The 437,773-nt window shown below is 70.8% G+C and carries 426 protein-coding genes, 9 tRNA genes, 1 pseudogene and 1 riboswitch (1 of these 437 running past the window's edge); of the genes and pseudogenes, 154 read left to right on the top strand and 282 right to left on the bottom strand.

From position 1 onward, the window contains the following. Positions 1-300: the 5' portion of a helix-turn-helix transcriptional regulator gene (locus AB0F88_RS15490; RefSeq protein WP_362683099.1), read on the bottom strand. 30 nt of this gene lie to the left of the window's left edge; only the first 300 of its 330 coding nucleotides appear in the window; its start codon is at positions 298-300; its stop codon lies beyond the left edge, outside the window. A gap of 166 nt (positions 301-466) precedes the next feature. Here AB0F88_RS15490 and AB0F88_RS15495 point away from each other — a divergent pair, with 166 nt between their 5' ends. The 6 genes from AB0F88_RS15495 (at position 467) to AB0F88_RS15520 (ending at position 6,934) form a co-directional block, all read left to right on the top strand. Next, complete coding sequence (locus AB0F88_RS15495) at positions 467-1,651, top strand: cytochrome ubiquinol oxidase subunit I (RefSeq protein WP_362683102.1); 1,185 nt, start codon at positions 467-469, stop codon at positions 1,649-1,651. Between the two features lie 9 nt (positions 1,652-1,660). Then, positions 1,661-2,431: a cytochrome d ubiquinol oxidase subunit II gene (locus AB0F88_RS15500; RefSeq protein ID WP_362683105.1), complete on the top strand. Its 771-nt coding sequence runs from the start codon at positions 1,661-1,663 to the stop codon at positions 2,429-2,431. A 16-nt stretch (positions 2,432-2,447) separates the two neighbouring features. Beyond that, on the top strand, positions 2,448-4,232 hold the full coding sequence (cydD, locus tag AB0F88_RS15505; protein WP_362683108.1) for a thiol reductant ABC exporter subunit CydD: 1,785 nt from the start codon (positions 2,448-2,450) through the stop codon (positions 4,230-4,232). Then, complete coding sequence (gene cydC, locus AB0F88_RS15510; RefSeq protein ID WP_362683111.1) at positions 4,229-6,076, top strand: thiol reductant ABC exporter subunit CydC; 1,848 nt, start codon at positions 4,229-4,231, stop codon at positions 6,074-6,076. The genes cydD and cydC overlap by 4 nt, the downstream gene beginning before the upstream one ends. A gap of 184 nt (positions 6,077-6,260) precedes the next feature. Beyond that, a complete protein-coding gene (locus tag AB0F88_RS15515) occupies positions 6,261-6,512 on the top strand; it encodes a type II toxin-antitoxin system Phd/YefM family antitoxin (protein WP_362683114.1) in 252 nt (83 codons plus the stop codon). Further along, a complete protein-coding gene (locus tag AB0F88_RS15520) occupies positions 6,512-6,934 on the top strand; it encodes a type II toxin-antitoxin system VapC family toxin (protein WP_362683117.1) in 423 nt (140 codons plus the stop codon). Before AB0F88_RS15515 ends, AB0F88_RS15520 begins: the two co-directional genes overlap by 1 nt. A gap of 185 nt (positions 6,935-7,119) precedes the next feature. Here the strand turns inward: AB0F88_RS15520 and AB0F88_RS15525 are convergent, their stop codons facing one another. Further along, positions 7,120-7,266, bottom strand: a complete 147-nt coding sequence (locus tag AB0F88_RS15525) for a hypothetical protein (protein ID WP_362683120.1) — start codon at positions 7,264-7,266, stop codon at positions 7,120-7,122. A 33-nt stretch (positions 7,267-7,299) separates the two neighbouring features. Between AB0F88_RS15525 and AB0F88_RS15530 the strand changes: the two genes are divergently transcribed. From AB0F88_RS15530 to AB0F88_RS15540, 3 genes are all read left to right on the top strand, one after another. Further along, positions 7,300-8,799, top strand: a complete 1,500-nt coding sequence (locus tag AB0F88_RS15530) for a recombinase family protein (protein ID WP_362683123.1) — start codon at positions 7,300-7,302, stop codon at positions 8,797-8,799. 522 nt (positions 8,800-9,321) lie between these two features. Next, a complete protein-coding gene (locus AB0F88_RS15535; protein ID WP_362683126.1) occupies positions 9,322-9,519 on the top strand; it encodes a hypothetical protein in 198 nt (65 codons plus the stop codon). After that, a complete protein-coding gene (locus AB0F88_RS15540; RefSeq protein WP_362683129.1) occupies positions 9,516-10,907 on the top strand; it encodes a replication initiator in 1,392 nt (463 codons plus the stop codon). The genes AB0F88_RS15535 and AB0F88_RS15540 overlap by 4 nt, the downstream gene beginning before the upstream one ends. Before the next feature lie 148 nt (positions 10,908-11,055). Here AB0F88_RS15540 and AB0F88_RS15545 read toward each other — a convergent pair whose 3' ends face one another. Next, positions 11,056-11,334 carry a winged helix-turn-helix domain-containing protein gene (locus tag AB0F88_RS15545; RefSeq protein WP_362683132.1) on the bottom strand — a complete coding sequence of 93 codons (279 nt, stop codon included), beginning with the start codon at positions 11,332-11,334 and terminating at the stop codon, positions 11,056-11,058. Between the two features lie 87 nt (positions 11,335-11,421). On the opposite strand from AB0F88_RS15545, the gene AB0F88_RS15550 reads away from it, so the two are divergent. Beyond that, entirely contained in the window at positions 11,422-11,727 is a 306-nt protein-coding gene (locus AB0F88_RS15550) for a hypothetical protein (protein WP_362683135.1), read from the top strand. Positions 11,728-13,075: 1,348 nt separating this feature from the next. On the opposite strand, the gene AB0F88_RS15555 is transcribed toward AB0F88_RS15550, so the two are convergent. Then, positions 13,076-14,476 (bottom strand): family 43 glycosylhydrolase, encoded by a 1,401-nt coding sequence (locus AB0F88_RS15555; protein WP_362683138.1) that lies wholly within the window; start codon positions 14,474-14,476, stop codon positions 13,076-13,078. 613 nt (positions 14,477-15,089) lie between these two features. On the opposite strand from AB0F88_RS15555, the gene AB0F88_RS15560 reads away from it, so the two are divergent. After that, a complete protein-coding gene (locus AB0F88_RS15560) occupies positions 15,090-16,535 on the top strand; it encodes an RICIN domain-containing protein (RefSeq protein WP_362683141.1) in 1,446 nt (481 codons plus the stop codon). A 41-nt stretch (positions 16,536-16,576) separates the two neighbouring features. On the opposite strand, the gene AB0F88_RS15565 is transcribed toward AB0F88_RS15560, so the two are convergent. Continuing rightward, the gene (locus tag AB0F88_RS15565) at positions 16,577-17,422 is read right to left on the bottom strand and encodes a hypothetical protein (RefSeq protein WP_362683144.1); all 846 of its coding nucleotides are present in this window, start codon (positions 17,420-17,422) and stop codon (positions 16,577-16,579) included. Positions 17,423-17,892: 470 nt separating this feature from the next. Between AB0F88_RS15565 and AB0F88_RS15570 the strand changes: the two genes are divergently transcribed. Then, on the top strand, positions 17,893-18,567 hold the full coding sequence (locus tag AB0F88_RS15570; RefSeq protein WP_362683147.1) for a hypothetical protein: 675 nt from the start codon (positions 17,893-17,895) through the stop codon (positions 18,565-18,567). Between the two features lie 403 nt (positions 18,568-18,970). Here AB0F88_RS15570 and AB0F88_RS15575 read toward each other — a convergent pair whose 3' ends face one another. Both AB0F88_RS15575 and AB0F88_RS15580 read right to left on the bottom strand, forming a co-directional pair. Further along, a complete protein-coding gene (locus AB0F88_RS15575) occupies positions 18,971-20,341 on the bottom strand; it encodes a trypsin-like peptidase domain-containing protein (protein ID WP_362683150.1) in 1,371 nt (456 codons plus the stop codon). A gap of 199 nt (positions 20,342-20,540) precedes the next feature. After that, the gene (locus AB0F88_RS15580; protein ID WP_362683153.1) at positions 20,541-21,653 is read right to left on the bottom strand and encodes an FAD-dependent oxidoreductase; all 1,113 of its coding nucleotides are present in this window, start codon (positions 21,651-21,653) and stop codon (positions 20,541-20,543) included. A 244-nt stretch (positions 21,654-21,897) separates the two neighbouring features. On the opposite strand from AB0F88_RS15580, the gene AB0F88_RS15585 reads away from it, so the two are divergent. Then, positions 21,898-22,368, top strand: a complete 471-nt coding sequence (locus AB0F88_RS15585) for a MarR family winged helix-turn-helix transcriptional regulator (protein WP_362683156.1) — start codon at positions 21,898-21,900, stop codon at positions 22,366-22,368. Between the two features lie 121 nt (positions 22,369-22,489). On the opposite strand, the gene AB0F88_RS15590 is transcribed toward AB0F88_RS15585, so the two are convergent. The 7 genes from AB0F88_RS15590 to AB0F88_RS15620 all read right to left on the bottom strand — a co-directional run bounded on the left by AB0F88_RS15590 (position 22,490) and on the right by AB0F88_RS15620 (position 31,500). Next, positions 22,490-24,025: an acyl-CoA synthetase gene (locus AB0F88_RS15590; protein WP_362683159.1), complete on the bottom strand. Its 1,536-nt coding sequence runs from the start codon at positions 24,023-24,025 to the stop codon at positions 22,490-22,492. Positions 24,026-24,263: 238 nt separating this feature from the next. Next, the gene (locus AB0F88_RS15595) at positions 24,264-24,821 is read right to left on the bottom strand and encodes a hypothetical protein (protein WP_362683162.1); all 558 of its coding nucleotides are present in this window, start codon (positions 24,819-24,821) and stop codon (positions 24,264-24,266) included. Positions 24,822-25,026: 205 nt separating this feature from the next. Continuing rightward, entirely contained in the window at positions 25,027-25,683 is a 657-nt protein-coding gene (locus AB0F88_RS15600) for a methionine ABC transporter permease (protein WP_362683165.1), read from the bottom strand. Further along, positions 25,680-26,642, bottom strand: a complete 963-nt coding sequence (locus AB0F88_RS15605; RefSeq protein WP_362683168.1) for an ATP-binding cassette domain-containing protein — start codon at positions 26,640-26,642, stop codon at positions 25,680-25,682. The genes AB0F88_RS15600 and AB0F88_RS15605 overlap by 4 nt, the downstream gene beginning before the upstream one ends. A 121-nt stretch (positions 26,643-26,763) precedes the next feature. After that, the gene (locus tag AB0F88_RS15610) at positions 26,764-27,900 is read right to left on the bottom strand and encodes a Fic family protein (protein WP_362683171.1); all 1,137 of its coding nucleotides are present in this window, start codon (positions 27,898-27,900) and stop codon (positions 26,764-26,766) included. 142 nt (positions 27,901-28,042) lie between these two features. Next, positions 28,043-30,409 carry an endopeptidase La gene (gene lon, locus AB0F88_RS15615; RefSeq protein ID WP_362683174.1) on the bottom strand — a complete coding sequence of 789 codons (2,367 nt, stop codon included), beginning with the start codon at positions 30,407-30,409 and terminating at the stop codon, positions 28,043-28,045. A gap of 281 nt (positions 30,410-30,690) precedes the next feature. Further along, positions 30,691-31,500 carry a cellulose-binding domain-containing protein gene (locus AB0F88_RS15620; RefSeq protein ID WP_362683177.1) on the bottom strand — a complete coding sequence of 270 codons (810 nt, stop codon included), beginning with the start codon at positions 31,498-31,500 and terminating at the stop codon, positions 30,691-30,693. 246 nt (positions 31,501-31,746) lie between these two features. On the opposite strand from AB0F88_RS15620, the gene AB0F88_RS15625 reads away from it, so the two are divergent. Both AB0F88_RS15625 and AB0F88_RS15630 read left to right on the top strand, forming a co-directional pair. Continuing rightward, entirely contained in the window at positions 31,747-33,072 is a 1,326-nt protein-coding gene (locus AB0F88_RS15625; RefSeq protein WP_362683180.1) for a histidine kinase, read from the top strand. Positions 33,073-33,098: 26 nt separating this feature from the next. Next, positions 33,099-33,755: a response regulator transcription factor gene (locus AB0F88_RS15630; RefSeq protein ID WP_362683183.1), complete on the top strand. Its 657-nt coding sequence runs from the start codon at positions 33,099-33,101 to the stop codon at positions 33,753-33,755. A gap of 106 nt (positions 33,756-33,861) precedes the next feature. On the opposite strand, the gene AB0F88_RS15635 is transcribed toward AB0F88_RS15630, so the two are convergent. The 11 genes from AB0F88_RS15635 to AB0F88_RS15685 form a co-directional block, all read right to left on the bottom strand. After that, positions 33,862-34,362 carry a hypothetical protein gene (locus AB0F88_RS15635; protein WP_362683186.1) on the bottom strand — a complete coding sequence of 167 codons (501 nt, stop codon included), beginning with the start codon at positions 34,360-34,362 and terminating at the stop codon, positions 33,862-33,864. A gap of 32 nt (positions 34,363-34,394) precedes the next feature. Beyond that, complete coding sequence (locus tag AB0F88_RS15640) at positions 34,395-34,928, bottom strand: MauE/DoxX family redox-associated membrane protein (RefSeq protein ID WP_362683189.1); 534 nt, start codon at positions 34,926-34,928, stop codon at positions 34,395-34,397. Beyond that, a complete protein-coding gene (locus tag AB0F88_RS15645; protein ID WP_362683192.1) occupies positions 34,925-35,437 on the bottom strand; it encodes a hypothetical protein in 513 nt (170 codons plus the stop codon). Before AB0F88_RS15645 ends, AB0F88_RS15640 begins: the two co-directional genes overlap by 4 nt. A 48-nt stretch (positions 35,438-35,485) precedes the next feature. Further along, positions 35,486-35,644 (bottom strand): hypothetical protein, encoded by a 159-nt coding sequence (locus AB0F88_RS15650; RefSeq protein WP_362683195.1) that lies wholly within the window; start codon positions 35,642-35,644, stop codon positions 35,486-35,488. A 7-nt stretch (positions 35,645-35,651) separates the two neighbouring features. Further along, the gene (locus AB0F88_RS15655) at positions 35,652-36,146 is read right to left on the bottom strand and encodes a hypothetical protein (protein ID WP_362683198.1); all 495 of its coding nucleotides are present in this window, start codon (positions 36,144-36,146) and stop codon (positions 35,652-35,654) included. Then, a complete protein-coding gene (locus AB0F88_RS15660; protein WP_362683201.1) occupies positions 36,143-36,649 on the bottom strand; it encodes a hypothetical protein in 507 nt (168 codons plus the stop codon). Before AB0F88_RS15660 ends, AB0F88_RS15655 begins: the two co-directional genes overlap by 4 nt. Positions 36,650-36,653: 4 nt before the next feature. After that, positions 36,654-37,331, bottom strand: coding sequence for a hypothetical protein (locus AB0F88_RS15665; RefSeq protein ID WP_362683204.1), 678 nt, complete (start codon positions 37,329-37,331; stop codon positions 36,654-36,656). A 544-nt stretch (positions 37,332-37,875) separates the two neighbouring features. After that, entirely contained in the window at positions 37,876-38,322 is a 447-nt protein-coding gene (locus tag AB0F88_RS15670; protein ID WP_362683207.1) for a rhodanese-like domain-containing protein, read from the bottom strand. After that, positions 38,282-40,015: a selenocysteine-specific translation elongation factor gene (gene selB, locus AB0F88_RS15675; RefSeq protein ID WP_362683210.1), complete on the bottom strand. Its 1,734-nt coding sequence runs from the start codon at positions 40,013-40,015 to the stop codon at positions 38,282-38,284. The genes AB0F88_RS15670 and selB overlap by 41 nt, the downstream gene beginning before the upstream one ends. Then, positions 40,006-41,286 carry an L-seryl-tRNA(Sec) selenium transferase gene (gene selA / locus AB0F88_RS15680; RefSeq protein ID WP_362683214.1) on the bottom strand — a complete coding sequence of 427 codons (1,281 nt, stop codon included), beginning with the start codon at positions 41,284-41,286 and terminating at the stop codon, positions 40,006-40,008. Before selA ends, selB begins: the two co-directional genes overlap by 10 nt. A 21-nt stretch (positions 41,287-41,307) precedes the next feature. Beyond that, positions 41,308-41,401: transfer RNA gene (locus AB0F88_RS15685), tRNA-Sec, on the bottom strand. 18 nt (positions 41,402-41,419) lie between these two features. Here AB0F88_RS15685 and selD point away from each other — a divergent pair. Continuing rightward, on the top strand, positions 41,420-42,415 hold the full coding sequence (gene selD / locus AB0F88_RS15690) for a selenide, water dikinase SelD (RefSeq protein WP_362683217.1): 996 nt from the start codon (positions 41,420-41,422) through the stop codon (positions 42,413-42,415). 15 nt (positions 42,416-42,430) lie between these two features. On the opposite strand, the gene AB0F88_RS15695 is transcribed toward selD, so the two are convergent. Next, positions 42,431-42,997: a GNAT family N-acetyltransferase gene (locus tag AB0F88_RS15695; protein WP_362683220.1), complete on the bottom strand. Its 567-nt coding sequence runs from the start codon at positions 42,995-42,997 to the stop codon at positions 42,431-42,433. Between the two features lie 289 nt (positions 42,998-43,286). Between AB0F88_RS15695 and AB0F88_RS15700 the strand changes: the two genes are divergently transcribed. The 3 genes from AB0F88_RS15700 to AB0F88_RS15710 are packed head-to-tail and all read left to right on the top strand — an operon-like array spanning position 43,287 to position 45,993. Continuing rightward, a complete protein-coding gene (locus AB0F88_RS15700) occupies positions 43,287-44,027 on the top strand; it encodes an alpha/beta hydrolase (RefSeq protein ID WP_362683223.1) in 741 nt (246 codons plus the stop codon). Continuing rightward, a complete protein-coding gene (locus AB0F88_RS15705) occupies positions 44,020-45,279 on the top strand; it encodes an acyltransferase family protein (protein WP_362683226.1) in 1,260 nt (419 codons plus the stop codon). The genes AB0F88_RS15700 and AB0F88_RS15705 overlap by 8 nt, the downstream gene beginning before the upstream one ends. A gap of 60 nt (positions 45,280-45,339) precedes the next feature. Beyond that, positions 45,340-45,993, top strand: a complete 654-nt coding sequence (locus AB0F88_RS15710) for a biliverdin-producing heme oxygenase (protein WP_362683229.1) — start codon at positions 45,340-45,342, stop codon at positions 45,991-45,993. A gap of 38 nt (positions 45,994-46,031) precedes the next feature. On the opposite strand, the gene AB0F88_RS15715 is transcribed toward AB0F88_RS15710, so the two are convergent. Beyond that, complete coding sequence (locus tag AB0F88_RS15715; RefSeq protein WP_362683232.1) at positions 46,032-46,403, bottom strand: DoxX family protein; 372 nt, start codon at positions 46,401-46,403, stop codon at positions 46,032-46,034. A gap of 94 nt (positions 46,404-46,497) precedes the next feature. On the opposite strand from AB0F88_RS15715, the gene AB0F88_RS15720 reads away from it, so the two are divergent. The 3 genes from AB0F88_RS15720 (at position 46,498) to AB0F88_RS15730 (ending at position 49,019) form a co-directional block, all read left to right on the top strand. After that, entirely contained in the window at positions 46,498-47,154 is a 657-nt protein-coding gene (locus AB0F88_RS15720; RefSeq protein WP_362683235.1) for a helix-turn-helix domain-containing protein, read from the top strand. 53 nt (positions 47,155-47,207) lie between these two features. Further along, positions 47,208-47,822 (top strand): TetR/AcrR family transcriptional regulator, encoded by a 615-nt coding sequence (locus tag AB0F88_RS15725; protein WP_362683238.1) that lies wholly within the window; start codon positions 47,208-47,210, stop codon positions 47,820-47,822. A gap of 264 nt (positions 47,823-48,086) precedes the next feature. Then, on the top strand, positions 48,087-49,019 hold the full coding sequence (locus AB0F88_RS15730; protein WP_362683241.1) for a class I SAM-dependent methyltransferase: 933 nt from the start codon (positions 48,087-48,089) through the stop codon (positions 49,017-49,019). 90 nt (positions 49,020-49,109) lie between these two features. Here the strand turns inward: AB0F88_RS15730 and AB0F88_RS15735 are convergent, their stop codons facing one another. Then, positions 49,110-49,832 carry a hypothetical protein gene (locus AB0F88_RS15735; RefSeq protein ID WP_362683244.1) on the bottom strand — a complete coding sequence of 241 codons (723 nt, stop codon included), beginning with the start codon at positions 49,830-49,832 and terminating at the stop codon, positions 49,110-49,112. A 41-nt stretch (positions 49,833-49,873) separates the two neighbouring features. Between AB0F88_RS15735 and AB0F88_RS15740 the strand changes: the two genes are divergently transcribed. Continuing rightward, a complete protein-coding gene (locus AB0F88_RS15740) occupies positions 49,874-50,500 on the top strand; it encodes a helix-turn-helix domain-containing protein (protein ID WP_362683247.1) in 627 nt (208 codons plus the stop codon). Positions 50,501-50,529: 29 nt separating this feature from the next. Here AB0F88_RS15740 and AB0F88_RS15745 read toward each other — a convergent pair whose 3' ends face one another. From AB0F88_RS15745 to AB0F88_RS15765, 5 genes are read right to left on the bottom strand one after another with little or no spacing between them, the layout of a single operon-like run. Next, a complete protein-coding gene (locus AB0F88_RS15745) occupies positions 50,530-51,390 on the bottom strand; it encodes an STM4011 family radical SAM protein (protein ID WP_362683250.1) in 861 nt (286 codons plus the stop codon). After that, positions 51,387-52,865 carry an STM4012 family radical SAM protein gene (locus AB0F88_RS15750; RefSeq protein WP_362683253.1) on the bottom strand — a complete coding sequence of 493 codons (1,479 nt, stop codon included), beginning with the start codon at positions 52,863-52,865 and terminating at the stop codon, positions 51,387-51,389. The genes AB0F88_RS15745 and AB0F88_RS15750 overlap by 4 nt, the downstream gene beginning before the upstream one ends. Beyond that, entirely contained in the window at positions 52,856-53,662 is an 807-nt protein-coding gene (locus AB0F88_RS15755) for an STM4013/SEN3800 family hydrolase (protein ID WP_362684352.1), read from the bottom strand. Before AB0F88_RS15755 ends, AB0F88_RS15750 begins: the two co-directional genes overlap by 10 nt. Position 53,663: 1 nt before the next feature. Beyond that, the gene (locus AB0F88_RS15760) at positions 53,664-54,977 is read right to left on the bottom strand and encodes an STM4014 family protein (protein ID WP_362683256.1); all 1,314 of its coding nucleotides are present in this window, start codon (positions 54,975-54,977) and stop codon (positions 53,664-53,666) included. Continuing rightward, the gene (locus tag AB0F88_RS15765) at positions 54,974-55,930 is read right to left on the bottom strand and encodes an STM4015 family protein (protein WP_362683259.1); all 957 of its coding nucleotides are present in this window, start codon (positions 55,928-55,930) and stop codon (positions 54,974-54,976) included. The genes AB0F88_RS15760 and AB0F88_RS15765 overlap by 4 nt, the downstream gene beginning before the upstream one ends. Positions 55,931-56,184: 254 nt before the next feature. On the opposite strand from AB0F88_RS15765, the gene AB0F88_RS15770 reads away from it, so the two are divergent. Beyond that, a complete protein-coding gene (locus AB0F88_RS15770; RefSeq protein ID WP_362683262.1) occupies positions 56,185-57,612 on the top strand; it encodes an MFS transporter in 1,428 nt (475 codons plus the stop codon). 3 nt (positions 57,613-57,615) lie between these two features. On the opposite strand, the gene AB0F88_RS15775 is transcribed toward AB0F88_RS15770, so the two are convergent. Next, complete coding sequence (locus AB0F88_RS15775) at positions 57,616-58,845, bottom strand: cytochrome P450 (protein ID WP_362683265.1); 1,230 nt, start codon at positions 58,843-58,845, stop codon at positions 57,616-57,618. 95 nt (positions 58,846-58,940) lie between these two features. Here AB0F88_RS15775 and AB0F88_RS15780 point away from each other — a divergent pair, with 95 nt between their 5' ends. Beyond that, the gene (locus AB0F88_RS15780; protein ID WP_362683268.1) at positions 58,941-60,362 is read left to right on the top strand and encodes an FG-GAP repeat protein; all 1,422 of its coding nucleotides are present in this window, start codon (positions 58,941-58,943) and stop codon (positions 60,360-60,362) included. An 81-nt stretch (positions 60,363-60,443) separates the two neighbouring features. Here AB0F88_RS15780 and AB0F88_RS15785 read toward each other — a convergent pair whose 3' ends face one another. Continuing rightward, on the bottom strand, positions 60,444-61,184 hold the full coding sequence (locus AB0F88_RS15785; protein ID WP_362683271.1) for a helix-turn-helix domain-containing protein: 741 nt from the start codon (positions 61,182-61,184) through the stop codon (positions 60,444-60,446). Between the two features lie 92 nt (positions 61,185-61,276). On the opposite strand from AB0F88_RS15785, the gene AB0F88_RS15790 reads away from it, so the two are divergent. After that, positions 61,277-62,377, top strand: coding sequence for an amidohydrolase family protein (locus AB0F88_RS15790; protein WP_362683274.1), 1,101 nt, complete (start codon positions 61,277-61,279; stop codon positions 62,375-62,377). 150 nt (positions 62,378-62,527) lie between these two features. Beyond that, on the top strand, positions 62,528-63,742 hold the full coding sequence (locus AB0F88_RS15795; RefSeq protein ID WP_362683277.1) for an ROK family transcriptional regulator: 1,215 nt from the start codon (positions 62,528-62,530) through the stop codon (positions 63,740-63,742). A 34-nt stretch (positions 63,743-63,776) separates the two neighbouring features. Here AB0F88_RS15795 and AB0F88_RS15800 read toward each other — a convergent pair whose 3' ends face one another. The 3 genes from AB0F88_RS15800 to AB0F88_RS15810 form a co-directional block, all read right to left on the bottom strand. Further along, complete coding sequence (locus AB0F88_RS15800; protein ID WP_362683280.1) at positions 63,777-64,316, bottom strand: hypothetical protein; 540 nt, start codon at positions 64,314-64,316, stop codon at positions 63,777-63,779. A 109-nt stretch (positions 64,317-64,425) separates the two neighbouring features. After that, the gene (locus AB0F88_RS15805; RefSeq protein ID WP_362683283.1) at positions 64,426-65,973 is read right to left on the bottom strand and encodes an alkaline phosphatase D family protein; all 1,548 of its coding nucleotides are present in this window, start codon (positions 65,971-65,973) and stop codon (positions 64,426-64,428) included. A gap of 209 nt (positions 65,974-66,182) precedes the next feature. Next, on the bottom strand, positions 66,183-67,016 hold the full coding sequence (locus tag AB0F88_RS15810; RefSeq protein WP_362683286.1) for a hypothetical protein: 834 nt from the start codon (positions 67,014-67,016) through the stop codon (positions 66,183-66,185). 249 nt (positions 67,017-67,265) lie between these two features. On the opposite strand from AB0F88_RS15810, the gene arfB reads away from it, so the two are divergent. Then, a complete protein-coding gene (arfB, locus tag AB0F88_RS15815) occupies positions 67,266-67,688 on the top strand; it encodes an alternative ribosome rescue aminoacyl-tRNA hydrolase ArfB (RefSeq protein ID WP_362683289.1) in 423 nt (140 codons plus the stop codon). 198 nt (positions 67,689-67,886) lie between these two features. Then, a complete protein-coding gene (locus AB0F88_RS15820; protein WP_362683292.1) occupies positions 67,887-68,330 on the top strand; it encodes an NUDIX hydrolase in 444 nt (147 codons plus the stop codon). Between the two features lie 30 nt (positions 68,331-68,360). On the opposite strand, the gene AB0F88_RS15825 is transcribed toward AB0F88_RS15820, so the two are convergent. The 6 genes from AB0F88_RS15825 to AB0F88_RS15850 form a co-directional block, all read right to left on the bottom strand. Next, positions 68,361-69,818, bottom strand: a complete 1,458-nt coding sequence (locus AB0F88_RS15825) for a glycosyltransferase family 39 protein (protein WP_362683295.1) — start codon at positions 69,816-69,818, stop codon at positions 68,361-68,363. 272 nt (positions 69,819-70,090) lie between these two features. After that, positions 70,091-71,593: a M48 family metalloprotease gene (locus AB0F88_RS15830; RefSeq protein ID WP_362683298.1), complete on the bottom strand. Its 1,503-nt coding sequence runs from the start codon at positions 71,591-71,593 to the stop codon at positions 70,091-70,093. Next, positions 71,590-72,261, bottom strand: a complete 672-nt coding sequence (locus AB0F88_RS15835) for a sigma factor-like helix-turn-helix DNA-binding protein (RefSeq protein ID WP_362683301.1) — start codon at positions 72,259-72,261, stop codon at positions 71,590-71,592. Before AB0F88_RS15835 ends, AB0F88_RS15830 begins: the two co-directional genes overlap by 4 nt. 897 nt (positions 72,262-73,158) lie before the next feature. Beyond that, positions 73,159-73,791: a hypothetical protein gene (locus tag AB0F88_RS15840; RefSeq protein ID WP_362683304.1), complete on the bottom strand. Its 633-nt coding sequence runs from the start codon at positions 73,789-73,791 to the stop codon at positions 73,159-73,161. 114 nt (positions 73,792-73,905) lie between these two features. After that, positions 73,906-74,688, bottom strand: coding sequence for an HAD-IIA family hydrolase (locus tag AB0F88_RS15845; protein ID WP_362683307.1), 783 nt, complete (start codon positions 74,686-74,688; stop codon positions 73,906-73,908). Positions 74,689-74,869: 181 nt separating this feature from the next. Beyond that, positions 74,870-75,769, bottom strand: a complete 900-nt coding sequence (locus AB0F88_RS15850; RefSeq protein WP_362683310.1) for a TIGR03619 family F420-dependent LLM class oxidoreductase — start codon at positions 75,767-75,769, stop codon at positions 74,870-74,872. Positions 75,770-75,827: 58 nt separating this feature from the next. On the opposite strand from AB0F88_RS15850, the gene AB0F88_RS15855 reads away from it, so the two are divergent. Next, entirely contained in the window at positions 75,828-76,817 is a 990-nt protein-coding gene (locus AB0F88_RS15855) for a phosphotransferase (RefSeq protein WP_362683313.1), read from the top strand. Between the two features lie 45 nt (positions 76,818-76,862). Continuing rightward, entirely contained in the window at positions 76,863-77,156 is a 294-nt protein-coding gene (locus AB0F88_RS15860) for a zf-TFIIB domain-containing protein (RefSeq protein WP_362683315.1), read from the top strand. A gap of 82 nt (positions 77,157-77,238) precedes the next feature. Here the strand turns inward: AB0F88_RS15860 and AB0F88_RS15865 are convergent, their stop codons facing one another. The 16 genes from AB0F88_RS15865 to AB0F88_RS15940 form a co-directional block, all read right to left on the bottom strand. After that, positions 77,239-78,216 carry a hypothetical protein gene (locus AB0F88_RS15865; protein WP_362683317.1) on the bottom strand — a complete coding sequence of 326 codons (978 nt, stop codon included), beginning with the start codon at positions 78,214-78,216 and terminating at the stop codon, positions 77,239-77,241. Between the two features lie 23 nt (positions 78,217-78,239). Continuing rightward, on the bottom strand, positions 78,240-79,871 hold the full coding sequence (locus AB0F88_RS15870) for an ABC-F family ATP-binding cassette domain-containing protein (RefSeq protein ID WP_362683319.1): 1,632 nt from the start codon (positions 79,869-79,871) through the stop codon (positions 78,240-78,242). A 434-nt stretch (positions 79,872-80,305) separates the two neighbouring features. Next, entirely contained in the window at positions 80,306-81,757 is a 1,452-nt protein-coding gene (locus tag AB0F88_RS15875) for a phosphatase PAP2 family protein (protein ID WP_362683321.1), read from the bottom strand. Between the two features lie 221 nt (positions 81,758-81,978). Then, positions 81,979-82,764: a UDP-galactose-lipid carrier transferase gene (locus AB0F88_RS15880; protein WP_362683324.1), complete on the bottom strand. Its 786-nt coding sequence runs from the start codon at positions 82,762-82,764 to the stop codon at positions 81,979-81,981. A gap of 213 nt (positions 82,765-82,977) precedes the next feature. Continuing rightward, positions 82,978-84,996, bottom strand: coding sequence for a CehA/McbA family metallohydrolase (locus AB0F88_RS15885; RefSeq protein WP_362683327.1), 2,019 nt, complete (start codon positions 84,994-84,996; stop codon positions 82,978-82,980). A gap of 190 nt (positions 84,997-85,186) precedes the next feature. Next, a complete protein-coding gene (locus tag AB0F88_RS15890; RefSeq protein ID WP_362683330.1) occupies positions 85,187-85,798 on the bottom strand; it encodes an ATP/GTP-binding protein in 612 nt (203 codons plus the stop codon). After that, positions 85,779-86,165, bottom strand: a complete 387-nt coding sequence (locus AB0F88_RS15895) for a DUF742 domain-containing protein (RefSeq protein WP_362683333.1) — start codon at positions 86,163-86,165, stop codon at positions 85,779-85,781. Before AB0F88_RS15895 ends, AB0F88_RS15890 begins: the two co-directional genes overlap by 20 nt. Then, on the bottom strand, positions 86,162-86,638 hold the full coding sequence (locus AB0F88_RS15900) for a roadblock/LC7 domain-containing protein (RefSeq protein WP_362683336.1): 477 nt from the start codon (positions 86,636-86,638) through the stop codon (positions 86,162-86,164). The genes AB0F88_RS15895 and AB0F88_RS15900 overlap by 4 nt, the downstream gene beginning before the upstream one ends. 99 nt (positions 86,639-86,737) lie before the next feature. Next, the gene (locus tag AB0F88_RS15905; protein WP_362683339.1) at positions 86,738-89,485 is read right to left on the bottom strand and encodes a nitrate- and nitrite sensing domain-containing protein; all 2,748 of its coding nucleotides are present in this window, start codon (positions 89,483-89,485) and stop codon (positions 86,738-86,740) included. A gap of 210 nt (positions 89,486-89,695) precedes the next feature. Continuing rightward, complete coding sequence (locus tag AB0F88_RS15910; RefSeq protein ID WP_362683342.1) at positions 89,696-91,351, bottom strand: prenyltransferase/squalene oxidase repeat-containing protein; 1,656 nt, start codon at positions 91,349-91,351, stop codon at positions 89,696-89,698. Next, complete coding sequence (locus AB0F88_RS15915) at positions 91,348-92,232, bottom strand: terpene synthase family protein (RefSeq protein ID WP_362683345.1); 885 nt, start codon at positions 92,230-92,232, stop codon at positions 91,348-91,350. The genes AB0F88_RS15910 and AB0F88_RS15915 overlap by 4 nt, the downstream gene beginning before the upstream one ends. After that, positions 92,229-93,617: a cytochrome P450 gene (locus AB0F88_RS15920; protein WP_362683348.1), complete on the bottom strand. Its 1,389-nt coding sequence runs from the start codon at positions 93,615-93,617 to the stop codon at positions 92,229-92,231. Before AB0F88_RS15920 ends, AB0F88_RS15915 begins: the two co-directional genes overlap by 4 nt. A gap of 523 nt (positions 93,618-94,140) precedes the next feature. After that, positions 94,141-95,127 (bottom strand): methylmalonyl Co-A mutase-associated GTPase MeaB, encoded by a 987-nt coding sequence (meaB, locus tag AB0F88_RS15925; RefSeq protein ID WP_362683351.1) that lies wholly within the window; start codon positions 95,125-95,127, stop codon positions 94,141-94,143. Further along, positions 95,111-97,294 (bottom strand): methylmalonyl-CoA mutase, encoded by a 2,184-nt coding sequence (gene scpA / locus AB0F88_RS15930; protein WP_362683354.1) that lies wholly within the window; start codon positions 97,292-97,294, stop codon positions 95,111-95,113. Before scpA ends, meaB begins: the two co-directional genes overlap by 17 nt. Next, positions 97,291-99,141 (bottom strand): methylmalonyl-CoA mutase family protein, encoded by a 1,851-nt coding sequence (locus AB0F88_RS15935; RefSeq protein ID WP_362683357.1) that lies wholly within the window; start codon positions 99,139-99,141, stop codon positions 97,291-97,293. The genes scpA and AB0F88_RS15935 overlap by 4 nt, the downstream gene beginning before the upstream one ends. A 10-nt stretch (positions 99,142-99,151) precedes the next feature. Next, positions 99,152-99,907, bottom strand: coding sequence for a TetR family transcriptional regulator (locus AB0F88_RS15940; protein WP_362683360.1), 756 nt, complete (start codon positions 99,905-99,907; stop codon positions 99,152-99,154). Between the two features lie 152 nt (positions 99,908-100,059). Here AB0F88_RS15940 and AB0F88_RS15945 point away from each other — a divergent pair, with 152 nt between their 5' ends. From AB0F88_RS15945 to AB0F88_RS15960, 4 genes are read left to right on the top strand one after another with little or no spacing between them, the layout of a single operon-like run. After that, a complete protein-coding gene (locus tag AB0F88_RS15945; RefSeq protein ID WP_362683363.1) occupies positions 100,060-101,715 on the top strand; it encodes an ABC transporter substrate-binding protein in 1,656 nt (551 codons plus the stop codon). Continuing rightward, positions 101,712-102,647: an ABC transporter permease gene (locus AB0F88_RS15950; protein WP_362683366.1), complete on the top strand. Its 936-nt coding sequence runs from the start codon at positions 101,712-101,714 to the stop codon at positions 102,645-102,647. Before AB0F88_RS15945 ends, AB0F88_RS15950 begins: the two co-directional genes overlap by 4 nt. Continuing rightward, positions 102,640-104,544 carry a dipeptide/oligopeptide/nickel ABC transporter permease/ATP-binding protein gene (locus AB0F88_RS15955; protein ID WP_362683369.1) on the top strand — a complete coding sequence of 635 codons (1,905 nt, stop codon included), beginning with the start codon at positions 102,640-102,642 and terminating at the stop codon, positions 104,542-104,544. The genes AB0F88_RS15950 and AB0F88_RS15955 overlap by 8 nt, the downstream gene beginning before the upstream one ends. Then, positions 104,534-105,520: an oligopeptide/dipeptide ABC transporter ATP-binding protein gene (locus AB0F88_RS15960; protein ID WP_362683372.1), complete on the top strand. Its 987-nt coding sequence runs from the start codon at positions 104,534-104,536 to the stop codon at positions 105,518-105,520. The genes AB0F88_RS15955 and AB0F88_RS15960 overlap by 11 nt, the downstream gene beginning before the upstream one ends. Positions 105,521-105,748: 228 nt before the next feature. Here AB0F88_RS15960 and AB0F88_RS15965 read toward each other — a convergent pair whose 3' ends face one another. Then, positions 105,749-106,516, bottom strand: a complete 768-nt coding sequence (locus AB0F88_RS15965; RefSeq protein ID WP_362683375.1) for an N-acetylmuramoyl-L-alanine amidase — start codon at positions 106,514-106,516, stop codon at positions 105,749-105,751. Between the two features lie 226 nt (positions 106,517-106,742). On the opposite strand from AB0F88_RS15965, the gene AB0F88_RS15970 reads away from it, so the two are divergent. After that, positions 106,743-108,203: a serine/threonine-protein kinase gene (locus AB0F88_RS15970; protein ID WP_362683378.1), complete on the top strand. Its 1,461-nt coding sequence runs from the start codon at positions 106,743-106,745 to the stop codon at positions 108,201-108,203. Here the strand turns inward: AB0F88_RS15970 and AB0F88_RS15975 are convergent. Beyond that, positions 108,169-109,134: a DMT family transporter gene (locus AB0F88_RS15975; protein ID WP_362683381.1), complete on the bottom strand. Its 966-nt coding sequence runs from the start codon at positions 109,132-109,134 to the stop codon at positions 108,169-108,171. The genes AB0F88_RS15970 and AB0F88_RS15975 overlap by 35 nt on opposite strands. 70 nt (positions 109,135-109,204) lie before the next feature. On the opposite strand from AB0F88_RS15975, the gene AB0F88_RS15980 reads away from it, so the two are divergent. Beyond that, a complete protein-coding gene (locus AB0F88_RS15980) occupies positions 109,205-110,089 on the top strand; it encodes a LysR family transcriptional regulator (protein WP_362683384.1) in 885 nt (294 codons plus the stop codon). Positions 110,090-110,253: 164 nt separating this feature from the next. On the opposite strand, the gene AB0F88_RS15985 is transcribed toward AB0F88_RS15980, so the two are convergent. Beyond that, on the bottom strand, positions 110,254-111,246 hold the full coding sequence (locus AB0F88_RS15985; RefSeq protein ID WP_362683387.1) for a WYL domain-containing protein: 993 nt from the start codon (positions 111,244-111,246) through the stop codon (positions 110,254-110,256). A gap of 98 nt (positions 111,247-111,344) precedes the next feature. On the opposite strand from AB0F88_RS15985, the gene AB0F88_RS15990 reads away from it, so the two are divergent. The 4 genes from AB0F88_RS15990 (at position 111,345) to AB0F88_RS16005 (ending at position 114,051) form a co-directional block, all read left to right on the top strand. Then, on the top strand, positions 111,345-111,965 hold the full coding sequence (locus AB0F88_RS15990; protein ID WP_362683390.1) for a TIGR03086 family metal-binding protein: 621 nt from the start codon (positions 111,345-111,347) through the stop codon (positions 111,963-111,965). Positions 111,966-112,073: 108 nt separating this feature from the next. Beyond that, positions 112,074-113,207 (top strand): DUF5925 domain-containing protein, encoded by a 1,134-nt coding sequence (locus AB0F88_RS15995; protein WP_362683393.1) that lies wholly within the window; start codon positions 112,074-112,076, stop codon positions 113,205-113,207. A gap of 96 nt (positions 113,208-113,303) precedes the next feature. Then, the gene (locus tag AB0F88_RS16000) at positions 113,304-113,747 is read left to right on the top strand and encodes a DUF1622 domain-containing protein (protein ID WP_362683396.1); all 444 of its coding nucleotides are present in this window, start codon (positions 113,304-113,306) and stop codon (positions 113,745-113,747) included. Next, positions 113,740-114,051, top strand: coding sequence for a hypothetical protein (locus tag AB0F88_RS16005; RefSeq protein WP_362683399.1), 312 nt, complete (start codon positions 113,740-113,742; stop codon positions 114,049-114,051). Before AB0F88_RS16000 ends, AB0F88_RS16005 begins: the two co-directional genes overlap by 8 nt. Here the strand turns inward: AB0F88_RS16005 and AB0F88_RS16010 are convergent. Together AB0F88_RS16010 and AB0F88_RS16015 are read right to left on the bottom strand one after the other, a co-directional pair. Continuing rightward, positions 114,033-116,807, bottom strand: a complete 2,775-nt coding sequence (locus AB0F88_RS16010; protein ID WP_362683402.1) for a DUF6493 family protein — start codon at positions 116,805-116,807, stop codon at positions 114,033-114,035. The genes AB0F88_RS16005 and AB0F88_RS16010 overlap by 19 nt on opposite strands. After that, a complete protein-coding gene (locus AB0F88_RS16015) occupies positions 116,804-118,180 on the bottom strand; it encodes an SWIM zinc finger family protein (protein WP_362683405.1) in 1,377 nt (458 codons plus the stop codon). Before AB0F88_RS16015 ends, AB0F88_RS16010 begins: the two co-directional genes overlap by 4 nt. A gap of 1,130 nt (positions 118,181-119,310) precedes the next feature. On the opposite strand from AB0F88_RS16015, the gene AB0F88_RS16020 reads away from it, so the two are divergent. The 12 genes from AB0F88_RS16020 (at position 119,311) to AB0F88_RS16075 (ending at position 134,033) form a co-directional block, all read left to right on the top strand. Further along, positions 119,311-119,694, top strand: a complete 384-nt coding sequence (locus AB0F88_RS16020; RefSeq protein WP_362683408.1) for an Lsr2 family protein — start codon at positions 119,311-119,313, stop codon at positions 119,692-119,694. Between the two features lie 147 nt (positions 119,695-119,841). Then, positions 119,842-121,170: a M20/M25/M40 family metallo-hydrolase gene (locus AB0F88_RS16025; protein ID WP_362683411.1), complete on the top strand. Its 1,329-nt coding sequence runs from the start codon at positions 119,842-119,844 to the stop codon at positions 121,168-121,170. A gap of 432 nt (positions 121,171-121,602) precedes the next feature. Continuing rightward, complete coding sequence (locus AB0F88_RS16030) at positions 121,603-123,135, top strand: lipopolysaccharide biosynthesis protein (protein ID WP_362683414.1); 1,533 nt, start codon at positions 121,603-121,605, stop codon at positions 123,133-123,135. A gap of 75 nt (positions 123,136-123,210) precedes the next feature. Continuing rightward, positions 123,211-124,365: a DegT/DnrJ/EryC1/StrS family aminotransferase gene (locus AB0F88_RS16035; protein WP_362683417.1), complete on the top strand. Its 1,155-nt coding sequence runs from the start codon at positions 123,211-123,213 to the stop codon at positions 124,363-124,365. A 271-nt stretch (positions 124,366-124,636) separates the two neighbouring features. Next, complete coding sequence (locus AB0F88_RS16040; protein ID WP_362683420.1) at positions 124,637-125,728, top strand: GNAT family N-acetyltransferase; 1,092 nt, start codon at positions 124,637-124,639, stop codon at positions 125,726-125,728. A gap of 20 nt (positions 125,729-125,748) precedes the next feature. Continuing rightward, a complete protein-coding gene (locus AB0F88_RS16045) occupies positions 125,749-127,011 on the top strand; it encodes a DegT/DnrJ/EryC1/StrS family aminotransferase (RefSeq protein WP_362683423.1) in 1,263 nt (420 codons plus the stop codon). Positions 127,012-127,349: 338 nt separating this feature from the next. Then, positions 127,350-128,690 carry a phytase gene (locus AB0F88_RS16050; RefSeq protein ID WP_362683426.1) on the top strand — a complete coding sequence of 447 codons (1,341 nt, stop codon included), beginning with the start codon at positions 127,350-127,352 and terminating at the stop codon, positions 128,688-128,690. Positions 128,691-129,082: 392 nt separating this feature from the next. Continuing rightward, a complete protein-coding gene (locus AB0F88_RS16055) occupies positions 129,083-129,487 on the top strand; it encodes a GntR family transcriptional regulator (protein WP_362683429.1) in 405 nt (134 codons plus the stop codon). Next, positions 129,484-130,374: an ABC transporter ATP-binding protein gene (locus AB0F88_RS16060; protein ID WP_362683432.1), complete on the top strand. Its 891-nt coding sequence runs from the start codon at positions 129,484-129,486 to the stop codon at positions 130,372-130,374. Before AB0F88_RS16055 ends, AB0F88_RS16060 begins: the two co-directional genes overlap by 4 nt. Then, positions 130,371-131,438 carry an ABC transporter permease gene (locus AB0F88_RS16065; RefSeq protein ID WP_362683435.1) on the top strand — a complete coding sequence of 356 codons (1,068 nt, stop codon included), beginning with the start codon at positions 130,371-130,373 and terminating at the stop codon, positions 131,436-131,438. The genes AB0F88_RS16060 and AB0F88_RS16065 overlap by 4 nt, the downstream gene beginning before the upstream one ends. Next, positions 131,435-132,865 (top strand): S41 family peptidase, encoded by a 1,431-nt coding sequence (locus AB0F88_RS16070; RefSeq protein ID WP_362683438.1) that lies wholly within the window; start codon positions 131,435-131,437, stop codon positions 132,863-132,865. The genes AB0F88_RS16065 and AB0F88_RS16070 overlap by 4 nt, the downstream gene beginning before the upstream one ends. A gap of 10 nt (positions 132,866-132,875) precedes the next feature. Further along, positions 132,876-134,033: an alpha/beta hydrolase gene (locus tag AB0F88_RS16075; RefSeq protein WP_362683441.1), complete on the top strand. Its 1,158-nt coding sequence runs from the start codon at positions 132,876-132,878 to the stop codon at positions 134,031-134,033. Between the two features lie 58 nt (positions 134,034-134,091). Here the strand turns inward: AB0F88_RS16075 and AB0F88_RS16080 are convergent, their stop codons facing one another. The 3 genes from AB0F88_RS16080 to AB0F88_RS16090 form a co-directional block, all read right to left on the bottom strand. Continuing rightward, positions 134,092-135,606 carry a long-chain fatty acid--CoA ligase gene (locus tag AB0F88_RS16080; RefSeq protein WP_362683444.1) on the bottom strand — a complete coding sequence of 505 codons (1,515 nt, stop codon included), beginning with the start codon at positions 135,604-135,606 and terminating at the stop codon, positions 134,092-134,094. Beyond that, positions 135,599-136,924 carry an MFS transporter gene (locus AB0F88_RS16085; RefSeq protein ID WP_362683447.1) on the bottom strand — a complete coding sequence of 442 codons (1,326 nt, stop codon included), beginning with the start codon at positions 136,922-136,924 and terminating at the stop codon, positions 135,599-135,601. Before AB0F88_RS16085 ends, AB0F88_RS16080 begins: the two co-directional genes overlap by 8 nt. A gap of 91 nt (positions 136,925-137,015) precedes the next feature. After that, positions 137,016-137,882: an amidohydrolase family protein gene (locus tag AB0F88_RS16090; RefSeq protein ID WP_362683450.1), complete on the bottom strand. Its 867-nt coding sequence runs from the start codon at positions 137,880-137,882 to the stop codon at positions 137,016-137,018. Between the two features lie 129 nt (positions 137,883-138,011). Here AB0F88_RS16090 and AB0F88_RS16095 point away from each other — a divergent pair, with 129 nt between their 5' ends. Next, positions 138,012-138,833 carry a PaaX family transcriptional regulator C-terminal domain-containing protein gene (locus tag AB0F88_RS16095; RefSeq protein ID WP_362683453.1) on the top strand — a complete coding sequence of 274 codons (822 nt, stop codon included), beginning with the start codon at positions 138,012-138,014 and terminating at the stop codon, positions 138,831-138,833. Here AB0F88_RS16095 and AB0F88_RS16100 read toward each other — a convergent pair. Further along, on the bottom strand, positions 138,823-140,151 hold the full coding sequence (locus AB0F88_RS16100; RefSeq protein ID WP_362683456.1) for a PHB depolymerase family esterase: 1,329 nt from the start codon (positions 140,149-140,151) through the stop codon (positions 138,823-138,825). The genes AB0F88_RS16095 and AB0F88_RS16100 overlap by 11 nt on opposite strands. A 231-nt stretch (positions 140,152-140,382) precedes the next feature. Here AB0F88_RS16100 and AB0F88_RS16105 point away from each other — a divergent pair, with 231 nt between their 5' ends. Continuing rightward, positions 140,383-140,847, top strand: a complete 465-nt coding sequence (locus AB0F88_RS16105; protein WP_362683459.1) for a MarR family transcriptional regulator — start codon at positions 140,383-140,385, stop codon at positions 140,845-140,847. 42 nt (positions 140,848-140,889) lie between these two features. On the opposite strand, the gene AB0F88_RS16110 is transcribed toward AB0F88_RS16105, so the two are convergent. The 4 genes from AB0F88_RS16110 to AB0F88_RS16125 all read right to left on the bottom strand — a co-directional run bounded on the left by AB0F88_RS16110 (position 140,890) and on the right by AB0F88_RS16125 (position 144,067). Continuing rightward, on the bottom strand, positions 140,890-141,330 hold the full coding sequence (locus AB0F88_RS16110; protein ID WP_362683462.1) for an ATP-binding protein: 441 nt from the start codon (positions 141,328-141,330) through the stop codon (positions 140,890-140,892). A gap of 165 nt (positions 141,331-141,495) precedes the next feature. After that, positions 141,496-142,314: a DUF1206 domain-containing protein gene (locus AB0F88_RS16115; RefSeq protein ID WP_362683465.1), complete on the bottom strand. Its 819-nt coding sequence runs from the start codon at positions 142,312-142,314 to the stop codon at positions 141,496-141,498. A gap of 37 nt (positions 142,315-142,351) precedes the next feature. Next, positions 142,352-143,284, bottom strand: a complete 933-nt coding sequence (locus tag AB0F88_RS16120) for a Ppx/GppA phosphatase family protein (RefSeq protein WP_362683468.1) — start codon at positions 143,282-143,284, stop codon at positions 142,352-142,354. A gap of 30 nt (positions 143,285-143,314) precedes the next feature. Continuing rightward, positions 143,315-144,067 carry a class I SAM-dependent methyltransferase gene (locus AB0F88_RS16125; protein WP_362683471.1) on the bottom strand — a complete coding sequence of 251 codons (753 nt, stop codon included), beginning with the start codon at positions 144,065-144,067 and terminating at the stop codon, positions 143,315-143,317. 337 nt (positions 144,068-144,404) lie between these two features. On the opposite strand from AB0F88_RS16125, the gene AB0F88_RS16130 reads away from it, so the two are divergent. Further along, positions 144,405-145,358 (top strand): NADP-dependent oxidoreductase, encoded by a 954-nt coding sequence (locus AB0F88_RS16130; RefSeq protein WP_362684354.1) that lies wholly within the window; start codon positions 144,405-144,407, stop codon positions 145,356-145,358. A gap of 469 nt (positions 145,359-145,827) precedes the next feature. Next, a complete protein-coding gene (locus AB0F88_RS16135; protein WP_362683473.1) occupies positions 145,828-147,669 on the top strand; it encodes a tetratricopeptide repeat protein in 1,842 nt (613 codons plus the stop codon). A gap of 323 nt (positions 147,670-147,992) precedes the next feature. On the opposite strand, the gene AB0F88_RS16140 is transcribed toward AB0F88_RS16135, so the two are convergent. Both AB0F88_RS16140 and AB0F88_RS16145 read right to left on the bottom strand, forming a co-directional pair. Next, positions 147,993-148,994, bottom strand: coding sequence for a phosphotransferase (locus tag AB0F88_RS16140; RefSeq protein WP_362683476.1), 1,002 nt, complete (start codon positions 148,992-148,994; stop codon positions 147,993-147,995). 34 nt (positions 148,995-149,028) lie between these two features. Then, positions 149,029-150,024 (bottom strand): class I SAM-dependent methyltransferase, encoded by a 996-nt coding sequence (locus AB0F88_RS16145; protein WP_362683479.1) that lies wholly within the window; start codon positions 150,022-150,024, stop codon positions 149,029-149,031. A gap of 280 nt (positions 150,025-150,304) precedes the next feature. Between AB0F88_RS16145 and AB0F88_RS16150 the strand changes: the two genes are divergently transcribed. The 4 genes from AB0F88_RS16150 to AB0F88_RS16165 all read left to right on the top strand — a co-directional run bounded on the left by AB0F88_RS16150 (position 150,305) and on the right by AB0F88_RS16165 (position 153,060). Next, on the top strand, positions 150,305-150,724 hold the full coding sequence (locus AB0F88_RS16150; RefSeq protein WP_362683482.1) for a heme-binding protein: 420 nt from the start codon (positions 150,305-150,307) through the stop codon (positions 150,722-150,724). 144 nt (positions 150,725-150,868) lie between these two features. Continuing rightward, a complete protein-coding gene (locus tag AB0F88_RS16155) occupies positions 150,869-151,012 on the top strand; it encodes a hypothetical protein (RefSeq protein ID WP_329083413.1) in 144 nt (47 codons plus the stop codon). 322 nt (positions 151,013-151,334) lie between these two features. Then, complete coding sequence (locus AB0F88_RS16160; protein ID WP_362683485.1) at positions 151,335-152,597, top strand: NAD(P)/FAD-dependent oxidoreductase; 1,263 nt, start codon at positions 151,335-151,337, stop codon at positions 152,595-152,597. Next, the gene (locus AB0F88_RS16165) at positions 152,590-153,060 is read left to right on the top strand and encodes a MarR family winged helix-turn-helix transcriptional regulator (RefSeq protein WP_362683488.1); all 471 of its coding nucleotides are present in this window, start codon (positions 152,590-152,592) and stop codon (positions 153,058-153,060) included. The genes AB0F88_RS16160 and AB0F88_RS16165 overlap by 8 nt, the downstream gene beginning before the upstream one ends. 149 nt (positions 153,061-153,209) lie before the next feature. Here AB0F88_RS16165 and rbsK read toward each other — a convergent pair whose 3' ends face one another. From rbsK to AB0F88_RS16180, 3 genes are all read right to left on the bottom strand, one after another. After that, complete coding sequence (rbsK, locus tag AB0F88_RS16170) at positions 153,210-154,106, bottom strand: ribokinase (protein ID WP_362683491.1); 897 nt, start codon at positions 154,104-154,106, stop codon at positions 153,210-153,212. A 102-nt stretch (positions 154,107-154,208) separates the two neighbouring features. Beyond that, positions 154,209-154,856, bottom strand: coding sequence for a response regulator transcription factor (locus tag AB0F88_RS16175; RefSeq protein ID WP_362683494.1), 648 nt, complete (start codon positions 154,854-154,856; stop codon positions 154,209-154,211). After that, complete coding sequence (locus AB0F88_RS16180) at positions 154,847-156,097, bottom strand: sensor domain-containing protein (protein WP_362683497.1); 1,251 nt, start codon at positions 156,095-156,097, stop codon at positions 154,847-154,849. The genes AB0F88_RS16175 and AB0F88_RS16180 overlap by 10 nt, the downstream gene beginning before the upstream one ends. Before the next feature lie 291 nt (positions 156,098-156,388). Between AB0F88_RS16180 and AB0F88_RS16185 the strand changes: the two genes are divergently transcribed. The 4 genes from AB0F88_RS16185 to AB0F88_RS16200 all read left to right on the top strand — a co-directional run bounded on the left by AB0F88_RS16185 (position 156,389) and on the right by AB0F88_RS16200 (position 161,780). Then, a complete protein-coding gene (locus AB0F88_RS16185) occupies positions 156,389-157,756 on the top strand; it encodes an acyltransferase family protein (protein WP_362683500.1) in 1,368 nt (455 codons plus the stop codon). A gap of 73 nt (positions 157,757-157,829) precedes the next feature. After that, positions 157,830-158,570, top strand: coding sequence for an SDR family oxidoreductase (locus AB0F88_RS16190; protein ID WP_362683503.1), 741 nt, complete (start codon positions 157,830-157,832; stop codon positions 158,568-158,570). Between the two features lie 127 nt (positions 158,571-158,697). Then, positions 158,698-161,190, top strand: coding sequence for a DUF3516 domain-containing protein (locus AB0F88_RS16195; protein WP_362683506.1), 2,493 nt, complete (start codon positions 158,698-158,700; stop codon positions 161,188-161,190). Positions 161,191-161,261: 71 nt separating this feature from the next. Further along, complete coding sequence (locus AB0F88_RS16200) at positions 161,262-161,780, top strand: DUF2087 domain-containing protein (protein WP_362683509.1); 519 nt, start codon at positions 161,262-161,264, stop codon at positions 161,778-161,780. On the opposite strand, the gene AB0F88_RS16205 is transcribed toward AB0F88_RS16200, so the two are convergent. Next, positions 161,747-162,709 (bottom strand): YafY family protein, encoded by a 963-nt coding sequence (locus tag AB0F88_RS16205; protein ID WP_362683512.1) that lies wholly within the window; start codon positions 162,707-162,709, stop codon positions 161,747-161,749. The genes AB0F88_RS16200 and AB0F88_RS16205 overlap by 34 nt on opposite strands. 63 nt (positions 162,710-162,772) lie before the next feature. Between AB0F88_RS16205 and AB0F88_RS16210 the strand changes: the two genes are divergently transcribed. Beyond that, positions 162,773-165,025 (top strand): excinuclease ABC subunit UvrA, encoded by a 2,253-nt coding sequence (locus AB0F88_RS16210; RefSeq protein WP_362683515.1) that lies wholly within the window; start codon positions 162,773-162,775, stop codon positions 165,023-165,025. Positions 165,026-165,195: 170 nt separating this feature from the next. Here AB0F88_RS16210 and AB0F88_RS16215 read toward each other — a convergent pair whose 3' ends face one another. The 4 genes from AB0F88_RS16215 to dusB form a co-directional block, all read right to left on the bottom strand. Continuing rightward, a complete protein-coding gene (locus AB0F88_RS16215; RefSeq protein WP_362683518.1) occupies positions 165,196-166,260 on the bottom strand; it encodes a sulfite oxidase in 1,065 nt (354 codons plus the stop codon). A 188-nt stretch (positions 166,261-166,448) separates the two neighbouring features. Next, positions 166,449-167,420 carry a TAXI family TRAP transporter solute-binding subunit gene (locus AB0F88_RS16220; RefSeq protein ID WP_362683521.1) on the bottom strand — a complete coding sequence of 324 codons (972 nt, stop codon included), beginning with the start codon at positions 167,418-167,420 and terminating at the stop codon, positions 166,449-166,451. Next, positions 167,417-169,378 (bottom strand): TRAP transporter fused permease subunit, encoded by a 1,962-nt coding sequence (locus AB0F88_RS16225; protein WP_362683524.1) that lies wholly within the window; start codon positions 169,376-169,378, stop codon positions 167,417-167,419. The genes AB0F88_RS16220 and AB0F88_RS16225 overlap by 4 nt, the downstream gene beginning before the upstream one ends. A gap of 200 nt (positions 169,379-169,578) precedes the next feature. Next, positions 169,579-170,700, bottom strand: a complete 1,122-nt coding sequence (gene dusB / locus AB0F88_RS16230; protein ID WP_362683527.1) for a tRNA dihydrouridine synthase DusB — start codon at positions 170,698-170,700, stop codon at positions 169,579-169,581. A 91-nt stretch (positions 170,701-170,791) separates the two neighbouring features. On the opposite strand from dusB, the gene AB0F88_RS16235 reads away from it, so the two are divergent. The 5 genes from AB0F88_RS16235 to AB0F88_RS16255 all read left to right on the top strand — a co-directional run bounded on the left by AB0F88_RS16235 (position 170,792) and on the right by AB0F88_RS16255 (position 172,214). After that, positions 170,792-171,454 carry an amino acid-binding protein gene (locus tag AB0F88_RS16235; protein WP_362683530.1) on the top strand — a complete coding sequence of 221 codons (663 nt, stop codon included), beginning with the start codon at positions 170,792-170,794 and terminating at the stop codon, positions 171,452-171,454. Positions 171,455-171,608: 154 nt separating this feature from the next. Further along, positions 171,609-171,680, top strand: a tRNA-Gly gene (locus AB0F88_RS16240). Between the two features lie 25 nt (positions 171,681-171,705). Next, positions 171,706-171,776 (top strand) — tRNA-Cys (locus AB0F88_RS16245). Between the two features lie 17 nt (positions 171,777-171,793). Then, positions 171,794-171,868: transfer RNA gene (locus AB0F88_RS16250), tRNA-Val, on the top strand. A 94-nt stretch (positions 171,869-171,962) separates the two neighbouring features. Next, positions 171,963-172,214, top strand: coding sequence for a helix-turn-helix transcriptional regulator (locus tag AB0F88_RS16255; protein ID WP_362683533.1), 252 nt, complete (start codon positions 171,963-171,965; stop codon positions 172,212-172,214). A gap of 377 nt (positions 172,215-172,591) precedes the next feature. Here the strand turns inward: AB0F88_RS16255 and AB0F88_RS16260 are convergent, their stop codons facing one another. Next, on the bottom strand, positions 172,592-175,021 hold the full coding sequence (locus AB0F88_RS16260) for an RICIN domain-containing protein (protein WP_362683536.1): 2,430 nt from the start codon (positions 175,019-175,021) through the stop codon (positions 172,592-172,594). A gap of 1 nt (position 175,022) precedes the next feature. On the opposite strand from AB0F88_RS16260, the gene AB0F88_RS16265 reads away from it, so the two are divergent. The 3 genes from AB0F88_RS16265 (at position 175,023) to AB0F88_RS16275 (ending at position 181,750) form a co-directional block, all read left to right on the top strand. Next, positions 175,023-175,268 carry a hypothetical protein gene (locus AB0F88_RS16265; RefSeq protein ID WP_362683539.1) on the top strand — a complete coding sequence of 82 codons (246 nt, stop codon included), beginning with the start codon at positions 175,023-175,025 and terminating at the stop codon, positions 175,266-175,268. A gap of 1,058 nt (positions 175,269-176,326) precedes the next feature. Then, the gene (locus tag AB0F88_RS16270; protein WP_362683542.1) at positions 176,327-180,091 is read left to right on the top strand and encodes a S8 family serine peptidase; all 3,765 of its coding nucleotides are present in this window, start codon (positions 176,327-176,329) and stop codon (positions 180,089-180,091) included. Between the two features lie 300 nt (positions 180,092-180,391). Continuing rightward, entirely contained in the window at positions 180,392-181,750 is a 1,359-nt protein-coding gene (locus AB0F88_RS16275) for an alkyl sulfatase dimerization domain-containing protein (RefSeq protein WP_362683545.1), read from the top strand. A gap of 122 nt (positions 181,751-181,872) precedes the next feature. On the opposite strand, the gene AB0F88_RS16280 is transcribed toward AB0F88_RS16275, so the two are convergent. Continuing rightward, positions 181,873-182,394, bottom strand: a complete 522-nt coding sequence (locus tag AB0F88_RS16280; RefSeq protein ID WP_362683548.1) for a hypothetical protein — start codon at positions 182,392-182,394, stop codon at positions 181,873-181,875. 296 nt (positions 182,395-182,690) lie between these two features. On the opposite strand from AB0F88_RS16280, the gene AB0F88_RS16285 reads away from it, so the two are divergent. The 3 genes from AB0F88_RS16285 to AB0F88_RS16295 all read left to right on the top strand — a co-directional run bounded on the left by AB0F88_RS16285 (position 182,691) and on the right by AB0F88_RS16295 (position 185,992). Continuing rightward, positions 182,691-184,355 carry a metallophosphoesterase family protein gene (locus AB0F88_RS16285; RefSeq protein ID WP_362683551.1) on the top strand — a complete coding sequence of 555 codons (1,665 nt, stop codon included), beginning with the start codon at positions 182,691-182,693 and terminating at the stop codon, positions 184,353-184,355. A 174-nt stretch (positions 184,356-184,529) separates the two neighbouring features. Then, positions 184,530-185,189 carry a hypothetical protein gene (locus tag AB0F88_RS16290; protein ID WP_362683554.1) on the top strand — a complete coding sequence of 220 codons (660 nt, stop codon included), beginning with the start codon at positions 184,530-184,532 and terminating at the stop codon, positions 185,187-185,189. Next, positions 185,186-185,992, top strand: coding sequence for a hypothetical protein (locus AB0F88_RS16295; protein ID WP_362683557.1), 807 nt, complete (start codon positions 185,186-185,188; stop codon positions 185,990-185,992). Before AB0F88_RS16290 ends, AB0F88_RS16295 begins: the two co-directional genes overlap by 4 nt. 71 nt (positions 185,993-186,063) lie before the next feature. Here AB0F88_RS16295 and AB0F88_RS16300 read toward each other — a convergent pair whose 3' ends face one another. The 3 genes from AB0F88_RS16300 to AB0F88_RS16310 form a co-directional block, all read right to left on the bottom strand. Next, positions 186,064-187,209: a CU044_5270 family protein gene (locus AB0F88_RS16300; protein WP_362683560.1), complete on the bottom strand. Its 1,146-nt coding sequence runs from the start codon at positions 187,207-187,209 to the stop codon at positions 186,064-186,066. After that, positions 187,206-187,745 carry an RNA polymerase sigma factor gene (locus AB0F88_RS16305; protein WP_362683563.1) on the bottom strand — a complete coding sequence of 180 codons (540 nt, stop codon included), beginning with the start codon at positions 187,743-187,745 and terminating at the stop codon, positions 187,206-187,208. The genes AB0F88_RS16300 and AB0F88_RS16305 overlap by 4 nt, the downstream gene beginning before the upstream one ends. A 154-nt stretch (positions 187,746-187,899) precedes the next feature. Continuing rightward, the gene (locus tag AB0F88_RS16310; RefSeq protein WP_362683566.1) at positions 187,900-188,469 is read right to left on the bottom strand and encodes an isoprenylcysteine carboxylmethyltransferase family protein; all 570 of its coding nucleotides are present in this window, start codon (positions 188,467-188,469) and stop codon (positions 187,900-187,902) included. A gap of 282 nt (positions 188,470-188,751) precedes the next feature. Between AB0F88_RS16310 and AB0F88_RS16315 the strand changes: the two genes are divergently transcribed. Genes AB0F88_RS16315 through AB0F88_RS16325 form a run of 3 tightly spaced genes read left to right on the top strand, consistent with a single transcriptional unit; the run spans position 188,752 to position 194,560 of the window. Continuing rightward, entirely contained in the window at positions 188,752-192,873 is a 4,122-nt protein-coding gene (locus AB0F88_RS16315; protein ID WP_362683569.1) for a Pls/PosA family non-ribosomal peptide synthetase, read from the top strand. Positions 192,874-192,898: 25 nt separating this feature from the next. Then, the gene (locus AB0F88_RS16320) at positions 192,899-194,191 is read left to right on the top strand and encodes a M1 family metallopeptidase (protein WP_362683572.1); all 1,293 of its coding nucleotides are present in this window, start codon (positions 192,899-192,901) and stop codon (positions 194,189-194,191) included. 54 nt (positions 194,192-194,245) lie between these two features. After that, the gene (locus AB0F88_RS16325) at positions 194,246-194,560 is read left to right on the top strand and encodes an L-rhamnose mutarotase (RefSeq protein ID WP_362683575.1); all 315 of its coding nucleotides are present in this window, start codon (positions 194,246-194,248) and stop codon (positions 194,558-194,560) included. A gap of 19 nt (positions 194,561-194,579) precedes the next feature. Here the strand turns inward: AB0F88_RS16325 and AB0F88_RS16330 are convergent, their stop codons facing one another. Continuing rightward, a complete protein-coding gene (locus AB0F88_RS16330; protein ID WP_362683578.1) occupies positions 194,580-195,011 on the bottom strand; it encodes an ester cyclase in 432 nt (143 codons plus the stop codon). A 166-nt stretch (positions 195,012-195,177) separates the two neighbouring features. Continuing rightward, positions 195,178-195,309, bottom strand: a complete 132-nt coding sequence (locus tag AB0F88_RS16335; protein WP_362683581.1) for a hypothetical protein — start codon at positions 195,307-195,309, stop codon at positions 195,178-195,180. A 522-nt stretch (positions 195,310-195,831) separates the two neighbouring features. On the opposite strand from AB0F88_RS16335, the gene AB0F88_RS16340 reads away from it, so the two are divergent. From AB0F88_RS16340 to AB0F88_RS16355, 4 genes are all read left to right on the top strand, one after another. Then, positions 195,832-196,476: an SRPBCC family protein gene (locus AB0F88_RS16340; protein WP_362683584.1), complete on the top strand. Its 645-nt coding sequence runs from the start codon at positions 195,832-195,834 to the stop codon at positions 196,474-196,476. Positions 196,477-196,499: 23 nt separating this feature from the next. Then, positions 196,500-197,669 carry a zinc-dependent alcohol dehydrogenase gene (locus AB0F88_RS16345; RefSeq protein ID WP_362683587.1) on the top strand — a complete coding sequence of 390 codons (1,170 nt, stop codon included), beginning with the start codon at positions 196,500-196,502 and terminating at the stop codon, positions 197,667-197,669. Between the two features lie 177 nt (positions 197,670-197,846). Beyond that, positions 197,847-198,308: a DUF2809 domain-containing protein gene (locus AB0F88_RS16350; RefSeq protein WP_362683590.1), complete on the top strand. Its 462-nt coding sequence runs from the start codon at positions 197,847-197,849 to the stop codon at positions 198,306-198,308. A gap of 33 nt (positions 198,309-198,341) precedes the next feature. After that, on the top strand, positions 198,342-199,151 hold the full coding sequence (locus tag AB0F88_RS16355; RefSeq protein WP_362683593.1) for a DNA-formamidopyrimidine glycosylase family protein: 810 nt from the start codon (positions 198,342-198,344) through the stop codon (positions 199,149-199,151). A 58-nt stretch (positions 199,152-199,209) separates the two neighbouring features. Here the strand turns inward: AB0F88_RS16355 and AB0F88_RS16360 are convergent, their stop codons facing one another. Continuing rightward, positions 199,210-200,064 (bottom strand): tryptophan 2,3-dioxygenase family protein, encoded by an 855-nt coding sequence (locus AB0F88_RS16360; RefSeq protein WP_362683596.1) that lies wholly within the window; start codon positions 200,062-200,064, stop codon positions 199,210-199,212. A 149-nt stretch (positions 200,065-200,213) separates the two neighbouring features. Between AB0F88_RS16360 and AB0F88_RS16365 the strand changes: the two genes are divergently transcribed. Then, positions 200,214-200,639, top strand: coding sequence for an Lrp/AsnC family transcriptional regulator (locus AB0F88_RS16365; protein ID WP_362684356.1), 426 nt, complete (start codon positions 200,214-200,216; stop codon positions 200,637-200,639). A 112-nt stretch (positions 200,640-200,751) separates the two neighbouring features. On the opposite strand, the gene AB0F88_RS16370 is transcribed toward AB0F88_RS16365, so the two are convergent. Further along, on the bottom strand, positions 200,752-202,161 hold the full coding sequence (locus AB0F88_RS16370; protein WP_362683599.1) for an alpha/beta hydrolase: 1,410 nt from the start codon (positions 202,159-202,161) through the stop codon (positions 200,752-200,754). Between the two features lie 28 nt (positions 202,162-202,189). Further along, entirely contained in the window at positions 202,190-202,876 is a 687-nt protein-coding gene (locus AB0F88_RS16375) for a GntR family transcriptional regulator (RefSeq protein WP_362683602.1), read from the bottom strand. 134 nt (positions 202,877-203,010) lie between these two features. Here AB0F88_RS16375 and AB0F88_RS16380 point away from each other — a divergent pair, with 134 nt between their 5' ends. From AB0F88_RS16380 to AB0F88_RS16400, 5 genes are all read left to right on the top strand, one after another. Further along, a complete protein-coding gene (locus AB0F88_RS16380) occupies positions 203,011-204,384 on the top strand; it encodes an MFS transporter (protein ID WP_362683605.1) in 1,374 nt (457 codons plus the stop codon). A 234-nt stretch (positions 204,385-204,618) separates the two neighbouring features. Continuing rightward, on the top strand, positions 204,619-205,638 hold the full coding sequence (locus AB0F88_RS16385; protein WP_362683608.1) for an SPFH domain-containing protein: 1,020 nt from the start codon (positions 204,619-204,621) through the stop codon (positions 205,636-205,638). 236 nt (positions 205,639-205,874) lie between these two features. Beyond that, the gene (locus AB0F88_RS16390) at positions 205,875-206,432 is read left to right on the top strand and encodes a GNAT family protein (protein WP_362683611.1); all 558 of its coding nucleotides are present in this window, start codon (positions 205,875-205,877) and stop codon (positions 206,430-206,432) included. Positions 206,433-206,729: 297 nt separating this feature from the next. Then, the gene (locus AB0F88_RS16395; RefSeq protein ID WP_362683614.1) at positions 206,730-207,476 is read left to right on the top strand and encodes a CbiX/SirB N-terminal domain-containing protein; all 747 of its coding nucleotides are present in this window, start codon (positions 206,730-206,732) and stop codon (positions 207,474-207,476) included. Between the two features lie 66 nt (positions 207,477-207,542). Next, positions 207,543-207,950, top strand: coding sequence for a nitroreductase family deazaflavin-dependent oxidoreductase (locus AB0F88_RS16400; protein WP_362683617.1), 408 nt, complete (start codon positions 207,543-207,545; stop codon positions 207,948-207,950). A gap of 63 nt (positions 207,951-208,013) precedes the next feature. Here AB0F88_RS16400 and pgeF read toward each other — a convergent pair whose 3' ends face one another. After that, the gene (pgeF, locus tag AB0F88_RS16405; protein WP_362684358.1) at positions 208,014-208,700 is read right to left on the bottom strand and encodes a peptidoglycan editing factor PgeF; all 687 of its coding nucleotides are present in this window, start codon (positions 208,698-208,700) and stop codon (positions 208,014-208,016) included. Positions 208,701-208,796: 96 nt separating this feature from the next. On the opposite strand from pgeF, the gene AB0F88_RS16410 reads away from it, so the two are divergent. Then, positions 208,797-209,162 carry a PH domain-containing protein gene (locus AB0F88_RS16410; RefSeq protein WP_362683620.1) on the top strand — a complete coding sequence of 122 codons (366 nt, stop codon included), beginning with the start codon at positions 208,797-208,799 and terminating at the stop codon, positions 209,160-209,162. A 26-nt stretch (positions 209,163-209,188) separates the two neighbouring features. Here the strand turns inward: AB0F88_RS16410 and glgA are convergent, their stop codons facing one another. Further along, the gene (gene glgA / locus AB0F88_RS16415; protein ID WP_362683623.1) at positions 209,189-210,385 is read right to left on the bottom strand and encodes a glycogen synthase; all 1,197 of its coding nucleotides are present in this window, start codon (positions 210,383-210,385) and stop codon (positions 209,189-209,191) included. 48 nt (positions 210,386-210,433) lie between these two features. Between glgA and glgC the strand changes: the two genes are divergently transcribed. The 6 genes from glgC to AB0F88_RS16445 all read left to right on the top strand — a co-directional run bounded on the left by glgC (position 210,434) and on the right by AB0F88_RS16445 (position 215,283). Then, a complete protein-coding gene (gene glgC, locus AB0F88_RS16420) occupies positions 210,434-211,660 on the top strand; it encodes a glucose-1-phosphate adenylyltransferase (protein ID WP_362683626.1) in 1,227 nt (408 codons plus the stop codon). Between the two features lie 155 nt (positions 211,661-211,815). Then, positions 211,816-212,472: a helix-turn-helix domain-containing protein gene (locus AB0F88_RS16425; RefSeq protein WP_362683629.1), complete on the top strand. Its 657-nt coding sequence runs from the start codon at positions 211,816-211,818 to the stop codon at positions 212,470-212,472. Then, positions 212,469-212,840, top strand: a complete 372-nt coding sequence (locus tag AB0F88_RS16430) for a VOC family protein (RefSeq protein WP_362683632.1) — start codon at positions 212,469-212,471, stop codon at positions 212,838-212,840. The genes AB0F88_RS16425 and AB0F88_RS16430 overlap by 4 nt, the downstream gene beginning before the upstream one ends. Positions 212,841-212,888: 48 nt before the next feature. Next, positions 212,889-213,152 (top strand): hypothetical protein, encoded by a 264-nt coding sequence (locus AB0F88_RS16435; RefSeq protein WP_362683635.1) that lies wholly within the window; start codon positions 212,889-212,891, stop codon positions 213,150-213,152. Positions 213,153-213,189: 37 nt separating this feature from the next. Then, positions 213,190-213,849, top strand: coding sequence for a class I SAM-dependent methyltransferase (locus AB0F88_RS16440; protein WP_362683638.1), 660 nt, complete (start codon positions 213,190-213,192; stop codon positions 213,847-213,849). A gap of 225 nt (positions 213,850-214,074) precedes the next feature. Continuing rightward, entirely contained in the window at positions 214,075-215,283 is a 1,209-nt protein-coding gene (locus AB0F88_RS16445; RefSeq protein ID WP_362683641.1) for a DUF5685 family protein, read from the top strand. A 227-nt stretch (positions 215,284-215,510) separates the two neighbouring features. Here AB0F88_RS16445 and AB0F88_RS16450 read toward each other — a convergent pair whose 3' ends face one another. From AB0F88_RS16450 to AB0F88_RS16475, 6 genes are all read right to left on the bottom strand, one after another. Continuing rightward, complete coding sequence (locus AB0F88_RS16450; protein ID WP_362683644.1) at positions 215,511-216,662, bottom strand: mechanosensitive ion channel domain-containing protein; 1,152 nt, start codon at positions 216,660-216,662, stop codon at positions 215,511-215,513. A gap of 61 nt (positions 216,663-216,723) precedes the next feature. Then, positions 216,724-217,719: a ribonucleotide-diphosphate reductase subunit beta gene (locus tag AB0F88_RS16455; protein ID WP_350966888.1), complete on the bottom strand. Its 996-nt coding sequence runs from the start codon at positions 217,717-217,719 to the stop codon at positions 216,724-216,726. Between the two features lie 34 nt (positions 217,720-217,753). Next, the gene (locus AB0F88_RS16460; RefSeq protein WP_362683648.1) at positions 217,754-219,985 is read right to left on the bottom strand and encodes a ribonucleoside-diphosphate reductase subunit alpha; all 2,232 of its coding nucleotides are present in this window, start codon (positions 219,983-219,985) and stop codon (positions 217,754-217,756) included. 115 nt (positions 219,986-220,100) lie between these two features. Further along, a riboswitch (cobalamin riboswitch) is annotated at positions 220,101-220,302 on the bottom strand. Between the two features lie 4 nt (positions 220,303-220,306). Then, a complete protein-coding gene (locus AB0F88_RS16465; protein ID WP_362683651.1) occupies positions 220,307-221,326 on the bottom strand; it encodes a tripartite tricarboxylate transporter substrate-binding protein in 1,020 nt (339 codons plus the stop codon). 246 nt (positions 221,327-221,572) lie between these two features. Further along, on the bottom strand, positions 221,573-223,393 hold the full coding sequence (gene glmS, locus AB0F88_RS16470; protein WP_362683654.1) for a glutamine--fructose-6-phosphate transaminase (isomerizing): 1,821 nt from the start codon (positions 223,391-223,393) through the stop codon (positions 221,573-221,575). Positions 223,394-223,435: 42 nt separating this feature from the next. Then, entirely contained in the window at positions 223,436-223,711 is a 276-nt protein-coding gene (locus tag AB0F88_RS16475) for a hypothetical protein (RefSeq protein WP_362683657.1), read from the bottom strand. Between the two features lie 153 nt (positions 223,712-223,864). Between AB0F88_RS16475 and AB0F88_RS16480 the strand changes: the two genes are divergently transcribed. The 5 genes from AB0F88_RS16480 to AB0F88_RS16500 all read left to right on the top strand — a co-directional run bounded on the left by AB0F88_RS16480 (position 223,865) and on the right by AB0F88_RS16500 (position 226,637). Continuing rightward, positions 223,865-226,150 carry an N-acetylmuramoyl-L-alanine amidase gene (locus tag AB0F88_RS16480; protein ID WP_362683660.1) on the top strand — a complete coding sequence of 762 codons (2,286 nt, stop codon included), beginning with the start codon at positions 223,865-223,867 and terminating at the stop codon, positions 226,148-226,150. Between the two features lie 88 nt (positions 226,151-226,238). Then, a tRNA-Gly gene (locus AB0F88_RS16485) sits at positions 226,239-226,310 on the top strand. 25 nt (positions 226,311-226,335) lie between these two features. Continuing rightward, positions 226,336-226,406: transfer RNA gene (locus AB0F88_RS16490), tRNA-Cys, on the top strand. A gap of 74 nt (positions 226,407-226,480) precedes the next feature. Beyond that, positions 226,481-226,552, top strand: a tRNA-Gly gene (locus tag AB0F88_RS16495). Between the two features lie 13 nt (positions 226,553-226,565). Then, a tRNA-Val gene (locus AB0F88_RS16500) sits at positions 226,566-226,637 on the top strand. A gap of 434 nt (positions 226,638-227,071) precedes the next feature. On the opposite strand, the gene AB0F88_RS16505 is transcribed toward AB0F88_RS16500, so the two are convergent. Continuing rightward, positions 227,072-227,338 carry a hypothetical protein gene (locus tag AB0F88_RS16505; protein WP_362683663.1) on the bottom strand — a complete coding sequence of 89 codons (267 nt, stop codon included), beginning with the start codon at positions 227,336-227,338 and terminating at the stop codon, positions 227,072-227,074. A 167-nt stretch (positions 227,339-227,505) separates the two neighbouring features. On the opposite strand from AB0F88_RS16505, the gene AB0F88_RS16510 reads away from it, so the two are divergent. From AB0F88_RS16510 to pcp, 13 genes are all read left to right on the top strand, one after another. Next, a complete protein-coding gene (locus tag AB0F88_RS16510) occupies positions 227,506-229,035 on the top strand; it encodes a pyridoxal-dependent decarboxylase (RefSeq protein ID WP_362683666.1) in 1,530 nt (509 codons plus the stop codon). Continuing rightward, positions 229,032-230,573 carry a hypothetical protein gene (locus tag AB0F88_RS16515; protein WP_362683669.1) on the top strand — a complete coding sequence of 514 codons (1,542 nt, stop codon included), beginning with the start codon at positions 229,032-229,034 and terminating at the stop codon, positions 230,571-230,573. Before AB0F88_RS16510 ends, AB0F88_RS16515 begins: the two co-directional genes overlap by 4 nt. Before the next feature lie 48 nt (positions 230,574-230,621). Further along, positions 230,622-231,107, top strand: a complete 486-nt coding sequence (locus AB0F88_RS16520; protein ID WP_362683672.1) for a hypothetical protein — start codon at positions 230,622-230,624, stop codon at positions 231,105-231,107. Positions 231,108-231,132: 25 nt separating this feature from the next. Continuing rightward, positions 231,133-231,915 (top strand): hypothetical protein, encoded by a 783-nt coding sequence (locus AB0F88_RS16525; protein WP_362683675.1) that lies wholly within the window; start codon positions 231,133-231,135, stop codon positions 231,913-231,915. Positions 231,916-231,949: 34 nt separating this feature from the next. Then, the gene (locus AB0F88_RS16530; protein ID WP_362683678.1) at positions 231,950-232,417 is read left to right on the top strand and encodes a hypothetical protein; all 468 of its coding nucleotides are present in this window, start codon (positions 231,950-231,952) and stop codon (positions 232,415-232,417) included. After that, positions 232,414-232,962: a hypothetical protein gene (locus tag AB0F88_RS16535; protein ID WP_362683681.1), complete on the top strand. Its 549-nt coding sequence runs from the start codon at positions 232,414-232,416 to the stop codon at positions 232,960-232,962. Before AB0F88_RS16530 ends, AB0F88_RS16535 begins: the two co-directional genes overlap by 4 nt. 315 nt (positions 232,963-233,277) lie before the next feature. Then, the gene (locus AB0F88_RS16540) at positions 233,278-234,549 is read left to right on the top strand and encodes a YibE/F family protein (RefSeq protein ID WP_362683684.1); all 1,272 of its coding nucleotides are present in this window, start codon (positions 233,278-233,280) and stop codon (positions 234,547-234,549) included. A gap of 256 nt (positions 234,550-234,805) precedes the next feature. Beyond that, entirely contained in the window at positions 234,806-235,237 is a 432-nt protein-coding gene (locus AB0F88_RS16545; RefSeq protein WP_362683687.1) for a PPOX class F420-dependent oxidoreductase, read from the top strand. A gap of 215 nt (positions 235,238-235,452) precedes the next feature. Continuing rightward, positions 235,453-236,373, top strand: coding sequence for a hypothetical protein (locus AB0F88_RS16550; RefSeq protein WP_362683690.1), 921 nt, complete (start codon positions 235,453-235,455; stop codon positions 236,371-236,373). A 31-nt stretch (positions 236,374-236,404) separates the two neighbouring features. After that, positions 236,405-237,481, top strand: coding sequence for a hypothetical protein (locus AB0F88_RS16555; protein WP_362683693.1), 1,077 nt, complete (start codon positions 236,405-236,407; stop codon positions 237,479-237,481). A 106-nt stretch (positions 237,482-237,587) separates the two neighbouring features. Beyond that, positions 237,588-239,441: an endonuclease/exonuclease/phosphatase family protein gene (locus tag AB0F88_RS16560; protein ID WP_362683696.1), complete on the top strand. Its 1,854-nt coding sequence runs from the start codon at positions 237,588-237,590 to the stop codon at positions 239,439-239,441. A gap of 28 nt (positions 239,442-239,469) precedes the next feature. Beyond that, complete coding sequence (locus AB0F88_RS16565) at positions 239,470-239,904, top strand: DUF393 domain-containing protein (RefSeq protein WP_362683699.1); 435 nt, start codon at positions 239,470-239,472, stop codon at positions 239,902-239,904. Further along, entirely contained in the window at positions 239,901-240,527 is a 627-nt protein-coding gene (pcp, locus tag AB0F88_RS16570; protein WP_362683702.1) for a pyroglutamyl-peptidase I, read from the top strand. Before AB0F88_RS16565 ends, pcp begins: the two co-directional genes overlap by 4 nt. Positions 240,528-240,714: 187 nt before the next feature. Here the strand turns inward: pcp and AB0F88_RS16575 are convergent, their stop codons facing one another. Together AB0F88_RS16575 and AB0F88_RS16580 are read right to left on the bottom strand one after the other, a co-directional pair. Continuing rightward, positions 240,715-241,761, bottom strand: a complete 1,047-nt coding sequence (locus AB0F88_RS16575) for a hypothetical protein (protein WP_362683705.1) — start codon at positions 241,759-241,761, stop codon at positions 240,715-240,717. A gap of 89 nt (positions 241,762-241,850) precedes the next feature. After that, entirely contained in the window at positions 241,851-243,284 is a 1,434-nt protein-coding gene (locus AB0F88_RS16580) for a glutamate--cysteine ligase (RefSeq protein ID WP_362683708.1), read from the bottom strand. Positions 243,285-243,678: 394 nt separating this feature from the next. Here AB0F88_RS16580 and AB0F88_RS16585 point away from each other — a divergent pair, with 394 nt between their 5' ends. Beyond that, on the top strand, positions 243,679-244,716 hold the full coding sequence (locus tag AB0F88_RS16585; protein WP_362683711.1) for an alcohol dehydrogenase catalytic domain-containing protein: 1,038 nt from the start codon (positions 243,679-243,681) through the stop codon (positions 244,714-244,716). A 32-nt stretch (positions 244,717-244,748) separates the two neighbouring features. Here AB0F88_RS16585 and AB0F88_RS16590 read toward each other — a convergent pair whose 3' ends face one another. Next, positions 244,749-245,825: a class I SAM-dependent methyltransferase gene (locus tag AB0F88_RS16590; protein WP_362683714.1), complete on the bottom strand. Its 1,077-nt coding sequence runs from the start codon at positions 245,823-245,825 to the stop codon at positions 244,749-244,751. A 239-nt stretch (positions 245,826-246,064) separates the two neighbouring features. Between AB0F88_RS16590 and AB0F88_RS16595 the strand changes: the two genes are divergently transcribed. Continuing rightward, positions 246,065-247,009, top strand: a complete 945-nt coding sequence (locus tag AB0F88_RS16595; protein WP_362683717.1) for a hypothetical protein — start codon at positions 246,065-246,067, stop codon at positions 247,007-247,009. 109 nt (positions 247,010-247,118) lie between these two features. Here AB0F88_RS16595 and AB0F88_RS16600 read toward each other — a convergent pair whose 3' ends face one another. The 18 genes from AB0F88_RS16600 to AB0F88_RS16685 form a co-directional block, all read right to left on the bottom strand. Beyond that, positions 247,119-247,358, bottom strand: a complete 240-nt coding sequence (locus tag AB0F88_RS16600) for a hypothetical protein (RefSeq protein WP_362683720.1) — start codon at positions 247,356-247,358, stop codon at positions 247,119-247,121. Positions 247,359-247,468: 110 nt separating this feature from the next. Further along, on the bottom strand, positions 247,469-247,921 hold the full coding sequence (locus AB0F88_RS16605) for a hypothetical protein (RefSeq protein WP_362683723.1): 453 nt from the start codon (positions 247,919-247,921) through the stop codon (positions 247,469-247,471). Continuing rightward, a complete protein-coding gene (locus AB0F88_RS16610) occupies positions 247,918-248,127 on the bottom strand; it encodes a hypothetical protein (protein ID WP_362683726.1) in 210 nt (69 codons plus the stop codon). The genes AB0F88_RS16605 and AB0F88_RS16610 overlap by 4 nt, the downstream gene beginning before the upstream one ends. Then, on the bottom strand, positions 248,124-248,384 hold the full coding sequence (locus AB0F88_RS16615) for a hypothetical protein (protein WP_362683729.1): 261 nt from the start codon (positions 248,382-248,384) through the stop codon (positions 248,124-248,126). The genes AB0F88_RS16610 and AB0F88_RS16615 overlap by 4 nt, the downstream gene beginning before the upstream one ends. 197 nt (positions 248,385-248,581) lie before the next feature. Then, positions 248,582-248,950: a hypothetical protein gene (locus AB0F88_RS16620; RefSeq protein WP_362683732.1), complete on the bottom strand. Its 369-nt coding sequence runs from the start codon at positions 248,948-248,950 to the stop codon at positions 248,582-248,584. Between the two features lie 3 nt (positions 248,951-248,953). Further along, complete coding sequence (locus AB0F88_RS16625) at positions 248,954-249,949, bottom strand: hypothetical protein (protein WP_362683735.1); 996 nt, start codon at positions 249,947-249,949, stop codon at positions 248,954-248,956. Beyond that, complete coding sequence (locus tag AB0F88_RS16630; protein ID WP_362683738.1) at positions 249,946-250,227, bottom strand: hypothetical protein; 282 nt, start codon at positions 250,225-250,227, stop codon at positions 249,946-249,948. Before AB0F88_RS16630 ends, AB0F88_RS16625 begins: the two co-directional genes overlap by 4 nt. Before the next feature lie 445 nt (positions 250,228-250,672). After that, positions 250,673-251,746, bottom strand: coding sequence for a helix-turn-helix transcriptional regulator (locus tag AB0F88_RS16635; protein WP_362683741.1), 1,074 nt, complete (start codon positions 251,744-251,746; stop codon positions 250,673-250,675). A gap of 4 nt (positions 251,747-251,750) precedes the next feature. After that, positions 251,751-252,755, bottom strand: a complete 1,005-nt coding sequence (locus tag AB0F88_RS16640) for a hypothetical protein (protein ID WP_362683743.1) — start codon at positions 252,753-252,755, stop codon at positions 251,751-251,753. Further along, a complete protein-coding gene (locus tag AB0F88_RS16645) occupies positions 252,752-254,218 on the bottom strand; it encodes a hypothetical protein (protein ID WP_362683746.1) in 1,467 nt (488 codons plus the stop codon). The genes AB0F88_RS16640 and AB0F88_RS16645 overlap by 4 nt, the downstream gene beginning before the upstream one ends. Positions 254,219-254,321: 103 nt before the next feature. Next, the gene (locus AB0F88_RS16650) at positions 254,322-254,747 is read right to left on the bottom strand and encodes a hypothetical protein (RefSeq protein ID WP_362683749.1); all 426 of its coding nucleotides are present in this window, start codon (positions 254,745-254,747) and stop codon (positions 254,322-254,324) included. Positions 254,748-254,940: 193 nt separating this feature from the next. Next, a complete protein-coding gene (locus tag AB0F88_RS16655; protein WP_362683752.1) occupies positions 254,941-255,219 on the bottom strand; it encodes a holin in 279 nt (92 codons plus the stop codon). After that, positions 255,198-255,980 (bottom strand): peptidoglycan-binding domain-containing protein, encoded by a 783-nt coding sequence (locus tag AB0F88_RS16660; protein WP_362683755.1) that lies wholly within the window; start codon positions 255,978-255,980, stop codon positions 255,198-255,200. Before AB0F88_RS16660 ends, AB0F88_RS16655 begins: the two co-directional genes overlap by 22 nt. 649 nt (positions 255,981-256,629) lie before the next feature. Next, on the bottom strand, positions 256,630-256,968 hold the full coding sequence (locus AB0F88_RS16665; RefSeq protein WP_362683758.1) for a hypothetical protein: 339 nt from the start codon (positions 256,966-256,968) through the stop codon (positions 256,630-256,632). After that, positions 256,965-257,276 carry a hypothetical protein gene (locus tag AB0F88_RS16670; protein ID WP_362683761.1) on the bottom strand — a complete coding sequence of 104 codons (312 nt, stop codon included), beginning with the start codon at positions 257,274-257,276 and terminating at the stop codon, positions 256,965-256,967. The genes AB0F88_RS16665 and AB0F88_RS16670 overlap by 4 nt, the downstream gene beginning before the upstream one ends. Continuing rightward, the gene (locus AB0F88_RS16675) at positions 257,276-257,866 is read right to left on the bottom strand and encodes a hypothetical protein (protein ID WP_362683764.1); all 591 of its coding nucleotides are present in this window, start codon (positions 257,864-257,866) and stop codon (positions 257,276-257,278) included. Before AB0F88_RS16675 ends, AB0F88_RS16670 begins: the two co-directional genes overlap by 1 nt. Before the next feature lie 2 nt (positions 257,867-257,868). Further along, complete coding sequence (locus tag AB0F88_RS16680; RefSeq protein WP_362683767.1) at positions 257,869-258,198, bottom strand: hypothetical protein; 330 nt, start codon at positions 258,196-258,198, stop codon at positions 257,869-257,871. Positions 258,199-258,219: 21 nt separating this feature from the next. Then, positions 258,220-259,164: a hypothetical protein gene (locus AB0F88_RS16685; RefSeq protein ID WP_362683770.1), complete on the bottom strand. Its 945-nt coding sequence runs from the start codon at positions 259,162-259,164 to the stop codon at positions 258,220-258,222. Positions 259,165-259,473: 309 nt separating this feature from the next. Here AB0F88_RS16685 and AB0F88_RS16690 point away from each other — a divergent pair, with 309 nt between their 5' ends. Together AB0F88_RS16690 and AB0F88_RS16695 are read left to right on the top strand one after the other, a co-directional pair. Beyond that, positions 259,474-259,674, top strand: a complete 201-nt coding sequence (locus AB0F88_RS16690) for a hypothetical protein (protein WP_362683773.1) — start codon at positions 259,474-259,476, stop codon at positions 259,672-259,674. Further along, a complete protein-coding gene (locus tag AB0F88_RS16695) occupies positions 259,671-259,868 on the top strand; it encodes a hypothetical protein (RefSeq protein ID WP_362683776.1) in 198 nt (65 codons plus the stop codon). Before AB0F88_RS16690 ends, AB0F88_RS16695 begins: the two co-directional genes overlap by 4 nt. Position 259,869: 1 nt before the next feature. Here the strand turns inward: AB0F88_RS16695 and AB0F88_RS16700 are convergent, their stop codons facing one another. The 22 genes from AB0F88_RS16700 to AB0F88_RS16805 all read right to left on the bottom strand — a co-directional run bounded on the left by AB0F88_RS16700 (position 259,870) and on the right by AB0F88_RS16805 (position 278,803). After that, a complete protein-coding gene (locus AB0F88_RS16700) occupies positions 259,870-260,034 on the bottom strand; it encodes a hypothetical protein (protein WP_362683779.1) in 165 nt (54 codons plus the stop codon). A gap of 146 nt (positions 260,035-260,180) precedes the next feature. Then, positions 260,181-260,387 (bottom strand): hypothetical protein, encoded by a 207-nt coding sequence (locus AB0F88_RS16705; RefSeq protein ID WP_362683782.1) that lies wholly within the window; start codon positions 260,385-260,387, stop codon positions 260,181-260,183. Positions 260,388-261,243: 856 nt separating this feature from the next. Further along, a complete protein-coding gene (locus tag AB0F88_RS16710; RefSeq protein WP_362683785.1) occupies positions 261,244-261,444 on the bottom strand; it encodes a hypothetical protein in 201 nt (66 codons plus the stop codon). A 14-nt stretch (positions 261,445-261,458) separates the two neighbouring features. Continuing rightward, entirely contained in the window at positions 261,459-262,508 is a 1,050-nt protein-coding gene (locus tag AB0F88_RS16715; protein ID WP_362683788.1) for a hypothetical protein, read from the bottom strand. 3 nt (positions 262,509-262,511) lie between these two features. Further along, positions 262,512-263,837 carry a hypothetical protein gene (locus AB0F88_RS16720; protein WP_362683791.1) on the bottom strand — a complete coding sequence of 442 codons (1,326 nt, stop codon included), beginning with the start codon at positions 263,835-263,837 and terminating at the stop codon, positions 262,512-262,514. A 17-nt stretch (positions 263,838-263,854) separates the two neighbouring features. Beyond that, on the bottom strand, positions 263,855-267,727 hold the full coding sequence (locus AB0F88_RS16725; protein WP_362683794.1) for a hypothetical protein: 3,873 nt from the start codon (positions 267,725-267,727) through the stop codon (positions 263,855-263,857). Positions 267,728-267,783: 56 nt separating this feature from the next. Beyond that, positions 267,784-268,371: a hypothetical protein gene (locus AB0F88_RS16730; protein WP_362683797.1), complete on the bottom strand. Its 588-nt coding sequence runs from the start codon at positions 268,369-268,371 to the stop codon at positions 267,784-267,786. Positions 268,372-268,374: 3 nt separating this feature from the next. Further along, positions 268,375-268,851, bottom strand: coding sequence for a hypothetical protein (locus AB0F88_RS16735; RefSeq protein ID WP_362683800.1), 477 nt, complete (start codon positions 268,849-268,851; stop codon positions 268,375-268,377). A gap of 476 nt (positions 268,852-269,327) precedes the next feature. Beyond that, positions 269,328-271,997 (bottom strand): hypothetical protein, encoded by a 2,670-nt coding sequence (locus AB0F88_RS16740; RefSeq protein ID WP_362683803.1) that lies wholly within the window; start codon positions 271,995-271,997, stop codon positions 269,328-269,330. 580 nt (positions 271,998-272,577) lie between these two features. Next, the gene (locus AB0F88_RS16745) at positions 272,578-273,018 is read right to left on the bottom strand and encodes a hypothetical protein (protein ID WP_362683806.1); all 441 of its coding nucleotides are present in this window, start codon (positions 273,016-273,018) and stop codon (positions 272,578-272,580) included. 136 nt (positions 273,019-273,154) lie between these two features. Further along, positions 273,155-273,379 (bottom strand): hypothetical protein, encoded by a 225-nt coding sequence (locus tag AB0F88_RS16750; RefSeq protein ID WP_362683809.1) that lies wholly within the window; start codon positions 273,377-273,379, stop codon positions 273,155-273,157. Between the two features lie 73 nt (positions 273,380-273,452). Continuing rightward, positions 273,453-273,920: a hypothetical protein gene (locus tag AB0F88_RS16755; protein ID WP_362683812.1), complete on the bottom strand. Its 468-nt coding sequence runs from the start codon at positions 273,918-273,920 to the stop codon at positions 273,453-273,455. 10 nt (positions 273,921-273,930) lie between these two features. Next, positions 273,931-274,557 (bottom strand): hypothetical protein, encoded by a 627-nt coding sequence (locus tag AB0F88_RS16760; RefSeq protein WP_362683815.1) that lies wholly within the window; start codon positions 274,555-274,557, stop codon positions 273,931-273,933. Further along, complete coding sequence (locus tag AB0F88_RS16765; RefSeq protein WP_362683818.1) at positions 274,554-274,916, bottom strand: hypothetical protein; 363 nt, start codon at positions 274,914-274,916, stop codon at positions 274,554-274,556. The genes AB0F88_RS16760 and AB0F88_RS16765 overlap by 4 nt, the downstream gene beginning before the upstream one ends. Next, positions 274,909-275,535 (bottom strand): hypothetical protein, encoded by a 627-nt coding sequence (locus AB0F88_RS16770; protein WP_362683821.1) that lies wholly within the window; start codon positions 275,533-275,535, stop codon positions 274,909-274,911. Before AB0F88_RS16770 ends, AB0F88_RS16765 begins: the two co-directional genes overlap by 8 nt. 102 nt (positions 275,536-275,637) lie before the next feature. Then, the gene (locus AB0F88_RS16775) at positions 275,638-276,066 is read right to left on the bottom strand and encodes a hypothetical protein (RefSeq protein WP_362683824.1); all 429 of its coding nucleotides are present in this window, start codon (positions 276,064-276,066) and stop codon (positions 275,638-275,640) included. Next, positions 276,060-276,398, bottom strand: a complete 339-nt coding sequence (locus AB0F88_RS16780; RefSeq protein ID WP_362683827.1) for a hypothetical protein — start codon at positions 276,396-276,398, stop codon at positions 276,060-276,062. Before AB0F88_RS16780 ends, AB0F88_RS16775 begins: the two co-directional genes overlap by 7 nt. A gap of 87 nt (positions 276,399-276,485) precedes the next feature. After that, positions 276,486-276,935, bottom strand: a complete 450-nt coding sequence (locus AB0F88_RS16785; protein ID WP_362683830.1) for a hypothetical protein — start codon at positions 276,933-276,935, stop codon at positions 276,486-276,488. Between the two features lie 20 nt (positions 276,936-276,955). Further along, entirely contained in the window at positions 276,956-277,318 is a 363-nt protein-coding gene (locus tag AB0F88_RS16790; RefSeq protein ID WP_362683833.1) for a hypothetical protein, read from the bottom strand. Beyond that, positions 277,318-277,623, bottom strand: a complete 306-nt coding sequence (locus tag AB0F88_RS16795; RefSeq protein WP_362683836.1) for a hypothetical protein — start codon at positions 277,621-277,623, stop codon at positions 277,318-277,320. Before AB0F88_RS16795 ends, AB0F88_RS16790 begins: the two co-directional genes overlap by 1 nt. Before the next feature lie 11 nt (positions 277,624-277,634). Next, positions 277,635-278,294, bottom strand: coding sequence for a hypothetical protein (locus AB0F88_RS16800; RefSeq protein ID WP_362683839.1), 660 nt, complete (start codon positions 278,292-278,294; stop codon positions 277,635-277,637). Positions 278,295-278,551: 257 nt separating this feature from the next. Next, positions 278,552-278,803 carry a hypothetical protein gene (locus AB0F88_RS16805; RefSeq protein ID WP_362683842.1) on the bottom strand — a complete coding sequence of 84 codons (252 nt, stop codon included), beginning with the start codon at positions 278,801-278,803 and terminating at the stop codon, positions 278,552-278,554. A gap of 137 nt (positions 278,804-278,940) precedes the next feature. Between AB0F88_RS16805 and AB0F88_RS16810 the strand changes: the two genes are divergently transcribed. Then, positions 278,941-279,417, top strand: coding sequence for a hypothetical protein (locus AB0F88_RS16810; protein ID WP_362683845.1), 477 nt, complete (start codon positions 278,941-278,943; stop codon positions 279,415-279,417). On the opposite strand, the gene AB0F88_RS16815 is transcribed toward AB0F88_RS16810, so the two are convergent. The 20 genes from AB0F88_RS16815 to AB0F88_RS16910 all read right to left on the bottom strand — a co-directional run bounded on the left by AB0F88_RS16815 (position 279,414) and on the right by AB0F88_RS16910 (position 309,488). Beyond that, positions 279,414-279,791 (bottom strand): DUF4262 domain-containing protein, encoded by a 378-nt coding sequence (locus tag AB0F88_RS16815; RefSeq protein WP_362683848.1) that lies wholly within the window; start codon positions 279,789-279,791, stop codon positions 279,414-279,416. The genes AB0F88_RS16810 and AB0F88_RS16815 overlap by 4 nt on opposite strands. 305 nt (positions 279,792-280,096) lie before the next feature. Further along, entirely contained in the window at positions 280,097-280,639 is a 543-nt protein-coding gene (locus AB0F88_RS16820; protein ID WP_362683851.1) for a hypothetical protein, read from the bottom strand. Then, positions 280,630-281,427, bottom strand: coding sequence for a hypothetical protein (locus AB0F88_RS16825; protein WP_362683854.1), 798 nt, complete (start codon positions 281,425-281,427; stop codon positions 280,630-280,632). Before AB0F88_RS16825 ends, AB0F88_RS16820 begins: the two co-directional genes overlap by 10 nt. 115 nt (positions 281,428-281,542) lie before the next feature. Next, positions 281,543-282,199: a hypothetical protein gene (locus AB0F88_RS16830; RefSeq protein WP_362683857.1), complete on the bottom strand. Its 657-nt coding sequence runs from the start codon at positions 282,197-282,199 to the stop codon at positions 281,543-281,545. 352 nt (positions 282,200-282,551) lie between these two features. After that, positions 282,552-282,848, bottom strand: a complete 297-nt coding sequence (locus AB0F88_RS16835; RefSeq protein WP_362683860.1) for a hypothetical protein — start codon at positions 282,846-282,848, stop codon at positions 282,552-282,554. Positions 282,849-282,858: 10 nt separating this feature from the next. After that, positions 282,859-285,321 carry a hypothetical protein gene (locus AB0F88_RS16840; protein WP_362683863.1) on the bottom strand — a complete coding sequence of 821 codons (2,463 nt, stop codon included), beginning with the start codon at positions 285,319-285,321 and terminating at the stop codon, positions 282,859-282,861. Between the two features lie 69 nt (positions 285,322-285,390). After that, positions 285,391-285,699, bottom strand: a complete 309-nt coding sequence (locus AB0F88_RS16845) for a hypothetical protein (protein WP_362683866.1) — start codon at positions 285,697-285,699, stop codon at positions 285,391-285,393. Further along, complete coding sequence (locus AB0F88_RS16850; RefSeq protein WP_362683869.1) at positions 285,696-286,169, bottom strand: hypothetical protein; 474 nt, start codon at positions 286,167-286,169, stop codon at positions 285,696-285,698. The genes AB0F88_RS16845 and AB0F88_RS16850 overlap by 4 nt, the downstream gene beginning before the upstream one ends. 3 nt (positions 286,170-286,172) lie before the next feature. Continuing rightward, the gene (locus tag AB0F88_RS16855; RefSeq protein WP_362683872.1) at positions 286,173-286,637 is read right to left on the bottom strand and encodes a hypothetical protein; all 465 of its coding nucleotides are present in this window, start codon (positions 286,635-286,637) and stop codon (positions 286,173-286,175) included. 104 nt (positions 286,638-286,741) lie between these two features. Beyond that, positions 286,742-287,236 (bottom strand): hypothetical protein, encoded by a 495-nt coding sequence (locus tag AB0F88_RS16860; protein WP_362683875.1) that lies wholly within the window; start codon positions 287,234-287,236, stop codon positions 286,742-286,744. Between the two features lie 108 nt (positions 287,237-287,344). Continuing rightward, positions 287,345-294,532, bottom strand: a complete 7,188-nt coding sequence (locus AB0F88_RS16865; RefSeq protein WP_362683878.1) for a hypothetical protein — start codon at positions 294,530-294,532, stop codon at positions 287,345-287,347. 71 nt (positions 294,533-294,603) lie between these two features. Further along, complete coding sequence (locus AB0F88_RS16870; RefSeq protein WP_362683881.1) at positions 294,604-299,163, bottom strand: hypothetical protein; 4,560 nt, start codon at positions 299,161-299,163, stop codon at positions 294,604-294,606. Between the two features lies 1 nt (position 299,164). Then, a complete protein-coding gene (locus AB0F88_RS16875; RefSeq protein WP_362683884.1) occupies positions 299,165-299,593 on the bottom strand; it encodes a hypothetical protein in 429 nt (142 codons plus the stop codon). Positions 299,594-299,601: 8 nt separating this feature from the next. After that, a complete protein-coding gene (locus AB0F88_RS16880; RefSeq protein ID WP_362683887.1) occupies positions 299,602-300,441 on the bottom strand; it encodes a hypothetical protein in 840 nt (279 codons plus the stop codon). 76 nt (positions 300,442-300,517) lie between these two features. Continuing rightward, a complete protein-coding gene (locus AB0F88_RS16885) occupies positions 300,518-302,149 on the bottom strand; it encodes a major capsid protein (RefSeq protein WP_362683890.1) in 1,632 nt (543 codons plus the stop codon). A 201-nt stretch (positions 302,150-302,350) separates the two neighbouring features. Continuing rightward, complete coding sequence (locus tag AB0F88_RS16890; protein WP_362683893.1) at positions 302,351-302,974, bottom strand: hypothetical protein; 624 nt, start codon at positions 302,972-302,974, stop codon at positions 302,351-302,353. Continuing rightward, entirely contained in the window at positions 302,964-303,248 is a 285-nt protein-coding gene (locus tag AB0F88_RS16895) for a type II toxin-antitoxin system HicA family toxin (RefSeq protein WP_362684361.1), read from the bottom strand. Before AB0F88_RS16895 ends, AB0F88_RS16890 begins: the two co-directional genes overlap by 11 nt. A 260-nt stretch (positions 303,249-303,508) precedes the next feature. Beyond that, positions 303,509-306,688, bottom strand: a complete 3,180-nt coding sequence (locus AB0F88_RS16900; protein WP_362683896.1) for a phage minor head protein — start codon at positions 306,686-306,688, stop codon at positions 303,509-303,511. Beyond that, positions 306,678-308,207: a hypothetical protein gene (locus AB0F88_RS16905; protein ID WP_362683899.1), complete on the bottom strand. Its 1,530-nt coding sequence runs from the start codon at positions 308,205-308,207 to the stop codon at positions 306,678-306,680. The genes AB0F88_RS16900 and AB0F88_RS16905 overlap by 11 nt, the downstream gene beginning before the upstream one ends. A gap of 234 nt (positions 308,208-308,441) precedes the next feature. Beyond that, positions 308,442-309,488, bottom strand: coding sequence for a hypothetical protein (locus AB0F88_RS16910; RefSeq protein WP_362683902.1), 1,047 nt, complete (start codon positions 309,486-309,488; stop codon positions 308,442-308,444). Positions 309,489-310,034: 546 nt separating this feature from the next. On the opposite strand from AB0F88_RS16910, the gene AB0F88_RS16915 reads away from it, so the two are divergent. The 7 genes from AB0F88_RS16915 (at position 310,035) to AB0F88_RS16945 (ending at position 317,887) form a co-directional block, all read left to right on the top strand. Further along, on the top strand, positions 310,035-311,081 hold the full coding sequence (locus AB0F88_RS16915; protein ID WP_362683905.1) for an NAD-dependent epimerase/dehydratase family protein: 1,047 nt from the start codon (positions 310,035-310,037) through the stop codon (positions 311,079-311,081). Positions 311,082-311,258: 177 nt separating this feature from the next. Further along, positions 311,259-312,032, top strand: a complete 774-nt coding sequence (locus tag AB0F88_RS16920) for a hypothetical protein (RefSeq protein ID WP_362683908.1) — start codon at positions 311,259-311,261, stop codon at positions 312,030-312,032. Then, positions 312,019-313,344 (top strand): hypothetical protein, encoded by a 1,326-nt coding sequence (locus AB0F88_RS16925; RefSeq protein WP_362683911.1) that lies wholly within the window; start codon positions 312,019-312,021, stop codon positions 313,342-313,344. Before AB0F88_RS16920 ends, AB0F88_RS16925 begins: the two co-directional genes overlap by 14 nt. A gap of 93 nt (positions 313,345-313,437) precedes the next feature. Next, a complete protein-coding gene (locus tag AB0F88_RS16930; RefSeq protein ID WP_362683914.1) occupies positions 313,438-314,499 on the top strand; it encodes an NAD(P)-dependent oxidoreductase in 1,062 nt (353 codons plus the stop codon). Continuing rightward, positions 314,496-315,653, top strand: a complete 1,158-nt coding sequence (locus AB0F88_RS16935; RefSeq protein WP_362683917.1) for a DegT/DnrJ/EryC1/StrS family aminotransferase — start codon at positions 314,496-314,498, stop codon at positions 315,651-315,653. The genes AB0F88_RS16930 and AB0F88_RS16935 overlap by 4 nt, the downstream gene beginning before the upstream one ends. A gap of 162 nt (positions 315,654-315,815) precedes the next feature. Further along, the gene (locus AB0F88_RS16940) at positions 315,816-316,700 is read left to right on the top strand and encodes a glycosyltransferase (RefSeq protein WP_362683920.1); all 885 of its coding nucleotides are present in this window, start codon (positions 315,816-315,818) and stop codon (positions 316,698-316,700) included. Between the two features lie 101 nt (positions 316,701-316,801). Further along, positions 316,802-317,887 carry an MBL fold metallo-hydrolase gene (locus tag AB0F88_RS16945; RefSeq protein ID WP_362683923.1) on the top strand — a complete coding sequence of 362 codons (1,086 nt, stop codon included), beginning with the start codon at positions 316,802-316,804 and terminating at the stop codon, positions 317,885-317,887. 13 nt (positions 317,888-317,900) lie between these two features. Here AB0F88_RS16945 and AB0F88_RS16950 read toward each other — a convergent pair whose 3' ends face one another. Beyond that, a complete protein-coding gene (locus AB0F88_RS16950) occupies positions 317,901-318,770 on the bottom strand; it encodes a hypothetical protein (protein ID WP_362683926.1) in 870 nt (289 codons plus the stop codon). Continuing rightward, a complete protein-coding gene (locus AB0F88_RS16955; protein ID WP_362683929.1) occupies positions 318,767-319,960 on the bottom strand; it encodes a hypothetical protein in 1,194 nt (397 codons plus the stop codon). Before AB0F88_RS16955 ends, AB0F88_RS16950 begins: the two co-directional genes overlap by 4 nt. Positions 319,961-320,133: 173 nt before the next feature. On the opposite strand from AB0F88_RS16955, the gene AB0F88_RS16960 reads away from it, so the two are divergent. After that, positions 320,134-321,477: a hypothetical protein gene (locus AB0F88_RS16960; protein WP_362683932.1), complete on the top strand. Its 1,344-nt coding sequence runs from the start codon at positions 320,134-320,136 to the stop codon at positions 321,475-321,477. A gap of 4 nt (positions 321,478-321,481) precedes the next feature. Here AB0F88_RS16960 and AB0F88_RS16965 read toward each other — a convergent pair whose 3' ends face one another. The 9 genes from AB0F88_RS16965 to AB0F88_RS17005 all read right to left on the bottom strand — a co-directional run bounded on the left by AB0F88_RS16965 (position 321,482) and on the right by AB0F88_RS17005 (position 328,581). Then, positions 321,482-321,751 (bottom strand): hypothetical protein, encoded by a 270-nt coding sequence (locus tag AB0F88_RS16965; protein ID WP_362683935.1) that lies wholly within the window; start codon positions 321,749-321,751, stop codon positions 321,482-321,484. Between the two features lie 73 nt (positions 321,752-321,824). After that, positions 321,825-322,445, bottom strand: coding sequence for a recombinase family protein (locus AB0F88_RS16970; RefSeq protein ID WP_362683938.1), 621 nt, complete (start codon positions 322,443-322,445; stop codon positions 321,825-321,827). A gap of 5 nt (positions 322,446-322,450) precedes the next feature. Beyond that, entirely contained in the window at positions 322,451-322,801 is a 351-nt protein-coding gene (locus tag AB0F88_RS16975) for a hypothetical protein (RefSeq protein ID WP_362683941.1), read from the bottom strand. 273 nt (positions 322,802-323,074) lie between these two features. After that, positions 323,075-324,166, bottom strand: a complete 1,092-nt coding sequence (locus AB0F88_RS16980) for a DUF6744 family protein (protein ID WP_362683944.1) — start codon at positions 324,164-324,166, stop codon at positions 323,075-323,077. Positions 324,167-324,274: 108 nt separating this feature from the next. Beyond that, entirely contained in the window at positions 324,275-324,526 is a 252-nt protein-coding gene (locus AB0F88_RS16985; RefSeq protein ID WP_362683947.1) for a hypothetical protein, read from the bottom strand. 40 nt (positions 324,527-324,566) lie between these two features. After that, the gene (locus AB0F88_RS16990; RefSeq protein WP_362683950.1) at positions 324,567-326,174 is read right to left on the bottom strand and encodes a VWA domain-containing protein; all 1,608 of its coding nucleotides are present in this window, start codon (positions 326,172-326,174) and stop codon (positions 324,567-324,569) included. 13 nt (positions 326,175-326,187) lie between these two features. Then, the gene (locus AB0F88_RS16995; RefSeq protein WP_362683953.1) at positions 326,188-327,417 is read right to left on the bottom strand and encodes an AAA family ATPase; all 1,230 of its coding nucleotides are present in this window, start codon (positions 327,415-327,417) and stop codon (positions 326,188-326,190) included. 188 nt (positions 327,418-327,605) lie between these two features. Beyond that, positions 327,606-327,998, bottom strand: a complete 393-nt coding sequence (locus AB0F88_RS17000; RefSeq protein ID WP_362683956.1) for a hypothetical protein — start codon at positions 327,996-327,998, stop codon at positions 327,606-327,608. 379 nt (positions 327,999-328,377) lie between these two features. Further along, on the bottom strand, positions 328,378-328,581 hold the full coding sequence (locus tag AB0F88_RS17005; protein ID WP_362683959.1) for a hypothetical protein: 204 nt from the start codon (positions 328,579-328,581) through the stop codon (positions 328,378-328,380). A gap of 240 nt (positions 328,582-328,821) precedes the next feature. Here AB0F88_RS17005 and AB0F88_RS17010 point away from each other — a divergent pair, with 240 nt between their 5' ends. Beyond that, a complete protein-coding gene (locus AB0F88_RS17010) occupies positions 328,822-329,052 on the top strand; it encodes a hypothetical protein (protein WP_362683962.1) in 231 nt (76 codons plus the stop codon). A gap of 54 nt (positions 329,053-329,106) precedes the next feature. Here the strand turns inward: AB0F88_RS17010 and AB0F88_RS17015 are convergent, their stop codons facing one another. Continuing rightward, positions 329,107-330,129 carry a tyrosine-type recombinase/integrase gene (locus AB0F88_RS17015; protein ID WP_362683965.1) on the bottom strand — a complete coding sequence of 341 codons (1,023 nt, stop codon included), beginning with the start codon at positions 330,127-330,129 and terminating at the stop codon, positions 329,107-329,109. 411 nt (positions 330,130-330,540) lie between these two features. Between AB0F88_RS17015 and AB0F88_RS17020 the strand changes: the two genes are divergently transcribed. Beyond that, positions 330,541-330,720, top strand: coding sequence for a hypothetical protein (locus tag AB0F88_RS17020; protein WP_362683968.1), 180 nt, complete (start codon positions 330,541-330,543; stop codon positions 330,718-330,720). 16 nt (positions 330,721-330,736) lie between these two features. Here the strand turns inward: AB0F88_RS17020 and AB0F88_RS17025 are convergent, their stop codons facing one another. Beyond that, positions 330,737-331,333 carry a hypothetical protein gene (locus AB0F88_RS17025; protein ID WP_362683971.1) on the bottom strand — a complete coding sequence of 199 codons (597 nt, stop codon included), beginning with the start codon at positions 331,331-331,333 and terminating at the stop codon, positions 330,737-330,739. Positions 331,334-331,544: 211 nt separating this feature from the next. Here AB0F88_RS17025 and AB0F88_RS17030 point away from each other — a divergent pair, with 211 nt between their 5' ends. Then, a complete protein-coding gene (locus AB0F88_RS17030) occupies positions 331,545-333,008 on the top strand; it encodes a pentapeptide repeat-containing protein (protein ID WP_362683974.1) in 1,464 nt (487 codons plus the stop codon). Between the two features lie 129 nt (positions 333,009-333,137). Here AB0F88_RS17030 and AB0F88_RS17035 read toward each other — a convergent pair whose 3' ends face one another. Next, complete coding sequence (locus AB0F88_RS17035) at positions 333,138-333,500, bottom strand: hypothetical protein (protein ID WP_362683977.1); 363 nt, start codon at positions 333,498-333,500, stop codon at positions 333,138-333,140. A gap of 114 nt (positions 333,501-333,614) precedes the next feature. Beyond that, positions 333,615-333,824 carry a recombinase family protein gene (locus AB0F88_RS17040; RefSeq protein WP_362683980.1) on the bottom strand — a complete coding sequence of 70 codons (210 nt, stop codon included), beginning with the start codon at positions 333,822-333,824 and terminating at the stop codon, positions 333,615-333,617. Positions 333,825-334,020: 196 nt separating this feature from the next. Here AB0F88_RS17040 and AB0F88_RS17045 point away from each other — a divergent pair, with 196 nt between their 5' ends. Next, complete coding sequence (locus tag AB0F88_RS17045) at positions 334,021-334,524, top strand: hypothetical protein (RefSeq protein ID WP_362683983.1); 504 nt, start codon at positions 334,021-334,023, stop codon at positions 334,522-334,524. Between the two features lie 65 nt (positions 334,525-334,589). Here AB0F88_RS17045 and AB0F88_RS17050 read toward each other — a convergent pair whose 3' ends face one another. The 14 genes from AB0F88_RS17050 to AB0F88_RS17115 all read right to left on the bottom strand — a co-directional run bounded on the left by AB0F88_RS17050 (position 334,590) and on the right by AB0F88_RS17115 (position 344,733). Beyond that, the gene (locus tag AB0F88_RS17050; protein ID WP_362683986.1) at positions 334,590-334,787 is read right to left on the bottom strand and encodes a hypothetical protein; all 198 of its coding nucleotides are present in this window, start codon (positions 334,785-334,787) and stop codon (positions 334,590-334,592) included. Between the two features lie 63 nt (positions 334,788-334,850). After that, a complete protein-coding gene (locus AB0F88_RS17055) occupies positions 334,851-334,979 on the bottom strand; it encodes a hypothetical protein (RefSeq protein ID WP_362683989.1) in 129 nt (42 codons plus the stop codon). A 160-nt stretch (positions 334,980-335,139) separates the two neighbouring features. Then, the gene (locus AB0F88_RS17060; protein ID WP_362683992.1) at positions 335,140-335,373 is read right to left on the bottom strand and encodes a hypothetical protein; all 234 of its coding nucleotides are present in this window, start codon (positions 335,371-335,373) and stop codon (positions 335,140-335,142) included. A 235-nt stretch (positions 335,374-335,608) separates the two neighbouring features. Then, a complete protein-coding gene (locus tag AB0F88_RS17065; protein WP_362683995.1) occupies positions 335,609-337,186 on the bottom strand; it encodes a terminase family protein in 1,578 nt (525 codons plus the stop codon). Between the two features lie 248 nt (positions 337,187-337,434). Next, the gene (locus AB0F88_RS17070; protein WP_362683999.1) at positions 337,435-338,013 is read right to left on the bottom strand and encodes a hypothetical protein; all 579 of its coding nucleotides are present in this window, start codon (positions 338,011-338,013) and stop codon (positions 337,435-337,437) included. A gap of 119 nt (positions 338,014-338,132) precedes the next feature. After that, positions 338,133-338,912, bottom strand: coding sequence for a ParB N-terminal domain-containing protein (locus AB0F88_RS17075; protein WP_362684002.1), 780 nt, complete (start codon positions 338,910-338,912; stop codon positions 338,133-338,135). Beyond that, on the bottom strand, positions 338,879-340,333 hold the full coding sequence (locus tag AB0F88_RS17080; protein WP_362684005.1) for a hypothetical protein: 1,455 nt from the start codon (positions 340,331-340,333) through the stop codon (positions 338,879-338,881). The genes AB0F88_RS17075 and AB0F88_RS17080 overlap by 34 nt, the downstream gene beginning before the upstream one ends. A 24-nt stretch (positions 340,334-340,357) precedes the next feature. After that, a tRNA-OTHER gene (locus tag AB0F88_RS17085) sits at positions 340,358-340,447 on the bottom strand. Between the two features lie 13 nt (positions 340,448-340,460). Further along, positions 340,461-340,919, bottom strand: a complete 459-nt coding sequence (locus AB0F88_RS17090; RefSeq protein ID WP_362684008.1) for a hypothetical protein — start codon at positions 340,917-340,919, stop codon at positions 340,461-340,463. Between the two features lie 144 nt (positions 340,920-341,063). Further along, positions 341,064-342,167 carry a ParB/RepB/Spo0J family partition protein gene (locus tag AB0F88_RS17095; protein WP_362684011.1) on the bottom strand — a complete coding sequence of 368 codons (1,104 nt, stop codon included), beginning with the start codon at positions 342,165-342,167 and terminating at the stop codon, positions 341,064-341,066. Positions 342,168-342,309: 142 nt separating this feature from the next. Beyond that, the gene (locus AB0F88_RS17100) at positions 342,310-343,521 is read right to left on the bottom strand and encodes a hypothetical protein (RefSeq protein ID WP_362684014.1); all 1,212 of its coding nucleotides are present in this window, start codon (positions 343,519-343,521) and stop codon (positions 342,310-342,312) included. Continuing rightward, complete coding sequence (locus AB0F88_RS17105; RefSeq protein WP_362684017.1) at positions 343,518-343,742, bottom strand: hypothetical protein; 225 nt, start codon at positions 343,740-343,742, stop codon at positions 343,518-343,520. Before AB0F88_RS17105 ends, AB0F88_RS17100 begins: the two co-directional genes overlap by 4 nt. Before the next feature lie 46 nt (positions 343,743-343,788). Next, the gene (locus AB0F88_RS17110; RefSeq protein WP_362684020.1) at positions 343,789-344,379 is read right to left on the bottom strand and encodes a hypothetical protein; all 591 of its coding nucleotides are present in this window, start codon (positions 344,377-344,379) and stop codon (positions 343,789-343,791) included. Between the two features lie 87 nt (positions 344,380-344,466). Beyond that, the gene (locus AB0F88_RS17115) at positions 344,467-344,733 is read right to left on the bottom strand and encodes a hypothetical protein (RefSeq protein ID WP_362684023.1); all 267 of its coding nucleotides are present in this window, start codon (positions 344,731-344,733) and stop codon (positions 344,467-344,469) included. Positions 344,734-345,047: 314 nt separating this feature from the next. Here AB0F88_RS17115 and AB0F88_RS17120 point away from each other — a divergent pair, with 314 nt between their 5' ends. After that, positions 345,048-345,656, top strand: coding sequence for a hypothetical protein (locus AB0F88_RS17120; protein ID WP_362684026.1), 609 nt, complete (start codon positions 345,048-345,050; stop codon positions 345,654-345,656). A gap of 17 nt (positions 345,657-345,673) precedes the next feature. Here the strand turns inward: AB0F88_RS17120 and AB0F88_RS17125 are convergent, their stop codons facing one another. The 48 genes from AB0F88_RS17125 to AB0F88_RS17360 all read right to left on the bottom strand — a co-directional run bounded on the left by AB0F88_RS17125 (position 345,674) and on the right by AB0F88_RS17360 (position 371,818). After that, positions 345,674-346,810 carry a phosphoadenosine phosphosulfate reductase family protein gene (locus AB0F88_RS17125; protein WP_362684029.1) on the bottom strand — a complete coding sequence of 379 codons (1,137 nt, stop codon included), beginning with the start codon at positions 346,808-346,810 and terminating at the stop codon, positions 345,674-345,676. A 207-nt stretch (positions 346,811-347,017) separates the two neighbouring features. Continuing rightward, a complete protein-coding gene (locus AB0F88_RS17130) occupies positions 347,018-347,650 on the bottom strand; it encodes a hypothetical protein (protein ID WP_362684032.1) in 633 nt (210 codons plus the stop codon). Between the two features lie 181 nt (positions 347,651-347,831). Beyond that, positions 347,832-348,179: a hypothetical protein gene (locus AB0F88_RS17135; protein WP_362684035.1), complete on the bottom strand. Its 348-nt coding sequence runs from the start codon at positions 348,177-348,179 to the stop codon at positions 347,832-347,834. Positions 348,180-348,206: 27 nt separating this feature from the next. Then, positions 348,207-349,259: a hypothetical protein gene (locus AB0F88_RS17140; RefSeq protein WP_362684038.1), complete on the bottom strand. Its 1,053-nt coding sequence runs from the start codon at positions 349,257-349,259 to the stop codon at positions 348,207-348,209. Further along, positions 349,256-349,642 (bottom strand): hypothetical protein, encoded by a 387-nt coding sequence (locus AB0F88_RS17145; protein WP_362684041.1) that lies wholly within the window; start codon positions 349,640-349,642, stop codon positions 349,256-349,258. The genes AB0F88_RS17140 and AB0F88_RS17145 overlap by 4 nt, the downstream gene beginning before the upstream one ends. A 58-nt stretch (positions 349,643-349,700) precedes the next feature. Further along, the gene (locus AB0F88_RS17150) at positions 349,701-350,090 is read right to left on the bottom strand and encodes a hypothetical protein (RefSeq protein ID WP_362684044.1); all 390 of its coding nucleotides are present in this window, start codon (positions 350,088-350,090) and stop codon (positions 349,701-349,703) included. A 144-nt stretch (positions 350,091-350,234) separates the two neighbouring features. Continuing rightward, positions 350,235-350,777 carry a hypothetical protein gene (locus AB0F88_RS17155; protein WP_362684047.1) on the bottom strand — a complete coding sequence of 181 codons (543 nt, stop codon included), beginning with the start codon at positions 350,775-350,777 and terminating at the stop codon, positions 350,235-350,237. 145 nt (positions 350,778-350,922) lie between these two features. After that, the gene (locus tag AB0F88_RS17160) at positions 350,923-352,101 is read right to left on the bottom strand and encodes a DUF3560 domain-containing protein (RefSeq protein ID WP_362684050.1); all 1,179 of its coding nucleotides are present in this window, start codon (positions 352,099-352,101) and stop codon (positions 350,923-350,925) included. After that, complete coding sequence (locus tag AB0F88_RS17165) at positions 352,098-352,601, bottom strand: hypothetical protein (RefSeq protein WP_362684053.1); 504 nt, start codon at positions 352,599-352,601, stop codon at positions 352,098-352,100. Before AB0F88_RS17165 ends, AB0F88_RS17160 begins: the two co-directional genes overlap by 4 nt. 64 nt (positions 352,602-352,665) lie before the next feature. Continuing rightward, positions 352,666-352,860, bottom strand: a complete 195-nt coding sequence (locus tag AB0F88_RS17170) for a hypothetical protein (RefSeq protein WP_362684056.1) — start codon at positions 352,858-352,860, stop codon at positions 352,666-352,668. A 101-nt stretch (positions 352,861-352,961) separates the two neighbouring features. Continuing rightward, entirely contained in the window at positions 352,962-353,798 is an 837-nt protein-coding gene (locus AB0F88_RS17175) for a hypothetical protein (RefSeq protein ID WP_362684059.1), read from the bottom strand. A 33-nt stretch (positions 353,799-353,831) separates the two neighbouring features. Next, a complete protein-coding gene (locus AB0F88_RS17180) occupies positions 353,832-354,437 on the bottom strand; it encodes a DUF4192 family protein (RefSeq protein ID WP_362684364.1) in 606 nt (201 codons plus the stop codon). Positions 354,438-354,540: 103 nt separating this feature from the next. Beyond that, positions 354,541-354,981, bottom strand: a complete 441-nt coding sequence (locus AB0F88_RS17185) for a hypothetical protein (RefSeq protein WP_362684062.1) — start codon at positions 354,979-354,981, stop codon at positions 354,541-354,543. Beyond that, a complete protein-coding gene (locus AB0F88_RS17190) occupies positions 354,978-355,490 on the bottom strand; it encodes a DUF6349 family protein (protein ID WP_362684065.1) in 513 nt (170 codons plus the stop codon). The genes AB0F88_RS17185 and AB0F88_RS17190 overlap by 4 nt, the downstream gene beginning before the upstream one ends. A 33-nt stretch (positions 355,491-355,523) precedes the next feature. Beyond that, positions 355,524-355,958, bottom strand: coding sequence for a hypothetical protein (locus tag AB0F88_RS17195; protein WP_362684068.1), 435 nt, complete (start codon positions 355,956-355,958; stop codon positions 355,524-355,526). 121 nt (positions 355,959-356,079) lie between these two features. Next, positions 356,080-356,562, bottom strand: coding sequence for a hypothetical protein (locus tag AB0F88_RS17200; protein WP_362684071.1), 483 nt, complete (start codon positions 356,560-356,562; stop codon positions 356,080-356,082). 59 nt (positions 356,563-356,621) lie between these two features. Then, positions 356,622-357,062 (bottom strand): hypothetical protein, encoded by a 441-nt coding sequence (locus AB0F88_RS17205; protein WP_362684074.1) that lies wholly within the window; start codon positions 357,060-357,062, stop codon positions 356,622-356,624. Between the two features lie 57 nt (positions 357,063-357,119). Then, positions 357,120-357,350 carry a hypothetical protein gene (locus AB0F88_RS17210; protein ID WP_362684077.1) on the bottom strand — a complete coding sequence of 77 codons (231 nt, stop codon included), beginning with the start codon at positions 357,348-357,350 and terminating at the stop codon, positions 357,120-357,122. Positions 357,351-357,483: 133 nt separating this feature from the next. Continuing rightward, positions 357,484-358,038 carry a hypothetical protein gene (locus tag AB0F88_RS17215; protein ID WP_362684080.1) on the bottom strand — a complete coding sequence of 185 codons (555 nt, stop codon included), beginning with the start codon at positions 358,036-358,038 and terminating at the stop codon, positions 357,484-357,486. Between the two features lie 2 nt (positions 358,039-358,040). Then, positions 358,041-358,304: a hypothetical protein gene (locus AB0F88_RS17220; protein ID WP_362684083.1), complete on the bottom strand. Its 264-nt coding sequence runs from the start codon at positions 358,302-358,304 to the stop codon at positions 358,041-358,043. Further along, positions 358,301-358,804, bottom strand: coding sequence for a hypothetical protein (locus AB0F88_RS17225; protein ID WP_362684086.1), 504 nt, complete (start codon positions 358,802-358,804; stop codon positions 358,301-358,303). Before AB0F88_RS17225 ends, AB0F88_RS17220 begins: the two co-directional genes overlap by 4 nt. A 72-nt stretch (positions 358,805-358,876) precedes the next feature. Beyond that, positions 358,877-360,028 (bottom strand): ParB/RepB/Spo0J family partition protein, encoded by a 1,152-nt coding sequence (locus AB0F88_RS17230; RefSeq protein ID WP_362684089.1) that lies wholly within the window; start codon positions 360,026-360,028, stop codon positions 358,877-358,879. Positions 360,029-360,085: 57 nt separating this feature from the next. Beyond that, positions 360,086-360,388 (bottom strand): hypothetical protein, encoded by a 303-nt coding sequence (locus AB0F88_RS17235; RefSeq protein WP_362684092.1) that lies wholly within the window; start codon positions 360,386-360,388, stop codon positions 360,086-360,088. Positions 360,389-360,542: 154 nt separating this feature from the next. Beyond that, a complete protein-coding gene (gene dnaN, locus AB0F88_RS17240; RefSeq protein WP_362684095.1) occupies positions 360,543-361,862 on the bottom strand; it encodes a DNA polymerase III subunit beta in 1,320 nt (439 codons plus the stop codon). 70 nt (positions 361,863-361,932) lie between these two features. Next, positions 361,933-362,103, bottom strand: a complete 171-nt coding sequence (locus AB0F88_RS17245; protein WP_362684098.1) for a hypothetical protein — start codon at positions 362,101-362,103, stop codon at positions 361,933-361,935. Between the two features lie 153 nt (positions 362,104-362,256). Then, a complete protein-coding gene (locus tag AB0F88_RS17250; protein WP_362684101.1) occupies positions 362,257-362,757 on the bottom strand; it encodes a hypothetical protein in 501 nt (166 codons plus the stop codon). A gap of 26 nt (positions 362,758-362,783) precedes the next feature. After that, the gene (locus AB0F88_RS17255) at positions 362,784-363,104 is read right to left on the bottom strand and encodes a hypothetical protein (protein WP_362684103.1); all 321 of its coding nucleotides are present in this window, start codon (positions 363,102-363,104) and stop codon (positions 362,784-362,786) included. Positions 363,105-363,197: 93 nt separating this feature from the next. After that, complete coding sequence (locus AB0F88_RS17260; protein ID WP_362684105.1) at positions 363,198-363,446, bottom strand: hypothetical protein; 249 nt, start codon at positions 363,444-363,446, stop codon at positions 363,198-363,200. A gap of 334 nt (positions 363,447-363,780) precedes the next feature. Then, positions 363,781-364,122, bottom strand: coding sequence for a hypothetical protein (locus AB0F88_RS17265; protein ID WP_362684108.1), 342 nt, complete (start codon positions 364,120-364,122; stop codon positions 363,781-363,783). Next, complete coding sequence (locus tag AB0F88_RS17270) at positions 364,119-364,433, bottom strand: hypothetical protein (protein WP_362684111.1); 315 nt, start codon at positions 364,431-364,433, stop codon at positions 364,119-364,121. Before AB0F88_RS17270 ends, AB0F88_RS17265 begins: the two co-directional genes overlap by 4 nt. Beyond that, complete coding sequence (locus AB0F88_RS17275) at positions 364,430-364,888, bottom strand: hypothetical protein (RefSeq protein WP_362684114.1); 459 nt, start codon at positions 364,886-364,888, stop codon at positions 364,430-364,432. The genes AB0F88_RS17270 and AB0F88_RS17275 overlap by 4 nt, the downstream gene beginning before the upstream one ends. Next, a complete protein-coding gene (locus tag AB0F88_RS17280) occupies positions 364,885-365,145 on the bottom strand; it encodes a hypothetical protein (protein WP_362684117.1) in 261 nt (86 codons plus the stop codon). The genes AB0F88_RS17275 and AB0F88_RS17280 overlap by 4 nt, the downstream gene beginning before the upstream one ends. 53 nt (positions 365,146-365,198) lie before the next feature. Next, the gene (locus AB0F88_RS17285; protein ID WP_362684120.1) at positions 365,199-365,513 is read right to left on the bottom strand and encodes a hypothetical protein; all 315 of its coding nucleotides are present in this window, start codon (positions 365,511-365,513) and stop codon (positions 365,199-365,201) included. Between the two features lie 122 nt (positions 365,514-365,635). Beyond that, positions 365,636-365,896, bottom strand: coding sequence for a hypothetical protein (locus tag AB0F88_RS17290; RefSeq protein ID WP_362684123.1), 261 nt, complete (start codon positions 365,894-365,896; stop codon positions 365,636-365,638). A 66-nt stretch (positions 365,897-365,962) separates the two neighbouring features. Further along, positions 365,963-366,271: a hypothetical protein gene (locus AB0F88_RS17295; RefSeq protein WP_362684126.1), complete on the bottom strand. Its 309-nt coding sequence runs from the start codon at positions 366,269-366,271 to the stop codon at positions 365,963-365,965. Between the two features lie 183 nt (positions 366,272-366,454). Beyond that, positions 366,455-366,913 (bottom strand): hypothetical protein, encoded by a 459-nt coding sequence (locus AB0F88_RS17300; protein WP_362684129.1) that lies wholly within the window; start codon positions 366,911-366,913, stop codon positions 366,455-366,457. A 580-nt stretch (positions 366,914-367,493) separates the two neighbouring features. Continuing rightward, entirely contained in the window at positions 367,494-367,877 is a 384-nt protein-coding gene (locus AB0F88_RS17305) for a hypothetical protein (protein WP_362684132.1), read from the bottom strand. Between the two features lie 4 nt (positions 367,878-367,881). Further along, positions 367,882-368,088: a hypothetical protein gene (locus AB0F88_RS17310; RefSeq protein ID WP_362684135.1), complete on the bottom strand. Its 207-nt coding sequence runs from the start codon at positions 368,086-368,088 to the stop codon at positions 367,882-367,884. Then, positions 368,085-368,324, bottom strand: a complete 240-nt coding sequence (locus AB0F88_RS17315) for a hypothetical protein (RefSeq protein ID WP_362684138.1) — start codon at positions 368,322-368,324, stop codon at positions 368,085-368,087. Before AB0F88_RS17315 ends, AB0F88_RS17310 begins: the two co-directional genes overlap by 4 nt. Positions 368,325-368,388: 64 nt before the next feature. After that, positions 368,389-368,922, bottom strand: coding sequence for a hypothetical protein (locus AB0F88_RS17320; protein WP_362684141.1), 534 nt, complete (start codon positions 368,920-368,922; stop codon positions 368,389-368,391). Beyond that, positions 368,919-369,398: a hypothetical protein gene (locus tag AB0F88_RS17325; protein WP_362684144.1), complete on the bottom strand. Its 480-nt coding sequence runs from the start codon at positions 369,396-369,398 to the stop codon at positions 368,919-368,921. Before AB0F88_RS17325 ends, AB0F88_RS17320 begins: the two co-directional genes overlap by 4 nt. Beyond that, positions 369,395-369,733 (bottom strand): hypothetical protein, encoded by a 339-nt coding sequence (locus AB0F88_RS17330; protein WP_362684147.1) that lies wholly within the window; start codon positions 369,731-369,733, stop codon positions 369,395-369,397. The genes AB0F88_RS17325 and AB0F88_RS17330 overlap by 4 nt, the downstream gene beginning before the upstream one ends. Continuing rightward, positions 369,720-370,085 (bottom strand): hypothetical protein, encoded by a 366-nt coding sequence (locus tag AB0F88_RS17335; protein WP_362684150.1) that lies wholly within the window; start codon positions 370,083-370,085, stop codon positions 369,720-369,722. Before AB0F88_RS17335 ends, AB0F88_RS17330 begins: the two co-directional genes overlap by 14 nt. Positions 370,086-370,094: 9 nt before the next feature. Further along, positions 370,095-370,385 carry a hypothetical protein gene (locus AB0F88_RS17340; RefSeq protein ID WP_362684153.1) on the bottom strand — a complete coding sequence of 97 codons (291 nt, stop codon included), beginning with the start codon at positions 370,383-370,385 and terminating at the stop codon, positions 370,095-370,097. 37 nt (positions 370,386-370,422) lie between these two features. Continuing rightward, positions 370,423-370,623: a hypothetical protein gene (locus AB0F88_RS17345; protein ID WP_362684156.1), complete on the bottom strand. Its 201-nt coding sequence runs from the start codon at positions 370,621-370,623 to the stop codon at positions 370,423-370,425. After that, positions 370,620-370,844, bottom strand: coding sequence for a hypothetical protein (locus AB0F88_RS17350; RefSeq protein ID WP_362684159.1), 225 nt, complete (start codon positions 370,842-370,844; stop codon positions 370,620-370,622). Before AB0F88_RS17350 ends, AB0F88_RS17345 begins: the two co-directional genes overlap by 4 nt. Positions 370,845-370,979: 135 nt before the next feature. Further along, the gene (locus tag AB0F88_RS17355) at positions 370,980-371,435 is read right to left on the bottom strand and encodes a hypothetical protein (RefSeq protein WP_362684162.1); all 456 of its coding nucleotides are present in this window, start codon (positions 371,433-371,435) and stop codon (positions 370,980-370,982) included. A 20-nt stretch (positions 371,436-371,455) separates the two neighbouring features. After that, positions 371,456-371,818: a hypothetical protein gene (locus AB0F88_RS17360; RefSeq protein WP_362684165.1), complete on the bottom strand. Its 363-nt coding sequence runs from the start codon at positions 371,816-371,818 to the stop codon at positions 371,456-371,458. 555 nt (positions 371,819-372,373) lie between these two features. On the opposite strand from AB0F88_RS17360, the gene AB0F88_RS17365 reads away from it, so the two are divergent. Then, on the top strand, positions 372,374-372,841 hold the full coding sequence (locus AB0F88_RS17365; RefSeq protein WP_362684168.1) for a hypothetical protein: 468 nt from the start codon (positions 372,374-372,376) through the stop codon (positions 372,839-372,841). Between the two features lie 142 nt (positions 372,842-372,983). Next, on the top strand, positions 372,984-374,072 hold the full coding sequence (locus AB0F88_RS17370; RefSeq protein ID WP_362684171.1) for a hypothetical protein: 1,089 nt from the start codon (positions 372,984-372,986) through the stop codon (positions 374,070-374,072). A gap of 349 nt (positions 374,073-374,421) precedes the next feature. On the opposite strand, the gene AB0F88_RS17375 is transcribed toward AB0F88_RS17370, so the two are convergent. From AB0F88_RS17375 to AB0F88_RS17415, 9 genes are all read right to left on the bottom strand, one after another. After that, on the bottom strand, positions 374,422-374,880 hold the full coding sequence (locus tag AB0F88_RS17375; protein WP_362684174.1) for a hypothetical protein: 459 nt from the start codon (positions 374,878-374,880) through the stop codon (positions 374,422-374,424). Between the two features lie 168 nt (positions 374,881-375,048). Further along, on the bottom strand, positions 375,049-376,233 hold the full coding sequence (locus tag AB0F88_RS17380) for a helix-turn-helix transcriptional regulator (protein WP_362684177.1): 1,185 nt from the start codon (positions 376,231-376,233) through the stop codon (positions 375,049-375,051). A gap of 432 nt (positions 376,234-376,665) precedes the next feature. Then, positions 376,666-377,004: a hypothetical protein gene (locus AB0F88_RS17385; protein WP_362684180.1), complete on the bottom strand. Its 339-nt coding sequence runs from the start codon at positions 377,002-377,004 to the stop codon at positions 376,666-376,668. 59 nt (positions 377,005-377,063) lie between these two features. After that, positions 377,064-378,305, bottom strand: a complete 1,242-nt coding sequence (locus AB0F88_RS17390; RefSeq protein WP_362684183.1) for a hypothetical protein — start codon at positions 378,303-378,305, stop codon at positions 377,064-377,066. 19 nt (positions 378,306-378,324) lie between these two features. After that, positions 378,325-378,609: a hypothetical protein gene (locus tag AB0F88_RS17395; RefSeq protein WP_362684186.1), complete on the bottom strand. Its 285-nt coding sequence runs from the start codon at positions 378,607-378,609 to the stop codon at positions 378,325-378,327. A gap of 370 nt (positions 378,610-378,979) precedes the next feature. Then, positions 378,980-379,354: a hypothetical protein gene (locus AB0F88_RS17400; RefSeq protein ID WP_362684189.1), complete on the bottom strand. Its 375-nt coding sequence runs from the start codon at positions 379,352-379,354 to the stop codon at positions 378,980-378,982. 523 nt (positions 379,355-379,877) lie between these two features. Continuing rightward, a complete protein-coding gene (locus AB0F88_RS17405) occupies positions 379,878-380,027 on the bottom strand; it encodes a hypothetical protein (protein ID WP_362684192.1) in 150 nt (49 codons plus the stop codon). 142 nt (positions 380,028-380,169) lie between these two features. Then, a complete protein-coding gene (locus AB0F88_RS17410; protein WP_362684195.1) occupies positions 380,170-381,642 on the bottom strand; it encodes a recombinase family protein in 1,473 nt (490 codons plus the stop codon). Next, positions 381,639-382,190, bottom strand: coding sequence for a recombinase family protein (locus AB0F88_RS17415; protein WP_362684198.1), 552 nt, complete (start codon positions 382,188-382,190; stop codon positions 381,639-381,641). The genes AB0F88_RS17410 and AB0F88_RS17415 overlap by 4 nt, the downstream gene beginning before the upstream one ends. Positions 382,191-382,510: 320 nt before the next feature. Here AB0F88_RS17415 and AB0F88_RS17420 point away from each other — a divergent pair, with 320 nt between their 5' ends. Further along, the gene (locus tag AB0F88_RS17420) at positions 382,511-383,494 is read left to right on the top strand and encodes an alpha/beta fold hydrolase (protein ID WP_362684201.1); all 984 of its coding nucleotides are present in this window, start codon (positions 382,511-382,513) and stop codon (positions 383,492-383,494) included. Between the two features lie 112 nt (positions 383,495-383,606). Here AB0F88_RS17420 and AB0F88_RS17425 read toward each other — a convergent pair whose 3' ends face one another. The 4 genes from AB0F88_RS17425 to AB0F88_RS17440 all read right to left on the bottom strand — a co-directional run bounded on the left by AB0F88_RS17425 (position 383,607) and on the right by AB0F88_RS17440 (position 386,608). Then, positions 383,607-384,545: an MBL fold metallo-hydrolase gene (locus AB0F88_RS17425; RefSeq protein ID WP_362684204.1), complete on the bottom strand. Its 939-nt coding sequence runs from the start codon at positions 384,543-384,545 to the stop codon at positions 383,607-383,609. A gap of 163 nt (positions 384,546-384,708) precedes the next feature. Continuing rightward, a complete protein-coding gene (locus tag AB0F88_RS17430) occupies positions 384,709-385,281 on the bottom strand; it encodes a hypothetical protein (protein ID WP_362684207.1) in 573 nt (190 codons plus the stop codon). A 249-nt stretch (positions 385,282-385,530) separates the two neighbouring features. Beyond that, positions 385,531-385,863, bottom strand: a complete 333-nt coding sequence (locus AB0F88_RS17435) for a hypothetical protein (protein WP_362684210.1) — start codon at positions 385,861-385,863, stop codon at positions 385,531-385,533. 244 nt (positions 385,864-386,107) lie between these two features. Beyond that, a complete protein-coding gene (locus AB0F88_RS17440; RefSeq protein ID WP_362684213.1) occupies positions 386,108-386,608 on the bottom strand; it encodes a hypothetical protein in 501 nt (166 codons plus the stop codon). 98 nt (positions 386,609-386,706) lie between these two features. Here AB0F88_RS17440 and AB0F88_RS17445 point away from each other — a divergent pair, with 98 nt between their 5' ends. Beyond that, the gene (locus AB0F88_RS17445; RefSeq protein ID WP_362684216.1) at positions 386,707-387,486 is read left to right on the top strand and encodes an aminotransferase class IV family protein; all 780 of its coding nucleotides are present in this window, start codon (positions 386,707-386,709) and stop codon (positions 387,484-387,486) included. A gap of 502 nt (positions 387,487-387,988) precedes the next feature. Here the strand turns inward: AB0F88_RS17445 and AB0F88_RS17450 are convergent. Next, a complete protein-coding gene (locus AB0F88_RS17450; RefSeq protein ID WP_362684219.1) occupies positions 387,989-390,142 on the bottom strand; it encodes a SpoIIE family protein phosphatase in 2,154 nt (717 codons plus the stop codon). A gap of 336 nt (positions 390,143-390,478) precedes the next feature. Here AB0F88_RS17450 and AB0F88_RS17455 point away from each other — a divergent pair, with 336 nt between their 5' ends. After that, positions 390,479-391,453, top strand: a complete 975-nt coding sequence (locus tag AB0F88_RS17455) for an aldo/keto reductase (protein ID WP_362684222.1) — start codon at positions 390,479-390,481, stop codon at positions 391,451-391,453. A 175-nt stretch (positions 391,454-391,628) separates the two neighbouring features. On the opposite strand, the gene AB0F88_RS17460 is transcribed toward AB0F88_RS17455, so the two are convergent. The 9 genes from AB0F88_RS17460 to AB0F88_RS17500 form a co-directional block, all read right to left on the bottom strand. After that, positions 391,629-391,901 carry a DUF6510 family protein gene (locus AB0F88_RS17460; RefSeq protein WP_362684225.1) on the bottom strand — a complete coding sequence of 91 codons (273 nt, stop codon included), beginning with the start codon at positions 391,899-391,901 and terminating at the stop codon, positions 391,629-391,631. Then, the gene (locus tag AB0F88_RS17465) at positions 391,898-392,656 is read right to left on the bottom strand and encodes a ferredoxin reductase (RefSeq protein ID WP_362684228.1); all 759 of its coding nucleotides are present in this window, start codon (positions 392,654-392,656) and stop codon (positions 391,898-391,900) included. The genes AB0F88_RS17460 and AB0F88_RS17465 overlap by 4 nt, the downstream gene beginning before the upstream one ends. Then, the gene (locus AB0F88_RS17470; RefSeq protein ID WP_344742884.1) at positions 392,626-393,225 is read right to left on the bottom strand and encodes a sulfite oxidase-like oxidoreductase; all 600 of its coding nucleotides are present in this window, start codon (positions 393,223-393,225) and stop codon (positions 392,626-392,628) included. The genes AB0F88_RS17465 and AB0F88_RS17470 overlap by 31 nt, the downstream gene beginning before the upstream one ends. A gap of 148 nt (positions 393,226-393,373) precedes the next feature. Beyond that, entirely contained in the window at positions 393,374-394,120 is a 747-nt protein-coding gene (locus AB0F88_RS17475) for a copper homeostasis protein CutC (RefSeq protein WP_362684231.1), read from the bottom strand. Continuing rightward, on the bottom strand, positions 394,117-395,070 hold the full coding sequence (locus AB0F88_RS17480; RefSeq protein WP_362684234.1) for an asparaginase: 954 nt from the start codon (positions 395,068-395,070) through the stop codon (positions 394,117-394,119). The genes AB0F88_RS17475 and AB0F88_RS17480 overlap by 4 nt, the downstream gene beginning before the upstream one ends. Beyond that, complete coding sequence (locus tag AB0F88_RS17485; protein WP_362684237.1) at positions 395,063-395,890, bottom strand: amino acid ABC transporter permease; 828 nt, start codon at positions 395,888-395,890, stop codon at positions 395,063-395,065. Before AB0F88_RS17485 ends, AB0F88_RS17480 begins: the two co-directional genes overlap by 8 nt. Positions 395,891-395,930: 40 nt before the next feature. Then, positions 395,931-396,575 carry an amino acid ABC transporter permease gene (locus AB0F88_RS17490; protein ID WP_362684240.1) on the bottom strand — a complete coding sequence of 215 codons (645 nt, stop codon included), beginning with the start codon at positions 396,573-396,575 and terminating at the stop codon, positions 395,931-395,933. Next, on the bottom strand, positions 396,575-397,492 hold the full coding sequence (locus AB0F88_RS17495; protein ID WP_362684243.1) for a glutamate ABC transporter substrate-binding protein: 918 nt from the start codon (positions 397,490-397,492) through the stop codon (positions 396,575-396,577). The genes AB0F88_RS17490 and AB0F88_RS17495 overlap by 1 nt, the downstream gene beginning before the upstream one ends. Positions 397,493-397,522: 30 nt before the next feature. Further along, complete coding sequence (locus AB0F88_RS17500) at positions 397,523-398,251, bottom strand: amino acid ABC transporter ATP-binding protein (RefSeq protein ID WP_362684246.1); 729 nt, start codon at positions 398,249-398,251, stop codon at positions 397,523-397,525. Positions 398,252-398,356: 105 nt separating this feature from the next. On the opposite strand from AB0F88_RS17500, the gene AB0F88_RS17505 reads away from it, so the two are divergent. From AB0F88_RS17505 to AB0F88_RS17515, 3 genes are all read left to right on the top strand, one after another. Next, positions 398,357-399,499, top strand: coding sequence for an ROK family protein (locus AB0F88_RS17505; protein ID WP_362684249.1), 1,143 nt, complete (start codon positions 398,357-398,359; stop codon positions 399,497-399,499). 200 nt (positions 399,500-399,699) lie between these two features. Beyond that, positions 399,700-400,269, top strand: coding sequence for a DUF4142 domain-containing protein (locus AB0F88_RS17510; protein ID WP_362684252.1), 570 nt, complete (start codon positions 399,700-399,702; stop codon positions 400,267-400,269). A 143-nt stretch (positions 400,270-400,412) separates the two neighbouring features. Next, entirely contained in the window at positions 400,413-401,603 is a 1,191-nt protein-coding gene (locus AB0F88_RS17515) for a N(5)-(carboxyethyl)ornithine synthase (protein ID WP_362684255.1), read from the top strand. Here AB0F88_RS17515 and AB0F88_RS17520 read toward each other — a convergent pair. Together AB0F88_RS17520 and AB0F88_RS17525 are read right to left on the bottom strand one after the other, a co-directional pair. After that, entirely contained in the window at positions 401,586-402,626 is a 1,041-nt protein-coding gene (locus AB0F88_RS17520; protein ID WP_362684258.1) for a LacI family DNA-binding transcriptional regulator, read from the bottom strand. The genes AB0F88_RS17515 and AB0F88_RS17520 overlap by 18 nt on opposite strands. Beyond that, on the bottom strand, positions 402,610-405,066 hold the full coding sequence (locus AB0F88_RS17525; RefSeq protein WP_362684261.1) for a glycoside hydrolase family 3 N-terminal domain-containing protein: 2,457 nt from the start codon (positions 405,064-405,066) through the stop codon (positions 402,610-402,612). Before AB0F88_RS17525 ends, AB0F88_RS17520 begins: the two co-directional genes overlap by 17 nt. A gap of 350 nt (positions 405,067-405,416) precedes the next feature. Between AB0F88_RS17525 and AB0F88_RS17530 the strand changes: the two genes are divergently transcribed. Genes AB0F88_RS17530 through AB0F88_RS17540 form a run of 3 tightly spaced genes read left to right on the top strand, consistent with a single transcriptional unit; the run spans position 405,417 to position 408,624 of the window. Further along, complete coding sequence (locus AB0F88_RS17530) at positions 405,417-406,772, top strand: extracellular solute-binding protein (protein ID WP_362684264.1); 1,356 nt, start codon at positions 405,417-405,419, stop codon at positions 406,770-406,772. Then, a complete protein-coding gene (locus tag AB0F88_RS17535) occupies positions 406,769-407,695 on the top strand; it encodes a sugar ABC transporter permease (RefSeq protein ID WP_362684267.1) in 927 nt (308 codons plus the stop codon). Before AB0F88_RS17530 ends, AB0F88_RS17535 begins: the two co-directional genes overlap by 4 nt. Positions 407,696-407,697: 2 nt before the next feature. Then, complete coding sequence (locus tag AB0F88_RS17540; RefSeq protein WP_362684271.1) at positions 407,698-408,624, top strand: carbohydrate ABC transporter permease; 927 nt, start codon at positions 407,698-407,700, stop codon at positions 408,622-408,624. A 444-nt stretch (positions 408,625-409,068) separates the two neighbouring features. On the opposite strand, the gene AB0F88_RS17545 is transcribed toward AB0F88_RS17540, so the two are convergent. The 6 genes and pseudogenes from AB0F88_RS17545 to AB0F88_RS17570 all read right to left on the bottom strand — a co-directional run bounded on the left by AB0F88_RS17545 (position 409,069) and on the right by AB0F88_RS17570 (position 415,558). Next, entirely contained in the window at positions 409,069-409,560 is a 492-nt protein-coding gene (locus tag AB0F88_RS17545; protein WP_362684274.1) for a DUF5946 family protein, read from the bottom strand. Between the two features lie 68 nt (positions 409,561-409,628). Continuing rightward, entirely contained in the window at positions 409,629-410,471 is an 843-nt protein-coding gene (locus tag AB0F88_RS17550; protein WP_362684277.1) for a carbohydrate ABC transporter permease, read from the bottom strand. Positions 410,472-410,503: 32 nt separating this feature from the next. After that, positions 410,504-411,391, bottom strand: a pseudogene (locus AB0F88_RS17555) (sugar ABC transporter permease); the annotation flags it as partial. Then, positions 411,388-412,749: an extracellular solute-binding protein gene (locus tag AB0F88_RS17560; protein ID WP_362684280.1), complete on the bottom strand. Its 1,362-nt coding sequence runs from the start codon at positions 412,747-412,749 to the stop codon at positions 411,388-411,390. The gene AB0F88_RS17560 and the pseudogene AB0F88_RS17555, both read right to left, overlap by 4 nt. 75 nt (positions 412,750-412,824) lie before the next feature. Continuing rightward, complete coding sequence (locus AB0F88_RS17565; protein ID WP_362684283.1) at positions 412,825-414,333, bottom strand: alpha-N-arabinofuranosidase; 1,509 nt, start codon at positions 414,331-414,333, stop codon at positions 412,825-412,827. A gap of 463 nt (positions 414,334-414,796) precedes the next feature. Further along, positions 414,797-415,558 (bottom strand): nucleotidyltransferase domain-containing protein, encoded by a 762-nt coding sequence (locus AB0F88_RS17570; protein ID WP_362684286.1) that lies wholly within the window; start codon positions 415,556-415,558, stop codon positions 414,797-414,799. Between the two features lie 178 nt (positions 415,559-415,736). Between AB0F88_RS17570 and AB0F88_RS17575 the strand changes: the two genes are divergently transcribed. Further along, positions 415,737-416,321, top strand: coding sequence for an HD domain-containing protein (locus AB0F88_RS17575; RefSeq protein ID WP_362684289.1), 585 nt, complete (start codon positions 415,737-415,739; stop codon positions 416,319-416,321). 146 nt (positions 416,322-416,467) lie between these two features. On the opposite strand, the gene AB0F88_RS17580 is transcribed toward AB0F88_RS17575, so the two are convergent. Further along, a complete protein-coding gene (locus AB0F88_RS17580; RefSeq protein ID WP_362684292.1) occupies positions 416,468-417,589 on the bottom strand; it encodes a hypothetical protein in 1,122 nt (373 codons plus the stop codon). 104 nt (positions 417,590-417,693) lie between these two features. Continuing rightward, entirely contained in the window at positions 417,694-419,124 is a 1,431-nt protein-coding gene (locus tag AB0F88_RS17585; protein ID WP_362684295.1) for a serine hydrolase, read from the bottom strand. 293 nt (positions 419,125-419,417) lie between these two features. Between AB0F88_RS17585 and AB0F88_RS17590 the strand changes: the two genes are divergently transcribed. Beyond that, positions 419,418-419,885 (top strand): SRPBCC family protein, encoded by a 468-nt coding sequence (locus AB0F88_RS17590; protein WP_362684298.1) that lies wholly within the window; start codon positions 419,418-419,420, stop codon positions 419,883-419,885. A 133-nt stretch (positions 419,886-420,018) separates the two neighbouring features. Here the strand turns inward: AB0F88_RS17590 and AB0F88_RS17595 are convergent, their stop codons facing one another. The 7 genes from AB0F88_RS17595 to AB0F88_RS17625 form a co-directional block, all read right to left on the bottom strand. After that, positions 420,019-420,642 (bottom strand): DUF6461 domain-containing protein, encoded by a 624-nt coding sequence (locus AB0F88_RS17595; RefSeq protein WP_362684301.1) that lies wholly within the window; start codon positions 420,640-420,642, stop codon positions 420,019-420,021. Positions 420,643-420,961: 319 nt separating this feature from the next. Then, positions 420,962-422,584 (bottom strand): glycoside hydrolase family 43 protein, encoded by a 1,623-nt coding sequence (locus tag AB0F88_RS17600; protein ID WP_362684304.1) that lies wholly within the window; start codon positions 422,582-422,584, stop codon positions 420,962-420,964. A 256-nt stretch (positions 422,585-422,840) separates the two neighbouring features. Then, on the bottom strand, positions 422,841-422,963 hold the full coding sequence (locus tag AB0F88_RS17605; protein ID WP_362684307.1) for a hypothetical protein: 123 nt from the start codon (positions 422,961-422,963) through the stop codon (positions 422,841-422,843). A gap of 40 nt (positions 422,964-423,003) precedes the next feature. Beyond that, on the bottom strand, positions 423,004-424,377 hold the full coding sequence (locus AB0F88_RS17610) for a cellulase family glycosylhydrolase (RefSeq protein WP_362684310.1): 1,374 nt from the start codon (positions 424,375-424,377) through the stop codon (positions 423,004-423,006). Between the two features lie 36 nt (positions 424,378-424,413). Next, positions 424,414-425,238 carry a carbohydrate ABC transporter permease gene (locus tag AB0F88_RS17615; protein WP_362684313.1) on the bottom strand — a complete coding sequence of 275 codons (825 nt, stop codon included), beginning with the start codon at positions 425,236-425,238 and terminating at the stop codon, positions 424,414-424,416. Then, a complete protein-coding gene (locus AB0F88_RS17620; RefSeq protein ID WP_362684316.1) occupies positions 425,235-426,098 on the bottom strand; it encodes a sugar ABC transporter permease in 864 nt (287 codons plus the stop codon). Before AB0F88_RS17620 ends, AB0F88_RS17615 begins: the two co-directional genes overlap by 4 nt. Before the next feature lie 135 nt (positions 426,099-426,233). After that, entirely contained in the window at positions 426,234-427,532 is a 1,299-nt protein-coding gene (locus tag AB0F88_RS17625; RefSeq protein ID WP_362684319.1) for an extracellular solute-binding protein, read from the bottom strand. A 174-nt stretch (positions 427,533-427,706) separates the two neighbouring features. On the opposite strand from AB0F88_RS17625, the gene AB0F88_RS17630 reads away from it, so the two are divergent. From AB0F88_RS17630 to AB0F88_RS17665, 8 genes are all read left to right on the top strand, one after another. Further along, a complete protein-coding gene (locus AB0F88_RS17630; RefSeq protein WP_362684322.1) occupies positions 427,707-428,717 on the top strand; it encodes a LacI family DNA-binding transcriptional regulator in 1,011 nt (336 codons plus the stop codon). Positions 428,718-428,926: 209 nt separating this feature from the next. Then, on the top strand, positions 428,927-430,198 hold the full coding sequence (locus tag AB0F88_RS17635; RefSeq protein ID WP_362684325.1) for a glycoside hydrolase: 1,272 nt from the start codon (positions 428,927-428,929) through the stop codon (positions 430,196-430,198). A 196-nt stretch (positions 430,199-430,394) separates the two neighbouring features. Continuing rightward, a complete protein-coding gene (locus AB0F88_RS17640) occupies positions 430,395-431,426 on the top strand; it encodes a Gfo/Idh/MocA family oxidoreductase (RefSeq protein WP_362684328.1) in 1,032 nt (343 codons plus the stop codon). After that, positions 431,417-432,256: a PmoA family protein gene (locus tag AB0F88_RS17645; RefSeq protein WP_362684331.1), complete on the top strand. Its 840-nt coding sequence runs from the start codon at positions 431,417-431,419 to the stop codon at positions 432,254-432,256. The genes AB0F88_RS17640 and AB0F88_RS17645 overlap by 10 nt, the downstream gene beginning before the upstream one ends. A 78-nt stretch (positions 432,257-432,334) precedes the next feature. Next, the gene (locus tag AB0F88_RS17650) at positions 432,335-433,012 is read left to right on the top strand and encodes a cupin domain-containing protein (protein WP_362684334.1); all 678 of its coding nucleotides are present in this window, start codon (positions 432,335-432,337) and stop codon (positions 433,010-433,012) included. Positions 433,013-433,074: 62 nt separating this feature from the next. Further along, positions 433,075-434,760 carry a DNA polymerase/3'-5' exonuclease PolX gene (polX, locus tag AB0F88_RS17655; RefSeq protein WP_362684337.1) on the top strand — a complete coding sequence of 562 codons (1,686 nt, stop codon included), beginning with the start codon at positions 433,075-433,077 and terminating at the stop codon, positions 434,758-434,760. A 351-nt stretch (positions 434,761-435,111) separates the two neighbouring features. Next, positions 435,112-436,620, top strand: coding sequence for a wax ester/triacylglycerol synthase family O-acyltransferase (locus AB0F88_RS17660; RefSeq protein ID WP_362684340.1), 1,509 nt, complete (start codon positions 435,112-435,114; stop codon positions 436,618-436,620). 80 nt (positions 436,621-436,700) lie between these two features. Then, positions 436,701-437,624, top strand: a complete 924-nt coding sequence (locus AB0F88_RS17665) for an aldo/keto reductase (RefSeq protein ID WP_362684343.1) — start codon at positions 436,701-436,703, stop codon at positions 437,622-437,624. The last annotated feature ends 149 nt before the right edge of the window (positions 437,625-437,773 follow it).

Here is a 437,773-nt window from a genome sequence, read left to right on the forward strand (position 1 = left end):
GCCGATGGCTCCGGCGAACTCCCGCCAGGCGGAGCGTTCGCCGGCGAGGGCCGTGCGCCCCGAGGAGGTCAGCCGGTAGGTGCGCCGCCTGCGCCCGCTCACCGTGGCCCACTCGCTGGCCAGGTATCCCGCCTGCTCCAGCCGTCGCAGCGCCGGGTAGACGGTGCCCGTCGGCACGTTCAGCGCGCCGCCGCTGCGCGCCTGGAGCGCCTCGATGATCGCGTAGCCGTGCAGCGGCTCGTGCTCCAGCACGGAGAGCAGCAGGGCGTCCATGTGACCGCGGAGCGCGTCGGTGTTCACCCGGCCACCCCCGCCCGCCGGACGGATCCCGCGTCACCGCACCCGGCGGTTCGTTCGCTTCGCTCGCTCACGTCGTCAGCCTACCTCTCGTATAGGCATGCTACATGTAGGCGTCCTACATGTAGAGTGTCTATAGGTAGACAAACATAACAATGGAGGTGAGACCGTGGACGTGCTCGACCTGGCCCGGACACAGTTCGCCGTGACAGGGAGCCTCCACTTCCTGTTCGTCGTGCTGACCCTGGGCCTGGCCCCCCTGATCGCGATCATGCACACCCGCTACGCCGTCACCGGCAAGCCGGTCCACGAGCGGGTGACCCGCTTCTGGGGCCAGATCTACGTGATCAACTACGCGCTCGGGATCCTCACCGGGCTGGTGATGGAGTTCCAGTTCGGCATGAACTGGAGCGGCCTCTCGCACTACGCCGGGGACATCTTCGGCGCGCCGCTCGCGATCGAGACGCTCGGCGCGTTCTTCCTGGAGTCCACCTTCCTGGGCCTGTGGATCTTCGGCTGGCACCGGCTGCCGAAATGGCTCCACGTGGCGTGCATCTGGGTGGTGACGCTGACCGCCTACCTCTCCGCCTTCTGGATCATGGTGGCCAACTCGTTCCTGCAGAACCCGGCCGGAGCCGTGGAGCGCGACGGCCACCTGGTCCTGACCGACCTCGGCGCGCTGCTCACCAACCCGACGCTGACCATGGCGCTGCCGCACGTGCTCGGCGCGGGCCTGTGGACCGGCGGTTTCGTGGTGATGGGGGCCAGCGCGTACCAGCTGTTCCGGCGCACCGCCGAGCGGGAGTTCTTCACGAGCTCGCTCCGCACGGGAGTGATCACCTCGCTGGTCGGCTCGCTGCTCACGGTCGGCTTCGGCTACGCCCAGTTCGGCGCGATCGGCGTGGTCCAGCCGGGCAAGTTCGACGACGGGGGCCTGGCCGGGCTGGGGCTCGGCTTCATGATCCTGATCGGCCAGCTGATCCAGCTCCTCATCCTGTTCGTGCTGGCGCCGACCGTGTACTGGTTGCCGCGCTGGCGCTGGACGCACCCCGTACTGATGGCGATCACCCCGCTGCCGTTCGTGGCGGCGATCCTCGGCTGGCTGGCCAGGGAGTCCGGCAGGCAGCCCTGGCTGATCAACGGGAAGCTGACCGTCGCCGACGCCATGTCCCCCGGCCTCACCTCCGGGATGGTCACCGTCTCGCTCATCGCCTTCGGCGGCGTGCTCGCCCTGCTCGCGGTGATCGACTACGTGCTGATCGCCCGTACCGTGCGGCGCGGGCCCGCCGCCGTCACCCTCGGCGCGGACGCGCCGGCCGACCCCACCGAGCGCGCGCACGCGCTCAGCCACTAGGGAGAGACCGTGGACATCCTCTGGCTCGGCGTGTTCGCCCTCCTGCTGATCGGCTACTTCGCCCTGGAGGGCTTCGACATCGGCGTGGGCATGCTGCTGCCCGTGCTCGCCAGGACGCGGAAGGACCGGGACGAGGTCGTCGCCGCCATGGCGCCGTTCGTCCTGGCCAACGAGGTGTGGCTGGTGGCCGTGGCGGGCGTGCTGTTCGGCGTCTTCCCCTCGATCGAGGGGGACGTGCTGTTCGGCCTCTACCCGCTCGTGGTCTCCCTGCTGGTGTCGTGGATCATTCGCGACGCCGGGCTCTGGTTCCGCCGCCGCGCCGACGGGAGCGCGTGGCGGTCGACCTGGGACTGGGCGATCGTCGTCGGCTCGTACGGCCTGGCCCTGAGCTGGGGCATGGCCCTGGTCGCGGTGGCCGGCGGCCTGACGGGGCCCGCGATCGGCCTGCCGGGACTGGCCGGCGGGCTGGTGGTGGCCGCGCTGCTCGCCTTCCACGGCTGGACGTTCGTCGCGTGGCGGCTGGCCGGGCGGGTGACCCGCGCGCGCCGCACCGGCCGGGCGTTCCTGCTCTCCGCGTGCGCCGCCGCCGCGCCCGTCGCGGTGCTGCTCGCCGTACTCGCCCCCTGGCTGCTCGACCGCACGGCGCCCGCCGGGACGCTAAATGTGCTCAGTGTCATGATTCTGCCCTTCGCACCGGTCATGGTGGGTGCGCAAGTATGGGTATGGCGGACGTTCGGTCCCGGGCGCGCCGCCTCCGATCGGGTTCCGTCGTTCTTCTGAGCTCTCTAGGGTTGGCATGCACAAGGATCTTGTACGGCTGGCACTGGGCGAGCGGGCCGTCCGCCGCCACCTGGCCGTGTGCCTGGCCGCCGCCGTCCTGACCGGGCTGCTCGTCCTCGTCCAGGCGGAGCTGCTCGCCGGGGTGCTGTCCGGGCGGTTCGCGGCCCCGGCCCTGATCCTGCTGGCGCTGGTCGTCGGGGTCCGGGCGCTGCTCACCCTGGGGCAGGGGGTCGCCGCCGGGCGCATGACCACCGGGGTGAAGTCCGCCCTGCGGCACCGCCTGCTGGCGCGGGTGCGGGACCTGGGGCCCGTCAGGCCGGCCTCCCAGCGCTCGGGCGAGCTGGTGACGCTGACCGGCCGGGGTCTGGACGCCCTCGACCCCTACCTGACGGGCTACCTGCCCGCGGTGGCGGTCGCGGGCGTCGTGCCGGTCGCGGTGCTCGTCCGGCTGTTCGCCGCCGACCTGGCCAGCGCGGTGATCGTGCTGGTCACGCTGCCGCTCATCCCGATCTTCGGGGCGCTGGTCGGCATGCACACCAAGGCCGTGACGGAACGCCAGTGGAGAGCCCTTTCCCGCCTGGGCGGGCACTTCCTGGACGTGGTCAGGGGCCTTCCCACGCTGCGCGCCTTCGGCAGGGCCCGTTACCAGGCGGAGGTGATCCGGCGGGTGGCCGACGCCCACCGGGCGGCGACGATGCGCACGCTGCGGGTGGCGTTCCTGTCCTCGCTGGTGCTGGAGCTGGCCGCGTCGCTCTCGCTGGCCCTGGTGGCCGTCCCGGTGGGCCTGCGGCTGCTGTCCGGTTCCCTGGACCTGTCGGCCGCGCTGCTGGTCCTGCTCCTGGCGCCGGAGGCGTACCTGCCGCTGCGCAACATGGGCGGCAGGTTCCACGCGGCGATGGAGGGCGTCGCCGCCGCAGACGAGGCGTTCGGCGTACTCGACGGCCGGGCGGAGCCGGCAAAGGCGGGGGCGCGGCTCTCGCGCGACGAGCGCGACGAGCACGACGAGCACGACGAGCACTCAGCCACGCGTACGGCGACGGCGAGCGCGCCGGGACAGGGACCGAGCCCGGGCAGGGCCCCGGAGATCCGGCTGGAGCACGTCACGGTGCGTTACCCGGACCGTGAGGAGGCCGCGCTGGAGGACGTGTCGCTGGTGATCGCGCCCGGTGAGCGGGTGGCGCTGGTCGGCGAGAGCGGAGCGGGCAAGAGCACCCTGCTCCACCTGCTGCTCGGCTTCGTCACCCCCTCTGAGGGCAGGGTGCTGGTTGACGGCGCCGAGATCGGCGATCACGACTCCTGGCGCGCGCGGCTGGCGTTCGTACCGCAGCGCCCGCATCTCTTCGCCACCTCGGTGGCCGACAACATCGGGCTCGGCGCCCCCGGCGCGACGATCGGCGAGATCAGGGCCGCGGCGCGGGCCGCGCAGGCCGACGAGTTCGTCACGGCGCTGCCGGAGGGCTACGACACCGTGCTCGGCGAGCGGGGAACGAACCTGTCCGCCGGGCAGCGGCAGCGGGTCGCGCTGGCCCGCGCGTTCTGCCGCCCGGACGCCGTGCTGCTCCTGCTGGACGAGCCGACCGCGCGGCTCGACGGCCGCAGCGAGGGTGCGATCGTGAGCGCGACCCGCGACCTCGCCGAGGGCCGCACCGCCGTGATCGTCGCCCACCGGCCCGCGATGATCGACCTGGCCGACCGGGTGATCCGGATCGCCGACGGCCGGGTGGTGGCCGAGGACGCCAAGAACGCCGAGGACGCCGAGGACAGAGCACCGGCGGGGACGCGAGAGGAGATCACCTCGTGACCGACGTCAGCGGGATCCCGGCGGGCCGGACCGATGAGCGGCCGGCGAGCCGGGCGGGCGGACGACCCGCGGGCCTGCCGGAGGAGAGACCGGCGAGCCGGGCGGGCGGACGACCGGCGGATCGCACGGATGGGCGACCGGCGGACCGGGCGGGCGAACGACCGGCGGGCCGGACCGGGGGGCGGCTGGCCCTCGCCGCGGCGGGGGCGGCGGCGGCCGAACTGGCCGGGCTCGGGCTGATCGGGTCCGCCGCGTGGCTCATCACCAGAGCGGCCGAGCAGCCGCCGCTGGCGGCGCTGAGCGTGGCGATCGTCGGGGTGCGGGCGTTCGCGACGACCAAGGGCGTCTTCCGCTACGGGGAGCGCCTGGCCGGTCACGACGTGGCGCTGCGGGCTCAGGCGACGACCAGGGAACGGCTCTACCAGGCGCTCATCCCCGCGGGACCGCTGAACCAGCGGGGGGCCGACCTGCTCAGCCGCATGGTCGACGACACCGACGCGGTACAGGACCTGCTGGTGCGCTGCCTGCTCCCGGCGGTCGCGGCGCTGGTCACCGGGGTGGCCGCGGTGGTGATCGGGCTGTTCCTGCTCCCCGTGGCGGCGCTGGCGCTCCTGGCCGGCCTGCTGGTGGCCGGGGTGCTGATCCCTGCGGGCACGGCAGCCGCCGCGCGGCGCTGGTCGGCGCGGATCGCCCCCGCGCGGGCGGACCTGGCGGCCCGGGTCGCCGACCTGGTGCACGGCGCGGCCGACCTGGCCGCCTACGGGGCGGACGGGCGGGCGCTGGCCGCCGCGGCCGAGACCGACGCCCGGCTGGCGGCGCTGGAGCGCAGGCAGGCGCGGGCGAACGCGGTGGCCTCGGCCCTGGGCCTGCTCACCCAGGGACTCACCGTGGCGGCCGTCGTGCTGCTGGCGATGAACTCCGGGGCGGGGGCCGTGGCCACCGCGGTGCTCGCGCTGGTCTCGCTGGTGTCCTTCGAGCCGGTGCTGCCGATGGCCGCGGCCGGGGAGCGGCTGACCGGGGTGCTCGCCGCCCTGCGCCGCCTGCGGGAGGTGGGCGCGACCCCGCCGGCGGTGGCCGAGCCGCCCGTTCCCGTCGCGGTCCCCGCCGGGCCGCCGACCGTCGAGGTCGAGGACCTGGTGGTCCGGCACGGCGCCGGCCTTCCCCCCGCGCTGGACGGGGTCAGCCTGACCCTCACCCCCGGCAGGCGCGTCGCCCTGGTCGGCCCCAGCGGCGCGGGCAAGAGCACCCTGCTGTCGGCCCTGATGCGCCTCGTCGAGCCCGAGTCGGGGACGATCCGGGTCAGCGGGGTGGACATCCGGGAGCTGGCGTCCGACGACGCCCGGCGGGTGATGACCGGGCTGACGCAGGATCCGTACGTGTTCCAGACGTCGCTGCGGGACAACCTGCGGCTGGCGGGCCCGGAGGCCGGTGACGAGGAACTGGCCGGGGCGGTGCGGCGGGCGCGCCTGGACCGGTGGGTGGAGCGGACCGGCTGGGACGCGGTGCTTGGGGAGGACGGGCGCACGGTGTCCGGGGGCCAACTGCAGCGGCTGGCGCTGGCGCGGGCGCTGCTGCACGACCCGCCGGTGCTGCTGCTGGACGAGCCGGCCGAGGCCCTGGACGAGACGACGGCGGACGCGCTCATGGCCGACCTCCTGGACGCCACCCACGGCCGTACGACGCTGCTCGTCACGCACCGCCTGCGCGGGCTGGAGCCGATGGACGAGATCGTCGTGCTGGAGAACGGCTCGGTGACGCAGCGGGGCACCCACGCGGAGCTGGTGTCCTGCCCCGGCTACTACCGCGACCTGTGGCGGTCGGAGGCGCTGACCGCCGGCCGGTGAGCGCCTTCGGGGCGCTCCCTGACCACGTTCGGGGAGCCTCGTCCGAAACCACCCGGGTGGGAGCGACCATGGACGATACCCGCGACGTGGAGAATCAACGCCAACCGAGCAGGTGGCGTCTGTGGCTGCATGTGATCTTGCATTGTCCTACGCTGGGTCTGGACAGACTAGACAGGAGATCCTCATGGGCGGCTGGCAGGTTCAGGAGGCGAAGCAGCGCTTCAGTGAGGTCGTCCGGCGGGCGATGAGCGAGGGTCCCCAGGTGGTCACCCGGCACGGAGAGGAGGTGGCCGTGGTCATCGACATCGCCGAGTATCGACGTCTCAAAGGTGAGGACCCAGACTTCGGGCGCTTTCTTCTCGCCGCCCCCGACTGGGACGATGACATCGAGTTCCCCCGAAACCGAGACCTCCCCCGAGAGGTGGGTTTCGACTGATGGGCATCGGCTACCTGCTCGACACGAATGTGGTCTCCGAGGTGCGCAAGCGAAATGGGAGCCCGCACGTCAAGGACTGGATAGGCGGGGCTCACGGACCCATTCTCTACATCAGCAGCCTGACCGTCGGTGAGATTCGCTGCGGAGTCGAGCGTCGCCGGCACAGCGACCCCGCGCAGGCGACGGTTCTGGAGCGCTGGCTCCATGGGCTTCACCGGCAGTTCAGCGACCGCATCGTTCCCATCACCTCCGAAGTCGCGGAGGAGTGGGGGCGGCTGAACGCCGTCCGCCCGCTCCCCACGGCGGACGGCTTGATCGCCGCGACGGCCAGGGTGAACGGATGGACCCTGGTCAGCAGGAACGTCAAGGATTTCGAGGGAACGGGCGTGTCCGTGGTCAACCCCTTCGAGCTGCCGTACTGACGAAAGAACGTCCTGGTGTGGCGATGTTCGGCGCGGATGGAAGACACTCGGGGTTGCCCGCCTCCCGGAGACGGACGAACCGGGGGTTGTCCTCACCATGAGGGCGTGGCCGGCGGACTCGCTGTCGAGGCGACGCGGCCGGATCAGGACCGAGAGCCCGACGAGCTTCGCGGCCTCATCGAAGTTCACAGGCCGGGCATCGACTCGACCGTCACGGCCGGCTGCCGGTCGCGTTCGGTGTCCCCGGTCACCTCCGGCACGAACCTGCCGGTAACCGGAGTGTTGACCTCCGGCTGTCGCAGACCGATCGCGATGTTCTCCGGGTACAACATGAGTTAAGGCTGTGATTCACCACAGGAGGGCTCATGACCCCGGTCGTGTCGTATGCGCGGATCTCGGTAGACGGCAGGAAGGACGAGCACGGCGTCCAGGACCAGCACGCGGTGAACCGGGAGACCGCCGCCCGGCACGGCTGGACCGTGGTGCACGAGTTCACCGACAACGACAAGTCCGCCGCGAAGGCGCACGTGGTCCGCGACGCCTTCGAGGCGATGGTACGGGCGCTGAGGGCCGGGAGACTCGACGACGGCACGCCGGTTCGGGGAGTGGTGGTCGTGGCCGATGACCGCCTTGCCCGGCGGCCCGGTGACTACGAGCGGTTCGTGGAGGCGTTCACCAAGCGTGATGGCCTGGTTTTCGCCGACTCCAAGCAGACCAAGAACCTCTACAGCGAGGACACCGAGAGCATGGGCCTGTTCGGTGTGGTGATCTCCAAGATGGAGGTCCGCAAGATGCAGCGCCGGATGCGCCGTTCGCACCGGGCACGTGCCGAAAGCGGGACTCCGGTGGGCGGTGCTCGCCCGTTCGGCTGGCAGGACGACCGGGTGACTCTGAACCCGGTGGAGGCGCCGCTGGTCCGGCAGGCCGCCCGTGACTTCATCGCCGGGCGCTCCCTGCACTCCATCGTCCGGGAGTGGCAGCGCAACGACCTGAAGACGCCTCGGGGTAACAAGTGGCAGAGCGTGACTTTGAAAGCCGTGCTGTCGGCTCCCCGGCTCTGCGGGTGGCGTCGGCTGGACGGTGAGATCGTGCGCGACGGTGAGGGAAACCCGGTCGTCGGCAAGTGGGAACCGATCCTCACCCCTGAGGAATGGCTCGCTGTTCAGGCCATCATCGATGCCAGGAAAGGCGGGCTCGTCCACAACGACGGCAGCGTGGTTAGGCTCGTCTCTCCGCAGGAAAGAGAACGTCAGTATCTTCTGTCCGGCATTCTGCGCTGCGGGCGTCCGACTTCGGAGGGCGGAATATGCAACAAGCCGCTCCGGGTGACGCGCCGCCAGGAAATCGAGTACCACAGCTATTCCTGCTCGTCCAAGGCTGCGGGCGGCTGCGGTGGTATTTCCCGCCGGGGCGATGTGGTCGACTTCTTCATCTCCGAGCTGGTGATGAAGAAGATGGAGGAGGCCACCTTCTTCGAGTCGGCGGACGGCTCCGAGTGGACGGGAGAGGAAGAACTGGAGACCGCCGTGCAACAGCTCGACGAGCTGACCCGCCGGTGGCGGACCAAGGAGATCAGCGCGGAGCTGTACTTCAGGGTCGCTCCGGAGCTGGAGGCGACCATGGCACGCCTGCGGGCGGACAGGGCCAAGCGCGCGGCCTCGGCGGAGGTTCGACAGGCTCGGGCGTTGCTGGGCATGGAGGAGATCCGGCGACGCTGGTACCTGCCCGAGGAGGACGGCGGGCTCCCGCTGTCCAGCAAGCGCGCCCACATCACCGATGCCCTGCACGCGGTCATCGTCCATCCGAGAGGCGGCGGTCGCGCCCCCTTCAACCCCGATCTCCTCGAACCAATCTGGCGCGAGTGACGGAGAAGACGTCTCAGGACGTCCTCGACGGCCAAGGGAGTTGCTCGCCTTACCTAGAGGCGACAGCTCCCTTACTTCTCATCGTTGATGACCATATGCAGCCGTATGCGGCTGGACGCCATGGGACGCCACCGTACGTCAGTGGACGTCCTGGGACGTCTGAGGGGACGCGGCGGGCGGAATTTACGCCCGCATGATTTCGCCACCCCGGTGGTACAAAGAGAGATACCAAAAGCCCCGTCATTTCCGGGAAGACAGCGAGAAACCAGCCGCGACAGACACGAGCGAAGAAAGCCACCGGGCACCCGACCACCACACGCCGTTCCGCTGGGGAGACCCGGCCAGCGGTAGGCCAGCACCACCGGCATCGCTCGCTGCTCACCAGTCGCGCAACCCTTAACACTCCGAACTCTCGCTGATAAGTACCACCGCTCAACAGACATGCGACTTCCGCATGCCTGGCGATGGTGCGCGCCTTCTTCCTGGACATGAGCGGCGGCTCCCTACGAGGAAAGGAGCTGTTTGGTTCCCAAAGAAATGGGGCCGTACGTCGCGCTCGCCGAGGAGTGGTGCGAGCGCATGATCGCCGACTCGCCCCGGTGGTCCGCTGATCGATGGCGACGCATCGCTGCCATCCACGGCATCGAGTTCGTCGAGGAGACGGCTCATGCCATCGCAACACGACGCAAGGAGACCGAGAAGAAGGAGAACGCCGCGTGAGAGAGGTTCCGTCCTTTTCCTCCGACGTGCTCGCCGCCATGCAGCGCGCGGCCATGCCGGACTTCGGACGGTGGCAGCGCATGGTGTACGCCACCGGCGGTTGTGCCCAGCCCGTCCGGCTCCACGGTGAACGGATCACTGTGGACGCCGGAACGGGTGAGGTCCTGGACGTCTACCGGACCGCCGACGAACCGACCGGCTTCCTGCTGACCGCGTGCGGCAACCGGCGCGCGTCGCGCTGCCCTGCCTGCTCGGCGACCTACAAGGACGACACCTACCACCTGATCATTTCCGGCCTGCGCGGCGGCAAGGGCGTCCCCGAGGACGTCAGCGCTCACCCTCGCGTGTTCGCCACCTTCACCGCCCCCTCCTTCGGCGCGGTCCACGGCCACCGGGAGAAGGACGGCAAGACCCTGCCGTGCCGCCCCCGGCGCGACCTCCCCGTCTGCGAGCACGGACGTCCCGAGGGGTGCGGCGCCCGCCATGACCGTGACGACCCCCAGGTCGGACAACCCCTCTGCATGAGCTGCTACGACTATGAAGGCGCGGTGCTGTGGAACGCCCACGCGGGTCGGCTCTGGCGAGAGTTCATCAAGACCGTCCCGTCCGTCTTCGCTCGACTGCTGGGCATAAGCCGTACCGACCTGCGGAGCATGCTCCGGCTCTCGTACGCCAAGGTCGCCGAATATCAGGCGCGCGGCCTAGTCCACTTCCATGCGGTGATCCGCCTCGACGGCCCGGACGGCCCGGCTGACCACCCGCCGGACTGGGCGACCGTCCCGCTGCTGGATGAGGCCATCCGCCAGGCGGCTCACCAGGTCGTCGTTCCCGTGCAGGGCGAGCGTCCTGTGTCGCTGCGATGGGGTGACCAACTCGATGTGCGCCCGGTCTACGTCTCCGCCGACCTCGACGGCGTGAGCGACCGGCGTGTGGCCTCCTATGTCGCCAAGTACGCCACCAAGGGCGCGGAGTCGGCTGGAACCGTTGACCGTCCCGTTCGTCACATGTGGGAGGTCCGGAACCTGGACGTCACCGAACACGCCCGACGCATGATCTACACCTGTCTTCTCCTCGACAACCTTCCGGAGTACCGGGACCTTCCCCTCCGCCAGTGGTCCCACATGCTGGGGTACCGTGGCCACTTCTCAACCAAGAGCCGTCACTACTCCACGACCCTGGGAGCACTGCGCCAGACGCGTGCCGATTACCGCGCCGTACGGGCTCGGATGCTTCTGGGCCTGCCTGATCCTGACGAGGGCAACACGCTCACGGTCTCCGAGTGGACGTACGGCGGTAGCGGTCACCGGCACGGAGAACCGTTCTGGGCCGAACTCGCCAGGCAGGGCATCGCCGCTTCTCGCCGGATCGCCCGAGAGAAGGAACAGTGACGGGTGGCATCCCCGCGGCGAGTGGTGTGGCCGGCGGAATGCCGCAGGCACCCGAAGGGATCGCGAAGCGAGTTCGGCCGGCGACACCACGACCGTCAGTCCACTGCTGACGCTGGCTCAGATCAGGGCGAGGACGCCGTGAGTCCACCTACTCTGTCTCGTCGGTGGGCGTAGCCTCCTGGCGCTCCTCGGGTGTGGTCACGAAGCTGCCCATGCCGGGCTCGGTGCGAATCAGGCCGTCAGCACGAAGAGCGCGCATGACCTTCTGACCGGTGGCGTTGGCGATGCCGAACTCGTCGACGAGATCGAGAAGAGACGGGATGCGTTCACCCGCCTCGTACTCACCAGAGCGGATGCGCTCCGCGATGATCGCGTGCACCTGTCGCCACCTGGGCTGGTTCGCCTTCAACTCCACCACGGTGATCACGGTAGGGAGCTACTGCGCGCCATGGCGATGGACAGCGCGCTAGGTGCGCTATAGCGCGCTATAGCGTGGATGGTTTATGGTGTGGTCATGGTCGAGCAGAACACACACCTGCTGCTCGACCAGTGCATGAGTCCTCATGTGGCCATGGCCCAGCGGGATCATGTGCGCCTGGACTGGCGACCGCCGTACCGCACGCTTGCCCGCGTACGGCCGGTGGCCTGGACCTGTGCATGCCGAGCAACGCTCTACGAGCTGTGCGAGGGCGGGGGACAAGCGTTCATCCGCCGGACGGTGCAGCTCGACGGCAAGCCGCAGATCTTCGAGACCTGCCGCTGGTCGATCAGCGAGGCACGGCTCACCTGGACGGCTCTGCTGTCGGGACGGGTCCGATAGACGGGCGTGGCGGCGTGGGACCGGAGGGACGGCGCCGCCACGCCTCTTCATGTGTCGGGCTAGTCAAGTTAATCCGCGAGGCGGGACGGCCGCCTTGCCGATGGCGTCTTCCCTGATTGGGCTGGTTGTGGCCTTACAGAGTGTGATCGCTTAAGGCGGCATATGTATGCGGCTGCTGTACAAGCACCCCGTGCGGTGACTTGCCCTGTTATCCGATGGCAAGTGGATCCGTACCGCAGGGCCGTCAGGCCCGAGGAGCGGAAGCCGCGCGGCAGCATGTCTTCTTGATCTTCAGACGTGCCGGTCAGCCGGTTCCCTTGCAGCGAATAGCGGCAAAACGTCCGAGCAGGAGCTGGTGACAGATTTTGCTGTCATGTCTGACCAGGGCGGAGTGCAGAAACTGGGCATACCAAGCAGACGGCCCAGACACGTTGAGGCGGGCTCGACTGTGAGCAACGACACAAATCTACTGAAGATCACTTAACGGTTCGACTCACACGCAGTGCTGCATGTGGTACAGAATGGCGGGATAGCAAACGAAGGCGAGCGAGCGGGCCCCGTCCTCAGGCGACCAACCTCAAAGGGGCCCTGCTCCGCTCCTGAACCTCGGGAGGTTCTGATGAACAATCCGCCGGAACGGCGTCTCCTCACCCAAGCTACCTCACGTGCTAAGTACATGTACAGTTTGAACGCTAAATGGTTGTACGTCAAGCGGCGCGCTGACCAGTGGCGGTGCTCCCAGCCCGACCTCGTTGGGCCCAAGAGTCCGCTCATCAACAGCCTCCTCACGGTCCTGATCGTGCTGGGACTGCAGTCGCTCCCACCCGTCATCAGCATGATCGCGATCGTTGGATTGGTCTATCGGCTCGTGTATCAGTCGCGCCTCTGATCTTGAACGCTAGCGGCGGCGGAGTGCACTCTAGGCTCCGCCGCCAGCTCCTGCTCTCGACGCCGTGTCAAGCCTGAGACGACTGTCGCTTTGTCGTACCGTGTGACGCGCATCGCTCGTCTGACTGTTCATGATGATGGTCTGAGCGCGTGGGTGGCGCTGGCCGCGACCGGCCGAAGAGCCGCAGCGCGGCCAGCGACCGCCCAACGCGCGCAGGCCGCCGCAGGCGGGCTGCCTTGACCATGTAGAGATAGTTGTCGCGTTTCAAGATCGAAAACCGTTGGCCATCTCCCCGTCGCGAAAGGCTTCTAGCTTGCAGATCTGTGTTTCCCCAGGTCGGAGCTAGAGACCCGCTCCTGCCATGCAGTCCTGGCGATCCTCGCGCCAATCGGCGATCTTGAAAGAATGGTTGCCTGAACCGATGTTCTCCGGATACTCCGTCGCGATCGGAAGGACGGCTCAGAGGGTGGGCACGATCGGGCGGATGGTGCCGTCCGCGTTGAACTCCATCCGGTCGACGGCCACCTCCCGGTTGGTGCCGTTCCCCGCCGGTACGGCGAACCGGTGGTAGGCGACGTACCACGTGTCGGTGCCGGGGGCCCGGACGACCGAGTGGTGACCGGGGCCCTTGATCCCGGCGTCCAGCCGCTTCTGCAGCACGACGCCGCGCTTGGTCCACGGCCCCAGCGGGCTCGTCCCCGTGGCGTACGCCACCCGGTAGTCCTCGCTGCGGGTGTCGTTCTCCGACCACATGAGGTAGTAGGTCCCGTTGCGCTTGAACACGAACGGCGCCTCGTTGTAGCCCGACGGGGTGATCACGCGCACCTGCGCGGGATCGAAGGAGGTCATGTCGGCGTTCAGCGGCACGACGCGGGCGGCGCCCTGGCCCCAGTACAGGTAGGAGCGGCCGTCGTCGTCGGTGAAGACCATCGGGTCGATCGCCTGGCCGGAGTACTGGCCGGCGGCGACGAGCGGCCGGCCGAGCGCGTCCCGGAACGGGCCCGTGGGCGAGTCGGACACCGCGACCCCCAGCTGCTTGGCGGTGTTCCCGGAGGCCGCGCCGCCGCTGAAGTACAGGTAGTACCGGCCGCCCGCGGCCGCGACGGCGGGCGCCCAGGCCGAGTCGTCGGCCCACGACACGTCCGGGCCGTGGTTCAGGACGACGCCGTGGTCGGTCCAGTTCACCAGGTCGGCGGAGGAGAACGCCTTGTAGTACGTGCCGCCCCAGCCCGCGTAGCCGTCGGTCGTCGCGTACAGGTAGTAGCGGCCGCCCGCGGCGATGACGTGCGGGTCGGCGAACAGGCCGGCGATCACCGGGTTGCGGTTCGTCCTGGGCGCCCACGGCGAGACGATCTTGAACGAGCTGTCCGCGCGGAACCCCGCGGTGTCCTGGTAGGTGTCCAGCCAGAGCCCGAAGTCGCGGTGCCTGATCCGCCGGCCCGGATAGTTGTAGGAGGTCAGGGACGTCGACCCGGCGACCGACCCGTCCACGGCGCAGAACGTGGCGTCGGCGCGGAAGGTCGCGTCGCCGGCGTTGGCGTCGACGCGCAGCCGATAGTCGTAGTGCCGCAGGAACAGGCCGTCCTTGGTCTGGAAGGAGTAGCAGGACGGCGAGGCCAGACCGTTGACCACGGTGAACGTGGCGTCGAGCTTGGTCTGGGCCGGGCTCGCGGAGGTCACCGGGTCGAGGCGGCCGAGCGCGCCGGTGTGCCGGACGTAGTGGCCGGGGTAGTTGACCGCCTCCAGCGACCGGGCGCCGGTCGGCAGCGTCGCGGCGTAGGCCGGGGAGGCCGTCGTCACCAGGGCGGAACCCGCGAGCACGAGCGCGGCCGTCCCTGCCGCCCATCTGCCGACCATCATGGGGACCTCTTTTCGAGCACTGAAATGTTATCGCTAACATTCATCGGCGGAGAAACGTCACGCGAGGAGGCGGGGAACGCCGATGCGCGTGGCACACCATCCGCGAGCACTGCGGAGCGGCAGGTCAGGTCGGCGCCACATCAGTGTGTGCGCTCACATTCGATCGGTCAAGCCTGTCAGATCCGGCGAATCCGCGTTCTGAGACCCCGCGGATCTGTTGACATCCGCGATGGCGGCGTAAACACTCTGCGGAAACACAGTGGAAACATCGACGCGCTCCGATCGTCCCCGCCCCAAAGGGGATCCGCCCGTTTTCACGGGTCAAAGTGGACCGTCAATTGTTAGCGCTAACATAATCGCACGCCATTCCGCCCCTCGCAGAAGGGTGCCTGCCGTGTCCCTGCGCCGGACGGTTCCCCGGGCGTCGCGTCACTCCCCCCGGGCGTCGCGTCACCGGCGACCGCGCCGAGCCGCGTCGTCGCCCTCGCCGCCGAACGGCGGCCCACAGCGGCGGCCCACAGCGGCGGCGAACCCGACCGGCTTCACCGGCCACCGCCAGATGCGTCCAGATCACCTACCGGGTCCGACCACCTGCCAGGAGGCGTAGATCACCATGAGAACAGGCTTACGCGGGGCGATCGGCAGAGCGGCCGCCGCCGTCCTGCTCATCGCCGGCGCCCTCGTCGCCCAGCCGGTGGCGCCGGCCCGGGCCGCCGAGGTCACGATCACCAACGGGACGCAGTTCCGCGACACCGCCGGGAACCCGCTGCAGGCCCACGGCGGCGGGGTGCTGAAGGTCGGCACGTACTACTACTGGTTCGGCGAGAACCGCAACGCCGACAACACCTTCCGCGCCGTCTCGGTCTACCGGTCCACCGACCTGCGGAACTGGGAGTTCCGGCGCGACGTCCTCACCCGTACGTCGGCCGCCGAGCTGAACGTCTCCAACATCGAACGGCCGAAGGTCATCTACAACAGCTCCACCGGCCGCTACGTCATGTGGATGCACAAGGAGAACGGCGTCGACTACGGGCAGGCCCGCGCCGCCGTCGCCTCCTCCGCGACCGTGGACGGCGACTACACCTACCACGGCAGCTTCCGTCCCCTGGGGCAGCACATGTCCAGGGACATCACCCTCTACAACGACAACGGCACCGCGTACATGATCTCGGCCGCGAACGAGAACTACGACCTGCACATCTACCGCCTCACCTCCGACTACCTGAACGTCGGCGCCCTGGTCGGCGACTTCTGGCCCGGCGGCCACCGCGAGGCCCCGGCCATGTTCAAGCGCGGCGGCACGTACTTCCTGCTGACGTCCGGGGCCACCGGGTGGAACCCGAACCAGGCCAGGTACGCGACGGCCTCCAGCGTCTCCGGCCCGTGGAGCGGGTGGACCAACGTCGGCGACGGCACGACGTTCGGCTCCCAGCCGGCGTACGTCCTGCCGGTGCAGGGCACCTCGACGACGAGCTACCTCTACATGGGCGACCGGTGGGCCGGCGCGTGGGGCGGCCCGGTGAACGACTCCCAGTACGTGTGGCTGCCGATCACGTTCCCGTCCGCCACGAGCATGAGCCTGAGCTGGAGCCCGCAGGTCACCATCGACACCGCCACCGGCGTGATCTCCGGTTCCGCCGCGCCGGCGTACCGGATCACGGCCCGGCACAGCGGCAGGGTGATGGACGTCGTCAGCGCCTCCACGGCGAACAACGCCGAGGTGAAGCAGTATCCGTGGAACGGCGGCGGCAACCAGAGGTGGCAGTTCCAGGACACCGGCGACGGCTACCTCCGCCTGGTCGGCCAGCACAGCGGCAAGTGCCTCGACGTGGCCAATGCCTCGACCGCCGACGGCGCCAACGTCATCCAGTACACCTGCGGCACCGGCGCCAACCAGCAGTGGCAGTGGATCGCCACCGGCGGCTACCACCAGCTCAGGGCCCGCCACAGCGGCAAGTGCCTCGACGTGGCAGGCGCCTCGACCGCCGACGGCGCCGACATCCAGCAGTACGCCTGCGGCACCGGCACCAACCAGCAGTGGACCCGAAACCAGTCCTGACGGAGCGCGCTTGCGGACGGTCTCATCAGGAAATCCTGGATTCATACCGCAGCGGCGCCTCCTGGAACCGCCAGGGTCTGGCCCGCATTGATTGCGTCTCGCAGATTTTCAGCGAGTGTGCTTTCGAGCATGTCGACGTGTTCGGTGAGACTCTGGAGGCCCTGAGCATCGTCGGTCCGGGCCAAGAGGTCTCGATACTTGTCGTTGCTCTTCAACAGCTCATGAGCCCGAAGTGCCGCGTCGGCCTCCTGAACACGACTGGCGTAATCTTCGAGTTCGACCACCTGCTTGGTGACTGAGATCATCGAGCGATCCAGGGCTTCCCGCTGCGGGGTGATGACCGCCACCAGTTCGGGCGTCACCATCTCGCTCATCGCCTCTTCCTGCTCGGCCCGCAACGCCACCTGGGTGCGGAGAAGGCGAGCGATTTCCCAGAGTCTTTCCGGAAGGACGACGTCGTTGGCTATGTCGTCAAGCAGGCCCAAGCGATTCACCCTGGACGTGGACACGATCTCAATCGCTTTCCGTGCACGCCGGATCAGACCCAAAGCGTTGTCATCCAAATCTGCCGGAAATATACAGCAGTCCCCGTAGAGACGCCGCATTCGCGCGGCGAGACCAGGGCGCGCATGGCCGGCGAACAGGGCGGCGATAACAAAGGAAAAGATAGATAAAATGGCCGCGACCTGCGAGCCGGACTGAACGGCAAAGCCGACCAGAAAGGCTCCGATCACTCCGGCGACGGCTCCGTCGACGGCAAAAAAGAGTCTGGTTCGCGAGGAAGGCTCGGGGAATCCGTCCACGAGGACGGGCATTCTGATGATCTTCTGTCGATCCGCTTCCGGAACGATCGGATCCACGACCGGCTCATCGATCCAGCCCTTCATCTGTGGCTCACTCCTTGCCGGGAAGCAGATATGTCGAACCTGATCATAGGATCAAATAGGCACAAAAGGGTGCAGTTCATCGTCTGCCACCTCACGTCACAGCCTGCTACCCAGCCAGTCGCGAAGCTTGCCGACTTTTATCCAAAAAGTCCGCATTCGGCATGTTCGTACGATTATTTCATCGTCGGTTTCCATGCGGCGACTTTCATATCCGAAGGTCCCTCCGGCGGCCGGTGCGGCGGAGCGGTGACACCAAGACCGCCGAGTCCCGCCGGACCTTCGAGCTGCCGCAGCCGCGGGATCTTTGGGATCGTGAGGGGCTCACCGGTGAGGCCGCCGGAGGCTTACAGCTCCTGGCGGAATGACTTTCGCTGTGCCCCCTGCCCGTCTCGACGCCGGGGAACTTCTCAGCAGGATCACGCATCTAACAGCTCATGATCGAAATGTCGGGCAAGAGAGCGACGGTATCGGTGATCGCAACGGCGGTCATGGTGGCCTCGGCGGTCGGCGCGGCCGGTACGGCCCAGGCGGAGACCGTCAAGATCCCCAAAGGGTTTCTGCTGACCGAGGCCGAGGCGACCAAGCCCCTCACCGAGGATCAGGCGGCCGACAGGTGGTGGACGGTCAGCGACAAGCTGACCAAGCCGCTTGAGCTCAACCCCTGCCGCTCCAAGGAGAAGCCCCGCGACGGCCGCATCGCGATGCGGACCATCATCGGGGGGACCAGCGCCCCCTCGTACGTCACCGAGCAGCTCGTGCTGTATCCCAGCGCGAAGAACGCCGGGACCGTGTTCCGCAGGCTCCGCGCCGACGTGAAAAAATGCGCCAAGGCCAAGGCTCCGCAGACGGCGAGCGTGGCCGGGAGCTTTCACCGCTACACCGGCGAGAAGGTGAACATCGCAGACGAGGCCCTGCTGGTCAAGGGAAGCTCCTACGAAAGGGGCACGGAGGAGCCCCTCAAGGGCGAGCTGTACGTCTCCGGCGGGGAGCGGTACGTCGTCGTCCGCCGCGGGAGCGCCCTGGCCCTCTACACCGCCGACTCCTACTGGGCCGGCGAGGACACGACCAAGATACTCGTCAGCAGGGCGAAGAAGATGGCCAGGAAGGTCTGCGGCCTTCCCGGCGTGTGCACCCGGCGAGGATGATCGCCGGCTCTCGGCCGATGTCCGGCGATGCTCGTGGTGGGCATCGCCGGACATCGAGTCCCTCCGCTCCCGTGGAAAGAGATCCTCGAAGGCAGTGCGGCAGGCATTCCGTCAGGCGCTCTCGGTCACCCGGCCAGTCACTCACGCCCGGTTTCCATGATCACAGACTGAGCGTTTCCACAGGTGGAGCCCAGGAGATTCGAACTCCTGGAACTCCTGCCTGCAAAAGCATCCCGGAATCCCCGGACTCGGGACACACCAGCGACTCCACCGGACTCGGGACACACCAGCGGGTCCGGGACACCGGGTCGTGGAGAGCCGTGGAGATGGGCGCGCCGCCGGGGTCGTGGAGATGTCCACGACCCCGGCGGCGCGCCCGCCCCTGAGCCTTACGCGCCGAGACTCACTCGCCGGTCTTCTCGGCGAGGGTCACGGTGACGGTGCCGGGCTGCCCGTCGCGGACGTAGGCGATGGCCACCTGCTGGCCGGGCTTGAAGCCGCGGACGGCTCCGACCACGGTGGCCGCCTCGTCCACGGCCGTGTCGTTGATCTTGGTGATCAGGTCGCCCTGCCGGATGCCCGCCTTGGCCGCGGGGCTTCCCTCGGTGACCTGGCCGACCAGGGCGCCGCCCGCGTCCCCGGTGGCGTCGGTCACGCTCACGCCCAGGAAGGCGTGGGAGACCTTGCCGCTCTCGATGAGCTGCTGGGCGACCTGGTTGGCGGTGGTGATGGGGATGGCGAAGCCGACCCCGATGCTGCCCTCCCCGCCGTTGGTGGCGATGGCGGTGTTGATCCCCACCACCTGTCCGGCCGCGTTGACCAGCGCCCCTCCCGAGTTGCCGGGATTGATCGCCGCATCGGTCTGGATGGCGCCGCCGATGGTGGTGCTCCCGCCTCCGCTCTGCCGCTGGTCGCCCCAGCCGGGCGGGAGCTGCTGCCGGCCCTGGTCGCCGCCGACGGTCAGGGTACGGTTCAGCGCGCTGACGATCCCCGCGGTGACCGAGCCGGACAGGCCGAGCGGGCTGCCGATGGCGAGGACGGAGTCCCCCACCTTCAGCCGGTCGCTGTCGCCGAGCGTGGCCTTGGTGAGACCGGAGACGCCCTCCGCCTTGATGACCGCGAGGTCGGTGGCAGGGTCGGTTCCGATGATCTTCGCGGTGGCGGACTTCCCGTCGCTGAACTTGACCGTCACCTGGCTGCCTGGACCCCCCTGGCCCCCGGCCTCCACCACGTGGTTGTTGGTCAGGATCAGGCCGTCGTCCGACAGCACCACCCCGGACCCCTCGCCCCCACCGGCGGCGGTCCTGACCTCGATCGACACCACGGAGGGCTGGACGGCCTGGGCGATGTCGGCGACCGTGGTCGCGTTGCCGACCGGGCTGACCACCGGAGCGGACGACGAGACCTGGGCGGTGGCGCCGCTGTTGAGACTCGTCGCGACGAAGGCCCCCGCGACCCCGCCGCCGACGGCCATGGCCGCCAGCGCGAGACCGGCACCTACCTTCTGCCCGGCGCTGAGCCGCCCGCGCCGCGGGGGGACCGACCCCGGTCCCCCGTGGTGTCCCCCGGGCCCCCCGGCCCCTCCGGCTCCCCCGAGCCCCTCGGCGGCGAGCTGCTCCGGCACCGGGTGGATCAGCGTCGGCTGCGGTCCGGTGTCGGCGGCGGCGCGGTAGGCGCCGGCGCGCGGCGGCACCTTGCCGAACTGGGTCCAGCCGTCGTTCCCGGGGGTCGCCTCGGCCGGTGTGTCCTGCTGCTCATTCCTGTTCGGGTCCATGTCTTCCCCCACGTCCTACGTCCCCCGATCGAACGGGGTGGCGGCCGGCGGTCACCGGCTACTGAAAACAATGCCCGACCGCGTATAAGACCTGGTTAAGAGCCTGATCGCGGTGATCGGGATCCTCTGACAACGGCTTTATCCGCCGTGCTCAGCGAGGGTCCCGATCACTCGAAATCACCGGGCGGACACTTCGCGGCTACTTCCCGCCGCCGACCCCGAAGACCTCCGCCTGGTTCTCGATCAGCAGGTTGCCGCCCTTGATCTGCGCGGCGGCGGGGCCGTCGAGGACGCCGTCCTGGCCGGGAAGCTGGCCCGAGCCGCGCTCGGGGCCGAGCGGCACCACGATGACGGGCGGCATCGGCTCGTACGCCCCCACCTCTCCCTCGCCGGTGATGAGGGCGCGGATGTTCGCGGCGACGACCTCGGCCTGCATTCCCGCGTGCGCCGCCATCGGCGGGCCCAGGGTGGTGATGTCGCCGAGCGCGAAGACGCTGTCCTGCCCGACCACCCGCAGCTCGGGGGTCACCTCGACGAGCCGCCTCGCCGTGAGGGCGGGGGCCAGGTCGTCGGCGAGGTAGCCGGTGAGGGGCATGGCGCCGTGGCAGCGGTACCAGATGTCGGCGGTGACCTCCGTGCCCGCCTCGGTCGTCACGGTGAAGGTCTCGGCGGTGCCGGGCTCGGTCGGCGGCGCCTCGCGCAGCGGGCTGCCCAGCAGCAGCTCGATGCCGAGCTCGTCCAGCTGGCGGCGGAGCTCGACCCGCAGCTCGGGCTTGAACGGGCCGGGGAGGATGTCGTCGCCGATGTCGGCGACGGTGATGCGCTTGCCGGGCCAGACGGCCCTGATCTCTCCGGCGAGCTCCAGGCCCACCGGGCCCGCGCCCAGCAGCAGTACCCCGTCGGCCGCGGCGAGGGCCTGGTGCGAGGCCCGGTAGCTCTGGTGCGCGACCTCGGTCTCGACGGCGTCGCTCTTGCCGGGGAACGGGTAGGAGGAGCCGGTCGCGAGCACGATGTAGTCGGCGGCGATCTCCTCGCCGGAAGCGAGGACGACGCGCTTGGAGTCGACGCTGACGGCCCGGTCGCGGACCACCCGGCCCCGGGTGAGCAGGGTGTCGTACGGGAAGTAGATGCGCGGCAGCCAGGCCGGGTCCACCAGGGCCCGCAGCGCGGCGACGTTGTGCACGAAGGCGTCCTTGGGGTCGACGAGCACGACGTCGGCCACGTCGTCGAGCGCCTTGGCGACGCGGACGCCTCCGTAGCCTCCGCCGACCACGACGACGGTGGGCTGCCAGGCGGGTGCGGTATCGCTCATCACAGGTTCCCGATCTCTTTCTGGTGCGTAATCACGGTGATCCGGCACGGGTCGCGGACCCGAACGGCCGTCGGTCGAACCGGGTCACCTCACGGCGGGCACGCCGACCGGGACCCGGAAAAGGGCTCTGAGCAGGCCGTACGTGCCGATGCGGGCGTCCGGCATGTCGTTGACACTAACATATCGTTGAACCCAATCAACTATCTATGTGCTTCGATCATTTAGCCCGTGTTACGGTACGAGCATGGAAGTCGAGGACATCCGGCCATCCAGGGCCGTGGATCGCCTCGGCATGCTCCTGGCCCGCCACGGCACCGTCACGAACATCCGCATGCGTCAGGCGCTCGGGGTGACCGGCCTGACCCCCAGGCACGCCGTCGCGCTGATGAACCTCGACGACAACGGCCCCATGGGCCAGCAGGCCCTCATCGAGGCGCTGGCGGTCGATCCCAGCGTGCTGGTGGCGATCCTCAACGACCTGGAGCGTGACGGGCTCGCCGAGCGCCGCCGCGACCCGGCCGACCGGCGCCGCCACATCGTGGAGATGACCGCCGCGGGAGCCGACGCGCTCACCAAGGTGCAGGAGGCGCTCACGGCGATGGAACGGGAGCTGTGCTCCGGCCTCGACGAGGAGGAGATCGTCCAGCTCTACGGGCTTCTCAGCCGCATCAACACTTCGGCCGAGGAAGAGAAACAGGCCTGCACCGAGGAGTGATCGCCCGGGGCACGGATCGGGGACCGGCCGCACGGGTTCCCCGGCGGCCGCCGCACGCGAACCTCACCCGTCGCGAGCGAGCCCGTCGATCAGGCGCCTGAAGGCACCGCCTCCGGACGGCTCAGGAGCCGGCGGACCGGTACTCGTCGCGCAGGAGACGCTTGTAGAGCTTTCCCGTGGGGTGCCTGGGCAGTTCCTCGCGGAAGTCGACCGACCGGGGACACTTGTAGAGCGCGAGCTGGGACCGGCAGTACTCGATCAGCTCGGCCTCCAGCCCCGGGCCCGCCAGGTCCATGGAGATCGGCTGGACGACGGCCTTGACCTGCTCGCCCATCTCCTCGTCGGGGATGCCGAAGACGGCCACGTCCGCCACCTTCGGGTGGACGGACAGGACGTTCTCGGCCTCCTGCGGGTAGATGTTGACCCCGCCGGAAATGATCATGTAGGAGCGGCGGTCGGTGAGGTAGAGGAAACCCTCCTCGTCGAGGTAGCCGATGTCTCCGAGGGTGGTCCAGCCCCGGCCCTGGGGGTCGCGCGAGGCCCGCGTCTTGTCCTCGTCGCCGTGGTAGACGAACTGGGGGCCGTCGGAGAAGTAGACGGTGCCGTGCTCACGCGGCGGCAGCTCGTCGCCGTCCTCGTCGCACACGTGGATGACGCCGAGCAGCGGGCGGCCGACCGTCCCCTTGTGGCCGAGCCAGTCCTGGGAGCCGACGTACAGGAAGCCGTTGCCCTCGGTCCCCGCGTAGTACTCGTGGACGATCGGGCCCCACCAGTCGATCATCCGCTCCTTGATGGGGACGGGACAGGGGGCCGCGGCGTGGATCGCGCAGGTCAGCGACGACAGGTCGTGGCGCGCGCGGGTCTCCTCGGGCAGCTTGAGCATCTTGATGAACATGGTCGGCACCCACTGCGAGTGGGTGACGCGGTACTTCTCGACGAGCGCGAGCGCCTGCTCGGGGTCGAACCTCTCCATGACGACGAGCGTGGCGCCCAGGCGCTGGAAGGTCATGCAGTAGCGCAGCGGGGCGGCGTGGTAGAGCGGCGCCGGGGAGAGGTAGACGCTGTCGGCGGAGGGCGCGAACAGGAACTGGATGAGCTGCAGCAGCGGCCCGGGCGTGTCCAGCGGGGCCTGGGAGAGGGTGGGCTTGACGCCCTTGGGCCGTCCGGTGGTGCCCGAGGAGTAGAGCATGTCCACGCCCTGGCACTCGTCCTCGACCGGGGTGGCGGGGTGGGCCGCGACGGCCTTCTCGTACGAGTCGAAGCCGGGGGCCACGCCGTCCAGCATGAGCCTGAGCCCGACGCCCGGGGTGCGGTCCGCGATGGAGACGGCCACGTCCGCGAGGGCGGCCGAGGAGATGAAGATCCGGGCCTCGCAGTTGTCGACGATGTAGGCGAGCTCGTCGGTCTTCAGCCGGGGGCTGATCGCGGTGTAGTACAGGCCGGAGCGGTGCGCGGCCCACGCGATCACCAGGAACAGCGGGTGGTTCTCCAGCATGAAGGCGATGTGGTCGCCCGGTCGCAGCCCGGCGGCGCGGAAGAGGTGGGCGAGGCGGTTGGACTCCTCGTCCAGCTCGCGGTAGGTGACGACCCGTCCGGAGCCCGCCATGATCACAGCGGGTTTGTCGGGCGAGACTGCTGCGATCGCTCCCGGGTGCATGAAACCGAACATTACTCGGCGGGAAGTTCGGTGAGAAGTGCCCGCACGCGACTGGGCCGCGACCTCGCGTGAGGTCGCGGCCCAGGGGTGCTCAGGCCTCGGGAGAGTCCTGGCCGGGTGGATCTGAGGTGGCCGTACCCGGGAGGGTCCCGGCCGGGTGGATCAGCGTGGTCGTACTCCTGGGAGCTCGGGCCGTGCGCAGCGTGGCCCGAGCTCCGGGGAGCCTCGGCCGTGCGGATCAGGCGTGGCTGTAGATGTGCTCCCAGCCACCCTGGTAACCGTTGGGGTGGCCGTGGTTGCCCCGGCTCACCTTGACGTAGATGTGCTCGGCGTCCGTGCCGGAGAAGGAGTAGTAGGCGGGCTTCTTGGAGCAGTTCTTGAAGCTCTTGAAGGTGGACGAGCCGTCGAAGCCCACGACCCTGAAGGTCTCCCACGCACAGAAGTGCCTGGGCTTGCTCCACCACTTGTGGTTGGTGAGCTTGCTACCGACGGTGTAGTGGTATTCGTGCTCCCACTTCCACGCGCGCTTCTTGAACCACTGCTTCACCCACTTGCACTTCTTTTCACCCTTGTGCCAGTAGCACTTCTTGACGATCTTGGAATACTTCTTCCAGTACCAGTGCTTCTGTGACTTCTTCTCCACGGCGACCTTGCCTTCGGCCTCCGCCTTCTCGTCACCGGAGTAGTACGGTCCCCAGGAGTCGACGAAGTGGGGGGTCGCGGCGGCGGTCTGGACGGGGGTCGCGGTCTCGGCGTTGGCCATCGCCGGGGCGCCCGTGGCAAGAAGGGCGGCCATACCGGCGCCCAACAGGATTCGGCTGGCGAATCGCATTTTGAGGGGTTCCTCTCGGGAGTGAGGATTCTGACACACATGTTGTACGATGCGCCGATTGCCCCTGACTTTCACTTCACTTGAAACACCAGGCCACGCCAATGATCAAATCAGATTCCTTACCGGATAAATCATGAAATGAAGTTAAATGATCAGCGTGGAAATCCGGTCAGTTACGCGCGAGACGGCGGGCGACGGTGTCGCCCAGGGTCTGCACGATCTGCACGACGGCGACCAGCACCACCACGGTGACGATCATGAGCGTGGTCTCGAAGCGCTGGTAGCCGTAGCGGATCGCCAGGTCCCCGAGCCCTCCCCCGCCGATCGCCCCGGCCATCGCCGAGTACGAGATCAGCGCGACCACGGTCACCGTGAGCCCCGCGACCAGGCCGGGCATCGCCTCGGGCAGCAGGACCTTGCCGACGATGGTCACGCGTCCGGCCCCCATGGCCTGGGCCGCCTGCACCTTGTCCCTGCCGACCTCGCGCAGCGCGGTCTCCACCAGCCGGGCGAAGAACGGCGCCGCGCCGAGCGTCAGCGGGACCACCGAGGCGATGGTGCCGATGGTCGTGCCGACGATCAGCCTGGTCAGCGGGAGAATCGCGATCATCAGCACGATGAAGGGCAGCGAGCGGCCGATGTTGACGACCAGCCCGAGCACCCGGTTGAGGGCGGGCGAGGGGAACAGCCCGCCCCGGTCGGTGGCGACCAGCGCCACCCCGAGCGGGAGGCCGAGGATCACCGTGAACAGGGTCGACCACAGGACCATCTGGACGGTCTGGCCGGTCGACTCCATCAGCAGCGGGAACATCTCTTCCCAGGTCATCGGGCCTCCTCGACGAGCAGGCCGCGTTCGGCCAGGTAGGTGAGCGCGGCGGCGCGCTCGTCACCGGTGACGAGCAGGCGCAGCCGTCCCGTCGAGACGCCCGCCACCTCCTCCAGGGCTCCGCCGAGGATGTTGACGTCCACGTCGAACTTGCGGACCACCTGCGACACCACCGGCTCGTCGGCCTGCCCGGTGAAGGTGATCGTGACGTGGCCCGGCTCCGGCTCCGGCAGGGGGAACAGCTCCGCGGCGAGCCTGGATCCGGGCCTGGAGATCAGTTCGGGGATGGTCCCCGACTCCTCGACCAGGCCGTCCCGCATGACGGCGACCGAGTCGCAGATCGACTTGACGACGTGCATCTCGTGGGTGATCAGCAGGATCGTCAGGCCGAGCTCGCGGTTGAGGCGCTTGAGCAGGGCGAGGATCGACTGCGTGGTACCGGGGTCGAGCGCCGAGGTGGCCTCGTCCGACAGCAGCACCGGGGGGCTTCCGGCCAGCGCGCGGGCGATGCCGACCCGCTGCTTCTGCCCGCCCGACAGCTGCGCGGGGTGCGCGGCGGCCTTGTCGGCCAGCCCGACCAGCTCCAGCAGCTCGGCCGTACGCCTGGCGCGCTCGGCCTTGGCCACCCCCATGACCTCCAGCGGGAAGGCGACGTTCCCGGCGACCGTGCGGGAGGAGAGCAGCGCGAAGTGCTGGTGGATCATCCCGATCCGCTGCCGGGCCCTGCGCAGGTCGCCCTCGCGCAGGGAGGTCAGTTCCTGGCCCGCCACCGAGACGGTGCCGGAGGTGGGTCGCTCCAGCAGGTTCACGCAGCGCAGCAGGGTGCTCTTGCCGGCGCCGCTCTGCCCGAGCACGCCGAATATCTCACCCTCGCGGACGTGGAGATCCACGCCGTCGACGGCGACCACCTCTCGGCCCCGATCCTGATAGACCTTCCGCAGGCCAGACACATTGATCACAGCTGGTCCTCAACGCACTCTTTCTTTACCCTCATTCCCGATATGTTAGGTGAAACCGAACACACGTCCCCCACGAGACCTCCCGCGACCGTCCCCGGTCACCGCCGGTGACGCCTGGTCATCACCGGTACGGGTCCCGCAGGGGGACGATCCGCTGGGCGAAGTCCTCCTTGATCGCCCGCATCCTCTCCCCCGGCGCGTAGAAGCGGCCCTTGGTCTCCCCGTACGGCGTGAGCCACCCCTTGGCCGCCAGGTCGCGCAGGTCCCTGGCCGCCTGCCCCTGGCTGAGCGACTCGTCCAGCTGGTATCTGCTCCGGCGCAGCCGCCGGTTGACGAACACCTCGTAGAGCGCGGAAACGGTGCGGGTGTTGAGCCCGTCGGCGTCGATCCGCTCCTCCAGGAGCATCCACACCTCCCCCGCCTCGGAGAGCCTGCGCCCGACCCGCTGGGCCTGGAGGTGGTGGGCGCGCAGGCAGAAGCGCACCCAGTGCAGCATGTCCCCGTGCGGGTTCCAGTTCCGCCTCTGTATCCCGGCCAGGGCGTCGTAGTAGTCATAGGTGTTCCTGGCCTGCCCCAGCCACTCCTCGATGGAGGAGAACTCCGGGGTGGTGATCCGGTCCCTGCCGAGCACGAGCGTCTGCAGCGCCCGCGACATGCGGCCGTTGCCGTCGCGCCAGGGGTGGATGCTCACCAGGTTGAAGTGGGCCATCGCCGCCCGCACGTAGCTCGGCGCCTCGAGGTCGCCCTCGTTGAGCCAGGCGACCAGCTCGGCCATCAGCTCCGGCACCCGCTCCGCGTCCGGGCCCTCGTAGACGACCTCCCCGGTGGCGGAGTCGCGGACATAGATGCCCCCGGGCCGCACCGTGCCCGGCGTCTTGTCGAGATGGTGGCCGATCATCATGAAGTTGAGCGCGTGGAGCAGCCCGGCGTCGAACGCGAACACCGGCGCCCGGGAGAGCAGCTGGATGTAGGTCAGCGCCTGCTGGTAGCCGGAGATCTCCCTGGTGACCGCGGCGGAGGTGTCCAGCGGCTCCTCACCGGCCATGATGGACTCGATGTCCTCGACGCTGGCCCGGTAGCCCTCGATCGAGTTGGAGCCCTGGATGGCCCGCGCCTGGAGCTGGCGCCGGAGCTGGCCGTCCCAGCGGTGGGTCTCCGCGAGGCGGTATTTCAGGTCGCGGCGCATCTCCTCGATCTCGCCGAGCACCACTTCGTCGACGGCCTCCAGGGGAGGCGTTCCGTAGAGCATGGAACCCATGTCACCATGACCGGATCATTCAGTCAATCGACCTGATGATTCGTCCATTTATATTCGCTAGGTCCGTTCCGTACCGGAACGACGACGGCCCGCCCTCTCCTTGGAGAGGGCGGGCCGTCGCGGGGAACGCGGATCAGGCCACTCAGGCGGCGGTGTGCTGGGCGACCTTGGCCGGGGTGAGCGCGATCTCCAGGACCTCGCGCACGTCGCTCACCGTGTGCACGGTGAGCTCGTCGCGCACGGCCTGCGGAACGTCGTCCAGGTCGGGCTCGTTGCGCGCCGGGATCAGCACGGTCGTGATGCCCGCCCGGTGGGCGGCCAGCAGCTTCTGCTTGACCCCGCCGATCGGGAGCACCCGGCCGGTGAGGGAGACCTCACCGGTCATGGCCACGTCGGCGCGGACCTGACGGCCGGAGAGCAGCGAGGCCAGGGCCGTGATCAGGGTGACGCCCGCGGACGGGCCGTCCTTGGGAACGGCTCCGGCCGGGAAGTGGACGTGCACCGAGCGGTCCTTGAGGGAGGCGACCGGCAACTCCAGCTCCGCGCCCCGCGAGCGCAGGTAGGAGAGCGCGATCCGGGCCGACTCCTTCATGACGTCGCCGAGCTGGCCGGTCAGGGTCAGGCCGGTGTCGCCGGTCTCGGGGTCGGCCAGGGACGCCTCCACGTAGAGGACGTCGCCACCCGCCCCGGTGACCGCCAGGCCGGTGGCCACGCCGGGCACCGCCGTACGCTGGCTGGACTCGGGGAGCGAGGACTCCGGCACGTTGCGCGGGCGGCCCAGGTAGGGGACCAGGTCCTCCACCGTCACGGGCAGCTCGCTCTCGCCGAGCGCGACGTTGGCCGTCACCTTGCGCAGGATCCTGGCGATCGAGCGCTCCAGGGACCGGACTCCGGCCTCCCTGGTGTACTCGCCGGCGAGCTTGCGCAGCGCGTCCTCGCCGACGGTGACGTCCTCCGCGGTGAGACCGGCCTTGTCGAGCTGGCGCGGGAGCAGGTGGTCACGGGCGATGGCGACCTTCTCGTCCTCGGTGTAGCCGTCGAGCGTCACGATCTCCATGCGGTCCAGCAGCGGGCCGGGGATGGCCTCCAGCACGTTGGCGGTCGCCAGGAAGAGCACGTCGCTGAGGTCGAGCTCCACCTCCAGGTAGTGGTCGCGGAAGGTGTGGTTCTGCGCCGGGTCGAGCACCTCGAGCAGCGCGGCCGTCGGGTCGCCCCGGTAGTCGGAGCCGACCTTGTCGACCTCGTCGAGCAGCACGACCGGGTTCATCGAGCCGGCCTCGCGGATGGCCCGGACGATCCGGCCGGACTGGGCGCCGACGTAGGTGCGCCGGTGACCGCGGATCTCGGCCTCGTCGCGCACGCCGCCGAGGGCGACGCGGACGAACTTGCGGCCCATGGCGCGGGCCACGGACTCGCCGAGGGAGGTCTTGCCGACTCCGGGGGGACCGGCCAGCGCCAGCACGGCGCCGCTGCGGCGCCCGCCGACCACGCCGAGGCCCTTCTCGGCCCTGCGCCCGCGGACGGCCAGGTATTCGATGATGCGGTCCTTGACGTCGTCGAGGCCGGTGTGGTCGGCGTCGAGGACGGCGCGGGCCGCGGCGATGTCGTACGAGTCCTCGGTCCGGTCGTTCCACGGGATGTCGAGGACGGTGTCGAGCCAGGTGCGGATCCAGCCGGTCTCGGGAGACTGGTCGGAGGTCCGCTCCAGCTTGTCGACCTCCTTGAGCGCGGCCTCGCGCACCTTCTCGGGCAGGTCGGCGGCCTCGACGCGGGAGCGGTAGTCCTCCTCCTCGGAGGAGGTGTCGCCGTTCAGCTCGGCGAGCTCCTTGCGGACCGCGGCGAGCTGCTGGCGGAGCAGGAACTCGCGCTGCTGCTTCTCCATGCCCTCCTGGACGTCCTTGCGGATCGTCTCGGCCACGTCGAGCTCGGCCAGGTGCTCGCGGGACCACTCGACCAGCTTCTCCAAGCGGTCGGCCGGGTCGGCGGTCTGGAGGATCTCGGCCTTGCGCGGGGTGCTCAGCCAGGGGGCGTAACCGGAGTTGTCGGCGAGGATCGAGGGGTCGTCCATCTGGTTGACCGCGTCGACGACCTGCCACGCGCCCCGCTTCTGCAGGATCGTGGTGGCCAGCGCCTTGTACTCCTTGGCGAGCTCGTGGGCGCGCTCACCCGCCGCGACGGCGGGGATGCGGGTGGCCTCCACCCACAGGGCCGCGCCGGGGCCGGTCGTGCCGGTGCCCACCCGGACCCGGTCGACACCGCGCACCACGGCCGCGGGCTCGCCCCCGGGGAGCCTGCCCACCTGCTCGACGATCGCCCGCACTCCCACCGAGCCGTATCTGCCGTCGATCCGGGGAACGAGAAGGACCTCCGGCTTGTTGTCAGCGAGAGCCTGCGCCGCGTCGATCGCGGCCCGGACTTCGGTCTCCGACAGGTCAAGCGGGACCACCATGCCCGGCAGCACGACCTCGTCGTCGAGCGGCAGGACCGGGAGGATCAAGCTCTCACTCATGTGAACTCCAAGGGTTGAGTTATACACACTCAATTAATGGGAGCCTGAGAATGTTCCCGAGGTTGAGCGAGTTCGCTGTGAGCGATCGTAATCGTGTAATCATGCCTGTTCGGATGGATCGGCGACCCCCGGGAGCGCACCTGTTCCGGGTCCGTCCGGGTGAGGCGCACGCCCCCGCAGGGGGACGGACAGCGCGCCTTCACCCGGCCGGACCTCCGGTTCCGCCATAGGACAGGCCCTGACCGTTCAGCGAGGACGGGACGTCGGGCCGGTCCCCTTCCTCACTCCTCGAAGCACGGGATCCCGTTGACCCGGAAGAGGGTCGGGGTGGGGTCGGCGCCCGTGTGGGTGCCCTGGAAGCCGACGACCAGGGATTTCCCGGCAGCGAGGTCCTTGTTCCAGGGCAGGCTCGCGGCCGTCACCGCATTCCCGGTCTGCGACCAGGTGGCCCCCCAGCCCGAGGTCACCCGCTGTCCGGAGTCGGCGAAGGTGAACGTGAGCCGCCAGTCGGCGAGGGGCACGAGGCCGTTGTTGGAGATCCTGATGTTCGCGCTCATCCCGTTGCCCCACTTCCAGGAGTCGTACTTCACCCTGCAGGTGCCGGGCTCCGGGGGGAGGTCGTTGTAGATCGTGACGGCCGTCGTCGCGGATGGGGGGCTCACCTCGCCCTTCGTGTCGACGGCCACGACGTACACGTGGTGGACCTCCGACGGGATGCCGCGCGGGGGGAACGGAAAGAAGATCATCGTCTCGGTGGCCGCTGGCTGGAGGGTGGCCAGCCGGACGGCCGTGCCGTTCCTGTTCTCGTACACGTAGTAGCAGGCGATGCCGTGCGGGCTGGTGGAGGCGGCCCAGCTCAGGTGCGCCTGGGTGAGTATGACCCTCACGACCGTCGGCGCTCCCGGCGCGGTCGGCGGGCTGCTGGAGGGCGCCGGGGTCTGCGGCGCCGTACGGCACGGGGGGGCGGGGGACGGAGAGGCCGCCGGCGCCGATGACGGCGCGGCCGTGGCGTTTCCGGCCGCCAGGAAGACGAGAGCGACGGCCGTCACTCCCCCGCCGACCCAGCCGGCCAGCCATGTCGTTACCCGCATCGATGTGCCCCCTTCAATGATCGATCCTTTCCACGAAAATCACACTCCGGACGGGACCGGTCAACGTCGCGCCGCCACCACGGCCGGATGTCCTGGTGAACGGTGCCGGCCGATGAAACGTTCAGCGACGGCGGGCGCACGGGGAATCATCCGTCCCCGGTCGCGTCCCGTGGCACCAGGGGGTGACACGGAAGGTCACCCCCTGGCGGGATGCGGGTCACGGGCGGGCCGCCTACGCTGATCCGGGTGATCCCCGCCGGCCCCGCGCGACAGTTCCTCGTGCGGCGCGCGCGGCGAGTGCGGGAGACCGCCGCACACCTCGCGCGCCCGCTCACCGAGGCGCTGGTGACCGGGGTGCCCGACCCGGCCCGTCCCCGATCACGCCGCCTCACCCGCCGCGTGCCGCGCGCCCTGGGGCTGCTGCCGTTCCGGACGATCGACCTGGTCCTGCTGGGTGACCTGGCACTGACCTTCGTCCTGTTCGGCGGCGGCCTGTCCTACCTCGAGACCGAGGCGGCCGCGGCGCGTTCCCCCCTCGACCAGGAGGGGCTCATGTTCGCGGCCCTGGCCTTCTCGCTGCCGCTCGCGCTGCGCGACCGGTGGCCGCTGGCCGCCTGGCGGTCGGCGTTCCTGCTCGTCCCCCTGGGGACGGTCGTCTCGCGGCAGTTCCTCCACGAGGTCCCCTACACCGCGGCCGCCTCGATCACGTACACACTCGTGGTCTACGCGGCGGCGGTCCGCTGCGAGCGGCACATCGCCGTGGGCGTGTGGATCCTCTCGGTCCTCGGCGCCTGGATACTCCACCCCGACTCGATGGTCCTCGTCACCGGCGTGGTCACGGCGAGCGTCCTGTTCGGCTACAACGTGCGTACCCGGCGGCTGGCCGCCGGGCTGCTGGCCGAGGAGGAGCGGCGCAGCGAGCGGGCCCTGGCGGGCCAGGCCGCGCTGGAGGAGCGGGCCAGGATCGCCAGGGAGCTGCACGACGTCGTCGCCCACCACATGTCGGTGATCGCCATCCAGGCCGAGGCCGTCCCGCTGCAGGCGGCCGGGGACGCCCGGCGCCTGGAGGAAGGACTGAGGGAGATCCGCGCGCTCTCCCTCGCGGCCATGACCGAGATGCGCCGCGTGCTGGGCGTCCTCAGGGAGGGGGACGGGCTCGCCGACACCACGCCGCAGCCGGGCCTCGGCCGCCTGGAGGAGCTCGTCGACACCGCGCGCTCCGCCGGGCTCGTCGTGACGCTCAAACTCATCGGCGACCTGGCCGGGCTCCCCACGGCGGTGAGCCTGTCCGCCTACCGGATCGCCCAGGAGTCGCTCAGCAACGCCATGCGGCACGCCCCCGGTTCCACCGTCTCGCTGAAGGTCGCCCGGTACGGCGCCGAGCTGCACGTCCAGGTGACGAACAGCACCGGGCACCGCTCCCCCGAGGAGCCGGGACACACAGGGCACATGGGACACGGCCTGATCGGGATGCGGGAACGGGTGTCCGTGCTCGGCGGGAAACTCTGGGTCGGCCCGACCGGGACGGGCTTCGCGGTAACCGCCATACTGCCGATCACCGAGGACGCATGACCCCCCTCCCCGTTCAAGGAGCTTCGATGACGATCCGGGTGCTCATCGCCGACGACCAGGGCATGGTACGGACCGGTTTCACGGTGTTCCTGAGCTCGCAGCCCGACATCGAGGTCGTCGGCGAGGCCGCCAACGGACGCGAGGCCGTGGCGCGGGTGGCCGAGCTGCGGCCCGACGTGGTGCTGATGGACGTGCGGATGCCGGTGATGGACGGCCTCGCGGCGACCCGGGAGATCATGAGGTCCGTCGATCCCGCGCCGAGGATCCTGATCCTGACGACGTTCGACCTCGACGACTACGTCTACGAGGCGCTGCGGGCCGGGGCGAGCGGGTTCCTGCTCAAGGACGCCTCCGCGCAGCAGCTCGCCGAGGCGGTCCGGGTGGTGGCGGCCGGGGAGGCGCTGCTGGCGCCCTCGGTGACCAGGCGGCTGATCGCGGAGTTCGCCCGCATCGGCCCGAGCCGCCCGCGCGGGCGGCTGGACGACATCACCGAGCGCGAGACGGAGGTGCTCGCCCTCATCGCGCGGGGCAGGTCCAACCAGGAGATCGCCGAGGAACTCGTGCTGTCGGAGCAGACCGTCAAGACCCACGTGGGCCGGATCCTCGCGAAGCTGAACCTGCGCGACCGCGCCCAGGCGATCGTCCACGCCTACGAGACGGGCCTGGTCCGGCCGGGAGAGTGAACCCCGGGGGGCGGCCTTTCGCCCGGGGTCCGGTGCACGGCGAAAGGCCAGGACCCCGAGCCGAGCGGCAACGGAGATCGCCCGGAGCACCCGGCCCGTTTCCTCGCTACACGGTGTCCAGCCAGATGCGCGCGGTCTCCGCGAACAATTGGAGCTGCGTGTCGGAGGCGGTGCCGCCGAGCACGATGAACCTGTCCTTCGACATCGCCGCCACCTCCACCTCGCCGTCGTGGCGCGCCACGTTCTTCGGCCCCACCGCTGAGTCGACGCTGCCGACCGCGCCGCATTCCGCGTAGAAGAACTTGAACGCGTCCATGGCGTCCACCCCGCTCACCACGACCTGCGTCACCGTGGCCCCGTCCGTCGCCGTGAAGGATCGCCACTGGGTCGCGGCCCCCATCGGCGCGATGTCCCGTTTCCCGCAGGGCACCAGGCCCGTGTCCAGGTCGCGCCACGTCCCGTGCGAGGTGCCCGCGATCGTCCACGTGCGGCCGTCCGTGAGCTGACCTGGTTCGAGGAGGAGCGAGGGAGGATCGGTCTTCTGCTCCGTTGCCGTGCCACAGGCAGTACAGAGCAGCGCGATGATGATCACGATTGTGCGGTTCACGTCCGGTCCTCCCTGGGGGTTCGTCAGAGTGATTACTGCCCGTGGGCCGTGGAGGTTCCCTGAAGATCGGCCACTTTGTCGACGATGATCAAAAACCCCGCCGTGAAGGCGGCCAGCCCGCAGACGAGCAACCGTGCGATCATCTCAGCCGGTATCGGCGGCCATCCTGCGACGAAGGGTGCCGTCGCCAGAGCCAGCAGTACGGCGCGGGCGACCTTCACGGCCGACGCCGGGCTGGTCTCGTCCAGACATCCGCACGGTACCCCGCCCCTGCGCCGCAGCAACACGGCCAGGTAGACGGCCAGCGCCAGATACCAGAGCGCCACGGCCGCCGCGGCGAGCCGCAACAGCCCGGCTGCTCCCGTCACCCAACCGGCCAGTACGGCCGCGCCGGCCAGTCCCTCGGCAGGACCGATCAGCGGCGCGAACCGTACCAGCGTCACAGGAAGCAGGCCGTGTGCTTTGATCACCACGGCCAGGTTGCCGCGGCGGCGCACCGCGGCAACGACCAGCAGCACGCTGCCCGCCAGAGCGAAGCAGGCAGGCAGCGTGTCATAGATGCTCATCTATACGGCCACAGGAGCGCGAGCGACAGCAGGAACCCGGTGGCGCACAGGCGCCCCACCCATGCCGTCGAGGCCAGCAACTTCGTGTCCCACCGGCGCGGGTCGCCGCTGAGCGCGCGAGAGAGCGGCATGAGCACCCTGCCCACGCCGAAACCCAGCCCGGCCAGCAGGCCCGGTCCCAGTCCTCCGGCCAGCACGATGACCAGGACGAGCATCTGGGGCAGCGCCGTCGGGGTGAAGGTGCGCACCCCCGTACCCATCTCGAAGCCGAACTGCAGCGGCCCCGAGAAGTCGGCGCGAGGGATGACGTCCTGCGGTACGAGCCGGCGGTTCTGCGGCAGCGACAGCGGCCGCCCGGCCAGTTCGAAGAGCAGAATGATGACGACGACCGGTGCGAGCGTCCACAACCGCACCGTTTCCGGGATGACCGAGGCCAGCCCGCCGAGCGCCCCGGTGATGAGCCCGGCCATCAGCGCGCCGAGCATGAGCCCGAGGCTGAACACCGGCAACTTGCCTCGCCAGACCGACGAGGTCAGCAGATCCGCTGAGTTGAGGCTTCAAACGGAGCCGGACAGCGAGAACCCGGCGCTCACCCCCATCAGTGCCCAGGCGAGCGGGGTGAACGACAGGGTCCAGACCTCGTGGGCGGCCACCACCAGGGCCGTGCTCAGCGCGATGCCGAGCGCGACCCTGGTGGCGGAGTAGGTGTTGTTCATCCTTTCGCTACAGGGCCCAGGAGCAGATGTAGAAGGTGGTTCCGCCGCAGACGGCGACGTATCCGTCGGCACAGCGGTACTTGGTGCCGCTGTGCGTCCACCGCCAGGCGTTCCTGTCGGCCAGGCTGCCCGCACCGCACATCTTGACCGCGTAGCTGTTGTAGCAGGTGCCGGAGGAGCGCAGGAACCAGCCGTCGGAGCCGCAGTAGCTCCTGGAGTAGGGGGCGCCGACGCAGGCCTTGGTGTTGTTGTTGTAGCCACTGGTGCTTGAATAGCCGGCGCAGTCGGTGTACTCGGTGCCCACCGCCGCGTAGGCGCTGTTGTTCCTGCCCGGCAGGGCGGACAGCACGTTCAGGGCCAGGGCGCCGCCCAGCACGCCCATGGTCTTGAAGACGGTTCGGCGGGAGGGAGCCGACGCTGTCAGGCTGCGGCGCCCGCCGGTGTCGGGCTCGTCTTCCACGGAGGGCACGTCGGCCCAGTAACGGTCGACATCGACTGTCATGCGTTTGACCTCTCTTGGGGGCTGACGGCGAGAAAGGCGTCGAGGTCGTCGTCGGAACCGACGACCCTGCGCCATTCCTCTGTCCCGTCGGCGGAGTACTTGACCAGCGTCGGGGTCGCGCCGACGGCGACCTTGCCGAGCAGGGCGGCGTCGATGACGGGCAGGACCTGGCTGCCGGCCACCCACTCGGCGCAACGGTCGGCGGAGGCCAGCAGCACGGTGTGCCCGGGCAGGTCCGGCCCGGCCACGGCGGCGAGGCGGCGGGCACGCTCCGTGCAGTTGGGGCAGTGCTCGGACACCACTAGCACGAAAGTGGGCAAACCATCGTCGGAGCCGAACCTGGCCACCGATCTGACGGCAGGCGCCGCCGGAGTGGCCGCCTGCGCCTGGAGCAGTTTGCCTTGCAGCTCGCGAACCATGTTCAGCAGCGTGGCGAAGGCGAAGAACAGCAGCACCGTCCCCAGGAAGGACAGAACCGCCAGCGAATCCAGAAAAGCCCTCACCGGTCTAGCTCAGCCTGCACGAGATGGACTCCACGACGCCGATGAAGCGCGCGTCGTCCGGACGGGCGGCGACGACGGTCGTCGCGGCGGTGTCGTTGACCATGAAGGCGGAGCGAGTCTGCACCTTGCCGGCCTCGTCCTTCTCGTCGACGCGCCACATCGAACCGCCGCGCACGCGCTTGCCCGCGGAGCGCGGGATCGACTCCGATGCCTCCGCGACCGGCTTGACCTGCACGCTGCAGACCTGGTCGATGGTGTTGACCGCGAGCAGGTTGCCGAGCGTCAGGCCCGATCCCGCCCGCGGCAGCATGGTCAGCCCACCCGGTGTGTCCTGGATGTCAAACTTGGCCAGGATGTCCATGAAGGCCTCGAACGGGACACCCGTGCCGTTGAAGAAGGTGGAGACCTCGTTGTGCGGTCCCACCCACACCATGTTGGTGCCGCTCGCCGGGTCCTCGAGCGACAGGATCCGGCCGCCGTTCCACTGGGCCTCACGCACGGTGTGGCGGGCCCAGTCACCCAGCTGCTTGGAGACGATCTCGGCGGATCCCGCCGGTGCGACCTGGAACCGGATGCCACCGGTGGGTCCGTGTGCCCAGATGAGATAGGCCCAGCCGCCGATGAAGGGCTGAGAGTTTCCTTCGACGGTGAGACTCTGTCCGTTCGGTGCACGTACTTGCATGGCATTGCCTTCCACGAGGGAGAAACGGGCACGCCGGAATGGCGCCTGCGGGGGCGTTGTCCTGCGAGGTAGGGATGGACGTGCCGGGCACCTCGCCCAGGCACTATCAAGATCGATCGGAATATCTCACGACGCTCCGCAAATGGTCAAGATCACGCTCAAGCGATAGATCGGGGGTTACCTCCCGGAAAGGTGCGTGGGTCGCAGGGGGGCGGTGGCCTGTGCCTGCCGAGATCGCGTCCCTACAGGTCAGGCGGCATGTGATTACTCGCGGACCGGCGCGACCCCGATGCGCTCGTGGACGAGCACGGCGCCGCCGCGGTGCCCCGCTGAAGGAGCCCGGCCGATGCTGCCGATCCCCTGTCCGTGGCCCGCCGTCGTCCAGACCTTCGCCGAGCCTGACCGGGCGCGTACGCGTACGCGTACGCGTGGGAGATGTCTCCTTGCGGTAGCCGGAGCGGGCACCTCGGCGTACACCGAGGCGGCCGCCTGCCGTGCCGCCCCGGGGTGCGGTCGCCCGTCGTGAGAACCGGCTACCGGGAGCTCACTCCCCCGGCCCGCGCGGGACCGTGGGCCGGGCGGGGTGGACCGTCGGCAGGCCGGCCTCCACCCAGGCGTCGACCCCGCCGATGACATCGGTGGCGTTGTACAACCCGAGCTCCCGCAGCGCCGCCGCGGCCAGCGAGGACGAATACCCCTCGGCGCAGATCACGATCCACTGGATGTGGCGGGAGCCCGCCTCGGGAATGCGGGAGTCGCACGTGGGATCGAGCCGCCACTCCAGGTGGTTGCGTTCGATCACGACGGCTCCGGGGATCTCTCCCGCGATCCTGCGCTGATGCTCGGGCCGGGTATCGACGATCTTCGCGCCACGGCCCGCGGCTGCCCACGCCTCCACGGGCCGCAGACGCTCGAACCCCGCGCGAGCCTGCGCCAGCAGCCGGTCGACTTCAGCGGCGCGGGCGCAATGCTCGCCGGTCGTTGTCGACACGCTCGGTGATTCCCCGGACATCGAGACACTCCAGGAGAGGCAGGGCGACGCGGCGGCTGGTGGCCAGGGCGACCCGCGCGTCGCTGACGGTGAAAGGGGAGGGAAGTCCCGCGAGCGTGTCCGCGGCCTTGTCCGGCGCGTCGGGCATGAGCACGACGTTCTTTCCGATCGACATCACCGCGCCCGAACGGAGCGCGGCCGCCAACGCCTTGCCCGTGAGACCGAGCTCGTCCAGGCGTTCGGCGGTGGGGGCGTCGAAGGGACGCTCGGCAAGGTGGGCGGCCAGCTCCGTGACCGCCTTGGCGATCGCGGGAGGCAGCGACCTGCCCGCGGGAAGGACCCGCCCGCCCTCGACCACCAGCGGCGGTACGACAAGTGCCTCGGCGAGTCGCCGATCGGGCAGCCCGAGCAGCTGGGCCGCGGCGTCCACGGTGATCCCCGGATCGAGCGCGGGCCGTCGCGAGACGTGGTCGGCGAGACGGCGTGTCAGCGACGACCAGTGCCCTGGGTCGGCGTACCAGTCGCCGGCCACCGGCGACCCGCCGGGGGGGCATCCCATCGCCCTGAGCTCACGTCCCGTCAGCAGGCCATGCCAGCGCAGCAGGGCCGCGGAGTCGGGCAGAGTCACGTCGTCGAGCGCGGCCCCCCTGGCCGCCGCGGCACCCCGGCGCCGCAGCGCGGCGGGACGGACGTCCAGCACACGGAGTCCGGCGACGATCTCTCGCCTGCCGGGGTCGCGGAGCAGACCCCGGTCTCCGGTCCTGAGCGGCAAGGGACGGCTGAGGACGAGCCTGGCGGTGTCAGAGCCGAGGGCGCGGATCCTGACGGGAACGGCGGCCGATCCAAGGTGGAGAACCGCCTCCCTCCGGTGATCCATGGCGGGATTCAGCCGTACGTCGATGACCTGGGCCGGTATCCATGCCCCCGGTGTCACCAGCGCCATGCCGCGGGACAGGTCGTCACGCTCGACGCCCCGGAGGTTGACGGCGACGCGGGCGGTCGCGGAGACCTGCTCCGTTTTCTCACCAAGTGTCTGGAGCCCTCGGATTCTGACCCGCTTTCCGTCCGTCTCCAGTTCGTCGCCGACGCGGAGCGTCCCCCGGGTCAGGGTTCCGGTGACGACGGTCCCGGCCCCTGTGATGGTGAACACCCGGTCGAGCCACAACCGGACGACATCCTCGGTGTCCGGCTCGGGAAGCGCGGCGGCGAGCCTGGCCAGGGCGGCCTCCAGCTTGTCGAGCCCCTGCCGGGTCCGCCCGCTGACGACGACGCTGTCGATCCCCGCCAGCCCGGTCTCCCGGAGGTGGCCGTGAACCTGCCTCAGGGCGGGTTCAGGATCCGCGAGGTCGGCCCGGGTGATGACCGCGAGGCCGTGCCGTACGCCCACGGCCTCGAGTGCCGCCAGATGCTCGGCCGACTGGGCCTGCCAGCCCTGGTCGGCGGCCACGACGATCATCACCGCAGGACATGGCCCGACTCCGGCCAGCATGTTGGTGACGAACCGCTCGTGCCCGGGGACGTCGACGAACGCGATCCGCTCACCCGATTCGAGCGTGGTCCAGGCGAACCCGAGGTCGATGGTCATGCCGCGGCGGCGTTCCTCGGCCCAGCGGTCGGGCTCCATGCCGGTCAGCGCCCGGACCAGCGTCGACTTGCCGTGGTCCACGTGCCCGGCCGTCGCGATCACTTGCATGCGTGCTCTACGGCCGCGGCGACGACCTCGTCCTGACCCGGTTCCACCGCACGCAGGTCGAGCACCAGCCGCCCGCCCGTGATCCGGCCGATCACGGGCGGGTCGTAGGAGCGCAGGCGTGCGGCCAAGTTCTCGTCCACGGCGATCCCCGCGCTGGGCAACTCCACTCCCGGTGCGCCTCCGCCGCCGACTCTGGCGACGGTCGGCACGGCTTCCGCACGGTCACCGAGCCGTCGCGCGAGGCGTTCCGCGCGTTCCCTGAGCTCGCCGACGCTCGTGTGGAGCGACCGGTGCACCGGCGGTCGCGGGCCGCGCAGGGTCGCTTCCAGCGCGGCCAAGGTGAGCTTGTCCACCCGTAGCGCGCGGGCGAGAGGGTGGCGGCGAAGCCGTTGCACCAGTTCCTCCTCGCCCAGCAGGAGGCCCGCCTGAGGGCCGCCGAGGAGTTTGTCGCCGCTCGCGGTGACCAGCGCCGCTCCTTGACGCAGCGCACCGGCCGCATCCGGTTCGCCGGGCAGCAGCGGTTCCGGGCGCAGCAGCCCACTGCCGATGTCGGCCACCACGGGTGGCCCGATCGTGGCGAGCTCCTTGATGGGAACGTCGGAGGTGAAACCCTCGATCCGATAGTTGGACGGGTGCACCTTGAGGATGAAGCCGGTGTCCGGGCCGCAGGCCTTCTGATAGTCACGCAGGGTGGTCCGGTTCGTGGTGCCGACCTCGCGGAGCCGGCAATGGGCGGACTCCAGCAGCTCGGGCAGGCGGAATCCGTCGCCGATCTCCACCAGCTCGCCGCGGCTGATGACGATCTCCCTGCCCGCCGCGAGCGCCGTGGCGGCGAGCACGAGTGCGGCCGCGTTGTTGTTGACCACGTGCACGGCCCGCGCCTCGGGAACCGCCTGCGCCAGCGCGGTGAGAGCCGTACGGCCGCGGCGGGCGCGCTGCCCGCCGGCGAGATCGAACTCGACGTCGGTGTAACCGGCGGCCGCGGCGACCGCCGCAACGGCGGCGGCGGAGAGCGGAGCCCGGCCCAGATTGGTGTGGACGAGCACTCCTGTGGCGTTCACGACGCGTTTGAGGCCGCCGGCGGTCGCCGGCAGGAAAGCGAGCGCGGCGTCCACGGCGTCGTCGGGGTCGGCCAGGCCCTCGCGGACCCGTTGCTGAGCGTTCGCCACCGCGGCCTTGACGAGGCTGCGGCCCAGCATCTCCTGCGCGGCGGCCAGCCGGGGTTCTGCCAGCATGGCGTCGGTCCGCGGCACAGAACTGCGTCGATCCACTCGCAAACCATTCCCTGATGAGCGGAGGCGGACGGGAATCGAACCCGCCGCGCCGAGATACTCGGCGCCACTGGTTTTGAAGACCAGGAGGGTCACCAGACTCCTAAGCGCCTCCGACGTAGATCATAGACCCATGAACAGCATCAGGCTTACGCAGTACGGCACCGGTGGCGGCTGCAGTTGCAAGATTCCTCCAGGCGAGCTGGAGACTCTGGTCGCCGGACTCTCCCCGGCCTCTTCTCCGGCGACAGGCCGGTTACTGCTGGGCATCGACCAGGGGGATGACGCCGCGGTGCTCCAGGTGGAAGGCCACGGTCAGGCCATCGTCGCGACGACGGACTTCTTCACTCCTGTCGTCGACGATCCGTACGACTTCGGCAGGATCGCGGCCACCAACGCGCTCTCCGACGTCTACGCCGTCGGCGGCGAGCCCGTCATCGCCCTGAACCTGCTCGGCTGGCCCCGCGACGTCCTGCCCCTCGAACTCGCTCGCGAGGTGCTGCGCGGCGGATCGGCGGTGGCACAGACAGCGGGCTGCCATCTCGCGGGGGGCCACAGCATCGACGATGCCCACCCCAAGTACGGGCTGGCCGTAACCGGCCTCGCCGATCCAGGCCGCCTGCTGCGCGTGGACGCCGGCAAACCCGGCATCCCGCTCACCCTCACCAAACCTCTGGGGGTCGGAGTGCTCAACACGCGGCACAAGGCGACCGGGGAGGTCTTCCCGGAAGCCGTCGCCACAATGACGACGCTCAATCGCGACGCCTCCCGGATGGCGCTGGCCGCGGGGATCGTGTGCGCCACCGACGTCACAGGTTTCGGCCTTCTCGGCCATCTCTACAAGCTCGCCAGGGCCAGCGGCGTCTCCGCCGTCGTCGACAGTGCCGCCGTGCCGTACCTGGAGGGAGCCCGGGAGGCCCTCCGCGACGGATACATCAGCGGCGGATCACGCCGCAACCTCGACTGGATCGCCCCTCACTGTGACTTCCGCGACCTGCCGGAGAGTGAGCGGCTTCTGCTCGCCGACGCGCAAACCTCCGGCGGCCTGCTCGTCGCGGGCGAGATCCCAGGCTTTCCGGTGATAGGCGAACTCGTCCCGCGCGGCGAACACGTGCTGATCGTGAAATAGGCAGGGGCCCGGGCGTCACCCGCCGTAGCGGGAGTGCGGGACGGTGGCGGGTCGCCATGGCCGCCGGAGCCGGTACAGGACGTGGGGACGCAACGGGTGGCTGCTGGGCACCGCCGGGTGGTCGAAGTCGCAGGACGGGTCGCGGGTCATGCCCAGCCGTTCCATCACCGCGCGCGAGCGCGCGTTGCGCCGGGTCGTCATGGAGACGATCTCGTCCACCCCGGCCACCGCGAAGCCCTCGGCGACGGCCCGTCCGGCCGCCTCGACGGCGTACCCGTGCCCCCAGGCGTGCCTGGCCAGCCGCCATCCCACCTCCAGGGCGGGGGTGAAGGGCGCCTCGAACCGCTGCCACGCCAGCCCGGTGAAGCCGATGAACCGGCCCGTCTCCCTGACCTCCAGCGCCCAGAGCCCGTAGCCGTGCTCGTCGAAGGCCAGCTCGATCCTGTCGACCATGGCGTCGCTCTGCGACCTGGTCAGCGGGGCCGGGAAGTGCTCCATCACCTCGGGGTCGGCGTTCAGGGCCCCGAACGGCTCCCGGTCGTCCTCCCGCCATCTGCGCATGATCAACCGTTCCGTCTCCATCCGGCCGAGTTTATCGCCGGGCCCGCGCACGGCGGCGGCGTCCCTCGCCCCGGAAGCGGCACGGGAACGGACCGCCTCGGACCGGGAGCGGACCGCCTCGGACCGGAAGCGGACCGCCTCGGACCGGAAGCGGCACGGGATCGGCGCGGGAGCGGTCCGGGAGCGGTCCGGGGATCACCCTCCTCGCTCCCGAGGGGGACGGGGAAGGTGACCGCCTCGGGGTGACGCGGGTTACGGACCGTGATTCCTAGCGTTCTGTCCGGTTCTTCAGACCGGACAGGAGGCTCCCATGTTCCGCCGCTCGCTCGCCGTGGCCGTCGCCGCGGCGCTCGCCTACGTGACGGTCCCGCCGCCCGCGGGCGACCGGGTGGTGCGGGTCTACGGCGACCTCGGCACGGCCGAGCACGTCGCGGTCGTCGTCCCCGGCTCCGACACCACGGCCGCCACCTTCGACGGCGGCAGGGCCAGGCCGTACAGCACGCCGGGGGGCGGGGCGCGGGCGCTGCTGGCCGAGGCTCGGGCACTGGACCCGGGGGCGAGGCTGGCGGTGGTCGCCTGGCTCGGCTACGACAGCCCGGCGACGCTCAGCCTCGGCGTGCTGACCGGGGAGGCCGCGGAACGGGGCGCGGTGGAGTTGCGGCGCTACGTCACCGGGACGCTCGAAGGGAAACGGGTCAGCCTGCTGTGTCACAGCTACGGCTCGGTGGTGTGCGCCGGGGCCGTGCCCGGTTCCGGGGTCGCGGACACGGCCGTGTTCGGCAGCCCGGGGCTGGGCGTCTCGTCGGCCGCCGAGCTGGGCGGCACCCGGTTGTGGGCGGGCAGCGGCGCCCGCGACTGGATGCGCGGGGTGCCCAAGCTCAGGATCGGGCCGCTCGGCTTCGGTCCCGATCCCGCCGCCCCGGCCTTCGGCGCCCGCCTGTTCGGTACCGGCTCCGCCGGGCACAGCGAGTATCTCGAACCGGGCGGCGAGTCCCTGCGCAACCTGACCCTGATCGCGCTCGGCCGTGGCGGCGAGGTGTCCCGTGGCTAGCCTCACGGCCGGGATCGAGGCGGCCACCCCCGAAGGCAGGGACCGGGGGGTGGACGCGCTGCGGGCGCTGGCGATCGTGGGCGTGGTGCTGGGGCACTGGCTGGTGACGGCGTGGGCGCCGGGCGCGGCGGGAGCGGTTCACCTGTCCAGCCCGCTCGCCCACCTGCCGGGGTTCACGCCGCTGTCGTGGGTGTTCCAGACGCTGGCGGTGTTCTTCTTCGTCGGCGGCTACGCGGCGGCGCGCGGCCTACGTTCGGCGGCGGCGCGCGCCCCGAGGGCCCGCGAGCCCTTCCGCTCAGCGGTGACGCGCGGGCCGGAGACCCGCGGAGCGGACTCCCCGTCACGCGGTACGGGCCCCGGGGCGGCCCGCGGTTCGCGCCGGGAGGCCGGGGGCGGCGCGTACCGGGCCGGAATCTGGGTGCGGGCCAGGATGGGGAGGCTGCTGGGGCCGGCGGTGCCGCTGGTCCTGGTGTGGGCGGGGATCGCGGCGGGGATGGCGCTGCGCGGGACCTCGGCGGGAACGATCAGGGCGATGCTGGTCCCGGCGATCGGGCCGCTGTGGTTCCTGGCCGTCTTCGCCGCGCTGACCGCCGCCGCCCCCCTCCTCCTGCGCGCGCACCCGGGCGTCACGGCCGCCGTGGCGTTCGCCGTCGTGCTCGGGGTGGACCTGGCGAGGTTCCGGCTCGGCGCCCCCGCCTGGATCGGGTGGGCGAACCTGGCGGCCGGATGGCTGGTGCCGTACGCGCTGGGGATCGCCTGGGCTCGCGGGATGCTCGGCTCGCGCCGGGTGGCGGCGGGTCTGCTGGCCGGCGGGGCGGCCGGGGCGGCGCTGCTGGTCGGCGGGGCCGGGTATCCGGCGAGCATGGTGGGCGTGACCGGGGACGCGGTCTCCAACCTCAGCCCGCCCAGCCTGGCCGTGGTCTGCTTCGGCCTCGCCCAGGTGGGGCTGGCGCTGCTCGTCCGCGCGCCGCTGGCCCGGCTGATGCGGCGTCCCCGGCTGTGGGCGGGGGTCGCGCTGGCCAACCTGTCGGCGATGACGCTCTTCCTGTGGCACCAGAGCGCGGTGGTCGTGCTCGCCGTCGCCGCCCTGCGCTTCGGCGGCGTGCCCGGCCTTCTCGCGGTGCCCGACGAACCGGCCTGGTTGCTGCACCGGCTGGGCTGGTTCCCGGTGTTCGCGGCGGTTCTGGCGCTCGCCTGGCTTCCCCGGTCAACGCGCAGGCGATTTAATGACAGGGTGTCGTCATCGGCTTGACGAGGTGGCGTGGTTTTTGTGACACTGCGTCATAAAAGGTTTCCTCGTCGCGGAGTGATCATGAGCGAAGCGCCCTTCTCCGAAGTCCTCAGGAACGCCACCTGGGGTGATCACGAGTCCGCCGAGGACGAGAGCTACCTCAAGGCGCTGATGGCGGGCGACCTCAGCCCCGAGGCCTACGGCGAGATGGTCGCCCAGCACTACTTCGCCTACGTGGCCCTGGAGAGCGCCTCCCGCTCGCTGGCCGCGGATCCCGTCGCGGCGCCGTTCGTCATTCCCGAGCTCTACCGGGAGGAGGCGCTGGTCCGCGACCTGGAGACGATCTACGGGTCCGGCTGGAGGTCCAGGATCGAGCCGTCCAAGCCGACCCTGACCCTGGTCGCCCGCATCAACCAGGCGGCCACCTGGCCGGGCGGCTACATCGCCCACCATTACACCCGCTACATGGGCGACCTGTCCGGCGGGCAGTTCATCCGGATGGAGCTGCAGAAGATCTACGGCTACCAGCCGGGCGGCGGCGTCGACTTCTACCTCTTCGACGGGATCGGCAGCCTGCCCCGCTTCAAGAACGAGTACCGGGCCCGGCTGGACGCGCTCCCCCTGAACGAGGCCGAGAAGGGGCGGCTGATCCGCGAGACCAGGCTCGCGTACCAGCTCAACACCGAGGTCCTGGGCGAGCTCGGCCGGGTGGCCCGGTCCGGGCTCGCCGCCTGACCTCGCCCGCCTCGCCTCAGGACCTCGCCCGCCTCGCCTCAGAAGGAGTAGGGACCGAAGCGGCCCCAGGCCACGAAGGCGGCCAGCACGAGGAGCACCACGTTGACCACGATCCCCGGATACTCCTTGCGCCGGAGGTGCACGACGAGGGCGCCGATCATCGTGACCACCAGGGCCGCGGCGGCGATCGGGGTCAGGACGGGCAGGACGCCGGTGACGGCGGGCAGGACGAGGCCGATCCCGGCCAGCACCTCAAGGATGCCGATGATCTTGACCTGGCCGTCCGAGAAGTCCTCCACCCAGGGCATCTGGCCCGACAGGCTCTCGCGGGGCTTGGTGGCCTTGATGAGACCGGCGAAGAAGAAGGCTCCGGCGAGCAGGATCTGCACGACCCAAAGGGCGATGTTCATGGTGTTCTCCGAGAGGATAAGTGAAGGCAGCCCTTCGCTTGGGGGGCTACCGTAGCATAACCGCAGGATGGCCTTCACTTTGTAGAATCTGTTCATGGACGCGTGCAAGAGGCGGGGATTGCGCAAGGACGCCGAGATCAACCGGGAGCGGATCGTGGCGGCGGCGCGGGTCGCGTTCCGCGAGGGCGGGCTCGACGTGCCCCTGGAGGAGATCGCCCGCCGGGCGGAGGTGAACATCGCCACGCTCTACCGGCGCTTCCCCGACCGCGAGGCGCTCATCGAGGCGATCCTGGCCGACCGCATGACCGAGTTCGTCGAGGCCGCCGAGGCGGCGGAACTCGCCGGCGACCCGTGGGAGGGGTTCGCCGGGCTGGTCGAGCACATCTGCGGCATGCAGGCCGCCGACCAGGGGGTGACCGAGGGTCTCACCTCCTGCTTCCCCGGGGCGGCGCTGGAGGCGCCGAGGGCACGGGCGCTGGCGGCGGTCGACCGGGTGATCGAGCGGGCCCGCCGCTCCGGGACGCTGCGCGCCGACTTCACCGGCCAGGACCTGATGCTGATCATGATGGCCAACGCCGGGGTGCTCGGCTCCACGCGCTGCGCCGCCCCGGAGGCGTGGCGGCGGCTGATCGGCCTGATCCTCGACGCGTGCCGCGCCGGCCGCGCCGACCGGGCCGCCCCGCCGCTCCCCCCGGCCCCCAGCGCCGAGGACATGCGCAACGCGATGCTCACGGCCCGTCTCCATCGCTGACCCCGCCACGGGCCCCGCCTGACGAGGTGCCGGCGCTGTGCGACCATGGGGCCATGCCCCGGATTTCGGCCGCGACCATCGGCGAGCACCGCGTCCAGACCCAGGATCGCATCCTGCGGGCGGTCTCGCGTCTCTCCCGGGACCAGGGCATCGACGCCATCTCCATGACCGACGTGGCGAACGAGGCCGAGATCACCCGCACCGTCCTGTACAACTACTTCCCGGACAAGGCCGCGCTGCTGCTCGCCTTCACCGAGCGGGTGACGCACTACTTCATCGACAGCTACGAGCGGGAGCTGCCCGGCCGGGCCTCGCCCGCCGAGCGGCTGCGGGTCTTCGTCAGGCTCCAGCTCGACGGGCTGCTCGCCCACCCCCACCCCGGCCCCGCCGACCTGTCGGCGGCGCTGGGCCCCGACGCCTACCAGCGCCTGGCCGACCACGTCGAGCCGATGCAGCGCATCCTGACCGGCATCATCGACAGCGGCGTGTCGTCGGGGGACTTCCGGGCCCCCGACGTGGCCGCCGCCGCCCGGATGATCCTCTCCGTCATCGGCGCCGAGCGGATGCCGCTGCTCCGCGGCGAGGTGACGCCCGAGGAGGCCGAGAGGATCGTCTCCGGTTTCGTGCTCCGCGGCCTGGGCTCCGCGAGCGTCCCCGACGGGATCTGAGTCCCGGCCTGGGCTCTCCGAGCGTCCCCTGACGGGAGCTGAGCCTCCCCTGGCCGTACGCGTGCCGGCGGCCGGGACCGTCCGGCCTCTCCGACGTCCGGCCCTCCGGCGGAGCGGGACTCCCCGAGGTCAGCCGGTGCGGGAGAGCCGGCGCGGGCCACCGGGTGAGCGGCGGCCGACGGCCACGTGTCGTGCGGGCACACCGTGGGCGACCATCAGGCCAACACTCGCCGGACCGCCGTTCCCGGTTGCTAGGGTCCGCCCATGTCAGCAGCGAAGGCAGAGATCACCCCGAAGTCACTCGACCGGATCCCCGGTTGGTTCTGGGGCACCGACCAGCGGCTCTTCGAATGGATCCTGTCCGGGCAGGCCACGGAGAACTCCCCCGGCGACCTGCTGGAGCTGGGAACGTACCTCGGCAAGAGCGCGGTCATGATCGGGGCGCACGCGCGTCCCGGTGAGGTGTTCACGGTCTGCGACCTCTTCGAGTCCGAGGCGCCCGAGGCGGCCAACGACGCCGAAACGAGCCGGTCCTACTCCGCGCTCACCCGGGACAGGTTCGAGGAGAACTACCTCACCTTCCACGACGCGCTCCCGCGGATCGTGCACGGCCCGACCTCGATCGTCCTCGACCACGTCGCGGCCGAGTCGTGCAGGTTCGTCCATGTGGACGCCTCGCACCTGTACGTACACGTACGACAGGACGTCATGTCGGCCAGGAAGGTCCTGCGTCCCGACGGGATAGTCGTCTTCGACGACTACCGGAGCGTGCACACGCCCGGGGTGGCGATGGCCGTCTGGGAGGCGGTGGCGAACCTGGGCCTGGCGCCGATCTGCGTCAGCACGCAGAAGCTCTACGCGACCTGGGGGGACGCGGCCCCGGTCCGGGAGCGCCTGCTGCGCTGGCTGGAGTCCCGCGAGGACCTGTGGCACACCACGGACGCGTTCGACGGCTGGGAACTCGTCCGGGTCAACCAGATCAAGAAACCCGCGCCTCCCGCGGGTGACGCCGCCACGCTGAGGAAGCTCGGCGAGGAGCTCCAGCGCACCACGGCGGAGCTGAGGAAGGCGATGGCGGAGTCACGGGCCGCGACCCAGGCCCTGAAGAAGGCCACCTCGGAGATCAGCCTGGCCGGTCCCGTGGTGCGGCGTGCCGTGCGGTGGACCCGCAGGGTCGCCCGGCGCGGACGCGCCTGATCCGGACGTCGCCCCTGTCGCCCCTGTCGCCGCCGGATCGCTCACGATCGCCCGGCCTGCCCGCGCGGGTGCCTCCGCCCGGCGGCGTCGTCACGGTCGGCCGGCGCCCGGAACGCTCCCCGTAGGATCAGTCTGGTTCAGGCGGATCAGGGTGACGCCGTACGCGACGATCCAGACGACCCACATCAGCCAGCCGGCGAGGCCCAGGAGACCGAGCGGTCCGGCGCGGTCGATGACCAGCGGGGTGAGGGTGGCCGAGCCGAACAGCAGCGCGGCCGAGATCAGCCCCACGGTGCCGTGCCACGGCCGGATGAGACCGGCGCGCAGGCCGGCGACGGACAGGCCGATCAGGGCGAGGGCCAGGAAGGTGCCGTTGAGGGTGAACAGCGCGTCGTGCAGGACCCGCAGTCCCCCGGTCGCGGGGCTGTGCCGCGCGGTCGTCGACGTGAGCGCGAGGCGGATCGCGATGACCGCGGCGAAGGTGACGTTCTGCAGGGCCAGGCCGGTGAATCCGAGCAGTGACCACGCCTCGTCCCGGCCGCGCTCGAAGCGCCGCAGCGCGGAGACGGCACCCGCGCCGAACAGCGTGGCCAGCAGCCAGGCGGTGGGAGTGAGCGCGGACGCGACGGCGACGACGCCGCCCCGGGTGCCGAAGAACGCGTCGACCTCGCCGATCTCGGCACCGGTGAGCGGCAGGCCCGCGGGCACCATGATCGCGTTGGCGAGGACGATCGTGGCGGCGAAGCCGATGGCGGCGAGGCCGGTGATCCGGGGGAAGCCGAGGGCGGTCTCTCCGCGAGATTTACGCAACATATATTCATTATAAGCCTCGTAAAGTCATTGAGGGGGAACCGGTGAACGCAGAGCCGGACCGGCGCCGTTACGACTCGTTGCGCCGGGCGACGCAGGCGCGGGAGACCCGGGTGGAGATCGCCGTCGCCGCCCGCAGGCTGTTCGTCTCCCAGGGGTGGGCGGCGACGACCGTGCGGGAGGTCGCCCGCGAGGCGGGAGTCTCGGTGCCGACGGTCTACGCGGCGTACGGGAACAAGGCAGGGCTGACCCGGGCTCTGGCGGACGCGGCGGACCTGTCGGCCGACGTACCGCGGATGCTGGAGACGCTGGAGGCCTCGGCGGCGGATCCCGGGCGGCAGCTCGCGGCGATGGCCGCCTACGACCGGCGGCTGTTCGAACGCGCCGGTGACGTCATCGCGCTGGTCCGCGAGGCGGCCCGCACCGAGCCCGAGCTGGCGGCGGCCTACCGCGAGGGCCGCGGACAGGGTGACAGGACCCGCGAGCTGGTGTTCTCGTCCTGGCCGGACGGCGTCCTGCGACGCGGCCTGGACGTGCGCTCCGCCGTCGACGTCTACGCCGCCCTGTGCAACATCGACGTCTACACCACGCTCACCGTCGAACGCGGCTGGTCACCCGACCGCGTCGAGCGGTGGTGGAGCGAGGCACTGGCCCGCGAGCTCCTGCGCTGACGTCCCCTCCGCGACGGCCCGGCAGCCGCTCAGCCCGGCGGGAGGCGGGCGGGGATCCGCTCCAGGATCCCCCCGGCGAAGACGTCGTAGAGGCCGGTCGTCTCCAGATGCACGTAGCCGATGTGGCAGTCGCACATCGCCGCCGGACATGCCGCGGCCCTCGGGCTGAACGTGCCGTCGTAGAGGTTGCCGAGCACGGCCGGGACGAAGTGGCAGCGCCGCACGGTGCCTTCGCCGTCGACGGAGATCACGCTGTCTCCGGTACGGCAGGGCAGGCCCGCGCTCCGGTGCGGCGTCCGGCTGTGGTGGAACAGCGGGTCGATCGCCGTCCAGGCGCCCGCCTCGTCGTCGGTGTAAACGGCGCCCTCCGCGGCGTTCACCCAGACGTACACCTCCCCCGGCAGGTCGGCCCGGACGCGGCGGGCCTGGCCGAGGTGCTCGGGCAGCCCGACGACGCCGACGCTGAAGCGGACCCCGCGCGCGACGAGGTCACGGCAGCGGCCGAGGAAGCGCTCGTACGGGACCTGGCCGGGATGGTAGGTCACCCAGAGGGCGAGCGTGTCCAGGTCGGCCTCGGCCAGCCATCCGGGCCGGCAGCTGAAGTTGGTCTGGATGGCGACCCGCCGCACGTGGGGCAGGTGGCTCAGCTCGACCATCGCCCGGCGGTACCAGGACCGGACGAGGCCCTCGCCCCAGGGGGTGAACAGCACCGAGACCGGGTGGTCCCGCCCGGCCACCCACGCGGTGAACCGCTCCAGCGCCGCCCGGTCCCTCGCCAGCCGCCCGCGATCGTCGCGCCGCTTGGCGAACGGGCAGTAGGGGCAGTCGTAGTCGCAGCTCGCCAGCGGCCCCCGGTAGAGGATCGTCAGCTCGCCCGCCTGCGTCGTCACCGGTCCTCGTATCGGGCCATCAGGGCGCGGACCCTGCCGGAGAACAGCGCGGGGCCGATCGCGTCGGAGTGGGCCAGGCCCTCGGCGGTGAGCCGGAGCCGGCCGGGCTCGCCCCTCCCGCCTCCGGGCGGCGGGGCGTCGCGCTCCAGCAGGCCCCGCGCCGCCAGACGCTCCAGCTCCGCGCCGAAATGGGCCTCGGGACCGGCTCCGAAACGGTCGCGGTAGGCGACGGGGTCGAGACCGTCGGCCTGGAGCAGCGACTGGATGAGATGGCGGCGGCGCCGGTCGTCGTCGTCCAGCCGGAACCCCACGTTGGCGACCGCGAACTCCCCGGGGGCCAGGCGCACGTAGTCGTCGATGATCGCGCGCACCTGGCCGGCGCCGACCGCGTACTCGTAGGAGTAGTGCAGGCCGGAGGTGTAGGAGCGGGCACCGCAGCCGAGGCCGACCATGCCGTCGCTCTGGCAGGTGTACTCGGCGGGGCTCGCGCGCCCGGGGAGCCGGAACATCCGCATCGAGACCTGCTCGTACCCGGCGGTGAGCAGGTGGTCGCGACCCTGGCGGTAGAGGGTGAGGCGGTGGTCGTCCCAGTCGCGGGCACGGCGCCCGAGGCCGGTGAGCGGGCGGACGTACAGGGGGTAGAGGTAGATCTCCTCGGGCTTCCAGGCGAGCGCGGCGTCCAGCGAGTGACGCCAGGACGCCTCCGTCTGCCCGTCGATGCCGTAGATCAGGTCGATGTTGAGCGCCTCGAACCCGGCCTCGCGGATCCGGCCGAGCGCCGTCTCGACCTCCCGCCGCCGCTGCGGCCTGACCGCCGCGCGGGCCTCGGCGTCGACGAAGCTCTGCACGCCGATCGAGACGCGGGTCGTCCCCCGCTCGGCGAGGACGGCGAGCCGGTCGGCCGTCGCGGTCGCCGGGGAGGTCTCCACCGACATCGGCACGGCCCGCAGGTCGGCGCCCGTGATCCGCTCGGTGAGGTCGAACATCCGGGTGAGCTCGGCGGCGCTCAGGTAGGTCGGCGTGCCGCCGCCGACGGCCGCCGCCGCGAAGCGGGGATCTCCCAGGGCGTCCCGTACGGCGCCCGCCTGGCGTTCCAGCGCGTCGAGATAGGCGGCGACGAGCTCCTCGGGGGCGCCGGTCCTGGTGAACAGGTTGCAGAAACCGCAGCGCATCTCGCAGAACGGGATGTGCAGGTAGAGGAAGAGGCGTTCGACGGCCTCTCCCGCCCACACCTCGGCCAGCGACGGCCGCGGGTCCAGCGGCCGGTAGGCCGTCTTGTGCGGGTACGCGTAGACGTAGCCCTGGTACGGGCCCGCCTCCGCCGGGGCACCGGCGGCCGGGGGCGCCGTGGAGAGGGGCAGGACGGGAGGTGCGGGAGGTATGGGAGGTGCGGGAAGCACGGGAAGCACGGGAAGCACGGCGCGCCCGCCGTCCGCCGTCCGCGGCACCCGGCCGGAACCTGTGCTCATCGCCATTGCCCCCGCTCCATCGTGAACTCCCCGTAGGGCACGGTCCAGACGACCTCGTGACCGATCCTGTGCCCGGTGTATCCGTCTTCACCGTAGGCGGTGCCGTGATCGGAACAGACGATCGCGAACCCCGGCCGCCGGTCGCTCATCAGCGCGAACAACCTGCCGATGTGCCGGTCGACGTATTCGAGCGCGGCGGCCTGGCTCCGGCGGCTGTCGCCGTGCTCGCGGGTGGCCCCGGGCAGGTGGAACCAGTTGGGCTGGTGCAGCGCCGAGACGTTGACGAACAGGAAGACCGGCCGGTCGGCTCCCGCCACCGCCCGCTCCGCGCGGGCGATCTGCGCCTCGAAGGAGGCGGGCGCGGTGACCCCGAACCCCGGCTCCCAGTGGCTCTCGGCGAACATCCCCGGCAGCGCGGACCCGAGCGGGGTCAGCTTGTTGAAGAACCCGACCCCCCCGACGCAGACCGTGTGGTAGCCCGCTCCCGCCAGCCCCGCGGGCAGGTCGGGGGCGTCGAACACCCAGGTGCCCGGGGCCGTGGTCTCGCTGCCGGGGAACGCGGCGGCGAACGGGCGGGGGTGCGGTCCCGGCGCGACGGGGGTCGGCAGGAAACCGGCGAGGATCGCGGCGTGCGCCGCGTAGGTGAAGCTCCCCGGGCTGTGCCGGCGCTCCCATCGCCCGCCGGGCAGCGCCCGCGCCAGGGTGGGCAGCCGCCCGGCGGCCATCAGCTCCTCCGCCACGTCGTACCGGAGGGTGTCGAGCGTCACCAGCAGCAGGTCGTGGCTGCCCACCACCTCGTTCATGTCACGCACGGGGCCTCCCGCTCCCCTGCCGGGGCGGGCCTGCCTCTCGCGGGGCATACCGGTCTCCCGCCGGGGTGCGCCGCTCTTTCGCCGATACGTACCTGGCTCCCGCCGGGGCGTACCGGTCCTTCGCCGGCACATGCCGGTCTTTCACCGGGGCGTGCCGGGCGAGAATCGCGCGGACCTGGGCGCCATAGGTGTCGAGGCCCTCGGCCCCGCTACCGGGCAGGCCCTCCAGCCGGGGGAGCAGGTCGCCGAACGCGTTGACCTCGGCCACCGCGAACTCCCGCCAGTCGACCCCGATCATCAGATCGACCCCGACGGCCAGGCTCCCGGGGAAGCGGGCCGCCGCCCGCGCGCAGATCTCCAGGGCCCGCTCCCACCCGCGGGGGCCGAGACCGGCGACAACGGTGCCCAGGTCACCCCGTACGCCACCGAGGTGGAGGTTGGTCATCGGCCCGCGGCTCGCACGGACGACCGCGTGGGTGGGCGTGCCGTCCACGACGACCACCCTCAGGTCGATCGCGCGCCCGCCGACGCTCGCCTTGGGGAACCAGCGCTCGACGTGGAGGCCGTCCCGGGCCAGCAGGTCGACGATCGCCGCCAGGTCGGCCTCGTCCTCGTAACACCTGAGCCGCAGGGAGTTGTGCAGCTCGCCGGAGGCCGGCTCCGCCGAGGTCACCGCCCTGACCCGGCGGCCCGACGCGTGCAGGGCGATGATCCCGGAGGCCGACGAGCCGTGGGCCGGTTTGACGAACACCCGGCCCCAGCGGGCCTCCCCCATCCGCTCGCGCAGCTCGGCGTAGCCGCCGACCGGCCCGGCGAGGGCCGGCGGCACCGGCACCCCGGCCGCCGACAGCCTGGCGTGGCACAGCCGCTTGTCGAACATCACCGCCACGTCCTCGACGTCGGCGAGCAGCACGGCCTCCGGCGTCGCGGCCACGGCCCGGCGGACCCGGTCGGCCCCGGCGACGAACCCGGCGTGCCAGCGGGCGCCGCCGCCGACCCTGGACGGCTCGCCGGGGCCACGCAGCAGCGCGTCCGCCTCGGCGTCCTCCCCGGGCGAGTCGATCCGCACCAGCGTCCCCGGCTCGATCCCGATCTCCTCGCCGCGCAGCACGGACGTCCACGGCACGACGGCGGGCTCGGCCAGCCCCTGCCGGGCGCAGGCGTCGGCGAACATGGTCACCCGCCGGTCTCCCGGCGTGCCGACGACGGCGATCGTGGGGACTCGACGGTCGCCGTCAGTGCCACCGGCGGCGATCGCGGGCACCCGCCGGTCGCCCGGCCTGCCACCGGCGGCGATCGTGGTCACTCGGCGACCGCGACGTAGCGCCACTCGCCGTCGGCCTCCTTCTGATCGGACACGTCGAGCTCGACGCCGGAGCCGGAGAACGCCGCCGTGAGACGCCCGACCATGGCGTCGGTCAGGTAGTGGTGGTGCAGGTCCAGGCGTGCGAGGTGGGTCAGGGGCCGTCCCGACAGCAGGGCCTCGGCGCCCCGGTCGGTGAGCACGCCCATCGACTGGGAGAGCGACTCCAGCCGGGCCACGACGGGGGCGGAGGCGACGAGAGCGGCGACCTCGTCCTGGATCTCGCTGTTCTGCAGCCCCAGGTGCCTGAGCGCGGGCAGCCGCTCGCCGGACAGGATGTTCTCCAGGTCGGCGGCGGTGGTCTCGCCGCCGTACTCGCTCGTGCCGAGCCAGGCCTCCAGATACTCGAGCGCGGGGAACTCGCTCATGCCGACCCCCCTGACCACGGAGGCGGGCAGCCCGCCCGCCTCGAAGCGCAGCACCCTGAGGTGCTCGTGCCGGACCGGCCGCAGCTCCAGGCCCGTCCCGCCCCGGACCTCCAGCCGCTCCAGCAGCGGGAAGGCCTCCAGCAGCGGCGTGACGTCGCTCTGCTGGATCCAGGAGATCTCGCACTCCTCCTGCGGCATCGCGGCGAAGAAGAGCGAGCGCAGGGCGGGGAAGCGCGCCGCGCTCTCCGACAGCAGCCGGACGGGAGCCGACGCCTCCTTCTCGTAGGCGTCCTCCCAGCCTCCGACGATGAGCGCCCTGACCTCGGCGGTGTCGACGGTCTCGATGAAGCGCGCGAAGTGCTCCTCGAAGGTCTCCTTGGCGTCGTAGACGCGGACCGAGACGCGCCACGCCGCCTCGCCGGCCGGGGGGTGGGGGGCGCCTGGAGGGCGCAGGCTCACGATGGGCAGGCCCGCGTAGTCTCCCCGGTAGAGACCGTCGACGTGGTCGTTGAACTCTGTGTGGTCCATCGGAGGCTCCCCGTCAGGCTCGGCTGTGTCACGACTGTCCTACCAGAGGCGCGCGACGCTTCCGGCCGTACCGCCGAGGTCACTCCCCTGATCCTCCGGAGCCCTGCCCGGATCCTCCGTCCCCATTTCCGAAAACGCCCACGGGATTACCGGCGAGATCCTTCCCGGGCCGCTCGCGTGATCGCCTCCGGAGGCGATCACGGGGGCTCTGACACCGGTCAGGCCAGTACGCGCGGTCGGCGATGATGAACGGCATGGACAATGGTCACATCCGTTTCGCCTCCGCGAAGGGCCGCTGGGTTCTCCTCACCACCGTGCTCGGCTCCGGCATGGCCATGCTGGACGGCACGGTCGTCAATGTGGCCCTGCCCTCGCTCGGCGCCGATCTCGGCGCCGACATGGCCGGCCTGCAGTGGACGGTCAACGCCTACACCCTCACCCTGGCGGGCCTGATCCTGCTCGGCGGATCACTCGGGGACCGGTACGGCAGGCGCAAAATCTTCCTGGTCGGCGTCGTCTGGTTCGCCGTCGCGTCGGCCCTGTGCGGCCTGGCGCCCAACGTGGAGACGCTGATCGCGGCCCGCGCCCTGCAGGGCATCGGCGGTGCGCTGCTCACCCCGGGATCCCTCGCCATCATCCAGGCCTCCTTCGACCGCGGGGACCGGCCCAGGGCGATCGGGGCGTGGTCGGGCCTGGGCGGGGTGGCCGCGGCCATCGGCCCGCTGCTCGGCGGGTGGCTGGTGGAGACGGCCGGATGGCGCTGGGTGTTCCTGATCAACCTGCCGCTCGCGGCGCTCGTCGTGGCGGTCGCCGTACGGCACGTCCCGGAGAGCAGGAACGCCTCGGCAGGCGGCCGGTTCGACGTCCTGGGCGCGGTGCTGGCGGCGCTGGCGCTGGCCGGGATCACCTACGGCCTGATCGACCTGGAGATCGTCCCGGTCGCGGCGGGCGTGCTGCTGGGCACCGCGTTCGTCTGGCTGGAGATCAGGCGCTCGCCCGAGGCGCTCGTACCGGTCGAGGTCTTCTCCTCGAGGGTGTTCACCGCGGTCAACGTCGTCACCTTCATCATGTACGCCGCGATGGGCGTGGTGTTCTTCCTCCTGGTCGTCCAGCTGCAGGTGTCGGCGGGCTTCTCCCCGGTGGTGGCGGGGACCTCGATGATCCCGGTGACGATCCTGATGTTGCTGCTGTCGTCGCGCGCGGGCGAGCTGGCCAAGCGCCTCGGGCCCCGGCTGCCGATGACGGGCGGCATCCTGCTCTGTGCCGGGGCCCTGCTGCTGATGTCGCGGATCGGCCCCGGCTCGTCGTACGTGGTGGACGTGCTGCTTCCGGCGACCCTGTTCGGGCTGGGCCTGTCGGCGGCGGTCGCGCCGCTCACCGCGACGGTGCTGGCCACCGCCGCCGAGCGCCACGCGGGGGTGGCCAGCGGCGTCAACAACGCCGTCGCCAGGACCGGCGGGCTGCTCGCGGTGGCCGCGATCCCCCCGCTGGCCGGGCTGACCGGCGACGCCTTCGACTCCCCCGAGATCTTCACCGCCGGATTCCACACGACGATGCTGATCAGCGCGGCGATGCTGGGCGTCGCCGCCCTGATCACCTTCCTCACCATCCGGGAGAACGTGCTGATCCAGGAGGAGACGAAGCTGGGCTGCCCGGTGACGGCCCCCCAGCCGGGCAAGTGAACCTCAGAAGGTGAACGCCTGGCTCCGGACGCTGTTGTCGAAGTTGGACACCAGCAGCTCGGGCTCGCCGACCGAGCGGATCTCCGGCAGCCGGGTGAACAGCGCGCGGAACATCGCCTTGATCTCCTGCCTGGCCAGGTTGGCGCCCAGGCAGAAGTGCGGCCCGGGGCCGCCGAAGCCCACGTGGGGCTTGGTGTCGCGGGTGATGTCGAACCGGTCGGCGTCGGGGAAGACCGTCTCGTCGCGGTTGGCCGAGCCGTAGAAGAGCACGACCTTGTCGCCCGCCTTCAGCTGCAGGCCGCGCAGGTCGTAGTCCTCGGTGACGGTACGGCGGAACTGCATGATGGGCGAGACGTGGCGGACCATCTCCTCGATCGCGCCGCCGATGTGCGCGTCGAAGTCGCCGGCCAGCAGGCTCCGCTGCTCGGGGTGGTCGGTCAGCAGCTTGATGCCGTGCGCCATGGTGTTGCGGGCCGTCTCGTTGCCCGCCACGAGCAGCAGCGTGAAGAACGACCCCAGCTCGCGGTCGGTCAGCCGCTCGCCGTCGACGTTGGCGGTGACGAGCGCCGAGACGAGGTCGCCCTGCGGCTCCCGCGCGCGATCCTTGCCCAGGTTGATCACCAGGCGCTGCAGGGCGAGCAGCGCGAGCGTGTTCTGGGCGGCCATCCTGACGGTGTGCGCCAGGCTGGGCCGCACGCCGGAGTAGGCGGTGGAGATGTCGACGTGCTGGTGGACCTTGGCCCGCACGTCGTCGGGGACGCCCATCATGTCGCAGATGACGTGGATGGGCAGCTTGGCGGCCACCTGGCCGACGAAGTCGCCGGGCCCCGAGGCGATCACGTCGTCGACGATCCGCGCGCAGGCTGCGTCGATGTCGCCCTGCAGGTTGGCCAGCATCTTCGGGCTGAACGCGCGGGAGACGATGCGGCGCAGCCGGGCGTGCCGGGGGTCGTCCATGTTGACCATGGACTCGCCGAACACGTGTTTGACCCAGCCGGGCGGCTCGGGACTGGTCACGCCGGGCTCGCTGGAGAACACCTTGGCGTTGCGGCTGGCCTCCACCACGTCGGCGTGCCGGACCAGCGCGTAGAAACCCTTGCCCGAGCGGAGCAGCGGGACCCGCTTCTCCTCGAAGAACACCGGCTTGTCGAGATCCCGAAGCCGCGCGAACGCCTCATGCCGCTCCTTGAGCGGCCGCCGCCAGAATCCCAGGTCGGCCAGGTCGATTTCCATGCCGTCAATCCTGGCATGCTCTTTATGCGTACCGGCCACGCGGATTTCATGTCCCGGTGGGCCACGTGTCCGAATCACCGGAAACCATGACAGGTATGAGAGCCTCGCTCCTCACCTCCGCGGTCCTCGCGTTCCTGCTGGTCCCCGCCTCCCCCTTCCCGGCCCACGCCTCGGCCGCCGCGTGCTCCGGCGTCCCCTCCGACCTCGACGGCGACGGTCGGGCCGATCTCGCGGTCGCCGCTCCCTACACCCGCACCGGCGGCCACGCCCGCGCGGGGGCGGTCACCGTGCTGTACGGCATGCGCACCGCCGGGAAGCTGACCCAGGACGACCCCGGGGTGCCCGGCGAGGCCGAGACCGGCGACTCGTTCGGCTCGGCGCTGGCGACCGGCGACTTCGACGGCGACCGCTGCGCCGACCTGGCCGTGGGCGTCTCCGAGGAGGACCGCTCCCGGCCGGGAGAGGACGGCGACGGCGCCGTGCAGCTGTTCCACGGCTCACCCGGCGGCCTGCGGCCCGGCGAGCTGATCGACGCCGGGGACCTGGGCCGTAAGCGCGAGCCTGGGCGGTTCGGCGCCGCGCTCGCCGCGGGGGACCTGGACGGCGACGGCGACGACGAGCTGGTGATCGGCGCTCCCGGGCTGGGCGGCGGCGCGGTCGGGGTGTACGGGCTCAAGGGGCGTAAGCCGTACATGATCACGCAGGAGACCGGCTGGGTGGGGCAGCGCGAGCGGGAGACCGACCAGTTCGGCGCGGTGCTCGCCACCGGGGACTTCGACGGGAACGGCCGGGCCGAGATCGCCGTGGGCGCGCCCGCGGACACGCTGCTGAAGAACGGTCAGGGCTCGGTCACCGTCCTCGACCTCCGGCGCCGCAGGGCGACCGCGCTCACCCAGGACACCCCCGGGATCGGCGGCCTCGCCGAGGTCTGGGACTTCTTCGGCACCGCCCTGACCACCGGCGACTTCGACGCCGACGGCCGCGACGACCTGGCGATCGGCGTGCCGGGCGAGGGGCTCAGCGACAACCAGCGGGCGATGGACTACGGCGACGGCACCGTGCACGTCGTCTACGGCTCCGGCTCGGGGCTGCGCACGGCGGGCTCCGAGTCCTGGTCGCAGCGCTCCCTGAAGGGGGAGCCGCGCTACTTCGACCGCTTCGGCGCCGCCCTCGCGGCCGGGGACCTCAACGGCGACGGCGACGACGAGCTGGCGATCGGGGTGCCGGGCGAGAACGCCGTCCAGGTGCTCGCGGGAACCCGCTCCGGCGGCCTCACCAAGAACCACAACCTGCTGGTCACCGGGAAGGGCGGCGATTTCGGCGGGGCCCTGGCCGCGGTCGCGGGCCGCGGCCTGGTCGTCGCCGCCCCGGGCGACGGCAGGCTCACCCTGCTGCGCGGGACCGTGCGGAAGGGCTCCTACCCGGGCGTCCGCCCGTCGACGGCGAGAACCCTGGACAGCGCTCCCGGCGACACCCTGTTCGGCTACACCTTCGCGGGCCCGTCCTCCCGGCGGTAGAGGCCCGCGACTCCCGGCGACAGAGGCCCGCGACGGCGGAGGCCCGCGGTGGCGGGACCTCCACGTCCCGGACGACCCGGGCTACCTCGCCTGGACGGCGGCGAGGCGGTCCAGCCACTCGGTCAGCAGACGCTGTTCCGCGCCGCTGAGGATCGTCTGTTCGGGCAGCGCGGCGCGCAGGGCGCGGGCCGCGCCGGCCGGGCCCGGGTCCCGCACGGCGGGCTCCCGGGTGGTCACGGCGGCGATCATGGATTCCCGGAGAGTGGTCAGCAGGGCCGGGTCGCGCCGGTCTTCGGGCAGGGTCAGCCAGGTGAGCACGGCACCGCGCGCCGTGGCGTGGATGAGCGTGACCGCGAGTTCCTCGTCGACGCGGAGCCAGCCGCCGACGGCGAGACGCCGGATACGGCCCATCAGGATCTCCATGCCGGCCTTGAAGGCGGCCGACGTCTCTTTCGCGGGCTCGCTGTACATCAGCGTGTACAGCGCGGGATTGGCCAGGCCGAACTCGACCGCCAGGTCCCAGCCGGCCCTCAGGTCCTCGACGGGATGACGCGGCTCCGGATCGACGTGCTTGGTCTTGAGAAACGCGGCGAAGCCGTGCTCGGCCACCGCGTCGAGCAGCCCGTCCTTGTCGCCGAAGAGGCGGTAGATGGCCGGTGGTTGCACTCCCGCCGCGACCGCGACCGCGCGGGTGGTGACCGCGTCGCGCCCCTCGCGCGCCAGCAGGCCGGCGGCGGCCTCGATGATCCGCTGCCGGAGCTGCTCGCGGCCCAGGGCCGCGGTGTCGGACCCGTCGTCCTCGCCTTGTGAACTCGATGCCATTTTCCAACGATACCGCACTGATGGTTCCATCGATAATTTCAGTGATACGGTGATAGTGATTCCAATGGAAACAACAGGTGAAGAGGCGCGGAATGCCGGACAAGATAAAGATCGTGGCACTTGAGGAACACGTCGTCCTGCCCTCGCTGCTCGACGCGTGGGCCAGGGCGGGTGTGCCGCGAATCCCGCAGCTCGGCTTCGGCGACGAGCCCTTCGCGCGGCGGCTGCGGGACGTCGGGGAGGCGCGTCTCGCCGACATGGACGACCAGGGCATCGATGTCGCGGTCCTGTCCCTGGCCTCGCCGGGCGTGCAGAACCTCGCGCCCGAGGACGCCGTCGGCGTGGCCCGAGAGGTCAACGACACGCTGGCCGAGATCGTCACCGGGCGGCCCGACCGGTTCCAGGCCTTCGCGGCCATCCCCACCGCGGCGCCCGAGGCCGCCGCGGCCGAGCTGGAACGCGCGGTGACCCGGCTCGGCCTCCCCGGTGCGATGCTGTACGGCCGCACGGGGGACAAACTGGCCGACGCCCCGGAGTTCGACGACCTGTACGCCACGGCCGAGCGCCTCCGGGTGCCGCTGCACTTCCATCCCCAGACTCCGGTCCCCGAGGTGCTCAAGGCCTACTACTCGGGCTTCGACGACGGGGACGGGCCGGCCCGCGGTACCGGGATGGGGCTCGCGACGGCGGGCCTGGGCTGGTACTACGACCTGGGTGTCCAGTATCTACGGATGATCTTCTCCGGCGTCTTCGACCGGCATCCCGGATTGCAGGTGATCGCGGGGCACTGGGGCGAGGTCGTCCTGTTCTACCTCGACCACACCGGGGTCATGGCGCACAACGCCAAGCTGGAGCGCCCGCTCGCCGACTACTTCACGCGGAACTTCTGGGTATGCGGCAGCGGGACGGTCAGCGAGCGCTACATGAGGTGGACGTCGGAGGTCGTCGGGACCGAGCGCATGATGTACTCGACCGACTACCCCTACACCTTCGGGACCCGGCCCGGCGGATTCCCCTTCCTCGACACGGCCGGCGGGGTCGCCCGCTCGTTCCTCGAGCAGGCCCCCTTCACCCACGAGGAGAAGGCCGCGATCGGGTCCGGCAACTGGGAGAAACTGACCGGGCACGTCAGGGCGGTCACGGCGCGCGGCGAGCACGGCCCGGCTCGGCGGTCCGCCTCGACCGGCCGCTGACCACGACGACCGGCCGCTGATCACGACGACCGGCCGAGGTGCGCGGGGAGAGGCTCGGACCGGCCTGATCGACATGAGCCGCCACCGGCGGGAGGAGGCGGGAGAAGGATGTCGGCCGCTTGATTCACGCCGCTACCTAAGATGATGGGCATGTTCGACGCACAGCAGAGGACCGTCCGCGATCTGCGCCGGGGGAATCGGGCGATCGTGCTGCGCGCCCTCTACTTCGAGGGGCCCGCCAGCCGCCAGGAGCTCAGCGAGACCATCGGGCTCAGCCCCGCCACCGTGAGCAACGTGACGGGAGACCTGCTCGCGAGCGGGATCATCGTCGAGGCCGGTCTGGCGGACTCCGACGGGGGCAGGCCCCGGGTGCTGCTGCGGGTCAACACCACCCACGGCTACGCCGTCGGCGTCGACGTCGGCGAGACGCACGTGCGCGTCGAACTCTTCGACCTGGACATGAACCGGCAGGCCAGGGCCGAGTATCCGCTGCGCCCGGCCGGGCACGACGTCGATCAGGTCGTCCGCCACATCCTCGCGGGCATCGACGTGGTCCTCGGCGAGAGCGGCGTGCCCAGGGAGCGGGTGCTCGGCGTGGGGGTGGGGGTTCCGGGAGTCGTCGAGACGGGGCCCGACGCCCTGATCCACGCCCCGACCTTCGGGTGGGACGCGGTCCCGCTCGGCAGGCTGCTGCGGGCGGGCACCGACCTGCCGCTCTTCGTGGACAACGGCGCCACGTCGATGGGACAGGCCGAGTTGTGGTTCGGCGTCGGGCGCAGGGCCAGGCACGCCGTGGTGGTGCTGATCGGCTCGGGGGTCGGGGCGAGCATCATCACCGACGGAGCCACCTATTTGGGGGCCAACAGCAGCGCCGGCGAGTGGGGCCACACGAAGATCATGATCGGCGGGCACCGGTGCCGCTGCGGCGGGGAGGGCTGCCTGGAGGCGTACGTGGGGGCCAGGGGCATCCTGGAACGTGCCGGGGTCTGGACGGAGGCCGTCGACGAGCAGGCCGAGCTGGCCGCGCTGGTGGCCGCGGGCTCCCCGGTCATCGACGAGACCGTCACCTACCTGGGCGTGGGGCTGGCCAACCTGATCAACCTGTTCAACCCCGAGCGGATCATCATCGGCGGCTGGGCCGGCGTGCTGCTCGGCGAGCACCTGCTGACGAGGATCAGGAAGGTCGTCGCGGACAACTGCCTGGCGCAGCCGTACAAGACGGTCTCCATCGGCCTGGGCCGCCTCGGCGTCGACTCGGTGGCGCTGGGCGCCGCCACCCTCGTGATCGAGGATCTCCTGCAGGCGAACCCGGTCGCGAGGCCGAACGGTCTCTCCCCGCGCCCCCGGAACCGGGCCGGGATCTGATCCCCGGGCTCCCGGGACAGGGGGCGGGGCCCGGTCAGCGGATGCGCGTGCTGGCCTTGATCTTGCGGCCGATCTCCTTGCGGAGCTTGCGGATGTCGGCGTCGGCGTCGGACGTGACGATCACGCCGAACGTGGCGGTGGCGGTGCCCCGGCGCGAGCCGGCCCAGGCCCGGATCCGCACGGTCGTCGAGTCACCCCGGTCGAGAGAGGTGATCCAGCAGGACAGGCTGCGGCCCTTGACGGAGCATTTGACGCTGCGCGGCTTGGAGATCACCCGGATCTTGCGGAAGCGTTTCGAGAAGTCCCCGACGAGCGCCACGTAGTGCTGGCCGCGGGCCTTCCTGTTGCGGACCTTGACGGAGTAGACGAGGGATCCGCCCCGGTGGACGTGCTTGGGGAAGGTGATCACGTACCCGAAGTCGGAGGACGCCGCGGCGGCGGGCGCGACCGCGGGTGCGGCGGATGAAGCGGATAAGGCGGATCCGGCGGCTGTCGCAGGGGTCGGGGAGAGGAGGGTACCGCCCAGCGCCGCGGCGAGTGCCGCGGCGGTGAGCCTCGTGGCGAGGGGACTCATAAGCGGCATCATCCAATAAATCTTCCAGAATTCCTCTCACGTTTCAGGTCAGGGCCGCCTGTCCGACGGGACGTTTCAGGTCAGGATCGCGTGCCCGGGCGACTCGTTTTCAGGTCAGGGCCGCGTGGCCTGACGGCACGGTGAACCGGGCGCCGGTCTTGGCGGGGGCGCCGCGCCTGCTGATGTAGTCGAGCGTGCGGAAGTCCGCGCGCAACTCCTCCTGGGTGACCCGGCAGACGATGTAGCCGCGCCGCTGGTCGAGATAGGAGATGTGCGGGTTCTCCGCGACCGTCTCGGCGATCCGGCCCTCGTCCCGGTAGCCGTCGCCGTCGCTGGCGATCGAGGAGGTGACGAGTTCCACCGCCACGCGGGGCGAGTCGGGGTCGTCGAAGTCGAGCCTCAGGTCCGCCGCGTGGTGCATGTGCGCGTCGCCGGTCAGCACGACCGGGTTGGAGGCGCCCGAGTCGCGGAAACCGGTCAGCAGGCGGGTGCGCTCGGCGGCGTAGCCGTCCCAGGAGTCCATGTTGACCTCGGTCCCCGGCCCGACCTTGGAGTCGCGCTGGGCCATCAGGATCTGCTGGCCGACCAGGTTCCAGTGGGCGTCCGAGCTCGCGAGGCCGTCCAGCAGCCAGCGCCGCTGGTCCTCGCCGAGCAGGGTGCGGCCGGTCGCGAGCCGGTCGTCGCAGCCGGACCTGAGCCCGTCCTCGCACGCCTGGTCGTCGCGGAACTGCCGGGTGTCGAGCAGGTGGAAACGGGCCAGCGGCCCCCAGTCGACCCTGCGGTGCACCCGCATCGACGCCCCGCCGGGCACGCTCGTCCTGCGCAGCGGCATGTTCTCGTAGTACGCCTGGAAGGCGTTGGCCCTGCGCCGGGCGAACGCCGGGGCGCCGGAGCTGGAGACATCCCCCGCCCAGTTGTTCTCGATCTCGTGGTCGTCGAAGGCCACCAGCCACGGCGCGACCGCGTGCGCCGCCTGCAGGTCGGGGTCGCTCTTGTACTGCGCGTGGCGCATCCGGTAGTCGGCCAGCGTGGCGCACTTGCCCCAGGTGTGCTGCCGGACGCTGCCGCCCAGCGCGGTGTACCCCTGGGGGCCGTACTCGTACATGTAGTCGCCCAGGTGCACGACCAGCTCCGGGTCCTGCTCGGCCAGCCTGCGGTACGCCGTGTAGAAGCCGTGCTCGTAGTGGGCGCAGGCGGCGACGGCGAAGGTCAGCGAGGACGACGCGGCCAACGAGGACACAGCGGACGGGGCCGTACGGGTGCGGCCGGTCGGCGACAGGTGGCCCTCGGCGCGGAACCGGTAGAAGTACTCCCGGCCGGGCTCCAGCCCGTCGATCTCGGCGTGGACGCTGTGCGCCCGCTTCCAGCGCGCGCTCTCGGTGCCCTCGCGGACCACCTGGGAGAACCGCTCGTCGGTGGCGAGCTGCCATTCGACGTCCACGTCCCTGACCGGCATGCCACCCCGGCCGTTCGGGCCGAGCGGGTCGAGGGCGAGCCTGGTCCACAGCACGACGCCGTCCTGCGACGGGTCGCCGGAGGCGATGCCGAGGGTGAACGGGTCACGGGCGAGGGCCCGGGAGGGCATCCGGGAGGGGCCGAGCCCCGCCCCGGTCAGCAACAGGCCGCCCGCACCCGCGGCGGCGACGGAAAGGAACACTCTGCGTGACGGCTTCTGCTCCACGCCATCAGTGCAACCGTTCCAGCTTTCCTCGCCGTGGCCTGCGAATCAAGGCGAGATGAACAGCCGCCGCACAGACGAGTGCCTTACCCAGGGTGATTGAACAACGGCCGACCTCCGGGCGACAGCACGGCGAAGGACCGGCCTCCCGCCGGTGGCCGCGCGGCAGGGAGGCGGGCGCGGCGGGGTCAGCCAAGGTAGGGCTTGAGGTGCGGGGTGAGGGCGCCGCAGCCCAGGTATTTCTCCACGGTGTGGAAGTCGATCCAGTCGAGATCGACCAGGGCCTCCTGGTCCACCCCGGTGAAGCAGGCCCTCAGGCCCGGCGGGATCGCCGCGATGTCGTCCTTGTCGGCGATGTTGACCCACCTCTTGACCTTGCGGGGACGCTCGCCCCAGCCGTTGACCGGGGCGGGCACCAGGCGCTCGAAGATCACGTTGCGCATGCCGAGCGGGCTGCCGAGGGTGATCAGCAGGTCGACCTCCAGGTCGGGGTTGGCCCAGAGCGTCTCGTACGTCACCACGCTGCCCAGCGAGTGCGCGATCACCACCTTGGGGCGGTTCCGCCTGATCACCTCGGCCACGGCCGCCCGGCACTTCGCGCGCGTCTCACCCCCGGCGGCCAGGTAGGCGGCGACCTCGGGGCAGAAGAACGCGGCGAAGTCGGCGGCGTTGACCTCCAGCCGGTCCAGCAGCCAGCCGGTCATCCGGTGCAGGGCGCCGGTCAGCCCCTCCCCCACCGCGTCGAGCTGCTTGGCCCAGGCGACGAAGACCTCCTGGGCGCCGACGTCCATGCTCCGCACGGCGCGTACGGAGTCGTCCTTGCTCTCGCCCAGCAGGTGGGCGTAGTAGGCGATCTCGGTGACGTAGCGCTCCTTGGCGTGCGGTTTTCCGCCGGTCAGGCCCTTGTGCAGGTAGCGGTCCCACTTGTCGCGCATCGCGAGGGCGGCGCCGCCGACCGAGTTACCCGCGTCGCGGTAGTAGCGGTACTTGCCGATACCGTGCACGCCGACGATCGTGTCCATGCGCCCCCGCCTCCTGCTTCGGATGCCCTGCCATCGCGGATGTTTGACCACATGTGCCTTCGGGCAGATGTGTGCCCCCCGGGCAACTGTGGCGGAAGGGAACCCCGCGCCACAAGGCCGATACGACTCCGGCCACGACGCGAAAATCCTCAATCTGGACCAAACTGGGCATAAAACCATTTGATCCACGCTTATGGCTCCTCGGTACCCTGGAAACCCGCACACCCCAGTGAGAAGGAAGTCACCGCCATGCCCGGTCCGCTCCAGATCAGCGGCTCGGTCTCGGTCCCCGAGGCCGAGCTCGGCTGGCGGTTCTCCCGCTCCTCCGGTCCCGGCGGCCAGGGGGTCAACACCACCGACAGCCGGGTCGAGCTCAGCTTCGACCTGGCCGCCACCGAGACGCTGGGCCCCGTCTTCAAGGCCCGCGCCCTCGAACGCCTCGGCCCCCGCCTGGTGAACGGGGTGATCACCATCGCCGCCTCGGAGTTCCGCTCCCAGCTGCGCAACCGCGAGGCCGCGGAGATGCGCCTGGCCCAGATCCTGCGCGAGGCGATCGCCCCGCCGCCCAAGAAGCGCCGCCCGACCAAGCCGAGCAGGGGCGCGGTCGAGCGGCGGATCGCCGCCAAGAAGCAGCGTTCCGACCTCAAGCGGCTGCGCAGGGACCACCACTAGAGCCCGCTCACCGCTTGTTGCGAGGGTTCGCTTCCGGTGCGAGCCCGCTCAGCGCTTACAGCGAGGATCCACTTCCGGTGCGAGCCCGCTTCACGCCGGGTGGCGGGTCGCCCGTGCCGTACGAAAATCACGGATCCGAGCCCGGATGCGGGTCGTGCCGCCGCAGCGGTGACACAGCAGCGGTGACACAATGGCCCCATGTCTGCCGTGCCGAGTGTCCGCGCCGTCCTCCTCGACGACGACCGGCTGGTGGTGTTCCGGCGCACGGTTCCCGGCAAGGAGCTGTACTGGTCCATTCCCGGCGGCCACGTCGAGCCCGAGGACGCCTCCCTGGAGCACACCCTGCACCGCGAGGTCATGGAGGAGCTGGGCGCCGTCGTCTCCGGCGTCACCCCGCTGACCACCCTGGAGTGCCTGCGCGACGAGGGGGTCAAGACCCAGCACGTCTACGGCTGCCGCCTGGTCTCGATGGACCCCGCGCTGCGCTGCGGCCCCGAGTTCGACGACCCGGCCCGCGGCGAGTACGAGGTGGTGCGGCTCCCGCTCGACCCGGCCGAGATCTCCGCCATCAACATCGTCCCCCCGGAGCTCGGCGCCTACCTCGCCGACGCCGCCACCCGCCTGCCCGGCCTGATCGCCTGACCCTCCGCGCCCGAAGGCCCGGGACCGGGATCAGCGCCGCTTGCGGACGTAGAGGCCGAACCACGAGTAACCGAAGTCATCGGTGGATTCCAGGGTGAAGTCGCGGTTGGCCATCAGGGCCAGGTAGCGCTCGTCGTCCTCCACGAAGTCCCTGCTCTTGTGCTTCCTGCCACCGGTGACCAGCCAGACGCGCTCGACACCTTCCAGGGCGGCCGTGAGCTGCGCGGCGGTCCTCGGCGTGCGCCGGCCGGGAGCGTGGGTGAGGTCGCGCAGGTTCCGGTACGCGTCCTCGTACACGGCGGCGAACAGGCGCCGGTTCTCCCCCACGTAGAGCACGGCGTCGCCGGGGCGCTGCCTGGCCAGCAGCGTGGCCGCCATGTCGCGCAGGTTGTCGGGCCGCCTGTCCGGCTCGCGGATCGTCAGATGCGTCGGGACGGTCAGCGCCGCGACGAGGACCAGCCCGATCCAGCCCAGGGCCCGGGGTCGCACGGCGCTCAGGCCCGCTCCCGCCAGCAGCGCCGTCGCGGGGACGGCGAAGAGCACATATCTCGGGTTGAAGACGGGATGAACGATGGAGATCGCCATGGACACGAACGGCAGCAGCGCCCAGGGCAGCGCGACCGCCGTCAGCCGCCCATCGGCGAACGTCCCGAGAAGCACGAGGGCGACCAGGAGCAGCGCCACCCCCACGGTGCCCGCCACCTCCTCGCCGAACCAGGCGACGTCGGTGAGCTTCGACGGCTTCAACCACGACAGCTGCGCCTCGCGCTGACCGGCCGCCAGGAACGCGAGCGGGGCGATCCCGGCCACGGCCACGGCCAGCCCTCCGGCGAACCACGCCACATCGGGCCGGAACGGCGACGGCGACGGCGACGGCGACGGCGACGGCGACGACACACGCCACCACAGCACCGTCCCCACGTGCGCGAGGACCAGGAGCAGCGCGTAGACGTGGAACCAGCCGAGCAGCACCAGGCAGGCCCCGTAGGCCAGATACCACCGGCGGCCCGACCGCCGCGTCGCCTCGACCAGCACCCAGGTGGCCAGGACGGCCACCGCCGTCACGATCGCGTAGCTGCGCGCCTCCTGGGCGTACCGGCTCACCATCGGCAGCGCGACGTAGAGCAGTCCTGCGAGAAGGCCCGCTCCCGGAGTGGCGAGCGTCCTGCCCAGGACCGCGATGCCGTACGCGGCGGCGGCCGTGGCGACGACCGAGGGCAGGCGCATGGCCAGCTCGCCGGTCGAGAACGCGGCGACCGGCCGGAGGATGAGGTAGTAGAGCGCGTGCACCCGGTCGATGCTGTCGAGCAGGTGCCACAGGTCGCCGATGGGCATCGCGGCGGCCAGCGTGCTGACCGACTCGTCACGCCAGAACGAGGGCGTGGTGATGCCCCAGAGCCCGACCAGCATCGCCGCCACCGCCGGTATCGCCTCCGGCAGGCGGGACCGCTCACGGGGCCGGACCCCGTCCTTTTCCGCAACACCCATCACATCGCGCTATTTCACACCATGAACGCGACTGACGTGGCAGTTCAACGGAGCCGGCCCTCGCGCCGGAGAGCGGGACGGGCCGTGGAGCCGGCGGCCGGGCAGTCGCGTTCGGACCGGCCGGGCCGCCGCGCCCCGCGATGACGTTCGGGACCGTTGCCGGGACGTCCCCTGCTCGTCACGGTCGACGGTTCCTCCCTGCCCGCCTCCACGCGCGGAATCCTCTCCGGCCGCCCGACGATCCTGAGGAGCCGATGATCCTGAGGGACCGCCTAGTCATCAAGACATTCGGCGAGGACATCGAGGTCCGGGACTCTCGGGATGGTGATGATCTGGCCTTCACTGAGGCGGTCGGATCGGGAGAGGTGGTTGAGCGCGATCAGATCCGACACCTTGGTCGCATAGGAGCAGGCGACATCCTGAACGCTGCCCTCTTCCGTGACTGGAATTTTCCAATACAGTTCGCCGCCTCCCGGCAGGGATGACGAATCCGGGTAGGGAGGCGGGAAAGGCGAGGGCCGCACAGGGGTGAGGGTCGTGGGCTGCGTATGGACGGGCATGCCGACCGGGGGCGTCGAGGATCTCCCCGGGCCGGACAGGGAAGCCAAATTAGTCCATCCCCAGACAAGGATCGCAAAAACGATCGTAATCGCGGTCGTCGCTGATATCGATCCGGATTTCCGGTCGACGACCAATGTCAGACGATCACTGCGCAGGTGCCGCTGCACGGCCTGGAGGAGGTTGTTCCGATCGAGGAGCAGGGTCATCGCTGACGTCGGATCGACCTCTTCCCGGCCGTCGGGATATCGGTCGATCCACTTGAGGCGTTTCACCAAACTCGGATGCGAGTCCCGCCATTCGGTTTTCTCGACGGGCGGATTATCCCTCAGCTCGGCCAGCCTGCTCCGGGAATCGGGGGCGTCGAGAAGTCTCCTGTAGTCGTCGAACACATCCTCGGGAATTCCCTTACGCCTGCGCATCGGATCGAGGTGATCATTTTGGAACTCCGCCCAGAGAACACCCAGGGCGTACGACATCCGAAGCGCCCGGCCGGCGACCTCTTTCCCGACGACCTCCACCATGGCGGCGTCGGCCTCGATTTCCTGGCGTCGTCGCACCCCGAACGAGATCACACCGTACAGAAACGCGAGCGCGCTGACGATACCGATGACGACAATGGCGTAGAACCTCGTCAGGCGGTTGTTGTGAACCATGTCGGTAAGGTCCTGGAGGACTCTTCTGAGCGCGAGGCCACACCGATAGGTGATCGCCGTGAGCCGGGTGTGCCTGTGCGCGTAGTGTCCCAGCTCGTGGCAGAGGACGGCCTGGAACTCGTCAACGGACATGCCGATGAGGAGGGGGACCCCGATGTGGATGCGTCGCCGCCCTCCCACCAGCCCGAGCATCCGGGTCTGCTCCTCCACCGAGGCGTTGGCCTGCCCGTCCAGGTAAACCTCTTCGGGAGGCGCCGTGCCGACTTTCCCGGCGAGGGATCCGATCATCTCCCAGAGTGCCGGCGCATCGTCAGGTGAGACGCGTACGGCGTGCTCGCGTGGCGACGTCGAGACGCCGACGAAGAAGACAGCGCGCAGGGTGCCCAGCACGACCGGCAGAAAACTCAGCGTCATCAGGGCCGGCACGATCGTGCGCGAGCCGGAGAGCGCCGGATAAGCGGTCATGACGAGCAGGAAGACATAGCCCACGACCAGCAGGCCGGACAGCGCGTACAGCCCGGCGAGGAGCGAGAGGGAGAGCAGAGCTCGCAAGAGGATCACGGTCGTCCGCCTTCCGCCGTGGACATGCCGGCACCGAGCCGTTCGCACATGTGCTCAAGCGCGCGCCCGTCGGCTTCGATCGCCTCGGCCAGCCACTTTTCGGCCATGTCGAGCACCACGAGAAGGGGATCGTCGTCACTGAGCACCACCGAGACCAGGCTCTCGTTCGGCTTCGACTCGGCGATGCCCAGGCTTCGGGCCAGCTTGCGCCTGGCGAGGTACACGGCGCCGGCGATCGTGTTGCGTTTCCCCTCGAGCTTCTGCGCGACCTCGTCCTGGGTGTGTCCCTGCAGGCAGTGCAGCGCCATCACCACCCGTTGTCCGTGAGGCAGGAGGGACAGCTCGTCGAGGACATGACGCACCCACACGGTTTCCTCGACGGTGGCCTGATTGGACACGATCCCATCCAACTCGTCGATGGACGAGACCTTCCCGTCTTTACGCCCCTTCCACGCTCGCTGCCGCAGCACCAGGAGAATCAGACCTTCGGCTTCGTAGAAGGTGGTGATTCGATCCCATCTCTTCCAGGCCGTGACGTAGGCCTCCTGGAGTGCGTCTTCGGCGTCCTGGATGTTTCCGACATAAAACATGGCTCTGGCGAGCATTTTCGAGAAGGTCGCCCTGTGAAAGGTCTCGAAGTCTCCGGCAGGTACGCCACCGTCGCTCATCGGCCCGCTCCGGAGACCGCACCGTGAGACGAGGCGGCCCCCATACGGACCGACAGAACTCCGCCTCCGGCCCCGCGATCCTCGATCTCGCACTGTCCGGCGGAGGACCTCACGGCCTCCACCATGACCCGGGCGCGAACCCGGTCGCGACTGAACGTCATCAGGGCCGAGAACGCCAACCTCACCGTCACGACGACGGCTACGACCACCACCGGATCGAGCATCGACATGGTCAGACTCCCTTCACCACAGACCCTTGCGACTGACTGCCGACTTCCTACACATAAGGAAAGCCCGCGAGCGTCGAAAGCGTTGACCAGAGAATCAAGATCCTTTTCATCCGATCCAGGAGTGGGCATTTACTCACAAAACGGATGTTTCATGCTGATATTGGGGTTTTACCACTACAGAAACCAGTTTTAATAATAATCGAAAAAGGCTTCGCCGAGCCTTGCCCTCGCGGAGACCAAGGGACCGCACGGTTTTTCGGCTTCCTCTCTCCTCCGGCGGTGGCGGAGCAGTGCGAAGCCTGCGCGGCCGCGCGTCCGGCACGTGGCGCGTTCGATCCCGGCGTTCCCGCCTTCGGTGCCGTCGTTGCGGCAGGGCGAGGCCGGTCGTTGCGGCAAGGCGAGGGCGAGGGCGCGCGGACGGCATCGCGGACGGCGTCGCGGTCCTGATCGAGGTCGCGCGCCGAAAGCGTGCGGGCGGTGGCGATCCACGTGTCGAGACGGCCGGCGTCGCCGTCGCGTGGCCGGCGGAGGCCGATGGAGGCCGATGGAGGCCGATGGAGGCCGATGAGGACGCGGGCGAGTCCGGCGGGGTCGATCTGGGGGCAGGTGGAGGTGAGGCCGTACGGCAGGCGTCGCCGCCTGCCGGCGAGGTTGCGAACGACGACGCCTAGGAGCGGCGATCCTCCATCTCCCACAGGTGGTCGACGACGTGCCAGGCGATCCGGCGGGCGGCGTAGCGGGCGGGCCAGCCGCCGGGGACCGGCGGACGGCCGTCGCAGGGCCGGGACAGCACCTCGACGAGGTCGGCGCGCATCGCCACCAGGGCCGAGGGCTCGCGGATCGGCTTGTGGCGGACACCGATCTTGCGTGCGTACGCGCGCTCGGCGTTGACGACGTGGGCGGCCATCTTGTCGCGGTCCCTGCCGCCGCCGCGCGGGCCCTTGCGCAACTCCTCCGGCGAGGTGGCGGTGGTCTCGCCGAAGAGCTCCCAGGCCGCCCTCAGCAGCGCGACGGTGCGGCCCGCCTCGGTCCCGTCCACCGGCTCCGCGTCGAGCGAGGGAATCGCCTCGATGGCCCCGAAGTCCGTGGTGGTGCCGCCCTTGGCCCGCTCCACCACCACCGGGTCCCCCGGCTCGAAGGCGAGCCCGGCCCGCTCCGCGACCACCCGGTAGCGCGGCGCGTACGTCATCAGCGCCTCGAGCGCCGCCTCCTCGGATCCGCCGATCCGGCACCATCCCGGCCACTCCACCGAGCAGGCGAAGACCTTCTTCGGGCCGATCTCCAGGTAAACACGCGTCATGGGCGACAGCATGGCACCCGTACCTGACAGTCCACGGCAGGTATGTCCCCGGGAGAACCCGGGAACGTCCCGCCGGGGACTTCGAGCGGTGCTTCCGGCCGGGCGGGACCCGCCCTAGTCGACCAGGTCGATCAGGTCGGCGACCGAATCGACCACCATGGAGGGACGGAACGGGTAGCGGTCGACCTGGTCCCTGCTGACGACCCCGCTGAGCACCAGGATCGTGTGCAGCCCGGCCTCCATGCCGGAGACGATGTCGGTGTCCATCCGGTCACCGATCATCGCGGTGCTCTCGCTGTGGCCGTCGATGGCCCGCAGCGCGCTGCGCATCATCATCGGGTTGGGCTTGCCCACGAAGTAGGGCTCCACCCCGGTCGCCTTGGTGATCATCGCGGCGACCGCGCCGCAGGCGGGCAGCGACCCCTCGTTCGACGGGCCGACCGGGTCGGGGTTGGTGGCGATGAACCGGGCGCCGCCCTCGATGAGCCGGATCGCCCGGGTGATCTGGGTGAAGCTGTACGTGCGGGTCTCGCCGAGGACCACGTAGTCGGGGGCGATGTCGGTCAGGACGTAGCCGATCTCGTGCAGGGCGGTGGTCAGCCCCGCCTCCCCCACCACGTACGCCGAGCCGCCGGGGCGCTGGCCGTCCAGGAACCTGGCGGTGGCCAGCGCGGAGGTCCAGATCGACTCCGGCGGGATCTCCAGTCCGGCCGCGCGCAGCCGTACGGCCAGGTCGCGCGGGGTGTATATCGAGTTGTTGGTCAGCACCAGGAACCGTTTGCCCGACTCGCGCAGGCGTCGGATGAACTCATCGGCACCGGGCACCGGGTGTCCTTCGTGGACGAGGACCCCGTCCATGTCCGACAGCCAGCACTCGATCGGCTTGCGCTCGTCCACCGTTCTCCTCTGTTCCCGCCGGGTACCTACCGGAACAAGGATGACAGGACCGGTCCGGTCATGTGCCATCAGACCCGTACATCCACGGGAAGGCCGGTCACGCGGGACCTCCGGCGCACCGCGTGGCCCGCCGGGCCCGTTCGCGGACCGGCTCCCTGCGCCTCGAACCCCGCACGCCCGGTCAGGGCGCGAGCGCCTCCAGCGCCGCCTCCGCCCTGCGCATCGACTCCCCGGGGTCGGCGTCGGGCGATCCGATCTCCGGGTCGAAGTTGAGGTCGTGGAAGACGTCGGTGACCCCCCGGTCCGCGAGGTCGCCGACGTCGCGCCGGATCTCCTCGAACGAGCCGGTCAGCGGTTCGCGCCCGGCCGCTCCCGGGGGGCGGACGCGGGTGACGCCCCGGGTGACGAAGCGCAGCGCCCCGGGGTCGCGCCCGGCGGCACGAGCCGCCTCCTTGACGACGGAGATCTTCTCGCCGATGCCGTCGAGGTCCTCGCGGCTCGAACTGATCCAGCCGTCCGCCAGCCGCCCCGCGCGTCTCAGCGCCACCTCGGCGGAACCGCCCAGCAGGATCGGCGGCACGACGGACGGTCTGGGATCCTGCTGCACCGGGGGCAGCTCGTAGAACTCGCCCCTGTGCTCCACGGTCTCCTCCGTCCACAGGCGCCGCAGCAGCGGGACGTACTCCTCCGCGCGCCGCCCGCGCCGCTCGAACGACACCCCGGAGGCGGTGAACTCCTCGGGCAGCCACCCCAGGCCGAGCCCCGCGTCCAGCCGCCCGCCGGAGACCGCCTGCAGGCTCGCGAGCTGCTTGGCCATCAGCGCGGGCGAGGCGAACGGCAGGTTGAGCACCGCCACCCCCAGCCGGACGCGGCTCGTCAGGCCCGCCAGGTAGGCGAGCGTGACCACCGGGTCGTGCACGCTGCGGTAGGTCGGGCCCATCGCGTGGCCCCGCGGGTGGAGCAGGCGCTGGAAGGTCCACAGCTCGTGGTAGCCGAGTTCCTCGGCGCCCCGGGCGACCCGTGCCATGTTCTCCGGCGTCGCCCAGGACCCCGACACCGGCACCGCGAAACCGATCCTCATACCTCGCACTTTATGCCGCCGGTCCGGCGGGGGCGGCGACCGGTGGTTCACTTGCCGGATGGACAGCGAGGACCTGATCGACGAACTGCGCCGGATCGGCGCCCGATACGGCGGCGCGCCCGGCACGGTGCTGCCGACCAGGCCGGACGTGATCATCGTGCGGGCCGGTTCCGTCGTGGTCAAGGCGCACGCGCCGGGGGCGGAGCGGGAACCGCTGGTGGAGCGGATGCGGGCCACCGCGCACCCGGCGCTGCGCGGGATCATGCTCGAACCGGTGACCGAGGAGGTCATGACCGTCGGGGACCGGCTGGTCACCGTCTGGCCGGCCGGGACGCCGGTGGACCACGCGGATCCGGACGCGGCGCCCTGGGAGGCCGCCGCCCGGCTGCTCGCGCGGCTGCACGCCGTACCGGCGCGGGCGCTGCCCCCGCTGCGGGCCGCGGGGGGACCGGCGCGGGTGGCCTCGACCGTCGCCCGCCTGGGCGACCGCTCCGCCGCCGAGCTGGCGGTGCGCCGGGCCTTCACCTGCCTGCCCGCCCCCTCCGCACCCGCCCCCTCCGCACCCGGCGCGAACCCGCCCGGCTCCTCCGGCACGGATCCCGGCGATTCCTCCGGTGTCACTCCCGGCGGCTCCTCCGGTGCCGCTCCCGGCGGCCTGACCCACGGCGACTGGCACATGGGCCAGATGGTCCGCGCGCCAAAGGAGTGGATCCTCATCGACGTCGACGACCTGGGCGTCGGCGACCAGGCCTGGGATCTGTCCAGGCCCGCCGCCTGGTTCGCGGCCGGACTGCTGGAGCCCGAGGTGTGGCACCGCTTCCTGGGCGCCTACCGCGCCGCGGGCGGGGTCGCCGTCCCGCCGGACGGCGACCCGTGGAAGCGGCTGGAGATCCCGGCGCAGGCGATGACCGTGCAGCTCGCGGCGGCGGCGGTGGCCGCCGCGGGACGGGAGGGGCGTCCGCTGGACGAGGTGGAGGAGGTCCTGGTCGAATCCTGCCTGAGGATTGTCCGGCATCGAAGCGCCTGCCATGGTGTGCCCACGCAGTAGGTTGTGGTTACTTGGTTACCACGCCAGAACAAGGAGACCAGCCAGATGCAGTGTCCCAAGTGTCGGGGCGCCATGCGCACCTACGAGCGCAACGGCGTTCACATCGACCAGTGTGAGAGCTGTCGCGGAATCTTCCTGGACTACGGCGAGCTCGAGACGCTGACCCGCATGGAGAGCCAGTGGTCGCAGCAGTCCCACGCAGCTCCGCCGCCGCCCCCGCCGCCGCCCGTGCACGGCGCTCCCGGCTACGGCGCTCCCGCCTGGGGTGCGCAGCACCACGGCGGCCACTACGGCCACCACCGCCAGCGCAGCTGGGTCGGGATGCTCTTCTCCACCTGATCGGCCGAGGTGACACCGGGACCGCGGCCTCGTCACGAGGTCGCGGTCCTCGCGTTCCCGGCACCTCCGGGAGAGCCGCGCGTCAGGTGGGGAAGTCGCCCGGCTTGACCTTCTTGGGCTTCACGGTGCCGCCGCTCACGGCGTGCAGGGTGATCGTCCAGTCGGTCCAGCGGATCTGGGTCGCGGTGTGGACGGTCCTGAACCGCACGGACTTGCCGAACTGCTCGAAGGCGCACGAGCGGGTGAAGGTACGCGCCTTCGCGTCCCAGTCCTGACCGAGGGTGTAGTAGATCTTGTAGCTGCCGTCCCGCACACCCCGGATCTTGAAGTTCGACTTCTTGCGGACGTACACGGTGACGGCCTTCTTCTTGCCGCGCACCAGGACGACGACGGCGTCCTGCCTGGTGCCGTTGCGCAGCTCGAGGTAGGCGCGGCCCGTCCGTCCCTCGGAGGCGATGAACCTGCCGTTGGACAGCCGGCGGTCGCGCTTCTTGGCCGCCTTGACCGGGATGACGCTCGTCGGATACCCGCTCAGCGTCTTGGCGACGTCTTCCACGTCGGACAGCTGGTCGGCCTCGGCCATGCCGGTCAGCACGGCCGGGCCGGTGCACACCCGCTGCTCCTCGGCGTCCTGGCGGGCGGTGTCGAAAGAGGTCCGCAGCCGTCCCAGTGCCTCGACGTAGCTGTCGTGCTGGGCCTTCACCTCCGCGGGAGGCGCCAGCGCGGACAACCGGGTCACCGCGCCCTCCACCGCGCCGGAGGTCTTCTGCAGCTGCTTGCCGAGGGTCTTCAGCCCGCCGGTCGCGGCCAGCTTCTTCACCGCGTCGCGCACCGGGCCGCGCGCCTCCTCCAGCTCGGCCCGGTACTCGTCGGGCGTCAGCGTCACGGCGGCGGGCGGGCCGGTGGGAGATGAGGAGCTCCGGTCACCGGATCCCTGTCCCGTTCCCACCGTGCCGCCCGCGGTGGCCGGGCCGACCACGGGGTCGCCGGGAGACGGGGTGCAGGCGGTGAGGGCCACCAGGGTGACCACGGCACAGGCGAGCAATCGGGGGGTAGTCACCTGCACAACTATCGCCGGATCGATCACTGGGCGTCAAACAGTGCCCGGGAATCGGCAATCTCTGACAGCGCCCCCTCCCGGTCCGCGGACAGCCACCGGGTGATGCCGATCGACCCCAGGAACGGCAGGTCGTGGCTGACGACGACGAGCGCGCCCCGGTAGGCCTCCAGAGCCTGGGCGAGCTGCCGGACGCCGGCCATGTCCAGGTTGTTGGTCGGCTCGTCCAGCAGCAGGAGTTGTGGCGGCGGCTCCGCCGACAGCAACGCGGCGAGCACCGCGCGGAACCGCTCACCGCCCGACAGGGTGCCCGCCGCCCGGTCGGCGCGGGCGCCGCGGAACAGGAACCTGGCGAGCCTGGCCCTGATCTCGTTGACCGGGACCGACGGCGCGAAGCGGCGGACGTTGCCGACCACGCTGAGCGCGTCGTCCAGCAGGTCGAGCCGCTGCGGCAGGTACCGCACGCCGGGCACGGACACCGTGACCGAGCCCTCGGCCGGTTCGAGCTCCCCGACGACGGTACGCAGGAACGTGGTCTTGCCCGAGCCGTTCGGGCCGACCAGGGCGATCCGCTCGGGTCCCCTGACCACGAGGTCCGCGGGCGCCGCCCCGCCCACCGTGCGCAGGCCGTCGGCGATCAGCACGGTCCGTCCCGAGGGGACGGCCGTCCCGGGCAGCTCGACGCGGATCACGGCGTCGTCGCGGACGGCGTCCTCGGCCTCGGAGAGCCGCTCGCGGGCCTCGGCGAGCTTGCCGGCGTGCATGGTGCGGTGCTTGCCGGCCGCCACCTGGGCCTGCCGCCTGCGCGCCTGCATGATGATCTTCGGCTCGCGTTTCCGCTCGTACATCGTGTTGCCGTAGCGCACCCGGCGGGCCAGCTTGACCTGGGCCTCCTCCCATTCGCGTTTCTGCCTGCGCACGTCGGCACCGGCGACCCTGACCATCCGCTCCGCGACCTCCTTCTCGGCGGCGAGCGTCTCCTCGTAGCCGGAGAGGGTCCCCCCGTACATCCGCACGGTGCCGCCGGTGAGGTCGGCCACGTTGTCCACCAGCTCCAGCAGGGTCCGGTCGTGGCTGACGACCACCAGCACCCCCGGCCACGACTCCACCGCGGCGTAGAGCCTGCGCCGGGCGTCGAGATCGAGGTTGTTGGTCGGCTCGTCCAGCAGCAGGACGTCGGGCCCGCGCAGGAAGAGCGCCGCCAGCCCGACCATGACGACCTCGCCGCCCGACAGCGTCGCCACCGTACGGTCGAGGTCGACGTGTGCCAGGCCGAGCCGGTCGAGTTCGGCGCGGGCGCGCTCCTCGACGTCCCAGTCGTCGCCGACGGCGGCGAAGTTCTCCTCGGAGACCTCCCCGCGCTCGATGGCGAGCAGCGCGGCCCTGCGCTCGGCGACGCCCAGCAGCCGCTCGACGCTGCGGCCGGTGTCGAGCGGCAGTCCCTGCGGCAGGTGGCCCACCTGCCCGGCGACGCCGACCGAGCCGGAGAGCGGGGTGAGCTCCCCCGCGATGAGCCTGAGCAGGGTCGACTTGCCCGAGCCGTTGACGCCGATCAGACCGGTGCGCCCGGCGGGAAAGGCGGCGTCGAGGTCGTGGAGGACGACGGTGCCGTCCGGCCAGGCGAACGACAGGCCGTCGACGACTATCGAAGAAGACATGGGGCGGCTCCCGAAAAGTGTCGAGATGGAACAGGACACGGGAGACACCGCGGGCGCGCACGCGCTCAGCCGGGATTCACCAGGAAAGCGTCATCGCGACGATGACGAGATCCGCCGAGGTCAGACGCGCGCCGGGCCGGAAGGACGGCTCGGGGGGCGCGGTGTCGGGACCTCAGAACTTCAACGGACTCTCCCACGGACGGTGACGGTGCGGTTGAAACCTAACCGACGCGCCGCGGGCCGCGTCAAACCTTTTTCCGCGCCCCGCGTCCCCGGCCGGTGCGCGCGTCCACCCCGCGACGGCGGGCGGACCCGCCGAGGGCGGCGCGGTCACGGCCGGGTCCCGGCCGGCCACTGCCGGGGCCCGGCCGGAGGTCAGCCGCGGGCGGGCCCGCCGGGGGCGGCGCGGTCACGGCCGGGGCATCGCCCGTAGGTCAGCCGGCCGGCCGGATCACGAGGAGCGACCGCGGGCGCTTGGTGAACTCCACCTCGCCCGTGACCGTGAACGTCTCGCCGTCGCGTGCCAGCCGCAGCCTTCCCGAGGGCGCGGAGACGCGCAGCGTGTCGGCCTGCCACTGCTGGTAGTGGCGTGACAGCTTCACCCGTCCCGCCAGGAGGCTGAGGAACACCCGCAGCCGGGGCAGCCGGTCGGCGGCGGCGAGCACGCGGATGTCCAGCAGGCCGTCCTCCAGGCGCTGCCGCCTGGAGGGGGCTCCGCCGCGCGCCTCGTAGCGGCAGTTGCCCACGAACACCATCCAGACGCGCCGGGGCACCCCGTCCACGACGAGGTCCACGGGTTGCGCGCCCCCCGGGCCGAGCACCTCGGCCATGGCCCAGAACAGCGCGGGCCACTTGCCGATCCGGCCCTGCCGCCGCTCCCTGCGCTCCACCAGCGCCGGGTAGACGCCCACGCTGGCGGTGTTGACGAACGTCCGGCCCGCGACCTCGCCGACGTCGACGGCCACGAGGTCGCCGCTGTGGTAGGCCGTCACGGCCTCCTCCGGGGTCTCCACCCCGAGCGCGCGGGCGAACCGGCCGTGGGCGCTCGCGGGGACGACCAGCAGCGGGGTCGCCCCGCCCGCCGTCTCCTGGGCCGCCAGGTTGACCACGGTGTCCCCCCCGGCCACCGCGAGCACCTTGGCCCGCGAGGCGGCGTCCCGCACGGCGGCCCCGAGGTCGGCGCCCGGCGCCACCTCGACGACCTCGGCCCGTGGGAGGGCCTCGCGCAGCGCCTCGGCCGCTCCCGCGACGGCGTCGGCGGAGCCGTCGACCACGGCGACCGTCCCCTCTCCCTCCTGGTCGAGCAGCACGGACGGCGCCGTGAGGGCGGCGCGCGCCTGCCCCGCCTCACCGGCGTCGGGCCAGATGCGACGGGTGATCAGCCCCGCCGCCACGCCGATCCCGGCCCCGGCGAGCACGTCGCCGGGATAGTGCACGCCGGTGTAGACGCGGGAGAAGCAGACGGCCGCCGCGAGGAGCGCGACGGGGACCGCGACCACCCGGGGCGCCTCCAGTGCCACGGCCGCGGCGAAGGCGCCGGCCGTGGCGGAGTGGCCCGAGGGGAACGACGCCGACGCGGGCATCTTGATCAGCCGGGCGAGCGGGAGCCCCTCGGCCGACGGCCTGTTCCTGCGGAAGGCCTGCTTGCCGACCAGATTGACCAGCGGGCTGGCGAGGCTGACCGCGAGCAGCCCCCTGGTCGCCGCCCGGCGCAGCGGCCGCCGCCCGCTGACCGCCAGCGCCCCCGCCACCCCGGCCCACAGGAGCGAGTTGTCGGCCGCGCGCGACAGCGCGGGCACGACGCGTTCGAGACCGGGCAACCTGGCGCCCGCCACCATGGCGAACACCCGCCGGTCCAGCCTGCTCAGCCGCGAGCCCAACCGCATGCGCCGCACCTTCCTGCGTTGAAGAGAAGCAATGACGAACAGCAACGACCAGCTGCCACGACGAGCCGCTCACGACGAGCGAAAGGACAGCCATTCGATTCTGCCGCGTGCCCCCGCGCCCGGGGCGTCTCCGCCGCTCCCGTACTTCTCACCGGAAGGGCGACATCGACAACACCGACAACACCGACACCGGCGCCGACCGTGGGGGCGGCGCGGCCTCGCTACTCGTCGGCGGCGCCGCCCGCCGGGGAGGAGATCACCGGTTCGTGGCCCCTGGCGGCGAGTTCGGCCTCGATCGCGGCGCAGACGGTCTCCACGACCGTGACGCGGGCCAGGCGCTTGTCGTCGCCGGGGACCACGTGCCAGGGCGCCTTCGGGTGGTCGGTGCGGGCGAGCATCTCCTCCACCGCGACCTCGTACTGCGGGCGCTTCTCACGGTTGCGCCAGTCCTCGTCGGTGAGCTTCCACGCCCGCAACGGGTCGCCGGCCCGATCCCGGAAGCGCCTGAGCTGCTCCTCCTCGGAGACGTGCATCCAGAACTTGACCATGATCATGCCCTCGGCGGCGAGGGTCCGCTCGAACTCCACGATCTCCCCGTACGCGCGGGACCACTGCTCCTCGGTGGCGAAGCCCTCGACCCGCTCCACCAGCACCCGGCCATACCAGGAGCGGTCGAGCACGGCCATCCCGCCCCAGCCGGGCAGGACCGGCCAGAACCGCCACAGGAAGTGGTGGCGCTTCTCGTCGTAGGTCGGCGCGGCGAACTGGGCGACGCGGACGTGGCGCGGGTCCAGCGGGCGCACCAGCCGCTTGATCGCCCCTCCCTTGCCCGAGGCGTCCCAGCCCTCGAAGACCACGCACAGCGGCGGGCCGATGCGCTGCTCGCCGACCTGGCCGCCGAGCGTGAGCCGAAGGCGGAGCAGGCGATCCAGGGCGGCGTCGAGACGCTCGGAGGCGTCCTTCTTGGAAAGCTTCCGCGACAGGTCGACCTCATACAGGCGGTTCATGCCGACAAGCCTCGCATGCCCCCGCTCGCGGGCGGTCCAGGCGGGCGGTCCAGGCGGGCGGTCCAGGCGGGCGGTCCAGGCGGGCGGTCCAGGTGGGCGGTCCGCGTCCCGCCGCCGCGCGGTCCCGGCCGGGGCGTCCCCGGCCCGGCTCCCGGCACGGGTCCCGGCGTCACGGTGGCCGAGCCGGACGGGTACGGGAGCCGCCGCGCGCCGTCAGGCCAGGCGGTCCCGGTAGACCTCCCTGGCCCGGCCGATCAGGGCGAGGTGGTCGGCGAGCTGCCCGCCGGTCTCGAAGGTGCCCTCCTTCCGCAGCAGCGACTCCAGGGCGTCCAGCCATTCCAGGCACCAGCCGACGTCCTCGGCCCTGGCCACGTGACGGCCGCCCACGTCGAGATAGACCGGGCTGGTGTGGGCGTACACCTCGCCGGTGAAGGACCGCTCGTGCCGTCCGCCGGTGGCGAGGGCGACGACGTAGGTGGGGTCGCCGGCGGCCAGTTCGGCGGTCAGCTCGCCGGGCGGCCCCTCGGCCAGCACGCCGTCCGCGGTGCGGATCTCCAGCCGTTCCACCTCCGGGCCGACCGACCGGACGGTGACCGTGACCCGTTCCCCCGGTGACAGGTCCAGGGTGGCCCCGGGGCCGTGGCCCGCGACCGACAGCTCCAGCCAGGGCCCGGTGGTGCCGAAGGTACGGCCCCGCCTGACCGCCTCGGCGAACGACGCGGCGGTCAGCGGCCCGTCCACCCGGGCGTAGACACGTGCCCAGCCGGGCGGGTTGGACTGGTTTCCCCGCCGGGCGAAGGAGACCATCGCGTCGGTGCCCGCGGTGACCGCGACGCGGTTGCCCGCCCCGATCAGGCGCCGGTAGACGGCGGCGGTCGCGGTGATCGAGGTCTGGCTGAGCACGTCCAGGGTGTCGACGAGGCCGAGCGCCGCGTCGGCGACGATCTCCCGGGAGGAGCAGTTGCGCCCCCACCGCAGCGCCTTGTCGGGTCCGTCCATGTCGGTGAACGGATTGTGGAAGGGGTGGCTGTAGCCGGTGACGGCCCCCAGGCCGCGAAGCTCCTCGCAGGCGACGCTGTTGGGCGGCCAGTCGGCGGTGCCGAGGAAACCGGTGTGGAAGCGCGAGGGCGGGGCCGAGACGCCGAACGCGTAGAGGTGGCCGAGCAGGTCGTTGCGGTACTCGACGCCGATCCTCGCCACGTGGGAGGCGTCGGACCAGGGCAGGTCCCGCCCGGCCCAGTGCTCGAGCGCCTCGAGGTCGTAGACCCGCTCGGAGGAGACGTTCCCGGCGACGAGGTTGAGGACGTGCAGGTCCTCGCCGTGCTGCATGATCCCCGCGAGCCCGGGCGTGCCGACCATGTCGCCCGCCCAGTTGAGGTGGACGTGCATGTCCCCGCCGTACCAGCCCAGGGCGGCCGCGTCGTAGAGCCGCTCGGGGGTCAGCTCGACGAGGGTCTCCCCGTCCGGCGCCGGGGTGAGCGTGACCTGCGCGGAGCCGTACTCCATGCCTCTGGAGACCCGCACGGTCAGCGTCTCTGCCGGGACGTCCAGGACCAGGTCGTCGCCGTGGAAGTAGGGCATCACGTGGTAGTCGCGCCGGTCGGGGGCCCCTTCGGGGTACCAGCCCTGGCCGTGCTCGCCGTACACGCTCCACTTGCACGGGAAGCCCGCGCGCACCCGCAGGCGGGCCGCGGGGGCGGGGCGGGCGAGGGGCGACAGGTCGACCGGCACGCCGTCGGCGACCACCTCGCTCCGGCTTGTGATCTTGATGAGCCGTGCGCCGCCGGGTCCGACCACGTGCGCCCGCCCGTCCACCAGCACGGTGGCCGGCCCGGACCTGGTGGAGTCGACCAGCAGCGTCGTGCGCAGGGGCCTGCCGTCCAGCACGGCCTGCGCCCGTGCCCGCAGCGCGACTCCCCCGTCGGCGAGGCGGAGCGCGGCGAGGTTGTCGAGCACCCGGCCCGCGAGGACGCCCCGGACGACCTCGTCCATGTCCAGCTCGTCGAGATGGTCCCTGAGCTCCTCGAACGGCACCCCGGGATAGCGGGTGCCGAGCATGTCGTAACAGACTTCCCAAAAGCTCGTCGTGCCCATCAGGTAGGCGTCGGCGGCCATGGACCTGACGTAGAAGATGGGATCCTCGCCCCAGGTGACCCCGTGCTCGTCCAGCAGCGCCCGGTACTCCCCGAGCGCCCGCGCGACGGTGAGAGGAAGGGTCGGATCGTCACACATAGGTCTCCCCGAACGGTAGGACGCCGGTGATCGCCGCTATCGTGACACGCCGGATACGGGGTGTTGTTGCAAGGCGTCCGACGGTGAGGGATTCGTCCCTACCGGAGGGGTAAAAACGCTCCCGGGGCGGTGATGACCCGCCCCGGAAGGGCCCGTCGTGTCCGCGGGCCGCCGCCCGTCCCTCGAGGGGTCAGGTGCCCGACGGCTGGGACGTCGTGCCCAGCCGCATCCGCATCGCGTGCTCGACGAGGGTGATGAGCACCTCCTTGCCCGACTCCCGCCGCCTGGCGTCGCACAGCACGATCGGGATGTCCTCGTGCAGGGTCAGCCCGAGCCTGACCTCGTCGAGCTCGTAGCGGCGGGCCCCGTCGAAGCAGTTGACCGCGACGATGAAGGGCGTCTCGCGCCGCTCGAAGTAGTCGAGCGAGGGGAAGCAGTCGGCCAGCCTCCGGGTGTCGGCGAGGACCACCGCGCCCAGCGCGCCCAGCGCCAGCTCGTCCCAGAGGAACCAGAAGCGCTCCTGGCCGGGCGTGCCGAACAGGTAGAGGCGGTAGTCGTCGCCGATGGTGATGCGGCCGAAGTCCATGGCGACCGTGGTGGTCCGCTTGGTCTCCACGCCCGACAGGTCGTCGACACCGATGCCCCGGTCGCTCAGGGTCTCCTCGGTGCGCAGCGGCTCTATCTCGGAGACCGCGCCGACCAGCGTGGTCTTGCCCGCGCCGAACCCGCCGGCGACCAGGATCTTGATCGCCTTGGGCAGCTTCACGCGCCCGGCGTCGCGACTAGAGCGCACGGAGTCCATCGAGCACCGCCCTGTACAGCCTCTCGTCGTGCATGTCCGTCTCCGAATGCGGTTCTTGCATGGCGATGAATCCCTGGTCGAGCAGGTCGCTGAGCAGGACGCGGACCGTGCCTGCCGGAAGGTTCGTGTGCGCCGCGATCTCCGCGACCGACTGGGCCTGCCGGCAGAGCCGGACGATGGCCAGGCACTCCGGGTCAAGCCCCGGTTCCCTCGACGAGACCTGCCGGATGGTCACCACCAGGGTGATGAGGTCGAACCGGCCGCGGCTCGGTTCGGTCCTGCCCCGCGTCAGGACGTACGGCCTGACGATCGGCCCCGCCTCGTCGCCGACCCACTGGGTGTCGGGCTGCTCGTCGAAGACGCTCATCGTGTGCCGTCGCCTCTGAAGGAGCCGGCCCGGGGGGAGTCGCCCCTGAGGGAGTCGCCTTTGAAGGAGGACTCGGCCGTCCTGGTGGGCGAGGTGAGGTACTGCCCCACGCGGGTGACGAGCATGGCCATCTCGTAGGCCACCAGGCCGACGTCGGCCTCGGCGCCGCAGAACACCGCCAGGCAGGCTCCCTGCCCTGCGGCGGTGACGATCAGGTACGCCGTCCGCATCTCGATGATGGTCTGGCGCATCGGCCCGCCACCGACCCTGTCGCTGACCCCGCGGCCCAGGCTCTGGATCGCCGACCCGACGGCGGCCAGGTGCTCGGCGTCGGCCGGGGAGAATCCCGCCGACGCGGCCAGCAGCAGGCCGTCGGTGGAGAACACGATTCCGTGCTGAGCTTCCTCCACCCGCGAGACCAGGTCGTCCAGCAACCAGGCCAGGTCCGTGAAGGATCCTGTTCCCTGCACCACTCGTTGTCCTCTCCTTCTGCCTGCCGACATCACGTCGCCGGTTCCCGGCGGCTCATCGGCGCCTGCCTGGCACACGCGACTTGAGATCATTCACCGGGATCACACGGCGGGCCCGCCCTCGTCCACGGGATCGCCGTCGTGATCGAGCAACTGGGCGGCGTCGTCGCGGCCTCGGCGCGTACCGGCCTGGAAGGACGACATGGCCGCGCGGATCATTTCCGGCGAACGCTCGCCGGCGTCGTCGGCCGGGGGCGGGGCCGCGGGCTCGTCCTCCTGCAGGGGGGCGGCGAGGTGGGTCTGCGGAACGCGCCTCGGCAGGCCGCCCGGGGTGTGGCTGCTGTCGGGCGGGGGCAGCACGGGCGGCAGCGACGACGTCCCGGAGCCGCCCGGACGCCCGTGGGCGCCGGAGCCGTCGGGGCCCAAGCCGGGAGCGCCCGGCGAGGCGGGGTTCGTGAAATCGGGCAGCCGGCCGGGTGCCCCGGTCTCGGGCATCTGCCTGAGTGCCGAAGGGTCGGCGAAGCGGCCGGGAAACGTCGGATCGGTGAGACCCTCGGCGGGCGCGGGACCCGCGGAATGCCGCCCGGGGGACGTCTGGTCGGCGAGGCCGGCAGGAGGACCCGGATCCGTGGAACGGCCGGAGGGCGACGGGGTGACGGGACGGCCGGGGTCGGCGAAGCCTCCGGAGGAGCCCTGGTCGGCGAGAAGACCGGAGGGCCCGGGACCCGCCGGGTGCGACCGGCCGTTGGCGGGCGACGAGGGCTCCCAGACCTCGGAGCCGCTACCGGGAAGGTGCTCGCTGATGACCTCTCCCTCCGCTCCGGCGGCCCGCACGGGACCGCCGGTGATGCCCAACGGGTCGCCCACCCTGCCGCGGACCGCGGCGACCGCGGAGGTGGCGCCGTTCATCTCGCCGCTCGCCGGGCGTGCCTGCGGCACGCCGACCCCGACGGAGGGGCCCGGGTCCTCCTCGCTGATCAGTTCCTGCGGGATGAGGACGACGACGGTCGTGCCCCCGTACGGGGAGGACTTGAAGGTCACCCGGATGTCGTGCCGTTCGGCCAGGCGGCTGACGACGTACAGGCCGAGGCGGGCGTTGCCGGAGAGCTTGAGCTCCGGGGGGTTGGCGATCCGCTCGTTGGCCTCCGCGATGTCCGCGGGGCTCATGCCCAGGCCGCGGTCCTCGATCTCCAGCGCGTAGCCGTGGGCCACCAGGTATCCGCCGACCTGCACCGTCGTGTAGGGCGGGGAGAAGGAGGCGGCGTTCTCGACGAGCTCGGCGATCAGGTGGATGACGTCGCTCACCGCCCGGCCGTCCAGCGAGACCTCCCCCAGGGGCATCACGTCGACCCGGGTGTAGTCCTCGATCTCGGCGAGGGAGCCGCGGACCACGTCGATCATCGGGACCGCGTCGCGCCAGGCGCGGCCCGGCGCCGCGCCGGAGAGCACGAGGAGGTTCTCCGCGTAGCGCCGCATGCGGGTCGCCAGGTGGTCGAGCCGGAACAGGTCGCGCAGCTCCTGCGGATCGTTCTCGCGCCGCTCCATGACGTCGAGCACGCTCAGCTGGCGGTGCACGAGCGACTGGGTGCGGCGGGCGAGGTTGCGCAGGATGTCGGCGATGTCGCGGCGCAGCTGGGCCTGCTCCGCGGCGACCTTGATGGCGGTCCGCTGCACGGCGTTGAACGCCTGGCCGACCTGCCCGATCTGGTCGTCGCCGAACTTGAGGGGGGGCGCCTCCGCCGCGACGTCCACCGCCTGCCCGTGGCCGATCCGCTCGACCACGGCGGGCAGCCGCTCGTTGGCGAGCTCCCAGGCGGCGGCTCGCAGCTTCTCCAGCTGCTGGACCAGGGCGCGGGCCGTGGTGATGGCCAGGACGACCGAGGCGATGACGGCCACGAGGCCCAGGCCGCCGGCGAGGGCGAGCCGTACGATGACGCCGGCGGCGACCGGACCCGACCGCTCGACCACTCCGCTGCCGGCCGCGAGCACGGCCTGCGTGAACTTGGTCTGCGCGGGCTGGGCGTCGGAGCTCCACCGCGTGACGTCGATCACCCCGGCCTGCACCACGTTCGGGTCCTCGATCAGCTGGTCCTCCATGGTGCGCAGCCGGACGAACTGCTCGCCGGCGACCAGCCGCCGGTAGGCCTCCTGGTCGGCGGCGGGCAGCTCGGCCACCGCCTGGTCGGTGACGAAGCGCCGCGTGCCGACCATCTGCGTGAACCTGACCTGCTCGCCGTCGGCGAACCGGCCCGCCGTCAGGGCGCCCATCACCAGGGCGTCCTCCTGGGCCAGGATGTCCCGGGCCCGGTTCATCCCGATGAGTGTGCGGGTGTCCTTGGCGAGTTCCTCGTCGTCCAGCGTCGCCAGGGAGTCGTAGACGCGGAAGATCGAGTCGACGATGGCGGTGAATTCCGCGGCCGCCCAGGTCCGGTTGACCCGGCCGGCGTCGATCGCCTTGCGCGCGGCGGGCAGGTCGTCCATCAACCGGCGGGTCTCGTCGAGCCGGCGCTCGAGGGCGGGACTGCCCAGCAGGGCCACCCCGCTGCCGCCGGTGAGCTTCCGGAAGTGCGCGTCGGCGGCGTCGGTGCGCTTGCGCTGGGAGGCGATCGCCTCGCGCCGCGGGCGTTCCGCGCCGGTCGATCCCAGGGTGATCGCGGTCAGCCGCCGCTCGGCCTGCAGCTCGACGATGAGCCGCTCGCTCGGGTCGGCGACCTCGGTGTTGAGGGTCGCCACGCCCAGCATGTTCAGACCGTCACGGACCGTCACCCATGCCGTGAACGCCCAGAGCGCGGTGAGCGACACCAGAAGTGCCGTGACCTTGGTCCGCAAGCTCGCGTTACGCAAGCGCATGGTATCCACCCCGGGAAGCAGAAAGAAAATAGACGGCATTCTTCATGGCGGTTGACATGAACTGGTCAAACAAGTTAGACAGCCGCCGCATCGCTGGGATCAGCGGGACACCTCACGTCACACCCGCCGAACCATAGCAATATCACTAAAAACCCTCAAGCGGGCAGGTAAATGCACCCTGGTGTCCTGTTCTGAATTCACGGTCAATTCTCAATACGAGTGATCCTCGGGAATGGAGAGCGCGCGTCGCGCCAGGTGGAGCGCGCCCAGAACGGCCGCCCTGACGATCGCCACCGGCAGGTACAGGTCCTTGTCGACCCAGAGCGACGGCGTCGCGCCGTCACGGGCGGCCAGCAGGTGGCGGTATCCGCGCTCCACGGTCTCCCGCCACAGCCCGTCCCGCCGCACGCCGGTCAGCAGCAGGGTCTGCAGGGCGTAGGCGGTCTCCTCCGGGGTGCCCTCCCAGAGGCCCCACGACCCGTTCCCCCGCTGGGTGCCGAGCACCCACTCCACGGCACCGCCCACCGCGCCCGCCGACTCCCCGCCGCCGAACTCGTGCAGCGCTATCGCGCAGCAGGCCGTGGCGTAGTACGGCGAGACGTGCCAGCGGTCCGTCCAGCTGCCGTCCGCCTCCTGGCGGTCACGCAGCCATGCCGCCAGCTTCGCGACGACACTCGTGTGACGGGGCTCTCCCCCGCACCGGCGCAGGTACTCGCCGAAGGCGTCGAGCACGTGCGCGTTGGTCGTCGGGGACATCCCCTCCTCCCCGCGCCAGGTGCAGAAGTGGGTCTCCAGCTCGAACGGCCACAGTCCCTCCGGCTCGCGCGGCTCGCCGAGCAGCGCCAGCGCGTACAGGGCGACGGAGGTGGTGTCGGCGTCGGCGGGCAGGCCGGGACCCGTGGCGATCCCGTCGGGGCCGAGCCCGTCCCGCAGGCTCGCGACCAGCTCCGGCGGCGCGTCCACCGGGATTCCCGCGCGCCGCAGCCAGCTCAGCGTCCAGCCGCGCTCGAACACGGTGATCGGGAGGGTGCACGGCATCGGGCCGCCGGAGGAGGCCACGACCGCCTCCAGGTACCGCCGTACGGCCGCCTCGTCCCCGGCCCTGCGCGCGTCGCGCGCCTCGGTTCCGGGCCCCGGCTCGGGCGGCGCGGCCAGCCAGGCGGCGCTCGCCCCGGGCGAAGCCCCGACGGCCGCCATCCCGCCGGGCATCGGCGTGGGGAGGATCCCGGAGACGGCCGTCGCCTCCGGGCCCGCCACCTCGAGGGCGTGGACCAGTTTCTGCGGGATCTCCGCGCCCGACATCAGCCACGCCCTGACGGCCGCCAGCTTGGCGCCGCCCATGCCCGGGGGCGGTTCCGGCCCCTCCCCGCCGAGGTGATCGTCGATCAGGGCGAGCAGGGACGCCACGATGAGCTCGATCGCGGGTGTGTCCGGCAGCCAGGCGGCCTGGAAGGGCCATTTCCGTACGGCCTCCAGCCCGCGGCCGGCGGCCTCGGCGAGGAGGTCGCGGCTGGAGGAGGTGTCGCGCCCGAGCTCGGCCAGGAGCGCCTCGACCGCGCTCAGGGTGGGGACGAGGGCGTGGTCGACGGAGGGCGACCAGCCGCCGTCCGGCCGCTGGGTGGCGAGCAGGTACTCGACCCGCTCGGCGTGCCCGGCCAGCCACGGCGCCAGGCTCACCACCCGGCCGGTCTCGTACGGAGAGGCGGACACCTGGCCCCAGGGCTCGGCCAGCAGCCCGGCGACCAGTTCGCGCGCCGCGGCGGCCACGTCGATCCCGGCGCCGGTCCCCGAGCGGCTCTCCGTACGGTTGCCGGCGCCGGTCTCCCCGCCGAGTTCCGTGAAAGTGGACAGGCCGTCGACGCTCACAACGTCCCCCAGTAGTCGCCGACCTGGTAGAAGCCCGCGCAGAAGTCCATCTGCCGTTCCATGTAGCCCGCCAGCTCCGGATGGGCGGTCCGCAGGGGGGCGATCAGCTCCCGGCTCCGGGCCGCGAGCCCGGCGATCCGCCGTTCCACCTCGGCGCGGTCGATGCCGAGCAGCAGGACGTTGAGGTCTCCCCAGGCGACGTCGCGCTCGTAGGTGCCCAGGTCGTTGAGCAGGCGGATGACCCGCTGCACGGCCCAGCCCGCCTCCCGCAGCGCGCCGGTGTCCGCGACCGCGCCGGAGCCCGTGACATGGATCCAGTGGGCGGCGAAGACGTAGGAGAAGCCGAGGTTGTCGGCGTTGCCGAGATACTCCTCGTAGGCCGGCATGACCTTGTCGGTCTTCCAGCGCCACTCCGTGAGCATCCCGTCCAGCATGCGCTTCAGCTCGTCGCGCCAGACCGGGCCGAGCTCGGGGAAGGCGGGCGAGGACGCGAGCTCGTCGCGGATGTCGCCGAGCATGCGGGTGAGGTCGTCACCGGGGACCGGCGGGGCGCCGCCGGCCACGTCCAGGCACCGCCGCGCGATGTCCTCCACCTCGGACGACGAGGTGGCGACGTAGTCGACGAGCCAGTCCAGGCCGAACGCCCACAGGGAGACCTTGTTCGCCATCCGCAACTGCCCGGCGTCGAACCAGGGGCCGCCGAACGCCATGGCGAGCGAGAGCGTGCTGTACAGGGCCGCGTCGAACGGCTTGGCGGAGAACAGGCCGGGATAGGTCTCCGCCCACTCGCGCATGTCCCGCTGGGACCGCCCGGCGCGGGCGCAGATCGCCCCGGCCTCGACGGCGTCCGGCCGGGCGCCCGGATCGGGCCGGCCCGTCATCGCAGGGCCCCGCTCCGGTCGCGGCCGTTGAAGGACACGCCCAGCGCGACCTTCTGCCGGGGACGCAGCGAGGCGGCCCAGCCGGTGTCGAACGGTCCGGGGGTGCGCACCGACATCCGGAACCGGCTGAGGATGCTCGCGACCACGAGGGGCGCCTCGACGTAGAACAACGGCTCGCCCAGGCACCTGTGCGGGCCGCCGCCGAAGGGGAAGTAGGAGTACCGGTGCCTGCGCTCCTCGTTCTCCTGCCGCCCGGGCGCGAACCGCTCGGGGTCGAACTCGTCCGGGCGCTCCCAGAAATCGTCCAGCCGCTGGGTGGCGTACGGGGTGACCAGCACCGAGGATCCGGCCTTGATCCGCACACCGCCGATCTCGGCGTCCTCCATGACCTTGCGGGGCAGGAACCAGCCCGCCGGGTACAGGCGGAGGGTCTCCTGCAGGACCATGCGCGTGTAGACGAGGCGGGGGATGTCCTCGGGCACGGCCGGTCCCTCGCCGACCACCTCGTCGATCTCCGCCTGGAGCCTGGCCGCCACGTCCGGGTGCTCCTCCAGCAGCAGCCACAGCCAGGTGAGGACCATCGCGGTGGTCTCCGAGGACGCGGCGTACACGCTGACCAGCGCGTCGCGGATCTGCTTCTCGGTGAGCCTGTCACCGTTCTCGTCGACGGAGCGGCAGAGCACGGAGATGACGTCGAGGTTGTCGTCGGGGTTCGCCATCGCCTTTCTCACGATGGGGAACACCACCTCGTCGATCGATTCGACGGCCTTCAGGAAGGTCCGGTCGCCGGGAATCCGCATGAAATACGGCATGAACGGCATGAGGATCCGGTAGACGAGCGAATAGGACGCCTGTTCGAAGGCGGGGATGATGCGTTCCCCGTCCTCCCGGTTCAGCTTGTCCCCGAACAGCACCCGGTTGACGATGTAGCTGAGGATCCGCGACATCTCCGTGGCCGCGTCGAAGTCGCGTCCCGACCGGACGTACTCGTCCCACTCCTCGACCCGCCCGGCGACGCGCCTGGACACCTCGTCGGCGATCGTGGCGATGTACCGCGTGGTGAACAGCGGCTGCAGGACCTTGCGGCTGTTCTGCCAGTGCTCGCCGTCGCTCATGATGCTGTGCCCGAAGAGCCGCTCCAGGGGGCGCCAGAACATGCCCAGGCGCTGGTGCTTCGTCCATTCGAGACGCATCACCTTCTGGACGTGGTCGGGATGGCTGACCAGGTAGGGGCGGAAGGGCCCCAGCTCCAGCCGGAGGACCTCCCCCCGGGACTCGCGCGCGAACTCGGCGAGCGCGCCCGCCGGTTCGCGAAGCAGCTTCGGCAGGGCCCGGTGCATCGGAACGGATCTCGCCCGGCGGCCGGTACGGGCGTGCACGTCCATGGACATAGGTAAGCGTCTCCCACCTCGCGTGACGTGAATTCGCGCAGCACGAGACAACCGCCCGCACGGGGTGGGTGCGGCGGTGTTCGGAAACGGGACATCCCACCTGTCCCGCGCCCGACCGGGGCGTGGATAAGGACTGGTCAACCGACGGATGGGGAACCGGCGGCCGACAATCCCGCGACGCTCCGGACCTCCTCGCCTGTCTCATTCTGTGTTTTACACGCTAAAGCGCATCACATCACAGCATTAGTTAATCTTCGCACGAAGTATCACATGACTCACTAGAATTGATCAAGCTCGCATAGAGCATAAATCTTGCCACTTCCGGACACACGCCTTGTTAACCTGCGCTTAACACCGGCGCTTTAATAGCGGATCAGCCGCCGGATCGCGCGATGACATTCGGTGACCAAGAGTGACGGAGGGCTCGCGCCCGGAGCCGTCAGCCGTCCGTGGCGAACATCAGCCGTCCGTGGCGAAGGTCAGCCGCCCTTCGAACGTCAGCCGTCCGTGGCGAACGTCAGCCGTCCTTGCCGAAGGCGGCGAGGACGCGGTCGGCGGCCAGAGACGGGGTGAGGGCGCCCTCCTGGACTTCGCGCTCCACCTCGGCGACGATCGCCGCGACCTCCGGGTGCTCGCGCAGCCGGGTGAGCAGCCTGTCGGTGATCAGGGCCCAGGTCCAGCGGACCTGCTGGCGGCGGCGGCGCTCGGCGAGCTCCCCCGAGGCCTCCAGGGCGTCGCGGTGCCTGACGACCTGCTCCCAGAGCTCGTCCAGCCCGTTGCCGGTCAGCCCGCTGCAGGTGAGCACCGGGGGCGTCCGCTCCGCGCCCAGCAGGCGGAGCGCCCCGGCGAGCTCCCTGGCGGCCTTGCGCGCGTCCAGCTCGTGGGGGCTGCCCTCGGACCCGTCGGCCTTGTTGATCGCGATCACGTCGGCCAGCTCCAGCACGCCCTTCTTGATGCCCTGGAGCTGGTCGCCCGTCCTGGCCAGGGTGAGCAGCAGGAAGGTGTCGACCATGTCGGCCACCGCGGTCTCGGACTGGCCGACCCCGACAGTCTCCACCAGGACGACGTCGTACCCGGCCGCCTCCACCACGACCATCGCCTCGCGGGTCGCCCTGGTGACCCCGCCCAGGGTGCCCGAGGTGGGCGAGGGGCGGATGAAGGCGTCCGGATCGACCGCCAGGCGGGCCATCCTGGTCTTGTCGCCCAGGATGCTCCCGCCCGTACGCGTCGAGGAGGGGTCGACGGCGAGCACCGCCACCCGGTGCCCCTGCCCGGTCAGCCGGGTGCCGAGCGCGTCGATGAACGTGGACTTGCCGACGCCGGGCACGCCGGTGACACCGACCCTGCGCGCCGCGCCGCCGAGCGGGGTCAGCTCGGCCAGCAGCCGCTGGGCCAGGTCCCTGTGGTCGGCCCGGGAGGACTCCACCAGCGTGATCGCCCGCGCGATCCACGCCACGGACCCCTCCTTCACCCCCTGGACGTAGTCCTCAAGAGTCCGCGTCATGGCCCAGCCGGGTGAGCAGGTCCGCCAGCAGCCCGCGGGCGGCGTCGGCGATCACGGTGCCGGGCGGGAAGATCGCGCTCGCGCCCGCCGCGCGCAGCGCGTCGAAGTCGCCCGGCGGGATGACCCCGCCGACCACGATCATGATGTCGTCCGCGCCCAGCGCGGCCAGCGCCTCGCGGAGCGCGGGCACGAGCGTGAGGTGCCCGGCGGCGAGCGAGTTCACGCCGACCACGTGCACGTCGGCCTCGACCGCCTGGCGGGCGACCTCGTCGGGCGTCTGGAACAGCGGGCCGACGTCCACGTCGAAGCCGAGGTCGGCGAACGCCGTGGCGATCACCTTCTGGCCCCGGTCATGGCCGTCCTGGCCCATCTTCGCCACCAGGATGCGGGGGCGGCGGCCCTCCAGGCGCTCGAACTCGGCGCAGGCCGCGCGGACTCCGTCCACGCCCGATCCCACCTCCTCGCGATAGACCCCGGTGATCGTACGGATCTGCGCCGCGTGCCGCCCGAACACCCGCTCCAGCGCGTCGGAGATCTCCCCGACCGTGGCCATCGCGCGGGCCGCCTCGATCGACAGCGCGAGGAGGTTCCCGTCGCTCGCGGCGCCCTTCGTCAGCGCCTCCAGCGCCTGGGTCACCCGGTCGGGGTCGCGCTCCTCGCGCAGGCGGCGCAGCTTGTCCAGCTGCTGGGCGCGTACCGAGGTGTTGTCGACCTTCAGCACCTCGATGGGCTCGTCGACGTCGAGCCGGTACTTGTTGATCCCGATGACCGGCTGGCGCCCGGAGTCGATGCGCGCCTGGGTGCGGGCGGCGGCCTCCTCGATGCGCAGCTTCGGCAGTCCCTGGTCGATCGCCCTGGCCATGCCCCCGGCCGCCTCGACCTCCTCGATGTGGCCCCAGGCCCTGGTGGCCAGCTCGTGGGTGAGCCGCTCGACGTAGTAGGAGCCGCCCCAGGGGTCGATCACCCGGCAGGTGCCCGACTCCTGCTGGAGCAGCAGCTGGGTGTTGCGGGCGATCCGCGCGGAGAAGTCGGTGGGCAGGGCGAGCGCCTCGTCGAGGGCGTTGGTGTGCAGCGACTGGGTGTGGCCCTGGGTGGCGGCCATCGCCTCGACGCAGGTGCGAACGACGTTGTTGTAGACGTCCTGGGCGGTGAGCGACCAGCCGGAGGTCTGCGAGTGGGTCCGCAGCGAGAGCGACTTGGGGTTCCTCGCCCCGAACCCGGCCACCAGCCGCGCCCAGAGCAGCCGCGCCGCCCGCAGCTTGGCGACCTCCATGAAGAAGTTCATGCCGATGCACCAGAAGAACGACAGGCGCGGCGCGAAGGCGTCGATGTCCAGGCCTGTCTCCACGCCCGCCCGCAGGTACTCCACCCCGTCGGCGAGGGTGTAGGCGAGCTCCAGGTCGCAGGTGGCCCCGGCCTCCTGGATGTGGTACCCGGAGATCGAGATCGAGTTGAACTTCGGCATCCTCTCGCTGGTGTACGCGAAGATGTCGGAGATGATCCGCATCGAGGGGCCCGGCGGGTAGATGTAGGTGTTGCGGACCATGAACTCCTTGAGGATGTCGTTCTGGATGGTCCCGGCGAGCTGCTCGGGGGCCACCCCCTGCTCCTCGGCGGCCACGACGTAGAGCGCGAGCACCGGGAGCACCGCGCCGTTCATGGTCATCGACACGCTCATCCTGTCGAGGGGGATCCCGTCGAACAGCTGCCGCATGTCGTAGATGGAGTCGATGGCCACGCCCGCCATGCCGACGTCCCCGGCCACCCGCGGGTGGTCGGAGTCGTAGCCCCGGTGGGTGGCCAGGTCGAAGGCGACCGACAGGCCCTTCTGCCCGGCGGCCAGGTTGCGCCGGTAGAAGGCGTTGGACTCGGTCGCGGTGGAGAATCCGGCGTACTGGCGGATGGTCCACGGCTGGTTGACGTACATGGTCGGGTACGGGCCGCGCAGGAAGGGGGCCGCGCCGGGGTAGGTGTCCAGGGAGTCGAGCCCGGCCAGGTCGGCGGCGGTGTAGAGCGGCTTGACGCCGATCCCCTCGGGGGTCTCCCACACCAGCTCCCCGGGGTCGCTCCCGGTGGCCTCCCGCACCGCTCGCGCCCAGTCCTCCAGGCCGGGGTCCGGGTCCGCCGGGCGGGCGCCGAGTTCGATGCCGGAGAAGTCGGGAATCATCGAGCCACCCCCAGGTCCTCGAAGGTCGTCCGGAGCACGCCGAGCGCGTCGCACCCCGCGTAGAGGTTGGCGTCCACGCCCTCGAACTCTCCCTTCCCCGCCAGCCAGACCTTTACCGCCCCCGCGCCCCTCAGCGCGGCGGCCACCGCCTCGGCGTGCCCGGCGTACAGCCGGTCGCTGGAGCACAGGCACGCGACCTTCGCGCCGGTGGCGAACTCGGCGGCGAACGCGGCGGCGATCTCGCCGGGATCGGTGGCGGCGCCGCCGGTCACGGTGGCGATGCCGCCCGCCTGGAACAGGTTGGCCGCGAACGACGCCCTCGCGGTGTGCGCGGCCACCGGGCCGATGGTCGCCAGGAAGACCTTCGGGCGGGTCTTCTGGGCGTCGGCCAGGTCGCGCAGCGCCTCGAACTCCTGCGCGTAGTGCACCCCGGCGCTCCCCGCGTCCGCTCCGGCGGGCCTGGGCCGCCTGCTGAGGGGTTTTTCGGCCAGGTCGGGGAACTCGCTGACGCCGGTGATCGGGTCGCGGCGCCTGGCGATCGCGGCCGCGCGCCGCTCCCAGGTGGCGGCGAGCCGTTCCGCGACGAACCCGGAGGCGAGGGCGTCTGCCATGCCCCCGCCGCCCCCGGCGCGCTCGATCTCCTGGAACCACGCCCAGGCCCGGCCCGCCAGGTCCTCGGTGAGCCGCTCCACGTAGAAGGAGCCCCCGGCCGGGTCGATCACCCGGGCCACCCCGGCCTCCTCCACGAGCAGCGACTGGGTGTTGCGCGCGATGCGGCGGGCGAAGGCGTCCGGCAGGCCGAGCCGGGCGTCGAAGGGCTGCACGGTCACCGCGTCGGCCCCGCCGGCCCCGGCCGCGAAGCAGGCGAGCGTGGTGCGGAGCATGTTCACCCACGGGTCGCGGGCGGTCATCATGGCCGAGCTGGTCACCGCGTGCTGCCGCTGCGCCGCGCCGGGGACCCCGGAGACGCCGCACACCTCGGCGACGCGCGCCCAGAGCCTGCGGCCGGCCCGGAGCTTGGCGATGGTGAGGAACTGGTCGGCGGTGGCGGCGTACCGGAACTCCAGCTGCCCGAACGCCTGCTCCATCGTCAGACCGGCGCCGACCAGGGTCCGCAGCGCGGCGACCCCGGCGGCGACGGAGCAGCCGAGCTCCTCCGCGTCGCCGCCCCCCGCCTCGTGGTACGGGGTCGCGTCCACGACGACCGCCCGCAGCCCCGGGTGGTCCCTGACGCAGCGGCGGGCCAGCTCGATCGCGGTCCGCGCGTCGGCGAGGGCGTCGGCGCCCAGGTTCCCGGTGAGCGTCACCGATCCGCCGGGCGCTCCGGCCGCGTCGGCGGTGTCGGCGGTGTCGGCCGTGTCGCCGGCGGGCGCCTGGGCCCCGCCCTCCCCGGCCAGCGCGAAGAGCACCTCGGCAGCCTCGCGGGTCCGCTTGCCCGCGTCGAGCGTGACCGAGATCAGATCCAGGTAGACCCGCTCCAGGGCGCGGGGCAGGTCCTCGGGGGCGAGGGTGAGCCACAGCGAGGTGACGCCATTCTCCAGATCCGCCAGGATCGCCTCCGGATCGGGCACCTCGTGGCGCTGCCGCACCTCCCAGCCACCCTCGGGGCGGGAACCGCGGACGTAGGGGGCGGCTCCGGGAAGGCCCGGGTCGCCGGGCAGGTCGGACGCGTCGTAGATCGGTGCGATCGTCACACCGTCATGGGTGGTGGAGGCCAGCTCCTCCTCAGGGGAGCCGGTCTCGACACCGGACTTACGCAACACCCCGAGCGCCAGCTCCCGCCACCGGTCACGGGTGACCGGTGGGAACTCGGCGGCCGATCGAGGTTCCTCAGGCGGCACCGTCATGCACCGGATACTAGGCGCCGTCCCGCCGGGCGCCTCCCCCGGGTTCATCCCGGATACCGATTGTGGGGTCGATAGGGGGAGTCCGTGGACCGTTCCGAACAGGGTCAGGCGGGAGGGAGGGGCCGGCGGGCGACGCAGGGGGGTCCTTGCGGAGCAGCCTGAGGTATCCGTACGAGAAGGCGACGAGCACGTCGACCACCTCCTCCAGGTCGGGGTAGCGCCCGTCGATGTGGCCGATCGCCATCGCGTCGCTCAGCGCGCCGATCCCGTCGGCGACCATCTCCAGGCGGCGCCGGTCGCTCTCGCGGCCGGCCGGGAAGCCGAACGAGGCCAGGTCCGCGACCAGATGCGCCCGGTAGGCGGCCGCGCTCTCGACGGCGAACTCGTGGAACGGCGACGAGGGATCGTGCCGGGCGCGCAGGCCCAGGCGGAACAGCGCGGGGTGCCGGCAGATGGCCTCCAGCGGTATCCGGAAGGTCTCGCGGTGGCGCTCCCTGTCGCTGGGGGCCTCGCGCGCCCGGCGCCGCGCCTCGCGCATCGCCCCCCGCAGGCGCTCCCCCACCCGGTCGCCGAGCGCGCGCAGCAGCTCCTGCCTGTCCTTGAAGTGCACGTAGAAACTGGACTGGGCGATCCCCGCCGCCCGGGCGACCTTGACCGTGGTCAGGCCCGCCTCCCCCTCCTCGTCGAGGATGGCGAACGCCGCGCGCATGAGACGGCGCCTGGTCAGGTCCTTGGCCTCGCTCCTGGTCAGGGGTGTGCTCGTCACTGCCGCCTCGCTTCCCGTTCACCGATAAGCCTACCGGCGAGCTTCCACGGACATCCGGCGCGAACAATCGCCTCAAGGGACTTGTGCGATTTTTCGCCGATAGTACTATCGGTGAAATTGCTCTCGGGGGGATCTACCGGGAGGAGACGTACGTGAAGCGTCTGACGGTTTCCACGGCGTTGCTCACCTCGCTGGCGCTGGGGCTGGTCCCGGCGCTGGCCGGGTGCAGCGGCGAGCGACCCGTCGCGCCCTCGGACAGGGCGGCGGCCCCGGGTGGGACGGCCACCGGGGCCTCGCCGGTGAAGGGCGGGCGCCTGGTGTACGGCCTCGGCGCCGACGCGGCGGGCTTCAACCCCGTGACCGACCAGTTCGCGGCCGTGAGCTACAGCATGGCCGGGACGATCATCGAGACCCTGGTCGGCGTGAGCGCCTCCGGCGAGTGGAAACCCGTGCTGGCCGAGTCTCTCACCCCCAGCAGGAACGCCGACGAGTGGACGATCAAGGTGCGCCCGGGGATCACCTTCTCCACCGGCGAGCCCCTGGACGGCAAGACGGTCAAGGCCAACCTGGAGGCGCAGAAGGCGTCCCCGCTGACCAGCGCGGCGTTCACGCCGGTCGGCTCCTTCGAGCTGGTCGACCCCATGACGGTGAAGGTGAAGCTGACGGGCCCCTGGGTGGCCTTCCCCTACCACCTCGCCGCGCAGATCGGGATGGTCGTCCCCCCGTCCTCCCTCGCCGACCCCAAGGCGGCCAGCCGCAAACCGGTGGGGACCGGGCCGTTCATCTTCAAGGAGTACACGCCGGGCAGCCGCATGGTCGTCACCCGGAACCCCGCCTACTGGCGCAAGGGGCTGCCCTACCTCGACGAGGTCGAGTTCCGGATCCTGCCCGACACCCAGACCCGGGCGCAGACCCTGGAGGCGGGCGGGATCGACGCGATGGGCACCACCCGCGACGACGACATCCTCAAGTTCGGCGCGCTCAAGGACACGTACACGGTCAAGCGGGCCGCGGGCATGTCGGTGCCCGAGTACATGTTCATGCTGAACACCGCCGCGCCGCCCTTCGACGACCTGCGGCTGCGCCGGGCGCTGGCCCACGCCACCGACCGGGCGGCGGTCATCTCCACGCTGCGCGGCGGGCTGACCGAGGAGGCCGACGGCCCCTGGTCGAAGGACTCCGGGTGGTACGCCCCCGGGGGCGACTACCCCGCCTACGACCTGGAGAGGGCGAAGGCCCTGGTCGCCGAGGTCGAGGCGGAAAAGGGGCAGGTCTCCTTCGAGGTGATCACACCGCCCGACCCCAACACCATGCAGGGCATCGAGCTGGCCCAGGACATGTGGCGCAAGGCCGGGGTCGAGGTGCGGATCAGGCAGGTCGACCAGGCCGACCTGGTGAACCGGGCCGTGACCGGCGACTTCCAGGCCACCGTGTGGACGCAGTTCTCCGCCTCCGACCCCGACGGCGAGTACGTCTGGATGCACCAGAACTACGCCGGGCCCGTCGGGAGCATCGCCCTGAACTTCAGCCGCCTCAAGGACCTGCGACTCAGCCAGGCCCTCGACACCGGCAGGAGCAACCCCCAGGACGACGTCCGCAAGCAGGCCTACGCCACGGTCCAGCAGCGACTGCGCGAGCTCGTCCCCTACGTCTTCGTCGACCACCTCAGCACCGGGGCGGTGATCGCGAAGACCAAGGTCGGCGGCATCGGCGAGCACCTCCTGCCCGACGGCGACAAGGGCGTGCCGCTGACCGGCGCCCCCATCCCCTACCACCCGTTCTCCCAGGTCTGGGTCGGCAACCCGTGATCCTGGCACGGGCGGCCCGGCTGGCGCTGGTACTGCTCGTCGTCACCTTCCTGTCGTACGCACTGCTCGACCTGCTGCCGGGCGACCCGACCACCCAGATCCTGGGCCTGTCGGCGAGCGAGGAGGCCCGGGAGCGGCTCCGCGCGGAGCTGAGCCTGGACGACCCGCTGATGGTCCGCTACCTGGACTGGCTCGGCGGCCTGGTCACCGGCGACATGGGGACCTCCCCCATCACGAGCGTCCCGGTCGCCGAGGCCCTCGCCGAGCGGCTGCCCGTCACCTTGGAGCTGCTGGTGGCCGCGCAGCTGATCGCGCTCGGGCTCGCCGTGCCCGTCGGGGTCGCGGCGGCCCGCCGGGCGGGCCGGACGCTCGACCAGGCGCTCACCGCGCTGAGCTTCGGCCTGCTGTCGACCCCGGTGTTCGTCCTGGGCGTGGTGCTGATCCTGGTGTTCGCCGTCGAGCTCCGGCTGCTCCCCGCGACCGGCTGGACCCCGATCTCGCTCGACCTGGGCTGGAACCTCACCTCGGTGCTGCTGCCCGCCGTCACCCTGGGCTGCGGGCAGATGGCCGTCTACGCGCGGCTGCTGCGGACCGACCTCATCGCCACCCTCCAGGAGGACTACATCACCCTGGCCCGCGCGCGGGGCCTGTCGCCCCGGCGCATCCTGTGGCGGCACGCGCTGCGGCCGTCCGCGATCTCCCTGATCACCGCCGTCGGGCTCAACCTCGGCGCGCTCATCGGCGGAACGGTGATCATCGAGACGCTCTTCGGGCTGCCCGGCGTCGGGCGGCTCATCGTCGAGTCCATCTTCTCCCGCGACTACCTGACAGTGCAGGGGGGCGTCGTGCTGATCTCCATCGGCTACGTGCTGGTCAACTTCGCGGTCGACCTGGTCTACGTGGCCGTCGACCCCAGGATCCGGCGTGCCTAGGCGGCTGGGCCGGGGATTCTGGATCTCGGCGGCCTGGATCGCCCTGGTGCTCGCCGCGGCCCTCGCCGCCGACCTGCTGCCGCTGCCGCGCTACGACGCGACCCTGGCCGGGCCGCCCCAGGCGGGACCGAGCCCCGCGCACCCGTTCGGCACCGACGGGCTGGGCCGCGACATGCTCAGCAGGGTCGTCCACGGCGCGCGGGTCTCGCTCGGCGTCGGCGTCGGCGCGGTGCTGCTCGGCCTGCTGGTCGGCGCGCCGCTCGGCATCGTCGCCGGGTACCGCGGGCGGGCGACGGACGCCGTGATCATGGCGGTCAACGACATCGCGCTCGCCTTCCCCGCGCTGGTGTTCGCGCTGGCCGTGGTCGCCTTCGCCGGGGCGAGCCTGACCAACGTGCTGATCGTGCTGGGCGTGCTGGGCGTGCCCGCCTGGACCAGGCTGATCCGCGGCGCCACCCTGTCGTTCGCCGGGCGGGAGTTCGTGCTCGCGGCCCGCGCCCTGGGCGCCCGGGACCGGCGGATCCTGCTGAGGGAGATCACCCCCAACGTGGCCGTGCCGGCCGCCTCCTACGCCTTCATCGGCATGGCGGTCGCCGTGGTGGCCGAGGGCAGCCTCGCCTTCCTCGGACTGTCGGTCCAGGCGCCCACCCCGACCTGGGGAGGGCTGATCAACGAGGGCCGGGCGGTGATGGACGGCGCCCCGCACGTCGTGCTCGCCCCCTCGCTCGTCATGTTCCTGACCGTGCTGTCGTTCAACGTCGTCGGCGACCGGCTCAGGGCGCTCACCGACGTGCGGCAGAGCGGCCTGGAGCCCGCGCGCCGCGGCACCGCGGTCATCGGGGATCCGCCCGCCGCAGAAGACCTCTCCGGCGGTACCGACGGCGAGGGGGCGCTGCTGCGGGTCCGCGACCTGCGCACGCACTTCGTGACCGGGCGGGGCGTCGTGCGGGCGGTCGACGGCGTCTCCTTCACCCTGGAGCGCGGCCGCACGCTCGCCGTGGTGGGCGAGTCGGGCTCCGGCAAGACCATGCTGATCCGCTCGGTGCTGGGCCTGCTGCCCGGCGCGGGCGTGCTGCGCGGCGGCCAGGTGCGCCTGGAGGGCCGCGACCTCACCACCCTGTCCCCCAAAGAGCTGCGCGGGGTGCTCGGCACCCGGCTGGGAGCCGTCTTCCAGGACCCGATGACGGCGCTCAACCCGGTCAGGACCGTGGGCACCCAGGTGATGGAGCCGCTCAGGGTGCACCTGGGCCTGAGCCGGAGGCGGGCGCGGGCGGCGGCCGTCGAGCTGCTCGCCTCGGTCGGCATCCCCGAGCCCGCGCGGGCGCTGCGCCGCTACCCGCACCAGCTCTCCGGCGGCATGCGGCAGCGGGTGACGATCGCGATGGCGCTGTCCTGCGGCCCCGACGTGCTGTTCGCCGACGAGCCGACCACCGCGCTCGACGTCACCGTCCAGGACCAGGTGCTGCGGCTGATCCACCGCCAGCGCGAGGAACGCGACATGGCCATGGTGCTGGTCAGCCACGACCTGGCCGTGGTGGCGCGCTGGGCGGACGAGGTCGTCGTCATGTACGCGGGCAGGGTGGTCGAGCGCGGGCCCGTGGAGGCGTTGTTCGAGCGCACCCGCATGCCGTACACCGAGGCCCTGCTGCGGGCGGTGCCCCGGCTCACCGACCCCGCCCACCACCCGCTCCACCTCATCCCCGGCCGGCCGCCCGACCTGGCGGCCCTGCCCCCGGGATGCGCGTTCCACCCCCGGTGCCCGTACGCGCGGGAGCGGTGCGCGGCCGAGGCACCCCCGCTGGCCGAGGCGGAGACCCCGGGCCACATGTACGCCTGCTGGTACCCGGAACAGGTGGGGAACACGAGGATCGAAAGGGTGGACACCCGTGGCAGGTAGCGGAAGCGCCCATCTCCGTCCCCCCGAGCAGGTGCTGCTCCGCGTCGAGGACCTCGTCGTGGAGTTCCCCGCGGGGCGCGGGCGGCGCGTGCACGCGGTCTCCGGGGTGAGTTTCGACGTGGCCAGGGGAGAGACGCTCGGCATCGTGGGCGAGTCGGGCTGCGGGAAGTCCACCGCCGCGCGGGCGCTGATGCAGCTGCCCGCGCCCCTCGGCGGGTCGGTCCGGCTGGACGGCGTGGAGCTCACCGGCCTGCGGGGCGAGACGCTGCGCAGGACCCGCAGGCGGCTTCAGATGATCTTCCAGGATCCGATCTCGTCGCTCAACCCCCGGCGGCGGGTCCGCGACATCGTCGCGGAGGGGCCACGCGTCTGGGGGACGGGCCGCGACAGGGTCGACGAGATGCTGGAGGCGGTGGGGCTCGACCCGGCCACCGCCGCGACCCGGCGCCCGCACGAGTTCTCCGGCGGGCAGTGCCAGCGGATCTCCATCGCGCGGGCGCTGGTGCTCGACCCCGAGGTGGTGATCTGCGACGAGCCGGTCTCCGCGCTCGACGTGTCGGTGCAGGCCCAGATCCTGAGCCTGCTGGAGGACCTCAAGAGGCGCTACCGGCTGACGCTGGTGTTCATCGCCCACGACCTGGCCGTGGTCAAGAACGTCAGCGACCGCGTCCTGGTGATGTACCTCGGCAAGACCTGCGAGCTGGCCTCGGGCGACACCCTGGTCGGCCGGCCCGCCCACCCCTACACCCGGGCGCTGCTCGCCTCCGTCCCGCGCGGCGGCCTGGACCTCCCGCCCGCCGACCGGCTGATCAGCGGGGAGCCCCCGTCCCCGGTCACCCCGCCCAGCGGGTGCCGCTTCAGGACCCGCTGCCCGGCGGCGACACCGAGGTGCGCCGCCGAGGAGCCGGTCATGCGGCGGATCGGCCCCGACCAGTGGGTGGCCTGCCACCACCCGCAGGGGGTGACGGCCGGCTAGAGGCGTCCCAGGTGGCGGGCGGGCCACCGCCCGCGGGGGCCGCGGTCAGCTGACGGGCTCCCGCGCGCGGCGTCCCCGGCTCCCGGGGGCGGAGGTCGGCTGACGCGCTCCTGCCGGGTGGCGTCCCGGGCTCCCGGGGGCGGAGTTCAGCTGACGGGCTCCTGCCAGGCGGCGTCCCGGGCGGAGTTCAGCTGACGGGCTCCTGCCGGGTGGCGTCCCGGGCGGAGTTCAGCTGACGGGCTCCTGCCAGGCGGCGTCCCAGGTGGCGCGGTCGACGGCGCCGGTGACGGGCAGGTCCTTCTCCTTCTGGAACCTCCGGCAGACCTCGCCGGAGCCGGGGCCGTACAGGCCGTCGACGTCGATCGCCCAGCCCCGGTCGCGCATCTGCCGCTGCCAGGTGCGGACGTCCTCGCCCTTCATGACCGGCGGCTGCTTCAGGACGCGGCCGGGGAAGGAGGGGTGCGGCTCCGGCGGGTCGGGAGCCCCGCCGGGGCGGGGGGCGCCGCGCTTGACCCAGGCGTACAGGGGCTCGCCGGGGCAGCTGGTCGAGTAGCCGTCGCGGTGCCCCTTGATCTCCTTGCCCGCGCCGCCCTTGTCCCTGAGGTATTCGATGGCGTCCAGGATGCCGTGCAGGACGCCGTCGGTCGGCTTGGTGAACCCCGAGGAGCCGACCAGGCCGAGCACCGCGTAGTGGCCGCTGTTGAGCCCGGCGCCGTTGGCGGCCGGAACGTGGTGCGCGCCGCGGCCCTCGAAGACCTTCCGATGCGGACAAACCAGCATTGAATATCCCACATCGATCCAGCCGTTGCCGTCCATGTGATGGTTCTGGATGGACTTCACCAGCGCTACGCACTTGGCGTGGTCGTTCACGATGTCGGGGCTGACCTGGCCACCCGTGTAATGGACCTTCACCCCCTTGGTGGAGGTGAGCCTGCTGTAGGAACCGCGCGGCTGGCGGGCGCCCCACTCACGGCGAGTAACGAGATCGATGGCCACGAACGTCTCCACTGTCTGAGTGATATTGCCCTACCGGAGCGTAATGGCTGACAAGGCACCAAATGAGGCCGTTAAACCAACTGATTCCTTGGCACGGTGTGGTGCGGAAGCGCTCCTGATGGTCGTCGGGCAGCGGAACAGCCGTCCCCCTAACCCTGGCCGGATGCCCTAAACCGGTCGTCCATCACACCTCTCATCCCATAACAAGACGGATAGCCTTGCCTCCATGGTCGCGACCCCCCTCATCCCCGGCGATCCGGACCGGCTCGGCGCGTTCCGGCTGGCCGGAAGGCTCGGCGAGGGCGGCCAGGGCGTCGTCTACCTCGCGCACGCGCCCAGCGGCGAGCGGGTGGCGGTGAAGGTGCTGTTCCGCGGCGACACCGCGTCGCGGGCGCGGCTCGCCCGCGAGCTGTCCGCCCTGGAGAGCGTCGCCCCCTTCTGCACGGCGCGCGTGCTGACCGCCTCCGTGGACGGCCCTCTCCCGTACGTGGTCAGCGAGTTCGTCGACGGCCCCTCTCTGGAGGAGAGGATCCGCGAGCGGGGCCCGCTGCGGGGCGGCGAGCTGGAGCGCCTGGTGGTCGGTACGGCGACCGCGCTGGCGGCCATCCACGCCGCCGGGGTGGTGCACCGCGATTTCAAGCCCGCCAACGTGCTGCTCGGCCCCGACGGCCCCCGGGTGGTCGACTTCGGCATCGCCAGGGCGGAGAGCGCGGCCACGACCGCCTCCGGTCTCATCGGCACCCCGGCCTACCTGTCCCCCGAGCAGATCAACGGGGCTCCCGCCTCGCCGGCCTCCGACGTGTTCGGCTGGGCGGCCACCATGCTCTGCGCGGCGAGCGGCAGGCCCCCCTTCGGCGCCGACACCGTGCCGGCCGTGCTGAACCGGATCGTCAACCACCACCCGGACCTGTCGGTCCTGCCCCCCGCGTTCGCGGGGCTGATCGCCTCCTGCCTGGACAAGGATCCCGCGCGCCGCCCGACGGCCCGCGCGCTGATGGTCGGCCTCGTCGACCCGGGCGCGGCCGACCCCTCCGCCGAGTCCATCGAGAATCTGGCCAGGCTCGGCAGCCGGATCGCCGCCCCTCCGGGACGGTCGGCGCTCACGACCCAGGAATCCCGTCGCGGCTCCCGGGGGGTCGTCGTCGGCGCGGTCCTCGCCACGGTGTCCCTGCTGGTCGCCGCGGGCATCGCCGCCTGGTTCGCGCTGAACGCCCCCGAGACCGTCGTCGGGGACACCGGCCGGGCGACGCCGTCCCCCTCGACGCCCTCGTCCTCCCCCTCCCCGTCCGGGAGCGACGTCCCGTCCACCCCGGAACCCTCCGGCACGAAGGGGCCGGCCTCGCCGGGAGGCGGCGGGAAGGTCCCCGCCTCCTTCGCCGGAGCGTGGGCCGGCGACGGCGTCACCTCCACCAACCCGTTCTCCCCCGGCGAGAAGCGGATCGAGGTCACGCTCAGGGAGGGCGACGACGGAGCCGGGTGGGCGGAACCGGTCAACGGCTGCGAGGGGCGGATCGCCCTGACCAAGGTCACCGCCGACGAGCTGACCTTCACCCTCGGCTCCGGCACCGGCTGCGTCCCCGGCACCGTGTGGCTCAGGCGCAAGGGCGGCGCCCTGACCTACACCTGGAAGGACGTCCCCGGTCCCGGACTGGTCACGGAGACCGGCGACCTGACCAGGAACCGATGACGCCCTGGCCGGTCATGATGCCGGCGACGACGATCACCGCCCCCAGGGGCTGGTTCCACGTCAGCGTCTCGCCCAGGACGGCCACCCCGAGGACGACGCCCACCAGCGGGGTCAGGTAGGTCACCGTCGAGGCGGTCGCCGCCCCCCAGCGGGCGATGACCGAGGTGTTCCACACGTAGGCGAGACCCGTGCCGAAGACGCCCAGGACGGCCATGCTCGCCACGACGGGGAGGTCCAGGCGTACCGGGCCGGTGGCCAGCAGCGGGCTCAGCGCGAGCATGACCAGGGCGGCCACACTGACCTGGGCGGCGGCGACGGTGGGGGCGTCGTGGCCGTACGCCAGGACGAAGCGCCGCGTGTAGGCGAAGGAGAGGCCGTAGCAGAACGTCGCCCCCAGGCAGGCGGCCTGCGCCCACCAGGGACCGGTCTCCGCGCCCAGGTCCCACGGGGCCAGCACGACGACGACACCGGCGGCGCCGAGCAGCAGGCCGAGCACCCCGGCTGTGCCGAGGCGCTCCTGCCGGAGCGCGGCCAGGGTCACGAGCATCGTCATCAGGGGCGTCGTGGCGTTGTAGATGCTGGAGAGCCCCGAGGGGATGTACTGCCCGGCCCAGGCGAACAGCAGGAACGGCACCACGCACAGCATCAGGGCGATCACCCCCATGTGCGCCCAGAACACCGGCCGTCCCGGCCATCTCCGGCGGGTGACCAGCATGATCACATTGAGGGCGAGCGCCCCCAGCGCGAGGCGTCCCAGCACCGTCTGGGCGGGCGACAGGCCGGTGAGGGCCACCTTGATGAACAGGAAGCTGGCCCCCCACGTCAGGGCCAGGGCGAGATACGCGGCGAGGACGGACCGGCCCGCGGAGGACGGCGCGGCGCCGGTCGTCGGCGGGGACGGGGGTGCGGAGACGGTTCCTTCACGGGTCACGGGAGCAGTCTCGCCATCACCCGGATCATGCGTCCAATGAGTTGCCCGCCGGATGTGATGAGATGTCCTCATGGGTGCGACGGTCGCGCAACTCCGGGTCTTCACGGCCGTGGTCGCGAACGGCGGCTTCGGCGTGGCCGCCGAGGAGCTGGGCATGTCCCAGTCGGCGGTCTCCCACGCGCTCGCCGCCCTGGAGCGCGCCCTGGGCGCCCCGCTGGTGCTGCGGCACGGGAGCGTGCGCCCCACCGCGCTGGGCGCGGCGATCCTGCCGCACGCCCAGGCCGCGCTCGCCTCGGTCACCGCCATCGACGAGGTCGTCTCCTCGCACCTGGGACAGCACGCGGGGACCGTCCGGGTCGCCGCCCCGCCCACGGTCTGCTGCGGGCTGCTGCCCCAGCTCATGCGGACGTGGCGGGCGGAGCTCCCCGGCGTCGAGGTGCAGGTCTTCGAGGGCGACGACGACGAGCTGTCGCCCTGGCTGGAGACAGGGGTCGTCGACGCCGCGATCCTCGTCGACCCGGCGCCTCCGCCGCCGGCGCACGTGGTGGTGGGCCGCGACGCCTTCCACGCGGTGGTCCGCGCCGACCATCCGCTGGCCGGTCAGGAGCACATCACGATGGCCGAGCTGGTGGAGGATCCGCTACTGGTCTCCAAGGGGGGCTGCGAGCCCCAGACCCGCGCCTTGTGCTCCATGGCGGGCGTCCCCTACACGCCCGCCCAGCACGTACGCGAGCTCGGCACGCTCATCGGCATGATCGCCGCGGGCATCGGCGTCTCGACGGTTCCCGACCTCGGCCGCGGCCTGCTGCCTCCCGGGCTCGTCATGGTCCCGCTGAAGCCGTCCCTGGAACGCGCTCTCGTCCTCACCGGCCCGCTGACCCGGCCGCCGAGCCCGCTGGTCGACGCCCTGCTCCGCGCCGCCCCCGAGGTCCCCGCGCCTGTCCCGCTTCTCTGATCCCGGTGAACCCTGTCCCGCTTCTCTGATCCCGGTGAACCGCTGCCCTGATCCCGGTTCGCGATGGAGCCGGTCGGCGCCTGACCGCGGACGGTCCCGCCGCGCTCACCGTCGCGGCGGGACTCCTGCCCGCCTCGGCCGGAGGACCGGCGGGCAGACCGGGCCTACCCGTCGAGGGCCTCGGTGTAGCGGCGGGCCAGGGTACGGATGTGGGCGACCAGTTCGGGTGGGCCGTCGACGCGGAAGTCCATCATCAGCATGCTGAGGTAGATGGCGATGGTCTCCAGGGCGTCGGCACCGGTGACGAGGACGCTGGTGTGGGAGTCGACGGCCTCGACGACGCCGACGGCGGGGTTGATGCGGGCGATCACGGTCTCGGCGGGGGCGAGGACGGTGACGCGGGCCTGCACCTTCCAGCCGGTCCGCGCGACCTCGCGCAGGACGAAGGCGACCAGGTCGTCGTCGGGCAGGGCACGGGGCGCGAAGCGGCGGGACGCGGACCGGACGCCGGTCAGGCCGGCGACGGGCAGCGCCCGCCAGGCGTGCGCGCCGAGGTCGTAGGCGACCAGGAACCAGCGGCGGCGCCAGCTGATCAGGCGGTAGGGCTCCACCTCGGTCTCGGTCCCGGTCTCGGTCCCGGTCCCGGTCTCGGCGCCGGCGCGGGTCGCCAGCAGGGTCGCGCCGTCGCGGATCGCGCCCGCGACGACGGTGAGGGTCTCGGCGGGCACCGGGGCGTCGGGCTCGCGGGAGCCGACCGTGGCGGGCCCGACCGCGGTGGCCGACCGCAGGGCGGTCACCTTGCGCTGCAGGCGTTTGGGGAGGATCTGCTGGAGCTTGGCGAGCGCCCGGGTGAGGCTGGCGTCGATGTCGGTGATCCCGGTGGAGCCGTCCTCGGCCAGGCCGACGGCCAGCGCCACGGCCACCGCCTCGTCGTCGTCGAGCAGCAGCGGGGGCATCTTCGCGCCCTGTCCGAGCCGGTATCCGCCCACCGAGCCGCGCGCGGCGTGCACCGGATAGCCGAGTTCGCGGAGGCGCTGGACGTCCTGCCGCAGGGTGCGGCCGGTGACGCCGAGGCGCTCGGCGAGCTCGCGGCCGGTGTGGGACCGGTCCTGCAGCAGGGACAGCAGGCGCAGCACCCGGGTCGTCGTCGCAGCCATCGATCTCTTCTCGTCCCGGAAATCCATTAGGAAGGAAAACAGCCTAATGGACCCATAGATTGGTGTCACAGGCAAGGAAGAGATCGAAAGGCGAGATCATGAACACCACCACCACCGCCACCGTCACCTCCCTGCGGCCGGTCTGGCGCGAGGTGCTGGCCGTCTCCTACCTGGCGCTGGAGAACAGCGTCGCGGGTGTGCGGGACGGCCAGTGGGACAACGCCACCCCGTGCTCGGAATGGACGGTCACCCAGGTGGTCCAGCACGCCGCAGGCGACCAGCTCGCCTACGCGAAGATGCTCGGCATCGGAAACGGCCCGGCCTACGACCCCTTCTCGCCTTCCGGTGCCGTCGACGGCACCGCGGCGGAGCTGGTGAAGGACGCCGTCGAGCAGACCGCCGCGGCGTGGGCGACGGTCGCCGACGACACCGAGACCGTTCCGACGCCGCTGCCGCACGGTGACCTGCCCACTCCGGTCGCCGCGGTGATGTGCGCGCTCGACGCCGCCGTGCACGCATGGGACATCGCGATCGCCACGGGCCGGCCGTCCCCGCTCGACGACGAGCTCGCCGGCCACCTTCTCGCCGCGGCGCGGGGAATCGTCGAACCGTTGCGCCAGTGGGGCGCCTACGCGCCGGTGGTCGAGGCCGCCGGCGGCCCCTCCTCCACCCCGGTCGTCGACGACCTGCTCCGCTACCTCGGCCGCACCCCGCGCTGACGACCGACGTCCACGAGGCCTCGTCGAACGCGTCCACGACCGGTCTCCGGACGGGTCACGGTCTAAAACCCTTCGACCGGCGGGCGCCTCGCGAGGATCATTGGCGCCATGTCCGTACTCAAGGAGGTCGACTTCCAGCCGGAGCCGCGCCCGGTGGAGCTGCCGATGAAGATCTGGCTCGACGACGGCGACGCGGCGGTGGACGTGATCGACGCGCTCGCGCTGTCGCCGTTCGCCACCGGGGCCCAGCCCTGGTCGCGCACCGCGAGCCTGGAGCGGGTCCGTCCCGACGCCTCCCTCGCCCCCGCCTCGGGGACGCTCGTCCGGGCGGCCTCGGAGAAGGACGGCCGCGACTCGCGGCTGCTGTGCGGGGAGGGCTGGACGCTGCGCGTGGTCCGCTACCGCAACCGCGCCGCCACGGTCAGCGTGACCGCGGTCGACGAGGGGCTGGCCCGCTCGGTGATCGAGGAGATCACCAGGGACGCCGAGGAGCCCGCCCCCGAGAGCGACCACGTCGAGATGGGCTTCTGGTGGCAGAGCCCCCGGGGCAGCCGCCGCTCGAAGAAGCCGATCACCGCCTCCCCCTGGGCGGAGATCTCCGGCAACTACGCCAGATCGGTCAGCGAGCCACTGTCGCGGCTGATGTCCGTCACCCCCTCCGAGGCGCACGGCCGGCTGATCCTGCTGCACGGCCCGCCGGGCACCGGCAAGACGACGCTGCTGCGCACGCTCGCCCACGAGTGGCGGTCGTGGTGCCAGGTCGACTGCGTGCTGGATCCGGAGCTGCTGTTCCAGTCCCCCGGCTACCTCATGGAGGTCGCGGTCGGCTCCGACGACCATGACCACGATCACGACGGCGACGGAGGCGGTGACCGGTGGCGGCTCCTGGTGCTGGAGGACTGTGACGAGCTGATCAGGGCCGGCGCCAAGGAGGCCACCGGGCAGGGCCTGTCGCGCCTGCTCAACCTGACCGACGGGCTCCTCGGTCAGGGCCGTGACGTCCTGGTGGCCATCACCACCAACGAGGACCTGGCCCACCTCCACCCCGCCGTCACCCGCCCCGGCCGCTGCCTCGCCCAGATCGAGGTCGGCGCCTTCCCCTACGACGAGGCCGCCCGCTGGCTCGGCACCGCCGAGGGGCTCTCCCCCTCCGGCGCGACCCTCGCCGAGCTCTTCGCCCGCCGCGAAGGCGTCCTCGACCGCACCTCGGCCGCCCCGGAGAACACCGGTCTCTACCTCTGATCGACCCCTGATCGGCCCCTGCACGACCCCCGAGCACCGCGGACAGGACGGCGACCGCGGCCGCATGGGCGGGGATCCACCGGGTAACAGCAGCGCATGCTCGATCTCCTACCGGAGGAGACCCTCCGGCAGCTCGTCAACCTGCTGGTCCGCCTCGTCGAGGCGGCCGGGGCCGCCGTCATCTTCGTCGGTGCCGCGATCGCGTTCGTGCGGTTCGTGCTGGTGGCCGTGCGGCGGCACGACGACGGGTTCATCGCCGTGCGGCTGTTCCTGGGACGGTTCCTCGCCCTCGGCCTGGAGTTCCAGCTGGCCAGCGACGTGCTGCGCACGGCCATCGCGCCGAGTTTCACGCAGATCGGGCAGCTCGCGGCGATCGCGGCCATCCGCACCGCGCTGAACTTCTTCCTGAACAGGGAGATCGAGCGGGAGGGGCGCACGGTGAACGACGCGCGCGGACGCGGCTCCATGGACGCCCCGGGCGGGCGCGGCGCGCCGGACGACCCCGGCGGGCGCGTCCCGCCCGGTGCCGGGAATGGCTGACCTCGTCCGGACGCTCGTCCCCCTGATCGTCGTCATGGGGCTGGCCGCCGGGCTCGCCGTGCTGCTCTCCGGCGGCGGTGCCGGCGGCGCGCTCGCGGTGCTGCTCGACTTCCTCCTCGCGGCCGGGCTCCTGCGCCTCTCCCAGGCCCAGACCTGGGCGGCGATCATCACGGCGGCGCTCACGGCGGTGGTCCGCAAGCTCGCCGTCGCCGGGTTCTCGCAGCACCCGGCGGGACGGCGTCCGCCCGGCCGCCGCCCCGCCGCCCCCGCCCCGGGCGGGCGGGATCAGGGCCGTACGAGATAGTCGTGCAGGCGGCGGCACCGGCGGCCGAACTCCGACGAGCGGCGCGACGGCGGGACGAGGCCGGCGATCTCCCCGCGCGCCCCGGCCCACCGGGCCACCTCGGCGCCCAGGGCAACGAGATCGAGCGCGCCCGGGCGCGGCCGTTTCCCCGGCCCCGGCAGAACGTGCGGCAGCGCCGCCCGGATCACCTGCCAGACCTCCCGGTGGGCGCCCTGCGCGGCCGCCTGTCCGAGCCCGGCCACCGCGTGCGGCAGCTTCACCCAGGTCTGCCCCGTGAGCAGGGCGAGCTGCCTGCCGAGCGCGTCCGCCGGCAGGTCTCCCCGCGCCGCCATCCGCAGCACCAGCCGCACACCGTGGACCGGGTCCGCCTGGACCAGGAAGAAGGCGAGCAGCAGCGCGGTGGGCTCGCCGACCGGCCCGTCGCAGGCGGCGAGCGCCTCGGCGTACTCGGCGTGGACCCCGGGCCGGTCCCAGGAGCGGAGCACGTGCGGGAGACAGCGGGCGGCGATCACGTCGCGGTGCGAGGGCAGGACGGCGGGCCACCACGTCATGTACCGGCCGTGCTCCCCCCAGTGGTGATGCCGCACCTCGCCGAGCAGCTCGTCGACGAGGGGCAGGCCGGTCGGATCGATCCGCACCCGGGGGACCGGGCTCAGGTGGGCGCCCGGCGGCGGTTCGCGCTCGTCGGCGTGGTACGACTTCTCGTTCTCGAAGAACGTCCAGCGGACGCGCGTCTCCGGCTCGACCGGCCCCTCAGCCAGCCAGCGCGCCGCCCGGCGCCCGGCCTCGGAGGTCAGCCGTCCGGCCCGGGCGACCACCTCGGGATCGGCGGTTCCCGGCAACCTCAGCAGCGCCTGCTGGAAGTCGGCGGGCAGCGGCTCGGCCCCGGCGGCCTCGACCGTCTCCAGGCGAGTGAGGAACGCGGCGGGGTCGAGGTGGCCGGTGGCGCCGGTCGGCGTCGCGAGCAGGACCGGCGGCAACGTGCCCGCCTTGAGCGCGGCGAGCACCTCCGCGCACCGCCGGAGCACGAACCGGTGCGGCACGGAGACGTCGTGCTCGAGGGGGAGCCGGTCGGGCCTGATCTCCTCGGGAGCGCGATGCCAGGCCGATCCGCCGCCCTCGTCGCCCCCGGTGAGGATACACATGACGTAGTAGCGGGCCCCGGTGACGAGATCGCCGAAGGACATCCCCCCGTCGCCGCCCCCCGGACCGGTCATGACTCTCCCGGAGATCCACCCCTCCCCGGCCTCCGGGACCCTGCGGACCGCCGGTCCGGGGTCGGCGCCCGGGGAGACGAGTTCCGCGGCGATCGCGGCGAACCACTCATGGGGCACGTACCAGTTCTCGCACCAGTAGAGGTCGTGGGCCCCCTGGAGGCTCCCGGCGAGCGCGGCGCGCAGCGCCTCGCGGTCCTCGGCCGCGAACCGGACGAAGCCCGCGAGCCACCGCTCGGCCTCCTGCCAGTCGTGGGACCGGTCCGCGCCGACCAGCTCGGCGACCGTGCCCGGCGGGTCGGGGAAGGCCCCCACGGGATCGGGCGGGGTGAGCGGCGGAGGGGTGAAGACCTCCGGCTCCCGCTCGTGCTCCGCCTCTCCGCCGACCGCCCCTGCCAGGAGCCGCCCCAGGTCCGGCGGGAGCGCGCCCAGTGCCGCGCGCAGCGTCTCCGCGCCGAGCGGGGTGAGGTGTGCCGCGTGCTTGACCGCGAGACGCGCGGCACGTTCCCGCACGGCGTACGCCTCGTGGCCGAACGCGGACGCGAGAGCCGGGGCCAGCTCGTCGGCCCGTTCCGGCGACCGCCGCAGGGTCTGGTCGAGCCAGGTCAGTCCGGTGCGCACCAGGCCGGCCTCGGCGCGAAACAGCAGGCCCTCCAGCGCCTCCGTCACGTCGGCCGGGTCGAGGCGGTCGAGGCGGCGCAGGTGCCTGAGCGCCAGCTCCGCGACCGGTCCCGGCGCGGCCGGCAGCAGGCGCAGGTAGTCGCGGGCGCGGGCCTCCACCTCCGCGTGCGCGGGTTCGAGCAACTCGTGGAGGCGGACGAAGAACCGCAGGTCGGTGGCGTCCCCTCCGCGCAGGAACCGGCTGACGCAGCCGTTCACGAGCATCTCGCGGCTCACCCTCCCCTCGCCGCTCAGCACGGCCAGCGCGCCGAGCCAGGACCCGGCGCCCGGCGGGTCGCTCCGCTCCTCGCGCAGGGCACGGCCCACGCCCTGCGCCTCGAAGATCCTCGGCAGCAGGACGTCGAGGAGCGGGTCCCGGCGGAGTCCGCCCGCGCCGGGCGGCGTGGCGAGCCAGCCCAGCACGAGCGGGTCGTGCTCGGGCAGAGTCACGCCGGTACCGCGGAGCAGGGCCAGCACCAGCGGCAGTCCCGGCGAGGTCGCGGTGCGGATCCGCAGGACGAGCCGGGAGACCAGATCGGCCCGCCACCCGGCTTCCCGCGCGGAGATCACCTTGATGAGGGCGTCGGTGTCGCCCGGCCTCTCCCACTCGAAGACCGTGAATTCGCGCCGGTTCAGCCAGGTGGCCACGGCCGCGGCGCCGCCGAGCGAGCCCGCACCCGCCACCCGCAGGTGCTCTCCCCGTCCGCCCCGCCTTCTCCACGGCTCGAAGGACCCCGCCTCGCGACGCTCCGGCCTGAGATACCCGGGCAGTTCCCTGGCGACCTCCCTGCGCTCCGCGTCGTCGAGCTCCACCATCCGGGTCGCGAGCGCGTCGAGGCCGCCCCTCTCGATGAGGTCGCGGACCTCGTCCCAGACCGTCATCGGGCGTCCTCCCGGGTGAGGGGGGCCGGTGCCGCCGGGGAGCCGGCGGGGGCGTCGGCGGTGCCGGCGGCCATCCGGGCGGCGAGCACGTGCTTGCAGGGGCCGCGCGAGCCCCGGTGGTCGTACCACCACGGGCAGGTGCACGACCCCTCCGCCGTCCGCACCAGGCGGACGCCCCCGTCGGTGGTCACCTCGGCCGAGTCGGGGCCGGTCAGCCGGACGGCGCCGGAGGCGACCAGGGCGCGGGCGGAGCCGAGCCTGGGGTTCAGCGCCGCGACGTGGTCGCGGTCGTAGGGCAGCTCGCGGTGGAAGTGCGCGGCCTCGAAGAGGTCGTAGCCGACCCGGCCCGCCGTGCCGAGCTGGGTGAGCGAGGCCCGGACCCGCTCCGGCGCGAGCCCGGAGCGCTCGGCGAGCACGCCGAGCTCCAGGGTGGGTTCGAAGTCGAGCAGGATGCCGACCAGGTCGGCGTCTCCGGCCACCACGTCCGAGGAGAGGTCGTCCAGGACGGCGCCCTCCCCGGAGAAACCGCGCCAGGCCTGCGGGGACAACACCAGCGTGTAGCGCATGCCCGGCAGTTCCAGCTCCCAGGCGCTCGACCCCGAGCCGTCCGCCGGCCCGTACACGCGCAGCGCCTTGGCGAAGCGCAACAACGGCATCATCGTGGCCAGCCTGCCGACCCCGGCCAGGTGGACCCCGCCCGGTACGGCCCGCTCCGAGAGCCGCAGCTCCCTGCCCGCGGGGACCGCCCACACCTCGGCCGCCGCCCGCTTCGGCAGGCCGCGCAGGAACCTGACGGCCTGCGGCCCGGCGAGCTCGGCGCGCAGATCGAACCCGGAGGCGATCACCTGGACCTCCGCGAAACCGCGCAGCCACCGGTCGGGCAGCGGCACCTTCTTCTCCACGACCGCGCCGTCCAGGGTGGTCACGGTGAGCTCGTCGGGACCGACCCCGACGTGCAGCGGGTCACGGCCGCCGACCCTGGCCAGCGCCTCGCGCAGCGGGTTGTTGACGTCCACGTTGGTGGTGCCCCGATCGAAGACCTCGCCGTCGAGGGCGGGGCCCAGCACGTCCAGCCGGGCGTAGACGCCGCCGCAGGCGGAGAACGACTCGAACCTGAGGCGGTCGCCGCCGCAGGTCACCACCGGATCGCGGGTGAATCCGGGCTGCGGCCGGTGGTAGCGGGCCAGCGCCACGTCGGCGACCGCGAGCAGGCCGGTCGCGGCGGGCGCGGCCTGGGTGAGCAACCCGCTGAAGAACCGGGGATGGTCGAGGAAGCCCGTCGTGGTCCGGCCTCCGGACGTCGACAGTCCCAGATGTCCGTCGGAGAGCGTGGAGGGGCCGGCGTAGGAGTAGGCCTGCACTGCACTTGTCATGGGCCGGACGGTAGAGATCACGACCGACAAATCCGGCCGCGACCGCACGGCCGGCGTCCGAACCGCCGGCGTCGAGGGCTTCGAGGGCCGGGGGACGGGGCCGGAGCGCGGGACCGGGGGCCGGGGCGCGGGGACGCCGGATCCGGTCAATGCCCCTATCCGATGCCCCGCCGGCTCGCGAACAATTCGGGGAACGCCGTTTGATTGGTCCGGCCGGACGGACGATGGAACGCGCCAATGACCGCCAAGGACCAAACGACGCCCGCCGTCCTCCTCCCCCACAATGCGAGACGTCCGGAATCATACGGTCCGCAAGGCGAGTCTTGCCTTACCTCAGAGTGTCTGGACCGCACCTCAATGTGATCGGCCACGTGCGCCGGGCGCCTTCGAAGACACCCGGTGCCGGACGCCGGCAAACCCGTGGACCGGCGGCACGCATTCCGGACGCGGCGAAGTCATTTGTCCGCCAGAATCCCGGAACGCGTTCGGTTACGGACATCCGGCGTGCGTGAATTGTCCGCCGAGCGCCCGGGACGACGCGCGTGGAGCTTCTCCTCCCCGCCTCTCCGCACCCGGCCCACCCTCCGGTTCCCTCCCTGCGACCTCGGCTCGGCAGGTGCCTTGAGCAGCGAAAAGGGGACGAAGGACACGCCCGGCGACCGAGAGGGGCGACGGCGGGAGATCGCCGCGCCCGGCGTGGCCGCGTCCGTGAAACGAACGGCAGTGGAACGACGGACCGGAGTCGCCCCAAGTGGCGGAAGTCGATTTTTTCCGGGCGGCGAGGCCGGAAACCACCCGGAGGTCATGAAACTCCAAAGCGCCCAGATGCCCCCTTCCGGAAAATCCGCCGGGGTGGCCGACAGATCTCGGCATACAAGGCGCTCGGAAACCACGGCGCCGCCGTCGTTTTTAATCCCCCGCGAGCGGGAAGCATTTCCCAATGACGTGGAGACGTCGGAGTTCGGCCTTGAGTAATTAACCTGAAGGGTGGATCTCCGGTGGGCAGGGGTTTCCTGAGCGCGGCGGTGAAAGGAGGGACTAGAGTTTTGCGCACGGGGAAGAGACGCGGGAACCATCGTCGGTCGGGTTCACGACCGCACGCTCCGGCGCCAAGATTAAGGAGTCGCACAATGGCACGTCAGCAAGTCGTCACGTTCACCGACGACATCACCGGCAAGAAGGCGGACGAGACCGTCTCGTTCGGCCTGGACGGCACCGCCTACGAGATCGATCTGAGTTCGAAGAACGCCACGAAACTTCGTGAGGCCCTCAAACCGTTCCAGTCCGCCGCCCGCAAGGCGAGCACCTCCCTGAGCCGCAAGGGCAGGGCGAAGGGTTCCGGCGGCAACCGCGAGCGGAGCGCCGAGATCCGGGCGTGGGCGAAGTCCCACGGGATCGAGGTGAGCGAGCGCGGGCGCATCGGGGGGAAGGTCGCCGAGGCGTTCGCCGCCGGCGACCCCAGCGTGGCCAAGGGATCGACCAAGAAGACTCCGCAGGCCGCGCTCAGCGAGTGAGCCAAGCTCCCGGGCCCTGGAGGGGTAGCGGCGTCGCAGCCGGCCGGGAGTGCTCGACACGACGACCCGAGGTGCTATTTCCAACCCGGAGGGGTATGCACCTTTGATCCAGATTGTGGGTTCTTGTCTCCGGGGGGCGTTTCGTCGATGAGCAGCGAGTCGATGAGCAGCGAGGTCGCGCAGATCTGCTCGGACCTGATCAGGTTCGACACCACCAACCCCGGCCCCGGCGAGCGTCCGGCGGCCGAGCACGTCGCCGCCCTGCTGTCCGACGCCGGGATCGAGCCGGTGGTGTTCGAGTCGGCCAGCCGCAGGACCAGCGTGGTCGCCAGGATCCCCGGCGACTCGCCCGAGGCCCTGCTGATCCACGGCCATCTCGACGTGGTCCCCGCCCGGCCCTCCGACTGGCGGATCCACCCGTTCTCCGGCGAGGTCTCCGGCGGATGCGTCTGGGGCCGGGGCGCGGTCGACATGAAGGGCACCCTCGCCATGACGCTGGCCCTGGTCCGCGACTGGGCCCGGCGCGGGGTGCGGCCGGACCGGGACGTCGTGCTGGCCTTCCTCGCCGACGAGGAGGCCACCGGCGAGTACGGCGCGCGCTACGCGGTGCGCCACCATCGCGAGCTGTTCGACGGCTGCACCGACGCGATCAGCGAGTCCGGCGGTTACAGCGTCGAGGCTCCGGGCGCGCGGATCTACCCGGTCGCGGTGGGCGAGCGCGGCACCGCCTGGATGCGGCTCACCGCGACCGGCGTCGCGGGCCACGGCTCCCGCCCGCCGGTGGACAACGCGGTGGCCGAGCTCTGCCACGCCATGTCCAGGATCGCCTCCCACCCCTGGCCGGTGCGGCTGACACCCGGGGTGGCGGCGCTGATCGAGGACCTGTCGGACATCCTCGGCGAGCGCATCGACCTCGACCGGCTGGAGGAGGAGGCCGCGCGGCTCGGCCGGATCGGCGACCTGTTCGGCGCGCAGATCCGCAACTCGGCGAACCCGACGATGCTCCAGGCGGGCTACAAGGTCAACGTGGTCCCCGGCACCGCCGAGGGCCACGTGGACGGGCGGTTCCTGCCGGGATACCGGGAGGAGTTCCTGGAGACGATCGACCGCCTGCTCGGCCCCCGGGTGACCCGGGAGTTCGTCAACGTCGAGGATGCCCCCTCGGCCCCGATGGACTCACCGTTCTTCGACCGGCTCGGTGCCGCCCTGGTGGCCGAGGACCCGGCGGCGCGGCCGGTGCCGTACGTGATGTCGGGCGGCACGGACGCCAAGTCCTTCGCGGGGCTCGGCATCAGGGGCTACGGCTTCGCCCCGCTGATGCTCACCCCGGACCTCGACTACTTCGGCATGTTCCACGGCGTGGACGAGCGCGTCCCCGTCGAGGGCCTGGAGTTCGGCGTCCGCGTCCTGAACCGTCTCCTCACCTCCCGAGGTTCCCGGGCCTCCGCGGCGCCCGCGCCGGCACCGGCCCTCTGAGGACCCGGAAAAGCCCTGAGACCCCCGGCCCCAAGGACCCTGAGGACCCGGGTGGCGCGCCCTCGCCCCGGACCGCCCGGCTCCCGCGAACCCGCTCCGCACATCGCGGGTCGCTCGCGGTGACCTCGGTGACCTCGGCCACTCCCGCTCCACCCCCTCAACCCCACGAAAGCAGGGCAGTCCCCATCACGATCAGGCCGTGCCCGGGACTTCCGGATACATGCCGGACACGGCTCGCTTGAAACTGGGGCATCATGACTCACGTGCCGATTCTCATGTACCCCTCGGTGACCGGCAGGTCTCGTGACGAGACGCGTACGCCGGCGACGTGCCCTCCGGGGCCCGCCGGCGAGGCCACCGATCCACCCCGCCCGAGCGATCCCCGGTGCTCCCGCGCCGCCTCCGGGAACGGCGCGGACCGGGAGCACCGGGGTGAGTGAGCACGGCACCGGACGAGGCCGGCACGCCAGGCCCAGGGGCGGCGTTCCCGCGCCGGGCACCCGGCCCGAGGGCCCCGAACCCCCGGTGAACGCGGCCACCGGCCTCCGTACAGCGGGTGGCAAGGTCGGTGCAAGCGGCCCGGCCGACGATGGCGGCGTGACGCGCGAGGGGAGCGACCAGGCGGCGGGCCGGACGGCGACCGAGGAGCGCGGGACCGGTCTGATGGACCGCCTGCGCAAGGACCTGAGGAACCCGCTGTTCCTGCAGGGCTACGCGCTGATGATCAATACGGGGATCACCGCCGTGCTGGGCCTCGGCTACTGGTTCCTCGCGACGCACCTGTACACCGCCGCCGCCTTCGGCGAGGGCCAGGCCCAGATCAGCGCGATGCGGCTGTTCTCCTCCCTGACCGGGCTCGCCTTCGCGGGCGCCCTGGCCAGGTTCATCCCGGTGGCCGGGCGCCGCACCGCCGAGTTCGTCCTGCGCGGCTACGCGGTCGCCGGGGCCGCCGGCCTGGTGGCGGCGCTGGGGTTCCTGCTGACGTTGCCGATCTGGGGCTCGGTCTACGCCGACCTCGGCGGGCTCGGCCCGGGACTGTTCTTCCTCGCCTCGGTGCTCGTGTGGACCGTCTTCACCCTCCAGGACGTGACGCTGGCCGGGTTGCGCAACGCCGTCTGGGTGCCGGTCAACAGCCTGGCGTTCGGCCTGGTCAAGATGGGCCTGCTCGTCGCGCTGGCGTACGCGCTGCCGCAGGGCGGCGTCTTCGGCGGGATCTTCGTCTCGTGGATCGTGCCGACGGCCATCGCGCTGATCCCGATCAGCTGGCTCATCTTCGGCGTGATCATCCCCAAGCACGTCAAGAACACCGAGGTGAGCGCCGCGAACCCGCCGCGCCTGCGCGAGGTGGGCCGCTTCCTCGCCGGAGACTTCCCCGGCGCGTTCTCCATCCTGCTGATCCTCTATCTCGTGCCGGTCATCGTCGCGGGCTGGCTCGACGACGCGCCGACGTTCGGCTACTTCTCGATAGCCCACACGCTGGGCTCCATGGTCGGGCTGCTCGCGGCCAACATGGCGGTCTCGCTGACCGTCGAGGGGTCCTTCAACGCCGCCCAGCTGGCACAGAGCGTGCGCAACGCGCTGCGGCGCACCTTCCTGATCGTCGGCCCGGTCGTCGCGATAGTCGTGATCGGCGCGCCGCTGATCCTGAGCGTGTTCGGCCCTGGCTTCGCCGAGGCGGGCTCGCCGCTGCTGCGCCTGATGGCGATCGCCGTGCTCCCCCAGACGGTGATCGAGATCTGCCTCAGCATGCTGCGCGCCCAGAGCGAGGCGCGCAAGCTCGCCCTCGTCCAGATCGGGATGGCCGTCCTGGTCCTCACCTCAATAGCGGTGCTCTTCCCCCACTTCGGGATCGCCGCGGTGGGCTACGCCATGCTCGGCAGCCAGCTCCTGGTGGCGCTGCTGGTCTTCCCGAACATGCGCAGGGTGATGAACCATGGCAAGACCTCCCAGGTGAGCACCGGTTAGGACGACACGCGGCCGCCGGTTTGCGGTCCCGATGTCGTACGTGATAGACGGTCTCCAGTGACTCCTGAGCACATTGTGGCGAAGCGGACACATCGCCTCTGCCTATCGCTGCCTTCCAACCGCCTTGGCCTGTATCTGGCCCTGCGGCACTGGTGTCATCCCGGCCAGCGGCTGCTGATGTCACCGCTGTCGGCCGACGAGATCCTCTTCCTCGTGCTCGCGGCCGGGCTGCGCCCGGTCATCGCCCCGCTCTCCCTCGACGACGGCAACATCGACGTCGACGCCGTCGACCTCGACACGGTCGACGCGGTGCTCACCACCAACCTGTACGGACTGCCGGACCGGGTGTCCGCGTTCGGCGGCAAGATCCTGATCGAGGACGTCGCGCACGCGATCGAGACGAGCGTGAACGGCAGGCCGATCGGCACCTTCGGGGTGGCCGGCGTGTTCAGCCTGTCCAAGCACGCGGGGGCGGGCTCCGGCGGGGTGATCGCGGTCGAGCACCTCCCGGACCTGCGCGCCCTGGAGCGCGAGCGTGACCGGCTGCTGCAGCCCGGCGTCTTCAGAAAGGAGATCCACAGCGTGCTGACCTCCGCGGGCCGGCACGCCGCGCTGCGCCTGAACATGGTCCGCCCGGCGCTGAGGGCCATGCGCGCGCTCGGCATGGAGGAGGAGCGCGAGGGGTACCGCATCGCCCCGCGTCCGGCGGAGCTGCTCAGGGCGATGGAGTACGCACCGCAGCAGCTGCCGGCGTTCGACTCCTGGGTCCAGGCCGATCTGCACGACTACCGGGCCAGGCGGGGCCACCTTTCGCGCTGGTACCAGTCGCGGCGCCTGCACGCGCTGCCCCGGCAGCGGTCACGGCGGATCGCCGGTGTCTCGGTGCTGGCCGCGCAGCCCACCGTGGCACCGGCCGTCCGCCGCCACCTGGACCAGCCGCTGTTCCGGGTCCCGCTGCTGGTCTACGGCCGCGACGGGGCCATCGCCGAGCTGGAGCGGCACGGGGTCGCCACCGGCTACCTCTACGACCCGCCGTACGACGGCTACCTGCCGGAGTTCACCGACCCCTCTCCCGAGCCCGAGGTGGCGCGCTGGTGGGCCAGGCACGTGCTGCCGATCGACCCGCTGTACGCCCACCGCGCCCTGCCGGTCATCGAGCGGCTCATCCCCGCGGTCCCCCCGATGCCACCCAGGGTGCCCCCGGGACCGGCCTCCTTCGACGTCGCCTAGCGAATCTGGCGGGCTACTGAGCGCATAGGGCGACATCCCAGATAGATTTGACTCATTGATTACCGGCTGGCGGTTCGGGGGATCGCTTCCCGGCTCCGGGATGGTTTCCTCGTGCCGTGACGTACACCCCTTCGTGCCCGCGCCCAGTGGATCTCGTCCTTCGCCCGACGACGTCCAGTGCCTGGGACCAGGCTTCGAGAAAGGACCACCGCCTCGTGAACGGCAGGTTTGCGCCCACCGCTGGTCGTCCTCGCCCGGCGGGGGGCGGCGCATGAGGATCAGCGTCATCCGGCCCGCGGAGCTGGGCCCGGCCGAGATCGCGGCATGGCGGGGGATGCAACGTTCCAACCCGCATCTCGACAACCCCTTCCTCAGCCCGGACTTCACGGTCGCGATGGGCGAGGTCAGCGCGGCGGCGCGGGTGGCGGTGATCACCGAGTCGGACGGGCCCGTGGGGTTCTTCCCCTTCGAGCGGCACGGTGGCGGGGTGGGCGCCGCGCTGGGCGGGTGGGTCTCGCTCTCCCAGGGGGTCGTCCACCGGCCGGGGGCCGAGCTCGACTCCGGCGCCCTGCTCAAGGCGTGCGGGCTGAGCGTGTGGGAGTTCGGCTGCATGGTCGAGCGCCAGCCGTGGTTCCAGCCGTTCGAGACGCTCAGGCAGGAGGCCGTGCTCCTCGACCTCGGCGGCGGCTATTCGGCCTTCCTCGACGAGCTGCGCGGGCGCTCCCCGAAGTTCCTCAAGACCACCCTGTACAAGGAGCGCAAGCTGGGCCGCGACGCGGGCGAGGTCACCTCCGAGTTCGCGGTGCGCGACCCGGAGCAGTTCCGGCTGCTGCGCGAGTGGAAGTCCGCCCAGTACCAGCGGATGGGCCGTCCCGACCGCTTCGGCAGGGCGTGGGTCGTGGAGCTGGCCGAGCGCCTGCACGCCGTCGACACCGACGACTTCGCCGGGCCGCTGTCGATGCTGTACGCCGGCGGCAGGCCCGTCGCGGGCCACTTCGGGCTGCGCACCGGCACGACGATGATCGGATGGTTTCCCGCCTACGACCCCGAGTACGCCAGATACTCCCCCGGCCTGATCCAGCACCTGCACATGGCCGAGGCCGCCGCGAAGCTCGGGGTCACCTCGTTCGACCTGGGCATCAGCAACGGCTCGGAGTACAAGGACGCGCTGTGCAGCCGGACCGTCCCCGTCACCGAGGGCATCGTGCGCCGCCGGTCGGCGGGCGCGGCGGCGCACTGGCTGCGCACCGAGCCGGTCCGCCGGGTGCGGCGGTTCATCCTCGACAGCCCGGCCCTGTACGGCGCCGCCGACAGGGCCATGAAGCGGTACGGTCGGCTGCGCACCCGCGGGAAGACCACGTGAGCCGACCGAAGGAGGGCCCGATGAGCGCTGACCCCGCCACGTCCGGCCGCGGGAACGGCCGTGCGGACGGTCGCGGGAACGGCCGCGGGAACGGCCGCCGCGCGCTCGAGGCGGCCATGCGCGACCGGATCGGCCAGGAGTGCCTCCACGTGCCGTCCGCCAGGTTCGGCCTGCTGCTGGCGCTGCGCCACTGGTTCAAGCGCGGCGACAGGGTGCTGATCTCGCCGACGAACTGCGAGACGGTGCTGTTCGTCGTGCTGGCCGCCGGGCTGGAGCCGGTGATGGCGCCGGTCTCCTGGCGCGACGGCAACATCGACGTCCCCGCCGTCGACTGGACCGGTCTCGCCGGTGTCGTCACCACGCACCTGTACGGCCAGCCCGACCGGGTGACCGAGCTGCGGGCCGAGTGCGACCGGCGCGGCGTGCTCCTTCTCGACGACGCGGCGCACGCCATGCAGACGGTCGTGGACGGCCGCCCGGCGGGCACCTTCGGCACCGCCGGGGTGTTCAGCCTCGCCAAGCACGGGCGGGCGATGTCCGGCGGGTTCCTCACCGCGGAGGACCCGGCCGCGCTGCCCGAGCTGGCGCGGGCCAGGGACGAGCTGCTGCTCCCCGGAGGGGCGCGCGCCCAGTTGCTCGGCACGCTGCGGCCCGTGCTGCGCGAGACGATCTACCGCACCGGGCTGGTCAGGCCGATGTGGCACGCGCTCAAGGCGCTCGGGCTCGTGCGATGGACCGGCCACCGCTGCCCGCCCCGCGAGGACGAGCTGCGCGCGGTCGTCGCCGCCGATCCGGTCGACCCGCGTGCCATGGACCACTGGCTGCGGATCGACCTCGACGACTGGCGGATGCGTCAGGGGCCGCTGCTGCGCGGCTACCACCGCTCCCGGTTCCGGGTGATCGACCGCGAGCGGGAGCGCCGGGTGGCCGGGGTCGAGCTGCTGCGCACCCTGCCCTGGGCGGCCGAGGGCGTCCGCGACGCCCCGCCGCAGCCGCTGCTGCGGGTGCCCCTGCTGGTCGAGGACCGCGACGAGGTCGTCGCCCGGCTGGAGAGCCGGGGCGTGGTGCCCGGTTTCATCTACGATCCGCCGCTGGACGACTACCTGGACCTGGTTCCCGCGGGGCCGACCCCGGAGGTCGCCCGCTGGTGGACCGGCCACGTCCTGCCCGTCGACCCGCTTCGCGCCGCCCGCATGGCCGGTCTGCTGGCCGAGCTGGACGTCCGCCCGGCCGCGCGGCCAGGTCGATCCCGGCGAGCGCGGTGGCCCCGCCGAACCGTTTGACCAGCCCCTCGGCCTCGAAAGCGTGAAGCGCTGACTCCTCCTCGATGGTGGTGACCCGCGCACACTCCCCCGGGCCGCTGTCAGACGGCGCACATATCGCTGACACCCGCGGCGGGGCGGTTCACCTCACCGCCCGTGGACGGCCCCGGGCGGAAGGTGTCACGACGCCGGTCGCGGGCCACCGGCGCGCCGGCCGGTACGAGACCGTACGAATTTGTTAATTCCGCTATCACGCCATGCGGACACCGTGTTTCCCTCTCGTCAACTCCCCGTTATGACGACCCCCCAATGATCAAAAGAGACATTTCTCCACATATCTCACGCACAAGAAGGTGCCCATGCGTTCACCTGCTCGCCTCTGCCTGGCAGCGCTGGCGCTCTGCCTGGCCGGATCCGCGCTCGCGCCCGCCGCGCTGGCCGACGGGATGCCCACGGTCAAGCCCCGGGTCGAGACCCCCGCCCTGTTCGACGACGACGCCGGTGGCAACGCCAACGGCGACGACCCCGCGATCTGGGTGCATCCCACCCGCTCGGCAGGAAGCGTGGTGATGACCACCGCCAAGGAGGGCGGCCTTTACGCCTACGACCTGGACGGCAGGCAGCTCCAGCACGTACCCGCCCCCGCGGCCCCCGGCGAGGACGACGAGCCCGGCCGGTTCAACAACGTCGACCTGGTGTACGGCCTGCGCCTGTCCAACGGCGTCAGGACCGATCTGGCCGTCGTCTCCGACCGGGGCCGGGACCAGATCCGCTTCTACGCCGTCGACAAGGACGCTGTCGACAGGGAAGGGGCGGGACGCGGGCGGGCGCCGCTCACCGACCTGACCGACCCCGCCGTGCCGTTCGTGTTCAACACCGGCCAGGAGCAGGTCAACGACGCGCGGACCGCGTACGGCCTGGCCACCTGGCAGGACGGGACCGGCACCTACGTCCTGGTCAGCCAGCGGCACAGGACGCGCGTCGCGCTGCTGAGGCTGACCGCCACCGCGCACGGGAAGGTCGGCTACCGGCTCGTCCGCACCCTGGACCTGCCCGCCTCGTTCCGGCTGCCGAACCGTACGACCTGGACACCGTGCCTGGAGCCCGGCGAGCTGCCCCAGGTCGAGGGCATGGTCGTCGACGGGGAGCGGGACGTGCTCTACGCCGCCCAGGAGGACGTGGGCATCTGGCGGATGCGGGCCGACCTCACCGGCGCCCCGAAGCTGGTCGACAAGGTCCGCGAGTACGGCAGGCCGGGCGTCTACGACCCCGAGACCGAGGAGTGCGCGCCGGGCGCCGACCCCGGTTACGGCGGCAGGCACCTGTCGGCGGACGCCGAGGGGCTGACGATCTACCACGGTGACGGCGGCGGCGGTTACCTGCTCGCCTCCGGCCAGGGTGACAACACCTTCATCGTCTACGACCGCAAGGGCAACGACTACGTCGGGCGGTTCCGGATCGGCGCGGGCCACGGCCTGGACGGCGTCGAGCACAGCGACGGCTCGATGGTGGTCAACGTCCCGCTGGGCCGGTTCGACAAGGGCCTGCTCGTGGCACACGACGGCGAGAACACCCCGGGGGCGGTCGACGGGGACGGCGAGGCCAGGGAGAACACGAACTTCAAGTTCGTCGGGTGGGGCGACGTCGCCGGCGCGCTCGACCTCGACGTGGACACCGACGGCTGGAACCCGCGGGACTGACGGTCCCCCAGCGCGGCCCGGCCGATCCGGCCCGCCACCACAGACCCGGCCCGGCCGCGTCGGTCCGCCACCACAGACCCGGCCCGGCCGCGTCGGTCCGCCACCACAGACCCGGCCCGGCCGCGTCGGTCCGCCACCGCGGACCCGGCGCGGCCGATCCGTCACAGCCCGCACGAACCCGGTGGGGTCGTTCCCGCCGGAGCCCGCACGAACCGGTGGGATCGTCCCTACCGTGAGCCCGCACGAACCCGGTGCGGTCACCCCTGCCACGAGCCCGGTGCTGTCATCCCCGCACCGGGCTCGTCGGCGTCACGCGCCGGCACCGGCCCCGCCGAACGTTTCTTAACAAGTTCCATACATGTAATAATCTAAAGTACTAGGACAGTAGATAAATGGAGGAACTGGTGATCGAGTTCCATCTGGATGCGAAGTCCGGCGTCTCGCCGTACATGCAGCTGGTCCAGCAGGTACGGCACGCGCTGCGACTCGGCCTGCTGCGCGAGGGCGACCAGCTGCCGACCGTCAAGGAGGCCGTGGCGCAATTGGCGATCAACCCCAACACCGTCCTCAAGGCCTACCGGGAACTCGAGCACGAGGGCCTGGTCGCCGCCAGGCCAGGGGTGGGGACGTTCGTCACGGCGACCCTCACCGACACCTCGCTGGCCGCGCACGGCCCGCTACGGCTGGAGCTGCAGCGCTGGCTTTCCAAGGCCCGCCGGGCCGGCCTCGACGACGAGAGCATCGAGGCCCTGTTCATGACCACATTTCGGACCACCGCTCAGGAGGACATAGCGTGACCGCTGTCTTGAAGGCCCAGGCGCTGGGCAAGCGGTACGGCAGGCGCTGGGCGCTGCGCGAGTGCACCGTCGACATCCCGGCGGGCCACGTCGTCGGGCTGGTGGGCCCCAACGGCGCCGGCAAGACCACGCTGCTGAAGCTGGCCGGCGGCCAGCTGGAGCCGACGGCGGGCGACATCACCGTACTCGGCGGCCGGCCCGTCAGCGGGCGGGCGCAGCTGGCCAAGGTCGGGTTCGTCGCCCAGGACACTCCCGTCTACGCGGGACTGACCGTCGCCGAGCACCTGCGGCTGGGCGCTCGCCTCAACCCCCGCTGGGACGCCGCGATGGCACGGGAGCGTATCGCGCGGCTCGGCCTCGTCCCCACCCAGCGGGCGGGCAAGTTGTCCGGCGGCCAGCGCGCCCAGCTCGCCCTCACCCTGGGCCTGGCCAAGCGGCCCGAGCTGCTGATCCTGGACGAGCCGGTGTCCTCGCTGGACCCGCTGGCCCGCCGCGAGTTCATGCAAGGGCTGATGGAGGCCACCGCCGAGCACACGCTGAGCGTGGTGCTCTCCTCCCACCTGGTCTCCGACCTGGAACGGATCTGCGACTTCCTCATCGTGCTCGTCGACTCGCGCGTCCAGATCGCCGGGGAGACCGAGAAGCTGCTGGCCACCCATCACCGGCTCACCGGCCCGCGCCGCGCCCCCGACCGGCTCCCCACCGACCAGCACGTGATCTCCGCACGCCACACCGACCGGCAGAGCACGTACGTGGTCCGCACCGACGCCCCGATCCACGACCCCGCCTGGACGGTCGGCCGGCTCGGCCTGGAGGACCTCGTCCTGGCCTACATGGAGAAACGCACCGCCGACAACCGGCGAACCGCCCTGGAGGTGCAGCGATGATCTGGCTGACCTGGCGCCAGTTCCGCGGCTCGGCCACGATGACGGCCGCCCTGCTCGTCGCACTCGTCGCCACCCTGGCCCTGACCGGCCCGGAACTGGCCTCTCGCTACTCCACCGGGATCGCCGCCTGTGTGCGGGACGACACCTGCGACCGCTTCTTCGACAGCCTCTTCGACGACTACCAGATGCCCTTCCTGGCAGTCAGCCTCCTCGTGCTGCTCGTGCCGGCGCTGGTCGGGCTCTTCTGGGGGGCGCCGCTGATCACCCGCGAGCTGGAGGCGGGCACGCACCTGCTGGTGTGGAACCAGAGCATCACCCGCGGCCGCTGGCTGGCGGTCAAGCTCGGGCTCACCGGCCTGGTGGCCGTGGCCGCGGCCGGCGTGTGCGGCCTCGCGGTGACCTGGTGGTCCGCTCCCCTGGACAAGTCGGCCGCTCCGGACCTAGCCCTGATGGCTCCCCTGGTGTTCGGCGCGCGCGGTATCACCCCGATGGGGTACGCGGCCTTCGCCTTCGTCCTGGGCGTGACCGTGGGCATGCTGGTGCGCCGCACCCTGGCCGCCATGGCCCTCACCCTGGCCGTCTTCGTCGCGATCCAGCTCGCCATGCCGCTGCTCGTCCGTCCCCACCTGATGCCCCCGGTCGCCGGGACCTTCGAACTCAGCCATGCGAACGTGGACGGCATCGGCATAAGACGGGACGAAAACCAGTTCGTGTACATCACGCTGGACTCTGCCGTTCCCGGTCAGGCAGGGGCTGGCGCCTGGGTCCTGTCCAGCGACTTCGTCGATCCGTCCGGGCGCATCATCTCCGGCGGCGGCGAGGAGGGCGCCGCCATCAGGACCTCCACCACGTCGGGGCCCTGCGCACCGCCGGGACCGGGAGCGGGAGGGGGCATGGACGGGTGCCTGGTCGAGGTCAACCGGCTCGGTTACCGGCAGCAGGCGACCTACCAGCCCCTGGAGCGCTTCTGGCCCTTCCAGTGGATCGAGACCGGCATCTACGCCCTGCTCACCGCCGCCCTCACCTGGTTCTGCTTCTGGTGGGTCCGAAGGCGCCTGTCGTGAGCACTGTCGGGACCGTTGCCAGGGCCGCGGCCGCTGGACTCGCCCTGCTGCTGGCGGCGGCCTGCACCGCGCCCACACCGCCACGCCTCCAGGCCGGCACCACAGGCCCGGCGGTCTGCGCCCGCCCCCAAGGACCCCCCGCAGCCGAAACGGCCACCACGATCGACGTCATCGAACAGGCCTACTTCTGCATCCTGGGCACCTACTACAGCGGCGCTACCCTGGACGCCCGCTCCCTGCTGATCGCCGGATTCGTCGCCCTGACCCAAGAACTCAACCGCACCGGGCACGACGTACCCGAGGCGACCATGCCCGCCCTCACCGGCGACCGCGAAACCGATTGGACCGCTTTCGAGACCGCCTACACAAAGGTCACCGACCAGGTCCCCGACCTGCGCGACAAGCTCGCCGACGTCACCTTGGAAGCCATCGTGGCGAGCCTCGGCGACAACCACGCCCGCTGGACGCACGACGTCAAACGACCGCCCGACTACTACGACGGCGACGGCTACGGCCTGGGCCTGACCGCCAACGTCACCGGCCCACAAGCCAACGCCAACCCCGGCACCGCCCTCGCCCCGCTGTTCGTCACCACCGTACAAGGCGGCGCCGCGCGGGCCGCCGGCCTGCGCCCGGGTGACGTCATCGAGGCGGTCAACGGATCAGCGCCCTTCATCGACGGGAAGGCCACCCCCGCGATCGCCACCCTCTACCCGCAATACCCCGACGCACGGCCGGTACGGCTGCGGCTGCTGCGCCAGGCCACCGGCCGCCGCTGGAGCATGATGCTCAAGCCCGGCCTGTTCCAGCGCGACCTGGACACCCTGCAAGTAGTGCAGTCGAAACTGCTGGACGACGACGTCGCTCAGGTGCGGATGACCGGGTTCGCCCCCGACTCCGCGGACCGGGTACTCAAGGCCGTCGCCCGGTTGCGGACCGGCCGGACGCTGTCGGGCGTCGTGCTGGACCTGCGCGGCAACGGCGGCGGCAGCCCCACCGAGGCGATCCGACTGCTGAGCGCCTTCACCCACGGCAAGAACACCGCCTACCAGTGCACCGTGGACGGCACATGCCAGACCATGCGCACCGACGACACCGTCGAACTCCTCGGCCTGCCACTGGTAGTACTCACCGACCGCGGCTGCGCCTCGGCGTGTGAACACTTCAGCTCCGCGGTCAAGGACCTGCGCATCGGACACCTGGTCGGCACCAGGACCGCCGGGCTCGTCTCCGGCCCGGCCGGCTCCTACCTGCTCGCCAACAACACCCTGCTGAGCTTCCCCGACAAACACCACCTGGGACCCGACCGCGAGGTGATCGACAAGGTCGGCGTGCCGCCCGACCACCACGTGCCCCTCACCCCCGAGGACGCCGCCGCCGGACGCGACCCCGCCCTGGCCAAGGCCGTGGCCCTGCTGCACAAGTGAATGGACCCCCATGAGACAGCTCCTGGCCGTCGCCGCGGGACTGGTCGTCCTGGCCGCGTCCGCCTGCTCAGCGCCCACCCCGCCCCGGGCCGACGCCGGCCCACCGCTCACCCCGACCGGCCCCGCCACCCTGCCCACCCCCACCGGCACCCACCCGGTCGGCACCACCGTCCTGCACCTGACCGACACCTCCCGCCCCGACCCCTGGGACCTCGACGCCGACGCCAGGCAGCTCAAGGTCACCCTGTGGTACCCGGCCAAGCGGAGCGACGGACAGCGGGCGCCCTACATGACGGCCAAGGAGTCGGAGCTCCTGCTGAAAGGTTCCAGGATCGTCAGCGCGCCGTACGACACGCTGAGCAGGACGCGCACGAACGCCGTCAAGGACGCCGACCCCGCAGGGCGCGGATTCCCGCTGGTGGTGCTCTCTCCCGGCTTCACCAAGCCGGTGAGCACCCTCACCTCCCTGGCCGAGGACCTCGCCGGCCGAGGGTACGTCGTGGCCGGCATCGACCACACCCACGAGAGCCACGCCACCACCCTGTCCGACGGGCGGGTCGCCGAATGCCTTGCCTGCGACAGCGACACCGACCCCGGCTTCGGCGCCAGAGTGGTCCAGGGCCGGGCCGCCGACGTCTCCTTCGTCCTCGATCGGCTGCCATCGGAGTGGGACGGTTCCGGCCTGATCGACGGCGGAAGGATCGCGATGGTGGGCCAGTCGATCGGCGGGGCCGCCGCCGTGGCGGCCATGGTGAAGGACTCGCGCGTACGCGCCGGGATCGACATGGACGGCACCACCTACGCCCGGATCCCCAAGAGCGGGTTCGCCCGGCCGTTCATGTTCATCGGCGCGCCGCAGCACGTCCCCGGGGGCCGCGACACCTCGTGGGACCGCGACTGGAAGCTGCTGACCGGATGGAAGCGCTGGCTCGTGCTGTCGGGCAGCGAGCACCACTCCTTCACCGACCTGCCGCTGCTGGCGGGCGCCCTCGGCATCAGACCCTCCCACCGCGCCCTGTCCGGGGCGCGCTCCGCCGAGCTCACCCGCGCCTACGTGGCGGCCTTCCTCGACCAGCACCTGAAATCACGACAGCAACCCCTGCTGAAGGGACCGTCACCGCGCTACCCCGAGGTCACGTTCTGCCCCGCGACGTGCGGCACCCCTTGAAGCCGTACGGCATGGGTGCAGGGGACGTCGGCCGCTCGCCGTCCCCGGGGTCCCGCCCTCATCCGGGCAGGGGGCGGTCGCGGAGTTCGGACTTGCGGATCTTGCCCGATCCCGTCTTCGGCAGCGCGTCGACGATCTCGAAACAGACGGGGATCTTGTACTTCGCGAGCCGAGGACGGAGGAAGGCCGTCAGCTCGCCGGGGGTGACGGCGGCACCGGGACGGAGCACGGCGAAAGCGCGGCCCACCTCGCCCCACCTCCGGTCCGGCATCCCCACCACGGCGACCTCCGCCACCGCCGGATGCGCGAAGAGCACGTTCTCGACCTCCGCCGGGTAGACGTTCTCCCCGCCGGAGACGTACATGTCCTTGACCCGGTCGACGATGGTCAGATGACCCTCCTCGTCCACGATCGCGATGTCGCCGGAGCGGAACCAGCCGTCCTCGCCCAGCGCGGCGGCGGTCGCCTCCGGGTCCCGCCAGTAGCCGGGGGTGACGTTCGGCCCCCGGACGAGGACCTCGCCGGGCTCCCCGACCGGTGCCGGAGTGAGATCGGGGCGGACCACGCGCACCTCGGAGAAGAAGACCGGGACCCCGGCCGAGCCCATCTTGCGCACGCTCTCGCCCGCCTCGAGGAAGGTCGCGCCGGGTGCGGTCTCGGTCAGTCCGTAGCCCTGGCAGAAGACCAGGCCCCTCTCCTGGTAGGCGCGGATCAGCGTCACGGGGACGGCGGCGCCGCCGGACATGAGGGTCCGCACCGACGAGAGGTCGGCGCCGGCCCAGCGCGGCGACCGGACGAGGTCGGCGAACATCGTGGTGACGCCGAACATCCACGTCACGCGGTGCCTCTCGATGAGGTCGTAGCAGAGCTCGGCGTCCCAGGACGGCATGATCACCGAGGTGCCGCCCTTGAGGAAGGTGGGCAGCATCGTCTGGTTCAGGGCCGCGACGTGGAAGAGCGGCGCGCTGATCAGCGTCACCTCGGTGCTCGCCACGTCCACGCCGATCATCATGTTGAAGCAGTTCCACACCAGGTTGGCGTGGCTGAGCATCGCGCCCTTGGGACGGCCGGTCGTGCCGGAGGTGTAGAGGATCAGGGCGACGTCGTCGAGCGCCACCGGGACGTCGACGGGCTCGGGACCGCCCTGCGACACCCAGGTCTCGAAGTCGTGCTCCCCCGGCGCGGGCGACCGCAGGGCCACGACCGTGTACGGTCCGGGCAGGCCGCGCACCGTCTCCGCGCAGCCGGGGTCGTACACGAGGAGCGAGGCGCCCGAGTGCCGGAGCATGTAGGCGATCTCGGGCGCGGCCAGCCGGAAGTTCAGCGGGACGAAGACACCGCCCAGCATGTGGGTGGCGAACATGGTCTCGGCGAAGGCGACGTGGTTGGGGCCGAGGTAGGCGACCCGGTCCCCCGCCCGGATCCCCGCCTCGCGCATCCGCGACGCCAGGCGGGTCGTCCGCTCGTGGACATCGGCGTAACTGACCGACCGGCCCGCGAAGACGAACGCGGTGCGGCCGGGGCTCATCAGGGCCCGGCGGGCGGGCCAGCCTCCGAGCCCGGCGTTACGCATCGGTGGCGGCGGGGACCGCCGGGGCGTCCGAGGCGAGGTCGTCGGCGCTGGTCTCGCGCAGGGCCAGCACGCAGACCACGGTCAGCAGGCAGCAGACGGCGATGATCACCGAGATCGTCGTCGTGCTGCCGCCCCCGGACGACGCGTCCAGCTGGGCGAACAGCAACGGGCCCAGACCGGCGCCGAGTCCGGCGATCTGGTAGCCGAGCGAGGCGCCGGTGTAGCGGTTCCTCGTGGGGAAGAGCTCGGCGTACAGCGCCGCGAGCGGACCGAACATCAGCGGGTGGATGACCGCCTGGCCCAGCACCAGCGCGACGACGAGCACGGCGACGCTGCCGGTGTTCACCATCGGGAACAGCGCGAAGCCGAACGCGGCCATGAGCAGCGCTCCCGCCAGCACGACCGGGCGGCGTCCGACCCGGTCCGAGAGCGCCGCGCAGGCGACGATGCCCACCACGGCCAGCGCGGAGGAGAGCGTAAGGCCGTTCAGCACGGCCTGCCGGGTGAAACCGGTCCGGACGCCGTAGGCGATGAGGTAGGTGGTCAGCGTGCCCTGGGCCACGAACGCGGACAGCCCGACGCCCACCCCGAGAAGCAGCGCCCTCGGATGGTGGCTGAACACGTCCAGCAGCGGCACCCGGGCGGCGCGGCCGCCGGCCGCCTCGAACACGGGGGTCTCCGCGACCCGCAGCCGGACGAACAGGCCGACCGCCAGGAGGAGGATGCTGAGCAGGAACGGCACCCGCCAGCCCCAGCTCAGGAACGCCTCCTCGCCCAGGACGGCCGCGGTGCCGCTGAGCACCCCGGTGGAGAGCACCATGCCGAACGGGGCTCCGGCGTTGGTGAAGCCCGCCCACAGGCCGCGGCGGCTGGTCGCGTGCTCGGCGGACATCAGCACGGCGCCGCCCCATTCGCCGCCGATCGCGACGCCCTGCAGCACGCGAAGGACGACGAGGGCGACGGGGGCGAGGGCGCCGACCTGCTCGTAGGTGGGGAGCACGCCGATGAGGAAGCTGGCGAGGCCCATCAGGGTCATGGTCAGGACCAGCATGCGCTTGCGGCCGAGCCGGTCGCCGAAGTGACCGAAGATCACTCCGCCGAGCGGCCTGGCGAGGTAGCCCGTGGCGAAGGTGCCGAAGCTGGCGGCCGTGGCCGCGAGCGGGTCGAGCGAGGAGAAGAAGATCTTGCTGAAGACCACCGCCGAGGCCGTGGCGTACAGCAGGAAGTCGTAGTACTCGATGACGCTGCCCAGGAAGCTGGAGGCCACCGCGCGACGGAGCTGAACCTGCTTGGGGGGAAGGGCCGACGGGTTCGTCATGACCGAGCTCCTCAGTCCGAGAGCGAACTGCTGCGCTTGCTTGCCCGGAGGTTAGGCACATTCATGACGAACGTCAATACTCTGCCCGACATTAGGGGGAGCCGAGCCCGAGCAGGCGTGCGGCGTTGTCCTTGAGGATCTTCGGGCGGACCTCGGGCTTGATGTCGAGGGCGTCGAAGTCGGCGAGCCACCGGTCCGGCGTGATCATCGGGTAGTCGGACCCGAAGAGCACCTTGTCCTTCAGCAGCGTGTTGGCGTACCGGACGAGCAGCGGCGGAAAGTACTTCGGCGACCATCCGGACAGGTCGATGTAGACGTACGGCTTGTGCGTGGCGACCGCCAGAGCCTCGTCCTGCCAGGGGAAGGACGGATGGGCGAGGATGATCCGCAGTTCGGGGAAGTCCACGGCGACGTCGTCGACCAGCATCGGGTTGGAGTACTTCAGCCGGATCCCGCCCCCGCCGGGCAGGCCGGCGCCGATGCCGGTCTGGCCGGTGTGGAACAGCGCCGGCACGCCCATCTCCTCGATCGCCTCGTAGAGGGGATAGGCCGCCCGGTCGTCGGGCGCCATGCCCTGGACGCTCGGATGGAACTTGAAGCCGCGCACCCCGTGCTCGGCCACGAGCCGGCGCGCCTCGCGGACACCGGCCCTGCCCTTCCACGGGTCGACGCTGGCGAAGGGGATCAGCACGTCGGCGTGGGCGGCGCAACTCGCCGCGACCTCCTCGTTCGAGATGCGCGGATGCCCGGTGGCGTGTTCGGCGTCGACGGTGAACACGACCGCCGCCATCCTGCGCTCGCGGTAGTAGGCGGCCATCTCGGGGACGGTGGGCCGGGAGTGTCCCTTGAAGTACTTCGCCGAGGCGCCGGCCAGCTCGTCACCGAGCGAGGCGTGCCCGTCGGCGGAGACCTCCGCGTGCGTGTGCACGTCTATGGCGACCAGCTCGTCGACGTTCATGCGCTCTCCTCGGGCATATATATGACTTCCGTCAATTATGTGCATGACATCCGGTCCGTCTACGCTTTCGGTGTGAGCATCGGCGGCGAAGACGAACCGGCGGCGCCGGTAGTGCAGGCAGTGCCGGCAGTGCAGGCAGCGCCGGCAGTGCTGCCCGCGCGCCCGCAGTCCCTGGTGTTCAGCTTCCTCGGCATCTACGCGCTGGACCGCGGCACCGCCATCTCCTCGGGCAGCGTCATCGAGGTGTTCGCCCGTCTCGGCGTCTCCGAGGAGGCCGTCCGGTCCACGCTCGCCCGCATGGTGAAGCGCGACCTCGTGACCCGGTATCGGGTGGGACGCAGGGCGTACATCGAGCTCACCCCGTACGCCGAGGCGGTGCTCCGGGACGGGCGCCGGCGGATCTGGGAGACCGGCGCGGTGAACCGCGACTGGGACGGCACCTGGACGGTCGTCGGGTTCTCCCTGCCGGACAGCCGGCGCAGCACCCGCCACGACCTGCGCTCCCGGCTCGTCTGGGCCGGGTTCGGCCCGCTGCAGAGCGGGCTGTGGATCGCTCCGGGCACGAAGGAGGTCACCGGAGTGTTCGACGCGCTGGACGTGGACGACCACGTCACGGTGCTGACCGCCAGGGCGTTCAGGCCCACCGAGGCCGCCGACCTGGTCGCGAAGGCCTTCGACATCGAGCAGATCGCCCGGCGCTATCGGGCGTTCCTCGCCAGGTGGGACGTCACCCGGCCACTTCCCGACGCGCCGGACGATCTCGTACGGCAGCTGTTGCTGCACACCGACTGGCTGCAGCTCGTCCGGCAGGATCCCCACCTGCCGGCCGAACACCTCCCCGCGGACTGGCCGGCGATCCGGGCCGAGCAGGTCTTCCACGCACGCGCCGAGGAGTACGAACGGCCCGCCCTGAAAGTGGCCTCCGGCCTCCTGGACCGGCTCACCCCATGACGCAGGAGGTCCCGTTCAGCGCGAACGCCGTCGGAGCCGCGTTCGTGCCGCTGTACGTGGCCTGGAACCCGAAACCGGTCCGGGCCTGCGGGGCGATGGTGCCGTTGTAGGAGAGGTTGCGCGCGCTGACCTGGGAGCCGGACTGGGTCACCGTGGCGTTCCAGGCACCGGTGACCCGCTGGTTCCCCGGCCACGTCCAGGTCACGGTCCAGCCGTTGACGGGGGTCGCGCCGGTGTTCGTCACGGTGACATCGGCGGTGAAGCCGTTGTTCCAGGTGCTGGGAAGGTAGGTGACCCTGCACCCGGTGCCCGGGTCGGGGGTGGGGGTGGGAGTCGGTGTCGGGGTGGGGCTCGGGGTCGGGGTCGGGGTCGGCGACGGGCTCGGCCCGCCGGTGAGGCCGAAGAACTGGATCGCGGCCGCGGCCATCCCGCTCATCGGCAGGCTGTGGCCGGCCCCCTGGATGCTGTACGCCTCGACCCGCACCGTGCCGGAGCCGTCGGCGTAGCGGCGGCGGTTCCAGTTCGGCTGCGGCGTGTCCGAGCCGGTGGGCGTCTGGCTCAGGCCGAACACGTTGGTCCACTGGTCGATCGCCTGCTGGTGGGTGGCGTAGTAGACGAGGTTGTCCGTGGTGCCGTGCCAGAGCTGGACGCGCGGCCGGGGACCGCTGTATCCGGGGTAGGCGGCGCGGACCAGGTCTCCCCACTGCTGGGGCGTCTTGCTGATCCGCCCGGAGGCGCAGTTGCTCGCGCCGGGCGAGGGAATGTAGTCGGCCTCGTTCGCGAAGCAGCCGAACGGCACCCCCATGAACGCCGCCCCGGCCTTGAAGACGTCGGGATAGTTGCCGAGCATGATGTTGGTCTCCATGCCGCCGGCGGAGCTGCCGGTGACATAGATGCGGTCGGCGTCGCCGTTGTGGCGCTGCCGCGTGTAGGTGATCATCGACATCAGCGAGACCGGGTCGCTGCCCCCGTCGCGTACGTGCGACGCCGCGGACCAGGAGTCGAAGCAGTTGCCCTTCTTGGACGCCGACGGGTAGATGACGATGAAACCGTGCTGGTCGGCGAGGGTCCGGAACTCCGAACCCGAGTAGAAGCCCGGCCCCGAGCCGCCGCAGCCGTGCATGGCGAGCACGATCGCGGGGCTGGACTGCACGTTGTCCGGCACGTAGAGGTGCATCCGCAGGTTGCCCGGGTTGGCGCCGAAGCCGGTCACCTCGGTCAGGGTGGCCGCGGCGGCGGACTGTCCGGCCACCAGGATCGTGGCGGCGCACAGCACCGCGGAACTGACGCCCGCGAGCACGGCGGTCAATTGCTTCATCGGCTCTCCTCTGCTTGACGTTCGCTCGATGCACGAGGCCGCGGCGCCGACGACTCGTCCTGACATCAGCCGGTATAGGGGCGACACCGACGAACGGTCAAGCAACGCCCTTAAGTGATCATGACGCTCCATCCACGGAAAAATGCTGCTTGCACTGCTTATCAAGCGATTTGTTATCAAGTAGCTTGATATTAAGGGCGCGAAACTTACATCGCCGGTTATGGTCGTCCCGTGACCTCGCGCCGCACCCCCGCAGCCGACCAGGCTGCCCCCCGCCTGAGCTACATGGTCTACCGGCTGGAGCGCCGCATCCGCGCCCGGCTCGACGAGGCGCTCGTCCGGTACGGCATCACGACGACCGAATACATGGCGCTCAGCGAGCTGCGCATGCGCGCCGGGCTCTCCTCGGCCGAACTGGCCCGCATCGCCTTCGTCACGCCACAGGCGATGAACCTGGTCGTCCGCGAGCTGGAACAACGCGGCCTGATCCGCCGTGACGCGCACCCGGACGGCGGCCGGACGCTCCGCGCCCATCTCACCCGTGAAGGACAGGCGGCGCTGCGGCACTGCGACCGTTCGCTCGACGGCATCGAGGAGGACATGCTCGCCGAGGTCGACGACACCACGCGTACCACGCTGATGGAGGGTCTCACCCTCTGCACGCGAGCCTTGCGCCCGCCCGCCTCCGGCCCCTGAGTCGGCCCCTGAGGCGGCCCGTGAGGCGGCCCGGTCGCGGGGTCAGCGGGCGCCGGCCAGGCTGCCCGCGCGCAGCCCTGCCATCTCCAGCACCAGCTCGAACCACACCCTGTTGGACCCGGCCTCCCTGACCACGCCCCAGCGGTGGGCCAGCGCCTCCAGCAGGGGCAGGCCGCGGCCCCCCGTCGCGTCGGCCGAGGCACGGCACACACAGGGGGCCTCGGAGGAGCCCTCGTCCTGGACGGAGACCCGTACCCCCGCCCCCGAGCAGGCCACCGTGACGGTGAACGCCCCGCCGTCCCCCGACCGGGAGTGGATCACCGCGTTGGTGGCGATCTCACTGGTCAGCAGGACGCAGTCGTCGTGGAGGGGATGGTCTCGCCCCAGGGTCATCGAGACCAGGCGGCGGGCTCTGACCACCTGGTCCGGGGAACCCGCCAGGCGGAGAACCCATTCACTGCCGTCGTACTCCGACGAGTCCATACCGCCCCCTCCGATACCGTTTCACTGATGGGAAGACGCGGAGCTCGGCGAAGAAGATGTCGCGGAAAAGTAGGAATGCGATCACTTACCGGATAGACAGGTGAGGCTTGCCAGAGGCCGCCTCACCTGCGTGTCCGCACCTGGCGTACCGTGCGGTTCCATCCGTCACACGCGGTGCCAGCGGGCCTCGAAGAAACAGTAGACCGCGAACAGCAGCAGACCGATCGCGACGACGCCGAGCAGCCACGGACCGGCCGGGGTGTCGGCCAGCGAGCGCAGCGTCGAGTCGATGCCCTTGGCCTTGTCGGGGTCGTAGGTGACCGCGGCCTGGATGACGAAGACGCCGGCGACCGCGGCGATCACGCCACGGGCGATGTATCCCGCCATGCCGAACTTCTCGGCGAGCTCTCGCGCCCTCGCGGGCATCTCGCCGGTGCGCAGGTCCTTGAGGAACTCCTTCTTCCAGCCCTGGCGGATCCAGTAGGCACCCAGGCCGATCAGGCCCAGGCCCATCAGGCCGACGATGAACTGCCCCAGGGGCAGGTCCATCAGTGTGGCCGTGAGGTCCTTCGACTGGTTGTCCATCGAGGCCCCGGAGTCACCGCGCAGCAGCACGCCGAGCAGCGTGGCCACGATCAGCGTGTAGACCGCCACCCGCCCGCCCGACTCCACCCGGTCCCTGGTCCGTCCATGGCCCATGACGGCCTCGAACAGCTGCCAGACCACCAGCGCGACGAACCCGACGACCATGAGCCAGAGCAGGAACGTGCCGAACGGCTGCTCGGCCACCGTCTCGATCGCGCCGGTCTTGTCGGCCTCCTTGCCGCCGCTTCCCCCGCCGAAGGCGATCTGCAGGGCGAGGAAACCGATCAAACCGTAGAGGACACCCCGGCAGGCCAATCCAACCCGCGCCAGCCTGTCGAGCGTCTGACTGTTGGCCGCTCTGCGAGCGGCACCTTCCACGTGAGCCTGAGGGCTGTTCATGACTATGCGCTCTTACCTGTGAACGCTCTGGTAAACCTCACCGTTCCGGCATCGCGTCCAGCCGCCGCAGGATCACTCCCTCGCGCAGCGCCCAGGGGCACACCTCGAGCTGGGCCACCCCGAACAGGTCCATCGCGGCGTCGGCGACGATCGCCCCGGCCGGCAGCTGCGGCGCCCGCCCCTCGGAGACCCCGGGCAGCTCGGCCCGCTCCCTGGTGCTCATCTTGATCAGCCGGTCGGTCCACCCGACCAGGTCCGCGTGCCTGAGCACCCGGCGCACGGACGACCCCTCGTGCGAGGGCGCCGCCCCGGCGATCCTGGCGAGCTGCCTGAACGTCTTGGACGTCGCCACCGCGTGGTCGGCCTGGCCGTACCGGGCCACGTTTCCCACGGTGCGGGCGATCTCGGCCCGTACGTGCCTGCGCAGCGCCCGCACCTCGTCGGCGGGCGGCGGGTCGGCGGTGAAGCAGTCGCGGGTGAGCCGGCCCGCCCCCAGCGGGAGCGACACCGCCGCGTCGGGCTGCTCGTCGATGCCCGAGGCGATCTCCAGCGACCCCCCTCCTATGTCCAGCACCAGCAGCCGCCCGGACGACCACCCGAACCAGCGGCGCACGGCCAGGAACGTCAGCCTCGCCTCGTCCTGGCCGGACAGCACCTCGATGTCGACCTGCGTGTCGGCCTTGATCCCGGCGAGGATCTCCTCACCGTTCACCGATTCCCTGACCGCGGACGTCGCGAAGGCCATGAGGTCCTCGACGCCCTTGTCCTCGGCGAGCCGCAGCGCCTCCTCGACGAACTCCCGCAGCCGCGCGGCGCCCCGCGCGGACAGGCGGTCGCCTTCCTCCATGTGCTCGGAAAGCCTCAGGTCCACCTTGTGCGAGTACGCCGGCAGCGGCCGAGCCCCCCGGTGCGCGTCCATCACCAGCAGATGGACCGTGTTGGAACCGATGTCGAGAACGCCCAGTCGCATGGGATGAAGTTACTACTCCCCCAAAGCCCGTCAGCCCGCGGTGCGCGTGTGGACGCTCACCGCGTATCCACCGCCGTCGTAGGGCGCGCCGTCCCAGGTCGCCAGGCGCCGCAGCGGGGTGAGCCCCGACGTCCGGCACCAGTCGTCGTAGTCCGCCAGGGTGACCGTCGCCGAGGCGAGCGGGAGGTGCGCGGCGTCCAGCCCGAACCCGCTCACCAGCAGCCCGCCGGGCCGCAGCAGCGCCGCGAGCCCCGCGACGGTCCGCGCCTCGGTCCCGGGGGCGAGCAGGGGGATGACGTTGCCCGCGGCGACGACCATGTCGAAACTCCCGCCTCTCCCGCCCTTCTCCGCCTTCTCCCTCTTCTCCGGCTTCTCCGCCTTCTCCGTCGAATCGCCCTGGCCGCCCCGGACGGCCTGGCCCGCCCCCGCCACGGGGTCCACCGGGCCGCCGAGCGCGCCGAGCGCGTCGAGGTCGCCGAGATCGCTGAGATCGGCCAGGATCCAGGGCAGCCGTGGCGCGGTCCTCCGGGCGACGTCGAGCATGGACGCGTCGAGATCGACGCCCACGCAGTCGTATCCCAGCTCGGCCAGCCGGATCGCCACCCGCCCGGTGCCGCACCCGGCGTCCAGCACCCGGGCGCCCGGCGGCAGCAGCTCCGCGCACAACCGCGCCTCGCCGTGCATGTCCGCCCCCGACTCGGCCAGCCGGGCGAACCTCTCCGCGTACCGCTCTCCGGCGTCGCCCCCCGCGATGTCCGTCCAGCGACTCCTTGATTCCTTCATCGAATACCCCCGTGTGCGGCCCCCGGCCTGAGCCGTGGGGCGGGATCGCGGCGTGGTGCCGCGGGTCGGTGGCGCACCCACCGGCCTGGACCGGTCGTGCGGTGGTCGTGCGGTCGTCCCGCGGTAGGAAGGACGTCGACGCATCAGGGTCTCATTCCCGCGGGAGTCTCCCGCGACGGCCCGGCGCGAGGGCGTCACGCACGGCTCGCGCCCCGGCGAACGGCAGGGCGACCGGGTCGCCGGCCTCCGGGAAGGTAGCGTGATCCACACCGCTCTCACGGGCGGCGACACCTGCGGGAAGAACGACGAGAGATCGGGGAGAGCCATCGTGACCCTTATGCGGGCGATCAGCCAGGATACCTTCGGCGGCCCCGAGGTGCTGCGCCCGGTCCGCGTGGAGCGCCCGGAGCCGCTGCCCACCGAGGTGCTGGTACGGGTCGTCTCGGCGGGGGTGAACCCGGTGGACCTCAAGACCAGGGCGGGCGCGGGTATGGCCGGGGTCCTGGGGGACCCGCCCTTCATCCTGGGCTGGGACGTCTCCGGCGTCGTCGAGGAGACCGGCTTCGGGGTGAGCGGCCTGGAGGTGGGAGACGAGGTGTACGGCATGCCGTGGTTCCCGCGCCAGGCCGGCGCCTACGCCGAGTTCGTGACCGCGCCGTCGAGGCAGTTCACCCGCAAGCCGCGCTCCCTGGGACACGACGAGGCCGGCGCCATGCCGCTGGCCTCGCTGACCGCGTGGCAGGTCCTGGTGGACACCGCGAGGGTCGCTCCGGGACAGCGCGTCCTCGTCCACGCCGCCGCGGGCGGCGTCGGGCACCTCGCCGTCCAGATCGCCAAGCACCTCGGCGCGTACGTGATCGGCACCGCCCGCGCCGGCAAGCACGACTGGCTGCGCGGGCTGGGGGCCGACGAGCTCGTCGACTACACGGCCGTCCGCTTCGAGGACGTGGTGCGCGACGTGGACGTGGTCGTCGACCTGGTCGGGGACGAGCACGACGCGACGAGCACGCGTTCCCTCGACGTCCTCCGCCCCGGCGGGCTGCTCGTCCCGGTGCCCTCGGGCGTCTCCCCCGACCTGCTGCGCGCCGCCGAGGCCCGGGGGTTTCGCACCCGTACGTTCCTGGTGGAGCCGGACGGGTCCGCCCTGGCCCAGATCGCCGAGCTGATAGAGGGCGGGTTGATCGCCCCCGAGGTCGAGGAGGTGTTCCCGCTCGACGAGGCCGCCGCGGCCCACGAGCGGCTCGCCGGCGGCCGCGCCAAGGGAAAGATCGTGCTGCGGGTGGCCCCCTGAACGCCTTTCCGCCTTTCGGCCCTTCCGGCTTTCCCGCTTTCCCCCGCGCGTACGGCGCCACCACGCCGCTACGACGCCGCCACGACGCGGGCGGACGGTGTGCCGCCCGTCGTGGACACGTGGCGGTACCGGATCCGGACGGGCGCGAATCCCGGATGAGCCGCGCCGGTTCTGCCGACACCACCGTGCGGCCCCTGTCCAGGGGTTGTCCGGATCCGGCCACGATAACTAATAGATCTTGTCAGTATGGTCTATTACTGCGAATACTTGCAATTTGTTCTATTCGCGAGGAAGGCCGATAATGAAACGTGTCATTGTTCACAAGCCTGGCACCATCGCACTCAGTGGCACCGCGAGTCCTAAGCACGTCGGCTGAGACTGAATCACAGAACCGGCGTCCAGTGATGGGCGCCGGCTCCCCGGCATAGCCATATCATCAAATATCAGCTAATCGAGTTAAAGGAGTCCGGTGAGCCGGGGACCGTACCCGCAGGGCGACCCGTCTCGTCCCGCACCGCCGCTGCCCGTGGTGGACGCGGACCGGCGCCTGCGCGGGCCGTACACCGCGGGGGGCGCGATCGTCTCCGCCCTGCTGCCCGCCGCCCGGCCCGAACTCGTCGCCCGCTACGACATCGAGCTGCGTGCCGTGGCGCCCGACCTGCGCGATCTGGTCCCCGCCCGGCGCCGGTCGGTGGCCGCGAGCCTGCCCGGCGCGGAACGGATCCTGGTGCACGCGCCGCGCCGCACGTTGCGCCTGGCCAACGGTCTGGCCGAGTTCGTCCGCGAGCACCTGTCGGAAACCGGCCCTCGCACGCTCGTCGTCGAGAACGTCGACCTGGCCGACCCCACCGATCTGGAGCTCCTGACGGTGCTGCGGCGCCGCGTACCCGGGGAGCTGCTGACCGTGGTGACCCGTGAGCGGGCCACCGCCCCCGAGGAGCCGCTCGGCGCCGAGCGGCACGACGCCCTCGCCGACGAGCTGGAGAGGGAGGGAACGGCCGGCGCGCGGCTCGGCGCGATCCCGTACCACCGCGAGCGCGGCGGCGACCCGTCGAAGGCGGTGCGGGCGTTCCTGTTCGCGGTGCAGTGGTGCCTGGACGAGGGTTACCACGACGCCGTGGTGGATCTCGGTGAGCGCGCCCTGCGCCTCGCCGGCCCCGAGGACGACCCCGCGACCTGGTGGCGGCTCCTGCACAGCACCGCGACCGCGCTGGCCGCGCTGGGCCGCGAGGACGAGGCGGAGGCGCTGTTCGACCTGGCCAGGCGGGAGAGTCTCTCCCCCACGGTCCACGCCTCGGCCGCCTACGCCACCGGGATGCTGAAGGTGCGCCACCGCGACCGGACCCGGCGCGACCCCGACGCCGCGCTGGCGCTGGTGAACCAGGCGATCGCCATCTCCTCGCTGCTGCCCGACCCGCGCGAGCGGGCGTTCAAGATGGGCTTCGACCTCAACGGCCGGGCACTGGTGGAGGTGCGGCGCGGCCGTCCCGCCAGGGCCCTGGAGCTGGTCGAGGAGGCCGTGGCCCTGGCCGACCGCGACCTGCGGCCCGACGAGCACCCGATACACCGGCTGGTGCTGCTGGCCAACAGGGCACAGCTCGCCGTGATGCTGGGCCGCCCCGAGGAGGCGCTGGAGGACCTGGACGCGGTGATCGCGGCCGACCCCGGCTATCCCGACTACTACATCGACCGGGGCAACCTGCTGCACCGGCTGGGCCGGATGGACGCGGCGGTCGCCGACTACGAGACGGCGATGCGGGTCGGCCCGCCCTTCCCCGAGCCCTACTACAACCGGGCCGAGATCCACTTCTCCGCGGGTGACCACCGGGGCGCGCTCGCCGACCTGGACCACGCGCTGGAGCTGGACCCGGAGTTCGTGGACGGCCTGGCCAACCGGGCGGGGCTGCTGGCCGCGCTCGGCGAGTACGCCGCGGCCAGGGCGGACGCGGAGACCGGGCTCGCGATCGATCCCGCCAACCCGTACCTGCTGTGCGCGCTGGGCCAGGTGGAGACCGCGGAGGGCCGTTACGACAGGGCTCGCACCGCCTTCGACCGGGCCCTGGAGCTCGCGCCCTCGCTGGCGGCCGCCTGGGCGAACCGGGGGCTCCTGTCGTTCGAGACCGGCGACCCCGAGGGCGCCGTCGCGGACTTCACCCGGGCCCTCGGCTCCGGGGACGACCCGGCCCTGCTGTTCAACCGGGCGATGGCGCTGCGCGCCGCCGGACGCGACGGGGAGGCGGTCGCCGATCTCACCCGCGCGCTGGAACTGGCCCCGGACGACGAGGACATCAGGCGCGAGCTGAAGTCCTGACTCGTCTCGTCCCGGCCGGGGCCGGGCCGAGAACGCCGGAGAACATTCCGGATTCGGAAGGACTGCCGGGAAAGTCACGGTCGGTAAGGCGATGGCTTCGTCCGGGAGAATCCCCTTATCCGAATATCCGCGGCGCACGTGGTGATACGTACGACGTCCCGTATTCGCCCTCCCCCTATCCCCGGGATCCCAGGCGGGTAGGAGTGATTTCCCGATGCGCGGTCACCCTGCGCCACGCCATCGGACGCCCCTTCGCGAATGCCGCGCCCGCCGGGAACGGGCGGAGCCGGAAGGAGGCAGGCGGCGAGCGGCGGCGGGCAGGCTCAGCCGAGCGAGCCGGCGAGATAGCGTTCGGCCAGTTCGCAGCTGCCCTCGGTGTAGCCGGAGCCGAGTTCCGCGGCGATGTCGGCGCCGGTGTGGGTGCCGATCCAGGCGACCAGCAGCAGGCGGCGGAACAGGATGAACGTCCAGATCTCGGCCTCGTCCCCGGCCGGGAGGTCCAGGACGGTCCGGTAGCCCCGCACCCACGCGTCGACCAGCTCGGGAATCTCGGGGCGGTGCTCGACGAAGCTGACCGCCGCGGCCAGGTCGTAGAGATGCCAGCCGAAGCCGCAGTCGTCGAAGTCGATGACCGCGGGCGGGTTCTCGCCCTCCACGAGCAGGTTGGCGGCGCGCAGGTCGGCGTGGATCAGGCCGTATCGTTCCGGGCCGCGGCCGAAGCGGTGCAGCCGCTCGCGCAACTCCTTGTCCAGCCGTCCCAGCACGGTCCGCGCCTCGGCCTCCACCCCCAGGCCGTCCTGCCAGCGGCCCCACCGCGACCCGGCGCCGAGAGCGGCCTCGTGGTCCCAGTGGAAACGGGTGAACCCGCCGGGCCGGGACCACCCGCGCGCGTGCCGGTGCATCCGCGCCGTGAGGGCGCCGAGCCGTTCGAAGCCGGGCACCGGGTCGTCGTGGGAGGGCTCGGCGCCGGGCAGGAACTCGAACATCACGCAGTCGCGCGGCTCGGGGCCGGGGACGGTCAGCACCCGGGAGCCGCCGGGAGCCGGGATCACCCGAGGGGTGCGGATCCCGGCCTGCTCGCGGAGCGCCTCCAGCCAGGCCAGCTCGGACAGGATCGCCGGCGTGGTGTGGTAGCCGAGCCGGTGCACCCGCAGGATGGACCGCGTCCCCGTGGCCGGGTCGTCCACCCGGTAGGTGGCGTTCTCGGACACGTTGACCAGGGTGACCTCGGCGCCGGTCAGGCCGTGGATCCGGGTCGCCTCGCGGGCCACGTCGTGCACGCGGTCCAGCACGTCGCCCCCGGCGGACAGGTCGTGGGCCCGCATCGGTTCCTCCAGGTCGGTCGCGCGAAGCGCCAGACTACATCCGGGATTCCTTCGCGAGATCCGGCGTCGCCCGCCCCGCTTCGCGGCCGGGGTGTCCCTGATGCCCCGCTCCGGGCCGGACGCGGTCTCTCTCGTCCCCGGGGAGGGCGTGGCCCCGCCCGCTCCCGGACGGGTCGCGGTCCAGCGCGATCTCGGGCCGCCCGTGGTCCGGTACGGCCTCCGCCGGGCGGCCGGCGTCCCGCGCGGCGTGCTCCTCGGCGGCCTCCCGCCCCGGGAGGGTGATGCGGATCTTGGACTGCCGGTGGGGAAGCCGCTCCCAGTCGTCCATGAGGGTCGCCTGGAGCCCGCACGCGGCGGCCAGGTCGACCAGCGTCTCGGCGCGGTAGTAGAAGTCCTCGCGCAGGACGTGGTGCTCCCTGCCCTCGGTGCGGTCGAAGGTGAAGTCGAACCAGCCTCCCGGCCTCATGATCCGGCCGACCCCGCGGAAGCACTCCTCGATCACGTGGAGCGGGGAGTGGGAGAAGACGCTGTGGGCGTGGACGACGTCGAACGCCTGGTCGGGCAGGGCGGTGAAGCGCAGGTCCCCGACCGGCAGAAGGTGCGGGAACCTGTCGCGCAGGTCGTAGGAGACCAGGGTGTCCTGGGCGGCGATCAGGATGTCCGGGGAGATGTCGATCCCGTAGTAGTTTCCGGGGTCGAGGTAGCCGATGAACAGGCGCCCGGCCCGCAGGTTGCCGCAGCCGATCTCCAGCATGCGGTGCTCGGGCCTCAGCCCGTGCCGCACGAGATAGTCGAACTGCATCTTCCCCATGGCCACCCAGCGCCGGTACGACCTGCTGCCCACGGCCCCCCGGGGACTGCGCGCGGTGTCGGACCTCATGACCGCCCGGTAGTAGGCGACGTGGTCGCGGTTGCCCAGGCGCAGCCACAGGTCCCTGGTCAGCCGTCTCAGGTGCCGGGGGACCCTCCCCGGATGGCCGAGGGCGTACCTGAGCTGGTGGACGACGCTCGCGCGGTTGTGACTGTGCATGCCTCTCCCCACGTCCGGACGACACCTCGACGATCCCGCCAGTGACAAGATCGTAACTCTACGACACTTGAACATCACTCTCGGTGAGCGGCGCCGGAATGTCGCCGCACGGTGCCACTTCCCTCGCGGGACGACGGTCCCGGCTCGCACCGGTCCTCCGAAGGGCTCACGCGGGCGTCGCATCGTTATGACATCTCGCATCACCCGGACGGCGGCGCACGCGCACCCGGCCGCCCGTGCCGAAGACCGGCGAAACGGTTTCGAAGCGGTGAGGAGACCGGTGAACCTGGAACTCGCGCTGCGCATGTGTGAGGCCGCGGTGAGGCAGGCCGCGCGGGAGGGCGCGCTCATCTCGGTCGCCGTGGTCGACGCGGGCGGGCACCTGGTCGCGTTCCAGCGGATGGACGGCGCGCGGATCACCGGGCCCGTCCTCGCCCCCGGCAAGGCCTACACCGCGGTGGCCCACCGCATGCCCACCGCCGACCTCGCGCCGCTGGTCCTGCCCGGAGGCGAGCTGTACGGCCTGGCCGGTGACCGGTACGTGTGCTTCGGCGGCGGCGTCCCGCTCGGGGAGCCCGGCGACGAGCGCGGGGTGAGCGAGGTGAGCGAGGTGGCGGGAGCGGTCGGCGTCAGCGGCGGCACCGTTTCCCAGGACGTGGCCTGCGCCGAGGCCGCCGCGGCCCTCTGGGAAGGGGCATAGCCGGATATATCGACATAAACAGGGTCAGCGGAAATCTCCTTCCGATGAAATCAGGGGTGCGACGTGTTACCTCCGAGGGTCGCAGGGCAGTGAGGGCTTGCCCCAGACGATGATCGTCTGGGGGTGACCCCTTGGAGGATTCTCGTGGACGTTCTCGTGCTGCTCGCCCTGGTCTGTTTCCTGGCCGCCACGATCTGGTCCGCCATCAGCCGGTCCTGGCCGATCGCGCTGCTCGCCGCCGGAGCCTTCCTGCTCACGCTGTCGGAGACGTCCTTGATCAACGGCTAGACGTTCCCCTTTTCACGGCGCGCCGACGCCCCCGGGCGAGGGGCATCGCGGCCGCCCGCGAACGGGAGACCGGCGCCGAGAGGCCGGGCTCGAGCGGCATGACGCCGTCGCCGGGCGCGGGCACGCCCGGCGCCCGGCGCCCGGCCTCGGGCAGCGGCCCGGCACCGGTCGTGCCGTTCGGCCGGCGGCACAGGAGGGCGGGGCGTGAAGCCCGGGCGGAGAGCCTCGACGAGAGTGACGAGAGTTTCGGCGCCGATCCTCTTTCACCCCGTTATCAGGCACCTTATAGTCGACTATAAGGTGCCTGATAACGGGGTGAGTCGTGAAGGTTCTGGTGATCGGGGCGGGGATGGGCGGGCTGACGCTGGCCCAGGCGCTGCGCCGTAGCGGGATCGACGTGGTCGTGCACGAGCGCGATCAGGCCGTGGAGTCCACGGGCGGATACCGGCTCCATCTCAACGATCCGGCCTGCGCGGCACTGCGCCGCCATCTCGCGCCGGATCACTACCAGGCGCTGCTGGCCAGTTCGGCCGGGCCGCGGACGTTCACGCGGTTCGCGGTCGCCGACCACAGGATGCGACTGCTGTTCGCCGAACCGAACGAGCGGGCGTCGGAGACGCTGATGATCGGCCGGATCCCGCTGCGGCGGCTGCTGGCCCACGGCCTGGGTGACGCGCTGCGGCTGGGATCGGAGTTCACCGGGCACCGGACCCACCCCGACGGCACGGTCACCGCGTACTTCGCCGACGGCGGCACCGACCGCGGTGACCTGCTGGTCGGTGCCGACGGCGTGAGGTCGCGCGTCGCGCGGGCGCTGGCCGGGCGTCCGACCTCCCTCCCGGCCGGGGTGAGCGGCATCGCCGGCCGCACTCCCCTGACCGCCGGCACCCGCCCTCTGGTCCCCGCGTTGCTGGCGCGGGGGCCCGCCCTGGCGTTCGGCCCCGGAGGCGTCGGGCTGTTCCTCACCCTCCACGACCCCGAATCCGGCGCCACCGTCGATCCCGCGGCCTGCACACAGGTCCCGGCGATCATCGAGCCGCCCTCGCTGATCTGGGGTGCGCTGGCGCCGGACGGGGCCTACCCCGGCCGGCCGCGGGAGCTCGACGGCGCCGGGCTGATCCGGCTCACCGATTCGCTGCTGCGGGGCTGGAGCCCGGCCGTGCGCGCGCTGGTGCGTGCGGCCGATCCTGGGACGGCGGCCTTCTTCGGCTTCCACGCCGCCGATCCCGACGCCGACCTCACCCCCTGGCCTGCCGGAGCCGTCACCGCGCTGGGCGACGCCGTACACGCCATGCCTCCCACCGGAGGCATGGCCGCGGCCACGGCGATCCGCGACGCCGACGTGCTCGCCGAGGAGCTGGTCCTGGTACGAGACGGGGAGTCCACGATCCCGCTGGCGGTACACCGCTTCCAGAACCGGATGGCCGCCTACGCCGGCGAGGCCGTGCGCACGTCGACGCAGCCGTTGCGATGGGTACACCGGCTCGCCACCCCGGCGGGGACCCGGGCCGCCCGGATCGCGCTGCCGGCTTTCGCCGCCGCCGCGCAGCTGGGCCGTACCCTCGCCGGGACCCGTGGTGCGTGAGGCGCGGCCCGGCGAGGGGGCATGGGCCGCGGGCGAACCGGACCTGCCGCTCTGGGAGTTGATCCAGACCTCCTACGTCGTCGCCCGGGGCTTCACCGAGGTCTTCGGTGCCGTCGGGCTCACCCCGGTCCAATTCGGCGTGCTGGCCTCGCTCGCCGATGGCGACGACCTCAGCCAGGCCGAACTCGCCCGGACGATCATGGTGCGGCCGCAGAGTCTCGGCGAGGTGGCCACGTCCCTGATCGAGCGCGGCCTCGTCGAGCGCGACGGGCCAGGCGGCCGCGGACGCCGCGCGGCGCTGCGGATCACCGCGGCGGGCCGGACGCTCCTCGAGCGCGCACTGCCCGGAGTCGAGGCATTCAACGCCCCGGAGACCATCGGGCTGTCGGACACGGACGCCGCCGAGCTGGTCCGGATGTTGCGCACCGTCCGCGACGCCCTGTCCTCCGGGGACGGTTCCTGAGATCGCCGGACACGCCCGGAGGCGGCGGTCCAAGCGCCTCGGTCCTCACGCGACCGCGCCTCGACGGGGCGGCCCCACGCGCAGCCGGCGCTCTCGCACCCGGCGATGTGCGGCGGTATCGCCGGGGCACGGGCGCCGGCGCGCCGAGGTCAGGCGCCGGCTCCGGAAAGGCTCCGGTCGATCTCGGCGCGGGTGGGCATCGAGGTGCTGGCACCCGCGCGCTGGACGGACAGGCCCGCGGCCGCGGTGGCGAAGCGGACGGCCCGGCCGGCGGGCTGCCGCTCGACGCGGGCCGCGGCGAGGGCGCCCACGAAGGTGTCGCCCGCGGCCGTGGTGTCCACCACGGGCACCTGGGGGGCCTCGACGTGCACGGCCGGCCCGTCGCCCGAGGCGGTGAGCGCGCCGCGCGACCCCAGCGTGATGATCACCCAGCCGACCGTGCCCCTCAGCTCCTCCAGGGCGCGCTCGTGATCGGCCTGGCCGGTGAGCGCGGCGGCCTCGTGCTCGTTGGCCACCAGGACGTCCACGGCCTCCAGCAGCTCGGCGGGGAGCGGCTGGACGGGCGCGGGAGTGAGGACCACGGTGGTCCCGGCCGCGCGGGCGGCCCTGGCGGCGGCGGTGACGGCCTCGACGGGGAGTTCCAGCTGGAGCAGAAGCATGTCGGAGCGGGAGATGACCTCGATCTCGGCCTCGGAGGGGGCGGTCACGGTCCCGTTGGCGCCGGGGACCACGATGATCGAGTTTCCGCCGTCGCCGTCCACCACGATCTGGGCGATGCCGGAGGGGCCGGGAACCGTGCGCAGGTGCGTCACGTCGACCCCCGCCTCGGCCAGCGTACGCCGCATCTCGGCGCCGAAGGCGTCGTCGCCCACGGCCCCGAGGAAGGCCACCTCGGCGCCCGCCCGTGCGGCGGCGACGGCCTGGTTGGCGCCCTTGCCGCCGGGGACCGTGCGAAAGGCGCGGCCGGTCACGGTCTCGCCGAGCGCGGGGGCGACGTCGACGTAGGCCACGAGGTCCATGTTGGCACTGCCGAAGACCGAGATCACTGTTCCTCCTCGCGGTAGGGAACGCGGGCGTGAGAGCGCGGGTGCGGGAACGCGGGTGCGAGAGCGCGAAAACGCGGGAGCGCGGGAGCGCGGGAGCGCGGGTCAGGAACGCAGGTAGGCCAGGACCGCGAGGACGCGGCGGTGCTGGTCTCCGTCCTCGGCGTACAGGCCGAGCTTGGCGAAGATGCTGCGGATGTGCTTCTCCACGGCCCCGTCGCTGACCACCAGCTGGCGGCCGATGGCCGGGTTGGACCTGCCCTCGGCCATCAGGCCCAGCACCTCGCGCTCCCGCGGGGTGAGCTGGGCGAGGGGATCGTCGCGGCGGCGTCGCACCATCAGCTGTGCCACCACCTGGGGGTCGAAGATCGTGCCTCCGGCCGCGACCGTGCGCAGGCCCCCCATGAAGTCGTCCACGTCCACGACGCGGTCCTTGAGCAGGTATCCCACCGCGCCCCTGGCGTCGGCGAGCAGGTCGTCGGCATAGGACACCTCCACGTACTGGGACAGGATCAGCACCGGCGTGCCCGGAACCCTCCGGCGCGCCTCCACCGCAGCCCGCAGCCCCTCGTCGGTGAAGCCGGGCGGCATCCGCACGTCCACCACCGAGACGTCGGGACGGTGCTCGGCGACGGCCGCCACCAGCGCGTCGCCGTCCCCCACCGCGGCGACCACCTGGCAGCCGAACTCCTCCAGGAGCCTGATCAGGCCCTCCCTGATGAGCACCGCGTCGTCGGCCACAACTACCCGCACGGAACCTCCGCCACTATGACCGTCGGCCCTCCGGCCGGTGAGTCGACCACCAGCTCGCCGTCGACCGCCTTGAGGCGATCACCGAGACCCGACAGGCCATGCCCCTTGGCGACATGGGCGCCGCCGACCCCATCATCCCCGATCGTCAGCATGAGGAAGTCCCCCGTCCTGCTCAGCGTCACGGTGCAGACCGTGGCGTGGCTGTGCTTGGCGACGTTGGTGAGCGACTCGGCGACGACGAAGTAGACGGTGTTCTCCACCGCGGCGGGGAAGCGTCCCTCGACCTGGACGTCCAGCTCGACGGGGATGGTGCAGCGCCCGGCGAGCGCGGCGAGGGCGGGGGCCAGGCCGCGGTCGCTGAGGATCGGCGGGGCGATGCCGCGCGAGAGGGCGCGCAGCTCGTCCAGGGTCTCGCGGGTGGAGGTGATCGCCTGGCCGAGCATCTGCTCGACGCCCGCCGGGTCGCGCCTGAGCTGGCGCTGGGCCCGCGACAGGTCCATGGCCAGGGAGACCAGGCGCTGCTGCGGCCCGTCGTGGATGTCACGCTCCAGCCGGCGCAGCGCGTTCGCCTCGGCCGACACCGCGGCGGCCCGGCCCTCGGCCAGGTCGTCGATGCGGTCGTGCAACTCGGCGACCCCGGTCAGCATCGCCCGGCCGAGCCCGGCCTGGACGAGCGCGGCACCCCGCACGATCACCGGGAGGGTGAGGGCGAAGAGCACGCCGATGGTGGTATTGATGATCACTTCGACCCACAGGCTGCCGCCCAGGCCGAGGAGCATGCCGAGTCCCCCGTCGTTGCCGGGGATGGCGTAGACGATCCACCCGTAGAGCGGGTAGGTGAGGCCGGCGATCGAGCCGGCCCACCAGACCACCGCCAGCACGAAGGTGACGATGGAGATCGGGAAGGCCACGATGCCGTAGAGCAGGTCGAGCCACGACTGGCCGTTGGTGAACGGATTGATCATCCTGCGGAACCATCCGGCGTTCTCCGGAGCGGGCCGGTACCTCGGCCGGGAGACGGGACGGCCGAGCACCTCGGGCAGCCAGCGCCGCTCGACGTCCGCGAAGCCCCGGGCGACCAGGAGGGTCGTCGCGAGGATGGGCAGTCCCACGAACGCGACGGCCGAACCGGCCCCCGCGGCGAAACCGGCCACCATCAGGACGAACCAGATGACGGACAGCGGGAAGCCCACGACCAGGTAGCGGGTGTCGGTACCGATGCGGCGCAGGAGGGTTCTCATGCCGCCCACGCTACGAGGACCGGCCACGCCGATCGACCCTGCGTGCCCGCTTACCGGGGTGGGGTCAGCACTACCCGGGACGGTGGGGAGATCGGGCGAGAAGACTGCTGCGCGCGTCACTGCGCCGCCGGAGCCCTGGAGAGAGGCTTCTCCCATCGCCATTCCCGACGCCATTCCCGAGATCTTCTCTCTCCCTCCCTGAGAATCGAGCTCCCCTTGACCGCCGTGATCCCCGGCCCGGCAGTGCGGCCCGCAACGACCCCGACAGCGCCTCCGACGGTGTTTCCGACGGTGTTTCCGACAGCCACCCCGGCGGCGGCCCCGGCCCCTCGCGCGGCGCCTCGCACGGCACCGGCGCCCGCCGGGCGCGACCCGTTCGTCGACGTGCTGCGGGTGTTCGGCATGGTCCTGGTGGTGCTCCAGCACTGGAGCATGCCGCTGCTCTCCTTCGCCGACGGGCGGATATCCACCGGCAACGCGCTGGCCGCCGGGAACGGGTGGATGATCACGTGGATCAGCCAGGTGATGCCGCTGGTGTTCTTCGCGGGCGGCGCGGCCAACGCGATCAGCCGGCGCGGCGCGGCACGGCGCGGTGAGGCGACCCCCGCGTGGCTCGCGGGGCGCCTGCGCCGCCTGGCCTGGCCGGTCGTCCCGCTGGCGGCGGTCTGGCTGCCCCTCCCCCACCTGCTCCTCGCGCTCGGCGTGCCGGAGCAGCCGGTGCTGACCGCCTCGCGGCTGGCCGGGCAGCTGCTCTGGTTCCTGGCGATCTATCTTGTCGCGGTGGCGGCGACCACGCCGATGCTCAGGCTCAACATGGCGTACGGCTGGCGGGTGCCGGCCGCGCTGGCGGCGGGGGCCGTGGCGGTGGACGTCCTGCGCTTCACCAGCGGCCTCGACGTCGCCGGTCTCCCCAACATCGTGCTGGTCTGGCTGGCGGTGCACCAGCTCGGCTTCCTGTACGCCGACGGCCGGCTGGGCCGCCCCTGGGTCCTGGCCCTGGCCGGGTACGGCCTGGGCGCGGCGCTGACGGTCCTCGGCCCCTACCCGCTCAGCATGATCGGGATGCCGGGGGCCTCCGTCTCCAACATGGCGCCGCCCACGGTCGCGCTGCTCTCGATCGGGGCGGGCCAGGTCGGGCTGGCACTGGCGCTGCGCCGGTGGATCGTCTCCTTCGCCGGATGGCCGGGGGTCTCGCGGGCGCTGGGCTGGGCCGGCGCCCGGATGATGACCCTCTACCTGTGGCACATGAGCGCGCTGTTCGTCATCGTCTCGGTGGTCGTGGTGGGCCTGGGCATCTCCACCCCCGAACCGGGCACCCCGGCCTGGCTGTCCGGCTGGCCGCACTGGCTGCTGATGCTCGCCCTGGCGATGTGGCCGCTGCTGCGGGGGTTCGCCCGGTTCGAGACGCCCCCCGCGACCGGGCCGTACACCGGCGGGACGGCCAGGGTCCTGGTGGCCGCCGCGCTGGTGGGACTGGGCCTGCTCACGCTCACGGTGACCGGTTTCGCCCCGGGGGCGGCACCCCTGCTCGGGGCGGGCGCGATCGTGGCGGGCCTGGCGCTCACCGGCTCCTCCCGCGACACCTCGCCCACCTCGCCGGGCTCGCCGGGCTCGCCGGGCGAGCGCGCCGGACGGCTCCGCGTCGCCTCTCACCTATGACACATGTGGACAGTGTGCTCACATACGTGTATATGTACATAGTGTACACAAGCTCGCGGAAGGATTATCGATCATGAGCACCGCACCGGCTCGCGTCGCCATCGTCACCGGAGGTTCCCGAGGCATCGGCCGCCAGGTCGTGGAGCGGCTCGCCGCCGACGGTTACGCCGTCGTCGTCAACTACGCGAGCGACGACGCCGAGGGCCGGGCCGCGGCCAAGGAGGCCTCCACGGCCGGGGGCGGAGGCCTCGCCGTGCGGGCCGACGTCAGCGACCCCGCCGCGGTCTCCGCGCTCTTCGACACGGCCGAGGAGGCCTTCGGCGGCGTCGACGTCGTCGTCAACGCCGCCGGGATCATGGGCCCGCCCGTCCCGGTCGCCGACCTCGACTTCGAGGCGCTGGACCGCATCCTGCGCGTCAACGTACGCGGCACCTTCGCCGTCGCCCAGCAGGCCGCCAGGAGGCTGCGCCGGGGCGGCGCCCTGATCACCGTCTCCACCTCGGTCATCAAGCTCGCCCATCCCGGCTACGGCGCCTACGCGGCCTCCAAGAGCGCCGTCGAGGGCCTCACGCTCATCCTGGCCCGCGAGCTGCGCGGCAGGGACGTCACCGTCAACGCCGTGGCCCCCGGCCCCACCGCCACCGCGCTCTTCCTGGACGGCAAGGACGAGGAGACCGTCGCCAGGATGGCCGCCCAGCCGCCGCTGGAGCGGCTGGGCCAGCCCTCGGACATCGCCGAGGTCGTGGCGTTCCTCGCCGGCCCCGCCCGCTGGGTCAACGGGCAGGTGCTTCGCGTCAACGGCGGTGCCATCTGATTTGATCAGCATTTATGCCGAAAAAAGCAGCCATAACTACACAAAGTCACGCACTTTACCTGGAATGTAAGGTGATCCGTGACCAGCTCCGGTCCGACCACCTCAAGTTCTTCGGCAGTATTGAACCGTGAGCCTCGTAGACCGCCTGCCAGAAGAGATCGACGCCGACCCCGACGCCATCTTCGACGCCTTCGTCGAATGGAACTCCGAGCGGGGACTGACCCTCTATCCGGCGCAGGAGGAGGCTCTCATCGAGGTGGTGTCGGGAAACAACCTGATCCTCGCCACCCCGACCGGATCGGGCAAGAGCCTGGTCGCCGCCGGAGCCCATTTCACCGCGCTGACCAGGGACGTGCGCACCTTCTACACCGCGCCGATCAAGGCGCTGGTGTCGGAGAAGTTCTTCGACCTGTGCGCGGTGTTCGGCACCGAGAACGTCGGGATGATGACCGGCGACGCGAGCGTGAACCCCGGGGCGCCGATCATCTGCTGCACCGCTGAGATCCTCGCCAACGTCGCGCTGCGCGACGGCGCCGCCGCCGACATCGGCCAGGTGGTGATGGACGAGTTCCACTTCTACTCCGAGCCCGACCGCGGCTGGGCCTGGCAGGTGCCGCTCCTGGAGCTGCCGAACGTCCAGTTCATCCTGATGTCGGCGACCCTGGGGGACGTCACCAGGTTCGAGGAGGACCTCACCCGGCGCACCGGCAGGCCCACCGCGGTGGTGAAGAACGCCGAGCGCCCGGTCCCGCTCGTCTACTCGTACCGGATGACCCCCCTCCACGAGACGCTGGAGGAGATGCTCACCACCAACCAGTACCCCGTCTACGTCGTCCACTTCACCCAGGCCTCGGCCATGGAGCGGGCGCAGGCGCTGATGAGCATCAACATGTCGACCAAGGCCGAGAAGGAGGCGATCGCCTCCATGATCGGCCACTTCCGGTTCACCACCCGGTTCGGCAAGGCGCTCTCCCGCCTGGTGCGGCACGGCATCGGCGTGCACCACGCCGGGATGCTCCCGAAGTACCGCCGCCTGGTGGAGCGCCTCGCCCAGGCGGGCCTGCTGAAGGTCATCTGCGGCACCGACACCCTCGGCGTCGGCGTCAACGTCCCGATCAGGACCGTGCTGTTCACCGCCCTGTCGAAGTACGACGGCAACAAGGTCCGGCGGCTGCGCGCCCGCGAGTTCCACCAGATCGCCGGCCGGGCCGGGCGGGCCGGGTTCGACACCATCGGCTACGTCGTCTGCCAGGCCCCCGACCACGTCGTGGAGAACGAGAAGGCCCTGGCCAAGATCGGCGACGATCCCAAGAGACGGCGCGGGTTCGCCCGCAAGAAGCCGCCGGAGGGCTTCGTCGGCTGGAGCGAGGAGACCTTCGAGAAGCTGCAGGCCGCCGAGCCCGAGCCGCTGAACTCCCGGTTCAAGGTCAGCAACGCCATGCTCCTCGCGGTGATCAACCGTCCCGGCGACTGCTACGCGGCGATGCGCCACCTGCTCACCGACAACCACGAGGACCGCAAGTGGCAGCGGCGGCACATCAGCCAGGCCATCGCGATCTACCGGTCGCTGCTGGCCGGAGGCGTGGTGGAGAAGCTGAGCGAGCCCGACGACCACGGCCGGATGGCCCGCCTCACCGTCGACCTGCAGGAGGACTTCGCGCTGAACCAGGCGCTGTCCACCTTCGCGCTGGCCACCCTCGAACTCCTCGACATGGAGTCGCCCAACTACGCCCTGGACATGGTCTCGATCATCGAGTCCATCCTCGACGACCCCCGCCAGATCCTGTCGGCGCAGCTCAACAAGGCGCGCGGCGAGGCGGTGGCGCTGATGAAGGCCGACGGCATCGAGTACGAGGAGCGGATGGAGCTCCTGGCCGAGGTCACCTACCCGATGCCGATGGCCGACATGCTGCTGGGCGCGTACGAGACCTACCGGCGCGGCCACCCCTGGGTGGGCGACTACACGGTCAGCCCCAAGAGCGTCGTCCGCGACATGTACGAGCGGGCGATGACCTTCGCCGACTACGTGCAGTTCTACGAGCTGACCCGCTCCGAGGGCACCGTGCTGCGCTATCTCGCCGACGCCTACCGCACCCTGTCGCGGACCATCCCCGAGCACCTCAAGACCGAGGACCTGGTCGACCTCATCGAGTGGCTCGGCGAGCTGGTCCGCCAGGTCGACTCCAGCCTCCTGGACGAGTGGGAGCAGTTGCAGAACCCGACCGGGGAGCTGGAGGCGCCCTCGCTGGAGGAGAGCACCAAGCCGGTCACCGCCAACACCCGCGCGTTCCGCGTGCTGGTCCGCAACGCGATGTTCCGCCTGATCGAGCTGGCCTCCCTGGAGAACGAGCAGGAGCTGGAGCAGCTCGCCCCCGACGTCGACTGGGGCGCCGCGCTCGACGCCTACTACGACGACCACGAGGAGATCGGCACCGGCCCGGACGCCCGCGGCCCCGGCCTGCTGCGCATCGAGGAGGAGAAGGAGTTCTGGCGGGTCCGCCAGGTCGTCTCCGACCCGGCGGGCGACGGCGACTGGGGCATCGACGCCCAGGTCGACCTCGCCGCCTCCGACGAGGAGGGCCGCGCGGTGGTCCACGTCATCGGCCTGAACCGCCTCTGACGGCTCCTGGCCGTCCCGGCCGCCGTCCTCCGGGCGCGGAAACATCGGCCGGGACCGGCGAGAATGGCGGGATGAGCGACGACGCGATCAGGCAGGTGCTGGGCCTGCTGTACCAGGAAGACACGTTGAAGGTGCTTGCCGCCCTGGTGCTGGGCGGCAAGCCGGAGGAGGAGTCCGGCCTCGACAGGGAGGCGGTCAGGCGCGCGCTGGACCGCCTGGAACGCGGCGGGCTCGCCGTACGGGCGCAGGGCGGCGAGTGGGGGGTGCGGCGCGAGCGCTTCCGCGAGCTGCTGCACGCCACGGCCAGGCCCGCCGCCCCGGTCTCCCCTGAGGAGAGGGTGCTGCAGTCCTTCCTCGTCGAGGGACGGCTGCGGGCGATCCCCACCAAGCGCGACAAGCAGCTGGTCGTGCTCGACTACGTGGTCCAGGTCTTCGAGCCGGGGGTCCGATACTCCGAGAAGGAGGTCAACGTCGCGTTGCGCGCCTTCCACGACGACTACGCGGCGCTGCGCCGCTATCTCGTCGACGAGGCCATGCTCAGCAGGGAGAACAACGTCTACTGGCGCAGCGGCGGCTCCGTCGAGGCCTGAAGGCGGGCGGCCAGGGTCCGGATGTGGTCGATCAGCTCGGGCGGCTCCCGTACGGTGAAGTCCAGGCCGAGCTGCCCGACGGTGAGCGCCAGCCACTCCAGCGAGTCGCCGCCGGTGCGCAGCAGGCAGCTGCCCTCGTCCAGCTCCTCCAGCACCCAGCCGGGCCCGGAGAAGCGCTCGGCGACCACGCCCAGGGGCGCGTGCACGACGACCACCGCCCGGTGGCCGCCGATGGGCGCGACGATCGACTCCTCGACGTAGCCGGGGGGCGGCTCGCGCGGCGGGAAGCGCACGCCGGTGCCCAGCGGGGAGCTGAGCCGGTCCACCCGGTAGGTCCGCCAGTCCTGCCTGCCGGTGTCCCACGCCACCAGATACCACCGCCGCCCGGTGGAGGCCAGCCGGTACGGGTCGGCGACCCGGCAGCCCTCCCGGCCGTCGCGGCTGCGGTAGCCGAAGCGGATCCGCTCGCGGTCCCGGCAGGTCTGGGCCAGCAGCGCGAGGGTGGCCGCCGCCACGGTGGGCGTCGCCCCGATCGGCGCCACCGGCTGCGTCTGCGTCTGCAGGGTGTGCACGCGCAGGCGCAGCCGGGAGGGCAGGACCTGTTCCAGCTTCGCCAGCGCGCGGGCCGAGGTCTCCCCGATCCCGGCGACCGTGCCGCTCGCCGCCGTGCGCAGGCCCACCGCGATGGCGACGGCCTCCTCGTCGTCGAGGAGCAGCGGCGGCATGGCGGTGCCCGCCTCCAGCCGGTACCCCCCGGCCGGGCCGGTGGTCGCGCGCACCGGGTAGCCCAGCTCGCGCAGCCGGTCGATGTCGCGCCTGAGCGTGCGCGGGCTGACCTCCAGCCGCCCGGCGAGCTCGGGCCCCGGCCACTCCCGGTGCGCCTGCAGCAGCGACAGCAGTCTCAGCACCCGTCCCGTGGTGTCCGCCATGCCGTCCACGATGCCACCGGTCGCGGCCAGGATCTGACCTAAACCGTGGCTAGCGTCGGCGGCATGAGCCACATCGAGATAGCGGGAGCCCGGGAGAACAACCTCAGGAACGTCTCGCTGAGGATCCCCAAGAAGCGGATCACGGTCTTCACGGGCGTCTCGGGGTCGGGCAAGTCGTCCATCGTCTTCGACACGATCGCCGCGGAGTCGCAGCGCCAGCTCAACGAGACCTTCACCTCCTTCGCCCGCAACCGCCTGCCCCACCACGGCCGGCCGGACGCCGACGCCATCGGCAACCTCTCGGCGGCCGTCGTCGTCGGCCAGCGGCGGCTGGGCGGCAACTCGCGCTCCACCGTCGGCACCGTCACCGACATCAACCCGCTGCTGAGGCTGCTCTACTCGCGCGCCGGCACGCCGCCCGCCGGCTACTCCAACGCGTTCTCCTTCAACGACCCGGCCGGGATGTGCCCGGAGTGCGAGGGCGTGGGCCGGAAGGTCACCCTGGACGTGGACCTGGCCTTCGACCGGTCGAGGTCGCTCAACGAGGGTGCGATCCTGCTGCCGGGCTTCCGGGTCGGCAACTGGCACTGGAAGATCTACGCCCACTCGGGATTGTTCGACAACGACAGACCGCTGGCGGACTACACCGACGCCGAGTGGGACACGCTGCTGTACGGGAGCGGGGCCGACGTCACCTTCGAGGACCGGGGCGGGACGGTGCCGCAGAGGTACGAGGGCGTGGCCGAGCGGTTCGACCGGCTCCACGTCAGGCGGGACGTCGAGGGCAGGGCGGGCCGGGAGGCGATGGCGGCGTTCGCCTCGGCGCGGCGCTGCCCGCTGTGCGCGGGGGCCAGGCTCAACCGGGCCGCGCTGGCCTGCCGGATCGACGGACGCAACATCGCCGAGCTGGCCGCGATGGAGGTCCGGCACCTGGCCGACGTGGTCGCGGAGATCGACGCCCCGGTCGCGGCGACGATGGTCCCGGCGATCCTGGACCGGCTGCGGCACCTGGCCGACATCGGCCTCGGCTATCTCAGCCTGGACCGGCCGACGCCCACCCTCTCCGGCGGGGAGTCGCAGCGGATCAAGATGGTCAGGCACCTGGGCAGCAGCCTGACCGACATGACGTACATCTTCGACGAGCCGACCATCGGGCTGCACCCGCGCGACGTGACGCGCATGAACGGGCTGCTGCGCGAACTGCGGGACAAGGGCAACACCGTGCTCGTCGTCGAGCACGACCGCGACGTCATCGAGATCGCCGACCACGTGGTGGACCTCGGGCCGCGCGCCGGGACGAACGGCGGCGAGATCGTCTACCAGGGCGGCGTCGAGGGCCTGCGGCGGGCCCGTACCCTCACCGGGCGGCACCTGCGCCGCAACCCGCCGCTCAAGGCGTCGTTCCGGGAGCCGACCGGCGCGCTGACCGTCACCGGGGCCACCGCGCGCAACCTCAGGAACGTCACGGTGTCCTTCCCCACCGGGGTGCTCACCGCGGTCACCGGGGTCGCGGGCTCGGGCAAGAGCACCCTGGTCAACGAGGCGCTCCTGGCCGGGCACCCGGACGCGGTGGTGATCGACCAGGCGGCGGCCGGCACCTCGATCCGGTCCAACCCGGCCACCTACACCGGGCTGATGGACGAGATCCGCGGGCTCTTCGCCGCCGCGGGCGGGGTGAGCCCCGCGCTGTTCAGCTTCAACTCCAAGGGCGCCTGCCCACAGTGCCAGGGCCTCGGGGTCGTCCACACCGACCTGGCGTTCATGGACGGGATCACGTCCCGGTGCGAGGTGTGCCGGGGGCGGCGGTTCCGGCCCGAGGTCCTGCGGCACACGCTGCGCGGCAGGTCCGTCTCCGACGTGCTGGAGATGACGGTCGACGAGGCCGCGGAGTTCTTCGCCGAGCCGGGACCGCTGCGCACGCTGCGGACGCTGCGGGAGGTCGGCCTCGGCTACCTCGGCCTCGGCCAGCCGCTCAGCAGCCTGTCGGGGGGCGAGTGCCAGCGGATCAAGCTGGCGGGGGAGCTCCACAAGAAGGGCAGCGTCTACGTGATGGACGAGCCGACGACCGGGCTGCACATGTCGGACGTCGAGCACCTGATCGGGATCATGGACAGCCTGGTGGACGGCGGCAACACGGTCGTCGTCATCGAGCACAACCTCGACGTAATCAAGAAAGCCGACTGGATCGTCGACCTCGGCCCCGACGGCGGCGACCGGGGCGGCACCGTGGTCTTCGAGGGCACGCCGCTGCGCCTCCTCGACGCGCGGGACTCCTTCACCGCCGAGCACCTCCGCCGCGACCTGGCCCGCCCGTAGCGGGTCCGTCGCACGCCCGCACCGGGTTCGCACCGGATTCGCGGCGGGTCCGTGGCGGGTCCGTGGCGCGGCGTCCCCTCGTGTCCCTTCGCGTCCCCTCGCGCCCTTTCGCGTCCCCTCGCACCCCTTCGCGTCCCCTCGGCGTCCCCCGGTGTCTCGTTGACGTCTCCTCAGGGGACGCAGGTGACGCGGACGCGAGACCACGAGGTGTTGGCGTACCCCTTGGGATTCCACACGTGCCGGGCCGACTCCGGCTGGGTGGCCCCGCAGCTGTCCCAGGCGCGGGCGGTGATCACGGTCTCGCCCTCCCCCAGTTCGGCGGTGGTGTGCCAGTGCCGCCATGCCCAGGGACCCGCCTGCTCGCCGAGATCCGCCTGGATCCAGCTGTCTCCCCCGTCGAGGGACACGTCGACGCGGGCGACGGTGCGGCCGTCCCCGGCATAGGCGTAGCCGGTGACGCGCGTGAGGCCCGGCCGCGGGCGGGCGCCGTCGGCGGGGCTCAGGATGGCGGTGTTGAGGACGACGGGTCCCAGGGAGATGCCGTCACCGGGTCCCGCCTTGGCGGGGTCGGCCTCGGGGGGCAGGAGGCGGTAGGCGGTGGCCTGGAAGTAGTTGTCCGAGGGCTCCTTCCGCGCGGTGACGCGCTGGAGCCATTTGACGCTGCGGGCGCCGACCCAGCCGGGGACGACGACACGGAGCGGGGCGCCGTGGGCCGGGGGCAGCGGCCGGTCGTTCATGGCCCAGGCCAGCAGGACGTCCCCGCCGGCGGCCTTGGCCACGGGTATCGAGCCGCCGTAGGGCTGGACCGGATCGGCGAGCCGGGAGACGTCGGGAGCGGCGAAGGCGATGTGCGCGGCCTCGGGGAGCAGCCCGGCGCGGGCGAGGACCTCGGCCAGGCCGACACCGCTCCAGCGGGCGGTGGAGGTGGCGCCGGGCCCCCAGGGATCCTCACCGGGAATGTCGCGCACCTCGAGCAGACCGGCCCGGCGGTTGCCCGCGCACTGCAGGGTCGCCACCACGTCGATCTCGGGGAACCCGGAGCGCAGGTCCTCCAGGGACAGCGTCAGCGGGCGCTCGACCAGGCCGTCCACGGTCAGGCGCCAGGACCCCGGATCCAGGTCGGGGACGGGACCGTGGTTGCGGCTGTAGAAGGTGTCGATCGGGGTGAGGATCTGATCGGCCAAGGCGCCGGGCGGGGGCTCGGCGTTGTACGGATCGGTCCCGTGGACCACCATGTCATCTCTCTTGCCCCACATGTTCACACGCTTCGGAATACCCGGAGCCGGGGACACGAACACGGCTCCGGCCGAGCCCGAGGTCGAGCACCCCGGCCCGCCGCTCCGGCGGCGGGCCGGGGTCGGACGACGCCTGTGATCGGGCGGGCGCCGAAAGCCCGTGCGGCCCGGGGACCGTGGACCGCCGATCAGCCGTAGTACTTCTTCGCGCCGTCGTGCAGGGGCACCGGCTCGGTCTTCTGGGCGTTGTCGCGGGTGATGTCCTTGGCCGCGGGGTGGACCTTCTCCAGGTCCGCCTTGCGGTCGAAGAGCAGCTTCGTCAGGCTCCCGGCCAGGGCGGGATCCATCTTCTCGTTCACGACGAGCAGGTTGGGCACCGAGATCGTGGCCACGTCGGCCGGGGTCTCGTAGACGTCCTTGGCGATCGTTCCCGCGGCGTACACCTGGCCGTGCTCGGCCTGCATCGCGGGCAGCACCCCGTCCAGCGGGACGAAGACGACCTTGTCCTTGAGCGAGGTCAGCAGGTCGGTGAGGCCGGGCGTGGGCAGCCCGCCCGACCAGACCAGTGCGTCGAGGTCGCCGTCCTTGACGGCCTGCACGCTCTCGGGCAGGCCCAGCGACTGCCGGGTGACGTCCTTCTCCGGGTCGAGACCGGCGGCCTTCAGCAGGCGCAGCGCGATCACCTCGGTGCCGGAGTTGGGCGAGCCGGTGGAGACCCGCTTGCCCTTGAGGTCGGCGACGGACTTCACCCCGGACTCGGCGGTGGCGACCACCTGGGTGTAGTTGTCGTACAGGCGGGCGACGGCGCGGATCGGCTGGGGCGCGGTGAACGCGCCCTTGCCCGTGACGGCGTCGGCGGCGGAGTCGGCCAGGGTGAAGGCGATGTCGGAGTCGCCCCTGACGACCCGCTGGATGTTCTCCACCGAGGCGCCGGTCGCCTCGGCCGTGGCCTGGTATCCGGGGAGGTTCTTGCCGATCTGGTCGGCCAGCCCCCCGCCGAGGACGTAGTAGACGCCGGTGGTGTTGCCGGTGGCGATCGACAGCCGCTTGCCCGCGGCGCCGCTCTGGCCCGCGCTCTGCTCGGCCGACCGGTCGCCGCCGCACCCGGCGAGGAACAGGACTCCCGCCGCCAGCAGGACGGCCACGCGTTTGACGGTCAATGAACTGCCTCTCGTTTGCGCATCACCAGATGGAGGGAGAAGGCCACGATCAGAAGACCCGCCCCGGCGAGGGCGGGCAGCGGGGACAGGAACAGCAGCAGCACCGCCGCCACCGCGCACAGCACCCGCTCGACGGGCCCGGCCGGGCCGAGCAGCCGCCCGCCGGTGGCGGCGGCCAGCGCGGCGACCGCGAGCGCCGAGACCCCGGTGGCCGCCAGGATCTCCCCGATCGTGCCCTGGGCCAGCAGCCCGGCCCCGCCGGGGGTCAGCACGAAGGCGAACGGCACCAGGAACGCGGGAAGCGTGTACTTCCAGGTCGCCATCATGGTCCGGTAGGCGTTGCCACCGGTGATGGCCGACGCCGCGAAGGCCGACAGCGCCGTGGGCGGGCTGACCTCCGACAGCACGGCGTAGTAGAAGATGAACATGTACGCCTCGGCCTGGCTGACGCCGAGATCCGTCAGCGCGGGCCCGATGATGACCGCCGCGATGACGAACGACGCGGTCACCGGCACGGCGAGGCCGAGCACGAGCACCGCGACCGCGCACAGCAGCGCGGTGACGGCCAGGATCCCGCCCGAGGCCCCGACGATCAGCGAGCTCGCCTTGAGGCCGAGACCGGTGAGCGTGACGACGGCGACGATGAGCCCGGCGGCGGCGCAGGTCGCCGCGACCGGCAGCACCCCGGTCGTCCCCGCCGCCAGGGCCCTCGCCGCCCTGCGCGGGGTGAGGGCGTGCTCCCTGTCGAGGAAGGAGAGCGCGGCGGCCAGCAGCGTGGCGTACACCACGGCGCGGAACGGCGACTGGCCCAGCGCCATCAGGACGACGATCACGAAGAGCGAGCTGAAGTGGTAGCCGAACCGCCTGACCAGCGGCCAGAACCTCGGCGCGTCCACCTCGACGGCCCGCGTCCCGTACGTGCGGGCGTCGATCTCGATGGCGAGGAAGATGCCCAGGTAGTACAGGACCGTGGGGATGGTGGCGTAGAGCAGCACCGTGAGGTAGCCGACCCGCATGTACTCGGCGATGATGAACGCCGCCGCGCCGAGCGTGGGAGGCGACAGGATCGCCCCGATGCCCGCCGCGGCGAGCACTCCCCCGCCCTGCTCGGGCGGGTATCCCGCCCTGCGCAGGATCGGCCAGGCGACGCTTCCCACGCTCACCGTCGTCGCGACGCCGGAACCGCTCACCGTGCCGAGCAGGAACCCGGCGAGGGTGACCGTACGGCCCGGGGCGGAGCGCGAGCGGCGGAACGCGGCCAGGGAGACGTCCACGAAGAACTTCCCCGCCCCGGAGTGGTCGAGGACCGCGCCGTAGACGGTGAACAGGATGATGTAGGTGGCCGCCACGTCGAGCGGCACCCCGTACACGCCGTCGGTGCCCATCACGAACGAGACGAGGATCCGGTCGATGTCGTAGCCGCGGTGCCCGATGACCCAGTCGAAGGGCAGGTAGCCGCCGTAGTAGGCGTAGAGGGCGAACGCGACGCAGACCGCGGGCAGGATCCATCCGACGGTGCGGCGGCAGGCCTCCAGGACCAGCAGCACGATGACCGCCCCGGCCGCCACGTCGAGGGTCGTCGGCTCGAAGGCGCGCCGGATGAAGTCGTCGAAGACCACCAGCGGGTACAGGCAAGCCGCGAGCGCCAGTGCCGCCAGCGCCCAGTCCACGACGCCGGGCCGGTCGGTGCCCCGCCGCCCCGGCTTGTAGCAGACGAAGGTGAGCGGCAGCACGACCGCGAGGAAGATCATCCGGTACGGGAGCACGGAGGCGGGCCGGAAGGCCCGGTACAGGACGTACAGCGACAACCCGAGGGCGACCAGCGTGACGGCCCCGGCCACCCAGCCCGACAGCCGCCGGGCGGGCCGTTCCGCGTCGAACTCCGCGATCAACTCGTCCGCCGACGCGGCGCCCGTCGTCGTGTCGCCCGCCGATCCCGCCGATGTGGTGCCTGTCAAACCGCCGTCTCCACGTGTGAGCCGCGACCTTTGACCGCAGATTACATAGATCACTGACGCCCGTCCGTCAGGGCGCGGTCACATTCGCGTCACACCTGCCGTGCGGGAGGCGTCGGGCCGCACGGAACGCACGAAGAGGGCGAAATGTCCGGAGAGGAGGACCGAAAACCGGGCGGCCGGGAGCGGCCGCCCCGGCGCCGTCAGCCCCCCGAGGTGTCGTTCTCGGCGTCCGCGCTGGGAACCGCGAGGTCGTAGGGGTCGTCCAGCCATCCGGCGGGCAGGTGGACGCGGTCGCGCGGGTTGGTCTTGCCCCGGGGGGTGTCCACGCCGTCGGGCCACGGCTGGGCGGCGTCGAGCTCGGCGAGGCCCGCCCGGAGGACGGCCAGGCTCTCCGCGGTGGCCAGGCGGCGGCGGAGCTCGGCGCCGACGGTGAAGCCCTTGAGGTACCAGCCGACGTGCTTGCGGAAGTCGACCACCGCGTGCCGCTCGCTCTCGAAGCACTCGGCCATCAGGGTGGCGTGCCGGTCCATGGTCGCGGCGACCTCGCCCAGCAGGGGGCGGCTCAGCTCCTCGTCGCCCTCGCACATGGCCGCCAGGTCCGCGAACAGCCACGGGCGCCCCAGGCAGCCCCGGCCCACGACGACCCCGTCACACCCGGTCTCGTCCATCATGCGGCGCGCGTCGGCGGCGCTCCAGATGTCGCCGTTCCCCAGCACCGGGATCTCCGTCACGCTCTCCTTGAGCCGCGCGATCGCCTCCCAGTCGGCGGTGCCGCCGTAGTGCTGGATCGCGGTGCGGCCGTGCAGCGCGATCGCGGAGACGCCCTCCTCGACGGCGATCCGCCCGGCGTCCAGGTAGGTCAGGTGGTCGTCGTCGATGCCCTTGCGCATCTTCACGGTCACCGGCAGCGTCCCCGCGTTGCGCACGGCCTCGCGCAGGATCGCCCGGAACAGGTTCCGCTTGTACGGCAGCGCGGAGCCGCCGCCCTTGCGGGTCACCTTGGGCACCGGGCAGCCGAAGTTGAGGTCGACGTGGTCGGCCAGGTCCTCCTCGGCGATCATGCGGACGGCCCTGCCGACGGTCACCGGGTCGATCCCGTACAGCTGGATGCTGCGCGGGCTCTCCTCGGGCTCGAACCTGATCATCTTGAAGGTCTTGGGATTGCGCTCCACCAGCGCCCGCGTCGTGATCATCTCGCAGACGAACAGCCCGCCGCCCTGCTCCCGGCACAGGGTGCGGAACGGCGCGTTGGTGATCCCGGCCATCGGGGCGAGGACGACCGGCGGCCATACCTCCAGTGATCCCAGCTTCAGCGACTCCACCTGGCTTTTCTACCGCACTGTGACGAGCAGGACGAATCCTCGCTGGGTATGGTGTCCCTTGCGTAGATCAACGTGACAGGGGAGGCCGCGGATGCTGCTGCGACTGCGGATCGCGCTGCCCGATCAGCCGGGCTCCCTGGGGAAGGTGACCCGTGTCCTCGGTGTCGCGGGCGCGGACATCACCCAGGTGGTCGTCCTCGACCGCGGCGAGGGCCGGGCGCTGGACGACATCACCGTCTACTGGCCGGACTCCGCCCCCAGGGAGAGCCTGGTCGAGGGGCTGGAGAGCGTGCCCGGGGTGACGATCGAGGGCGTCTGGGGCACGCGCGAGGCGCCGGGCACCTACCCGGAGCTGGAGATCCTCAAATACATCACCACCGCGGGCGACCGCGCCCTGGCCACCCTGCTCGACTCCATGCCCGTGCTGTTCAGCGCCGACTGGGCGGCGGCGGCGACCGAGAAGAGCCCTCGCACGATCGTCCACTCCAGCTGGCGCGCCCCCGAGCAGGTGCCCTTCCCCGACGAGACGCCCATCCGCCCGGCGGCCTTCACCCTCGACTCCGGCCTGCACGTGATCGCCGCCCCGCTGCCCCCGCTGGCCCTGACCTTCCTGCTGGCCCGCGCCGACGGCCCCGCCTTCCACCGCATCGAGGTGCACCGCCTCACCCGCATCCTGGAGATCTTCCTCACCCTGCCCGCCGTGGAGCGGGTCGTCGCCCGCCAGCTGCGCCGCCCGCCCGAGCAGGACGGCTGAACGATCACCTGACCGGGCCCTCCGCACGGACGGCCGCGGGCGGGTCCGCGCGGGCGGCCACGAGGCCGGCGGCTGAACGCACGGTTACGCAACCGCCGGGAAAACCCGCTACAGTTCTCTCGTCGCCACCGGGTGGGAAACCCGGGGGAAACACGCGGAAGTGGCTCAGTGGTAGAGCATCACCTTGCCAAGGTGAGGGTCGCGGGTTCGAATCCCGTCTTCCGCTCGAAGGGTCTTCGGGCTCTCACTCCGGTGGAGTGGCCGAGAGGCGAGGCAACGGCCTGCAAAGCCGTCTACACGGGTTCAAATCCCGTCTCCACCTCTGGTCCTTCCCCATGCGGACGATTAGCTCAGCGGGAGAGCACTTCCCTGACACGGAAGGGGTCACAGGTTCAATCCCTGTATCGTCCACCACCGCCCGTCCACGGGTCGATCGAAGAACGGCCGCCAGAGTCCTTTCTCAAGGACCTTGGCGGCCTTCCGCTTTCTCCAGGTGTCATCAGCATGGGTGCCGACTTTGCGCCGGCCCGTAATCCGCCAACCGGCCGAGCGTTCTCCGAAAGGGCTTGCACTGGCTGTCCGGTACGGCTGGCAGGCGTCCAAGGTCAGCAAGCTGGAGAACGGCCGTCAGACACCGTCGGAGACGGATATCCAGGCATGGTGCGAGGCCGTGGAGCGACCGGACGAGGCACCGAACCTGATATCCACCCTGCGAGCCATGGAGACCCTGATGTACCCCGGCGCGGTTCAACGGCCGTAGCGCCCATCACCATGGACCGTCGAACGCTGCGGCCCCCGAGCTGTGCGAACAAGCCATGTGGATCTCCTCATGGTTGTAGGAGCTGGCCGACGGTTGCGGAACCTCCATCAGCGTGGGGAGCCATTGAGCCGTCATTGATCGAACCCCCATGGGGGTTCGATCAATGACGGGCGCCTACCGCTCGCGAGCGAGGCGGTTCGATGCGTTCACTGCGGTGGTCTGCCGGCCCGTACCGATGGGAGCGGAGACAAGGTGCTCGGTGGTGGTCGCTTGCCGACGTTCGGAGTTGACATCTCGCCGCTACCCCTGGCTGCACGGCCGAGCGGCCAGGGGTGGCGGTCGACGCCGCGGCAGCAGGCGAGAACCGGGTCGTCCGGTCAGGCCGGGTTCAGTTGCCATTGCTGGTTGGCCCCGCCGTTGGCGGCCCACTGCACGACCTGCGCCCCGTCGTTCGTCGCCGCACCGGAGACGTCCGCCACCAGTCCGCTGCCGTAGCTGACGATGGTGTAGTAGCCGTTGCCGGTGGATCGCAGATACCACCTCTGGTTGGTGCCGCCGTTGGCCGTCCACTGCTGCAGTTGCAGCCCGGCCGTGCTGCTGCCGGCGTTGACGTCGAGCATCTTTCCACTCGGGACGTACTTGAGGGTGTAGGAGCCGTCGGAGGCCGTGGCGATGGTCCAGGTGGCGGTGCCGCTCTGCTGGACCACCTTGGCACCGTCCGCGGTGGAATTGCCCGCGACAGCGAGCGGCTTGCCGCTGTTGCGGTTGACGATGCGGTAGTTGCCCGGTGCGGGTCCGCTTGCGCCGAGGTTGAAGTACTCGACCGCGTCGCTGAACGTCGTGGTGCCCGACTTGGTGGTCGTCAGTACCAGGTACACCCGTGAGCCGCTCGCCGGTGTGGTGAAGGTGACCGGCTGGGTGACCCGCGAGCCGAGCGGGACGGTCAGGGTCGTGCTTCCGGACGCGACGACCGCGCCGTCCGGCGCGTCGAGCCGCGCCGTCCAGGTGAAGCCCACCGAAGTGTCGGCGAAGTCGTCGTTGAAGACGGTGATGTTGCGGGTGACCGTGGCGTTCCGGGCGTAGGTGGGCACGGCCTGCGGCAGCGGGAAGGTGCCGTTCGAGTCCGAGACGCCGGAGGCCGACCAGTACGGCAGGTCGACCGCTGCCACCGGGTTGAACGCCGCCTGCACGCGCTGGAACTGCGGGTTGCTCCACGGGTCGGTCAGGTTGTCCGCGCCGTAGACAGGGCGACCGCCCTCCTCCGGGACGAAGTCGGTGGTCCGCACTCCGGGCACGACGCTGGCCCAGGCGGACAGCAGCGTGTACGGACGCAGGTCGCTGGCGTCCTTGCCGCGCTTGGCCAGGGTTGCCGTGGCGAACCACTCGAAGCCCTGCTTGGTGTTGCATGCCGGCCAGATGTACTCGCCCTCGCCGTCGGGCCGCCCGTTCACGGTGATCAGGCGCTCCCCGTACCTGGCGAAGCCGTCGACGTAGTGCGGGATCACCGCGAAGTTGGCGTACGTCATCCCGGGATAGCCGTTGACATTCCCGTTGACGCCCACCTCGGTGATGATCGGCCGGGTGCCGTCGGCGCCGTTCATCGCCGCGTACAGGTCCTTCTCGAACTGTTCGGAATCCTGGCCGCTCTGGTTCGGCTCGTTGGACTGACTCCAGCGGATGACCGCGGGGTGGTTGCGGTCGCGCAGGACCAGCGCACGGGCGTGGTTGACCATGTTGTCGTGCCCGGCGATCCAATCCTGCTTGCCGGAGGAGCCGCGAATCGCGGTCTCGCCGATGATCATCAGGCCCATCTCGTCGGCGACATCCAACATGTACGGACTGGCCGGCTCCTGGTGGATGCGCACCACGTTGAAGTTCAGCCGCTGGTAGTTGTCCACGGCCTGCGGCCAGCCGCCGTTGCCCGACGAAGGCGGAAGGAATCCGGGCAGCGTGTCGAAGGCGTCGCCCTTGCCTCCGTTGTTGACCCGGTCGTAGTCGGCACCCTGGAGGTTGTCGCCGCGGAAGTTCACGCGCACGCCGTTGAGGTAGTAGTACTCACCGTTCTGGGTGGCCTCCCGGAACCCGAACCGGTACGTGGCGTCGCTGGTGTGCCCGTCATCGGTGGCGGCACGCACCGCCAGCCGGTGCAGCTGCGCCCGGTACCCCGACCGGTACGGCACGTTGGGCCACCAGTACGAGGTGCTGTCGAGGTTCCACGCGACCGACCCGACGGTCACGGTCGCGGTCGAGCGGGCCGCCACGGTGACCGTACGGCTGGGCAGTTGCGGGTAGCTGAAAGCCGTTCCGTTGTCGGACGACAACGACCCGGTCAACGTCACCGACCGGGAACTGCCCGACGTGTTACGCACCGACACGTCGTAGCTCAACGTCTTGTTCGCCACCGACGTACGCACGAATGTGTCGCTGACGTACACCGCCGGGTACACCCGCAGGAACGCCGACCGGAAGATCCCCTGCGGTACCGCCTCGGACCAGTCGGCGGCGTCGGGCACCAGGTACCGGCCGTTGGATGCCTTCAACGCGCCGCGGCCCTTCACATCGACGCTGATCGTATGAGTGGTGCCCGGGGCGGCGTAGGCGCTGATGTCGAACTTCGAGGGAGTGAAGGCCGTGGTCTGCGTCGCGACCACCCGGCCGTCCACCGACAAGGTCGCCTGGTGGTTCACGGCGCCGAACTCGATCCACGCCGACTGCGGCTGCCCCGAGTCCGGCACCGTCACCGTACGCGAGTACACCGCCTGGGACACATCGGTGAACCCCTGCTTGTACCAGCCACCTCCGGGCACCTTGATCGACGTCGTCGACCGGCCCGCCGGAGTGAAGCTCCACGTCCCGGCGAGATCGACCGAGGCGACCGCGGCATTGCCCGCGGTGAAGCCGTCGAGGTCTCCAGCGGCGGCGGCGACCGACGCGGTGGATTCCGACGCGGTGGATTCCGACGCGGTGGATTCCGACGCGGTGGATTCCGACGCGGTGGATTCCGACGCGGTGGATTCCGACGACGCGGACCGCTGTGCCGCCACAGCCGGCTGAGGCCCGATCAGCGCGGCCAGCAGTAAGGCCGCCATCACAGCCGGCCACCTGCTCGCCCTACGCCGAGGACGGGAGGAGGGATCGCTCCGCTTCATCGGTAATCCTTTCGGGTGAATCCCGTTTGTGAGGCACTTCCCGGGTCCGGCCGCCCCTCCGCGGGCGCCACCACCCGCCCGTTCAGGCCGTCGCCGTTCGTCGGCGAAAGCCGACGGCTTGAGAAGGCATCCTGTCTCCTCGTAATGGGAGTGTCGTATCGGTTCGACGGCATGGCCGAACATCACAAGTAGGGTCCAAACTCCCACCTGTCAATGCTCAGGTTCCGCAGAGATCGGATCACTTCGGCCGTCTGGCTCCCATCAGGCCTGATGAGATCACGCGGTCCTAGACGTCGTGTAATTTTCATGCTGCGTTGGACGCCTCGAACACGGTTCCAAGATCGAATCGGCATGCTCAGGACCATCCGGACCTGTGTCGAACTTTCACAGTTAAACGAATCGATTCGATGCCGTCGGGCGCCTGGTAGAGGAATGGGCCCACCTACGGCCCTACGCCGGCAATGACGAACGCACCGATGCCCTCGGAGACTTCCCGCACCACTACAACAGCGGCGACAGGGGTTGCGTCTTCACCGCCGCACTCGGGCGACCGTTGCGTCCGCAAGGGGAGCGCGGCGCTGGTCGCGAGAACCGGACGGACGTCCCGGGCCGGGCTTGCCGGGTTTGGGCGCACGGCCAATGATCACCGGCGGACGCGCACCGTGAAAACGCGTGGCGCCCAGGGCCGTCACCATTCCGCCTTCCCGCCTTCTTGACATCTCCTCTGACGCCTCTCCGCACGGCACCGAATCACCGTTCGCGTCGAGCCCCGGGACCGGCACGCGGAGCGACCGGCCAGGCGGGGAGGGATCGTCAGGCGTGGAACGACTGTCGCATATATGCCGATATGACCGAAAAGTAAATGAAATACACGTTTCGGTAACAGCATAGTAATAACAGGCACTTTACAGAGCTTGTTCGGAGGTGATGTCATTCGTCCCGATCGTCGACTATGGAGGTAATGTGAGGGTCCCCACCCCCAGAAGTACTGCGGCGTCGCTCGCCGCGACCCTGATTACTGTCATGGTCACCCCGCTGACGGCGTACGGCGCCGCCTCGCCGCCCACGGTTCCACCGGCCCAGACCGGCAGCACGCCCGGCAGCGCGCCCGCCACGGTGACGCTGATCACCGGTGACAAGGTGAAGGTGACGCCGAGATCCGACGGACCCCCCTTGGTGGACGTCGTACGCGCGCCGGGCGCCACCGGCTCGGTGCGCGTCGCCACCGAACGCGGGCACACCTACGTGTATCCCGACGAGGCCGTCGCCTATCTCGCGGCCGACCGGCTCGACAGGCAACTCTTCGACGTGACCCAGCTCATCGACCTGGGCTACGACGACGCGCGCAGCGGCGAACTCCCTTTGATCGTCACTCACACGAAGGACTCGGCCGCCCTCAGGGCCGGCCGCCCGTCGCTGCCGGGAGCCGAGACCACGCTGAGTCTTCCCTCCGTGCGCGGTGCGGCCGTCCGCGCCCGCCGGGCGGAGGCCGCGACCTTCTGGTCGGCCCTCACCGACGCCGGGCAGCGGCCTTCGGCCCGGTCCGAAGGCACGCCGAAGGCCGCGGCGACGCCCCGGTTCGCCGCCGGCATCGACAAGGTCTGGCTTGACGGCAAGGCGAAGGCGACCCTCGCCGACACCACGGCGCAGATCGGCGCCCCCGCGGCCTGGGCCGCGGGCGGCACGGGCGCCGGGGTCCGGGTCGCCATCCTGGACAGCGGGGTCGACCCCACCCATCCGGACCTGGTGGACCGCGTCGTGGCCTCCCAGAGCTTCATTCCCGGCGAGGAGGTCGTCGACCGGAACGGGCACGGCACCCACACCGCCTCCACCCTGTCCGGCACGGGCGCCGCCTCCGGCGGCAAGGAGCGGGGCGTCGCCCCCGGCGCCGACCTGGTGGTGGGCAAGGTCCTCGACGACACCAACTCCGGGCCGATATCCGGCATCATCGCGGGCATGGAGTGGGCGGCGCGCACCCAGCGCGCCAAGGTGATCAGCATGAGCCTGGGGGTCGGCGTCTGGCACACCCAGGACGATCCGCTGAGCCGGGCCGTGAACCTGCTGAGCGCCGAGACGGGCGCGCTCTTCGTCATCGCCGCGGGCAACAGCGGGCAGAGTCCCTACAGCGTCAGCGCGCCCGGAACGGCGGACGCCGCGCTCACCGTCGGCGCGGTGGACGCCTCCGACCATCTCGCCGGCTTCTCCAGCGCCGGGCCACGCACGGGCGACGACGGGCTCAAACCCGACCTGACCGCTCCCGGCGTGGACGTACTGGCGGCGCGCTCGCAGTACATGAACGGGGGCGAGGGCCACTACCGGCTGGAGAGCGGCACCTCCATGGCGACGCCGCACGTCGCCGGGGCGGCGGTGCTGCTGGCCCAGAAGCACCCGGAGTGGACCGGGCGGCAGATCAAGGACGCTCTGATGAGCACCAGCGTGCCGACCCCCGACTACACCCCCTACCAGGCCGGCACCGGCCGGCTGGACGTGGCCGGCGCCTACCTGCGGGACCAGATCGTCGCGACCGGATCGGTGGACGCGGGACTCGTCCCGTGGTCGCCCGGTACGCGGCGGCAGCCGATCAAGCGGGAGATCACCTACACCAACACCACGGGGAGCCCCCTCACCCTGGAGCTCACCCTCGCCCCCGGCGGTTCCCCCGCGGGGGTGTTCACGCTCGCCGCCGACCACGTCACGGTGCCCGCCCGCGGAACCGCGACGGTCGGCGTCACGGCGAACCCGGACGGGCTCGCGGCGGGTCAGTACGCCGCCCAGGTCAGGGCCCGGCACGCATCCGGTGACGTGCACACGGCCGTGGGCGTCGCCGTCGAATCCGAGAAGTACGACCTCACCGTGCGTCTGAAGGACCGCGCCGGCCGTCTCGTGAACGGCGACGTCGAGATCAGGGGCGCCGACGGGACCAGCGCCTTCCTGTGGGTCCAGGACGGGACGGTCACCAGCCGCCTCGCGCCCGGCTCCTACACGCTCCTGTCCTTCCCGGACGTGACGGGCCGGCACGGACCGAACTCCCTCGGTCTCGCGGTGCTGGCCGCTCCCGAGGTCGACCTGACGGCCGACCGGGAGGTGGTGCTCGACGCCTCACAGGCACGCCAGGTGAAGGTGGCGACATCCCTGCCGAGCGCCGTGGCCGACAGCCGGCTCGACATCTACCGCTCCTTCACCTCGCAGGAACCCACGCCCTCCGACTGGGCCGCCCTGCGAGAGACGATCATGCCGTCCGCCACGTACGACAGCCTGTGGGCCCTCCCGACGAAGGAGAAGGTGAAGCGGGGCAGTTTCGTCCTCACCACCAGGATCCGCGCCGAGCAGACCCCGATGCGGATCACCTACCCCGGCCACCAGCTCGACGACGTCCTCGTCCAGCCCGGTTCCCGGCCGCTGCCGGACGGCACCTCACGGCTGGACGCCGTCTTCGCCGGCACCGGCTCACCGGCCGACTACGCCCGCCTGTCCGCCCGCGGCAAGGCCGTGGTCATCCGCGACGGCGCCGTGGCCCCGGCGGACCAGGCCAAGGCGGCGCACGCCGCCGGCGCGGCGCTGCTCCTGGTGGTCAACGACGGCACCGGCCGCGGGAGCGACTGGTACGGCGCCCCCGACGCCGTCTCGACCGGCCCGCTCCCGGTCGCCTCGCTGACCATGGACGAGGGGAAGACGCTGATCGACGGGCTCGCCGCCGCGGGCAGGCACGGGATCCGGCTGACGGTCGAGGCCCACCCCGCGCCGAAGTACCTGTACGACCTGGTCGACTACCACATCGGACAGGTGCCCCAGGATCCCTCCGCCAAGACGGGTCCGCGTGACCTGGCCCGGATCGATCTCGACTTCACCCCGCCGCCGGGGAACCAGGTCACCGAGGCGCGGACGGACTACCCGCCCTACGAGTACTACTCGGGCATCCCCTTCGCCCTGAAGCCGGTCGCGCCGGGGCGGCGTACCGACTGGGTCTCCGCCGGGGACGGGGTCAAGTGGCAGCAGACCGCCATTCTGGACGGCTGGGGGTCGTCGAAGACCGACGTGCTGTCCTACCGGCCGGGCAGCGTCCAGCAGGACCGCTGGTACGGCCCCATCTACCGGCCGCGCCTGATCGGCACGGACATCCCGTACCGCGGCGAGCACGGGCTCAGCGCCTACGTCCAGGGGTTCGGCGACGCGGGAGCCGCGCACAGCGGCGGGTCCGGCCAGTCGCAGAGGGTCACGATGTACCAGGGCGACAGGCAGGTGGCCCAGATCGAGGGCTGGCCCAAGCTCAACGTCGGTGAGCTGGCACCGCAGCGGCTGCCGTACCGGCTGGTGGTCGAGACCGGGAACGACGGCAGGGTCAACCCCTACTCCACCGCCACCCGGACCGAGTGGCGCTTCACCTCCGGCGCCCCCGAGGAGGGGGTGGCGGCCATCCCGCTCGTCCAGCTGGACTACGGGACGGACCTGGACGCCGCGGGCCGCGCGGAGCGCACCTCGGACCTCTCCATCACACCGGTGGTGGTCGGCGGCGACTCCGCCCAGGACGCGGTCTCCACAGTCGAGCTCGAGGTCTCCTACGACGGCGCCGCCTGGCGGCGACAGAGCCTGAAGGAGAGGAAGGGCACCTGGCGGGCGTCCCTGGACGCACCGCACCGGGCCGAACACGTGTCCATCCGCGTCACCGCCGAGCAGCGCGACGGCAGCGGCGTCACCCAGACTGTCACCCGCGCCTTCGGCCTCAAGTAGTCCCGGCCGCGGGACGGGGCACCGCCGGCGACCGGCCGGCGGCGCCCAGGTCACGAAGGGTCCGGGGGCCGGTCCGCTGTCCCACGAGCGGAACCGGCCCCCGTTCCGTACGAACGCCCTGTCCGTTCAGGGTGAACACGGTGGCCTTGACCCCGGCGACCCCGGCGACCCCGGCGACTCCGGCGACTCCGGCGACTCCGGCGCCGGGCCGACGCCGCCGACCGCCCACGAGACGCGCTCGCCTCGGGTTGAACCACCCGCGAATGGTGACATATGCGGTGCCGCTCGGCTGGAATGGGCTTGTTCTCCAAGGACCGCATCGATCCCGGACGGCGGAGGACGCGGCATCCGGTCGCGGGCACCGGCCGGAGCGCGGCGGACGACGTCGAGGAAGGGCTGACCCCCATGGACATCACCGAGTACGCCGACACCGTGTGGCGGGGCGAGGTCCCCGACAGCATCGTGCACACCGGCCTCGCCGGGCAGGGCTTCGTGGAGATCGTCGACGGCGTGGGCTTCCGCAGCGGCTTCGGCAACGTGATCGCGCTGCGGCACGGCGGGGAGGTGACCCTGTTCGACACGGGCAACCCCTTCGACGCGGACCGGCTCCACGCCGACCTGCACGCCTGGACCGACGACCCGGTGACCGCCGCGGTCTACTCCCACGGGCACCTCGACCACGTCTCGGGCGTCGGCCCGTTCGACGCCGAGGCCGACACGGCACGACGGCCCAGGCCGACGGTGGTGGGGCACGAGGCGGTCGCCGTCCGCTTCGAGCGCTACGTGCTGACAGGAGGCTACAACGCCGTCGTCAACCGGCGGCAGTTCCAGGCTCCCGAGCTGACCTGGCCCACCGAGTACCGCTATCCCGACGTGGCCTACCGCGACGTGATGTCACTCGGCCACGTCGACCTCTTCCACGCCATGGGCGAGACCGACGACGCGAGCGTCGGCTGGGTGCCCTCGCACCGCATCCTGCTGCCGGGGGACCTGTTCATATGGGTGACCCCCAACTGCGGCAACCCGCAGAAGGCGCAGCGCTACCCGCGCGAGTGGGCGATCGCGCTGCGCAGGATGGTCGAGCTGCGGCCGGAGATCATGCTGCCCGGCCACGGCGCCCCGGTCTTCGGCGCCGACCGGGTCGAGCAGGCGCTGACCGAGACGACCGAGTGGCTGGAGTTCATGGTCGAGCGCACCCTGGAGATGCTGAACGAGGGCGCCAGGCTGGAGGACACCGTGCGTGCCGTACAACCCCCCGCGCGGCTGGCGGAGCGGCCCTACCTGCGCCCGCACTACGACGAGCCGGAGTTCGTGGTGCGCAACATCTGGCGGCTGTACGGCGGCTGGTACGACGGCAACCCGGCCAACCTCAAGCCCGCGCCCGAGGCCGCTCTGGCCGCGGCGGTGGCGGAGCTGGCCGGAGGCGCGGGGAGGCTGGGCGAGGCCGCGCTCGGAGCACTGGCCGCGGGAGACCAGCGGCTGGCGGGGCACCTGGCCGAGATGGCCGTGCAGGCCGCACCGGACGACGCGGCGCTGCACAGGGTGCGGGCCGAGGTGTTCGCCGCCAGGGCGGAGTCGGAGGCGTCGCTGATGGCGAGGGGCGTGTTCACCTGGGCGGCCGAGGAGTCGCGCAAGGCAGCGGGAGACGCCCCGGCCTGACCTCCTGACCTCCTGCCTCCTGCCTCCTGCCTTCTGCCCCGGCTCCGGCCCCGGCGGCGCAAGGGCGTGCCCTCGCGCCGCCCACCGCCCGCCGCCCACCAGCCGAGCTCCGCTGTGAACGTTCAGCTCGCCATGGGAAGCGCCGAGCCGTCCATCGGGCCGCCGGGACTGTAGACCACGCACATGACGTCGCGGTCACCGCCGGCCCAGGTCTCCCGGGTCGGCAGGACCGGGTAGAAGTTCAGCCCCGAGGCCGATTCGCCGCTCCAGTGGCTGTCGAACCCCCGCCGGCAGCCCTGCCACGCGAACGCGCTCAGCGCGGCCGGATCCCACTCGCCGTCGGGAGCGTGCACGAAGCCGTACGCCTGGTTGGCCGCCCGCTCGTGGCAGGGCGTGTACAGCACGACGACCTCTGCCGCCTCCCCGGAGTACGCCGGGTCGGTGAAGCACTCCCCCGCCTCGATGTGCAGGATCCCGCTCGTCCGCGCGGTGACGAAGGTCTCGTCCTTGATCGTCGGCACGGTCGTCCCCGCCGTCCCCGTCACGGTCGGCGGCGGGAGCAGCGTCCCGAGCGCCACGAGACCGAGAAGCAGGGTCCATCGGCGGGCGAGCCGCCGGGTGCCGGCCTGGCGGGTGACGGTCAACGGGACATCCTGTTCCTCGGGAAGCGGCTCTTCACCCGGGGAGCGATTCCGCTGTTCGACGGCTGGTCGGCCACACCATAGGCGTGGTCCGCGGAACGCCCGGGCAACGGAGGGTGGCGAGCGCGCGGACTTCCGGCGACATCGGCGGTACGGCCGGGGTCACAGGTTCCAGAGGGAACATGTTCATCGGGACGCAATACTCAATACAGGCATTTGATGATCTTTTCTGGATCAATACGGACGTCCACCGCACTCCCTCGGTGGACAGCGATTCCTCCCCCGGAAAAGAGCTCATGATGGGCGAAGTCAACATGCCCCGGCCCACCGGATCCCGGCGAACGAAGCTGACGGTGGCGGGCGCGGGCGTGCTGCTGCTCAGCGGCCTGGCGTTCGGCCCGGTGGCGTTCGGCGCGGCCGCGCCGCCGAAATATCCCGCCGCCGACATCCACAAGCCCTCCCCCATGCCCGACCGGGTCATCCTGACCCCGACCACCACCCCGTCGACCAGCCAGAAGGTCACCTGGCGGGCCGTGGCCGACGCCGAGTCGGCGCAGGCGGAGATCCTCGAGGCCCCGCGGGCGCTCGGCGAGGTCGCGCCCGCCGCGGGCGCGGTCGTCAACGTCAAGGCGGCCGTCAGCACCCCGGTCAACACCACCCTGGGGTACGCCTCCACCTACCACACGGTGGAGTTCACCGGCCTGAAGCCGAACACCCGATACACCTACCGGGTCGGCGACGGCACCAACTGGGCCGAGTGGAGCGACTTCACCACCGCGGCGGCCGACCTGCAGCCGTTCTCATTCATCTACTACGGCGACGCGCAGAACTACATCGACTCGGCGGTGCCGCGCGTCTTCCGCCAGGCGTTCGCCGACCGCCCGCGGGCGAAGATGATCGTCAACGCCGGTGACCTCATCGACTCCGCGAACAGCGAGGAGCAGTGGGGCCAGTGGTACAAGGCCGCCGGCTTCATCGACAGCCAGGTCAACAACATCTCGATCCCCGGCAACCACGAGTACAGCGGCGGGCTGTCCGCCTTCTGGCGGCCGCAGTTCCCCTATCCGGACAACGGGCCGGGCAACCCGGAGCTGAAGCAGACCGCCTACACCGTCGACTACCAGGGCGTGCGCTTCATCGGCCTGGACTCCAACGTGCAGGGCAACCCGGCCCTGATGGCCGCGCAGGCCACCTGGCTGGAGGGCCTGCTCAAGGACAACCCGAACAGGTGGACGGTGGTGACCTTCCACCACCCCGTCTACTCCACCACCGGCACCCGCAACAACCCCGCCGTCCGTGACCAGTGGGGCCCGCTGCTCGAGAAGTACGGCGTGGACCTGGTCCTGCAGGGCCACGACCACTCCTACGGCCGGGGCAACGTGGCGACCGCCCGCAAGTCGGTCACGGTCAACAACGGCGTCGCCTACGTCGTGTCGGTCTCCGGCGGCAAGATGTACGACCTCAACAACGGCGAGAACTGGACCGGCAACGGCGCCGAGGTCGTCAGCCGGAGCCAGAACACCCAGCTCTACCAGCTGATCGACGTCGAGGCCGACCACATCACGTTCGAGGCCCGCTACGCCAACGGCGAGCACCACGACGGCTTCGTCATCCGCAAGAACAAGGCGGGCGAGCGCACGGTCAACGAGATCCGCACCCCGGAGAACACCGTCGGCGAGCAGGTCACCGTCGACAGAACCACCGTCGGGACGCGCGGCGAGCTCAAGATCTCCGCGTACGGCTACGACCCGGACGAGCGCGTGTCCGTCTACCTGAGGAAGGCCGACGACCGCGACAGGGGACACGGGGACGACTCGATCGGCGTCCGGGCCGCCGACGAGCTGGGCCGCCTGACCTACACCTTCAGGCTGCCGAGCAGGGCGAAGAGGGGTGACACCTACGTGGTGTACCTGGACAGCGCCAACCAGAAGATCACCAGTCCGGTCATCACGGTCACGAGGTAGTGACCTCTCCGGGCGCGGGGCGGCCGTGACGGCGGCCCCGCGCCCGGAGGTACCGGCGCCAAGCCACGCCAAGCCACGCCGGCGCCAGGTCGGCGCCGCGCCGAACCGAACCATGCCCGAGCCATGCCGGCGCCGCGCCGAAGCCGTACCGAAGCCGTGCGAACAGGAGATCCGTTGAGAATCCACACCCGCGTGCTGGCGGGCGTGCTGCTCGTCTGCGCCCTGGGCGGCTGGGCCGCACCGGCCGCCGCCCACCCCTTCGGGCCGCCGTCCACCGCGCGGATCGGGGCCGACGGCTCGCGCGTGACCATCTCGTGGTTCGCGGCCGAGGACGACTGGGTCGCCCTCGGCCAGTCGATCGGGGCGTTCGAGGACCCGGCCACCGGTACCGTGTCGACGGAGCTGACCGGTGAGCAGAAACTGGAGCGGTCGCCGGCCCTGCGTGCCTACCTGCTGGACCGGGTCACGGTCGCCCAGGGCGGCCGGCGGTGCGAGAGCCGGCTGGAGGAGCTCCGGGCGCTGGTCACCGACGGCGCCCGCTTCGTCTTCGACTGCCGGAGCCCGGTCACGCAGGTGGACGTCACCGTCGCCACCCTGACCGACCTCAACAAGGCGTACCGGACGATGCTCGTCGCCGAGACCCCCGCGACCCCCGGGCGGACGCTTCTCACCGAGGCCGAGAGCACCCGGCGCCTGACCTTCTCCGGCGCGGGCGGCGCGGGCGGCGCCGGCCTGCCCCCGGGGACGGCCGTCGTCTGGGCCGCCGTACTGCTGGCCGGAGCGGGGGTGTTCGCCGCGTTGCGGAGGCGGCGCGGGACGGGTGAGCGGTCGTGACGGAGTTCGGCGGCCTCGAGAGCCGGTTCGTCTCGCTCTTCGACGACAGGGGCGTCTTCTGGGCGATCCTCGCCGTCGCGCTCGTCGCCGGAGCCCTGCACGCGGTCGCCCCCGGCCACGGCAAGAGCGTCACGGCGGCCTATCTGGTCGGCACCCGGGGCGGCTACCGCGACGCGCTGCGCCTGGGGGTCATCGTGGCGCTGATGCACACCTTCTCGGTGCTGGTGCTGGCGTTCGCCTGGGTGGGGCTGAGCGGCGCCGCGAGTTTCGGCACGGAGAACGTCACCGCCTGGATGCAGGTCGTGGCCGGACTGGTCACGATCGGCGTCGGAGCCCATCTCACCTACCGCCACCTGCGGGAACGGAACCGGCACCGGTCACAGATCCACCACGGACACGGGCATGGGCACGGGCATGGACATGGACATGGACACGGACACGGGCACGGACACCAGGTCGGGGCCGGGACGGATCCCTGGTCGCGCCGGGGCCTCCTCGCACTCGCCCTCTCCGGCGGGTTGCTGCCCTCGCCGTCGGCCTTCGTCGTCCTGATGAGCGGGCTGCTCACCGGCCGGGCCCTCGACGCCGTCGTGCTCGTGGCCGCCTTCGGCCTGGGGATGGCCCTCACCCTGACCGGCGTGGGCGTCGCGACGATCCGGGGCTACGCGCTGCTGACCCGAAGGACCCTCGGCTGGTCCCGGGCCTCCACGGCACTGGCCTGGGCTCCGGCCGCCGCCGGGGTCGTGGTCTCCTTCGCCGGCGGCCTCTATCTCGTCACGGCGCTCAGCGCCGTGACCGGCTGACCGGAGAGACGGCGGCCCCCCGGGGGGCGGACCCCGGCCGCGCGTCCGTCACCGCCGGGGTCCGCCCTCTTTCACCGGCCCTCCTTCTTGCACCCCTTCGGGGAGGAAGGCGGCGGCCCGGTCCATCCCGACTCGGGGCCGCGGGCGCTGTAGTTCACGACCTCGCCCTTGGTCACCCCCGAAACCGTGCGGGACGCGTAGGTGACGGAGGAGAGCGTCCTTCCCGTCCCCGGGTCGAGGATCTGCCTGTAGTAGGCCGGCAGCTGGCCGTAGTCTCCGCTCTCCCCCAAGTCCACGGACAGGCCCTTTCTGCCCAGCGGATCCGTCACCGTGCCCACGACCTTGACGGTCGGCAGGCCGGCCAGGACGCGGATGACGGCGGCGCGCTGGGCGGGGGTGAGCGACGTGCCCAGGAGGTACCTGGCGGTGATGGGCAGGGATTTCTCGAAAGGCTGCTCCATCAGACCAGGGCCTTTCCGGCTCTCGTGGTAGGCGCGAAGCCGCTCCACGAGCCCGGCCGGATCGGTGGGGAGCGCCGCCAGATCCGCCATGGTGAGCATGCCGGCTTTTTCCTCGGGGTGAACATCCTTGGAATCCACCTTCAAGGAGTACTGGCAGCCCTTCGGCTCGTCGACGATCGGAATCCGGCTGCACCTCCCGCCGTTCCGGCAGAAGGCCTTGACCCGGGCGGGAGCTCCCGCCGCCCGCCAGGCGCGCTCGTCCCTGGCCGTGGCCGGACGGGCGCCGGGCTCCCACAGCTTCGTGAGCACCGGATCGGCGGGGTCGCGCGGCTGCCAGATCTCGATGCGTTCGACCAGCATGATCCCGTAGCCGTCACTGGACACGTGGCCGCCGTGGATCGTCGCCTCTCGCCAGTAGGCGCCGCTCTCCGCGGGGAGCTTCTCGATCCTGTCGGCCAGGTCGAACAGTTCCTGGTTGGTCCTCGGCGGATCGAGCACGGCGGGGGCCGATGCCAGGTTCGTCACCAGCGCGAAGACCAGGACCACGATCGCCGCCGTGGCCAGCGGCGCCCACAGCGCCCACAGCCGGGGCCGCGACGGGGTCGGCCCCGGGCGCGATGGCCCGCGCGAGGATTCTCCTGGCGCCTCGGCGGTGGCCATGAGCAGCATGTCGTCGGCGGAGACGCGTGATCCGCGGTCCAGCGAAGCCGGGCGGGCCATGGCGAGCAGGTCCATCGCGTCGGGCTTGCGGCTCATCGCGGTTTCCTTCCTGGAACGGTCACGGGCTTCTGGAACGTGCCGGTGCCGGTGGCTTCGATCGCCGACCGCAGCCGACGGCGCGCTCGATGCAGGCGGACGAAGAAGACGGCCTTGGTACAGCCGAGCACCTTGGCCGCTTCCACGGTGGACAGGCCATGCCAGGCGGTCAGGGTCAGGAGCTCCTTGTCGGCTTCGGACAAACCGGCCAGGGCACGGAGGACGGCGACGCGCTCGGTGGCGTGTTCGCCCACGTCGGCGACGGCCTCCTCCACCCACGTTCTCAGTTCGGCTTCCAGGGCTTCGCGCCGGGCGGCCCGCCGGAAGTTGTCGCGCAGGATGTTGCGGGCGACGCGGAGGAGCCATGGCAACTGCGCGTGGTCGGGAATGCCGTCCAGGCGCCGCCAGGCCACCAGGAAGGTCTCGCTGACCACTTCCTCCGCGAGTTGATGTCCGGCGCGACTTGCCGCATAGCCGTACACCCGCGCTTGGTAGGTGTTGTAGAGCGCGGTGAAGCGCTCATGGGGGGTGGGCACGCCGGTTCCTTCGGTCGGGGACAAAACTTCATAGAGCAAGTGGTCCGAAGGAAGGCTTACTTACATCTCGATTCCGCATTTTTCCACCGGTCGGCTTCGGGCCTCTGCCGGGGCCCGCCCCCGAGCGGGCCGGCCTGCCGACACCGCGTCCCGTCTACGGGCCCTCCGGGGCCTTGCCACCTTGCGGCCGGTGGCACGGACCCGAGGGCGGGACCTCGTAGGCGCGCGGGCGGGGCCACCAGCCGGGCACCGCCGCGCGGTACCTCTCGTAGTCGGCGCCGAACGTGCGGCGCAGGGTCGGCTCCTCGTACCAGCGGACGAACGCGACGACCGGCACGGCCACGGCGACGGCGTACAGCAGGAGGACCGGGCGGCCCAGCAGGAGCGCCTGCCCGACGATGATCGCGAGGACCGCCACGTACATCGGGTTGCGGACGTGCCCGTACAGCCCGCCGACGACCAGGTGCTCGGTGGGCGCGATCGGGGCGGGGGTGCCGAGGCCCTCCACGACGAACCGGACGAACGCCCTGACCAGCACCGCGGTCCCGGCGAGGGTGAGTGCCGCGCCGACGAGGCGCAGTGACACCGTGATCCAGGAGGGTGCCGCGGGCAGGAGGTCCCCCGTCTCCCAGCGGGTGATCCACCAGGGCAGGAGCCCGGCGACGGTGCCCGGCACCAGTGCGAAGAAGATCGTGGTCCCGGCGGCGGCGGGCGTCCTGCGCATCGCGTCACACTCCCTGTCGTGGCCACCGGAGGCGCACGACCCCTCGCCGCGGGCAGCTAATTCACTATGCGTTGAGTTTAAGATCGGACCGGAAGAGGCGTCAACGACTTGATGCCGCGAGACCCCGTCTCGCGGCCATCCGGGTGAAAGGTGCCCGAAAGGGAAGATTCACGGGGGGTATGACGGCACGGGCGAATCGCGTTAACCCTGTGCACGTAGGCTGTCCCGGGCTCACAGGGGCGCCGTACGCAGCCGTACGCAGCCGTACACATGGGGGAGACAGTGGTTCCGTTACCAGCCGACACCGGCACGCCGTCGCGAGCACTCCTGCCGGGAGGTCCCGCGCCGCAGGCCAGGACGTTGCTGGACATTCTCGATCAGACCACGCGACGTCATCCTCACGCACTCGCCCTGGACGACGGGCGGACCCGTCTCGACTACACCGGCCTGCGGGCCGAGGCGGGCCGGATGGCCCTGGAGCTGCGAGCGGCCGGGGTCGGACGCGGCGACCGGGTCGGGGTGCGGATCCCCTCCGGCACCGTCGGCCTGTACGTCGCGATCGTCGCCGTGCTCACCGCCGGGGCCGCCTACGTCCCGGTGGACGCCGACGACCCCGACGAGCGGGCCGAACTGGTCTTCGGCGAGGCACGGGTCCGCGCCGTCATCGGCGACGGCGGGAAGATCATCCCCTACGGCGACCCGTACGAGCACCTGGGCACCTCCTCGCCCGGCGACGAGACGGCACCCGGGACCGGCCACGGCGGGCATCCCGGCGACCACGACGCCGAACGTGAGATTCATCACCCCGAAACCCCGGACCCCGGCCCCGGGCGTCCCGTCTCGGAGCCCCCGCCCACCGGCGGGTCGGAACTCGACTACGCGGCGGAGCTGCACGGCGCGGGCCGGCGCGACGGGCGCGGCGGCGCCCCCGGGAGCGCCTTCACGGCGGTCTCCCCCGCGGCCCGTGGCGGGGAGGCCCGGGACAGGGGGCGGGAGCGGAACCGGGGCGGTGGCCGGCCGGGTCCCGAGGACGACGCGTGGATCATCTTCACCTCCGGGTCCACCGGCCGGCCCAAGGGCGTCGCGGTGACCCACCGCAACGCGGCGGCGTTCGTGGACGCCGAGGCGCGGCTGTTCCTCACCGGGGAGCCCGTCGGGCCCGGTGACCGGGTGCTGGCGGGGCTGTCGGTGGCGTTCGACGCCTCCTGCGAGGAGATGTGGCTGGCCTGGCGGCACGGCGGCTGCCTGGTGGCGGCGCCGCGCGCGCTGGTGCGGACCGGCATGGACCTGGGACCGTGGCTGCTGGACATGGGCATCACGGTCGTGTCGACCGTGCCGACCCTGGCGGCGCTCTGGCCGGTCGAGACGCTCGACGACGTACGGCTGCTGATCTTCGGCGGCGAGGCGTGCCCGCCGGAGCTGGCCGAGCGGCTGGCCGTGCCCGGGCGCGAGGTGTGGAACACCTACGGCCCGACCGAGGCGACGGTGGTGGCGTGCGCGGCGCCGCTGACCGGGGAGGGCCCGGTGCGGATCGGGCTGCCGCTGGCGGGCTGGGACCTGGCCGTCGTCGGCAAGGACGGCGAGCCGGTGGCCATGGGCGAGACCGGCGAGCTGGTCATCGGCGGGGTCGGGCTCGCCAGGTACCTGGACCCGGCCAAGGACGCCGAGAAGTACGCGCCGCTCGGCTCGCTCGGCTGGGAGCGCGCCTACCGCAGCGGCGACCTGGTGCGGGCGGAACCCGAGGGGTTGATCTTCATCGGGCGGGCCGACGAGCAGATCAAGCTCGGCGGGCGCAGGATCGAGCTGGGCGAGGTGGACGCGGCGCTGCAGGCGCTGCCCGGGGTCGCCGGGGCGGCGTCGGCGGTCCGCACGACCGGCGGCGGCCACCAGTTGCTCGTCGGCTACGTCGTGCCCGGTGAGGGGTTCGACCAGGAGGACGCCAGGGACCGCCTCCGCCACTCCCTGCCCGCCGCGCTGGTCCCCAGGATCGCCCTGGTGGACGAACTCCCGACGCGCACCTCCGGGAAGATCGACAGGGACGCGCTGCCCTGGCCGCTGCCCAAGAAGGCCGGGACGCCCGACGCCGGGGTGCCGGACGTCGACCCGTGGGTGGCCGAGTGCTGGCTGGACATCCTGGGCGGCGTCGAGGGCGACTTCTTCGCCGAGGGCGGCACCAGCCTCGCGGCGGCACGGCTGGTCTCGGCGCTGCGGACCCGCTACCCGGCGGTCACCGTCGGCGACGTCTACGACAACCCGACGCTGCCCCGGCTCGGCAGGCACCTGGCGGCGCTCGACGCGCCGGAGATCGTGACCACCGACCGGATCGTCACGCCGATGCCGCGCCGCGCCGCGATCGCGCAGGCGGCGCTCACCGTGCCGCTGCTCAGCGTCGGCGCGCTGCGCTGGGTGGTGGCGCTGGCCGCGCTGAACAACCTGGTCGGCCTGCCGTGGGCGCCGGTCGTCTCGTGGTGGTGGGTGCTCGCGGGCGCGCTGCTGTTCGTCAGCCCGGCGGGGCGGATCGCACTGGCCGCCGGCGGCGCCCGGCTGCTGCTGCGCGACCTGAGACCGGGCACGTACCCCAGGGGCGGCGGCACGCACCTGCGGCTGTGGTTCGCCGAGCAGCTCTCCGAGCGGCTCGGGGTGGGCGAGGTGTCCACCGCCCCGTGGCTCACCCACTACGCGCGGGCGCTCGGCGCCCAGGTCGGCGACGACGCGGACCTGCACTCGATGCCGCCGATCACCGGGATGCTCAAGCTGGGCCGGTACGCGGCCGTCGAGCCCGAGGTCGACCTGAACGGCTACTGGATCGACGGCGACCAGGTGCGCGTCGGCGAGATCAAGATCGGCGCCTCCGCCACGGTCGGCGCCAGGACGACCCTCTTCCCCGGCGCGAAGATCGGCAAGAACGCCCAGGTCGCGCCCGGTTCGGCGGTGGCGGGCTCGGTGCCGTCCGGGGAGCGCTGGGCGGGCGTGCCCGCGAGCCGGATGGGCAAGGCCCGGCCGCCGTCCGCGGAACGCCCGCCGCGCTCGTGGCACTGGGCGACGGCCTACGGGCTGTCCGCGCTGGTCCTGAGCGCCTTCCCGGTGATCGCCGCACTGCCCGGCCTCGCCGTCCTGCTGCGCGACGGCGCGCCCTCCCTGACCTCCGTCCTGTACGGGGTGCCGGCGGCCACCGTCGCCTCGACGGCCACCCTCGCCCTGCTGACCGTGATCTCGGTGCGGCTGCTGTCCGCCGGCCTGCACGCCGGGCAGCACCCGGTGCACAGCCGCCAGGCCTGGCAGGCGTGGGCCACGGGCCTGCTGATGTCGATGGCGCGGGTCTGGCTGTTCCCGCTGTACGCGAGCATGGTCACCCCCGCCTGGCTGCGCGCCCTGGGCATGAAGGTCGGCCGGGACGTGGAGCTGTCGACGGTGCTGGCGCTGCCGTCGATGACCTCGGTCGGTGACGGCGCCTTCCTCGCCGACGACACGATGGTCGCGCCGTACGAGCTGGAGGGCGGGCGGCTGCGGGTCGACCACGTGCGGATCGGCAAGCGGGCGTTCCTCGGCAACTCGGGAATGACCGCGCCGGGGCGCAAGGTGCCCAAGGACGGGCTGGTCGCGGTGCTGTCGGCGGCGCCGAAGAAGGCCAAGGCGGGCTCGTCGTACCTGGGGATGCCCCCGGTGGAGCTGCGCAGGGCCGCCGAGGAGGGCGACCGGAGCCGCACCTACGACCCGCCGCCGAGGCTGAGGTTCGCCCGCGCCGCGGTGGAGGTGTGCCGCGTGGTGCCGGTGATGTGCACGGTCGCGGTGGCCGTGCTCGTCGCGGCGGCCCTGGAGTGGCTGGCGGGGGCGTACGGCTTCGCGGCGGCGGCGGTCCTGTCGGGCGTGGCGGTGCTGGGCGGCGGGGTGCTCGCCGCGGCGACGGCGACCGTGGCCAAGTGGGTCCTGGTGGGCCGGATCGCGGTGGGAGACCGGCCGCTGTGGAGCTCGTTCGTGTGGCGCAACGAGCTGGCCGACACCTTCGTGGAGGTGCTGGCCGCGCCCTGGTTCGCCCAGCGCTGGCTGGGGACGGCGCCGCTGAACCTGTGGCTGCGCTCCCTGGGGGCCCGCGTGGGCCGGGGGGTGTGGTGCGAGACCTACTGGCTGCCGGAGGTCGACCTGGTCGGCCTGGGCGACGGGGTGACGGTGAACCGGGGATGCGTGTTGCAGACCCACCTGTTCCACGACCGTGTGATGAGCATCGATACTGTCGTCATGCGGGACGGCTCCACCCTCGGACCCCACGGGGTGGTCCTGCCCGCGGCGACGATCGGGGAGAACACCACGGTCGGACCGGCGTCCCTGGTGATGCGCGGCGAGTCCGTGCCCGCCGGGACCCGCTGGTTCGGCAACCCGATCGCGGCGTGGGCCCGGCGAGGATAGCGCGCGAAGAACAGAGGAAGCCGGTGTGACCCTGAGCACGACCTCCATCCCTCAGCTGTACTTCCCCATGCACGGCGACGACGGCTACCGGGTGGAGCACTACGACCTGACCCTCGACTACCGGGTGACCCCCAACCGCCTGGGCGGGGTGGCCCGGATCTCCGCGGTCGCGCTGCGGTCGCTCACCCGGGTCGCCTTCGACCTCGGCGCCCTCCGGGTGAGCGGCGTGCTGATCGACGGCGCGCCGGTGCGCTTCACCCATCGCGGGGGCAAGCTCCACCTGTCGCCGCCGGGGCTGCGACCCGGCCGGTTCACCGTCGAGATCCGCTACTCGGGCACCCCCCAGCCGGTGACCAGCCACTGGGGCGGGCTCGGCTGGGAGCAGCTCACCGACGGCGTGATCGTGGCCAGCCAGCCGATCGGGGCGCCCTCGTGGTTCCCGTGCAACGACCGGCCCGACGACAAGGCCACCTACCGGATCTCGGTCACCACCGCCTCCGCCTACCACGTGGTCGCCAACGGGGAGCTGACCTCCAAACGGCGGTCCGCCTCGACGACCATGTGGGTGTACGAGCAGGCCGAGCCGATGGCCTCCTACCTGGCGAGCGTGCAGATCGGCCGCTACCAGCAGGCCGAGCCGAGCCCGGGGATGCGGCTGGTCTTCCCCGCCAGGTTCGCCTCGCGGGTGCGCCACGACTTCGAGCGCCAGGGCCGGATGATGGAGGTCTTCCGCGAGCGGTTCGGCCCCTACCCGTTCGGCTCCTACACGGCGGTGGTCGTGGACGACGAGCTGGAGATCCCTGTCGAGGCGCAGGGCATGTCGATCTTCGGGGTGAACCACGTGGACGGCAGGCGGGGCGAGGAGCGCCTGGTCGCCCACGAGCTGGCCCACCAGTGGTTCGGCAACAGCCTGACGGTGGCCGACTGGAGCGGCATCTGGCTGCACGAGGGGTTCGCCTCGTACGCGGAGTGGATCTGGTCGGAGAGCTCCGGCGGCCTGTCATCCGATGACCACGCGCAGCGCTGGCACCGCCGCCTCTCCGCGCTCCCCCAGGACTTCGTGCTGGCCGACCCGGGCCCGCGGCGGCTGTTCGACGACCGGATCTACAAGCGCGGCGCGCTCACCCTGCACGCGCTCCGCCGCACCGTCGGCGACGAGTCCTTCTTCGCGCTGCTCAGGGAGTGGACGGCCGGGCACCGCCACGGGACCGTCACCACCGGCGCGTTCACCGCGCTGGCCGCGAGCCGCACCACGCGCCCGCTGGACAAGCTGTTCGCCGGCTGGCTGCAGGACCGCCGCCTGCCCGCCCTCCCCTGACCTTCACACATCGGATGACTGCTATAACGGTCTACAACTTCGTGGAGGTAAGGCATGCGCGTCGCGTTGCACACCCGGGTCAAGCCGGGCCGGGAGGCCGAGTACGACCAGGCACACCGGGAGGTGCCCGCCGAGCTGACCGAGGCCATCAGGAGGGGCGGCGCGCACGAGTGGACGATCTGGCGCAGCGGCCAGGACCTGTTCCACGTGATCGACTGTGACGACTACGAGGCGCTGCTGTCGTCGCTGGCGGACCTGCCGGTGAACATCACCTGGCAGGCCAGGATGGCCGAGCTGCTGGAGGTCGTGCACGACTACTCCGGGGAGGGCGCGGGAAAGGGCCTCCCCGCGGTGTGGCGGCTGCCCTGACGCCTGCCCGGGGAGAAGATCACGCCGGCTCGGTCACGAGACAGAAACCCAGCTGGTTGTACAGCTCCAGCTGATCGTAGTAATCCCGGTGAGTGACGACCTTGTCGTCCTCGATCGTGCACAGGCCACAACCCCGAAATATGATCTTGCGGCCGGTTCCCTCCGCCACGTGACCGTCGGGCATGAGGAAGGGCCCCGTATGAGTGCCCATGAACGTCCATTCGGTGACGGCGGGGTCGCTGCAGTGCACTTTGTACCAGGGGGTGACATGCATGTCCGGGAAACCGGTCAACAGATGCTGGTAGTACCAGAAGATCTGTTCACGACCTTCGGCGATGCCCACCGGCGTGACGAAGACGGCGTCCTCGGTGTAGAACTCCATCAGTTTGTCAATGTCATGCTCGTTAAGCGCGTCGAACAGTCTGTCTTTGATATCGCGAGTATCGGGCATGCCATACCTCCCTGAGCGTCAGGACCACGGTATAACCGATTTTTTGGCAGTGGAAGGGAGACGACGGCATCCGCCGGGAAACCAGAACATCCACCCTGAGCAGCGACGACGTGGAGACCTTCGGAGGATCGCGGCGGGCCACGATACGCCTGACGCCCGAAACCCTTCAAGGCGCGGTCACCCCGGAATCGGCAAAAACCCACCCGTCGAACCCGCGGTGAATTTCCAGAGGATCTCCCATCGGCCACACCGGACGGGCGTCCGCGCGGTCTTTCGAGAATTCGCCAACAATGATCATCTGATGATGTTTTGACGATGATGGCCGGCCGGTGACCCGGGCCGCGTAGGCGGTACGGAACTTGAACAGATATCTTCCCCCGCCTCTCCTCCGTGCCCGGCATTGATGACAGCCTGAAAAGGCCGGGTTTCTCACCGCGGCCGGGTTTCTCACCGCGCGCCGGGCACGGTCGCGGCGGACCGCCCGCCGGAGAGGCCCGGGCGGCCGGCAACGGCCCCGGCGGGTCTCCACGGGTCTCCACCGGTCCTCGCGAACGGTGGGATCTTTCTCCCCGGTCGCGCCGGACGGCGGCGGGCCACGGAGCGCGCGAAACCACCACCACGCACCTCGGAGCGGGGGAAGCCGAGGAAGAAGAGGCTCGACCATGGCACCGGACGGCACCGGAGGGACGCGAGCACTTCGACAACCGTGACAACGGCTGGACCTAGGTCGTCCTGCCCCGGCGGAACGCACCGGTTCATGAGGCGGAACGCACCGGCTCACGAGACGGGACCCGGGGGCGACCGACCCAACGGAGGCGAAATGAGCGGAAAGAACGATTGCACGACCAACCGGCTCGCCCGCGCGCTGGGCTGGGCCGGCCTGGGGCTGGGGCTGGGATACGCAGCGGTACGGATGAACCGGCACCGCTCGGATCGAGGGCCCGAGGGCCCGATGGGCCTGCGCGCGGCCATCACGATCAACCGTCCTCGCCCGGAGGTGTACCGGTACTGGCACGACTTCGAGAACCTTCCCCGCTTCATGACGCACCTGGACTCGGTGGAGACGACCGGCGACGGGCACTCGCACTGGAAGGCGAGGGGGCCCCTGAAGCCCGTCGAGTGGGACGCGGAGATCGTCGAGGACAGGTCCGACGAGCTGATCGCCTGGCGGTCCATGCCGGGCGCCCTGGTCGGCAACAGCGGTTCCGTGCGCTTCTCCGACGCCCCCGGCGGGCGCGGCACGGAGGTGCGGGTGAACCTCGCGTACGACCCGCCGGGCGGCAGGGCCGGAATGGCCTTCGCCAAACTGCTGGGCGAGCATCCCGAGCAGCAGGTGCGAGACGACCTGCGCCGGTTCAAGCAGGTCATGGAGACCGGCGAGGTGGTCCGCTCGGAAGGCAGCCCGGAGGGCACCCGCGCGCTGCGGCAGGCCATGCAGCGTCCCGCCCAGCCCGTACCGCTGTGAAGCCGTGACGTGAGGAGAATCCTATGAAGGCCACCTGCTGGATGGGCCGCAACACCGTCGAGGTCCGGGAGGTTCCCGACCCTAAGATCCTGAACTCCCGCGACGCCGTCGTCCGCGTCACCTCGACCGCGATCTGCGGCTCCGACCTGCACCTCTACGACGGCTACATCCCGACCATGAAGAAGGGCGACATCATCGGCCACGAGTTCATGGGCGAGGTGGTGGAGGTGGGCCCGAAGGTGTCGACCCTGAAGGTCGGCGACCGGGTGGTCGTGCCCTTCCCGATCGCCTGCGGCAACTGCACCTCCTGCGAGCACGGCATGTTCTCGGTGTGCGAGAACTCCAACCCCAACGCGGGCATGGCCGAGAAGCTCATGGGTCACACCCCCTCGGGCATCTTCGGCTACTCCCACATGCTCGGCGGCTATCCGGGGGGCCAGGCCGAGTACGCGCGCGTGCCCTTCGCCGACGTGGGACCGATCAAGATCGAGGACGGCCTGGCAGACGAGAAAGTGCTGTTCCTGTCCGACATCCTGCCCACCGGCTGGATGGGCGCGGAGATGTGCGACATCAAGACCGGCGACACGATCGCCGTGTGGGGGGCCGGTCCCGTCGGCCAGTTCGCGGTCGCCAGCGCCTACCTGATGGGCGCCGAACGGGTCATCTGCATCGACCGCTTCCCCTACCGGCTGAGGATCGCCGAGCGCGCGGGCGCGGAAACGCTCAACTACGAGGAGGTCGACGTCCTCGAGGCGCTGCGGGACATGACCGCCGGTCGCGGCCCGGACGCGTGCATCGACGCCGTGGGGATGGAGGCCCACCACCCCACCCCCGCCATGTACGCCTACGACCGGGTCAAGCAGGCGGCCAGGCTGGAGACCGAACGGCCGTACGCCCTGCGCGAGGCGATCATGGCCTGCCGCAACGGCGGGATCGTGTCCGTGATCGGCGTCTACGGCGGCGTGCTCGACAAGTTCCCGATGGGCTCCCTGATGAACCGGTCGCTGACCCTCAGAGGCGGTCAGTGCCACGTCCAGCGCTACCTGAAGCCCCTGCTGGCGAAGATCCGCGACGGCGACATCGACCCCAGCTTCGTGATCACCCACCGCATGCGGCTCGGGGACGCCCCGCGCGGCTACGAGATGTTCAAGAACAAGACGGACGACTGCAACAAGGTCGTCCTGACCCCTTAGCCGGCTCTCCGTCACCCCGGCCGCCGACGGGTCCGGGGGGCGGAACCGGCGGGTCCGGGGGCGGAAACCGGCGGGTCCGGGAGGCGGAACCGGCCGTGACGAGGGCGATGGGAGCGTGCGGGGGCGGGCCGGCCGGGAGCACGGCTCACGGAGCGGCGTGGTCGCTATCGTGGGCGGGTGTCTCCCGTCCCCCGTGCCCGCACGTCCCTGTCCCACCGCGTCCACCTCCGCACCCGCCTGCTCGCCGCGCTCGCGGCACTCGTGACCGTCGCCGCCGGGCTGACCGTCCGCGCGGTCACCGGCGGCTGGTTCGGCAAGTACGCGGGCGACGCCCTCTACACCGTGCTCGTCTACGCGCTGGTGGTGCTGGTGTGGCCCCGGGTCACCCCGGTGCGGGCCGCGATCGGCGCGCTGGCGTTCAGCTGGGCGGTCGAGCTGGCCCAGCTGACGCCCGTTCCCGCCGCGCTCTCCGAGGCGAGCGTCGTGGCCAGGCTGGTGCTCGGCAGCACGTTCGGCGCGGCCGACCTCGTGGCGTACGCGGCCGGGGCGGTCCTCGCCGCGTACGCCACGAGGTCGGCCCACACCCTGGCCGGGCGTCGCTCCCGGCAGCGGCGGGAACGGGCATCCGCGGCGCCCTGAGCATCGCCGGACGGATCGTATGATTTTCGAATCATGCCTGAAGGACACACCATCCATCGCCTGGCCGGGGAGCACCAGCGGGCGTTCGGCGGGCGGGCCGTGCACGCGGAGAGCCCGCAGGGGCGGTTCGCCGCCGGGGCCCTGCGGATCGACGGCCGGGTGCTCACCGAGGCCGACGCCCACGGCAAGCACCTGCTGCTGGGCTTCGACGACGAGCGGTGGCTCCACGTCCACCTCGGCATCTACGGCAAGTACGCCTTCGGCCAGGCCCCCGTGCCCGCCCCGACGGGGCTGGTGCGCCTGCGGCTGAGCAACGCGGGCGAGTACGCCGACCTGCGCGGCCCCAACACCTGCGAGCTGCTCGACCCGGCGGGGAAGGCGGCGCTGCACGCCAGGCTCGGGCCCGACCCGCTACGGGCGGACGCCGATCCCGAGGTCGCCTGGCGGCGGATCGGCCGCAGCCGCGCCTCGGTCGGGGTCCTGCTGATGGACCAGTCGGTCGTCGCGGGCGTGGGCAACATCTACCGGGCCGAGGCGCTGTTCCGCCAGGGGATCGACCCGTCACGGCCCGGCCGCGACCTCACCCACGGGCAGTGGGAGGCGATCTGGGCGGATCTGGTGCTCCTGATGGCCGAGGGCGTCCGGGTCGGCCACATCGACACGGTCAGGCCCGAGCACACGCCGGAGGCGATGGGCCGCCCGCCCCGCGTCGACGGCCACGGCGGCGAGGTCTACGTCTACCGGCGCTCCAGCATGCCCTGCTTCCTGTGCGGCACCGAGATCCGCACGGAGGTGCTCGCCGGGCGCAACCTCTTCTGGTGCCCGGTCTGCCAGGTCGGCTGACCTCCGCGCCGGTCAGGGGCATCGGAGCGAGGCGAAGCCACCGGCACCGGGGAGTGCCTCACATCAGCGTCCGGGCCGTCCAGAGCTCGGGGAAGATCTCCCGCCGCATGCTCCGCTCGAGCCAGCTCAGGCCGCTCGACCCGCCGGAGCCCGGCTTGGCGCCCATCGAGCGCCGTACCGCCATCAGGTGCCGGTAGCGCCAGTCGGAGAACTGCTCGGCCAGGTCGGTCAGCGCCTCGGCCAGCGGCGCGAACGGGCCGCCGTAGACCTCGACCCAGACCGCCTCGACCTCGGGGTCGGGCCCGTACTCGGCGGCCGGGTCACGATCGAGCACCGAGCGCGGAACCGCGTGGCCCGCGCGGGCGAGGAAGGCCAGGACCGAGTCGTAGAGGCTCGGCCGGTGCAGCGCCTCCACGAGCTCCTCGTACGCCTCGGGGTTGCGGCGGTGCGGCCGGATGAGCGCCTCGGACTTGTTGCCGAGCAGGAACTCCACGTGGCGGTAGAAGGCCGACTGGAAGCCGGAACCCTCGCCGAGGGCGTCGCGGAAGGAGTTGAACTGCGCGGGGGTCAGCCAGCTCAGCGCGGCCCAGGCGGCGTTGAGCGCCTCGAAGTGCCGTACGGTACGCCTGATCGTCAGGGTCGCGGCGGTGACGTCGTCCGCGTCGAGCTGCCGCTGGGCGAGGCGCCACTCGGTGCGGAGCAGCCCGAAATAGAGCTCCATCACCTGGGTGGTGACCAGGAACGGCAGTTCCTCGGGGACGTCGGTGACGGTGCGCTGGAGCCTGTGCAGGGTGGCGGTGCCCACGTAGTCGTCGTAGGGCGTCCCGGTTTCGAAGCCCAGCGTCGGCAGCCCTTCGTTGGCTTCGGCGCGCGCCTTACGGTCCTGCTCCGTGAGCTGCTTGATGCCGGTCATCACTCCTCCTTCGTCGGTCTACCTCCATGGTGGTCTGTATCGGTCTGTACGGAAATAATGAAAGAAAGGCGATTATTAGGTGGGGCCTTCGGAACGGAAGGCATCGAACGGATCAAGTTACGACGTGACGGAGCGTGACCGTGGACGCGATGGACTGGGCGTTGCTGGCCGAGCTGCAGGGCGATGCGCGGCTGTCGTACAGCGAGCTCTCGCGCCGGGTGCACCTGTCGGCTCCGGCGGTGGCGGAGCGGGTGCGGCGGCTGGAGGAGACCGGGGTGATCACCGGCTACCACGCCCGGGTCGACGCGGCGCTGGCCGGGCGCGGGGTGGCCGCCCTGATCAGGATGTCGTGTTACGGGCCCCGCTGCGTGCTCCGCGACGAGCAGGCGCTGGCCTGGCCGGAGATCCTGGAGGTGCACCGGGTGACCGGCGACGCGTGCTGCCTGCTCCGGGTGGCCGCCGCCTCGATGACGGCCTTCGAGGAGATGATCGACCGGCTCGCTCCGTACGGTCACCCGTCGAGCATGATGGTGCTGTCCAGCCCCGTGCCCTGGCGCCCGCTGTCCCCGACCTGAGAGACCTTCCGCGAGGCCTCCGCCGGGGCTTCCGAGAGGGCCTTCGACCGGCGGGCCCGTCACCGCCGCCGGAGGGCCCTCAGGCGGAGGGGGCGGGTCAGGAGGGGGCGGGTCAGGAGGGCCTGCGGTGCTCGGCGACCGCCCCGGCGGTGGCCCGCCAGATCGGTGACGCGGGATCGATGACGTCGAAATGATCGCCCGACATCTCGAGATACGTCACCTGGTCGCCCGCCTCCTGGGCGGCTCGCGCGTAGCGGCGGCCGAAGTCGACCAGGTCCAGGTCGTCCCCGCCGCCCTGCACGATGAGCTGGGGCACCCCGAGGGGAAGCCGTTCCAGCGGCCCCGAACGCCGGTAGGCCGCGGGCGCCTCGGCGGCGGATCCGCCGAGCGCGACGGCGACCGCGCCGGAACTCATGTGCCTGCGGTCCCCCTCTGCCAGGTCGAGCACCCCCGCCAGCGAGACGGCCAGGGTGATGCGGTGGTCGTCGGCGGCGGCGCGGAGGGCGAGCTGCCCGCCCGCCGAGTGGCCGATCACCACGAGCGGTCCCCGGGCGCTCTCCGCCGCGAGGGCGACACCCCGGGCGACGTCCCCGGTGGTCGCGTCCCAGCCGTGCAGGTCGGGGCGGCGGTACTCGAGGTTCCAGGCGGCGAACCCGCGCTCGGCGAGGTCGACGGCGAGCGCGTCCATCAGGTCCGCCCCCCAGATGGACCGCCAGAACCCACCGTGCAGCAGCACCACGGTGGGCGTCCGCTCCCCGGCCTCGCTCGCCGCCGCGGGCGTCCGCTCCCCGGCCTCGCTCGCCGCCGCGGGCGTCCGCTCCCCGGCCTCGCTCGCCGCCGCGGGCGCCTGCCCGCCGGTCTCGTACGGCGGCGTCCCCGCGGGTGTCGTCCCACGCGGTGGCACCGTGGCGGGCGCCTGACCGGTGACCCCGTGCGGGAGGCGCACCTCCGCCCACTGGTCGGGATGGTCGCCGTAGGCGACCCGGTGCGCGGGCCTGCGCAGGCGGTGCACGGCGTGCCTGATCGCCCAGGTCAGACCCCAGACCCCGCGCCCGTGTATGTGGGTTCCCGTCGTGCCCGTCGTGCCTGTCGTGCCTGTCGTGTCTCTCGTACCGCTCGCGCCACCGTGACCCACCCCGTCCGCGCCGCTCATGTCGCTCGCGCCACCGTGACCCCCGCCGCCCGTGCCCGCCGGGCCACCCGCGGACCCCGCACCGCCCGGAGACACTGCACCACCCGCGGCGGCGCGAAGCGGGGCGTCGGCCTTCGTCAGGTCGAGCCAGACCGCGTCGGGACGCTCGGCGAACAGGCCGCGGACCTCCGGATCCGGGCCGGGCAGGACGACCAGGACGTCCGGTGACTCCAGCCCCGCCCGGAAGCCGGGCAGGTCCGAGGCCGCCGACACCGTCCCGCTGACGCCGAGAGCCGCGAACTCGCGATCGGCCACCTCGGTGAGCAGGCGAAGGTCCGCGACCAGCCCGGGACCGGTGAGCACCAGCACATGCGAATTCGGAGGAAACATCCGATTATTCTGCCCCATTACTTCGCGTTTACGGCTCGGGGATATATGCCCGCATCAGCAGTTTCTCGGCGTCGTCCAGGTAGCTCTCCAGGGCCCGCTCGGCCTCGTCCGCGCGTCCGGCCTCCATGAGCTCGACCAGCTCCAGGTTGCGGGCCACGAAAGGCTCGTGGAAGGCGCGGGGGTTCTTCATGACGTGGAAGACCAGGCGGAGCTCGGCCAGCAGCTGGCGCATCGCCTCGTCCAGGCGGGGACTGCCGTTCAGGGCGGCGAGGCTCTGGTGGAAGCGGATGTTGGCCGTGCCGACGTCCTGCCAGCGTCCCTCACCGGCGGCGCGGGACGCCTCGGCGACGGCCTCCTTGATGGCGGCCAGGCCCCCCCGGGAGGCGCGCGCGCCGTTCCGCACCGCGGCACCCTCGATCACCCGGCGCACCCGGTAGAGGTCGGCCACGTCCTCGGCCGACAGCACGCGCACGAACACCCCCCGGTTGAGCCGATGCTCCAGCAGACGTTCGTGACCGAGCAGCCGGAACGCCTCGCGCAGGGTGTTGCGCGAGACCTCCAGCGCCGCGCCGATGCTCTCCTCCGACAGGCGCTGACCTGGGACGAAGAGCCCTTCGGCGATCCGGTCCCTGAGGATGTCGGCGACCACCTCGGCCGCGCTGCTGCGTCCGAGGCGGCCGCGGTCGCGCTGTAGCGCCGCGGTGACGTTTTCCACGGTTCCAAGAAATCATCAAACAAACCTATTGTCGAATTGTTCAACGATTCTTATGTTGATAGGTACTCACCACGAAGCTAGTCCACGGGACATCCCCCCACAAGAAGCTCACGAGAAGCTAAGGAGCGCACGCGATGGCAAGCTCCCAGACCAGGCGGGTCATTGTGGCCGGACTGGTCGGCACCTCCCTGGAGTGGTACGACTTCTTCCTCTACGGCTCGGCCGCGGCGCTGGTCTTCAACAAGCTCTTCTTCCCCACCTTCGAGCCGCTGACCGGGACGCTGCTGGCGTTCCTCACCTACGCGATCGGGTTCGTCGCGCGGCCGCTCGGCGGGATCGTGTTCGGCCACTTCGGCGACCGGGTCGGCCGCAAGAACGTGCTGGTGGTGACGCTGCTGCTGATGGGCGTCGCCACCTTCCTGATCGGCCTGCTGCCCGGCTACGCCACCATCGGCGTGGCCGCCCCGCTGCTGCTCGTCGCCCTGCGCTTCATGCAGGGGCTCGGCCTGGGCGGCGAGTGGGGCGGGGCCGTGCTGATGTCCATCGAGCACGGCGATCCCCGGCGGCGCGGCTTCAACGCGAGCTGGCCGCAGGTCGGGGTGCCCGCGGGAAACCTGCTGGCGGCGGGCGTGCTCGGGATCATGTCCGCGGCGCTTCCCGAGGAGGCGTTCCTGTCGTGGGGCTGGCGGGTGCCGTTCCTGCTGTCGGGCGCGCTGGTGGTCGTGGGCCTGTGGATCCGCCTGCGGATCGTGGAGTCACCGCTGTTCGCCCAGGTCGAACGGGCGGGCGCGAAGGCCCGGATGCCGCTGGTGGAGGTGCTGCGCACGCACCCGCGCGCGCTGATCTCCGCGGGCCTCGCGCGCATCGGCGTGGACGTCGCCTTCTACATCTTCGTGACCTACATCCTGGCCTACGTCACCGGCACCCTCGGGCTCGAACGCGGCGTCGCGCTGAACGCGGTGCTGATCGGCTCCGCCTTCCAGCTCTTCCTGATCCCGCTGTTCGGCGCGCTGTCGGACAGGATCGGCCGCCGGCCGGTCTACCTGGCGGGCGTGATCGGGGCCGCGGTCTGGGTGTTCGCCTTCTTCCCCCTGCTCGACACCGGATCCTTCCCGGTGATCGCGCTGGCCTCGATCGTGGCCCTGGCCTGCCACGCCGCGATGTACGGGCCCCAGGCGGCCTTCATCGCCGAGCTGTTCAGCACCCGCCTGCGCTACAGCGGCGCCTCGATGGGCTACCAGGTCGCCGGGATCTTCGGAGGCGCCCTCGCCCCGATCATCGCGCTGTCGCTATTCGACCGGTTCGGCAGCACCCTCGCCGTCTCGCTCTACGTGGTCGCCGCGCTGGCCGTCACCGCGGTGGGCCTGGCCATGGCCCCCGGGGCGCAGGACGACGACCTGCCCGCCCCTCTCGGTGGTAAGCCTGGAGACATCCCCGCCGGCGACCCCGCCGGTCTCCCCGACGGCGACCCGGGAACGCGCACGGGGACCGCTTCCCGGGACGCCTGACCTCCCGGCCGCGGTCACCGGCCCTCCCCGGTGGCCGCGGCTCTCCCCCAAGTCGGAAATCTCCCGATTTTTCGGATATTTCACCGAACTCACCGGCCCACCGGCTCGTCAAACCCGGTTGGAGCACGTGAGGAACCGTCAGAGCCCGCCACGGAGGGAAGCCGGTCGGGCCGGTGGCCGGGGACGGCCATCCCCGGCCACCGCCCTCCGGCGCCCGCCCAGAGGAGGATCGGCATGCCCATCGGAAAAAGCGTCGCTGCCGTGGTGTTCGCGGTCATCGCGGTGATCGCCCTGATCAGCGTCGCAGGCGGCTTCGCACGCACCGAACCGGGCCAGGTGGCCGTCGTCAGGGACGGCGGCCCGCTGGACGACTCCGGGATCCGGCAGGTCATCCCGCCGGACTCGGGGCTCACCTGGGTCGGCCTGTGGTCGTCGGTGCACTCCTATCCCGCCCAGCAGCGGATCTACACCATCACCACCGACGCCAAGCGGGCCAGCTCCAGCGGCGTGGACGAGGTGACCGTGCCGAGCTCCGACGGGGTGAACCTCGGCATCGAGGGCACGCTCTACTTCACGCTCAACCTCGACCAGGAGATGCTCAAGCGCTTCGACGACAGGTACGGCACCCGTACCTACCTGGGCCAGGACGGCGAGTCGCGCTCCGCCTGGGACGGGGACGAGGGATGGAACGCGTTCTTCATCCAGTCCGTGCGACCGGTGATCTACAACGCCCTGCGCAGCCAGATCGGCGCCGCCGAGTGCGCCGAGCTGCTCTCCTCCTGCTCGCTGGTGCAGACCACCTCGAACAAGAAGGCCCTGCCGGCCGTCATCGACAGCAACGCCTCCATCATCCGCGCCCAGAACGGCATCAACCAGATCCTGGAGCGCGACCTGGAACAGTTGCTCGGTGGTCGTTTCTTCACCGGCCTGCGGTTCACGCTGGTCCGGGTGACGCTGCCGTCCGAGATCCAGGCCGCGGTGAACAAGACCCAGGTCGCCCAGGCGGGGATCGCCGAGGCGAAGGCGAAGGCGTCGCAGGCCGACGTCGAGGCCGAGGCGAAGATCAGGCAGGCCGAGGCGGACGCGAAGGCGTCGGTCGCGCTGGCCAAGGGCGAGGCCGAGGCGAACAAGCAGCTCCAAGAGAGCTACCGCAAGTGCCGTGCCTGCGTCGAGATCGACAAGCTGAACGCCCTCCCCGAGGGCATCACCGTCTACGCCCCGGGCAACTCCGACATCGTCGTCCCGGCGAGGTGAACCCGGCCCCTCCATGCGGCCTTCCCCCGAACCTCGGGCCCTCAGGACGACCGGTTCGTCCCGGGGAGGTGAACCCGGCCCCCGCACGCGAGGCCGGGTTCACCTGAGTCCGGGCACAGGCGTCGCCAGACCTGGGCACGCACGAAGCCGGGCATATAAGATCACTAAAATGATGGTATGTCCGCTTACCGGAAAGATCTCTAGCCCTGGAACCTCCGAGGCGTTAGCGTCTGCGCATGCGCCACGTTGAGATCTCGGGCAAGCGACTCCGGCTCAGGGAGATCACCATCGACGACGTGGACGCCCTGCACGCCGTGTACGGCGACCCGGCGGCCACCGAGCACCTGCCGTTCGACCCCCGCACCCGCGAGGAGGTCGAAGAGACGATCATCGAGGCGATCAAGGGCTCGGAGGTCGAGCCCCGGCGTCTCTACGTGCTGGCGGTGACCGACCTCGACGACGGCGAGGCCTTCGGCGTCGCCCGGCTGCACATCGAGGCCGACCACCCGCACAGCGCCGAGATCGGTCTCGGGCTCCGTCCCGACCACTGGGGCCGGGGCATCGGCACCGACCTGATCCGGCTGATCCTGACGTTCGGCTTCCGCGACCTGCGCCTGCACCGCATCTGGGGCGCCCGCTCCCCCGCCAACACCGCCGCCCAGCTGGCGATGCTGGTCGCCGGGATGGTCGAGGAGGGCAGGATCAGGCACCACGTACGGGCCCGCGGGGCCTGGCGCGACTCCATCGTGCACTCGGCGCTGGAGGACGAGTGGGAGGGCCACCGTGACGTCTGACCCGAGGCGTCCCCCCGCCGCCGGACCGGCCGCGCACCGGCCACGAGCCAGACGCGCACCGCCCGTGAACCGGCCGCGAGCCAGAAGTGAACCGGCCGCGCACCGGCCGTGAGCCGGCCGCGGACGCGGGAGAACCCACCCCCGAGCCTCGCCTTTTCAGAATGTTGTGACGGGAATGCTGCCGTTTCCGGTCACGGGAAGTGTCAAATGGCCCTAGAGTCCGCGCATGTGAGCGAAAGTCCCATCCTCCCCGTACGAGGGCGCCCGGTGCGACCCTCCGGAAGGCACCGCAGGCCGGTGCCCTCCCAGCTCCCGCCCGAGGCACCAGCGCTGGTGCTGGCCGCGCTCGGCGACGCCTCCGGCACCGCCGCGGAGCTCGCGGCCCTCATACGGGGGGACAACCCACAGATCCAGGTCCGCCTGGCCGCGCTCGGCGAGGACGGCAAGGAGCTGACCTCCGAGCTGGAAGCGGCGGCCAGGGAACGGCCGCAGGAGGCCACGGCCGCCATCGTGGTGCCGCTGCTGACCGGCCCGCACCCGGTCGCGGACCGGCTGATCGCCGAGGCCGTCGCCGCCGGCAAGGTCCCGGTGACGGTCACCGACCCCCTGGGGCCGCATCCGCTGCTCGCCGAGGCCCTGCACATCCGCCTGTCGGAGAGAAGCCTGGCGCGGGCCGACCGGATGCGGCTGCTCAACGTCTCCAGCCCGGTCGACGCGGTCATCCTCGCCACCGTCGGCGGCGAGAACGCGGCGGTGGAGGCTCAGCCGACGGCGGTGTTGCTGGCCTCGCGGCTGACCCTGCCCGTCCTGGTCGCCTCCCTCGACAGCGCGCCCGCCGTGGCCGACGCGGCCGGGCGGCTGCGCGACATTGGCGCCCAGCGCATCGCCCTGTCGCCCTGCGTCCTGGGCCCGGAGGCGGCCCCCGGGCTCGCGGACGCGGCGGCCGAGGAGATCGGGGCCGAGTGCGCCGGCGTCCTCGGGGCGCACGACCTGATCGCGGACCTGGCCGCCCGCGCCTACGGAAGCGTTCTGTCAGCCGATTGAGCGATCCGGTGTGATCTGTCTCCTCTGACGGGTAATGACCCGCGTAGCTGTCAGAGGAGATAGATCATGCTGTTCGGAAAAGAGCACGTCGACCGATACATAGCGACCGACGGAGCCGAGGGGCACGAGTGGCAGGGCACCACCGCCCTGCTGCTCACCACCATCGGCCGCAAGTCCGGCGAGCCGCGGACCACCCCGCTCATCTACCAGCGCCACGGCGACGACCTCCTCATCGTGGCCTCCAAGGGAGGCTCCGACGAGCCGCCGCTGTGGTACCTCAACCTCCAGGAGAACCCCGAGGTCGAGGTGCAGGTGCTGGGTGACCGGTTCAGGGCCAGGGCCCGCACCGCCACGCCCGGGGAGAAACCGGAGATGTGGTCGATCATGACCGCGGCCTGGCCCGCCTACGACGAGTACACCAAGAAGACCGAGCGGGAGATCCCCGTGGTCGTGCTGGAGCGTCTCACGTCGTGATCGGCGCCACGCCGGCCGGCGGGACCCCGCCATGGCCGGGAACCGGCGAGCGGTGAGGACCGGTCAGGGCTCCAGCCAGACGTAGCCCGCGAACCGGCCGGTCGTCCCCTCCCTGCGATGGGAGAACAGGTCGGCGCTCTCGATGGTGCAGCGGGTGTCGTGGGTGATCTCCCCGACACCCGCCTTGCCCAGTTGCGAGGTGATCGCGGCCCGCAGGTCGAGGGCCGGGGTGTCCTGGCGGGTGATCGACCAGGCCTCGGGAAGCATCACCGCGACCTCGTCACGCATCTCGGCGGGGACCTCGTAGCAGGTGCCGCAGGCCATCGGCCCGATCAGGGCGGTCATCCTCGCCGGGTCCGCGCCCCGCCGCGCCATCTCCTCGACCAGGGCCGTGACCACGCCGGACATGGTTCCGACCCGCCCCGAGTGCGCGGCGCCGGCCAGTCCGGCCTCCGGCTCGGCCAGCAGGACCGGCGCGCAGTCGGCGCAGAGCGCCGCCAGGCCGAGACCGGGCACGTCGGTGCAGACCCCGTCCAGCGGCGGCGGGTCGTCGCCGAACGGCTCCCTGACGTACCGGACGTCGGCGCTGTGGACCTGCCGCATGAACACGACCCGCTCCAGGCCGAACTCGGCGGCCGTCCTGGCCCTGTTCGCCGCGACCGCGCCCGGCTCGTCGCCGCACATGCCTCCGAGGTTGCGGCTGCCGTACGGATCGGCGCTGACACCACCGTGACGATCGGTGATCCTCATCTGAAAGTTCACGGGCCGACCTTACCCGCCCAGGAACCCGGCCCCCCGGACGTTCGTTTCACAAGGACACAGAACCCCATAGAGATTGCGAGCGTCATGGCGCAGGTTGTGTACGACCGCAAGGAGCAGTACCAGCAGATCGAGAGCGGCCTGATGCCCGGCGAGCAGATCATCGCCGTCTACGACGCCATCGGCACGGGCACCGGCTTCCTGGGACTCACCGACAGGCGCGTGATCGTGCAGGACAAGTCGTTCGTCGGCAAGAGGGTCGCCATCACGAGCATCCCCTACGGCAAGGTCTCGGCGGTGAGCGTGGTGAGCAACAAGTCGATCGCGGGCTCGTTCTTCTCCTCGGGCGCCATCGCCATCCACGTGGGCACCCACACGTACGAGGTGGAGTTCCGGGGCGACAACAAGGCGCACCACGTGCACAACGTGATCCTGCACTTCATCACCGCCTAGGAACCTCCTCGCGCAAGCGGGGACCGTCACCCCGCGGAGATCGGCGCCTCCCCTGCGGCGACCCGCCGGTAGAGCTCCATCGTCCGCTCGGCGATGCGCTCCCAGGAGAAGTGCTCCACCGCGCGGACCCGCCCGGCCTCGCCCATCCGGGTCGCGAGGGCGGGGTCGGCCAGCAGCCGGTTGACCCGCTCGGCGAGGTCGGCGGCGAAGGCGTCGGGGTCGTGCGGGGTGCCGTCGGCGGCCTGGTCGATCGGGACCAGCAGGCCGGTCGAGCCGTCGGCCACGACCTCGGGGATGCCGCCGGTGGCGGTGGCCACGACGGCGGTCTCGCAGGCCATGGCCTCCAGGTTCACGATGCCCATCGGCTCGTAGACGGAGGGGCAGACGAACACGGTCGCGTGGGTGAGGATCTGGATCACCTCGGGGCGGGGAAGCATCTCCGAGATCCAGACGACGCCCTCGCGGTCGAGCCCGCGCACGAGCGCGGTCACCTCGGCGGCGATCTCGGGCGTGTCGGGCGCGCCCGCGCAGAGCACCAGCTGGGCGTCGGGGTGGAAGTCGCGCGCCGCGCGCAGCAGGTGGACGAGGCCCTTCTGCCGGGTGATGCGGCCCACGAAGACGACGTACGGCCTGCTCGGGTCGATGCCGTGCCGCTCCAGCACGTCGGTGTCCCGGTCGGGGGCGTACTCGCCGGTGTCGATCCCGTTGTGGATCACGGTGACCCTCTCCGGCGAGATCTCCGGATAGCTCGCCAGCACGTCGCGGCGCATCCCCTCGGAGACCGCGATGATCGCGTCGGCGGTGGCCAGCGCGCCGCGCTCGGCCCACGATGACAGCGTGTAACCGCCGCCCAGCTGCTCGGCCTTCCACGGCCGCAGCGGCTCCAGGCTGTGGGTGGTCACCACGTGGGGCGTCCCGTACAGCATCTTGGCGACGTGGCCGGCGAAGTTGGCGTACCAGGTGTGGCTGTGGACCAGGTCGGCGCCTTCGCACCCGGCGGCCATCTCCAGGTCGACGCCGAGCACCTGGAGCGCGGCGTTGGCCGTCTCCAGGCCGCCGGGCACCCGGTAGGCCGCGACGCCCTCCTCCGGTCGTGACGCTCCGAAGCAGCGGACCCGGGTGTCGGCGAGCCTGCGCAGCTCCCGGGCGAGGTATTCGACGTGAACTCCCGCCCCTCCGTACACGTCGGGGGGATATTCACGGGTCAGCAGATCCACTCGCATACGATCAGCCTAGTGTTTCATCCCTGTTCATCAGGTTAGGGTCCACCTATGAGAGTCCTCGCGATCGTGCTCGCCGGCGGAGAAGGTAAGAGGCTCATGCCTCTGACAGCTGATCGAGCGAAGCCCGCGGTGCCTTTCGGGGGGATATACCGTCTCGTCGACTTCGTACTGTCCAATCTCGCCAACGGTCACTATCTCCAGATCGTCGTGCTGACGCAGTACAAGAACCACAGTCTCGACCGGCACATCTCCCGGACATGGCGCCTGTCGGCGATGCTCGGCAACTACGTCACGCCGGTGCCCGCCCAGCAGCGTCTCGGGCCGCACTGGTTCTCCGGTTCCGCCGACGCGCTGTTCCAGAATCTGAACCTCATCTACGACGAGATGCCCGACCACGTCATCGTGTTCGGCGCCGACCACATCTACCGGATGGACCCCCGGCAGATGGTCGAGCAGCACATAGAGTCCGGGGCCGAGGTGACGGTGGCCGCGATCCGGCAGCCGCTGTCGCTCGCCGACCAGTTCGGGGTCATCGAGGCCGACCCGGCCGGGCGGCGGATCGTCGCCTTCCGCGAGAAGCCGAAGGACGCGGTGGGCCTGCCGGACGCTCCCGACCAGGTGTACGCGTCGATGGGCAACTACGTCTTCAAGACCCAGTCGATGATCGACGCGCTCAGGGAGGACGCGCTCGACCCGACGAGCAAGCACGACCTGGGCGGCAACATCATCCCGATGATGGTGAAGTCGGGCAGCGCGGAGGTCTACGACTTCGCCGACAACATCGTGCCCGGCTCCACCGAGCGCGACCGGGGCTACTGGAGGGACGTCGGGACGCTCGACGCCTACTACGAGGCCCACATGGACCTCATCTCGGCGCACCCGATCTTCAACCTCTACAACAGCCGGTGGCCCATCTACACCGGTCACGACCCGCTTCCCCCGGCCAAGTTCGTGCACAACGACGGCGACCGGGTGGGCAGGGCGATCGACTCCCTGGTCTCGGCGGGCGCGATCGTCTCCGGCGGGCTGGCGGAGCGCTCGATCCTCTCCCCGGGCGTGGTGCTGCACTCCCACTCCCAGGTCGAGGACTCGGTCCTGATGGGCAACGTGAAGGTGGGCCGCGGCGCCATCGTCCGCAAGGCCATCATCGACAAGAACGTGATCATCCCGGACGGCGCCAGGATCGGCTTCGACCTGGAGTACGACCGCAGCCGCTTCGCGGTGACCAGCGGCGGCATCGTCGTCATCGGCAAGAACGAGATCGTCGAACGCTGACCCGTTCCCCGTTCCCCGTTCCCCGTCCCCCGTCCCCGGTCCTCAGGTCCTCAGGTCCCCGGCCCCCGGTCCCGCCGTCACGGCGGGGCCGGGGCCGGGCCGTGTGCCACAAAAACACATTGACGGAGTGAGTACTCACTCCGGAGAATGACCGCATGGAAACCCCACCTGCCCGGCGACGCGCGCCGGGAATGAGCCCGGAGCGACGCCGCGAGATGATCGTGGCGGTCGCCCTCCCCCTGATCGCCGAGCACGGCGCCGCCGTCACCACCGGCCGGATCGCCAGGGCCGCGGGCATCGGCGAGGCCACGATCTTCCGGGTGTTCGCCGACAAGGACGAGCTGCTCGACGCCTGCGTGGTCGAGGCGCTCCGCCCCGACCACGTGCTGGAACAGCTCGCCGCGATCCCGCTCGACCAGCCGCTGGCCGCCCGGCTGGCCGAGGCGGCCGACGCCATGCACGCCTACACGGACCGGATCGGCACGGTGATCGGCGCCCTGCACGCGTTCGGCCGCGCTCGTGAGCGCCCGGCCCCGGAGCCTTCCGCGAACCCTCGGGAGAAGGGGCCCGGGCCGTTTCGCGACACCAGGCTCAGGGAGGCCCGCGAGGCGCTGGCCGAGCTGTTCGAGCCGGACCGCGACTCCCTGCGGCTCCCCCCGGAGCGTCTGGCGACGCTCTTCCTGAACCTGGTGCGCTCCGACGCCCGGCGGCCACCGGGCGACTCCGAGCCGGGCATCGCCGATCTCGTCGACGTGTTCGTGCACGGCGCCCTGACCCGGTCCCGCCCCCTGACGGAAGAGGGCCCGTCGTGACCATCACGCTGAACCACACCATCGTGCCCGCGCTCGACAGGCGGCGGGCGGCCGACTTCTTCGCCGGCATCATGGGCGTGGAGTGCCTGCCGCCCGCCGGAGCGCACGGTCACTTCGCCCCGGTCCGGGTGAACGGATCCCTCACCCTCGACTTCATGACCGTGGAGGCCCCCGAGGGGCACCACCTGGCCTTCGACGTCGACCCGGCCACCTTCGACGGCATCCTCGCCCGGCTCAGGGAGCGGGAGGTGCCGTACGGCAACCACCCGGCCCACCACGACAACGGGCGGATCGACCACCCGTTCCGGCCGCGCGGCCTGTTCTTCGCGGACGAGACGGGAAACCTCTACGAGGTCATGTCCGGCTGACCGCGGAGGCGGGGTGCGGCGACGGCGCGGACCCGGGGGCGGCGGCCGGTGCGGGGCGGGCAGGAGGCGGCGGGCGCCGACCTGCTCCCGGTGCTGCACGCCCTTGCCGCCTGGGGCCAGGAGCACACCGCGCCCGACGAGCCCGCCGAACCCATGCGGGTCGTTCACCGGACCTGCGGGCACGTCACCACGGCGGGCGGCCGCTGCGACCACTGCGACCACTGCGGGCAACCCGTGCGCCGCGAGGAGGAGGCCTGGATACGACCCTGGCGGTCGCCTGAGCCGACCCCCCTCGCGTGCCCCGTCACCTGAGGACCGGCCTGTCGGTGGCGGGTGACATGATTCGGCGATGCCCGAGACCAGCGCTTCGATCGCGTCCTTCTGGAACGCCTTCGCCGCCTCCTTCGACGAGGAGGCCGACCACGGCCTTCGCGACCCCCACGTCAAGGCCGCCTGGGCGGAGCGCCTGCGCTCCTGGATGCCCGCCTCTCCCGCCGACGTCCTGGACCTGGGGTGCGGCACCGGCTCGTTGTCCCTGGTGCTCGCCGAGCAGGGCCACCGGCCGGTCGGGGTGGATCTGGCCCCGCTGATGGTCGAGCAGGCCCGGCGCAAGCTCACGGCGGCCGGTTTCGACGCCACGATGATGGTGGGCGACGCGAGCGACCCGCCCGCGCGGGCCGGGACGGCCTTCGACGTGATCCTCTCCCGTCACCTGTTGTGGACCCTGCCCGATCCGCAGGAGGCGCTGCGCCGGTGGATCGGCCTGCTGCGCCCCGGCGGGCGCCTGGTCCTCGTCGAGGGGCGCTGGGCGACGGCCGAACCGGGCGAGGACCGGCCCTACGAGGTGGAGCCCGAGTCGATGCCGTGGATGGGCGGGGTCGAGGCGGAGCGTCTCCTGGCGGCGCTGCGGCCGCTGGTCGAAACCGCCCGCGTCGAGCCACTGCATGATCCCGCCCTGTGGGGGCGGGCCGTCCAGGACGAGAGATACGCCGTGGTCGCGTTCGCGTGACCGTTCGGACGCACCGGATGAGAGACGGTTGTCCGGTGCGTCCACACGGCCCCTGGGCGGGCCGGGCGGGCCGGGCGCCGACCGTGAACCGCCCCTCTCCGCGCGACTTCTTGATCCTTACGGGATAGATTCTCCCGATACGTTGCACGACTTCCCGGACAGACCCCAAGGTTCCTGGACAGCCCCAAGGACTTCCCGGCCAGACCCCCAGGTACGAGAGATCACATGTTCGGCATCATTCGCCCCTGCGGCGAGCACTCCTGTCCTACGCTGCACCGGGCCTGGATGGCACACCTGTGCGGGCTGTGCCTGACCCTCAGGGACGGGCAGGGGCACGCGGCCCGGCTGGCCACCAACTACGACGGCCTGATCATCTCGGTGCTGGCCGAGGCGCAGGGCCCGGCGGGCTCCCCGCACCGGACCGCCGGACCCTGCGCGCTGCGGGGGTTCCGGCCGGCGGACGTGGTGGACGCGCGGGCCGCGGGCGTGCGGCTGGCCGCCACGGTGTCGCTGGTCCTCGCGGCGGGCAAGCTGCGCGACCACGTGGCCGACGGCGACTCCGCGCCGGGCACCGGCACGGCGCGCAGGATGCTGGCGGCCCGCTGGGAGGCGGCGGGGGCCCGGATGGGAGCCGGGATCGGGTTCGACACCGCCTCGCTGGCCTCGACGGCCGAACGCCAGATCGAGCTGGAGAGCGGCGCGGGAGTGACGCTGCTGGAGCTGACCGCTCCCACCGAGGAGGCCGTCGCCGCCGCGTTCGCCCACACCGCGACACTCGCGGGCGCCCCCGGCAACGCGGCGGCGCTGGCCGAGGCGGGCCGGTTCTTCGGCCGGATCGCCCACCTGCTGGACGCCGTGGAGGACCGGGAGGAGGACGCCGCCCGGGGGGCGTTCAACCCGCTGACCGCCACCGGCACCTCCGTACGGGAGGCACGGCGGCTGTGCGACGACGCCGCGCACGGCCTGGAGCTGGCGCTGCTGGAGCTGGAACTGGCCGACCGGCACCTGGTGGACGTGCTGCTGGGCACCGAGGTGCGGCGGGCGGTGGACCGGACGTTCCGCCACGCCTCCGGCCCGGATCGCGGTCCCGCCGGCGGGGCGTGCGCGCGCCCGCACGGGGAACACGGCCGCCCCTCCGCGAGGCACGACCACTCCCCCGGGGAACACGATCACGAGGCGTCGTCCCGTCCCGGGGAGTCGGGCCACTCCTACGAGCGGCCCGGGTTCGTCCGCAAGTCCGCCGCCGGGGTGGGGACCCTGCTGACCTGCGGGCTCTGGCGGCCCCGGTGGAGCTCCCGGCGGCGGAACGCCTGGGACGACCGCTGCTACCTGACGCGGTGCGACGGCTGCGGCTGTGACGGGTGTGACGGCTGCTGCGACTGCTGCAAGTGCTGCAGCAAGTGCGACGGGTGCTGCTGCGACTGCAACGTCTGAGACTTCGGGGAGCGGCCCGCCGGACATCGCGGGCGGCCCCCGGAGGCCTCACGAACCGATCGCACTTCACGAACCGGACGGGCGAGCGGCCCTTCGAACCGGACGAATCCCACGAACCGGACGGGCCTCCTAACCGAACGCGCCTTACGAACCGGGCGCGTCCCAGGAACCGGACCGATTCTCCGAACCGGACGGGCGAGCCTGCCGCCCCGGCCCGGACCTCGGTCTCAGACCGGGTCCCGCCGGTCGCCGTCCTTCTCGCGGGCGCCGTCCCGCTCGCCGGGGCCGCCGCCCAGGCCCCGCGACATCAGGCCCGCGCCCATCAGCCCGGTGAGCGTCCCGGGCACGGTCGCGGACGGGGGCGGGGTCTCGACCCGGAAGCGGGGCAGCGCCTCGGGGTACCTCTCGCGGACGAAGGTCACCATGTGCTCGCGCATGTCGCACTTGAGATCCCAGGCGCTGGCGGAGTCTGCGGCGCTCATCAGGGCGCGCAGCTCCAGCAGCCCGTTGGGAAGGGTGTCGGTGACCTGGAGCGTCCAGTCCTTCTGGTCCCAGAGCGGGTGCTCACGCAGGGCCCGGTAGAGCTCGGCGCGCAGCTCCTCCACCGGCACCGACCAGTCGACCCGGAACATCACGTGGCCGATCACCCGGCTGCTGTGCCGGGTCCAGTTCTCGAACGGGTTGGCCGTGAAGTAGGAGACCGGCAGGACGAGCCGCCGCTCGTCCCACAGCCGCAGCACCACGTAGGTCAGGCTGAGCTCCTCGATCCGGCCCCACTCGCCCTTCACCACGACGACGTCGTCCAGCCGGAGCGCGTCGCTGAAGGCCAGCTGGAGCCCGGCGAGCATGTTGCCCAGGGTCGACTGGGCGGCGATGCCGACGACGACACCGGCGATCCCGGCCGAGGCCAGCAGCCCGGCCCCGAGCGCCCGCACCTGCGGGAAGGTGAAGAGCATCGCGCCCAGCGCGACCACGATGATCACCGCCGAGGCGACCCGGCGGACCAGCGTGATCTGGGTGCGGATGCGGCGGGCCCGGCGGTTGGCCTCGCCCTCGACGGTGATCAGGCGTTCCAGCACCACGTCGGTGACCGCGTAGGCGGCCTGGATGACCAGCCACGTGGCGCACCCGATCATCGCCAGGCCGAGACCCTGATACACCAGCCGGCCGACCACGGTCGTCGCCATCGGGGGCTCGTAGGCGGTGTAGGCCGTCACCACGGCGGCCGTGGCGAACCCCGGCCAGGTGCAGCGGCGCATGAGCGGGCCGGCGAGAACCCATTTCTCGCCGATCAGCCGCGAGCGCAACACCCGTCGCACCACCTCCACCGCCACGACGGCGGCCGCCACGGAAACAATCATCATGATCCAGCCGGACACTTGAGGCGTCCTCCTCGACGTCTTCCATCCTCGTCGTGCTCTTCCCTGGATCACCAGCTAATCAGAAGGATTCGTCGAATGTGACATTCCCTTCCACGGCTATCTGGTAGGCCGAAACCCGTCGTTCGAAGAAGTTGGCCAGCTCCTGCACGTCCTGCAACTCCATGAACGCGAACGGGTTGGCCGTGCCGTACCGGGCGGGCATCCGCAGCCTGACCAGGCGCTGGTCGGCCACGTACTCCAGGTACCGGCGCATCTGGTCCACGCTCATCCCGAGCAGGCCGTCGCCGCACAGGTCGGCCGCGAAGGCCAGCTCGGCGGCCACCGCCTCCTCGATCATCCGGGTGACCTGCTCGGCGAGCTTGTCGTCGAACAGGTCCGGCTCCTCGGCCCGTACGGTCTCCACGACGCCGAAGGCGAACTCCATGTGCATGGACTCGTCGCGGAACACCCAGTTCGTCCCGGTGGCCAGGCCGCTGAGCAGGCCCCTGGAGCGAAACCAGTAGACGTAGGCGAAGGCCCCGTAGAAGAACAGCCCCTCGATGCACGCCGCGAAGCAGATCAGGTTGAGCAGGAACGCCCGCCGGTCCTCCCGCGTCTCCAGCCGGGTCAGCCCGCCGAGCGAGTCGATCCAGCGGAAGCAGAACTCCGCCTTGTCCCGGATCGAGGGGATGTGCTCGACCGCGGCGAAGGCCTTGACCCGCTCGTCCGGATCGGGCAGGTAGGTGTCCAGCAGGGTCAGGTAGAACTGGACGTGCACCGCCTCCTCGAACAGCTGCCTGCTGAGATACAGGCGCGCCTCGGGGGCGTTGAGGTGCTGGTAGAGGTTGAGGACGAGGTTGTTGGCCACGATCGAGTCGCCGGTGGCGAAGAACGCCACGAGGCGGTTGATCAGGTGGCGCTCCTCGGGCGTCATCCTCGCCAGGTCGGCCAGGTCGGAGGTGAGGTCCACCTCCTCGACGGTCCAGGTGTTGCGGATCGCGGCCCGGTAGCGCTCGTAGAACTCGGGGTAGCGCATCGGCCGCAGGGTGAGATCCATGCCGGGGTCGAGCAACATCAGGGAATGCCTTTCGCGGAGCTTTCAGGGACGGCTACTGGCAGGCGTCGCAGTACTCGGGGTTCTCCAGGGAGCAGGCGATCGCCAGTTGGGAGGCCGTGTCGAGGACGGCCTGCGCGACCGGCGCCGCCACGGTGGCCTGCGCGATCCGGGTGGCCGGGCGCGAGCGCAGGTAGTAGGTGGTCTTGAGGCCCGACTTCCACGCGTAGGCGTACATCGAGGAGAGCTTGCCGATGGTCGGCGTGGCCATGAAGAGGTTCAGCGACTGCGACTGGTCGATGTAGGGGGTGCGCGCGGCGGCCAGGTCGATCAGCGCCTTCTGCGGCAGCTCCCAGGCGGTCCGGTAGAGCGCCTTCAGGTCGGCGGGGATCTCCGGGATGTCCTGGACGGAGCCGTCGGCGCGCTTGATCGCGTCGCGGATCAGCGGGGTCCACAGGCCGCGGGCCTGCAGGTCGCGGACGAGATAACGGTTGACCTGGAGGAACTCCCCCGAGAGGGTCTCGCGCTTGAAGACGTTGGAGACCTGCGGCTCGATGCACTCGTAGCAGCCCGCGATGGAGGCGATCGTGGCCGTCGGCGCGATCGCGATCATCAGCGAGTTGCGCAGGCCGGTCCCGGCGATCCGCTCCCTGAGCTCGGCCCACTCCGCGGACCCCGCCGCCCCGTAGTGGTCGGGGTGCAGCACCCCGGCGGCGGCCCTGGTCTCCTCGTACGAGGGGTGGCGGCCCCGCTCCACGGCCAGGTCGGAGGAGGTCCGGTAGGCGGCGAGCGCGATCTCCTCGGAGATCCTGGTGGACAGCTCCAGGGCGCGCGGCGAGTCGAACGGCAGCCGCAACGTGAACAGCACGTCGGCCAGGCCCATCACGCCCAGCCCGATCGGGCGCCACTTCCGGTTGGCCGCCTCCGCCTCGGGGGTCGGGTAGAAGCCCAGGTCGATGGTGCGGTCGAGGAACCGCACGGCGGTACGGACGGTCGCGCGCAGCCGCGCCCAGTCGACGGCCTCCCCGGCGTCCGCCGACAGGTGGGCGGCGAGGTTGATCGAGCCGAGGTTGCAGACGGCGGTCTCCGCGTCGCCGGTGACCTCGAGGATCTCGGTGCAGAGGTTCGACAGGTGGATGACGTTTTCCGGCCTGGCCGTCTGGTTGGAGGTCCGGTTGGCCGCGTCCTTGAAGGTCATCCAGCCGTTGCCGGTCTGGGCGAGCGTGCGCATCATCCGCCCGTACAGGGTGCGGGCGGGGATCTGCCGGGTGAAGCGGCCCTCGGCCTCGGCGGCCCGGTAGGCGTCGTCGAACGCGGTGCCGTACAGGTCGGTGAGGTGCGGGACCTCCTTGGGGTCGAACAGCGACCAGACGCCGTCGGCCTCGACCCGGCGCATGAACTCGTCGGGGATCCAGTTGGCCAGGTTCAGGTTGTGCGTGCGGCGGGCCTCCTCACCGGTGTTGTCGCGCAGTTCCAGGAACTCCTCGACGTCGGCGTGCCAGGGCTCCAGGTAGACGCAGGCCGCGCCCTTGCGCCGGCCGCCCTGGTTGACCGCGGCCACGCTGGAGTCGAGCGTGCGCAGCCAGGGCACGATGCCGTTGGAGTGGCCGTTGGTGCCGCGGATCAGCGAGCCCCGCGAGCGGACCCTGGTCCAGGCGATGCCGATGCCCCCCGCGTACTTCGACAGCCGAGCGACCTGCCCGTAGCGCTCGTAGATGGACTCCAGCTCGTCGCGGGGCGAGTCGAGCAGGAAGCACGAGGAGAGCTGGGGCCTGCGGGAGCCGGAGTTGAACAGCGTGGGCGAGCTGGGCAGGTAGGACAGGGTGGCCATGAGCGCGTACAGCTCGGCGGCCTCCTCGACGGTCTCGGACAGGCCGCAGGCCACCCGCAGGAAGAAGTGCTGCGGGCGCTCCAGGACCTTGCGGGTCCTCGGGTGGCGCAGCAGGTAGCGGTCGTAGACGGTACGCAGCCCGAAGTACTCGAACCTGGCGTCGGCCCCAGGGTCGGCCAGCGCGTCCAGCACCCCGGCGTGGGCGGCCACGAACTCCGCGAGCCCGTCCTGGATCAGCCCCGCCTCGTGGGTCGCGGCGATGGACTCGGAGAAGTCGCGCACGCCGTGCTCGGCGGCCTCGTCGGCGATCAGCTCGGCCAGCATCGCGGCGGCGATCCTGGAGTTCTCGGGATCGGTGATCACCCGGGCGGCCGCCTCGTCGATGGCGAGCCTGCGGTCGTCCGTCGCGGTCCCCGCCGTGGTACCCGCCGCGGTCTCCGCCAATGCCTGTGTCACGTAGTGCCCCTCGCTCGATCGGACTTCCCCGTACGGCTCCGCCGGATGGGCACGCGTCCGCGAGCGATCCCGGGCACGCCGGATCGCCTCGTTCCGCGGGCCCTCCCACGAGGCCCTGGACATTCACGTCACCGGCAGGTCTTCGGACTCACGGGCGCATCGCACATGCCTACCGGCCGTCGCTTCCCAGGCATGGCTCACCCAGTGCTCAATGACGGCTTTCGTTCCCGTTCACCGCTGCGGGGCAGTCCCGGAATCTCACCGGGTTCCCTCTTGCCTCGCCCCTCGCGGGGCGAACCAGCAACGAGCAGGATCCTACATCTAGGGGCGGCGGACGCAACTACCCCAACAAGTTGTGTCGGAGGACTTCAACAGTCCGAGCTCGTGAAGCACGCCGCGAGTGCGGCCCGTCTCGGTGGAGAGCCACTGGCGGAACTCGTCGCCGCTGAGGTAGACCCGGCTCCAGCCGCGGGACGCGCACAGGGCACGCCAGCGCGGCGCGGCGTCGATCCTGTCACACAGGGCGACAGCGGCGTCCCGGTCCCCCGGGCTCATGCCCTTGGGGCCCAGCAGGCCGCACCAGTCGCTGTACTCCAGGCGGACGTCGACCTCCAGGAGCGTCGGCGCGTCGATCCCGTCGATCCGGCCGCCGGAGGAGACCACCAGGGGCCGCAGGCGGCCCGCGGCGATCTCGGGCCGCAGGGCGCGCGCCGACCCCAGCAGGGCCGCCACCCGGCCGACGTGGAGCGCCTCGGCGGCGTCCTCGGGGGCGAGGAATCCGGCGTACTCCAGCAGCCGGGTGTCCACCCCCAGGCACTTGCCGATCATGCCGTAGAGCACGTGGTCGGAGCCGCCCTCCGACCGGCCTCCGACCGTCAGCCCCGCCGGGTCGTGCCGCAGCCGCGCGACGAAGTCCTCGAAGGTACGCAGGCGGGAGCCGGAGGGGACCACCAGGACCGCCCAGTCGCCGACCAGGCGGGCGACGGGAGTGGCGGCGTTCACCACGGCCGCGGTGTTGGCGATCTCCGCGGCGGCCACCATCGGCATCGCGGTGACGAGCAGCCTGCCCTCGCGCGCGAAGGGTCCGCGGAAGGCGCCGAACGCGTCGCGCGGCGCGGAGCCCAGGGCCCCCGCCCGCTCGACGGCCATCGCGGTGCGCGCCAGTCCCGACTGGACCAGGACGGTCGCCAGCCTGCCCGCGATCCCGTCCCAGCCGTGACCGTCGGCGGTCGGCTCGAGAAGGAACAGGCGCCTCACCCCCGGGTCGGCGCCGCCGTCCGCGCCGCACCCCGCGGCGACCGCGGCTCCCGCCGCCAGTGCGAAAAACCCCCTACGGCGCATAAGCGCCCCTTCCCCCAAGAACCCCCTATACCATAGGTTACTTTCCCCTCACTTTCTGTGATGAAGTGGGGTATGCCGGAACTTCCGGTGATCCACATTCGGACACGGACCACCGGAAAAGACGGAAAAGACACCGTGAATCCGGATACCGGAGACGATCGTCTCGCGGAGGGCTCCGGGGAACGCCCCCGTCCCCGGCAGGCCGGGGACGGGGGCGCGAAGGCAGGGACGGAAGGGGCCGGGGTTTCACTCCACCGTGACGCTCTTGGCCAGGTTCCTCGGCTTGTCGACGTCCCGGCCCAGCGCCACGGCGGCGTGGTAGGCGAAGAGCTGGAGCGGGATCGACAGCAGGATCGGGTCCAGCTCGGTCTCGTTCTTGGGCACCACGACGCAGTCGTCGGCCAGCTTGGGGTCGGCCGTGCGGTGGCCCACCATGAGCACCCGGCCGCCCCGGGCGCGGATCTCGCCCAGCGTGGTGAGGTTCTTGTCCAGCAGCTCGTCGTCGGGGACGATCGCCACCGTCGGCATGTCCGGGCCGATCAGCGCCAGCGGCCCGTGCTTGAGCTCGCTGGCCGGGTACGCCTCGGCGTGCACGTACGAGATCTCCTTGAGCTTCTGCGCGCCCTCGCGGGCCACCGGGTAACCCCTGACCCGGCCCACGAACATCATGCTCGGCGACTCGGCGTACTTGCCCGCCAGCTCCTTGATCTGCGGCTCCAGCGCCAGGATCTCCTTGATCTGGTCCGGCAGCCTCCGCAGGCCGTCGCAGATCCTGCGGCCGTCGGCGGGAGACAGGTCCCGCACCCGGCCCAGGTGCAGCGCGAGCAGCGCGAAGGCCACGGCGGTCGAGGTGAACGCCTTGGTGCTCGCCACCGAGACCTCCGGACCCGCGTGCAGGTAGACGCCGCCGTCGCACTCGCGGGCGATCGCGCTGCCCACGGTGTTGACGATGCCGAGCACCCTGCCGCCCTTGCGCTTGAGCTCCTGCACGGCGGCGAGGGTGTCGTAGGTCTCCCCCGACTGGCTGATCGCCACGTAGAGGGTGTCGGCCTCCACCACCGGGCTGCGGTAGCGGAACTCGCTGGCCGGCTCCGCGTCGGCCGGGATGCGCGCCAGCTCCTCGATGAGCTGCGCGCCGATCTGGCCCGAGTAGTACGCGGAACCGCAGCCGATGATCTTCACCCGGCGGAACGAGCGGGTCTCCCGCGCGTCCATGTTGAGACCGCCCAGGTGGGCGATGTGGAAGCGGTCGTCCAGCCGCCCGCGCAGCGTCCTGGCCACCGTGTCGGGCTGCTCGGAGATCTCCTTGAGCAGGTAGTGCTCGTAGCCGCCGGTGTCGTAGTGCCCGGCCTCCCAGTCGACGGTCAGCGTCTCCTTGGCCGTCTCCCGCGCGTCGCTGGCGAAGGTGTTGAACCCGTCGGCCCGCAGCACGGCGATCTCGCCGTCCTCCAGGTGCACCACCTGGCGGGTGTAGCGGACCAGCGCGGCGACGTCGGACGCGGCGAACATCTCCTTCTCGCCGATGCCCAGCACGATGGGGCTGCCGTTGCGCGCCACGACCACCTCACCCGGGCGCTCGGAGTCGATCACCGCGATCCCGTACGTGCCGACGACCCGCTTGAGCGCGGTCCGCACGGCCTCCTCCAGCGAGTCGGCCTCCTTGACCGTGCGGGCGATCAGGTGCGACAGCACCTCGGTGTCGGTCTCCGACAGGAAGATCGCCCCGTCGGCCTCCAGCTTGGCGCGCAGTTCGTCGGCGTTCTCGATGATGCCGTTGTGCACGACGCCGATGCGCTCGTCGGTGGACAGGTGCGGGTGGGCGTTGACGTCGCTGGGCGCGCCGTGGGTGGCCCAGCGGGTGTGGCCGATGCCCAGGCCGCCCTTGAACCGCGCGGGCACGACCGCGGCCAGGTCGGCCACCCGGCCCTTGACCTTGCGCATCTTGAGACCCTTGTTGGAGACCACCACCCCGGCCGAGTCGTAGCCCCGGTACTCAAGACGCTGCAGGCCCTCCAGCAGGATGGGTGCCGCGTCCTTGGGCCCCACGTAGGCCACGATTCCGCACATGTAACGCTCCTTGTCCGTAAACGATCGAGGTGCCGTCGTCTGTTACCCGTAGACGATCCGGCGAAGCTGCCGCAGGGAGAGTTCGGGTGCCGCGACACGGCGTGCCGCCAGTTCGGCGGCGACCCTGGGGAAGATCTTCTCGTTGACCAGCCCCCTGGCCTTGAGCTCCGCGTGGCGCCGCCGGACGAACTCGTCGACGGGCTCGGAGAAATAGGCCAGCACGTCCGCGACGACCCGCGCCGCCTCGCCCGGACCGAGCGCGCTCGTCCGGGTCAGGTGGGTGATCAGATCCTCGTGCGGATTCCGTGCCGTGGACACAGAGCAGGACCATACGCATCCGGGAGAGAACACACCAAGTTTCCTGCCCGATTTCGGGCAGAGAATCTCTTCAACATCACAACCCCGCCGCAATGCACGACAGTCGGTAATCTCTGATAACTCTAGGTAGCTACCAGAGGGGGAGGAACCGCTATGCGCCGCCTGCCGGGGACCACCGTCGTCGCCGCTCTCACCGTTCTGGCCTCGGTCGCCCTGGCCTCGGTCGTCCCGGCGGAGGCGGCACGCCCCGGAAGCCGGCCCGCCCGGCTCCAGACGCACCCGGCCCCCGCCGCGGCGACGGAAGCGGGGGCACGGTCCGGCAGGCAGGCCGCCTTCACCGAGGCGGCACGAAGGTACGGGGTGCCGGAGAGCGTGCTGCTCGCGGTCTCCTACCTGGAGTCCCGCTGGGAGGGCCACGGCGGGCTGCCCAGCGTCTCCGCCGGGTACGGCCCGATGCACCTGATCGACGGCCGGGCCGAACCCGGGCACCCCCACGGCGCCGGGGAGGACCCGCGCGGCGACGAGACCCGGCCGCGCGTGATCGCCCTTCCCCCCATGGCGGCGGACCCGCCGGAGGACACCCTGCGGCGGGCCTCGGAGCTGACCGGCCTGTCCCCCGACCGGCTGCGCGAGGACGCCTCCGCCAACATCATGGGCGGTGCCGCGCTGCTCGCCGACTACCGGCGCCGCACCGGCGGCGAGGGCTCCGGCGACGATCCGGCGAGCTGGTACGACGCCGTGGCCCGCTACCCCGGCGCCCCGAAGAGGGGCGCGGCGGCCGAGGAGGCGGCACCGTCCTTCGCCGACGAGGTCTACGCGACGATCCGGGCCGGTGCCGCGCGGGTGACCGGCGACGGCGAGCGGGTGACGCTCCCCGCCACGCCGGGCCTGTCCACACCCTCCACACGATCCGGGGCGGCGGAACTCTCCGGGCCGTCCGGCCCGTCGAGACCCTCCCGCTCCTCCGGGGCGCGAGCGGCGCCCCTCCCGGCACGACCCGCCTCTCTCTCTGGTCTCCCCGGGCTCTCTGGTCTCTCCGGGCCGCCCCCCGCCCCGGCGGCGCGGCGCCGAGCCCCCGCGCCCACTCCGGCCCCCGCCACCAAGAAGCCCGCCACCGGACCCGCCACGAAGCCCGCGGCACCCGCCGCCGAACCGACCGCGGGGTCTGCCCCCGCGCCGACCCCGGCACCCACCCCCACTCCCACCACGAAGATCGCCATGATGCTCGCCAAGCGGCCCGCCCCCGCTCCCGTACCGGGACCCGACTGCCCGAAGAGCGTCTCCTGCGAGTGGCTCCCGGCCGCCTACAAGCGGCTCCCCGGCGGCGGGTACGGCAACCACGACCGCTCCGCCGGCCCCCGGAGGATCGACTACATCGTGATCCACGACGGGGAGACGAGCTACGACGCGATGACCCGCCTGGCCAAGAACCCCGCCTACCTGAGCTGGCACTTCACCATCCGCTCCGCCGACGGCCACATCGCCCAGCACCTGCGGGCCAGGGACATCGGCTGGCACGCGGGAAACTGGTACGTCAACTCCCGCTCCATCGGCCTGGAGCACGAGGGCTACCTGGCCAGGGGCGGCGCCTGGTACACCGAGGCGATGTACCGGGCGTCGGCCAGGCTGGTCCGCCACCTCGCCGCCAAGTACGACGTCCCCCTCGACCGGGCGCACATCCTGGGGCACGACAACGTGCCGGGCACCACCCCGGAGACCGTGGGCGGCATGCACGACGACCCCGGCCCCTACTGGGACTGGGCCCACTACTTCGAGCTGCTCGGCAGGCCGCTGCGCGCCTCGGGCGGTGACGACGCGCGCTCGGTGCTGATCAGGCCCGACTACGGCACCAACAGCCCGGGATTCACCGGCTGCCCCGGGGGGTGCCGCGGCCTGGGCGCCGCCTCGGTCTGGCTGCGCACGCGCCCCTCCGCCACCGCGCCGCTGGTCAAGGACATCGGCAAGCACCCCACCGGCGGCTCCACGTACAGCGTCTACGACCACGCCGCCCGCGCCTCCACCGGTCAGCGGTACGCGCTCGCCGAGCGCAGGGGCGACTGGACCGCGATCTGGTATCTCGGCCAGAAGGCCTGGTTCCACGATCCGGCCGGCGCCCCCGCCTCCGTGCGCGCGGCCGGCCCCCTGGTGACGCCCAGACCGGGCCGTTCCCCGGTCAGGGTGTACGGCAGGGCCTACCCGAAGGCGCCCGCCTACCCTGGGGGCGTTCCCGTACAGACCCTCACCCCGCTGCAGTACTCGATACCCGCCGGGCAGGCGTACAGCTCCGGCGGGACGACGCGGGCCTCCTACCTCAGGGCGGCCGCCTTCGACCCGTCCGAGCACCGCGTCGTCACGGGCAGGATCCGCTACCGGCAGATCCAGTTCGGGCACCGGATCATGTTCGTCCGGGCCTCCGACGTCCAGCCGGTCACCAGGTGAGGATCTCCGGCAGCCCGCCTGGTTGCGCACATCCGCCCTGCGGAGGCGCTAGAGTTTTCACGTGCCCCGGAACGTTTCCGGGGGTCACGCGGAAGTGGCTCAGTGGTAGAGCATCACCTTGCCAAGGTGAGGGTCGCGGGTTCGAATCCCGTCTTCCGCTCCGGCGGGTCCTCAGGGGCCCGGCCGGTGGAGTGGCCGAGAGGCGAGGCAACGGCCTGCAAAGCCGTCTACACGGGTTCAAATCCCGTCTCCACCTCAACGCACGACCATCGGACCCCCGGGGATCCGGTAAAGTAGTGCGAGCGCGGAGGGGAAACCCGAAGCCGAAACGCGGAAGTGGCTCAGTGGTAGAGCATCACCTTGCCAAGGTGAGGGTCGCGGGTTCGAATCCCGTCTTCCGCTCTGGTTCGCCCGAGGACGATTAGCTCAGCGGGAGAGCGCTTCCCTGACACGGAAGAGGTCACAGGTTCAATCCCTGTATCGTCCACCCAGTTTCACCGCCTCGAAGGCCGGATCCGGAGATCACGGATCCGGCCTTTCGCATGTCCGGCGGCAGCGGTCACGGCGCGACGGTCAAGGGCAGGCAAGGGTGGCGAGGGGTGGTGCCCCCGCCGGCCCGGTGGATCCCGCCCTCTCCAAGCCGGGTGCGGGGCGGACGGTTCAATGAGATCTCCCGTCGCGGCGGCGGCCTCGAATGCCGGACTTAATACACGTTCGTAAGAAAAACCCATAAGCCCCAAAACAACTAAGAGTCACCGGGCGTCTCCCCATCCCAATCGCCGCGCGTGAGTAACTGTGGCCGGAATCTGCCACTCCACCTGCGTCCGAGGTCTTGCGCCCCTCCCGTCATCAATGGTTAGGTCGCTTACATGACGGGCGTGCCAACGTATCCGGCGAGTGAAATTCACCTCGAATTAATCGCTATTCGTCCACGACGGATCTCCTCCAGATCCTGATCGCCGGCGGCATCGCCGCCGAACCGATCCGGATCGCCCGAACAGGACGTGAGCAGGGACTGCGACGCCCCGCGTGCCATCCCCCACCATCACCGATCAACATTCCCTCCTCAAAGTTGGACCGTTCCAAGATGTCGAAACGGTCCGGCGGCGCGAATTCCGCCTCTCGCCCCCGGATACCGGAGACCTCTTTCTCGCTCGGCGCACCACCGCAGATCACGTATTTATTCACGAGAACCTCCATGTGATCGCCCGGGAGTTCAATTCACCATGCCCGAACTCCCGTCCAGGCGTGACCATACGGGCGTTCTCGACGCCGGATCGTTTGGAGCCTCCTCCGTGACGAGTTCGCTTTCCGATGTCCACAGTTCCTTTCCAGAGCCGACGACTCCAGAGCCGGTGACCGGCGAAGGCTCCCGGTCCCCCACGCCGGCCCTCGCCGCGGCCTTCGATCCCGGACGTTTCCACGACGGCGCCGTGGACATCGTCAGCCGCCTGACGACGTATCTGGGCGACCGGTCGGTCCGGGGGCTCGACCTCCTCGACCCCGCGGTGCTGCTGAAGGCCGCGCGGGGGCTGATGACCCCGGAACGGCAGCGCGTCGCCGACTTCGACGCCGACCGGGTGAACCAGATCGTCGACCTGTACACCGGGACCGGCATCCCGGTCTACTCACCCGGCTACATGGGACGGCAGTTCTCCGGCGTGGTGCCGCTGGCCAGCCTCATGGACCTGGTCGGCTCGGTGGTCAACCAGCCCTCCTCCTTCTACGAGGCCGGGCAGCTCCCCAGCGTCGCCGAGCGGCTCATGGCCGAGGAGCTCAACCGGTTCATCGGCTGGAGCCGCGACCGGTTCGCCATGGTGACGACCTCGGGGGGCTCCCTGGCCAACCTGACCGCGCTGCTGGCCGCCCGCAACCGCGCCTTCCCGCAGATCTGGACGCGCGGCGCCGGCGGCATGCAGGGGGCCCCCGCCATCGCGGTCAGCGAGGAGGCCCACTACAGCGTGACCCGGGCGGCCGGGGTGCTCGGCATCGGGGAACGGCAGATCGTCCGGCTCCCGGTCGACCGGGCCGGGCGGATCCGCCCCGATCTGGCCGGCCCGGCACTGACCGAGGCGCACCGGCGCGGCCTGCGGCCGTTCTGCCTGGTGGCCTCGGCCGGGACCACGTCGATGGGCGCCTTCGACCCGCTGGAGGAGCTCGCGGCCGTGGCACAGCGGCACGGGCTCTGGCTCCACGTGGACGGGGCGCACGGGGCGAGCCTGCTGCTGTCGGACCGGCACCGCGACAGGCTGCGCGGCATCAAGCAGGCCGACTCGCTGACCTGGGACGCCCACAAGATGCTCTTCATGCCGGCGCCGTGCACGCTGCTCTTCTACCGCGACGGCACGACGGCGCGCGGCGCGTTCCGGCAGCGCGCCAGCTACGTCTTCGACGAGGAACCGGACGTCTACAGCGCCTACGACAGCGCGGACAAGAACTTCGAGTGCACGAAACGCCCGATGATCATGCCGCTCTGGACGGTCTGGTCGGTCTACGGCCCTGCGCTGTTCGCGCAGCGGATCGACCGGCTGTGCGCGATGACGCGGCAGGCGTACCGGATGCTCGCCGCCGAGCCGGACTTCGCCGTGGCGCACGAGCCGGAGTCCAACATCCTGTGCTTCCGGTACCGGCCGGACGGCCTGGAACCGGCGACGGTGCACCGGCTGCAGCTGGAGATCCGCAACCGGATCCGGGGCGGCGGGCGCTTCTTCATCTCCAAGGTCGACATCGAGGGGGTGGCGGCGCTGCGCGTGGTGGTGATGAACCACCTGATCGACGCCGACCACCTGGCGATGCTCATCGCCGAGATCAGGGACATCGGGCAACGGGTGCTGCGCGCGAGCGCCACGGCCCGGCACGACCAGCGAAACGGGAGTCACTCATGACCATGACGGATCTGGACATCGCCACCTCGGCGGAGCTGGCGGCACGGCTGATCCCCGAGGAGGAGCTGCGGCCCCGCTCGGTGGACGACGTCACCCGGCTGCCGTCGTTCGCGGGGAAGCTGGAGGAGTGCGGGCGGCTCGCCGGAGTCCCGTACTGCGAGTCCCCGCTCGACCTCCAGAACGCGCTGGTGTTCCGCCGGCTCCAGCAGCTCGTCGGCATCGCGCTGCTCAACCCGCTGTGGCGCGAGCGGCTGCACTACTTCGGGATCCGCGACGCGCCCGCCGACATGTCCGAGTGGGAGCGGATCCCCCTCTCGGACAAGACCGTGCAGCGGGACATGTTCATGGGCGCGCGGGCCGGGATGGTCGTGCCGATCGACCACGGCGGGTTCGAGGTGGTGGCCAGCGGCGGCACCGGTGACGGCATGCCCCTGGAGATCGTGTACTCCCTGCGGGAGCTGCGCGACACCTACCGCATCGCCGGGGCGTTCATGGGCGCCTACCAGCTCGGCCGCTACCTGCGCGGCCCCGCGCCGCGCTGGCTGTTCACCACCCTGGCCGACTACCAGATGTGGAGCAGCGGGACCATGGTCGGCGGCGTCCTGTCCCACGTCCCGGAGGTCAACTACATCGGCGCGGGGCCGGTGAGCGCGCCGGTGCTGGAGCACATGTTCTCCTACCCGGGCCACAAGGCGCTGATGGGCATCACCGCAGGCATCGCGCTCCTGCCCGAGCTGGGCGCGGGCCTGCCCCCGCAGGCCAGGGCGAGCTTCCGGGTCGCCATGTACGGCAGCGGCTCCCTGCCGCAGCGCAAGCGCGACGAGCTGCAGGCGTTCTTCCCCAACGTGTCGATCCTCAGCTACTTCGCCGCCACCCAGGCCGAGTGCGTCGGGCTCCAGCTCGACCACGCCTCGCCGGCGCTCTCGGCCGTGCCGGGGCTGCACATGGTGGAGATCGTGGACGAGCACGGCCGGGCCGTCGCCGAGGGCGAGGAGGGCGAGCTGGTCGTCACCCGGCTGCACGCCGACGAGACGCCGCTGCTCAGGCTCAAGCTCGGCGACCGGATGATCCGCCGTCCCGCCCTGAACGGGCCGGGGCTGCGCACCGAGCGATTCGAGTTCGCCGGGCGCACCGCCGACGTGCTGCACCTCAACGACAGCCAGTACTCGGCGACGCTGGCCTACGCGGCCCTGCGCGGGCGGCTGCGCTCGACGACCGGCGTCGACCTGGACCTGGTCGCGCACGAGGTCCAGTTCCACAACCACCGTGAGGACCGGACCCTCACCCTGCTGGTAGCGGTGGACGACGCCGAGGGCATGGCCGCGGCCGTCGAGCACGCGCTCGGCCCGAGCGGGACGCGGCAGCTGTTCACCCAGGCGCTGCCGAGCTCCCTGTCGCTCTTCAACGACCGGGAGGCCAACGCGGCGGCCATCGAGCAGACCGGATACGGGTTCCGGCTGGTGTTCACGCCCCCCGCCTCACCGCAGATCGAACGGACCGCCGTCGGCAAGACGCCGCTGGTCAGGGACCGGGGCTGAGCACGTGGCGACCCGTACGCCCGCATGACATCCGACAAGGGAGGATCGATGAAACAGAGGATCAGCATCGTCGTGATGGTCGACGCCGTCGGGGCGTTGTCCGACCGGACGCTGCACAACGGCAATCTCTCGCTGGTCGACGACAGCTCGGCGGGGAGCAGGCACCAGGGGACCCCCGACCTCATCACGGCGGTGGCCCCGGGGCAGGTCGTCCAGTGGACGCCCATCCACGTGGACGTGCAGACCCCGGTCGAGATCCAGGCCATCGAGTTCCTGTCCGGCACGACCGGCCAGGCCGCGCCACCACACCCGGCGGAGTCCTCCACCGTTCCGGCACCCGGTGCCGTGCCCGGGGCGAGGGTCGACGCCACGGGTTCCAACGGTTTCGAGAACCACGACCTGCTGGTGTGGGAGGGCGTCGTGCCCTACGACATGACGCCCGGCGTCCCGTACCGCTACCGGCTCTCCCTCAGGCTCCACGAAGGCCCCAACAGCGTGCTGCACATCGACTCGCCCGCGCTGCTGCGCGTGTGAGCCACGTTCTGCGAAAGGCGGTTCCATGGCCCAGCAACACGGGATCATCGTGCTCTTCGACGTCGAGAACGCGCTCCGGACGCGGTCGCTCGACGGCAACACGTACTGGTTCGACAACATGAAGTTGTTCGGCTCGGCCGGGGTGGGCACCGAGCAGCTGGTGACGATCGTGCCCGGCACCCACTTCCTCGACGGATCGCAGGCGACCGAGCAGGTGCTGAACTGGCTGCCCGCGGCACTGGGGTCGATCCCCCCGACGGTGCCGCGCAACTACCTGGCCGAGCAGGAGCGCGCCGACGACCGGCGCACGCTGAACGAGCTGGCCTCGCTCAACGCCGAGGACGGCGTGAGCGACACCGATCTCAAGCGGCTGCAGCGGCGGGTCGGCAAGCGCCCCGCCACGTCGAGCGGCGGACGCGGCCTCACCGCGGCCAAGCTGCTGGACGTCACCGGCAAGACCACGAGCAGCCCCGGCGCGTACAACTACCCGGCTCCGGTGATCACCGACATCACCGGCGAGGCCGTCACCGAGAAGATCATGTACCCGGCCCAGTACGGGTCGCCCGACATGATCTACGACGGCTGGTACTGGGCCGCGACCGTGGACACGAGCCGGCCCGGGGTCTACCCGTACACGGTGCACGTCCAGCTGCACGAGCTGGTCGAGCAGAACGACGAGATGGTCTGGCAGTCCGTGGACCTGACCTGCACGTCGAGCCTCAAGATCATCAACGATCCGAAGCGAAACGGGTTCACCGGTGCCGGGGTGGGCGTGCTCCCCCTCCCCGCCGTCCCGGCCGTCCGCTGACCCGATCCGGAGCGTTTTCGAGCGGAGGAGCCGCATGCCCCCGAGGAACAAGCAGCCAGAACGTCAGCCCGCCCGGCCCGCCCGGCCCGTGACGATCACCGCGGTGGTCGACCCGGTGGCCGCGCTGGCGTCGGAGAACCTGGACGACAACCTCTACTTCTACGACACCAACAAGGCCGCGGGGTCCACCGGTTTCGGTACCCCCGCGCTGCGCAGCCGGGTACGCAAGGGCGACACCCTGCTGTGGAACGTGATCCCGCTGGAGTGCGAGACCTACGTGTCCCTCAGCGACATCGAGATCGACCCGAAGATCGCCGAGCCCACGCAGAAGGTGTACCCCGGCACCGACATCGTGTTCTGGACCGCCGAGGTCAAGCAGGACCTCACCGAACCGGTCCCGTACCGGCTCTCGTTCCTGCTCGGCACCGTCGGCACACCGTTCACCCCCACCGCCCGGCCGACCCTGGCCGGTCCCGCCAGCGAGGGAAAGGAAGGCCGATGACCCAGGCGTACGCGGCCGCGGACTTCGCCGATCGCGGCCAGCTCAACTCCGTCCAGCTGAACGTGGTGACCCTCGTCGACATGGAGCGGGCCGCCGCGACGAAGTCCCTCGAAGGCTGCCTCTACATGATGGACAACAGCGTCGGCGGGATCGGGCAGGGCGCCGACCACCTGGAGACCATCTGCAAGCAGGGTCAGGTGATCAACTGGATCATCCGCCCGATCGACATGCACCGCGGCGCGGACGGCACCTGGCCTCCGATGCCGAAGATCAACAACATCGTCTTCCTCGACATCGAGAAGGGCGACGAGGACGACGTCGCCGAACGCCGGATCATGACCGAGCTCAAGGTCTACGGCGCTCCCGACCGGATGCGCGACCAGTACACCGCCGTCTACTACTACTGGGCCGGTGCGGTGATGAGCGACGCCCGGCCGGGGCTCTACCGCTACCGGCTCGTCCTGGAACTGGAGAAGGAACACGGCACCGACAAGCTCTACCTGAACTCGGTCCGCTATCCCGCCCTGCGGGTGCTGCCCGTCTGACGGCCCCAGGGACCGCGGGCGCGGTGTGGTGAAGGCGCAGGTCATGGCCGCCCGGCGGCGGCCATGACCTGCCGGTACGCGCCCCCGATCCCGCGGATGCGAGACGATCGCCCGTGGTACGGCGAGGTGAACCGACCGGCGGTGCCCGGCAGCGGATCGAGCCCCCGCCGCCCGCCGCGGACGGCGGCGGGCGCCCCGGCGCGACCGTCGCGAGGGCGCCGGCGCGGATCCCCCGTCACACCGGCGTACGGCGACACGATCACTTCCGCGGTGCGGTACTTTCTCCTTTCCCGTCCAAGGAGAGCTCTTTCGACCATGGGTGCCAACCACTCCCACGGCCCGGCCGCCCCGAGTTCTCGTGGCACGGTGTGGGCGACGCTGGCCGTCATCGTTCCCCTGGCGCTGGCCACGCTGACCGCTCTGATCTGGTTGTGGCCCCCTGAGCTCACCTCCACCGGCCGGCCGTCGGCCGGCCTGCAGCGGGTGACCGGGACGATCACCGCCGTCACCCTCACGCCGTGCCCGCAGGAGCCGCCCGCGGACGGGCAGCCCCCCGGCCGGCAGCCGCCTGCCGACCCCGCCACCTGCGGCGACGCCAAGGTCGAGCTGACCAGCGGGCCGCAGACCGGCCGTTTCATCACCAGCGGCCTGCCCAGCGGGCCCGGCTCGCAGAAGTTCGCCGCGGGCGACGACGTGATCCTGATCCACACTCCCGGCGGTGAGCTGGAGGTGCCGCCGTACCAGATCTCCGACCACGACCGGTCCTCCCCGCTGTGGCTGGCCGGTGTCGCGTTCGCGGCGGCGGTGATCGCCTTCGGCCGCTGGCGCGGGGTGATGGCGCTGGTCGGGCTGGCCATCACGTTCGTGCTGCTTCTCCTGTTCGTCATCCCGGCGATCCTGACCGGACAGCAGCCGCTGCTGGTCGCCGTCGTCGGCGCCGCGGCGATCATGCTCGCGGTGCTCTACCTCACCCACGGCTTCACCATCCCCACCTCGATGGCCGTGGTCGGCACCCTGATCAGCCTCAGCCTGACCGGCGTGCTCTCGTACGCGGCCATCGGCATCGCCCAGCTCAACGGGATCACCGACGAGAGCTCGTTCTACCTGGACGTCAGCTACCGGATCAACACCGAGGGCCTGCTGCTGGCCAGCATCATCATCGGCTCGCTCGGCGTGCTGGACGACGTCACCGTCACCCAGGCCGTCACCGTCACCGAACTCGCGCACGCCAATCCCGGCTACACCTTCGCCCAGCTGTACCGGGCCGCCGCCCGGGTCGGCCGGGCCCATATCGCCTCGGTGATCAACACGATCATCCTCGCCTACGCGGGCGCGTCCCTGCCGCTGCTCCTGCTGGTCAGCGTCGGCGACCAGCCCATCGGCGAGGTGGTGACCAATCCGGTCATCGCCACCGAGATCGTCCGCAGCGTCGTGGGCACGCTGGGACTCATCGCGGCCGTGCCGATCACCACCGCCCTGGCCGCGCTGGCCGGCGCCCGGCGGGCCGCCCCCGACCACCGGTCACCGGCCACGGCACGCCACCGGCGGCGGACGGACCCCCTGACCGACTCCGTCACCCGTTCGTAGCGGCCCGCCTCCGTCACCTATTCGTAGCGGCCCGCCTCCGTCACCCGTTCGTAGCGGCCCGCGCGATGGGCGGCTTTCGCGGCCACCGGCCGGCGGAGAGCACCGCGCGCCCTCCCGGGGACCGGCAGCGCGATCACCGGGTGACCGGGCCTTTCCCCTCACCGGTCCCCCTCGTCGGCGCCACGACCGGCCCCCGGCCCCGTCTCGCGGAAAACAGGGGGAATAACCGGCCTCCGGCCGCGACTTGGCCCTGGACATGACCGCCACATCATTCGACCCGCGCACGCTGCTCGCGGAAAGCCGGCTCGGTGTCCTCGCGACGATCAAGTCGGACGGCCGCCCCCAGCTCTCCCCCGTCATGCCCTTCTACGACCAGGAGGCCGATGTCGTCTACGTCTCGATGACCGAGGGCCGCGCCAAGACGGCGAACCTGCGCCGGGACCCGCGAGCCACCCTGGAGGTCACCGCCCCCGACGGCTGGTCGTGGGCCACCGCCGAGGGCACCGCGACGCTCACCGGGCCGGGAACCGACCCCCGCGGTCCCGAGGTCGAGGCGCTGGTCGGCTACTACCGCCTCGCCGCCGGGGAGCATCCGGACTGGGACGAGTACCGGTCGGTGATGGTGTCGGACCGCAGGGTGCTCATGGTGATGACGGTCGAGCACGTGTACGGCGCCAGGATCCGCTGACAGCGCTCCGGAGAGGTCCCGCGTGCCCGGGTCCGCGCCGGCGACCGGCCCGGCGGGTCCCGGCCGGGCGGCGTCCCGGGCCCGCCTCCGGAGCCGCCCCCCTTCCGACCTGGGACGATCTCCGGGCAATCGTCAGGATCGTCTTTTGGCACGCGATAGCCGACGATGGAGAGGCACCATGTAAGGACGCATGACCTGAAACATGGTTAATCGCTATGCTCGTGAAACACGGCAAAGGGGGCGAGCCTGTGCAGCGCGTGGTGATCGATCCTGAGGTGCCCAGGGATGTCGCCGAGCTCTTCCGCCGGAACGGTCCGCTGCTCTACCGCCTCCGCACCGGGCGCCCGCCCAGGGACCAGGACGACCCCAGGATCCCCGGAGTGCTCATAGGGATCTTCGGCGGGACGGTGGCCTTCGCGGCGGCCAGCCTCTTCGCCCTCGGCGCTCCGCTCTCGGCGGCCGTCCTGCTGCTCACCCCGCTGATCGGCCTGTACCTCTTCATCCTCGGGGTGGTCTACCTCGTGAGGAAGCCCTCGCCCGCCGACTCCGTCGAACGGATCCTGTACGCCCACGCGCGGCACTGGCAGGGGCGCTTCCTGATCCTGGAGGACTTCGACCACAACGCCAGGCACCTGCTCGGCCGGGTCCAGCGGGCGATCGACTTCGTCGTGCACTCTCGGGTCAACGCGATGGGCATGCTCGACAGCGTGCGCAACTCGGTGATGCTCCCCGCCGAGGAGTGGGAGATCGCCCGGCTGCTGACCAAGCTCTCCGCGCTGCGGGCCAAGCACCACAACCTCGCCAGGGGAGGCAGGAGCCCCGAGGTGGTCGCGGCCATGGCGCCGCTGGAGCGGGCGCTGGCCGCCAGCGAGGCCGCCGTCCTCGCCCGGGTGGAGGCCCTGGAACGCTACGCGGGCCACGTGGCCGACGCCGAGCGGGCACTGCGCGCCCAGGGACAGATCGAGGTCCTGCGGGCGCACCTGCCCGAGTACGAGCAGCTCGTCGCCGAGACGGGCGCGGCCAGATTCTCCGGACCGGAGATCGGGCATCTCAGCGACGACGCCGACATGCTCCGGCGAGCGCTCCGCGAGAGCGTACGCTCGGCGCACGAGGCGTTCCGCCATCTCGACGGCTGACGTGAATGTGATCGAACGGAGGGCCGAGCCTGTGCGGCGAGTGGTGGTCGATCCTGAAGTCCCTCCCAAGACCGCCGACCTGTTCCGCCGGCACGCGTCGATGTTGTCACGCATCCGCGCCGGCTGGAGCCCCGAGCCTCCGCCGCCCAACTCGCGCCTGCCCGGGCGGTTCCTGAACGTCGGCGGCGGGGTGGCGGCGATCTTCCTGGTGTGCCTGATGTTCCTCGCCGACGTCGGGCAGCTGCTGTTCTTCATGCTCGCGCTGCTCGTCTTCGTGGTCTTCGTCGGCCTGCTGGCCGCCCGCGAGCCGGCGGAGCCGGAGACGATCGAGCACGAGCTCTACCGTGAGGCCCGCTGGTACGAGGGCCGCTACCTGCTGCCCGCCGAGGACTTCGACTACAACGCCGGGCAGCTGCTCGACCGGACCCAGCAGGCGATCGACTACATCCTGCGCTCGCGGGTCAACGCGATGGGCATGCTCGACAGCGTGCGCAACTCGGTGATGCTCCCCGCGCAGGAGTGGGAGATCGCCCGGCTGCTGACCAAGCTCTCCGCGCTGCGCAACGAGCACCACGAGTTCGTGTACGGCGGCAGCACGCCCGAGGTGGCCGCCGCCATGGCGCCGCTGGAGCGGGCGCTGGCCGCCAGCGAGGCCGCCGTCCTCGCCCGGGTGGAGGCCCTGGAACGCTACGCGGGCCACGTGGCCGACGCCGAGCGGGCACTGCGCGCCCACGACCAGATCGAGGCGCTTCGCGCGCGGCTTCCCCGCTACGAGGAACTGCTGGCGGAGTCCGGGGCGGACGCCTTCGCCGTACCGGAGATAGGGAGGCTGGCCGAGGACGCCGGTCATCTCGAGCAGGCGCTGCGCGACAGCGTCCGCTCGGCGCACGAGGCGTTCCGCCACCTCGACGGCCCTGCCGCCACTCCCCCCGGCGGTCCCGGGTCCTTCGCGAGCGGGTTCCCCACCTCCTCCGGCCGGCCTCCGGGCTCGCAGGGAGGATCTCCCGCCCCCTCCCCCCGCGGGCCCGCCGATCCTTCCGGCGAGCCTCCGTCCCCCGCGGATCCGTCTTCTCCCGGAGACGCGGCGGAGGAGCCCCCGGGCCGCTGAGACGTCGCGGTGGAGCCTTTCGGGGCCCGGCGACGGTTCGGGCGGGCCTCACCCTTGTCATGGATCGCGAAGAAGGCGAGGATAGCTCGCGTTCTTTGGAGGTAGCATGCGGATCCGCCTGGACGTGACCCTCGGCGTGGTCGTGCTCGTCGACGTGCTCCGGGTCTTCCTGCCGTCGCTGATCACGCTCTTCGGCCGGGCGGGAAGCACCCCCGCGGAGATGATGGGCCTGTACGCCGTCTCCTGGTTCGTGCTGGCCTTCCTCGCCGTCCCGCTGGCCAGGTCCGTCCGGCCGCCGCTGCTCGCCCTCGGCGCCGCGGGCCTGCTGCTCCTGGCCAGGCTCGCGCTCCAGCTGACCGGCGGCGGGGACGTCCAGCTGTACGTGGCCAGCCTGGGCCTGCTGGCCGGGCTGGTCTGGCTGGTGGCGATCGCGATGAGCAGCATCGACGCCCGGCCCGTGATGGGCGGGTTGATCGTCGGCCTGGCCGCCTCCACGGTGATCCACGCGGCGCTGGACGGCATCGACCTGATGTGGCGGCCTGGAGCGGTCCCGTGGATGCTGCTGCTGGTGGAGCTCCTGCTCTTCTGCGCGTTCACGGTCCGGGCCGAACCCCCGGACGAGGAGTACTCCGGGGCTCCCCGCGCCTGGCTGGCGGTCGGCCCCGCCCTGCTGCTCTGGGGTCTCTACACCGGCAACACCGCGCACGCCCAGGCGGCGACCGACTCCGCCCAGCAGGCCGCCGCCGTGATCGTGGCGGCGTTCGCGGTGGTCTCGGCGGCGCCCGCCGCGCTGCCGGTGCTGCGCCGCCCGCTCCTGCCCGCGGTCGCCCTGGTGGCCTCGGCGGTGGCGTTCACGCTGGGCAGGGCCACCGTGGACGGCGTCCACGGCGTGGCCCCCGGCTGGACGATCGTCGCGCAGATCGTCGGCCAGGTCGCGCTGGGAGCCTGCCTGGCGCACGCCGCGACGACCTTCGGCCGGGACCGGCAGGCCCGGCGGGGCCTGGCCGCGGCCGGGGGGATGCTGCTGTTCGTCGTGTTCGTCTTCGGCTACTACGCCGCCTACGACCTCTACCTGCCCAACGGGTGGGTGCCGGTCTGCGCGGCGCTCGTCGTCGCGCTCCTGGGCGTGGCGGGCAGCGCGGGCCTGCCGCGCCGCTCCTACGACCGGCGGTTCGCGGCCGCCGCCGTGGCCGCGGTCGCGCCGGTGGCGGCCGTTCCCCTGTGGCAGGGCACCCCGCCCCGCTGGGAGGGGCCGGGCGACGGGCTGCGGGTCGCGGCGTACAACATCAGGATGGGCTACGGCGAGTCCGGCAGGCTCTCCCTGGAGCAGCAGGCCGACGCGATCAGGGAACTGCGGCCGCACGTGGTGGTGCTGAGCGAGGCCGACAGGGGCTGGCTGCTCAACGGCGGCCACGACGGGGTACGGCTGATCGCCGAGCGGCTGGACATGCACTACATCTGGGCCCCGGCGACCGACGAGGTCTGGGGCGACGCCCTGCTCACCACGCTGCCGATCACCACGGTGAGGAACCACGTACTGGTCCAGGGCGGCCCGACCGGCGCCCAGGCGCTGGAGGTCGGGCTGCGGTGGCAGGGCCGGGACATCACCGTGATCGGCACCCACCTGCAGCCTCCGCCGGGCTGGCGCGAACTCGACCAGGTCGAGCAGCTCGGGGGGATCGTCAGGAACGCCGCGGCAGGCGGCGCCCCGGTGGTCGTGGCCGGTGACCTCAACCTCCAGCCCGGTGACCCCGCCTGGCGGGTGCTGACCGGGGCGGGCCTGACCGACCCCTTCGCCCCGGTGCGGCCGTTCAACACCATCCCGTCCCGGAGCGGTCCGGCCGAGCAGATCGACCACGTGCTCGTCACCCCGGGTTTCACCGGAAAGGACCAGGCCAACCCGGATGTCCCGTACTCCGACCACCGCCCGGTCGCGGTCACCCTGGTCGCCGGGCCTTGATCGAGTCCGGCTGGGTAATGTCAGTCGCATGACGGGACAACCTGTACTGGTCTTCGACGGCGACTGCGGTTTCTGCACGACGAGCGTCCGGTTCGCCGAGCGCCGCGTCGGGGTGCGCGCCCGGGTCGTCCCCTGGCAGCTCGCGGACCTCCGGGCGCTGGGCGTGACCCGCGAGCGGGCCGAGCGCGAGGTCCTCTGGGTCGAGAACGGCCGGGTGTACGGGGGGGCGCAGGCGGTGGCCAGGCTGCTGATCTCCGCGGGTCTCCCGTGGAGCCCTCTGGGACTCGTGCTGCGGATCCCGCCGTTCCGGTGGGCGGCCCGGGGGGTCTACCGGCTCGTCGCCGCCAACCGTCACCGCCTGCCGGGCGGCACCCCCGCCTGTGCCCTGCCCTCGCAGCCCTCGCGCTCCGGGCCCGCCGGCTCCCCCGTGATCCCGGCACCCGCACCTTCGGAGCGCCGATGAAGGGCGTCCTGCTCACCGGGTTCGAGCCGCTCGACGGCGCCGGCAACCCGTCGTGGGAGGCGATCAGGCTCGTGCCCGGGGTGCGTACCGCGCTGCTTCCCTGCGCGTTCGGCGGGGCGCTGGAGCACCTGCGCGCGGCGGTGGCGGAGCACGATCCGGCGGTGGTCGTGTGCGTCGGGCAGGCCGGAGGGCGGCCGGACGTGACGGTGGAGCGGGTGGCCGTCAACCTCGACGACGCCCGCATCCCCGACTGCGCGGGACGCCGGCCGATCGACGAGCCGGTGGTGCGCGGCGGCCCCGCCGCCTACTTCTCCACCCTGCCGGTGAAGGCGTGCGTGGCGGCGGCGCGGGCCGTCGGGGTCCCGGCGAGCGTCTCGCAGAGCGCCGGGACGTTCCTGTGCAACCACCTCTTCTACGGCCTCATGCACATGATCGCCACCGAGAGGCCGGCGATCCGCGGGGGGTTCGTGCACGTGCCGTTCAGCCCCGAACAGGTCCTGGACGACGCCAGGCCCTCCATGCCCGTCACGGTGGTCGCCCAGGCGCTCACCGCGATCGTGACCACCGCCGTCTCGGTCTCCCTGGGCGGCGACCTCCGCCTGGTCGGCGGCTCCCTGCACTGAAGGCCCGTCGTGGTGGCCGGCCCCGGGGTCCGCGCCGAGGGCGACCTTCGCCCGATCACCGGTTCCTCCGCCCGATCGCCGGTGCCTCCCCCCGATCACCGGTTTCTCGGCCTGATCGCCGGCCCTTCTGCCGGGAGCCGCCGGCGGGGTGCCCGGTGCGGCCGTCCGCCCTCCCCGTACGGCCCCCTCAGAGCGGCACGCCGTACACCGTGCGACGGCCCGCGAACTCGCTCACGCTCCACAGCGTCCTCTTGTCGCGGACGCAGGTCAGGTCCTCCGGGCCCACGGGGTAGGGCCGCCTGCGCACCGTGTCGCCGGCCACGATCAGGGTGCCGTTCCCGGTGGAGCCCGCGGTCTGGCTGAGATACCAGGCGCCCTCGTAGGAGAGCGCGCCCTGGATCTTGCCCGCCGGCAGCTCGTAGGCGTCCACGGCCTTGACGACGCCGCCGGCGGGGGCGTTCAGGATTCCCGCCTCGGTCAGCGGCCAGCGGGCCACCCGTCCGACCGTGCCCGCGGTGTCGACGTACTCGCCGGAGATCAGGGTGTCGGGGGCGGTGCTGCGGTCGACGGCGGCGAAGGAGAAGCGGACGGTGCCGCTGGTGGTGGTCCAGGCGTCGGTCTGCGGCATCACGTACCGGTAGCCGAACGCCTCGTAGACGTCGCCCTTCCTGCCGATGGTCTCCGTGCCGTCCCCGTCGATCTCGAAGATCTGCCGGGTGTCGAAGACCCGCAGGCCCCGGGTGGTGTCGGCGACGTACAGCAGGTTGCCGTACCAAGCGACGCCGCCGGCGTGGATGTTGATCGGCGCGATGTTCCCGTCGGCGCCGGCGCGGACGAGCAGGACGTGCCGGTAGCGAAGCGTCGCGGTGTTCAGGAAGCTCAGGCGCACGCCTCGCTCGGCCCCCGACGCCGGCGTGTGGTACCAGCTCACCACGAACGTGCTCCCGCCGATCCCGGCGTCGGAGGCGCAGGTCAGACCCTGCGGGTACCACTCTTTGGTGGCGTTGTCCCCGGCGTCGAAGCTGTACCAGTCGACCGGTTTCGGCTTCATCGTGGCGAACGCCCCGGCGCCGGCCGACCCCTTCCTGACCGTGACGCGGTTGGCCTTGGCCAGGACGGTGTCGAGGGATACCCGCTTGAGCTCCTTCTCCAGGATCTTGATCCCGGCCGCGAGGCCGCCACCGTCCCGCTTCAGCCCGAACGGCTCCGCCGACACGGCCTTCATCTGACTCATGAGGGGTCTCTCCCTGTCCGGTTCCGCCAGGATCGGCGGATCAAGATACGGAGTTCATGAGTATGCCGGTACTCAAATCCCTTTTGTAGTTAAAAAGGCCAGGTGTGGACGGGCTCCCCGGCCAGCGACAGCTCCCGGTACCGGCTCACCACGCGCGCCGCCGCGGCCTGGTCGCCGCCCTCGCGGGCCAGCGCCTCCCGCTGCCAGATCGCGCCGGTACGGCGGCGGGTGACGCGTTCCCGCACGATGTCCAGCGCCCACCTGGTCTCCTCCGGGTCCACGCCCATCCTGTCGAGCCCGGCCTCGGCGACCGGGAGCAGATCCAGGGCGAGCCGCTCGGCCGGCATCTCCTCGCTCAGGCCCGGCCAGCTCATCGGCGCGTCCAGGCCGTGGATCGCGGCGCGGTAGAAGTTGCGGTAGGCCCCGGCGAAGGGGAACTCCTCCACCGGCCGGACGGCCAGGGCGGCGGTCAGCCCGAGCAGGAACGCGCTGTTGGCCGCCATGTCCGGCGCGCTCGGCCCCGCGGGCAGGGCGCGCATCTCCACCCGCAGGTGGCCGCCGTCACCGGGGTCGTAGACCGGCCGGTTCCACTGCCACACGGTGCCCTGGTGCAGCCGGAGCTCGGCCAGCTCGGGGACGCCGCCCGGCGCCTCCCGCACCACCGAGGTCATCGGCAGCACCGGCTCGTAGTCGCGGACGGACGTCTCGAACATCTCCTCGATGCTCCGCACCCAGCCGGAACCGAACCCCACCCGGCGGTCCCTGCGGTCGAGCCGCTCCACGTCCCGGTCGTCGGCGGCCTCCTCGAACAGCGCGATCCTCGTCTCCTCCCACAGCCGCCTGCCCAGGAAGCCGGGAGAGTTCCCGCTGACCGCGAGGACCGGGCCGATGGCCAGCTGGGCGGCGTTGTAGACGCGGGCGAAGTCGGCGGGGGTCGTGCGGAGATGGACCTGCCAGGAGGTGTTGGCGCTCTCCAGGATCACCCCCTCGACCTCCAGCTCCAGCAGCTCGACGCCCTCGACGCGCACCCGGAACGGCTCCGTGCGCAGCCGCCGCATGCCCCTGGCCAGCGCCCGGTAGCGGCCCTCGCCGCTCAGCGCCTCGTGGGTGAAGTCGAACTCGCTCAGCGACGGCAGGATCCCGATCGCCACCGCCTGCCCGCCCTGCGTGGCGGCCGCCGCGTCCACCACGGCCATGATCTCCCGCATCTCGCGCACCAGGGCGCTGAACGGCCGCCCGGCGATCGGCAGCGGGGTCAGGTTGGCCTCCAGGTTGAACCTGCCCAGCTCCAGCGTGAGCCGGTCGTCGGCCGCGGCGTCCCGCACCTCGTGGTTACGGGGAAGCGGCCGCCCCTCGGGGGTTATCAGGAACATCTCCAGCTCGGCCCCGATGGTCGCGGGACCGGCGCCGAAGCCCGGCCTCGCGAGCACCTCGCGGAGGGTGTCGAGCTGCTCCGCCAGTTTCGCCCTGAAACGGAGGAACTCCGCCTCGGAGTAGCGGTCCTTGTCGACTTTCTGCCCCATCACACCGTCCGATCCGTTGACCCTTGTGCCCTCCCTCTCTCCCAGGGTGCCCGTTCTAATCAGAACGCACCGCCACCGGCGGCGCGCGCGGCGTTGCCGGAGGTCGTACGGCCTCCGAGGCGGCCCGGACCCGCCCGGCCGGGCGGGTCCCCGACCGGGTTGAGCGGGTCTGCGGATCTCCCGCCGGAGGAGCGGATCCGCGGCCGGAGGAACGGATCCGCGGATCTTTGGCCGGGCGGTCGGAACGGCCCACCGATCGAACGGGCTCACCGGCCAGACAGGCTCACCGAACAGACCGGCTCGGGCGGACCTGCTCGCCGACCGAATAGGCTCACCGGCCAGACAGGCCTGCCGGCGGAAAGGGCCGGAGGCCGGGGCGAGGGAGTGTGCGCGGATGCGAGCGGTGGTCTTCGACGCCTTCGGGGCCGAGCCGGAGGTCCGGGAGGTGCCCGCCCCCGAGCCTCCGCCCGGCGGAGCGGTGATCCGCGTGGAGGCCACCGGGCTGTGCCGGAGCGACTGGCACGGCTGGCAGGGCCACGACCCCGACATCCGGGTCCTTCCTCACGTGCCGGGGCACGAGCTCGCCGGGATCGTCGAGGCGGTGGGCTCCGGTGTCGCCTCGTGGCGGCCCGGCGACCGCGTGACCGTCCCGTTCGTCTGCGCCTGCGGGTCCTGCGCGGCCTGCCTGTCCGGTGATCAGCAGGTCTGCGAGCGCCAGACCCAGCCGGGGTTCACCCACTGGGGCTCATTCGCCGAGTACGTGGCCGTCCACCACGCGGACGTGAACCTGGTGCGGCTCCCCGAGGAGATGGCCTTCGCCACCGCCGCCGGCCTGGGCTGCCGCTTCGCTACCTCGTACCGCGCCGTGACCGCCGTGGGCCGGGTGCGGCCGGACGAGTGGGTGGCCGTGCACGGCTGCGGCGGCGTGGGGCTGTCCGCCGTCATGATCGCCGCCGCGGCCGGGGCCCGGGTGATCGCCGTGGACGTCTCGGCGGGCGCCCTGGAGCTGGCCCGGCGGTTCGGCGCCGTCGCCTGCGTCGGCGCCGAACCGCCGGAGGCCGAGGTCGCCGCGCGCGTCAGGGAGCTGACCTCGGGCGGCGCCCACGTCTCCATCGACGCCCTCGGCGGTCCCGAAACGTGCGTGGCGTCGATCGAGAGCCTGCGCCGCCGAGGACGCCACGTCCAGATCGGCCTGCTGCCCGGGCTCACCCCGCTCCCGATGGGCCGGGTGATCGGCTACGAGCTCGAACTCCTCGGCAGCCACGGCATGGCCGCCCACGCCTACCCGGCGATGCTGGAGGCCGTCGCCGGCGGCACCCTGAGTCCGGACGCGCTGGTCACCCGCTCCATCGGCCTGGACGAGGCGGGAGCCGCGCTCGCCTCGATCGGCTCCGTTCCCGGGGTCACGATGATCCTGCCGTCCCGGCGCTGACGGGTCCACCGGGCCCTCGGTCCTCCGGTGGATCAGGTCAGGCGGCGGACCTGGAGGTTCGCGCCCCACCTGCCGACGGCCTCGTCGTCGGCGAAGGCCAGGGCCCTGAGCATGTTCCCCCCGTCGCTGATCTCGACGTTGCGGCGCAGGCGCCGGCTCAGCGGCTCCGGCAGCCTGGTGGTGTTCGCCTCGACGGTGTCGCCGTAGAACGGGGCGAAGGCCACCCCGGCGAATCCGGTGCGGCGCAGCAGGGCCGGTACGGTCTCGGCCGAGTAGAACATCAGGTGGTTCCTCGTGAAGCCGTTCCAGCCGCTGCCGTACGCCTTGAGCTGCAGGGACGCGGCGTTCACGGTGAGGACGAGCAGCACCCCGCCGGGGGCGAGCAGGGCCCGGAAGCGCCTGAAGTCGTCGAGCGGGCGGGGCAGGTGGGCCAGGACCGACCAGAGGGTGATCACGTCGAAGCCCCCCGCGGCGACCTCCGGGACGTCCTCGGGGGCCCCGAGGTGGGCCCTCGCGCCGGCGGTGAGGCGCTCGTTGGCGGCGGCCACGGAGTCGGGTGAGAGGTCGATCCCGACCGCGTCGAAGCCTCGCTGCTCGGCGAGCTGCAGGAAGAGGCCGGTGCCGCAGCCGAAGTCGAGCAGCCTGCGCCCCTGCCCCGAGGAGAAGACAGGGCCGAAGGCGTCCATCGTCAGCCGGTAGCGCCGCTGCCGGTTGGCCGCGTACTTCCCGGTCAGGAATCCGCTGTAGCCGGTGGCGTACAGGTCGCCCAGCCGGTCGGGCCGGATGTTGGGGTTGCGGTAGAGGAACCCGCACGCCGGGCAGCGCACCACCCGGTAACTCCACCCCCGCCTGTCGCCGGCCGGCTGGAACATCGGCTGCTGGCGCGTCTCCCCGCACAGGTGGCAGGTGACGAATTCCTCGATCTCCCCCAGGAGCGTCCGTTCCCGGTAGTCCTGGAACCTCATGACGGGGGCCCGGCGAATTCTCAGGCGCCACTGGATCTCGCGGGCGAGCCTTTCCCCGGGGCGGACATAAACCCGCTGCCCCCAGGGGACCCGGTCGTAGCGGGAGCCGTACACGACCCGCGAGAGCGTTCGTTTGACGGACACCACGGCCATCCTTTCACCAGAACCTTCTCAAAAGGAGGGTTCCTATCAAAAGTGACACGACCCCATCGATGACTCAACCGCTGTTTCGTATCGGCGCCTTCAGGTATTCCACGAGGCCGGACAGGAAATTCCCTTTATCGAAAAGGACAGAAAGCAGCATGTATACCATCTACACTAAAACCGACATAGCACTTTAAATAACCTTATTAATGACTAAAGGGGTGATAGCGTGGTTGACCATGCGCCCAGAAGACCTCGCCCTGCTCGATGTCCCCGGCAGTGTCACGCTCCACGACGACCTCCTCCTCGTCGACGTGGCCCGGCCCGACCTGGAGGCCGACGCCTACCGGGGAAGCCTGTGGCGGGTGCCGCCGGACGGTCCGCCCGTCCGGTTCTCCTTCGGCGAGCGCGACAGCGCGCCGCGCATCTCCCCCGACGGCGCCCGGGTCGCCTTCCTGCGCGCAGGCGGTGACGGTGACGGCGCCCCGCAGCTGTACGTGATGCCCACCGGCGGCGGCGAGGCGAGACCGATCACCGATCTGCCGCTGGGCGCGGGCGTCCCGGCCTGGGCGCCGGACTCGCGCCGGATCGCGTTCGTCGCCCGGGTCGCCGAGCCCGGCCGGTACGGCACCGAGGAGGGGGTGGGCGCCGCGGCCGAGGCACCCCGCCGGATCACCGGACTGCGCCACCGGACCGAGGGGGTCGGCTTCACCTTCGACCGGCCGCAGAGCCTGTTCGTGGTCAACGCCCTCGCCGACGTCCCGCGGCCGGTACGGCTGACCGAGGGACCCTACGACGTGGAGTCCCCCGCCTGGACGCGAGACGGCGAGCACGTGCTGGTCTCGGCCCCCCGTGACCTCGACGGCGAGAGCCTGCACACGGACGTGTACGCGGTCCCGTCCGGCGGGGGTGCCCCGATCCTCGCGGTGCGCAGCGACGGCTCCGCCGAGCATCCCGTCGCCCTGCCGGGCGGGGAGGTGCTCTACCTCGGCACGGAGTTCTCCGGCATCGACGCGGTCGCCCGCAACACGGGCCTCTACCGCGCCCCGCTGCGGATCGGCGGTTCAGGCGAGGGCGACGAGGGCGGCGAGGCGGCGGCCGGGACCCGGCTGACCGAGGAGGAGTCGGTGGACTGCACGATTATTAACCCCTCATATAGGTGTGCCACTACTACCCTCGTGTAATTATTCAGCGGACATACTCATATCAACCGATCGGACATGGACGAAAAGGCGACTGAAAAGCGAGACCCGGCCCTCGAATTCGAGAACCGGGTCTCCCCTACTCCGACGATCACAACCAGGGCATCGACCCCGCCCACACCGCGCCACCGTCCGCGTCCAGCCGGTACCAGCCCGGCCCGTACGCCGCCCGCAGCAACACCGGCTCCGTGCACGGGTCCTCCCCCGGCCCCAGCAGCAGCCCCAGCTTCCGCGCGATCGTTCGATTCTGTTCGATCCATGCGTGGCACACGTCGTCCAGGTCCAGCCCGTTGCACGGGCAGTTCGTGATCCTCCGAGGATCACCGCCCATCCCCCGCGGATCCCGATGGTGCTGCTGCGTCGCCGGCCGCCGACCGCACGCCTCGCAGATCCCCATCGACCGGGAACGGATCGCCAGCCGCGTCGCGGCCGGGAAGCCGCTCACTCCAGTTCCTCGAGCGCGGCCACGACCGCGTCGGCGATGGCCATCGCGTGCGCGTCCGGCGCCGCCGACACCTGCTCGCGCACCCGCCGGTCCCACTCGGCGATCGCGGCTCGCCGCGCGGCCGCCCGCCGTGGCGGCGAGGCGTCGCCCCTGCCGTCGGGCTTCTGGAACGTCCACACCGAGTCGGGCACGTCCAGCTTGACGGCGGCTCTCCCCCCGCAGGCCGGGCAGGCGAACAGATGCTGCGACTGCCCCGGCCCAGGTCCCCCGCCCCCGTTCCGGCGCATGGTCCACTGCATCGCGCTGGTCTGATGCTCCATCGGCTGCCCGCAGTGCCGCACGACGACCGAGCAGCCGGGCGGCAGGAACAGGCCCCGTTCGCGGTGCCCGTGGGTGGGCTCGTCCCGGTCCTCGGGCCATGGCCGGCCCTGCAGCAGTGAGCCGGTCACGAGGGTTGCCGCACCGAGATGGTCACCGCTACCGGGCAGTGCGAGCAGGTGAACCTGTGGTCCGACAGCTCCTCGCCCTGGCCCGGCTTGCCGGTCCAGGTCACGCGGATGCCGCGCTCCGTCATCGGCTGCCCGCAGTGCCGCAGCCGGACGTCGAATCCGTCCGGCATGCACAGCGCGGTGTTCGGAGGTGCGGCGCCGTTCATGCGCGCCTCCGCTCCCAGCCGCAGTCCAGGCAGCGCACGGCGCCTGGCCACCAGAAGTGGCCCCAGCTGAGCGCGCACCAGATGATTCGCCAGGGCCGGAACGGGATCGCCGCGAGAGGCACCGACTCGGGGAGGGCGATCGCCATCGGCTGAAGTATCGGGATGGGGGCGGTGTTGTGCGGGGATGGCGCGGGGATACGCGGGATCACCTCGGTGATGGCGTCGGGGCTCACGGCCCAGGAGGAACGGCTGCTCATGGGCCGAATTTAGCGAGGTCGTCCCGTGGATGTGCCAGTACGGCTCGCCGGTTCATCCTTGACGTTTTGTGCTGTGACCTGGTCCAACGGCGATCTTCTTGTGATGTCACGCGCTGTACGGCAAAGGCTCCTTTACTTTGTCGATTCCTAAGACGGGGGTGGGGTGGTCGTTCGGCGGGCGCGGCGAGCAGGGCATTTCAGGGGCGGCGCCGCCGGAACGGGATGACGTTGTCGGGCCTCGGCGGCGCCACCGGAGGCGGGGCCGGCGGCTCGTCGTTCAGGCCGGGAATGGTCAACTGCGCGGAGGGGGCGCGGCTGCCGCAGGTCGTGTGATGCGGGACGAACCGCTTCTCCAGCGGGTGCGCCGGATGCTCGCCGTCGTCGGCGGCGGCGAGCAGGGAGCGGCACCACCACAGCCGCACGCCCCGGCGGTAGGCGGCGACGCTGCCGCGGACCGGGTCGGGTGTGATGTCCAGCGGCTGCCGCTCGCCGTTGCGCGTCACCGCGAAGAAGATCAGCGTGCCGCAGTACTTGCACGGGATCTTCTCCCGGCTGTTGGGCTCCACCAGTCAGGCGCCTTTGCGGATGGAGAAGTGGCAGCAGGGGCAGGGACCGAGGTCGCGGGCTTCGGCGTCTTCGACGCGACGGCGGATCGGGTCGGAGCAGGTACCGCACCAGGGGATGACCGGCGGCCGGTCGGTGGCCTGGGTGGCGGCGTGCCACCACGGCCCGTCGTGGAGCAGACGGCCCGGGAACTGCGTGACCGGATCGCGGGCGAGCGCGAGGGCCGCGTGCCGGACGATCCACCACGGCCGCTCGACCACCGAGGCGTCGGTCAGGGTGCGGACGATCGACCGCGTCGACCAGTCGGGGCGCAGGCGGCGAAGGTCTGCGACCAACTCCATGATCTCCTCCCCCTCCTCCTCGTCCACAGCGAGGTCCTCTGGCGTGGGGAGGGAAGGGAGGGGGGTTTCCCCCCTCCCTTTAAAACCTCTATAAGGAATAGCTACCGCTCCCTGCGGCAAGGGTGGCCGCTGTGAGCGGCAAGGGTTGCCGCTCCCTGCGGCCAGGGCCCCACTATGCCCGTTCTGTGGTGGCCGCTCTGTGCGGCCACCTTGACCTGCGGTTTTTACCTCGTCTTGGAGCTTGGCGCGACTTACCTGGGGGAGGTTATCCACAGGCGCACTCTTCGCAGTCGCGTCCGACTTCTCCCTGATATCCCTTTCCAGGCGGGCCAGCTTGGAGTCGTAGAGCACGTATCCGGAGGGGGCGCGCGACTTCGTACCGGACTGGAAGCGCACCAGCACTTCGACGTACCCGCACGCGACGAGCTTCTTGAGACCGCGGTCGAAGGAGTCGACCGACATGCCCATCACGGCGGCTATGTCGGCGCGCGTCAGTTCCTCCAGCGTCCTGTCGTAGTAGTCGGCGCACCGCACCAGGCACACATAGGCGTCCTTCGCGTTGCGGTCCAGACGATCATCGTCAAGAACCTCGAAATAGATCATTCCGAACGGGTCTTTGGACGCCAGAGCAACGCTGAAACGCTCGTTGTTGTCGCTCACTCGTCAGCCGATCGCCGAGGAGCGACGATCCCGCGAGGGCACAGGGTGAACGCCACCGGATCCGGCGATGTGATCACCGCGTAGCCGAGGCTGGCGAGCGCGAGGATCAGCCGCAGCGCCTCGTCACGCCGGTGGTAGGGCATGCCGCTCGCGATCGCCTCCCAGGCGTGCAGGTGGCCCTCGGGAAACCCGGCCAGGTAACCGAGCATCAGCAGCTGCTCCATGGTCAACTGCGGATCGGCCAGCCACGCCGCGGGCAGCGGTCCTTCGCTCCTCACCGGCACCTCCCCGGTACCGACACGCGAGCCCTCCGCACGAGCGACGAAAGCACTAAAAGCGTGGTCTGGCAGGCGCGGGGCCGCCAAGAAGCGAGCTGAATCAGGCTCGGGTTTTGTGCGGGTATGCGACCCCCGATCGCCTGTGCGGCCGAGACCTGTATGGGTACAGTGATGCGCAACACCACGACCTCCTCGACTTAGGTCGTATACAGGGCCGGACCGCTGGCAGGCGGACCCCGGCCCTTCATCTTTTCCGGGCACTTGCGCGGCTTCCGCTGGTAACGCTGCTGGGCTGTCGCAGCGGAAGCCGTGGGGGAACAGTAACGATCGTTTGCCATCTACCGCCAGAGGTTCTCAATCCATGCCCCAGCTGGCCTCACGCCTGCGGCGTGCGTCCTTCCGAGCAGGCGGTCAGATCACCCCAGCGCGTTTCCGGCCGAAGCTCTCACGCGTTTTCGTTGTCCTCCTCCTGGCCGTCGCGGGTATCGAGGTCTTCCAGCCAGGCGACCAGTACCGCGGCCGCCTTCACCAGTTCGGCGCGTAGCTCAGGCGGATTGTCGCTGCGCAGCACCCGGCCCAGCACGGATTGGGTTCGCAGTGCCCAGGTGAGCTGATTGGCCCGGCCGGCTTCGATGTCGTGGCGAAACGCCTCGTCGGCCATCTCCTGCCACGGGGAGCCGGTGCCGTCCGCGTAAGAGGGCCCGCCCCCCACCTGCATCTCCCGAGCGCCCCGCTCCACCTCGATCTGCTGCAGGATGTCACGGCGGCGGCGCACCTGCGGCGCCACCTCCGCCTCCGCGGGCCGCACAATGTCCAGGTCACAGCCGAGCGTGCGCGCGTAGGCAGCCAGGTCATCCAGCCTCGGGGTGACGAACCCGCTCACCCACTGCTGCAGCGAGGTCTTCTTCACGGCGTTCGACGACAGCTGCGGAATCGCGGACCTCGGCAGGTTTTGTTCGATCCGGATGGCCTCCAGCATGACGATCAGCCGGTGCGGCAGCCGACGCACCTTGGCCGCCGTGACGTGATCTCCTTCGGCGCCGGCGGCCATGGCTACGGCCTTGACTTTCGGAGGAGGCCCCTGCCGAAGACCCACAGCCCAGCCGACCGCGTGGGTGTAGGCGGTGAAGTTGACCAGCGACGGCGACGAAGCGGTGCGCGTCCACCGTCGGATCGTGCAGTGGCCCACGCCGAGGATCGTCGCGAGGCGACGCTGGGAGATGTTCAACGCCGCGCAGCGGGCATCCAGCACGGCCATCAGCCAGGCGACGTCCCTCGTCTCGGCTTCGGCCCCCTCCTCGGGGGCGGCCGGAGCTGCGTCGCCGAGGAAGTCGATCTGCCGGCCGATGGCCGTCCCGTAGGCGATGACCTGCCCCAGTGACGGCATGCGCAGACCACTCGCCCACCAGCTGATCTCCTCAACGGCGACGCCGACGGCCTTGGCCACGTCCTCGGCGGGGACGCCGAGCTCGACGCGGACCGCGTCGAGCTCGGCGACCAGAGGATGGATCGTTCCCATCTGCTCAATCCTCCTGGGCGGCGGGCTCGTCCGGGTCGGGTTCCGGTGCGGGGCCGAGCGCCAGGACGTCGCCCATCGCGCCTGCCCGGTACATGGCCTCGATCCGCTCCTTGCCGTTCGGACGGCCGTTCTTCGCCGTGGCGTAGCGGGTGATGAACGCGCCCTTGCGTTTGCCTGGGGTGATGGTGGCGAGCTGCACCAGCTCCCCCGTCATCGGGTCGGCCTTACGGCCCTGCTCGTCGATCTCGGACTGCAGGCGCGTCAGGTACGCCTCCTGCACGTGGGTCTGCACGTAGTCGGGGTGGGTCATGGCGATGTAGGCCACGACGTCGGGCAGGGAGAAGGCGCCGGGCAGAACCTGCTGGCACAGCTCGGTGGTGGCGTGCTGCTCGCAGAACGCCACCACCGCCTCCATGTTCCAGGTGATCTGCGGCGTGGGCTCTTGGATGTGGATGGTCGCCACGGCCGGGCCGCCGTCGTCGGCCATCACGTCGAGCGACTTCATGCCGTGCACCAGCTGGGCGGCGGCGAACAGCCTCTCGGCGTGCTCTCGGGTGCGCTTGACGTGACGGCCGATCGCCTTGTGCACCTGGTCGAGGTAGGCGTAGGCGTGAGCCAGGTCCAGGGCGCTCTCGCCGCGCTCCTCAGCCTCGGCCAGCAGTTTCTTGGCGGCGGCGACCTCCTCCTTGAGGACCACTCCCTCAAGGACTTCGCCGGTGCCCGGTGGTGTCGGCACCCCGGCCATGCCCGCGAGCTGGGCGAGTTCCTGGAAGGACAGGTTGTCGAAGCCGGGCAGGGCGTCGTCGCCGGTGAAAACCACAGGTTCGTCGCGGCCGGGCACGCCGTGGATGCGGGTGGTCGGCTCCGGTGCGGCCTCGGGCGGGTCGGCCTCCGTGGGGGCGGCCGGGGTGAACTCGCCCTTGCCGAAGTCGTAGGTGCCCGGCCCCATGCCCTTCTTCCAGACGCGGCTCTTGCGGGTGATCTTCTTGTTGGGGGTGCGGCGGCTCATGCGGCGGGCCTTTCCTGGGCGGGGGCGGGGTTCTGGGCGGTCATGCTGGCGGCGACGCGGGCCTGCATCAGGGTGCGCAGCGCCTCGTTCGGCGCAGCCGCCGTGATCACCGGGGCGAGCATCACGATGAGGTCGGCGCCCATCGCGGTGGTCAGGCTGCGGCTGTTGGTCAGCCGCTTACCGGTGAGGATCTGCAGGACGACGTGCCGCTGATCGGGGGTGGTGACGCCGCAGTCGGCGAGCATGCGCTGCAGCACCAGCAGGGTCGCCTCGTCGAGCGGCGCGGCCGGATCCGGTGCCGCCTCCGGGGCGGCGGGCTCAACCGGGTCCGGCGGGGCGGGCGGTGTGGGTGGGATGGCTGACCGTTCTGCGGTTGCCTGGATCACCTGCCCGCCGGGGCCGGGCTGGGCGACCGCGCGGACCGGCGCGGCCGCGACACCGTCTGGGGCGGCGTACTCGGCGCCGTCGGCGCCCCCCTGGCCGGCCACCGCCCGGATACGGCGGGTGATCAGCTCGGTCAGGGTCTCCTCGGCCCCGTACTCGTTGTCGACCGTGATGCCCCGGTGCGCCGGGTGGGCGGCTTCGGTCAGGAGCCGCTGCAGGTGCTCGCGGTCGACGGTGGCCAGCGCGTCGTCGCGGATCGCCTCGGGCAGCCGCTCCTGGCCGAGGCGCACCAGGGGGCGGGGCTGACTGTCGGCGGAGACCCGCAACGTCTTGAAGATCAGGTCGGCCAAGTTCAGGTCGGGAACGACCCGGGCTTCGTCGGAGCCGTAGGTGATGTGCAGGTACTTCGACTGCGCCCCGATGATCGTCGGCGGGCCGTCGAGGCTCAGGCGGATCCACACGGTCGCAGCGTGGGTCAGGTCACGGTGACAGTCGACCTTGTAGCTGGCCGTCTTCGGGACGGGGTCGGCGCTGTCCTCGGTGATCCACATTTCTCGGCCGCGCGCTGTGATCACCACGATGCCGGGGAAGGTCGTGAGCAGGTCGAGGAGCTGGCTGTGCCGGGCGTGGACGTCGTCCCAGATGTTGTTGGGGATGCGGATGTCGGCGTTCGGATCCCAGGCCAGCAACCTCTGGTGCTTGATCGACCCCTTGGCGCGGGCGTTGCCCCACGACTTGAGCATGTCCCAGATGCGCGAGCCGCTGTCGACGCACAACGCGACGGGCTTTTCCCCGGCGGCGTGCGCGCGGGCCGCCTCGGCGTGCGCGGCCTCCACCTGGCCGATGATCGACGACCAGGTGCCGTCGTGGTCGATGAGTTCGTAGGTGGGGGTTCCGGTGATGGCGTCGCCGTACTCGTCGCCTCGGCCGTCGCCGAGGTCCAGCAGCAGACTGCGGCCGACCAGCGGGGAGGCGGTGAGCTGCGCCCACATCCACGTCTTGCCGGAGTCTGCGGGTCCTTCGATCAGGAGGGTCGGGTAGGGCACCACGCAGGTCGGCGGGCGCGTTTGAAGGATCACTTGGCGTTTCCTTTCCACGGGGAAGCTGGGCGGGAACCTTGCTCGACCGTTCCCATACAGGTCAAAGCTAGAGTTCGCCCCTGGCTGGGACGAACGGCGGTGCTTACTGCTGGTTTACCTGTTTAAGGCTTTTCACAACGGACGCGTTGATCGGCCGGCCGGTCCGGCGGGCGAACTCCTCCCAGGGAGGGATCGTCCAGATCCGGGTTCGCCCGATCTTGACGTTCTCTCGTGGAGCGCCGTTGTCACGCTGGAACCAGATGGTCACGGTGTCGGGCTCCACGTCGAACATCGCGGCCACTTCCTTGACGCCCACCAGCGGCGGGAGCGTCGGCACCGGCTTGTCCGGATGGGTCCAGTGCTGCTTCAACCAGAACGGGGTGCCCGAGACGACGACATCAGCTTTACGTAGCTTGCCGTAGTCCTCCCGAGCTCGCCATGAGTGGATCGTGTTGATGGACGTTCCAAGCATCTTGGCGAGATCGGGCTGTCCGACCAGGTCGGGCAGGTTTTCGGGCGCTTCAGTCACTTCTTCACCTCCCCTACCATGCAAGTCTTACCCTACACCCGTCAGGAAACTCTCTGCAACTTTTCCCCAACAGTGATGGTAAAGAACACGTAACGCGGTACTCTTCAACAGCTGGGCGCTCACGGGCGCAGGCTTCCCTTCCACGGGGGAGCGAAGAAGGGCTGGCCACTCGACGGCCAGCCCTTCGCCCGTTTCACGGCTCTTCGGTGAACGACGCCGACTCGGCGTCACCGGTGCCGGCCGCGGCCAGCGACAGCAGCAGCGACACCAGCGCTCCCCCGCCGGCGAGCAGAGGCACCGCCCGCAGCGTCGACATGTGCACCGCGCCGACCTGGTCGGCGCCGATCCCGGTCACCGCGGCGGCCGCGCCCGCCCGCACCGCTCTCTCCAGCGCGTCGCGCCACCACACCCGCGACCAGATCCCGCCCTTCCCCGAGCGGCGGTGCCTACCTACGTGATCGGCGCCAGCCACGCCGCTTCCCAGTCGTCGCGGCCCACCTTGCCGCTGGTGCGCAGCCCCTTCTCCATCTGAAACTGGCGGGCGATGTCACGAGACTGCGACCCGTAGGAGCCGTCCACGGTGATGGGCCAGCCGCGGCGGCGCATCTGCTTCTGCCAGGTGAGCACGTCGTCGCCGACTGCCGCCGGCGGGTACTCCAGGACGCGGCCGGGCCAGGGCGGCATGTCGGCGCCCGGCGCAGGCGGCGCGCCACCGTCGGGCCGCGGGCAGCCGCGCTGGAGCCACGCGTACAGCCACTCGCCGGGACAGTCGGTGTCCCAGCCGTCGCGGTGGCCGAGGACTTCCTGCCCGCATGGCTTTTCCTTCGCCGGCAGGCGGCGCAGCCAGTGGATGGCGTCGACCAGGCCGTGCAGCATGTCGTCGGGCGGGACGACCAGGCCAGAGGTGCCCACCATCGCCATGATCGCGTAGTGGTCGCTGTTGAGACCGTTACCGTTGGCGGCCGGCAGCAGGCCAGGACCTCGCCCGAGCAGCAGCTGCCGATGCGGGCAGGCCAGACCCGTGTAGCCGATGTCCCCCCACAGGTTCGTGTCCATGTGGTGTTTCTGAATGCTTTTGGCCAAGGCCAGGCATTTGCCGTGGCTGTTCACGATGGCCGGGTCGACACGATCCCCCACGAAGTGGATCTTCACGCCTTTCGGGCGGCTCTGCAGCACCGTCATGCCCTTCGGAGAGCGTGCCCCCCACTGGTCGCGGTCCACCAGCTGCACCATCGGCGTCTCCCCCTTGAGGATCGGGCCGCGCGACGGCGCGCGGCCTGCTTGCTCCGGCGCGGCCGCCGGAGCTCTTGCTTCACGTCGCCTGCCGTACCGGCCGGTGCGGTACGGCGCCCGAAGCGGATGAACGCTCACCCTTCGCCGTCTTCCACCGGGCCACCCGGCGGCGACGCTGCGGGGCCGGGAGGCCCTTCCGGCCCGGCGGGTCCTGGCGGCCCCGGCGGCCCCGGCGGGCCGGGCGGCCCCTCGGGACCAGCCGGGCCGCCTGGCCCCACAGGTCCTGCAGGGCCGGGCGGCCCCACGGGCCCTGCTGGCCCGGCGGGGCCTTCCTCGCCGTGGCGGCCGTCTCGGCCGCGCCCCCCAGGCAGACCGGGCGGGCCGGACGGGCCGGATGGCCCTTGACCGCCCGGGGGTCCGGCTGAGCCCCGCTCCCCCTGCGGCCCGGACGGCACGTTCACCGCCGGCACACCTCCCAGCTCAGTCACCTGGTCGCCGAGGACCTCGCGGTCGGACTGCGCCCGCTCCAGGTCCTCGCGCAGTGCCGCGAGCTGCACCGACACGGCGATGAACAGGCCGAGCACGACCGCCAGCGTTCCGACGACGAGAGCCGTCCGACCCCACCGCGCCAGACGGCTCCTGTGGCCGATCACGGAGCGCCTCCCCGCGCCATGAAAATCTGGACCAGCACCCCGCACAGGAAGATCGCCGCCGGGATGAGTCCGGAGAACATGAACTGGCGCCAGTCCAGGCCGCGCCGCTCCGCCGCCCGCTCGACGGCCACCTCCAGCTTGGAGATGCGATCCAGCATCGCGACGCGTTCCGCCTCGTAGCGGTCACGCGTCACCAGCTGGTCCAGCCGAACCGAGACGGCCGCCCACTCCCGCTCCTGGCGTTCCCGCAGGTCCGCCAGGTCGTCGCGGATGTCGGTGCGCACGTCCCCGAGACGGCGCATCACCTCCGCGAGGGACGGCACGTCATCGCTCATGTCGGCCGATCCGCCGGACTGCCGGCCGGACCCCGGTAGCCCGTCAGGCGGCGCGCGGTCGCCTCCGGAGCCCCGAGCGTGAGCAGCGCGTCGTAGTCGGCCCGCCGTACCTCGTTGACCTTCGCGTCCTGCTCGGCCACCCACGCCTTCACCTGCGCGGCGTGACCGGCCCGGATCTCCTCGGCCTGCTCGGCGGAGATCTCCTGCGCATCGGGCGGCACCCGCAGCGTCATCGCATACGAGCCCTCCACCTGCAGGGAGCGGGAGATCAGCGTTCCGTCGCCCAGCCGGAAAAACTTCGTGATCATCACAGTCCCGCCAGCGCTAGAACCCTCATCTGCCACCTGATCTCGCCGTACTGGGCGCCGCCCTGACCGGAGCCGACATCGATCGGGCTGGTGAACGTGTTGGTGCCGCCCGCGGGGATCGTGCCGGACACCAGCGTCTGGTGAAGCTCCCAGTGGACGCCGGTCTCCTGCGTGCCCCCGGCCGGTGCCGGATTCTCCGTCGCCAGCACCGAGTTGCCGTTGATGCGAAAGCCCGCGCGCGAGTCCGACCCCGCCGGCAGGTAGAAGTCGATGTCGACCTGGATCCACTGCACGACGATCGCCGCGTAGCAGTCGGAAGGGTTCTGCACCTCGATCTCGGCCTGGGCGACCTCGGTGAACCCGGCCGGGACGGTGACCAGGGCACCGCCGGTCGACCCGGACGCCGACGCCCGCCCCGCCTTCGGGTACGGCGGCACCCACAGCCCGCAGGTCGGATCGACCCGCAGCGGGTTCTGCGAGGTGGGGCAGGAGTAGGGCCACGCCTGCTCGGCGGGACCACCGCACAGGTCCAGGCGGAGCCTGCCGTTCGGGTCGACCATGAACTCCGGGCCCACACATACCTGCGGCATCGTCATCCCTCCGGCGCGGTGTAGCCGGTCAACCTGCTGGCGGTACCGGCGGGGATCCCGGCGGCCAGCAGCGCCTCGTAGTCGCCGCGCATCCGCTCGACGTCGGCGGCCAGCAGGTCGGCCAGCAGCCGTTCTGTGCTGGCCTCCAAGCCGTCGCGCACCCGCCGGTACTCCTCAGCGGTGATCTCCACGGCGTCGGCGGGCAGCGACGAGATGCCGGGAGCGGACTCGGCGACCTCCCCCACGCTGCCGGTGGCGGTGCGGAAGTAGCGGACGTGCTCCAGCGCGGCGCGGTCCCCGACGAACGGAGCCGACTGCGTCGTGTTGTCCATCCTGTCTGACCTCCCTTTCGGCTACAGCGCGATCAGCACGGCGCGGATGAAAGATTGGATTCTGTTATAGGTGGCGCCGCCCAACCCGAAGCCCAGCCCGATCACAAGGTCGATGTTCTGGGTGCCGCCCGGCGGAATGATGGTGTTGCCCACCACCTTGGTCGTCTGGGTGTGCACGTTGCTCACCGTCGCCGAACCGCGATTTTCAAACCGATACGTCTCATCGCCGTACATGAACATTCCGGCGCGACCACCTGCGGGAATGATGAAGTCGACGTCGAGTTCGGTCATCGTGATGGCCAGCGCGGGCCGACACGCGTCCGGGTTGGTCACCGACAGCGACCGCGTCTCGATCGTCGCCCCACCGGTCGCGGTCGTCGCCGGGACGGCCACGTTCGCGTAGGTCTGGTTGGCGCTGGTGGTGAAGTACTCCGCTTTGCCGCGCGGCTCCGAACGCAACGCGCCGGTGCTGTCGCAGTAGACGGCGCCGGCGTTCGCGTCGACCGGGCACGCGTACGGCCAGGCCGAGACCTTCGCCGCGAGCGGCGACGCGGCCGTGCCCGCCCCCTGCAGCCCGCAGGCGCCCACCGTCAGCAGCACCTGCAACCCGGTCGCGGTGCACGCCAAGAGGTTGCCGACGGCCGGGTTGAGGGTGGGCGTCGCCGTCAGCGGCTGCGGCACCGTGCCCAGGCCGCCCAGGTTGATGCAGGGGGTGTCCTGCACGGCGACCGTGGTCAGACCCCCGCCGCCGCCTCCGCCGCCAGCCGCGTACAGGCCGCCGTCGCCGCCGAACACCATGGCGTTGCCCGCATCGCCGGAGATCCTCGCGCGGATCTGGTTGCCGGCGTCGTTGTAGACCAGGCCGGGGCCGAGGGCTGCGCCCACGCAGTCCTGGATCGCCTCGCAGTCCGTCGTCCCCGTCGCGGACACGACGTAAGGGTTGGCCGTGCTGCCGTTGCCGGTCACGGTGACACCCGCGCCGGGAGAGATCAGGCAGGAACAGCTGGAGGCACACCCGCACCGGGCTATCGTGACCACCCCGCACATATCCGCAGGTAGGCCCGGCCCTCACGCCAGCAGCATCACGGCCAGCGTACCGGGACGTCCGCGTGCTCTCCTGAACCGCTGCCCTCGGACCGGGCAGGCGTCTTCACTTCCCCCGCCGCCGGCCGCCTTGGAGGTCCCCAGCGGTGCGGGCGTGGCGCGAGGACAGTTCCTCGCGTCCTTTACCTGATCCCAGCATTCCGGGACGGGTCGGCGTCCTACCATCGGCGCGTGAACCTCTCCCCTATCAGCTGGGCCGCTCTGGCACTGGCCAGCATGTTGAGCACCGCCGGCCTGGCCCTGTTCCTGCTGCGGCCGCGCCGCACCCACGACGCGGGCGTGTCGACGTCACCGAACTGGTGGATGCCGCCGGTCTCGCAGGGTGGCCTCGACGAGGGGACGGCCACCGAGCAGGAAGCACACCTGCGGTGATCCCGCTGATCGTGATGTTCGCCGCCCTGATCAACGGCTTCGGGGAGCTCGTCTTCGGCGACGGGCTCAAGCCAGCGCTACCGGATCTCCTGATCGCGGCGCTCGCCTTCCGATGCGTGCAGTTGGAGGCGCAGCGCGACACGGCGCGGACCACGCCGGTGGCGATCGGCCCGCAGCAGGAGCAGCTGCCCTAGATCAGGGTTCCCGTTCTTCGACGTCGTGCTGGGCGTCCCAGCCCGTTTCGGCCATGACGTACAGCTGAGGATCGTCGCACACGGCGACCTGCAGGAGCCGGCCAACCCGCTCGAAGTTGGCCTTCATCTCCGGATCGAGAGCCGGGTGACGCTGCAGCAGCTGCAAGCCCCCATCGCCATGTAGGCGTCGCGGCGGTCCACGGAGACGTCCGCGGGAGGCATCGTGGCCCACCGCCGGTAAGCGTCGACGAGCATGGCTACGCCGTCGGCCTCGTTAGTCGGGCGATCACGGAAGTCGGTCACAGCGTCACGCTACGCCGCGTCTGCGTCGAACAGGGTCAGAACTTCCATATGGTCCGGCGGAGGGGCGGCGCCGACCAGGCGCAGACAGCGCCGGCAGTCGACAGGGTCGTGGGTGACGTGCAGGCGGCTCACGTCCCAGCCGGCGATTCCGGTGTTGCAGGCCAGAGCGGGAAGGTCCTCGCCGCGGTGGTCACGGCTCGTGGTGGGGTGATGCACCCTTCGGCAGCCATCAACGCGTAGACCGTGTGTATCCACAGGTCAACCCTACCAAGATCGCTATTTGTGATGGCTTGATTACGTCTGCGGAGCGACAACTCCCCCTGGTACGGCGGCTCAGCGTCGCCGGGAACAGTTCGACGACACCAGCCGAACCACAACATAAGAAAAAAACGTCCAATGCTTCGCGCGCACAAGGACAACGCGAGGCATGCTTGTACATAGGCAAACAAATTATCAAAGAACGCCCTTCTCGATCGAATGTCCGAAGTAGTAGACCGAGAAGCGAGGCAAACACGTTAATCCATGTCCCCGAGAGCCAGAGACAACCCTGAAGAGCTGACATCGGAGTTGAATCTGGGCATGCAGATACGACACATACAGCTGCGACAAGAAAGGGAACAGGGTGACCGATCATCTGACGGGCATTCCGTTCGTGATGTAGATACCGAATGGCTGGCCTCTGGAGCTCGCTCCAGGCGGCAGCCCCTTGGGGAGTCTTTCCACTCGCCCTCCTCCTGATCGTTGTCTTCTTCGGAGCACGTGCGGTCAACACGCAGGCGCTGAACAACGACGTGGAACGGTTCGAGTTCAAGATCCTCATTCTTGGTATCTCCATCCGCTGGAGCAAAAAAGCGCAGGTCGACGTTGAGGAGGAGCCGCCCGCACAGGGCGTAGAACCCCCCGCGTCCCCGGGAGAAATCCCACCGCCACCGGCCCCTCGGAATAACAGGGGGGGTGGTTGCGGCACAACATAAAAGCAGGTCACAGGCGCCTTTTCGCAGAGGTGTCTGTGACCTGCTTGTTTCATCTTCGACGCCACTGAAGAAAGCCCGATCGCAGGCGGGGCGGCGCGTTACGGCAGGGCGACGATGGTGACGGTGCCCGTTATGGCGTGCCGGGCGGTCAACCGCCCGGAGGCGTCGACCTCGAGAACGAACGCGTCCGGGGCCACGCCCACGACCACGCTGGTGCGGTGCTCCAGGACGCGTAGCCGGTCGTCCAGGTCGCGCAGGACCTGGGCGGGTGTGCGTGGCCGCGTCTGCACTCTCGCCATGGTGTCTCCTTCGTCTATACGGCGGCGGTCGCTGCGGTGTCGACGCCGAGCGGCGCCAGCGTGATGCCGACCTTCTCGCCGTCGGCCTCGGTGTAGGTCACGCGGACGCGCAGCAGCCGCAGGTCGGCGGCGATCGTACGGCACGTGGCCGTGGAGGTGACCGGCACGACGACGCCCGGGATCAGGTCGCCGATGCCGACCGGCGCCTCGGGCGCCAGCTGCGCGTCGTCGGGCACCTCGACGAAGACGGGCGCCGGTTCACCGGCGCCGACCAGGGCGTTCGCTTCGGCTCGGGCGGAGGCGACGTCCTGGATCTCCTCCTCGGAGGCGAGGTACTCCAGCAGCCCGCACGCGCCGACACCGCCTGAGTCGGCCATGACGCCCTTGCCGATGACGGTCGCGTGGGTGATCGCCGAAAGGCCGTCCTCGATCACGTTGAGGGGGCCGGCGAAGTGCTCGTCGGTCAGGCCGGGAAGCCGACCCAGCGGCCCCTCCCCGGTCAGGATGATGCGCCGGCCCAGCACGGTGAAGTCGACGCCGGTTCTCGCGAGTTCGCGCAGGTGGTCCAGAACGTAGCCAGAGTTGGCCGCGTACTTGCGTTCCCCGACGATTCCGGAGGCCGACACCCACAGGTAGGCGAGCACGTTCGGGTCGTCGGGGCCGAAGCCGTGTTCGACGAGCAGCCGGGCGATGACGGCGAGGTCGGCCTTGTTGGTGCCGGTGTAGTCGAGCAGGGCGCGGATCTTGCGGCGGAACAGCCACTGGGTGACGTCGCGGGCGCTCAGCACGGTGTCCTCGCCGCGGTGGGTGATGCGCGTGACCGGTCCTTCCCAGACCCGTTGCTGGTCCCGGTAGAAGATCAGCGAGTTGCACCAGGTGCGGGTCTTGCCGAGCAGCGCGCAGCACTCCGCCCCCTGGTAGGGGACGGTGACCGACGCGTCGGAGGTGTCGTCGAGGATGCGGGACCAGTCGAGCGCGGACGGTTCGACGGAACCGTACTCGCGGCCGCCGGTGCGGTCGGCGATCGCGACCGTGTACGTCTCGGGGCAGCCGAGCGAGCCCATGCCTCACACCTCTCTTACGACGGTGCGCAGCGTGACGGTCGCGTCGGCGGCGATCGTCGTGGAGTCGGCGCTGACGCACACCAGGTAGGGGATGCCGCATTCCAGCGTCGGCCAGCTCAAGGGGCGGCCCTGCGGCCCGGACACGATGTCCTCGGCGGGGGTGTCGGCCCGGCCCGGGCACTGCACGAGCACGGTGCGGCGGGTCGAGTCCAAGGTGAGCTTGGCCGAGGCGGGCAGGTAGGAGATGTTGATTTCGCTGCACCAGGCGCAGGGGTCCAGGTCGGCGAAGGCGGCGCCGAACGGGTTGGGGTAGAACCGGATGCGGATGCCGCGCAGGAGGGCGGACCCGGAGTAGATCTCCACCAGCGGCACCAGGTCGGCCCAGATCGGTGCCGCGCCTTGCGGCACCGCGATGCACAGCTGGCGTCTGGTGAACGGCTCGCACAGGCACGGGTTGGCGGGCAGGGGCAGGTCGGGCAGGGTCGGCGGCGGGCAGTTCGGATCCAGCGGGCACGGCTGCGGCTGCTGGGCGGCGCATTCGCCGGCCTCGTCCAGGCATCCGGGGCCGGTCGACCATTGGACGCATTCGTCGTCGGGCGTTTCCGGCGGCCAGGCGACGGCTTCGGCCACGGTCACCGCGGGGCGTAGCACGTGCGGGCGTCCGGCCGTGAGCTCGAAGGTGACCTCGCGCAGCTCCCCCGGGCAGCAGCCGCAGCCAGTGATGCTGCGGAGCTTCTTCACCTTGCTGGTGAGGGCGACGTCGCGCAGCGTCCGGAACACGCCTTGGGCGCACGTCGGCCCCGTGCAGGGGCCGGGGCAGCATTCCCCGGGTGCGAGCGGCTGGGTGGGGCAACATGTCATGAACTCCAGGTCGTCGCCGCCGCAGGAGGCGGGGCCGCACGCCAGGGCGCCTTGCAGGACGCTGGAGAGCCACCGGTGGCCGTAGTCGACCGCGCAGGAGGTGCGGCCGATCAGCATGCCGGTCACGGTGATCGTGCGGGCGCCCAGCCGTCGGCGGCCGATCACCGCGCCGTCGCCGAGCCGGTTGGTCACCGCCCGGGAGACCGGCGCCGACTCCATGTCCTCGATGTCGGTGCACAGGAAGCCCGCGAAGTCCGTTGAGGAGGGTTCCGCCGGGTCGTACCAGGGGGCGTCGTCGACGTCGGGCAGCGTATACGGCTCGTCTCCCAGCGCGGCGGGCAGGCCCTCGCAGCCGCAGTCGCGGACGCTGGCGTGCTTGGGGGCGAGGCCGGCCTGGCTGTAGGCGTACACCCGGGCGCTGTTGGCCAGCTCGACGCCGGAAAAGCAGAGCCAGTCGGTGGATGCCATGAGAGGTGTCCCTTCTCCTATCGCAATGCCTCGGTGAGCTGGCGTTCCTGCTCGGCCCAGATGTCGGGGGCGGTGGCCATGACCTGGGTGTAGGTGTTGTTGAACGTCACGTCGCGCACCGAGGAGCCGCCCTGCGCGCGGGCCGCGGTCTGCCCGGCGGCGGCGGTGTCGCGGGCGGGCCGGAACGGGGCGGTGCGGGCGGAGGGGACGGGGGCGACCATCTGGCGGGCGGCCCGCTCGATCTGCGGCGCCACGTCCTGTAGGCCGAGCAGGTAGCCGCGGCCGGTGTCGCGGCCGTCGGCGCGTAGCCGCCTCGACGGGCTTTTGATCTTCAGTTCTTTGCGGATGGTCGTCGACACGCTCTTGGCGATCGCCGTCATCAGCGCGGTGATCTCTTTCTGCTGCGATTTCAGGCCCGCGAGGAAACCCCGGCCGGCGTTGACTCCGGAGTCGAACAGGAAGTCAGCGCTTTCTTGACCGAGGAATCTGCTGTCGGCGTTGATGCGCCTCTGCAGGCCGTTGATCTCCCGCAGGGTAGTGGTCGACGCGCGGGCGAGGCTGGCGGCGAGCTGCCCGGACTGGTCGGGGCCGCCGGTGACGAGCTGCTCGATCAGCGACTTGTCGGCGCCGCGCCGCTGCAGCCGCGCGATGTCGTCCTGAAACGTGTTGATCGCTTTCAAGCGGCTGCGGAGGCCCGCCGCGATGGTCTGGGGGGTGGTCCGCTCCTCCTCGGTGAGGGTCGACAGCGCGGCCGAGGAGCGGGCCCGCTCGGTGACATCGGCCGCGGTCTGGGTCGCCTTCTCCACCGTGGCCGCCAGCCGGTCCCGTTCGGCCGCGAGCTTGCCCAGCGCCGCGTTCAGCGTGGTCAGCCGGGCGACCAGCAGGTTATCGATCCGGGTGTCGGTCTTCTTCAGGGCGGCGCTGATCTGCCGTTGCAGGTCGCGCAGCTGGCGGGAGATCTCCTCAGGGCTGGCGGAGACCAGGTTGCGGACGAAGTCGGCGCCCACCGACCGGTTGATGTCGGCGAGCTTCTCCTTCACCGCCTTGCTGACCTTGCCGAGTTCGGCGTCGATCGCGCGCTGCGAGCGGGCCAGGCCGCGCGCCAGGTCGGTGCCGAGCAGCGCCCCCAGATCGATCACCGGGTTGCGTCCGCGGGCCAGGCCGCCGGTCGCGAACCGGGGCAGGCTGTCGCCGACCTTGCCGCCGGTGGCGAACTTGTTGCTGTTGATCGCCCGCAGCAGGGCCTCGTAGCGTTTGGTCGCCTTGGCGTTGACGACGAACTCGCCGGTCGACAGGCGAGCGATGATCGAGTCGCTGGTGCCGGTGCCCGGGCCGCGGAGCTTGCCGCCAGCGGCGAAGCCCGGCGGGAACACGCGAGGCTTCAGCTCCTCGGCCATGCCGCCCGTCGCCCCCGCCGTGGCGGTGGTCTTGCCGATCCGCAGTATCACGTCGACGACCCTGCCGCTGGTATCGCGGATGAACGACTGGACAGCCGTCTGCGCGGGAGCGGTGTTGGCCCGGATGGTGACGCTCCTGGACTTCAGGCCCCGGATGCTGTTGGCCAGGTCGTCGACCTTCGGCGCGGCGGTGCTGGAGGAGTTACCGGCGGTCTGCGCCTGGGTGGCCAGGTTGGCGACATGCCCCGCCGCCCCCTGGGCTCGCTTGTCCAGCACGCCCGCCTGCCGGGCCGCCTCCCCCAGGCCGATCTTCGCCTCGCCGGCTGTACCGCCGAGACCACCTATCGCGTTACGCGCGTTTTGGGCAGCGGTTCTCGCCCCGGACAGCGCTCCGGCCAGTTCGTTGATGAGTGTCCGGCTTTCCCGACTCTTGCCGGCCAGCCCGGTCAGGGTAGGCAGCTGGTTGCGGAACGCCGCACTGGTCTTGTCGACGGACTGGTTCGCGGCGAACTCGGCGTTGGCCTGATCCCGCAACGTGGTGATCAGGTTCTGCAGGGCGGTGCGTCGCGCCTGCGAAGTGGTGTTGCCTTGGGCCAGCACCGTGTTGGCGGCCGCGAAGGCGTCACGGACCCGGGTCGTCGCCGTGTACAGCGCCAAGCTCGGGTTGATCGTCAGATCAAACGCCGACTGCAACGCTTTGACCCGGTCGGTCAGGTTCAGGGCTTCGTTGGCGGTGTTCGCGAACGCCGTCTGGATCGCGAGCGTCGGGTTCTGCGCCGCCTGCACCGCGGCCTGGTAGGCGGCGAACTTCCCGGCGGCCGCCGCCGTCAGGGTGCCGCTTCGGGTGACGCCTTGGGACAGGTCGACGCCGACCGCGTCCGCCAAGGCGATCGCCTGCCCCGTGGTGATGCCGTAGGCGGCGGCGACGGCGCGGGCTCCGGCGTCGATGTTGGTCAGCGCCGCCCGGTTCTGCTCCATCGCCTGCGCGGCGGCGACGTTCACGCTGGACAGGCCACGCTGGGCCAGCGCCGCCTGGGCCAGGGCGACCGTGTTGGCGTTCAGGTCGCGGTTCACCCCTTGCAGCGCCCGGCCGATCGCGGCCTCGGTCGGGGCGAGCTCACCGGCCAGCACCCTGTTGGCGTTCCGGTAGCCGTCGACGTTGTTGCGCACCGCCAGGTTGCTGGCCTGGATCGCGTCGACCAGCTCCTCGCCACGCGTCTTCGCCGTCGCCAGGGAGATCGCGAAGATGCCGAGCGCGGCGGCGCCGGCGAGGTAGATGTTCGGCCCGGCCGCCGCGGCGGCGGTGAGCACCTTGGAGGCCAGCGAGGCGCCCTTCGTCTCCCGCGAGTACGCCTTGACCTTTCCCACCCCGGTGGTGAAGAGACTGCCGAGGGCGGTGATCGGGCCGCGCAGCGCGACCGTCGTCACCAGCAGCTGCACCAGCTCCGGCGACAGCTCGGAGACGGCGGTCACCAGCTGCAGCGTCCCGGCGACCACACCGCCCAGGACGGGGGCGAGCGGGGCGAGGGCCTGCAGCAGCGCCGCGGCCGCCGCCCCGCCGTCTTGCACGATCGACACGATGCCGCTGATCGCGCCGGGAGCCGAGCGCTCCAGGAAGGAGAAGAACTCCTGCGCGCGGTCCGAATCGAAGCCGTCGCCGAGGGTGGCCACCGCGTCGGCCAGCTCGGTCGCGGTGGCGCGGGCCAGCGGCACCAGCTCGGGCAGCAGCTCCCGCGTCTCGGCCAAGGCGGCGTTGTAGACGCGCAGCGTGTCCGGGGCGAGCGACGCCGACAACGCCTTGTACTCGTCGACCAGGGCGGACGTCGACACCGCGGCGATCTTCTGGTCGTCGGTGAGGGACGCCCACTCGTCGGCCATCTCCGTCTGCGCCTTGATCACCTTCGTGATCGTCGGGACCGCGAACAGGCCGAACGCGCCCGCCCCGGCGCCGGCGGCGGCGAACGCGGGCGCCAGCCCGGCGGCGGCCGCGATGGTCGAGATGATCGCCTGCCGGGTGAAGGTCAGGCCGCGCACCGCCCGCGCCGACGCCGGCGGCAGCCCCGCCAGGTCACGCAGCAGCCCTTGCAGGCCGCCTCGGGTTCGTCCTCCTTCGCCGATGTTCGCGAGCGCCTCACGCACTTTCGTCGCGGCGGGCACCAGCTTGCGGTTGAGCGTGTCGGCCGCGTCGTCGCTGGACTTCTTCGCCTCGACGCCGACCCTCGCGGCGGCCTTCGCGGTCTTGTCGAGCTCAGCGGCGGCGATCTTCGCACCGCGCTGCACGCCCTGAACGGCCGTTTCAGCGGTTCGTGCTGAGCGTTGCGTTTCGGTGCCGATCCCGGCGGCGGACTTCTCGACCCGGGTCAGCTCCTTGGCCGCGACCGCAGCCGCCGCCTTGACGCGCCGCTCCAGACCTTCGCGGAGTTCCTCCGACAGACCCTCGAAGTTGAGGACCAGCTCCACCTCGGCGCGCGAGAGCGGCTGACCTGCGGCCATGGGCGGGCACCCCTACCGGACGGCAATGGTGTCCGGCCCTCAGCACAGCGACAGCCCTAGGCTACGGGGACCGGGCTTCGCCCTCCCGCATCGCCTTGCGACCGGTAGGCGTCCATGAACGCCCGTCCTTGCTCCTGCGGCGACCAGGCCGCCGCCGCCTGCCGTCTCGACATCCCCGCCGGAGGGCGGGTCAGCTGCATGTCCAGGCGGCGCCGCCCCTGCTCGTCGGCGCCGTCGACCAGCCACCCGTACACGAGGTTGCACACGCGGGCCGGGTTGGGCAGCATCGCCGCCAGCTCTACGCCGCGCAGCGACAGCCGCCCGTCCAGTTCCCCCCAGGAGGCGGCCAACGTCGCGTACAGCCGCTGGGCGACCCACCACTTGCGGCCGGTCGCCTGCTGCACCAGCCGCTCGACCACCGCCCGCACCTCCTGGCGGGTCAGCGGATCGTCGTCGTCGTCGAGCCGGTCCGACAGCCGTTCGGCGTCCAGCGGGTGCAGCAGCCCGTACAGGACGAACATGTGCCACCGCTCGGCCGGCAGGTACTCCAGCAGCACCTGCCACGCCCCGGACAGCTCGTAGACCTCGTCGTCGAGGACGAACGACGCCGGCGGCCCGAGGACCGCCGACCGCCACTGCTCCACCGGCTACTCGCGCGGCGCGGACGCCGAGCGGGCGGCACGTGCCCGCGCCGGGCGCGGCACCGCCGCCTTCCCGGCGGTTTCCTTCGCCTGCAACTTCCGAATGATCTTCGGGATGAGGTCGAACAGGTCGCTACGCTCGAAGTCGTCGCTGTCGTCGCGGGCCCGGCCCATCAGCCTGCGCAGCGACTCGGGCGTGACGACGGTCTGCAGGAAGTCCCAGCCCTGCCACAACACGTCCGCGCCGGTCGCCCGCCGGGCCGCGGTCTCCTCCAACGCCATCAGCGCGTCCTCCCACTTACGCGGCTTGATCAAGTAGTAGGTCTGTCCGTCGAGCTGAAAACCGACGGTCCGCTCCACCGTCGACTCCGTCGACAGGTGCGGCTTGGGCGGGGTGGTGAACACCAGGTCAGGGTCAACGACGACCCCTTCATCGTTCTCGCCGCTCATTTGGGCGTCGTCCTTCACAGCCACTTCGCTCATCGTTCCCCCTGAACGCCTCGATCCCCTGACGCCCTCATCATCGCGTGCGCGGCGACCTGCTCGAACGCCGAAGCGTGAGGGTGCCACTACATTAGGCAACATTCGAACTGGCCGGAAATCAGGCGGATATAAGCGGAAACCGCTTGAGTTGATCCGCAGAGTCTGTGAGCCATGCTTTGCGATGAGGATCTCGACGGCGAGGTAGGTGACGACGAAACTTTCTAACTAGCGCAAACAGTTAGGAATTTCTTACCAGGCTCCACGCCATCAGAGATCATTTTTCGAAACTTTGACTGCGGCCGAAAGACAGTCAAGGTCAAAATACGGCCCCGTTATGCCTCATTGTTCCGGTCACGATGGTGACGCCGTACCTTTGGATGCGCCCACCCATGGAGGTGGAAAGGGAGGCCTGTGATCGGTAGTGCTGGAGTCAGCGACACAGCGCCCCCGGCTCGGGTCGGGGGCGCTGTGTGCTGTCAGGCTTGGTCGTGCAGCTGGGTGCGGGTGGCTTCGGCTTGTTCGGTGATGGTGGCCAGGACGGGGTCGGGGACGTGCTTGTCGCGGAAGACCTCGACGAGCTGGTCCAAGACGGCGTCGGCTTCCTTGATGTCGCCGCCGCGGGCATGGGCGCGGGCCAGGCGGCGCATGGTGGCGTTGAGGGTGATGTTGTCGACGCCCGCGTCGGTGCTGGGGTCGAGGGTGGTGGCCACGACTTCGCTGAGCTGGGCGATGCTGGTGTCGGTGTCGGCGGGCCGTACGCCGATGCCGTCCTCGGTGAGGGTGAGGAAGTGGCGTCCGGCGTTGGTGCCCTTGGCCGTCAGCGCGTACACCGCCAGCGGGTGGTCGGGGTAGGTGGCGATGAGCTCGTCCAGGGCGGCGTTGCCCTCGGCCAGCTGCGGGGCGTCCGATCCCAACAGGGCCAGCAATGTGCCCTGCTGGGAGCCTCTCAGCAGGTCACCGGCCTTCTGGTCGGTCTCGTCGGTCGGCGCCTGGATGTCGATGGTGAGTTCGGGGGAGGTGACGGTGGAGTGGTCGGGGGCCCGGTACAGGGCGCGCAGCCGATAGGTGCCGGGCTCGGGGAAGGTCAGGCCGCCCGCGCCGTAGCCGATGTAGGCGCTGTCGTAGAGGGCGGGGGTGTCGGCGTTCAGGGTGAGGGTCTGGTCGAGACTGCCGCAGGAGCGGGCGAGGGGCCGGAACGGGCGGATCGCTCCGGCCGGGTCGGTGACCAGGATGGTCAGGCTGTCGCGGCGGGGGCTGAGGGTGGGGAAGGCCTCGGCCTGGGAGGTGCTGCCGTCCAGCGACAGTTTGATCTCGGCCACGACCGGCTCGCCGTGGGAAAAGGCGCTGCGTCCCGACAGCTCTAGCCGCAATCCCGACCCACTCGCCGGCGGCAGGGCGAACTCCTTCAGGAACGGGCGATCAGCGGCGTTCGTCCCCATCCTATGGCCACCTGGGACGACGTCGTAGTAGAAGCCGTGGCGCAGGTGGCGCCGCTCGTTGTCGGTGAACTGGTAGGTGAAGTCCCTCCAGAAGGCCTCCTCGCCTTCTTCCCCGTCGGGGGCCTGGTAGGCGTCGACGTAGTTCATCCACGACAGGTCGCCGTAACCGTCGCGCGGCCCGAGCGGCTGCGGGGGGATGGCCGCGTTCTTGTCGAAGCTGTGCTTGAGGTTGAGGGCGTGACCGATCTCGTGGACGTAGGTGCGGATCTCCATGCGCGTCCCGGCATATCCCTGGTCTCGGATCTCGTCGCTGAACATGGCCACCCCCTGCCGCTGGGAGTCGTCCTCGTCGTCGTGGTCGAACATGGTGCCCCGGACGCCCTCTTCCACGTAGCGGGTGGCGACGAGGCTCCACAGCTTCCACTGCTCGGTGTTCGCGTGGCCGCTGAAGTTGCTGACCATCGCGGCGTGCAGTTCGGCGTCCGACCACTTCAGGTCCGGGCCCGTCTCATCGACGGCGACCTCGTTGACGGCGCCGGAGGTGCGCACCTCGATCCCGGCATCGGCGTAGGCCGACTGAACGGTGACGATCTTCTTGGCCAGGCCAGGCGGGCGAGGATGAGTGGTGGTGGCGTACTGGCCGGCCGGCGTGGTGCCCGCCATGACGTCGACCTCCCAGTCGATGGTCCGCAGGAACCGGGAGGCATACGAGCAGGTGTAGGTGATGGCGTTCGTTTTGTCTTCGGCGCTGCGGGTGAGGGTGGCCACGGCGCCGGGGGCGAGTTTGTCCACCCGCACCGAGATCAGCGGCGCGCTGGTGCCGGAAGCGAACTTCGCGACGCCGGTGATGGTGGCGGGCAGCGTGAGGGGCTCATCACCCTCCAGGACGAAGGAGTTGCGGTAGTCGCCGTCGGTGAAGAAGTCCCCCGACACCACCGGCAGCTCGCCCTCCAGATCGACGCGCAGCTCGACCCGTGTCCCGCCGGTAGTGCCGGAGAAACGCCCGGCGGCCGGCAAGCGGGGCTTTTGGAAGTCGGCGGGCAGGGCGGCCAGTCCGGGCAGGACCTCCGCCCAGGTGCCCACGGCTATGGGGCCCTGGCCCCAGTCGAGGTCCATCACCTTGTCGCCCTTGATGAACAGGGTCCGATACCCCCCGCCGGGGAAGCACATGATGGCGTGATCGAAGTCGCCGCTCATGTCCTTGGGCAGCTTCTTCCACCCGGCGCCCTCCATCCCCGACAGCGGGCCCTGATAGCCCACGCCCTGGCCCCACATGATGACCGCGCACTGATCGCCCTTGATCAGCAGGGTGCGGCGTGTGTCGTAGAGGGCGGGCATTTGCACGGCGATGTCGAGGTCGCTGCGGAACGCGGCCGGGATGTAAGACCCCAGGCCCGGGTAGCTGGTGATCGGCCCCTGGTAGAGGACTTTTTTGTTCGAGTCCTGCTCCAGGCACTGGTCGCCGGCCAGGAAGAGCGTGGAGAGGGAGCTAAGACGTATGAGGCCGTCGCTGCAGCTGGCGAACGGCTCGGGCAGCGTGGCGAACGCCCCGTCGAACGCTTGTGCCAGCGGCTTGCGCCACTGCAGAGCCTTCGTGTCGACCAGCGCGGCCTCATCCCCGCGCAGGCACCACAAATTCCACGGGTGGTTCAGCGTCGTCGTGACGGCCGCGGAAAATCCTGTGGTCCTACTGCGCAAAAACCCCATCGCACGCCTCCCGGCCGGGCCCTGCGGGCCCACGCCGATGACGCTAAGCAATGGCGTCGATACACACAATGACTACAACAAGTCAGGTCAGACCGAAACAAACCGAACGAAGTTCTCATTTAATTACGGACTGCTCCATACCCATCCGCTATCCACCCGGCCAAGATCAAACAGCCTGTGCAGCAGACCTCGACTAATGCGAAGCCGCAGGTCCAAGCCCAAAAAAGTAGCCGGACCGGCGAGCCACGCCGGCAGCCAAAGGGCGCCTCACCCCCTCTGCGTCACTTCTGCCCCATGCGTCACGCGCAAGACCGTCATAAACGCCACCACCACATGGCCTCATCTGGTCACTGTCTCCGCCGACCGCCACGAGGCTGACGCCACTCGAACTCGGCCCGCCCCTGATACGCCGTGGCGCCTCGCCCCGTTCGGCATGCACAACGCAACCGGCCAGCCTTTAGCCGGCCCACGGGCCCCTGCTACGACCAGATAGACCGCTTCTCACCAAAGCCCGAAGGTTTTCAGCCTGGGAGGTTATGGGCCATATTCGCCCCATTTTCGGCGAACACTATGGCGACCCCTACGTGGGCGCCAGGTCTGCCACTGGGTACGGGCAGGCGAGCGTGAACGCCCGCCGCAGCCACCGGTCGCCCTTGATGCCCTTCACCGACGCGGCGAACACTGTGACGTTGGAGCCCTTCGGCGTGAACACCAGCACTTTCGCCCGCTTGGGCACGATGGGTTTGCCGGTCGGCCCGTAGATGCCCGTGCCGACGTCCAGCCAGTAGGCGTACGGGGCCAGCGACCCGGCGCGGCCCACCACATGGTTGGCCAGCCCCAGCGCGTTGCTGTAGATCGTGTCGCGGGCCAGGCCGGTATCGACGCGGATGGTGCGCCGGCCGAGGTTCGCCGTCTCCCGCATGATCTCGCCGACGTGCTGGACGACCGGCCCGTCCGGGGAGCGCAGAAACCGGTTCAGCGCCGCCTGGTTGTTGCGGACCCGCACCCGGTACGTCGCCACCACACCCCCTTGTTCTGGGCGGGTCAGGCCGCCTCGTCGTAGTCGGGCTCGCGGACCTTCACCGTCAGCTCGATGTCGGGCGGCTGACGCAGCGCCTCCAGTTCGGCGTCCGGGTCGGCGACCAGCCGGAGGTCGTTCACGGCTTGCGCGCCCTGCCCCGCACCGTCAGCGGCTCCTCGGCCGTCGGCCCCGGGCCGCCGTCGGAGGAGCCGGTCTCCTCCCCCGGCGAGGAGGGGTCCGCCAGCAGTGTCAGCTTCCCCGACGCGATCACCTTGCGGATGAACGGCGAGTCCGCGACGTCGTACTGCTGGCCGTCGTACATGCCCAGCACCGGCGCGTTCGCTTTCACGGTCAAGCCCATGACCAGCAGCAAAGCAGAAGGCCGCCCTCGTTTCCACCGAGGGCGGCCTTGAGTGGCCGAACGTGTTGCGCTCTCAAGCGGGTTCGGTGTTGTGCCAGGCCAGCAACCGGGCGACGAGATCACCCGCGCCGAGTGCGGCCGCCATGCCCGGGGCGTCGACCACGACCACGTCGTCACTCAACGCCGTCCACACCTTCGCCGCGGCCGGGCCGGGCACGTCGGGGCGCAGCACCGCCGCGGGGAAGTACAAGCCGCCTGACCCGACCGCTTGAGCGGCGGACAGCGCCTGGTCCTCAACGGGCGAGTAAGGGCGGCCGTTACGCACCAGCAGCGTCAGCGGACGCACCGGGACGTCTTCGGGCACAGACCCGCTGACGCCTGCTGCCCCGCCGGTGAACGAACGCGCCGTCTCACCGGGGTAGCCCCATGGCCAGCCCTTCACCTCATCTTCTTCGTAGGCGCGCACCCACAGGGCGCCGTCCAGGGCGATGACCAGGTCACCTTCCTGCCAGCTCTCCCCCGCTTTTCCTCTTCCCGTCATACCGGGCATGCTAGACACCGCCTCCGACAGTCCACGGTCCGTCGGGGTGCCGGGTGGCGCCGTACCCGTTGCGGGTGCAGCGCGGGCAGATCGCCGACCACTCGCCGAGCGAACCCGGCACCGGCAGCGCGTCAGGGCGGCCCTTCACCCGCCGCCACTCGTGCCCACCGAACGGCCGCCCGCACACCGGACACGGCTCCCAGAACATCCCGTACCGCGCCGCGACCCGTTCGTGCACGCCCCGCCACACGTACGGCAGCCAGGACGCCCAGTGCCGCCGCTTGCGCGACACACCCCTCGGCCGGGTGCGGGGCCGTCGTGAAGAGGCGCTGAGCGGGGCCGCGACGTCCCGGACGTAGTCGTCCAGGAAGACGGTGAGAACGTCAGCCGCATGAGCGACGTTGACCTCTCCGCCCTCTGCCGCGACCTCGGTGAACACCAGCTGGTCCGCTGGGTGAACCACCTCGCTGGCCAGCTGCGCGAGGACCTGAACCCGTTCGGCCGCGACCTGCTTGTGCACCCCGAGCGTGTCCAGGGCGGCGACGGCGGCCAGCCAGCCGTCGACGTCCTCGGGCAGATGCACCCGCACGGTGTGGTCGCCGACCCTCACCGTCGTCATGGTGGTCGTGTCCGTCATGGCGTCCCTCCCAAAGGGTCGTACTTCGCGTCATTGAGGATGAAGTTCTGCCGGTCAGTCGCCCTCGCCGGTGCGAGCTGCTCGCGCAGGTGGCGCGCCCGCTCCCCCAGCGAGGCAGCCTCGCCGGCCGGGCCGCACGCCACGACACGTCCCATCGCCTCGTCGACCACGTCACGAGCCGCGCCGACCACCCGCACATACCTCGACCACCATTGCCGCCGTTCCTGGTAGGCGCGCGGCAGTTCGGCCTGCAGCTCGGGCGGCAGCCGAGCCCAGTCCTGCGGGCACATCACCCAGTGCGCAGGGATCAGACGGCCGCAGTAGCGGGCGACGCACACGTGCTGCTCGACGTCACCCATGTCCGCCCCCGCGGTTTTGCTGCTGCCACTCTTCGGCCGCGGGCTGCTGGCACGGCGGGCAATACCGTTGCTGGTCACGCTCCGTCTTCTCGTAGGGCCGGTCACTCCGGCTGGCGCAGCGGGCGCACGTACGGGCCAGGATCCAGGCGGCCTGGCGGGCCGGCGGCAGCGGCGGCAGCTCTTGGGAGTCGGCCACGGCGAACAGCGGCGCGTACCCCTTTTGCATCATGTACGACGCGATCGGCGGCTGCCCCGTCGCGGGGCGGCGCCGCAGCCGCCGCAACATCGTCTTGGTGGCCAGCTGCGTGGTGGGCAGATCACCGTACCGGTAGATGAGCAGGCCGTTGGGGCAGTGGATCAGGCGCCGCGACTGGCGGCGCCGCTCCTGCAGGCTCACCCTTGGTGTGATGCGCCACCGTGCCGGGTCGAGCTCCAGCAGCGGGGCGTCGCCGTCGTCCGGGTGCAGCCGCAGCAGGCCTGCGGCGGTAGCGGGCAGCATCACCCCCTTCACCACCTGCCCGGCGAGGACGCTGGTCGCGGTCACCTGCCAGCCGACCAGATTCGGTGTGTCGTCCACGCCGAGCAGCAGGAGCGGCTCGGCGTGGCTGGAGTTGAGCATCGTGTGGTTCTCCTCAGCATCAGCGATAGGCAGGATCGGCGGCCGAGCCCCAACCCCGTAGGGGCTCGGCCGCAGATCGGCTGGTGGCACCCGTACGGCCTGTCAGGCAGGGGCGGCGGTGATGACCGCCTCATCCCAGGGGGCCTGGTCGGCGCGGACGAGCTGCACCGCCTCGACGCGCCAGCCGGTCAACAAGACGATGTCGAGGACGTCGGATCCGGCCTCGCGCAGCCGCCGGGTGTGGGCGTCGCCCAGGTGCACGGCGACGTGCCGGGCGGAGACGAGACGGGCGGCGGCGTCGCGTCCGGCGTCGGTGGCGGCGTCGAGGCGGCCGCGGGCACGCATCAGGTGCTGGTCGTCGATCCACACCTCGTCGGCCACGCCGATCGGTTCGCCGTTGTCGTCGCGAAGTTCGGCGGGCAGGCCGTCCGGGCGGTTGGACGTCGCGTGCACGATGCACACCTGGTCGCGGCCGACGAGGTTGCATCGGGCGATCGTGCCCTCCCACGGCACCGGCTCGGCGATCAGCATGAGGGGTCGCCGGAGCCGGCGGCGTCAGCGTGCTGAACGGCGAGAAGACCATCGACGCGGGCCTGCAGGGGGGCGGTGATGCGCCTCAGGTTGCGCATCGCGCGGCGCATGGCTTCCACGTCCTCGGCGGCGTCCTCGTAGTCGGCGTGGTTCAGATCGTGGAGGGCTCCGGTGGAGCGGCGCAGCAGGTCGTTGAGGCAACGGTCGATCTCGTCGAGCTTCTCGTCGGCGGCGGCCTGCGCGCCGATCAGGTCTGCGACGGTTTCCCTCTGGTCGACCAGGCGCTGCCTGTAGGCGGGGTCGGGGCGGTTGTGCAGGTCGGTCACAGGCACGGGGGTCTCTCTTTCACGAGTCACAGGAGCAAGGGGGCGCCGCCAGGCGACGCTGAGCCAGCGGTTCGAGACGCCAGAAAGGTGAGGTCAGGGCGCCAAGAAGGTGTTCAGCTCACCTAGGACGCGGGTGAGGGCGACGCGGTCGTCAGCGGTGGCGCGGCCGGTCGTGCGGATCTCCGAGATGCGAAGCACAGCTTCGTCGACCCCGGCGCAGACGTCCGTCAGCGTGGTCCCTGCCGCCCGGTCGGCGGTGAGGCAGGCGTTCACCGTGGCGATGACGTGGGCGCTGGTCAGCATGTCGCGTGCTGTGCTGATGCTGGCCAGCCTGGCGTCACCGGCGCTGGTCTTCTCGATCGCGGCCTGGGCGAGCTGCAGGGCGGGCACCATCGCGGCCCGCGCCTGCTCGCATGCGGTCGAGGAAGGCTCGGCTGTCAGCCGGGCGGCCTCGGTCGCAGGCCCAGGTGATCCGAAGGACGAGGAAGCGGCCAGGAGCGCCAGAACAATGAAGGTCAGGGCGCCGATGCGGGCAGGCTTCATGCTGATGCCACCTCTTCCCATCACGACTGGTGTCCTTCCATGTCGTGACCGAGGACTTCACGGACGTAGCGGAATACCAGGCGTTGGTCGTCGCGCCGCCGCTCGTAGTCCCCCGTGCTGCCGCCCCCGGCGATGAGGGCTTCCCCCGCCTCGATCAGGCGGGTGGAAGCGATGGCGACCACGCCAAAAGCCTCCACGCCGCACAGGGTCCGAGTGGTGTCCCAGGCGGCGGCGGTGGCTTTGGCCGCGCGAACATTCGCCGCTGCTTGAACGGCGGCTTCCTCCGCTTCGCGGATCTTCACCTCGAAGTACCCGGCGATGACCCGCTCCGCGGCCTGCTGCTCGTCGTCGGTCAGCGGCACCAGGCCGCTTCCGCCGCTCATCAGCGCCCCCCGGTCGGCACGGTGTTCCCGGCGGGCAGGAGGGCGGCGTGCAGGCGGGCGACGGCGACGGCGGTCAGCTGTCCGGCCCGGTGCAACGCGTCGATCTCGGTACGGACGACGGCGTCCAGGGTGACGCTCCGCTCGAAGCGACGCCATCCGGCCTGGATCTCCTCAGGCCTGATACCGGCCCTCACCTGGCGGGCCTGGCTGGCGAGGAACTCCGCCCCGTTCAGCGCGCGCACCGGATCGCACGAGCTGCGAAACAGGAAGCCCAGCAGGTCGCCGACGGCTTGTGCTTCTCCCATGGTGAGCGCCATCAGTGGCCACCGCCTGTCACCAGGGGGGCGTACACCTGCAAGTCTCGCCGCCAGGACAAAGCCAGCGCGTCACGAAGCCACGGGTCGGTGGTTCTCAGCAGGATCTGTGCCTCTTCCGCGGCGCGGGCCTGCCGCTGCGGCCGGAACGGCGCCGTCTCGTCGAGCTGGTGGCTGGCCCACATGCAGTACAGGGCGCGAGCGACCGGCATCAGCTGCAGCAGCACCTCTTGCGCGTTGGCGCCTTCGCCGAGGAGCTGTTCGGTGCGGTCCTGCACCTCCTGGCTCCGGCCGCGTTTGCAGGAGCAGCACCCCTGGGCGGGGACGCCCGACAGGGCCCAGGTGAGGAGCTGGGTGACGCCGGCCCGGTTCCGCGCGTGTGAGTCGCGGCCTTCGTCGACCGCGTCAGCGGCGGCCTCGAACATGCAGGTCAGCTTCTCCAGCCGCTCAGCGGTGAGGTCCAGGCGCGGGATGATGACCTCGTCGATGACGCCGGTGTCGCCGCAGCGGCCGCAGTCGGGGGCGGCCACGGCGGGGAGGGCGGGAGGCGTTCGACGGGGCGGGCTGTGGGTGCCCTGCTGGGAGGCCGGGCAGGTCGGGGTCTCCCCCGCCGTGCCGGACCGGCCCGGGCCGAGGAGTTCGTTCTGGTGATCAGGGAGCACGAGTTCTCCTTGCGGACATGCGAAGGGCGCCCCAAGCGGGCGCCCTTGCGGTGACGGGTCGTGGCTGTCGGACAGGCCCCACCTCGAGTGCCGGTGGCGGCCTGGGGGGCGGGCAGTGGCTTGGCCGGCGGCAGCCGGACGTCGAGGTCCGTGGGGCCGACGTCGAGCCGTGCGGGCATGCGAGCCTCCCCCGTGAGCCGTCCAACCCTCTGCAATTCATACACTACAGATGTGTGGGTACGGTTGCAAGTGTTTCACTACACGTTGCGGGAGGAGCGTCTTTTCGTGGAATTCCCCGCCACCCGGGAGGGACGCGGCAGGTGACGCAGCTGTGCCCGCACCTGGGCGCCGGACCCTCTCCCCATCCGCAGGTGGGCGGAGACCTCGGGCCTGCATGTCGGGCAGGGGCGGACGAAGTCGCTGCCGTCGGATCCCGGCAGAGTGATCCAGCCGTACTCGCATCCGACATGGAGGCACTCGCAGGTCGTGAACGGGCAGGGGATCGTCATGGCGTTCACACCTCCCAGGAGGAGACAATGATGATTGTCATCCGTCATGTGGAGGATACGCGGCGTGACTGACGGAAACACCTGCATAAGTGCGGTCGTACGGCGAGCCGGTCACCTACGGGACACAATCGGTTGCTATGAGCCACGACGTGTTCGACGTGCGGGCGCTGCTGCCCGACGTCGACGACTTTCCCCCGGCCCTCTACGTGTCCCCCGAGGTCGGCGATCCGGCGGCCGACCTGCTGCCGCTGCTGGCCTTCCTCGGACTGCCGCCGGTCGCGCTCTCCGTCGATGAAGGCCTCGCCTCCATGCCACTGCACCCGGCGCGAGGCGAGCAGTGGCGGATCAGCATCGGCCCCGGCGGCGAGGTGGAGGTGCGCTGCCCCGACCCCGATGGCGGCGACCTGTCGTTCGTCACCGGGATCACGATCACCGACCCGGCGCCCTGGTGCGACGAGGCCATCAGGCAAAAACGGGCGTTGATGTTCGTCGGTCCTCCGTTGCCGTGGACACGCGGACGGACCGGACTGTCACAGGTGCTGAGCATGCTCGGCAGGCGGTCGGCGTGCGCCGGCGTCATCCCGGCCCACCGCGCCAGAGCCGGCGGCCGCTAGAACGCGAACGCCACCTGCAGCGCCCGGACCCGCTGCCCGTACAGGGCGGTGGCCACGGTCAGCTGGGCGACGGCGGCGTCCGACACGGGGGCGAGCATCACCCGGGCCGGGCCGGTCGGCAGCGACAGCGCCACCGCGCCGCCGAAGGTCATGGCGGGGGTGAGCGCGGCGGCGAGGACGTTCAGCGTCACGTGCGCCAGCCCCTCCGCGGCGCCGAGGGCGGCCAGCTCGGGCAGGTTCCGCTCGGTGAGGCCGACCGTGTAGCACAGGTCCGGCATGCCGCCTTCGCCGAGCACGGCCTGGACGGCGTGCCCGTGCTCGGCGATGATCTGCCGCACCTGGTCGAGGAAGACTTCACGCATGCTCTGCTGCACGCGGGCCAGGATACGAGGAAGGGCCTCCGCCATGGTGACGGAGGCCCTTCGCGTTTGATGATTCGCCTACCCCCACTGGACTGCAGGAGCCCACCAGGAAAGGCCGGGAGAAGCGTGGTTTCCGCAGGTCATATCGTTCATGACTCTTCCTTTCATGGAGGGTTTTGATGTGCAATTCATACACTACAGGTGTGGGGTGTCGGTAGTCGATTGTTCCCATGTCTCATTTACATAAAGAATCATGAGTCTGTTTGTTATGCGTAAGATCCGCCGCGCCTGCGGTTTCTGCTTTCGCGGGCGTGGCCCTAGGCCGGGCAGCAGTCGTAGGCCGACACCGTCACCGACATCTGGCCGCCGACGCATCCGCCTTCCGGGCCGAGCGGCCGCCACCCACCGACGATGAACCTGCGCGCCGACTGGCGTGCCGCCTCGCTGGTGCGAAAGCAGCAGTTCGCGGCGCGGCGCATCGCGGCCGCGTCGTCCATGACGACCTCGGCGTCGCGGGTCAGCCGGGCGGCGCTCGGAAACCGCCCCCGGTTGTCGATCTTCGCGGCGCAGCGGTAGGCGCCCATCTCCAGCTCAACCGCCCACAGGTTCAGCGGGCACTTCTCCATCTGGGCGAGCCGCTGCGGCCACGTCGCGGTCGTCGGCCAGATCTCCGCCACCCGCACCCACGCCTGCCCGTTGCCGTCGCCGCAGTCGCAGCACAGGTCCGCCGCGACGTTCGCACCGGCCAGGAGGCTGCACCGGCAGGCCGCGCCCGCCGTGCTCTCCTCCAGGGCGGCGCAGAAGCAGCCGAGCAGCTCGGCGGCGAGGTCGAACGCGACCTGGTCGAGGTTCACGGCCACGAGGTCCTCCGCAGCTTCGGCCGGTCAGGCGACAGCACCCGGGAGCGCTGCCGCAGCCCGTACGGGTTGACCGACGCGATCCACTGATCCACTTCGGGGATGCCCGTCCTGCCCTCGTCGAGGAACGTCATCGGGTCGACGAAACCGACCGTCACCCCTTGGCGGGTGATCGTGGTGACGCGCTCGGGAAGGCGGCAGCAGTCATCCCCGCGGCAGGCGTTCAGCAGCTCGCACGCGTACGTCGAGTAGGCGTGCATCGCCGCCTCGTCCAACGGCAGGCCGCGCGTGTAGGTGACGGCGAACGCGCCGCCGTCGACGTCGTCGACCGGCGCGGTCAGGTCCGCGCATTCGGGCCAGCATCCGCCGTCGACGCGGACGAGCTCGCGATGGTTGTCGATGCGGTACGCCTCCGGCGGCAACTGGACGCCGTCGACGAGGACGCGGACGATCGTCTGCGCGGGGCCGTCCAGGTCGACCTTGCACACGTGACAGCAGGAGCAGGCGCCGGAGCAGACGCGGCAGTTCACCCAGCCGTCCGAGGTCAGCAGCGGGTAGAACGGCGGCCCCACGCCGACGTCGAGCGGCCCCCCGCCGCCGCAGGTCTTCCCGCAGGGGCGGACGGTGAGCTCGCACACCCCGTACCGGCCGCCGGTCAGCGGCGACAGGATCTGCGCAGCGATCTTCCCGAGGCGGGCTTTCAACGCCGGGTCGGCGCTCTCCCAGCCTGGGCAGCACGTCGGATCCGCGTCAGGGGCCGGCCAGCACGGGCTGTGATCGGTCAGGCTCACCGGCCACCCCATCCTTTCCGATCACGCGGGTTCGGTGGAGGCCCCACCGAAACCGCGGGCTCCTTCCCGCGAGGGCCGCGGGAAGGAGCCCAGCTCGAACACCTGCCCCAGGCTGTTACGCGGCCAGCGGCTGGCAGCCGCACACCGCCGCCGGCGGCGGCACGGTCGTCAGGTGCAGGTCCAGGTGGTCCTTGGGGCCGATCGGCGTCAGCAGCGGGCCGGGAACCGGCGGGTTGGCCGCGCTCGTCGGATCCACGTCGTGAGGCCCGACCCCCCACCCGGAGCCCTTTTCGCTGCGGCCCGTCAGGGTGAACGTCGTCTCACCGTTCTGGATCTCAAAATCACCGATGATCATGTTTTTGAGCCAGGGGATGAGGAAGTAGCCGTAGCTCGGCAGGCCCGACGCGCCGCAGGTCTCCCCCGGCACCTCCGACCAGATTTCCAAGCCGACACCTCCCGCGCAGAGGATGTCTTCGCCGATGCGGTTACCGACCGACTTGCCCTCCCAGTCCAGCACCGTCTGATACCCCGACAGCAAGGAGAACAGGTCCGGGTCGACGCCACACAGGGTGATCTCGAAGTTCACCCATTTCAGCTGCGGGCAGTCCTTCGAGCTGATGCAGATGCGGCCCGCCGCGTTCTTGACCTCGATCTCGTCGCCCTCGGCGATCTCCGGCGAGTATGAGGCGGTGATCAGACCGTCGGTCGTCACGACGGAACACGGGCCGACGACGGGAATGCCGCACGCGTCCACCTTCGTGGCGCGGACCATCAGCCCGTGAATCGACTTCCAACATGTCGCCGGCAACGGACGCACCTCCTGACGGAGTTCTGCGCCCGGCCCACGACCAGCGGCTATCCAGTGAAGGCCAGCGTATCCGCACGAGACGCCGGTTCCGCAGATCGGCCCATGCGGCATGTCCGGGCTCGCGCTCGCTAAGATCTGCGCGCGGCGGCTGGGAGCATGGCCGGGTCGACGGCGGGTGGGGGCTGACCACGTCAGGGTGCGCCGGGGCCGACCGACTACCCCGGCCCCTCAGCGCCCTCCACGCAGGAACGCCCCCGCTTCACCAGGGGTGAGCGGAGGCGTTCCTGCCCCGGAGCCCGCAGGCGGACCTCAGCGGCTACGACGGTTGAGCGTGGAACCCGGACAGGCGCCGCGCGCTCTTCTCGGGAATTCCCGCGGTGCGCAGCGCCTCGTAGGCTTCCTGCGCCAGCTCAGCGTCCGCCGCCTCCAGGCCGGCGACATGATCGGCGACACCAGCCTCCCAGGAGGCACGCGCCTCCTTAAACTCCTTCTCGGTGATCTCCACCGCTCCGTCGGGCAGCCCTCCAGCATCCGCGTGAGAATCAGCGATCTCACCAACGCTGCCGCTTGGCGTGCGGAAATACCGCGTGTGCTCATCTTTGCGCTTTTTCATCCATCCCCCTTTAGAGCGCGAAAACCATCGCGCGAATAAAGCTCTGAACCCTGTTGTAGGTGGCGCCCCCCGCGCCGAACCCGAGTCCGATATCCACCGAGACCGTGACCGTGCCGCCCGGCGGAATCGTGGTGTTACCGACGACCTTGGTGGTCTGGGTGTGGACGTCCGAAACGGTCGCGGAGCCACGATTTTCGAATCGATACATTTCGTCGCCGTAGACGAAGTGCCCCGCCCGGCCGCCTGGCGGAATCACGAAATCGACGTCCACCTCAACCGAGGTGATGGCGATCGCCGGACGGCACGGGTCCGGGTTGGTGATGTCCAGCGTCCGCGTGGCGACAGTCGTTCCGCCGGTCGTGGTGGTCGTCGGCACCGCCGGGTTGCCCGGGATCAGCTCGTTGAGCGAGGTGGTGAAGTACTGGTACTTGGCGCGCGGCTCCGATCGCAGGGTGCCCGTGGAGTCGCAGTAGACCAGGCCGCCCTGCGCGTCCAGGTCGCACGGGTACGGCCACGCGGTTACCGCAGCCGCCAGCGGCGCCCCAGCTGATCCGTTGCCGGCCAGACCGCAGCTGACCTCGAGTGCGGCCGACGCGGCGGGCGGCGCGTACAGGCCGCCGTCACCGCCGAACGCCACCTGGTTGCCGGCGTCGCCGGACAACCGCGCGGTGATCGCACCTGTGGTCGGGTCGTAGGCGGCGCCGTTGCCCGCCGACAGGCAGGTCCGCACATCGGCGCACTCCACGAACAACCCGTCGGGGCCTTCGTGGAGCAGGTTTGCGCCGCCTCCCGGCGGCGCCGGGTCCAGCACCACATCAGCGGCCACCGTGTACGGATCGCCAGGCGCACCGGTCCCGGTGAGCTCCAGATCAACCGTGTCCGTGTCTGTCACCGCGAGCGCCGTAGCAGCCCCGCCACCTGTGGGAACAAACAACCCACCATCAGGATTGATCACCACCTGGTTGCCCGCGGCCGGAGACACATTCGCCGCGATCACACCTGTGGCCGGGTCGTAGGTGGCGCCGTCACCAGCCGACAGGCAGGTCCGCACATCGGCGCACTCCACGAACAACCCGTCCGGCCCCTCCTTCAGGAGGTTCGCACCGCCACCGGGAGGCGCCGGATCCAAGACAACATCAGCGGTCACCGTGTACGGGTCGCCGACAGCGCCGGTTCCGGTGAGGCCCAGGTCAACCGTGTCCGTGTCCGTCACCGCGAGCGCCGTACCTCCCGCCCCGCCAGCCGGAACGAACAGGCCGCCGTCACCGCCGATCTCCACTTGGTTCCCGGCGTCGCCGGACAACCGCGCGGTGATCACACCTGTGGCCGGGTCGTAAGCGGCGCCGTCACCAGCCGACAGGCAGGTCCGCACATCGGCGCACTCCACGAACAACCCGTCCGGGCTCTCCTTCAGGAGGTTGGTGCCGCCGCCCGGCGGCGCCGGGTCCAGGATCACGTCAGCGGTCACCGTGTACGGGTCACCCGCTGACCCGTCGCCGGTGAGCCCCAGGTCGACGGTAGGTGTGTCCGTCACCGCGAGCGCTGTACCGCCTGCCCCGCCGGGGGGAACGAACAGGCCGCGGTCGCTGCCGAACTCCACCTGGTTGCCCGGGTCCTCGGACAGGAACGCGCTGATCTCGCCGGTGTCCGGGTCGTATTCGATGCCGTCGCCAGCTGACAGGCAGGTCCGTACGGTGTCGCATTCGACGAACAACCCGTCTGGGCCCTCCTTCAGGAGGTTGGTGCCGCCTCCGGGCGGCGCCGGGTCCAGGATCACGTCAGCGGTCACCGTGTACGGGTCACCAGCGGCACCGGTCCCGGTGAGCCCCAGGTCGACGGTGGTCGTGTCCGTGACGGCGAGCGCTGTACCGCCCGCCCCGCCGGCGGGAACGAACAACCCGCCATCAGGGTTGATCGCCACCTGGTTTCCCGCTGCCGGGGACACATTCGCGCCGATCACACCCGTGGCCGAGTCGTAGGTCGCGCCCGGCCCGGCCGACAGGCAGGTCCGGACGTCGGCGCATTCGACGAACAGCCCGTCGGGGCTTTCGTGGAGCAGGTTCGTGCCGCCACCCGGAGGAGCCGGATCCAGCACCACGTCAGCGGCCACCGTGTACGGGTCGCCCGCGGCACCGGTACCGGTGAGCTCCAGGTCGACGCTGGGTGTGTCTGTCACCGCCAGCGCTGTGACAGCCCCGCCGCCGGCGGGAACGAACAGGCCGTCGTCGGTGCCGATCGTCACCTGGTTCCCGGCGTCGGTCGACACGTTCGCCGCGATCACACCCGTCACCGGGTCGTAGGTGGCGCCCGGCCCGGCCGACAGGCATGGCCTCACCTGATCGCAGGTGACCGCGCCACCGCCGGTAGCGCTGATGACGTAGGGGGTGCCGGTGCCTCCGTCGCCTGCGACGGTGATGTTGTCACCGGCGATGACGACGCAATCACATCGTCGGCTACAGCCGCAATTGCTCAAGGGATACTCCAAAGGGAGGGCTTGAGCCCGGCCAGCAACCAGCGGCTTTGAAAAAGTCTAGTTGTTCGGTTACGCCTTGACCGCAATGGCGTGGACGGTCACCCCGCTCGCGGCGACCCCTGGCCCCAGGACGCTGAGCCCGAGCACGGTCAGTCCCGTCGTGACCAGTACCTGCACCGTGGTCGCCGTCGGCGTGTTCGAGGTGATCCGCGCGCTGAGGATCTGCACCGACGCCGACTGCAGGGCGAGCGTGACCACCGGCGCCACAGCGAACGCCCCAGCGGGCCAGGTGAAGGTGACGTTGCCGCTGCCGTTGGTGACGCCGTGATACCCCACGGCCTGAGCCGCCACCGGGCTGTAGTCCCCCTGGGTGCTCATGCGACCCGCTCGTACAGCAGCGTCGTACGGCCGCTGGCGTTGCTCTCGATCCGCGCGGACCCGGACGTGCCGGTGACGTTGGTCCGGGCCACCTGGAGCCGGACCAGACGCGAAGCCGGAACGGTGTAGGCGATCAGGATCGGCGCGGACTGGTTGGCGCCCGACGAGACGACGGTCCCCGCCGGTGAGGCGGCGTGGTCGATCTGCTGCACCAGGACCTCACTGTCCGGCACGACGGCCCCGGTGGTGACGTCCAGGAGCCGCGCGAGGATGAAGACGTTGCAGGGGGTTACCGCAGTGAGGACTCCGCGCACGCTCGCCGCCAGATGGTACGTCCCCGCCTGCGGCAACGTGATCTGCAGGCCGGTGTTCGTCCACGTGCCGGTGGGCGTGGGCTGGAGGTCTACGCCTGCGGGCAGGGTGGCGAAGCCGTGGCCGGTGAGGCGCAGCGAAGCGCCGGTTCCAGCCACGGCTCACATCTCGCGGGTTGAGGTAACGAGGAAGTCGGAGCCGGTGACCCAGGTGAACACGAAGGCGTCTTGCAGCGCCTCACCGGCGTCCCCGCCGCGTTCCACACCCCACGACAGGGACGTGCCCGCCGGGACCGCGACAGCCGGGCCGCCGCCGATGCTCACGGTCGGAGCCCCGGCGTAAACGACGAGCGTCACAGAACGCGCCCCGACAGCGATGGTGACGTTACCGGCGGCGCTCTGCCGCTGAATCGTGGCGTCGATCACCGGGTTCGGTGTGGGCACGCCGCACCGCAGGACGGTACCAACCGGGGCGTAGGCGGTCGTCCCGTCCAGGGTGGTGTCCGTGACGACGGCCGCGCCGCCCTCGGTGGTGTAGCGGCGCAGAAATGCGCCGTTGTTGTCGCACAGGATCTCGTACTCGGCATCCCGACTGGTGCCTGCGACGCTTCCGCTCGTGCCGGTCATTTGAGCTTCCTCTCAATGAAAAAAGGGGTCAGGCGCCCCGGTGACGTGGTGGAAACCGGCCCCGCGCGAGGGAGAGCGCATGCGGGAGCGAGCCGTGCCCGACATCAGAGCCTGCTGTAGTTGAGGAGGGTCCGGCCGCGGAAACCACCAGCGGACATAAACGCCGCAGTCGTGCCAGACTCCGCCACGGGACCTTGGTAGCGGCCCTGGAGGCGGATCGTGCGTGCGCTGGCGACCGTATAGAGCACGTCCAGCGGAGTGGTGGCGCGGTGATGCCACACACCCCCAGTGGTCGTGATGCCCTGGGCCGGGCCGTAGCTGATGACCAGCCGGTGAGACAGCGGCACCTCGGCCCCGGCGGACACGTCGAACAGGCGCGCCTCCAACGACGCGACGAGGACCGAGCCGTCCGAAAGCCGGTCCAGGTGGCCGAGGACAGTGCCCCCCAGCCGGTAATCCCCGGCCGCGGGCAGGTCGATCTCCAGGGCGGTGTCATGCCAGGCGCCGGGGCCTTGCCCGTTGAGGACTGCCGCCAGCCCAGGCAGTTCCTCCTGCCCGAACATCGCGCGCCGGGCCAGGTGTGCATCAGTGCCGGTCACCTGTCACCTCCTTCTTCTCCTGGCGTCCGCTCGCTGCTGTGCTGGCTGCCCTCGCGCCGGGCGCCGTCACCGATCGACCGGGACGACGCCCTGAGCGCCAAGGGCGGCTCATACCCGGTACGTCCAGTTGAGGACGTACTGCGATCCGGCGGTCAGCCCGGCGAACGAGGCGGCCGCCAGTGCTTCGTCGCTGTCGCGGGCGACCGACCAGGTGAGGGTCACCCCGGCCGGGATCGAAACGGCCGCGCCGTCGGTCATCGTCACCGCCACGTCCCCGGCAAGGACGGTGAGCGAGATGCTCTGCAGGTTGGAGAACGCGCCCTTGATGTTCTGCGCCAGCGTGCCGGTCACGCTCCGGACACCCGTGAAGACGCTGCTCGCCGCGCCCCCGCCCGTGCTGGTGCCAGCGCAGGCACCGACCGTGCCCACGGGGTTGTAGTCGCCGCCCTCAAGGGTGGTGTTGCTGACGGTGACTTGCCCGTCCGCCATGTAGGCGACGTGCCGCAGGAACGGGCCGTCGTCGTCGCACAGCACAACCGGGGCGGCGCTGGTGCTCCCGCAGGGGATGACCGACCAGCCCTCGGGGAGCGCCTCCTGGCGCTGCCCGTTCTCGTCGAGGTAGTACACCGTGTCGTCGCAGCACGTCATCCGCGTCCAGGAACGCTGCTCCGGCCGGGCGATCGTGTACGTGACGATCAGGTGAGCCATGAGCCCGGAGGCGCCGCCGACCGACTCCTCAACGTCGAGGTACAGGTAGTTGCGGCCCGGCTGGGCTCCGGGGATGGTGCCCGGCCCGAAGGTGTAGGCCGCGCAACCGCCCGCAACGCTGAAGCAGGCGGTGGCGGGCAGCGGCTGCCACGCCCCGCCGTTGAGCCGGAACGCGCGCCCGAACTGGTCGGCGTTCAACACGGTGACCTGGATTTGGATGGAGTCTGGGTCGGCTCCGGCCGGTAGGTCGAAGAACGCCCGGGCGTACCAATGCTGGAAGAGCAGCGACGGCCCTTCGTTCGGCAGCGGCGGATTGGACTGGATGCTGTTGCCGTTCGGGTGAGCCGACAGCCACCAGGCGGGCCGCCCGGTGTTGGTGTCGGTCACCGTCCAGGCGCCGGCCCACCCGTGAGCGCCCTCGTACATGTCCCACCAGGTCGCCGCAGGGTTGTCCGGGGTGAGCGACCACTTCCACACCGGGTCCACCGAGTTGTCCTCAAGGTGGGCCTCGTTGGTGATGAAGTGGACCACCTGCTCGGGGTCCTGCTGGATGCACACCTGCGTCGGCTGGCAGCAGTCGCAGTCCACCGTGGCATCGCCTGGGAGCGGCTGCCGGGTGTCCTGGTCCACGACGGTGACGGCGCCCTGGCAGTCGGCGAGCTTCACCGCCTGCCACGGCACCGTTTCGGCGACGACGCCGCACAACCGCTCATAGTGCGGGGTCGGCGGGTCCGCGAACGCCGACGTGGTCAGGGTGAGGCGTACCGGGTCGGAGAACTCGACCCGGAACCGGTCACCGGGGGTGAGGGAGAGCAGGGTGCCCCCCAGCGACAGGCCATTGCCCGCCGTCGCGGTCAGCGTGACGGTGATGCCGTTGATGACCGCGGTGCCCTGGTAGCCCGTGGCCGACTGGGCCGGACTGGCCGGGATGGCCGGGGTGAAGGCGGTGAAGTTGATGGCACCGCCGAGGTCGGGGCTCGTGAACCCAACCGAGGAGGCGGTGCCCGTGTTCGTCTGGTAGGTGCCTTCCCACGAGGTGACCCGGTTCCCGTACGCGTAGGTCGGGTTGGTGGCCACCCCGAGCCAGCAGCCGGGGAACGTGCTCTGGTCGAGGTCGAAGCCGGTGGCCGTGTCCGGCAGCCGGTAGACGCACTCCGACAGCACCGACTTGTCGCAAGGCGGCTCCTCCCGGCAGGCCCCTACGGCGCCCGTCGGCGTGTAGGGCGTCTCGCCGTCGAGGGCGGTGTCCGTGACGCTGGTCACGGAACCGTCGCAGTCGCGGCAGATGGTCCGCAGGAACGAGCCGCCGGGGGAAACCGCGAGAGCGCCTGCCCAGTAGGTGAAGAACGTCCCGCATACAGCGGCACGGCTGCCGGGCGCCGGTGCGGTCCTGAGCGACGTGACCGGGCCAGCGGTGCGGAACCGGGCGCTGGTCTCGACCTGCGGGTCCGTCACATACGTACACGGGTCACCCGGGGCGGCGTCCGACGTGCGAGTCAGCACGCCGGTTGCTGCGTTGTAGGAGTACCCGTCCGGCAGGTGCACGACCTCCAGCCCGGCGGGGAGCTGCGCGTTGTTGATCGCCGGGACCGTCGGGTAGTAGTGGAGGAAGACCGAGAACTCGACGACCGACGGCCGCGAGAACGTCCACGTCGTCGGCGCATCAACGGTATGCGGGAAGGAATGGAGTCCCCACCATGAGCCGTCGCCGTTGTTCCGGGTCGGCGGCTGTCCCGGGCCCTGGCTGGTCGCGCCCGTCGCAGCCCACGTGACCCCGTTTGCCAGGGTGCCGGACGAGGCGGAACCGGTGATCGTGGCTGTTTCCTCGGCGGCACCATCGCACAGGACCAGCGTTTCGCAGGACTGGCAGGGCTCCTCCGCAACCTCCGGGCACGCGCCGACGCTGACAGTGCCGGTCGGCGTATAGGCGGCGCCGGCGGGCGTGGTGTCCGTCGTGGAGACGACCGTGCCGGTGCAGTCCCGGCAGATCGTCCGCAGGAAGCCGGTCGGGCAGCCCGCGACCTCGGCCGTCGCGGTGAGGGTGAACTGCCGGGTCTCCCAGCCCTTCGCGCCCTGCGTGTACGTCTCCGCGTCCAGGTCGACCGCGAGGGTTCCGGAGATCCACTGCTCGTAGGTGACGGTGTGCGTGAACGTGATGGTGCGGATGCTGCCGGAGCCCATGTTGGACTGCACCCCGGCCGCAAGTTGCGTGGCACCGTCGTGCAGGCGGAAGAGAGCGGCGGTCGCGATGGCCGTTGTCGGGCCCAAATTTTCGATGACGGCGGATGCCGTGATCGTGACCTCGGTCGGTGGCTCCACCCCGGGGCAGTCCGCGACGAACGGCTCCCCCTGGATCAAAGCGGCGATGTAGTGGTGCTGCTGGCCGTTGGCCTGCTGCGCCGGTGGGGGCGGCGAGTTCTCGGTCGGCCAGTGCAACGGCTGGCCGTCCCAGAACACCTGACCACCGCCTGCCAGCGGCAGCTTCCAAAGGTTGTCCGCCGCCTTGAAGTACGGCGTCGGGTCGGTGTCCGTTAGGTCCCGGCCGAGGGTGACCTCCACCGGCGCCCCGGCGTCGCACAAAACGACCGTTTCGCAGTGCTGGCACTCACTGGCGGCGCTCCCGCAGCCGCAGCAACCCTCCGGCTTGTACGTCATGCCTTGGAACGCCAGCGCGAAGCAGGCCGTGCCGCCGCCGTAGTTGCCGTAGCTGAAAGTGATCTGGGCCGGTGGCTGGTCCCAGTACACCTGGGCGGTGCCGCTGTTCGTCGTCGGGACGATCGTCGAACCGCCGTACCAGACCGCGTCGCCCTCAACCCGCGACGGCGGCGGGTTGATGCCGCTCACACCCTCGAACGTGTCGAAGTCGATCAGGTCCAGGCGGAAGGTGCTCATCTGCTGGGCGACCGCGTCCAGCGTCAGCGTGTAGGCGGTCGGGTTGTTGAACGCCGGGTTGGCCGGGTTCAAAGGCCCGCAGTTCCCACCGGCCGCCCGCGAGGCATGCAGGTGAACCTCGGCGGCCTCCCCCGTGTCCGGGTTCGTGACGGTGTAGATCCAGTCCTGGTTGCCCGGCAGCGCCGGGTCGGGTCCCACGCCCGTCTGCGGCCACGGCAGCTCCACCAGCGCCGGCACACCGCCATCGCCGCAATCGACGACCAGCACCGGCGTGTAGTCGTCGACCCCGTTGATCGCGGTGTCGCGCTGGGAGACCACGTTGCCGTCGCAGTCGAAGACCAGGTGCCGCAGGAACGGCGTCGCGCACCGGCGGCCCTCACCGTCGGGGGCGACGTCGGGGTTCAGGTCGCACAGCTCCACCAGCTGCACGGCGCTGACACACGTGGGGTCGGGAACCGCGCACTGCACAACCTCACCGAGGACCGTGTACGGGTCGCCGGCGTAGGTGAGGTTCGTCGTCGACACGGTCGTGCCGTCGCAGGAGCGGCACACGACGCGCTGGAACGGTGTGGGGCAGCCGCCGAACTCGGCGGACACCGTGAACTCGTCGGCGCTCCACCCCTGCTGGTCGCCTTGGAAGGTCTCCAGGACAAGCTCAGCGACGACCTTGCCCGAAGCCAGGTCTCCAGCGGAGACCGTGGCCGACAGGCTGAGTGTCTGCTCGTACCCGACGACCGTCCCGGCTGGGACGGTCTGAATGGCGAGCTGGGCGCCGTCCAGGAGCAGCCGGTAGTGGCCCGTGGCGCCGAACCCGTTCCCCGTGCTGGCGGTGTGGGTGATGTGCACCGACGCGGAGATCGTCACCGTGCCGTCATCGCAGGCGGGCCGCTCGGCGGCCAGGACGGCGGCGACGGCCCGATACACCTGGGTCTGGTCGCCCCCATCCGGCGGGGCCGCGGCCTCCGCCGGGAACGCGAGCGTGCCGCCGCTCCACAGCGCAGCGCCGCCGCCCGGAAGGGGCCGCTGCCCCGGGCCAGCAGGCTGGTAGGCGGTGTCCGTCGCGGTCACCTCGGCCGGGATCGGCGCGCCTTCGGAGTCGCACACGTCCAAGGTCTCGCAGCGGACGCAGCCCCCGCACGCGGCGACGGTGCCGATCACCGCGTACGGGGCGGTGCCGTCGAGTTCGGTGTCCAGAACGCTGATGACCGCACCGGTGCAATCCCGGCACACGGTACGCAGGAAGCTGTGCGGCTCTGCGCCGTCGACGGTGTCGCACAGGACGACCGCCTCGCAGTTGCGGCACTCGGCGGGCTCGGCGGGCGTGCACTGGCTGACCTCGCCGGTAACGGTGTACGGGTCGCCGTCGAGGGTCGTGTCCGTGGTCGAGACAACTTCGCCGCTCACGCAGTCCGTGACCAGGGTCCGCAAGAACTGGACGCTGCTGGTGGCCTCACAACCCTCCAGCTCGATCGTCGCGCTGAACTCGTCGGCCGTCCAACTCTTCGCGGTGCCGTGGAAGGTCTCCAGGGCCAGCCCGAACCGGATGTCCCCGGCAACAAGGTCAGCGGCAGTCACCGGAGCGCTGACGGTGAGGGTCTGCACGTGCCCTGGAGGGGCGTACAGCCCCACGGGGTCATCCATGAGGACGGTCGTCCCCCGGAAAAGTCGCAGCGCGCCGTCCCAGAGCTGCCCGGTGCCCGGCCCGTTCTGTGTGACGCGGACGGACACGGTCACGGTGCCTGAGGCACCCTCGCAGCCGGCAGCGCCACCCGTGATCTGCCCGACGGCGATCAGGTGCTCCTGGCCCGGACCTGTCCCCGCCGGGTAGACCAGGCTGTCGCCGGTCCACAGGGAGGTGTAGGGCCCGGCCAGGTTGGCGAACTGCGTCTGTGCGATATCGGCCGCCACACCGTCCACGATCGTCGGCGTGATCTCCGAGGAGGAGTCCGCGGGGACGTCGCACACCAGGACCGTGGAGGAGTTCCGGCACTCCGCGTGGCAGATGCCGATGGTTCCGGCCGGGACGTACGCCGTGCCGTCGAGCAGGTAGTCCGAGTGGCCGGTGATCGCGCCGTTCTCGTCGCGGGCGTAGTCCCGGACGAACGCGGTCACGGTGCCGTCACCGGCGGTGTCACACAGTTGAACGAGGTCCCGCTCCGGCTGCTCCACCCCGGCCGGGCACACGCTGATGGTGCCCTGCAGGGTGTAGGTGGCGCCCGTGACGGCGTCAACCAGGCGCACGCTGTCGATCGTGCCGTCCGCGGCGTAGGAGTACTCAATGAGGACCAGGCCGAGCACGTCCCCGGTCGCGGCGTCGAGATCGCAGAACGTGCCAGACACCTGCACGCTCTGGGAATCGCCACACGCCACCGCCCCCGCCGGCGGAGCGCCTGCGCTGAACGCGCCGGTCGTGAGGTTGATCCACCCCTCGGAGGTGACCACACCATCGCAGTCCCGCTGCACGGTCACCGCGATCGGTGTGCCGTCCGCCAGGCACAACCCGACCATGGCAACGGGCGTGGTCGGTGAGGCGCAGTCCGTGATCTGCGGGCACCGGCCCACAGCACCAGCCGGGGTGTAGGTGGTGATCCCGTCGAGGGTGGTGTCCCGGCGGCTGTACACGATGCCGTCGAGGGTGCCGTACCGCAAATGCCGCAGGAACACCGTGGCGGTGCCGTCGGCGGCGACGTCGCACAGCTCGATGACCTCGGCGTCGTACCGCTGCCGGTCGGCGTCCACGGGGCCGCATACGCCGACGGTCCCGGCCGGGGTGTAGGCGGTGGTGCCGTCAAGCTCGGTGTCCGTCTGGGAGAGGACCGTTCCGGCGCAGTTGCGGCAGGTCCGGCGCAGGAACGCGTGCGAGACGTCAACGGTGACGAGCATGTCGCCGTAGTAGGCGAACGCCCCGGCGACCGCGCCGACGAGCGCGGGCGCAGCCCACGAGGAGATGTTCCGCGCGCGGAACGTGGTGACCAGGGTGCTGTCGGTCGTTCCGGCGGTCGCCGACAAGCGCCGGGTGACCGGGTCCCAGGAATGCCCGGCGGACAGGGTCACCAGGTCGTTGCCGGGCGGGATCTCCACGGTCGTCGTGCCCGGCCCGGAGAAGGACGCCGCCCACACCAGGGTCACCGGCTTAGAGAAGGTGAAGGTGTCCGGGGTCGTGTCCGCACGCCAGCGGTCGTTAGCGAACAGCAGGACGTCCGTCGCCGTGCGGGACCAGGTGACGCCGTTAGCGAGGGTGTAGCCGCCGGCCGGGTTGGGCGGCATCGGCCCGATGGGCGAGGTGACCGGCTGGGTGTCGCACAGCACCTGCTCCGTGCACGTCGGGCACTCGACCGGCGGCGGGCAGTCGACCGGCGAGACCGGCGTGTACGGGCTGGCGAGGTCGCCGCCCAGGTAGGTGCCGATCAGCTCCGGGGCGGCGCCGTTGCACGGGTCGACGGCCCACAGCTCAACGTAGGTGACCTCGCCGATGCCGTCGCCGTCGCCGTCATCGCAGCGAAGGTTCTGGAAGAGCTGCCGCGCGCAGCCCTCCGGCTGGCAGGGGCCAAGCGTCCCGGCCGGGGTGTACGTGGCGCCGGTGACCGGGTCAACGGTGCGGGTACCGACCCGCTCCCCGGTGTTGGTGTCGTAGATGGGCTCGACGAGGACGGTCGCGGCCACGGTGCCGTCGGGCAGGACATCACACAGCAGCACCGCCTCGACATCGACTCGTGGCGTAGCCGCGGCCCCGCTGACGATGACCGGGCCAGGCCCGCAGCATCCACTCACAACGTCACTCCGGTGGTGTAGGTGATGGTCACGGTCCCGGTCTGGGCGGCGATGATCAGCGGGCCGGCCAGCATCGCGTCACCGTCGCGGGTCAGCGACCAGGTGACCGACTCGCCCTGAAACAAAGTGCTGATGCCGTCGACGGTGGTGATCTGCCCGGTGCCGCCGTGCGCGGTCGCGGTGACCGACTGCAGCAACGGCACCCCGGCGGCCGACCACGACTGCGCTGGGGCGAGTTGCGCCCGGCGGGCTTGCACACCATGGGCCGGTGAGGCGCCTTCGACCGGGCATTCGGTGGTCGGCGCGACCGGCGTGTACGGGCCGGCCAGGTCCTCGGTGTAGGTGCCGAGGCTGGTCAGGGCGCCGGTGCAACCGTCCACGCTGATCAGCTCGACGTAGGTAGTGTCGCCCAGGCCGTCGCCTGTCGTGTCGTCCCACCGGCATTCCTTCAGCAGGTGCGTCGGGCACTGCGCCGGTGGAGCGCCCTCCACCGGGCACTCGACAGGCGCTACCGGCGTGTACGGGGCCGACAGGTCCTCGGTGTACGTCCCCAGGGAGGTCAGGCTGCCGTCGCAGCCGACGCCGAGCAGCTCCACGTAGTCCGTGTCGCCGATGCCGTCGCCGTCGGTGTCGTCGCAGCGGCACGCCTTGATGACCGACTTGGCGGGGCACGGCTCCGTCGGGCAGCACGAGCCGCCGCCAGCGGCGGCCGTGCACTGGCCGACGTCGCCGGTGACCGTGTACGGGTCGCCGTCCAGGGTCGTGTCCGCCGTCGAGATCGTTTCACCGGTCTCGCAGTCAACGACGACCGTGCGGAGGAACTGCACGGCGCACCCGTCCAGCTCCGCTGAGATCATGAACTGGTCGGCCGTCCACGCCTTCGGCGCGCTGTGGAAGGTCTCCAGCCACAGGGCGACGTACAGGTCTCCGCTCGCCAGGTCCTCAGCGGTGACCATGGTGCTCGCCGTCAAAGTCTCCACGTGCCCAACCGGGGCGTTGAAGAGGGCGTTGTCGGCGGCCAGGAGCGTGGTGCCCCGGTAGATGCGCAGCGAGCCGTCGTTGCCCGCTCCTGGGTTCGGCCCGTTGAGCGTGACCCGGGCCGAGACGGTGAGCGCACCCGTCGCCCCGGCGCAGTTCGCGGGCGAGGCAGTGACGCGGCCTGCCGCTGCCCGGTAGACCTGGATGCCGTCACCGGCGGAGGCGTTCGGGTCGGCCGGGTAGTTCAGTGTCCCGCCCGACCACAGCGCCGAGTAGACGCCTCCCAGAGCCGGGAAGGCCGCCCCGAGGTTCAGGTCGGCTGCCGCCGCGTCCACAACGGTCGGGGTGACCGGTGTCGCCGTGGTGGTGACGTCACACACCATGAGCGTCGTGCTGTCGCGGCACTGCCCGGTGGTGTTCCCGCAGGCCGCCAGGATCGCCCCGGCCGGCGGCGTCACCGGGTCGCCGGTCGTCGGGTCGGTGAAGCGCAGCTGCGTGCGATCGCCGGTCTGGTCGTCATAAACCAGCTCCACGAGCGCTTGGCCAAGGACGTCGCCGCTGGCCTCGTCGACGAAGCACATCAGGTGCGTCTCGACGTCCAGGCGCACCTCCGGGACCTCGGCGGGTGGCTGGCACACCCCCACCTCGCCCAGCACCGTGTAGGGCGTGGTGCCGTCGAGGGCGGTGTCCGTGACCGTGGTGGTCACACCATCGCAGTCCCGGCACACGGTCCGCAGGAACGGCGTGGCCACCGCCTCGGTGACCCACGGCTCCTCCAGGCTGACCTGGAGGAAGCTCAGGCCGCTGCCGTCCCCCGACTGCGGCTGGAGGATGAACTGCTGCCCCGGCGTGTCATACCGAAGAACCGTCTCGTCCGCGCCCGTGGACGCCGGGCCGCCGGTCAGGACATTCCCGACCAGGACGTGGTTCGGGCTCAGCGACTCCACGACGTAGCCCGGCGTGTTGATGCTGATCGTCTCGCCCGGGGCCAGACCCTTGATGCCGAGCCGCATGTAGACGGGCGCACCGACCTGCCACTGCTGCGCCTGCGGCGGCACGGTGATCCAGTAGCCCGGGTTGGCGACCCATCCCCCCTGGTTGACGCCGACACTCACGTACGGCCAGTCCGGGCTGCCCAGGCCGCCGCCCCCGTTCGGCAGTATCGAGATCGGCACCTGCTCGAACGAACTGTTGTCGATGCCGGTGTCGCACAAAGGCACCGTCTGGCAGTTCTGGCATGCGCTCTCGGAGGGGCAGACACCAATGTGGGTGCCGCCGGGGAGCGCGACGGGGCCGCCGGTCACCGCGTCAACGAAGCGCTCCGCCACGGCGGCACCAGCAGCGTCGTAGACGACCTCCCGCCGCACGTGCTGGATCACGTTCCCGGTGGCGTTGTCGATGACGCACAGCGGATACGTCTCCACATCCACGCCAAGCGCCGGAGCGCACACCTGAACAGTCCCGGCCGGGACGTACGGGGTGATGCCGTCCAGCTCGGTGTCAGCGGTGCTGGTGACCGCCCCGGCGCAGTCGTAGACGAGGTGCCGCAAAAATGGCGTGCTGGTGCCGTCCGTGGCGACGTCACATAGCGGCAGGGCCTCACTGTGCCCGCACGGCTCCGTGCCGGTGCCAGCGGTAGGCCCGCACACGCCGACGGTGCCGGCCGGGGTGTACGGTTCCCCGTCGAGCGTGGTGTCCGTGGTGCTGGTGGCCTCGCCGGTGCAGCCCCGGCAGGTGGTGCGCTGGAACGGCACCGTCACCGGTGTCACGGCCATGAGGCCGACTGTCCGCAGCAACCCCGCGTTGCCCTGGCCGCTCATGTCGAAGGTCAGCGACGTCACGGCGGCGGGGTGCCTGAACGTGGAGTAGATCGACGCGTCGTTGTTGTCGGCGGTCGCGCACAGAGTCCTCGTCGCCGGGTCCCACGTGTGTACCGCGGCGAGCTGCACCAGCTCGGTGCCCTCGGGCAGCACCGCGCAGCTGTTCTGCCGGATGATCCGCACGGCCCATGTGGCCGTGACCGGCTGCGTGAACGTCCAGGTTTGTGGCCCGACGCCGTTCGCGCCGATTCCGAACCACGGATGCCCCCCGATTCGGGTAGCCCCCGTGATCGTGTAATCGACGCCGTTGGGCAGCGTGCCGGTCTCGCTGCCGGGGCCGCTCGTTGCGGCGCCGGGTACGTCGGCCGTTTCCGTGTTCGCGGGCAGGTCGCACAGGATGTGCGTCTGGCATTGGCTGCACGGCGGCTCCGGGCAGGCCCCGACCGTCCCGGCCGGGACGTAGGCGGCGCCGTCAAGGGTGTAGTCGGAGTGGCCGACGATCGCGCCGACCGTGTCCCGGCGGTAGTCCCGCAGGAACTCCGTGACCGTCTCATCGGCGGCGGTGTCACACAGCTTGACCAGGTCCTGCTCGGGCTGCGCCGCGCTGCCGCCGGGGCAGTTCCTCAGCTCGCCCTGCAGCGTGTAGGTGGTGCCGGTGGCGGGGTTGACCAGCCGCACCGAAGCGAGGCTGCCGTCAGGGTTGTAGGCGTACTCGACGAGGACCAGGCCGAGGACGTCGCCGGTGGCGGGGTCGGTGTCGCACAGCAGCCCGGCGAGTTCGAACGCGCGGGAGTCGCCGCACGCCTGCGTACCGACCGGCGGCGCGCCCGCCGACCAGGTGCCGGTGGTGAGGTTGATCCACCCGTCCTGGGTGATCGTCCCGGCGCAGTCTCGGGTGAGCACCACGGCGATCGGCGTGCCATCGGCCAGGCACAGGCCCAGGGTCGCGGCCGGGGTGGTCTGCTCGGCGCACGGCTCGGCGCTGCCGCTGGCGCACACGCCTACGGTGCCGGTGACGACGTGCGGGGTCTGCCCGTCGAGGGCCACGTCTTCGTAGGTGGCGGTGCCGGCCAGGAACGTGTACCGGCGCAGGAACGGTCCGGACTCGTCGCACAATGTGACCGTTTCGGACTCGGGGCAGCCGTAGGTGCATTCGACCGGCGTCACCGGCGTGTACGGGACCGATGGGTCGTCCTGGTAGGTCAGCACCAGCTCAGCGGAGCCGTCCGCGCGGACGCACCACAGTTCGCTGTAGGTCTGGTCGGCGGTGCCGTCCCCGTCGGTGTCGTCGCACCGCTGGACGCAGATCGTGTCGACGCACTCGGCGGAGCACGCCGAGCAGTCGCCCGCGGTTCCCACCACCGTGTAGGCGGTCGTGCCGTCCAGGGCGGTGTCGGTGCTGGAGGTGATCGCCCCGTCGCAGTCGCGCACCAGGTGTCGCAGGAATGGCACGCACCCGCCGCCCGGGGTCAGGTCGCACAGCTGGACCGTCGTGACGTCCAGGCACCCGCCGTCACACGGCCCGGCCCCGGCCGGTGCCGGACCAGGGGTGAATGCCCCGGTGGCCGGGTCTATCCAGCCGGCCGTCTCCGGGTTGCCCGCGGGGGTGCTGCCGCAGGCGCAGCCTGAGCGCACCACCAGCAGGATCGGCGTGCCGTCGGCCAGGCACAACGCCTGAGAGGTGATCGACGGGCTGCAGCAGCCCTCATCGGTACCGCCGCCTCCGCCGGGGGCGCACGGCTGAGGCTCGACCGCCATCTCAGCGGCCCTCCCCGCCCTTGCCGCGGGTCGCCCTCCGGCGAGATGCGGGGTGCGGGGTGCGCTCCGAGGTGGGCGCGGGTTGCGGCGTGAGTGAGGTGGCGGGCTCCGGCCCGGGGTCCTGGGCCGAAGCCGCCTGCTGCTCGACGGCGGCTTGGCCGCCCCCGCCCTCGTCGTCTCCGCCGTCGCCGGCGGGGGGCGGCTCCTGCCCCGGGGGCGGTGCAGCCCCTCGCATGGTCTGCTGCTCCGGGGCGGGAGCCACGTACGGCTGGCCATCGAGGCGGGCGCCCGCCAGGAGCTCCTCGGGGATGGCCGGAATCAGGGAGTCGGGGACGGCGAACTCGGTCACCGACACGGTGCGGATGCCGAGCGGGGCGGCCCACCGCGCGAAGTCGCGCCGCAGGTCTCGTCGCGGCCAGATCTTGATCACGCGGTCTCCTACGGGCAGCACAGGCACAGGTCGACGAGGACGGCTTCGACCGCGCACGTCGTGGACGGCACAAACGTCCGTTCAGCCAGCACCAGGCGGTCGTTGTTGCGGATGTTCACCGAGGCCGACGCGGTACTCGGGATGACGTCGACCGGGCCGCGGCGGACCACGACCGGGCCGGAGGCGTACAGCCACGCCTGCCCGGCCGGAGCAGGGCTCCCGTCGGGGCCGGTGTTGACGGCGTAACCGGCGCCGAGGACGACGCAGTTGCCCATCCACGTCCGCAGCCGCGACCCCTGCTGGACGAGCTGGTGGAAGCGGCCGAGCAGCGCGGCCGCGCCCGCCGGGACGTGGATGACGCCGACGCCTCCGTAGTCGGTCGCCAGCCAGCCCTCCAGGATCGAGATGCCCTGGCTGACGGACACCGCCCCGGCCGCCGGGGTCCGGTCGACGGCTTGCCCGGCGAGGACGTTCTGCCAGAACCACTCCTCCAGGGCGCGGCCTTCACCCTGGGACAGGCCTGCCCGCGCGTGCTGTTCGGCCTCCGCGTAGCTGAAGCCGGGGGCCGAGCAGATGGCGCCAGCGTAGATCGTGACCGGGCCGGCGGTTTCCGAGTCCGGACGGTCGAACGTTTTCGGGCCGGGCGCCGGCAGCGGGTTGCCGGCGTCGTCGGTCGGGCACCAGTCGGTCGGATGGGCTTCCTTGCACGACAGCGACACCCAGTCGACGCCGAGCAGCTCGTGGGGGTCTTCGACGTCGAGGATGGTCGTGCAGCCGTTGAGCAGCCCGTGCGGCAGCGGCGTGCCCGGGATGGCCTGGACGCGGCGCCTCATGCCGGGGTGCGGCATCGTTCCACCTCCTCACGAGGTCGAGGAGCACCAAGGCGCGAAGGCCGCGTACCTGGCGCGATCGTTGGAGGTGCGGTCAGGCGATCGGGCAGGCCGCCGTGATCTGGGCGGCGGTGGCGCCGTTCGGGCAGATCGGGACGGTGACGAGCCGCAGGTCCGGACCCCGGTTGACGAGCGCCACACACTCCTCCGAGAACAGGGCGGTGTAGTCGTTCGTCGAGAACTTCGTGCTGTCGTGGATGACGCCGAGGCTGATCTCACCGCCGCGGCCGGCCTGCAGCGACCCGGCCACGTAGATGAGGAACTGCAGCTGGGCGGGCCAGTCCAGGGCCGGGGTGAGGCCGCCGATGTCAGCCGGGACGGCCGGGCCGAGGCCGCGCGCCCACTGGATGCGCACGCCGAGGGTGGCGAACAGCTCGACGAGCTCCTGGGTGCGGACTTCGTCGAGGCGGCGGCCGTTCTGCCGCGCCAGGTCGGCCAGCATGAGGCTGCGCGACCACCAGGGCAGCGTCACCTCGATGTTGATGCTGTCGCACAGCGAGTGCCGCTCGACCATGTCGGCGGCCTGCAGGGCGATGGCCGCGTAGATGGCCGACAGGGCGCCGAAGGTGGCGGCGATGGTGACCGGGGTGGCCTGCGTCAGCGCCTGCTCGAACAGGTGCTGGCGGATGCGCAGCTCGTGGGCGACCATGACGTTGCGCTGGTACCAGGCGACCAGCTCCGGGAAGTGGCGCTGGGTGAGGATGCCCGACTCCAGGCAGACGCCGATGGCGTCGCATCGGACCTCGATCGGATCCGGGCAGGGGATCTTGAAGCAGGGCTTCGTCGACCCGGCGATGTCGTCGGCCTCGGTGTGCACGAACGTCATGCTGGCCACGTCGAGCGACGGGATCGGGAAGTAGCGCAGGCCGCCGCGGGCGAGCTGGATTTCCGGCAGGTCCCACAGCATCTCCGGGCAGGCGATGCTGGTCAGCTCGTACACCGTTTCGCTGGGTGCGCACCAGCCGCCGGAGGCGACCAGGTCATCGCCGGACAGGCGGGACTGGTCGGCGGCGAGGATCACCGCGCGGGTGCCCTCCGTGCCGCTGGAGGAGTCGTTGATGATCAGGTCGTGTTGGAACGGCAGCCGGTAGGAGGCGGTCAGGCCGACGCCGCCACCAGCGGTCTTCAGCGCGTTGGCGCGGCGGATGATGCCTTCGGTGACGCCGTCCATGTCGAGCGGCTGGCCGGGCTGGTAGCCGGGCACGTCCACACTGGCGGTGATCTCCGGGCCGGGGGGCGGTGGCGCCGGCAGCACCGACGGCATGCGGCGGCGCACCCCGGACAGGTCCAGCGCCGGGCGGCGGGCTGGCACGTGCGCGGACGCGGTGACCGGCTCCGGAGCCGGGGCGGGCTCCGGCTCGACCGGCTCTTCGACCGCGGCCTCTACGGCGTCGGTCGCTGCCGCCTCTGCGGATCCTCCGCGCACCTGGGCGGCCAGCTGGTCGATCTCGGCGGCGGCCGCCTCGGCGGCGGTGCGGCGGTTCTCCTGCTCGGCGCGGATGTCGCCGACCGCCGCCGACAGGCGGCGCAGCTCAGTCAGGTCGTCCGCGGACACCCGATCGGAAGTGGACAGCGCATCGAACGCGGCGACGGCACCCTCAAGGAGCGCAGAAAGTTCGCCGTCGTCCAGGCTGGTGATGTCGTCGGGCAGCTCGAACCGCTCCACGGTCTCTCCTGGGTCAGTCGGAGAGCCCGGCCCGCGGCCAGCAGCTATCTAGGCAGGTAGCGTACCCGTACGGTGTCCTTTCGAGCTTCCACCTGTTACGCCTCGCGTGCGTGTTGCTGTACCACCAGAAAGGCGAAACGCCCCGACCTGTGAGGGCGGGGCGCCGAAACCCAAAATGCGCGTATTTGACGTGAAGGTCGCTTATGCGCAGATGGTGATTTTGTTGACGGCCATCGGCCTGACGAACTCAAGATCTTGGATGACGTCGGTGAGTTTCGTCTCCAAGGTGTAGGACTTGGCGCCGAGACTCACCATGCCCTCAGGGGCAACCGCCTCACCGTAGGCGAAGGGCAGCGTGACGACCATGAGGTTGGCCACGGAGACGGCCACGTTGACGACATCACCATGCGGGTCAAGCTGATCCATGATCCAACCCACGGTGTCGGACATCACCGCGCAAATGTAAACCACTTCTCCGACGGCATTGACCGGAGCGGAAACCAGCCCTTCCGCTTGCTCCGCGTTCGCTGCGACAGCCCGACCAAGCACCTCGCACGTGACCTGCCGGACGTCCGCACACTCGTCGATGGCCATACGGGTGACCAGCTCGCCGCCAGCGACGTCGTAGTGGCGTTCGTGGTGCTCCTGCACCGTGAACGGGCCTGGCTGCTCGAAGTGGAACTCCAAAACCTCCTGGAGGTCGTCGCGAAGTTCCCTCAGGGTCGGACGCCCGTACAGCAGGCCCGGCGCCTGGGGCGACGTGGCATAAAGATCGCGGTCGTTCGAGCCCGCTCTCACGATCAGATGAATGATCTCACTGCTCACCACGCACCACCTTCAACGCCTCGTCCACATCCAGTCCTACCTGCTTGACCAGTATGTCTCTTACTACCCCGGGGGCGATACTCCCCCCGTGAAAGGCGAAGGTCAGCCTCCCTCTCCCTTCGCAGACAAGCTTCCGATGTGATCCTTTACATGCCACTTCCTCATATCCAAGAGCCAGCAATACGCGAAGCAGCTCTTGCGGTTTGAGCGAGGGGAACGGGTTGGGCACTTGTTGACGCCTCTCTGGTAAACCAGCCGCGCCTACCTTAACCATCACCCTCCGACATTGGCCCGAAACTCCCCGCAATCGGTCACTTATCGTGCCGCACGAGTGCTTTCCCTACGCCGAGGGCCGCTGATCTGCCGGTGGCGTGGCCTCGGGCGCCGAAGCAGGAGCGGTCATGCTGTCCGGGTAGCGCTGGCCGACCGCCTGAGCGGTCGACTGAGACGGACTCTCATAGACGACCTGGTCGGCGGCGTCTCTCACCTGCCACAGCGGCCGGTTCGCCCTGCGCCCCGAGCACGAGCAGCCCATCAGGCGGCCTTCACCGTGACGGCCAGGCCCTGGGCGAGTTCGGCGCGGACCGGGGCGAGCTCAGCGGACAACGCCTTGATCTCGGCGCGGGCCGCCTCCCGGCGTTCCATCTCGTCGACCACCGCGGGGGCGAGCGCAGCCGCCAGCCGCTCGTAGTCGATGTCCGGGGCGAGCGCCGCCGGCAGGGGTGCGGCGGCCGCGGTGAGCGCCAGGTTCGACCGGCCGACGACGGCGGACGCGGCCAGCCGGGACGGGTGCCCGGGCACGGGCACCGACAAGACGGCCCGCAGCGACCACTGCCCGTTCGGGTTCTGCCGCATGTGGTAGCTGGGCTGGCACGCCTGGAACACCATCCGGTCCCAGTCCGACAGCCACGGCGCGGCCGCGCCGGAGAACCACAGTCCCCGCTTCGACATCCCCACCGTGATCACGGCGGCGACGGTGCGGGTGTCGTCGAACTGGCAGCTGGCCGTCTCACACTCGGCGCCGTCGCGGTGGTGGCCAGCATTCATGGTCATCGCGCCGACTCGCACCGTGGAGCCGTCGTCGAGCTGGAAGCGTGCCCGCAGGAACGTCGTCAGGTCGAGCTCACCGAGGCTTTCAACGGTCAGCTTCCGGCCTGGGAACGCCTCGTGCGGAACTCCGGCCTGCGCCACCCACCCGTAGACGCGGCCATCGGCGTAATGGACGCCGCCGGAGCCCGGCGGTAGCTCCTCGGCCGTCGGCTCACGAAACCAGGCCGAGGGCAGCGGCGGCATCGCCTGCAGCTCATGCCACGCCGACGCGGTCAGCGGGTCCAGCAGTTCCTGCGGCTCGGCGGCGTCGCACTCCTCGCAGTCGCTCGCGGCCAGCCCCGGCCCGGTGGCCTCGACCGGGTCCAGGGTGATGCGGGCCTGCGCGAACGCGGGCATGGTGACCAGGGTGGCGCCGCGCAGCCTGGCCTTCGTGATGCGCATGACGAAGTCGCCCGACGCCTCGGAGAACAACACCTCGCCCGACTTGGTGTCGTTGTCGCCGGCGGCCGCGGTGAGGATCCCGGCCGCCGTCAGCGCCGCCTTCAGCCCGTCGCCGCTCATCGAGCCCTGGTCACCGGTCGTCCACTCCACCACCTGGGTGGCGCGGATCGACCAGGCCCCGTCGGGAAGCTGCATGACCGACGCCGCCTTGAGGGAGGCGAGCAGGATCACGCCGTCGTCTTCGGCTGCCCGCTCCGGGGCGGGGCGCCGGTCGATGAACTCCATGTCGACGTCGTCCAGGTCCACGCTGACGCCGAGCGGCGCCCCCTGCTCCAGCGCCTGCAGGGCAGCTGCTCCCGCTTCCATGTTCGGGTAGATGACGCCGGAGCCGGGGATGCGGCCGCCGTCGCGGCTCACCTGCTGGATGGCGCCCGCCAGGATGGCGCCCTTGTGGCCGCCCTGCATCTCGTCGGCGTACTGCAGCGGCCAGGAGTCGCCGTCCCAGTACAGCGACCGCGGCGCGAAGATCCGGCCGTCGCCGGTCTCCTGGTTTTCGAACGCGAGCGCCGTGTCTCCGGGCGTCGACCAGCGGCGCGGCGACGGGACAGCGGCGGCGGGCAGGTCCTGATCGGGCATGGTCTCTCCTTCGGTGGCGGACTTTCCGAGCGGAAGGTCAACGACGTCGCCGGCGAACGCCACCCGAAGCCGATCGAACGTGATCGGCCCGGTGCGGTCGGCGAGGTCGGCGACTTGGGCCAGGTCGTCGGTGTAGGTCAAGGTGACGTGCGGCACCCACGGCGCGTGCTGGTCGGGGTAGGTGAACACATCCCCCACGGTGGAGGCCACCGCCTGCCGCACGGAGGCGAGGTCGGAGCCGCCCACGCCCACCACGATGCAGGTGTCCCGGTCGGAGGCGGCCGGGTTGAAGGCGCTGATGGCGAACGCGTCACCCCAGATCGGCAGGTCGACCTGCTGCTCGTCGCTCAGCCGGGCGACCACCCCCCGCACCTGGTCGATGATCTCCGCGCGCTGTTCAGGGGCGATGTCGCTGACGTCTCCGAGGAACAGCAACGTCAGGTGCAGGTCCTCACGGAGTTCGCCGCCGTCGACGGCGAGCCGGTCGAGGTCGGCCTGCGACGGCACCAGCGCGATCATGCCGCCGGTGTACGGCCCTCCGGACGCGGCGCTGATGTGGCTGTCTCTCACGATTCCTCGCTCCTCGAATGCGCGCACGATGTCGTTGATCTCTCGGGTGGACAGCCCTTGGCGGCCCTCGTCGTCGGCGGGCGGGTCGGCCTGGTCGTGGAAGGTCATGGAGCACCGGCAGTTCACGACGTTGCTCGCCGACGCCGTCGGGTCGCCGGGGAAGTCCAGGAGTTCCCCCCCGACCTGGAAGTCGGCGTCCAGGGCGACGGTCTGACCGTCGGCGCGGAAGTGCTCGTCACGGGTACGCAGGTCGAGGGTCGCCAGCCAGCTCTTGTACAGGGGGCGGGAATCACCCGGCTGGGAGCGGGCCACATGCAGCTGCGCCCAGTTCCAGGCGGCGAGCGTCTCGGTGCGGGCGATACGCGCGGCGCGGGCTTCGCCGAGCTGGGCGCCGCCCTCGGCGAAGGTAGCGTGCAGGCGGGCGCGCAGCCCGGCCATCGTGTCGCCGGCGGCGACCCCGTCGGCGAGCGCCTGCCGGGCGGCCTGCCACAGGGAGTCGCCGACGTCACGCAGCCGGTTCTCGGCCGCCGACAGGTAGGCGCGGACCGCGTCCGGCAGCTCCAGCGGCCGATGCAGGTATACGTCGACCAGGTCAGACACCTCGCCGGGACGGTCGGGCTCCTGCGCCTGCTCGGCCGGTGCGGGCTGGTCCGGCCCACCGGGTTCACCACGGGTGTCGTCAGAACGGCCGTTTGAGCGGTCGGCGGGGGCGTCGAGCGCCCGCCGGGCGGCGACGATCGCGGCGCCGAACACGGTCAGCAGCGCCAGCAGGATGAAGGCGATCACCGCCGCCCACAGGTCGGCGACCCGGCGGGCGTCGGCGTCATCGACCGGCTCGCCCTGGGCGACGAGCACGGCTAGGTCCTCCACGGTGACGGCGGCCGCCCGCAGGGAGGCGGCGTAGCGGTCGGCGACCTGGTCGAGCGCTTCTCGCACGACCCGCTCCACCATGGGCTCCAGCCCCGCCAAGGCGCGGGTGACGTCCGCGCGCTGCCCGGCCCGCACGTCATCCGCCATGGCGCGCCCCCACCCGGGTCAGACACATCGCGTACAGCAGGTCGCTCAGCTCCTCGTCGTTGAGCCCGTGCTGGGCCTTCAGCTGCTCGGCCAGCTCCCGGCCGCGGACGTCCACCCATGCCGCGGCCGCCACCGGATCCCCCTGCGGCAGGGGTGTGGCAGCTGCGGGCAGCGTGTCCGGTATCGCCTGCGACTCGTCGACGGGCAGCCTCTCCTGGTCGGCAGGGTTCTCGCCCAGCCCGTTGCGTTGGCGGCGGGCGGCGAGCTCCTCCTGATCGGGGGCGTCGTCGTCGTCGAAGCCCGTCTCCCTGCGGAGCGCCGCATCCGAAATCGCGCCGCGATCATGTACTTCGAGTGCGGTCTGCGGCCGGTTGGCCCGGACCCGCAGCGTGCTGGAGTCGTACCAGACCAGTACCTCGCCGGCGTCGTCGGCGCCTTCGTCTTCGAGGATGGGCCGGAGCCACTGGGTGGTCAGCGCGTCGGCGACGGTGCCCAGGCGCGGCTCCACCGCCAGCGTGATGGCCTCTTCCTTCAGTTGCCAGCCGCCCCAGTGGTTGACCTCACCGGTGCCGAGCAGGATCTCCGCCGGGGTGTCCAAGCCGGTGGCGAACCGGCGGATCGTTTCCTCGCGCAGCCGCATCGCCAAGTCGTCGAAATCCGATTCGAACGTCAACCGTTCGATCTTGCCGATGGCGTCGGCTGGCACCTCCAAGATGATCGGCACCGCAGCGGCCGCGCTCTCAGGGTCCTTGTAGGCGGTTTCGGCGACCTGCATGAACACTTCAAGCAGATCGTCTTCTTCTCCGTCGAGCGTCGCCCCGCCCTTGGTCGGGAAACGGGTGCCGTGCGGCACCAGCAGCACCCCCCGGCCGGTCAAGCGGGATCGGGCGATCGCCGCGACGGCAGCGTTCAGCAGCCGCAGCTCCTCCAGCAGCGTCAGCGACGACCGGATGGGCGAGTCGGCCTCGATGTGGCGGCGAGGGTGGGCGTCCCATACGCGGATCGCGACCGGCGCCATCGGGTCGTCGGGCTTGCTCGGGTCGTGCGGCGGAATTTCCACCAGGTCGCCGTCGATCTCAGCTTCCAGCGATTGGCCTTTGGAGGACATCTCCAGCACCGACAGGACCCGCCAGTCCTCGCCGCGCACCTGGCCGGTGCGGGCGTCCTCGATCGGCCGGATGACGATCCAGCCCTCCCCTGCGACCACCAGGTGGGGGCCGAATCCGGAGAGCAGCTCCGACTGCCCGGCCGGGCCGCCCGCGATGGAGGCGACCAGCTCGGAGGCGCGGTGGGAGTCGGGCAGTGGCGTGACCGTGCCGTCCTTGTCGCGTACCCCGGCGAACAGGCGGGCCTTGCCCATGGCGTTGCCGATCCAGGTGGCGGCGAACCGTACTTCCGGCGTGTTGTCGTAGTAGCTCCACGCCCTGTGCTGCCAGGTCTGGTCGGGTTGGGCGGTGCGGAAGCGGCGGGCTGTCCACCGCTGGGCGGCCGCGACGAGCTCGCGCGCCACCTTCTTCACGGCGACCCGCCGGGCTGGAAGCTGGTCACGTCACGGGCTCCCGTTTGACGCAGGGTGCCCGGCCCTCAGCTCAGCGGCGCACCGCTCAGCCTAGCGTCCAGCCTCCAGCGGCCCGGGCAAGGCGACGCACCCCAGAAGCCGAGGCGGTCGGCAGTGAGGGGACGGTCAGGTCGGCGCCGCGGACTTCACCGTCCGCGCCGGCAGGCGCCGACTCGGCGAGCGGGAGCACCCCGGTCAGGCAGCGACCTGCGAAGTGATCGGCGCGCGGGCCGCGAAGTCCGCAGCCTGAGCGCGGAGTTCAATGATCTCGGCCGTGTGGTGCTGGTTCGCAGCGGACAACAGGGTGTTGAGCCTGGCCGCTACGAGGGCTGACTGCAGGCCAGCGCTCTCCAGGGCCTGGCGGCCGGCGGCGGCGGCCCGGTCAAGGTCGCCCTCATCGAGGAGCGCGGCAGCCAAGCCGATGAGGTCCATCGTCTGTACCCGGTCGAACCCTGGCCTGCGCAGCCGCAGCGCAGCGTCGAAGTGAGGGCTGGCGGGGTGCCCACGGTGGCCGAGGTGGGTGAGATCGCGGGCGCTGACAGCTCGGGCACCTGCGTGCTCGGCGTCATCGAAGTAGGCGACCCACTCGGGTCTGTCCGTGACCCGGGCGAGGAGTTCGTCAGCGTGACCGAGATGACGGGCGGCTTCACCGGGCCGTCCCAGGCCTGCGTGGACGCGACCGGTCTGGGATTGCACGAGCGCCTGCACCGCCACCTGGCCGTCGCGTTGCGCGCGGGCCGCTGCGAGGTCCAGCAGCGCGAGCGCGTCATGCAACCGCCCCAGGTAGATCATCTGGTGTGACATGCGGGTGGTGATCTCCGCTCCGCGACCGGGTACGCCTGCCTCACCGGCGGCGTAGAGGGCGTATGACCAGTACCGCTGCGCGGCGCCGTAGCGTCCGGCGTCGTGGCTGGTCCATCCGGCAAGCGCGGCCAGGTCAGCTGTGGTGGCGAAGACGCGGACGCGAAGACTTTCCGGGACGCCGTCTTGGATCTGGCGCATGACTTCCGCGAGCTGGCCGACGATCGCAGAGCGGTACAGGGCGCCGCCGTGCGCCGATTCCAGCCGTGCGAAGGCAGCGGTGACTTCCTCCAGGGCGGCGACGGTGTCGGTGCCGAAACCAGCCTGGCGGCGGCTGAGAGGACGGCCGACCGTCTCAAGCAGGCGTGAGGTGCTGGCGATCAGCGGGGCACCGACGACGAGGTTGAGGACTTCACGGCGATCAGGCATCAGCAGGTCCATCCGAGTCCATCTGGCCAAGGTCTCCGCAGCGGGTTCTCGTAGCAGCGGCAATTCGATGGTATCCAGTGGCAAAGCGACAGTCATCAGACCAAGGTCACTGGGTGTTAAGGACCGGCGCAGCTCCTCGGAGAGCACGTGGGCCAGCAACTCGGGGACAGGCGGGCGGGGCTGCTCCCCGTTCAGCCACCGCCGCACCCGCGTGGTGTCCGGGGCGACCTGGCGGTATCCGCGGTCCCTGGCCAGGGCACCGACCCTGCGGCTAATCTCTCCCAGAGACAGGCCGCTGGCATCGACCCACGCCTGCAGTTGAGAGTTCACGGTGTTTCCGGCCATCGCTTCCCCGCAGTCTTCGTGACTCAGGATGAGGTTTTCGCCACCTTCCGCGACCCTCAAAGTACTGGCCCGGGACCTGGTCCGCAGCGGATTCTTGAGCCGCACCGAAGTTGTGGGACGCCCGGAAACGAACCGTCGTCCTTCATCTGCGCGGCGCTCATTCCCCCGTCCGAAGGGTTCCATGCCGTGGATACTCATCTGCCTGATCCAGACGTGTTCGCTGACCTTCGTCCTTACCTGGACTACCTCAACGGTGCTCGTGTGCTCGTCACCGGCGGCGCGGGGCTCGTCGGCAGCCGCATCGTGCGGCTGCTCGCCGCCGTCGGCGCCGACCCGGTGGTGCTGGACAGCATGGACGCCTACCCGCATCCGGTCCGTGGCCTTTTCGGCCTGAACGAGGGGACGAAAATCGTCCTGGGTGACGTTCGCGAAGCCGCCACCGTCCGCACGCTGGTCAGCAGCGCCGACTACGTCATCCACGCCGCCGCCTACGCCGATGTGGCCGCCTGCACGAGGGAGCCGGCCACCGCGTTCGCCGCGAACGTCCACGGCACGCAGACCATCCTGCAAGAAGTCCTGAACGCCCCCTCGGTGAGGCGGCTGGTGTTCATCTCCTCGGCGGCGGTTTACGGCGACAGCTCCGCCGACACCGGAGACGTCGCCGAGTTCACCGAGGAGCAGCCCGCGCGGCCGATCTCGGTGTACGCCAACTCCAAGCTGTGGGCCGAGCACCAGGTTCGGCTGATGCTCGACGGCAGCTACACCGAGTACACGGTGCTGCGCTACTTCAGCGTCTATGGCGACCCGCAGGTGCCCAAGCCCGGCTCGCACTCCTGGATGGTCGCCTGTCTGGCCATGTCCGCCCATCTGGGCCTGCCGCTGCAGTTGAACGGCGGCGGACATCAGGTGCGGGACATGGTGCATGTGGAGGACATCGCCCGCGCCACCGTGCTGGCGCTGCTCACCGACGGCGCCGCCGGCCAGACCATCAACGTCGGCAGTGGCATCGCGACGTCGGTACGTCAGATCGCCGAACGCATCGCCACCCACTACCCGTCGGCGCAGCTGGTCAACGCGCCCCGCCCGTTGGGCGACCCGCTGGGCGCCTACGCCTCGACCACCCGCAGCCGGACCCTGCTGGGCTGGCAGCCGCGCATCACCATCAACGACGGCATCGACCGGTACGTGGCGTGGCTGCAGGCCAACCCGGAAGCGATCCCGCCGTGGATGAAGACCAGCGCGGTCGCGGCTGTCGCCTGACGGCACGTCACCACCTCAGGCCCCGCCGAGCAGTAGGCCCGCGCGGCGGGGCCCACCAGCTTCGACCACGCACCCCCTCCCCTTCAGGTCTGAGCGTCCTCGGCGGCCGCGCCCCCGCCGAACACCACCGGCTGCAGCACACCCTGCTCGACCATCACGGACTTTCAGGAGAGGACCATGACCTCGCAGGCGCCGAACAGCGCATCGCTCAGGGAACTCGCCGAAAAGCGCCTCCTGCCAGACCACCAGATCATGGACCAGGACACCCTTACCTGGCTCATCCGGCGCCGGCCCATCGTGGGAGCCGCCCCTGCCCTGCCGCACAGGCCGCTTCTGCTGATGCCGGAGGTCGTCTGGTTCGCGGACCCGCTGCTCACCGACTCCATCCACGGCATCCGCCACGGTGCCCGCGTCTGTGTCCTCGCGTCGCTGCTCGCCCATGAGCACGGCCTGAGCCGCGACGACACCGCGGCCTTGTGCACGGCCGCCGCGGTGCACGACTGCCGACGCCGCGACGACCGCGACGACCCCGAGCACGGCAAGCGGGCCGCCGACTGGTTCACCCGCAACAGCAGCACCGTGATGGCCGCGTTCGGCCACCATGTGCCCGCCCACGCCGTGGCGTGGGCGGCCACCGCCATCGGCCTGCACAACATTCCCTACAGCGCCTTCACGTTGGCCGACACCCGCGCCTACCAGCAGGACCCTCTGCTCGTCGACCTGCTGAAGGCCGCCGACTGCCTGGACCGCTACCGGCTGCCGCTCCAACGCTGGTGGCCCGACCCCTCACACCTGCGGATCGCCCTCCCCGGCTGGCTGCCGCCGATCGCCTTCGACCTGATGGCCGGAAGCGAACAGGCCCGGCTCGACGGCGCCACCCACCGCGAAGCACTCACTCACGCCCTGTACACCCTCAGCAACGGACGGCAGAACCGCCATGCGCGACGCTGAATGGGACTACGCCCACACCGACTACACCGACTACACCGGCCCGGCCGCGCGGCCCAGCCCGGCTGGACTCGCCGACAGCGAAGCCGACTGGCGTAGCCTCCACCTCGACACCCCCAACGGCTGGCTGCTGCGCAGGAACGCGATGCTGGAGACGCTGACCAGCGGGCAGCCGATCCACCTGATGCACGTCACCACGGCGCTGGACGCGATCCGCTCCAGCGGGCAGCTGTACGCGTCGGCCGGCTGCCTGGTGGGGGCGCTGTACTGCGCCCCGCTCACCCAGGAATCCGGCGGTTTACGCCCCCACAATCTGGGCGCCTACCTGCTGGAGACGAAACACGACACCCGGACCATGGTCATCGAGATCACCCCTGATGGGCCAGTGCCCGCCAAGGGGCTCGACTATCTGCGGCTGGGCGGCATCCACCTGCGCACCTACCTCAACCACCGCGCCTTCCTCACCGACGCCGAGGACGCCCAGCTGCGCCGGACAGCGGTGAAACGGGTCCGTGCGGCGGCCGGGTTCCTCGACGTGGTGCTGGCCACCGCCTGCGGCAGCTCCACCCCGGACGCCGAATTCATCGACCGTCTCGCCGCCGCCGTGCAGGACCTGCCGTTCTTGGGTTACCTGTACTTCGAGGTGCTGTCGGAGTATCTGATGCTGCACTCGACAGCCCCCCAGACCAAGGCGTACGCCGAGGCGTCCGGGGAGATGAACAACCGCCTGTACAAGCAGCTGGCGTTCTCCGCTGTGGCCAGCATGGGCCGCCTGTTCGACCTGGCGCTCTTCGGCCCAAACCATGACCAACTGGTGCATCTTGTCGGGCAGGTCGAATCCGGTTTGGCGCCGGGCGCGGCCAGCTACGTCCGGCGTCGCCTGCCGCACCTGTTCGCCTGCCTGGCCCTTGCCCCGTCCCAGGACGCGGCCTCCGTCACCTTCCAAGGCTGCGACTTCGACACGCTCGCGGCGGCCGCACCTGGCCTGCTCGGTCAGCTCCTCTTCCGGGAGATGCGACGCCTCCAGCGCTACCCGCAGCTGTTTCCCCTGTTCGAGCAGGCCAAAGCCCTGGAGGTGTACGACTACTGGAACACCCACAAGATCCCCACCCCGTTCAACGGCACGCTGCCCAAAGGGGAGATCGGCGTCAATCCGGCGTCGCCGGCGGTGGCCAGCTGCACGGTGTGGGAAGCCGAGACCTGTGAGCGGGGTCTACTCCACCCGGTGCAGCAACTCGACGTGATCTTCGTGCCTCGTCTCACCGACCTGCGCAGCACCGCTCTGGGCAGGGCCGCGTTTCCTCGCGGCGGCTGACCAGCGCCGCCGCCCCTTCACGCCGGGCCGCCGCCCCACCGGCGGCCGCCCGCACCTGCACGACTTCACCCACCCCATCGGGAAGGATTTCCGTTGCGTATCGTCCTGCTCGGCGGCGCCGGCTACCTCGGCACCGTCGCCACCCCATACCTGACAGGTCTCGGCCACCACGTCACCGTGGTCGACGGCCTGATCTACCACCGCGACGACCACCCGCACCGCCTGATGCCCACCGTCTCGGCCTTCGTCAACGCCGACCTGCGTGACCCTTCGGCGTTGCGCCACGCGATGACCGACGCCGACGCGGTCGTGCATCTCGGCGGCCTGGTCGGCGAACCGGCGTGCGCCGTCGATGAGCGGCTCGCCGTCGAACTCAACTACGCCTCCCCCGTCATCGCCGCGAAGATCGCCGCCGCTGTCGGTGTCCCCCACTACGTGTTCTTCTCTTCCTGCAGCGTCTACGGCAGCCGTGAAGGCACCGTCGACGAAGACACCGCCCCGAACCCGCTGGGCATCTACGCCCGCACCAAGGTCCTGGCCGAACAGCGGCTGGCCTCCCTGCTGGAGGGCCGCGCCGACCTGACGGTGCTGCGGCTGGCGACCGCGTACGGGCGCTCCCCGCGTCAGCGCCTGGACTCGGTCGTCAACCGCATGACCGCCCAAGCCGTCACGACCGGCCGTATCCCGCTCAACGGCGGCTCGCAGCGGCGCCCCCTGGTGCATGTCGCCGACGTCGCCCAGGTGCTCGCCGCCACGCTCGACACCCCCGCCGGGCAGCGAACCTTCAACGTCGGCTCCGACCGCGAGAACTTCACCATCGCCGAGATCGCCGAAACCATCGAAGCGGCGGTGCCCGGCTCACGCATCGACCGCGGCCCCGAACGCGACGAGGCAGACGCCCGCGACTACCGCACGTCCTTCGCCCGGCTCGCGGCCGCGTTCCCCGGCGTATGCGGCACCCAGCTGCGTGAGGGCGTCAACGAGGTCGCCGAAGCGGTGGCCACCAAGGAGGTGGGCGACCCCGACCTGCCCGAGTACGACAACTTCAAGGGCCTGGTGGCGTCCCGCGAAGCCGGGCACATCGGCGCCCTGCGGTCCGCCGAATGCGAACACATGTACGGCGAGTACGCGACCGCCGAATGGAGCGCACGATGATCCCGCCCGTTGAAGCGCCGCTGCTGCTGCCGTGGAACCGCCCGTCGATCGGCGACGAGGAGATCGCCGAAGTCATCGACACTCTCCGTTCGGGGTGGCTGACCCACGGCCCCAAAGCGACCCTGTTCGAGCGGGAGGTGCGGGACGCGCTCGGCGTCGAGGACGCCTTCGCGGTGTCGTCGTGCACCGCAGCCCTCCACCTCGCCTTCCTCGCCGCCGGTATCGGCGACGGCGACGAGGTGATCACCCCGAGTCTCACCTTCTGCGCCGCTCCGAACGCGCTCCTGCAGGTCGGGGCCCGCCCCGTGTTCGTCGACGTGGAACGGGCCACGTTCAACATCGACCCGCAGGCAGCCGAAGCCGCCATCACCGACCGCACGAAAGCGATCGTGGTCATGCACTACGGCGGGCACCCGTGCGACCTGCGCGCGTTCCGCAAGCTGGCCGACGATCACGGACTCCTGCTGATCGAGGACGCCGCCCACGCCCTGCACGCCAGCCGCGACGGACAACGCGCCGGCAGTGTCGGCGACCTGGCGGTCTTCAGCTTCTACCCCAACAAGGTGATGACCACCGGGGAGGGCGGCATGCTGGTCGGCCTGAGCCGGCTCGTCCAGCATGCTCGCCTGCTGGGACGGCACGGCATCGACTCGTCGGTGTGGCAGCGGCACGGCACCCGCAGCACCGCCGACTACGAGGTGGTCGTCCCCGGCCTGAAGTACGTGATGTCCGACGTCACCGCAGCCCTCGGCGTCCAGCAGTTCCGCAAACTGCCCGCCTTCACCGCTCGCCGCGCCGAGATCGCCGACACCTACACCCGGGCCCTGACCGGCCTGCCGGGCCTGGCGACGCCGACCGTCCTGCCCGGGGTAGAGCCCGGCTGGTTCCTCTACTCGATCTTCATCGACGCGGACAGCGCGCCGCTCACCCGCGACGAAACCGCCCACCACCTGCTGGCCGACCACGGGATCGCGACCAGCAAGCACTTCACCCCCGTCCACACCCTGCAGCTCTACCGCGGCACCGCCACCCGCCCGCTGATCGTCACCGAAACCGTCGCGGCGCGGCAGCTGTCCCTGCCCTGCTACCCCGCCATGACGTCCCAGGACGTGGACCGGGTCATCGCCGCCCTTCACGCCCTCTGGGAGCGCTGACCGGGCAGGCGCCCGCCCGCGCAGCTCGCAGGCGGGCGCCACACCCGATGCGCATGTGGCTGACGTTAAAACACGGCGACGCTAGGGTGAACCGGAGAAGAACCACTGCCTCGCCCATCCCTCAACAGGTCGCGCAGAGCGCTGCATCGTCCGGGAGACGTGATGAACAGCCCGCAGACCACCGTCGTTGATGTGGTGGTCCTCACGATGAACGACCGCCCCGCCGAGTGCCGGCGGGCGCTGGCATCGCTCCTCGCCCAGCAGGACGTCGAACTGCGGGTGGTCATCGTAGGCAACGGCGTCGAACCCGACCACGTGCCCGCCGACGCTCACGCCGTCGCCCTGCCCGTCAACGTGGGCATCCCCGAAGGCCGCAACGTCGGCGCCGACGCCCTGGGCGACCCGGGCGGCGAGTTCGTGTTCTTCCTCGACAACGACGCCGTCCTGCCCACCCCCGACATCCTGGCCCGGCTCGTCGCCGAAGCCCGATCCCACCCCGACGCCGCCTACATCCAGCCGCGCATCGCCGACCCCGACACCGGTGTCACCCTGCGCCGCTGGGTGCCTCGGCTACGCGCCGGCGACGCCACCCGGCCCGGCATCATCACCGTCATGGCCGAAGGGGTCGTCCTCGTACGCCGCGCCGACTACGAACAGGCCGGCGGCTGGCCCGGCCACTTCTTCCTCTTCCACGAAGGCATCGACCTGTCGTGGCGGCTGTGGGACCTGGGTCGCACCGGCTGGTACGCGCCCGGCATCGTCATCCACCACCCCGCCACCGACCCCGCCCGGCACGCCAGCTACTACCGGCTCGTCGCCCGCAACCGCGTCTGGCTCGCCTACCGGCGCCTGCCCGTCCTCCTCATCCCCATCTACCTGACGGTGTGGACGCTGCTCAGCCTCGCCCGGATCCGGTCGCGGACGAACCTCGCCGTCTGGGGCGCCGGCCTGTGGGAAGGACTCAAGGGCGGGCACGGGCAGCGGCAGCCGATGTCCTGGACCACCGTGCTGCGCCTGGCCCGCGCCGGCCGCCCCCCGATCGTCTGAACGTCCGCGCGGCGCCCCCGCGGCGATGCGTCGCCTGAGACCTGCGGCGGGTACCACCACCGTCAGGGCCTGCCCCAGAGCCCAAAGACGCCAGGAGACCCATGAGCAGCACACCCGACTTCACGCACCTGTACACGGCCCGTGACGAAGAGCTGATCGCGATCCTGGCGGCAGCCGATACAGTCGACATCGCCCTGCACCACCCCGCGCGCGTCAGACCACAGCCTCCGGCCCGGTCGACGGCGTCCGGCACCTGCGAGGTGCTGCTGCTGGGAGCGCTGGGGTGCCGGTACGGGATGCTCGCCGGTGGCGCCGGCGGCCACCTGATCCGTACCGCGACCACCACCGTGCTCGTCGACCCCGGCCCGGCCGCGCTGAGCATGCTGCTGCAGCTGATCGAGCAGGGCCTGTTCTCCTGGTCGGAGCTGGACGCCATCGCCGTCACCCACCTGCATCCCGACCATTACGCCGACGTGATCCCCTGCTTGGAAGGGATGGTCAGCTACTCCCCTGGCGGCCGCAAACTGCTGCTGGCCAACCCGACGGCTGCGGCGAGGTTCGCCGCGTTCTCCCCGTATCACGCGGGCGAGGGCGGGCTGGCTGAGCTGGTCACGCTCGCGCATCCCGAGACGGAAGGCCCCGGCAGGGCGTCGATCACGGTCGGCGATGTGACCCTCCATGCGGTGCCGGCGGTGCACACCGAGGAGGCCGGGCGTAGCCGTAGCGCGATCGGCCTGATCTACGAGAGCAGCGTCGGGCACATCTGGTACACCTCCGACACCAACCTCACCGAAGCGTTGCTGGGGCACGTGGCGGCGATCTGCCCGACGCCGACCATGGTGATCGCCCACGCGGACGCCTCCAACATCGACCAGGTGCCGGGCCGGGCCGAGGCATGCCATCTGGAAACGCGGGATGTGCCCGTCATCGCCGCGACCCTGCATCCTCGTCACGTGCTCATTCAGCACTACGACATCGCCTACTCCGCCACCGACTACCGCATCGCCCAGGCGGTGTTGCTGCAACGGCAGCTCGACCGAAGCAACCACCCCACGCGGGTGCTGCCCTCCGCCAGCGGCCTGCGCCTGGTCCTGACCGACACGAAGGTCATCGACTACGGAGTCGTTCTGGGCAGCGACGCGGCGTCCGCCGTCGCCGACTACCTCCGGGACCAGGCGCGCCTGTGAGCGGGCCGCCTCGTCATCGCGTCCACCGATCTTCGGCCAGCTGCTCGACCTGGTGGGCGATGTCGTGCGGGGTGCCACGCACCGCGTAGCAGCCGGTCGAGCCGGTGAGGGCGTGCACGTACCGGATGCGCTGCCGCTGGGCGTGCTCGTCTTCCAGCAGCCGCAGCGGCTGTTCTCCGGCGTCGAGGAGGCGGTCGAGCAGGTGTCCGCTGCTGTGCAGCCACGCTGTGGCCGCCGTGTGCCGGTCCACGCGCTCGAGCGCGCCGCCCTTCGCGGAAGGGTCGGTGTCGAGGGAGACGAGCACCGCCGCCGCCACCGGCACCCGGGTCGGCCCGGCGGCCGCCATGTCGCGCCGACGTAGATCGACGATGGCCGGCCCGGCTTCGGGCAGGCTCAGGTCGGGAAACCAGCGGCGGACCGCGCCGCGTCGGCCGAGGATCGCGGTGGTGCCGCCTCGTACGAAAGGGCCGCCGTCGGCGGCGACGTCGAGCAGGGTCACATCACCGGCCAGCCACTGCCAGCCGCGGGCCGCGAGCGCGAGCCCGGCCAGGGTCTTGCCCGCGCCGTGGCCACCGAGGAGCAGCACCGCGCCCTGGCCGGGCCGGTGCATCGCGACGGCGTGCACACACAAGGTGCCGGCGGCCAGGTGCAGCACATGCAGATGCGCGTTGATCACCCGGCGGGCGTCCGGCGGGGCGTCCGGGACAGCGACGCCGCGGCCCGCCAGATGCTCGCCGGGGTGCAGCAGCTCAGCGGAGGCGCCGGGCACGTGCGGTGCGATGTGCGGCCACGCCGCGATGACGTCGTCGCTGGCGGCGACAGCCAGGGTGCGTCCGGCGCTGGGCACGACCACCAGCCGCCGCGGCACGATACCCGCGTTCACTGGGCCGCCACCTGCAGCAGCTCGGCCAGCGTCTCCCACACCGGGGCGTGCGGCAGATCCCGCAGGTGGGGCACCGTCAGCCGGACGGCGGGCACGTCGGCCAGCATGTCCGCCCAGCTCGGCGTAGGCCAGGTGATCTGGCCGGGGGGCGGGCCTCCGGTCACCCCGAGCAGGTCGGTGGAGTACAGCCGCCGTCCGGGGACACTGGCTGCGCCCGCCAGCACCGCCTCCGCTTCCGCTGGGTCCAGGGCGACGGCGCGCAACGGCTGGGAGGTTTCCTCCTCAGGGGCGGGGACCACGTGCACGACGGCGCCCAGCTGGGCCGGGGGCGCCCAGTCGACGATGGCCCGGTGCTCGCCGGCGGTGAACAACACCCGGCGCCGGAGTACGCCGCCCACCCTGCGTTCCTGCTCCACCCCGCCGGAGGAGGCGGCCAGCTCCTCGGGGACGCCGACCCGGGTCGGCCACCCGGCGACGATCCCACCCATGCCGATCATCACCAGGTCGTCGGCCATGAACCGGGCGCCCAGCTCGTCGCAGGCGCGGTGCGCGAGCGTGGACTTGCCGCCCCGGCTGCCCGCCACGAACAGCACCGCCGTACCGTTCACGGTCACCGCGGAGGCGTGCAGCATCCGCCACCCGCCGTCCAGCATCCGGGAGGAGAAGAACAGCCGGGCCAGCCAATCGGGCCAGCGCCGCGACGAGTCGTCGTAGGGGACGGAGACGCGGGTGAGGCGTTGGACCCGGTCGACTTCCAGCAGTGCCGCTGCGCTTCCCGGCCGGTACAGGCCCAGCAGGCGCAGCAGCCCGTTTCCGGTGCCGGCCACGGCCAGGCGGGGCCCGCCGTGCGGGGAGGCCAGCATGGGCCGGTCGGCGAGCAGCGCGTTAACGTCCTCCGGCCGCTGGTCGAGCTCGTCGCGGTCGACGCGGATCGTCCAGTTCACGCTGGGGCCGGCGTCGCTCACCGTGCACGGCGGCACCATCACCGTGCTCACCGCCGCCACCAGGGACGGAACACCGACGACCCGCAGCCGCCACGGGTCGAGCACCAGGTCCACCGCCTGCTCCGGGGCGGAGTCCACGGTCTGCGGCGGACGTTCCGGCCCAGCCGTGTTCTGGGAGCCTTCACCGAGATCCCCGCTGGGTTCGGCCGCGAAGGCGAGCGCGCCGCTGGTCTGCGGTTTCGTCACGAAAAGCTCCTTCCCTGAAGGGCGCAAGGAGCAGGCAACGGCTACACCGGAACTCCTGTCACCTCTCGCACCCACCTCGTCACGGTCTGATCTCAGACAAGCGGGTGTCGGAGGTGGGCGACAGGGCCTCGCCGTAGTCTCGCTGTAATCCCCCAGCCGCCAAGGGACATGGCATGAGCAGCGATCAGTTTCTGATTCGTCACCCTCTGACGTACCTGCGGGCGCAGCGCGGATGGACTCTCGCCGACGTCGCTGAGCTGGTGCAACGCCGGTCAGGCCTGAACATGGCCACCCACCGCCAGAAGGTCTACCGGTGGGAGCACCACCAGGTCGTTCCCGAACTCGCCGCGCAACTCGCCATCGCCGAAGAAGTGGGGGTCGACGCTCAGACGGTGTTGAATCTCGGGTGGCCGTCGTGGTTGCTGACGGCCGACGGGACCGAACCACTGGACCAGGCGTGGACACCTGAGACGGCGAAACAGATCATGGCGGGGTGCATGAGCGCGGACGGCGACCGGCGAGGATTCCTTCTGCTGTCGGGGAACGAAACCGCTGAACTGGCCGGGGCCTGGGCCACCATCCCCACAGGAAAGATCATGCACGCTGGTGGCGGCGGCACCGTCGACGCCGAGGTGGTGACCTGGGTTGAGGATGCCATTCACCGGCTGTGGCACCTGGACGATCTCGTCGGCGGCGACTACTGCCTGCACCTCGCCCAGGCCAACCTGCAGCTGATCTCCCGGCTGCTGCACGGTGGCCGCTACCGATCAGCGGTCGAACGGCGCCTGTACGGCGCGGCTGGCGAGCTGCTGCGCTTCGCCGGCTGGTGCGCCTTCGACAGCCACAGGCACGCCGCCGCGGCACGGTACTGGCACGCCGGGCTGCGCACCTCCGCCGCCGGAGGCGACACCTTGACCGGCGCCTACATCCTGTCGCTCATGGCGATGCAGCACACCTATGCCGGAGACGGCCGCGCCGCGATCAACCTGCTGCACACCGCCCGCGAACGCATCGGCTCCGGGGCGCCCCGCACGGTGCATGCCATGCTCGACGCGTGGCAGGTCCGTGCCCATGCCGTCGTCGGTGAGGCCCGCCAAGCCGTCGAGGTGTTGTTTCGCGCCGACGACCACTGGGGGCGCCGCGACCCGGACGACGACCCGCCGTGGATCTACTGGATGCGCCAGCCGTCCCACACGATCGAGGTTGGCGCGGGCTTCGTAGAGCTCGGCCGCCCCGACATCGCGGTGCGCCTCCTCGAAGACGGCATGGCGGAGCGCGGCATCGACTACACCCGTGACACTGTGCTCGGCCTGACCGCCATCGCCGACGCGCAGCTCGGCCAGCACGACGTGGACGGCGCCTTGGAGACCGCGCGCCGCGCTGTCGACCTCGTCACCGACGTCGAGTCCAGCCGCGTCGTCGACCAGCTCAACGCCTTCGCCCAGCGGCTGCCCGCCGAGGAGGCGCAGGTGCAGGAGTTTCGTGCCTGCCTGGACGGGTTGTCTTCGCCCAGCTGAGGTTCTAACGGTTCCGGCGGGCGGGCCGTCCGGGGTGCGGCACGACGTCGTAGTCCACGCCGGGCAGCGTCACGATGTCGGAGGATTCCACCCACCGGTGCGTCACCATGTAGGCCGGGTCGGTGCCGGGCACCTCGCGCGTGTCCGGGATCGCCAGTTCCCCCCACCAGATGACCGCGTCCCCGACTGTTTTGCGCCAGCGCAGCAGGAACGCCAGCTCCTGCCCCTTGTGCAGCACCATCGGCGGCATCCGCAGAGGCTCGACCTCGTCCATACCGCACAGCGTAACTCGAACATCTGATCGAGGCGTGAGGCTCGCTGTGGCCTGCCACCCGGTGGGCGCGGATCTACTGCTCGTCTTTCAGCTGCAGCAGCCTGGCCGCGAACACCTCCTCGGCGCGGGCGACGTCGGCCCGCGCCTGGGCCAGTGCGGGCGACACGCCGAATCCGGGCGGGCTGTCGCCCTCCACGTCGGCCAGGTGCGCCTGCGCGGCCTGCATCTGCATCCTCAGCAGCGACAGCCCGCCGTCGTGCCACCACAGCGGCGCTTCCTCGCCGGCCAGGAGCGCGCCGCCCACGGCGAGCGGGTCACCGGACACCGCCCGGATCTGCGCCGCCTGCTCGTACGGAATCGCCGCGTCCGGTTGGAGGTCCTCCAGCACCACCAGCTCCTTGGACGCCCGGGCGAACAGGTTGGTCAGCTGCGCCAGGTCATCGGAGTCGCGGCCCAGCCGCGGACGGTCAACGATGAGAACCCGGTCGACGACGCCTGCGGCCACCAGCGCTTCGAGCGCCTCCCGGCCCGGACCGACCGCGCCCACGTCGGAGCATTCGGCCACCACCGTGCCGCCGGCTTGGCGCGCGTAGTCGCGCAGGCCCGACATCTGCGCCGCCACGTGGTTGTGGGTGGCGGCCCGCCCGTACAGCACCCAGCGCGGCACCACGGACCCTGTTGCTTGCCCCGTCATGACCTTCACCCTCTTTCGTGGTCTTCGGTGTGGTGTTCTCGGCCGACGCGACCGGCGCAGCAGCCTGCGGCGCGGTCCCCGAGGAGGGCGATCATAGCCCCGGCCTGACCGTCGCTGACTCCGCGGAAGGTGCGGCCGTTGTCCTCGGCGGTGGCTGTCCACGTTCCGGTGTCGGCGCGGACCAGCGTGATCTCCGGCAGGGTGAACGCGACGTAGGGCCCGCCGAGCCCGAAGCTGATCTCGACCCGCGCGGCCGGTGCGGGCGAGCCTCTCAGGCTGTCCGCCGCACCAGGCGGACCGGCGCCCAGCGGCTCACGGCCCTGGTCGGCGGGGACATGAGCGGGTCGATCGTTCACCCTCCGATCTTCCTGTGTTGATCTTCACCTGTCCGGGATTTCCACGCCTCTCCGGCCACACGATCCCATCGGGCCCGGCAGGCGGAGCAGGCCGGGTGAAAGACCGCGTGGAAGGCTCTGAGCCTGCGCAGGACGCAGCATCACCGCCGGGGAAGGGGTCGGTGAAGGGGGGTGGCGGCGGGGCTGAGCGGCTCGCCGCCCCACACAAAAATCCCGCCCCCCTTGCTGGCCAGGGAGGCGGGACGGTTCGTTGCGCGGTGGCACGTTGCTACCTCACCCGGCCCGGTTCATCAGGTTGCTGAACTGGGCCTGGACCAAAAGCAGCGACGCCTTGGTCTCCTCCAGGGAGGAGCTGAGCAGGGTGGAGTGCTCGGTGGTGGAGTCCTGCAGGGCGCGGAACCTCTTGAGGAGGTTGGCGACAGCGGCTTCGGAATGGCCCTCGCGCTGGGCGGCCGCGATGTCGAGGGCGAGCTTGTCGAGGTCCTCCCGGGCTTTCGTGGTAAACGCGGCGATGATCATCTCTCGCATCTCCTTCTGGTCCGGGAGGGGAACGCGGGCCAGGTGACTGCCGGCCCCGAACCGCTGGGTCAGCTCGCGCAGCGCGGCGAGGGGCCCGACCTGGGAGCGGTGGACGAAGTACACGCCGCCGCTGGCGCGGACCCTCACCGGGTTCAGCGCCTCGACGTAGGTGCGGACCACGGAGCGGAGCCGGTCGCTGGTGTAGAAGCGGCACTTCCGCTGGTAGGTGTCCTCGATGTCGGCCAGCATTTTCTGCACCTTCGCCTGCTCGTCTGCGCCCAGCTCGCCGATCGCGTCGTGGGCTGGTGTCACTTGCAGGACGCCGACGCCGGGCCGGCCGCTGCCCAGCGGGTCACGCCAGAACTCGATCTCCGCGAGCTTCGTGTTGTAGGACAGGCGGGTGCGTCCCTCATCGCGGACTTCACGGACCAGGTGGCGCGTCACCTTCAGGTTGTCCCGGCTGACGTGGCGGACCATCAGGGTCACCTCGGTGACCTTCTCCCCCGGCGTGCGGCGCCGCCGGGGGGTGGCGGTGTCGCTGAGCCGGTAGGTGGAGCGAACTCCGGCCTTGCCGGTGACTTGCTCGTAGGCGTCGACCTGCCGGATCGGTGGCGGCAAGAACTTGGAGTCCAAGCCGAGCTCCAGGAACCAACGGTGCAGGTCGTCGAAGGTGACGCGGCCGTCGAAGACGGCGTAGAAGAGGAGGTATCCGAGGATCGGCGTATCCCCCTGCTCCATCGTGGCGGCGTACGCGCCGAACCCTTCGAGAGCCTCTCTCGCGCCGGCCTGGTGCGTGGCGGGTGCCAGGGATGCGGCGGGGGTGGGGGTAGGGGTCTGGCTGGTCATGGTGGTGGTCGCCTCTCATGCTCGTGGAAGCCAAAGCACTTACTTATATCAATATCATATCTTACTATGCTTTTGATATGTCGTGGTTTTCTGTTTGTTGCCGATCGCCTACGGCATGAAGTGCGTGATGCCGGGGATGGCGTCGATAGCACGGCCCGCGGCCTGCGCCTGCTCGCCGGTCGCCATCAGCTCGTGGTCAGGCGCTCCGAGCGCCTCCCGCAGGTCATCCAGCGTGCAGCCACACATCTGCCACGACTGGTGAACCTGCATGCCGCCGGAGGTCATCGTGGTGATGCTCAAAACGCCGGGGGTGTGCTCGGAGTGCGGGTCGATTCCTTCGGAGGGAGGTGGGGAAGCCATACCGGTTCTCCTGACGGATGGGGCGCTGATCACTGGCGGGTCAGATGAGGCGGAACATGTCGGCGCTGGCGTCGAGGTCGGTCAGGTCGGTGACGGTGCGCACGGAGTCGCACAGCTCCTCCAGGGCGGGGCCGGGGCTGCTGGTGACGGTGACGCCGAACACCCGGTGGTCCAAGATGGCCTTGCGCTTGCGCCACTCCCCCATCCACTCACCGGTCACGCGACACTCACCGTCGGTGATCATCACGATGTCTCCGTGCCGCACCCCGGCACTGTCGTACTGCTCCTGCAGCACGTCCGCCGCCGCGTCCAGCGGGGCCTGGAAGTTCGTGCCGCCCGCGAAGAAGTGTTCGGCGAACTCCAGCACCTGTCCGATGTCGGCGCGGCCCTGGGGGAATCGGAACACCCGCACCTGGGTCTCGCTGGAGAACAGGATGCCGATGAACGTCCGGCGGGAGGCGCGGGCCTGATCCAGCAGGGCCAGGGCGAGCGCCTTCGCCCACGCCTCCCGGGTGATGCCGTTGCCGTCGGCCTGCGTCATGGAGGAGGAGCAGTCGACGCAGGCGATGATGGCGCCCGCCCCGGCCGAGTCCTCGCCGTGCGTCTCGTACGTCATCAGTCGGCCCTCGGCCAGGCGGGCGGCGAAGTCGGCGCGCAGCGCGGGCACCGCCAGCGCCACCAGCTCCGAGGGGACGAGCCGCGACAGGTCGTCTCCCATGGTGACGCCGATCAGCTCGCCGGGGGCGCCGCGCACCCTGCGGGCGCGCTCCCCCTTGGCCATGGCCCGCAGTCGGCCGATCAGCGATGCGAACTTCGCCAGCCGGCCACCGGCCAGCCGCTGCGCGAGCTGCTGGCGCTCCTCGAAGCTCATCCGCTGCAGGTCGCCGGGCTGCACCCCCCACCCGGCCATCAGCTCCGCCTCCTCCCGGGCCTGCTGCTCGGCCTCGGCGGCGGCGGCACGGGCCGCCGCGTGGATGCGGGGGGCGGCGTCGGTGAGCGCCGACCGGGCGGCCTGGTCGGCCTGCTGGGCGGCCTGCTCGGCGGCTTCGGCAGCCGCGATCGCGTCTGCCACCTGCGCTTCGGCGTCCTCGGGGACCTGACCGTCCTCGCCAGCTGCCTGCTCGGCCGCTTCGAGCGCCGCCTGCACGGCGCGGGCGGCGTGCTCGGCTTCCTGCTGGGCGTCAGCCGCGGCCTGGGCCGCCTGCTGCGCGTCCCGGGTCTGGTCGAGCATGGAGCGCAGCGCGGCCCGCTGCGCCAGCACGGCCATCGCCGCGGCGTAGGGGTCGCCGACGGTGTGATCGCGCAGCGCCGTGAAGTCGGCGGCGTTCAGCAGCGCCTCCACCACCTGGTGGTTCAGCAGTCTGGAACGGTCCATTTCGTGGCGTGGATGCAGCTCCGGCACCGCCTTGTAGGCGGTGGTCCACACGTCGCGCAGCAGGTCGTCGGTGTAGTCGTGCACGTCGGCCAGGTCGTAGGCCAGCTCCCGCAGGGCGGGCGCCTGGTCCCAGGTGTCGCGCCAGGCCAGCTCGTCGAAACGGTCGTTTTTGACGGTGTTGATGTGCGGGGCGGGCGGGGCGGTCAGGCCGAGCCAGCGCCCGGCCTTGGTCGCGAGGTCCTTCAGCGCGGTCAACGGCTTGCGCTTGATCATGTCGTGTCTCCGTTCAGATGTTGATCATGGAGGGGTCCATGCCGAGCACCTCGACCAGCACCCGGCCGTGCACGGCGCGGCGCTTGGCGTTGACCTCCTCGATCTGCGTCGTGGACCGGCCCGCCGCCCGCGACTCCGCGATCATCTCCTCCAGTCGCCTGCCCGCCGCGGGCAGCTTCTTCGTCGCCTCCTTGACCGCCCACTCGTCCAGCGCCTCGCGCGACTTGCCCTTGAGCGCGTCCAGCTCGGCCTCCAGCGCCACGATGCCGTCCAGCAGCTTCAGCGCCTCACGAGCATCGGGGTTGACCATCGTCAGCACCTCCTGCTTCACGGTGGGCAGCTCCTCCGGGGAGCTCCACAGCACGTGCGTGAGCACCTGCAGGTCGTTGACGTTGATGGCGGGGCGGCCGTCGAGGAAGGCGCACGCCTGCAGCAGACGCACCGACTGCCGCCAGCGGCGGTCGGAGACGATGATCCCGGCCTGGCGCAGCGAGGCGCGCAGCGTGCACAGGGCGTCCACGACGGAGTCGGGGACGCCGATGCCAGGCACGTGGCGCTGCACGGCGGCCTGCAGGTCGTCCAGCGACACCGTGGTCGGCGCGGCCGTCGAGGCCGACACGAAGGCCGAGCGGACCAGCTTCGCGAAGTTGCTCGGGTCCTCCAGGTAGTCGACCTGGATGCGGACCAGCAGCCGGTCGTACACCGCGGCGCTCTCCTCACCAGACGGCAACTCGTTGCTGGCGGTGATCGCGCTGATGAGGGGGCAGACGATCGGGGAGCCACCGTTCTCCGGGTGGTACAAACGCTCGTTCAGCAGTCCCAAGAGTTCGTTGAGGGCGCCGGATCCACACTTGAAGATCTCGTCGATGAATCCGATGTGGGCCGTCGTCGCACGGCCGTCCCACACCTGCGTGTAGGTGCCCTGCATCAACGCCGCGACGTCGATCGGACCGAACATCTTCTTCGGATCGCTGTACTTGCTGAGCAGGATCTCCCACAGCTGGGCGCCGGTGATGCGGCTGGTCAGGTCGCGAGCCAGCTCGCTCTTGGCCGTTCCGGGCGGGCCGAGCAGCAGGCTGTGCTGGCCGGCCAGCATGGCCGCCACCAGCGGCTGCACCACCGCGGATCGCTCCATGTAGCGGTCGGACAGCTCGTCGACGATCGCGCGCAGTCGCGCGGCCGTGACGCTGCCGTCTCCCGGGTCCGCCTGGCCCGGCGTCGGCTGTAGCGCTGTGGTGGTCATCGCCCCTCCTGGGTGGTCTGGAAAGCCCTGACTGACTTTCGCTTATATCTTTACCATAGGACATTACGTATTCGATAGTATCGAGATTCGAGAAAAAGGCCCGCTTGTTTTCATCCGGCAAGGCCACCAGCCGAATCACGCAGGCCCGAGCCTCGGACGAGGCCGCGTGCGCGGCACCTGGCGGCGCACTACGCGATGCCCTCCGAAGGGCGGACGTTGATCTCGTCCCCACGTACCTCGAGGACCGCGCCGACCGGCAGCGACTCGGCGAGGGTGATCAGGTAGTCCGCCTCAGCGGCGACCTCCTCCTCGATGCCAGGGAAGCCGTACGCGTCGATCATCGCCTTGATGTACTCGTCGCGCGTCATGACGACCTCGCTCACCATGGCGGTGGTCGTCGCCCGGGCGGTGACGAATCCCGCGAAGGATCGGGCACAGCCACAGCCGCCGTCGGGGTTGACCTCGGGGGTGCTGTCCCGCGCACAGACGGAGGCGAGACGAACGAGTTCACCTTCCTCGCCGCAGTGAAAGTCGTTGGCCCGGTGGCCCTGGGTGCGGGTCGTCGCGATGAGCAGCTTCATGCGTCCTCCTCGGGAGTGAATATATCAATATCATAACATCTTATGCATCTGATATGAATATGAGGGTGGTTGATTTCCGCCCTAAAACTCCCTACCGCACCATCGCGTGGGATCGCCGAGACCAGGCCGCACTACCCGCCGCCAACTGCTCGTCAGGGGATGGAGAACAAGCCGAGCTCGATCAGCTGGCGGCGCACCCAGCGACGCCCGCCCCGCCCCGCCAGCGCTGTGCGGTGGCAACGTCCCGTACGTCTACGGTATTCAGCTGGCCTTCACCAGCGGCGAGCGGCCACGTGATCCCCGCCCTTCCGGCCCTCCACGATCTCCGCGATGTCGTCACAGCCATCACGGCCGCTGTTCCCAAACGGCCGTTTCCGACTCAGGCCGGGAGCCCCCGCCCAAACGTGGCCAGCCACTCGGTGCGGGCGCACCGCAGCAGCGCCTGCCTGCCGGTCCCTGGTTGGCCGACGTCGAAGCATTCAACGTGCAGAACTCCACCACTCTCCCCCTCGACGTAGGCACGCAGCTGGGCAAGCTCGGCGCGGGCGTACAGGGCCCAACGAAGCGGTGCGTCGTTCAACACTAGTTCTCCTGGTCAGGTGCGGGATCATGAGGCTAGGGCGGCGGACGTCGAGCAAAAGGGGCGCTGACCACAGGACGACACCACGCATAGCGTTGTGCCGCCACCGGGTATGGGCGGCCATGCTGGCGCACACCTCCCCCCGAAGTCCATAAGTCCTGACGGTTACCCTGCTCACCGGGTCTCGCGCCCGGCGGGTAGGGCCTCCGGCAGGGGCATTAGGTCATTACGGAGAAGAGTCGCATGGCGGAGATCAATAGGCCCAAGTTCGCGGTCAAGAAGATCGAGGAACTTGTCGAGGGCGACGAGGTCGTTCTGTGGTCCGGTCCTTCCTCTGGCGAGGTGGCTGTGCTCGTGAAGGAGATCCACATCTATGAAGACCTCGGCCTGGTCGGGATCGTCGCTGAGGAGTTTGAGTGGGGGCAGGTGACTGCACCGATCGGCACGCTCGTGGTGATGGGCATGGGCTGGTAGCCAACGAGCTGCTCAGGTGGCTCGGCAGGCCACCACGGGACCGTCGCGACTGGATTACAGGCCCACGCCGCGCATGGCGTTGTCGCGCCAGCGGTCGACGGCGCGGATGTAGCGCAGCAGCACGGGCGAGGTCGGCGACCAGCGGCCGTGCTTGGCGATGATCGAGACGGGGACGCGAGCGGCGTAGGCGACGGTGGCGCCGCCAGCGCGGAGACTGTGCGCGGTGTACTCCTGGGCGCGTGGGACGCCGGCCCGGATGGCGCAGGAGCGGACGATCTCGTTGATGGCGTCGCCGCCGATGGATCGGCCGATGGTGTCGTGGACGTACAGGCGGCGCAGCAGGCGGCCGTCGTGGTGGCCAGCCTCGTCGAGAAGGCGGGTCCAGGCCAGCCAGGCGTCGACCGGGTCAGTGAGCGGATAGTCTCCCCGCGGGACGGCGATGATCTCGCCGACGCTGTTCTTGTCGGTCTTGCTGGTGCGGAACGCCACCTCCAGGCCGTCGTCAGTCTGGGTGACGTCGGCGCGGGTGAGCGCGACCAGTTCGGAGCGGCGGCCCATGAGGGCCAGGCCGAGGACCAGGACGAGCCGGTCGCGGATACCAGCCACAGTGTTCTGGGGGCAGGCGTCGACCATGGCGCGCAGGACGGGAATGGTGACGGGCGGCGCCTCCTTCTGGTGGCGTTGCCCGTTCTCGGCGAGGTGGCGGCGGTGCTGGCGCAGGACCTTCAGGGCGGCGCGACCGTGCGGCTGGCCTTCATGTCCGGCGGCGGTGTGGCAGCTGCGGATCGCGCCCATCGCCTGTTCGATGCTGCCCGGGGCGTAGCCGGCGTCGGCGAGGTACGTCACGTAGTCGGTGAAGGTCTGCGCGGTCGCTAGCAGCGGCACCCGGCCGCCGTTCGCGGCGCACCAGGCAGTGAAGTCGCGCCACTGGCGGGTGTAGGCGCGGCGGGTGTTAGCCGGGACGCTGTCGGCGAGCCGCACACGCGTGCTGTCCGAGATCGTGAAGTCCGCATCCGTGTAGGTGGGTTGCGGCTGCGTGAGTGGGGTGCCCGCCTGGTCGGGTATGGCGAGTTCCATCCCATCCCTCCCCGACTGCTTGAGTACCCGTGATAAGCCACCTTATCGCGGGTATCAAGAGAGGGTCAGGCGAACGACTCACGTACCAAGACGACACCAATAACAGGGCGCGACTGCACCTACATATAGGGGCCCGCGACGAGGCCCGCCCGATACGGCCCGTCCTGCGACTTCGCCGCGCCCTTGTCTTGCGTGCCCGGTTCGGCTCCACTCTTTCGAGCGCGCCCGCCCTCAGAACACCGGCCGGAGGCCGAGACCGAGGAGCGGATCCGCCGCGCAGGCGAGCTGGTGAGCACCTGGCGGCCGGACCGCCCCGCTTCGAGTTCGCGCGGGAGCGGGAGCCCTCCGAGTGCCACCTGTCGGCGCCGGTCCGTAGGCTGTAGGCCTCTGCATCCGGACAGAAGGTACCTCGTGGACACCGAGCCGCGCTCCCTGGCCGAGCAGCAGCAGGCCCTCGTCGCCCAGCTGCGCGAGGCTGGCTACGACGCCGAACCGACACCCCCCGGCGAGACAGCGGCCGACGCCATCCTGCGCGCCGTGGAGAACGGCGACGTCGCGGCCATCATCACCCGGCGGGACATCGACACCTGAAATTGGCCGCGCCAGCCTACCCGGCCTTGAGCAGCAGGACGGCCTGCATTTTGGTGAGGACCTCAGTCATGACGCCAATGAGCCCATCTGCTGAGGCGTTCTCGGCGCCCAGCGTGGCCAGGGAGACAGTGAGGGGCATCATCTGCAGCTCGAAGGCGTCGTTCGCGTGGTTCGGCTCCCCGTGGCAGTCGTCCATGGCCGCACCCCACTCGGCGCTTTTAGTGACGGTGGCGAGCTCGTCGGCTACAGCCGACAAGGCGCGAGACACGGCCTTCGGACTACCGGCGTTGTCGATGAACGCGGCCTCGATCTTGCTTTTGAACGGGGCGGCCAGCTGGATCGCGGCGGCGCACGGCAGCTCGGAGCGCGAGGCCCACGTTACTTCGTGTGTGCCGTCGGTCAGCCGCGGGTCCTCGGGGGTCGCCTCGAACTCGGCCCACTGGCCACGGTCGCGGCCTTCGCACACGCCGCGCTCGGTCAGCACCTGCTCGTACCTGCAGGCGTACGTCTCGGAGGGGCGTGGCGTGGGCGCTGGGGCGGCCTCGGGTGTCGAGGAGCACGCGGCCAAGACCAGGATCAGGGTGGCCGCGGTGGCGGTGGGCAGGGTCTTCACGGGGGAGGTTCCTTCCTGACCGTGCGGGGCCGTTGCCGGCGGCCCACGCAGCAGCCATACGGGTAACGGTATGCATGCGGACAGTGACTGCACAGTCGGCGACGGTAGCGGGGCCGGGAGGCCACGCGTGCGATATCCGGTCACATCACGCTCTGGCCTCAAGGCCAGCGAAGCGTTGAACGGGCGTTAGCGCCCCGGATCCAATGGGAGAGTGCGAATCCATCGGACGTGGGGCAAGACGGTAACGGTAGTCGTCGCCGCGGTAGTCGCCGCCGCAGTGGGCGTGACAAGCCTGGTGTGGCTGGCGGCCGGGGCGCCAGGTCCCGACGGGCTGCGGTGGACGCTCGGCACGCTGCTCGCCGTGGCGGTGACCGCCGCGGCAATGGCCATACTGCTCGGGCCGGTCGCCCGCCGGATGGCCGGCGAGCCTCGCTCGCTGACCGCCCGCGACCGCAAACGGCTGTCGGTGAAGGACCGGATCGACGCGGTCAACAACGCGCGGGCCACGCTGCTGCAAGCAGCGACCGGGCTCGTCGTCGTCGGCGGCCTGGTCTTCACCGGTGCAGGTCTCGTCTACACCGCTCGCACGTTGGACGTGTCCGCCCGGACGTTGGACGCCACCCGCGAAGGCCAGGTCACCGACCGTTACACGAAAGCCGTCGATCAGCTTGGCTCAAAAACGATCGACGTCCGGCTGGGCGGCGTTTACGCGCTCGAACGCCTCGCCGTGGACTCAATTCGCGACAAGCCCACCATCGTCAATGTCCTTATCTCCTTCGTGCGGGTCCATGCTCAGCCCCCGAAATCCCAGGTGGTCAAGGGGCAGACTCTCGTGGATGTGGCCGCAGCAATCGCTGTGATCGCCCGCTTGGAGCCCGACGCCGAGGATTCATTCGGTTTCGATTTCGGGATCGCCGCCGACTTCCACGTCGCTGATCTGGCCAACGCGAACCTGACCGAAGCGAAACTGACCAAGGCGAACCTGACCGAAGCGAAACTGACCAAAGCGAAACTGACCTATGCGGACCTGACCGGCGCAGACCTGACCGGCGCGGACCTGACCGGCGCGAAACTGATCAACGCGGATCTGACTAAAGCGACCCTGACCGAAGCGAAACTAACCAACGCGGACCTGACCCGCGCGACCCTAACCCGCGCAGACCTGAGCCGCGTGCACCTGAATCACGCGAACCTGACCGGCGCGATCCTGACCGGCGCGAAATTTACCGACGCGATCCTGACCCGCGCGACCCTAACCCACGCGGACCTGACCGGCGCGAATCTAACCGGCGCGCAACTGCCAAGCATGAACATGCGCGATGCTGACCTGAGCGAAGCGGACCTGACCGGCGCGAATTTAACCGGCACAGACCTGACCAACGCGAACCTGCGCCGCGCGGAGCTGACCGACGCAGACCTGACCGACGCGAATCTGACCAAGGCAGACCTGGTGGGTGCGAAACCGCTCAATGCGGGGCTGATCCGTGCGGACCTGACCGGCGCGGACCTGACCGAAGCGAATCTGACCAAGGCAGACCTAACGGGTGCGAACTTGACCCGCGCGCACTTGGGCGGCGCGATCCTGATCGGTGCGAACCTGACCGGCATCAAGGGGATGACCCGAGCCCAGGTCAAAGCCGTAGCGGTAACAGACGCAACAACGAGGTTCAGCTGATGTGATCGCGAGCCCCGTGCTGGGGCGAGACTGCTTGGCTTCTGCTCGCTTGAGTTCGCTGCCCACTACCGCCAGTCCATCCGCCATGTGTCGGCTTCTGCCAAGCAGCAGAGCTTTCCTGGTGGCGCTCTACTCGTACGGGAGCGTCATCGCGAGCATGTCGTCTTCCCTGCCCTCGACCGCCGCCAGCGCATACTCCTCCAAAGCCTCACGTGGCAGCCGCCGCAGCCCGGTGCCAGAGGGCAACCCTTCGCCTACGGTGATGAACGCGTCGTCCCAGCCGTAGGGCACGACTTCGCTGCCCTGCATTCTGCGGGCCGAGGAGCCTGTTTCGTTGGCCCGGGCGAACCGGTCCTCGCTGTAGTCGCCGCGTTCCTTCAGCTCGATCTCGGTCTCGGCCCGGGTGCCGATCCATTCGGGGCCGGCATCGGTTACCGACCAGATCACGTAGCTGTCCCGATCGGGCGCGACCTTGATCAGGTGAGACGCCACCACAACCCCCTCCTGCCGGCCAGTGGCGGGCCGTCACGTCCCAAAAGTACCGTCGGGGTGGGCAGACGGCTTACTGTTCCGCTTCGCCAGCTGATCGTTCGCGGTGGAACGGGGTCAGGTTCCGGGTTCGGCGGGCGGGGTCAGCTTCTGTCGCAGCGAGGCGGGCGTCCACGATGGGTCCGGCCCGGCGGGGGGCGGGGCGCCGTTCTCGTTGAGGGTGTCGGCGATCTCCTCCAGCGTGTGGCCTGCTTCGACGAGGGCGGTTATCTCGCGGACGATGTCGGCGGGGGTCGCGTCGGCGGAGGTCGGTGTGTCGGCTGCCATATGACCACGGTAGCCCGGCAACGGGTGCGTTTGACGATTGTTGGCATCCGGCGCCGTGTTTTGACGATTGTTGACACTCGGCGCCGTGCTCAGGTCTTGTGCGCGTGGCCGCATCCGGTCGTGCCGCTCTGCGGATCGTCCGTCGCCTGGGATTGGCGCTGCCTACGCTGAATGCGACAGATCCCCCAGAAGAGAGGTGATCATGATGGGTCATGCGCGGAGCGGCCAGGTGCCGCGTCTTCGCCTGGTCGACGCCGAGGTGAGCGCGGAGCCACCCGCCTCCGGCGTCCCGTTTTTCGTGCTCGACTCGGGCTTTTCGATGTGCGGGGCGTGCGGGACGACGCTGACGGGTGAGGCCCGGGCCGGGGCTCGCCACTACGTGTGCGATGCGTCGCGTGGCGGCTGCGGGGCTGTTCGGGTCGCGGCTGGTCCGTTCGAGACGCACGTCGCCTGCCAGGCGCTGGCCATGCTGGCTATGCCGTGCGTGCTGGAGCGGGCGGGCGAGCTGGGCGTCGCGGACCTGGCGCAGGTGACGCCGGGTGCGTTGGCGAGCTGGTGGGAGTCGGCGTCCTTCCCTGACCGGCAGGCGATGATCGGCACGCTGCTCGATCGTGTGTGCGTCACCCCGGCGCCGGGCCAGGAGGACGGTCTGATTGATCAGGACTGCTTGGCCTTCGTGTGGACGTCGCCGCTCCCTTGAGCTGGACGCCGGTAGGCGTCGGCACGCAGAAACCCCGCCTCGGGGGCGGGGCTTCGGGTCGGCGCCTACCAGGCGCTGCGGGCCTTGGCGATCCTTCCTGACTTGCGGGCCTTGGTGAGCAGAGACAGGAGGATCTCGGCCTCGCCGCGGCCTCCGAGCACGAGGCTTTCGATGAACTCCTGCTCGTCGGGGGTGGTGCCGGTCTCGTCGAGGAGCTGGTCGACGCGGGCCATGACGTTGGTGGAGTCGCTGATCTCGCTCATGATGACCTCCGGTGGAGTCGGTGATTTCTGGTCTGTGCTGGAGAGCCGGCCTTGGCCTTCGGGTTAGGCCACCTGGAAGGTGACGCCGTTGGTGAGGAGGATCTCGGCGAGGCCGCCCGCCTCGGCGGTGGGGATGTCGACGGTGACCGTGGAGCCCTCGGCGATGATCTCGAAGGTGGTGGTGGCGGTCATGGCGACGTCCTTTCGGAGGTGGAGGAAAGGCTTTTTCTTATATCTTTATCATAGGATACTATGAATTCGATAGTCCAACGGTTGGCGTTGAAAATGCCGGAATTTTCGCCGGATTCGCCGACCGGCGAGGCGGGGCCCGGCGGGGCTCCGCCTCGCGTGTTCAGCCCTCGCAGATGCAGTGCTCGCGCGTAGCGGGCGGGGCGCCGTAGAGGCGGGCGCCGAGCCGGAAGATGCGGGCGAGAAGCTGACAGAGTTCCAGGTTGTCCGCGTGCCTGCCCTTGGCGGCGGCAGCCTCCCGCAGGAAGGGAAGGAGGAGTGCCATCTCGGCCTCGCTGAGGACGAACACCTCGCCGCTCTGAATGCGTGCGATGTGGTTCGCGAGTTCCTGAGCCATCGTTTTCTCCTTCGTGTTGACGGTACGAAGATTCGGATTGCGAAAGTGCGTGCCTTATAGAAAATGGTCCCTGTGGAATTTTCAATTTGTTATATCTAAATCATAGCAATCCGTGATCTTGGTGGCGTGAATTGCATCTTTGAAAGCAGGGAAATTTCCGCAGGATCACCATGCCGCCCGGCCACGGCCTCACCCCCGCGGGCCGGGGCCTCGCCCTCCGCGCCGTCCCGGTCGTTTACCGGCCGCCGGACCCGAAGCTCCGCGTGTAACTGATCGCCGCCCCCGGCCCGGCCGGGTTGGGGCGCTGCGCGAGCGGCGCGTGAACGACGGCGGCGCCGCCCGCTTCGGGCAGCAGGCCGTACACCAGGTACACCGACGCGTCGATACGGCCAGGCGACATCGGGTCGGTGGGCATCCAGTGCGACCACTCGTGTTCGAGGTCGGGGAACACGCCGCGCAGCCGCACCCGGTCCTGAATCATCTGCTGGGCGATCGGTTCGGCCCGTAGCAGCTTGCCCTGCTTGGCGCGGACCGTCTGCACCATCGGCTTCAGCTTCTTCGGCGGGATCTCGCCGTCGCGCTGCAACGTCTCCCAGGAGGTGTTGATGGCCAGCTCGCACATGTCGCCGCCGTAGTTGGTCTCCACGTAGATGATCGCCGCGTTCGTCTCGTGCGCCAGTCGGCACGCCGCCGTCGACCACTCCGCCGACGACATGACCCCCGACCAGTCGTGGGTGATCCACACCCGGTTGTCGTCGCCGAGGAACCCTCCGACGACGCCGGCGGTGTCGCGGCCGCCGCCGGACGGGTCGACCGCGACGGCGATCTTCTGCGGTTCGACGCCTTCCCCCCGGTCGCGGAGCTGCCGCAGCAGCTCCGCCGATACCAGGGCGCCCTCCGACGGCTGCGGGTCGCCTTGGCCGAGCGCGTGCCAGTCCCGCACGATCGACGTGCGTTTCATGTCGTGCCACCAGGCCAGCAGCGCCGCCCGGTCCCGGGTGCGGATCTTCGGGTGGGGCAGCGGGTCTCCGGGCTGCCTGCCGAGCGGGTCGATACCGAACTTCGGGTCGGCGATCGCCGGCAGGTGCACGACCTTCCACCGGCCGCCTTCCTCCAGGCGGCCCTCCTCGGCGAGGCGACGGCCGGCCAGGTCGTCCGGATGCCACCTCGTCAGGATGATCACTACGGCGTTGCGGTCGGGCTGCAGCCGCTTGAGCGCGGTGCTGGAGTACCAGTCGTGGACGGCCTGCCGCATGCGTGAGGACTCGGCGTCGGCGCGGTCCTTGTGCGGGTCGTCGACCACCAGCAGGTTCACGCTGAACCCGGTGAGGCCCGCGCCCACGCCGACGGAGCGCACCCCTCCCCCGGTGGCCAGATCCCAGTCCTTGGCCGCCCCCGAGCCGTCCTTGACGTGCAGGCCGTACTCGTGGCCGTGCTCGTCGACCAGGTCGCGGATCACCTTGCCGCGGCGCAACGCCAGGTCATCGGAGTAGGAGGCGACAGCGACCTTGTCCTGCGGGTACGTGCACAGCCACCAGAACGGGCCCCACTCCGCGACAGAGGTCGACTTCCCCACCTGGGGCGGGGTCACGATGAGCAGCCGGTCGTAGTCGCCGCGAGCGACACCGACGAACGCCTCGCCGATCACTCGCAGGTGCGGCCGCATCCGGAAGCCGTCGTCCAGGCCGCGAGCCAACGACACCGGGGTCCGCAGCAGGTCTTCTCTGGTGGCCTGCGACGCGGCGGCCAGCTGCCGATACAGGTCGACGTCGTCGAGGTGGCCCAGCCGGTCGGTGAGGTCCTGGCCGCTCAACCGCGGACGCTGCCCTCGGCGCCTTCGCACCGGGCCGGCCGGCGGCTACCGGCGATCGGCCCGCGTGTGATCAGGTGCGGCGGCCGTCGGCGCAGCACCGCAGCTACCTCGTCGGCAAGACCGGCACCAACCGTGGACACAAGTCGCCCCTCTGTGGAAGGGCCCGGCCCACGACCAGCGGCTGCGGCACATGGTACTGGAGCCGCCCGCAGCCTCCCGGACGCGAACGCGCCGCCAGCTGCGGGGGGTCACTCGTCGTCGAGGTCGCCGACCGCTTCGATACGCCGCGCCACCTGGTTGGCCAGGGCGGCGAGCTCGGCGCGGCGCTGCTCGGGCGGCAGCTCGGCGAAGCGGGCGACGAGTGCCGCCGTCGGGTCGACGCCGCCGGGCCCGGTGATCGCGATGGTGCTGGTCGGGTCGCCGAACAGCTGGCGGCGCAGCCGCATGGTGGTCTCGGCCAGGCGGGTGAACTCGGTCCACGTCATGGTGTCGGGCCGCATGTTCGGCAGCGCCTGGCCGACGAGACCCGTCATGGCGCGCAGGATCGTCGCGTCGGATTCGGCGGCTCGGCGCCGCTCCTGTTCGAGCATGGCCTGGTACTGCTGCGTGTTGTGCGCGTCCCAGGCGGCGACCCGTTGCTGCCACAGGTAGGTGGTGGCGAGGTTGCGGGTGTGGCCGTACGACAGTGTCAGTTTTTCCGCAGCTTTCGTCAGCGTGCGAACGATCCCGAGGTCACGGTAGGTGATGAACTGTCCGTGTTTTTTCGCGGTTTCGCCGGGCTGGCGGTCCCAGGGCTGCACGGTGGGGTCGAGCTGGAACGTGGTCATGTGCCTCCTCGGGAACAGTGGGCTCCGGTCGAGCGGTTCGGATGCGTATCCCCGGGGGGTGCTGGGCGGCGCTGGGGGCGGTGTGAGCGGGTGGTGGTGCCGGGGGTGGGGGTGGGGGTTCAGCCGGCGGGGACGGGTTCGCTGCCGGTGTCGCTGTCGGCGCTTTCCTCACTCTCGAGGCGGGCCAGCTCGACTTCGCGGCGGGCGAGGTCGGTCAGGAGGGCGACCATGGTGGTGAAGTTGCGGATGTCGCGGCAGCGGCCGAACTCGTAGACGGCGGCGGAGAACTCTTCGAACTGGTCGGCGGAGGCGACGCCGATGAGGTCGGTGGCGTTGTCGATGACCTTGACGGCGTCCTTGAACTCTTCCATCTGGTGGGGCAGGAACATCAGGGTGGCGACGCGCCAGTCGAACTCGCCGTGGGGGATGGACAGCTTCGTGTCGTCGGGGTTGACGGTGGGCAGGGCGTCTTCGGGGAGGCCGGTGGCGAGCAGATCGTCCACGTTGTCGATCATTGCGACGAGGTGGGCGAGGATGTCGCGGTCGGTCTCGCCGTGGAGCTCGTTGTGCGCGATCTGCTTGGCGATGATCTCTGAGCGGCGCATGACGCGCGTGTCGACGATGGCCCAGACGTGTGAGAGGCCGGCGGCGCGGGTGGCGCGGCAGCGGTGGTGCCCGCTGATGACCTCAACGGGTCCTTCGCCGCGGGGCTGGTGGCAGTACGGCATGCTTTCCAGCGCTCCGCGGTTGCGGATGTTCTCGGTGAGCCGTTCGAAGTGGCGGGGCTGCATCACCTGCGCGTTGATGTCCTGCTCGCGCAACGAGGCGATCTCGACATTCATGACCCACAGGTCGTCGCCGATTTTCAGCCTGTCGGGCGACGGCGTGCCTTTCGCCATGTCTTCTCCTTGGTGAGGAAGCGGGTACGGATGTCGTCGATGCTGTCGTTGGTCCAGTCGGCGCGGTAGGACAGCTTGTATCCGTCGGGGTGGCTGTCGCGCTTTTCCAGGGTCATGAGGCCGCGCAGTCCTTTGACCTCGGGGTGGCGGGTCATCTCGACGGTGACCAGGCCGTGGGAGGCGGCGAGCAGGATGCTGGACTGGCCGGTGAACACCTGCTTGGCGGTGTCGCGGCGCAGCGCGAGCATGGTGATCAGGCGGGTCAGCCGGTAGTTGAGGGTGGGGGCGCCGAACGCGAACCGCAGCAGCAGGTGGGACTGCCAGCGGCTTTTGCCGTGCGGGAAGGGCCGGGTCATGGTTTCGGCGCCGTAGCCGATGACGCCGGCGGCGTAGCCGTCGAGGGCGACGAGCAGATTGTAGGAGCCGGGGGTGGCCGACAGGCGGTGCATCCACAGGCTGCGGTAGTAGTCGCATTCGCTGCCCTTGACGGGGATCAGCTGGATCGTCGAGGTGTCGGTGACCTCGTGGTCCGGCGGGATGATCGGCAGCGGGGCGGGCTGGTAGCTGCGGGGCGCGCCGAGCGCCACCTTGGGGCCGCCGGTGTAGGTGAAGATCTCGTCGGGCCGGTTGGAGATGACGTACGCGCAGGAGCCGGGGCCGAGCGGGTGGGCGAACACCGGGCGCGGGTGGGCGGCCTGGCCGGTGCGGTCCTCCTGCAGGAACATCAGCAGCGCGGCCTTGCCTTCCATGTCGTCGGCCAGGCGCTGCATGTCGGTCTCGGGGTCGAAGATGCTGTACGGCGGTTCGGCCCATTCGATGCGGCCACCGGTGTCGAAGAACTTCTCGAAGCCGCTTTTGTACGTGGGAGGGGCAGCCACGATGATCGTTGCCGGGTCGTCGGCGACCTGCGCGATGTGGTCCCACATGCACTGGGGGCGGAACGTGATGCCGGGCAGGCGGTCGACGAGGCCCTGCAGCGAGTGGCTCAGGTGGGCGCGGTGTTCGTCGGCGCGGTCCACGAGGTCGATGACGAGGCTCTGCCAGTAGTCCACCTCGGGTTTGGCCTGCATCCGGGCCAGCCAGTGGACGTACAGCAGGTGCGCGGCCTGGGCGACGGGGTCGGCGTCGGGCAGTTCGACGGGTTCGCCGTCCAGGGTGATGCGGAGCGTCTCCAGGTCGCCTCCGGACAGGAGGGTGCCGACGATGGAGGAGTAGAGGGTGACGTCGCTGCTTTCCATGGCGTGCGGGGAGATGCCGGCGTTGGCGGCGACGAGCGTCGCGGCGAACGATCCGACGCCGACCTCGACGTAGCGGGTGTAGCGGTCCTTGGGGAGGGCGTTGAACACGCACCGGTAGAACGCCCTGTCGGGGGCGGCGGAGTTACCCGCGAAGAGCACTCCGGGGGCGGCGAATCCTGGCATGAGATTTCCTCCCGTTGTGCGTAGACCGCAGAGAAGGATTCGAACCTTCGACCTTCGCCTTAGGTCTCCGGCTTACGCCGAAGGGCGGTGCTCTATCCACTGAGCTATCTGCGGTGCAGTTGCAGCGTCAGAATGCTAGCAGTTGCGCTGGCCCTGACGGCTCCTGCGGTTTCTTTGAACCGGACCCTGATTGGATTTCCGGTACGTCCCAGCCGTAGTTGTCGTGGAACCATTCAGCGGCCCAGCGGCGGTGGCACGCCTCCCCTGCGTTGACGTTTTCGTAGCAGAGGAGAACGCCGGTCTTACCGGGGTACTTGGCGGCGATTGCGGTGAGTTCCCGCAGGATGTCGGCCTGGTGGGCGACGAGTCGCTTGGTGTAGACCCACCGTTCGGTGGGGATGTCGTCGATGTCCTTATAGGGGGGTGCGAACAGTTCGTGCGGGGCCAGAGACATTGCCCTTTCGTACGGGTAGCGGATAAATCGTGGGTGGCCGACGGTGATGCGGATAGGTACGCCGGTTTCCGGGTCGAAGTCCTTCCACCGGCCAGTCGCCAACCGCATCGATTGGCCGTCTACTTCAATCATGAAATCCATTCTAGCTGCCACTTAACTAACGTTAATTCCCTTTACTGAGTTTGCGGCAATTGTTTTTGCTGTGGCTATTGTCCTTTCGCCGGTGGCGGGGCCGGGCCGGGAGCGGGCGCCGAGGGGCCCGCTCCCGGCCGCGTCTCAGGCGACGGCCGCGGCGTCGGCTGCGGTGTTGGCTGCGGTGTTGGCCGTGGCGTCGGGGGCGATCCGCAGGGCGCCCGCCCGTACGGCGGCCGCCGCGCTGGCCTGCCGCAGCGTCGTGACGGCCTTGGCGGCCTGGTCCTTGAGGTGGTCGATGCGCATCCGCTGGGCGGGCAGGCCGCCGGGGGCGCCGGCCAGCAGCATCGCCAGCTCCGCGGGGTCCATGGTGGCGATCTCGGCCAGGATGGCGCCGGCCGCGCCAAGCCGCTCGATCTTCCCGAGGAGCTGGCGCCGGTCGGCGGCGAGCCGCTCGCGCTCGCCCTGCGGCAGGTCGAGCTCGCCGAGCAGGTCCCCCTGGTGGCCACCGGCCGCGGCCTGGGCCGCTTCGACGGCGTCCTTGGCCAGGACGAAGAAGCTGCCCTGGCTGGCCTGCGCCTCTTCGGCCCGGCGGCACGCCTGGGTGAACGCCTCGGCGTCACGGATGGTGGCGAACTCGCCGCGGGCGAAGCGGGCCAGGAACCGGTCCTGGTTGTCTTGGGAGATGCAGGCGACGTACCAGGCGAGGCCCACCGGGATGTGCCCCTTGAGCAGTGCCTCCTGCGCCGAGGGGGACAGCTTCAGCAGGTCCAGGCGCAGCTCGACGAAGTTGAGGGACTTGCCGCAGACGGTGGCGACGTCCTCCATGGTGTAGCCGAGGTCCATCAGCTTGCGGAACGCCCTGCCTTCCTCCAGCGGGGTCATGTCGACCCGGCCGACGTTCTCGGCGACGGCCTTGGCGAAGGTGCCGGGGTCGTTGTCCTTGACGCCGTGCATGACGAGGCAGTGCATCTCGGTGAGGCCGGCGATCTGTGCGGCCCTCCAGCGGCGCTCCCCCATCACGATGGTGTAGCGCCTGGTCGCGGGGTTGTAGCGGACGCTGATCGGCTGGAGCAGGCCGACCTTCCGCATGGACGCGGCCAGCTCGTTCAGGGCGTCCTGGTCGAAGTGCTTGCGCGGCTGGTCCGGGTCGCGGTCGATCCGGTCCACCGGGATGCTCTTCTGGCTGAGCTTGACGCCGTCGGCCGGCTTCTCGGCTGCCGTGGTGGTCGCGGTGCTGGTGGCCATCTGGCCCTCCTTGGGGGTGGTGGTGACTGCCTCGCTTATATCTAAATCATATGACACTATGCTTTTGATATCTAACTGGGGCGGGAATTGAAGCGAGAAAAATCCCCACCCCGGCACGGCGAAGCCCGTGCGCGAGCCCACCTCACGCAACGAGTTGCAGCTGCCTCGGCCCCCGCAGCCCTTTCTCCCACGCATCGTCGAAGCCGGGGCCGATCTTGTCGGGGGCCAAGGCGGGCGCGACCGTCAGCATCTCCTCCACGCACGGGAAGTACATGTTCTTGCGGTGGGCCCAGACGCGGCGGTGCGCGCCGTCGCGTTTGACCGGCTTGCCCAGGGTGCGGGCGCGGGCGGCGAGTTCGTCGAGCATCTCGGCGCGGCCGCCCACGCCGACGCGGACGAGGGAGCGGGCGGCGTTCGCCATTTTCATGGCCTCCCCCTCCTTCTTCCGAAACGCGCGTTTCACCTCGTACAGCGCCCATTCCTGGTCGGCGAGGTGGCGGGCGAACTGGCGCAGCAGCGGGCGGGCGCCGGGTTCGGCGGCGAGCATGCTGACGAGCTGCTCGCCGCCGGCCAGGCCTTGGCGCTGGTTGAGCGCGACGGCCAGGTGCTCCATGAGGAGCGGCAGCATCGCCTGGTCGGGGTCGGCGATGTAGCGCGGGATGGTGCGCTCACGGCCGCCCTCGCTCGTGAGCGCGAACGGGCAGAACGTACACGCGCTCTTGATCCATTCGACGTCGAGGTGCTCGCGGATGTACGCCTGCGCGTGCTCGCGGTGCCACCCCCAGTCGATCAGCGGGTAGAACGGCGTCCGGCCGGGCATCTTCGACGCCTTCAGGTCGATCCGCATCCGGCTCAGCTCGCCGAGCTCGAAACCGACCGCGTGCTCGTAGGGCAGGCCGCCGACGGTGTCGAGCACCCACCGGTCGAGAACCCAGCCTTTGAAACGGATGCTGCAGTCGCGCCGTCCGCCGACCTGCGGGACGGTGCCGACGGCGATCATCTTCTCGCCGAGGGTGTAAGCGCCGCCGAGGTGGCACACGTACGGCTGGCGGGTGTCGTCGAGGACGACGATGCCCGCCGCGTCGGACTGGCCGGCCCGGGCGACCTGCACGGTGCGGATGCCGTACCGGCGCAGGAGCGGGAACACGAACCGTTCGACCAGGCGGGCGGTCTGCGGCCACTCGTTGCCGGTCTGGGCGATGAGCACGACCAGGTCGCGCAGGTCGAAGTCGCGGCTGGAGGGGTCGAGGATCCGGCGCAGCAGGACGGCGGTGGAGTCGACGCCCAGGCCGTAGGAGAGGATGACCCAGCGGCGGACCCGGTTACCGCTGGCCGCCGGAGCCGCCACCGTCATCGGATGTCCTCGGGCAGGGCGCCGTGGCAGGTGACGGTGTAGCCGGGGGTGCGCATGTTGGCCTCCGGCTGGGAGCCGGCCCAGTCGGTGTCCTTGACGGAGAAGACGAGATGCCCGGCGGGGCACAGGATCAGGACCCGGCCGTGGGCGCGGCGGATCACGGGCCGGCCCTGGTGGGGGCGGGGCGCGGACGGGCCGCCGAAGAGGGTGAGCTGGGTCATGCGGCACCGCCTCCCGGCCCGGAGGCGGGCGCGCACGCGGCGCCGGTCACCGCTCGGCCTTCGCGGGCAGCTCGGCGGGGAGGTGGGAGCCGTGCAGGCCGAGGCGGGTGACGTAGCGGAAACAGCCCGGGTAGGCGTCGTTGACGTGGTCGACCGCGGCGGCGTAGGCGGTGGCGTCGCAGGTGGCGGCGACGGGGAAGCAGTACAGGGTCCAGACGCCTTCGGAGAACATCCACACATCAGCCCGGTACCAGCGCGGGGCCGAGCTGGCGCGGGCGGCGCGGCGGGCCAGCATCCGCTGCTTGATCACGTCCTGGGGCGGGGCGGTCCAGAAGTGCCCGCCTACCGGGTTGCCGTCATCGTCGAGCATGTCGGAGTGGTAGCGCCTCACGTGCTGCTGCTTGTCGACGCCGCACCAGCGGCAGCCGCCGGGGACGGGCATGGCGGTGATCGGCTTCCACGGGGTGCCGGGCTGGTCGCGGTAGACGATGCGGCCGCCGATGTCGCGGCCGCTCCACTCGGTGATCGTCCGCTGCAGTTGGGCCTGCGCCCAGGCCAGGATGCCGGGACCGTCGGTGGCGCGGGCGGTGTGGGTGGTGCCGTAGACGAGGTCGGTGTAGCGGTACGCGAACTCCATCTCAGGGTCTTCCTTCCGGGTGGCGTAGAGCCGGGAGCGGGAGGTGGTGTGGCCCCCGGGCCTGGCGGCTCGGGGGCCGGTGCGGGCTCAGTAGGCCAGGAGGGCGGCGGCCATCTCGCCGACCTCGGGGTGTCCGTCGACGACCAGTTGAAGGACCCGGCACTTGATGGCCGAGACGACTTCCTGGGCGACCTCCTCGTCGACCTCGTACAGCTCGCCCACCTTGTCCAGGAGCAGGCGCAGGGCGGCCATGTCCGGTACCGCCGCGATCTCCTGCGGGATCTGCGTGCCGCGCAGGTAGCACTTCATGCGGTCGGCGATCAGTTCGGCGAGCTCTTCGGCGAGGACGGGCATGGGGCGCTCCTTGGTGGTGTCAACTACCTGTTCTTATATCAATATCATATCAATATATACTTTCGATATAACAGTGTTTGGCTAGTTGAGCTGGGAAAATGTCACCGCATGGCGGTGCCGCTCAGACCGCACCTATGCGCTCAAGCGGCTGGCAGCCCGCCCAGCTCCGCGATGCCGAACAGACCCAGCCGAAGGAACGTCTCCCCCGCGAGTTCACATGACCTGTGCGGACGTGGTCGCCAATCGACCAGCGTGGATGGGACCGATTTCGCCGTCCGCCTGACCGCGCATTTGACGCGTCTCACACTGATGCCATGACGGACTTCCTGATCGATGCGCGCAACCGCCTGATCCCCCCGGAGAGGCTCCTCCAGGTGGTGGCCCTGCTGAACATGCCGGACCAGGGCGAGGGTGGGCTTGACGACGGCGTACCGGAGGCGCGGCAACAGGCGACCCTGTATCGAAAGATCGCCGAGTGGGCGCTGCTCTCCGCGCAGGCGGCCGAGACGCTTTCCCACCTCGATTTCAGCGGCATCAGAAACCATTACGCCTACGTCGTGGAGTACACCGACGAGCACACCGCGAAGTGGCATGAGGCTCCCGGCGACGCGGCACTGGGCACCGACCTGTCGGCCGACACCCCGGAGACGGTCGTCCGGGCCGTGCTCGACCGGTACGTGAAGCATCTGGCCGAAAACCGTGACGCCTACGAATTGTGGCTGGTGGACTCGATCTCCCTGCGCGTCAGCGTCTGGAACACCCACGTGGTGGCCGGCTCTCATCCGAGGGTGTTGCTGCCCGGCGACGGCGGGCCCCCCGTTCACGCGCGGGTGCTGCAGAGGGCCGGGGTTTCTCCGCACGCCGTCGAAGTCCGGACACCTGTGCAGGTACATCGGCTGGTGCAGGACCAAGCTCTTCAGTAGCGGCCCGTGGCAGGAGGTCATCGGATTGCCGCTCCAGCCAGGACCGCCTCGGCCGCGTCATCGAGCGGGTTCAGGAGCAGGACGGTCGTGTCCGCCTGTGCGGCCAGGGCGACCGCGCGGCGTGCGGAGGTGAGGAGTTCACCGGTGCGGGCGGTCGCCCGGTCGGTCAGCTGCCGCTCGGTCCACGGCTGGCGCGGCCGGCCCGATGCGGTCAGGCCCTCGCCTCTGGCGGTCACCGTGGTGGCGAGGTAGGCGCGGACCAGCTCGTACAGGGCGAGGGTGGCGTCCGCCGCCGCGGCGTCGCCGGCAGCCTCCAGGCGGGCGATGTCGAGGGCGGCGAGAATCTCCTCCATGGACAGGCGGTCGGTGAAGCGCTGGCCCAGCTCGATCTCCGCCTGCCGGTAGTCGGCGGCCAGGACCGGCCGCAGCGCGGCCGCCAGCATCAGGTCGTCCATCGAGGCGAGCACGCACAGGCTGCAGCTGAGCCGGCCCAAACCCCAGCTGTACCCGGCGTGCGGGCGTAGCCCCGCCTTCTTGATCTCCGCCCACACGTCCTGGATCGTGAAGTGCAGGATCGGGAGCCAGCGCGTGATGCGCCGGTTGCCGGAGGAGCGGCGCTCGTTGAGCTGGAGGATCGGCTGGGCGGCGCGGGAGGCGGACTCCTCAGCGCGCAGGCCGAGGCAGTACAACACCTCCACCGGCCGGTCGCTGGGCACGCCGAGCGCCGCCCAGAACTCGGCGACGGCCTCGGTGATCCACGTCATCGACGGGCCGGTCTTCTGATCCGACGTGCACCAACGGGCGTTGTGGGCCATCCATTGGCGGCGCTGGCCGAGCAGCTGATCCCACAGGCCGCCGCCGGGGCGGCGGCGGACCACGACCTCGAAGCCGTACCGTGCGGCGTGTTCCCGGACAGCGGCTTCGACGCCCCACCACTCGACCGGCTCGCCCGAGCGGGTCACGCCGAGATGGTTGTGCAAGACGACCACGCGGCCGCGGTACCCCTGCTCGCGGATCTGCTCGGCCACGTACGCCAGCAGCGCGAGACTGTCCTTGCCCGCCGAGCTGCAGATGACGATCAGGTCGTAGGCGAGGAGGTTCAGCGTCGGCCGCGCGCGGCGCTCCAGCTCGGGGATGCCGAGGGTCAGCTGCATGGCCGGCCTTGCAGCTTCGCGACCTGGCCCAGCTCGACCGTGAACCGGATGGTGGAGCGGCGCGGATCGACGCTTACGCGCCAGCTCCAGCTAGGGCAGACGGTGTGCAGGGCGTGCTGGTGGGCGGTGGTACCGGGTAGGAGCTGGTCAGGCACGGTGGTCACCTTCCTCAAGGGGTTGCGTTGCCACAAAGCGGGCCCGCTGCGGTCATCCGCCGAGGCAGGGCTGGCAGATGCGGATGGGCGTAGCCGGGGCGTCGGCGGCGGGCTGGGACTCGACGTGTGCGGCCGGGGCTCCGCAGTGGCGGCAGATGTACGGCGCGTCCGGCGCGAACTCGCCAGCGGCGCAGCAGCGGCACAGCAGCCGTCCGTCCCAGGTGCGGATCCAGTGGCGGGCGGCGGCCTCGTCGGCGGCGGCCTGGCTGTCGTGGTGGCCGGTCAGCACGCCATCGTCGGTGGCGCGTTCGTCGACCTCGCCGCAGCCGTCGCAGTCGGCGACGTAGCAGGGGCGGCCGTCCCGATGGATGATCCAGTGCGGCCTTCCCGGCACGTCTCGGACCAGGCGGGCGAGGTAGTGCTCGACGACGGTGATCTTCGCGAAGTGCATGGGAGCGCCGACCTCGTCGACCGCCTCCCCCATGATGCCCGCCACGGCGTAGCAGGGGTGCGGCAGCTCAACCAGGTGCCGGTCGGCCAGGTCGGCGATCTGGTGGGCGAGGATCGTACGCTCGGCTCCGCGTGGCGTCTGCCGGTACGCGGCGACCAGGTCGATCAGGTCGTTGCCGACCGTTTCGTACAGGGACTCCTCCAGGCGATGCATCAGGGCATGGGCGAACGACACGGTCTCCTCCGGACGGGTGGGGGCGGGTGGCCTTCGCGCGAACGGCCACGCGAAAACCACCCACCTAATATCGAATGCGTATTTACATATGCTTTGGATAGCGCGCTGGGGGTACGGGTGCCGGGTGCGGACGCTCTCCGGCCGGAGGCCGGAGCTCAGGGAGCGCCGCCCGGTGACACGTTCACACCATGTCGTCGAAGTTTTCGATCTCCGCGAGGTGCTCGGCGAAGGCGCGATGACTTTCCTCTTCGCGCCGCCTGCGCTCCTCGGTTTCGTCGGCCGCGCCCATCCCGCCCAGGACCTCCACGATCTCGTCCAGCGTCGCGGGCCTGTGCTCGCCGAGCGCGGCGAACAGGGCGGGAGCCTCAGCGAACGCGTCGAGCGACACATGCACCTCGACGAAGGGGCCGCCGAGACCGTAGCCGACGGTGAACTTCGCCTCCCAGACACCCCCCTCAGCGCCGCACGCTCTCACGTACAGCTCGGACGGCGTGCGGCGGTGGTACGCCAGGCGACTTTCAGGCGGCATGGCCATCTCCTGTCGAATGGGGCCGGTTTAAGCGGCTGCGGACGGCTCTGAGACGGCGGTGAAGGGGCCGGGAAGTTCCACGTCGTGGAGGGTGTAGGACTCGTCGCCTTCCTGACGGCGTCGGATCTTGAAGTACAGCTCGACCGCCTCCTTGTCGTCCTCCGGCGGCTCCGGCACATGAGCGTCGTCGGCGACCCGATCCCAGGTCTCGCGGATTATCCCCGCGAGGTGGGTGACGGCCTTCTCCTCCGAGCCGTGCACGGTGACCTCGCCGGTGGTGCGGGCGTCGGTGTCGTGATGCAGCACCCACACGGTCACATGGGTGAGCGTGGCCGCGACCGCCGCCGGAATCGTCACCGCGTGCAGCCAGTACCACTCGTCCTTGACCACGCCGAAGAACGCGTCGACCGCGTCCTGGTCGTCATCGGGCGGGGTTGCTGGCAGGTCCGGGTCGCTGCGGCCCGCCCACCGTTCACGGACCTCGATGGCCAGGCCGTGGATGGCCGCCTTACAGGAGCCGTGCAGGACGACGTCGCTGGGGCTGCCGTCGTCGAACTTCAGCGCCCACACCGTCACCCACTCCGGTCCGGGAGCGGTGGCGCCGGGCGCGGCAGGCGGCAGGTCGATGTCGCGGACGGAGAAGTCGTAGGGGCGGTGCCTCCATCCGGCCTCGTTCAGCACCTGGTGGTCGACGCCGAAGCGCATCGCGTCGGTCAGGGCGCTTTCGATCCGCTCTCGGGCGTGACGGGTGAGGCCGATGCCGGGGACGTCGGACTCGCGGTGCCAGGTGGTGCGTCCGCCGTGGACGGATACCAGGCTGACGCGGGGGCCGCGGGAGCTGTGAGGGATGGCGTGGGAGAAGTCGGCCGCGATACGAGACGCGGCCGGAAAGTGCTCACGGATCCGGTGGGCGGCCAGGGCGAGGCAGCGCTGCAGGTGCTCGCGCCGCGCCTGATCGGCCGCCTGCCACGCCTGGTTCGTCAGGGCGGTCAGAACCTGGTCAGGGGTCGGGGTGGCGGTGTCGGGGCTCGTCATGTCGGGGTGCTTCCTGTCGGATGGTTCGGTGGGCGGGGTGGTCACGGCGTCGGCGTCTCCTCGGCGAGGATCCCGGCGTCCTGGATGGCCTGGATCGCGAACCGGCGCTGCACGTTGGGGGCCACGTAGCCGCTGACGTGCTCGTCGTAGTGCTCCAGGTGCGGCTGCAGCGCCTTCCACATCTCGTCGGTGAGCTCGACGCCGTGGCGCTCCTGCAGGTGGCCTGCGAAGTACCCCCGGTCGAGGTAGGCGACGGCGAGCCTGCCGGCGTCGGCCAGGTCGTGAAGCGCGGTCACCGCGTCTCCCGCGTAGACCTCCTCGATGAGCTTGCTCATCTGCTGATGCCGGATCGCCGCGGCGAGCATGCCGTCCGTGGGGACGGCGATCTCCAACGGCAGAGGGGATGGGGTCGTGTCAGTGTGGGTCATTTCGGAGTACTCCTGTTGAGTCGTTCGGGATTGCAGCAAGATGGCTGGTGGTAGCTGGTCAGGGGTGGGAGGTGTCCTCCTCCTGGTTCTCGTTGTTTTCGTCGTCGACCTTGAGCAGGCCCGCGACGACCTTTGCGGCGAACTCGTTCTGCACGTTGGGGAATTCGTAGTCGCAGACGTGCTCGTCGTAGCCGTCCAGCTGAGCCGCGATCTCCGTCCATCCGGCGTCAGTGAGCTGGACGCTGTGGTATTCGGCCAGGTAGCTGGCGAACCACTCGCGGTTCAGGTAGTTGATGGCGATCTCGCCGATGTCGGCGAGATCGAGCAGCGCCTTAGTGGCGTCGCCGTCGTACTCGGCGATCAGCTCGCGCAGAAGGGCGCGGCGGGTGGCGATCGTGCTCGTCATGGTGCGCTCTCCCGCGGTGTGCTGGCTGTCGGACGTGCTCATGAGTAGGCGGATGACTTCAGGTTCCGGGGGGCCGTTCGCGGGGGGTTTGGCGGCGGGGTGTCCGTCCGGTTTCGGGGTGTGCACGGGCTGTCCTTCCTGGTGAGAGCGGCCCCCCGGAGCGGGCCGCTCCGGGGGGCCGGGGGGTTAGAGGAGTCCGCCGTGGGCGGCGTACCAGCGGCCGAGGATCTCGCCGTACTCGTCGTGCTGGCCGTCGTCCACCACGATCACGTCGCGGCTGAAACCGCCGTCGGTGCGGACCGCGATGGCGCTCAGGCAGGTGGCGTTTCCGCCGGCGAGCTCGGCCTTGGCGTGCGCCTCGACGTAGCCGACGTAGTAGCCCTTGGCGGCGTCGGTGGCTCGGGCCTTGCGGGGGTCCTTGGCCTTGGAGGGGCCGAACCAGCCGCGGGTGCGGCCGTTGGGGTCGTCGGTGGCGAGCAGCACCCAGTAGTAGCCCCACTCGCCTTCCACCCGCTTGGCCGCCACCAGGTTGCCGCTGGTGTCGAAGAGGGCGGGGAAGACGGCCCGCCCGCCGGCCTCTTCGATGTCGGCCTGCAGGCGCTTCTCGGCGGCCATGAGGCCGGATGCCCACTGGGACCGGAAGCCGTCGGTGTCGCAGCGCTCGCGGGAGTTGTAGGTGTCGCGGTCGTGCTGGGCGGCCTGCTCGCGGAGGTCAGTGGCGGCGGTCATGGCGGGCACTCCTACCTGTAGGGGGAGAAGAAGTTTGCAATTCATACACTACACATGTGCGGCAACTGATGCAATTGTTTCCCTACAGGTGGGCGGCGGAATTTGGCCTCTGAACAGGAGTTTTTCCCGCCACCCCAGGGGGTGGCTACTCGTCGGCGGCGTCGCCGCGCGCCTCACGCACCTTCCGGGCGATCAGCTCCTGCACCTGCCCTGGGTCGAGCCCTTCCAGCTCGGCGCGGGTCACCTTCCCCCGCACCTCGTTGTACGGGACCGTGTCGGTGTGCAGGCGGCCGCCGTCCCGCTTCGCCTGCTCGCAGTCGGCGACCGACCACGGACCCGGGCCGCCGGTGATCCAGTAGTGCGACCACGGGATCGTCACGCTCTTGGGGTTGGCCCGCATCACCTCGACCGCCGTCCCCCACCGGGTGATCACGTAGACGCCCTTCTCCTTGAAGTCGTCGCGCGACCACAGCTTCACTCCGCGTTCGGCGGCCTTCGCCAGGATGTCCCGCCAGTATTCGAGCTCGTCGTCGAGCGCGGCGATGTCGCTCTCGTAGCGCGCCTTCGTCTTCGCGGAGACCGGCATCTGGCACCAGCGGGAGCCGTCGCCGTAGGTCTGCACCACCACCGCGCCGTCCGGCAGCTCCTCCCCCTCCCCCACCAGCTTGGTCGGCTTCTCCTCCATCTGGCGGACGAGGCGCCGGCGGTCGGCCTCCAGCTTGTCGATGCGGCGCTGCGTCCTGCCCGGGTCCTCCCGGTGCTGCTGGTAGTGCTCGGCCGCGGTGGCGCGGCCCGCCCAGTACTTGCCCGTGTTCCGCTCCTCGATCGCCTTGCCTTCCTGGCGGTGCGCCCAGTCGAGCAGGTTCCGGTCGGCGCGCTCGCTGTGGTGGCCGACGAGGATCGGCTGGCCGGGCGGCCGGTGGCGCATCCGCTCCCGGGTCCTCTCCCACCGCGCGTTCCCGGACGCCGTGTTGCGGTCGGCCCGCTCGCCGTAGCGGTCGGCCCGATCCTCCGCCCCCGCGTTGCGATCGGCTTCGGCTTCGGCGAACGACCGGCCCGGCGTCTCGTCGTCGATCGACACCTCGACGGTGAACCCGGCCGCCCTCAGGGCGCCGGCGGCGTCGTTGATGATCCAGGTCTTGGCGGCCTTGTCCCGGGAGTGCGGGACGTACAGGCCAACGGTGCGGGAGGAGCGGAACCCGCGGGTGCGGACGATCTCCCACACGCCGTCGCTTTTCCGGCTGCCCTCGATCAGGGTGCCTTCGGCGCGGGTGTGGACGATGCGGATCGTCGTGGTGGCGGCGGGGGCCTGGTCGGTGGTCATTGAGGTTCGGTCCCTTCGATCGTGACGGTGACGGCGTATCCGGCGTCGCGCAGCGTCTGGGCGGCGTCCGCGATGAGCTGGTGGTCGGCGGGGGCCCACTTGGAGTGGCGGACGAAGATGCCGGTGTGGCGGGAGGCGAAGAAGCCGTGGTCGCGGACGACGTTCCATACGCCGTCGCCGGGGACGGCGCCGAGGAGGCGGGTTCCGTGCTCGCGGCTGTGGACGATGCGGACCGCGTCGTCCGGGCTGACGTCGACGTCGACGGTGAAGCCGGCCGCGCGCAGCGCAGCGGCCGCCGATTCGATCTTGCCGAGTTTGGCGGTGCGCCCGCCTGAGCGGCGGATGCCGATCTCGTCGGTGGAGCGGAAGAACATGAAGCCGTGGTGGCGGACGATGGCGAGGACGCCGTCGCCGTTCACGGTGCCCCTGATGTAGGTGCCGTGCTCGCGGGTGTGGGTGATGCGCAGGGCGGGGCGTTCGGCGGGCAGAGGGTCGTGCATGACGACTCCTTTCGGTGGGTGCGTGTGCTTGCCGTCCCGGCGGTGTCGCCGGGGCGGCGGCTGGTCAGGCGGCAGGGGCCGCGGTGTGGACGGCGGTCACGGTGCGGTTGCGGGCGCAGCAGGCGCACCAGCGGTTGACGCCGGGAAGCCAGCCCTGCTGCTGGGGGGTGACGCCTTCCCAGACGGTGTGCTCGGCCGTGTGCCCGCAGTCGAGGGCGAGGGTGAAGGAGGCTGTTGAGGCGCCGGTGGGGAAGGACACGGGGGCTCCTGGGGGACGAAACGAAATCTTACTATCAATATCATATCAAACTATGCTATTGATATGACTGTGGTGGTGGGTGTGGTTCGCCTCCTCCGGGCTCACGCCGCGAACAGGCCGAGCTGTTTGGGCTGGGCCAGATGCCAGCTGTGGTTGCGGACGGTGCAGCCGTCGTGGCCGGTGGGGATGACGGCCAGGACGGCAGGCCAGGTCGTCCCGGCCGGTTTGAACGCGTCATGGTCCAGCCGGATGATCTCGCCGTCGTTGAGGTCGACGAGCTGACGGAAGTCCCGGCTGTCCTGATCTTTGCTCCAGGTGATGCTCGCGGACATGACGGCCACCAGCAGTGCGTCGTCACCGAGGAAACCGAGCGCGTGGTTCACATGGGCGAGCGCGCTGCGAAACGGCGGATTCATCAGCACCCGCTGGAAGCCTTGCGCGTAGTCGAGCGGTTTGACGCACGTCAGGAAGTCGCCGCGGTGCACCAGCCGCGCACCGCAACGCTCCTCCAGCACCGAGGCGCGCCGCTCGTCGAGCTCGACGCAGTCGACCACGCCGCCGCGCCCGGCGGCGGGCCCGGCGATGGAGCCGATCCCGGCGGAAGGCTCCAGCACCGTCATGCCGGGCCGGATACCGGCGTGCTCCAGCATCCGGTGCACGACGGGCGGCGGAGTCGGGAACCATCCCAGGTCGCTGCCGGAGACGAGTTCGCCGGACAACACGATCTGCCGCACCAGGTCGGCGGCGTCGACGTCGGCCGGGAAGACGTGCGCGCGGACCTTCTTGGCGCTGTTCCAGGTGCCGCCGGCGGCTTTCAGGGTCTTGTTCGTCATCTCGTACAGGCGTTTGCTCAGCTCCCAGGGGATCTGGATGTTGTTGCCGCCGACGACCAGGCGCGGGTCGGCCAGAACTTCGAGAACGTCGGGCGGTACTTTCACAGCGAGGCCTCTCTCTGAGGGGCGGCGGGGGTGTCAGGTCAGTTCGCCTGCGCGGGCCCGCAGGTCGAGCTGGCGGAACAGCCGCAGGCGCGCGGCGAGCGGCCGCAGCCAATCGGCTGTGGGCTGCTCCGCGTGCAGCTGTTCGGCGAGGTCGTCCATGCGTGGTGCGGGCTCGTCGCGGCCAGCGGACTGCAAGAGCAGCTGCGCGGCCCAGTAGTCCGGCTGGAAGGTCAGTGCGACCTCCAGGGCGGCGAGGAACGCGCTCCGCTGTCCGGCGAGGCTGGCGGCGTGCGCGGCCACCGTCGCGGCGGGTGCGACGAACACCGGGTGGACGTGCATGGCGATGTTGGTCCACAGGGTCAGGCGGTCCATGGCGTTGTCGGGGGTGATGCCGGCGATCACGCAGTCGCGCAGTTCCAGGACGTGCAGGGCGATGCCGAGCTTCATCGCTTCGGCGCCAGGCAGGGACTCGCCGTTGTTACTGCCGACGTGGGCGGTTTGGAGCCGCTGCTTGGTTTCGGCGGCGAGGAGGGTCGGGTAGTCGCGCCGGTTGCCGTTGGCGTAGATGCGGTTGAGGAGTTCGCGGCAGTGGACGCGGGTGGCGTGAAGATCCATGGTGTTGGCTTCCTTTCGGGTCAGCCGAACAGGCTGGTCTGGACGGTGCGGGCGGGTTCGGGCTTGGGCGCGGTGCGCATGAACGCCGTGCAGGCGCGTATCCCGGTACATGGCGGGTGCAGCTCGGTCACCGCGCGCTCGCGAAGAGGTCGAGCTGGCCGCCGCCGGTCGACACCTCAGCGGCCTGCCGCTTGGCGGCCTGCGTGCCGACGGGCTGCGTCATCCCCGTGTCGGGGCAGATCTCGTAATGCAACTGGCAGATGTCCGACATTCGGCCTCGGTAGAGGCCCTGATACCAGCCGCCGCGGAAGGCGCGCGGGTCGCCCATCAGCTCTCGGACGCGCTCGACGGTGTCCGCGTACTTCTCCGGGATCAGGTCCCGTCTGCGGCACTCGCCGTACTCGCAGTCGAGCACCACCCGAGCGGCCAGCGGCGGCGCGGCCGGGTAGAGCGCCGCCACCATCTCGCGGGCGCGGGCCACACTCGGCACTTCGAAGCGGTACGTCTTCCCCTCCGAGTCGTACGGGGAGTCGTCCTTCGCGTCGTAGAGCCAGATCCACGCAGTCACGCGACACCGCCGAACAAGGTGCCCTGGACGGTGGCCGGGGTGCTGCGCGGCTGACGCGGTTGCCGGATCATGACGGCCATGCAGTAGCCGCCGCCGGGCGCGTACCCGGGCACGTGGCGGGTGAGGCCGGGGTTCCGGTATTCGCGTACCGGGCCCTGGCGCTCGAACCATCCGGGCGGGTAGGCGGCGCGGGCCGCCTCCTGCCAGCGGGCGAGCGGCGCGCCTTCGTAGGGCCGGTGCTCCAGGACGGGCATGAGGCGCCAGCCCGGGTAGGCGTGGTCGCAGCCGTCTTCGGCGGCCTCGTTCTCCCCGCTGCGAATGGGTCCGTCGTGGCCGCAGCCTGCGCAGTGGGAGCGGTAGCGCAGGTGGTAGCCGGGGTCGCGGACGGTGGGCGGGTCCTGCTCCTGGTCGCGCTTGCACCAGTAGCTGACGTGCACACGGCAGGTGTCGGCGGCGCCGGAGCCGGGGGCGGGGTGGGTGGTCGTGGCGGTCGGCTTCGGGGTAGGCATGGCCGGTTCCTTTCGTGAGGTTCGGGTCGGTGGTTACCTGAGCTGGGCGGCGATGACGTCGCGCACCCGCTGGTAGGCGGAGGTCTTGCGCTGGTCCCGCTCGCAGCCGTCGCAAAGGTCGAACCCGTTGGGGCAGTGGCGTCCGATCTCCTGGCCGAGAACCTCGGGGGCCTCGTCGAGGGACGCGAGGAGAAGCTGCGTCTTGTCGGCGGGCAGCCGAAGGGTGGGGGTGGGCTCCGTCGCGTTGGCGAGCAGCCGGTCGATGGTGTCGCGCAGGCTCTGGTAGCCGCGGCGGCGTAGTTCCTGGGCGCAGCCGGTGCAGGAGTCGAGGGCGTGGACCTTGGGGTCGTGCCGCTTCCAGGCGGGGGCGCGCAGGTGTCGTTCCGCCACGTCGATCGCGTCGAGCAGCACGTGCCATGTGCCGGCGGGCGCGGTGAGGGTGATCTCGGTGTTGTCGGTGGCGGCCATGCTTCCTCCGTAAGGAACACAAACGAACGTTTATATCTAAATCAAATAGTCATATGCAGTTGATAGCGCGACGGCCGGGCGGGGTGATTGCCGGAAAGGGCTCCCCGCCCGGCTGGGCAGGTCAGCGGCGGTTGCGCGAACGGGCGCGGGTGCCGCGCGGTCGGCGCGGGTGCCGGAGCTGGCGGGCGAGGCGGGTTCGCAGTGCGCGGTAGGTGGGGGCCTGACTGCGCTGCTCAAGGCAGTCGTCGCACGGGTTGCGGTGGGTGCAGTCGAGGCAGCAGCTGTCGGCCAGGTGGTCGGCGCCGATACTCAGGGCGGCGGCGATCTCGCGCCAGGAGCGGGTGTCGAAGGTGAGGGCGACCGGGTCGGGGTCGGTGCCGAGCTGCGCGGTGATCTGGTTGCGGTAGTCGCGGTAGATGTAGGCGCGGTCGAAATTCTCGGCGCAGGTGGGGCAGATGCCACAGTCCTGGACGTCGGAGCACCAGCACCAGCCCGCGTTGTCGATGCGGCCGGAGGCGTCGTCCAGGCCGTCGGCCAGGAGGTCGGCCTGGCGGCGGGGCAGAGTGATCGTGACCTTGCCGGTGCGGGTGCCGGTTGCGAGCATGCTGACGCCCTCCTGGTGGAGTGGATAAAGCCGAGTGGATATATCAACAACATAACATGCTATGCATTTGATAGTACAGTTTTGTGTCGGATGGAATGCTCGGAAGATTGCCGCGCGTCCTCCAGTGACGGCGGGCCGTCGCCGGCGGCGGCCGCGGCCGCGTCGCGAAGGGCGCGGCAGTCGCGTGAGATCGCGGCGAGCTCCTCTCGGACGAGAGCTGCGGCCACCAGGTCGGCCTGCTCGGCTTCCCGGAGGGCGCGGGTCCGGGCGTGAAGGGCGAGCGACAGGGCGCGGCGGCACTCGTCGTAGAGTCGCTCGGCCCGCTGCCTGCGCTCGGCCGAACCGCCGAACCCGTTGAGCCTCTCGTCTCGCGCGACGGCGTGGAACCAGTGGGCCCGGCCGTCGTCGGCCTCGTACTGGGCGAACAGGGCCGCGACCCCGGCGCGCAGGTAGGCGTTGGCTTCTGGGCTGCGGGTGTAGACGAGCCGGTCGCGGATCACGCGGTCCTCCAGAGGTCGGGGGCGGGCGGCCCGCCGGGCGGCGGGCCGCGGGGGCGGTCAGATGGCGCGCGGGATGCCGTCGCTGTCGCGCTCGACGCGCACGAGCGCGTCCGGGTGGTAGGTGCCGGTGAAGCCGTCGGCGCCGGGCCAGCGCACGATGACGCAGCCGACGCCTTCGTTCGCGGTGAGGTCGTGGCCGATGACGGTTCCGACCGCGGTCTGCTGGTGGGGAGTGCCGTCCATGGCGGCGCGCATGGCGACGTCGCCGGTGATGCTCTGGGCGTCCATCGGTGCCTCCCGGGTGGGCAATAGAGTCGATTTGCTATATCTAAATCATAGCAATCTATGCTTTTGATATGAATCTGTTTCTGCAGGTGAGCTGTGAAAAGACCACCACCCCGCCCCGGCTCGGGCGGCCCGGCTACCCCTGGGACGCCTCAGCGTTGAGCCGGTCGCAGATCTCCTGCATGATCTCGCGGTCGGCCTGCTTGGGCGCGCGGCCGGGCCCTTCCCGGTAGGCGAGCCCCGTCTCCAGGTCGAGGACCTCGAAGTGCGTCGGCCACGTCATCGACACGACCTTGTACCGCTCGGGCACGTCGTAGGGTGAGATCCGCTTCTCGATCGACGGGTTGGCCGTCATGTACCAGCCGCCGGTCACCAGGCGACTGCGCCGCATCTCCAGCCGGGTGCAGCCTCTGGCCACCAGGTGCCGCAGGAACTCCAGCGGCGTCGGATCACTTTTCGCCCGCCGGATCGCCAGCGGCTCCAGCTCCATGTACGCGACCTCCCCGGCTGACGGCTGGTCGTCCTGCAGCGACACGATCACCGCCGGGTTGCCCGCGGTGAACCGCAGCCGGGTGCCGTCGATCGCGATCGCGATGGCCGCCTCCGAGGTGACCGCCGCAGCGGCCTCCGCCTGCGCGAGCACCTGCGCCAGGTCGAACATCGCCTGGAAACCGTCCTCGACATCGATCATCGTCACTGCTCCTTGCTGTCGTCTTCGTCGGTGATGGGTGGCGCCTGCAGCAGGACGGCGCCGCAGCCGTCGCAGCGCAGAGCCTCCTCGTCCGGGTCCAGGTCGACGGTCCACGGGTGAACGTCGCCGACGTGCTGTTCGGTGTCGGCGAGCGTCTGCGCGTCCTCGTGCGACAGGCATCCGGGTGCGCACAGCACGCGCTGGTCGCCCAGCTGGTAGGCGATCGGCGGCGGCCCGGGGACGCGCGCCCGGAAGCCGGCGTTCACGACCGGCTCCCGGCGGGTGGTGCCGTGTGCGGGGCGGCGGGGGGTGGGCTGGTCACGTCTGTGACCTCCTGATGGCTGGCGGTCGGGTGGGGTGGGTGTGCGGGGGTGCCGAAGGGGGCTGAGAGCGGACGTGAGCGCGCCGTGTCGGGCGGTGTCCGCGGGCTCGGTACGGCGCGGAAGGTCAGGTACGACGGCGGCTGGATCTCGCCCCGGTGGGCGGCGCGGCGCGCGGCCCGGCACTGCCGCTGGTCGCAGTAGGCCAGCTCGCGCCGCCGGTCGCGGTCCCACTCCCAGGCGCGCGGGCGGGCCCGGCACCAGGAGCAGGCCCGCACGGTCTCCGTGCGGCTCGTCGTGGTGATCGTGATGGGCAGGTTGCCGTCGCTGGCGGAGCGGTACAGGTCGGCCACGCGCGCGTTTCCGAGCAGGTCGGCACGCAGGACCCAGCTGAGGCCGATGTAGTCGACGCGGTAGAAGCGCTGGGTCCGGCGGACGGTCGTCATCGTGATGTCGTCCCTCCCCACAACCCCTGCGGCCATATCTCAGCCGCAAGATGTTACGGATTTGATAGCTAGCTAGGCGGCGGTTGAGGCGCTGTCGTCCTGAATGGGCTCGGCCTGGGGGGCGGCGGTGTGCAGGGCGCTGGTGTTGACGGCGGCCATGGCTTGGGCGGTGCGCAGCGTCGCGATGGCCTTGACCGTGACCTCTTTGAGGTGGTCGATGTGCTTACGCTGGGCGGCGATGCCTCCCGGGGCGGCGGCGAGAAGCACGGCGAGTTCGCCGGGGTCCATGGCCGCGACCTCCGCCAGGATGGCGCCCGCACCCCCGAGCCACTCGATCTTGTTGAGGAGTGCGTGTCGCGCCACAGCGATGCGCTCGCCCTCTGCGACGGGCCTGTCCGGCTCGCCGAACAGGCCGTCCGGCCCGCCCGCGCCGATCACCCGGGCGGGGACGTGCGCTTCCTCGGCCAGGACGAACACGCCGCCGTGGGCGGCCTGGCGCTCCTCCTCGGTGCGGCACGTCTGGGCGAGGACCTCGGCGTCGCGGACGGTGGCGAAGTCGCCGCGCGTCCACCGGGCCAGGAGCCGGGTCTGGTTGTCGCCTCTCAGGTGGGTGAGGTACGAGGCGAGGCCGAGCGGGATGTGCCCTTCGGCCAGCGCCTCCCGCACCGGGACCACGAGGTTGAGCAGGTCGATTCTTCCGCTGATGTAGGCCGGCGACTTGCCGCACATGGCGGCTACCTGCTCGACGCCGTAGTGGTTGTCGACCAGCCGCTGGAACGCCGCCGCCTCCTCCAGCGGGGTCATGTCGACCCGGCCGACGTTCTCGGCGACGGCTTTGGCGAAGGTGTCAGGATCGCCGTCTGTGACGCCGTGCATGACGAGGCAGTGCATCTCGGCCAGGCCGGCGATCTGTGCGGCCCGCCACCGGCGCTCCCCCATCACGATGGTGTACCGCCTGGTGGTCGGGACGTAGCGGACGCTGATCGGCTGCAGCTGGCCGAGTTCTTTCATCGACTGGGCCAGCTTGTTCAGCTCGGCCTCGTCGAAGTGCTTGCGCGGCTGGTCCGGGTCGCGGTCGATGCGGTCGATGGGGACGGTCTTGGCGACGATGTTCTTGGCCGTCGTGTCGGACGTCCGGGCCACCGCGTCCACCGGCGCCGGGGGGCCGGGTGGGGTGGCGCCACCGTGGAGCGCGAACGGGCCGACGGTGGTCTTGGCAACCATGCGGGGGGCCTCCTTGGCAGTAGGGCGGAATCCTGTTCTGGTGTTGGGCGGGGTGGGCTAGCTGGCGGCCAGGCCGAAGAAGAACCAGCCGATGCGGGTGCCGGTCTCGTCGCAGATGGCCCAGGCCGCGCACTCGTCGCGGCGGCTGATGCGCGGGTCGTCGAGCCGGTCACGGAAGGTCTGGGACGCCTCGGTGAGAGTGACCGGGGCGGCGTCGAGGATGAAGTAGCCGTCCGTGGTGGAGATGCTGCCGTTGTAGGGGTCGTGGCCGTATTCGCCGGCGGCTGCGTCGATGGCCTCCTGGTAGGCGGCCTCCACGTCAGGTGTTGCGATGTAGTCGGTGAAGGGGTGGGCGCCCATGCGGCCTCCAGGTGAAAAAGCCCGATTTCTTATATCAAAATCATAGCAAGCGTTGATCTTGCTGGGCGGGTTTTACCGTATTTGAGCTGGGAGAATGCGTTCCGGCGTACCGCCGCCCGCCCGGCGTCGCTGCCGGGCGGGCGGGCGGCGCGGGTCAGCTCGCCAGGCGAATCGGCATCAGCAGGTGCTCGTAGCCGAGGATGCGCTCCCCGTCGTCGCCGACGCCCGCGAAGACCGCGGGCAGGACCGGGCTCGCCACGTTGAGCCGGGCCGTGGGCCCGGCGGCCGCGCCGACGGCCTCCAGCAGGAAGGCGTGGTTGAACGCGATCGCCATCTCCTCCCCGCTCCACGTCACCGGCAGCACCTCCACGCCCTGCGCCTCGTCTCCGGTGCCCGCCTCGATCGTGACCTGCTCACCGGCGAACGTGAGCCGGATCGGGGTGTCGCGCTCGGCGACCAGCGCGACCCGCTTGACCGTCTCCACGAACGGGCCGGTCGGCAGGTCGGCGTGCGCGGTGAACTCGGTCGGCATCAGCTCCCGGAACTTGGGGAACTCCGGGTCCAGCAGGCGGGTCGTGGTGCGCAGGCCCCCGGCGGACAGGCACAGCATCCCGGCGCCGTGCTGCTCCCCCGGACCCGACAGCGAGATCTCCACCTCGTCGGCGCTGGCGAACGCCTTGGCGGCGCTGGCCAGCACCTTGGCCGGAACCACCACCGCGGCGGTGAAGCCCTGGGCATGGGGCCGCCAGGCCAGCTCGCGGACCGCGAGCCGGTAGCGGTCGGTCGCAGCCATCGTGATCGTCTCGTCGGCGATCTCCAGGCGGACACCGGTCAGCATCGGCAGCGTCTCGTCACGGCTTGCAGCAACGGCCGTTTGTGCGGTTGCGGCGGCGAAGGTGGCGCCGTCCACGCGCCCGGCCAGGGGCGGCGCCTCCGGCAGGTTGGGGTAGTCCTCGACCGGCATGGTCAGCAGCGTGAACCGGGCCGGCCCGCACGTCACGGTGACCTTGACGCCGTGCACGGCGACGTCGACCGGGTAGGCGGGAAGCGCGTGCACGATCTCGGCGAGGACCTTGCCCGGCAGCAGCAGCTGCGCGGAGCCGTCGAACGTGGCCGGGACGGTCGCCTCGGCGGACACCTCGTAGTCGAACGCCGACAGGCGCAGCTCGCCGTCGGCCAGGTCCAGGCGGATGCCGGCCAGTACGGGAACGGAAGGGCGAGAGGGCAGGGAGCGCGCGGTCCAGGCGATGGCGCGGGCGAACTCGTCGCGGTCGACACGGAAGCCGGTGAACACCGCGGGCGCGGCCTGCTCCTGCGCGTCGGGCTGCTCGGCGGGCTGTGCGGCGGGCTGCGCCTTGGCCTTCTTCCCGGCCCCGGCCTTCTTCCCAGCCGCCCCCTTGGAGGCGGCCTTGGGGCCGGCCGCGCGGTTGGCGCGGGTCTTGCTCTGGGGCTTGTTCTCGGTCGTGGCGGACATGCGAACTCCTTCGGTGAGGAAGCGATCGGAGCGGGCGAAGAGGGTGGCCGCCGGGGGCGGCCACCGCTGGTTACGGGAGGGTCTTCCAGGTCCCGGCGGGCAGCTTGGCGGCCTGCTCGGAGTACAGGCCGACCAGGTTGATCACGGTGCCGCCCGCGCCCTCGAAGAACCAGTTGCCCTCGCCGCGGGGCTTGGCGCCGTGGCTGAACTCGAAGGACTCGGTGTTGATCTGGGCGCGCATGGCGACTCCTTGGAAGTGGCGGTGACTACCGTGCTTATATCTAAATCATATCAATCTATGCTTTTGATAGTACAGCGATTGGGGGTCTGACCAGCAGAAATGTCCGCTGGATATCCGGCGTCCTTCCCTGCCCGGCAGGAGGTGTTCACCGGCTCACCGTCGGGGCGGCTCAGCCTCCTTCGCGATGCGCGCGTACCCATACTCGGCCCGCGCGCCTGGGGCCGTCTTGCTCGCCGTGGTGATGGTGACCAGTTCGACGCGGCCCTCGGCGACCAGCTCGTGCAGGGACGGCGCGTCCCGCACCGGAAGCCAGCCGACCGGCAGCCCAGGCCAGCCGGCCCGGATGATCCTCCCGCGCTCGCGGTTGATCGCGGCCACGATCGCCGCCTTGCTCTCCTCGTTCGCCGGGTTGAACTCGAACCCCGTCGCGCCGTCCGGGGCGGGCGCCGGATCGGCGCACTTGGAGCGCTCGGTTTCGCGGACCTTCCCGATCAGTGAGATCAGCTCCCGCGACCCGCCCTTCCAGGCGAGGTCGCAGATGAGCGTGTACTCCTCCGGGGCGAGTTCGATGCCGTCGAGTGCTTGGCGTACCTCTTCGCGGCGAGCCTGGGCGATCCGGGCGGCGGCCTCGCCGAAGTCAATCGTGGAACTCATGGTGGCCTCTCGTGTCGGGGAGCGGGTCAGGCGGCTTGGGCGGCGATGTGGGCGAGGCGGGAGCCGAGCTCCTCGCGCAGGGGCATCGTGTCGGGGTCGCCCTCCTCTTCGAGGTCGGCGAGCATTTCCTCGAGTGCTTCCTGCTCGCCGACGGCGCCGAGCGGGTCGGCCGTCTCGGGGCCGCACAGGTGCAGGTCCGACAGCAGCGACAGGCGGCCGGTGCCGGTGTCAGACCGGATGTAGCCGAAGTCGCTCGCGACGCAGGCCTCCTCCAGGATGAACCGCTCGCCGGGGCGGCCGGTCCAGTGGACGTGGTCGAGGCCGGGGGCGCTGCAGGTAACCGTCATGGGATACGACTCCTTCGTGCTCGCTGGAGGTGAGGGCCAGGTGGTCTTTCGGGGGGCGGGGCGGGAGGCTCTGCGGCCTCCCGCCGTCGCCGGCTAGACGAGCTGCTCCAGCTCGTCCGGGTCGGCCGCCAGGAGGCGGTTGGCCTCGCGGGCGCTGGCCAGCTTCCACTCCAGCGAGCCGGGGTTGTCGCCCGCGGCGACCAGGCCCTGCTGGATGAAGGTGACGACCACCGCGTGGGGGACGCGCTCGTGGAGGCGCTCGGCCTGGTCGAGGAGGTCGGCGAGGCCGGGGGTGAGGAGGGGGGTGCTCAGGTCGGCGGAGAGGGTGTCGAGGAGGGTCATGGGGTTCGCCTTTCGGAGGTGGTGAAGTGGTGAATTTCTATATCTAAATCATAGAACAGTATGATTCTGATAGTACAGCTGTTGGGCGGCGAAAACGAAGAAAAATGCGGGGAATTATCCGGCTGAAGTGCAGGGATCGGCCAGCCCGGCGGCCGGGGACTCCCCCACCAGGGGCCGCGCTCGCGGGCGGCGGCCGGCTGTTTGCCCTCCAGCTCGACGACGATGCCTCCCCGGGCCACCTCAGCCGTGGCCACCGCCCCGGACCTCGGCGTGCCCGGGTCGGCCGGGGCGAACCCGGCGGCCTTCTGCCGCCGGGCCACGGTCGCGGCGAACGTCAGGCGTTCACCTCCAGCGGGGACTCCTCAAGCCAGGCGCGGACGACGACCCGGGCGCCCAGGTGCCAGCCGGTCGCACGGTACTCGCCGCCGCGGCCGGCCAGCTTCTCCCACGACGGGGTGACGCCCAGGCGGCGCGCCCACTCGTCGACCGCGTCGACCCGGCCGGCCGGGTCTCCGTCGTCGCGGATCCCGAGCAGGGAACCTGCGGTGTGCTCTGCGGCCTGCACGTGCCACAGCAAGGCGGGCAGCTCCTCGGTGAGCAGGTCGGCCAGGGCCAGGGCGGCACGGCCCTGGCGGCGGTGGAGGCGGTTCGGCAGGCAGGTCACACTGAAGATCATCGCTTTTCTCCTTCGCTGGCGGTGCTGGAGGTGAGACGGCGCGGCAGCCGGAGCCACTGCGCCCGGGAGATGCAGGAGACGACCTCGCCGGGACGCACGTGCAGGATCCCCGTTCTCGGCTCGCCGGGGGCGACCGCCACGGCGGCCTCCCAGCGGATTCGCCAGGAGCCGCCGCCGAAGCGCTTCGTGGCGCGCACGAAGCCGTACACGTCGTTGGCGGCGAGAATCGGTGACGCGGTGACGCGGATGATGTGGCGGTTGGTCAGCGCGTCGGGCGCGACGGGGTGCAGGTCGGGCAGGACGACGCTCACGCGGCCCTCCCCCGGGTCAGGGCGAACAGGTCGAGCTGGGCGGCCTGGAGGGCGGGAAGGTCAGGCTGGTCGGATCGGCCGGGCAGCACCGCGGAGGGGTCGAGTGTCGGGGAGCTGGGCGAGGCGTGGTGCACGCAGCAGGTGCCCAGGTGGTACTGGCAGGCGTCGATGGTGCGGCCTCCGGAGCGGCGCGCGGTGTACCAGCCGCTGTTGTGGGTGGCGGCCTTCCGGCGGGCTTCGGTGACCGTGTCGGCCGTGACTGTCACGCGCATGCCGCAGCCGCCCGCCTCGCAGTCGAGGACGACGCGGGCGACCTTGGCAACGGTCGTTTCGGGGTGCATGGCGGCGAGAAGGGCGCGGGCCGCGGCGACGGATTCGACGGCGAAGCCCTGGTCGTCGTCGCACCACAGCAGGTCCGGATGCTCGGGACACGACAGGAAGATGTGGGCGGTCATCGCCGGGCCTCGGTGGCGGCGAGGTCGGCCGCCCACTGCGCGCCGACCCTCACAACGAACACGGCGATCGCGGTGGCGCTCGACTCGGGCCAGCCCTTGGAGAGCGCTTCGGCCTTAACGTCCGTTGCGGCTTTCACGGTGGCGTCCTTGACGTCCATGCCGGCCAGGACGTGCCAGCCGATCTGAGTGAGGGCACGGTGCTTGAGGCTGGGGCGCCGCAGGGTCTTCGTCTCGGCGCGCGTCGGAGTCTGAATCACGGCCTGTCCTCTTTCTCGGGGTGGGAGGGGGCCGGCGGCCCCCTCCCGGGCGATCAGGTGAGGCGGGCGAGCCGCTCGGCGAGGTCGCCCTGGGTGGCGAGCTGGAGGGGGCTGAGCGACTTTCTGGCCTGCAGCTGGGCGGCCAGCGCTCGCATGGTGGCGGCGTCCTCGCCCTCGATCGTGTTGGCGAGGTCGAGCATGTAGAGGCCGACCTTGGTGATCGCGATGGTTCGCGCCTCGTCGAGCTCCCCCCGGTTGCTCTGGCCTCTGACGAACAGCCTCCACATCAGGTCGAAGTGGCAGAGCGCGGTGCGCACGTCCTCGCGCTGGATGGTGAGCTGGTTGCTCGTCATGGCTCCGACGGTCATGGCGCCCTCCGGGGGTAGCAGTGAAACGCTTGCTTATATCTAAATCATAGCAAGCTATGCTTTAGATAGCATGGAGGTGGCGGTGATTTACCTGCAGAAATACGTTCGCGCACGGGGCGCCGTCAGATGAGGCAGACGGCCAGCACGTAGTAGCTGACCGGCTCCAGGAACGTCCCGGCCGGGGCGGCGACCAGGTCTCCGGCGCGGTACGCCCACTCCTCGGGGCCCTCGTCCCAGACGATGGTCCACTGGCGGCCGTCGAACCCCTCTTCCATCAGGTGAGGCCCGTAGCCGGGCTGAGCCCCGAATACGGTGGCGATGTCGGCGACGAGCCGCTCGATCTCTTCGCGGCTGCACACGTAGGTTCCGGTGGCGAGGTCCATGACGTCCTTCCGATCGTTGGAGGTGGGAGGGAGACGAGGGCGGGCCGGAGCCCGCCCCGGTGGCCACTAGGCGGTCCGGACCTTCACGGCGAGGTCGAGGAAGGCGCCGGCGGTCCCGTCGGCGACCATGCGGGCGACGAAGGCGCTCTCGTCGTCGGCGAGGTCCACACCCCGCAGGGCCTGCGGGAGGCTAGCGATGACCCGCCCCTCGAAGATCAGCTTGTTGGCCAGGTTGAGGAACGTGGTGGGTGCGTTGAGGCGGACGAGGTAGTCGAAGAAGGCCCAGTTCTCGCGGGTCATGGGGTGGGAGCCGAGAGCGGCGTAGAGGGCGTGGATGCTCTCGACCAGGGTGGGGGTGGCGGTCTTGGCGCTCATGGTCTCTCCGTGGAGGTAGTGAGTTTTGTTATATCAATATCATTCCCGACTATGATTTTGATACACACCGAGCCGCGAAGAATTACCGAGAAAATCGCAGGTCAGACCCCCACCGCGAAGATCACTGATAGGTGGGCGCCTTCTCGCCTGTCCAACTGGAGAGGCGCCCACGAGGAGCGTCGGCTACACCGAGCCGACCCCCTTGCGCACGGTGACGACGCGCGTCTCCTCCAGCAGCGGAAAGTACTTGGAGACCGCGTTCGGCACCTTCATTCCCAACACCGTGGCGATCGCCTCCCACGTGACGCCGGCACTTCGAGCGTCGGCCACGGCCTGCAGCCGGGCGAGCTCGGCGTCCCCCGCCTTCTTGTGGGCATGACGGACGGCGAGCAGCGCCGGCCCCGCCGGATCGGCCTCGTGCTCCCACTTCTGCCGCGGGGTCCGCTCCCCCAGGAGCGGCTTGAACTTACGCACGGCGTTGGGCTGCGCGATACCCAGTTCGGTGGCGATACCCGCCCAGGTCGCCTTGACGTGCCGGGCGTCCACGACGGTCTGGGTCACCTCTTCGTCGGCCTTCTGCACGTTCGCGTGTGCTGCGCGGAGCGCGGCCAGGGCTTTCGTCTTGTCCTCTTCCACGCTCATAGCAAAAGCATCACACGCTATGGATGTGACAGCAAGTCGCCTGGCGGGGCCGATGGTTTCCGACCCGCTGACGACTTGCTCGTTGCGGCAGCGGTCGCCAAGCGCTCCGCGCGTTCGACCGGTCCCCGTAACGCCGTCGCCCCCCGCAGCCTCACGGCACGGAGGGCGACCTCGCGGCAGTGCCTAGAGCACGTTCACGAAGACCAGCACGTTGTTGAGGACGTCATTCAGAATGTTGATCATGGGTTGCTCCTGCTTCTTGTTGCCACCATCGACTGGACTGCCTGCCCCTCGGCCGTGACCCGAGGTCGCCGGGGGCGGTCCGCGGGCCCGGCCGCCGTCGCCGCTCACCAGCGACCGTGTTTCGGGCAGTGGGCCGCACGCACCACGCCGTCCCACGGATGCCAGTGACAGCCGCACCGCAACGCGTTTCCCGGCACGAGGTACAGCGCGACGTAGAAACGCGCCTTCGCCCACCACGTCACCGCGGCACGCCCCGACGGGTGCGGCCCGGTGCGTTGCAGCCGCCCCGCCTTCGCGGGCGGCGCGTACGCGGACGAACCGGTTCGGCGAGGGCGGGTCATGGGGTGGCGCCCGGGCACAGCCCGCCGCCGCCCGGGCAGCCCTCGGTGAGGAGGTTCACGCCCGGCGGCGGAGCGAGGCCGGGGCCGTTGGTCGATCCGGACCGGTCGGTCATCATCGAGGCTGACCCTTCGTAGGTGCTCGGAGGGCGGGAGTCGTCCGGGTCGGGGCTGAGGGCCAGGCCCGCGTTCGCCCACATCGCGACGTGGCGCAGGTACCACAGCGCGCCGTCGAGTTCGTTGCTGGGCGGCACGGTGTCGACCAGCGCGTGGGCCAGCTGCCGGCAGCGGTCACGTACCGCGACGTGGGCGTCCCGCCGCTCCGGTGACGTCGGCGGGTGGAAGGTGAACCAGTGGTCGATCTGGTCGTGGGGGTCGAGCACGTTCCTATCCGTTCTCGTGGGCGCGGGCCGGGCGGCTGCGGGCCGCCTGGAGGGTCGCGGGCGTGCTCGCTGCGGCGTCGCCGTCCCTGCCGGCCTGCGCGGTGAGCTCCAGGTCGGCCGGGAGCGGCAGGTGGAGGCAGCCGCTGAGGCCCGCAGCGGGCGACGCCGCCGTGGTGTTGCCGCCCCTCGGCGGCTCAAGGGCGGCGCTCACGTCGCTCCCCCACCTCTGACGATCTTCGCGTTGGGGGGTGGCGCGGAAGCGGGCGCCGCGGGGGTGGGTTGTTTCGCCGCGACGGTGACGGTCTTCACGGGCGCGGTGGCACCGACTCGGTGCTTTTCGGCGGCGGCTTCCTGGGCGGTGGTGTACGGGTCACTTTCGGTGCCGTCGTCGTAGACGACGACGAACCGGTTGACCTGCTGGTTTTTCTTGTTGCAGCCGCATCCCATCGCGGTTCCTCCTATCGGGTGACAGCGGCCGGGCGGCCGTGTCGCTGAGCCTGGGCGGCGCCGGTCACACACCGCTGCACACGCCGTCGTCGATGGTGCGCAGCAGCGTGATCGCCCAGCTGCGCCAGGCGACGACCTCTTGTGCCGCGCTGCGGTCCGGGCAGTGCGAGCACCAGCCGATCAGCCGGTGCGCCGACTGGCTGTGGCCCAGCGGCGCCGACTCGGACGCTGGCGCGCCGGTCGACGGGCAGTGGGCGTCGCGCGGGATCGGCGCCGCGCGAGCCGGCGGCGGATCGTAGGCGTCCGGGTCCTTGTCGGCGTAGGCGTCGAGGCAGATGCCGGTCGCCAGCAGCGCGGCACGGCACGCTTCGCAGATGCCGGCGCCGCCGCACCTCCACTGCCACGATTCGCGGCGGGCCGCGTAGACGACCTCCCGCCATTCGGCGCGGCACACCGTGCACCGGCGTGGGCCGCCGCACCTGGTCTTGCCTCCGCCTGGTCGTGGGATGACGTGGCCGTGCTCACCCATCGGCGGATGAATCTCGACCGGAGGCGCGGACGGGTCATCGTGGCCGGCTGGGCTGTCGAGGTCTGTCATGGGCTCAGGTCCTCCAGGGCGGCGCGGGCGTCGTCGAGGGTGTCGAACCGGCCGGGCAGCGTCCCGGTGCGGTCGGCGATCCGGTAGAAGATGCGTTCGCCCTTGCGGTGGAAGTAGATGCGCCGGTCGCGGTGCTCTTCGACGAGGCCCTCGGGGTAGCCCAAGCTCAGGCGGCCGCCCAGGCGCACGAAGTCGTGGGCGTGCTGCAGCAGGCCGTCGGGGATGGGCACGTCGACGCCGAGCCGCTCGTGCAGCTGCTGGTACAGGCCTGTCAGCAGGAACACGAATCCGATGTCGCCGGGCGGTGTCGGGCCGGTCTGGCGGGTGATGGCCTCGATCCGGCGGATCAGCTGGCGGCACTCCTGGGACTGCTCGGGCGGGTTGATGCGGCTGCGCTGGTAGGCGGCGGCCAGGTCGTGCCACAGCTCGGCCAGCTCTTCGCGAAGCGCCCGGTGCAGGCGGCGCAGCTCACTCATCGAGCGTTCTCCATCGGTGCGGCGGCCGGTGTCATCGCGGCGTTGATGGCGGCGTTCGCGGCGTCCAGCGCGCTCGGGTACGGGGCGAGCGCCCGGATGAGTACCGGGGTGAGGGAGCGCCACAGGTGCGGCTGGTCGGCGCGGACCATCACCCAGCCGGGGTGGCCGCAGGGGCGGGAGCAGAACGCGGCCACTGGGTCGCCGGACGCGCCGCCCACGATGAGGTCCAGGTCGTGGCCGTGGCGTACGCACTCCAGCCGGTTCAGCTCGATCTGCGCGCCGGCCAACGTGTACAGCGGGCCGGCGGCGTCGGCTCGCCCGCTAGTGGCGTTCACGCTGCTCATCTCCTGTCGTCAGGGCCCGCATCAGCCAGCGCGTCTCGTGCGGCAGGCCGGAGCGCAGCAGGTCTCGGACGTATTCGTCGACGACGGCGACCAGGTCGCCGCGGTGCGGCAGCACCTGCTGCAGGCAGGTCCAGGCGTCGGCGAGCAGCCGGTCCAGGTCTTCCTCACGGGCCGGGATTTCGGTGTGCAGCTTCCAGGCGGGCAGGTGCTGGTACTGCGACCTGCGGTCTCGGGTCAGGAGCCGTTTCCCGGCGACTTCGAGCGCCCGCATCACCGCGACGTTGGCGGCCAAGGCGACGCACTCGGGGTCGTCGGCGTCGATCGGCGGGACGGGCGAGGCCACCAGGGGACCTCAGTCGTCCAGCTGGGTGGCGGCGATGCCGTACAGCCAGGACGCGCCCAGGCCGGTCGCCAGGAGCCGGAACCAGACGCGGTCGCTGTAGCGGTAGGCGAGGGGGACGGCGACGGCGGCGACCCAGATGGACGCGCACCAGCCGCAGCCGACCAGGTAGGAGGCGCGCGAGTCGGCGCCGAAGCGGCGGTCGACGTATTCGCGGATCGGCCGGGCCAGCTCGTCGGAGGTGATGAACCGCGTGATGCGGAACACGATGGCGAGGACGGCGAGAAGCAGCGGTAGGGGCACAGTTATCGACTGTAGCCACACAGCTTCCAAGGGCAGGTCAGGGCCCCTTTGCCGTGTCCTGGGGCGGGGCGGGGGTGGCCCAGGAGGTGACGACCGCCTCCCAGCGGGGGACGCAGCTTTGGCAGTACCAGCCGTTGATGAAGCGGCGCGTCGGGACGGTGCCGCAACGGCGGGAAGCCCCCTCCTGCGGGCGAACGTAGGTGCAGGGCGTCCGGTACAGCGGGTGGAGCTCGGTCACCCGCCGACGGTGCCAACGTCGAGGACGCCGCCGCAGGTGGCCAGCACCATGAGGGCGATCAGTCCGGCGTAGCTGGCGACGAGCTTGGACAGGGCGAGGTAGGCCGAGCCGATGAGGACGGCGGCGGAGATGAACGCCACGGCGGCGAGGATCAGGGCGCGGCTGCGGGCCGGCGGCGAGGTGGGGTGGCGCGGTGGCCGGGCAGGCGTGATGCGAGGCATGGAGGACTCCCCCGAGTTCCTGGTGCGGTAGGTGAAGCCTATCGAGGTGCGGGGAGACAGTCGCCGCTGTTCTCCCGATGGGTTGCTGGACTTTGCCCAGCTCATGCTTGGGGTGCGGCCGGTGAAGGGGATGGTTCAGCCGTTGTGGTTCGGCGGGGTCTGGTCGGTGGTGAGGCGGCAGTCGACGACGAAGCGAATCACTTCGTCGTCGCCCATGAGATAGGTGGCGATGATGTCGGCCGGGGGCGCCCATTGCCGGGTGACGAGTTCGGCGTCGACGGGCAGCCCGGCCGCGGCCTGCGCGGCGCGGTAGAAGGCGACGGTCGCCTCGGCCTGCTGGCGGTCGAAGGGGTTGTCGGCGTTGGTCTCGATGCCGCAGGCGGGCTGCTGGGCCCACGGGCCGGTCCACCAGGTGCGGCGCACCCCGTACTCGGGGGCGGGTTCGGTCGGGTGGTTGCGGATCCGTTCGCGCAGCTCTGCGCGGGCGCGCAGGTCGTCGTCGGTGAGGCGGGGGTGGGCTGCCAGGGCGGCGAGAAGCTCGGCAACGCTTCTGCTGTCGTCGGCGTCGGGGGCTGGGTGTTCGATCGTCACGGTGGGGGCCTTTCGGATGTTCAGGCGGCCCGGCGCGCGAGGCGAGCGGGGCGGGCGGTGTCGAGGATCGCGGCGGCGGCTCGGTGGTAGCAGCGGCGCTGGCGGAGTCCGGCCGGGCAGGTGCAGCCCTGGAGGGCGACGAGGTAGGTCGTGGTGCCGTCGGAGCTGACGGCGGTCCACAGGTGCGGCCGGCTGGTGGGGACGATGCCGCCTTGTTCGATGACTTCGTTCGCGTGCTCGACCTGGGCGGGGGTGTAGTCGGCGAGTTCGGTGTGACGGGCGGCGGCCAAGACGATGGACTTGCAGCGGCGGCCGCGCTTGTCGGCGATCGACTTGGCTGAGCGGAGCACTCGCCCGCAGCGCAGGCAGTGAACCTCGTCCACCTGGTCTCCCTTCGGGGTCCCCCTGTAGATGCAATTCTTACACTACAGATATATGGGGACAATGACAATGGTTACCCGGTAGGAAATTGACGTGAAACAGGGAGTTTTCGCAGGTCGCGAGGGCGTATATGCCGAACGCCCGGATCTGGTGATCCGGGCGTTCGGTGTCGTTCTTCTCGCGGCGGATCCGGTGCAGCCCGCCCCAGGGGGCTGCTCGGCGCTAGCGGGAAGGCGCCCCGTCGCCGGTGGCGCCGGGGCGGTGAACCTCGCCGCACGAACTCTCCCCCCAGGGAGCTCGTGCGGCGAGGCCGTAGAAGGGGCGCCTGACCGCGCGAGGCGGGGCGCCGCACGTATGCGTGCGCCGCCGCCCGCACCGGGTGAATCCTGGGAGATCCACGGCGGCGCACTGGGCGACAGTATTTCATCTAGCACCATAGATCGCTATAGGTCGCCATAGAAATATAGTTTGATCTTGTTGGCGGCCAGCCCTTTGTCCCCCAAATGCAATAGGACGATGTATTCATAGGGCTATCTATCGTCTGTCATGCTGAGCGCGTGGACCCTGACGCGTTCCCGGACTACGGTCGACTGGCCGCCGCGGTCAAGAAGCGGCGCCTGGCCCTACGTCTGTCGCTCGCTGGTGCCGCACGGCAGGGCACCATGAGCCCGATCACCTGGACCCGGGTGGAGAACGGGCTCAACGTCCGCGAGCTGACCTACGCCGGCATCGACTACGCGCTGCGCTGGGAGCTGGGCAGTTCTGTGCGCGTTCTGGAAGGCGGCGATCCGGCGCCACTGCCGCCCGGCGAGGCCACGCCGGACGCACCCGACGAGAGCACGCCGATGCGTTACCCGGACGATCCGATCCTGCAGTACCTGTGGGACCTGCCTGATCCCGATCTGGTCGACAGTGAGCGTGAGGCGCTCGTCCAGCTGTACCTCGCACTGCGACGCACCGCCGACAACAACCGGATCAACGCGGCCAGCCCGGGCCAGGGACAGACCTTCCGTAACGCGATGTAACCATTTGGTCACAGAGGACCGTGAAGTATTGCCGGAACCCCAGGTCGCGCGATGAGGTGAAGAACCCTCCGAAAACCTGCGCGTTTCACCAGGCGGTCAGTTCGTGACAGAGAGTGACGACACCTCAACAATCCGTGAAATAGTGGCAGCGCTTCTGAAACGCCTCCAGGCGAGAAGCCGCTCCCCTTCCATCTCCGACATCACCACCCGCATCGAACTACAACAGCAGGTCAACGGGCTCAAACGTGCGTTAGACGCAGCCGTCAGCCTGCACGCGGTACCCATCGAGTTATGCCACACCTTGCGCGCCCCAGCAGGCACATCCCACATCGTCGAACTCGCCGTGGGCGATCAGCTTGTGCGCGCGGTCATCAACCCCCTGGGCCACGTCGACCCCGAACGCGAGCTCGCGGTCTGGCGCGACCTGCTCGAAACGGCCACCATCTGCGTCTACCCCGGCGAACAACTACGTCGGATGCAACCGGCGATCCTCGCCGTCCGCCTGAGCACGGAAATCCTGGTGGTCAACACCGAACATCCGCGGGCCATCGTGCGCGCCGCGATGAAACTCCTGCAGCCGGGCGCACTGGTACCGCTACCTGTGGCGTGGATGTTAGACCAGGCGCGCACCCGGCCCGGCCGCACCAGCGCCGCGGTCGCCGGCGTCGCGGTCGCCCTCACGCTGACGCTCATCAACTACCCCGCATCACCGGTGTCTCGCGATCGTCCCATTGTCGCCGCCGTCCCCTCCTTCGCCCCTTCGTCCGCACCCGTCACCGACACACCCGCCGACGCGCCCACCGACAACGACCCGGCCCCCACTCCCCCGCACACCGTTTTCCAGTCGGCCCCGCCCCCCACCGGCGCCCCCAGGAACGATCCACCACCCGACCGGCCTCCCGAACAAGATGACCCGGACGACCCGGATCCGCGTCCGACCGAGCGGAGCGAACGACAAGAGAAGGAGGACGACGAGAACTCCGACAACGGGGAGACCCCCGACCGGCCAACACCTACGGCACGACCGAGCATGTCGGCTCCGCCCCCAGGTGAGGACGCGGCTCCGACACCACGGTCTTCGTCACCTCCGGACCGGCCTTCCTCTCCTTCTTCCAGCCCTTCCACGTCGGCCCCGTCTCCGACGCCCGCGCCGACCAGCGACCCGCCGCCCTCGAAACCGCGGTGCCATGTGCTCGACGTCGACCTGCCCATCCTCGACGTCTGCGTTTAGTCGCCCTGTCGAGGTGGCGCCGCTTCCACACCCCAGGACATGGCAAGGCCCCCACCGCTGCGGTGGGGGCCTGGATTCCGTGGCGGTGCCTCCGCGCCGAGGCAGCGATCAAGCCGCGGAATCCTACGAGCCTCAGCTGCCATGTCGGCTCCTGGAGGCTCGCACGTTCATAAGAGGAAGAGCAGATTTCCTGTTTCGTTGGAAACCCGCCAGCAGATGTGACACGAATGCAAAGGGAGGGCGGCGCCCTGCCGCACATCAGGTGTGGATCTGGGAGATCCCAGGGCGTCGCCCTTCCCTCGCCGTGCCCTGGACGCGTTCCCGGACGCGCAGCAGGCGCTCGACGTACTCAGACGGTGGACGGCTCACCGTCAAGGCTCAGGACGTACGCGATCTGGTCGGCCGCCGCCTCGATGTCGTCCGCGTCGGCGAGACGCTCCAGCTCGTCGGATGTCCCTGTTTCAGGAAGGCGATCGCCCTTCCACCACCAGTACCAGGCCAGGCCGACCGGCTTGCCGTCGGCCCGCGGCCGAGCGTCCTTCATGAGGACGACCAGCTGAGACAGGCCGGTGAAAAACGATCGGGCCACCGCCTGGTCCTGGACTCCGGCAGCTTCGCTGTAGTCTGCCGGCCGGGAGAAAAGCAGGATCGCGTTCGCGACCTGCCGGACGGTCAGGCCACGCGCGTGGGCGGCTTCGGTGAGCCGCTGGGTCAGCTCCGCAGGACTAGGGGGAACCTGCGGCGCTTCAACATCTTTCACATGTTTTGTTGTCATATGTCGGCTTTCGACGGTGGTGGATGTATACACGACCTTTCGATCAGCTCAGCGTCACGTCTCATCGGCGAACGGATCGTGCCGACGATGACCGCAGAGTGATGTGGAACACATTCCGACCGTAGGTCGTCCACCACCGAACGTCACTGACAGTTTGGTTCGGCGAAAAACGCAACTGTCAGTGGCTGTTATCTTCCCTGGTCAGTAGGCCAAACCGACAGCGTCAGCAAGCTCACGCATCTCCGAGCTGAGCTTCCGCTTGCGCTTGGCGACGAGGCGGCCAACGATGTCGCGGGCGTACCGCTGCTTGGCCAGCCACTCAGGCGAGACGCGAACGAGATCCTGCAGCACAGCGAACGACTCGTTGGTCTTCCGCATGGACACCAGCGCTGAAGCGACATCGAGCCGGTGGCGGTTGCGGCTGGCCGAGTGCGCGTACGGCAGATCAGCCGGGATGCGCTCGGCGATCGCCAGCACCCGATCCGGCTGGTTCAGCACCGCGGCATTCTCCGCAGCGATCATGGCGACCGTCACCGGCCCGAACGTGCGGGTCGTCGAGGTGTCCGACAGCGCCTCGTGGCCAATGCCGGCGGCCGCCGCCCGCGCCAGCCGTATCGCGTCCGCGGCCTCCCCGGGCCGGTTGTCGCGCACCCCGGCGTTGGAGACGCCGAGCAGCAGACGCCCCCACAGGGCCAGCTCGATCGTCGTCGCCCGCGAGAACCGCGGCTCGATGTCGTCGGCCCACCGCGTCGCGAGGTTCCGCGCCTGGTCGAGCTGGCCCTGCCGCAGGTGCAGCCAGACCCGCGTGTTGACGGCGGCGGCCGCGTCGAGCCGGTCGTCGGCCAGGTCGATCGCCCGGTCCAGCGTGGGCTCGGCCATGTCGAACTGCCTGGTCTGGGTGAGAACCCAGCCGGTCGCGTTCAGCAGCCGCGACCGCACGGCGCGGCCGTTGCCGTTGAGCGCCTCCGCGTCCCGCAGCAGCGGCGGCAGCAGCGTGGCCAGCTCCTTGTACCGGTTGTCAGCCAGGAGCGGCTTGAGCGCCCTCAGGCCGTCGGCCACGCCGTCGACGGTCGGTTCCTCGTCCGGCTGCTGCATCCGGCCGAGCAGCGCCCGGTAGGTCTGCTCCCACACGACCCGGTCAGGTGCGGCTTCCTGCTCGGTATCGCCTCGCCCACCGATCAGGAAACTGGTGGTCACCTGCAGCGCCTCCGCGAGCTTACGGACGGTCTCTACGCGCACTTCACCATGGTTGCCCTGCTCCAGCTTGGCCACGTAACTCTCTGACAGGCCGCTCAGTTCGGCGAGAGCTTTCTGAGACAGCCCGCGCCTTTTCCTGACCTCGCGTACCCGTGTCGGAAGCTCGCTCACCGTGTTACGTTCGGGCATGGCCCCGCCCTTTCCTGTGACGTAGACACTCTCAGGCTAAGCGTGCGGGGCTCACTTGTTGGCGGAGACGCCCCAGGTGTTTCCCCACCGCGCAGCCCCGGCACTGCCGCGGGATACCTCGCATCTGCCCGTCCGGAGTCATCCGGTTCCATCCGGAGATAGGGCACCGCCTCCCGAGCGCTGCCGGCGGAAGCTACGCTGAAAGCCGCTCCTCACCGCGTGCGAGGGGTGGGCGATTCCGCCAAGAACGCTGTGTGCGGCCCGACATGCACCAGGCCACTAGGGGGCTGGTGCATGTCGGGCCGTTCGCATTCCCGCCGCCCACCTAGCCGTTCACACCGGCCCCTTGACGTGCTCCAGGCATGGCGACCGACCTGCGAGCTGCTGACCGTGCGGGCGTGCATCGCCACCGTCCGCGAGGGAGGCGCGCCCCTACGACGCGACGGCGCGGGCGGCGAGTTCCTTCTGGCGCCGCTCCTCAAGCACACGGCGCATCTGTTCGGTGTTGGCGCTTTCGATGTAGCGACTCAGGCTCTTGCCCACGCCCAGCCGACATTCGACCTCGCTACGCGCACCGGGGCGAAGCAGGCCGTCCGGCTGCCTCAGCAATCCCTGCGCCAGCTCGTAGAACGCGATCTGGTCCAGGTCCGCCTGGTAGCGGCTGTCCTGCTTCTTCTGCAAAGCGTCACGGGCTTTCTGCCACTCCTGCTCGGAGGGCTCGGGCGGCAAAATCACGATCGGATTGTAACGGTGGTGGTGCGCGGCGCCCACGGACTGTCACCGCCCCTGCGCAGCGGTGAGGACGCTCGCCGCCAGGGTTCCGACGGTCGTCATTGCGCCTGCCCCTCGGTCTCGTCGCTTTCGCTGTCGTCGAGCTGGCCTCGCATGACCGCTCTCACCTTCTGGGTGCGGGCCCTGCCCCACGACTCGGACATGCCGTAGTGCGTGCCGAGCAGGCTGCCGGGGATGGTGACACCGTCGAGGCGGGCCTGCCGATAGGCGTCCTCGGCTGACTCGCGCTTTTCGTGATCACTGGCCATCGCCGCGACCTCGTCGCGCGTCGGCAGGTACCGGCCCGGGTTCGGGGCGCCGCTGGGGAGTTCCTGCTGTTGCTTACGGTCCAGCGCCTCGGCCCGCTTGGCGGCGATCTTGGCGTCGCGTCTCCTCTGCTTGTCGGTGAGGTGCTCGACGGCGACACGGTACGCGCTCTCAGCGTCGGCGATCTTGTAGCGGACGGCTTGCCGCTTGGCCGCGAACGTCTCGGGGAGCCACAGGAGCCATTGCAGGGCGTCGAACGAGGCGACCGGCTTGCCGCCCGCGTGCTGCTGCGTGGCGGCGCTTGGCGCACGCCCGTCAACCTCCAGCATGGAGGCTGTTTCGGCGTAGCGGGCGGCGGCGTACCAGGCCCACAAGACCGGCGACAGAAGCGACAGGATGGCGAACGGGATCGCGAGGGCTTGCTGCCCCTGCGTCGCCGACCAGTGCCCGTAGTTCAGGCCGGCGACAACCCCTGCGAGCAGGGCGGCCGCGATGAACTGGAGCCTGTAGGGGCGCCCCTGGCGGCGCGCGGCGAGGCCGTAGTCCAGCACCGTGACGGCGACCAGTTCCAGCCCTGCGGCGAGCATGACGGCCGCCAGCACGGGCAGCTCCTGCTGCTCGATGAAGAAGCGGGCCTGCCCGAATCCTGCCGCCCCGTTCACGATCAGGTTGACGATCAGCCGCCGGGCCCGCCCGCTGTACTCGGCGATCAGGGTGCGGGTGTGGTTGCCGCTTTCGCGGCGCTTGCTGCGCTGTGCCGCAACCTTCGCCACCCGTGCTGCTTCAGCGTCACGGATGCGCTTGGCTTCGGCCGCGCGCTGCCGTTCGTCGGTGTGCAGCTTGGCTCGGTGGGTGATCGCCGCGATTTTCGCGTCGGCCTCCGCCTGGGCGACGGCGTCCGCCGCGAGGATCTTGCGGCGCTCGGAGTCGGCGCGTGCGGCAAGAGCAGCAGCCTCGGCATGCTCGGCCTCGACGAGCGGGTCGACCGGCTCGGGGGCGGGTTGTCGGCGCAGCCGCGCCAAGAGGGGAATCATGTTGAATCCTCGGGACGGGTCAGAGGGCGATGTGGGCGATGAAGGCGCCGACCGCGCAGAGGTAGCGAAGAAGCCGGAGCGCGACCGGGTTCGTCGAGTGGGTGCAGGCGTACAGCGCGGAGACAGCGGCACACCCCATGCCGATCAGGAGGAGGAGCGACAGGGCTGCGAGGTGGAGCGGGTGCTGGGAGTAGGGGAAGCGTGTGGCGGCGACGCATGCGGCGGCCAGGGCCAGCAGCGTCTCCAGCCATGAGACCGCCAGGCGTCTTCCGTGGATCTCGGCGGCCTCCGGCGTTCGGTGCATGAGCGCCCTTCCGTTGGTGGCAGTCGGTGATGGTCGGCGTTCGGTTCCGGCCGGGGGACCGGGCGGCTGGGCCCTGCCCGGCAGCTGGGGAATCGCCGGTGCGGGGAGGTCCTGGTGAGGTGTGAGCGGGGCCCGGACGGGCTCATCGCTCGTGTGGTGCCTGAGCCGGTCTGTGCCGGCGGGCTCGCTCGAAGGGGCATCCCTTAGGCGACGAGTATGGGGTCAGTGCATCATTGTTCCCTCCTAGGTGTAGGGCGCAGCATACTACGCAGCGTGGCCGGGTGGTCACGATTGAACATGACGGGGTGAGACACAGAAAGCCCCGCCGCTGCGGCGCGACAGCGGCGGGGCTTTCGAGATCGAGGCCAGGTCAGCCGGTGGCTACGAGCCTTCCTTCCAGGCGGTTGCTCGCGGGACCTCCGGCGACAGGGGTGGCACCGGCGGCCCCGGCGGCCGCGGCGGCCTGGGCCTCGATCGTCTGGCGGCTCCCGGCGGCCGGGTACGGCGCAGCGGGAGCGGGACCACGCAGTTCACCACCGAAGGTGGGAACGTGCGGAGCCCAGTGGGCGGCGCTGTGGAGGGGGGTGGCGAACACCTCGCCGCCGCGGTCGTCGAAGAACGACAGGATTCGCCCCTCATGCGTCAGGCTGTAGCTGGCCGCAGTAATCTGTGTGTCCTTCACGCTCGGGTCACGGAAGCTGATCGTCCAGAGCACCATGAGCATTTCTCCTCTTCCCCTGTCCATGTCATGATCCATTCGCGGAGCCATGTCCCTGGGGGTTGGAACATGTGGCGCGAGACACAGGGAGACGGATAGTCATTGTCACCCCATTGCTGTAGCTGGCTACACACGGTACAGATCCAGCAACTCCCTGCGATGCAGTTCAAGGAAGACGGAACATCACTTGCCTCTTCGGCCAGCCGGTTCACGCCTCCCGGCCTCACGCTCGCGCCAGCCGCAGCAGCAGCCACGCGTCGTCTGCGCCGCGGTGGCGACCGGCACAGGAGAGCCCACGGAAGACAGAGGAGCAAGATCCGGACGTGGTGAGATTGCGCCGACACGTCACGCTCGGCGCGATGGAGCATCCATGCAGCGCATGCAACTCTTACACAACAGGTAGATGTCGAGCAGAAACGTCCGTTACATTACGGGTCCTGAGGTGAGTGGGCACACAGAAAAGGCCGCGGAACCTTTTACAGGTTCCGCGGCCTTCCGCGTGTCGCGCTCCACCAAGGGGTGGACCGAGCAGTGCGGTCTTCCCGCAGGTTCACGCCACAGCGGGAAAGACCGACGTAGGGGCCGCATCGGCTCCGATGATCAGGGCCGCAGCTTCCACCACGCTGTCGCTCATCTCGATATCCGGCTCACAGGCCAGAAGCTCTGCGATTCGGGCGGCGAGGCGGTCGACGTCATCCACAGGACCCTCCGGTACGTACGGTGAGGGCAACCCTACGGGCGATCTCCCAGGATCACTGTCACCCACGGTAGGCGTACCAGCGCGGAGCGCGCAGCCAAAGAGGCAGATTCACGACACCTGATCGTGTTCGCCTCGATCGTCGTCAATCACGCCACACCCAGTTCAGCCGCGCCAGGTCCAACCCCCGAAATCCCACTCTGGTCGTCGGCCCGACGGAGATGTGGTCGAGCACCGCGGCCACCAGGTCTCGGCGCCGCTCCAAGGGAACATCGGCCCACCATTGGGCGAGTTCGCGCGGGCCGAGCCCTTCAGGAAGCGTTGAGAGGCGGTTGGCCTGGTTGATCTGCGCACGCAGTTTGGTGATCTCGTGTTGCGTGGTGCGGTCAGCCGCCTGGAACGCCTCCTTGGAAATCCTCTTCGTGACCCAATCGCTGGCGAGGCTGGCGATGTTCTCCTCGTGTTCCTTGATTTGGTCGAGGATCTGCTCTTCGCTTTGCGCGCTCATCGAACTGTGCAGGCGGCGCGCAACGAGCGGTGAGGCGAATCGGGCCATGACCCGGGCTGCCACTTCCTCCTCCAGCGCTTCGGCGGCTATCCGGATACGGCCGCATCCGCCGCTGGGCGGATTTTTGCGGCACACGTAGCCACGGGCCCCGGAGTTACTCGGCTGGGACTGCAAAGGTCTCCCACAGCCGGGCATTCCGCACACCAGCAGACCACCCGACAGCAGGTACTTGCGCACCGAAAGACTTCCGCCGCCGCCTGTGTTGCGGAGAGGGTCACTGAAGAGAGCCACGAGTTTCGCCTGGGTCTCCTCGTCGATGATCGCGTCCCATGTGCCTTTGGCGACCTTCTCGCCGTTGAGGGTGCGCCAGCCGGCGAGCTTCGGGTTCTGCAGCGTTCGGCGCAGGGTGACGGCCTGCCAGGACCTGCCGTTTGCCGTACGAACATTCCGGGCGTCCAGATCGGCGATGATCGAGCGCAGTGACTGCCGTTTCAAGATACGCTTTGCGACTTCGCGGAGTACCTCGGCTTCCGATTCAACGACGGTCTTGCCGTCTTTTTCGTATCCGTAGGTGCGCATTCCTCCGTACCAGCTTTCACCTCGTAGTGCTCTTTGTCGATTGGCAGATTTCTGCCGTTCGGCTTTGTGCTCGACCTCTCGGCGAGACGCCGCCGCGAACATCCGAGCCGACATTCTGCCTGTTGATGTTCGCAAGTCAATATCTCCGTGAACCGCACTGAACAATGTGCCGAGTTTCTCGGCGTAGGTGCACAGGTGTTCCAGTTCCAAATTGCGTCGCGTTACCCGGTCCAAATGCCAGCACCCGACTGCGGTCACCACTCCCGCTTCGATGTCGGCAAGCATCCGCTCGTAATTCTTGCGACGCTTTCGTGTATTGCTCGCGCTCACGTCGTTGTCGTCGTAGACATCGACGATCACGGCGTCCGGGTCAAGGCGGTGGATCATCTCGCGGATCTCGGTCTCCTGGCGCTGCACGCCGAGCCCGGCGCCGATCCGGTCCCGTGAGATTCGCACGTAGATCGCCCAGCGGTGCCCGGTGTAGCCCAGCGTCACCGACGCATACGGCGCGTTGGTCCAGAGCATGCTCATGAGCCGCCTCGGGACCGGTTCCGGCGTGGCCGAGGCCCTTGCCCAGCGGCGCTGAGCATTGCGGCGACGGTCGGCGGGAGGACGTCGTCGACGTCCTGGCCGGTCTCCGCGAGGGTGACGCCGACGCCGAGGTCACGCAAGGTTGTCAGCGTCAGGCCAGCACGTTGGCGGCCGAAGCGGTGCAGGTCCCAGACCATGACACGGTCGGCCTGGCCCTGACGCGCGGCCTCGATCAGCTCGTTCCTGCCGGTGCCGGGCCGGCCAAGGTCGCTGAAGCGGAAGGCGATCGTGCCACCGAGCCTCGTGGTGGCGTCTTCCATGACGGCGAACTGCTGCGCAGTCTGCTCGCGGCCGCCACCTCCAGATCGCGCGTAGAGCGTCCAGCGGACACCCGTGTGAGGCAGATGACCCGGCGGGAGGGTTTCGGCGCTCTCCGGCGCTCTCAGGGCCTCGGAAGGGCTATGGGGACGCTGGTCGTCTGTTGCCTTGATGGCTACTCCCACGGTGAGGCGTTTGCGCCCTCGGGTGGCGCGCCTGAAGGTACCCACGCCGATGTCCCCCTCTCGGGCAGCCCGACGCCCCCAGGCCGTGGCCGGGAGCGTCCATTTGCCAGTCAGCTATATGACTTCGCGACAATCGCGGCCACGAATATCAGCGGGTCATACAGCGAAGTTATCCACGTTGGACGGCGACAAGAGTACGACGGCGGCTCACCCCTGGCCAGTCGCTTACTGTCCCCCGACAGCTCCATGGTCAATCACTCGCATCGAACGCGCCACATCGTGGCAGGTAGCACCTATATGATTAAACAACAATCGCGTGCGAGCCACTGCCCCCCGTACCCCGGGAGGACGGCGTCCTGGTCGCGGTGCGGGTGCGCGGCGCGGTCGAGCTGCGCCTGGTCCCCTCCGGCGCCGTCGGCGCGCCGCTGGAGAAGCTCGTCCTCGTCCTGGGTGAGCGGGCGCGCGTCAAGGCGTTCACCACCTGCGGGGAGCGGATCGTCGCGGTGCTGTCCACGCCCGCGAGTCCCGGCGAGGTGGTCACCCCCGACGGGACGCTGACCGGCTTCTCGGGTCCTCTCCCCGGGATCAGGCCGCTGCGCGAGATCACCGCCGTCTCCGCCGACGGCTACCCGGTCCACGGCTGGCTGGCCCTGCCCGAGGGCGACGGGCCGCACCCGGTCCTGCTGAACGTGCACGGCGGCCCGTTCCACCACCACGGGTGGGCGTTCCTGGACGAGACCCAGGTCTACACGGGAGCCGGGTACGCGGTGGTCCTGCCCAACCCGCGCGGCTCCTGCGGGTACGGCCAGGCGCACGGCCGGTCGGTGGTCGGCGCGCTGGGCGGCGTGGACGCCGACGACGTGCTCGCACTGCTGGACGCGGCGCTGGCCGATCCCGCGTGCGACGCCGGGCGGGTGGGCGTGATGGGCGGCTCCTACGGCGGCTTCATGACGAGCTGGCTGGCCGCCCGCCACGGGGACCGGTTCAGGGCCGCCTGGAGCGAGCGCGCGGTCAACGCCTGGGACTCCTTCACCGGCTCCTCCGACATCGGCTGGTACTTCGCCGAGGCCTACTGCGGCCCCGACCCGGAGGCCCAGCGGGCGATGAGCCCGCTCTACCAGGCCGGCCGGATCACCCTGCCGTTCGCGGTGGTCCACTCCGAGGACGACATCCGCTGCCCGGTCGAGCAGGCACAGCGGATGTTCGTCGCGCTGCGCCGCAACGGCGTCCCCGCCGAGCTCCTGCTCTTCCCCGCCGGGGGACACGAGCTCACGCGCGGCGGCCGTCCGAGGCACCGCCTGCAGCGCTTCGAGGCCGTCCTGGAGTGGTGGTCGCGCCACCTGTCCTGACGTCGGCGTACGAGACCCGGTGAGACCGGGGCGCCGGGACCCGTGGCTCCGGGTCCCGGCACCGATCGGGACGAACACCGGCTGGGACGAACGCCGGCCGGGACGGACAGGGTCAGGCCAGGCAGGTCAGGGGCTTGCCCCCGTTGTAGTCGATCATCTCCAGCATCGCGGTGACCAGGTCGATCGGCTCACCTGGGGCCAGCCCCTCCAGCTCGGCGTAGGCCCGGTGCAGGTTGCCGACGATGCGCTCGGGGTCGAGCAGTCCCGCGTACTCCCCGAGGTCGGTCTCGCGCGCGGTCTCCAGCGGGGACAGCCCGGCCTGCCTGCCGCGTTCGGCGGTGGCGAGCACGAACCGCAGATAGCCCTGCACGTGGTCGATGATCTCCGGGCCGCACACCTCGCCGTGTCCCGGGACGATCGTCTCCGCGCCCAGCGCCCTGAGCTCGTCGAGCGCCGCGATGGCCCCGGTCACCGAACCCATCATCACGAACGGCGTGCCGCCGTTGAACACCAGGTCACCGGAGAACAGCAGCGACCGCTCGGGGATCCACACGATCGAGTCGTTGGTCGTGTGGGCCGGGACGCCGATGTGCCGTACCTCGCAGCGCAGCTCGTCGGAGTAGACGGTCACCCCGTCGGTGTAGGTGAGGAACGGCGGACGGGCCTCCAGGTTGCCCCAGTCGACCTCGGTCCAGGCCAGCTTCAGGTAGTCGGGGATCCCCTCGGCGATGATCATCTCCCTGGTCCGCTCGTGCCCGACGATCGTCGCCTCGGGGAAGGCGGAGTTGCCGAAGGTGTGGTCACCGTGGTGGTGGGTGTTGACCAGCGTCGTGATCGGCCGGTCGGTGACCGACCTGATGGCCTCGCGGTAGGCGAGCGTGCGGCGTTCGGTGGAGCAGGAGTCCACGCTGATCACTCCGCGGCGGCCGACGAGGAAGCCCGTGTTGTTGATCCACCAGCTTCCGTCGGGCTGCAGGTAGGTGTAGATCCCGTCGGAGACCTCCTGGACGCGCGCCGGAGGCAGGGGATGGTCATGTCGCGATGAACTCATACCTGGGATTGTCGGGCCTGCACCCACCACTAGTCATACCGAATGGGGTCTTTTGAGGTTTTTAGACCTATTTCACAGGTAAAAGTGCACGCTCACCTCCCGGCCGTCACGATCTTCCTACGGGCGGGGCGCGGCAGATCCGGCCCTCGGGCCGGTTCGGCGTTCACACGTCGCCGGGGCCGAAGGGAGGGAAGTACGGCTCGTCGAGGCGGGTGACCCGCAGGCCGGGATTCCGCCGGACGGCGATGTCGACGTCGACGTCCGCGTACACGACGAGCTCGGCGAGATGGGCAAGGGGCGGCAACACCCCGAAGTCACCGTGCGCCAGAGCGAGGGATTCCAGGCCCACGACGCCCCGCAGGCCGGACAGGTCCTCCACGTCCACGTTCGACAGGATCAGCCGGCGAACGGGGGTGCCGCTCAGCTGCGCCACGTCCACGCCGGCGGGGCCCGCCAGCTGGAGCAACCGCCATGGCCGGCCCGTCAACGGCCCCAGGTCCATGCCGTTGACGTCCCACAGCAGCGCCTCCGTCACCGCCGGCAGCGCCCTGATGGGATCGAAGTACCACATCCACTCGAAGTCGGTGGTGAGGCGGTGGCGTCGCAGGATCGGATCCGCGGGCGGGGGCGTGAGGGCGTCGGAGCCGCACAGCACCCGCCGCCACGACGGTGAGAGCCCATGCCAGAAATCCTCCCAGGTGTACTCGGCGTCCAGGGGGTTCTCGTAACCGGCCATCGACGTCCTCCGTCCTCCCAGCTCTGGAACGAGCCTGCGACCCACACGATCGAGGGTGGCACGAGCTCCCGCGATCTTGGCTGGCGAAGGCCGGTAAGCACACGGTGCGCAGCGCTTAGCAAGAAGGGCATCCAGCCGCCAAGCAAAAATCGTGCGGTTTCCCGAAAACAACAAAGGCAAACCAGGGAAACCTATCTTGCGGCGTCTCGATGATCCACAAAATAGACAATAGGTACAAATGATATTTATTCATGACAATTCATGCGATATCGTCGTCATGTCGGCCTGAGTTGCCACGTTGATCAGCAGCGGCGACTCCCGGCCTGAGAGGAGAGTGCCTATGCACGGCAAGCGACGCGTGGCGCTGCTTGGCCCCGCGCTTATTGCCGGCCTGGTTCTCGGGGTGTCGGAAACCTCCCCGGCGTCGGCCACTTCAAGCTCTGGGAAAACAGCGGCAATCACGATGTCAAACGAAGTCGCCGCCATCGACAGCGCCGCCAAATGCAAGAGGTACAGAGGCCGGATCTGCTGCAAGAGGTATGGTCGCTGGACCTGCAAGAGGACGAGAGGATGGCCGAGCATAAAGACTCCCAGGTCAGAAGGCCGGGGTTCCTGGGAGCGCTCAAGGGGATACGAGAGCTCGGGTAGGGGCCACGGCCGTTCGCGGTAAAGACCTCCAAGGGAGAAAGAGCGCACGTAGAAAGCCGTTCGGGAGCGGCTCTGTTCGCTCTTTCCATTGGCGAGCGGAGCCGCCGTCCCGGCCCTCTTGGGTCAGACCCCCACGAGGACCGAAGGTCGTCCTCGGGCGGCGGAGGTCTCCTGGGTGTCAGCTTGGCCGGCGCCAGTAGGCGAGCGACCCGCTTGTGGCTTTGACCACGCGCGGGACAGACTCGTTCTCAGGCCAGATCTGCAGCAGGTAGTGGTCGATGACCTCGCTCGAAGTGTCCACCTCCGCGGCCTCGTCCATGTTCCGGGCGTGGTAGCGCAACCGGTACCACCCCGGTCCCGCGGGCAGTTCGGGAAGCTCATGGAGCTTTCCCCCCCACTCGTGCAAGGAGACCCGCCCGGCCTCGGACTCGAAGCCGATCTCCACGATGTCCTCGTAGCCGTCGGCGTCCGCTCCCGGGTCGTGGGCGGCCACCGTCACCGAGAAGCCGACCGTGCCCGTGTGCAGGCCGGTGAGCAGGAAGGCGCAGCCGTCCGCCACCCGTATGATCCCGACAGGATGCGTGGGATGGTCGTCGAGTAGGTCCTCCGGGCCCATGGCGTCATCGGTCTCGTCGACGAGGTACGCCTGCCGGTAGGAGACACGCAGATCGAATGACACGCTGCGAGAATCGGTCATGAGCGGCAAGCCTACGATCGTGAACTGACATTTCCCGGCCGCGGATGTCCCGCGATCGCCGCCGGTGTAAGAATCAAAACATGGCGGAACTCAACGGGACACCGGTGACCTCGGAAGCCTTACAGGCGCTGGCCCTCCTCAACTACGGCCATTTCACGTCCATGCGTGTTCAGGATCAGCGAACAAGGGGATTCTCCCACCACCTGGACCGCCTCTCGAACGACTGCCGGCTCTTGTTCGACGTGAGCCTGGACAGGGAACGGGTTCGCGAGTTCGTCCGGCACGCGGTCAGGGGGAAACAAGGGGCGTTCGTGGTCCGGGTGACCGTTTTCGACCCAGATCTCGATCTTGGGCACCCCGTGTCCTCCGCGGAACCGAGCGTGCTGGTCACCACCCGGCCGGCCATGCCGTTGCCCCCTTCTCCGATTCGCGTGCGAACGGTCGGTCATCGGCGTGACCTGCCGGAGGTGAAGCACGTCGGATTGATGGGATCGCTGTGGCACCGGCGGCAGGTTCAGATGCGGGGATACGACGACGCGCTTTTCGTCGACGACGCCTCCTTCATATCCGAAGGGGCGACATGGAACATCGGCTTCTTCGACGGGGAGCGAGTCGTCTGGCCGAACGCGGAAATGCTCCCGGGAATAACGATGAGGCTGCTGGACCAGGTCCACGACAATACGACGACCGCACCGGTGAACATCCGCGACGTCCCCGCCATGCAGGCCGCGTTCGCCACGAACACGACGACGGGCGTGCGGGCGATCAGCGCCGTCGACGGGATGAACCTGGCCGACGACCACCCTGTTTTCGAGACACTCCGGAAAGAGTACGAGGAGATCCCGCCGGAACGGCTGTAACAGCCGTCCCCGTCCCCACCGGGACCGGCGGAGACCGGGACGAACCGGTTGAAGACAGCGGTCGTAGGGTGGAGTCCGGGGCATTGAAGATCCGAAGGTTTGACATGGAGTACGTGCGCCTGGGGTCCACCGGGATGAAGGTGTCGAGGGTCTGCCTTGGCATGATGAGCTACGGCGATCCCGCCAAATGGGGCGAGTAGGTGCTGGACGACGCCGTCGCGATCAACAACACCCTCAACGTGATCCGCAAGGTCGTTCACCTCGACGACGGGACTTCCACGCCCGCATAGGTGTTGGTCGCGAGCAAGTCCGCGCGACGCCACACGCGATGAGTGATGCCATCAGGGCGATGAAGGAGCAGCGCCAGGCCGAAGGCGAGAAGTGATGGGCCGCCAGGCCAGAAGCCGCTTCGCACGTTCTCTTGATCTTGCTTGCCTTCGTTCGGCCTCGGCCCCCGGTCACCGAGAGTCCATCTCACCCGAAGGGCCTTATCGCGTTGTCGTCAGCAGGGGAGGGATTGCTCGGTCCAGATGCATTTGCCGTCTTGGAGGTAGCGGGCGCCCCAGCGCCGGGAGAGGGCGGCCACCAACTGCAGGCCCCGGCCGCCTTCGTCGGTGTAGGAGGCGTGGCGGATGCGCGGGGTGCTGAGGCTGCCGTCGTAGACCTCGCAGATCAGGGAGCGGCTGCGCAGCAGGCGCAGGCATATGGGGCCCTTTGCGTGCCGGATCACGTTGCCGATGAGCTCGCTGACCAGAAGTTCGGTGGTGATCGTCAGATCGTCCAGTCCCCAGATGGCCAGTTGTTTGCGGACATATTTGCGGGCCTGTCCGGCTGCTCTGGGATCGTCGGGGAGGCTGCAGGTGGCGACATCGTCGGCGGCGGTACCGCGGGTGTGGACGATGAACAGGGCGGCGTCATCGTCGGTCTGTTCACGGGCGGGCAGCAGCGCCGAGACGACCGTGTCGCAGAGATCCTCCAGGCAGCCGACGTCGTCGCCCTGGCGTCCTGACCAGAGGTGCGGAATGCGGGGCACGGCCTGGGTCACGATCCGGCGGAGCTGGGCCAGGCCCTTGTCGACGTCGCGGGTGGCGGATTCGACCAGGCCGTCGGTGCAGAACACCAGCAGGCTCTCCTCAGGCAGGTGCAATTCGTGGATCTCGAAGGGCGGTTCCGCGGCGCCCAGCGGCGGGTCGGCGGCCAGGTGGGGGCACAGCACGGTGCCGTCGGGATGGACGATGACCGGTGGGGGATGGCCGGCCAGGCAGAACGTACAGGTCCGGGTGGTGGGATCGAAGACGGCGTACAGGCAGGTGGCGTAGAAGTCGTCACCGAGGTCGCTGACCAGATCGTTGAGGTGGCCGAGCAGTTCGTCGGGGGGCAGGTCGAGGTCGGCGAGGGTGCGTACAGCGGTGCGCAGGCGACCCATGGTGGCCGCTTCGGTGATGCCGTGTCCCATGACGTCGCCGATCACCATGGCGACCCGGTCACCGGACAGCGGGATCAGGTCGTACCAGTCGCCGCCCACCTCCTCGCCCCGGCCCGCGGGCAGGTAGCGCGCGGCGGCGCAGGCGACGGGGAGACGGGGAAGCTCCCGGGGAAGCAAGCCGCGCTGCAGTTCCTGTGCGCGGGCGTGTTCCACGTCGTACAGCCGGGCCCGTTCCAGCGCCTGGCCGACCAGACCGCTCAACGCCGTCAGCAGGGTGCGCTCCTCGTCGCTGAAGACACGCTCCCGGGTGAACGACACCACACACGAGCCGATGGACCGCCCGGAGGCGATCATGGGCAGGAACGCCCAGGCGTTCTTCGGTGACGCCTTCCCCACGCTCTCCATCGCTGGATAGCGCCGGCAATACTCCGCTTCCGATCCGATGAACCGGGGAGTACCGGTCCCCAGCACATCGGTCACCGGGAGGGTTTCGGTGAGCGGGAGCCGGTCGACAAGATTGAGGAATTCCTGTGGGTACCCGGCGGCGCCGACCACATCCAGCCGGCCGCCTTCGATCAGCCAGACCACGAGCCCGTCGGCACGGAACGGAGGCAGGACATGGTCCGCGACGGCCTGCACGACGTCCCGGGTGGTGACGGCCTCGGCGAGCGCCACGGTCAGCTCGCCCATCCGGACCGTCCGCTCGGACCCGGCCGCCGAGGTAAGGCCTGGCTCCGTGCCGGGCAAGCCTTCCAGGCGCGCAGCGGCCCATGCCGCTACCGCACCGAGAAAGGACCGCTGTTCGTCATCCGGCTCGGCGGGCCCTGCCGTGAGCACGGACAACACCCCGACCGGCCCATCGGCACCCGGGAGGGGCAATGCCGCCGTGCCGGTTGCCCCGATCCCCAAGCTGTCCCCGCCCACCCAGACGTAGCCACCACGCCGCACGGCGCGTGTGGGCGCCACGTCCTGCACGGTACGAAGATCCGCCCACGCCTCGGCGGCCTCCGGGAGAAGCCCCCTGGCCGCCGCCAGACGCAGGCAACCGGTAGCGGAATCGCACCTGTGCACGAGGGCGCCCAGGCCGCCCAGTCCCGTCGTCGCCTGCTGGAGAGCCAGCGTCAGCGTCTGCGCGCTCCACTGCCCTTCGTCCGAGGTCCCCATAACGCCGAGCTGCTCCGCCTGCGGCTGCTCGGCGTGGCCCTCGGACCTAACATTCCGGGCCGCCACCTCACCTCCTGGCATAAGCGCGACAATGTGGAAAGTCACCACTTATGTACATCCACACTAGCTTTCACCGCCAGACGCGGCACTTTCGGGGTCCGCGACACTCCGCCGCTTCGTGCGTGCCCCCTGGCAACACGACCCGGTGAAGCCGGCCGCGTTCATCGCCACCCAGGCGACCGAGGCTTCCCAGCTCGTACGCCATCCGGTGACGTTCATTGTGAACCGCTCCGAGATCAGTGGAAACTCCATCAGACCCGGAGCGGTTCAAGGTAGGACGAACCGGTTGAAGGCAGCGGTCGTAGGGTGGAGTCCAGGGCATTGAAGATCCGGAGGTTTGACATGGAGTACGTGCGCCTGGGGTCCACCGGGATAAAGGTTTCGAGGGTCTGCCTTGGCATGATGAGTTACGGCGATCCCGCCAAATGGGGCGAGTGGGTGCTGGACGAAGCCGCTTCCGAGCCGATCGTGCGCCGGGCCGCCGACGCGGGGGTGACGTTCTTCGACACCGCCGACGTCTACTCCTTCGGCGCCAGCGAGGAGGTCACCGGCCGCCTGCTCGCCAGGATCTTCCCCCGCAGGGACGACTACGTGCTGGCCACCAAGGTGTTCATGCCGATGGGCAAGGGCGTCAATTCCGGCGGCCTGTCGCGCAAGCACATCCACTCCGCGATCGACGCCTCGCTGCGCCGCCTGGGCACCGACCACGTGGACCTCTACCAGATCCACCGCTGGGACCCCGACACGCCGATCGAGGAGACCATGGAGGCCCTGCACGACGTGGTCCGCGCGGGCAAGGCCCGCTACATCGGCGCCTCCAGCATGTACGCCTGGCAGTTCGCCAAGGCCCAGCACACCGCGGAGAGGCACGGCTGGACAAAGTTCGTGTCGATGCAGAATCATTACAATCTTCTTTACCGAGAAGAAGAGCGGGAGATGAACCCGCTCTGCCTCGACCAGGGCGTCGGGCTGATCCCGTGGAGCCCGCTGGCACGCGGCCTGCTGGCCCGCGCCGGATCCGAGGAGAAGACCACCCGGGCGGGCAGTGACCCCCGCATCGACTCCCTCTACGACGACGCCGACAACGACCGCCTGATCCTCGACCGGGTCGCCCAGGTGGCCAGGGAACGCGAGGTCGCCCCCGCGCGGGTGGCGCTGTCGTGGCTGCTCCACCAGCCCGGCCTGTCGGCCCCGATCGTGGGCGCGACCAAGGACGTGCACGTGGACGACGCGGTCGCCGCGGTGGACCTGTCCCTCACCGAGAAGGAGCTCGCCTTCCTCGCCGAGCCGTACCGTCCCCGGGTCGTCAAGCACTGACCTCTCGGGCCGGGCGGGAAGGGCCCGCACCCCGGCACTGAGGAATCCCGGCGCCCGACGATCCCGTCGCCTGACGGTTCCGGGGCCCAACTGTCCCGGAACCGGTCCGGGGCCCAACTGTCCCGGAACCGGTCCGGGGACCAGCGGTCCCGGAACCGGGAAAGGCGGCCGGGGGTCAGGAGCCGGCGGGCAGTTCGAACTGGACGCAGGTCATGCCGCGCATGTCCAGCCACGCCCGTCCCGGCCCCCGTACGAGCCGGAAGACGACCTCCTCGCACCCGGGGCAGCGGGCCACCAGGCCCGGGGCTTGGGTGTAGAGGAGCGCCTCGGCCAGCGCGAGGGCCCGCGCGCAGCCGGAGCACCGGCCGGTGGCGGCGGTCAGGTCGACGGCGAACACGTCGCGCAGGGCTCCGCCCGCCGCGTTCCCGTCGAGGTGGTCCTGGCTCATCGTTGTCCTCCACTGGGGCCGAAGCGTTCCGTGCGGATCAGACGGGGGTCGTGCCCGGCGGAGACGAGCAGGCCCGCGGCGGTCTCGACGAAGCCGGTGGGCCCGCACACGAAGACGGCCGGTTCCCGCTCGGCGGGCCAGGCGGCCTCGGCGAGCAGGGCGGCGTCGACCCGCGCGGGCGGGCGCCCCCAGCCGTCGGGCACCTCGCGCGTGTAGGCGTAGGTGACGTCCAGACCGGAGCCGTCGGCGCTCTGGCGGTCCAGCTCGGCGCGGTAGAGGGCGGAGTGCGGCCCGCGCGCCGAGTACAGGAGCCGGAACGGCGTGCCGACCCCGGCCGAGGCGCGGGCGCGGATCATCGCCATGAGCGGGACGACCCCCGAGCCGCCCGCGACCAGTTGCACCGGCTCGGGCGTCTCGGGCCGCCAGACGAACCAGCCGCCGATCGGGCCGCGTACCTCCAGCGGGTCTCCCGGCGAGAGGACCCGCGCGAGGTACGGAGAGACCTCGCCATCGGGCAGCAGCTCGACGGTGAGCTCCACGCGGTCCCCGTCGGCCGCCGAGGCGATGGAGTACGAGCGCTGGGTGGAGTAGCCGTCGGGGGCGGTGAGCCGTACGTCGACGTGCTGGCCGGCGAGGTGGCCGGGCCAGCCGGGGACGTCGAGGGTGATCGTGCGTGCTCCGGGGGTCTCGTCGCGCACGGCGGTGACCGTGGCGACCCTCCAGGTCAGTCGCCCCAGTACCGTTGCTCGCGCCATGGGTCCCCGTAGTTGTGGTAGCCGACGCCCTCCCAGAAGCCCGGCTGGTCCTCGTCGAGGAGCCGGAGGCCGCGCACCCACTTGGCGCTCTTCCAGAGGTAGAGGTGGGGCACGAGCAGCCGGGCGGGCCCGCCGTGCTCGGGGGTGATGGGCTCGCCCTCGTAGCGGACGGCGATCCAGGCCCGGCCGTCGAGAAGGTCCTCCAGCGGGAGGTTGGTGGTGTAACCGCCGTAGGAGGTCGCCAGGGCGTACTCGGCGGACGTCTCCACGCCGTCGAGGAGGGTGTCCAGCGACACGCCCTCCCAGGTGGTGCCGAGCTTGGACCACTTGGTGACGCAGTGCAGGTCGACGGTGAACCGCTCCACGGGCAGGGCGTTGAGCTCCGCCCAGTTCCAGCGGACGACCTCACCGGTCTCGGTGGTGACGCCGAGGCTCCAGTCGTCGGTGGAGACCAGGGGCGTGGGCCCGGCCGAGAGGACGGGGAAGTCCTCGGTGAGGTACTGCCCCGGCGGCAGGTCCGGGTTTCCGGCGCGACGGCGGCCGAAGAATCCGGGCGAGACGATGCCGATGACGCCCACCTCCACTGTCCGGCAGATCACGACAGCCGCGACACGCCCCTCGAATCGATCACGAGCCGGCGAGTCACGAGAACTAGGTGAATCTCATCACATCCGGTCGCGTCTCACATCACCAGGGCGGGGTTCGGCTGCCCGGGGTTCAAATGCCCGAGGCGGCGATCACCTCGGAGACCAGGCGCGGGGAGGTGATCAGGCGACTGTACTCGGGCTGGCGCAGCTCGCCGCCCATGAACGGGTGGGGGTTGCGGTGCACGGCGGGGCTGGGCGCGTCGACCAGGGCGGCGAAGTGGATCTCGGAGGCTCCGGTCGCCTCGACCACGCGGTGCACGTTGCGGGGCGTGATGCCGCCGCCGGGCATGACGATCAGGTCGTCGCCCGCCCGCTCGACCAGGGAGGCGATCAGCGGCGCGCCCTCCAGGGCGGTGACGTCCTGGCCGGAGGTGAGGACCCGGTCGACGCCCAGGGAGGCGAGGGTGTCCAGGGCGGCGAACGGGTCGGCGGTCATGTCGAAGGCCCGGTGGAAGGTGACCGACAGGTCCCCGGCCGCGCCGATGAGGCGCTTGGCCACCTCGACGTCCACCTCGCCCGACGGCGTCAGCACCCCGATCACCACGCCCTGCGCGCCCGCGTCCCTGATCGTGGCCACGTCGCGCTCCATCGCCGCGACCTCGTACTCGTCGTAGATGAAGTCGCCGCCCCGGGGACGGACGATCACATGGACCCGGATCGTCGAGACCGCCGCGAGGGTCGCCTCGACGGTGCCGAGGGTCGGGGTCAGGCCCCCCTCGAAGAGCGCCGAGCACAGCTCGACGCGGTGCGCCCCGGCCTGCTCGGCCGCGAGCGCGCCCGCGGTGCTGTCAATGCAGATCTCATAGCTAAGACTCATTTTTCCTCCAAAGCATGGATTTCACCGACTGGTCGGCCCCCGCCCAGTACCGGAACGCTCGCGAAGTCCGCCGCCGCTCCCGCGACGTCCCCGCCGGCCGCCCTGAGCGCGGCCAGCGCGATCGCGCTCGTGGCCCGCGGGCTCCCGTCGATGACCTTGACGGCCGCCGCGTGCCCGGTGGCGAGCGCGACGACGAGGACCCCCTCGGCCCCGCCCTTGGCCACCGCCCCCGGCAGTGCCCGCATCAGCGAGGTGTTCACGTGCCCGGTCCCGCCGACGTACTCGGGGTGCTCGCGCATCGCGTCGGCGACGGCGCGCGGCGGGGTTCCCGGCTCGGCGACGACCAGGGCCCGTACGGCGCGCGCCAGCCCGGTCAGCGACAGCCCGAACAGCGGGGCGCCGCACCCGTCGACGGCGACGTGGGCCGCCCTCTCCCCCGACAGTTCCTCGGTCACCGCGCGCACCCGCCGCTGCAGGGGGTGGTCGGCGTCCAGGTAGGAGGCGGTCTCCCAGCCCGAGGCGGCGGACGCGGCGATCATCGCGGCGTGCTTGCCCGAGCAGTTCATCCGTTCGCGCGAGGCCTTCAGGCCCGCCCGGATCAGCGTGTGCCGGGTGGCCTCGTCCTCCGGCCAGTCCTCGGGGCAGCCGAGGGCCTCGAAGCCGAGCCCGGCCCCGGCGAGGATGTCGGCGACCAGCCGTACGTGGAAGTCCTCGCCGGTGTGGCTGCCGGCGGCGATCGCCAGGCCGGGACCGCGCAGGTCCGCCCCGGACAGCAGGCAGGCCAGTGCCTGGAACGGTTTGGCCGAGGAGCGCGGCAGCACCGGCGCGTCGACCGCTCCCCTGGCGACGGCCACGGCGCCGTCGGGCGCCAGGGCGACGGCGCTGCCGAAGTGCACGCTCTCCACGAATCCGGAGCGCACCACTTCGGCGAGCGGGACGAGTTCAGGCACGGGCGGGTCTCCTTCTGAGCCGGCGGGCCCCCGGGGTGTCGCGGGCGTCGAGGGTACGGGCGAGTTTGGACAGTGACGCGTTGACCACCAGGTAGATCAGCGCGACGACGATGTAGGTCTGGATGAGCAGGCCGTTGAAGGTCGCCAGGACCTTGCCGCTGTAGAGCAGTTCGGCGTAGCTGACCACGAAGCCCAGCGAGGTGTCCTTCAGCAGGCCGACCGACTGGCTCACGATCGAGGGCAGCACCCGCCGGGCCGCCTGCGGCAGCACGATCAGGCGCATGGTCTGGCCCTGGGTGAGCCCGACCGCGAGGCCGGCCTCGCCCTGACCGCGTTCCACGGACAGGATCCCGGCGCGGAAGATCTCCGCGAACGCCGCGGCGTTCGAGATCGCCAGCGGCACCACGAGTTTCCAGAACAGCGGCAGGTCGAGCCCGTAGCGGGGCAGCGCGAACAGCACGACGTAGACCAGCAGCAGCGCCGGGATGGTCCGCACGACCTCCACGTACGCGGCGGCGGGCACGCGGACCCACCTGTGCCGCGACAGCCGCCCGAGGGCGAGGGCGAGCCCGGCCGCCATCGCGAGCGCGGCCGAGACGACGGCGGCGAGCGCGGTGGCCCACAGCCCGTTCAGCAGGTAGCGCCACATCGGCCAGGTCGCGTACGGCGACCAGCGGTTGGCGTCGAGCTGGCCGTTGGCGGCGAACTGGCGCAGGGCCAGCGCCAGCAGGGCGAGGACCGCGACCGCCCCCACCGCGGTCGCGATCCTTATCCTGCGGCGGGCGCGCGGCCCCGGCTGGTCGAACAGGAGATTGCTCACCGGACCACCGCCAGCCGTCGTTCTTCGGGAGGAAGATCGCTCACCGGACCACCACCAGCCGTCGTTCGAGCCGCCCGGTGACGAAACCGGCGCAGGCGGCGATCAGCGCGTAGGCCAGGCCCGCCCCGACGAAGATCGGGATGGGCTGCGCCTCCGCGAGGTTCACCCGGTTGGCCGCCGCGGTCAGGTCGACGACGCCGACCGCGGCGGCGAGCGAGGTGTTCATCGTCAGCGCGATGAAGATGTTGCCGACCGGCTGGATCACCGTGCGCAGCGCCTGCGGCAGGACCACGTGGCGCAGCGACTGGCCGAAGGTCAGCCCGAGCGCGCGGGCCGCCTCGCCCTGCCCGGCGGAGACCGCGTTGACGCCGGAGCGTAGGGCCTCGGCGATGTATGCGGCCTCGTAGAGCGCGATGACGATCATGGCCGTCACCAGCAGGTCGGCCTTGAGCCCGATCTCGGGCAGGCCGAAGACGGCGAGCACCAGCAGCACCAGCAGCGGCAGGTTCTGGAAGGTCTCCACGTAGGCCGTGCCGATCCCGCGCAGGACGCCGACCGGGCTGACCCGCATGGCGGTGATCACGAGCCCCACGACCGCGGCGCCGGCGAAGGACGCCGCGGTCAGCTGGAGGGTCACGACCAGTCCCTGCCAGAACTCGGGCAGGTGGTCCAGGAGGGCGGACATCAGGACCCCGGCACCGATCCGATCTGCGGCGGGGCGGGAGCCTCACCCTGCACGACCGTGCCGAGGGAGTTCTTCCAGGTCTTCTGCCAGAGGCCGTCGGCCTGGATCTTCTTCAGCCAGTCGTTGACGAACTTCTTGAACTGGTCGTCACCGTGCTTGAGTCCGATGCCGTAAGGGTCCTCGGTGAACGGGCTGCCGACGACCTGGACCGAGGGGTCCTTCTGCGCGTTGGCCACCAGGAGCGTCTCGTCCTGGACGTAGGCGTCGCCGCGTTCCTGCTTGAGGGCCTGCATGCACTCGGGGTCGCTGCCGAACGTCACGATCTTGGCCTGCGGGGCGAGCTTCTTGATCGCCGAGACGGCCGGGGTGTTGGCGCCGGCGATGACGGTCTTGCCGTTCAGGTCCTCGGGCTTGGCGATGCCCGTGGTGCCCTTCCTGACCGCGAGGCTCAGCCCGGAGGAGTAGTACGGCCCGGCGAAGGCGACCTGCTCGGCCCGCTCCGGGGTGATCGTGTAGGTCTGGAAGACGACGTCCACGGTGCCGTTGGAGAGCAGCGCCTCGCGGGTCTCCGAGGCCGAGTTGACGATCTTCACCTTGGGCTCGCCGATGATGTACTTGGCGAGCGCCTTGCCCATGTCCGCGTCGAACCCCTCGACCTCGCCGGTCGTCGGGTTCTGCTGCGACAGCAGCGGCGCGTCGAGCGACCCGCCGACGATCAGCTCGCCGCGCTGCTTGATCTTCTCCATCGTGGAGCCGGGCAGGATGTCCGCGGCGGCGGCGACCGGCGCCGAGGCGATCAGGTCGTTCCCCTTGGCCTCACCCGGTACGGCCGGGCTTCCCGAATCCGTACCGGCACAGGCCGAGAGGCCGAGCATGGACACAGCGGCGACAGCGGCCAGCCGCTTCATGGACACCATCGGGCCCACCATCCTTTTCGATCGATCTGATCAGTGAGTGAGAACCTTGGCCAGGAAGTCCCTGGCCCTGTCTGTCTTGGGAGCCTCGAAGAAGGCGCCGGGCTCGCCCGTCTCGACGATCTGGCCCGCGTCCATGAAGACCACGCGGTCGGCGGCCCTTCGGGCGAAGCCCATCTCGTGGGTGACGACGACCATGGTCATGCCGTCGGCGGCGAGCCGGACCATCACGTCCAGCACCTCGCCGACCATCTCCGGGTCGAGCGCCGAGGTGGGCTCGTCGAAGAGCATCACCTTGGGCCGCATGGCCAGCGCGCGGGCGATGGCGGCCCGCTGCTGCTGCCCGCCGGACAGCTGAGCGGGCAGTTTTCCGGCCTGCTCGGCGATGCCGACGCGCTCCAGCAGCTTTCGCGCCGCCGCCTCGGCCTCGGCGCGGCCGTCGCCGCGGACCTTCATCGGCGCGAGCACGATGTTCTCCAGCACGGTCTTGTGCTGGAACAGGTTGAAGGACTGGAACACCATGCCGACGTCGGCCCGGAGCCGGGCCAGCTCGCGGCCCTCCACCGGGGCGGGTACGCCGTCGACGAGGATGTCCCCCGACCCTGCGGTCTCCAGCCGGTTGAGACAGCGGCACAGCGTGGACTTGCCCGACCCCGAGGGGCCGACCACCACGACGACCTCGCCGCGCGCCACCTCAAGGTCGATGTCGCGCAACACGTGGTGGTCGCCGAACCACTTGTTCAACCCTTTGACCTGAATCATTGCCATCTTCCTTCGAAATCGAAGATAAAGCGGAAGGTAACGGATGATTCTCACGCAAGTCAACACGTTGCCGTAGTAAGTACAGACGTGGTATTCCTCTAGTTCATGTCAGGCAAAGAGCGGCTGCTGGTGCGGGGAGCACAGGGTGACCTTCTGCGTCTCGTCGCCACCGGTCACGCCGAGTCGCGCGCCCAGCTGGCCCGCGTCTCCGGCCTGGCGGCGTCGAGCGTCTCCCTCCGCGTCGAGGAGCTGATCGACACCGGGCTCCTCGTCGAGGAGGGCTCGGGGACCTCCAGCGGCGGGCGGCGGCCCCGGCGGCTGCGGGTCAGCCCGACCGCCGGCCTGCTCGCGGTGGCCGACCTGGGGGCGCACCACGCCCGCCTCGGCCTGCTCGACCTCAGCGGCGTCCCCCTCGTCGTCGAGGAGCGTGCCTGCGACATAGCGCTCGGCCCCGAGGCGACCCTCGACTGGATGGCCGCCGCGTTCGACGAGCTGCTGCTCGCCCACGGCCCGGCCGGCGTCCCGCTGCGCGGCGTCGGCACCGGCATCCCCGGCCCCGTCGACCCGGGCAGCGGCCGGGTGGTCTCCCCCTCGCGCATGCCCGGCTGGAACAACTTCCCCGTCGCCGAGCATCTCGGCGCGCACTACGACCTGCCGGTGCTCGTCGAGAACGACGCCAACCTCCTGGCCGTCGGCGAGGCCCGCTCGTGGCCGGGGTTCGACAACCTCATGGTGCTCAAGGCCGGCAGCGGCATAGGGTGCGGCGTGATCGTCGACGGCCGCCTGCACCGGGGCAGGGGCGCGGCCGGCGACATCAGCCACGTCCGGGTCAGGACCGACTCCTCCACCATGTGCTCGTGCGGCCATCCCGACTGCCTGGAGGCCTACGCGAGCGGCGCCGCGCTCATGGACGCCCTGTCCGGGCTCGGCATCGCGACGCGGCGCCCCGCCGACGTCGTCGCCCTGGTCGAGGACGGCGTGCCCGAGGCCACCGCCCTGGTCAGGAACGCGGGCCGCCTCATCGGCGAGGTGCTCACCGTCCTGGTCAACTTCCTCAACCCCGACGCCATCGTCGTCGGCGGCAGCCTCTCCACCGCCGAACCGCTGATCTCCTCCATCCGCGCCGCCGTCTACGAGCGCTGCCTGCCCCTGGCCACCCGCGACCTGGAGATCGCCGTCACCCGGGGCGGCCCCGACGCCGCCCTCCTCGGCGCGGGCTCCCTCCTGCTGGACGCCGTCCTCAGCTGAGGGGCCACGGGCGGCACGCCCCGCCCGGGCGAGGAGCCACCGGCGGTACGGGGGAGCACGGCAGGCCCTCTTACCCAACGGGACCAAATGTGTCCTTTTGTCAGTGTTTACCACCTATAGCGGCACATCTACCCATATGTGAATAGATAAAAGGGAGGGAGGCGCCAGCTCTGCCCGTGGATCGACCGACGGAGGATCCGATGGTTCGAATGATGCTCGTCCTGCTCACCATCCTCGTGGCCGCGATGGCCGCGATGGCCGGAACGGCCGGTGCCGCCGTCCCCCCCGCCCCCGAGCCTGTCAGCCGACAGGACTGGGAATTCCTCGTCAAGGCGCACCAGGGCAGCCTGGCCGAGATCGAGGCGGGCCTGGCCGTCAGGCGGAAGGTCGAGAGCGAGGACGGGAAGGTCGGCCGGGCCGTCCGCGAGCTGGGAGAGCAGCTCATCGTCGACCACATGAGACTCGACAGGCTCATCCGGCAGGTGGCCGACGAGATGGGCGTCAAGCTCCCCGACGAGCCCAGCGCGGCGCAGCGCAAGCAGCTCGAAGAGGTGATGGCGCTGGGCGGAGCGGAGTTCGACAGGGCCTGGATCGACATGGAGATCGCCAGCCACCGCAACGGGGTCATGCTCGTGAGGCAGCAGGTGGAGAACAGCTCCGACCCCAGGATGAGGAAACTCGCCTTCGCCGTCGAGCAGGTCGTGCGGACCCACCTGAACATGTTCCTCCATGTTCACGAGTCCCCCGCCCACAGCCCCTCGGAGAGCTGAGGCGAGCGGGAAACCGTGCGCGGCCCGCCAGGATCCGAGGGCCGGCGAGGCCCGAGGCGCCCGTTCGAAGCGGGGCCTGTGCTAGGAGGCGCCCGTTCGAAGCGGGGCCTGTGCTAGACAGGGAGCCAATCATAGGAGCCCCCATGGAGCAGCTCAGCCTCGGAGTCGTGTCACGATCACGCAAGGAGAACGAGCACCGGCTGGCGATCCACCCGCTGCACCTGGAGCGGATCGCCCCCGATCTCCGGGGGCGCGTCTACCTCGAACGCGGCTACGGCGAGCACTTCGGCGTCCCCGACGGGCAGCTGGCACCGTACGTCGCCGGCCTGCTCCCCCGGGAGCGGCTCCTCGCGGAGTGCGACGTCGTCCTGCTCCCCAAGCCGCTGGCCGAGGACCTGGAGGGGATGCGCGAGGGACAGATCGTCTGGGGCTGGCCGCACTGCGTCCAGGACGAGAGGATCACGCAGCTCGCGATCGACCGGCGGCTGACGCTGATCGCCTTCGAGGCGATGAACCACTGGACCGGCGAGGGCGCGTTCAACCTGCACGTCTTCCACAAGAACAACGAGCTGGCGGGCTACTCCTCGGTCCTGCACGCCCTGGAGCTCATCGGGACGACGGGCGTCTACGGCCGGAGGCTGCGGGCGGTCGTCATCGGCTTCGGGGCGACGGGGCGCGGCGCGGTGACGGCGCTCAACGCGCACGGCGTGAACGACATCGACCTCCTCACCTTCCGGGACGTCACCGCGGTCGCCTCGCCGATCCATTCGGCGCGCATCGTGCGCTTCGAGCACGAGGCCGGCGACCCCAACCGCAGCTACGCGCTCACCGAGAGCGGGCGGGTACCGCTGGCGGCCTTCATCGCCGACCACGACATCGTCGTCAACTGCGTGCTGCAGGACACCGGCGCCCCGCTGATGTTCGCCGACGAGGAGGACCTGGCCGCCTTCGCGCCCGGCACCCTCGTCGTCGACGTGTCCTGTGACGAGGGGATGGGGTTCAGCTGGGCGCGGCCCACGACGTTCACGGACCCGATGTTCGAGGTGGGCGACAACGTCCGCTACTACGGCGTCGACCACAGCCCGTCGTACCTGTGGGACTCGGCCACCTGGGAGATCAGCGAGGCCCTGCTGCCGCACCTGCGGACGGTGCTCGGCGGCCGGGCGGCGTGGGACGCGGACGACACCATCCGGCGGGCCGTCGAGATCCGCGACGGCGTCGTGCAGAACCCCGCCGTCCTGTCCTTCCAGCACCGCTCGCCGGTCTATCCGTACCCGCGCGGGCAGGACGCGTCCCCGGCACTCGCGGCCGGCGGCTCAGCCGTGGCCGGCTGAGCCGCCGGGCGGGGCGGTGGACCCGCGTACCACCAGCTCGGTGGCGAGTTCGACGTGATGGGAGTCGACCCGTTCGCCCGCCGCCAGGCGCAGGGCCGTGCGTACCGCGACGCCGCCCATCTCCCGCAGCGGCTGGCGCACGGTCGTCAGCGGGGGCGAGGCCATCCGGGCGACCTGGGTGTCGTCGAAGCCGACGATGCTGAGGTCCTCGGGGACGCGCAGCCCTCGCGCCCTGGCCGCCTCCAGCACGCCGAGCGCGATGTCGTCGCAGCCGGTGAAGACGGCCGTGGGGGCCTCGGGCAGGTCGAACAGGGCCGCGCCGCCCGCGACCCCCTCCTGGTACTGGAAGGGCCCCTCCCGTACGTGACCCGGGGGGACCGGAGCGCCCGCGGCCTCCATGGCGGCGCGGTAGCCGTGCAGCCGGGCCTGCTCGCAGGCGGCGGTGGCCGGTCCGCCGAGGTAGGCGATGCGCCGGTGTCCGAGCGCGAGCAGGTGCTGCGTGGCGGCCAGGCCCCCGGCGAAGTTCGTCGAGCCGACGCTGGTGACCCCCCTGGTCTGCGGCAGGTTCAGCGGGTCGATCACGACCAGGGGCAGGCCCGCGCGGGACAGGGCGGCGAGCTGCCCGGCGGTCAGATCGCTGGTGATCGCGATCACGGCCCGCCGTCCGGCCGTGGCCAGGCCGCGGGCCCAGGACCCGGCGCGGTCGGCGGTCGTCCGGATGCTCACCACGATCGCCGCGCCGACCTCGGCCCCGGCCCGCACCGCGCCCTGGACGATCTCGGTCGAGTACGGGTTGAGGTCGGCGTCGAGCTCCACCTCGATCGTGGCCGGCACGGCTGTGTCACCCCGGCGGCGCTGCGGCGGCGCGACGTAGTCGTGCTGCTCCAGCAACGACTCCACGAGGGAACGGGTCCCCGGGGAGACGTCGTCCCGGCCGTTGAGCACCTTCGACACGGTCGCGATCGACACGCCCGCCGAGGCCGCGACCGTGGCCAGCGTGGCCCGTCTAGGACTGGCCGGCATCTGTTCCTCCCTGCTGTGTGGCGGAAGAGCCCGGCACCGGTTCCACGCCCACGCGGGTGACCAGCCGCCGGCCCACGCCGACGTGACGCAGCGGGCCGGTCAATCGTACGCGGCCCCGGCAGGGCAGGTCGGACGCCGATGCGCCGACGAACACCTCAAGATCCCCCGGTTCGACGACGCGTCGCAGGTCACGCCCGGTGAACGCGGTCCGGTCGGCGGGCACGGTGAAGGTCGCCACGGCGCTCGCGCCGGGCTCCAGCCTGACCCGGGCGAACCCGGTGAGCTGCCGCACCGGCCGGGTCACCTGGGCGAGCACGTCGTGCAGGTAGAGCTGGACGACCTCCTCTCCCGCCCGGCCCCCGGTGTTGCGCACGCGCACCGACACGGTGAACTCGCCGTCGGTGGGCACCTCGGCGTCGCCGATCCTCAAGGAGTCGATCGCGAAGGTGGTGTACGAGGCGCCGTGCCCGAACGGGAACAGCGGGGTCGGGTCGAGGTTGCTGATGCCGTGGCTGTCGGCGCCCAGCGGCGGCTGCAGATAGGTGCCCGGCTGCCCGCCGGGGCCGCGCGGGATCTGCACCGGCAGCTTCCCGCCGGGCTGCACCCGGCCGGACAGGACCCCGGCGATGGCCGCCCCGCCCTCCTGGCCCGGCATGAACGACTGGACGAGCGCGGCGGCGGCCTCGGACACGCCGCCCAGCGCGTACGGGCGGCCCGAGACGACGACCACCACGACCGGCGTGCCGGTGGCGGCCAGTTCGGCCAGCAGGTCCTCCTGCGCGCCGGGCAGCCGCAGGTCCTCGGCGTCGCAGCCCTCACCCGAGGTGCCCAGCCCGAACATCCCCGCCAGGTCGCCGACGACGGCCACGCACACGTCGGCCCCGCGGGCCGCCCGGAGCGCGGCGGCGAAGCCGGAGCGGTCCTCGCCCCGCACGTCGCAGCCCCGCTCGTGGACCAGCTCGGCGTCGGGCAGCTCGGCCCGCAGCGCGTCGAGCAGGCTGGGCGCGGCCACGCCGAGCCCGAGCCCCGGATGGCGGGGCAGCACGTGGTTGGGGAAGGCGTAGCAGCCCATGAACGTGCGCGGGTCGTCGGCGCAGGGGCCGACCACGGCCACCCTGCGCGGCTCGGGACGTCCCTCGCCGAGCAACGGCAGCGCGGTGCCCGCGTCGAGCAGCACGATCGACCGCTCGGCCAGCTCCCTGGCCAGGGCCCGGTTGGCCGGCGAGTCCAGGTCCACGGCCCGCGCCCCGGCCACCGACCTCTCCGGCGTCCAGTCCGGGTCCAGCAGCCCGAGTTCCACCTTCTGCGTGAGCAGGCGCCGGGCGGCCCTGTCGATCAGGGACTCCGGCAGCTCGCCCCGCCGCACCCGCCCGGCGAGGTGCTGGCCGAAGCCGAGCGTGTCGGGCAGCTCGACGTCGATGCCCGCGGCCAGCGCCTGCGCCCCGGCCTCGTCGGTGTCCGCGGCGACCTGGTGCATCGTCGTGAGGAACGGGATCGCCCAGTAGTCCGACACCACCGTCCCGGTGAACCCCCACTCGTCGCGCAGCAGGTCGGTCAGCAGCCACGAGTCGGCCGCGGCGGGAACGCCGTCCAGGTCGGAGTAGGAGTTCATCACCGAACGCGCGCCGCCCTCGACGAGGGCGGTCTCGAACGGCGGCAGGATCATGTCCATCAGCTCGCGCCGGCCCATCGGCACCGGCCCGTGGTTGCGGGCCGCCCGGGAGGCGGAGTAGCCGGCGAAGTGCTTGAGCGTGGCGATGACCCCGGCGCCCTCCAGGCCGCGCACGTAGGCGGCGCCGAGCATCGCGACGAGGTACGGATCCTCGCCCATGGTCTCCTCGACCCGGCCCCAGCGGTAGTCGCGCACCACGTCCAGCACCGGCGACAGGCCCTGGTGGACGCCCACGGCGCGCATGTCCCGCCCGATGGCGGCGGCCATCCGCTCCACCAGGTCCGGGTCGAACGTCGCGCCCCAGGCGATGGCCGCCGGGTAGACGGTCGCGCCGTAGGTGGTGAAACCGGTCAGGCACTCCTCGTGGACCAGCGCCGGGATGCCGAGCCGGGAGTGCCGCACCACCTCGGACTGCAGCCGCACCACCTCCGCGGCGCCCTCCGCCGCCGTCACCGGAGCGCTGCCGAAAACCCGCGTCAGGTGACCGAGCCCGTGGCGGATCGTCTCCTCGAAGGGCACCTGCCCCGAGGCCGCGAAGACGTCCTGCAGCGGGGCGACGTTCGCCGTGCCCTCGGACTTCTCCTCGGGCTCCCCGTCCTGGCCGGCCTGCATGGCGTTGCCGGGCCACCGGCTGCCGAGCTGGCCGATCTTCTCCTCCAGGGTCATCTCCGCGAGGAGGGCGTCGACCCGCTCGGCCACGGGAAGTGCCGGGTCCTGCCACGACCGGAGGGTCCGGCCGGCCGCGGGGGTCCCATCTAGCGCCGTCATCTGCTCTCCTCAAGAAAAACCCGCCCCGGCAACTGTCCGAAACATTTCGGTGAGTTGCGGTAGCTCTGCTCACATCCTGGCGCACCCGAGGTGACCAGGAAAGTCCCAGATGAGAGTACCCCACACCCCTCACATACCAAGCTCATGCCGACATGGGATCACCCCTTGACAGGCAGGTAGCTGAAATCTAAATTGACGTGCCACGCGGCCTGTTTCGGAAATGTTTCGACATGCTGGGCTCGGGGGGACGGACGCCTGGTAGCAGAGGTGCCGATCCACGACCGACGGCCACCGCCACATGTTTCACCTGAAGCCCCGCCCCGCCTCGGCACCGACATACGGAGATCAGCGTGGAGTCAACGACACCATCCCGCCGCACCTTCCTCGCCCTTTCGATGGGCATTCCCCTCAGCGCCGCGCTGGCGGCCTGCGGCACGTCCGGCCCCGCCCCGGCGGGCGGAGGCGCGAGCGGCGGGAGCGGCGGGAACGCCGCGAACAAGGCCGGCTACTGGTTCCTGTCGACCCAGCCGCAGGAGGGCGTGCGCACCAGGGCCGTGGAGCGCTTCAACAAGGCCAACCCCAACGGGCAGATCGAGTTCACGGCCATGCAGAACGACGCCTACAAGACGAAGATCAAGACGGCGATCGGGGCGGGCCAGGCGCCCACCATCATCTGGGGCTGGGGCGGCGGCACGCTGCGCACGTACGTGCAGGCCGGCCAGGTGGAGGACCTCACCCCGTGGTTCGAGCAGAACCCGGCGGTGAAGGACCGACTGTTCGCCTCCTCCTTCGGGGCGGCCACGATCGACGGCAAGATCTACGCGATGCCGGCCGAGACCATGCAGCCCATCATCCTGTACTACAACAAGAAGGTCTTCGAGAAGGTCGGCGTGGAGCCGCCGGAGTCGTGGGGCGACATCATGGCCCTGGTCCCCAAGTTCAACGCCGCCGGCATCGCCCCGTTCTCCCTCGGCGGCCAGTCGCGCTGGACGAACATGATGTGGCTGGAGTTCCTCTTCGACCGCATCGGCGGCCCCGAGGTGTTCCAGGCCGTGTTCGACGCCAAGAAGGACGCCTGGTCGCACCCCGCCGCCCTCGAGGCCCTGACCAAGCTGCAGGACCTCGTCAAGGCGGACGGGTTCATCAAGGGCTTCTCCTCGATCACGGCCGACTCCAACGCCGACCAGGCCCTGCTCTACACCGGCAAGGCCGCGATGATGCTGCACGGCGGCTGGACGTACGGCAGCATGTCGACCGACGGCGGCGACTTCGTCTCCGGCGGCCACCTCGGCTACATGAACTTCCCGCCGGTCGAGGGCGGCAAGGGCGACCCCGGCAACACCGTCGGCAACCCGGGCCAGTACCTGTCGATCTCCTCCAAGGCGACCCCCGAGCAGAAGGAGATCGCGAAGAAGTTCTTCGCGACCGCCGTGCTCAACGACGAGGACGTCAAGGAGTGGGCGGGCACCGGCGCGGTGCCGATCGTCAACGGCGCCGACAGCGCGTTCGCCGGAGCCAAGGACGCGGACTTCCTGAACTTCGTCTACGGCATCGCCAGCAACGCCAAGTCCTTCGCCCAGTCCTGGGACCAGGCGCTCAGCCCCACCGCGGCCGAGGTGCTGCTGGACAACATCGCCAAACTGTTCCAGCTGTCGATCACGCCGGAGCAGTTCGTGTCCAACATGAACGCGGTCATCGGCAGTTGAGCGCGCTCGCCACCCCCGCCCGGACAGGGAGACCGCCGGCCGCCAGGCAGAGGGCGCACAGCCGCCTTCTGCCCTGGCTGGCCGTGCCGGCCCTGGTGATCTTCGTCGCCTTCGGGGTCATTCCGCTGGTCGGGGTCCTGTTCCTCAGCTTCACGTCCTGGGACGGACTCGGCGAGATCCAGCTGTCCGGGTTCACCAGCTGGCGGGCAGTGCTCGCCGACCCCGGCCTCCTGCACGCGCTGTGGATAACGCTGCTGGTGATGGTCGTCTCCTGGGCGGTCCAGACCCCGATCAGCATCCTGATCGGGGTGTTCCTGGCCGGGCGGCAGCGCTACCGCTCGCTGCTGGCGGTGATCTACTTCATCCCGCTGCTGCTCAGCCAAGCCGCCATCGCGATCGCCTACAAGGCCCTGCTCGACCCGAACTTCGGGCTCGGCGCCGGGCTGGGCATCGACCTGCTCGTGCAGGACTGGCTCGGTGAGCCCGTCCTCGCCTTCGGCACCGTGATCTTCGTGGTGTCGTGGCAGTTCGTCCCCTTCCACTCGCTGATCTACCAGGGCGGCGTGCGGCAGATCCCGCAATCCATGTACGAGGCCGCCGAGATAGACGGCGCGGGCCGCGTCCGCAAGTTCTTCAGCATCACGCTGCCGCAGCTCAAGTACACGATCATCACGTCCTCCACCCTCATGGTCGTCGGGTCGCTGACCTTCTTCGACCTGATCTTCGTGCTGACCGCGGGCGGTCCCGGCGACGCCACCCGGGTGCTCGCCCTGGACATGTACAAGCGCGGGTTCCAGGCCAACCTCATGGGACCGGCCAGCGCCATCGCCGTCATCCTCGTCCTGGTGGGCCTCGCCATCGCCTTGCTCCTGCGCCGGCTCGGCGGCCGCGACGCCAGCGCCAGCCAGATGGAAGGGGCCTGACCATGAGCGTGACCCACACGACAGGGGTCAAGCGGACCGAGGCGCCCGGGTCGCCACCGCGCCGGCACCGGCGCCGCCCGCCCGCCCGCGGCGAGCGGCGCTCGCTCGGCGAGCGCCCCAACTGGCTGGGCGGGGCCGTGAGCTGGCTGTGGCTGGTGATCGTGATCGTGCCGATCTACTGGATCGTCATCACCAGCTTCAAGGCGCAGAGCAGCTACTACGCCACCAACCCGCTCGCGCCGCCCACCGAGCCGACCCTCGACAACTACCGGCTGGTCGTCGAGTCCGACTTCCCGCTGTACTTCCTCAACAGCCTCATCGTCACCGTCGGCGCGGTCGTCCCGTCGGTCGCGGTCGCGTTCATGGCGGCGTACGCGATCGTCCGGGGCAACACCGCCTTCCGCTTCCTGCGCGGGGTGAACGCACTCTTCCTCATGGGCCTGGCCATCCCCCTGCAGGCGACCATCATCCCCGTCTACCTGATCATCATCCGGCTGCGTCTGTACGACTCGCTGACGGGACTGATCCTCCCGTCGATCGCCTTCGCGATCCCGCTGTCGGTGCTGGTCCTGACCAACTTCATCCGTGACGTGCCCAAGGAGCTGTTCGAGTCGATGCGGCTGGACGGCGCGGGCGAGCTGGCGACACTCTGGCGCCTGGCGTTGCCGCTCACCATGCCGGCCGTGGTGACGGTGACGATCTACAACGCGCTGACGATCTGGAACGGGTTCCTGCTGCCGCTGATCCTCACCCAGAGTCCCGACAAGCGCACGCTGCCGCTCGCGCTGTGGACCTTCCAGGGGCAGTACAGCGTGAACGTGCCGGCGGTGCTCGCCTCCGTGGTGCTGACCACGCTCCCCATCCTGCTGCTGTACGTGGTCGGCCGCCGCCAGCTGCTCAGCGGCCTGACGGCCGGTTTCAGCAAGTGACCACGCCCTGCCGCCCGGCGCACCGCGTCGCGGTCCGCCCGAACCCCAAAGTCCGCGAGCGGCGCCGGAACGGCAGGGGCGAGCGTCGCCGGGATATCGGTCAAAGGACCGTCGCCCGGATCTCCGCCCTTTGAAGTCCCGCAGGACGGCTCTCGCCCAGGAAGACGGATCGGGATATGTGCCGGCGAGAGCCCCGCGCCTCGCCGGGGCAGGACGCGGGTGGTCGCCGGCGTCCTGGCGGGCGCGATGACCGTCCAGACGCGGGTGGTCGCCGGCGTCCTGGCGGGCGCGATGACCGTCGGAGCCGGCTGGGCGGCATACCGTCCAGCCGGACTCGATGACCGCGTCGAAGCCGCGGCCGAACCCTCTACCGGCGACAACAACTCAAAGGTCAATGAGCGCAGATGGAGCGGCAGGCGCGGATATCGTCACGCGGGCCCTCGATCATCGGTCCTGGACAGATCTCCAGGACTCCACGGTCGCTTCGGCGATGGTTTCGATGCGGTGTCCGTATGCCGGATGCCCATCGGAGACGAAGCTGCCCTCCTCGAACGGCAAACCGCAGAACGTGGCGCGGAAGTGCTTGGGAGATCCGCCCGGCGGGAGCGGCGCGTACGCCGCCAATGGCGCCATGTCGTAGCTCGACCGTGCCCCGTGCCTGTTCCGCGCCACCTGATGAGCCGCCACACGAAGTAATGCGTCAAGGCCCTTGTCCACGTAGAGCTGCAGCTGGCGGAACTGACCGTCAAGGTACTTCTCATGAGCTCTGGAAGGATGTTGCAGGAGATACGCACACACCACAGGCGCGTGCCACCTGTACATCTGAGGATCGGCCTGCTCTTCAGCCAGGATTCCGTGGTAATAGTCCACGCACACGCCCAGCGGGCCGGCGACTGCACCGCAGTCGCACTGACCCATGGTGGGGCTATCTGCCATGGTCTGCACCGTAGGTGGTCGGCAACAGCCTTGTCGACGGGATTTCGACGCCGTCTGCCGTGCTCCCGTCACTGCCCGGCCAGGCCGGTGTGGGCGACTCCGCGAATGATCTGGCGCTGGAAGAACACGAAGACGACGAGCAGCGGCAGGCCGGCCAGGACCACGGAGGCCATGATCTGCGCGTAGCGCACGCCGAAGGTGCCCTGCACCACGTTGGCCAGTCCCACCGGCAGGGTCATCGTGTTCGGGTCGGTGGAGACCAGGAACGGCCAGAGGAAGTTGTTCCAGGTCGTGATGAACGTGAAGATCGCCACCGCGGCGATCACCGGGCGCGAGAGCGGGAGCACGATGGTGAAGAACACCCGCCAGCGGCCGGCCCCGTCGACGAACGCGGCCTGTTCCAGCTCCGGCGGCACGGCCTGGAAGAACTTGTAGAGGATGTACACGATGACGGGCGCGGCGACCTGCGGCAGGATGATGCCCCACCAGGTGTCGACCAGGCCCAGGGCGACCATCTCGGCGAACAGCGGGGCGATCAGCACCTGCGGGGGAACGATGATCCCCGCGAGGATCACGGCGAGCAGCACGCGCCGCCCCCGGAACCGGGTGCGCGCGAAGCCGTACGCCGCCATCGCCGAGAACAGCACGGTCATGAACGTGACGATGACCGCGGTGACGGTGGAGTTGATCGCCCACTTGACGATGCCGCCGGTGCCCAGGACCAGCCTGTAGGCGTCAAGGGTGATCTCGCTGCCGATCCACTGCAGCGGGATCTTGTTGGTGTCGGCCTCGGGCTTGAGCGAGGTGGCGACCGCCCAGGCGAGGGGCGCGAGCCAGACCACGGCGAGCGCCCCGGTGACGGCGAGCAGGACCAGCTGGCCGGGGCTGAACCTCTTGGACCTCTTGGTCATCGGAGAGACTCCTCACGCTTGCGGAACAGCCGCAACTGCACCAGGGACACGGCGACGATCAGGACGAAGAGGATGTAGGAGACGGCCGAGGCGTAGCCGACGCGGTACCCCATGAAACCGATGTCGTAGGCGTACTCGATGATCGGGCGGGTGGCGTTCTCCGGGCCCCCGCCGGTCATCAGGTAGATCTGGTCGAAGACCTTCAGCGAGGCCAGCAGCTGCAGCACCACGATGAGGCCGGTGGTGCGGCGGAGCAGCGGCAGCGTGATCGAGCGCAGCTTGTGCCAGGCCGAGGCGCCGTCGATCGAGGCGGCCTCGTAGAGCTGCTCGGGGATGCTCTGCAGGGCGGCCAGGTAGAGCAGGAAGTTGAAGCCGACCGTCCACCAGACGGTGGTCATCACGACCGACCACATCGCCAGGTCCGGATCGCCCAGCCAGAGGATGTCGGTGCCGAACGTCCCGTTCAGCAGGCCGAAGCCGGGCTGGTAGATCATATGCCGCCAGAGCAGTGCGACCACGGCGGAGGGCAGCAGGAACGGCGCGAAGAACGACAGCCGCCACAGCCAGCGCACGAAGCGCAGGTTGTGCACCAGCAGGGCGAACACCAGTCCCAGGACGACCAGGGGCACGGTGCTCAGCGCGGTGAACAGCACGGTGTTCCAGAGAGAGCGCCACATCCTGGGGTCGGCGAACGCCTCGGCGTAGTTGGCGAAGCCGACGAACCCGGCGTTGGTCCCGGCGATGTTCACGCTGGACAGGCTCATCCTCAGGCCCAGCAACAGCGGCCAGACGAGGAAGGCCACGTAGACCACGAGGAAGGGCGCGAGGAACAGCAGCCCGTGCTGGGTCCAGCGGCGTCCCGCCCCGATCTTCGCGACCGGTGCGGCGGTGGCGGCGGGGGCTTCGACGCCGGTCGTCATCGGGGCTCCTCGGGGAAGGGGTTGGGGGTCTCCATGAGCCTGCGCAGGGCGGCCTTGGCCAGGGCCAGGCCCTGCTCGGGCGTGCGCGTTCCGGCGATGACCGGGGAGAACGCCTCACCGAACTCGATCCACAGCCTCGAGGCCGATCCGGTGAACCACACCTGCGGGTCGAGCGCCACCTCGGTGATGACCGAGCGGTACTCCGACTGCGGATTCAGCGCCAGGTACTCGGGCTCCTCCAGCGCGGGAAGGTAGGCGGGCACGTGACCGGCCACCGCCCAGTCGGCGCTGTTCTTGATCAGGTGGGCGATGAACCGGTAGGTCTCCCGCTCGATCCGCGGATCGCGGTCGCGCTGGTGGGGCAGGACGAAGACGTGGCAGTCGGCCTGGGCCGAGGCGCCGCCGAAGATCGAGGGGAAGCGCGCCATGCTGAACGGCGTCTTCGCCTGCTTGAAGGTCGTGATCTCCCAGTCACCGTTCCACAGGATGGCCGCGTCACCGCTCTGGAAGGCGGCGACCGACGACGCGTAGTCGGTGGTGGGGTCGCACAGTCCCTCCGCGCCCAGCGTGCGCATGAAGGAGAGCGCCTCCAGCGCCTTGGCGTCGTCGATCGTGATCTGGGTGCCGTCGTCCGACAGGAGGGTGCCGCCGCTCTGGGGGTACAGCGACCACCACAACCGCCACGGCCCCACCGTTCCGAGACCGAGCGCGTCGAAGGCCAGCGGGGGCTTGCCGCCGAGGACGTCCTTGGCCTTGCGCAGCGACTCCAGCAACTGGTCGGCGCCCTTGGTCGCCAGCAGCTTGCCGTCGCCGCCGAGCAGCCCGGCACGGCCGCAGACGTCGGTGTTGTAGTACTGGACCATGGGGTGGGCGTCGAACGGCACCGCGTACAGCACTCCGTCGACGTGGGCGCGCTCCCAGATGGGAGGGCTGAAGTCCTCGGGCCGCAGGCCGTTCTCGGCGAGCAGGTCGAGGTTGATCGGATCCAGGATCAGGCCGGGGCCGATGCCGGGCAGCCGGGCGAGGTGGAAGGTCGCGAGATCGGGGGAACGGCCCCCGGCTCCCGCCATCGCGACCTTGGTGTAGAAGGCCTCACCCCACTCGAGGACGTTCTCCTCGACGAACAGGTCGGGGTTCTCCTTGGCGAACGCGCCGACCATCTCGTTCATGACGACCCCGTCGCTCGCGCCGAGGAAGTGCCAGTATCTGATGCGGGTCCGGGAGGAGCCCAGGTCCACGGGGAGGGAGCATCCGGAGCCGAGGAGCCCGAGGGCGAGGGCTCCGCCCAGCAGGTTCCTTCGGGTGATCCGGGACGGGGTCGGCGGAGTCCGGGGTGGGGTCGCTGGAATGTCGTCCACTGCTGTCTCCAGGTGTCTCCAGGTGTCTCCAGGGGGCGCGGCCGCGCCCCCCTCGACGAGCGCGGCCGGATGGGCCTACGGGCGGATGAGACGGATCACGTTCCACGAGACGGCGGGCAGCGTGATCTCCAGGGTTCCTGCGTCGAGGCGGGCCTCGGTGTTCGTACGGGGCGTCACCGTGTCCGGGGCGTCGGCGGTGTTGCGGGCGTAGGGGTCGGGGCCGGACAGCGTCGTGGCCCCGGCGAGCTCCACCGGGCCGAGGGCGCGCAGGTCGGCGGTGAGGGTGAGCGGCCGGTCGGTCGAGCGGTTGACGGCGAACAGCGTGGTGGCGCCGGTCTCCTCGTCGTGGGTGGCGACGGCGTCGAGGGCGGTGACCTCGCCGAACCTCGCGGTCTCGTGGGTGGGAGAGTCCGGCTCGACCCGCAGCACCTGGCCCGCCGCGTACCGGGAGGCCTGGGCGAACGGGTGGAAGGTGGTCTGCCTCCAGGCCCTGCCGCCCGGTTCGGTCATGATGGGGGCGATGACGTTGACCAGCTGGGCCAGGCAGGCGGACGTCACCCTGTCGCTGTGCCGCAGCAGCGAGATCAGCAGCCCGCCGAAGGCCACCGCGTCGGCCAGGTGGTAGTGGTCCTCGAGCAGCGGCGGGGCGACCGGCCAGTCGCGCGGCGGTTCGGCGTTCTGGAAGCGGGACAGGTACCAGACGTTCCACTCGTCGAACGAGATGTTGATCTTCTTCTTGCTCCTGAGCCGGGCGCCCACGCTGTCGGCCGTCGCCACCACCGCGTCGACGAAGTGGTCCATGTCCGCCGCCGAGGCGAGGAAGCTCGCCAGGTCGCCGTCGTGCTCCTCGTAGTAGGCGTGGCAGGAGATGAAGTCCACCACGTCGTAGGTCTCCTCCAGCACGGTGGTCTCCCACGCGCCGAAGGTCGGCATGGCGGAACCGGAGCTCCCGCAGGCCACGAGCTCCAGGTTCGGGTCGATCATGCGCATGGCACGGGCGGTCCCGGCGGCGAGCCGCCCGTACTCGCGGGCGGTCATGTGGCCGATCTGCCACGGGCCGTCCATCTCGTTGCCCAGGCACCACATCCGGACGTCGTGCGGTCTCTTGGCGCCGTGGGCGACCCGCAGGTCCGACAGGTGGGTCCCGGACTCGACGTTGCAGTACTCCAGCAGGTCCAGCGCCTCGGCGATGCCCCGGGTGCCGAGGTTGACGGCCATCATCGGTTCCACCCCGGCCTTGCGCGTCCAGGCGACGAACTCGTCCAGGCCGAACTCGTTGGTCTCCGTGCTGTGCCAGGCCAGGTCGAGCCGCCGGGGCCGCCCGGCCCGGGGGCCGACGCCGTCCTCCCAGCGGTATCCGGACACGAAGTTCCCGCCGGGGTAGCGGGCCGTGGTGACGCCCAGCTCGCGGGTGAGCTCCAGCACGTCGCGCCGGAGGCCCTCCTCGTCGGCGGTGGGGTGGCCGGGTTCGTAGAGGCCGGTGTAGACGCACCGGCCGAGGTGCTCGACGAACGTCCCGAAGGTGCGCCGGTGGACGGGGGCCACCCTGAACGCGGGGTCAAGGGTGAGGTGCGCGGACAGCACGAAGGTCTCCTCACACGCGGCCCGCGCCGGCTTCCGGCGCGAGATCGCCAGGCTCGTGGATTACCGGGAAATTGAGCGACTCCAGTTGTGAGCGTTAACACCAAAAAAGGCCAACCGTTACATGGAGTGAGTGTTAACGTTCCCATCGTCGCGGGTCAAATCACGATCCGGTAACTACGACAGATTCCCAGCTCATCGCACGCGCGGTCCGACCTGCTACTTTCACCTCCGTGCGCCATGAACGATCCGCTCCGCCCCGGACACGCGAAGTGACCGGAACCCGCCCCACGCCTCTCGTGCCCGAATAGAGGCAAGCGTTTACCAGCGAATTAAGGAAATCCTCAGGTGGCTGTTGACAGCGTTATCGACCGGGAGTCCACTTGGCTGCCAAGCACCGGACAACGGCACACCGCGTGACCCGGCCGCCCATCGCGCCCGGCACCGCGCGACGGCCTCCGGGGATTCACCGTGATCGCAGCACCATGGACATGTAGGCCAGCATGTCGGCACGGCGGCGAAACGGATCGCGATACAACGGTGGGCCGCCGACCCTCAGGCGCAGCCCCTCCCGGATGATCCGGTGCCGGCGTTCGTCGAACACCTTCAGCGCGTACTCGCCCGCGGCCGTCTTGGAGGTGACCTCGCCCGCCTCGAGAGTGTGGTGAAGCCGGGTGACACCGAGCACCCCCCACGTGGTCTGGTAGCCGGTGAGAGCGGCCACTCCCCACAGCGACGCCGATCGGGAGCTGCGCTCGACCCAGCGCGTCCAGTAGCCGTCCAGGTTCTCCCGCGTCCGCTGGGCCAGGGTGTCCCAGTCGGTGTGGATCCCCAGCTCCGCGACCGCGGGCCCCCGCACCGCCACCCCGCCCTGGGCCAGCACGTGCCAGGTCACCAGGTGCCGCTCGGACCTGCTCTCCTCCTCAAGGCGCCATTCGTGCACGGCCGGCCTCGCCGGGGTCAGCTCGGGGTCGCGGCGCAGGTCGTCCCACGTGACGTAGAGACCGTCGAAGTACGGCTTCGCGTACCGGCGCTTCAACTCGGCATGCACCCTGCGCAGGATCCGCGCGTCAGGGGGGGCGCCGACCACGGCGACGAAGTCGATGTCGCTCTTACCGGGCCGGTAGTCGCCGAGGGCGATCGAGCCCTGCAGGTAGAGACCTTCGACCAGGCCCGGCGCGTACCGGTCGGCCAGTTCCAGGTAGGTCGCGCACATACGGGAGGGCATCTCACCGAGGCTGTTCACCACTTTCGCACCCTAACCAACGGGCGACGGATCGGACCCCGAAATGGGCACCACGACGATTCAGAGGTGAGAGCCGGGGCGCCGGCCGCTGTCCCGGCGTGGGCCGGAGGCGATCCTCTACGCTCTGCGCATGATCCACCGAGGGGAAGAGGGGACTTCCGTGACGGAGGAACCGTCGAGGCTGGCGGGCCTGTTGTACGAGATCGGTCTGCTCAAGCGCTACAAGCGCACGGGCTGGCTGGTCGCCGGGGTACGGGACCCCGAGAGCGTCGCCGACCACTCCTTCCGGACGGCGATCATCGCGAGCGTGATCACCGCGCTGGAGGGCGGCAACCCGGAGCGGGCGGCGTTCATGAGCCTGTTCCACGACACCCAGGAGACCCGCATCACCGACATCCACCACCTCGCCAGGCGCTACCTCACCGCGCCCTCCAACGAGGAGGTCACCGCCGACCAGGTACGCGCTCTCCCCGGGCCGGTGGCGCGGATGGTGAGCGGCGCGGTCGGCGAGTACGAGGAGAAGGCCAGCCTCGAGGCCGTCTGCGCCCGCGACGCCGACAAGCTGGAGTGCCTGATCCAGGCCATCGAGTACCGCGAGCAGGGTTACCGGAACATGCAACCGTGGATCGACGGCTCACTCGCGGCGCTGAGGACACCGTCCGCCAGGCGCCTCGCGGACGAGGCGCTCGGCACGGGGTCGCTGGAGTGGGTGACGCGCCTCCTCGACGAGGACCCGGACACCTGACGCCGGACACGCGGGAGCGTCGCCGGACGGTCCGCCGTGCGCCCCCGCCCCCCGCGACGAGGAAGGAGGCGCCACGGTCCGCCGTGCGCCCCCCGTGCCGAGGAAGGGGCCGCTGTCCGGCGCCTCCCGCCCGCCGGCCCCGTTTCCTACGGGACGACGATCTCCAGGTTGGTCTGCCACTCCACGGGGAGCCGCCTGACGGACAGCGCCTGCTCGCCGGGCCTCCAGGTGGCGATCATGCTGGCGTGGTCGCTCTCCCGCGGATAGGCGTCCGCGGTCGTGACAAAGGCGCCCGCGAGCACCAGCCGCCCGTTCGGTGTCCAGCGCATCCTGCGGGTCTTGACGTCGACGGGCACGGGCGTCGACGGCAGGTGCGCCCATCGCAGGGTCTTCGTGTCCAGCACCCAGACGTCGAGACGTTCGTGCGCCCCCGTGGTGGGGGCGAGGAACGGGACGGCGATGTACCTGCCGTCGGGGCTGACCTCGCCGTCCCTGACCTCGCCCGCTCCGGCCGGCCTGCCGATCGGCCGCTCCTTCCCTGCGCCGGGGATCACCAGGGCGAAATTCTCGTCCCGCCGCCTCACCAGCAACTCCCGGGACGTCGCCGCGACGATCCCGGGGTGTCTGCCGGTCTTCCGCAGGCTGTCATGAGCCAGGAGGATCGACTCGTCCCTGTGCCTGGCGTGCAGGCCGTACGGCGTGTCGAGGAACGGCAGCGCGCCGCAGTGGCTCCAGCGGGGACGGCGCAGGGTCCTCCCGTCCTCCGCCTGCTTCCGTACCGTGCACGGACCGTCGTGGGCCGGCCGGTCCGTGATCCAGAAACCGGAGTCGTCGAAGGCGGGGAACGCGTTCCAGCCGGTGGCCAGCTTGCGCGCCTCGTTGCCCTCGAGCAGGTACAGCCGCCCCTGGTCGACCGCCGGTCCGCTCACCGCGATCACGGTGTGCCTGCCGTGGACGAAGGCCGAGAGGGTGAGGCGCGGGTCCGGATCCGGCAGGCCCGAGACGGGCGTCGAGGCGCCGGTGTCGACGTCCAGTACCGCCGGGGCCAGGCCGGTCTGACCGTCGCCGCCGACGAGCAGGCGAATCCCGCTGCCGGGGCCGAGCGGCTGTCCGGAGAGGGGGCCGTGGCCGCTTCGCGCGGGGCTCGCCGTGACCCGCGGGGCCTCCGCGGCGGGCCACCCGGCCCGGGGTGTGGCGGTGCAGCCCACCAGGCACGCCAGGACCGGCACCAGAGATCTCCCGATCGTCCCGGCCAGGCTCCGCGTCATGGGCAGAAGCTACATGATGCTCCCGGGAGGGCGGGAAAGACACCGCACGGCCGGCGACCGCAGGCCGCTCGGCTCACGTCCCCTGCGGGCCCGGCCGACGTCACCTACGCGACGTCGGGCCGTGTCATCAGCGGCGATCGCAGATGCGACACCAGGCTGGGGCCGGTCAGGGGCACGATGTTCCACGTCGCCACCGCTGTCCCCGCGCCGGCGTCGACCACCAGCCGGACCCGGTGCGGGGTGGTGATGACGTGAAGGTCGGCGACGAACGTGTCGCCCTGCCAGGCGCCGGCCGCGACGACGGGACGGCCGAGCGGTGAGCCTTCCCTCCATTCGCCGTGACCGGCCTCGACGTCGAGGGACGACCCGAGTCGCAGCAGCCATCCGCCGTCCACGGGATCGACGATCACCGTGGTTCCGTCGGGCAGGGCCGAATCCTCGGCGGAGGCGTCGAGTCTCGCCTTGGCGGAACGCTCCGGGGCGGCCGAACCCCGCACCGGCGCCAACGACAGCCGCCGCAGCCGATCGGCGAGGATCTCGTCGTCCCGGGGGCTGTCCGCGCGGTCCACGCCGGGCAGCAGGCACTCCCACATCGCGTCGAGCGTCGCCTGTTCCCGCGTGTTGGCGCTGGTCACGGCGACCACGAGATCGTGCGAGGGGACGACCACGCAATGCTGGCCGAAGGCGCCGTTGCCGTGGTAGCCGTGACGCGACATCCAGAACTGGTAGCCGTAACCGCAGAGGTAGTCGGCGCCCGCGGATCCGTCCTCGAGTGGCAGGGTCTCGATGTGCCGTCCGGTCGCGAGCCGCACCCATTCGCGCGGGACGAGCCGCCGGTCGCCCCACAGGCCGCCGCGCAGCAGCAGTTCGCCGAAGGCGGCGACGGCCTCGGTCGTGAGGTGCAGTCCGTGGAATCCGAAGGCGGCGCCGCTCGCCACCCGGTCCCATTCGGCGTGGTCGACGCCCATCGGCGTGAAGAGGCGCTCGTCGAGCAGTTCCGGCAGGCCGCGGCCCGTGACCCGTTCCACCATCCGGGCCAGGACGAAGGTGGTCGGATTGTCGTAGGCGTGCCGTGTTCCCTCGGCCTCGGGAAACGGGACGCGCAGGAAGCCCTTCACCAGGTCGTCCGGCTCCAGGCGCCAGGCCTCGGCGAGGCTGTCCGTGCGGTGTCCGGTCGTCATGGACAGCAGGTGGTGAACGGTGAGGCGGCGTCCCTGTTCCGAGATGCCGGCCGGAACGTGGTCGGGCAGCACGTCCACCACCCGATCGTCCAGCGAGAGCAGCCCGTCGGCGATCGCGAGCCCCACGGCGATCGAGGTGAACGACTTGGTCAGCGAGTAGAGAAGGTGCGGGCGTTCGGCCGAGTACGGCGCCCACCAGCCTTCGGCGACGACGTGGCCGCGGCGTACGACCATGATGGAGTGACACTCGACGGATCGCGCTTCGAGCCGGTCCAGCAGCGCGGTGACCGCGCGGGACGACATCCCCGAGGCGGCCGGTGTCGAGCGCGGCAGCAGGGCGCGCTGAGAAGGCATCCGAGCACCCTAACAAAACCGCCCGATCGAGTTACGGGACATGGCTCGGAGCCCCCGACCACGCGAAGCCCGCACCGGGCGAACACCGGTTCCCAGGGCTCTCGTTGCGATCCGACCCCGTTCAACCCCGTTCCGGACGGACCGCCTGCGCCCGCTGGTCCAGATGAAACCGATCTGAACGGGCAGGATCAGAACTGCCAACGCGGTTTGTGTTTCCCGCGCGATATCTAGTCAGTTATGAAGGGAAGCAACCCGGAAGGTTCCACCGGAGTGCGCCGCCTTAGGCTTGACGCATGCCGGTCTTTGAGATTGTCACGCATGTCATGGCGCCACCGGAACGAGTCTTCGACATCTCGCTGGACGTGGATGTTCACGCGGCCTCAATGGTGGGATCTTCCGAGAAAGCGGTCGGAGGTGTGACCACCGGCAGCTTGAAGCTGGGCGATACCGTTACATGGCGGGCACGACACTTCGGCATCCGCTGGCGAATGACGTCTACGATCAGCGCCTACGATCGCCCTGGTCATTTCGCCGATGAGCAGGTGTCAGGACCTTTCAAGCGCTGGTATCACGCTCACCATTTTCAGTCTTGCGGTCACGGCGGCACGGTGATGAGCGATGTCATCGAATTCGCCGCGCCTCTCGGTCCTCTCGGAAGGATCGCCGAAATTCTGGCTCTCCGTCACTACATGCCGAAGTTGATCCGGGTTCGCAATCAGCACATCAAGCAGGTCGCCGAAGCCACTCTCACGGCTGATTGAGAATATCCCCGTCACCTGGGTGCAGAGGACATGCCGCGTGCAACGGGACCGCCGGCTCACGCTTGCCAAGCTCGCCCTGTGCGCAACAGCAGGGAAATACAGATACGTCACCTGGCAGGCGGGTGATGGCCCGTCAGCTTTCCGGGGACTGCTGACGAGGCCCGACGTCGCCTCCCAGCAGCGGCCCGTTCAAGACCTCTCGGGTCAGCATGACACCGGTCAGTCGCGCCACGAGCATCAGGGCCCCGTCCACTCTCGGATGTCTGGCGGTCCTCTCCTCGCTGTCCTCGTCGGTCCCGTCTCCCGGCGCGTACGCAGGGTCGAAGCCCGCCTCCCTCATCAGGCTCACCAGCCGATCAGGATCGCTCCCGTACCGCCATGCGGGAATCATCGGGTTGAACGCGGTCACCACCTGCCCGTCCACCGCGTACGCGAAGCGATCGGCCGCGTAGTCATGCCGCAGAACCGACACGGCCTCCGACCCGGCCGACAGCGTTTTCACGGCGTCGAGCGCATCCCAGCCGTACTCCTCGATGAGCACGGCCCAATCGCCCAGACGGCCCGCCAGGAGCGTGTCGGGGAACAGCCCCTCGTCGACCAGCTCCTCGTAGGTGAGTGGCCTGATGCTGCTTTCCTCGGCACCCACACGCCGAAGCGCCTCAGTCTCATCGAGCCCACGCACGAAGGTGAGGCACCACAGGTCGCCCAACCCGTGGTCATCGGCGAGCCAGGCGACATCGGCGTAACTGATCTCCACGTGTGTGCTCCCTGCGGATGCTCCGGATGTGCCGCCACGGTAACGCTCAGATCCGACAGCCACGCCACCCTTCAGGGCCCTACGACCTCGCGCGGCGTTCGCCTTGGCCGGGGCACCCGGGATCCGGGATGGACCGTCAACATCGCTCACGAGCCGTGGCGGCGCGACCTTTTCCTGGCGGGGAAGGTCGACCATGACAAGGACGAGCGGGTTTCCCTGTACGGCGGGTACCGCTGACCCACGAGCGACCTACCTCAGGACGCGTGAGCCGGCCAGGTACCGGCACCATGTCCGTTCGAATTGGCCCGAGTGCCAACGGTCATCCCGGGAGTGGCAGGTATTCGAACCAGTCGAAGGCCGCCGTGCTGGTGCTCGGGTGGCCGTTGGAGGAGGCGTAGAGGCCGATCATGGCGCCGGTGAAGCCTCCGGCGACGGTGGAGCCGAGGACGCGGCCGTCCACCGGGGCCGCGAGGTCGGTCCACTCGCCGGGGCGCAGCGCGTAGCGGGCCTGGTAGTCCTGGCCGTGGGCCTCCACGCCCAGCCACAGCGGGCCGGACGGGACGACGTCGGCGCGGGCCAGGAGGGTGTCCGTGCCGCCGGAGCGGCGGGTGAGTTCCAGGCCGTGCGCGGTGAGGACGAGCGTGATGTGGAAGTCGTCGTTCTGGAACAGGACGAGCCCGGCGCACTCCTCCCCCCGTGGGCGGAACTCCATCACCGTGTGGGCCGCGAAGGCGATGTGCTGCTGCCGCCGGGCGACCAGGCTGGGCGCGGCCCGCTCGCGCAGGGTCTGCGGTCGTAGCCGCAGGGTGAGGCGGCTGCCGGCCAGGTTCCAGTACGGTTCGCGGGGCGTGCGCAGGTGGTTCCACACCGGTGCGAGGCGCGGGGCGTCGAAGTGGTCGCAGGCGGGGGCGGCGGGCCAGCGGCGCGCGGGGGTCGAGGGGGCCTGCGCGTACGGTTCGACCTGGTCGAAGACCGGCCAGTCGTCCTCCCAGCGGACTCGGGTGAGGAAGGTCTCGCGGCCCAGGTTGTAGCCCTTGGAGGCACGGACGGCGGCCGTCGTGGGCTGGTCTCCGGCGGATTCACCACGGGAGCCGCCGTCCGGGGAGTCGGCGGATCCGGCGGGAGCGAGAGGAGCCGGGAGAGCGCCGTAGGGGCGGGTGGCGAGGAGGACCGACCACCACTCGCCCTCGGCGTTCCTGACCAGGTCGGGGTGGCCGACGCTGGTGATGGGGTGGCGCAGCCCGAGGTGGCGGTGGGTGAGAACGGGGTTGCGCGGGTTTCCCAGGTAGGGGCCGGTGACCCGCTCGGCCCTGGCGACCATCACGGCGTGGTCCTCGGCGGTGCCGCCCTCCGAGGTGAGCAGGTAGTAGAAGGCGCCGATCCGGTAGACGTGCGGGCCCTCGCACCAGACGCCGCCGCGCTGCGCCGCCTCCCAGATCACGTGTTCCTCGCCGAGCAGCTTGAGCGTGGCCGGGTCGAACTCGCGCAGCCAGATCTCGCTGTCGCCGTCGTAGCGTCCCTCGTCCTTCGGCCGGGTGCCGGTCATCCAGGCGCGGCCGTCGTCGTCGAAGAACAGCGAGGGGTCGAAGCCCCGGGTTTCGGGGAACCACACCGGCTCGCTCCACGGCCCGGCCGGGTCGGTCGCGGTGACCAGGAAGTTGCCCGGCTCGTCCATCAACGTGGTGATCATGTAGAAGACGCCCTCGTGGTGCCGGATGGTGGGGGCGTAGATGCCGCCGGACGGCCGTACGCCGTCCAGGTCGAGCTGGGACGGCCGGTCCAGGACGTGGCCGAGCTGTCGCCAGTGCACGAGGTCGCGGCTGTGGAAGATCGGTACTCCGGGGAACCACTCGAAGGACGAGGTGACGAGGTAGTGGTCCTCGCCCACCCGGCACACCGAGGGGTCGGGGTGGAAGCCGGGGATGACGGGGTTGGTGTACACGAGACTCCCTTGGTGTCCGAATCTTCCTTCGAGGGTCCCGGTGACTCGGGGCGGGGTCGGCGTGGGCGGGCGTGTCGGGGACCTGCCCCGGGCCTTCGGGCGTCACGGAGGTTCCCCGGAGACGGGTGACCCTCCGAACCCGGGTTCCCGGAAAGGGGTGCCGGACCCTCACCCCCCTGAAGGCCGGGCCCGGCACCCCCCGGAGCCAGGCCCTGTCCCCCGAAGGAGGACGGACCCGGCAGCATGGCGGTCGTGTCTACCTGGTGAGCCGGAGCACCCCCCACCTCGACGTGTCGACGTGGCTCCACCCGGCCGGGTCGTTCCAGGTCGCGGCCGTGCGGGCGGTGCCCGTGGCGTCGTCGGCCTGGACGGTGCGCATCTTCCCTGGGCTCCTCGGTCAGGTAGGAGTGGAACCCGCCTCAGGCGCCGCGCAGGTTCTCGGCGAGCAGGTCGAGCAGCGGCTGCCGCCGGACGCAGCGGGCGAGGGCGAAGGAGTCGGCCAGGGCGGTCAGTTCCTCGTCGGAGCAGCCGCGCAGCAGCTCGGCGTACTCGGGAAGCAGCGCCTGCGCGATGAGGATGTGCCGGATCAGGTCGTCGGTCTGGTAGCGGGCGCCCCACGGGTAGGGGTTCCAGGACGGGAACTCGGTCTCCATCAGCCGGTGCAGCGGGGCCAGCTCGCTCGCCGACTCCTCCATCGTCGAGCCCCACCGGTCGGCGCCCAGCCGCCCCTTCTTGGCGATGAAGTCGCCGAACCGGCTCATGTACGGCTCGCCCGCGCTGACCAGGCCCTGCAGCCCGACGTCCTTGTAGGTCCACAGCGACCAGCCGGCCCCGTAGGAGTCGAAGATCTCCAGCTGGTCGCGGAGGATCTGGTAGCGCTGCCGGTCGATCTCCGGGTCGCCGGTGTAGACGGGTCCGAACTCACCGACCCAGATGGGGGTGCCGGTCTCGCGCTGGAAGACGGTCCGCCGCTCGAAGGAGAGCTCCAGCTGGGCCCGGTCCACCCACTCGCCGCGGGTGTGGCCGGGGTAGGGGCCGCCGTGCGCGAATCCGGCCAGGGCGTAGTCGTGGCAGACGAAGACCGTGTTCTCGTACACCTCGCGGAAGATCGAGAAGTCGGTGGAGTAGGTGTTGCCGTCCAGGAACAGCACGTGCTTCGGGTCGACGGCGCGCACGGCCTTGACCAGGCGGTCGTAGAAGGGGCCGACGACCCGCCCGCTCCGGTCGCCCGGTTCGTTGATCGGGTTGTATCCGGCCACCCAGGGGTTGTCCCGGTAGCGGTCGGCCACGACCTCCCACAGGTGGACGGCGCGGTCCTGGAAGTGCCGGTGCTCCCAGAAAGCGGCGACGTGGGTGGGGTTGTCGGAGTGCCAGTGCTGGTTCTGCGCGCCGGGCAGGGCGTGCAGGTCGATGACGCTGTAAATGCCGTGCTCGGCGAGCAGGCCGATCACCCGGTCCAGGTGGCGGAAGCCGTGCTCGACGATCTCGAAGGGGCGGTCGTCGGACTCCAGGTGGCGGTAGTTGATCGGGATGCGGACGCAGTTGGCGCCGAGCCCGGCGAGCAGCGCGGCGTCGTCCGCGCCGAAGAACGAGGTGAGCAGCCGGTCGAAGAACAGCTCGGCCCGGTCCTCCCCCAGGACCTCCCGGACGGCCTCGCGCATCGCTGACTCGTTGGCCGGGTAGCCGGTGATGAAGTTCTCCATGTTCAGCCAGCCCCCGAGGCCCACTCCACGCAGCCGTACCGGGGTGCCGGCCGAATCGACGAGACGCGATCCGGCGACACTCAGGGTCATGGTGTCTCACTCTCTACTCAGGCGATGGGATTCGGGTCAGCCCTTGGTGGCACCGGCGGTGAGGCCGCTGATCAACTGACGCTCGGCGACGGCGTAGAAGGCCAGAGCGGGCACCATCGCGACGATGACGTAGGCCAGGACCCTGGCGATGTCCGTCATGTACTCCCCCTGGAACTGCTGGACGCCGAGCGGCAGGGTCCACAGGCCGGGGTCGTTGAAGACCACCAGCGGGAGGAAGAAGTTGTTCCAGCTCGCCACGAGCGCCAGCACCGAGACGGTGGCCAGGGCGGGCTTGGCGATCGGCAGCAGCACCCGCCAGAAGAAGCCGAAGGGGGTGCAGCCGTCGATGATGGCGGCCTCCTCGATCTCCCTGGGGATGGACCGGAAGAACGTCCGCAGGATGATCACGGTCAGCGGAAGGCCGAACGCGGCCTGCGGCAGGATCACCCCGAGCGGGTTGTCCAGCAGGCCGAACGTGCGCAGCAGCACGAACAGCGGCAGGATCGCCACCGCGAACGGGAACATCAGCCCGATGGCGAACAGCGTGAACAGGAACTCCCGGCCCCGGAAGGCGAACCGGGCGAAGGCGAAGGCGGCCATCGCCGACAGCCCCACGACCAGCACGGTGGTCGCGACCGCGATGAACAGGCTGTTGAGGAGCTGGCGCCAGAACGCGCCGGAGACGATCACGTCGGTGTAGTTGTCGGTGACCCACGGGGAGGGCAGGCCCAGCGGGTTGGTCGACAGCTGGGCGGAGGTCTTGAAGCCGCCGAGCAGGCCGTACAGGAAGGGGATGACGATGAAGACGGCCGCCACCCAGATGACCGCGTGGATCGGGTACGTGCGGAGCCGGGCGATCATCGGCGGTCCCCCATGGTGGTGCTGGCCCCCTCCAGGTCCCGGCGCAGGACGAACCGCTGGTAACCGAGGGCGAAGACGAGACTGATCAGGAACATGACGACGCTGATCGCGCTGGAGTAGCCGATCTGGGACCGCTTGAAGCCGTACTCGAACATGCTGACGGCCATGGTCTCCGAGGCGTGCGACGGGCCGCCGCCGGTGAGGATCCAGACCAGGTCGAAGAGCTGGATCGTGCCGATGACCGACAGGAACGCGCTGACCCGGATGGTGGGGCCGAGCAGTGGCAGGGTGACGTGGCGGAACACGTCCCAGCCGCCGGCGCCGTCGATCCTGGCCGCCTCGCTCAGCTCCTTGGGGATGCCCTGCAGGCCGGCCAGATAGATGATCATGTGGAACCCGAAGTACTTCCAGGTGATCACCAGGAACAGCGAGAACATCACGGTGTCCGGTTCGGACAGCCAGGTCCAGGGCTCCAGCCCCCAGGAGACCAGCAGCTGGTTGGCCATGCCCGTCTCGGGCGACAGGATCATCGAGAACAGCACCCCGATGATCGCCTCGGAGAGCATGTACGGCGCGAAGAACAGCAGGCGGTAGAAGGCCCGCCCGCGGATCCGCTGGTTCAGCATCACCGCCAGGCCCAGCGAGAGCGGCAGCTGCACCAGCAGGCCCAGCACGATCAGGATGGCGCCGTTGCGCAGGTCGCCGGCGAAGATGTCGCTGGCGAACAGCCGGGTGAAGTTGTCCAGGCCGATGAAGTTGCTCGGCGGGCCGATGCCGTTCCACTTGAACAGGCTGGTGTAGCCGGCCACCAGGATCGGCAGCAGCACCAGGAGGGCGAACAGGATCAGCGCGGGGAGCACGAACAGGATCGCGGTGACCCAGCCGCGACCTCGGCGAGAGCCGCCCCGCCCCCGCCTCGCGGCGGGTCGCTCGGGGTGAGGGGCCGGACGTGCGTCCGGCCCTGTCGTCGTCGTCACCGTTTTCATACCGGGCGGCTACTCCGACTCCGACTTGGCCGTCTCGGTGATGGCCTGGACGACCTCCTCCGGCGTCTTGGTGCCCCCGATCAGCTCGGCCACGACGTCGTTGACCTCCTGGCCGACGGCCGGCGGGTACTCCTGGTCGAGGTAGAGCTGGAAGCCGCTCGCCGCCGCGAGGGTCTCGGAGACCGTCTTGATGTGGGGGTCGGTGACGGCCGCCTCCTCACCCGTCTTGAGCACGGGCAGGACTCCTCCGGCCTTCACGGCCTTGCTGTGGTTCTCCGGCTTGAGCGCGAACTTCAGGAAGTCCAGCGCCGCGGGCGGGGCGTTGACGCTCACGGCGAGGCCGCCCCCGCCGCCGAACGCGTCGCCCGCGGCGCCCTTGCCACCCTCCACCGCGGGGAAGGGGAAGAAGCCGAGGTCGTCGCCGAGGCCCTTGCCGGAGTCCTTCTGCACCGACGGGGCCCACTGGCCCATCAGCTCCATGGCGGCCTTGCCGTTCGACACGTTCGCGGACTGGCCGTCGGGGGTGGAGTAGTCGGCGCCCAGGAAGCCCTTCTGGAACGGCTGGAGGTCGACGAGCTCCTTGAGTTTCTGCCCGGCGGCGACGAAGTCGGGCCCGGTGAAGTCGTTGGTGGTGCCGGCCTGCTTGAGCGCGTCCAGCCCGGCCACCCGCATGGCCAGGTAGGCCCAGTAGTAGTGGCCCGGCCACTTGGCCTTGCCCGCCAGGGCGATCGGGGTGGTCCCGCTCGCCTTCAGCTTCTTGACCGCGTCCAGGTACTCGGTCCAGGTGGCGGGCGGGGTGGTGATGCCGGCCTTCTTGAACAGCGCCTTGTTGTACCAGAAGCCGACCATGCCGATGTCGATGGGCAGCCCGTAGGTCTTGCCGTCGAACTGGTAGGCGGCCAGGGCCGCCGGGGTGAGGGTGCCGATGACGTCGCCCGCGTCGGACGACAGGTCCTTCACCAGGCCCGCCTCGATGTGCTGCTTCAGGACGCCGCCGCCCCAGGTGGAGTACAGGTCGGGCGCCTTGCCCGACTGGGTGAGCGTGGCGAGCTTCGGCTTGTAGGAGTCGTTCTCGATGGAGATGTTCTTGATCGTCACATTCGGGTGGGCCGCCTGGTATTCCTTGACGGCATTGGCCCAGAACGTTTTCATGGGGTCCGCCGTCGCCAGGTTCCAGAACTCGAAGGTGACCTTCTCCGAGCCGGTGCTCGCGCCTGCCTGGGCCCCCTCGCCGTCTCCGCTCGTACTGCAGGCTCCGAGAAGCAGAGCGGATGTCGCCAGAGCAACCACGCCTCGCCGACTCAGCATGGGTATCCCCTTTCGGGAGTTACTTGAAATTTTCATATATTCCCCGAATATTTCGTGATCCGGAGAATAGGTAAACCCCCGGTTACACGTCAATAGCCCCGTGGTAGTGATCCCGGATCGCGAGAACCACCACCCCCGGAAAGCCTCCGAAAGGTTTCAGTTAGTATTCGCCGCATGCCAACCAAGCCGCGCGTGACGATCGCCCTGATCGCCGAGGAGGCCGGGGTCTCCGCGCCCACGGTCTCGAAAGTCATCAACGGTCGGCCCGAGGTCGCGTCCGAGACCAGGCAGCGGATCGAGCACCTGCTGCACAAGCACGGCTACCGGCGCAGGACCGGCCAGGGCGACGCCCCCGTCGGCCTGGTCGACCTGGTCTTCACCGAGATCGAGAGCCCGTGGGCGATGGAGCTGGTGCGCGGCGTGGAGACCGCGGCCCGCGAGGTCGACGCCGGGGTGGTCGTCTCGGTCCTGCACAGCCACGCGGGGCCCGGCAGGGACTGGGTGGAACGCATCGCCGCCCGGCGCACCGACGGGGCCATCCTGGTCGGCTCCCGGATCAGCGCCGACCAGCACGGGCAGCTGGCCGCCAGGTCCATCCCGTTCGTGGTGGTGGACCCCGAAGGCGAGCCGCCGCCCGGGGTCGCCTCGGTCGGCGCCACCAACTGGAACGGCGGCCTGGCCGCCACCCGGCACCTGCTGGAGCTGGGCCACCGCAGGATCGGGATGATCGGCGGCCCCGCGGACATGCTGTGCAGCCGGGCCCGCGTCGACGGCTACCGGGCGGCGCTGGAGACCGCGGGGATCGCGGTGGACGCGGCGCTCATCAGGTACGGCGACTTCCTGGTCGGCTCGGGCCGCGACCACGGCCACGACCTGCTGTCCCTGGACGGGCCGCCCACCGCGATCTTCGCCGGCAGCGACATGCAGGCGTTCGGCGTCTTCGAGGCGGCCAGGCAGCGCGGCCTGCGGGTCCCGGACGACCTGTCCGTGGTGGGCTTCGACGACCTGCCGCTGGCACGTTCCGCGTGGCCTCCGCTCACCACCGTGCGCCAGCCGCTCCAGGAGATGGCGGCGCTGGCCACCCGGATGGTGCTCGGCCTCGACCGCGGCGGGCACGAGCCCCGGCGGGTGGAACTCGCCACCGACCTCCTCGTCCGCGAGAGCACCGGCCGACCGGCCGGCTGACCGGCGCCGTCCGCGCCGTCAGGGGTTGTTGACGACCGCCTTCGAAACATTTACGGTACTTGTCACGAAATGTCTCGGTAATCTTGTGAAACTTTCGGAAAGCGGGTTTCCGCATGTCTCGACGTCACAGGGCACTGCTGACACCGGTCCTCATCCTTCCCCTCCTCGGGTTCAGTCATGCCCCGCCGGAAAGCGCTTCCCCTATTCGGGTGGACCACCAGGGCGTTCTCCAGCGGATCGACGGTTTCGGTTTCTCGCAGGCGTTCCGGCGCAACGAGCTGGTCCGCGCGCTGCCCGCCGCCAAGCAGCGGGAGATCCTCGATCTGTGGCTGAGCCCGGAGAAGGGCGCCGGGCTCAGCATCCTGCGCCTGGGCATCGGCTCCTCCCCCGCCGGCAGCCCGTACGACCTGATGACCTCCATCCAGCCCGAGGACCCCGGCGGCCCGACCGCGCCGCCGAAGTACGTCTGGGACGGCGACGACGGCGGCCAGGTCTGGCTGGCCAAGGAGGCCAGGCGCTACGGCGTGACCCGCTTCTACGCCGACGCCTGGAGCGCCCCCGGCTACATGAAGGACAACGGCTCCGACAGCAACGGCGGGACGCTGCTCCCCGCGTGGCGGCAGGCGTACGCGAACTACCTGGTCCAGTACGCGAAGTTCTACGCCGGCGAGGGCATCAGGATCACCGACATCGGGTTCACCAACGAACCCGACCTCACCGTCTCGTACGCCTCGATGCGGTTCACCCCCGCCGAGGCCGCCGAGTTCGTCAAGGTGCTCGGCCCCACCGCGGCCCGCACCGGGCTCAAGGTGGTCTGCTGCGACGCCGCCGGCTGGTCCCAGCAGCGCGAGTACACCGCCGCCATCGAGGCCGACCCCGTCGCGCGGCGGTGGGTCGCCACGCACGCCGGGCACCCCTACGTCAGCCCGGTGGACGGCCCGCTGCCCACCGACCGGCCCGTGTGGATGTCGGAGTGGTCGCCCAACGGGACCACCTGGAACGAGGAGTGGGACGACGGCAGCGGCTACGACGGCTTCGCGGTCGCCCAGCAGATCCACGACTCGCTCACCCTGGGCAGGGCGAACGGCTACGTCTTCTGGTTCGGCGCCTCGCGCGGCACCACCCGGGGGCTCATCCAGATCGACGAGGCCACCGCGACCTACCGCGTCTCCAAGCGCCTGTGGGCGCTGGCCGCCTACAGCCGCTTCGTCCGCCCCGGCGCGGTCCGGCTCTCCGTCGCCTCGGCCGACCCGGCGCTGAAGGTCACCGCCTTCCGCAACGCGGGGGGCTCGGAGGTCGTCGAGATCCTCAACACCTCCACCGCCCCCGTCACCACCAAGATCACCACCCGGCCGGGCCGGGCCACCGCCTACCTGACCGACCGCGACCACTCGCTCGCCGCCACCCCGCTCCCGGGGCTGAGGTCCGGCAGGAGCCTCACCTTCGCCCCGCGTTCCCTGACCACGGTGGTCGTACGGTGACGTACCCGCCCGCGGGCGGTCTCCGGGTCTCCGGTCGCGCATCGTGCTCCCCGCGACCGGAGGCCGGGAGCTCGTCCGTGCCACCCGGACCACCCGGACCGCCCGGATCCAGGCCGCCCGGATCCAGGCCGCCCGCATCCGGACCGCCCACCCCCGGACTCCTTGACTCCGGGCCCTCTGAAACGGAAGGACCGAGATGATCCGGGTGGCGATCGTGGGCACCGGCGGCATCGCGGGGATCTGCCACCTGCCCGCGCTGCGCGCCCAGGCGCACCGGGCTCAGGTGGTGGCCGCCGCGGACGTGGACGAGGCACGGGTCAGGGCGTTCTGCGCCGAGCACTCGATCCCGGGGACGTACACCTCCCTGGAGGCGATGCTCGACGCGGAGCGGCCCGACCTCGTCCACCTGTGCACCCCGCCGCACCTGCACGCCGCCCAGGCGGTGACCTGCCTGAAGGCGGGCGCCTGGGTGTGGACCGAGAAACCCGTCTGCCTGTCGCTGGCCGAGTACGACCTGATCACGGCGGCCGAGGGACCCGGTTACGCCTCGGTCGTCTCCCAGCACCGGTTCGGCTCCGGCGCGCGGCACCTGCGCGCCCTCGCCCCCGAGCTGGGCCGCCCGCTCGTCGCGCTCTGCGCGACCACCTGGTACCGCGACCACGCCTACTTCGACGTGCCCTGGCGCGGCCGGTGGGAGACCGAGGGCGGCGGCCCCACGATGGGGCACGGCATCCACCAGATGGACCTGATGCTGTCGATCCTCGGCGACTGGGCGGAGATCCGCGCGATGACCGGCACGCTGGACCGCCGGATCGAGACCGAGGACGTCTCGATGGCCGCCGTCCGCTTCGACTCCGGCGCGATGGCCTCGGTGGTCAACAGCGTGCTGTCGCGGCGCGAGGAGAGCTACCTGCGCTTCGACTACACCGAGGCGACCGTGGAGCTGCGCCACCTGTACGGCTACCGCAACGCCGACTGGACCTCCACCTCGGCGCGCTGGAACCCTCCCGCGGACCTGCCGAGCTCGCACGAGGCGCAGCTGGCGGAGCTGCTGGACGCCTACGAGCGCGGCGAGCGACCGCCCATGAGCGGCCCCGAGGGGCGCCAGGCGCTCGAACTGATCACCGGCCTGTACGCGTCGGCGTTCACCGGCCGGCCCGTGCTCCGCTCCGACCTCACCCCCGACCATCCCTTCTACCACCGGCTGGACGGAACCGCATGGAGCTGACCTTCACCGAGCGCGGCGTCGAGATCCTGCGCTACGTCTACCGCCCGGAGACCCCGGTCTTCGAGTCGCCCAAGCCGTACTTCCACCCGATCAGGACCCTGGCCGGGGACGTGGTCAGCACCTTCCGCCCGCACGACCACCGCTGGCACAAGGGCCTGCAGATGACCGTCTCCGACCTGTCGGGGCAGAACTTCTGGGGCGGCGGCAGCTACGTCCGCGAGGCCGCCGGCTACGTGGACCTGCCGAACAACGGGACCATGCGGCACGAGGAGTTCCTCTCCCCCGGCGTGGAGCGCCTGACCTGGCACACCCAGGGCGGCGAGCACTGGGTGGACGAGCTGAGGACCTTCGAGGTGCGGGACGTGCTGGAGGACTCCTGGGCGCTGGAGCTGTCCACCGCGATCACCAACGTGCGCGGGGAGGAACTGGTCTTCGGCAGCCCCACCACCAACGGCCGCCCGATGGCCGGGTACTGCGGCCTGTTCTGGCGCGGGCCCCGCTCCTTCGAGCACGGGCAGGTGATCGCCGAGAGCGGCGAGGGGCCGGAGATGATGGGCGAGGAGTCGGCGTGGCTGGCCTACACCGGCCACCACGACGAGGTGGACCGCTCCTCCACCCTGCTGTTCCAAAGTGCCCTGCCCACCGTCTGGTTCGTCCGCACGACGCCGTTCGCGGCCGTCAACCCGTCCATCGCGTTCCACCGCGAGATGGTCCTGCCGCCCGGCGCGACGCTGCGCCTGAGCTACCGGATGGTCGTGGCCACCGGCGCGTGGGACCGGCCCCGGCTGGAGGCCTACGTCAAGGAGCACCCGTACCCGGAACCGGCGTGACCGGCCCGGCGCCGCGTCCGGCGGAGATGTCCGGCGGAGATGTCCGGCAGAGATGTCCGGCAGGAGTGAGGAGCACCCGTGTTCGGCACAGGCGTGAGCGATCTGACCGTCTACGACTGGCCCACCGAGGACGGCCTGCGCGGAGGTTCGCCCCACCTGCACACGCTGTGCGCCGAGGCGTACGCCGTGGTGGCCGGTTCCGGCAGCGTGCAGACCCTGACCTGGAACGGGTACGAGGAGACGGCGCTGGCTCCCGGCTCCGTCGTCCGGTTCACCCCCGGCACGGTCCACCGCCTGGTCAACGGCGGCGGCCTGCGCATCGTGGTCCTCATGCAGAACAGCGGCCTGCCCGAGGCCGGTGACGCCGTCCTGACCTTCCCCTCCGACGTCCTCGCCGACCCCGCCCGGTACGCCGCCGCCGCGCGCTCGGATCCGCGCGAGCGCCGCGACCTGGCCGTCGAGGGGTTCCTGCGGCTGCGCGCCGAGGGCCGCCCGGGCTTCGCCGCCTTCCTGGAGGCCGCCGCCGCGATCGTCGCCCCCCGCCTGGACGCCTTCGAGTCCCGCTGGCGCGAGGGCCCGCTGCGCGCCGCCGAGACGACGGGCGCCCAGCTGGCCGCGCTGCGCGGCGGCGACCTCGCCCACCTGCGCGAGGCCGCGGTCACCCGGGTGCCCGCCGTGCCCCGCGACGGCATGTGCGGCCACCTGATGACCTACCCGGCGGACTTTCAGGACCTCCCCGACCGGGGCGGGGCCTGAGGGAGCCGGGGGCGTGACGGCCGGAGCCGGGAAACGTCGGTGCGATCTTCTAGGCTGGGGACATGGCACGAGCTAACGACGACGTCGCCGCCGCCCTGGAGGAGTACGCCGAGCTGTTCGCGATGAGCGGCGGCGACGCTTTCCGGGTCCGCAGCTACCAGAAGGCCGCCAGGGCGATCGCGGGATTCCCCGACGACATCACGACCGTGCCCGTGCGGAGCGTGTCCGGGGTGGGCGAGGCGATCGCCGGGAAGGTCGAGGAATACCTGGAGCGGGGCAGCTTCCGGCAGCTCGACGACCTGCGGGAGAAGGTTCCCCAGGGGGTGCGCCGGCTGACCCGGGTGACCTCGCTCGGGCCGAAGAAGGCCGTCTTCCTCTTCCAGGAGCTGGGCATCGACTCCCCCGAGGCCCTGGTGAAGGCGATCGAGGAGGGGCGCCTCGACGGCGTCAAGGGCTTCGGCGCCAAGACCGTGGAGAACCTTCTCAAAGGTGTCGAGCACCTGGCCGAGCACAGTGCCAGGATGCACACCGGGACGGCGATGGACCTCGCGGAGCGGGTCGTCGCCTCGCTGCCGGGCGCCGAGCGGATCGCCTACGCCGGGTCGCTGCGCCGGATGAAGGACACCGTCGGCGACATCGACGTCCTCGTGGTCGGCCCCGAGTCGCTGATGGACGACTTCAAGGCGCAGCCCTACGTCGCGGAGGTCGTCGCCTCGGGGGAGAAGAAGACCTCGATCCGCACCGCCCAGGGCGTCCAGGTCGACCTGCGCCTGGTCCCCGCCGAGTCGTGGGGCGCCGCGATGATGTACTTCACCGGTTCCAAGGAGCACACCGTGCACCTGCGGGAGATCATCGTGAAGAAGGGCTGGAAGCTGTCGGAGTACGGCCTGTTCGACGGCGACCGGGTGATCGCGGCCGCGACCGAGGAGGAGGTCTTCGGGGCGCTCGGCATGGAGTGGATCCCGCCGGCCCTGCGCGAGGACGGCGGCGAGATCGCCGCCGCGCTCAAGCACGAGCTGCCCAGGCTGGTCACCGTCGAGGATCTCAAGGGCGACCTGCACACCCACACCGACCTCACCGACGGCATCGCCTCCCTGGAGGACATGGTCGCCGCCGCCGCGGCCCGTGGTTACTCCTACTACGCGGTGACCGACCACGCGCCCGACCTGGCGATGCACCGGATGAAGCTCGAAAAGGCCCTGGAGCAGCGCGAGCGCCTTCGCGAGCTGCAGAAGAAGTACCCCGGCATGCGGCTGCTGCACGGCAGCGAGCTGAACATCGCCCCCGACGGCTCGGTCGACTGGCCGGCCGAGGTGCTGGAGGGCTTCGATGTGTGCGTGGCCAGCGTCCACTCGCACTTCAACCAGTCGCGCGCGGAGATGACCCGGCGGTTCGTCGCCGCGTGCGAGAACCCCCACGTGCACGTCATCGGCCACCCGACCACCCGCAGGATCGGCGTCCGCCCGCCGGTGGACGCCGACTGGGACGAGGTGTTCCGCGCCGCGGCCCGCACCGGCACCGCGATGGAGATCGACTCCTTCCCCGACCGTTCCGACCTCCCCGCCGACCTGGTGCGGCTCGCGCACCACCACGGCGTGAAGTTCTCCGTCGACAGCGACGCCCACGCGGTCCCGCACCTGGACAACCAGCGGTTCGGCATCGGCGTCGCCCAGCGCGGGTGGCTCACCACCGAAGACGTGATCAACACCTGGCCGCTGAAGCGGCTGCTGGCCTTCCTCGGCCGCTGAGACGAAGGCCCCGGGCGACGGACCCAGGCGGGGGCGTGTCCCTCTGGCCTTTTACCTAGTTATCTGGTAGGAAATATATGTAATACGCGCGGCGCCGGACGCCCACGGACGGGTATCGCCTCCGGAAAAGATCGCCGGGATCACCCTGCCCGGAAGGCATGTCTACCGTGTGAAATGGGAAGGTTACGGAAAGTGATTGCGGCGGGCCTCCGCACCTCGCCCGAGAAGACACCCGAAAGACGCCGGAGGTCCCACGGAGGAAACGAGAGGGAAACGCGCCGACGTGATGATGGCAACACGTGTTCTCCGATTTCTCGCATTTCTCGCATTTCCCGCCAGGAGGCCCGACCGATGCGCCAGCTGACCGCGCTCGACGCGCAGTTCCTTCACGCCGAGTCGGCGACCACGGCGGCACATGTCGCGGGGCTGGCAATCCTCGACCCCGCCTGCTCCAGCCTCGGGGCCGTCACCCGCGAGTGCCTGGTCGGGCTGCTGCGCGATCGGCTGCACCTGGCCCCGGCGCTGAGGCTGCGCCTGGCCACCGTGCCGTTCGGCCTCGACCGGCCGTACTGGACCGAAGACGCCGATCTCGACGTCTCCGGCCACGTCCACGAGGTGACCCTCGCCGGCCCCGGCGACGACGCCCAGCTCGCCGAGAAGGTGGCCAGGATCCACGAGCGGCATCTCGACCGGGACCGCCCGCTGTGGGAGATGCACCTCATCCACGGCCTGACCGGAGGTCGCGTCGCCCTGTACGCCAAGGTCCACCACTGCGCCATCGACGGGGTGTCGGGAGCGGAGCTGCTCGCGGCGCTGCTGGACCTGACACCCGAACCCCGTGCCGTCGAGCGGCCCGCGCCCGAACCCCGGACCACCGCCCCCGGCCTGGCCGGCATGCTCGCCGGCGCCGTGGCCAGGACGGTGCTGCAGCCCGCCAGGACGCTGTACTCGCTGGGCCGCATGGCGGCCGAGCTCGACACGATGCCGCTGACCTCGGCGCTGCCCGGCGCCCGGCAGGTGGCCGCCGCCACCCGGCTGATCGCGGGAAGGGAGACCGAACCGCCCGAGGCGCCCATGCTGACCGCGCCACGCACCCCGTTCAACGGCCCGATCGGCGCCGAGCGGCGCTTCTCCTACGGGTCGATCCCGCTCGCGGACGTCAAGCGGGTGGCCAGGAGCGCGGGGGCCAGTGTCAACGACGTGGTCATGACGCTGTGCGCCTCGGCGCTGCGCGCGTGGCTGCGCGAGCACGACGCGCTGCCCGACCGGCCGCTGATCGCCGCGGTCCCGGTCGCGGTCCGCACCGCGAGCGCGCGGGAGGTGGTCGGCAACCAGATCTCCGTCATGGTCACCCCGATCCCGACCGACCTGGCCTGTCCCCGCGAGCGCCTGCGCGTCATGGCGGGCACGATGCTCAGCGCCAAGCGGCGCTTCGCCGGCGCCCCCACGGCCTGGTTGGGCGAGCTGTCGTCGATGCTGCCCTCGGCCGTCACCGCGCTGGCGACCTCCGCGGTGTTCCGGCTGGCCTCGATCGTGCTGCCGCCGATCAACCTGATCGTCTCGAACGTGCCGGGGCCGCAGCTCCCGCTGTACCTGTGCGGGGCCAGGGTGCTCGCCTACCACCCCATGTCGGTGCTGACCGACGTGAGCGGCGGGGTCAACATCACCTGCTTCTCCTACGACGGCTCGCTCGACTTCGGCATCCTGTCCTGCCCGGACCGGGTGGCCGACGTGTGGCGGCTCATGGGCCACCTGCGGGAGGCCATGGACGAGCTGATGGAGCAGGTCGAGCCGCCTCCGGCCGAGCGGATCGCCCCGGTGGAGCGGCCCGCCCCGGCCAGGGAGATGGCGTCCGTCTGAGGGCGGGGCGGGGGCGCCTCCCGGAGAATCACCGCCGATGTCCCGCAACCGCGCGATTGGTCAAGAAATAGAGTTGACCCATGAGCTTTTCTGAGCTGAACCTGTTCCCTCTCTGCCTCGGTGGCAACGTATTCGGCTGGACCGCCGACCGGGACGACTCGTTCGCCGTCCTGGACGCCTACGCGGAGGCGGGCGGAAACCTCGTCGACACCGCCGACTCCTACTCCGCGCGGGTCCCCGGGCACGCCGGCGGGGAGTCGGAGACCGTGATCGGCGAGTGGATGGCCTCCCGCCGCAACCGCGACCGGATCGTGGTGGCGACCAAGGTCGGCATGCTGGGCAGCCGCGCCGGACTGTCGGCGGCCAACATCCGCGCGGCGGCCGAGGACTCGCTCCGGCGGCTCCGTACGGACTACATCGACCTGTACTGGGCCCACATCGACGACGCGGCCACCCCCCTGGAGGAGACCCTCGGCGCGTTCGACGACCTGGTCACCGAGGGCAAGGTACGCAACATCGGCGCCTCGAACTACAGCGCCGAGCGGCTCGCCGAGGCGCTGTCGATCTCCGAGGAGGCCGGCCTGGCGCGGTACGGGGTGCTGCAGCAGCACTACAACCTGCTCGAGCGCGACTACGAGGGGGCGCTGCGCGACGTGGTGACGGAGGCGGGGCTGACCAGCACCCCCTACTTCGGCCTGGCCCGCGGCTTCCTGACCGGCAAGTACCGGCCGGGGGTCACCGTGGACAGCCCGCGCGCGGACAAGGCGGCGCAGTACCTGGAGACGGAGCGCGGCCCGCGGGTGCTCGACGCCCTGGACAAGGTGGCCGCCTCCCACGGCGCCGCACCGGCCACCGTCGCGCTCGCCTGGCTGGCCGCCCAGCCCACGGTGGCCGCGCCGATCGCCAGCGCCCGCAACGTCGAGCAGCTCCGGCCGCTGCTCGCGGTCGCCGACATGACGCTGTCGGCGGACGAGCTGGCCCTGCTGGACGAGGCCTCCCGCTAGGGACGGCCGGCGCCCGCCGGGCGCGCATGACGACGGGGCCCGGCCGCCGCCCCGCCCGGCCCCCGGGCCCCCCACATACCCCCACCCGTGGCACGGGGGGGCACAGTAAGGGGGTTTGTGGGGGGGGGTCATAGAGGGACCCGATCCGG

Origin of the sequence: Streptosporangium sp. NPDC023963 (assembly GCF_040639135.1) — a bacterium.
In the GTDB taxonomy this organism is placed as follows: domain Bacteria; phylum Actinomycetota; class Actinomycetes; order Streptosporangiales; family Streptosporangiaceae; genus Streptosporangium.

What these genes read in the sequence shown, in the direction of transcription:
- AB0F88_RS15820 (WP_362683292.1), top strand. Translation starts at nt 67,887, where the DNA reads ATGTCTGCCGTGCCGAGTGTCCGCGCCGTCCTCCTCGACGACGACCGG.
- AB0F88_RS15765 (WP_362683259.1), bottom strand. Translation starts at nt 55,930, where the DNA reads ATGGACCACACAGAGTTCAACGACCACGTCGACGGTCTCTACCGGGGA.
- AB0F88_RS16010 (WP_362683402.1), bottom strand. Translation starts at nt 116,807, where the DNA reads ATGACGGTCTGGGACGAGGTCCGCGACCTCATCGAGAGGGGCGGCCTC.
- AB0F88_RS16360 (WP_362683596.1), bottom strand. Translation starts at nt 200,064, where the DNA reads ATGACCGGCATCAAGCAGCTCACGGAGCAGGACCGTAAGGCGCGCGCC.
- AB0F88_RS17150 (WP_362684044.1), bottom strand. Translation starts at nt 350,090, where the DNA reads ATGAGCACGTCCGACAGCCAGCACACCGCGGGAGAGCGCACCATGACG.
- AB0F88_RS16130 (WP_362684354.1), top strand. Translation starts at nt 144,405, where the DNA reads ATGCGGGCGATCAGCCAGGATACCTTCGGCGGCCCCGAGGTGCTGCGC.
- AB0F88_RS16760 (WP_362683815.1), bottom strand. Translation starts at nt 274,557, where the DNA reads ATGACGGACACGACCACCATGACGACGGTGAGGGTCGGCGACCACACC.
- AB0F88_RS15985 (WP_362683387.1), bottom strand. Translation starts at nt 111,246, where the DNA reads ATGGCTGCGACGACGACCCGGGTGCTGCGCCTGCTGTCCCTGCTGCAG.
- AB0F88_RS16385 (WP_362683608.1), top strand. Translation starts at nt 204,619, where the DNA reads ATGCCCATCGGAAAAAGCGTCGCTGCCGTGGTGTTCGCGGTCATCGCG.
- AB0F88_RS16055 (WP_362683429.1), top strand. Translation starts at nt 129,083, where the DNA reads ATGGAGGAACTGGTGATCGAGTTCCATCTGGATGCGAAGTCCGGCGTC.
- AB0F88_RS15700 (WP_362683223.1), top strand. Translation starts at nt 43,287, where the DNA reads ATGTTCCGCCGCTCGCTCGCCGTGGCCGTCGCCGCGGCGCTCGCCTAC.
- AB0F88_RS15755 (WP_362684352.1), bottom strand. Translation starts at nt 53,662, where the DNA reads ATGAACGAGGTGGTGGGCAGCCACGACCTGCTGCTGGTGACGCTCGAC.
- AB0F88_RS16785 (WP_362683830.1), bottom strand. Translation starts at nt 276,935, where the DNA reads ATGAAGCCTGCCCGCATCGGCGCCCTGACCTTCATTGTTCTGGCGCTC.
- AB0F88_RS16755 (WP_362683812.1), bottom strand. Translation starts at nt 273,920, where the DNA reads ATGACGGGAAGAGGAAAAGCGGGGGAGAGCTGGCAGGAAGGTGACCTG.
- AB0F88_RS16045 (WP_362683423.1), top strand. Translation starts at nt 125,749, where the DNA reads ATGAGCGCTGACCCCGCCACGTCCGGCCGCGGGAACGGCCGTGCGGAC.
- AB0F88_RS15630 (WP_362683183.1), top strand. Translation starts at nt 33,099, where the DNA reads ATGACGATCCGGGTGCTCATCGCCGACGACCAGGGCATGGTACGGACC.
- AB0F88_RS15595 (WP_362683162.1), bottom strand. Translation starts at nt 24,821, where the DNA reads ATGGCCGCCCTTCTTGCCACGGGCGCCCCGGCGATGGCCAACGCCGAG.
- AB0F88_RS15715 (WP_362683232.1), bottom strand. Translation starts at nt 46,403, where the DNA reads ATGAACATCGCCCTTTGGGTCGTGCAGATCCTGCTCGCCGGAGCCTTC.
- AB0F88_RS15580 (WP_362683153.1), bottom strand. Translation starts at nt 21,653, where the DNA reads ATGAGCGATACCGCACCCGCCTGGCAGCCCACCGTCGTCGTGGTCGGC.
- AB0F88_RS17505 (WP_362684249.1), top strand. Translation starts at nt 398,357, where the DNA reads ATGTCAGGCAAAGAGCGGCTGCTGGTGCGGGGAGCACAGGGTGACCTT.
- AB0F88_RS16075 (WP_362683441.1), top strand. Translation starts at nt 132,876, where the DNA reads ATGAGACAGCTCCTGGCCGTCGCCGCGGGACTGGTCGTCCTGGCCGCG.
- AB0F88_RS16190 (WP_362683503.1), top strand. Translation starts at nt 157,830, where the DNA reads ATGAGCACCGCACCGGCTCGCGTCGCCATCGTCACCGGAGGTTCCCGA.
- AB0F88_RS17570 (WP_362684286.1), bottom strand. Translation starts at nt 415,558, where the DNA reads ATGCCCTCCCGTATGTGCGCGACCTACCTGGAACTGGCCGACCGGTAC.
- AB0F88_RS16355 (WP_362683593.1), top strand. Translation starts at nt 198,342, where the DNA reads ATGCCTGAAGGACACACCATCCATCGCCTGGCCGGGGAGCACCAGCGG.
- AB0F88_RS17475 (WP_362684231.1), bottom strand. Translation starts at nt 394,120, where the DNA reads ATGAGTCTTAGCTATGAGATCTGCATTGACAGCACCGCGGGCGCGCTC.
- AB0F88_RS17115 (WP_362684023.1), bottom strand. Translation starts at nt 344,733, where the DNA reads ATGCCCGTCCTCGCCGAAGAGCTCGCCGAACTGATCGCCGACCGCATG.
- AB0F88_RS17660 (WP_362684340.1), top strand. Translation starts at nt 435,112, where the DNA reads ATGCGCCAGCTGACCGCGCTCGACGCGCAGTTCCTTCACGCCGAGTCG.
- AB0F88_RS17425 (WP_362684204.1), bottom strand. Translation starts at nt 384,545, where the DNA reads ATGAGTTCATCGCGACATGACCATCCCCTGCCTCCGGCGCGCGTCCAG.
- AB0F88_RS15995 (WP_362683393.1), top strand. Translation starts at nt 112,074, where the DNA reads ATGTCCGTACTCAAGGAGGTCGACTTCCAGCCGGAGCCGCGCCCGGTG.
- AB0F88_RS15785 (WP_362683271.1), bottom strand. Translation starts at nt 61,184, where the DNA reads ATGGCATCGAGTTCACAAGGCGAGGACGACGGGTCCGACACCGCGGCC.
- AB0F88_RS16090 (WP_362683450.1), bottom strand. Translation starts at nt 137,882, where the DNA reads ATGAACGTCGACGAGCTGGTCGCCATAGACGTGCACACGCACGCGGAG.
- AB0F88_RS15920 (WP_362683348.1), bottom strand. Translation starts at nt 93,617, where the DNA reads ATGGACGTGCACGCCCGTACCGGCCGCCGGGCGAGATCCGTTCCGATG.
- AB0F88_RS17645 (WP_362684331.1), top strand. Translation starts at nt 431,417, where the DNA reads ATGGAGCTGACCTTCACCGAGCGCGGCGTCGAGATCCTGCGCTACGTC.
- AB0F88_RS16935 (WP_362683917.1), top strand. Translation starts at nt 314,496, where the DNA reads ATGATCCCGCCCGTTGAAGCGCCGCTGCTGCTGCCGTGGAACCGCCCG.
- AB0F88_RS16735 (WP_362683800.1), bottom strand. Translation starts at nt 268,851, where the DNA reads ATGAGCGAAGTGGCTGTGAAGGACGACGCCCAAATGAGCGGCGAGAAC.
- meaB (WP_362683351.1), bottom strand. Translation starts at nt 95,127, where the DNA reads ATGACGCGGACTCTTGAGGACTACGTCCAGGGGGTGAAGGAGGGGTCC.
- glgC (WP_362683626.1), top strand. Translation starts at nt 210,434, where the DNA reads ATGAGAGTCCTCGCGATCGTGCTCGCCGGCGGAGAAGGTAAGAGGCTC.
- AB0F88_RS17290 (WP_362684123.1), bottom strand. Translation starts at nt 365,896, where the DNA reads ATGGACCTCGCCACCGGAACCTACGTGTGCAGCCGCGAAGAGATCGAG.
- AB0F88_RS15795 (WP_362683277.1), top strand. Translation starts at nt 62,528, where the DNA reads ATGTTCGACGCACAGCAGAGGACCGTCCGCGATCTGCGCCGGGGGAAT.
- AB0F88_RS15655 (WP_362683198.1), bottom strand. Translation starts at nt 36,146, where the DNA reads ATGACAGTCGATGTCGACCGTTACTGGGCCGACGTGCCCTCCGTGGAA.
- AB0F88_RS16595 (WP_362683717.1), top strand. Translation starts at nt 246,065, where the DNA reads ATGCGCCCAGAAGACCTCGCCCTGCTCGATGTCCCCGGCAGTGTCACG.
- AB0F88_RS17315 (WP_362684138.1), bottom strand. Translation starts at nt 368,324, where the DNA reads ATGGGATGCGGCTGCAACAAGAAAAACCAGCAGGTCAACCGGTTCGTC.
- AB0F88_RS16080 (WP_362683444.1), bottom strand. Translation starts at nt 135,606, where the DNA reads ATGCGTAACGCCGGGCTCGGAGGCTGGCCCGCCCGCCGGGCCCTGATG.
- AB0F88_RS15735 (WP_362683244.1), bottom strand. Translation starts at nt 49,832, where the DNA reads ATGTTGCGTAAATCTCGCGGAGAGACCGCCCTCGGCTTCCCCCGGATC.
- AB0F88_RS17410 (WP_362684195.1), bottom strand. Translation starts at nt 381,642, where the DNA reads ATGAGCATGCTCTGGACCAACGCGCCGTATGCGTCGGTGACGCTGGGC.
- AB0F88_RS15730 (WP_362683241.1), top strand. Translation starts at nt 48,087, where the DNA reads ATGTCAGCAGCGAAGGCAGAGATCACCCCGAAGTCACTCGACCGGATC.
- AB0F88_RS15530 (WP_362683123.1), top strand. Translation starts at nt 7,300, where the DNA reads ATGACCCCGGTCGTGTCGTATGCGCGGATCTCGGTAGACGGCAGGAAG.
- AB0F88_RS15620 (WP_362683177.1), bottom strand. Translation starts at nt 31,500, where the DNA reads ATGCGGGTAACGACATGGCTGGCCGGCTGGGTCGGCGGGGGAGTGACG.
- AB0F88_RS15590 (WP_362683159.1), bottom strand. Translation starts at nt 24,025, where the DNA reads ATGCACCCGGGAGCGATCGCAGCAGTCTCGCCCGACAAACCCGCTGTG.
- AB0F88_RS16180 (WP_362683497.1), bottom strand. Translation starts at nt 156,097, where the DNA reads ATGAGAACCCTCCTGCGCCGCATCGGTACCGACACCCGCTACCTGGTC.
- AB0F88_RS15980 (WP_362683384.1), top strand. Translation starts at nt 109,205, where the DNA reads ATGGGTGCGACGGTCGCGCAACTCCGGGTCTTCACGGCCGTGGTCGCG.
- AB0F88_RS15885 (WP_362683327.1), bottom strand. Translation starts at nt 84,996, where the DNA reads ATGTGTGACGATCCGACCCTTCCTCTCACCGTCGCGCGGGCGCTCGGG.
- AB0F88_RS17495 (WP_362684243.1), bottom strand. Translation starts at nt 397,492, where the DNA reads ATGGTGTCCATGAAGCGGCTGGCCGCTGTCGCCGCTGTGTCCATGCTC.
- AB0F88_RS16310 (WP_362683566.1), bottom strand. Translation starts at nt 188,469, where the DNA reads ATGCGCAGGACGCCCGCCGCCGCCGGGACCACGATCTTCTTCGCACTG.
- AB0F88_RS16665 (WP_362683758.1), bottom strand. Translation starts at nt 256,968, where the DNA reads ATGAGCGATGACGTGCCGTCCCTCGCGGAGGTGATGCGCCGTCTCGGG.
- AB0F88_RS15600 (WP_362683165.1), bottom strand. Translation starts at nt 25,683, where the DNA reads ATGACCTGGGAAGAGATGTTCCCGCTGCTGATGGAGTCGACCGGCCAG.
- AB0F88_RS16830 (WP_362683857.1), bottom strand. Translation starts at nt 282,199, where the DNA reads ATGGTCCGCGCCACGAAGGTGGACGCGTGCGGCATTCCCGTCGTCGGC.
- AB0F88_RS16910 (WP_362683902.1), bottom strand. Translation starts at nt 309,488, where the DNA reads ATGGACCTGCTGATGCCTGATCGCCGTGAAGTCCTCAACCTCGTCGTC.
- AB0F88_RS15915 (WP_362683345.1), bottom strand. Translation starts at nt 92,232, where the DNA reads ATGACGGGCCGGCCCGATCCGGGCGCCCGGCCGGACGCCGTCGAGGCC.
- AB0F88_RS16585 (WP_362683711.1), top strand. Translation starts at nt 243,679, where the DNA reads ATGCGAGCGGTGGTCTTCGACGCCTTCGGGGCCGAGCCGGAGGTCCGG.
- AB0F88_RS17215 (WP_362684080.1), bottom strand. Translation starts at nt 358,038, where the DNA reads ATGATCGATGTCGAGGACGGTTTCCAGGCGATGTTCGACCTGGCGCAG.
- AB0F88_RS15780 (WP_362683268.1), top strand. Translation starts at nt 58,941, where the DNA reads ATGAGAGCCTCGCTCCTCACCTCCGCGGTCCTCGCGTTCCTGCTGGTC.
- AB0F88_RS17455 (WP_362684222.1), top strand. Translation starts at nt 390,479, where the DNA reads ATGGAGTACGTGCGCCTGGGGTCCACCGGGATAAAGGTTTCGAGGGTC.
- AB0F88_RS17460 (WP_362684225.1), bottom strand. Translation starts at nt 391,901, where the DNA reads ATGAGCCAGGACCACCTCGACGGGAACGCGGCGGGCGGAGCCCTGCGC.
- AB0F88_RS17395 (WP_362684186.1), bottom strand. Translation starts at nt 378,609, where the DNA reads ATGCACCGAACGCCGGAGGCCGCCGAGATCCACGGAAGACGCCTGGCG.
- dnaN (WP_362684095.1), bottom strand. Translation starts at nt 361,862, where the DNA reads ATGTCCGCCACGACCGAGAACAAGCCCCAGAGCAAGACCCGCGCCAAC.
- AB0F88_RS16770 (WP_362683821.1), bottom strand. Translation starts at nt 275,535, where the DNA reads ATGCTCAACTCCAGCCACGCCGAGCCGCTCCTGCTGCTCGGCGTGGAC.
- AB0F88_RS17110 (WP_362684020.1), bottom strand. Translation starts at nt 344,379, where the DNA reads ATGGAGTTCGCGTACCGCTACACCGACCTCGTCTACGGCACCACCCAC.
- AB0F88_RS16980 (WP_362683944.1), bottom strand. Translation starts at nt 324,166, where the DNA reads ATGACCAGCCAGACCCCTACCCCCACCCCCGCCGCATCCCTGGCACCC.
- AB0F88_RS16325 (WP_362683575.1), top strand. Translation starts at nt 194,246, where the DNA reads ATGCGCGTCGCGTTGCACACCCGGGTCAAGCCGGGCCGGGAGGCCGAG.
- AB0F88_RS17300 (WP_362684129.1), bottom strand. Translation starts at nt 366,913, where the DNA reads ATGAGCGTGGAAGAGGACAAGACGAAAGCCCTGGCCGCGCTCCGCGCA.
- AB0F88_RS16870 (WP_362683881.1), bottom strand. Translation starts at nt 299,163, where the DNA reads ATGGCGGTCGAGCCTCAGCCGTGCGCCCCCGGCGGAGGCGGCGGTACC.
- AB0F88_RS17160 (WP_362684050.1), bottom strand. Translation starts at nt 352,101, where the DNA reads ATGACCACCGACCAGGCCCCCGCCGCCACCACGACGATCCGCATCGTC.
- AB0F88_RS17525 (WP_362684261.1), bottom strand. Translation starts at nt 405,066, where the DNA reads ATGACGGCGCTAGATGGGACCCCCGCGGCCGGCCGGACCCTCCGGTCG.
- AB0F88_RS15835 (WP_362683301.1), bottom strand. Translation starts at nt 72,261, where the DNA reads ATGAGCGACGGTGGCGTACCTGCCGGAGACTTCGAGACCTTTCACAGG.
- AB0F88_RS17235 (WP_362684092.1), bottom strand. Translation starts at nt 360,388, where the DNA reads ATGGGCGCCCACCCCTTCACCGACTACATCGCAACACCTGACGTGGAG.
- AB0F88_RS16680 (WP_362683767.1), bottom strand. Translation starts at nt 258,198, where the DNA reads ATGGACAACACGACGCAGTCGGCTCCGTTCGTCGGGGACCGCGCCGCG.
- AB0F88_RS17630 (WP_362684322.1), top strand. Translation starts at nt 427,707, where the DNA reads ATGCCAACCAAGCCGCGCGTGACGATCGCCCTGATCGCCGAGGAGGCC.
- AB0F88_RS17510 (WP_362684252.1), top strand. Translation starts at nt 399,700, where the DNA reads ATGGTTCGAATGATGCTCGTCCTGCTCACCATCCTCGTGGCCGCGATG.
- AB0F88_RS16740 (WP_362683803.1), bottom strand. Translation starts at nt 271,997, where the DNA reads ATGGGGTTTTTGCGCAGTAGGACCACAGGATTTTCCGCGGCCGTCACG.
- AB0F88_RS17640 (WP_362684328.1), top strand. Translation starts at nt 430,395, where the DNA reads ATGATCCGGGTGGCGATCGTGGGCACCGGCGGCATCGCGGGGATCTGC.
- AB0F88_RS15585 (WP_362683156.1), top strand. Translation starts at nt 21,898, where the DNA reads ATGGAAGTCGAGGACATCCGGCCATCCAGGGCCGTGGATCGCCTCGGC.
- AB0F88_RS17400 (WP_362684189.1), bottom strand. Translation starts at nt 379,354, where the DNA reads ATGGACAGGGGAAGAGGAGAAATGCTCATGGTGCTCTGGACGATCAGC.
- AB0F88_RS16640 (WP_362683743.1), bottom strand. Translation starts at nt 252,755, where the DNA reads ATGAGCCGCCGCACCCCCAACAAGAAGATCACCCGCAAGAGCCGCGTC.
- AB0F88_RS15855 (WP_362683313.1), top strand. Translation starts at nt 75,828, where the DNA reads ATGGACAGCGAGGACCTGATCGACGAACTGCGCCGGATCGGCGCCCGA.
- AB0F88_RS15880 (WP_362683324.1), bottom strand. Translation starts at nt 82,764, where the DNA reads ATGAACCGCCTGTATGAGGTCGACCTGTCGCGGAAGCTTTCCAAGAAG.
- AB0F88_RS16600 (WP_362683720.1), bottom strand. Translation starts at nt 247,358, where the DNA reads ATGGGCGGTGATCCTCGGAGGATCACGAACTGCCCGTGCAACGGGCTG.
- AB0F88_RS15810 (WP_362683286.1), bottom strand. Translation starts at nt 67,016, where the DNA reads ATGGACACGATCGTCGGCGTGCACGGTATCGGCAAGTACCGCTACTAC.
- glmS (WP_362683654.1), bottom strand. Translation starts at nt 223,393, where the DNA reads ATGTGCGGAATCGTGGCCTACGTGGGGCCCAAGGACGCGGCACCCATC.
- AB0F88_RS16025 (WP_362683411.1), top strand. Translation starts at nt 119,842, where the DNA reads ATGAGCAGCGAGTCGATGAGCAGCGAGGTCGCGCAGATCTGCTCGGAC.
- AB0F88_RS17255 (WP_362684103.1), bottom strand. Translation starts at nt 363,104, where the DNA reads ATGACGGTTACCTGCAGCGCCCCCGGCCTCGACCACGTCCACTGGACC.
- AB0F88_RS16345 (WP_362683587.1), top strand. Translation starts at nt 196,500, where the DNA reads ATGAAGGCCACCTGCTGGATGGGCCGCAACACCGTCGAGGTCCGGGAG.
- AB0F88_RS15935 (WP_362683357.1), bottom strand. Translation starts at nt 99,141, where the DNA reads ATGACGGTGCCGCCTGAGGAACCTCGATCGGCCGCCGAGTTCCCACCG.
- AB0F88_RS16520 (WP_362683672.1), top strand. Translation starts at nt 230,622, where the DNA reads ATGAAACAGAGGATCAGCATCGTCGTGATGGTCGACGCCGTCGGGGCG.
- AB0F88_RS16200 (WP_362683509.1), top strand. Translation starts at nt 161,262, where the DNA reads ATGAGCGACGACGCGATCAGGCAGGTGCTGGGCCTGCTGTACCAGGAA.
- AB0F88_RS15990 (WP_362683390.1), top strand. Translation starts at nt 111,345, where the DNA reads ATGAACACCACCACCACCGCCACCGTCACCTCCCTGCGGCCGGTCTGG.
- AB0F88_RS17390 (WP_362684183.1), bottom strand. Translation starts at nt 378,305, where the DNA reads ATGATTCCCCTCTTGGCGCGGCTGCGCCGACAACCCGCCCCCGAGCCG.
- AB0F88_RS16615 (WP_362683729.1), bottom strand. Translation starts at nt 248,384, where the DNA reads ATGAGCAGCCGTTCCTCCTGGGCCGTGAGCCCCGACGCCATCACCGAG.
- arfB (WP_362683289.1), top strand. Translation starts at nt 67,266, where the DNA reads ATGCCCGGTCCGCTCCAGATCAGCGGCTCGGTCTCGGTCCCCGAGGCC.
- AB0F88_RS16805 (WP_362683842.1), bottom strand. Translation starts at nt 278,803, where the DNA reads ATGACGATCCCCTGCCCGTTCACGACCTGCGAGTGCCTCCATGTCGGA.
- AB0F88_RS17090 (WP_362684008.1), bottom strand. Translation starts at nt 340,919, where the DNA reads ATGATTGAAGTAGACGGCCAATCGATGCGGTTGGCGACTGGCCGGTGG.
- AB0F88_RS17015 (WP_362683965.1), bottom strand. Translation starts at nt 330,129, where the DNA reads ATGGAACTCGCCATACCCGACCAGGCGGGCACCCCACTCACGCAGCCG.
- AB0F88_RS16675 (WP_362683764.1), bottom strand. Translation starts at nt 257,866, where the DNA reads ATGCCGCAGGTATGTGTGGGCCCGGAGTTCATGGTCGACCCGAACGGC.
- AB0F88_RS16720 (WP_362683791.1), bottom strand. Translation starts at nt 263,837, where the DNA reads ATGGCATCCACCGACTGGCTCTGCTTTTCCGGCGTCGAGCTGGCCAAC.
- AB0F88_RS17125 (WP_362684029.1), bottom strand. Translation starts at nt 346,810, where the DNA reads ATGCAGCTGACCCTCGGCATCCCCGAGCTGGAGCGCCGCGCGCGGCCG.
- AB0F88_RS17615 (WP_362684313.1), bottom strand. Translation starts at nt 425,238, where the DNA reads ATGATCGCCCGGCTCCGCACGTACCCGATCCACGCGGTCATCTGGGTG.
- AB0F88_RS17445 (WP_362684216.1), top strand. Translation starts at nt 386,707, where the DNA reads ATGGCGGAACTCAACGGGACACCGGTGACCTCGGAAGCCTTACAGGCG.
- AB0F88_RS16445 (WP_362683641.1), top strand. Translation starts at nt 214,075, where the DNA reads ATGTTCGGCATCATTCGCCCCTGCGGCGAGCACTCCTGTCCTACGCTG.
- AB0F88_RS17380 (WP_362684177.1), bottom strand. Translation starts at nt 376,233, where the DNA reads ATGCCCGAACGTAACACGGTGAGCGAGCTTCCGACACGGGTACGCGAG.
- AB0F88_RS16005 (WP_362683399.1), top strand. Translation starts at nt 113,740, where the DNA reads ATGGCTGACCTCGTCCGGACGCTCGTCCCCCTGATCGTCGTCATGGGG.
- AB0F88_RS16340 (WP_362683584.1), top strand. Translation starts at nt 195,832, where the DNA reads ATGAGCGGAAAGAACGATTGCACGACCAACCGGCTCGCCCGCGCGCTG.
- AB0F88_RS16545 (WP_362683687.1), top strand. Translation starts at nt 234,806, where the DNA reads ATGACCGCCACATCATTCGACCCGCGCACGCTGCTCGCGGAAAGCCGG.
- AB0F88_RS16710 (WP_362683785.1), bottom strand. Translation starts at nt 261,444, where the DNA reads ATGGCGAGAGTGCAGACGCGGCCACGCACACCCGCCCAGGTCCTGCGC.
- AB0F88_RS15890 (WP_362683330.1), bottom strand. Translation starts at nt 85,798, where the DNA reads ATGGACTCCGTGCGCTCTAGTCGCGACGCCGGGCGCGTGAAGCTGCCC.
- AB0F88_RS15860 (WP_362683315.1), top strand. Translation starts at nt 76,863, where the DNA reads ATGCAGTGTCCCAAGTGTCGGGGCGCCATGCGCACCTACGAGCGCAAC.
- AB0F88_RS16960 (WP_362683932.1), top strand. Translation starts at nt 320,134, where the DNA reads ATGAGCAGCGATCAGTTTCTGATTCGTCACCCTCTGACGTACCTGCGG.
- AB0F88_RS16040 (WP_362683420.1), top strand. Translation starts at nt 124,637, where the DNA reads ATGAGGATCAGCGTCATCCGGCCCGCGGAGCTGGGCCCGGCCGAGATC.
- polX (WP_362684337.1), top strand. Translation starts at nt 433,075, where the DNA reads ATGGCACGAGCTAACGACGACGTCGCCGCCGCCCTGGAGGAGTACGCC.
- AB0F88_RS17210 (WP_362684077.1), bottom strand. Translation starts at nt 357,350, where the DNA reads ATGGACGCCCAGAGCATCACCGGCGACGTCGCCATGCGCGCCGCCATG.
- AB0F88_RS15520 (WP_362683117.1), top strand. Translation starts at nt 6,512, where the DNA reads ATGGGCATCGGCTACCTGCTCGACACGAATGTGGTCTCCGAGGTGCGC.
- AB0F88_RS17060 (WP_362683992.1), bottom strand. Translation starts at nt 335,373, where the DNA reads ATGGCTCAGGAACTCGCGAACCACATCGCACGCATTCAGAGCGGCGAG.
- AB0F88_RS17075 (WP_362684002.1), bottom strand. Translation starts at nt 338,912, where the DNA reads ATGGCGAAAGGCACGCCGTCGCCCGACAGGCTGAAAATCGGCGACGAC.
- AB0F88_RS17225 (WP_362684086.1), bottom strand. Translation starts at nt 358,804, where the DNA reads ATGACGACCGTCCGCCGGACCCAGCGCTTCTACCGCGTCGACTACATC.
- AB0F88_RS17070 (WP_362683999.1), bottom strand. Translation starts at nt 338,013, where the DNA reads ATGACCACGTTCCAGCTCGACCCCACCGTGCAGCCCTGGGACCGCCAG.
- AB0F88_RS16120 (WP_362683468.1), bottom strand. Translation starts at nt 143,284, where the DNA reads ATGCGACTGGGCGTTCTCGACATCGGTTCCAACACGGTCCATCTGCTG.
- AB0F88_RS15840 (WP_362683304.1), bottom strand. Translation starts at nt 73,791, where the DNA reads ATGACGCGTGTTTACCTGGAGATCGGCCCGAAGAAGGTCTTCGCCTGC.
- AB0F88_RS17190 (WP_362684065.1), bottom strand. Translation starts at nt 355,490, where the DNA reads ATGCCTACCCCGAAGCCGACCGCCACGACCACCCACCCCGCCCCCGGC.
- AB0F88_RS17195 (WP_362684068.1), bottom strand. Translation starts at nt 355,958, where the DNA reads ATGGCCGCCACCGACAACACCGAGATCACCCTCACCGCGCCCGCCGGC.
- AB0F88_RS16580 (WP_362683708.1), bottom strand. Translation starts at nt 243,284, where the DNA reads ATGGGGCAGAAAGTCGACAAGGACCGCTACTCCGAGGCGGAGTTCCTC.
- AB0F88_RS17055 (WP_362683989.1), bottom strand. Translation starts at nt 334,979, where the DNA reads ATGACCGCCACCACCACCTTCGAGATCATCGCCGAGGGCTCCACGGTC.
- AB0F88_RS16110 (WP_362683462.1), bottom strand. Translation starts at nt 141,330, where the DNA reads ATGGACTCGTCGGAGTACGACGGCAGTGAATGGGTTCTCCGCCTGGCG.
- AB0F88_RS16050 (WP_362683426.1), top strand. Translation starts at nt 127,350, where the DNA reads ATGCGTTCACCTGCTCGCCTCTGCCTGGCAGCGCTGGCGCTCTGCCTG.
- AB0F88_RS16900 (WP_362683896.1), bottom strand. Translation starts at nt 306,688, where the DNA reads ATGGCGGATGACGTGCGGGCCGGGCAGCGCGCGGACGTCACCCGCGCC.
- AB0F88_RS15775 (WP_362683265.1), bottom strand. Translation starts at nt 58,845, where the DNA reads ATGGAAATCGACCTGGCCGACCTGGGATTCTGGCGGCGGCCGCTCAAG.
- AB0F88_RS17100 (WP_362684014.1), bottom strand. Translation starts at nt 343,521, where the DNA reads ATGACGGTGGCGGCTCCGGCGGCCAGCGGTAACCGGGTCCGCCGCTGG.
- AB0F88_RS16215 (WP_362683518.1), bottom strand. Translation starts at nt 166,260, where the DNA reads ATGGTGGTCCACGGGACCGATCCGTACAACGCCGAGCCCCCGCCCGGC.
- AB0F88_RS16525 (WP_362683675.1), top strand. Translation starts at nt 231,133, where the DNA reads ATGGCCCAGCAACACGGGATCATCGTGCTCTTCGACGTCGAGAACGCG.
- AB0F88_RS15515 (WP_362683114.1), top strand. Translation starts at nt 6,261, where the DNA reads ATGGGCGGCTGGCAGGTTCAGGAGGCGAAGCAGCGCTTCAGTGAGGTC.
- AB0F88_RS17165 (WP_362684053.1), bottom strand. Translation starts at nt 352,601, where the DNA reads ATGCACGACCCTCTGCCCGCCGAACGCCCCGCCCTGCGCATCACCCAC.
- AB0F88_RS16835 (WP_362683860.1), bottom strand. Translation starts at nt 282,848, where the DNA reads ATGAAAAAGCGCAAAGATGAGCACACGCGGTATTTCCGCACGCCAAGC.
- AB0F88_RS16235 (WP_362683530.1), top strand. Translation starts at nt 170,792, where the DNA reads ATGCTGCTGCGACTGCGGATCGCGCTGCCCGATCAGCCGGGCTCCCTG.
- AB0F88_RS16465 (WP_362683651.1), bottom strand. Translation starts at nt 221,326, where the DNA reads ATGCGCCGTAGGGGGTTTTTCGCACTGGCGGCGGGAGCCGCGGTCGCC.
- AB0F88_RS16550 (WP_362683690.1), top strand. Translation starts at nt 235,453, where the DNA reads ATGCTCGTGAAACACGGCAAAGGGGGCGAGCCTGTGCAGCGCGTGGTG.
- AB0F88_RS15825 (WP_362683295.1), bottom strand. Translation starts at nt 69,818, where the DNA reads ATGGGTGTTGCGGAAAAGGACGGGGTCCGGCCCCGTGAGCGGTCCCGC.
- AB0F88_RS15525 (WP_362683120.1), bottom strand. Translation starts at nt 7,266, where the DNA reads ATGTTGTACCCGGAGAACATCGCGATCGGTCTGCGACAGCCGGAGGTC.
- AB0F88_RS15610 (WP_362683171.1), bottom strand. Translation starts at nt 27,900, where the DNA reads ATGGGTTCCATGCTCTACGGAACGCCTCCCCTGGAGGCCGTCGACGAA.
- AB0F88_RS16000 (WP_362683396.1), top strand. Translation starts at nt 113,304, where the DNA reads ATGCTCGATCTCCTACCGGAGGAGACCCTCCGGCAGCTCGTCAACCTG.
- AB0F88_RS16365 (WP_362684356.1), top strand. Translation starts at nt 200,214, where the DNA reads ATGGACTGGGCGTTGCTGGCCGAGCTGCAGGGCGATGCGCGGCTGTCG.
- AB0F88_RS16990 (WP_362683950.1), bottom strand. Translation starts at nt 326,174, where the DNA reads ATGATCAAGCGCAAGCCGTTGACCGCGCTGAAGGACCTCGCGACCAAG.
- AB0F88_RS17000 (WP_362683956.1), bottom strand. Translation starts at nt 327,998, where the DNA reads ATGAAGCTGCTCATCGCGACGACCCGCACCCAGGGCCACCGGGCCAAC.
- AB0F88_RS16530 (WP_362683678.1), top strand. Translation starts at nt 231,950, where the DNA reads ATGCCCCCGAGGAACAAGCAGCCAGAACGTCAGCCCGCCCGGCCCGCC.
- AB0F88_RS16725 (WP_362683794.1), bottom strand. Translation starts at nt 267,727, where the DNA reads ATGGCCGCAGGTCAGCCGCTCTCGCGCGCCGAGGTGGAGCTGGTCCTC.
- AB0F88_RS15575 (WP_362683150.1), bottom strand. Translation starts at nt 20,341, where the DNA reads ATGGACCCGAACAGGAATGAGCAGCAGGACACACCGGCCGAGGCGACC.
- AB0F88_RS15895 (WP_362683333.1), bottom strand. Translation starts at nt 86,165, where the DNA reads ATGAGCGTCTTCGACGAGCAGCCCGACACCCAGTGGGTCGGCGACGAG.
- AB0F88_RS17515 (WP_362684255.1), top strand. Translation starts at nt 400,413, where the DNA reads ATGGAGCAGCTCAGCCTCGGAGTCGTGTCACGATCACGCAAGGAGAAC.
- AB0F88_RS16015 (WP_362683405.1), bottom strand. Translation starts at nt 118,180, where the DNA reads ATGACAAGTGCAGTGCAGGCCTACTCCTACGCCGGCCCCTCCACGCTC.
- AB0F88_RS16765 (WP_362683818.1), bottom strand. Translation starts at nt 274,916, where the DNA reads ATGGGTGACGTCGAGCAGCACGTGTGCGTCGCCCGCTACTGCGGCCGT.
- AB0F88_RS17260 (WP_362684105.1), bottom strand. Translation starts at nt 363,446, where the DNA reads ATGACCCTCCTCGACACCCTCTCCGCCGACCTGAGCACCCCCCTCCTC.
- AB0F88_RS15555 (WP_362683138.1), bottom strand. Translation starts at nt 14,476, where the DNA reads ATGATGGTCGGCAGATGGGCGGCAGGGACGGCCGCGCTCGTGCTCGCG.
- AB0F88_RS16390 (WP_362683611.1), top strand. Translation starts at nt 205,875, where the DNA reads ATGCGCCACGTTGAGATCTCGGGCAAGCGACTCCGGCTCAGGGAGATC.
- AB0F88_RS17105 (WP_362684017.1), bottom strand. Translation starts at nt 343,742, where the DNA reads ATGACCCAGCTCACCCTCTTCGGCGGCCCGTCCGCGCCCCGCCCCCAC.
- AB0F88_RS17200 (WP_362684071.1), bottom strand. Translation starts at nt 356,562, where the DNA reads ATGCTCGCAACCGGCACCCGCACCGGCAAGGTCACGATCACTCTGCCC.
- AB0F88_RS17550 (WP_362684277.1), bottom strand. Translation starts at nt 410,471, where the DNA reads ATGACCAAGAGGTCCAAGAGGTTCAGCCCCGGCCAGCTGGTCCTGCTC.
- AB0F88_RS15560 (WP_362683141.1), top strand. Translation starts at nt 15,090, where the DNA reads ATGAGAACAGGCTTACGCGGGGCGATCGGCAGAGCGGCCGCCGCCGTC.
- selB (WP_362683210.1), bottom strand. Translation starts at nt 40,015, where the DNA reads ATGCAAGTGATCGCGACGGCCGGGCACGTGGACCACGGCAAGTCGACG.
- AB0F88_RS17265 (WP_362684108.1), bottom strand. Translation starts at nt 364,122, where the DNA reads ATGATCTTCAGTGTGACCTGCCTGCCGAACCGCCTCCACCGCCGCCAG.
- AB0F88_RS16425 (WP_362683629.1), top strand. Translation starts at nt 211,816, where the DNA reads ATGGAAACCCCACCTGCCCGGCGACGCGCGCCGGGAATGAGCCCGGAG.
- AB0F88_RS16330 (WP_362683578.1), bottom strand. Translation starts at nt 195,011, where the DNA reads ATGCCCGATACTCGCGATATCAAAGACAGACTGTTCGACGCGCTTAAC.
- AB0F88_RS16020 (WP_362683408.1), top strand. Translation starts at nt 119,311, where the DNA reads ATGGCACGTCAGCAAGTCGTCACGTTCACCGACGACATCACCGGCAAG.
- AB0F88_RS17585 (WP_362684295.1), bottom strand. Translation starts at nt 419,124, where the DNA reads ATGCCTTCTCAGCGCGCCCTGCTGCCGCGCTCGACACCGGCCGCCTCG.
- AB0F88_RS16560 (WP_362683696.1), top strand. Translation starts at nt 237,588, where the DNA reads ATGCGGATCCGCCTGGACGTGACCCTCGGCGTGGTCGTGCTCGTCGAC.
- AB0F88_RS16410 (WP_362683620.1), top strand. Translation starts at nt 208,797, where the DNA reads ATGGCGCAGGTTGTGTACGACCGCAAGGAGCAGTACCAGCAGATCGAG.
- AB0F88_RS16335 (WP_362683581.1), bottom strand. Translation starts at nt 195,309, where the DNA reads ATGATCATTGTTGGCGAATTCTCGAAAGACCGCGCGGACGCCCGTCCG.
- AB0F88_RS16205 (WP_362683512.1), bottom strand. Translation starts at nt 162,709, where the DNA reads ATGGCGGACACCACGGGACGGGTGCTGAGACTGCTGTCGCTGCTGCAG.
- AB0F88_RS16455 (WP_350966888.1), bottom strand. Translation starts at nt 217,719, where the DNA reads ATGTTGCTCGACCCCGGCATGGATCTCACCCTGCGGCCGATGCGCTAC.
- AB0F88_RS16715 (WP_362683788.1), bottom strand. Translation starts at nt 262,508, where the DNA reads ATGGGCTCGCTCGGCTGCCCCGAGACGTACACGGTCGCGATCGCCGAC.
- AB0F88_RS16810 (WP_362683845.1), top strand. Translation starts at nt 278,941, where the DNA reads ATGAGCCACGACGTGTTCGACGTGCGGGCGCTGCTGCCCGACGTCGAC.
- AB0F88_RS16995 (WP_362683953.1), bottom strand. Translation starts at nt 327,417, where the DNA reads ATGACCACCACAGCGCTACAGCCGACGCCGGGCCAGGCGGACCCGGGA.
- AB0F88_RS16115 (WP_362683465.1), bottom strand. Translation starts at nt 142,314, where the DNA reads ATGAACAGCCCTCAGGCTCACGTGGAAGGTGCCGCTCGCAGAGCGGCC.
- pcp (WP_362683702.1), top strand. Translation starts at nt 239,901, where the DNA reads ATGAAGGGCGTCCTGCTCACCGGGTTCGAGCCGCTCGACGGCGCCGGC.
- AB0F88_RS15640 (WP_362683189.1), bottom strand. Translation starts at nt 34,928, where the DNA reads ATGAGCATCTATGACACGCTGCCTGCCTGCTTCGCTCTGGCGGGCAGC.
- AB0F88_RS16795 (WP_362683836.1), bottom strand. Translation starts at nt 277,623, where the DNA reads ATGGGAGAAGCACAAGCCGTCGGCGACCTGCTGGGCTTCCTGTTTCGC.
- AB0F88_RS17230 (WP_362684089.1), bottom strand. Translation starts at nt 360,028, where the DNA reads ATGGTTGCCAAGACCACCGTCGGCCCGTTCGCGCTCCACGGTGGCGCC.
- lon (WP_362683174.1), bottom strand. Translation starts at nt 30,409, where the DNA reads ATGAGTGAGAGCTTGATCCTCCCGGTCCTGCCGCTCGACGACGAGGTC.
- AB0F88_RS17295 (WP_362684126.1), bottom strand. Translation starts at nt 366,271, where the DNA reads ATGAGCGCCAAGACCGCCACCCCCACCCTGGTCGAGAGCATCCACGCC.
- AB0F88_RS17275 (WP_362684114.1), bottom strand. Translation starts at nt 364,888, where the DNA reads ATGACCGCCCACATCTTCCTGTCGTGTCCCGAGCATCCGGACCTGCTG.
- AB0F88_RS16100 (WP_362683456.1), bottom strand. Translation starts at nt 140,151, where the DNA reads ATGAAGCAATTGACCGCCGTGCTCGCGGGCGTCAGTTCCGCGGTGCTG.
- AB0F88_RS16140 (WP_362683476.1), bottom strand. Translation starts at nt 148,994, where the DNA reads ATGCGGGCCCACGACCTGTCCGCCGGGGGCGACGTGCTGGACCGCGTG.
- AB0F88_RS16660 (WP_362683755.1), bottom strand. Translation starts at nt 255,980, where the DNA reads ATGGTGCAGCTGGTGGACCGCGACCAGTGGGGGGCACGCTCTCCGAAG.
- AB0F88_RS17500 (WP_362684246.1), bottom strand. Translation starts at nt 398,251, where the DNA reads ATGATTCAGGTCAAAGGGTTGAACAAGTGGTTCGGCGACCACCACGTG.
- AB0F88_RS17320 (WP_362684141.1), bottom strand. Translation starts at nt 368,922, where the DNA reads ATGACAGACCTCGACAGCCCAGCCGGCCACGATGACCCGTCCGCGCCT.
- AB0F88_RS15695 (WP_362683220.1), bottom strand. Translation starts at nt 42,997, where the DNA reads ATGGAGACGGAACGGTTGATCATGCGCAGATGGCGGGAGGACGACCGG.
- AB0F88_RS16145 (WP_362683479.1), bottom strand. Translation starts at nt 150,024, where the DNA reads ATGCACAGTCACAACCGCGCGAGCGTCGTCCACCAGCTCAGGTACGCC.
- AB0F88_RS16480 (WP_362683660.1), top strand. Translation starts at nt 223,865, where the DNA reads ATGCGCCGCCTGCCGGGGACCACCGTCGTCGCCGCTCTCACCGTTCTG.
- AB0F88_RS16440 (WP_362683638.1), top strand. Translation starts at nt 213,190, where the DNA reads ATGCCCGAGACCAGCGCTTCGATCGCGTCCTTCTGGAACGCCTTCGCC.
- AB0F88_RS17245 (WP_362684098.1), bottom strand. Translation starts at nt 362,103, where the DNA reads ATGCGCGCCCAGATCAACACCGAGTCCTTCGAGTTCAGCCACGGCGCC.
- AB0F88_RS16970 (WP_362683938.1), bottom strand. Translation starts at nt 322,445, where the DNA reads ATGACGGGGCAAGCAACAGGGTCCGTGGTGCCGCGCTGGGTGCTGTAC.
- AB0F88_RS17590 (WP_362684298.1), top strand. Translation starts at nt 419,418, where the DNA reads ATGCCGGTCTTTGAGATTGTCACGCATGTCATGGCGCCACCGGAACGA.
- AB0F88_RS17155 (WP_362684047.1), bottom strand. Translation starts at nt 350,777, where the DNA reads ATGACCGCCGCCACTGACCTCCGCGAGCAGGCCGCCCAGCACGACCGC.
- AB0F88_RS16370 (WP_362683599.1), bottom strand. Translation starts at nt 202,161, where the DNA reads ATGTTTCCTCCGAATTCGCATGTGCTGGTGCTCACCGGTCCCGGGCTG.
- AB0F88_RS16670 (WP_362683761.1), bottom strand. Translation starts at nt 257,276, where the DNA reads ATGATCACGAAGTTTTTCCGGCTGGGCGACGGAACGCTGATCTCCCGC.
- AB0F88_RS16845 (WP_362683866.1), bottom strand. Translation starts at nt 285,699, where the DNA reads ATGAGCACCCAGGGGGACTACAGCCCGGTGGCGGCTCAGGCCGTGGGG.
- AB0F88_RS17135 (WP_362684035.1), bottom strand. Translation starts at nt 348,179, where the DNA reads ATGCCGCCTGAAAGTCGCCTGGCGTACCACCGCCGCACGCCGTCCGAG.
- AB0F88_RS17490 (WP_362684240.1), bottom strand. Translation starts at nt 396,575, where the DNA reads ATGTCCGCCCTCCTGGACCACCTGCCCGAGTTCTGGCAGGGACTGGTC.
- AB0F88_RS16895 (WP_362684361.1), bottom strand. Translation starts at nt 303,248, where the DNA reads ATGGTTAAGGTAGGCGCGGCTGGTTTACCAGAGAGGCGTCAACAAGTG.
- scpA (WP_362683354.1), bottom strand. Translation starts at nt 97,294, where the DNA reads ATGATTCCCGACTTCTCCGGCATCGAACTCGGCGCCCGCCCGGCGGAC.
- AB0F88_RS15710 (WP_362683229.1), top strand. Translation starts at nt 45,340, where the DNA reads ATGAGCGAAGCGCCCTTCTCCGAAGTCCTCAGGAACGCCACCTGGGGT.
- AB0F88_RS15875 (WP_362683321.1), bottom strand. Translation starts at nt 81,757, where the DNA reads ATGCGGTTGGGCTCGCGGCTGAGCAGGCTGGACCGGCGGGTGTTCGCC.
- AB0F88_RS17545 (WP_362684274.1), bottom strand. Translation starts at nt 409,560, where the DNA reads ATGGCAGATAGCCCCACCATGGGTCAGTGCGACTGCGGTGCAGTCGCC.
- AB0F88_RS16790 (WP_362683833.1), bottom strand. Translation starts at nt 277,318, where the DNA reads ATGAGCGGCGGAAGCGGCCTGGTGCCGCTGACCGACGACGAGCAGCAG.
- AB0F88_RS15725 (WP_362683238.1), top strand. Translation starts at nt 47,208, where the DNA reads ATGCCCCGGATTTCGGCCGCGACCATCGGCGAGCACCGCGTCCAGACC.
- AB0F88_RS16515 (WP_362683669.1), top strand. Translation starts at nt 229,032, where the DNA reads ATGACCATGACGGATCTGGACATCGCCACCTCGGCGGAGCTGGCGGCA.
- AB0F88_RS16085 (WP_362683447.1), bottom strand. Translation starts at nt 136,924, where the DNA reads ATGACGAACCCGTCGGCCCTTCCCCCCAAGCAGGTTCAGCTCCGTCGC.
- AB0F88_RS16210 (WP_362683515.1), top strand. Translation starts at nt 162,773, where the DNA reads ATGAGCCACATCGAGATAGCGGGAGCCCGGGAGAACAACCTCAGGAAC.
- AB0F88_RS17080 (WP_362684005.1), bottom strand. Translation starts at nt 340,333, where the DNA reads ATGCCAGGATTCGCCGCCCCCGGAGTGCTCTTCGCGGGTAACTCCGCC.
- glgA (WP_362683623.1), bottom strand. Translation starts at nt 210,385, where the DNA reads ATGCGAGTGGATCTGCTGACCCGTGAATATCCCCCCGACGTGTACGGA.
- AB0F88_RS15550 (WP_362683135.1), top strand. Translation starts at nt 11,422, where the DNA reads ATGGTCGAGCAGAACACACACCTGCTGCTCGACCAGTGCATGAGTCCT.
- AB0F88_RS16565 (WP_362683699.1), top strand. Translation starts at nt 239,470, where the DNA reads ATGACGGGACAACCTGTACTGGTCTTCGACGGCGACTGCGGTTTCTGC.
- cydD (WP_362683108.1), top strand. Translation starts at nt 2,448, where the DNA reads ATGCACAAGGATCTTGTACGGCTGGCACTGGGCGAGCGGGCCGTCCGC.
- AB0F88_RS17625 (WP_362684319.1), bottom strand. Translation starts at nt 427,532, where the DNA reads ATGCTGAGTCGGCGAGGCGTGGTTGCTCTGGCGACATCCGCTCTGCTT.
- AB0F88_RS17120 (WP_362684026.1), top strand. Translation starts at nt 345,048, where the DNA reads ATGACGGACTTCCTGATCGATGCGCGCAACCGCCTGATCCCCCCGGAG.
- selD (WP_362683217.1), top strand. Translation starts at nt 41,420, where the DNA reads ATGAACAGCATCAGGCTTACGCAGTACGGCACCGGTGGCGGCTGCAGT.
- AB0F88_RS16285 (WP_362683551.1), top strand. Translation starts at nt 182,691, where the DNA reads ATGGGCGAAGTCAACATGCCCCGGCCCACCGGATCCCGGCGAACGAAG.
- AB0F88_RS16775 (WP_362683824.1), bottom strand. Translation starts at nt 276,066, where the DNA reads ATGCTGATCGCCGAGCCGGTGCCGTGGGAGGGCACGATCGCCCGATGC.
- AB0F88_RS15870 (WP_362683319.1), bottom strand. Translation starts at nt 79,871, where the DNA reads ATGTCTTCTTCGATAGTCGTCGACGGCCTGTCGTTCGCCTGGCCGGAC.
- AB0F88_RS16300 (WP_362683560.1), bottom strand. Translation starts at nt 187,209, where the DNA reads ATGAGCCGCAAGCCCGACGCGATGGACCTGCTCGCCATGGCCCGCCCG.
- AB0F88_RS17540 (WP_362684271.1), top strand. Translation starts at nt 407,698, where the DNA reads ATGAGCGTGACCCACACGACAGGGGTCAAGCGGACCGAGGCGCCCGGG.
- AB0F88_RS16750 (WP_362683809.1), bottom strand. Translation starts at nt 273,379, where the DNA reads ATGGGCTTGACCGTGAAAGCGAACGCGCCGGTGCTGGGCATGTACGAC.
- AB0F88_RS15850 (WP_362683310.1), bottom strand. Translation starts at nt 75,769, where the DNA reads ATGAGGATCGGTTTCGCGGTGCCGGTGTCGGGGTCCTGGGCGACGCCG.
- AB0F88_RS17095 (WP_362684011.1), bottom strand. Translation starts at nt 342,167, where the DNA reads ATGGCCACCAGCACCGCGACCACCACGGCAGCCGAGAAGCCGGCCGAC.
- AB0F88_RS17250 (WP_362684101.1), bottom strand. Translation starts at nt 362,757, where the DNA reads ATGAGTTCCACGATTGACTTCGGCGAGGCCGCCGCCCGGATCGCCCAG.
- AB0F88_RS15770 (WP_362683262.1), top strand. Translation starts at nt 56,185, where the DNA reads ATGGACAATGGTCACATCCGTTTCGCCTCCGCGAAGGGCCGCTGGGTT.
- AB0F88_RS16400 (WP_362683617.1), top strand. Translation starts at nt 207,543, where the DNA reads ATGCTGTTCGGAAAAGAGCACGTCGACCGATACATAGCGACCGACGGA.
- AB0F88_RS15650 (WP_362683195.1), bottom strand. Translation starts at nt 35,644, where the DNA reads ATGAACAACACCTACTCCGCCACCAGGGTCGCGCTCGGCATCGCGCTG.
- AB0F88_RS17665 (WP_362684343.1), top strand. Translation starts at nt 436,701, where the DNA reads ATGAGCTTTTCTGAGCTGAACCTGTTCCCTCTCTGCCTCGGTGGCAAC.
- AB0F88_RS17520 (WP_362684258.1), bottom strand. Translation starts at nt 402,626, where the DNA reads ATGCCGGCCAGTCCTAGACGGGCCACGCTGGCCACGGTCGCGGCCTCG.
- AB0F88_RS17605 (WP_362684307.1), bottom strand. Translation starts at nt 422,963, where the DNA reads ATGCGCACCGTCCAGGCCGACGACGCCACGGGCACCGCCCGCACGGCC.
- AB0F88_RS16610 (WP_362683726.1), bottom strand. Translation starts at nt 248,127, where the DNA reads ATGAACGGCGCCGCACCTCCGAACACCGCGCTGTGCATGCCGGACGGA.
- AB0F88_RS16880 (WP_362683887.1), bottom strand. Translation starts at nt 300,441, where the DNA reads ATGCCGCACCCCGGCATGAGGCGCCGCGTCCAGGCCATCCCGGGCACG.
- AB0F88_RS17285 (WP_362684120.1), bottom strand. Translation starts at nt 365,513, where the DNA reads ATGACCGTCGGAGCCATGACGAGCAACCAGCTCACCATCCAGCGCGAG.
- AB0F88_RS16380 (WP_362683605.1), top strand. Translation starts at nt 203,011, where the DNA reads ATGGCAAGCTCCCAGACCAGGCGGGTCATTGTGGCCGGACTGGTCGGC.
- AB0F88_RS16925 (WP_362683911.1), top strand. Translation starts at nt 312,019, where the DNA reads ATGCGCGACGCTGAATGGGACTACGCCCACACCGACTACACCGACTAC.
- AB0F88_RS17580 (WP_362684292.1), bottom strand. Translation starts at nt 417,589, where the DNA reads ATGACGCGGAGCCTGGCCGGGACGATCGGGAGATCTCTGGTGCCGGTC.
- AB0F88_RS15790 (WP_362683274.1), top strand. Translation starts at nt 61,277, where the DNA reads ATGCCGGACAAGATAAAGATCGTGGCACTTGAGGAACACGTCGTCCTG.
- AB0F88_RS17325 (WP_362684144.1), bottom strand. Translation starts at nt 369,398, where the DNA reads ATGAGTGAGCTGCGCCGCCTGCACCGGGCGCTTCGCGAAGAGCTGGCC.
- AB0F88_RS16575 (WP_362683705.1), bottom strand. Translation starts at nt 241,761, where the DNA reads ATGAGTCAGATGAAGGCCGTGTCGGCGGAGCCGTTCGGGCTGAAGCGG.
- AB0F88_RS16945 (WP_362683923.1), top strand. Translation starts at nt 316,802, where the DNA reads ATGAGCAGCACACCCGACTTCACGCACCTGTACACGGCCCGTGACGAA.
- AB0F88_RS17430 (WP_362684207.1), bottom strand. Translation starts at nt 385,281, where the DNA reads ATGGCCGGTTACGAGAACCCCCTGGACGCCGAGTACACCTGGGAGGAT.
- AB0F88_RS16940 (WP_362683920.1), top strand. Translation starts at nt 315,816, where the DNA reads ATGAACAGCCCGCAGACCACCGTCGTTGATGTGGTGGTCCTCACGATG.
- AB0F88_RS15665 (WP_362683204.1), bottom strand. Translation starts at nt 37,331, where the DNA reads ATGCAAGTACGTGCACCGAACGGACAGAGTCTCACCGTCGAAGGAAAC.
- AB0F88_RS16635 (WP_362683741.1), bottom strand. Translation starts at nt 251,746, where the DNA reads ATGGGAACGATCCATCCTCTGGTCGCCGAGCTCGACGCGGTCCGCGTC.
- AB0F88_RS17350 (WP_362684159.1), bottom strand. Translation starts at nt 370,844, where the DNA reads ATGCCTCGCATCACGCCTGCCCGGCCACCGCGCCACCCCACCTCGCCG.
- AB0F88_RS15750 (WP_362683253.1), bottom strand. Translation starts at nt 52,865, where the DNA reads ATGGCGATGAGCACAGGTTCCGGCCGGGTGCCGCGGACGGCGGACGGC.
- AB0F88_RS16065 (WP_362683435.1), top strand. Translation starts at nt 130,371, where the DNA reads ATGATCTGGCTGACCTGGCGCCAGTTCCGCGGCTCGGCCACGATGACG.
- AB0F88_RS15905 (WP_362683339.1), bottom strand. Translation starts at nt 89,485, where the DNA reads ATGCGCTTGCGTAACGCGAGCTTGCGGACCAAGGTCACGGCACTTCTG.
- AB0F88_RS17010 (WP_362683962.1), top strand. Translation starts at nt 328,822, where the DNA reads ATGGCGGAGATCAATAGGCCCAAGTTCGCGGTCAAGAAGATCGAGGAA.
- AB0F88_RS15720 (WP_362683235.1), top strand. Translation starts at nt 46,498, where the DNA reads ATGGACGCGTGCAAGAGGCGGGGATTGCGCAAGGACGCCGAGATCAAC.
- AB0F88_RS17040 (WP_362683980.1), bottom strand. Translation starts at nt 333,824, where the DNA reads ATGGCAGCCGACACACCGACCTCCGCCGACGCGACCCCCGCCGACATC.
- AB0F88_RS16965 (WP_362683935.1), bottom strand. Translation starts at nt 321,751, where the DNA reads ATGGACGAGGTCGAGCCTCTGCGGATGCCGCCGATGGTGCTGCACAAG.
- AB0F88_RS17435 (WP_362684210.1), bottom strand. Translation starts at nt 385,863, where the DNA reads ATGCTCGGCCATCCTCTCGTCCTCTTGCAGGTCCAGCGACCATACCTC.
- AB0F88_RS16535 (WP_362683681.1), top strand. Translation starts at nt 232,414, where the DNA reads ATGACCCAGGCGTACGCGGCCGCGGACTTCGCCGATCGCGGCCAGCTC.
- AB0F88_RS16125 (WP_362683471.1), bottom strand. Translation starts at nt 144,067, where the DNA reads ATGAAGGAATCAAGGAGTCGCTGGACGGACATCGCGGGGGGCGACGCC.
- AB0F88_RS16985 (WP_362683947.1), bottom strand. Translation starts at nt 324,526, where the DNA reads ATGGCTTCCCCACCTCCCTCCGAAGGAATCGACCCGCACTCCGAGCAC.
- AB0F88_RS15565 (WP_362683144.1), bottom strand. Translation starts at nt 17,422, where the DNA reads ATGAAGGGCTGGATCGATGAGCCGGTCGTGGATCCGATCGTTCCGGAA.
- AB0F88_RS16540 (WP_362683684.1), top strand. Translation starts at nt 233,278, where the DNA reads ATGGGTGCCAACCACTCCCACGGCCCGGCCGCCCCGAGTTCTCGTGGC.
- AB0F88_RS16855 (WP_362683872.1), bottom strand. Translation starts at nt 286,637, where the DNA reads ATGACCGGCACGAGCGGAAGCGTCGCAGGCACCAGTCGGGATGCCGAG.
- pgeF (WP_362684358.1), bottom strand. Translation starts at nt 208,700, where the DNA reads ATGAGGATCACCGATCGTCACGGTGGTGTCAGCGCCGATCCGTACGGC.
- AB0F88_RS16920 (WP_362683908.1), top strand. Translation starts at nt 311,259, where the DNA reads ATGACCTCGCAGGCGCCGAACAGCGCATCGCTCAGGGAACTCGCCGAA.
- AB0F88_RS17610 (WP_362684310.1), bottom strand. Translation starts at nt 424,377, where the DNA reads ATGACCCTGAGTGTCGCCGGATCGCGTCTCGTCGATTCGGCCGGCACC.
- AB0F88_RS17465 (WP_362684228.1), bottom strand. Translation starts at nt 392,656, where the DNA reads ATGGCGCGAGCAACGGTACTGGGGCGACTGACCTGGAGGGTCGCCACG.
- AB0F88_RS17145 (WP_362684041.1), bottom strand. Translation starts at nt 349,642, where the DNA reads ATGACCCACACTGACACGACCCCATCCCCTCTGCCGTTGGAGATCGCC.
- AB0F88_RS15970 (WP_362683378.1), top strand. Translation starts at nt 106,743, where the DNA reads ATGGTCGCGACCCCCCTCATCCCCGGCGATCCGGACCGGCTCGGCGCG.
- AB0F88_RS17050 (WP_362683986.1), bottom strand. Translation starts at nt 334,787, where the DNA reads ATGAGCGAGATCAGCGACTCCACCAACGTCATGGCCCGCGTCGACCAG.
- AB0F88_RS15800 (WP_362683280.1), bottom strand. Translation starts at nt 64,316, where the DNA reads ATGAGTCCCCTCGCCACGAGGCTCACCGCCGCGGCACTCGCCGCGGCG.